The 461,373-nt window shown below is 44.9% G+C and carries 368 protein-coding genes, 3 tRNA genes, 1 pseudogene, 1 CRISPR repeat array and 1 riboswitch (1 of these 374 only partly in view); of the genes and pseudogenes, 159 read left to right on the forward strand and 213 right to left on the reverse strand.

Annotation, left to right across the window (positions count from 1 at the left end; genetic code table 11):
* The first annotated feature begins 311 nt into the window (after positions 1 to 311).
* On the forward strand, positions 312 to 1,439 hold the full coding sequence (locus tag QE390_RS00795; RefSeq protein ID WP_307140694.1) for a phage integrase SAM-like domain-containing protein: 1,128 nt from the start codon (positions 312 to 314) through the stop codon (positions 1,437 to 1,439).
* A gap of 159 nt (positions 1,440 to 1,598) precedes the next feature.
* On the opposite strand, the gene QE390_RS00800 is transcribed toward QE390_RS00795, so the two are convergent.
* From QE390_RS00800 to QE390_RS01020, 45 genes are all read right to left on the reverse strand, one after another.
* Positions 1,599 to 2,615: a putative phage abortive infection protein gene (locus QE390_RS00800; RefSeq protein ID WP_307140695.1), complete on the reverse strand. Its 1,017-nt coding sequence runs from the start codon at positions 2,613 to 2,615 to the stop codon at positions 1,599 to 1,601.
* 59 nt (positions 2,616 to 2,674) lie between these two features.
* A complete protein-coding gene (locus tag QE390_RS00805; RefSeq protein ID WP_307140696.1) occupies positions 2,675 to 3,226 on the reverse strand; it encodes a hypothetical protein in 552 nt (183 codons plus the stop codon).
* The gene (locus tag QE390_RS00810) at positions 3,223 to 4,191 is read right to left on the reverse strand and encodes a restriction endonuclease PLD domain-containing protein (protein ID WP_307140697.1); all 969 of its coding nucleotides are present in this window, start codon (positions 4,189 to 4,191) and stop codon (positions 3,223 to 3,225) included. Before QE390_RS00810 ends, QE390_RS00805 begins: the two co-directional genes overlap by 4 nt.
* Entirely contained in the window at positions 4,188 to 5,297 is a 1,110-nt protein-coding gene (locus QE390_RS00815; RefSeq protein WP_307140698.1) for a DNA cytosine methyltransferase, read from the reverse strand. Before QE390_RS00815 ends, QE390_RS00810 begins: the two co-directional genes overlap by 4 nt.
* Positions 5,298 to 5,798: 501 nt before the next feature.
* On the reverse strand, positions 5,799 to 7,280 hold the full coding sequence (locus QE390_RS00820; protein ID WP_307140699.1) for a terminase large subunit domain-containing protein: 1,482 nt from the start codon (positions 7,278 to 7,280) through the stop codon (positions 5,799 to 5,801).
* 1 nt (position 7,281) lies between these two features.
* Positions 7,282 to 7,854, reverse strand: coding sequence for a hypothetical protein (locus QE390_RS00825; protein ID WP_307140700.1), 573 nt, complete (start codon positions 7,852 to 7,854; stop codon positions 7,282 to 7,284).
* Positions 7,841 to 8,218, reverse strand: a complete 378-nt coding sequence (locus QE390_RS00830; protein WP_307140701.1) for a hypothetical protein — start codon at positions 8,216 to 8,218, stop codon at positions 7,841 to 7,843. Before QE390_RS00830 ends, QE390_RS00825 begins: the two co-directional genes overlap by 14 nt.
* Positions 8,219 to 8,292: 74 nt before the next feature.
* Entirely contained in the window at positions 8,293 to 8,574 is a 282-nt protein-coding gene (locus tag QE390_RS00835; RefSeq protein ID WP_307140702.1) for a hypothetical protein, read from the reverse strand.
* 4 nt (positions 8,575 to 8,578) lie between these two features.
* The gene (locus tag QE390_RS00840) at positions 8,579 to 8,788 is read right to left on the reverse strand and encodes a hypothetical protein (RefSeq protein WP_307140703.1); all 210 of its coding nucleotides are present in this window, start codon (positions 8,786 to 8,788) and stop codon (positions 8,579 to 8,581) included.
* Between the two features lie 56 nt (positions 8,789 to 8,844).
* Complete coding sequence (locus QE390_RS00845; RefSeq protein WP_307140704.1) at positions 8,845 to 9,555, reverse strand: hypothetical protein; 711 nt, start codon at positions 9,553 to 9,555, stop codon at positions 8,845 to 8,847.
* 86 nt (positions 9,556 to 9,641) lie between these two features.
* Positions 9,642 to 10,640 carry a hypothetical protein gene (locus tag QE390_RS00850; RefSeq protein ID WP_307140705.1) on the reverse strand — a complete coding sequence of 333 codons (999 nt, stop codon included), beginning with the start codon at positions 10,638 to 10,640 and terminating at the stop codon, positions 9,642 to 9,644.
* Between the two features lie 98 nt (positions 10,641 to 10,738).
* Positions 10,739 to 11,164, reverse strand: a complete 426-nt coding sequence (locus QE390_RS00855; RefSeq protein WP_307140706.1) for a hypothetical protein — start codon at positions 11,162 to 11,164, stop codon at positions 10,739 to 10,741.
* 23 nt (positions 11,165 to 11,187) lie between these two features.
* Entirely contained in the window at positions 11,188 to 11,874 is a 687-nt protein-coding gene (locus QE390_RS00860) for a S49 family peptidase (protein WP_307140707.1), read from the reverse strand.
* Positions 11,875 to 12,157: 283 nt separating this feature from the next.
* The gene (locus QE390_RS00865) at positions 12,158 to 13,897 is read right to left on the reverse strand and encodes an SGNH/GDSL hydrolase family protein (protein ID WP_307140708.1); all 1,740 of its coding nucleotides are present in this window, start codon (positions 13,895 to 13,897) and stop codon (positions 12,158 to 12,160) included.
* A complete protein-coding gene (locus QE390_RS00870) occupies positions 13,890 to 14,753 on the reverse strand; it encodes a hypothetical protein (protein ID WP_307140709.1) in 864 nt (287 codons plus the stop codon). Before QE390_RS00870 ends, QE390_RS00865 begins: the two co-directional genes overlap by 8 nt.
* A 170-nt stretch (positions 14,754 to 14,923) precedes the next feature.
* On the reverse strand, positions 14,924 to 15,469 hold the full coding sequence (locus QE390_RS00875) for a hypothetical protein (RefSeq protein WP_307140710.1): 546 nt from the start codon (positions 15,467 to 15,469) through the stop codon (positions 14,924 to 14,926).
* Positions 15,470 to 15,608: 139 nt separating this feature from the next.
* Positions 15,609 to 20,060: a hypothetical protein gene (locus QE390_RS00880; protein ID WP_307140711.1), complete on the reverse strand. Its 4,452-nt coding sequence runs from the start codon at positions 20,058 to 20,060 to the stop codon at positions 15,609 to 15,611.
* The gene (locus tag QE390_RS00885; RefSeq protein ID WP_307140712.1) at positions 20,057 to 20,710 is read right to left on the reverse strand and encodes a hypothetical protein; all 654 of its coding nucleotides are present in this window, start codon (positions 20,708 to 20,710) and stop codon (positions 20,057 to 20,059) included. The genes QE390_RS00880 and QE390_RS00885 overlap by 4 nt, the downstream gene beginning before the upstream one ends.
* A 67-nt stretch (positions 20,711 to 20,777) precedes the next feature.
* Positions 20,778 to 22,502 (reverse strand): diadenylate cyclase, encoded by a 1,725-nt coding sequence (locus QE390_RS00890; RefSeq protein ID WP_307140713.1) that lies wholly within the window; start codon positions 22,500 to 22,502, stop codon positions 20,778 to 20,780.
* A 46-nt stretch (positions 22,503 to 22,548) separates the two neighbouring features.
* Positions 22,549 to 23,961 (reverse strand): hypothetical protein, encoded by a 1,413-nt coding sequence (locus tag QE390_RS00895; protein WP_307140714.1) that lies wholly within the window; start codon positions 23,959 to 23,961, stop codon positions 22,549 to 22,551.
* Positions 23,962 to 24,444 carry a hypothetical protein gene (locus QE390_RS00900; protein WP_307140715.1) on the reverse strand — a complete coding sequence of 161 codons (483 nt, stop codon included), beginning with the start codon at positions 24,442 to 24,444 and terminating at the stop codon, positions 23,962 to 23,964.
* Between the two features lie 43 nt (positions 24,445 to 24,487).
* A complete protein-coding gene (locus tag QE390_RS00905) occupies positions 24,488 to 25,969 on the reverse strand; it encodes a hypothetical protein (RefSeq protein WP_307140716.1) in 1,482 nt (493 codons plus the stop codon).
* Between the two features lie 264 nt (positions 25,970 to 26,233).
* Positions 26,234 to 26,698 (reverse strand): hypothetical protein, encoded by a 465-nt coding sequence (locus tag QE390_RS00910; protein WP_307140717.1) that lies wholly within the window; start codon positions 26,696 to 26,698, stop codon positions 26,234 to 26,236.
* Positions 26,699 to 26,944, reverse strand: a complete 246-nt coding sequence (locus QE390_RS00915; protein ID WP_307140718.1) for a hypothetical protein — start codon at positions 26,942 to 26,944, stop codon at positions 26,699 to 26,701. It abuts the gene before it with no gap.
* A complete protein-coding gene (locus tag QE390_RS00920) occupies positions 26,941 to 27,813 on the reverse strand; it encodes a hypothetical protein (protein ID WP_307140719.1) in 873 nt (290 codons plus the stop codon). The genes QE390_RS00915 and QE390_RS00920 overlap by 4 nt, the downstream gene beginning before the upstream one ends.
* 20 nt (positions 27,814 to 27,833) lie before the next feature.
* On the reverse strand, positions 27,834 to 28,226 hold the full coding sequence (locus QE390_RS00925; RefSeq protein ID WP_307140720.1) for a hypothetical protein: 393 nt from the start codon (positions 28,224 to 28,226) through the stop codon (positions 27,834 to 27,836).
* Entirely contained in the window at positions 28,223 to 28,858 is a 636-nt protein-coding gene (locus tag QE390_RS00930; RefSeq protein ID WP_307140721.1) for a hypothetical protein, read from the reverse strand. Before QE390_RS00930 ends, QE390_RS00925 begins: the two co-directional genes overlap by 4 nt.
* Positions 28,777 to 29,481 (reverse strand): hypothetical protein, encoded by a 705-nt coding sequence (locus tag QE390_RS00935; RefSeq protein ID WP_307140722.1) that lies wholly within the window; start codon positions 29,479 to 29,481, stop codon positions 28,777 to 28,779. Before QE390_RS00935 ends, QE390_RS00930 begins: the two co-directional genes overlap by 82 nt.
* Positions 29,482 to 29,486: 5 nt before the next feature.
* Positions 29,487 to 30,455, reverse strand: a complete 969-nt coding sequence (locus tag QE390_RS00940; protein ID WP_307140723.1) for a DUF6712 family protein — start codon at positions 30,453 to 30,455, stop codon at positions 29,487 to 29,489.
* Complete coding sequence (locus QE390_RS00945; protein ID WP_307140724.1) at positions 30,452 to 31,396, reverse strand: hypothetical protein; 945 nt, start codon at positions 31,394 to 31,396, stop codon at positions 30,452 to 30,454. The genes QE390_RS00940 and QE390_RS00945 overlap by 4 nt, the downstream gene beginning before the upstream one ends.
* Positions 31,397 to 31,469: 73 nt before the next feature.
* Positions 31,470 to 31,739: a hypothetical protein gene (locus tag QE390_RS00950; RefSeq protein WP_307140725.1), complete on the reverse strand. Its 270-nt coding sequence runs from the start codon at positions 31,737 to 31,739 to the stop codon at positions 31,470 to 31,472.
* A gap of 2 nt (positions 31,740 to 31,741) precedes the next feature.
* Positions 31,742 to 32,038 (reverse strand): hypothetical protein, encoded by a 297-nt coding sequence (locus QE390_RS00955; RefSeq protein ID WP_307140726.1) that lies wholly within the window; start codon positions 32,036 to 32,038, stop codon positions 31,742 to 31,744.
* Positions 32,039 to 32,087: 49 nt separating this feature from the next.
* Entirely contained in the window at positions 32,088 to 32,300 is a 213-nt protein-coding gene (locus QE390_RS00960) for a hypothetical protein (protein WP_307140727.1), read from the reverse strand.
* Positions 32,301 to 32,358: 58 nt separating this feature from the next.
* Positions 32,359 to 32,805: a hypothetical protein gene (locus QE390_RS00965; RefSeq protein ID WP_307140728.1), complete on the reverse strand. Its 447-nt coding sequence runs from the start codon at positions 32,803 to 32,805 to the stop codon at positions 32,359 to 32,361.
* 261 nt (positions 32,806 to 33,066) lie between these two features.
* Positions 33,067 to 33,276 (reverse strand): hypothetical protein, encoded by a 210-nt coding sequence (locus QE390_RS00970; RefSeq protein ID WP_307140729.1) that lies wholly within the window; start codon positions 33,274 to 33,276, stop codon positions 33,067 to 33,069.
* 508 nt (positions 33,277 to 33,784) lie between these two features.
* Positions 33,785 to 34,189, reverse strand: coding sequence for a hypothetical protein (locus QE390_RS00975; protein WP_307140730.1), 405 nt, complete (start codon positions 34,187 to 34,189; stop codon positions 33,785 to 33,787).
* A complete protein-coding gene (locus tag QE390_RS00980) occupies positions 34,189 to 34,470 on the reverse strand; it encodes a hypothetical protein (RefSeq protein WP_307140731.1) in 282 nt (93 codons plus the stop codon). Before QE390_RS00980 ends, QE390_RS00975 begins: the two co-directional genes overlap by 1 nt.
* Before the next feature lie 341 nt (positions 34,471 to 34,811).
* On the reverse strand, positions 34,812 to 35,030 hold the full coding sequence (locus QE390_RS00985; RefSeq protein ID WP_307140732.1) for a hypothetical protein: 219 nt from the start codon (positions 35,028 to 35,030) through the stop codon (positions 34,812 to 34,814).
* A 45-nt stretch (positions 35,031 to 35,075) separates the two neighbouring features.
* Positions 35,076 to 35,726, reverse strand: coding sequence for a hypothetical protein (locus QE390_RS00990; protein ID WP_307140733.1), 651 nt, complete (start codon positions 35,724 to 35,726; stop codon positions 35,076 to 35,078).
* 24 nt (positions 35,727 to 35,750) lie between these two features.
* Positions 35,751 to 35,978: a hypothetical protein gene (locus QE390_RS00995; RefSeq protein ID WP_307140734.1), complete on the reverse strand. Its 228-nt coding sequence runs from the start codon at positions 35,976 to 35,978 to the stop codon at positions 35,751 to 35,753.
* A gap of 12 nt (positions 35,979 to 35,990) precedes the next feature.
* On the reverse strand, positions 35,991 to 36,248 hold the full coding sequence (locus QE390_RS01000) for a hypothetical protein (protein ID WP_307140735.1): 258 nt from the start codon (positions 36,246 to 36,248) through the stop codon (positions 35,991 to 35,993).
* A 323-nt stretch (positions 36,249 to 36,571) separates the two neighbouring features.
* Complete coding sequence (locus QE390_RS01005; protein ID WP_307140736.1) at positions 36,572 to 39,295, reverse strand: DUF6371 domain-containing protein; 2,724 nt, start codon at positions 39,293 to 39,295, stop codon at positions 36,572 to 36,574.
* 18 nt (positions 39,296 to 39,313) lie between these two features.
* Positions 39,314 to 39,487 carry a hypothetical protein gene (locus tag QE390_RS01010; protein WP_307140737.1) on the reverse strand — a complete coding sequence of 58 codons (174 nt, stop codon included), beginning with the start codon at positions 39,485 to 39,487 and terminating at the stop codon, positions 39,314 to 39,316.
* Between the two features lie 37 nt (positions 39,488 to 39,524).
* Positions 39,525 to 39,833 carry a hypothetical protein gene (locus tag QE390_RS01015; RefSeq protein WP_307140738.1) on the reverse strand — a complete coding sequence of 103 codons (309 nt, stop codon included), beginning with the start codon at positions 39,831 to 39,833 and terminating at the stop codon, positions 39,525 to 39,527.
* A 390-nt stretch (positions 39,834 to 40,223) separates the two neighbouring features.
* Entirely contained in the window at positions 40,224 to 40,496 is a 273-nt protein-coding gene (locus QE390_RS01020) for a hypothetical protein (protein ID WP_307140739.1), read from the reverse strand.
* Between the two features lie 454 nt (positions 40,497 to 40,950).
* On the opposite strand from QE390_RS01020, the gene QE390_RS01025 reads away from it, so the two are divergent.
* The 3 genes from QE390_RS01025 (at position 40,951) to QE390_RS01035 (ending at position 45,839) form a co-directional block, all read left to right on the forward strand.
* Positions 40,951 to 41,409 (forward strand): helix-turn-helix transcriptional regulator, encoded by a 459-nt coding sequence (locus tag QE390_RS01025; protein ID WP_307140740.1) that lies wholly within the window; start codon positions 40,951 to 40,953, stop codon positions 41,407 to 41,409.
* 217 nt (positions 41,410 to 41,626) lie between these two features.
* Complete coding sequence (locus QE390_RS01030) at positions 41,627 to 42,517, forward strand: hypothetical protein (RefSeq protein WP_307140741.1); 891 nt, start codon at positions 41,627 to 41,629, stop codon at positions 42,515 to 42,517.
* A gap of 151 nt (positions 42,518 to 42,668) precedes the next feature.
* On the forward strand, positions 42,669 to 45,839 hold the full coding sequence (locus QE390_RS01035) for an SIR2 family protein (RefSeq protein ID WP_307140742.1): 3,171 nt from the start codon (positions 42,669 to 42,671) through the stop codon (positions 45,837 to 45,839).
* A 74-nt stretch (positions 45,840 to 45,913) separates the two neighbouring features.
* Here QE390_RS01035 and QE390_RS01040 read toward each other — a convergent pair whose 3' ends face one another.
* From QE390_RS01040 to QE390_RS01065, 6 genes are all read right to left on the reverse strand, one after another.
* Complete coding sequence (locus QE390_RS01040; protein ID WP_307140743.1) at positions 45,914 to 47,008, reverse strand: RimK family alpha-L-glutamate ligase; 1,095 nt, start codon at positions 47,006 to 47,008, stop codon at positions 45,914 to 45,916.
* Between the two features lie 320 nt (positions 47,009 to 47,328).
* The gene (locus QE390_RS01045; protein WP_307140744.1) at positions 47,329 to 47,571 is read right to left on the reverse strand and encodes a hypothetical protein; all 243 of its coding nucleotides are present in this window, start codon (positions 47,569 to 47,571) and stop codon (positions 47,329 to 47,331) included.
* A gap of 3 nt (positions 47,572 to 47,574) precedes the next feature.
* Positions 47,575 to 48,444: a toprim domain-containing protein gene (locus QE390_RS01050; protein ID WP_307140745.1), complete on the reverse strand. Its 870-nt coding sequence runs from the start codon at positions 48,442 to 48,444 to the stop codon at positions 47,575 to 47,577.
* A 275-nt stretch (positions 48,445 to 48,719) separates the two neighbouring features.
* Positions 48,720 to 49,895 carry a VapE domain-containing protein gene (locus QE390_RS01055; RefSeq protein ID WP_307140746.1) on the reverse strand — a complete coding sequence of 392 codons (1,176 nt, stop codon included), beginning with the start codon at positions 49,893 to 49,895 and terminating at the stop codon, positions 48,720 to 48,722.
* A gap of 103 nt (positions 49,896 to 49,998) precedes the next feature.
* Positions 49,999 to 50,244 (reverse strand): hypothetical protein, encoded by a 246-nt coding sequence (locus QE390_RS01060; protein ID WP_307140747.1) that lies wholly within the window; start codon positions 50,242 to 50,244, stop codon positions 49,999 to 50,001.
* Positions 50,241 to 51,383, reverse strand: a complete 1,143-nt coding sequence (locus QE390_RS01065) for a site-specific integrase (protein ID WP_307140748.1) — start codon at positions 51,381 to 51,383, stop codon at positions 50,241 to 50,243. The genes QE390_RS01060 and QE390_RS01065 overlap by 4 nt, the downstream gene beginning before the upstream one ends.
* A 577-nt stretch (positions 51,384 to 51,960) precedes the next feature.
* Here QE390_RS01065 and QE390_RS01070 point away from each other — a divergent pair.
* On the forward strand, positions 51,961 to 52,557 hold the full coding sequence (locus QE390_RS01070; RefSeq protein ID WP_307140749.1) for a helix-turn-helix domain-containing protein: 597 nt from the start codon (positions 51,961 to 51,963) through the stop codon (positions 52,555 to 52,557).
* Between the two features lie 303 nt (positions 52,558 to 52,860).
* Here the strand turns inward: QE390_RS01070 and QE390_RS01075 are convergent, their stop codons facing one another.
* The gene (locus QE390_RS01075; protein WP_307140750.1) at positions 52,861 to 53,133 is read right to left on the reverse strand and encodes a DUF3892 domain-containing protein; all 273 of its coding nucleotides are present in this window, start codon (positions 53,131 to 53,133) and stop codon (positions 52,861 to 52,863) included.
* 12 nt (positions 53,134 to 53,145) lie between these two features.
* Positions 53,146 to 53,526: a hypothetical protein gene (locus QE390_RS01080; RefSeq protein ID WP_307140751.1), complete on the reverse strand. Its 381-nt coding sequence runs from the start codon at positions 53,524 to 53,526 to the stop codon at positions 53,146 to 53,148.
* Between the two features lie 142 nt (positions 53,527 to 53,668).
* On the opposite strand from QE390_RS01080, the gene QE390_RS01085 reads away from it, so the two are divergent.
* Positions 53,669 to 53,890: a hypothetical protein gene (locus QE390_RS01085; RefSeq protein WP_307140752.1), complete on the forward strand. Its 222-nt coding sequence runs from the start codon at positions 53,669 to 53,671 to the stop codon at positions 53,888 to 53,890.
* Between the two features lie 290 nt (positions 53,891 to 54,180).
* On the opposite strand, the gene QE390_RS01090 is transcribed toward QE390_RS01085, so the two are convergent.
* Complete coding sequence (locus tag QE390_RS01090; protein WP_307140753.1) at positions 54,181 to 56,466, reverse strand: alpha-L-fucosidase; 2,286 nt, start codon at positions 56,464 to 56,466, stop codon at positions 54,181 to 54,183.
* A gap of 508 nt (positions 56,467 to 56,974) precedes the next feature.
* Between QE390_RS01090 and QE390_RS01095 the strand changes: the two genes are divergently transcribed.
* The 7 genes from QE390_RS01095 (at position 56,975) to QE390_RS01125 (ending at position 64,563) form a co-directional block, all read left to right on the forward strand.
* Entirely contained in the window at positions 56,975 to 57,403 is a 429-nt protein-coding gene (locus QE390_RS01095) for a helix-turn-helix domain-containing protein (protein ID WP_106635717.1), read from the forward strand.
* 79 nt (positions 57,404 to 57,482) lie between these two features.
* On the forward strand, positions 57,483 to 57,683 hold the full coding sequence (locus QE390_RS01100; RefSeq protein ID WP_307140754.1) for a hypothetical protein: 201 nt from the start codon (positions 57,483 to 57,485) through the stop codon (positions 57,681 to 57,683).
* Entirely contained in the window at positions 57,676 to 60,375 is a 2,700-nt protein-coding gene (locus QE390_RS01105; protein ID WP_307140755.1) for a sensor histidine kinase, read from the forward strand. Before QE390_RS01100 ends, QE390_RS01105 begins: the two co-directional genes overlap by 8 nt.
* A 207-nt stretch (positions 60,376 to 60,582) precedes the next feature.
* A complete protein-coding gene (locus QE390_RS01110; protein WP_307140756.1) occupies positions 60,583 to 60,945 on the forward strand; it encodes a response regulator transcription factor in 363 nt (120 codons plus the stop codon).
* A 167-nt stretch (positions 60,946 to 61,112) separates the two neighbouring features.
* Positions 61,113 to 63,017, forward strand: a complete 1,905-nt coding sequence (gene acs / locus QE390_RS01115; protein WP_307140757.1) for an acetate--CoA ligase — start codon at positions 61,113 to 61,115, stop codon at positions 63,015 to 63,017.
* A 60-nt stretch (positions 63,018 to 63,077) separates the two neighbouring features.
* Positions 63,078 to 63,668, forward strand: coding sequence for an O-methyltransferase (locus QE390_RS01120; RefSeq protein WP_307140758.1), 591 nt, complete (start codon positions 63,078 to 63,080; stop codon positions 63,666 to 63,668).
* Between the two features lie 349 nt (positions 63,669 to 64,017).
* Complete coding sequence (locus QE390_RS01125; RefSeq protein WP_307140759.1) at positions 64,018 to 64,563, forward strand: cupin domain-containing protein; 546 nt, start codon at positions 64,018 to 64,020, stop codon at positions 64,561 to 64,563.
* 5 nt (positions 64,564 to 64,568) lie between these two features.
* Here the strand turns inward: QE390_RS01125 and QE390_RS01130 are convergent, their stop codons facing one another.
* Positions 64,569 to 64,724, reverse strand: coding sequence for a hypothetical protein (locus QE390_RS01130; RefSeq protein WP_307140760.1), 156 nt, complete (start codon positions 64,722 to 64,724; stop codon positions 64,569 to 64,571).
* A 142-nt stretch (positions 64,725 to 64,866) separates the two neighbouring features.
* Between QE390_RS01130 and QE390_RS01135 the strand changes: the two genes are divergently transcribed.
* The 8 genes from QE390_RS01135 (at position 64,867) to QE390_RS01170 (ending at position 72,176) form a co-directional block, all read left to right on the forward strand.
* Complete coding sequence (locus QE390_RS01135) at positions 64,867 to 67,023, forward strand: TonB-dependent receptor domain-containing protein (RefSeq protein ID WP_307140761.1); 2,157 nt, start codon at positions 64,867 to 64,869, stop codon at positions 67,021 to 67,023.
* The gene (locus QE390_RS01140) at positions 66,986 to 67,438 is read left to right on the forward strand and encodes an outer membrane beta-barrel protein (protein ID WP_307140762.1); all 453 of its coding nucleotides are present in this window, start codon (positions 66,986 to 66,988) and stop codon (positions 67,436 to 67,438) included. The genes QE390_RS01135 and QE390_RS01140 overlap by 38 nt, the downstream gene beginning before the upstream one ends.
* Positions 67,439 to 67,753: 315 nt before the next feature.
* Complete coding sequence (locus tag QE390_RS01145) at positions 67,754 to 67,948, forward strand: cold-shock protein (RefSeq protein WP_106635940.1); 195 nt, start codon at positions 67,754 to 67,756, stop codon at positions 67,946 to 67,948.
* 111 nt (positions 67,949 to 68,059) lie between these two features.
* Positions 68,060 to 68,647 carry a DUF4136 domain-containing protein gene (locus tag QE390_RS01150; RefSeq protein WP_106635711.1) on the forward strand — a complete coding sequence of 196 codons (588 nt, stop codon included), beginning with the start codon at positions 68,060 to 68,062 and terminating at the stop codon, positions 68,645 to 68,647.
* Between the two features lie 124 nt (positions 68,648 to 68,771).
* Positions 68,772 to 69,503: a hypothetical protein gene (locus QE390_RS01155; RefSeq protein ID WP_307140763.1), complete on the forward strand. Its 732-nt coding sequence runs from the start codon at positions 68,772 to 68,774 to the stop codon at positions 69,501 to 69,503.
* A gap of 54 nt (positions 69,504 to 69,557) precedes the next feature.
* Entirely contained in the window at positions 69,558 to 70,337 is a 780-nt protein-coding gene (truA, locus tag QE390_RS01160) for a tRNA pseudouridine(38-40) synthase TruA (RefSeq protein WP_307140764.1), read from the forward strand.
* Positions 70,338 to 70,340: 3 nt separating this feature from the next.
* Positions 70,341 to 70,943: a nucleotidyltransferase family protein gene (locus QE390_RS01165; RefSeq protein WP_307140765.1), complete on the forward strand. Its 603-nt coding sequence runs from the start codon at positions 70,341 to 70,343 to the stop codon at positions 70,941 to 70,943.
* Between the two features lie 201 nt (positions 70,944 to 71,144).
* On the forward strand, positions 71,145 to 72,176 hold the full coding sequence (locus tag QE390_RS01170; protein ID WP_307140766.1) for an NYN domain-containing protein: 1,032 nt from the start codon (positions 71,145 to 71,147) through the stop codon (positions 72,174 to 72,176).
* Between the two features lie 165 nt (positions 72,177 to 72,341).
* Here QE390_RS01170 and QE390_RS01175 read toward each other — a convergent pair whose 3' ends face one another.
* From QE390_RS01175 to QE390_RS01210, 8 genes are all read right to left on the reverse strand, one after another.
* On the reverse strand, positions 72,342 to 73,304 hold the full coding sequence (locus tag QE390_RS01175; protein ID WP_307140767.1) for a MoxR family ATPase: 963 nt from the start codon (positions 73,302 to 73,304) through the stop codon (positions 72,342 to 72,344).
* Positions 73,305 to 73,465: 161 nt separating this feature from the next.
* The gene (locus tag QE390_RS01180; RefSeq protein WP_307140768.1) at positions 73,466 to 74,818 is read right to left on the reverse strand and encodes a peptidylprolyl isomerase; all 1,353 of its coding nucleotides are present in this window, start codon (positions 74,816 to 74,818) and stop codon (positions 73,466 to 73,468) included.
* A gap of 105 nt (positions 74,819 to 74,923) precedes the next feature.
* A complete protein-coding gene (locus QE390_RS01185) occupies positions 74,924 to 75,949 on the reverse strand; it encodes an OmpA family protein (protein ID WP_307140769.1) in 1,026 nt (341 codons plus the stop codon).
* A gap of 43 nt (positions 75,950 to 75,992) precedes the next feature.
* Positions 75,993 to 77,201 carry a peptidylprolyl isomerase gene (locus tag QE390_RS01190; protein ID WP_307140770.1) on the reverse strand — a complete coding sequence of 403 codons (1,209 nt, stop codon included), beginning with the start codon at positions 77,199 to 77,201 and terminating at the stop codon, positions 75,993 to 75,995.
* A 128-nt stretch (positions 77,202 to 77,329) separates the two neighbouring features.
* Positions 77,330 to 77,989 (reverse strand): hypothetical protein, encoded by a 660-nt coding sequence (locus tag QE390_RS01195; RefSeq protein WP_307140771.1) that lies wholly within the window; start codon positions 77,987 to 77,989, stop codon positions 77,330 to 77,332.
* 84 nt (positions 77,990 to 78,073) lie between these two features.
* Positions 78,074 to 78,412 carry a n-acetylglutamate synthase gene (locus QE390_RS01200; protein WP_307140772.1) on the reverse strand — a complete coding sequence of 113 codons (339 nt, stop codon included), beginning with the start codon at positions 78,410 to 78,412 and terminating at the stop codon, positions 78,074 to 78,076.
* A gap of 320 nt (positions 78,413 to 78,732) precedes the next feature.
* The gene (locus QE390_RS01205; RefSeq protein WP_307140773.1) at positions 78,733 to 79,770 is read right to left on the reverse strand and encodes an agmatine/peptidylarginine deiminase; all 1,038 of its coding nucleotides are present in this window, start codon (positions 79,768 to 79,770) and stop codon (positions 78,733 to 78,735) included.
* Positions 79,771 to 79,775: 5 nt separating this feature from the next.
* Positions 79,776 to 79,946 (reverse strand): hypothetical protein, encoded by a 171-nt coding sequence (locus tag QE390_RS01210; RefSeq protein WP_157830223.1) that lies wholly within the window; start codon positions 79,944 to 79,946, stop codon positions 79,776 to 79,778.
* Here QE390_RS01210 and QE390_RS01215 point away from each other — a divergent pair.
* Both QE390_RS01215 and QE390_RS01220 read left to right on the forward strand, forming a co-directional pair.
* Positions 79,945 to 80,574, forward strand: a complete 630-nt coding sequence (locus QE390_RS01215; protein ID WP_307140774.1) for a DNA polymerase III subunit psi — start codon at positions 79,945 to 79,947, stop codon at positions 80,572 to 80,574. The two genes, QE390_RS01210 and QE390_RS01215, sit on opposite strands and share 2 nt — an antisense overlap.
* A gap of 221 nt (positions 80,575 to 80,795) precedes the next feature.
* Positions 80,796 to 82,109, forward strand: a complete 1,314-nt coding sequence (locus tag QE390_RS01220) for a hypothetical protein (RefSeq protein WP_307140775.1) — start codon at positions 80,796 to 80,798, stop codon at positions 82,107 to 82,109.
* Between the two features lie 75 nt (positions 82,110 to 82,184).
* Here the strand turns inward: QE390_RS01220 and QE390_RS01225 are convergent, their stop codons facing one another.
* Together QE390_RS01225 and QE390_RS01230 are read right to left on the reverse strand one after the other, a co-directional pair.
* Positions 82,185 to 83,192, reverse strand: coding sequence for a UDP-glucuronic acid decarboxylase family protein (locus QE390_RS01225; protein ID WP_307140776.1), 1,008 nt, complete (start codon positions 83,190 to 83,192; stop codon positions 82,185 to 82,187).
* Between the two features lie 64 nt (positions 83,193 to 83,256).
* Positions 83,257 to 84,573, reverse strand: coding sequence for a UDP-glucose/GDP-mannose dehydrogenase family protein (locus tag QE390_RS01230; protein ID WP_307140777.1), 1,317 nt, complete (start codon positions 84,571 to 84,573; stop codon positions 83,257 to 83,259).
* Between the two features lie 431 nt (positions 84,574 to 85,004).
* On the opposite strand from QE390_RS01230, the gene polX reads away from it, so the two are divergent.
* From polX to QE390_RS01320, 18 genes are all read left to right on the forward strand, one after another.
* Positions 85,005 to 86,696, forward strand: coding sequence for a DNA polymerase/3'-5' exonuclease PolX (polX, locus tag QE390_RS01235; RefSeq protein ID WP_307140778.1), 1,692 nt, complete (start codon positions 85,005 to 85,007; stop codon positions 86,694 to 86,696).
* 114 nt (positions 86,697 to 86,810) lie between these two features.
* Positions 86,811 to 87,683, forward strand: a complete 873-nt coding sequence (locus QE390_RS01240) for a carbon-nitrogen hydrolase (protein WP_307140779.1) — start codon at positions 86,811 to 86,813, stop codon at positions 87,681 to 87,683.
* 59 nt (positions 87,684 to 87,742) lie between these two features.
* Positions 87,743 to 88,603 (forward strand): DMT family transporter, encoded by an 861-nt coding sequence (locus QE390_RS01245; protein ID WP_232793588.1) that lies wholly within the window; start codon positions 87,743 to 87,745, stop codon positions 88,601 to 88,603.
* A gap of 636 nt (positions 88,604 to 89,239) precedes the next feature.
* A complete protein-coding gene (locus QE390_RS01250; RefSeq protein ID WP_106635939.1) occupies positions 89,240 to 89,863 on the forward strand; it encodes a hypothetical protein in 624 nt (207 codons plus the stop codon).
* 24 nt (positions 89,864 to 89,887) lie between these two features.
* The gene (locus tag QE390_RS01255; RefSeq protein ID WP_106635691.1) at positions 89,888 to 90,196 is read left to right on the forward strand and encodes a transcriptional regulator; all 309 of its coding nucleotides are present in this window, start codon (positions 89,888 to 89,890) and stop codon (positions 90,194 to 90,196) included.
* Positions 90,197 to 90,239: 43 nt separating this feature from the next.
* Positions 90,240 to 91,652, forward strand: coding sequence for a DUF4173 domain-containing protein (locus QE390_RS01260; protein WP_307140780.1), 1,413 nt, complete (start codon positions 90,240 to 90,242; stop codon positions 91,650 to 91,652).
* Between the two features lie 22 nt (positions 91,653 to 91,674).
* Positions 91,675 to 92,322, forward strand: a complete 648-nt coding sequence (locus tag QE390_RS01265) for a DUF1361 domain-containing protein (RefSeq protein WP_106635689.1) — start codon at positions 91,675 to 91,677, stop codon at positions 92,320 to 92,322.
* 98 nt (positions 92,323 to 92,420) lie between these two features.
* The gene (locus QE390_RS01270) at positions 92,421 to 92,840 is read left to right on the forward strand and encodes a diacylglycerol kinase family protein (protein WP_106635688.1); all 420 of its coding nucleotides are present in this window, start codon (positions 92,421 to 92,423) and stop codon (positions 92,838 to 92,840) included.
* 208 nt (positions 92,841 to 93,048) lie between these two features.
* A complete protein-coding gene (locus QE390_RS01275) occupies positions 93,049 to 94,536 on the forward strand; it encodes a hypothetical protein (protein WP_307140781.1) in 1,488 nt (495 codons plus the stop codon).
* Positions 94,537 to 95,287: 751 nt separating this feature from the next.
* Positions 95,288 to 95,842: an L-threonylcarbamoyladenylate synthase gene (locus QE390_RS01280; protein ID WP_307140782.1), complete on the forward strand. Its 555-nt coding sequence runs from the start codon at positions 95,288 to 95,290 to the stop codon at positions 95,840 to 95,842.
* A gap of 64 nt (positions 95,843 to 95,906) precedes the next feature.
* A complete protein-coding gene (locus tag QE390_RS01285) occupies positions 95,907 to 97,355 on the forward strand; it encodes a CCA tRNA nucleotidyltransferase (RefSeq protein WP_307140783.1) in 1,449 nt (482 codons plus the stop codon).
* A gap of 181 nt (positions 97,356 to 97,536) precedes the next feature.
* Positions 97,537 to 99,657 carry a tetratricopeptide repeat protein gene (locus tag QE390_RS01290; RefSeq protein WP_307140784.1) on the forward strand — a complete coding sequence of 707 codons (2,121 nt, stop codon included), beginning with the start codon at positions 97,537 to 97,539 and terminating at the stop codon, positions 99,655 to 99,657.
* 125 nt (positions 99,658 to 99,782) lie between these two features.
* The gene (locus tag QE390_RS01295) at positions 99,783 to 100,244 is read left to right on the forward strand and encodes an OsmC family protein (RefSeq protein ID WP_106635938.1); all 462 of its coding nucleotides are present in this window, start codon (positions 99,783 to 99,785) and stop codon (positions 100,242 to 100,244) included.
* A 37-nt stretch (positions 100,245 to 100,281) separates the two neighbouring features.
* A complete protein-coding gene (locus QE390_RS01300) occupies positions 100,282 to 101,076 on the forward strand; it encodes a thymidylate synthase (protein WP_307140785.1) in 795 nt (264 codons plus the stop codon).
* Positions 101,077 to 101,145: 69 nt separating this feature from the next.
* Positions 101,146 to 101,901, forward strand: coding sequence for a hypothetical protein (locus QE390_RS01305; RefSeq protein ID WP_307140786.1), 756 nt, complete (start codon positions 101,146 to 101,148; stop codon positions 101,899 to 101,901).
* A 68-nt stretch (positions 101,902 to 101,969) separates the two neighbouring features.
* Entirely contained in the window at positions 101,970 to 102,482 is a 513-nt protein-coding gene (locus QE390_RS01310; RefSeq protein ID WP_307140787.1) for a hypothetical protein, read from the forward strand.
* 790 nt (positions 102,483 to 103,272) lie between these two features.
* Positions 103,273 to 103,581, forward strand: a complete 309-nt coding sequence (locus QE390_RS01315; RefSeq protein ID WP_307140788.1) for a hypothetical protein — start codon at positions 103,273 to 103,275, stop codon at positions 103,579 to 103,581.
* A gap of 107 nt (positions 103,582 to 103,688) precedes the next feature.
* Positions 103,689 to 104,810, forward strand: coding sequence for a Gfo/Idh/MocA family protein (locus QE390_RS01320; RefSeq protein ID WP_307140789.1), 1,122 nt, complete (start codon positions 103,689 to 103,691; stop codon positions 104,808 to 104,810).
* A gap of 191 nt (positions 104,811 to 105,001) precedes the next feature.
* Here QE390_RS01320 and pafA read toward each other — a convergent pair whose 3' ends face one another.
* Both pafA and arfB read right to left on the reverse strand, forming a co-directional pair.
* Entirely contained in the window at positions 105,002 to 106,654 is a 1,653-nt protein-coding gene (gene pafA, locus QE390_RS01325) for an alkaline phosphatase PafA (protein ID WP_307140790.1), read from the reverse strand.
* 36 nt (positions 106,655 to 106,690) lie between these two features.
* Positions 106,691 to 107,092, reverse strand: coding sequence for an alternative ribosome rescue aminoacyl-tRNA hydrolase ArfB (arfB, locus tag QE390_RS01330; protein ID WP_106635677.1), 402 nt, complete (start codon positions 107,090 to 107,092; stop codon positions 106,691 to 106,693).
* Between the two features lie 158 nt (positions 107,093 to 107,250).
* Here arfB and dinB point away from each other — a divergent pair, with 158 nt between their 5' ends.
* The gene (gene dinB / locus QE390_RS01335; RefSeq protein ID WP_307143526.1) at positions 107,251 to 108,327 is read left to right on the forward strand and encodes a DNA polymerase IV; all 1,077 of its coding nucleotides are present in this window, start codon (positions 107,251 to 107,253) and stop codon (positions 108,325 to 108,327) included.
* 618 nt (positions 108,328 to 108,945) lie between these two features.
* Here dinB and QE390_RS01340 read toward each other — a convergent pair.
* The 5 genes from QE390_RS01340 to QE390_RS01360 all read right to left on the reverse strand — a co-directional run bounded on the left by QE390_RS01340 (position 108,946) and on the right by QE390_RS01360 (position 116,268).
* Entirely contained in the window at positions 108,946 to 112,086 is a 3,141-nt protein-coding gene (locus tag QE390_RS01340) for an efflux RND transporter permease subunit (RefSeq protein ID WP_307140791.1), read from the reverse strand.
* 179 nt (positions 112,087 to 112,265) lie between these two features.
* Positions 112,266 to 113,315 (reverse strand): efflux RND transporter periplasmic adaptor subunit, encoded by a 1,050-nt coding sequence (locus tag QE390_RS01345; RefSeq protein WP_307140792.1) that lies wholly within the window; start codon positions 113,313 to 113,315, stop codon positions 112,266 to 112,268.
* 12 nt (positions 113,316 to 113,327) lie between these two features.
* The gene (locus tag QE390_RS01350; protein ID WP_307140793.1) at positions 113,328 to 114,641 is read right to left on the reverse strand and encodes a TolC family protein; all 1,314 of its coding nucleotides are present in this window, start codon (positions 114,639 to 114,641) and stop codon (positions 113,328 to 113,330) included.
* A gap of 103 nt (positions 114,642 to 114,744) precedes the next feature.
* Positions 114,745 to 115,356, reverse strand: coding sequence for a TetR/AcrR family transcriptional regulator (locus QE390_RS01355; protein ID WP_106635674.1), 612 nt, complete (start codon positions 115,354 to 115,356; stop codon positions 114,745 to 114,747).
* A 150-nt stretch (positions 115,357 to 115,506) separates the two neighbouring features.
* Positions 115,507 to 116,268, reverse strand: a complete 762-nt coding sequence (locus QE390_RS01360) for a type III pantothenate kinase (protein WP_106635673.1) — start codon at positions 116,266 to 116,268, stop codon at positions 115,507 to 115,509.
* Positions 116,269 to 116,409: 141 nt separating this feature from the next.
* Here QE390_RS01360 and QE390_RS01365 point away from each other — a divergent pair, with 141 nt between their 5' ends.
* Positions 116,410 to 118,137, forward strand: a complete 1,728-nt coding sequence (locus QE390_RS01365) for a glycoside hydrolase family 9 protein (protein ID WP_307140794.1) — start codon at positions 116,410 to 116,412, stop codon at positions 118,135 to 118,137.
* A 112-nt stretch (positions 118,138 to 118,249) separates the two neighbouring features.
* Here QE390_RS01365 and nadE read toward each other — a convergent pair whose 3' ends face one another.
* The 5 genes from nadE to QE390_RS01390 form a co-directional block, all read right to left on the reverse strand.
* Positions 118,250 to 120,268: an NAD(+) synthase gene (gene nadE, locus QE390_RS01370; protein WP_307140795.1), complete on the reverse strand. Its 2,019-nt coding sequence runs from the start codon at positions 120,266 to 120,268 to the stop codon at positions 118,250 to 118,252.
* A gap of 121 nt (positions 120,269 to 120,389) precedes the next feature.
* Complete coding sequence (locus QE390_RS01375; RefSeq protein WP_307140796.1) at positions 120,390 to 121,145, reverse strand: hypothetical protein; 756 nt, start codon at positions 121,143 to 121,145, stop codon at positions 120,390 to 120,392.
* Positions 121,146 to 121,561: 416 nt separating this feature from the next.
* Positions 121,562 to 123,118: a DUF6794 domain-containing protein gene (locus tag QE390_RS01380; protein ID WP_307140797.1), complete on the reverse strand. Its 1,557-nt coding sequence runs from the start codon at positions 123,116 to 123,118 to the stop codon at positions 121,562 to 121,564.
* A 594-nt stretch (positions 123,119 to 123,712) separates the two neighbouring features.
* The gene (locus QE390_RS01385; protein WP_307140798.1) at positions 123,713 to 124,351 is read right to left on the reverse strand and encodes a cysteine hydrolase; all 639 of its coding nucleotides are present in this window, start codon (positions 124,349 to 124,351) and stop codon (positions 123,713 to 123,715) included.
* 88 nt (positions 124,352 to 124,439) lie between these two features.
* Positions 124,440 to 125,342: an ROK family protein gene (locus QE390_RS01390; protein ID WP_307140799.1), complete on the reverse strand. Its 903-nt coding sequence runs from the start codon at positions 125,340 to 125,342 to the stop codon at positions 124,440 to 124,442.
* A gap of 988 nt (positions 125,343 to 126,330) precedes the next feature.
* Here QE390_RS01390 and htpG point away from each other — a divergent pair.
* Positions 126,331 to 128,145 carry a molecular chaperone HtpG gene (gene htpG / locus QE390_RS01395; RefSeq protein WP_106637595.1) on the forward strand — a complete coding sequence of 605 codons (1,815 nt, stop codon included), beginning with the start codon at positions 126,331 to 126,333 and terminating at the stop codon, positions 128,143 to 128,145.
* Between the two features lie 88 nt (positions 128,146 to 128,233).
* On the opposite strand, the gene QE390_RS01400 is transcribed toward htpG, so the two are convergent.
* The 8 genes from QE390_RS01400 to QE390_RS01435 all read right to left on the reverse strand — a co-directional run bounded on the left by QE390_RS01400 (position 128,234) and on the right by QE390_RS01435 (position 140,134).
* On the reverse strand, positions 128,234 to 129,718 hold the full coding sequence (locus QE390_RS01400; protein WP_307140800.1) for a M56 family metallopeptidase: 1,485 nt from the start codon (positions 129,716 to 129,718) through the stop codon (positions 128,234 to 128,236).
* Between the two features lie 51 nt (positions 129,719 to 129,769).
* Positions 129,770 to 131,119: a M56 family metallopeptidase gene (locus QE390_RS01405; protein WP_307140801.1), complete on the reverse strand. Its 1,350-nt coding sequence runs from the start codon at positions 131,117 to 131,119 to the stop codon at positions 129,770 to 129,772.
* An 11-nt stretch (positions 131,120 to 131,130) separates the two neighbouring features.
* On the reverse strand, positions 131,131 to 131,487 hold the full coding sequence (locus QE390_RS01410; protein ID WP_307140802.1) for a BlaI/MecI/CopY family transcriptional regulator: 357 nt from the start codon (positions 131,485 to 131,487) through the stop codon (positions 131,131 to 131,133).
* 402 nt (positions 131,488 to 131,889) lie between these two features.
* Positions 131,890 to 133,791, reverse strand: a complete 1,902-nt coding sequence (locus QE390_RS01415) for a M1 family metallopeptidase (RefSeq protein WP_307140803.1) — start codon at positions 133,789 to 133,791, stop codon at positions 131,890 to 131,892.
* 231 nt (positions 133,792 to 134,022) lie between these two features.
* Complete coding sequence (locus QE390_RS01420) at positions 134,023 to 136,374, reverse strand: TonB-dependent siderophore receptor (RefSeq protein WP_307140804.1); 2,352 nt, start codon at positions 136,372 to 136,374, stop codon at positions 134,023 to 134,025.
* 94 nt (positions 136,375 to 136,468) lie between these two features.
* Positions 136,469 to 137,974, reverse strand: coding sequence for an oligosaccharide flippase family protein (locus QE390_RS01425; protein WP_307140805.1), 1,506 nt, complete (start codon positions 137,972 to 137,974; stop codon positions 136,469 to 136,471).
* A 278-nt stretch (positions 137,975 to 138,252) separates the two neighbouring features.
* On the reverse strand, positions 138,253 to 139,200 hold the full coding sequence (locus QE390_RS01430; protein WP_307140806.1) for a glycosyltransferase: 948 nt from the start codon (positions 139,198 to 139,200) through the stop codon (positions 138,253 to 138,255).
* Positions 139,193 to 140,134 (reverse strand): glycosyltransferase family 2 protein, encoded by a 942-nt coding sequence (locus QE390_RS01435; RefSeq protein ID WP_307140807.1) that lies wholly within the window; start codon positions 140,132 to 140,134, stop codon positions 139,193 to 139,195. Before QE390_RS01435 ends, QE390_RS01430 begins: the two co-directional genes overlap by 8 nt.
* 358 nt (positions 140,135 to 140,492) lie before the next feature.
* Here QE390_RS01435 and QE390_RS01440 point away from each other — a divergent pair, with 358 nt between their 5' ends.
* The 4 genes from QE390_RS01440 (at position 140,493) to QE390_RS01455 (ending at position 145,534) form a co-directional block, all read left to right on the forward strand.
* Entirely contained in the window at positions 140,493 to 141,278 is a 786-nt protein-coding gene (locus QE390_RS01440) for a TylF/MycF/NovP-related O-methyltransferase (protein WP_307140808.1), read from the forward strand.
* Between the two features lie 88 nt (positions 141,279 to 141,366).
* Positions 141,367 to 142,254 carry a glycosyltransferase gene (locus tag QE390_RS01445; RefSeq protein WP_307140809.1) on the forward strand — a complete coding sequence of 296 codons (888 nt, stop codon included), beginning with the start codon at positions 141,367 to 141,369 and terminating at the stop codon, positions 142,252 to 142,254.
* Positions 142,255 to 142,352: 98 nt separating this feature from the next.
* Entirely contained in the window at positions 142,353 to 143,618 is a 1,266-nt protein-coding gene (locus QE390_RS01450) for a glycosyltransferase family 4 protein (RefSeq protein ID WP_307140810.1), read from the forward strand.
* Between the two features lie 146 nt (positions 143,619 to 143,764).
* Positions 143,765 to 145,534, forward strand: coding sequence for a DNA mismatch repair protein (locus tag QE390_RS01455; protein ID WP_307140812.1), 1,770 nt, complete (start codon positions 143,765 to 143,767; stop codon positions 145,532 to 145,534).
* Between the two features lie 363 nt (positions 145,535 to 145,897).
* Here the strand turns inward: QE390_RS01455 and QE390_RS01460 are convergent, their stop codons facing one another.
* On the reverse strand, positions 145,898 to 146,764 hold the full coding sequence (locus QE390_RS01460) for a serine hydrolase (protein ID WP_307140813.1): 867 nt from the start codon (positions 146,762 to 146,764) through the stop codon (positions 145,898 to 145,900).
* A gap of 63 nt (positions 146,765 to 146,827) precedes the next feature.
* Entirely contained in the window at positions 146,828 to 147,637 is an 810-nt protein-coding gene (locus QE390_RS01465; protein WP_307140814.1) for an enoyl-ACP reductase, read from the reverse strand.
* Positions 147,638 to 147,759: 122 nt separating this feature from the next.
* Here QE390_RS01465 and QE390_RS01470 point away from each other — a divergent pair, with 122 nt between their 5' ends.
* On the forward strand, positions 147,760 to 148,218 hold the full coding sequence (locus tag QE390_RS01470) for a GNAT family N-acetyltransferase (RefSeq protein WP_198555271.1): 459 nt from the start codon (positions 147,760 to 147,762) through the stop codon (positions 148,216 to 148,218).
* A 3-nt stretch (positions 148,219 to 148,221) separates the two neighbouring features.
* Here the strand turns inward: QE390_RS01470 and QE390_RS01475 are convergent, their stop codons facing one another.
* The 4 genes from QE390_RS01475 to QE390_RS01490 form a co-directional block, all read right to left on the reverse strand.
* Positions 148,222 to 149,127, reverse strand: a complete 906-nt coding sequence (locus QE390_RS01475) for a sterol desaturase family protein (protein ID WP_307140815.1) — start codon at positions 149,125 to 149,127, stop codon at positions 148,222 to 148,224.
* 147 nt (positions 149,128 to 149,274) lie between these two features.
* Positions 149,275 to 150,066: a DUF1080 domain-containing protein gene (locus QE390_RS01480; RefSeq protein WP_307140816.1), complete on the reverse strand. Its 792-nt coding sequence runs from the start codon at positions 150,064 to 150,066 to the stop codon at positions 149,275 to 149,277.
* A gap of 48 nt (positions 150,067 to 150,114) precedes the next feature.
* Positions 150,115 to 150,900 carry a bifunctional 2-polyprenyl-6-hydroxyphenol methylase/3-demethylubiquinol 3-O-methyltransferase UbiG gene (locus QE390_RS01485; protein ID WP_106637575.1) on the reverse strand — a complete coding sequence of 262 codons (786 nt, stop codon included), beginning with the start codon at positions 150,898 to 150,900 and terminating at the stop codon, positions 150,115 to 150,117.
* 246 nt (positions 150,901 to 151,146) lie between these two features.
* Positions 151,147 to 152,793 (reverse strand): DUF6345 domain-containing protein, encoded by a 1,647-nt coding sequence (locus tag QE390_RS01490; RefSeq protein ID WP_307140817.1) that lies wholly within the window; start codon positions 152,791 to 152,793, stop codon positions 151,147 to 151,149.
* Between the two features lie 304 nt (positions 152,794 to 153,097).
* Here QE390_RS01490 and QE390_RS01495 point away from each other — a divergent pair, with 304 nt between their 5' ends.
* Complete coding sequence (locus QE390_RS01495; RefSeq protein WP_106637573.1) at positions 153,098 to 153,973, forward strand: aldo/keto reductase family oxidoreductase; 876 nt, start codon at positions 153,098 to 153,100, stop codon at positions 153,971 to 153,973.
* A gap of 134 nt (positions 153,974 to 154,107) precedes the next feature.
* Entirely contained in the window at positions 154,108 to 154,782 is a 675-nt protein-coding gene (locus QE390_RS01500; protein ID WP_106637572.1) for an HAD family hydrolase, read from the forward strand.
* 213 nt (positions 154,783 to 154,995) lie between these two features.
* Positions 154,996 to 156,469: a CRISPR direct-repeat array (repeat unit 30 nt; unit sequence GTTGTAATCGTACCTGACTGGAATTGAAAT).
* Positions 156,470 to 156,656: 187 nt separating this feature from the next.
* Here QE390_RS01500 and QE390_RS01505 read toward each other — a convergent pair.
* From QE390_RS01505 to QE390_RS01520, 4 genes are read right to left on the reverse strand one after another with little or no spacing between them, the layout of a single operon-like run.
* Positions 156,657 to 158,951 carry a hypothetical protein gene (locus tag QE390_RS01505; RefSeq protein ID WP_307140818.1) on the reverse strand — a complete coding sequence of 765 codons (2,295 nt, stop codon included), beginning with the start codon at positions 158,949 to 158,951 and terminating at the stop codon, positions 156,657 to 156,659.
* A 12-nt stretch (positions 158,952 to 158,963) separates the two neighbouring features.
* Positions 158,964 to 160,100, reverse strand: a complete 1,137-nt coding sequence (locus QE390_RS01510; protein ID WP_106637570.1) for a DUF4249 domain-containing protein — start codon at positions 160,098 to 160,100, stop codon at positions 158,964 to 158,966.
* Between the two features lie 50 nt (positions 160,101 to 160,150).
* Positions 160,151 to 162,916 (reverse strand): TonB-dependent receptor, encoded by a 2,766-nt coding sequence (locus tag QE390_RS01515; protein ID WP_106637569.1) that lies wholly within the window; start codon positions 162,914 to 162,916, stop codon positions 160,151 to 160,153.
* The gene (locus tag QE390_RS01520) at positions 162,913 to 163,635 is read right to left on the reverse strand and encodes a hypothetical protein (RefSeq protein WP_307140819.1); all 723 of its coding nucleotides are present in this window, start codon (positions 163,633 to 163,635) and stop codon (positions 162,913 to 162,915) included. Before QE390_RS01520 ends, QE390_RS01515 begins: the two co-directional genes overlap by 4 nt.
* A 345-nt stretch (positions 163,636 to 163,980) precedes the next feature.
* Here QE390_RS01520 and QE390_RS01525 point away from each other — a divergent pair, with 345 nt between their 5' ends.
* Both QE390_RS01525 and QE390_RS01530 read left to right on the forward strand, forming a co-directional pair.
* Positions 163,981 to 167,370 (forward strand): ThuA domain-containing protein, encoded by a 3,390-nt coding sequence (locus QE390_RS01525; protein WP_307140820.1) that lies wholly within the window; start codon positions 163,981 to 163,983, stop codon positions 167,368 to 167,370.
* 296 nt (positions 167,371 to 167,666) lie between these two features.
* The gene (locus QE390_RS01530; RefSeq protein ID WP_307140821.1) at positions 167,667 to 168,362 is read left to right on the forward strand and encodes a porin family protein; all 696 of its coding nucleotides are present in this window, start codon (positions 167,667 to 167,669) and stop codon (positions 168,360 to 168,362) included.
* 390 nt (positions 168,363 to 168,752) lie between these two features.
* On the opposite strand, the gene QE390_RS01535 is transcribed toward QE390_RS01530, so the two are convergent.
* The 6 genes from QE390_RS01535 to QE390_RS01560 form a co-directional block, all read right to left on the reverse strand.
* Positions 168,753 to 168,826 (reverse strand) — tRNA-Asp (locus QE390_RS01535).
* Positions 168,827 to 168,866: 40 nt separating this feature from the next.
* Positions 168,867 to 168,940: transfer RNA gene (locus tag QE390_RS01540), tRNA-Asp, on the reverse strand.
* 159 nt (positions 168,941 to 169,099) lie between these two features.
* Entirely contained in the window at positions 169,100 to 170,077 is a 978-nt protein-coding gene (locus QE390_RS01545; protein WP_106637566.1) for a Gfo/Idh/MocA family protein, read from the reverse strand.
* Positions 170,078 to 170,262: 185 nt separating this feature from the next.
* Complete coding sequence (locus QE390_RS01550; protein ID WP_307140822.1) at positions 170,263 to 171,384, reverse strand: aminotransferase class V-fold PLP-dependent enzyme; 1,122 nt, start codon at positions 171,382 to 171,384, stop codon at positions 170,263 to 170,265.
* A 69-nt stretch (positions 171,385 to 171,453) separates the two neighbouring features.
* On the reverse strand, positions 171,454 to 173,358 hold the full coding sequence (gene serA, locus QE390_RS01555) for a phosphoglycerate dehydrogenase (protein WP_307140823.1): 1,905 nt from the start codon (positions 173,356 to 173,358) through the stop codon (positions 171,454 to 171,456).
* A 93-nt stretch (positions 173,359 to 173,451) separates the two neighbouring features.
* Complete coding sequence (locus QE390_RS01560; RefSeq protein WP_307140824.1) at positions 173,452 to 174,435, reverse strand: YheT family hydrolase; 984 nt, start codon at positions 174,433 to 174,435, stop codon at positions 173,452 to 173,454.
* 125 nt (positions 174,436 to 174,560) lie between these two features.
* Here QE390_RS01560 and QE390_RS01565 point away from each other — a divergent pair, with 125 nt between their 5' ends.
* Complete coding sequence (locus QE390_RS01565) at positions 174,561 to 175,133, forward strand: hypothetical protein (protein WP_307140825.1); 573 nt, start codon at positions 174,561 to 174,563, stop codon at positions 175,131 to 175,133.
* A gap of 34 nt (positions 175,134 to 175,167) precedes the next feature.
* Complete coding sequence (locus QE390_RS01570) at positions 175,168 to 175,776, forward strand: trimeric intracellular cation channel family protein (RefSeq protein WP_307140826.1); 609 nt, start codon at positions 175,168 to 175,170, stop codon at positions 175,774 to 175,776.
* A 414-nt stretch (positions 175,777 to 176,190) separates the two neighbouring features.
* Here the strand turns inward: QE390_RS01570 and QE390_RS01575 are convergent, their stop codons facing one another.
* Genes QE390_RS01575 through QE390_RS01585 form a run of 3 tightly spaced genes read right to left on the reverse strand, consistent with a single transcriptional unit; the run spans position 176,191 to position 179,979 of the window.
* Complete coding sequence (locus tag QE390_RS01575; RefSeq protein ID WP_106637562.1) at positions 176,191 to 177,528, reverse strand: PAS domain-containing sensor histidine kinase; 1,338 nt, start codon at positions 177,526 to 177,528, stop codon at positions 176,191 to 176,193.
* Positions 177,529 to 177,552: 24 nt separating this feature from the next.
* On the reverse strand, positions 177,553 to 178,554 hold the full coding sequence (locus QE390_RS01580; RefSeq protein WP_307140827.1) for a phosphotransferase enzyme family protein: 1,002 nt from the start codon (positions 178,552 to 178,554) through the stop codon (positions 177,553 to 177,555).
* 30 nt (positions 178,555 to 178,584) lie between these two features.
* Positions 178,585 to 179,979: a sigma-54 dependent transcriptional regulator gene (locus QE390_RS01585; protein ID WP_106637560.1), complete on the reverse strand. Its 1,395-nt coding sequence runs from the start codon at positions 179,977 to 179,979 to the stop codon at positions 178,585 to 178,587.
* 295 nt (positions 179,980 to 180,274) lie between these two features.
* Between QE390_RS01585 and QE390_RS01590 the strand changes: the two genes are divergently transcribed.
* The 13 genes from QE390_RS01590 (at position 180,275) to QE390_RS01650 (ending at position 200,307) form a co-directional block, all read left to right on the forward strand.
* A complete protein-coding gene (locus tag QE390_RS01590) occupies positions 180,275 to 180,808 on the forward strand; it encodes an RNA polymerase sigma factor (protein ID WP_106637603.1) in 534 nt (177 codons plus the stop codon).
* Positions 180,809 to 180,908: 100 nt separating this feature from the next.
* Entirely contained in the window at positions 180,909 to 182,174 is a 1,266-nt protein-coding gene (locus QE390_RS01595; protein ID WP_307140828.1) for an efflux RND transporter periplasmic adaptor subunit, read from the forward strand.
* A 256-nt stretch (positions 182,175 to 182,430) separates the two neighbouring features.
* Positions 182,431 to 183,120 carry an ABC transporter ATP-binding protein gene (locus QE390_RS01600; protein ID WP_094813994.1) on the forward strand — a complete coding sequence of 230 codons (690 nt, stop codon included), beginning with the start codon at positions 182,431 to 182,433 and terminating at the stop codon, positions 183,118 to 183,120.
* 136 nt (positions 183,121 to 183,256) lie between these two features.
* The gene (locus tag QE390_RS01605; protein ID WP_307140829.1) at positions 183,257 to 185,629 is read left to right on the forward strand and encodes an ABC transporter permease; all 2,373 of its coding nucleotides are present in this window, start codon (positions 183,257 to 183,259) and stop codon (positions 185,627 to 185,629) included.
* A 137-nt stretch (positions 185,630 to 185,766) separates the two neighbouring features.
* Entirely contained in the window at positions 185,767 to 188,172 is a 2,406-nt protein-coding gene (locus QE390_RS01610) for an ABC transporter permease (protein WP_307140830.1), read from the forward strand.
* A 122-nt stretch (positions 188,173 to 188,294) separates the two neighbouring features.
* Positions 188,295 to 190,712 carry an ABC transporter permease gene (locus QE390_RS01615; protein WP_307140831.1) on the forward strand — a complete coding sequence of 806 codons (2,418 nt, stop codon included), beginning with the start codon at positions 188,295 to 188,297 and terminating at the stop codon, positions 190,710 to 190,712.
* Positions 190,713 to 190,793: 81 nt separating this feature from the next.
* A complete protein-coding gene (locus QE390_RS01620; protein WP_307140832.1) occupies positions 190,794 to 193,190 on the forward strand; it encodes an ABC transporter permease in 2,397 nt (798 codons plus the stop codon).
* A 23-nt stretch (positions 193,191 to 193,213) separates the two neighbouring features.
* Entirely contained in the window at positions 193,214 to 195,652 is a 2,439-nt protein-coding gene (locus QE390_RS01625; protein ID WP_307140833.1) for an ABC transporter permease, read from the forward strand.
* A 330-nt stretch (positions 195,653 to 195,982) separates the two neighbouring features.
* A complete protein-coding gene (locus tag QE390_RS01630; protein ID WP_106637555.1) occupies positions 195,983 to 196,276 on the forward strand; it encodes a hypothetical protein in 294 nt (97 codons plus the stop codon).
* Between the two features lie 13 nt (positions 196,277 to 196,289).
* Positions 196,290 to 197,735 (forward strand): ABC transporter permease, encoded by a 1,446-nt coding sequence (locus QE390_RS01635; RefSeq protein ID WP_307140834.1) that lies wholly within the window; start codon positions 196,290 to 196,292, stop codon positions 197,733 to 197,735.
* Entirely contained in the window at positions 197,641 to 198,681 is a 1,041-nt protein-coding gene (locus QE390_RS01640) for an ABC transporter permease (protein ID WP_307140835.1), read from the forward strand. Before QE390_RS01635 ends, QE390_RS01640 begins: the two co-directional genes overlap by 95 nt.
* Positions 198,682 to 198,778: 97 nt before the next feature.
* Positions 198,779 to 199,690 (forward strand): dienelactone hydrolase family protein, encoded by a 912-nt coding sequence (locus QE390_RS01645; protein ID WP_307140836.1) that lies wholly within the window; start codon positions 198,779 to 198,781, stop codon positions 199,688 to 199,690.
* Positions 199,691 to 199,725: 35 nt separating this feature from the next.
* Positions 199,726 to 200,307, forward strand: coding sequence for a peptidylprolyl isomerase (locus tag QE390_RS01650; protein WP_106637550.1), 582 nt, complete (start codon positions 199,726 to 199,728; stop codon positions 200,305 to 200,307).
* 49 nt (positions 200,308 to 200,356) lie between these two features.
* On the opposite strand, the gene QE390_RS01655 is transcribed toward QE390_RS01650, so the two are convergent.
* Positions 200,357 to 200,953 carry a DUF4240 domain-containing protein gene (locus QE390_RS01655; protein ID WP_307140837.1) on the reverse strand — a complete coding sequence of 199 codons (597 nt, stop codon included), beginning with the start codon at positions 200,951 to 200,953 and terminating at the stop codon, positions 200,357 to 200,359.
* A 574-nt stretch (positions 200,954 to 201,527) separates the two neighbouring features.
* Between QE390_RS01655 and QE390_RS01660 the strand changes: the two are divergent.
* From QE390_RS01660 to QE390_RS01675, 4 genes and pseudogenes are all read left to right on the forward strand, one after another.
* Positions 201,528 to 202,869, forward strand: a pseudogene (locus tag QE390_RS01660) (glutamine synthetase family protein).
* Positions 202,870 to 202,948: 79 nt separating this feature from the next.
* Complete coding sequence (locus QE390_RS01665) at positions 202,949 to 203,992, forward strand: hypothetical protein (protein WP_106637547.1); 1,044 nt, start codon at positions 202,949 to 202,951, stop codon at positions 203,990 to 203,992.
* 3 nt (positions 203,993 to 203,995) lie between these two features.
* On the forward strand, positions 203,996 to 204,928 hold the full coding sequence (locus tag QE390_RS01670; RefSeq protein ID WP_307140838.1) for a hypothetical protein: 933 nt from the start codon (positions 203,996 to 203,998) through the stop codon (positions 204,926 to 204,928).
* Between the two features lie 119 nt (positions 204,929 to 205,047).
* Positions 205,048 to 205,899: an HAD-IIA family hydrolase gene (locus QE390_RS01675; protein ID WP_307140839.1), complete on the forward strand. Its 852-nt coding sequence runs from the start codon at positions 205,048 to 205,050 to the stop codon at positions 205,897 to 205,899.
* Between the two features lie 506 nt (positions 205,900 to 206,405).
* Here the strand turns inward: QE390_RS01675 and QE390_RS01680 are convergent.
* A complete protein-coding gene (locus QE390_RS01680) occupies positions 206,406 to 207,344 on the reverse strand; it encodes a glycosyltransferase family 2 protein (protein WP_307140840.1) in 939 nt (312 codons plus the stop codon).
* Positions 207,345 to 207,704: 360 nt separating this feature from the next.
* On the opposite strand from QE390_RS01680, the gene QE390_RS01685 reads away from it, so the two are divergent.
* The 4 genes from QE390_RS01685 (at position 207,705) to QE390_RS01700 (ending at position 214,384) form a co-directional block, all read left to right on the forward strand.
* On the forward strand, positions 207,705 to 210,098 hold the full coding sequence (locus QE390_RS01685; protein WP_307140841.1) for an ABC transporter permease: 2,394 nt from the start codon (positions 207,705 to 207,707) through the stop codon (positions 210,096 to 210,098).
* Positions 210,099 to 210,116: 18 nt separating this feature from the next.
* Positions 210,117 to 212,513, forward strand: a complete 2,397-nt coding sequence (locus tag QE390_RS01690) for an ABC transporter permease (protein ID WP_307140842.1) — start codon at positions 210,117 to 210,119, stop codon at positions 212,511 to 212,513.
* 29 nt (positions 212,514 to 212,542) lie between these two features.
* Positions 212,543 to 213,052 carry a hypothetical protein gene (locus QE390_RS01695; protein WP_307140843.1) on the forward strand — a complete coding sequence of 170 codons (510 nt, stop codon included), beginning with the start codon at positions 212,543 to 212,545 and terminating at the stop codon, positions 213,050 to 213,052.
* Positions 213,053 to 213,229: 177 nt separating this feature from the next.
* Positions 213,230 to 214,384: a macrolide family glycosyltransferase gene (locus QE390_RS01700; RefSeq protein WP_307140844.1), complete on the forward strand. Its 1,155-nt coding sequence runs from the start codon at positions 213,230 to 213,232 to the stop codon at positions 214,382 to 214,384.
* Between the two features lie 88 nt (positions 214,385 to 214,472).
* Here QE390_RS01700 and QE390_RS01705 read toward each other — a convergent pair whose 3' ends face one another.
* Positions 214,473 to 215,519: an Atu2307/SP_0267 family LLM class monooxygenase gene (locus tag QE390_RS01705; RefSeq protein WP_307140845.1), complete on the reverse strand. Its 1,047-nt coding sequence runs from the start codon at positions 215,517 to 215,519 to the stop codon at positions 214,473 to 214,475.
* Between the two features lie 283 nt (positions 215,520 to 215,802).
* Between QE390_RS01705 and QE390_RS01710 the strand changes: the two genes are divergently transcribed.
* A complete protein-coding gene (locus tag QE390_RS01710) occupies positions 215,803 to 216,234 on the forward strand; it encodes a hypothetical protein (protein WP_307140846.1) in 432 nt (143 codons plus the stop codon).
* A gap of 166 nt (positions 216,235 to 216,400) precedes the next feature.
* Here QE390_RS01710 and QE390_RS01715 read toward each other — a convergent pair whose 3' ends face one another.
* Positions 216,401 to 217,108: a hypothetical protein gene (locus tag QE390_RS01715; RefSeq protein WP_307140847.1), complete on the reverse strand. Its 708-nt coding sequence runs from the start codon at positions 217,106 to 217,108 to the stop codon at positions 216,401 to 216,403.
* Between the two features lie 156 nt (positions 217,109 to 217,264).
* Here QE390_RS01715 and QE390_RS01720 point away from each other — a divergent pair, with 156 nt between their 5' ends.
* From QE390_RS01720 to QE390_RS01765, 10 genes are all read left to right on the forward strand, one after another.
* On the forward strand, positions 217,265 to 217,783 hold the full coding sequence (locus tag QE390_RS01720) for a GNAT family N-acetyltransferase (RefSeq protein ID WP_307140848.1): 519 nt from the start codon (positions 217,265 to 217,267) through the stop codon (positions 217,781 to 217,783).
* Positions 217,784 to 218,163: 380 nt separating this feature from the next.
* Positions 218,164 to 220,575, forward strand: coding sequence for an ABC transporter permease (locus tag QE390_RS01725; protein WP_307140849.1), 2,412 nt, complete (start codon positions 218,164 to 218,166; stop codon positions 220,573 to 220,575).
* An 82-nt stretch (positions 220,576 to 220,657) separates the two neighbouring features.
* A complete protein-coding gene (locus QE390_RS01730) occupies positions 220,658 to 223,048 on the forward strand; it encodes an ABC transporter permease (RefSeq protein ID WP_307140850.1) in 2,391 nt (796 codons plus the stop codon).
* Positions 223,049 to 223,121: 73 nt separating this feature from the next.
* Positions 223,122 to 225,515 (forward strand): ABC transporter permease, encoded by a 2,394-nt coding sequence (locus QE390_RS01735; protein ID WP_307140851.1) that lies wholly within the window; start codon positions 223,122 to 223,124, stop codon positions 225,513 to 225,515.
* Between the two features lie 151 nt (positions 225,516 to 225,666).
* Positions 225,667 to 228,042: an ABC transporter permease gene (locus QE390_RS01740; RefSeq protein WP_307140852.1), complete on the forward strand. Its 2,376-nt coding sequence runs from the start codon at positions 225,667 to 225,669 to the stop codon at positions 228,040 to 228,042.
* 68 nt (positions 228,043 to 228,110) lie between these two features.
* Positions 228,111 to 229,208 (forward strand): acyltransferase, encoded by a 1,098-nt coding sequence (locus QE390_RS01745; RefSeq protein WP_307140853.1) that lies wholly within the window; start codon positions 228,111 to 228,113, stop codon positions 229,206 to 229,208.
* Between the two features lie 1,016 nt (positions 229,209 to 230,224).
* Positions 230,225 to 232,624 (forward strand): ABC transporter permease, encoded by a 2,400-nt coding sequence (locus QE390_RS01750; protein WP_307140854.1) that lies wholly within the window; start codon positions 230,225 to 230,227, stop codon positions 232,622 to 232,624.
* Between the two features lie 42 nt (positions 232,625 to 232,666).
* On the forward strand, positions 232,667 to 235,051 hold the full coding sequence (locus QE390_RS01755; protein WP_307140855.1) for an ABC transporter permease: 2,385 nt from the start codon (positions 232,667 to 232,669) through the stop codon (positions 235,049 to 235,051).
* Positions 235,052 to 235,099: 48 nt separating this feature from the next.
* Positions 235,100 to 237,565 (forward strand): ABC transporter permease, encoded by a 2,466-nt coding sequence (locus QE390_RS01760; protein WP_307140856.1) that lies wholly within the window; start codon positions 235,100 to 235,102, stop codon positions 237,563 to 237,565.
* Between the two features lie 601 nt (positions 237,566 to 238,166).
* Complete coding sequence (locus tag QE390_RS01765) at positions 238,167 to 241,106, forward strand: pitrilysin family protein (protein WP_307140857.1); 2,940 nt, start codon at positions 238,167 to 238,169, stop codon at positions 241,104 to 241,106.
* 260 nt (positions 241,107 to 241,366) lie between these two features.
* On the opposite strand, the gene QE390_RS01770 is transcribed toward QE390_RS01765, so the two are convergent.
* From QE390_RS01770 to QE390_RS01785, 4 genes are all read right to left on the reverse strand, one after another.
* Entirely contained in the window at positions 241,367 to 242,206 is an 840-nt protein-coding gene (locus QE390_RS01770; RefSeq protein WP_307140858.1) for a VOC family protein, read from the reverse strand.
* 6 nt (positions 242,207 to 242,212) lie between these two features.
* Complete coding sequence (locus tag QE390_RS01775) at positions 242,213 to 242,668, reverse strand: SRPBCC domain-containing protein (RefSeq protein ID WP_307140859.1); 456 nt, start codon at positions 242,666 to 242,668, stop codon at positions 242,213 to 242,215.
* Between the two features lie 74 nt (positions 242,669 to 242,742).
* Positions 242,743 to 243,132: a VOC family protein gene (locus QE390_RS01780; protein ID WP_307140860.1), complete on the reverse strand. Its 390-nt coding sequence runs from the start codon at positions 243,130 to 243,132 to the stop codon at positions 242,743 to 242,745.
* Between the two features lie 47 nt (positions 243,133 to 243,179).
* Positions 243,180 to 243,602, reverse strand: coding sequence for a VOC family protein (locus QE390_RS01785; protein ID WP_307140861.1), 423 nt, complete (start codon positions 243,600 to 243,602; stop codon positions 243,180 to 243,182).
* Between the two features lie 191 nt (positions 243,603 to 243,793).
* On the opposite strand from QE390_RS01785, the gene QE390_RS01790 reads away from it, so the two are divergent.
* Positions 243,794 to 244,795 (forward strand): GlxA family transcriptional regulator, encoded by a 1,002-nt coding sequence (locus QE390_RS01790; RefSeq protein ID WP_307140862.1) that lies wholly within the window; start codon positions 243,794 to 243,796, stop codon positions 244,793 to 244,795.
* Positions 244,796 to 245,014: 219 nt separating this feature from the next.
* Here the strand turns inward: QE390_RS01790 and QE390_RS01795 are convergent, their stop codons facing one another.
* The 3 genes from QE390_RS01795 to QE390_RS01805 form a co-directional block, all read right to left on the reverse strand.
* Positions 245,015 to 247,471: an ABC transporter permease gene (locus tag QE390_RS01795; protein WP_307140863.1), complete on the reverse strand. Its 2,457-nt coding sequence runs from the start codon at positions 247,469 to 247,471 to the stop codon at positions 245,015 to 245,017.
* 99 nt (positions 247,472 to 247,570) lie between these two features.
* Positions 247,571 to 249,970, reverse strand: a complete 2,400-nt coding sequence (locus QE390_RS01800; RefSeq protein ID WP_307140864.1) for an ABC transporter permease — start codon at positions 249,968 to 249,970, stop codon at positions 247,571 to 247,573.
* A gap of 109 nt (positions 249,971 to 250,079) precedes the next feature.
* Complete coding sequence (locus QE390_RS01805; RefSeq protein WP_307140865.1) at positions 250,080 to 252,509, reverse strand: ABC transporter permease; 2,430 nt, start codon at positions 252,507 to 252,509, stop codon at positions 250,080 to 250,082.
* A gap of 617 nt (positions 252,510 to 253,126) precedes the next feature.
* Here QE390_RS01805 and QE390_RS01810 point away from each other — a divergent pair.
* From QE390_RS01810 to QE390_RS01820, 3 genes are all read left to right on the forward strand, one after another.
* On the forward strand, positions 253,127 to 254,062 hold the full coding sequence (locus QE390_RS01810; protein ID WP_307140866.1) for a J domain-containing protein: 936 nt from the start codon (positions 253,127 to 253,129) through the stop codon (positions 254,060 to 254,062).
* A gap of 1 nt (position 254,063) precedes the next feature.
* Positions 254,064 to 254,360 (forward strand): chaperone modulator CbpM, encoded by a 297-nt coding sequence (locus QE390_RS01815; RefSeq protein ID WP_307140867.1) that lies wholly within the window; start codon positions 254,064 to 254,066, stop codon positions 254,358 to 254,360.
* A 64-nt stretch (positions 254,361 to 254,424) separates the two neighbouring features.
* Positions 254,425 to 255,177: an SDR family NAD(P)-dependent oxidoreductase gene (locus QE390_RS01820; protein ID WP_307140868.1), complete on the forward strand. Its 753-nt coding sequence runs from the start codon at positions 254,425 to 254,427 to the stop codon at positions 255,175 to 255,177.
* A gap of 455 nt (positions 255,178 to 255,632) precedes the next feature.
* On the opposite strand, the gene QE390_RS01825 is transcribed toward QE390_RS01820, so the two are convergent.
* The 7 genes from QE390_RS01825 to QE390_RS01855 form a co-directional block, all read right to left on the reverse strand.
* Positions 255,633 to 255,929, reverse strand: a complete 297-nt coding sequence (locus QE390_RS01825; protein WP_307140869.1) for a protealysin inhibitor emfourin — start codon at positions 255,927 to 255,929, stop codon at positions 255,633 to 255,635.
* Between the two features lie 4 nt (positions 255,930 to 255,933).
* The gene (locus tag QE390_RS01830) at positions 255,934 to 257,010 is read right to left on the reverse strand and encodes a M4 family metallopeptidase (protein WP_307140870.1); all 1,077 of its coding nucleotides are present in this window, start codon (positions 257,008 to 257,010) and stop codon (positions 255,934 to 255,936) included.
* A gap of 501 nt (positions 257,011 to 257,511) precedes the next feature.
* The gene (locus tag QE390_RS01835) at positions 257,512 to 260,622 is read right to left on the reverse strand and encodes an efflux RND transporter permease subunit (protein WP_307140871.1); all 3,111 of its coding nucleotides are present in this window, start codon (positions 260,620 to 260,622) and stop codon (positions 257,512 to 257,514) included.
* A gap of 13 nt (positions 260,623 to 260,635) precedes the next feature.
* Positions 260,636 to 261,760, reverse strand: a complete 1,125-nt coding sequence (locus QE390_RS01840; RefSeq protein ID WP_307140872.1) for an efflux RND transporter periplasmic adaptor subunit — start codon at positions 261,758 to 261,760, stop codon at positions 260,636 to 260,638.
* Positions 261,757 to 263,052: a TolC family protein gene (locus QE390_RS01845; protein WP_307140873.1), complete on the reverse strand. Its 1,296-nt coding sequence runs from the start codon at positions 263,050 to 263,052 to the stop codon at positions 261,757 to 261,759. The genes QE390_RS01840 and QE390_RS01845 overlap by 4 nt, the downstream gene beginning before the upstream one ends.
* Positions 263,053 to 263,411: 359 nt before the next feature.
* A complete protein-coding gene (locus tag QE390_RS01850; RefSeq protein WP_307140874.1) occupies positions 263,412 to 264,770 on the reverse strand; it encodes a HAMP domain-containing sensor histidine kinase in 1,359 nt (452 codons plus the stop codon).
* Between the two features lie 126 nt (positions 264,771 to 264,896).
* Positions 264,897 to 265,586, reverse strand: coding sequence for a response regulator transcription factor (locus QE390_RS01855; protein WP_307140875.1), 690 nt, complete (start codon positions 265,584 to 265,586; stop codon positions 264,897 to 264,899).
* Positions 265,587 to 265,771: 185 nt separating this feature from the next.
* Between QE390_RS01855 and QE390_RS01860 the strand changes: the two genes are divergently transcribed.
* The 3 genes from QE390_RS01860 to QE390_RS01870 all read left to right on the forward strand — a co-directional run bounded on the left by QE390_RS01860 (position 265,772) and on the right by QE390_RS01870 (position 268,986).
* The gene (locus QE390_RS01860; protein ID WP_307140876.1) at positions 265,772 to 266,797 is read left to right on the forward strand and encodes a DUF4097 family beta strand repeat-containing protein; all 1,026 of its coding nucleotides are present in this window, start codon (positions 265,772 to 265,774) and stop codon (positions 266,795 to 266,797) included.
* Positions 266,798 to 266,947: 150 nt separating this feature from the next.
* Positions 266,948 to 267,634 carry an ABC transporter ATP-binding protein gene (locus QE390_RS01865; RefSeq protein WP_307140877.1) on the forward strand — a complete coding sequence of 229 codons (687 nt, stop codon included), beginning with the start codon at positions 266,948 to 266,950 and terminating at the stop codon, positions 267,632 to 267,634.
* A gap of 41 nt (positions 267,635 to 267,675) precedes the next feature.
* Positions 267,676 to 268,986 carry a TolC family protein gene (locus QE390_RS01870; protein ID WP_307140878.1) on the forward strand — a complete coding sequence of 437 codons (1,311 nt, stop codon included), beginning with the start codon at positions 267,676 to 267,678 and terminating at the stop codon, positions 268,984 to 268,986.
* Positions 268,987 to 268,994: 8 nt separating this feature from the next.
* Here the strand turns inward: QE390_RS01870 and QE390_RS01875 are convergent, their stop codons facing one another.
* Entirely contained in the window at positions 268,995 to 269,216 is a 222-nt protein-coding gene (locus QE390_RS01875; RefSeq protein ID WP_307140879.1) for a PspC domain-containing protein, read from the reverse strand.
* 159 nt (positions 269,217 to 269,375) lie between these two features.
* Between QE390_RS01875 and QE390_RS01880 the strand changes: the two genes are divergently transcribed.
* Both QE390_RS01880 and QE390_RS01885 read left to right on the forward strand, forming a co-directional pair.
* Positions 269,376 to 269,573, forward strand: a complete 198-nt coding sequence (locus QE390_RS01880; RefSeq protein ID WP_307140880.1) for a cold-shock protein — start codon at positions 269,376 to 269,378, stop codon at positions 269,571 to 269,573.
* 190 nt (positions 269,574 to 269,763) lie between these two features.
* On the forward strand, positions 269,764 to 270,222 hold the full coding sequence (locus tag QE390_RS01885) for an RDD family protein (protein ID WP_307140881.1): 459 nt from the start codon (positions 269,764 to 269,766) through the stop codon (positions 270,220 to 270,222).
* A gap of 76 nt (positions 270,223 to 270,298) precedes the next feature.
* Here QE390_RS01885 and lysS read toward each other — a convergent pair whose 3' ends face one another.
* The gene (lysS, locus tag QE390_RS01890) at positions 270,299 to 272,011 is read right to left on the reverse strand and encodes a lysine--tRNA ligase (RefSeq protein WP_307143527.1); all 1,713 of its coding nucleotides are present in this window, start codon (positions 272,009 to 272,011) and stop codon (positions 270,299 to 270,301) included.
* A gap of 218 nt (positions 272,012 to 272,229) precedes the next feature.
* On the opposite strand from lysS, the gene rpoN reads away from it, so the two are divergent.
* Positions 272,230 to 273,672, forward strand: coding sequence for an RNA polymerase factor sigma-54 (rpoN, locus tag QE390_RS01895; protein ID WP_307140882.1), 1,443 nt, complete (start codon positions 272,230 to 272,232; stop codon positions 273,670 to 273,672).
* Between the two features lie 270 nt (positions 273,673 to 273,942).
* On the opposite strand, the gene QE390_RS01900 is transcribed toward rpoN, so the two are convergent.
* From QE390_RS01900 to QE390_RS01915, 4 genes are all read right to left on the reverse strand, one after another.
* Positions 273,943 to 275,739: a hypothetical protein gene (locus tag QE390_RS01900; protein WP_307140883.1), complete on the reverse strand. Its 1,797-nt coding sequence runs from the start codon at positions 275,737 to 275,739 to the stop codon at positions 273,943 to 273,945.
* 323 nt (positions 275,740 to 276,062) lie between these two features.
* Positions 276,063 to 276,812, reverse strand: coding sequence for a succinate dehydrogenase/fumarate reductase iron-sulfur subunit (locus tag QE390_RS01905; RefSeq protein ID WP_307140884.1), 750 nt, complete (start codon positions 276,810 to 276,812; stop codon positions 276,063 to 276,065).
* A 41-nt stretch (positions 276,813 to 276,853) separates the two neighbouring features.
* The gene (locus QE390_RS01910; protein WP_307140885.1) at positions 276,854 to 278,842 is read right to left on the reverse strand and encodes a fumarate reductase/succinate dehydrogenase flavoprotein subunit; all 1,989 of its coding nucleotides are present in this window, start codon (positions 278,840 to 278,842) and stop codon (positions 276,854 to 276,856) included.
* 78 nt (positions 278,843 to 278,920) lie between these two features.
* Positions 278,921 to 279,709, reverse strand: a complete 789-nt coding sequence (locus QE390_RS01915; RefSeq protein WP_106638526.1) for a succinate dehydrogenase cytochrome b subunit — start codon at positions 279,707 to 279,709, stop codon at positions 278,921 to 278,923.
* A gap of 408 nt (positions 279,710 to 280,117) precedes the next feature.
* Here QE390_RS01915 and QE390_RS01920 point away from each other — a divergent pair, with 408 nt between their 5' ends.
* From QE390_RS01920 to QE390_RS01940, 5 genes are all read left to right on the forward strand, one after another.
* Positions 280,118 to 282,958: a gliding motility-associated C-terminal domain-containing protein gene (locus QE390_RS01920; RefSeq protein ID WP_307140886.1), complete on the forward strand. Its 2,841-nt coding sequence runs from the start codon at positions 280,118 to 280,120 to the stop codon at positions 282,956 to 282,958.
* Between the two features lie 108 nt (positions 282,959 to 283,066).
* The gene (locus tag QE390_RS01925) at positions 283,067 to 283,453 is read left to right on the forward strand and encodes a thiol-disulfide oxidoreductase DCC family protein (protein WP_307140887.1); all 387 of its coding nucleotides are present in this window, start codon (positions 283,067 to 283,069) and stop codon (positions 283,451 to 283,453) included.
* 43 nt (positions 283,454 to 283,496) lie between these two features.
* Positions 283,497 to 284,387, forward strand: coding sequence for an ACP S-malonyltransferase (fabD, locus tag QE390_RS01930; protein WP_307140888.1), 891 nt, complete (start codon positions 283,497 to 283,499; stop codon positions 284,385 to 284,387).
* A 133-nt stretch (positions 284,388 to 284,520) separates the two neighbouring features.
* Positions 284,521 to 284,591 (forward strand) — tRNA-Gln (locus tag QE390_RS01935).
* A gap of 170 nt (positions 284,592 to 284,761) precedes the next feature.
* Positions 284,762 to 285,124, forward strand: coding sequence for a type II toxin-antitoxin system HigA family antitoxin (locus tag QE390_RS01940; protein ID WP_307140889.1), 363 nt, complete (start codon positions 284,762 to 284,764; stop codon positions 285,122 to 285,124).
* Between the two features lie 171 nt (positions 285,125 to 285,295).
* On the opposite strand, the gene QE390_RS01945 is transcribed toward QE390_RS01940, so the two are convergent.
* Both QE390_RS01945 and QE390_RS01950 read right to left on the reverse strand, forming a co-directional pair.
* Positions 285,296 to 285,442: a hypothetical protein gene (locus QE390_RS01945; protein WP_157830203.1), complete on the reverse strand. Its 147-nt coding sequence runs from the start codon at positions 285,440 to 285,442 to the stop codon at positions 285,296 to 285,298.
* A gap of 109 nt (positions 285,443 to 285,551) precedes the next feature.
* Positions 285,552 to 285,992 carry an NUDIX domain-containing protein gene (locus QE390_RS01950; RefSeq protein ID WP_106635342.1) on the reverse strand — a complete coding sequence of 147 codons (441 nt, stop codon included), beginning with the start codon at positions 285,990 to 285,992 and terminating at the stop codon, positions 285,552 to 285,554.
* A 286-nt stretch (positions 285,993 to 286,278) separates the two neighbouring features.
* Between QE390_RS01950 and QE390_RS01955 the strand changes: the two genes are divergently transcribed.
* From QE390_RS01955 to QE390_RS01970, 4 genes are all read left to right on the forward strand, one after another.
* Complete coding sequence (locus QE390_RS01955) at positions 286,279 to 287,094, forward strand: PASTA domain-containing protein (protein WP_106635340.1); 816 nt, start codon at positions 286,279 to 286,281, stop codon at positions 287,092 to 287,094.
* A gap of 38 nt (positions 287,095 to 287,132) precedes the next feature.
* Complete coding sequence (locus QE390_RS01960) at positions 287,133 to 288,971, forward strand: T9SS type A sorting domain-containing protein (protein ID WP_157830202.1); 1,839 nt, start codon at positions 287,133 to 287,135, stop codon at positions 288,969 to 288,971.
* A gap of 287 nt (positions 288,972 to 289,258) precedes the next feature.
* Positions 289,259 to 289,561, forward strand: a complete 303-nt coding sequence (locus tag QE390_RS01965; protein WP_106635337.1) for a rhodanese-like domain-containing protein — start codon at positions 289,259 to 289,261, stop codon at positions 289,559 to 289,561.
* A gap of 67 nt (positions 289,562 to 289,628) precedes the next feature.
* Positions 289,629 to 289,928, forward strand: a complete 300-nt coding sequence (locus QE390_RS01970) for a rhodanese-like domain-containing protein (protein WP_106635336.1) — start codon at positions 289,629 to 289,631, stop codon at positions 289,926 to 289,928.
* Between the two features lie 3 nt (positions 289,929 to 289,931).
* Here the strand turns inward: QE390_RS01970 and QE390_RS01975 are convergent, their stop codons facing one another.
* The 10 genes from QE390_RS01975 to QE390_RS02020 all read right to left on the reverse strand — a co-directional run bounded on the left by QE390_RS01975 (position 289,932) and on the right by QE390_RS02020 (position 300,446).
* The gene (locus QE390_RS01975) at positions 289,932 to 291,035 is read right to left on the reverse strand and encodes a glycoside hydrolase family 130 protein (protein ID WP_307140891.1); all 1,104 of its coding nucleotides are present in this window, start codon (positions 291,033 to 291,035) and stop codon (positions 289,932 to 289,934) included.
* Positions 291,036 to 291,101: 66 nt separating this feature from the next.
* Positions 291,102 to 291,620, reverse strand: a complete 519-nt coding sequence (locus tag QE390_RS01980) for a histidine phosphatase family protein (RefSeq protein WP_307140892.1) — start codon at positions 291,618 to 291,620, stop codon at positions 291,102 to 291,104.
* A 32-nt stretch (positions 291,621 to 291,652) separates the two neighbouring features.
* Positions 291,653 to 292,426 carry an adenosylcobinamide-GDP ribazoletransferase gene (locus tag QE390_RS01985; protein WP_106635333.1) on the reverse strand — a complete coding sequence of 258 codons (774 nt, stop codon included), beginning with the start codon at positions 292,424 to 292,426 and terminating at the stop codon, positions 291,653 to 291,655.
* A complete protein-coding gene (cobT, locus tag QE390_RS01990) occupies positions 292,416 to 293,432 on the reverse strand; it encodes a nicotinate-nucleotide--dimethylbenzimidazole phosphoribosyltransferase (protein ID WP_106635332.1) in 1,017 nt (338 codons plus the stop codon). Before cobT ends, QE390_RS01985 begins: the two co-directional genes overlap by 11 nt.
* A 20-nt stretch (positions 293,433 to 293,452) precedes the next feature.
* Positions 293,453 to 295,333 carry a TonB-dependent siderophore receptor gene (locus QE390_RS01995; RefSeq protein ID WP_307140893.1) on the reverse strand — a complete coding sequence of 627 codons (1,881 nt, stop codon included), beginning with the start codon at positions 295,331 to 295,333 and terminating at the stop codon, positions 293,453 to 293,455.
* 113 nt (positions 295,334 to 295,446) lie between these two features.
* Positions 295,447 to 295,731, reverse strand: a riboswitch (cobalamin riboswitch).
* A gap of 200 nt (positions 295,732 to 295,931) precedes the next feature.
* Positions 295,932 to 296,543: a gluconate 2-dehydrogenase subunit 3 family protein gene (locus tag QE390_RS02000; protein ID WP_307140894.1), complete on the reverse strand. Its 612-nt coding sequence runs from the start codon at positions 296,541 to 296,543 to the stop codon at positions 295,932 to 295,934.
* Between the two features lie 62 nt (positions 296,544 to 296,605).
* Complete coding sequence (locus tag QE390_RS02005; protein WP_307140895.1) at positions 296,606 to 297,043, reverse strand: four helix bundle protein; 438 nt, start codon at positions 297,041 to 297,043, stop codon at positions 296,606 to 296,608.
* A 42-nt stretch (positions 297,044 to 297,085) separates the two neighbouring features.
* Entirely contained in the window at positions 297,086 to 298,831 is a 1,746-nt protein-coding gene (locus QE390_RS02010; RefSeq protein WP_106635328.1) for a GMC oxidoreductase, read from the reverse strand.
* Positions 298,832 to 298,993: 162 nt separating this feature from the next.
* Complete coding sequence (locus tag QE390_RS02015) at positions 298,994 to 299,770, reverse strand: DUF3050 domain-containing protein (RefSeq protein WP_307140896.1); 777 nt, start codon at positions 299,768 to 299,770, stop codon at positions 298,994 to 298,996.
* A gap of 112 nt (positions 299,771 to 299,882) precedes the next feature.
* Positions 299,883 to 300,446, reverse strand: coding sequence for a YcxB family protein (locus QE390_RS02020; RefSeq protein ID WP_106635326.1), 564 nt, complete (start codon positions 300,444 to 300,446; stop codon positions 299,883 to 299,885).
* 225 nt (positions 300,447 to 300,671) lie between these two features.
* On the opposite strand from QE390_RS02020, the gene QE390_RS02025 reads away from it, so the two are divergent.
* Both QE390_RS02025 and QE390_RS02030 read left to right on the forward strand, forming a co-directional pair.
* Positions 300,672 to 301,181, forward strand: coding sequence for a phosphoribosyltransferase family protein (locus QE390_RS02025; protein WP_307140897.1), 510 nt, complete (start codon positions 300,672 to 300,674; stop codon positions 301,179 to 301,181).
* Positions 301,182 to 301,218: 37 nt separating this feature from the next.
* Complete coding sequence (locus QE390_RS02030) at positions 301,219 to 301,782, forward strand: phosphoribosylglycinamide formyltransferase (protein ID WP_307140898.1); 564 nt, start codon at positions 301,219 to 301,221, stop codon at positions 301,780 to 301,782.
* Between the two features lie 288 nt (positions 301,783 to 302,070).
* Here the strand turns inward: QE390_RS02030 and QE390_RS02035 are convergent, their stop codons facing one another.
* Positions 302,071 to 302,610, reverse strand: a complete 540-nt coding sequence (locus QE390_RS02035) for a DUF4136 domain-containing protein (RefSeq protein WP_307140899.1) — start codon at positions 302,608 to 302,610, stop codon at positions 302,071 to 302,073.
* A 341-nt stretch (positions 302,611 to 302,951) separates the two neighbouring features.
* Here QE390_RS02035 and QE390_RS02040 point away from each other — a divergent pair, with 341 nt between their 5' ends.
* Positions 302,952 to 303,761, forward strand: coding sequence for a hypothetical protein (locus QE390_RS02040; protein ID WP_307140900.1), 810 nt, complete (start codon positions 302,952 to 302,954; stop codon positions 303,759 to 303,761).
* A gap of 74 nt (positions 303,762 to 303,835) precedes the next feature.
* Here QE390_RS02040 and QE390_RS02045 read toward each other — a convergent pair whose 3' ends face one another.
* Both QE390_RS02045 and QE390_RS02050 read right to left on the reverse strand, forming a co-directional pair.
* A complete protein-coding gene (locus QE390_RS02045; RefSeq protein ID WP_307140901.1) occupies positions 303,836 to 305,314 on the reverse strand; it encodes a RagB/SusD family nutrient uptake outer membrane protein in 1,479 nt (492 codons plus the stop codon).
* A 42-nt stretch (positions 305,315 to 305,356) separates the two neighbouring features.
* Entirely contained in the window at positions 305,357 to 308,437 is a 3,081-nt protein-coding gene (locus tag QE390_RS02050; RefSeq protein WP_307140902.1) for a TonB-dependent receptor, read from the reverse strand.
* A 445-nt stretch (positions 308,438 to 308,882) separates the two neighbouring features.
* Here QE390_RS02050 and QE390_RS02055 point away from each other — a divergent pair, with 445 nt between their 5' ends.
* Together QE390_RS02055 and QE390_RS02060 are read left to right on the forward strand one after the other, a co-directional pair.
* Positions 308,883 to 309,098, forward strand: coding sequence for a (4Fe-4S)-binding protein (locus QE390_RS02055; RefSeq protein WP_307140903.1), 216 nt, complete (start codon positions 308,883 to 308,885; stop codon positions 309,096 to 309,098).
* Positions 309,082 to 310,209 (forward strand): glycosyltransferase, encoded by a 1,128-nt coding sequence (locus QE390_RS02060; RefSeq protein WP_307140904.1) that lies wholly within the window; start codon positions 309,082 to 309,084, stop codon positions 310,207 to 310,209. Before QE390_RS02055 ends, QE390_RS02060 begins: the two co-directional genes overlap by 17 nt.
* Before the next feature lie 152 nt (positions 310,210 to 310,361).
* Here QE390_RS02060 and QE390_RS02065 read toward each other — a convergent pair whose 3' ends face one another.
* The 7 genes from QE390_RS02065 to gltX form a co-directional block, all read right to left on the reverse strand.
* Complete coding sequence (locus QE390_RS02065) at positions 310,362 to 312,326, reverse strand: glycoside hydrolase family 127 protein (protein WP_307140905.1); 1,965 nt, start codon at positions 312,324 to 312,326, stop codon at positions 310,362 to 310,364.
* A 165-nt stretch (positions 312,327 to 312,491) separates the two neighbouring features.
* Positions 312,492 to 313,958 (reverse strand): ATP-binding cassette domain-containing protein, encoded by a 1,467-nt coding sequence (locus QE390_RS02070; RefSeq protein ID WP_307140906.1) that lies wholly within the window; start codon positions 313,956 to 313,958, stop codon positions 312,492 to 312,494.
* 5 nt (positions 313,959 to 313,963) lie between these two features.
* Positions 313,964 to 314,530, reverse strand: coding sequence for a GNAT family N-acetyltransferase (locus QE390_RS02075; protein WP_232793558.1), 567 nt, complete (start codon positions 314,528 to 314,530; stop codon positions 313,964 to 313,966).
* Positions 314,518 to 315,105, reverse strand: coding sequence for a gliding motility lipoprotein GldD (gene gldD / locus QE390_RS02080; protein ID WP_307140907.1), 588 nt, complete (start codon positions 315,103 to 315,105; stop codon positions 314,518 to 314,520). Before gldD ends, QE390_RS02075 begins: the two co-directional genes overlap by 13 nt.
* Positions 315,106 to 315,400: 295 nt before the next feature.
* Complete coding sequence (locus QE390_RS02085; protein WP_106635316.1) at positions 315,401 to 316,183, reverse strand: TIGR00266 family protein; 783 nt, start codon at positions 316,181 to 316,183, stop codon at positions 315,401 to 315,403.
* Positions 316,184 to 316,267: 84 nt separating this feature from the next.
* Positions 316,268 to 316,546 carry a hypothetical protein gene (locus tag QE390_RS02090; protein ID WP_106635315.1) on the reverse strand — a complete coding sequence of 93 codons (279 nt, stop codon included), beginning with the start codon at positions 316,544 to 316,546 and terminating at the stop codon, positions 316,268 to 316,270.
* Positions 316,547 to 316,674: 128 nt separating this feature from the next.
* Positions 316,675 to 318,171, reverse strand: a complete 1,497-nt coding sequence (gene gltX, locus QE390_RS02095; protein ID WP_307140908.1) for a glutamate--tRNA ligase — start codon at positions 318,169 to 318,171, stop codon at positions 316,675 to 316,677.
* 232 nt (positions 318,172 to 318,403) lie between these two features.
* On the opposite strand from gltX, the gene QE390_RS02100 reads away from it, so the two are divergent.
* Both QE390_RS02100 and QE390_RS02105 read left to right on the forward strand, forming a co-directional pair.
* Positions 318,404 to 319,075 carry a TatD family hydrolase gene (locus QE390_RS02100; protein WP_307140909.1) on the forward strand — a complete coding sequence of 224 codons (672 nt, stop codon included), beginning with the start codon at positions 318,404 to 318,406 and terminating at the stop codon, positions 319,073 to 319,075.
* A 21-nt stretch (positions 319,076 to 319,096) separates the two neighbouring features.
* Complete coding sequence (locus QE390_RS02105; RefSeq protein WP_307140910.1) at positions 319,097 to 319,918, forward strand: tRNA threonylcarbamoyladenosine dehydratase; 822 nt, start codon at positions 319,097 to 319,099, stop codon at positions 319,916 to 319,918.
* Between the two features lie 92 nt (positions 319,919 to 320,010).
* On the opposite strand, the gene QE390_RS02110 is transcribed toward QE390_RS02105, so the two are convergent.
* From QE390_RS02110 to rimP, 6 genes are all read right to left on the reverse strand, one after another.
* The gene (locus QE390_RS02110; RefSeq protein ID WP_307140911.1) at positions 320,011 to 321,693 is read right to left on the reverse strand and encodes a RagB/SusD family nutrient uptake outer membrane protein; all 1,683 of its coding nucleotides are present in this window, start codon (positions 321,691 to 321,693) and stop codon (positions 320,011 to 320,013) included.
* Positions 321,694 to 321,736: 43 nt separating this feature from the next.
* On the reverse strand, positions 321,737 to 324,745 hold the full coding sequence (locus QE390_RS02115; RefSeq protein WP_307140912.1) for a TonB-dependent receptor: 3,009 nt from the start codon (positions 324,743 to 324,745) through the stop codon (positions 321,737 to 321,739).
* Positions 324,746 to 325,726: 981 nt separating this feature from the next.
* Complete coding sequence (locus tag QE390_RS02120) at positions 325,727 to 327,778, reverse strand: BatA domain-containing protein (RefSeq protein WP_307140913.1); 2,052 nt, start codon at positions 327,776 to 327,778, stop codon at positions 325,727 to 325,729.
* A 288-nt stretch (positions 327,779 to 328,066) separates the two neighbouring features.
* A complete protein-coding gene (gene infB, locus QE390_RS02125) occupies positions 328,067 to 331,351 on the reverse strand; it encodes a translation initiation factor IF-2 (protein ID WP_307140914.1) in 3,285 nt (1,094 codons plus the stop codon).
* Between the two features lie 154 nt (positions 331,352 to 331,505).
* Positions 331,506 to 332,750, reverse strand: coding sequence for a transcription termination factor NusA (nusA, locus tag QE390_RS02130; RefSeq protein ID WP_106635309.1), 1,245 nt, complete (start codon positions 332,748 to 332,750; stop codon positions 331,506 to 331,508).
* 101 nt (positions 332,751 to 332,851) lie between these two features.
* Entirely contained in the window at positions 332,852 to 333,313 is a 462-nt protein-coding gene (rimP, locus tag QE390_RS02135) for a ribosome maturation factor RimP (RefSeq protein WP_106635308.1), read from the reverse strand.
* Positions 333,314 to 333,550: 237 nt separating this feature from the next.
* Here rimP and QE390_RS02140 point away from each other — a divergent pair, with 237 nt between their 5' ends.
* Positions 333,551 to 334,699 carry an endonuclease/exonuclease/phosphatase family protein gene (locus QE390_RS02140; protein ID WP_307140916.1) on the forward strand — a complete coding sequence of 383 codons (1,149 nt, stop codon included), beginning with the start codon at positions 333,551 to 333,553 and terminating at the stop codon, positions 334,697 to 334,699.
* An 81-nt stretch (positions 334,700 to 334,780) separates the two neighbouring features.
* On the opposite strand, the gene QE390_RS02145 is transcribed toward QE390_RS02140, so the two are convergent.
* The 4 genes from QE390_RS02145 to QE390_RS02160 form a co-directional block, all read right to left on the reverse strand.
* On the reverse strand, positions 334,781 to 336,172 hold the full coding sequence (locus QE390_RS02145) for an HmuY family protein (RefSeq protein ID WP_307140917.1): 1,392 nt from the start codon (positions 336,170 to 336,172) through the stop codon (positions 334,781 to 334,783).
* A gap of 61 nt (positions 336,173 to 336,233) precedes the next feature.
* On the reverse strand, positions 336,234 to 338,492 hold the full coding sequence (locus tag QE390_RS02150; RefSeq protein ID WP_307140918.1) for a TonB-dependent receptor: 2,259 nt from the start codon (positions 338,490 to 338,492) through the stop codon (positions 336,234 to 336,236).
* Positions 338,493 to 338,674: 182 nt separating this feature from the next.
* Positions 338,675 to 339,085, reverse strand: coding sequence for a molybdenum cofactor biosynthesis protein MoaE (locus QE390_RS02155; protein ID WP_307140919.1), 411 nt, complete (start codon positions 339,083 to 339,085; stop codon positions 338,675 to 338,677).
* Positions 339,086 to 339,193: 108 nt separating this feature from the next.
* A complete protein-coding gene (locus QE390_RS02160) occupies positions 339,194 to 339,436 on the reverse strand; it encodes a MoaD/ThiS family protein (RefSeq protein WP_106635305.1) in 243 nt (80 codons plus the stop codon).
* Positions 339,437 to 339,496: 60 nt separating this feature from the next.
* Between QE390_RS02160 and moaA the strand changes: the two genes are divergently transcribed.
* The 6 genes from moaA to QE390_RS02190 all read left to right on the forward strand — a co-directional run bounded on the left by moaA (position 339,497) and on the right by QE390_RS02190 (position 348,163).
* A complete protein-coding gene (gene moaA / locus QE390_RS02165) occupies positions 339,497 to 340,498 on the forward strand; it encodes a GTP 3',8-cyclase MoaA (RefSeq protein WP_307140920.1) in 1,002 nt (333 codons plus the stop codon).
* Positions 340,499 to 340,576: 78 nt separating this feature from the next.
* Positions 340,577 to 340,852 carry a (2Fe-2S) ferredoxin domain-containing protein gene (locus tag QE390_RS02170; protein WP_106635303.1) on the forward strand — a complete coding sequence of 92 codons (276 nt, stop codon included), beginning with the start codon at positions 340,577 to 340,579 and terminating at the stop codon, positions 340,850 to 340,852.
* Positions 340,853 to 341,103: 251 nt separating this feature from the next.
* Positions 341,104 to 343,614 (forward strand): AsmA family protein, encoded by a 2,511-nt coding sequence (locus QE390_RS02175; protein ID WP_307140921.1) that lies wholly within the window; start codon positions 341,104 to 341,106, stop codon positions 343,612 to 343,614.
* Between the two features lie 72 nt (positions 343,615 to 343,686).
* Positions 343,687 to 344,607: a sugar phosphate isomerase/epimerase gene (locus tag QE390_RS02180; protein ID WP_307140922.1), complete on the forward strand. Its 921-nt coding sequence runs from the start codon at positions 343,687 to 343,689 to the stop codon at positions 344,605 to 344,607.
* 622 nt (positions 344,608 to 345,229) lie between these two features.
* Positions 345,230 to 346,660, forward strand: a complete 1,431-nt coding sequence (locus QE390_RS02185) for a DUF1080 domain-containing protein (protein WP_307140923.1) — start codon at positions 345,230 to 345,232, stop codon at positions 346,658 to 346,660.
* 153 nt (positions 346,661 to 346,813) lie between these two features.
* The gene (locus QE390_RS02190; protein ID WP_106635299.1) at positions 346,814 to 348,163 is read left to right on the forward strand and encodes a Gfo/Idh/MocA family protein; all 1,350 of its coding nucleotides are present in this window, start codon (positions 346,814 to 346,816) and stop codon (positions 348,161 to 348,163) included.
* Positions 348,164 to 348,230: 67 nt separating this feature from the next.
* Here the strand turns inward: QE390_RS02190 and QE390_RS02195 are convergent, their stop codons facing one another.
* Entirely contained in the window at positions 348,231 to 348,722 is a 492-nt protein-coding gene (locus tag QE390_RS02195; protein ID WP_307140924.1) for a hypothetical protein, read from the reverse strand.
* Positions 348,723 to 348,734: 12 nt separating this feature from the next.
* On the reverse strand, positions 348,735 to 349,340 hold the full coding sequence (locus QE390_RS02200; RefSeq protein ID WP_106635297.1) for a DUF1684 domain-containing protein: 606 nt from the start codon (positions 349,338 to 349,340) through the stop codon (positions 348,735 to 348,737).
* Between the two features lie 190 nt (positions 349,341 to 349,530).
* On the opposite strand from QE390_RS02200, the gene QE390_RS02205 reads away from it, so the two are divergent.
* The gene (locus QE390_RS02205) at positions 349,531 to 350,118 is read left to right on the forward strand and encodes a riboflavin synthase (protein ID WP_307140925.1); all 588 of its coding nucleotides are present in this window, start codon (positions 349,531 to 349,533) and stop codon (positions 350,116 to 350,118) included.
* 144 nt (positions 350,119 to 350,262) lie between these two features.
* Positions 350,263 to 351,135 carry a sugar phosphate isomerase/epimerase gene (locus QE390_RS02210; RefSeq protein ID WP_106635295.1) on the forward strand — a complete coding sequence of 291 codons (873 nt, stop codon included), beginning with the start codon at positions 350,263 to 350,265 and terminating at the stop codon, positions 351,133 to 351,135.
* 654 nt (positions 351,136 to 351,789) lie between these two features.
* On the opposite strand, the gene QE390_RS02215 is transcribed toward QE390_RS02210, so the two are convergent.
* The 6 genes from QE390_RS02215 to fmt all read right to left on the reverse strand — a co-directional run bounded on the left by QE390_RS02215 (position 351,790) and on the right by fmt (position 356,594).
* Positions 351,790 to 352,206 (reverse strand): hypothetical protein, encoded by a 417-nt coding sequence (locus tag QE390_RS02215; protein WP_106635294.1) that lies wholly within the window; start codon positions 352,204 to 352,206, stop codon positions 351,790 to 351,792.
* Positions 352,207 to 352,310: 104 nt separating this feature from the next.
* A complete protein-coding gene (gene kdsA / locus QE390_RS02220; RefSeq protein WP_106635293.1) occupies positions 352,311 to 353,162 on the reverse strand; it encodes a 3-deoxy-8-phosphooctulonate synthase in 852 nt (283 codons plus the stop codon).
* A 260-nt stretch (positions 353,163 to 353,422) separates the two neighbouring features.
* The gene (locus tag QE390_RS24735; protein ID WP_373424523.1) at positions 353,423 to 353,530 is read right to left on the reverse strand and encodes a DUF433 domain-containing protein; all 108 of its coding nucleotides are present in this window, start codon (positions 353,528 to 353,530) and stop codon (positions 353,423 to 353,425) included.
* A gap of 73 nt (positions 353,531 to 353,603) precedes the next feature.
* Entirely contained in the window at positions 353,604 to 354,098 is a 495-nt protein-coding gene (locus QE390_RS02225) for a dihydrofolate reductase (RefSeq protein ID WP_307140926.1), read from the reverse strand.
* Between the two features lie 85 nt (positions 354,099 to 354,183).
* Complete coding sequence (locus QE390_RS02230) at positions 354,184 to 355,533, reverse strand: L-serine ammonia-lyase (protein ID WP_307140927.1); 1,350 nt, start codon at positions 355,531 to 355,533, stop codon at positions 354,184 to 354,186.
* Between the two features lie 146 nt (positions 355,534 to 355,679).
* A complete protein-coding gene (fmt, locus tag QE390_RS02235) occupies positions 355,680 to 356,594 on the reverse strand; it encodes a methionyl-tRNA formyltransferase (protein WP_307140928.1) in 915 nt (304 codons plus the stop codon).
* Positions 356,595 to 357,046: 452 nt separating this feature from the next.
* Here fmt and greA point away from each other — a divergent pair, with 452 nt between their 5' ends.
* The 5 genes from greA to QE390_RS02260 all read left to right on the forward strand — a co-directional run bounded on the left by greA (position 357,047) and on the right by QE390_RS02260 (position 360,498).
* On the forward strand, positions 357,047 to 357,520 hold the full coding sequence (greA, locus tag QE390_RS02240) for a transcription elongation factor GreA (RefSeq protein WP_106635288.1): 474 nt from the start codon (positions 357,047 to 357,049) through the stop codon (positions 357,518 to 357,520).
* Between the two features lie 134 nt (positions 357,521 to 357,654).
* Positions 357,655 to 358,050, forward strand: a complete 396-nt coding sequence (locus QE390_RS02245; RefSeq protein WP_106635287.1) for an HIT family protein — start codon at positions 357,655 to 357,657, stop codon at positions 358,048 to 358,050.
* 1 nt (position 358,051) lies between these two features.
* Positions 358,052 to 358,339 (forward strand): YciI family protein, encoded by a 288-nt coding sequence (locus QE390_RS02250; RefSeq protein ID WP_106635286.1) that lies wholly within the window; start codon positions 358,052 to 358,054, stop codon positions 358,337 to 358,339.
* Between the two features lie 207 nt (positions 358,340 to 358,546).
* Positions 358,547 to 359,437, forward strand: coding sequence for a hydroxypyruvate isomerase family protein (locus QE390_RS02255; protein ID WP_307140929.1), 891 nt, complete (start codon positions 358,547 to 358,549; stop codon positions 359,435 to 359,437).
* An 851-nt stretch (positions 359,438 to 360,288) separates the two neighbouring features.
* Entirely contained in the window at positions 360,289 to 360,498 is a 210-nt protein-coding gene (locus QE390_RS02260) for a hypothetical protein (RefSeq protein ID WP_307140930.1), read from the forward strand.
* Positions 360,499 to 360,824: 326 nt separating this feature from the next.
* Here the strand turns inward: QE390_RS02260 and QE390_RS02265 are convergent, their stop codons facing one another.
* The 9 genes from QE390_RS02265 to rplM all read right to left on the reverse strand — a co-directional run bounded on the left by QE390_RS02265 (position 360,825) and on the right by rplM (position 368,040).
* Complete coding sequence (locus tag QE390_RS02265; protein WP_307140931.1) at positions 360,825 to 361,484, reverse strand: hypothetical protein; 660 nt, start codon at positions 361,482 to 361,484, stop codon at positions 360,825 to 360,827.
* A gap of 67 nt (positions 361,485 to 361,551) precedes the next feature.
* Positions 361,552 to 362,916 carry a UDP-N-acetylmuramoyl-L-alanine--D-glutamate ligase gene (murD, locus tag QE390_RS02270; protein WP_307140932.1) on the reverse strand — a complete coding sequence of 455 codons (1,365 nt, stop codon included), beginning with the start codon at positions 362,914 to 362,916 and terminating at the stop codon, positions 361,552 to 361,554.
* A gap of 54 nt (positions 362,917 to 362,970) precedes the next feature.
* Entirely contained in the window at positions 362,971 to 363,411 is a 441-nt protein-coding gene (gene mscL / locus QE390_RS02275; RefSeq protein ID WP_307143528.1) for a large conductance mechanosensitive channel protein MscL, read from the reverse strand.
* 116 nt (positions 363,412 to 363,527) lie between these two features.
* Entirely contained in the window at positions 363,528 to 363,869 is a 342-nt protein-coding gene (gene mscL, locus QE390_RS02280; protein WP_106635280.1) for a large conductance mechanosensitive channel protein MscL, read from the reverse strand.
* A gap of 52 nt (positions 363,870 to 363,921) precedes the next feature.
* Complete coding sequence (locus QE390_RS02285) at positions 363,922 to 364,881, reverse strand: DUF3078 domain-containing protein (protein ID WP_307140933.1); 960 nt, start codon at positions 364,879 to 364,881, stop codon at positions 363,922 to 363,924.
* Between the two features lie 192 nt (positions 364,882 to 365,073).
* On the reverse strand, positions 365,074 to 365,910 hold the full coding sequence (tsf, locus tag QE390_RS02290; RefSeq protein WP_106635278.1) for a translation elongation factor Ts: 837 nt from the start codon (positions 365,908 to 365,910) through the stop codon (positions 365,074 to 365,076).
* A gap of 250 nt (positions 365,911 to 366,160) precedes the next feature.
* Entirely contained in the window at positions 366,161 to 366,961 is an 801-nt protein-coding gene (rpsB, locus tag QE390_RS02295; protein ID WP_106635277.1) for a 30S ribosomal protein S2, read from the reverse strand.
* A 149-nt stretch (positions 366,962 to 367,110) separates the two neighbouring features.
* Complete coding sequence (gene rpsI / locus QE390_RS02300; protein WP_106635276.1) at positions 367,111 to 367,500, reverse strand: 30S ribosomal protein S9; 390 nt, start codon at positions 367,498 to 367,500, stop codon at positions 367,111 to 367,113.
* A 96-nt stretch (positions 367,501 to 367,596) separates the two neighbouring features.
* Entirely contained in the window at positions 367,597 to 368,040 is a 444-nt protein-coding gene (rplM, locus tag QE390_RS02305) for a 50S ribosomal protein L13 (protein ID WP_106635275.1), read from the reverse strand.
* A gap of 303 nt (positions 368,041 to 368,343) precedes the next feature.
* Here rplM and QE390_RS02310 point away from each other — a divergent pair, with 303 nt between their 5' ends.
* Positions 368,344 to 369,231: a glycosyltransferase family 2 protein gene (locus tag QE390_RS02310; protein ID WP_106635274.1), complete on the forward strand. Its 888-nt coding sequence runs from the start codon at positions 368,344 to 368,346 to the stop codon at positions 369,229 to 369,231.
* Positions 369,232 to 369,281: 50 nt separating this feature from the next.
* On the opposite strand, the gene uvrA is transcribed toward QE390_RS02310, so the two are convergent.
* The gene (uvrA, locus tag QE390_RS02315; RefSeq protein WP_106635273.1) at positions 369,282 to 372,140 is read right to left on the reverse strand and encodes an excinuclease ABC subunit UvrA; all 2,859 of its coding nucleotides are present in this window, start codon (positions 372,138 to 372,140) and stop codon (positions 369,282 to 369,284) included.
* A 262-nt stretch (positions 372,141 to 372,402) separates the two neighbouring features.
* On the opposite strand from uvrA, the gene QE390_RS02320 reads away from it, so the two are divergent.
* From QE390_RS02320 to QE390_RS02335, 4 genes are all read left to right on the forward strand, one after another.
* Complete coding sequence (locus QE390_RS02320; RefSeq protein WP_307140934.1) at positions 372,403 to 373,077, forward strand: hypothetical protein; 675 nt, start codon at positions 372,403 to 372,405, stop codon at positions 373,075 to 373,077.
* Positions 373,078 to 373,230: 153 nt separating this feature from the next.
* On the forward strand, positions 373,231 to 374,034 hold the full coding sequence (murQ, locus tag QE390_RS02325) for an N-acetylmuramic acid 6-phosphate etherase (RefSeq protein ID WP_106635271.1): 804 nt from the start codon (positions 373,231 to 373,233) through the stop codon (positions 374,032 to 374,034).
* 129 nt (positions 374,035 to 374,163) lie between these two features.
* Positions 374,164 to 374,514, forward strand: a complete 351-nt coding sequence (locus tag QE390_RS02330) for a c-type cytochrome (protein ID WP_106635270.1) — start codon at positions 374,164 to 374,166, stop codon at positions 374,512 to 374,514.
* Between the two features lie 144 nt (positions 374,515 to 374,658).
* A complete protein-coding gene (locus QE390_RS02335) occupies positions 374,659 to 375,576 on the forward strand; it encodes a PfkB family carbohydrate kinase (RefSeq protein WP_307140935.1) in 918 nt (305 codons plus the stop codon).
* 348 nt (positions 375,577 to 375,924) lie between these two features.
* Here QE390_RS02335 and QE390_RS02340 read toward each other — a convergent pair whose 3' ends face one another.
* Positions 375,925 to 377,346 (reverse strand): amidohydrolase family protein, encoded by a 1,422-nt coding sequence (locus QE390_RS02340; protein WP_307140936.1) that lies wholly within the window; start codon positions 377,344 to 377,346, stop codon positions 375,925 to 375,927.
* Positions 377,347 to 377,588: 242 nt separating this feature from the next.
* On the opposite strand from QE390_RS02340, the gene def reads away from it, so the two are divergent.
* Both def and QE390_RS02350 read left to right on the forward strand, forming a co-directional pair.
* A complete protein-coding gene (def, locus tag QE390_RS02345; RefSeq protein WP_106635265.1) occupies positions 377,589 to 378,173 on the forward strand; it encodes a peptide deformylase in 585 nt (194 codons plus the stop codon).
* A 17-nt stretch (positions 378,174 to 378,190) separates the two neighbouring features.
* Positions 378,191 to 379,408, forward strand: a complete 1,218-nt coding sequence (locus QE390_RS02350; RefSeq protein ID WP_307140937.1) for an OmpA family protein — start codon at positions 378,191 to 378,193, stop codon at positions 379,406 to 379,408.
* A gap of 162 nt (positions 379,409 to 379,570) precedes the next feature.
* On the opposite strand, the gene QE390_RS02355 is transcribed toward QE390_RS02350, so the two are convergent.
* The 4 genes from QE390_RS02355 to QE390_RS02370 all read right to left on the reverse strand — a co-directional run bounded on the left by QE390_RS02355 (position 379,571) and on the right by QE390_RS02370 (position 384,604).
* Positions 379,571 to 380,416 (reverse strand): DUF1207 domain-containing protein, encoded by an 846-nt coding sequence (locus tag QE390_RS02355; protein ID WP_307140938.1) that lies wholly within the window; start codon positions 380,414 to 380,416, stop codon positions 379,571 to 379,573.
* A gap of 51 nt (positions 380,417 to 380,467) precedes the next feature.
* Entirely contained in the window at positions 380,468 to 381,829 is a 1,362-nt protein-coding gene (locus tag QE390_RS02360; protein ID WP_106635262.1) for a dipeptidase, read from the reverse strand.
* 110 nt (positions 381,830 to 381,939) lie between these two features.
* Positions 381,940 to 382,512 (reverse strand): glycerol-3-phosphate 1-O-acyltransferase PlsY, encoded by a 573-nt coding sequence (plsY, locus tag QE390_RS02365; protein ID WP_307140939.1) that lies wholly within the window; start codon positions 382,510 to 382,512, stop codon positions 381,940 to 381,942.
* Positions 382,513 to 382,930: 418 nt separating this feature from the next.
* The gene (locus QE390_RS02370; RefSeq protein WP_307140940.1) at positions 382,931 to 384,604 is read right to left on the reverse strand and encodes a hypothetical protein; all 1,674 of its coding nucleotides are present in this window, start codon (positions 384,602 to 384,604) and stop codon (positions 382,931 to 382,933) included.
* 257 nt (positions 384,605 to 384,861) lie between these two features.
* Between QE390_RS02370 and QE390_RS02375 the strand changes: the two genes are divergently transcribed.
* Positions 384,862 to 385,137, forward strand: coding sequence for a hypothetical protein (locus QE390_RS02375; protein ID WP_307140941.1), 276 nt, complete (start codon positions 384,862 to 384,864; stop codon positions 385,135 to 385,137).
* Between the two features lie 242 nt (positions 385,138 to 385,379).
* Here the strand turns inward: QE390_RS02375 and QE390_RS02380 are convergent, their stop codons facing one another.
* The 3 genes from QE390_RS02380 to QE390_RS02390 all read right to left on the reverse strand — a co-directional run bounded on the left by QE390_RS02380 (position 385,380) and on the right by QE390_RS02390 (position 389,143).
* Positions 385,380 to 387,098, reverse strand: a complete 1,719-nt coding sequence (locus QE390_RS02380; protein ID WP_307140942.1) for an IlvD/Edd family dehydratase — start codon at positions 387,096 to 387,098, stop codon at positions 385,380 to 385,382.
* Positions 387,099 to 387,255: 157 nt separating this feature from the next.
* Positions 387,256 to 387,843, reverse strand: a complete 588-nt coding sequence (gene lpcA / locus QE390_RS02385) for a D-sedoheptulose 7-phosphate isomerase (RefSeq protein WP_106635257.1) — start codon at positions 387,841 to 387,843, stop codon at positions 387,256 to 387,258.
* Between the two features lie 61 nt (positions 387,844 to 387,904).
* Entirely contained in the window at positions 387,905 to 389,143 is a 1,239-nt protein-coding gene (locus QE390_RS02390; protein WP_106635256.1) for a pitrilysin family protein, read from the reverse strand.
* A 155-nt stretch (positions 389,144 to 389,298) separates the two neighbouring features.
* On the opposite strand from QE390_RS02390, the gene QE390_RS02395 reads away from it, so the two are divergent.
* From QE390_RS02395 to QE390_RS02410, 4 genes are read left to right on the forward strand one after another with little or no spacing between them, the layout of a single operon-like run.
* Positions 389,299 to 390,426, forward strand: a complete 1,128-nt coding sequence (locus tag QE390_RS02395; RefSeq protein ID WP_307140943.1) for a lipopolysaccharide assembly protein LapB — start codon at positions 389,299 to 389,301, stop codon at positions 390,424 to 390,426.
* A 40-nt stretch (positions 390,427 to 390,466) separates the two neighbouring features.
* On the forward strand, positions 390,467 to 390,649 hold the full coding sequence (locus tag QE390_RS02400; protein ID WP_307140944.1) for a hypothetical protein: 183 nt from the start codon (positions 390,467 to 390,469) through the stop codon (positions 390,647 to 390,649).
* On the forward strand, positions 390,646 to 391,272 hold the full coding sequence (locus tag QE390_RS02405; protein ID WP_307140945.1) for a DUF4190 domain-containing protein: 627 nt from the start codon (positions 390,646 to 390,648) through the stop codon (positions 391,270 to 391,272). The genes QE390_RS02400 and QE390_RS02405 overlap by 4 nt, the downstream gene beginning before the upstream one ends.
* Before the next feature lie 59 nt (positions 391,273 to 391,331).
* Positions 391,332 to 391,943, forward strand: coding sequence for a DUF4190 domain-containing protein (locus QE390_RS02410; RefSeq protein WP_307140946.1), 612 nt, complete (start codon positions 391,332 to 391,334; stop codon positions 391,941 to 391,943).
* Between the two features lie 64 nt (positions 391,944 to 392,007).
* Here QE390_RS02410 and QE390_RS02415 read toward each other — a convergent pair whose 3' ends face one another.
* The 6 genes from QE390_RS02415 to QE390_RS02440 all read right to left on the reverse strand — a co-directional run bounded on the left by QE390_RS02415 (position 392,008) and on the right by QE390_RS02440 (position 401,027).
* Positions 392,008 to 393,198, reverse strand: coding sequence for an efflux RND transporter periplasmic adaptor subunit (locus tag QE390_RS02415; protein WP_307140947.1), 1,191 nt, complete (start codon positions 393,196 to 393,198; stop codon positions 392,008 to 392,010).
* Positions 393,199 to 393,202: 4 nt separating this feature from the next.
* Positions 393,203 to 397,579 carry a CusA/CzcA family heavy metal efflux RND transporter gene (locus QE390_RS02420; protein WP_307140948.1) on the reverse strand — a complete coding sequence of 1,459 codons (4,377 nt, stop codon included), beginning with the start codon at positions 397,577 to 397,579 and terminating at the stop codon, positions 393,203 to 393,205.
* Positions 397,580 to 397,690: 111 nt separating this feature from the next.
* Entirely contained in the window at positions 397,691 to 398,065 is a 375-nt protein-coding gene (locus QE390_RS02425; protein ID WP_307140949.1) for a hypothetical protein, read from the reverse strand.
* Positions 398,066 to 398,313: 248 nt separating this feature from the next.
* On the reverse strand, positions 398,314 to 399,990 hold the full coding sequence (locus QE390_RS02430; protein ID WP_307140950.1) for a bifunctional alpha,alpha-trehalose-phosphate synthase (UDP-forming)/trehalose-phosphatase: 1,677 nt from the start codon (positions 399,988 to 399,990) through the stop codon (positions 398,314 to 398,316).
* Positions 399,908 to 400,576: a trehalose-6-phosphate synthase gene (locus QE390_RS02435; protein ID WP_307140951.1), complete on the reverse strand. Its 669-nt coding sequence runs from the start codon at positions 400,574 to 400,576 to the stop codon at positions 399,908 to 399,910. The genes QE390_RS02430 and QE390_RS02435 overlap by 83 nt, the downstream gene beginning before the upstream one ends.
* A gap of 289 nt (positions 400,577 to 400,865) precedes the next feature.
* Positions 400,866 to 401,027: a hypothetical protein gene (locus QE390_RS02440; protein WP_157830199.1), complete on the reverse strand. Its 162-nt coding sequence runs from the start codon at positions 401,025 to 401,027 to the stop codon at positions 400,866 to 400,868.
* 641 nt (positions 401,028 to 401,668) lie between these two features.
* Between QE390_RS02440 and QE390_RS02445 the strand changes: the two genes are divergently transcribed.
* Positions 401,669 to 401,962, forward strand: coding sequence for a DUF952 domain-containing protein (locus QE390_RS02445; RefSeq protein ID WP_106635247.1), 294 nt, complete (start codon positions 401,669 to 401,671; stop codon positions 401,960 to 401,962).
* A gap of 55 nt (positions 401,963 to 402,017) precedes the next feature.
* Positions 402,018 to 403,136 carry a Gfo/Idh/MocA family protein gene (locus tag QE390_RS02450; protein ID WP_307140952.1) on the forward strand — a complete coding sequence of 373 codons (1,119 nt, stop codon included), beginning with the start codon at positions 402,018 to 402,020 and terminating at the stop codon, positions 403,134 to 403,136.
* A 376-nt stretch (positions 403,137 to 403,512) separates the two neighbouring features.
* Here QE390_RS02450 and QE390_RS02455 read toward each other — a convergent pair whose 3' ends face one another.
* The 3 genes from QE390_RS02455 to QE390_RS02465 form a co-directional block, all read right to left on the reverse strand.
* Positions 403,513 to 405,075 (reverse strand): SusD/RagB family nutrient-binding outer membrane lipoprotein, encoded by a 1,563-nt coding sequence (locus tag QE390_RS02455; RefSeq protein ID WP_307140953.1) that lies wholly within the window; start codon positions 405,073 to 405,075, stop codon positions 403,513 to 403,515.
* A 13-nt stretch (positions 405,076 to 405,088) separates the two neighbouring features.
* Positions 405,089 to 408,334, reverse strand: a complete 3,246-nt coding sequence (locus QE390_RS02460; RefSeq protein WP_307140954.1) for a SusC/RagA family TonB-linked outer membrane protein — start codon at positions 408,332 to 408,334, stop codon at positions 405,089 to 405,091.
* Positions 408,335 to 409,019: 685 nt separating this feature from the next.
* Positions 409,020 to 410,093, reverse strand: coding sequence for an alkene reductase (locus tag QE390_RS02465; protein ID WP_307140955.1), 1,074 nt, complete (start codon positions 410,091 to 410,093; stop codon positions 409,020 to 409,022).
* A gap of 126 nt (positions 410,094 to 410,219) precedes the next feature.
* Here QE390_RS02465 and QE390_RS02470 point away from each other — a divergent pair, with 126 nt between their 5' ends.
* On the forward strand, positions 410,220 to 410,726 hold the full coding sequence (locus QE390_RS02470; protein WP_307140956.1) for a GNAT family N-acetyltransferase: 507 nt from the start codon (positions 410,220 to 410,222) through the stop codon (positions 410,724 to 410,726).
* Positions 410,727 to 410,766: 40 nt separating this feature from the next.
* Here the strand turns inward: QE390_RS02470 and QE390_RS02475 are convergent, their stop codons facing one another.
* The 12 genes from QE390_RS02475 to QE390_RS02530 form a co-directional block, all read right to left on the reverse strand.
* On the reverse strand, positions 410,767 to 411,414 hold the full coding sequence (locus tag QE390_RS02475; RefSeq protein ID WP_232793554.1) for a cytochrome c oxidase subunit 3: 648 nt from the start codon (positions 411,412 to 411,414) through the stop codon (positions 410,767 to 410,769).
* Between the two features lie 64 nt (positions 411,415 to 411,478).
* A complete protein-coding gene (gene ispE, locus QE390_RS02480) occupies positions 411,479 to 412,282 on the reverse strand; it encodes a 4-(cytidine 5'-diphospho)-2-C-methyl-D-erythritol kinase (protein WP_307140957.1) in 804 nt (267 codons plus the stop codon).
* A 162-nt stretch (positions 412,283 to 412,444) separates the two neighbouring features.
* Positions 412,445 to 413,089: a hypothetical protein gene (locus tag QE390_RS02485; RefSeq protein WP_232793553.1), complete on the reverse strand. Its 645-nt coding sequence runs from the start codon at positions 413,087 to 413,089 to the stop codon at positions 412,445 to 412,447.
* 36 nt (positions 413,090 to 413,125) lie between these two features.
* Positions 413,126 to 413,473, reverse strand: a complete 348-nt coding sequence (locus tag QE390_RS02490) for a DUF5615 family PIN-like protein (RefSeq protein ID WP_307140958.1) — start codon at positions 413,471 to 413,473, stop codon at positions 413,126 to 413,128.
* Positions 413,470 to 413,703 carry a DUF433 domain-containing protein gene (locus tag QE390_RS02495; protein ID WP_106635241.1) on the reverse strand — a complete coding sequence of 78 codons (234 nt, stop codon included), beginning with the start codon at positions 413,701 to 413,703 and terminating at the stop codon, positions 413,470 to 413,472. The genes QE390_RS02490 and QE390_RS02495 overlap by 4 nt, the downstream gene beginning before the upstream one ends.
* A 31-nt stretch (positions 413,704 to 413,734) precedes the next feature.
* Positions 413,735 to 415,330: a hypothetical protein gene (locus tag QE390_RS02500; protein ID WP_307140959.1), complete on the reverse strand. Its 1,596-nt coding sequence runs from the start codon at positions 415,328 to 415,330 to the stop codon at positions 413,735 to 413,737.
* 102 nt (positions 415,331 to 415,432) lie between these two features.
* Positions 415,433 to 416,761: a hypothetical protein gene (locus QE390_RS02505; protein ID WP_307140960.1), complete on the reverse strand. Its 1,329-nt coding sequence runs from the start codon at positions 416,759 to 416,761 to the stop codon at positions 415,433 to 415,435.
* A gap of 166 nt (positions 416,762 to 416,927) precedes the next feature.
* Positions 416,928 to 420,482 carry a cell division protein FtsA gene (locus QE390_RS02510; protein WP_307140961.1) on the reverse strand — a complete coding sequence of 1,185 codons (3,555 nt, stop codon included), beginning with the start codon at positions 420,480 to 420,482 and terminating at the stop codon, positions 416,928 to 416,930.
* Between the two features lie 98 nt (positions 420,483 to 420,580).
* Positions 420,581 to 422,119, reverse strand: coding sequence for a hypothetical protein (locus tag QE390_RS02515; protein WP_307140962.1), 1,539 nt, complete (start codon positions 422,117 to 422,119; stop codon positions 420,581 to 420,583).
* Between the two features lie 192 nt (positions 422,120 to 422,311).
* Positions 422,312 to 422,737: a hypothetical protein gene (locus QE390_RS02520; RefSeq protein WP_307140963.1), complete on the reverse strand. Its 426-nt coding sequence runs from the start codon at positions 422,735 to 422,737 to the stop codon at positions 422,312 to 422,314.
* Entirely contained in the window at positions 422,737 to 424,089 is a 1,353-nt protein-coding gene (locus QE390_RS02525; protein WP_307140964.1) for a hypothetical protein, read from the reverse strand. The genes QE390_RS02520 and QE390_RS02525 overlap by 1 nt, the downstream gene beginning before the upstream one ends.
* 237 nt (positions 424,090 to 424,326) lie before the next feature.
* Positions 424,327 to 426,708 carry a TonB-dependent receptor gene (locus tag QE390_RS02530; protein WP_307140965.1) on the reverse strand — a complete coding sequence of 794 codons (2,382 nt, stop codon included), beginning with the start codon at positions 426,706 to 426,708 and terminating at the stop codon, positions 424,327 to 424,329.
* A 308-nt stretch (positions 426,709 to 427,016) separates the two neighbouring features.
* On the opposite strand from QE390_RS02530, the gene QE390_RS02535 reads away from it, so the two are divergent.
* The 3 genes from QE390_RS02535 (at position 427,017) to mraY (ending at position 429,517) form a co-directional block, all read left to right on the forward strand.
* On the forward strand, positions 427,017 to 427,367 hold the full coding sequence (locus QE390_RS02535; RefSeq protein ID WP_307140966.1) for a hypothetical protein: 351 nt from the start codon (positions 427,017 to 427,019) through the stop codon (positions 427,365 to 427,367).
* A gap of 243 nt (positions 427,368 to 427,610) precedes the next feature.
* Positions 427,611 to 428,141: a ferritin gene (locus tag QE390_RS02540; RefSeq protein WP_106635231.1), complete on the forward strand. Its 531-nt coding sequence runs from the start codon at positions 427,611 to 427,613 to the stop codon at positions 428,139 to 428,141.
* Between the two features lie 143 nt (positions 428,142 to 428,284).
* Entirely contained in the window at positions 428,285 to 429,517 is a 1,233-nt protein-coding gene (gene mraY, locus QE390_RS02545; RefSeq protein ID WP_106635230.1) for a phospho-N-acetylmuramoyl-pentapeptide-transferase, read from the forward strand.
* 55 nt (positions 429,518 to 429,572) lie between these two features.
* On the opposite strand, the gene QE390_RS02550 is transcribed toward mraY, so the two are convergent.
* On the reverse strand, positions 429,573 to 432,371 hold the full coding sequence (locus QE390_RS02550) for a two-component regulator propeller domain-containing protein (protein ID WP_307140967.1): 2,799 nt from the start codon (positions 432,369 to 432,371) through the stop codon (positions 429,573 to 429,575).
* Positions 432,372 to 432,580: 209 nt separating this feature from the next.
* Here QE390_RS02550 and QE390_RS02555 point away from each other — a divergent pair, with 209 nt between their 5' ends.
* The 5 genes from QE390_RS02555 to QE390_RS02575 all read left to right on the forward strand — a co-directional run bounded on the left by QE390_RS02555 (position 432,581) and on the right by QE390_RS02575 (position 441,854).
* Positions 432,581 to 435,577 (forward strand): TonB-dependent receptor, encoded by a 2,997-nt coding sequence (locus QE390_RS02555; RefSeq protein WP_307140968.1) that lies wholly within the window; start codon positions 432,581 to 432,583, stop codon positions 435,575 to 435,577.
* A gap of 69 nt (positions 435,578 to 435,646) precedes the next feature.
* On the forward strand, positions 435,647 to 437,110 hold the full coding sequence (locus QE390_RS02560; RefSeq protein WP_307140969.1) for a RagB/SusD family nutrient uptake outer membrane protein: 1,464 nt from the start codon (positions 435,647 to 435,649) through the stop codon (positions 437,108 to 437,110).
* A gap of 88 nt (positions 437,111 to 437,198) precedes the next feature.
* On the forward strand, positions 437,199 to 438,797 hold the full coding sequence (locus tag QE390_RS02565) for a glucoamylase family protein (protein WP_307140970.1): 1,599 nt from the start codon (positions 437,199 to 437,201) through the stop codon (positions 438,795 to 438,797).
* A gap of 59 nt (positions 438,798 to 438,856) precedes the next feature.
* Complete coding sequence (bglX, locus tag QE390_RS02570) at positions 438,857 to 441,130, forward strand: beta-glucosidase BglX (RefSeq protein WP_307140971.1); 2,274 nt, start codon at positions 438,857 to 438,859, stop codon at positions 441,128 to 441,130.
* A gap of 145 nt (positions 441,131 to 441,275) precedes the next feature.
* Entirely contained in the window at positions 441,276 to 441,854 is a 579-nt protein-coding gene (locus QE390_RS02575) for an N-acetyltransferase (RefSeq protein WP_307140972.1), read from the forward strand.
* On the opposite strand, the gene nhaA is transcribed toward QE390_RS02575, so the two are convergent.
* Both nhaA and QE390_RS02585 read right to left on the reverse strand, forming a co-directional pair.
* Entirely contained in the window at positions 441,827 to 442,999 is a 1,173-nt protein-coding gene (gene nhaA / locus QE390_RS02580) for a Na+/H+ antiporter NhaA (protein WP_307140973.1), read from the reverse strand. The genes QE390_RS02575 and nhaA overlap by 28 nt on opposite strands.
* Positions 443,000 to 443,196: 197 nt before the next feature.
* Positions 443,197 to 444,759 (reverse strand): M28 family peptidase, encoded by a 1,563-nt coding sequence (locus tag QE390_RS02585; RefSeq protein WP_106635219.1) that lies wholly within the window; start codon positions 444,757 to 444,759, stop codon positions 443,197 to 443,199.
* Positions 444,760 to 445,042: 283 nt separating this feature from the next.
* Here QE390_RS02585 and QE390_RS02590 point away from each other — a divergent pair, with 283 nt between their 5' ends.
* From QE390_RS02590 to QE390_RS02610, 5 genes are all read left to right on the forward strand, one after another.
* Positions 445,043 to 445,354: a hypothetical protein gene (locus QE390_RS02590; protein WP_307140974.1), complete on the forward strand. Its 312-nt coding sequence runs from the start codon at positions 445,043 to 445,045 to the stop codon at positions 445,352 to 445,354.
* Positions 445,355 to 445,575: 221 nt separating this feature from the next.
* Positions 445,576 to 446,421, forward strand: a complete 846-nt coding sequence (locus QE390_RS02595; RefSeq protein ID WP_307140975.1) for an aldo/keto reductase — start codon at positions 445,576 to 445,578, stop codon at positions 446,419 to 446,421.
* A gap of 323 nt (positions 446,422 to 446,744) precedes the next feature.
* Entirely contained in the window at positions 446,745 to 447,359 is a 615-nt protein-coding gene (locus tag QE390_RS02600; protein ID WP_307140976.1) for a (2Fe-2S)-binding protein, read from the forward strand.
* Complete coding sequence (locus tag QE390_RS02605; protein ID WP_106635215.1) at positions 447,356 to 448,342, forward strand: xanthine dehydrogenase family protein subunit M; 987 nt, start codon at positions 447,356 to 447,358, stop codon at positions 448,340 to 448,342. Before QE390_RS02600 ends, QE390_RS02605 begins: the two co-directional genes overlap by 4 nt.
* 4 nt (positions 448,343 to 448,346) lie before the next feature.
* Complete coding sequence (locus QE390_RS02610) at positions 448,347 to 450,506, forward strand: xanthine dehydrogenase family protein molybdopterin-binding subunit (protein ID WP_307140977.1); 2,160 nt, start codon at positions 448,347 to 448,349, stop codon at positions 450,504 to 450,506.
* 345 nt (positions 450,507 to 450,851) lie between these two features.
* Here QE390_RS02610 and QE390_RS02615 read toward each other — a convergent pair whose 3' ends face one another.
* Positions 450,852 to 452,105 carry a dipeptidase gene (locus tag QE390_RS02615; protein WP_307140978.1) on the reverse strand — a complete coding sequence of 418 codons (1,254 nt, stop codon included), beginning with the start codon at positions 452,103 to 452,105 and terminating at the stop codon, positions 450,852 to 450,854.
* A 645-nt stretch (positions 452,106 to 452,750) separates the two neighbouring features.
* Here QE390_RS02615 and QE390_RS02620 point away from each other — a divergent pair.
* The 4 genes from QE390_RS02620 (at position 452,751) to QE390_RS02635 (ending at position 459,309) form a co-directional block, all read left to right on the forward strand.
* Positions 452,751 to 455,531, forward strand: coding sequence for a 2-oxoglutarate dehydrogenase E1 component (locus tag QE390_RS02620; RefSeq protein ID WP_307140979.1), 2,781 nt, complete (start codon positions 452,751 to 452,753; stop codon positions 455,529 to 455,531).
* Between the two features lie 92 nt (positions 455,532 to 455,623).
* Positions 455,624 to 457,177, forward strand: a complete 1,554-nt coding sequence (gene odhB / locus QE390_RS02625) for a 2-oxoglutarate dehydrogenase complex dihydrolipoyllysine-residue succinyltransferase (RefSeq protein ID WP_307140980.1) — start codon at positions 455,624 to 455,626, stop codon at positions 457,175 to 457,177.
* A gap of 155 nt (positions 457,178 to 457,332) precedes the next feature.
* Positions 457,333 to 458,202 carry a glycerophosphodiester phosphodiesterase family protein gene (locus QE390_RS02630; RefSeq protein ID WP_307140981.1) on the forward strand — a complete coding sequence of 290 codons (870 nt, stop codon included), beginning with the start codon at positions 457,333 to 457,335 and terminating at the stop codon, positions 458,200 to 458,202.
* Between the two features lie 153 nt (positions 458,203 to 458,355).
* Positions 458,356 to 459,309 carry an MBL fold metallo-hydrolase gene (locus tag QE390_RS02635; protein WP_307140982.1) on the forward strand — a complete coding sequence of 318 codons (954 nt, stop codon included), beginning with the start codon at positions 458,356 to 458,358 and terminating at the stop codon, positions 459,307 to 459,309.
* Between the two features lie 78 nt (positions 459,310 to 459,387).
* Here the strand turns inward: QE390_RS02635 and QE390_RS02640 are convergent, their stop codons facing one another.
* Positions 459,388 to 459,975, reverse strand: coding sequence for a transposase (locus QE390_RS02640; RefSeq protein WP_307140983.1), 588 nt, complete (start codon positions 459,973 to 459,975; stop codon positions 459,388 to 459,390).
* A 699-nt stretch (positions 459,976 to 460,674) separates the two neighbouring features.
* Positions 460,675 to 461,373, reverse strand: the end of a protein-coding gene (gene mutS / locus QE390_RS02645) for a DNA mismatch repair protein MutS (protein ID WP_307140984.1). Its footprint extends 1,941 nt past the window's final position; the window shows 699 of its 2,640 coding nt (coding positions 1,942–2,640); its start codon lies beyond the right edge, outside the window; its stop codon occupies positions 460,675 to 460,677.

Below are 461,373 nucleotides of genomic sequence, written 5' to 3' on the forward strand. Positions count from 1 at the left end.
CAACTTCATTGAAATGACCAAACCAGCCCAGAAAAGCTGGTTTTTTTTATGTCCCTACTGGTCTGATATTCAGATTTTAACCTGCTTACCGGACATTCTACTGGCACCCCGAAAGGCTCACTGGCACCCCCTTTGTGGTTTCACTGGCACCTTTTAAGTACTTTCTAATCCTTCTCTCTTATCAAACGTCATTACATTGTGAACGGCCTCGCCGGGCGTTCACAGGTATGAAGTATACACGCATGGAAATTTCCTTTTTCCGCCACACTTCAAAAACTCCCGGTTATTCAACCCTTTATTGCCAAATCTCTATGGATAACCACACCCTCGAAATCGGTACGACGGGCGTTAAAATTTTGTCTGAACATTGGAACGGCCATGCCGTCAGCAAACTAGACCCGCTGAGTCAATTTAAGAACGAAAAGCTACTGCTTCTGAGAACGAAGCTTACCGCCATCTTTAACGATTTATACCGGCAGGACAAGCCCTTTAATGTGCAGCACATTAAACACCTTTTCAAAAACCCTAAGAAGTCTTATACGTTCCTGTCTGCTTTTGACATCTGGCTAAAGGACGAAATGGGCCAAAATCCAAAGATTAAAAAGTCAACCCTTAAAACGTATGATAAGGTACGTAAGAAGCTAGTGGATTTTTTAATCAGTGAAAAGCAGTTACAGCTTCCTCTGGAGCTTTTCGACGTCCCCATGCTAAAGAAGTACCGGAGCTGGATGGAGCGGGTCAGAAAGCATAAGGATAGCTACGTACGAAAGCATTCCCAGGTCATTAAGCAGGTCAGCCGCTGGGCCGTTGGAGCTGGGCTTTCGGACGGTGATTTGCTGGCCGGTTTCCGGGTGAAAAATGAAGAAACAGAAGACCCGCTGCACCTTACGCCCGAACAATTTGAAGCCCTCAAAACCCACACGTTCCAAAATGAAGCACTCCAGCAGGTTGTCGATGTTTTTATAGTGTATTGCCGCACTGGTTTCCATTACCAGGATTTAAAAGATATGGCCCGCCTGGCTGAGTCCAGAGTGCATACGGGTATCGATAAAACGGACTGGATCACGCACCCACGTATTAAAACAGGATATAAGGCTAAACTGCCCGTATTCGAAGAAGTACGCCCGATCCTGGCGAAATATGGCGGCTGGGAGAACCTACCCATCAAATCTAATAAGACGATGAATGACTGGCTGAAAATTATGGCGGCAGAAATGAAGTTTCCAGAGCCGCTGGCCTCAAAAATCTCAGTTAAGATTGGAAGAAAAACGTTCACAGATTGGGCCATGAACGAGTTAGGGATGACTAAAGACGCCATTGCCGTCATGCTGGGCCGAAAAACAACGCGGGGACTGGAGGTATACGGAAAGCCAGACGAACGCCGCGTAGCTTTGGAATTAGGCCGTGTAAAACCTAAAGAATATCAGACTATTAAATAATAACTCACCACTATAAACAAGTCCCGGAAGGCCATTAAAAGGCGACCAAAAAGATTTAAATTTGTTGGTCGCCTTCCGGCTGGAGGTTGATACGTACTCTTATTACATTTTAGTAACTCTGAGAAAGTGCGAAAGGTTGGCAAACGCCAACCTTTCTTTTTATTTATCAGGTACTATATAAAAGTCAGCAAGAGGAACTGGTACATTCTTTAGGATTTTATATTTGTTAAGTAAATTAGTATCATTCAATTTCCACACATCATTAAAGATTGATATTGAGTTATAATATATAATTAAATGTTCATAAGCAGATAATTGAATATTTACAATATCTGCATAATTTTGTTTTTCAGTTATAATTTTTTCGTCTTGTTCATCTATATATTTAAATAAATAAGCAAGTTGTTTAGTATATAGTTCTAGAACTGAACTATATCCTTCAAATGGCAGGGAATCACAATGTAAAGCAATATTTGTATTTTCCTTAATTTTATAAAAAATAATATCTTCGCTAATATAGAAATCTTTTTTAATTGGTTTTTCACCAGCTAAAATAGGATAATATTCTTTTCTATTCCTCCAAGAACTTTTCATTGATTTTAATTCTTTTCTTAATATATCAGTAAAAGCATTTAGGTCTTTGTTTATATTGCTATCAACTAAAGAATCAGAATATATCCCAACTCCGTACATAAAAATACTATACACTACAGAATATAAATCTTCATTTTCAATTTCAATTAATTGGACTTGACGTATTCGATCAGCAATTTTATAAATAAATCTTAATTCTTTAAACATACTAGTAAAGACTTTTTTAGAAGCATTTTCTCTATTAAAACTTATTTCAGAAACATTTTCTCTATGGAATCTAAGTAGATCATAGAATCTATTCTCAAAATGATCTTTTTTAGTTAATACTTCTTGTTCATGTAATCTTTTTTCTTGCTGAACATTAAATGTATATTGTACCCAAAACGCACAAAATGTAAGTAATGCAACTGAGAGACCAATGAAAGGAGCTGTAGTTCCTCCAATTGTATCCCCTATTTGCCCCGTATTTGTAAAATCCATTCCTTTTATTATAGATTCATTTACAAGTACATAAGGCATAAAAAATGCACCTAACAAGAATACAGCCGATAAAATCAGAAATAGTTTAACCCACCAGTTCATATTTAGTTAATTATGCATATAAATTAAAGAGAGGTTAGTTTTAGCTAACCTCTCTTTAACTATTCAGGTAATATATTTTTCAAATCATCAACATTTGCAAAAATTTTCAATTCTTTGAACCCAGTAAAAGCCATCCTTGTACCTTTTACCATTGCTCCTGAATTTAATTCTTTTCGATTATTTTGTAAATTTTCCACAGTAGCTAATCCACAGATAGATACAACCCCAGTTTTCTTGTATATACAGAAAATTTCAGGAAATTCTATATTTTCATTTATTAGAACAGGGTATTCTCCAAAATTTATTGTGTTTATATTTACTAGCGTATTATCTATTTCAATTTTTGGAAGGTAATCTCGAATGGTCGCTTTTTTTTCCCAGTCAATAAACTCGATTTCTAATAACTTTTCTAAAGCAAGCTCGCAACTTAGTTGTTTTGCAAAACGTTCGTAAAAAAGAACACCTTCAAATCTGTCTCTCAACTGATTTAAATCTCTTAAATTCAAAAGCTTCAAAGCTGTTTGCTCTATCTTTTTCTTGTCAGAATATCCAATTTTTATAGTTTTAAATCTATCACTATAAACTTGAATTTCATCTAAAAACTGCTTCATTCTACTGAAAAATTCATGTAATAAGTTTCGTCGTCAATTTTATAGAAATCTACATCAGTACGACCATATCTAAGTAGATCTTGTCTCGTTACTAAAGCTCCATTTGGCAACCCAAGTCTATAACGAAAATACTCACCCATTAACGAATTATTAAGCGTAGTATGTATAGCTTTACCATTGTCTTGAGCCCTTACACATATTAACTCTTTTCCGTCATCTGTTAAGACCATGAACTGCTCAAATCTATCAGGAAAAAAACCTGAGTTTTGAACATCAACAGGAACTCTAATGTATGCCTGGTTTGGCTCTCTACCGTATTCTGGTCTTTGGCCCCAGTTTAAACCTGAACGTGTCGGCAAATTTCCGCTTCGGTCTAAAAAAGACAGAGTAATACTTTCTTTCTTATCTGAACCTGTATTAATCAAACTTCCTGGAGATACAGTACTTTTAATCGTCTGTATCTCATCAAAAATATTAATTACATTAGGGACCTCTCCAGACCTGCAATTAATTGTTTGTCCAATTAAAGAATTATAGTATTCTAAACAAGTACTAGCTCCTTCTTCGGATAATACTTCTCTTTGTGAAGTACTAAACGCATTTTGAGTATAATTGGCAGAGCCAACCCATCCTTGAATAGGAACACCATCTTTCAACCATGCATAAACCTTAGAATGTACGGCTGGACGATTAAAAATATAGTTGCATTCAAAATCATTATTAAATGCACCAGACTCTAATTTTTGAAAACCTAAATGTTGACTTTTTTGAATACCATCTTTAGGGCACATTCCAACAATGAGCTTTATAGCTATATCTTTTCTTAATGACGATCTAGTATACTCTAAATGTCTAGTCACCATTGTTGCCGTAGCGTAGCCACTGACTATATAAAGTTGATTAGCTCCTGCCCTAATGGGATCAATCAAAGCTCTTTCAAATAGGTTTTCAAAAATTAAACTCATACAAATTCTAATTCTTTATTGACAATTGGTGGACTAAATAAGTCTTTTTGGACAAACTGAATATTAGGTTTTACTGAATCATAAGAGATTCCAGCAAAGGTTTTTAATACTGCTTCAAAAATTACCTGCACGCCTTTAGCGGGAACCGCCATACCAATTTGTTTTCTCACGCTTTCTTTTGAACCACAAAAAAAGAAATCGTCTGGAAAAGTTTGTAAACGTGCTCTTTCTCTATTAGTTAAAGCTCTTGGCTCCTCCCAGTGATATATGTGAGTACCACCACCGCCACTACCTGTTACAGTGTACGCAGGTTTATTCGGATCAAGCCTTTTATAGATTTGAGAAATTTGTGCTCCTCGAACATTTAATTTTAGATGTTCAGGCAAATTAGCATTAAAAGCATTCTCACCAGCTTTAATGTGCTTCAATCTTTCTACAACAATACTTGATTGCTTTGTTAGTTCGTGATTATATGCATCAACTGAAATAGGTGGATTTTCAATTGCCTCACGAGATGTAACTATTTGACTGTTTTTTAAGACAGGAACCTTAAAATCAAATGGCAAATCGTTGCGAATTCCTATTATGATAACTCTATGCCGTGCTTGAGGAACACCATATTCCTCAAATTTATATAAATGAGGCGTTACTTTATATCCAACAGCGGTTAACTCTTCCAAAATAGTTTGAAAGGCATTTCCTTCGTTAGCACTCCTAATGCCACCAACGTTTTCAGCCAAAAACCATTTTGGTTTAAATCGTTGTAAGGTTTTCACTCCGTACGAATATAGGGGCCCATAAACTCCATCTATTCCTTTCTGCTCCCCTACTAAGCTAAAATCATTACAAGGAAACCCAAATGCTAATGCGTCAATATCAGACAACTTTGATATATCCAGCTTGCGAACATCTTTACAAATTACAGACTTTGAATCTTCAGGACAAATGTTTTTCGCGTAAGTCTCGCAAGTATCTTTATCATAATCATTTGCCCATGCATGGGAAATGTTAAATAACTCCCCATCAGATTCAATTTTTGCTTTTAAGGCACCTAACGCAATACCCCCTGGGCCACAGAACAATTCGCCGAGTCTAAAATTTGTCATCTGGTTATTTATTAATTTTAGACAAAAGTCGCCTTACAGTCTGTAAAATCCAAATAGTAAGCTATAACTTATTAAATAATAAATATAACTTTTAAACTAAAAGATTACTTTTTTTATTCATATCTGCTTTTAAGCTTTATTGCAGTAAGATTTCGAGTCAAAATATTACCTATTCTTTTACTTTATTAAAAATTTGCATTCATGATAGATAATTTCTTAATAAGATTCTGATTAACAATTAGTTACAAAAGTTGCACTGCTTTTTACTCAAAAAAAATATTATTGTGTTGATTATCAGCACATTAACTTAATAAAAATAAAAAAATAGTGAATTTTTCCCTCTTTTCCGCCCGCCCTATCACATTTTGGAAATTTCCATTTTTCATTTTCTCGAATAGCTGAAAATGGAAATGGCCCGGCGTCCCTCCCCCCTCGGTCGTCGCCGGATCGGGTCAGAGTCGCCGGGCCATCGGGTGGCCGGTCGTCGGTTCAGATTGGAAATTAAAAGAAATCTATTTCAAAGCCTGACTCACTGTAGGTAGCTCCTCCCATGCTGCACCATATCACATAGTAGTCTACCGTATCGCCCAGGTGCGTAGCGTTCTCCTGCTCCACGCTCAGCTTCTTCTCACTGCCTTTGTCCTTCGTGTAGTCGGCCTTGATCGGGGTGTAGGTCATGGAGACCAGGGCAGGCTTGAACTCGGTCGGGTGCATCCTTAGGTAGTACTCGTCTGCATCCTTCTCACTGAGTACCTTGTGCATGAGTAGGAACCGCTCGTAGTGTTCCATATTGTAAAGCAATGGGCAAAGGATAACCTCCCAGCCTTCACTCTCCAAAGCCTGAGCAAAGAGTTCATACATGGTCTTAGTTGCTCCGGGTGATTTGTTATTACCGTTACGGTCGCCGGTTACATAGATTTTCTTATTCCTATGCCCTTTATATACTTCAGCTACCTTATAGGCCAACGTCTCGACCATTGTCAGAGCTTCCCCTGTGTCTGGGTTATTCATAGGTTCCTTTACAAAGAGAGCTTTCTGACCTTTAATTAAACGTCCTTCTCGCTGGTAGATCGTCGATGAAGTAAATAAAACGTTGAAATCTCCGGAGGATTCCAAAGGTTTATCAGGATCGTACCAAAGTCCAGGCAGGCCGTCAATGTCAGAATGTTTGTCCCAGTCAAGAGCCGAATAATAGGATTTTGGAATGCTCGAAAGCCGCTTTCCTTCCACTTCCACCGAATACTCCAGAGCGGTGAGCTTGTCCTTTAAACTGGAAATAAACCCAGGCGGCAAAAACACTTCATTATCTTTCGTAATAACCTGGGTAAAGTGATACCGTTTAGGATCTTTTTTAGCCAGCTCTTCGTACTCATACATCCAGTCGCCCTGGCTACCGTACGGGGGCGAAGAAAAGAAAGCAAATAGCCAATGGAGATTGGATTGAAAGCGTCCCACATTCGCCCGGATACGGCCTAATAAGATTTTTAACCAGTCCTTTTTGAAACGTAGGGCTTCATCCATAACCACAAAATCATCATTGCGGCCCCGGTGGCTATCCGCGTCCATTTTATAGCCGCAAAGCTCGATAACAAAACCGTTCGCAAACGAAATGCAGTTGCTCCAGTCGTCCGGCTCTTCGTAGGGTAAATCAAAATCCTCTGGCGGTTTTTTCCAAAGCACATATTCTCCTTCGCCAGTCGCGGGTTTAAATTCGGTAATGTCCCACCGATCCCTCCAGCCAGCCCGCAGGCCCGGCGTTAAACTCCGCTTTGCCTGTGAAACGACTGGGCAGGCAAACTGCCCCTTTGCCCTGGGCAGCTCTTCTTTCATAGTCGCTAATAAATCGGACATAGCAATGGATTTTCCGGAACCGATCCCTCCCACCATTCCGGCCACTTTTCTGTCGTTTACATCCATTCCATACAAGACGGCCTCCAGAAAGTCGCCCTGTTTATCATTTACGGTTATTTCTAATTCTTCCATTTTACTTTTCCACGGTTACTTTAGCTTCCTGGGTAATTTCATCTTGAATTTGACCATTTACGATTTTGCTTTTTCGCTTAATGGTGACGGTGCTGGATTTCTTTTTCTGGCTTAAATCTTTGGTTTTTTCAACGTACGCCCCGTCGAGTTCGGCAGCTTCAGCCATTAAGGCCCGGTACGTTTTCATCAGCTCGGAGCCGCCCTTTCGGTCTTTTTCATCGAAAGCCGTTTTGGCTTCTTCGTAGGCCAGCCAGGCCGCCTCTCTAAAAATTTCAGCGTAGAGTAACTTGATACCGTCCGGATTGCGGGTTAATCGAATATCCGCGTACAAATCGTAAGCAATGGCTAAAACTTCCCTGGCTCGCCGCTCCTGAAGGCCGGTAGCGGGGTCTTTCCGGAGCAAGTCCAAAACCTGACTATCCGAATAGCCATTTTTGAGCCAACCCCTGGCAACGTTTACTTTGTCAAAGACAAGCTGCTGGGTTGGGGTTAGCTTTTCTTCGTAAAGCAAATGACGGCGGTAAACGTCGGTTTCCTCCGTGACTTTTTCTAAGTATTTATTATTTCCTCGCATATTTCGCGGCCACTATTTTTTCCTGTAATTCTCTTTTCAGAGCTTCCATTTTTTCAAGTTGAACTGTCCATTCCTGGGCCTTTTTGTGATTGGGGGTATCGTCTAGTTTCTTTCGGTATTTTGAAATATTGACGTTCAATTTTGAAAGGGTTACCTGCAACTCAGAAAGGCTTCCATCGGTAGAAACAGAGTCTGAAACGCTCGCCCTGGGAGCTTCTTCAGCGGGCAGCTCGCCGAATTTCTTCAGGTGCAGAATTTTCTTTTGTACTTCTTTCCAGTTATCCCTTTTTTCCAGAATTTTCTCAATAACTGGCTTTACTCCCTCCAGATCATCGGCCCGGAACGTGTGCAGCTCATTAGACAAAAGACCGGCCTCACGGTGCAGGAGTTTAGCCTGTTCCGTGAGCCGGTCTAGTAATTCAGGTTCAGAATTAGGCGTTACTTGGCTTTCTTCTTGCTTTTTTTTTCTTCGGTTTCCACTTCTTGCTCAACTTCAGGAACGGTAGGCTCTACCTGAGGCTTTTCACTATCTGGAGTAGTTTCTTCAGATTGAACAGGCTCCGTTTCTGAATTGTCGGTAGCTTTTACTGAAGTGTCTGCCAGAGCCTTTTCATACGCTTCTTTAGCGTTCTTGAGATTAAGCCCGGTTAACTCGGTACCGTGTGCATTATGGCACATTTCGGCAAATTGGTAATCAGATTTTAATTGCAGTAAATCCATAAAATTACTCAGGTTTGGGAGCTGTCACCTTTGCCGCTTTGGCAGTTACTTTTTCCTCGAAAAACAGGCCATAGCTGTCAGCATATTGTGCCATAATCAGCCGGGCTTCTTCGTCGGTTAACTGGTCAGCGGTCAAAGGTTTAGGTTCGCCTGAAATGAACAGGGTCACTTTTGCAGCCTCCGTTTTATTAATGATTTTGACGTTTTTAAGCATTTTGAAAAGGAAGGAAAACAGCTACGCCGCTTGGCAAAGGGGCGTAGCTGTAAGGGTTAAGCGGCAGGAGCCAGAGCTTCGACTGCAAACGTTGCCAGCGGCCCTAGGGGTACGGCGGGAACGGTAAAGCCTTCGTTTGATGCCTTGAAAGTAACTTTCTTTTGAGCGTTGCCTTTTACGGGGCTGGAGCCGGTCATTTCAAACATCATCGGTACGTACTTCTGACCCAGATACACCAGCGTATCATCATTACCCTGAATAATTACGTTCACCGGCGTTTCATAGAGTAAGGCCATGAGCTTTGCAATGTCCTTATCATAGCCTAATACGTCAAACTCCAGTGATTGCGTAAAACCTGCTCCGGGCTTCATTACGCTATCCCATTTGGTCGAATCGTACCAGGCTTCCAACTCAACGAATTTCTTACCGGCCAGCAAAGGAATAGGTGCGTTCCATTCGCCCGATTCCAGGATGTCAGCGTACTTTAAAAACTCTTTCTCCAGATACTCCGTAAGAACGATGTAGATACGCTTGTTACCTCCTAACTGTGGGTTTTGAGCCTTGCGTTTCAAACCCACAAGCGGCACGGTAAAAGCCATTCCGGAAAAGCCAGCCTCATAAAGAGAAACGCCGGTAATAAGCTGAAGGGCTACCGAACTGGCCGGCATAGCTAACGCACTGGCAAAAACGTTGCCCGTACCCACAAAGACCAGGGCGGCGGTCAAAAATGAGGCGATAACCAGACCTACTTTTTTAAGATTACTCATGTATGAAAAATTGAAAAATGGGGTAAAATCGTTTTAGAAAAGGGAGTGCAGGAAATCCCGCACTCCAGAGAATAAATAAGGGTAGATTAGTCTACGCGGTTATTTGAGAAAACGTACTTGCCGTAGCCGTAGTTAACGTCCGCTGAGAACATGATATTAACCTCGTAGCCCTTGATGCTTTCAATCATTTTCGCGTTAAAGTTCTTATAGTTCTCGTTGAACGTGAAGAACTTATTGCCGTCCAGCGTCAGCCAGATAAAGCGACTTACACCCAGACCAGGCTCAACTTTGATTTTGATATGGGGGTAGTTGTCGAGCGTTTTCGGTTGATCGTCCAGGGCAATCAGCATTTCCGATTTTTTACGACGTGACTCTTTGTAACTGTTGTACGTCGTAAGCGACATTTCGATGGTCATCGGGCGACCTACCAGTTCAGGGTATTGCTCAGTAAGCTTACCAATTTGGTTTACTTCATCATACGCATTTGTATCGAAGTCAGCCGCCGTACGGGTTGAATTAAAGACGTTACCAGTCTTGATGTCGCCGCCTGTAGCTCGGCCCTGGGCCAGCTTATAAACCAGGCCATTCATTACGAATAAAGCACCCTTTTTAGAGTTGTTACGGATAGCTCTATACGCAGAAGTTAACGCCAGGTCGTGACCTGCTTTTTCCAGAATTTTAGACAGGAAGAAAAGCGGCCAGGGGTTGGCTAATACTTCAGCCTGAGTTTTAAGCCCTTCGACGTATTTCAGATACGAACGGAAGAAACCTAAAATGTCCGAACGACGTAAAGACAAATCAATGTCGATGTCGTGGAATTCAGGCAGACGGGCTTTGAATTGAACGGCTCCTTCGGTGGGGTCGAATTCATCCTTTGCAGGCTGGAGAATATCCTGAATTTCCAGAGAAACCAGGGGCGTTTTCTCATCGCACTCGATCACATTAAAGTCCGTCCGGATTTTTTCAAAACCATCTATCAAAATGGTATTGAAAAGCATCGGATTCCGGCTGACCGTTTCTTTCAGTTCGGCAGGTAAGCCACTGAAATCTACCGAATTAATTAAAGGATTTGGAATTGAACTCATAAATTTAAAGTAATTGTATTAGGAAAAATGAGGGGAATTAAGAGCCTTACAGGTTCAGTTGCAGGCTCTTAAATTCATAGATTCTTGTATTAGGAAATTTACTTTTGAAAGCGAGACAAAGCGATGCCCATCGGACTGTCTGAAGCGAAAGCTGGAGCTTCCTGAGCATTACGTACAGAAGCATCTTCGTTAGGCAACGTGACCCCAGCGGCAACTTGGGCTTTGTGTTGACTTTTGAATTTGGTGTTTTCTGTCTTCAAGCTGGCATTCGTGTTCTGCAACTCTGTAACCTGAGCTCTCAGCTTGGTTAATTCGTCGTCTTCAGTAGCGTTTTCCGTATCCGGTTCGGCCAATGCTTCAGGGTTTTCCAGCCCTTGCTCCTTGCCTACGGCAACGGCTGCTTCAGCTTCATTTTCTAACTCAGCAATTTGTGCCTGGTCAATGTTGCTGTCATTCAGTACGCCGAAAAGTTTAGGGAAAAATTGAGCTAAATAGCTGCCTTTTTGTTTGGGTTTTGTACTCATAAATTAGTGCATAGGGGAATTTATTATTTAGCCAGCTCCAGCACTCGCTGGACTGCATTGCCTAGCGTACCCTTAGCATCAGCCAGCCCCAGGTTGATGCCTTCGGTTGCTGAATAAACATTCCCTGTTAAAGCCTCTTTAGAGACAATTTTGCCACCACGCCCCTTGCGAAGACTTGAAACGAACTCTTTTTGACTAGAGTCCAGCCGCTGCTGAATCTGAGCTTTAGTCTCTTCTTTTAAGGGTTCGTAAGGATTTTGAGATAATTTGTCAGGCGATCCTGTCGCCCGGAAGATGGTTACTTCCTCGCCTGTGAGTTCGGCCTTTTTCTGCAAGTTGGTGTGGTAGCACATCGTACCTACGGAACCAATCAACGTTGAAGATTGATCTTCAAGCCAGATTTCATTGCACCCTGATAACGCCCATAAACCTGCTGAAGCCACAAACGCGGAATGTCCAACGATTGGCTTTTTAAAGTTATAAATCGCGTCAAAAAGTGCTTTGGTTGAGTCAACGGTTCCCCCAGGCGTAAACGCATCAATTACGATACCTTTAATACTTGGCTCTCGGTCTGCTCTAGTGATTAGTGAAGTTAGGAAAGCATTACCGTAGGCGTTGTACCAAGATGAATAGCGAGACATCGGCCCTTTTAACGGTAGAATTACCACGCCTTGCTCATCGGGAACCCGGTAAAAATCCAGATAAGCCATTTGTAAGTCATAGGCAGCTTTTTCCTGTGAGAAAGTCGGTACCTCGTACGCTTTCGCCAGAGCTTGCCCTTGATGAAGTTGTGGTAAAAATACGGTGTTAAAATAGCTCTGTTCAATCGCCAGGATTTGCGTCAGGCCCGGAAAAGGTTAATAGGGACATATTTATTCGTGCTAGTCGTGAATTGACGATGACAAACATCGCCCCTTCTTTTCGGGCCTGATAGGACATAAAAAAGCCCCCAAACCTGCCGGAGATTTGGGGGCTTTTCTTCTTTTAATCGTACTAAACCAGAGCTGAAATAACCGCGTTTGCGATCACTCTATGCCCAGCGTCGTTCGGGTGCAAACCGTCCCCGCCGTTAGGATTAACCAGAGCCAGCCCGCCGTTTTGCTGCATGGCCGTATGCACATCCACAAACCGCAAATTATAGTCTGTACACATCTGTTTAATGTAGTTGTTAATGGTCGCCTGGCGAACGGGTAATTGCGGCTGATTCGTCGATGCCCCGGCGTAGTCCACGAGTCCCGTATTCAAAATCACGATTTTACGAGGGGGCCAGCCCAGGGCCAGGAGCTTTTCAATGAATGCCCTATACGTATTGTCAAAATCAGCCAGCGGGTTTTGAGCATTCGTATAGTTTTTGGCGTCATTGATCCCTAAGCCCACGTACATAAAGCGTACGGCGTCATTGTAAGGGATTAAACCGCCGTACTGATACTTATCAGGGTACCAGCGATCCTGGGCGGCGTTGGTGGCTCCGTTGATACTTTGCAGGGTAGCTCCCACACTAACAAAGGCAATATGCTCTAATCCCATTGCCTGGGCTACGAGTACCCGCCAGGGTTTCGTATTAATATCAGAAGCGTTATTTCCGTAGCTAATTGAATCCCCGTAGTTGATACTATCTATTTCCTGACGAATGCCCATTTCTAACGTATAGGTATTCAGGATTTTATAGAGAATTTCGACCTTCTTCGGCGATAAGTTACTCGTTACGCCTGCCAGAGAAATGTCTGTTAAACTCGTACCGGCCAGCGTGCCGTTTTGATTGAGTCCAGCCAGATATAGCGGTTGGGTTGACGTGATAGCCGCCGCCGTAGTGACCGCCTGGGTTTTCTTTGCCCCGCCAACGATATACGTCGCCAGCCCTTTACGGACGTTGGAAACGTAGGTGGCGTCAGTATAGGTAAACGGCGTCGGGTTTTCTGAGAACATACTCAGTGTCTGGGTTCCCATTTTGGCCTGAAAGCTTCGCCCGGTCTTTTGAATGGCAAAGGTTCCTTTCGTATCGCCCGCTCCTAAGATGGTGCCAGTGGCGTTAGCCTCCGTATTTGCCCGATTCTTTACGTAAGCAAATAGACAGTAATTGTTTGCATCTAAAGCATTTAAAGGTAAATGCGTATTGGCGTAGCGGTTCCCGCTGAAGTACATCGCATCATCGACGCCACTATTGCCGACCCCATTCGGAAAAGTCAAACGGTAAGCCGCGTCCGTATCCTGGGGATTTTTTACGTTGAATCGCCGCGTATATCCCGCTCCTACCCACAACGCTTTAAGATCATTCCAAAGGTTATTGATCTTTAGACGCTTAATGAGGTTATCCAGGCTTTCTTTGGTCTTGAGCGTCTGTACACCGTCCGCTTCAAAATATGCCAGGGCTTCAGGCTCGTATACCCGGCCAGGGCTAACCGGCAGCAACACTTCGTTTAGGGTAATGGAAACGGTAATAGAAACCGGCTCAGCGGGCAGAAAGTACAAACTGCCCACCTGGCGGGCCGTCAGTGTTATGGGGCCGTCCTCCAGGGGAATAATCGTGCTGCCTTCAATCCGGGCCATAGTGGTGTCGGAACTCTCATACACGACAGGTAGACCACTGGAGGCACGAGCGGCCAAAGCTCCAGCTCTTCCGACCTCCAAACCCACAACGGAGGGAAACGTAATAACCTGAGCCTGTTTAATAATCTTTTCGGTGAAAACGGTAATGGTTCCCGTATCTTCTTTGGGTATAATGAGTCTAGTCATGGGTAATGTCGGGGGTTACAATGAAAGTGCCTTCCATTCGGGTTTTTACCAGTGTGCCTTTGGTCTGCTCCAGATCAAAGCGGTATTCGCCCAGGGGCAAATCTTTCATTTTTGAGGCGGGGATTTCGATCTGAATCAAATTACCCTCGATGAGTAAATAGTTTTGATGGGTTAGCTCCAGTAATACTTCATCGGTAAAGTATTTTTTGATTTGCATTTTAAAGCTGGAGCCTTCGAGTGATTCATCGGCACCGGCTTTAGAAAAAGCCAAACGCCGGTAAAAGGTATCCCCGCGACGGGTCTCGAATTCCACGTATACAGCCGTATTGCTGCTGGAAAGGTTGGTCATTGAATCGTACGTTGAAAAACTGTGTAGAGCCGTTTCTCCCATCGCATCCACAAAGGGGGCTTGGATCGGGGAAAGTCCGGTAAGTGAAAAAGTAGTGGAATTTACCCCGCCGCCCATCTGAGCCGCCGCCCGCATGAGCAAGGGAAACTCCAGCGATCCGACCAGACGGCAATCGCCCGCGACGGTTTGAAAGATCACGACCCAGCCCTGGCGGATATGACGGGCGATGAATTGCAGGGTCTCGACTCGTACCCGCTTTAAAGAAAAGTTAAAGCCGTAGGAATAGGCCAGCCCGTTAGCGTCCGGCGTGCTGTCCTCTAAAAAGCTGGAGCTGGTGGTGGCAACGTCTACTTCAACGAGTCGCCCGCCTTCTTTTATTTCCATCCAGCCCTTTGCCTGGTCTCGCCAGGTGAGCATCGTTTTAGGCACGAGCTGGAGCCGGGCCAGCTTCAGACCTGCCGGGCCTTTGGAGCGTCCTAACGTGTAGGGTAAATCAAGTTCATTCATAGCTCAAAACTACCCTGGCAAAATCCCCTTAAAAGGACTTGATTTTTAGGGGGTCTCATTTTTGAAATAAATAAAAAACCGCCTTAGGGCAATACTAAGGCGGTTTTTGTAACTGATTGACCCGGACTTTTTGTGCGTAAGCCGGACTTTCTGTGTCAAATCCGGACGAACTATGCGTTTTTCCGGACTTTTTGTGCAGAACTTTTTTCAGAATTTTTTCTAATCATGGGCCGGTCTTCCGGTTTTGTCCGGCGAAGGGAGTTGCTTTTTTCGATTCGCTCCAGGTGGTCGCGGTAAATTTTGCGAAGTACTTCCCAGTCGCAATCGACATCAGGGATAATGTCGTAGAAATCTAAAAACTCCCGAATAAACTCAGCATAGCTGTCTGCTCCGGTTTTCATTTGACAAGCCCCTACGTAGGTGATTAATGAGCGTCTGAAAATCTCTTCAAGCTGACGGGTTAAGTCTGGGATTTTGTCGTAGGGAATTTCGTACGCCTTTTCGCGTAAATTATACGCAAAAGTGATTTTTGACCCCTCAATTACTCTCACCTTTTGAGTTACGGGAATAGTCCGCGATACCAGGTGTAAAAGCTTCCCTAATTCACTCCAGCGGGACACCTGAATGTGTTCTTTGGCATTGGCGGGGCCGTATTCTCCATTTTCATAAAACTTTTTAATGTGTTTGGGGACTTCGAGTGTAAGGGTTTTGAGCATTGGAGGGTTAATTTTCTAAAATGTGCAACAATTTAAGTAAATTATTCTACGATTTTACTCATTTGTGGCAAAATTTTCTCCGACTTGTAAAATCATACCAAACCGGAGAAAATTGCCGTTCGTTGTTACAAATGAAGGGTTAACTGCCCAGGCTAGATAGGGCCGCAATTATCTGGTTTCTGGCATCACCCATTGCCCCCCAAACCGCGTCACGTACCTGGTAGGTAGCTCCCGTATTTCCGTTCACAGCATCCTTAACGCCATTGACCGCTCCTATTAAAGCATCGAGCTTTTCGCCATTGCTGGCGGCAATAGTATTGCCCTTATCCAGAAGCTCCAGTTGGTACTCGCCCTGGGCGGCGGCTTCGGCGTAGGCGGCTTCCGCATCCGCGCCACCTTCTACGCTGCCGTACTGGACATAATCGCCAGCCGTTGCCATTGCCTGGGCTTCAGCATCCGCTGCCGCCTGCATGGCCTTTTCTTCAGCTTCTTTCGCCTGCTTTTCTGCCTTGCGTTTTTTAGAGCCGAATAGGTACATCCCTTTCTCAAAATACGGACTTTCAAAGAGCTGCCCACCGTCTTTAAAGGCCATTGGCCGGTTCGTTGAAACCCGTTTATTTCGGAGTCGTGGGTTGCGGGCGTTGGAAAACATCTGCTGAATTAAATCCTTATTGGCTTCCGTTTGATCGGCTGAAATAATGGCTTCGTCGCCTTCCATTTCGCCTACTTCCCGCCCGCTGGAGCGGTCAATTAAAGCAATCCCACCTTCCCCGTACCGGCTTCCGTGCTTGCCGCCTCTGGCAATAAATCCACCCTTAGCAAATGAGGGCTCAGGTTGATTCTGAATCTTAGCTACCTGTATGGCTGTCATCCCGGCAATGATCCCCGCAAAAACTAAGTTAACGGGAAAAAATCCGGAGGCTAACGCTTTCAGGGCTGCAATAGAGCCTTGAATGATAGCGGTCGCGGTATCCGCTTTTTTCTGCTGTTTCCACTGCTCCTTTTTCAGGTTCCGCTCTTGCACGGCAGCATCGTTTTGAATCTTACCAATGTCGTTGGCCGTTTCCTTCGTTTTCTTGGTAATCTCAGCGTTATACTTGGTATTAATCTCCGTCTTTTTTGTCGCCAGGTCAGCCTCCATTTTCTGGAGCTGGCCGGTGCTTACCTTATTGGCAATTATGGTTTCCTCCGTTTTCTTCAGCTCAGCGGCCAACTCAACCTCCAGACGGGCCAGTTCAGCGGCGTTATCGGCCTTTCGTGCTGCGTCCATCCAAACCTTATACCTGTCATTTACCGCCTGTTTCGCAGCCGTCAAATCGGTTTCCATCGCTTTGAGTTGGTCAGCATTCAAACGGTTTGCGGCCATGCTGGAATCCAGCTTTGAAAGTTCAGCGGCCAGCTCGGCCTCCAGGCGGGCGACTTCTTCCAATTTACCAGCTTCCCTGGCTGCACTAATCCAGGTATTATACTGGTCGTTGGTATTCTTCTTAGAAGTTGCTAAATCCTGCTCGTATGCCTTTAACTGGGCGTTGCCCAACTCATTAGCCAGCAAAGTATCTTCGACTTTCTTCAGCTCTTCCCGCCGCTCGGTATCAAGTCGTTCCAGTTCGGCCCGGTTCCCTGCTGCCCTGGCTGAATCCATCCACTCCTGATAGCGAGAATTAACCTCCTGCTTTGCGTTAGCCAGGTTGGTTTCAATGGCTTCGACGTCCGTAGCTGAGACCTGAGTAGCTAGGTATTCCCGCCGCAATCGGTCGAGTTCCGCCTGCTCTTCAGCCCGGATTGCTTCAATGGCCGCGTCTTTCTGAGCGTTCACAGCTTCTACTTTTGCAGCGGTTTCTTTCTTCAGGTTATCCATTTCAGCTTGCAGGCGTTGCTGGCTGAGCTGGTTTAAGAAATTGACCGCCTGGGTTGCCATTTGTGCAATGGCTTCGTATCCGGCCATGTGGGCTGAAAGCCGTTTCTGCCAGCCCTCCTGTTCGCCTTTAAAAATCTGGTTAGCATGATCGGCAAATGCTACCATATCCCCCTTCAGGAGTGCTTGAATGGCACTGGAGGCATGGCCCCACTGTTTGGCTCTGGAGTCGGCCAGGTCTTGGTCAATCTTCTTTTTCTTGTCGGTAGCTTCAGCTTCAGCCGCAATTTCCGCGTTTCGATAACGGTCGCTGATAATCTTCTGGGCGGTGGTCAAATCTTCGCCGTCTTTGAGCATGAGCGTAGCTTTGTGCATTTCTGCATCGCGTTCCGCCGTAAGCTTTTCCTTCGTCCAGTGCAGCTCTCTATCAACCCGGTCTTTGTGGATTTGGGCCAGTTTTCCCGCCTGGTTTTTCGCCTCAATCTCCTGCACATTAAACAGAGCCATTTCGGCCTGCTGTTGCTGGTTAATAATGTTTTTACGGTATTCAAGCTGTTTTTGAATGCTGGCCGCTTCTTTCTCTAGCTCTTTTTTTCGATGCTCTTCCCGCTTGCGTTCAATCTCAGCCAGGGCTTCGTCTTCGGCAGCTTTCCGGAGTTTATCTTTATGTTCTTCGTCGGCTAGGGTAGCATTAATGTCAGCGATTCGCTTGAGCTTTTTGGCCGTAATCTTAGCTTCCTCTCGCTTTAGTTCGTCAGAAATTCGGTTTATCTGTGCTTCAGCCTCTAATTCAGCAATTTGCTGGAGTGCCTTTTTATTGGCTTCGGCAACTTTCTGGAGGTGCTTATTATTAACTTCTTCTAACTCAGCGGTGTGTTGAATTTCTAGCTCCTTGAGTACCGTCTTTAACTCGCCCTTGTCTTTCTTCTCTCGCTCAGCCTGGCGTTTGAGTAGTTCGTATTTGAGTTCTACTTTTGCCTGTTCCCGCTTTAATTCATCACTAATATTAGCAATGAGGGCTTCCTGCTGCTGGCGGTAACTATCGTCCTGAGCCTTCAGCTCGGCCTTGCGTACCCGGTCGGCTTCTTTTTCCCGTTTCTCCAGCTCTTTTTTCTGGGTATCGGTCATTTCCGTGTGGGCCTTTTTATGGGAATCCACAACGGGCAACATTCCTTTGACGGCTTTTTCTGCCGGGTAATCGACCAGAGCGGATTTGATGCCGTTTTTAATGGAATCAAAGTTTGCAGTCAAGTGGTTTTTAGTGGCTGTAAACTGGCTTTTTACTCCGTCCCACACTTTGCCAATGTTCTTAAAATCACCCGTAAGAGCCAATTCTACGACATTACCAATCGCTTTGGCCGTCTGGCCGAGTAAGAAAAGAGAATCCACCACAAGCTGCACACCGCCCACGGCCAGCTTAAATACAGCAATGACGCCCGCCCATACCTGAGCAAAGCCCTGCATAAGCTTAGATGCGGATAAGGTTTGCGTTTGCAAGCCGGGAAACAGGGAATATACCAGGTCACCCAGTACGCTAAAGAGCTGCTTAACTGATCCCCATAAGTCCTCAAAAACCATAACGAGCGGCTTGCTGCTCTGAACGCATTCCATCAGGAACGTAACTAGGTTGCCAACGACCAGCAAAAAGGCACTAAAGATAGGCCGGAGCCGCTCGCCCAGGGCCGCGTAAACCTGCTCGAAAACGTCCTTAATGGAATCCATCCGGCCCGTTAGGGTACCGCTTTGTTTTTCCATCAAACCTATGGCGTCGGTCGTGCTACCGAACGCCACGGCCATTTCCATAGCCCCCTGCTCAGTGGCGGCAAAATAGCGGGTAGAGCCGCCGATTTGGGTTTTAATCTGGTCGCCTACTTTGTTAACCTTGATACCGATCTCGTTCCATCGCTCTGTATTGGAAACGTCCAGCACGGCCTCCATTAAGACGTCGAAGGGCTTGCCCATTTTGGCGGCAGCGTCACCCATCCGCGTAAGCTGCTCTTCGGTGGGCCTGAGTCCCCTAGCCGTCATTTTTATATAACTGTCGGTGAGCTGGTCAATACTGAAGGGCGTTTTGGCTGCAATATCCTTCAGGGCTTGCATAGCCGCTTTGGCCTTCTCCTGGCCTCCGAGCATGGAGGTAAGGGTGGTTTCGTACTTTTCAAACTTACCCGTCGTCTCAAAAATCGCTTTTCCAATGTCCCAGAAGAACTGGACAATTTGTAAAGCAAAAAAGCCCAGGAAAGCCGCCTTTACGCCGCCTACCCCGCCCGTTATTTTGCTCCATAAACCAGGCTCACCCAATCCCTGCCCCTCTTTCTTAATCTTCTCCATCTGCTCCTTGACATTGCCCAGCTCCTTTTCTGCCTTCCCTAATTCTTTGGTTTTGTCAATCCAGGCTTGCGTACCTGGCACGAGCTGAGACTGCTCTTTGCGTAGAGCATTTACCTGCTTGGTGAGCTGGGTATACGTCATCGCCTGGGTATCGGTAGCCTTGCGGGCGTTCTCAGCCTCGGTTTTGGCTTCCTTTGCCGCCAGCTTTGCCGCCTTCCAGGCTTCCGTTCCTTTCTGGCCGGATTTCTCCAGCTCAATCACGGCTTTGTCGGCGGCTTTCGCCGCTTTCTCGGCTTCTTTCCAGGAGTTATTTACGTCGTCAACGTCCTTTTTAATCCCGTTAATGGTCTTGTTTAATCCCCCAGCCTCGCCAGTAAAGACAACTTTGATAATGTCCTGGATCATTGCCGGAATTTGGGTAAGTTGAATTTGAGCTTGGAGGTATCAATTCGGCCTTCAGCGTAGCTATTGGTAGACGCCATGATTCTACTCCAGTTACGAGTATCTGGAGTAGCCAGGAATAATTCCTTACCGATAATGGCCTTTGCTTGTTGCTGGGAGAATTGGACAGCGGCAGCGTGCATTTCCTCGAAATACGTCGGCAGAATATCGTTTTTCAGCTCGTCGTTATAGATGCCTCGATACTTGCGTTTGACGTTAGGTACGCTCTTGAAATGAAACTGGATAGCTCTGGCTACTCGCAGAACAGAGGCGTGTTCGGTTCGGGGGGTGATGCCTACGCCGTAGCCTGGTACGTAGAAGTTTTTAATGCCGATTTTTTCGACAAAATCAATCATGGCTTTCAGCGGTGGTACGGTCGTGTACCGGAGCTGTTTCATGTCTTTGATCCGGAAAAGCTCGGAAAAGACCACGGAGGCCGAAATGGCTCCTTTGCCGTACTCCACGGCCTGGGAGCGAATGCTGTCGATCATCTCGCCGGTCAGCTCGACCTCTTGAGCTTTGGCGGCAGATTTAAGTTGATTTTCGACATACTTAACAAACCGCTCCAGCAAAAGAGCCAGAGCGGGGTTGTTTTCAAAATCCTGTATTTCCATTGTATCAGATTTGTTACAATGGCGAAGCTCGGAATGAGCTTAACGGTTAGAAAGGACTAATCAACTATTACAGATAATATGAATCATTCATTTCAGGATTAGAATAAAATTTACCAAATTCTATTCTAGTTATTCCATCGTCAGTCGATTCACCATCCAACTGTTCACTTAAACTATTAATTGTATTGCACTCATCTTCAGTTAAATAAAAACTATTTTCAAGAAAATAGTTCATTAACTTGTTGTATTCAAATCTTTTAGAACTGCTTAAAAATCCAATATTACTTAACTTATCGATAGCTTCTACTATATCTTGATGGTTGATTTTCGGACTTAGCCTTGGTATTAAATCTATCATTCCATCTTCTGATATGATTACAATAACAGTTGGAATTTGTACAGCTACGTAGTCATAGTATCTAATTGCTGAATTGTATCTAGCTCCTCTCGATGAATCACCTTTATCATTAGCTATACCATCCAGAATAACACCAATAGCATAACAAATAGAATCCCTATTTAATAACACAGCACCGTCAATAGAAGTAATTTGTTTCATCAATGAGGTTTCAAGCTTACGAGGCCCTATAGTAAAACATTGATTTCTTAACCGCTTTGATTCACTATCTGCTTGATCTGAAATAACCAACATAGTGCCATGCTTTTGCTCAGAAGAAACTAAACATATTTCCCATAATGAATTAATTTGTCCTTCAGAAATATCTTTTAATACTCTAGGTATCAAATTATAAAAATCTTCTCTATCAATTTTCTCTTTCGGAAGAATAGGTATTTGATATTCAACTCTAAGCATTACTTTATTATCATGTAAAACTTCCCACTTATAATGACTTTTAAAGTCTATAACAAATAGAGATTCTTGAGTAGCATTGTAATTACTATTCATTTTCCCTAAACCATATATCATTTGTGAATCAGAAACTATCAAAGTATCGTCATTACATAATTCTAGAAATTTTCTTACTTTCCTAAAGTCATGTATACTTATTGGATCTTTAAGTTCTAGTATTAAACTAATATTCATATGATGTCTTTTAGCTATAACCATTTTACCAATACCATCAGCACCTTCATATTTTAATGATGAAATAGAGTTACATACCTCATAAAGATCTATTATAACGTCATGATTATCAATCGCCATGACTATAGAATACATAAATTCCTTTGCGGCATTTATCATTAATTCTCCCTCTCTTCTATTAATTCCCCTTCCTTTATTATCGTTAAATGCTTGAGTACACTCTATTAGAAAATATTTTATAGTACTCTCAATATATGATCTAGATTTTTTAAACCAATCTAAGTATGTATTTTTCTTTAAAGAATAATATTTCTCAATTATTCCCTTATTTAATTCCAATAAAGTGTATATCAAATATCCACGATTAAACGAAGCTTCAGAAATAAAAAAATCAATTTCATCGTTATCTATTTCTTTTTTAAAAATCATACAAATAGCATCTCCAATAGCCCTAGTCTTAATTGAACTAATATGTGCATTATTGAAATTTTGATTAGAATAACGATAATTACTATCCCTATCAACTTTCTCTAATTCATTTGCTATCTTTCTTACATCCTTAAGCACTTCAACATCCATCCCTTTAAGAGAAGATACTGAAGATATAACAGCACTGTTTTCTAAACTTTCATCCCATGAAATACAAACGATAGAAACTTTAGGAAGAAGTTGAGTATCAAGATTATCAAATAATCTTTTAGCATAAGATTCAAAACTAATTTGATTCACTTTTTCAAATACATGCATAAATTCAATTTTTAGTTATTTAATTTCTTGTGAATATATTTAAAACTTAACAAGATACCAATAAAGCCGAAACTGGAGCTTTTATGGGCAAATTGGTCGAAAGGGATACTAGGTAATAATTCATCCCGTCCAGGTGGATTTTTCGGGAAAAGTCAAGCTGAGCCAGGTCAGTTTCGTTCAGGGCAAAATCTTTCTTCAGGTAAAACCAATTTCGCCGGAGGGCTTCGGTTTTACGCCAGCTCTTTTCCGCCAGCCCGTTCTCGCCCTGCCAGTACAGCGAAACATCGCCGTAGCTAGGCAGAGCCAGTGGGCGAGCATTCACCAGGCCATGCCAGAATAAAAGCCGGGGGCTAGTCTTTTCTGAACCCTGGCCGTACTGGCTCGTATTCCCCTTCTGGCGGGTGGTAGCCAGGCCGGTTTCAGCATCGACCAGGAGCGTAGAAAACTTACAGCTCAGCTTTGCCAGGCCGTTTCTGCCGTCGTCTGGCAAAAGGGGGCTAAAGTAGTCGGCCACGTCGGCGGGTTTATCCTTCTGAAGAGCGTCGTTACTATCCAGCTCAAAGGCTAAATGGAGCCGGGCGTTTCGCTCGGCAGTCTTGCTTTCTGCTTTCACGGCTTTACCACTCCAGTCTTTTTCGACGGGCAATGCCAGTTTTTTCTCCCAGAAATCAATTCTGAGCGACTTTTTAACAGAATTAAACACGTAGGCCAAATTAGGGATTTTTCGCAGCTCCAGAAAGAAACTCTCCACCGTCAGCTCCGGCAGGTGTCCCGAAATCAGAACGCCGGTCGCTTGGTCGGTCGCCCTGGCATTGTACAGCACTAAGCGGCTCCAAATGGGGTGGCTGAAAAATTCCCCCTCCAGGGTTACGCCGGTGAGTTGAGCGATTTTCTCTAGTACGTACGAAACCAGGAACATCGGCACGGCGGGCGACGTGGTGATATAGCCGCCGTTTTTGTACTCGTTCATTCGCCCCTCAAAGCCTGCCGGATTATTCCCGCCGTAGAAATCCGGGTTAATCACGGTCGGCAAAACGTAGGCAAGCTGGCCGTTATCTAAAACGCCGGTCGCCGATAGACTCAGCGGCAGCGTTCCCAGCTCTAGCTCCGAAAGAAGAACCTTTTGAAAGTCCCCGAAAAACTGGCCCAGTAGGTCAGAAAAAACGCCTTTAAAGCCCGTTACGGCGTCGGCTTCAGTTAACAGAAAATAGCCCTCTTTCATTAGCTCCCCGCCGTAGAACTGCTGGCATTCAAATTCTTTGATCCCCGCTCCCGCCTGGGGTTCGTGGAAGTAGTTAAAAATGCGTTTGTTTCGATCCGTAGGGGGAAAAGCGGGCAAACTGTCCTGACTGCCGGGAATGGTATCGTAAAGCCAAAAGGGGCTTTGATAATCTAATTTGACGGTCGCAGCCGGTGGAAGATCCACCGGCTCGCCGTTGATGCGAATTTCGTAATTCATTTAGCTGTCTAAGCGTTCGATATAAACCCGGTCTGTACTTTGGAGAGTGCCGGTAAAAACATACTGGGAATAGCTTTCTGGGTTGGGCGTTTGGGTCGTGGTAGAAACGAGCGTACCGTTCACGTAAATCTTAACCGTTATCGGTAACTCGTGATAAAAACCAAATCGCCAGCTTGTGCCGGTCGGGAAATTCAGATCATTTGACCAGGCCGGATACTTGTAAGGATTATTACCATTCAAAAACCAGGCGTTGCCCTGAACTGGATTAATCCCGTTATCGCAAATCAGTGTGACGCCTGGCCGGTTCGCTCGGTAGTGCCACAAGCCCGCTGGTACGTCGTAGGCATAATTCTGGGGGCTGTTGTCACAAACGCCGTACTGATCGGCGTACGCCTGGGTATTCCTGCTTTCAAAATCAGCTTCGGCCAGAGCATCGCCGTTCCCTTCCGTTTCGCCGCCGTAGGCTCCCGCCTCGATGACCACCAGGGCCGGGCCTCCATAGTAGCCGATTCCGCACGTCCGGTTACTAAACGACGTTTATGCGGCTAATGGCTTTGGAAGGATACGGCGTAAAACCAACCTGCACTTCAGGCGAAAAAATGGGCTTTTGATAGTCCGGATCTCCAGGCGTATTGGGTTTCAACGTCAGCGGCTTTACGTCGGTTGAGTCGTCGGCGTACACTTTCCGTAAACGGGTCGCCAGCATTAGCCCCGTACGTTTACCGAATTTGTCGAGTACGTGGGTGTAATTCTGACCTGCCCAGGCCGTGGCTCGTTTACTGGGAACGTTGGCGGGCAGACTGGAGAAATTGGAAACTTTCGCCTGCTTGGTAAACGTGAAATTCCGGGCCACCAGGTAGACATTATCCTGGTGGCTGGTCAGCTCAGAGGTAACCCGCTGGAGGGGTTCATGGCCCTGATCGCTGACCAGGTAGATTTCTTCCGAAAGCATCAGCTCGTCCAGGTAGGAAAGCCAATACTGAGAATCCCGCTGAAAATAGCCAGTCGAAAAGCTCAGTTCCCGCTCCCCTTCCGTGGAAACCACTAGCTGCTCCGGGCGGTCAATGGATTCAGAAGATTTTTTCGAGCGTTCCGCCGTGACCTGGCTCACCCGGAGCTTTTCGCTGGCTTCGCCGGTGAGCCGCAAAGTGTCCCAGCCGCCCAGGGAATTAGAGTACAAAATGTACCGCTCGTACGGTTGGTAGGCCGTATCCAGGGTATATGTTCTCACTTCAGAAATTCGCTCGTTCGCTTCATCTGAAAGCCAAACCTGGTAGCTGGCCCAATCTGTCGGTAAATCCAGCACGGCTGGCCCTACCGGGCAAATCGCTACGCCGTATTGATTCAGGCCCGAAAGCTCCGAAATGGTGGCTACAGGCAACGTATTCCCGTTGGATAGCACGCATTGGAGTCTGAGCTTCAGCGTAGCCGGTACCGGAAAAACGTTGAGCATAAACGAAAGGTAAATTTCTTCGCTGAGCCCTACAGTTTTAAACGTCGGTTGCCAGGTTAAAAACTGGCGTTTCTGGGTTTGAAAGCGGGAAAAGAATTCATCCTGATAGCCTGGGAAATGCTCCGGGGCCAGGCCGCTTTTAGCAATCCACTGCGTCGGCCCGGTTTTGTCGGTCTCGACGCCTCCAGTCACGATTTCCCGGAGCTTGAAAGGCATCGTTTGCGTCACGGACTGCCGCATGGTACGCTGCCGAAATTCGGGCTTAACCAGGCTTAACTTTCCGTCTAATTTGCCGCCTTTGTCGTTGTAGGAAAAATCGGCTCCCTCGTAGAGCGTCGAGCTGCCGGAAGTACCCACCGGACGCTCGCGGCCCTCGCTTCGGTGCAGGGCTACGAACGCCGGAGAAAGCGGGAACTCAGGCGTCAAAATTTCCAGAAAGTATTTTAAATCGACGCGGCTCGAAAGGCTAGGGTCTGCCGCGTCGATGGTATAAGTTAGCTCATTCCGGCTGAATTTTACCGGCAGAAACACAAGCTGTTCACTAAGTACATCCATATCAATAACTGTTTAGGACAAAAGTGAACCGTTTAGTGACAGCAAGAAAGGACGATAATAAAGCAAAAGCTCCGGCCAGTAGGTCGGAGCTTTTTAGCGTTTATTTAGGAAATACCTTACCGTACACATCCTGAAAAATCATTCGAGTTTTGAGAATACAGGTAGTTTTTTTCCGGAGCCGGTAAATGTCAGAGCCTACATAAAACATAAAGACAAAAGGCAGGTAAAAAAACGCCAGTATCCAGAATACAACTTTCTTTACTTTCATGGGTAGTATAGATCATTAACGGGTAGCCCGAATTTAAATTTAATTTCATACCCCCAGGCGGCATCTGTCGTAAGGTATTCCACCGGCTCAGCCGTATAGCTGTTAAAATCAAAATATACTTTGGACTCCAAAGAATCCTGAAAGATTTTATTTGACATTTTGGTGGCGATGACTTCAGCCTGAGCATAGGCTTCGTCCTGGTCTTCGTAACTGCTCAAACTGGCCTTGACCAGTACATAAGCGGTCGTATGGAATAGGTGCCAAAGGGTTCCCGAATTCTCGTTAATACCGCCGTATTTAGGCCGGATAACGAATACACCGGGGTAAACGTCCTGACTTTGGGAATCAGCCAGCAAACGGTCGATTCTATCGCCGTCGGAAAGCTGCACGTACACGACGTCCTCGATGCTTTTCAGCGTTGGCTCCAGATAGCCCCAAAAACGCTCTGTTGGTGTTTTCATTTAGGCGACCTCCTTTACTCGGTACCGAATCCGGACGTCTCCCGCCTGAAGCTTAATAATTCCGTTTTCGTTTTTCTTCTTAGCCCTCAAAAATGCCTTTACGGAGGCTTTAACGCCTTTTTTCTTGCATTCCTTCACGCAAAATTCAATAATTGCTCGAGTCAATTTCTGGCCGCTAACTTGCTGCATTAGCTGGGCCTGCTGAGCCGTAAATTCTAGGTCGTAACTATAAAGGGGTGCTTTCATCGTTTTGCGTGTTTTTCCGCCTCTAATCGGCATTTCTCTTGAAAATCTTCGTCTTTTTTAGATTCCTCCAGAAATAGCAAGACGTCGTGAGCGTTAGCCTGGCGGGTTTGCTTCATCGTTCCGAAAATTTGCTTTTCAGCCAGCAAATGCTGGTTTTTAATAAAGCCCTGGCCGGGGTACTCTTCTTCGCCCTCCGTTTCTGCTTCGGTGTCGTAAATTTGGTAGGTTTCCATCAGCTCTTTAAGGACTGAAACGAAGTACAGTAAAATGGGGATTTTCTTTTCAAAACTGACCGCTTCCCAGGCTTCGGCCCGTTTCTCAGCTATATGCTCGTTGTAGGGTTCCCGCTCGTCGCCGTTCCAGTCGAAACGCTCCTGGTAGGCGTAGTCTGTGGGTTTGGGCCTGCAAATCGTAGCCAGGAGTAAATTCAGCCGTTTGTCGCCTTTTTCGAGCTGCTTTACGTAGGCGACCATGTGAATGTAAGCGTCGGTTAATTCGCCGTAGGTAAGCGTTTTGAGTAACGGATCTGGCAGTAAATGGATCTCGCCATTAATCCGCACAAAATCAAAGGGTTTTACCTTCATGGGTTCCGACCACATCCAGGCAATCCTGCCCAGTAAAAACTGGAGAATTTCCGCGTTATGCTCGTGGGTTTCTTCGCTTAGCTTGTCCGAAAAATAGACTTTACAAAATCGTCTCCAGCGGCGGGATGAGTAGCCCAAACTGAGCCGGAGCAATTCGTGGTAGGTTTGCTGGGTTTCGGGTTCAACAAACAACTTTTTTAAGTAAACTGGCAGTAGGTGGGGCTTTACCTCCTGCCAGTTTTCCGGTAATTGTTTGGCTTCCCCTTCAAAGGAAAGTTCGATCATGGGAGCAATAAAAAAGGGATTTATTCAATCCAGGTTGCAAGGTAGCTTTTGGAGTAATAGCCGATTATTCGACGTACCGGCACGGGCTTTCCGTCCTGGTAATGGGCGTATAAATTATGCCTTACCTCGATGTCTTTCGGCCCTTCCGGGCAGGCTACCGTTAGTATAAATTTCTCAGAGTAGTGAACCGTATAAAACTCAACATGAGTTGATTTCCCATATTTGACTATCCGCGTTCTGGGTTCCGTTCGGCTCGGTACGTAGTGATGGTCAATGCACCGGCCTGAGAATTCGATGGTTTCCCCTTTCCAATAATCCAGTATTAGAAAGGTAATCAGCCCGGAGATAAGTATGGATACCAGACCAATACCCAGAAATACCAGGGTTTCCTGCCTGAAAAGTGCCTTTATCATTTGCTTTTGGTTTTGTCTGCTTCTTTCTTTTTGACCCAGGGGGTCACATGGTTAGCCACTAGCTTTACATCCCGCCAGCGGCGACGCATGGGATGATAAACCCCCTCTTTTACGTTGCTCCCTCTGGAATTAAAAGCCACGGTATTAATTACGTCGTCGTCCTCGATGTCGCGGGGAATGCTCTGGTCAGCGATGGCCTCGATGTGGCTCTGGTATAACCAAACCACATCCATACGCCGGGGGGTGGCTTGAAACCGCCCTGGCTGGCGATGATCGTAAATAACTTTACTCTTATCGGCAAACCAGGAGCGAACGGCAGCGGGGCTTTTAATCTCGAAGTCAAGCCCCGCCTTTCGGGCAGTAAAGTATAATCCGGAGGCACAATAAGGACTATTCAGGGGTACGTGTGCAAAGCGGTTATACTCGCGGATTCGGGGGTGGTCGTTTCGGTTGGTTTTCTCCTTTACCCAGGTTTCAGCATTTGCGGAATCAAACCAGACCTGACGCCATTTTTCCTCTAAATCTTCGGTTTTGGGCGGCTTGGCTGGCTTTACGCTTTGACTGAGTGCGATAAGCCCACAAGCAAGAATAAGCCCAGTACCAACAATACGCTTACTATAATTCGTTGCCACGGTGTCAGCTCGTTTTTGAATTCAGTTTGAAAATTGATTTTGGAGCCGAACGGTAAGAAGTACCAGAGCAACACTGGAGCAAAAACGCCCAGTAAAATGAAAACAGAAACGGCATCAATACCCAGCGTAAACTTTTCAAAGGTGAGTTTCTGGATAGAATCTAACCCATAGGGGCGTACCTGGCTAAAGGGGTCAACTTTCGTATTATTGAGGTCAATCGCATCTTTGAGGCCAAAGAATTTAACGTACAGATACGTTAACAGAGCCGCGATACTACCCAGCCAGATAAAAGGCTTCGCTTTTTCAGGAATCGAAAAACCGGGCTTTTCTTCCAGCTCGTCGGGCTTCATCAGACCCAGCTCGACAGCCAGCCGGTTAGCTTCAGCCTGAATGTCGGCAGCTTGGGTTAACAGTAGCAATTTTGTCTTTTCATCTGGAGCCTGGGCCGCTTCAGCTCGCAAATTCTGAGCGTCTTGTACCAGGTTGGCATGAACGCCTAATTGCTTGGTACGTTCGGCATCAGCCGCCCGCTGGCGTTCTTCGGCCAGCTCGGCCTTTCGAGCCTGAATTTTCTCCAGGTCTTGCTCCAGTTTCTGCTCTTCAGTTAGAATGTGGTCTTGCATGGGGGTTATAAAATTACGTGTGGACTATCGGTATAATCTTCGGGTTTTTCGGCGGGGGCTGCTTTCAAAAACGCCTCGTAATACCCTGGGAATAATTCGGGGCTGGCTATCTGGTGCAGCTTCTTTTTTAGCTTGGCCGTGTACAGCTCGCCGTCTTTAAAAAATTGACGTTTCAGCGTGTTTACGTCGTCGGGGTCGGGTTCCCGCTCTTCCACGGCTCCGTCTTTGGAGCGGGGGCTGGAAAAGCTTTTATAATCGACCTGGAGGGGTAGATACGGGAAGGCTTCAAAGTAGGCCATTGGGGCGACGACCTGCTGAATCAGCTCCAGAACCTTTTTTTCCTCCTTACTCCAGACGGCAGCGGGGTCTTGCCATTTATCCCGCAACTCTTCAAAATCGGATTCGGTCAGGATCGGCAGCACGTACAGCTCTTCTGCCCTCCGGATGTAGGGAACGAGCTGGTCGAAAAACCGATTATTGCGACCGCCGCCCAGGCTAACGTACTGGGCCATTTCGTCAGTAGATCGGATGAAGTGCCGCTGGCGGCGTTTGTAGGCCGTTGAAGCCGTCCAAACTGCCGGGCGTTGTACTTCCAGCTCCTGAAAGAAATCCTCTAACCAGTCGTTTGCTTCGCGTTCTGCCGCGTCGGTGGTGTCGATGTATTCCCACTTGGTTACGGCCAGGCTATTATTCGGGCTTCCTTTCATCATCCCTAAATCACCAATCCGGATTTTCAGGAACGGTAAAGCCTTGATAAGAGCCGACCAGGCCAAAGCTCCTTCGGCTAGTACCCGGAGCTGGTAAACTTCAGCATTGATGTCGTCTAGGGCTTCCAGGTAACGGAATAACTCTAAACCAATCCGATCCCGAAAACTTCGCTCAGCGGCCAGGCAGAAGGGTTCTACCGTGGCAAAGTCAAGTTTGGTCTGAACGCCACCAATCCGGGCTTTAAAAATGGGTTGCGTTAAGATCATGCTGCACCAGTGTTTAGAGTAGCCTGTTTACCGTTCGGGTTTGCATCCAGTGTAGTAATCTGAACATCCTTAAACATGGGAATGACATCGCGGTAACCCATTGCACGGACAGCGTGCCGGATCGGGGCAATAATCATTTCTCTGGGGACAGACGTACGAAAATGCTGCTGATAGTCGGCCATGACTCGAATCTGGCTACCCGAATCGTTTCCTTTACCTGGCGAAACACCGGCCAGCGTGGGCAGAATGCCCATACTGTTAGCGATGGATAAATTCGACATTTCCCAAACCTTAGAATAAGCGTCGTCGCTCATTTCATTCTTTAGGGGTATGACGTCGATATTATCGGCCATTTTACCGTCCTGGCCCCTGACGTACTTAATGATAAGCGACTTATTGACGTTGTTATGGCCGCTCATCCACTTGGAAAGGTTATCTCCCCACTGCTCCCAGCGTTGGCGTACCTGGCTTGGTTCCAGCGTCCGCTCCCCTTCCTTGTTAAAGTAGTCCTGAGGCATTTTAATGAGGTATTTGATATTATACCCGTTTTTAAGCCCGGACTTATGGAATAAGGGAATCAGGTTAGCCAGCTCAATCCAATCTTCAGTGGCCCACCAGCTAGGGCAGGAATAAAAGGGGTTACCTGGCTTCACGATACGACTGTGCAGCATGGTTACCGTGGGCTGCTCCAGAGCCGGAACCCGGTGGTCAAATGCTTTGAATTTTCGGGTTTCGGTTTTATCGTAAAAGGTACCTTCTCCGAAATAAGGGTTGATATGATACTCGTCGATACCGTTACGGCCAGGTCGAGCGATTCGCGTCGTAAAGCTGTCGGAAACCTTCAGCTCATGCCAATGCTCCAGAGGGTTATAGGCTAGCTGAGTAAAACAGTTTGCATTGTGGACAAACTGGGTAATACTAGCGATAGCAAAAGCGGGCAATTCGGTCGCTTCGGCCCAGTCTTCCAGTTTGGAGTCAAAAAAAGGAACGGTTTTGATTTTGCCATCTTCAACTTCACGTTTGAAAAAAGCGAGACCTGAGCCGTAAAATCATGTCCCGAACGGCTTCTAATTGCCCGCCTACCTGGTTATTTCGCTCAATTAATTTGCTGATCGTGTTCGGCTGATTGTCAGCCGCTCCCCAGCGTACGTGTGGTAAATAGTCGCTTTGTGCCTGAAAAGTCGAAGTAACCCCGTAGGAGGCGTCCCGTCTGCCGGTCATCTCTACGAAAGCCCCGCCCCCTTTGGCTTCGACCATGAACATATTACTGGATAAATGATACATACTTAAATCGTGTGGTCGATAATCATCCCGTTGTATTCTACCAGCAAATCAATGAGGACTTCAAAGGGGCTGTTCGTCTCGTGATCGTGTAACAAAAGGATATGGTTTAAACTTACATTTTGCCGGAATCCGGAGGCTCCAGGCAGTCGCTGAAGGCTTTTAGAAACCTTTGCTTTAAAGCCCAGCTCCCCCGTCTTTTTTTTCCGGTACTGAATTGAAAAGGTGTGGGGCTTGCCGCCTACGGTATCCTGATGAATTTCATTAAATACCGTTCGGCGTTTAATAACTTTTTTCGTCATTTCTTTTTGCCAAAGTTGGCGGGCCTGGCAGGCCATAGAAAGGACGGGTTTAATGCCTGGTTAGGGAATAGATCAGGCCCGCTGATAAAGCCCGCCAGAACCAATTTTCCCAGGCTTTCGCTCGCTTCTTTTTGATCTCTTCAATAAGCTGGGTTTCGGCTTTGGTCAAAGCTTTACTGAGCTGCTGATTCTGCCGTTCCAGCTCTTCAATGCGAACCAGCAATGTGAGCTGGGCCTGCTGGGCCTGGGCGTACTGATTCAAAAGGTTACTATACCGGGCTTTGGTAAACTCGTAACGGTTCAGGGAGTCCAGAATGGCGTTAGCGTTTCGGACGTATTCCCGTATTTCCTGACTGCTGTCCGGTGATGTAACGATTGATTGCCCGGACAGCCTCCAGCTCAGTAAGGTGCTGAATACTATCAGAAGCATTCTGCTGTTTCTGAAGTAGGTATTTTTCATTGGCTTCAGTGATTTTCGTTTGTAGCCCGGCAATAATTCCCGCGTATTTGACGGCCTCCTGAGCGGCTATTTTATCAGCGTTCTGCCGGAGTAGTTCCGTTCGTTCATCCTGGCAGGCTTGCAGGGTTGCCTGGTTGGTAAGTTGGTTGATCCCGTAGCCGACGCCGTAGGAAATAACAGCAACTACGACTTCAGCCACGAACCGCCATTTGTTCAAGTTGATGAACTGCCAGGCTATTTTTAAGAATTTTAACAAGGTGTGAGTGATGACGGCCATTACTAGCCAGTTGAGTAAAGTCGCAAACATTATCAGGGAATTAGCCCCTCCCCTATCGGGTGTTAAGGTGAGAAAACGCCCAGCTCCAGGGCCGGGCGTTGCCGGATTAGTTCATTCCTTCGATTAGCTCCAGCATCTTTCTGTTCGCGGCCTTATGTACTTCGTGAGTCGATACAGGGTGAGTATTGACAACCTTCTGGAGAACAGAAATCTTTTCAATAGTTTGCCGGTGGTGACGGTCGGAGACTGGATACCAGCCGAATGTGGAAAAAACCTTTTCTAAGAATTTTCTCATTTCTGACCGCTGTGTTTAATGAATTGATAAATAACAAAGAGGATGAAGCCAGCGGCTACCAGAGCGATTGGCCCCCAAAGTGGGGCTGTAATCCACCACCAGCTCCAGGTGATAACGCTGGTTAATTTCAGAACTAAAAAGACAATGAATACCAGTCCTAACAGGCCAATGCCTTCAGATTTTGAATTGCTTTCGTTTTGTGCCATTTGAAAAATTTGTGTTTTGATTTCGTTGCAAAACTCACCCCTTAAAAGGCTCCCCGATAGGACGCAAAAACGCCCAGCTTTGCGGGCTGGGCGTTAAACTTTCAATTTCGGGCCATGTGTCGTAATGCTCGGAAAATTATATATAATCCCCCTCCTATTATTACCAAATTGGTAAGCCCGGTAAATATGGAATCTATTTGTTCTACGGTCATTAGTGAGGGGTGTTTATAAAGTCGGTGTACATCCAGCTTTCTACACTGGCCGTTATGATTGATCCGTTTTGCGAGTGCCAAAATCCACCTCGATACTCGGCGACTTCAAAGCCGCTTTCCGTATAGCCTGGGACAAAGACGATACACCAAAGTTCCTCTTGAGGGGGTCGGCGGTCGGTGCTAATCATTTTCATTTTTGCCCTCCTTTCTGGCTAAAAATTTCCGAAAAGTCAACGAAATAGCTAGTTACCCAGAGTACGGTAACTACAGCTCCTGCTATAATAAGGATCATTTGATTAGTTAAAAATTGAAAGAGTGGATTCGTTTTTCCCGTATTCCTTTAGCCAGTTGTTATATGCCCGGTCGTAGTTTAAATGGCAGCACTGGCAAAGGCATTTGAAGTTAGTAAAGCGGTTGTTTTCGCGGTTTCTGTCCAGGTGAGCCACACTAAGGCTAATTCTGGTCAAACCCAGTTCTTTGAGGCTATCCCAGTACTTTTTGCCCTCCAGTCGCAAATTGTGATAGTTGATAATTTCGCAGCCAGTAGCATAGCGGAAAGTTCCTTTTTCTTTACCCTTCCCGCGTTCTACCAGCGTATCGTTTTTGACCCCGCAACCCTCGCAACTATTGCCTGCCCTAGCTCGGATCAACCGCGTAATTAATGACCATTTAGGATGGTACTGTTTCCGGTCGATTGGCATTATACGTTACGTTTCAGCGTCTCATCGTCCTGGACAACTAACACTTCTCCAACCAGGAGACTTTCGCAGTAGGAAACCGCCTGCTCCAGTGTGGCTACGTCCTTGCACCGAATCAACTTTAATACCAGTTTCTCCAGAATAGTACTGGTCAACTCAATCGGTCTTAATTCCTCTTTAGGCAACCCTTCCAGGGCTTTCTTTCTGGCTTTCTCTACCTCCAGCCCTAATGGGCCTCTCAGGTGAGATTTGACCAGAAGGCCATGAGCGATTTGCATATTCATCCACCGGACTAAAGCTTTTTCTTTGGAGTTCGGCGGGTGCTATTAATTCGTTCATTTTTAAGGCTTTTTTTGTTTCTCTCAAGGGTATGGTGAGCATGAGAAAATACGGTTCTTACAAGGTACCAGATTCCGCCGCCCTGGGCAACGGTTACCAGAGTTAAAACGGCTGCTTTCATTTATGGCTTGGTTCTGGGTTTATTGGCTCCGGGTGTACTTCAAAACCTACATCCGTTTCTCGAAATGGCCCGGCTTGCATAAACGGGAGCCAGTAATTACCCCAGTCGTCCCTGAAGCCAATTTTCCAAGTACCATACACTTTGATCCGGTACCAGCCTTCCACTTTATTTATTATCATATTCAAGTGCTTTATAATCTCCCTGAGCAAAGCCTGCACGGGTATGTGCCAGGTTCCATTGTTCCTCATGCCAATGCTCCGGGCTTCGGGTAATTTTTACGTTCAGAATATTTTGATCCTCTTGAATTTCCAGAACTTCAACTTCCAGACATTTAAACCATTTGGATAAGAATTTGAAACCTACGGATAAGCCAGGATTGTTCATTTTAGGGAGGGATTTAGCCCCACCGACTGGCGGGGCTAAGGTTGATTAAAAACTGGAAAGGTCTACGAACTTTTCTGACTCTTCATCCCAACGAATCCAATCCTCTGAAGGTGAAAATTCATCATGTACTTCCTGAAGGGAACACAAGCCAAAATAACCTTCAGGCGTCCCCATATACCGGCCTTTGTCGTAAGCGTCGTAGGCTTCAAAATCAGAAATCAGTGCAGAAAGTATTTCTCTGGATTCTGGGCAGTCCTTAACGTCCATAGAAAGGAACTCGCCACTGCCGTACATATCAAAGCTACCCTTGTCATAGTTCTCGGTTTCAATAAGGGTATTGAGAACCTTGATAGTTAAGTACGGATGACTGTAAAACATATCGGTAAAAAAGGCAGGCTTTACGTACTCGCCTATCTCATGGACTTCAGCAAATACGGTTTCTTTATCCCCTTCCTTGTATGAGAGTTCAGGAATAATACTTTGACAACCTTTTTTTAAACCGAAAGAGATACTGCCTTTTTGGGGATTAATCTTACTAAGAGCGAAAGCTATCGCGTACTCATCGTAAAACTTTTGAGGCGATCTAATTTCTAATATCCTAATAACATGAAGAGCCAAATTATAGGCAAGTTCACATTGATTATTAGGGAATTTTAACTGCGTTGTAATTACAGATAACTTACTGATTCTTTCCATTTTGATTTGAATTTAAAGGGTGAATTAATTAATTGTTTTATAGACTTGCTGGAGACGGCCTGCCACGATCAAACCCGCAACGTACTCGTATTGCCAGCAATGAATGGTTTCGCTTTCAATCCAGAGCATTTCTATTTTTTCGTGTAGCCCTTCTGGGTTTTGCCGCCAGGGAGAAATGACCAGCCAGTTTTGCCCGTTTTTCTCAATCCAGTGAGAATGTACAGGTATCTCTAATTCAAGTTTTTGAACCATTTAAACAAGCTTTTAAAATTTAGACGGCTGGTGACTCATCGGAGAAAAGCGGGTTAATTTTCCGTTTGCTACGTAATGAACAAAGCGGTCATACGGCATCGCATTCTCCATCTTTCGATTAGTGACATTATAGAGCGTGATCGTTGCCCAGCCTTTGGACTCCTTTCGCTGCTCATCGTATTCGGTGGTCTGCCCAATCACCAGGAAAACCCGACCTGTCTTGTCTTTGTACCTGGTGTATTTTCCTACTTCAAAGCCAGTATTTGTCATTTGTACTTTTCCGTTTCGCAAAAAAAAATCCAGTTGTAGAAAAAAAATTTCCTGAGTTTTTGCTCCCTGTAGTATTACTACACTACTACACTTTTGTAACTAATTGATTTCAAGACACTTACTCTAAATTTAGTGTAGTAAAAGTGTAGTAAGCTCTACTACAAAAACTACACTACTACACTTTTACTACACTTTTACTACACTTATAAGAGACTTAAATAATTAATAATCAGATAGTTATAGTAAAGTGTAGTGATGTAGTGAGTTTTTCAGAGGGGTTTCGATTTTTTTAACTCGTTTTTTTTACAACTCAATTCTTTTTTTTAGCTCTGTCTGCTTTCAAAATCTAAGCCGTATTTTACCTGTAAATCCTTGTAGCTCACCGCACAACAGTCTCTTCTGGGAGTAGTCTTTGAAATAGCATTACCTTCCCCATCATTACGGAATCGGATACTTTTACAGATGTCGGCCCACTCGTTCTTGCCTACTGCGGTTGCCAGTTCGGTTTGCAGGGTGTCCTTGTCTGCTGGTGCCTTCATATAGATTTGTCGATACCTCGGAGCATACAAATTGTACAATTGCGGGAACCATAGGGAAAGCTCACCCTGGTTGATCTTGAAATGAATCTCTTCCTGAATGGCTCCAGCGTCGTAGAGCGTCTGAATGATTTCCAGGAAAGCAGATAGCTCGGATTTTTCGGAACTAATCCGGTGCTGGCGTCGAATGCTGGCCGCTCCGATCTCCACGAATGCCTCCAGTACTTCGTTAACATTTCTCGTTTCTACTTCCAGAATTTGAATCAATCCGTGCGTTTGAAAGATTAACGGAGCCGCCATAATTTGGGCCATATTGGCGTACAAACGTTCCGGTAAATTCTCACCTTTAAAATGATTTTTAAACGAAGAATATAGTTCATTGTAAGCCGTCGCGTAATTATCATTTTCAACCAGGAATTTACGATAATTTAAAAGCTCAACGGACATACAAGCTAGCCCCTTCTCCTGCCATTCTTCGAGCTGATAGAATGCTTTACGCTGATCTTCGGTTTTCTCTTGTGAAGTAATCGGTTGAAAAATACAGCGGCTAAAAAAGATTGGATTATCCGGGCTGTAGTTAGAAGTTAATGCCAGGGCTGAATGGATTTCTACGGCGTTGGTTTCGTTGCTCGTATTATCGCTGGAGCGGTGATAACCGTCGTTATCGTATGCCGCCTGCAAAAGCCCTTCTATGCCGCCTAATTCATTATGAAACTCATCGAACCAGATCATCATATTAGACGTCTGAGACATCAATTTAATCAGGGCTACCTCAGTACTTTTACTCTTCAGGTTGACCCCTTCCTGTTTGCGGCCAAAGGCGGCAGTTAATACCCGAACCATTGACGACTTACCCGTTCCAGCACCGCCTTTCAAAAACAGGATCGGGCTAAAGTTCTTATTCTTTAAAGCCAAGTCACGAAACAGACTGAAGATATAGAAGCATATAGGTACGAAAGCGTTCTCAAAGCGGTGAGCTTCAGCGTATTTGACAAAGAACTGGTTAAAAGGTATAGTTAGCTTGGTCATCTCGTAGCGTTGTTGTTTGGCCTTTTGGCTTTGTGGAATAGATAGATACTCGTTGCCCGCTGGGACAATCCCGAATTCGTCCGGTTGTACGGGCTGGCCGCCTACGATAGCCACGTTTGAAAAGAAGTAGACGCCGCTCGGCACATGGTAGCCATACCGCAGCACTTTGGAGGCAGTCGAGAACTCCGTTTTGCGGAATAGATAGCTTCGCAGTTCGTCCAGGTGCGTATCCGTTATTTTCAAGCTCAGCCGCTTCGTGGCAACCAGGTTTTTGAGCCTCCGGGCTGAGCAAAAATCTTCGTGAACGACTTCAACGAAAATGCTTTCTTTGGCCGTCTTCAGCTCCAGAATCCACGTAATTTGCTCGTATTCGTCTTCCGTTTTGTACTTGATGTACAGCAGGAAATCTTCGGCCACTCGGTCAAAAGCTTTGCCTGCTCTTACCTCTATTTCGTAGCTGTGCGGGTGATAGATCACCGTAGCCCTCATTTCCTCCTGAAGAGCTTTAAAAGCATCTTCTTTCTCTTTGGTAATCCGGGCCTGCTCCTCTGGATCAAGAACAATTTCAGGCTTTGGCTCCGGTTTCTTCAGACTCACCCACTGGGCATCATCGCAGGCCAGCTTTAGCTCCGGGCGAATTCCAGCCACAATAGCGTCGGCAATGTCCCAGCCGTCGTTGCGGTCGGGAAAAAGATCTACCAGCTTGTGCTTGATCTGGTGTTTATACAGGTTTTTAAGGCTGCTATTGGTTTCCCGCCCCGCCTTGTCAGCATCGGCCAGCCAGTAGACCCGGCGACCCTCTAAAACCTTAATTTTTGCCTCGGTCAGACCATTACAGGAACCGCAGCCGATCCAGGTAAAGGCAGGGTAAAAGAATGAAGCGATAACCGCCGTTTTTTCACTTTCTACGACGATCACGGGAATACTTTTATCCTCCGGCAGTAAATGCTCACCATAGAGGCACTGAGCGTATTTAAAGCCAGAATCTACGGGTAATTGCTTCAGACTATACTCGTCGTTTTCATCGTGGCCGCGTTTGCCGTTTGGGTTATAGCGAATCCATTTGACGTTCATAATGTTGCCCTGGGCGTTCTTCATTATGAAACCCGTCATTCCCTTCTTATTGGTGCCTACCAGCCATTTTTGCAGGTGTTCGTCGGTAATGTGCAGCGTCTTTCTAGCGAACTCGTGAAAGTTAGATTTTAAATCTACTAAGCTTTTAGTTATAACTTCCAGCGTAGTGCCTTCTGGAAAGACCACAACCGGCTCCGGTGGTGGAATGTAGTTCGGGTCAGCTTCAAATACTACCCCGCTGGGAGTCGCCTGGTAACCGCACTTGCCTTCCCGGTCACATCTGCCCCAATCCTCATTTAATCGGTTGCCTTGTAAATCTTCATAATACCGAAATACGCCAGGTTTCCCGCAGGCGGGGCAGGTTCCCTTCTTCTTGTTCTTTTCGTAACGAAACTTATACTTACTCATAAATACGGATCGGTGCCACTATTGCAGAAAAGGTTTACGGCTGTCGAGTTCTTGCTGAACTGCACTGAGAACTCGTAGGAGAAAATCAAGCTCATTCGCTTGAAAATCCATTAAAGGCTTATTTCTGGTTTGCAGGAAAGTGACTTTGGTATTAATCATTTCTTTGCCTTCCATAAGCTTCGGAGTAGTCATAAGTGAAACGCCTCCGATTTGGACGAAGCTTGTTAATTCAGATAGTTGCATGGAGAAGTCGATGAAATTTTTGTAGTCCAATAATCATTTGAAGTTTACGGTCTGAAAGAATCAGCTCCATGACGGAGTATTTGACGTATAAAGCAGAGCCTCTTTCATGTTTAGTCTTTTCGAGCTGAACCTGCTTGATTCCGGTTACTACCTGGCGGTAAGTCAGTGAAGCCGATCCTCTGGCATCCAGGACTTTTTCGAGTTCTTCCAGGCTCAAAGGGGCTAAATTGATTTGGTGAACCATGCCCTTCATATCGGCGTAATGCACTGGTTTTCTTTTACGTGAGGCTTTCATAGTTGGGCTGAATTTGGTTTTCTGAAACTTCGATTTCATACCCGGAGACATTCACGATATAGCAGGTTTTGGCTCCGGTTCCGGTGATGTCAGTGGCTGATGCGTTTTTGACGTGGCCGGTATAATTCTGTTTTTCTAGGCAAATAGTTACCTGTTAGCCTGGTAGGGCGACAAAGAGGGGGAAAAGCATTTTTCTGATGGAATGGGGTTAAAACTTAATTCTTTCGGTACGTATCTGAATGTTTAGGCCGAAATACGTAGGGCAGGACAACCAGGATAAAAATAAAGCTGGTCAGGTAGAAGGCCGGACTCATTTAAGCGGGGCTTTTGAATCTCCTTTCAACGATATAAACCACATGGCGAGAAATACCAGAGTAATGTATTTTTCCATTAGTCATTTAGCAGGGTTTCAAGTACAGACGGCTCATTTTCAAGGGCTTTATTCTCCTTTATGACCGTCGAAAGTTCTTTTTCAAGAAATATTAATTCCTTGACGTCTACGGCAGTAGGGCTTCGTTTACCGTTGCCGTTTACAGTGTTATTTGCAGTGTGTCTGCTAATACCAAATTTGGCCCGGTATTTCTTCAGAATAGCGATTTTCTGCTTTTCTGAAATCCGGTTTCCTTTCCAGGCTTCAGCAATGGTGTTTAAACGTTGAATCATTTTTTCCATAATTTAAAGAATATAGTTCTTAACGGCTATAACTATACGTAACCGTTTTCAATGGGATATTTAAGGTTGGATGAAATTCTACTCAGTATAAACTCAAGGCAAACTTCATCTTTAATAAGAAACCTGCATAGGACGGCTTTAAAGGCATTTTTCTTGTCAGCTTCAGCGACCGGGCAAACGCAAATTTCGCCACTCACTTACTCTAAACTTGAATTTTCTACCTTCATTATGCTATATTTAAGCTATAAATCGGCTGTATTTCTGCTTGATTTCTACACGAAGGTAATTCTATAATTTCCTTTATAGCAAGTTTTAAGTATGATATTTTTTAAATTATGGCTATTTATTTTATAATATGCTGAATTTCAGTGATTTTAATTTAAAAAATTTCTACTTCATTTAGGCTACATTTTAAACAAAATACACTCATTTAAAAAAGTGAACTATGACAACAGTTAACCAAAGAATGCAGGAGCTTATCAAAACCTTAAAAATGAACCCTAGTTCATTTGCAAAAAGTATAGGCAAGCCGCATTCTACCATTGCAAATGTTACTGACGGAAGAAGTAAGCCAGGTTTTGACATTTTAGAATTAATTCTTGAAAAATACCCTGAAATAAACCCCCTTTGGTTTATCCGTGGTATAGGAGAAATGTTTCAACCAATGACAAATGTTTCTGCCGATGGCGGTGCCGACGTAGAGAATGAGCTTCGGGATAAAATCAAAATGCAAAATGACACAATCAATGATTTGCGGTACACCGTAGAACTGCAAAAGAGGCTCCTCAATGGGGGCGATCTGGGAAAGTTTGAGGGTGACCTGTTCGACCGCTTACCAGTAGGTTTTCCAAATTTTTTTGGCCTCTCTACTGGCATAGTTACAGGCACCCCCGTTAGGTATTAAACCTAACTTGGTCGTTTCCAATAAGTTACATATTACCCTCAGGGCTCCTCACCCTCTGCAAATTGAGCCTAATTATCTGAATATCAGATAATTAGGCTCAATTGCTTTTTACCCCGTGCCACTAATTTTTTCTATTTAGATTATAGGCATACTTTAATTAAAATATATATATAGATTTGGATAATTTACAGATTCATTCATCTTAATTTTCATTCCTATGACCCACTCTGCTATAGTAGATGAGATATTAAAAGAGCTTATAGATAATGGAATAACTAGTAGACAGGTATTAAGTGCACATTTAAGAGCAAAGTCAATAGTTCTGCCAAAAGAAGAAATTATTAATCTAATAGATGAAATAGAAGAAAGTGAATTATTTGAAATAAAATTAATTAATACAAAGGATGGTCAAGATTTAATTTTTTCAGTAAATAAATATGGAAGAAACATTTACAAAACTTATGGTTCATACTCAAAGTACAAATATTCTGAGAAGTTAAGCGATGAAGATATAGTAGATTTAATATTTGAAGAATTAAAAGTATCTAACTATGGTTTAGTATTAGACGAATTCTTAAGAAAAAACAACATTTTGCATTCTGATAAAGATCTTTTTAGAATTTATAGAACTATAAAAGCAACGGACTTTATTAAAGATAAAACTGTACTTACTCAAGGAGGTTCAGTTTACTTTTTCGAAATAAATGATTCAGGATTTAAAGCTTTATCTAAAATAAAGTACTCGGAATTTTATAATAAAACAAATAGCAACTCACAATCTCCCATAAATTACACTATAAATACTTTACAAAATAATATAAACCATGGAAATAATAATACGTTTAATAATTCAATAAATATAAAAGACACTAAATATTTAAGAAATGAATTAAGTAAGTTAGATATTTCAGATGGAGATATTAATGAATTAGTAGATATAATAGATGAAGATAATGATTCTAATACAACCCTACTCGGTCATAAAACCAACAAGTGGGTTCATAAGATGCTAGGAAAATCATTAGATGGTTCTTGGGATATAGCTATAAATGTTGCTGGGGGGTTATTAACTGAAATAATTAAGTCTTATCTAGGATACTCAAGTTGAATTTCAATTATTTTTTACGCATTTCTTATTATTGAGAATGTCAATAGCATTCTTAGTAATTACAATATTATTTCATATTAAATTAAATCATATCTGATACTTTCCTAAAATTTTATCAAAACATTATCTAATCTCTCTAAATTTTAAACCTATGCCTACCTCAATTCACCTTTTAGACCCGTTAAATAAAGATAGAGATAAACTTAATGATTTATTTGAAAAGTTATATAGTGGAAATACTATATTGTTCTTAGGGGCAGGGGCATCCATAACTGATAAAAAATATTTAAGCAAAGAGATAATAGAATATTATAAAAATATTTTAGGCATAGATAGTGACATCAACGATATAGTAAAATTTGTAGACACGCTTTCATCTAATCCAAATTTTGAAAGGCGTGACTTTGATCTGTTTGTTAAAGGGATTTTAGAAAAATTGCATTATAATGATATACATAAAACTATTCTATCAATTAACTGGAGATTAATTATTACTACAAATTATGATCTACTACTTGAAAAAGCTTATGACGATATAAAAAACACATCTGAGAAAGCTTTTGAGTTATTACCTGTTAGAAATTCCAGAGAATATGAAGGGCATGCGAACAGAAATGTAGTTAAATATGCAAAGCTCAATGGCTGTATGTCTGATATGGGAAAATACAAATTTGTATTTTCAAGCGATGATTTTAGAAAAGCAAATGGATTTTATAAAAAGGTTTTAAATGAGCTGAAAAGTTTATCGCCACAAATCAACTTTTTATCAGTAGGATATTCTTATAGTGATCCTTTAGCTGAAATTTTATTAGGTAAATTTGATAGCTATAACTATAGAAATAGAAAAATAATGTATAACATAGATCCTTCTATTCAAGAGGATGACTATCGACTTGGCTTTCTAGAAGAAAATAAAATATGCACTATTAAACTGACTGCTTTAGATTTTTTCAATTCATACAAAGAATGGGAATTAGAAAAATATGCAAGCAAACCTGCTAGTAGAAATTTAAAAATAAGTAATAAAAAAAATGAACCAATAAAACTAAATCCCAAACTAAGCAGCAACTTAAAGGGTATAATAACGCAGATTGGAAATGCTTATGAAGGAGAAAATATTGAAGAGAAAGAATTTTATTTAGGTGAAGAACCTAATTTCAATAACATCAGGAAAGGTCATGATATATTAAGGAAAGCTAAAGTAGAAGAAACTATTAATGAGATTTGGAAGAGTATTAATAATATAAATGTAATGATACCCTTTATATATCTGACTGGTAGTTTCGGCACCGGAAAGACTACTTTTATTTATAGAGTTATTAATGATCTAATCAATAACTCTGATAAGGATGTCATCGCTTTTGAAATTTCAGATATAGAAAACTTCAGAAAGGAGCTTGCTATAGATCTTATTAAGTCTTTACCAACTAAACATATTATATTCTATTGTTCTGATTTAGAAGTTGATTCTTACTACAAGAGTATACTAAATTTGAGGAATGAAATATCTTTCGAACAAATTCCAGATAAAAATATTTGCTTTTTATCATCAATTAGAGAAAATATTTTAAAAAAGCACAGATCAAGTATTAATGGAACTAACACCCCTGAAATCAATATTGATTCTCCGCTTGAAGAGAACGAAGTAAACCAGCTTTTAGAAAGATTAAAAGAAAATGAACTAATTTCATATAGAGACTTTAATGAAAAAGAATTACTAAAGGTTAAGGTTTTAAATGAATTTGATGGAGATACTTTTATTTCCTTATTAGATCTTATAACAAATGGGAAGCATAGTCAAGATTTAAGAAGTGCGTATAGTCAACTATCGCACAAAGGTAAAGAGGCCTTTATTTATACAGCATTACTTCATCGTTTTGGCTTATCTATGCCTTCAGGATTATTAAAAAACATTATTGCTGATGATTGGAGTGAGTTCACTGAAAAAGTACTTAAAGTAGAAGGTAAAGGTATTTTAATACATGAGAACGTTGATTCTATAGGAACTGAGCCAGACATATATTTTAGAACAAAACACAAAATCATTGCTGAGCAATTAACAAATTTAATCATTAAAGACAATTCTAAGCTCTTTAACTATTACTTGACAATTACAAGAAAATTAAATACAGGCTATAAGTCATGTAGATTGACGATAGATTTGATGAAATCATTAAGAGATAGCGGTGATTTTGATGATTTTCAAATAAATAAATTATATGATAGTGCTTATACGGTCTTACAAGATGACGCATTTTTTTTATTAAATTATTCAAATAATTTGCAACATAGAGATAATGTAAGAGACTTGGAACGTGGCATAGAACTTTTACAATATGCAGAAACAAAATTACCTATAAGAAAATCTAGAGACAGTAGGTTTATACATAAAAGAGGAGTTTTGAATTTTTATTTATCAAAAAATTATTATAAATCAGAAAAAGAATTAGACAGGACGTTAACATACCTAGATGAAGCTGAAGATCTTTTTTTGCTTAAATTACAATTAGATCCAAGTTCATCTTACAGCTATACGGATTACATCACACTGTTACTATGGAAATTGAAACATATTAATCTTAGCGATGTAGAAGAAATTAGAACTAAAGTTAAAATTGAAGAATTACTTAATACAGGTCTAACAACAGTTTCTGAAAATAGAGGAAGGATTGTTGACCTACAACTTTCTTACTCAAACGATCAACAAGGAAATGGTGATTCATTAACATATTTAAAAGATTTAGAAGAATTATATTATAATAAAACTAATCTAAGACCATATGTATGTGTATTATTATACAATTTTTATATGCAGAATGAAAATTTTACTAAGGCTGAAGCATATTTTAATGAGATAGAAAATTACAAAGATGAAGATGATATTGCTTCGTTTTTATTTAAAATATATGGCAAAAATTTACATAATGCCAATATTAGAACTAAATTTTATCAATTATCTAAAAGGTTTTTAAATTCTAATAAAATAAATAAACTTCGGTATAACTATTTAAATTACGTAGCAAATTATTACGATGGATATTTTTCAGAGGGAAACAAATATTTACAAGTTATTAGAAGTGATTTTCATTATCAAAACCCTGAGTTTAAACAAGTTTGGTTTGATTCTGACGGACAGGCAAAAATATATACAGGCTATATTATAAAAAACAAAAATTATTTCAACTTTAAAATCAGAGGCCAATCTGGCTCTTATAGAATAACTAAAACTTCATATAAAGACAGTTTTATTGAAGGAGAAGAATTTCTAGCGGAATTACATTTTTATTTATCCGGTGTTTTTGCACATGTATATAAGGAATAGGGATCTTTAATTCTCTCACTAGTAATATAAACATTGAGGATTAGTGTATAGCCTAATCCTCAATGTTTAACTATTTAAAATCTAAACTTTTTCTTAAGTATAGTCCATGTTGCAAATTCTTGCGGAGTTATACCTTTTCTAGTGCCTTCTAAGCTTGCAATTTTAGCTTCTAACATTGCTAATTGAGTTCTTTCATCTACTACATCTACAGCTTTTGATTCTGTAATGTTATTTTCCTGTTTTATACTGTTATGTTTATTTTTTGCTCTGATTTCTGTATATGCAATTAAGTCTTTAAAGTAATTGTGCTTGGTAATATTTATAATCCCTGTGCCTGGATTACCGTTTACTTCAGTCACATAGCTTTCTTTCTGCTTTGGATTTGAACGCATAATATCTACGCCAGCAAAATCTAGCATAAGAGCTTTGGAGGCAGCGATTGCCATTTCTATCTCATAATCGTATAATTTAACTCCTATACCTGATCCACCTCTAGAAAGATTAGCTCTAAAATCTCCTTGTGGAGCTGTTCTACGCATGGCTGATACCACTTTACCTCCTACTACAATGGCCCTGAAGTCTTCTATTTGTTGTCCTTGCGACTTAATGAATCGTTGAAGCTTGACGGGAACGCCTGCCCGGTGCAAGCTCTCTAAAGTGGTATTAGTACTAAGTGGAGTCTCTAGGATTGATACGCCTGTACCCTGTGAGCCCGTAAGTTGCTTAACAACGATGGGCAATCCCCCTAGCTTATCAACAAAGAAACTAACGTGATTCGGTCGGCAAGAAAAAACGGTCATAGGAGTCTTAACCCCTTCGTAGCTCAGCATTTGAGACGTAAATAGCTTGTCATGAGCAATTTGAATACCTAGTGAGGATTGTGGGCAATAGATGCCTAAGTTCATGGTTAGATGCCGTAAGATACTTACTGCTAAAGGCAGGTCTTTGCCGATCCGGGAAATGATAGCATCATAGTGCTTACCCATGATTCGCTTCGGCTCGTCCAGGCTCGGGTCACCGATGTACACCCGATCATAGCCCCGGTCAATCTCAGAGATGTATAGGTACATGTCGCGGGGGTCGTATGCATCGAAGGTATGACCAGCGGAAGTGATCGCGTCAGTTAAGAATTTAGAAACGGGGCCAGTACTTAAAATGAGAAATTTCATGTTTGAAAAAATGGTAAAATGGAATGTTTGAAAAAATTTGAGACAAATGAGACCCCGCCACCTCTTAGCAAATTGTTGAGCAAAAAGGCTAACAATAAAAGGCGATTCATATATTCGGCCAGCACGTTTTTGGAAATTTCCAATTCGTGATAGGGCGGGGTTCGAAGAGAGATTTTTACACTTTTTTTATATTTTCAAAAATGTAAAACATTGATTATTAGATACTTAAACAGTTTTCGTGCTGAAAAAGAGTGCAACTTTTATAACTAACTGATAGTCAGTAAATTACGCTTATTTTTCGTATTTAGTCAGTAAACTTTTTACCAGTAGCCTGCTTTTTTGAGCAATTCGAGCGAAGCGGCAATTTTTGGAAATTTCCATTTTAGCTCGTCTCGCTCCACATACTGATTTAGCTCTTTGGCGTACATCGAAGGCACTAACGCTCCTATGAATACGCTACCTGTGGCTACCTGGTAGGCTAATGTTTCTAAGACTCGCTTGGGCACTAATTCGCCCTCTAAAAGTTCGTCTTCAATGCGTTGAATGAGGTCGGGTTCTTTCATTGTTCATTGGGGATTTAAAGTGAGAAATTCATTGAAATCATTGTAGCCGTCATAAAGGCTAGATTGGTCTTGTACTGTCAACCCCTTCTCTTCAAGCTGGGTGACTGCTTTTCTTCCAGCGGCATCCCGATCTAAAAAGCAGTGAACCGAGCGGTAGGCTTTTAGGGCCGGAATAGCTTTCGAGAGTTGAGCCGTTGAATTCAAGATGATACAAGTAAAGCGGGGTGTTTTTTTTTGGTAATAGACTAGAGCTGATAGAAAGTCAAAGAAGCCCTCAAACAGACACACCGAGCTAGGATCTTGTCCCAGAATGGTAGAGATACCTGCGGGCATGGTTTGGCCTTTAAATCCGGCTCCATTGCGAAGAGCATAACCACCTGCATCGTTAGCAAACCCTAAAGCGAAATAGCTCTTACCGGATCGCTCGTAGTGAACCTGCTTTAGATACGTTTGGGCAACACTTAAAGGGATACCCCGGCTTTGCGTGTAGGCTAGTAGGGCTGCATGTGTTAAGGGTTTGATCGCTGTCAGATGCATCGAGCTTTGCTTTTCCTCTTTAACTAAAGAGCCGCTAAAAGAAAAGCAAGGGGCCTGATAGCTACCCGATAAAAGCCGGGTCACCGCATCCGCAAATGAGCAACCTTCGAGGAGCTGACAAAGCTTGATAACATCCCCCTTATGATTGTCTGAACCAAAGTCTTTAAATACGTTTCTGGTCAGGTGTACGTAAAACGAAGGGGTATTTTCTACGCGTAAGGGGCTTTTGTAGAGCAGCTCCGGGCCAACCTGTCTTTCTGGTAGATAGCCTTGCTCTTCGAGGTAGCTAGCAATAGGAACCGCTTTAGCCTGGCTGAGTTGTGGGTTTGAAATCATCTTTTTCTTTTTGCGGCATTAAGTCATTGATTAATAAACCATTAAGGCCAATTCAACGTGTTTGAAACTTTTTTACTTGATTTTCGCCTACCTAGCTTACCCTGGCTTTTAAATTGCTTAGCTTGAATGCTTTACCAGGTAAGTACCTACTTACCTTTTACTTACCCAGCTACTGTTTTGAAGGTAAGTTTGGGTAACTTCGGGTAACCACCTACTTACCCTATAATCTTCTTATTATCAATACTTTATAAGCTTAGGTAAGTTAGGTAAGTGTTTTAGAGGGTTGCTAGCCGCTTTAACCAGTAACCGTACACGCCAAAATCCTTAGATCGAGGGTAATGAAGAGCGGTCAACGCTCTACCTATCATTTCCGCTCGTAGGTTAAGTGTGGTCAGGCTATTGAGTTCGTTCATCAGTTTAGTGGTCTGCCAGAAAACGGCATTAGCTTCCCCTTTGACGGCGGGGACAAAGTGCGTTCGCACTAGTTCCATTTCGTGCGATACGCGTAAGAAATTAGCATTGCGACGTTCTAGCGTTTTTAGCTCGTCGGGGTCTAGCTGATCGGCAAAGCGATCTTTCCAAAGGGCGTAAGCTTGTGACCATACCAGGTCAATATCAACTAAGTACGAGTAACCGCGTTTGCCGCCCTGGTCGTGCCGGATGTTTTTGACTTGAAAGACCAGCCAGCGAACGTTCCCCGTTTCATCGGTTAAGAACTCGGTTTGGTTAGTAGAAGCAACGAACGAAGCCCGGCGAGTGTGAGGCCGTTCGTTCTTGTCGTATAAGGCCCGAAATTTGACCGCACTTTCTGAAAGCACCGTCTTAAACTCATTGTTCAGCTCTTTCTTGTCAAAAGAAGCCAATTCATCTAGGTTTATGAGAAAGTTTTGCACCAATGAAATAAGCCCGTCTTTCTTACCAAAATCAAGCCCTTTGCGTTTGTAGTTGAAAAGTGATGGCGGTACTAAAAAGTCAAAGAATGACGTTTTACCGTCATTTTGCCGCCCCACAAAGGTTAGGCAATGTTTGTTAAAGAATGAGCTTTCTTGAGCCAGTCCCTGGCGTACCATTCGAACCAGATGCTTCTTGAACATAGCTTGAAAGAAAGCGTTATCGTCCGTCTCTACGAAGCTGGATAAATAGTTGATGTGGTCGGTGAAGCCGTCCCAGGCGGGCAAATGCTCAAAGTAATGTTTGATCGGATCAAACTTGGGAACCTTCACGGCCATGATAGTATCCAGCTCAGAGCTAAATTTGGAAAATCCCGCTTCAAACAAGAGGTAGTTTAGCTCATTTTTGTCAATCATTTCAAAGCTGCCTTGACTGCCTTTGGGACGGCTCAAGAGTTCGTTAGCAATCACGTTATAGCGAAGGTCAAAACGATTGAAAATAAAGTGTTGAATGCGAGTTATTTTGGGGGCATTTTCAGAGGTAGAACGCTCTTTTGCCATATATTTGTCACGGTTTTAAAAGTCTTCAGGTAGGCTTTTGAATGAATGAATTATACACAAGCAGCACCATACAAAGCTCTTTCACTTGGAAAGAGCTTTTGTGTTAATTAGGTAGTAACAAAAGTTGCTTTAGGCGTTTGATCACACTCAAGTACTTGCCGATTAGGTTTTGCTGCGTTTCTACCTGTTGCCAAAGCCATTTATTCTCCTGAATTAGAGCTTGGCCCGCTTGAAGAGATTTAAGGTACTCTCCTGTCATTTCTGAGAGTTCTTCTTCTTGCTCTTGATGCTTCTTGGCGTATAGATTCACCTGCTCTTTGAGGCTTTCTAGTTCTTCGAATAGATTCATAACGCCTGAGAGGTAAGAGGTTTCTCATCATTGCGGTGAACCGTGAACTTACCTTGAAAAGCTTTATGCACATCGCTTAAAATCACGTCTTTACGTACACTTAAGTAATGCTTCTCCATCATTTGAAGCGAGAAACCCATTACTTGACAAGTAGTAGCCTGGGGGACACCATTGACAATAAATAGCGTGGTACAGGTCTTACGAGCTAAGTGCGTGTGAATCTTCTCTTTAATACCTAATAAGTCCTGAATGTCTTTCAGATACTGATTAAGCTTTTGATTGGAAGGAACGGGGAAAAGTAAGCCACGTTTACGACAGGGGTCATTTTGATACTTAGCAAGCATGGCTAAAGCGGGTTCCAGCAATGGAATGCATTGAACTACACTTGTCTTTTTGCGGGGCTTTTCAATGTAAAGTTGGCCGTCTGCGGTCGTAATCAAATTACCTATACTCAGCTCTCGTAAATCAGCGTAAGCAAGGCCCGTAAAGCACTGAAAAACAAACAGATCACGTGCTTTCTCTAAAGCTGTTGAAGCAAAATCAGCGTCGATGATCCGCTGAACCTGTGCTTCCGTTAAAGCAGAGATTTCTCTAAACTCTTTGCGTAACCGAGTAGCAGATAAGGGGTTACGGTCTGCCCATTCGTAGGCAATAGCATAGTTGATTGCTGAGCGAAGAAACTGTACGATCTTGATAGCATAATTATGACTGTACTGACGCTTCTTCTTTAAGTATAGAATCAGTTCTGCGGCCATTGCTGGCTTCACATCGTCAAAAGTCAAGCGGCTCCCATAACCCTGATACGCTAAAAATTCTTTAATGCGGTCAGCATACTGCACATAGGTTTGAAGCGTAGAAGAAGTAACGTCTATGTGTAAACGTTCCCGGTATTGATTAACCCATTTGTCTACACCTTCTAATACAGTAGGCACATTTTCATCATGCGTTCTTAATCCTGCTGCTACCTGAAGAATGATAAAAGGATCTAAGCTGCGATCTGTTACAAAGCGTTCCACATACACCGCTTCAATTTCTGTCTTCAGATGTCTAAGAAGTAGCGTTTTAGATTCATTTCCAGCGATACAAACTGTAGCACTATCCCAGTGTTTACGGTTCTCAACAAAGATACCAGTACTCATTTGGGCATCTTTGCCATTTATACCAACTTTCACATATACGGTGCCACAATAACCGCCTCTTTTAGAGGCATGGAAATAAAAGGAAACTCTGCACTTTGGCATTGAGGCCTGATTGGCCTGGCGAATAAATCGCTCTGAACGAGCTAAATTTCTTTTATTAATCATAATCTTTGCCTTCTCTTCCGAGATTATTTCGCCCCGGTTACTATTGCGAGTAGTGCCGGGGCTTTTTGTTAAATAAGTTCTTGTTCACTGATTTTGAGGAATTTTGCTAAACTTCTAACCTCACTAGTAACTGGTTCTTTCTCTCCTTTGACCAGTTTCCAAAATCTAATCCGATTAATTCCAATACTATCATAGAATGAAGGTTTGGGCTTAAATGCCAAATGACTTTCGCACTCATACCTTGCTATGATTCGAGCAAGAGGAGATACTGCTTGTATAGAGTCCATTTCTTGTTGTTATTAATTTGTGGATGCAATTATAATATCATAGAACACAATGTTCCAAATTATGATAACTATTTTTTCTAAATATTTACACTGTTTTGTAAAAGTGTTATCACTATTTGTAACAAATGGAGCTATCAGAACAGATAAGAAAGGCTAGAGAAGACAAAGGAATCAAGCAATCCGAAATGGCTAAAATGCTTGATATTGAGAGATCTAACTATCATAGATTCGAAAACAGAGGCACTAAGCTTACACTGGAACAATTAGAAAAAATTGCTTATGTCCTTGGAATGACCATCATAGAACTACTTCAGTATGGTAAAGAGGAAATAAAAAAAACCTCCAATGAGGATATAACTCTAAGTAACAAAAACTTAGAAAATGAGGTGAAAGAACTGGAAACCCTTCTTGACCTTTATAAAAGACAGAATAAGATATATTTTGAGAATCTTCAAGATACAGTCCAAGCTATTGATAAGGCATGTACTACTATAGCAGTGGAATTATGGGGAGATGATCTAAAGTATCACGTACCAGAATCAGAAAAAGATTACCACGAGTTAGAAGATTATTTACGTAATAGATATAAGCCTCTTTTTCTAATGATTTGTTATTTAAAGCAACTCAAAGCTATAGAGGTTGAAGATTTTCCATTCCTTAAAATAGTATCACTATTAAAAGGAGAAGATTTCGAGGATATTGTAACATTTCATAATATATAGTGAATGCATTTCTTGTTGGCAATAAGAAATACAATTACATCCTTAACATACTAATTATCAATCATTTAAAAATATTACTTTAAATAGTGACTGTACTTTAACTAAGTAATATGTAATCATATTCTAAAAAACACATGATAATATATTGATTATCAGTATATTATCAAATTATTTTTCCAGATCCTCACCCTCTGCTAAAAGCCTGATTATCAATTAGATAATCAGGCTTTTTTCATTTCTGGTCACGCTTTAGTCACTCTACTTTAATGATACATCGCGATTAATATAGCTCCTTACAACTATTTAAAATTGCGGAAGACTTAGCAAATTGTCTCTGCGAGTAGAGTCAGGTTTTGTCTTTATATATTCATTTCCATATGCACTTTTTTGATAAGTGACAATAGCTTTTTCACTTCCGGCTTGTACATAAAATTCGTAGCCTTGCTTTATGTAGTAGATAACTGTAGATACAGGATATTCAAAAACACCATTTGAATTAGTCCCTTTTACATGAGTTATGTGTTCTACGCTACTGTCTACGTTTGGCTTTCTGATATGAGTGATACGATTTGACATATGATGTTATAATTAGTTTACATTGATTAATTGCCTTTTCTTCAGAAGGTTATCAACTAAAATCAGTTTTTTTTGTACTCTTCCCATATAGATTTCCCGGTCGCGTAACCGAATCGTATCCTGCAATTCTTTTACTTTAAAAGTCACGTCCAAAGGTTTGGCATTTAGTACTGGATTTTGGCCAACGACGACCGTTCCATTCGCATTTCGGCAAACTCGTACAATCGGGTGACGATTCTGTTTAGCCGTTAGTGCATCATTATTCACCCACGTTTTCCCACCTTCCAGAGAGATTTCAGGTGTTAGAGATTCAGGTTTACCCGTCCGCACGTCGTTTGCTAAAGAAGCCCTGTAAAATCCACTCATTAACGCTTCATCTGGTGCTAGATTCAAACCATGCGTTGCCCCTTTCCAGTTAATTAGCTCCTTACCGCCCCTGAAAAGCAGAAAGATAGTCACCTCTACAGAAGCAAAACCACAGGAAGCTCCGCCAGTAACTTACTTCAGCGATAACGCACCCAAAGACAAAAACGCTTTGTATAATTCAGGCACTCAGGACGCTTATCAGTATTACAAAGGATACAAAGGAGCAGGAACTGGCACGTACCTGACCACGTTTCTACTATCTCCAGTGGGAGGTTTGATTACAGCCATTGCTACTTTATCCACTCCTCCTAAAAAACAAAATCTAATGTACTCCGATCATGAACTTTGGCAAACCGGAAGTTACCAGAGTGGGTACAAGTTAGCTAGCTAAGTTGGGTTCATTATGAAAACATCAATTTTGGTAAACCGTTAAACTACTAGCATAAGAATTACTTGGCTTTGCAAGCTGCTGATAAATTTATCAGGGTTTTATTATTAGTAATTTTTTTTGAAAACCTCCCTACTTTTTAAATATTTATATTGAATCAAAAATACTAATGGTCATTCGTTTAATCTTTTAATGTCTAACCAATTGCCTTTCATGTTTAACAGTACGTATAAAATCCGAGTAACTGATATTGATACACTTATCTTGATTATAACAATTTTACCTAATTATATCTACTTAAACACCTGCAATTCCTGAATACCCATTTGCGTACCTAGTTGTTTTTCGGCATTAGGTTTTAGTGCTTTAATGTAAATATACCGAGCATTGGTTTTCCCTAAATTAAAGGTAAATTTCTTGATATTTTCTTTACTATACACCTGCTTTTTTCTTACCATATCTATTCCATTAGATGATATATATATTTCAAATTCTGTTGCATAATAGTCTGGATGAAAATCTACTTTTAGCTGACTGATAGTTTGCTTTTTTTGCAAATCAAGTCGCAATGTGTAACTGTACTCACCACCAGCAATGGCCGCAGTAGCCCAATTACCATCTACTGCATTTTCAGCGTACCACCAACCAGTCGCTGGCCCTAATTCCCCAGATTTATTCGATAGAAAAGTTACTGGTTTCCCTAAAGCTAGATTGTTACTGGTTTCTGTAGTTAATAGTTTATATTTCAAATTAAGTAAGGCTCCATAATTATCAGTCATTATAGGCCCTCGATCTCCATTTTCATTCAAGATGTAGCGTTCTTGAATTCGTAAATCAGGGTTTACAGGCACTTTTTCAAATGTATTAGCCATGTATTTCCCAGTCTCCTTCATTGCAATAATATACGAATGACCAGCTTCAAGACGAGTTTCGGGAATCAAAACATACCTGGTTACTGAATCTTTTATCATTTGCTTCCCTTCATAAGACAGTACGGGAAAATCCGTTGCATATTCTTTAATCAGTATTTCTGATTTCGCAGATAAAGACGCCTGAGCAATGGCACCTAAAAGTATTGGCGTGTTGCCTACCGTAATACGCATCCCACGGTAATTCCCCTGAAAATCTGTCTGAATGGTATCTCCAATAGTATTTTTAAATAGTGTTTTATAAGCATTAAACCTATTTTTATCTATCGTATGTTGAGCTAATAATTTTGTATCAATTAATACATTGCGATTAGCAGTAATTCTGGCTGATCTGGCTCTTTTTTTATGGCCTTTAATAAAGGTTCCTATTTCCTCTAGAGTACTTTCATATTCAGGAGCAATAAATTTTCCGTCCGTTCTTACTGGCCAATTTAACATATAAGTAACTCCATTGTCCCAGTTTTTTTTTATATTTTCAATAATGACAGAGGCCGGCTTCGCTGTCTTGGGAACACCCTTAGATGGTTCCCAGGACCAAGCAACATCCAATAAGTTATCTACTTCAACTGCCATTTTTTTTTTCACGATAGGCGGATTAGCTATTTCTAATTCTAGTCGGGAGGTCCCCGCACCTCCTTCGTTGACTATAACATCCATATTGGGGTATTTTAAAATAGTACCTTTTCTACGTATACCTGGATTATTAGCAATGGTAACATAAGGATTTTGAGTCCTTATGATTGATATAATTTTATCCCAGTTAAACCATTTAGGATTTACCCCTACTTCCTTATAAAGTTCGGGAGTTCCTCCTACGTCTACCCAAATGCCATCAATTCCCATTGCCAGCAATTCACGAACGAGTCCGATATTCAACGTTCCCCACTCATTCCAGTCAGGATTATTAGGTTCTAGTACTGCATAATCTGTGTTTCCTGGATTCCAAAACATGTCAGGGGCGAAGTAAGCTACAAATTTTATATCTCTAGCATGACAGGCTTTAATTAACTCTCCAACAAAATTTCGACTGGTTTTCATGTTTGCCTGGCTAGGAGTAGTGGAGGGCCATAAACGAATAGCATCCCCTCCTTTTACAGTCATATTCATCACTTTTCCACCCATTTCTATCGTTTTCTCCGCCCATTCCTCGGCATTAAAAGCCTTCGCTCTGGCTTCGAAGTTAGGAATATGATGAGCATTTACTACCCGAGGCTCAGCAAAGGCTCCCCATTGTGGCATTACCCCAAATTTAGCCTCAGTCATCCAATAAGCTCGGTAAGGCTCTGCTACCAATGTTAAAGATTTTATCGCTGAAGATTTACCGGACGTTACTTGTACAGTAAATGTGTATTTACCTTCTTTCTCAGGAGTACCTATAATTTTTCCATCCTCCTTTAAGCTCAATCCAAGGGGAAGATTTCCCTTGATTAGTTTCCAATTATAAGACTGCCCCCCTTTAGCCTGAAGCTGGAAATAGCTTTTACTGCCGTTTTCCGTCCAACTCTGGTAAGGCAAATTATCTACAAAAGCTGGGTAAATGGAATTTTCACGATCATGCCTATACGCAGTACTCGAAGTAGTGGTAATAGTTAACTGTGCCCACAGTGCAAAGGGCATTAAAGAAATCAGTAAACTCAGCAAAGCCTTCATACGTATCGTCAATAATGGTTAATGATGAAATTAGCCAGAGACTTGGTAGTAAGCATAGATGATGAATATCGTCAGCTTAAAAGCACGTGATTCTCCTAATGAAATCAATAAATCGAAAATGGTATATTTTCTTAAATTCTTTCTCGTATCGCCAACGAATTTAATAATCATGTATCTATAAAATAAGTACATATACTCTAAATACAATTATTCATCGTGTTACTCCTATATCCTATCTGCCTGAAAGTCTGCGAGTTGACCAACCCAGCACCTACGTAAGAGTCCTCAGTTGCTAAGAGCTATTTCTTTGAAGTGAATCTCACAGAGATGCCTAGTATAAGTCTTATGGTACTGCCCGGTATTGTATCCAGTCATTCTTACCTAAGATTTAATAGAGCATTTTCATACGTAGTTTTAATTCCATGATTTATTCCTTTCTTGAAAAAATGTCATTTTATTCTCCATTCTCTGCTAATTAGCTATATGTTTGCTACTCAATTGTAAGCGAATGGATTCAACGCAACATCCAGATTGCCCCCGCTGCGATTCTTCGGACGTTACCAAATCGGGGGTTATTAAAGATCGGCAACGTTTTTTTTGTAAAGCTTGTCAGTATCACTTCACCGTAGACAAGTTAGGAAAAGGGATTAGTACGTATTACGTCATTAAGGCCTTGCAACTTTATATTGAAGGAGTTAGCTACCGAGAAATCGAGCGGCTACTCGGTGTCAGTCACGTTTCAGTGATGAACTGGGTAAAGAAGTACCAGATCAAAATCCCCAAGAATTCTGAGTATAAACCCACTTACAAAATCCTCAACCATAAGGAGCTGGCTGATTACTTTGCCAACCGCGAAAACCTGCGAAGCTCTGGCGTACTGGTTACCGAACTGGGCGATAAATTCATGCTCATTCGCTGGGAACGGTTCAAGGATTAACTTTATCAATCTTTCCCTTACCCTTCGTCGGCAATCTCTTACTGATCCTGGCGTACCTTTGCGGTTTAAATCGCAGCTCATGAACGAAAGATTGCGGGGTCAGTACCTGATTATCGTTAGTTTACTTTTTGCCCTCATTCTCAATTTCCCTTTATTATCGCTTTTTAACCGACCCATCCTCTGGCTCGGCATTCCCCTGCTCTACTGGTATCTGTTTATCGTATGGCTGGGGCTGGTGATTTTAATGTATTGGTACTGGACTCGCAGAAATCATGAATAGTGGCTGGGTAGTTATTGTCTCGGTCATGTATCTGGGACTTCTTTTCGGCATTGCTTACTGGGCTGAACGTTCTCAACCCGCCCGTCGCTGGGTTTCCAATCCCTGGATTTACTCGCTGTCGCTGAGCGTTTACTGTTCCGCCTGGGCCTATTATGGCTCCGTAGGACGAGTGATCACCAACGGCGTAGAATTCCTCTCCACTTATTTAGGACCTACTTTGACGGCTCCCCTGTGGTGGATTATTTTACGCAAAATCATCCGCATTTGTAAGGTACAACGCATCGCCACGCTGGCCGATTTTGTGGCTTCCAGGTATGGGAAATCCGCCAATTTGGGGGCTCTGGTCGCACTTTGTTGTCTGGTAGGGATCGTCCCTTACATTTCACTTCAGCTTAAAGCCATTTCTACGAGCTTTGCTGTACTAGCACAACTCCCTCAAAAAGAAGAACTTACCAGTAATTTAACCTTATATCTGGCCGTTGGATTAGGCTTGTTCGTGATCCTTTTCGGTACGCGAAAAATCGAAGCTACCGAACAACACGAAGGCATGGTAACGGCCATTGCTGCCGAGTCGCTGGTAAAGATGCTGGCCTTTTTACTCGTAGGCAGTTATGTTACCTTCGGCGTTTTTAATGGTTTTGGCGACATTTTCACGCAGGCTTCTCACAAACCCGAACTTCAAAAGCTCTTTACCATCGATCCCGAGGGCGGCTATGGTTCCTGGTTTTGGCATTTGTTGCTTTCTACCCTCAGCATTCTGTTGTTACCCCGCCAATTTCAGGTAGCCGTGGTTGAAAATACGGACGAGCGTCACCTCAACCGGGCGATCTGGTCGTTTCCGCTTTACATGCTGATTATTAACCTTTTCGTATTACCCATCGCTTTTGGCGGAGCGATCCTGTTTCAGAATCAGGCCGTCAATGCAGATAATTATGTCTTAGCTATTCCACTGTATTTTGATAAAGAATGGCTGGCTCTGATTACTTATCTGGGTGGTTTTTCGGCGGCTACGGGGATGGTCATTGTAGAAACCATTGCCTTAAGTACGATGCTCAGTAACAGCGTGTTGATGCCTTATGTCTTGACGCAACCTACCCTCCGCCGACGCATTGGGCCCAATCTGGGAAGCTTCCTGACCCGCTCCCGCCGGATTAGTATTCTGTTTTTGCTCGTCGCCGCTTATCTCTATTACTCCAAACTCGCCGGACGCTACCCCTTGGTGTCCATTGGCCAGGTGTCCTTTACCGCAGTAGCTCAGTTGGCTCCGGCTGTATTAGGTGGTATTTTCTGGAAACAGGGGAACCGATACGGAGCCACCGTTGGACTGATTCTGGGCTTTACCCTTTGGTTTTATACCCTCGTGATTCCCATGCTGGCGGAAGCGGGTTTCTTCCCTATTTCGTTGAACACGCACGGCCCCTGGGGTTTGGAATTGCTGAAGCCTTCAGCTCTGTTTGGGCTGGAGGGTTTCGACCGAATATCTCACGCCATTTTCTGGAGTTTACTGGTTAATGTGCTGGCATATGTATTGCTTTCGATTCGCTTTCCACAAACCTCTATGGAGCACAATCAGGCGATTTTATTCGTGGACATTTTTAAATATTCCGAAGTAATCGAAAGCTCTACCATCTGGCGAGGAACGGCTTATATTCCTGATTTACAAAGCTTGTTGAGTCAATTTTTTGGTAAAGAACGAACGGCTCAGTTACTCGAACGCTTTGCCAGTGAAAACGAAATTGACCTCAACTGGCAACGGGCTTCGCCCCAATTGGTGAACTACGCTGAAAACCTGCTGGCCGGAGTGGTGGGTTCGGCTTCGGCTCGGTTAATGGTTGCCTCGGTAACGCTGGAAGAGAAAATTTCGGTGGATGAGGTCGTAGAAATTCTGAAGGAGTCGCAGGAGTTAATCCTCACCAACCGCCAGCTTCGCCAGCATCAAACCGAGCTGGAACGAGCCACGACGCAACTTCGTGAAGCTAACGAACAGATGGTACGGACGGATCGTTTGAAAGATGATTTTCTCACCACCGTTACCCACGAATTACGGACACCTATTACGTCAATCAAGGCTCTAAGTGAAATTTTACAGGATAATCCTGAACTCGAAACCGACCAGCGGGATCATTTCCTGAACACCATTATTCGGGAGTCGGATCGATTAACCCGTCTCATTAGTCAGGTGCTGGATCTGGAAAAATACGAATCCGGAAAACAATCCCTTCGCACGGAAAGCGTTCAGATGCGAGAAGTGATTCGGGAAGCCATTGAGACGGTTGAACAACTGGCTCTGGATAAGTCGGTCAAACTGGAGGTGACGCTGGATGAAAACTTGCCCACTACGCAGGCAGATCGGGATAAAATCATGCAGGTACTCATTAACCTGCTTTCCAACGCTATCAAATATACGGAAGCCCACCGGGGAGTAATCCAACTCAGGGCCTACACTACTGATAAGAAGATTACTATTGAGGTACAGGATAACGGGCCCGGCATTGCTCTGGATTATCAGAAACTTATATTCGACAAGTTTTATCAGGCTGAAAATCAAACCATCCGCAAACCCAAAGGCAGCGGTTTGGGCTTAGCCATTACCAAAAAAATCATAGAATTGCATAGCGGAACGATTGCAGTACACAGCGAATCTGGTCACGGAGCCTTATTTATTGTGCAGTTACCCGTTCGCTTGGAGTGATCATTCTGAGTACTTACGCAAGGTTGCATTCAGGGATAAACGAATGAACCTTGTTGGGCTTTTCCTGTTTTCCCAACGTACACATGCGTGGTGAAGCCCCTCGTTAGTGAACAAACTTGCGTATATTTGAATTCAATCCGTAACTCCTTGACTCTATAAAACGAACCGAATCTCAACCCAACCATTGAGATTTTGTTGATGTGTGTTATGAAAATTCTGATTGTTGACGATGAACCGGGCATAGTCATGTCGCTGGAATTCCTGATGAAAAAGGAAGGTTACCAAGTGTACATTGCCCGTGACGGAGCCGAGGCTCTGGACATCATTCGCCAGGAAACGCCACACCTGGTTCTGCTGGACATCATGATGCCCAGCGTAGATGGCTATGAAGTATGCCGCCAGGTAAAAGAATCCCAATCCTTACAGGAAACCAAAATCATTTTTCTGAGTGCCAAGAGTAAAGAAAGCGACATTGAAAAGGGCCTATCCTTCGGAGCTGATCTTTACCTGACCAAACCCTTCTCTACTCGTAACTTAATGGCCAAAGTTCAGGAACTTACGGCCTGTTAATGGTATTTCTTCCCTTCGTTCCAGTCAAAAAAGCAATGGAATAGTACTCTTTTATCTATATTAAATTAGCTAGAAAAATCGCGTTTTTTTGATCACCTCCGCGATTGCTTGTACTTTAGCCGGACTAAGTACGTATTTTTCAAGTCCTCTAAAACGAGCTGTTAGCTATGAGTCACATCCCATTTCAACTGAAAAGCTTTGAAGACTATCAACGAACGTATAAGCAATCAGTTGAGGACCCTGAAGGTTTCTGGGCTGAAATTGCTTCCCATTTTTACTGGCGGAAACCCTGGGTTAAAACGCTTCAATGGAATTTTTCCGACCCGGATATTAAGTGGTTTACGGGTGGTAAATTAAATATTACTGAGAATGCTCTGGATCGTCACTTAATAGAACGCGGCGATCAGACGGCCATACTTTGGGAACCCAACGATCCTCAGGAAGAATCGGTTAAAATATCCTATAAACAATTGCATCAGCGGGTTTGCCGTTTTGCGAACGTCCTGAAAAAGCAGGGCGTGCAAAAAGGTGACCGCGTTTGTATTTACTTACCCATGGTGCCTGAGCTGGCCGTAGCCGTTCTGGCCTGTGCCCGTATCGGAGCCATCCATTCGGTCGTTTTTGGTGGTTTCTCGGCCCAATCCATTGCTGACCGTATTAATGATGCTCAGTGTAAGGTGGTCGTTACTTCGGATGGAGCCTACCGGGGTTCGAAGGAAATTGCCATGAAAGCTACCGTGGATGACGCTTTGGTAACCTGTCCTTCGGTAGAAACCGTATTGGTCATGACCCGTACCCGCACGCCAGTATTCATGCTGAAAGGCCGGGATCGCTGGTGGGAACAGGAAGAAAAATACGTTACCAACGAATGCCCCGCCGAAGAAATGAACGCTGAAGACACCCTGTTCATCCTTTACACTTCGGGGTCTACGGGTAAGCCCAAGGGCGTGGTGCATACCTGCGGTGGGTATATGGTGTACGCTTCGTACACTTTTGCCAACGTTTTCCAGTACCAACCCGGCGACATTCATTTCTGTACGGCAGACATCGGCTGGATTACCGGACATAGTTACATCGTTTACGGTCCGCTTTGCTGCGGGGCTACGAGCTTAATGTTCGAAGGGGTACCGACCTATCCCGATGCCGGACGTTTCTGGGATATCGTTGATAAGCATAAGGTTAACATTCTCTACACGGCTCCAACAGCCATTCGTTCGCTGATGGGCTTTGGCTTACAATACGTCGAAGACAAAGACCTTTCGAGCCTGACGAAGTTAGGTTCCGTGGGTGAGCCGATTAATGAAGAAGCCTGGCGTTGGTTCCACGATCATATTGGTAAGGGAAAAACGCCCATTGCCGATACCTGGTGGCAAACCGAAACGGGCGGAATCATGATTTCGCCACTGGCGGGTATTACCCCCGAAAAGCCAACTTATGCGACTTTGCCCTTACCTGGTGTGCAACCGATTCTGGTGGACGAAAACGGGAAGGAAATTGAAGGGAACGGCGTTTCGGGTAACCTTTGCATTAAATTCCCCTGGCCCGGTATTCTCCGAACCACTTACGGCGACCACGAACGTTGCAAGCAAACGTATTTCAGCACGTATCCCAATTTATACTTTACGGGCGACGGCTGTCTCCGCGATGAAGACGGTTATTACCGCATTACGGGTCGGGTTGATGACGTACTGAATGTATCGGGTCACCGAATTGGAACGGCTGAGGTAGAAAATGCCATTAACATGCACCTTGGCGTGGTGGAAAGTGCCGTGGTGGGTTATCCGCACGACATCAAAGGCCAGGGTATCTACGCTTATATCATTACGGAAGAACCGCTGGATAACGCCGACCTGACCCGTCGGGACATTCTGGCTACGGTTTCCCGCGTGATTGGGCCGATTGCGAAACCGGATAAAATTCAGTTCGTAACGGGCTTACCTAAAACTCGCTCGGGTAAAATTATGCGTCGAATTCTGCGGAAGATTGCCGAAGGAGATACCTCTAATTTAGGTGATACCTCTACGCTGCTCGATCCCGCAGTAGTCGATGAGATTAAAAACGGAGCTTTATAATACATGACAACTTCCCGAAAGTGTAAGAACTTTCGGGAAGTTCTTTTTTAAAGGCATACTATGTTTCGAAAGCTAAGTTCACAGGCCCTGGAGCGAATGGCCTATCTGGAGAAACTTGACCAGCAGGATCGTACGGATGGCACGCCCCGTTCTAAACGCCTGCGGCAGATTAATCGGGCAACGGGCGAGTTTTTATCCATTCTGGCGGTAAACGCTCCGGCAGGAGAACTCATTGAAATAGGCACCAGTGCGGGCTATTCTACGCTTTGGCTGGCCTTGGCTGCCCGCGAACGCCAACAGAAAGTAAAAACCTTCGAGATTGATCCCGAAAAGATAGCTCTGGCTCAGGAAACCTTCCACCTCGCGGGACTAGAAGAATATATTGAGATTATTCCCGGCGACTTTCTCCAAAGTGGGTTAGAGGTATCCTCGGTCTCGTTCTGTTTTTTAGATGCCGAAAAGGAGTTATACAAACCCTGTTTCCAGCTCATCACTCCCAAATTAGTCACCAACGGCTTACTGGTAGCCGACAACGCCATTGATCAATACGACGGCATTAAACCCATGATTGACGCGGCTTTGGCCGATGAACGTTTCGATTGCATAACCGTTCCGATTGGTAATGGCGAATTTATTTGCCGCAGAACCTAACTTTCACTCACCTCATTTCTTTGCCTGGCTTAACGTCCATTCTTCGCTCCGTCTCTACCTTACCCAAAGAAAGTTTAGCGTTAATCAAGCATTTGGTCACTCAGCACCTGTATTGGCCCGTACGCATTTAAAATCAGGTTTTTTTTCTGGGAAAAGGGGTGGTTCGGGCCAATCAGGGCAAAAACCAGTTAACCTTCTGTTTTTGCATGGAAGGAGAAATCATTCTTCCCTTTAACCGTTACACTTGTCGCAAACTGACTTAGTACACAAGATTATTACCATCCCATGTACCTCAAAAAAGTCAGATACTAGTAGCTTTGCTACTCATCCTCACCTTTTTACGCTATACATGAAAAAAACCATCTACAATCCGGCTTTAAAAGAGACAATCGTTTTCAATAAAACATCGATTGAAACCGACGGTGCGTACTCTGAGTTGGAAATCTCACTGGAACCTGGTGGGGGTAATCCTATGCACTATCATAAAGCTTATAGTGAATTATTTACGGCAGTGGACGGTGAACTGGGCCTGGAACTTAAGGGTGGTAAGAAAGTAATGCTAAAGCCCGGCGAATCTTATTTAGTTAAAATGGGCGAAAACCATCGCTTTTTTAATCAGAATGACCAGCGAATTACCTTTACCAATAAGGTCGTCCCAGGTTCTACAGGTTTGGAGAATACGTTAAGGATTCTGTGTGGCCTAGCTGAAGACGGATTATACACCAAAGCCAATATTCCCAGTAATATTTACCATATGGGAATATGTGCCGTGATGAGTGACATGCGACTAACTGGTATAGCCGGTATAGTAACCACACCACTAGTTAAAATACTGGCAAGACTCGGACGAAAAAAGGGATTAGAAGCTGATTTAGTTAGAAAATACTGTATCTAACCGACTCACTTCTGGCGACTGTTTTTCATTGCCACGCTGGTAAATGTCGATTGTGGGGCTGAAACCCGTTTCTCATGAATACTCGATGCTCTGGTCTGATAAGCCAGAGCATTTTTATTATTCGTTCGTTTCCGCTCATCACGGCTAAAATTGCCACACATCTATTCCTGTTACCTCTGTTCCGATTTTCGAAGTTAGCACCTTCAATAGCCCCTTAATTTTGAGGCATCAGTAAGGCACACCTGCCGGCTGTCTCCAACCCACGTACACTTAATCAACACGAGCTACTGAACACCCTTCTTTATGAAAAAATTACTACTCCTTTTTAGTTGTTGTCTGCTTATACAAACGGCTCAGGCTCAGTTTCCTATGGGCGGAGCTACTCCTCAGCGGAAAGCCCTTCCCGGAACAGCCGACGATAATACACCCAAAGGCAATTCGAAAATCACTGGTTTTGTGGTGGATTCTTCGGTCACGAAAGCCGTAGAGTTTGCGAACATTGCCTTGTATAACAAAGCTACCAACAAGCCCGTTGATGGTACCGTTGCAGATGATAAAGGCAAATTTACCCTTAGTCGCGTGGCCGTGGGCGAATATAAAATCCTGGTCACTTTCATTGGGTATGAAAACAAAACCATTGATAACATTAAAGTCGAAAAAGGTCAGGACATTGATCTGGGCGTAATTAAGGTTAATTCAAAAACCAAAACGCTGGACGAAGTAACCGTAACCGGACAGAAGGATTTAATCGAAGAGAAGGTGGATCGTCTGGTTTACAATGCTGAAAAAGACATCATGGCTAAAGGAGGCGATGCTTCTGACGTGCTGCGTAAAGTTCCGATGCTATCCGTCGATTTGCAGGGGAACCTTTCCTTACGTGGGAATCAGAATGTGCGGGTTTTAATTAATAATAAACCCAGTACAATCGTAGCCAGCAGCGTTGCGGATGCTTTGAAACAAATTCCAGCCGATATGATTAAAACGGTTGAAGTGATTACCTCTCCCTCCGCCAAATACGATGCCGAAGGTTCCGGCGGGATTATCAACATCATCACCAAGAAGAACAGCCTTCAGGGCTTAAACCTGACAATAGATTCAGGCGTAGGAAACCGGGGTTCGAACTTGTCACTGAACGGAAATTATCGCAAAGGTAAAATGGGTATTACCCTCGGCGGTTTCGGTCGGGCCAACTACAATGTAAAGCTAAAAGGCTTCACCGATCAGACTAATTTTGAATCAAACGGCTCAACTACTCGTACCTATCAGGATTTTTCAGGTGTAAACTCGGGCCTTTTCGGGAATTATAACCTGGGTTTTGATTATGATCTTGCTCAGAATCAGTCGATCACTGCCGGGGTTCGGTACGGTGCCCGGAACATGCTCAATGCTCTGGATTACAAAACGGATTCGTATATCAATAATCTTATTAATTCAACGGTTTATCGGGATGTTGATACTAAAAACCTTTCTGGAACGGTTGACGTAAACGTAGATTACCTTCATACGTACAAAAAACCACAGCAGGAATGGAGCGTTTCCACACAATACAGCCGGAATGATTTAACCAACGATTTCATCTCTAATGATCGTACTGGCACAAATGAGCTCTTGTTTCGGCAGAAAAATATTAACCACAACCTGAATCAGGAATTTACCATTCAGACGGATTACCAGACACCAATCAAGAAAAATCAGATGATTGAATTTGGTGGCAAAGGCATCATGCGGACGGTAAACAGTGATTATCAATATTTATTTGGTAATGGGAATAATCCCCTTACTCAGAGCCCTAAGCAACCTTCTGGAGCCCTGGATTACAACCAGAACGTAGTCGGAGCCTATACCTCTTACACACTTACCACCAAAAACAAGTACACCATCAAAGCCGGTACTCGTTACGAATACACCACTATTGAAGCCAGCACGCGTGAAGGAGGTAACATTGAGATTCCTAATTACGGAAACCTGGTTCCCAGTGTAAACATCTCGAAAAACATCAAGGGAGCTACCTGGAAAGTGGGATATAACCGTCGTCTGCAACGTCCCGGAATTCAGCAATTAAACCCCAACATTAACGCGGCTAACCCCCAGAACATCATGATCGGGGATCCTTCGCTTCGTCCTGAACTGACGGATAACGCAGAGTTAGGTTATAGCAAGAACTTCAAGAAGTTTTATCTGAATGCAGCCTTCTTTGGACGGATTACCAATGGAACCATCACTCAGGTAGTCCAAGCGAATGATACGCTGGCCGGTGGCGTGCTGACCACCTACCAGAACATTGGTAGCGAGCGGGCCGTGGGTACGAACCTCTTCGGTAATCTTGCCATTACCTCTAAATGGAACATTGGTATTTTCTCAAATATCATTTACAATAACCTGCGTGGGATGGCTCCTATTAGCGGCGGTAAATCTGAATTCGTTGAGAATTCCGGTCTTAAACATTGGGGGTGGATTTAATTCCCAGATTCAGTTTAAAAACGGCTGGGGAGCTCAGGGTTTTGCCTTCATTCAGGGTTCTCAGGTACAGTTACAAGGTCGCCGGGGCGGATTTGCCTTCTACTCGGCGGGTGTGAAGAAAGACTTTAAAAATAAGAAAGGGAGCATTGGTCTGGCTGGAGAAAACTTCCTTACCAAAAGCTTTAACATTCATACCAACCTTTCCAATTCCCAGTTTACCCAGGTGTCTGACATCCACCTCTTTATGCGGGGTGTTCGCCTAACGTTCTCCTATAAAATTGGCAAAATGACGGCTCAGGCTCCGCGTAAGAAAGGTAAATCGGTTAACAACGATGACGTGAAGAGCGGTGGTGACGGCATGCAGGGCGGTGCTCCAGCAGGAGGTAGCACAGCCCCCGGCGGGCGACCCCGGTAGGAATTGAATCTCCAGTGAAGCGGGACTGTTTACGTAGATAAACAGTCCCGCTTGGGTTATTATCTAATGGATCTGGTTCGAAGTACTGCATTAAAAAGCATTTAAAAAGCACTTGCAATTATTAAAAACTGTTTAATAATCTTAAATCAGTGAAAATATTACCTGAAAAACTACTAATTTTTTGCCGCAGGCTATATTTTACACATTTTTTTTTCGATATACGTACTTTGTATTGAAAAACTCTAAAGAATCCGATTACCTTTGTTGACTCCTGACGTACAGGAGATTTTTGTTTTATTTATTTTTTTGTTCACAATGCAAACAGGCACTGTAAAATTTTTCAACGAAACGAAAGGTTTTGGCTTTATTCTTGATGACGCTTCCGGGCAAGATATTTTCGTGCACGCGACGGGTCTGAGTTCAGCTACCATTCGTCAGGATGACCGTGTGTCTTTCGATACAATCGAAGGCAAACGTGGCTTGAACGCCGTTAACGTTAAGAAAATCTAATTTTTCTGAGCGTGCTCAGGAAAAGCCCTGCTTCCGTACGGAAGCAGGGCTTTTCTTTTGTCGCATATGGCACCGTTTTTTAAAGATTATAGCTACACTATGCTATAAACCATGAAAACTCCATTAATAAATCTCTTCGCACTAGTCAGCCTGATCTGGATTGGATCAGCCTGTTCTTCGGTCAACGTTGATAAAAGTAGAAAAGCGGACTTTAGTCGTTACAGAACCTTTGCCTGGATGGACTCTGACGTACAGGCAGGAAAAAACCCCGCTTATTACAATGAAATTGCCACTCAGAATCTGGAAGCCGCAGTCGTTAATACGCTTAATGAAAAAGGGTATAAAGAAAATACCAGTAACCCGGATATGCTGATTGGCTATCACTTTTTCGTTGAACAGCGGGAACGCACCGTCTCAGATCCCAGTCCGATGTACGGCCCTTACATGGGTTGGGGACGTTGGGGCTGGCAAGGTTGGGGCCCTGCCTGGTATGGCTGGGGCGGCGGTCCCCGCTACCGTCAGGAAAAATACGACGCAGGAACGGTAGTGGTGGATATTGTAGATGCCAAAACTCAAAAATTAGTCTGGCGGGGTTCCGTTGAAAAAGCTGTTGATAACCCTACTCAAATCTCCCGGCAGTTGGAGCGGGAAGTGAGCAGAATTATTGATAAGGTGCCTGAAGAAAAATCAGGAGAATAGAATGCAATAATGAATCAGGTGGCGGATTATAAACCGCCACCTGATTTGTTAATATACCTTAAGTCATTAATTGCTGTACAATTTTCTCGGAAAACCTTAGTTTTACGAAAGAATTGTTTTTCCAATGATCTATAAACTCACTGCATTTATACTGATTTTTTTCGGGCTTAGTCCAAATTTTAAAGGTTTAGCCCAGGATCGCTACATTACGGGTATTGCCCTAAGCGATTCGACCAATAAGCCTATCAACCTGGCTTCGGTACGGAACATGCGGACGCAGGATGTAACCCGCACGAATAAATCAGGTACGTTCCTGGTTATGGCCCGGCCCGGTGATAACCTTCGCATTACCTGTAATGGCTGTGACGATGCTACGATTACCGTTGATTCTACGCACGATGATTTTACGGTTCGGGTAAAGCAATATGTCTTTCAGGGTGATGGTACTACGCTGAATGAAGTGCGGGTAACGGCTAAGTCGGAGGCTGAAATTAAATACGAGATCGAAAAAGCTCTGAAAGAACCCCTTGCCAAAAAGAACATGAGTACGGATCAGATGTTGGGTATGGCCACCTCCCCCATTTCTCTGCTCTATGAATTATTCAGCAAAGAAGCCAAAACTAAACGCAAACTAGCCGTTTACCAGCAACAGGACCGTAAACACAAACTGGCTGAATTCAAATATAACGAACAGGTAGTAAATCAGATTACTAAACTGGAAGGCGAAGATCTGAAGGAATTCATGCGTTTATTTCCCATTGACGACGACTTTGTATTGCAGTCTTCTGAATACGACATTATTCAGGTAATCAAGGCCAATTTTTCCAAGTACAAAGCCCGCCTGGGGCAAAAGTAGCCATTCCCACCTTCTCTCATTTCGATTCAGGCATTCTGCGTGTACCTTTGCAAGATGAGGTACATGATTTCGTTTGCGTATAATGGGTCTACGTTCAATGGCTGGCAAAAACAGCCTAATGCTGTTTCTGTACAGGAAGCCCTTGAAAAATCGCTCTCCATTTTACTAAAAAGTCCGGTAAATCTAATCGGTTCTGGCCGCACGGATACGGGAGTTCACGCCGAACAACAATACGCTCATTTTGACTGGCCAGAACCCATTACGGAAGATCTGGAATTCATTGCCTTTAAGTCTAACCGCATGACACCCGCCGGCATTGTCATCTACCGCATCTTCCCGATTCGGCAGGATGTTCATGCCCGGTTTACTGCAACTTCCCGCAAATACGAGTATCGAATTTCGAGAGTAAAAAACCCCTTCCGCCCTTTTATGGTTTATCCCTTTAGCTTTCCGTTAGATGTGGAAGCCATGAATCAGGCCGCTCAGTTTTTATTGAATCACAGCGATTTTCAGAGTTTTAGTTTGGTTAATACCCAGGTAAAAACCTTTCGCTGCGACATTACTGAAGCCCGCTGGGAAGAACGTGGTCACGAGTTAATCTTTCACGTGCGAGCAGATCGTTTTCTTCGGGGCATGGTAAGAGCTCTGGTGGGAACGCTCATGGATGTAGGCCGAGGACGGATTTCCGTTGAAGATGTAAATGAAATTATACTAGCCAAAGATCGTAAACGAGCCGGGCGGGCCGTTCCGCCGGATGGATTATTTCTGGTTGAAGTCACCTACCCTATTAATGCCTTCGATCCACCCACAGAAACCGTAGCCATTGAGCTATAAACGATGAAAATCCAGGTAGCTATTCTTGCAGCAGGAAATTCAAGCCGGCTTGGACGACCCAAACAATTGGTACAATGGCAGGGAAAACCTCTGATCCGGTACGTCGCGGAAGAAGCCTTAGCCATTTCTGATCCGAACGTTACCCTTGAGCATTGCGTTGTCGTTGGAGCGTATGCTGAAGCAGTTGCTGAAGTCCTCCATTCCCTCCCTTTGCAGATCCTGATTAATCCTGACTGGTCGGAAGGAATGGCTTCTTCCGTATGTGTAGCCACCCAATATGCCATTCAACACCAGGCCGATGCTATTCTTTTTGCCTTAACGGATCAGCCTTTTGTGAATACCTCGTTACTAGAGCAATTTATTCTAACTTACTTAGAAGTAAATGATTCCGGCTGCGTAGTAGTTTCTGACTATGGTTCCGACTGGGGCGTTCCGTTACTCATTGGTGCTGCTTACTTTGAGTCATTACTACAGTTAAAAGGTGATTCGGGAGTTAAACGATATGTAAAACAAAGGCAGTTGGCAGTAAAAAAAGTAACTTTTTTAAGAGGACTTATTGATATTGATACCGAACATGACCTGATGCATTTGCAAGAAAGGCAATGAGTTTGTAAATTTGTGAATTCACTGGAAATGAGCTCTATTTATTAGATTAGTTATTGGGAGTTAACACTCCGTTTAAAATTGAGTACTTATACCTGCACATCTAGATTTATTAAGATATCCTACCCCAAGTATAACTTGCCTTTTTAAAGGAATTATTTCTATTGAATAAACTATAAGTAACTATAAAACATAATTTATCAAATGGCCAACGATCCATTAGCTCTTACAAGAATTGGAGTTTTTTATGACGGAAACTACTTTTTACACGTCAGCAATTATTACAACTATTTTCATACCCGTAAAAGTCGCATAAGCGTTTCAGGCTTACATAATTTTATAAGAAATCAGGTTGCGGACGAATTAAGCTCTGATATACGTTTTTGTCAGATTGTTGACTCTCATTATTTCCGGGGCCGTTTGAATGCACAGGAAGCCAGTCAGCGGGGAAATATGCTTTTCTACGACCGGGTTTTTGACGATTTACTAATGGCTGAAGGCGTTACGACGCATTACCTTCCCATCCGTAGCTCCTTTGGCAATCGTTACGAAAAAGGAATTGACGTCTGGTTGGCTCTGGAAGCTTACGAGAAAGCCTTATCCAAACGATTCGATGTTATTGTCCTGATTGCTTCAGATGGCGATTACGTGCCTCTGGTTCGCAAATTAAACTCGCTGGCAACCAAAGTAATGGTTTTAAGCTGGGACTTCGAATACACTACGGAAGATGGCCAGAAAATGGTAACGCGTACGTCTCAGGACTTACTGGACGAGGTTACTTTCCACGCCGATATGGAGAAAATCATTGAAGATCGCGTTCGTCGCAATGATCCATTGATTAACAATATGTTCGTAGTGCCTCCAACGCCTCCCCAGAACAACTCTTCACGTCCAGAACGTACCAATACGGAAGCGGAAGGTGCTGAAGATAGTCTGGCTGAGCATACGGGCGAGTTAATGACCAGCACGATCTACTCGCTTAAAAATGGATACGGCTTTATTAAATATCCACCCAATAACCTGTTCTTCCATTACACCAGCCTGGTGGATACTGATTTCAATGAGCTTCAGGAAGGAGATGAGGTAGAATTCGTTCTGTCCTTAAATGACCGTGGCGATTATATTGCCAAGAACGTTCGTTTGTTATGGGATGAAGAGAGTGCTTCCACTGAAGTGGTTGCAACTCCTGAAACGGTAACCGAAGGCGAAGAAGATTCCCTGAAACTGGAATTTTAATAGCTTGTAACATACGTATAAAGAAGCCCGGTTCATCAGTGATGAACCGGGCTTTTCTTTATACGTATGTATTGGATCGTTTTTAGCGGCTGCAGTTGTCAGTTGATAGAGTACTAGTCAACGTTTTACAACCGTAAAAATATACTATCAAATAACTATGAGGGTTTAAACAATTCGTTTGACAATATCTTCAACCGAAATGCCTTCAGCTTCAGCCTTGAAATTTCGGACGATCCGGTGGCGTAATACGGCCAGGGCAACGGCTCTTACGTCTTCAATATCCGGTGAAAACTTTCCGCTGAATAAGGCATTACACTTGGCCGCCAAGATCAGGTTCTGCGAGGCTCTGGGCCCTGCTCCCCATTCCAGAAACTCATTGGCTTCTTTGGAGGCCAGCTCCGTGCGGGGACGCGTTTTGTGAACCAGACGAACGGCGTAATCTACCACATTGTCCGCGATGGGTACGCGACGAACCAATTGCTGGAAGTACAGAATTTCTTCCCCCGTTACCTGATGCTTCACTTCGTAACGTATATCTGAGGTCGTCGCTTTTACAATCGCTAGTTCAGCTTCAAATTTGGGATAATCCAACTGAATCATAAACATGAAACGATCAAGCTGGGCTTCGGGTAAGGGATAGGTCCCTTCCTGTTCAATTGGGTTTTGGGTAGCCAGTACAAAGAAAGGCTTGCTTAGGCCATACTTCTGCCCTGCAATGGTAACCGCATACTCCTGCATGGATTCCAGCAGAGCCGACTGCGTTTTAGGAGGCGTCCGGTTGATCTCATCCGCCAGAATAATGTTTGAGAAAATGGGACCTTTGATGAATCGGAAGTTGCGGTCATTATCCAACGTTTCTGATCCCGTAATATCCGAAGGCATTAAGTCCGGCGTAAACTGAATCCGGTTAAAATCCAGATCCAGAGCGTTCGCCATGGTTTGAATCAGTAAGGTTTTAGCCAGTCCGGGAACGCCCACTAATAAGCAATGTCCCTGACAGAAAATTGCCGTTAGTAACAACTTTACTACATCGTCCTGCCCTATGACTACTTTGGTAATTTCAGCATGTAATCTCTGGTAAGCTTCATTCAGGGCTTTTACACCCTCTACATCGGAAGAATACGCCATAAATAAAATAGGGTTAGGGACCAGTTATTTGATTTTAATAAACGAAAAAGGGTTTGAATCTATTTGAAAAGATAAGTAATGCAAGATTTTCATCATTACAAACTTTTACCTCTTCAAATGCATTCAAACCCTTTCCTCCGGCTTATTCCGAACAGATGCTGTTATTGTTGCCCGTAGGCCGCCACGACATCGCTACATTCGGTTTTCAGCTCTTCATCACGTACCTGGATGAACACTTCAGCTTTTGTCTTTTTAAACCACTTTTCAACGGCATTGTTTCGTTTCCGGCTCAAGGCAATTTTTTGCAGCTTCTGGTAGTCTTCCTCCAGGTTCGCGTAATGGGGCGGATATTTTGCTTTGTAATAAATAATCCGAACGCCTACTTTACCATCACCGGAACGGTAAGGCAAAATTGTTGAATACGTACCTACCTGCATTGAATCCAGCGTAAAGTAAAGGCTGTGGTCCATCGTTTCATCCAAAGCCAAACGCGTACTCCGCGTTTCCGGATCCTGAATCCAGCCTCCTACATCGGCAGTAGCTTTATCTTCGGAAAACTCTTTAGCAGCTTTCTCAAACGTAATTTTATTATCTACTAAAAGCGTACGAACCGAATCCAAGTATTTCGTTGCTTTCGTTACATCCAGACGGTTATAATCAGGACGCAGCAGAATGTGACGAGCCGTATAGACTTCGCCTTTCATGTCTTCCAGTTTGATTAAGTGAACCCCGTATTCCGTTTCAACGGGATCAGAATATTCTCCGGGTTTGAGGCGATAAACGGCTCCTTCAAATTCTGATACCATGGTACCACGTTTTACGTTCAAATACAATCCGCCGTTCTGAGCACTACCTAAATCCTCAGAATACGTTGTAGCTAACTGAGCAAAATCCTCGCCTGCTAAAGCCCGCTTTTTATAGTCCAGCAAGCGTTGCTTCAGAGCATCGGTTTCTTGCTTGGTTACTTCCGCCAAACGAATAATGTGACCTACCTGCACTTCCGAAGGAAAATAAGGAAGACTGTCTTTGGGAATGGAATTAAAGAACTTCCGTACTTCATTAGGCGTAATCTTTACGTCACTCGTGATTTTCCGCTGCATTTCCTGCACCAGCAGATTATTTCTCACGTCCGAGCGAAGTTCCGCTTTCAGTTGCTCTATGCTTTTGCCAAATTGTTCGACAATGTTTTTCTGCGAACCGTACATCTGAATCATCTGATCCATCCGGCCTTCGAGTTCGCCGTCCACCTGACGATCCTCTACCGTTACGGAGTCAATCTCTGCTTTTGCTAACATTACCTTATTGATAATCAAGCTATTCAGACATTGACACTTCGAAGGAGGATTTTTCTGATTTTCGTTCTGGTACTGGTAATACATCTGATCTAAATCAGAGCGGAGAATATAGTGGTTATCCACTTTGCTGATCACACCGTCAATGACCTTACCCTTCGTGGCCTGAGCAAAGCCCAGCACTGGCAAGAACAGGAGTAACAGCCCGAATAATTTCTTCATTTTTAATTAAGTAGGTAATATAGTTAGAAAACGGGTGTCTATTGGATTGATGCTAAATACTAACGTTACGTTGCATGCTTTCCTAACGTTGCAGTTTCTTTTTAATTACTTAAGCTTTTTCAGCTCGTTTTCATTCACCTGAACCGGAAATTGTTTTCTCAGAGACTCTACCCAGTTTTTTTCCAGGTATTGCTGGTAATCATTAATTACCTGCCCACGGGCTTCTCCCAGAGTTTTGGTTCGGGCCATGTCCACGTTCGTTACATCAATGACTACAAAACGTCCGCTTTTTTCAAGGGTTTGCTTACCCGTTTTCCAGGTAATCCCATCAATGAATTTATTATCTCCTTTCTGGAAATACCCTTCTTCCAGCGTTAAAGTATTGGCTTTCACTACGTTGAACTGACGAACCACATCCTGTTTCGAAGTAGTCGTTAAACTAAAGCTTACCCGACGATTTTTGTCGCGATTGGTGGTTGAAACAGGCTTAAATTTACTTTCATCAACTTCAACAATGCGGGTAGCTGAAATATTGCCGCGTTTGGTCAACTCGTTCACCACGCTTCGTAAACGACCGGCTGAGCAGGAATCAGCCTCCCCAGCATCCGCATGTCCACTAATGGCAATTTGATACGCTGGGTTTTTACTTAAAATCACGATCAGGTCGAAAAGCTTCTCCCGCTGGGCCTCCGTTAATTTGGTCTGTCCTTTAGGAAACGTCAGGTCTTCAATTTTCCGGTTAATGACATAAGGACTTTTAGCCAGAGCCTTTAACGCCTGATCCAGCACCGGACGTGTGGAAGCACTTAATACCGAAGCCCGGACGCGAGGACTTAACTGATATTTATTCCGATTTTGTTCAAAAAACTGACGCTGTCCGGTTGTATCCGTCAGGGATTTCCCCTGCACGTTTTCTTCCAGCATCTGAAACAACAACATGCCGTCGTGGTATTCCTGAACCAGATCTTTAAAATCTTGATTTTTAGCTTCCAGATGATCTTCTTCGTAGGTCAGATTTTTCTCTTCTACGTAAGCATTATAAAGCGTTTTCAGCAGGGCCTGAGGGTTCGCTCCGGGTTGAGGTTTCTGATTTCGCTGAGCATAATCAAAGAAATCACTTACCCGATACATGTCAGATCCAATGCGGAAAAGTAACTGCCCGTTGAGATTCTGATCATTCGTGGGCCTGCCATTTTCCGTCTGCCAGCAAAGGCGTAGCTTTTTCCAGAGCGGCAGCTAATGCCGTTTTATTCTCCTCAAATTTATTCTCCTGCTTAATTCGGCGAATTACTGCTGACTTGCTCACATTCGAACGCTCGTCTGACTGCACTTTCGTCCGTAAGTACCCTACCATTTCTTCGTAATCAAGTAGCGGAATCCGCTTTACCAGCTTTAATATATGCCAGCCATAAGGCGTCTGAAATGGGGCCGAATACGCTCCTTCTTTCTTTAAAGCAAACGCGGCTTCTTCAAATGGAGGTAACATTTTACCCGTTCCAAAGGGCTGCATTACTCCTCCAGCATTTTTCGTGCTGGCATCTTCCGAAAACTGTTTCACTACGGCATCAAACGGAACGCCGCGTTGCAGTTCGCCGTAAGCTTCCTCAATTTTTGTCTTGGCCGTCATTTTATCCGCATCCGTAGCATGCCCCGGTACGCGAACAAACAGATGAGCTACCTGAATATTTCCCTGACTACTCCGACGGTCATTCACCCGAATCAGATGGTAACCGAACTTGGTGCGGACGGGCATCGAGATTTCACCTTTCTTGGTAGTATAAGCAGCCGTTTCAAAGGGATAAACCATTTGTAAACCCGTAAACCAGCCTAAGGTTCCACCATTTTTAGCGGCGTAAGGATCTTTGGAAAACTGTTTGGCTAATTCTTCGAAAGGTTCTCCCTTGTTGATCCGATCACGGATAGAAAGAGCCTGGTTGTAAATGCGTAAGGTGTCTTCGGGTGAAGCATTAGGGGCTACTTCCAGCAGGATATGCGACGCATTGACTTCTTCTTTCAGCCTTTCGTACGCTTCTCTTACCAACGCCTCCGTTACTTTTTTATCCGTAATAAAGGACTGAGCCGACACTTTGCGATAGCCAGCTAATTCTTCTTTAAAGTCAGCGGTGGTATCAATTCCCCGACTTTCGCCCGCCAGTACTTTGAGTTTATAATTAATAAAAAGGGGAAGATATTCTCGAATTCCGGCGGATTCGGTTAGGCTGTCAGCTCCGACCGGGTTTTTCTTGTAATGATACATGAATTCACTCACCGTAACCTTTTTAGGGCCGATGGTAATCAAAACTGGATCATTGGATTGTTGAGCGAAAGCAGTAAAATCCTGAAAGCAAAAAACCAAAGCGATCCACCGAAGTGATTTATACATACCTGAGCAATTGGGGTTCATCCGAGCATAACCGAAATTCGGGCCAAATTATTGCTCAAAGATAGCGAAACTCCGCGTAGTGACCTATTTTTCTAAGTTAGGGAGGGGCCAGCCCCATCGGTAAAACTCTAGCGTGATTGCCGGGAAATCTGAAAATTCAACTGATATTCATAGCTGTCAAAGCGAGTATCAGCACTGAATTTCAGCGGAATAGTTTGCGTAACTGTCATTTTCGCTACCTCTTCGTAGGTATACGTTCGGCTGAAAGACCCTAACAAATCGTCGGGATCAATTCGGTTGGAATTATTTAATACCAATCCCGCCGCCTGAAGCGATAACAGAAAATAACCCACCGGATTGGTCAGTTCGGTTACCTGTAATAAACTCGCTGCCGCTCCGGCGTAACCCGTATATTTTCGAATATCGGTAACCAGTTTCTGAGCTTTGCTGTAATCGTCAATTTCCATTAATACGACAGTGGCTACTACCCGACTCTTCGGCGGCACTTCAATGCTTAAACCCGGAAAAGCCGTAAACTGATCGCCTTTTTTAGTTCGCTGTACACCCCAGGCACCATTTTGGGTATTGATGAGATGGTTATTTTCATCGAGTACGCTCAGGGTATACGCCAACATGAGTTCATCCTGACGGGTAATTTTCTCCTGAATGGTGACTGCTTTCAAGGAAGTCGGCTGAAACTTCACCGCAACTGATGAGCGTCGGCTCTGGTTTTTGCAGGCCGTCAGGCTTATCAGGAAAAACAGGAAATAAATAGGTCGGGACAACACAGGGTAAGTAGCTATTAGTTTTTAGAATGATAGTTAACGTTTTAAAAACTAACTATGTATGCTTAAATACTGATAAGAACTTTATTAAATCTCTTCAATGATAGACTGACCCGAGGAAGCATCGCCGGAAGTCCACTGCCAGGTTTCGTGCAAACGGATTTTTCCATTGTTCATAACTTCAGGCACGGAGTGACACTTTCCGGCTCGCAATTCACCCGTTTCGCTCAGATGATGATACACCATGTCAATGGCTCCTTCTTCAGTTACCTTCCCAATAATCGAACCACGAATGACGGAACCACCCGCATAATCGGCCCATACCTCTCCATTTTGCTGGTAATAGTTAAAAATGGTTTCATTATTTACTTCCCCATTTTCAGTATTAACGGCTGTTCGGAAACGCCGCCCGTTGTAGTTAATCATAGGTTTTTAAAGTTTTGGTAATAAGTTAGGCTGGCATTTTTTCCTTATAACAAGGCTTTCCATGACAGAAACGAGAGATGCAAGGCTTTTCGCTGGACTGGCATTTTTTCAGTATCCTCTACTCATAAGGCAATGCTTTCCATGGCAGAGGCAAGAGATGCCAGCGAAAAAGCTGGCATCGGCATAGTAGCTTTTTCGCTGACATTCACTCAATATCGTCTAAACCCAGAGTAAGGCTTTCAATAATACAGGACAGAGTGCCAGCGGAAAAAGCTAGCATCGGTGTACTAGCTTTTTCGCTGGCGTTTATTCGGTATCGTCTAAACCAAAGGTTCCTGCTGGCTTAGACAGTGGAAGCTTCCCTGCCCCCAAATGATTTCATTAGCCAACAAAGGAATCACTTTCTGCGTCGGAAATGCCTTTTCCAGAATATCAATCGCCATTTGATCATTAGGGTTATCAAACACCGGAACGATCACCCCTGCATTACAAATCAGGAAGTTGGCGTAACTGCCGGGCGTACGAAAATCATTGATATAAACGGGCTTGGGCATCGGTAACTCAATGATATTTAATTGTTTACCATTCAACAGACGCATTTCTTTAAGCATTTGAAGGTTCGTATTTAACACTTCAAAGTTCTCATCATTCCGATCTGTTTCCACGCAAGCCACAACGGTATCTTCATTTACGAAACGAGTAGTATCATCAATGTGTCCGTCCGTATCATCACCGACGATGCCATCTTCTACCCATAATACCTGCTCCATGCCATAATAATCGCACAGGTATTGCTCGATCTGGCCCTGAGTTAAATGGGGATTACGGTTAGGATTGAGTAAACAGGATTTGGAAGTTAATACCGTTCCCGCTCCGTTGAATTCAACCGATCCCCCCTCCATAATCACTCCTGGTGATACGTAAGGCAAATCCAGATAGGCCGCAATTTTAACAGGCAGAGCATCATCATCCGAATACGGTGGATACTTACCACCCCAGGCGTTATAGCCCCAGTTTACAATCTGGCGTTGTTTAGTTTCGGAGTTAATCAGAAAAGCTGGACCGTGGTCGCGGCACCAGGCATCGTTGGTAGGGTTAATCAAAAATTCAATCTGATTAAGATCAACGCCTGCCTCGGTTAACCAGCCGATAATTTGCGTTTTAAGGGCTTCGCTATTGGCATTAATGCAAACTTTTTCGCCCTGAGAAATAGCTTTAATAAATTGAATATACTGCGGACGCATACCGGCAAGTTTGTCTCCCTGCCAGGAGTGGTCGTTATGCGGGAAAGTCAGCCAGGTAGCCCGGTGTGGGTGCCACTCAGCAGGAAAGAAAAAACCTTGTTCTTTGGGTGTCATCAGTGTTACGATTGCTGTGGGAAGTTTGGTTGCAGCCCGGTATCAGAATCAGGCGGCAAAGATACGGGAGTTTTCGGTTTAGCGTTTTGAGTTAACCTCACTCCAAATTCAATTTTCAGGCTTAAACCTGGTTTCAATGAAAGCTTCTTGCCAATCTCTCCGTATTTTTGCGGCATGATGAACGGTTCGGGTGATACGGCTTTTTTACAGCAACTCTTTTCGCAGGAGCAGCTTTTTCTGATTTCTTCAGATATTTCAGTTCAGGAAACTACGCAGGAAGAAGTTAGTTCGGTAGAAGAGGTGACACCTACGGTACCTTTTGTTGAGGAAATCATTGAAAAACCGGTAGAAGCCGAAACTCCGGCAGCGGCAGTAGTAACGCCCCCTGTGGTTACGCCACCTGAACCAGTTACCCCACCTGTCAAACCTGCTGAACCTAAGCCGATTCAACTTAGCCATCAGGTTTTACTATTGACAGAGAACCCTTCCTTGCAGGATTTAGACTTGCTCCAGAATATCCTTAAATCGGTCAATCTTTCACTGGATACCATTGACTTACTGGATCTTGCTCAGGTTTCCGTTTCAGAACATCAGAATCTTTTAAGTGGGAAAATGGTGCACCATGTATTAACCTTTGGCGTTCCCCTGAAGAAGATTGGTTTGCAGATTTTCCTGATGCCCTATCAGGTTCGAAATGTACAGGATATCAATTTCGTGATGGTCGATCACCTGAAAGACTTCCATGAAGATAAAGCCAAGAAAAAGGCTTTGTGGATGGTTCTGAAACAGTTATTTGGCGTTTAAGTCTGCCTTCTGCTCTTTTGCATTTCTAAGTTTTTTCGAACCTTACTCAACGGGAAAGGCGTTTTTTTCGTTTATATATCTAGTGTCACCGCTGTTCCATTAATCCTGCTTCATTTTCTACGAAACAATTCTACATTCTTCTGTGCTAATCATTGCCTTTTCCCTACCCCGTAACCGGATTGGATGGAAGAATCGATTGACCCATTTAAAACGTAGAAATCATGACACAACCACCCCTGAACAACCCCGATGATTCGCAAAATCAGGATTTTCATCGTGGCTATAGCAGTGGCTTAGAGCAAGTAAACCCGGATGCTTATGCAGATTTTGTAACCAATACCGTGAATGCGGATCGGTTACAAAACCAGATTGTTTCTTACCAACAGGAACTACGCGAAGTTGACAGCGAAATCCGGCAAACGCGTCAGGATCAACAGCAAGCTTTTGCTTCCCTCCAGCAGCATCTGGTAAAAATTGACGGAATTAACAAAGAAGTTGAAAGGCAAAGTAAACGTATTGCGGAAACCGAGCAGGACATTACTTCACTGGAAGAACGCTATCAGAAAGCCGCTCCCAAGTATTCGCTATTTGCGGGGATTCTGTATTTTGTCGCTGGTGTTTCATTCGTGGCGGGGGATTTAATTATCTCGCACGAAATTGTTGCCTACGCCCTCAACATTCGTAACCAGACCGAAGCCTGGTTTTTTGCCGTTGGTCTGGCGATGGTCTCGGTCTTATTAAAGCCCGTTTACGACCGTCTGATTGAGGGGCCTTATTTACAGAATCAGGAGAAAAGTCAGAAGTTGTACGCAGCTTTCAAAATTACATTGGCTGTCTTTTCTGTGCTTACCTTATTCATTCTGGGTTGGTTCCGTTACGAAGCGTACCGAACCGACAAAATGAAACAAGCTATTACTCAGAACATCAAGAACCTTCAGATTCAGCAGGCCGACCCTAACTCTGCTTCTGCCATTTTACAGGTAGAAAAACAGATGCAGCAGGTCGATGTACTGAATCAGGGCTTAGTCACGAGTCCGTTTGCATTGGCATCGTTCGTACTTTCGGGGGTGCTATTTGCGGTGGCAGGGGCCGTTTGCCTCGGGGTTTCTTTTCCCATCCTTCAAGGATTCTGGTTCCGATGGTTACAGGCCGGACCGCGACTGAAGCGGTTACGCAAACTTCGTCTCCAAAAATTAGGGGAATTAGCCACTATTGAAAACGGTCTTGCGGAGCATTTAATTCAGAAAGGAACCCTGGAAAACAAACTCCATTACCTCACTCCCATTACTGAACTAAACGACCGCCGCCAGGAATTGCGAGATCACATTCGTAGGTTGGAAGAAGATCAGAAAAATGCGGAAATCGGTCGCCGGGTGGCTTCGTTTAAAGATGGACTGGCGAAAGGCACTTCTAGTCGGGAGCATACGGAACCTGAAAAAGTTGAGCCTAAATTTATAGAACAGGGGCACGTATTACCCTCTTCCATTGACCGCCAAACCAGTGTAAATGGCGGTGGAATGAACGGTCATCATTAACTTGATTACTCATTCGTTCAATACAGGAAAAGGCCAGCGATTGCTGGCCTTTTCCTGTATCAATACTAGGTACTGTTATTTGCTAATCGTGTGGCTGCCTTGTTCGTAAGGGGTACCGAAACGATAGTTTGCTGCCTTGTACAATTCCTCTTCGGGCAGGGTCTTGAAGTATTCGTAGGTGCGTTTCAGCCCTTCTTCGCGACTGATCTGAGGCTCCCAACCCAAAATCTGCTGAGCACGGGTAATGTCCGGACGACGCTGCTTGGGATCATCCTGCGGCAGAGGCTTGAGAATCAACTGTTGTTTCGTTCCGGTTAGTTTGATGATTTCTTCACCGAATTGCTTGATCGTGATTTCGCCGGGGTTACCAATGTTCACGGGTTCAGCATAATCGCTCATGAGCAATCGGTAAATGCCTTCGATGAGGTCATCTACGTAACAGAAAGAACGCGTTTGCGAACCATCACCGAATACCGTTAAATCTTCGCCACGTAGAGCCTGACCAATGAAAGCGGGTAATACGCGACCGTCGTTTAGACGCATCCGGGGACCGTAGGTATTAAAGATGCGAACAATGCGAGTCTCTATGCCGTGGTAACGGTGGTAGGCCATCGTGATCGCTTCCTGAAAACGTTTTGCTTCATCATACACCCCACGAGGACCAATCGGGTTTACGTGACCCCAGTAATCTTCCGTTTGCGGGTGTACCAGCGGATCGCCGTACACTTCCGAAGTGGATGCCACCAGAATCCGGGCTCCTTTGGCTTTAGCCAAACCCAGACAGTTGTGCGTGCCGAGTGATCCTACTTTCAAGGTCTGGATCGGAATCTTGAGGTAGTCAATTGGACTAGCTGGACTGGCAAAGTGCAGGATGTAATCCAGTTCACCCGAAACATCAATGTGGTTGGATACATCGTGGTGAATAAATTCGAATTGGGGCAACGAACGGAGGTGTTCAATATTTTTGAGATCACCCGTGACCAGATTGTCCATCCCGATAACGTAGTACCCTTCTTTAATGAAGCGATCACTTAAGTGAGAGCCCAAAAAACCGGCGGCTCCGGTGATTAACACACGTTTCATAAGTTTCTAAAAGAAAAGAATTGAAGCGGAAAGATACTGGGTTCTTTCCGCTTCTAGGTAGGTATTAATTAATTTTCTGACGACCAATGGAGAAGTAAGTATAGCCTCTCTCTTTCATGTCTTCGAGTTCATAGACGTTACGGCCATCGAAGATCACCTTGTTTTTCAACCGGGCTTCGAGCTTCTCAAAATCCGGCGTTCTAAACTGAGGCCACTCCGTCATAATCATCAACGCATCGGCATCCACTAACGCCGAATAGGCATCTTTGGTGAAGGTCACCTTCGAGCCCAGATCCGCTAGATTCGCTACGTTCTCCATCGCCTCGGGATCATACGCCTTCACGTGAGCCCCCGCCGCCAGCAGTTCTCGCATGTTATACAAGGCCGGAGCTTCCCGGATGTCGTCGGTGTAGGGTTTGAAGGCCAAGCCCCATACGGCAATCGTCTTGCCCTTGACGTCTCCGCCAAAGTACTCCAGTACCGAGGGCAACAACCGCGTCTTCTGCTCTTCGTTGACTTTCATCACCGAATCCAGAATCTGGAAATCGTAGTCGTGCTCGCTACTCGTCTTGGAAAGAGCCTGCACGTCTTTGGGGAAGCACGAGCCTCCGTAACCAATCCCGGCAAACAAAAAGCGTTTGCCAATCCGGCTGTCGGTACCAATGCCCCGGCGAATGTCATCGACATTGGCTCCCACTTTCTCGCAGAGGTTGGCAATCTCGTTCATAAAGGTAATCTTGACCGCTAAAAAGGCATTGGCGGCGTACTTGGTCATCTCGGCTGAACGCTCGTCCATGAAGATGATGGGGTTGCCCTGACGCACCAGCGGGGCATACAGCCGGTTCATAGACGCTTTAGCTTTCTCCGAAGTCGTTCCAATCACCACGCGGTCGGGCTTCATGAAGTCTTCCACGGCTACGCCTTCGCGAAGGAATTCAGGGTTAGAGATCACATCGAACTCCACGCTAGCGTTTGCAGCAATGGCGGCTCTTACTTTCTCCGCCGTTCCCACGGGAACGGTCGATTTGTCGATGATGACGGTATATTGTTTGAGCAAAGGGCCCAGGTCTTTGGCTACACCCAGGATGTACTTAAGATCGGCCGAGCCGTCTTCGCCGGGAGGCGTGGGTAGAGCCAGAAAGATCACTTCGGCTCCTTCAATGCCTTCGGCTAACGAAGTCGTGAAGGAGAGGCGGCCTTCAGCGGTGTTACGTAAGAATAACTCTTCCAGACCGGGCTCGTAGATGGGGATGATCCCACTTTTCATCTTCTCGACTTTGCGGGCATCGATGTCCACGCAAACCACCTGGTTTCCTGTTTCGGCAAAGCACGTGCCCGTGACTAATCCCACGTATCCGGTCCCTACTACGGCTAATTTCATACTATTGACAGTGTGTTGAAATAGTTATAATGATATTGACTTGGCGGAATAATATCTATAAAAAATAAGACTCACAAAAATATATTTTTTCAGATAAAGCCTAAGATTACACTGGAAAATTGACTATATGGTTGCTAGAATATTTATTTTTTTATATTCATTATGCAAATTATTAAAAATCAATCTTACATCTATTTGCTCATGTATACGTCATTTTCACTAAACTGACATAAATCAAGAATTGTTTAGGGGTTTATCCCTGTGAATTACTGATTTTCAGTAACGTCATTTCTGTTGTCTGCATGTTTTATTTTCTGTTCCTGCAACCTAAACTTAACTAGCTCATTTCTAGTTATTAACCCGTAAAATCATTCCACAAAACAGGAAAAACAGCTTTAGGGTTTTATCTTGCTCAAAAAATTGCCTGTCTCGTGACGAACGAAGAAATAGTTGAAATTTTCGAACTGACTACCAAGCTGCTGGAGCTTCATGGTGAAAACGAGTTTAAAATTCGTAACTACCAGAATGCCGCTTTTAATCTCGATAAAACTAACGTTGACCTGCTTACTGCCCCCATCGAAGAGCTTTCGATGATTCCCGGGGTAGTGAAAAGTATGGCTGCGAAAATCGATGAAATCCGTACGACGGGTTCTTTAAAAGATCTCAATGATTTATTAGCTAACACGCCCGAAGGTATTCTGGACATGTTCAGAATCAAGGGAATTGGACCGAAGAAAATTCGTACCATCTGGAAAGAGCTGGGCATTACTGATACGCAGCAGCTATTATTGGCTTGTGAGAACGGAGATATTGCCAAACTGAAGGGTTTCGGCGAAAAGACGCAGGAAACGATTCATACGAATCTGCTTTTCCTGCAATCCAATTCCTCTAAACTTCGCATGGACGCGGCTCTGGTTTTAGCTGAAGTATTGTTTGATGCTTTAGAGAAAAAGTATAAAGTTGAAATTACCGGAGAGGTCCGCCGCAAGCTGGAAATTGTTGAGCTGATTCAACTGGTGGTTTCCGCAGAAAAACCAGCAGAAGTGCAGTCGTTTCTGAATACGCTGGAGTTTCTTACGCCCGATGAAAAGGCCTCTACCCCGTTCATCTGGCGAGGCCGTTTTCTGGACCGGACGATTCCGGTAGAAGTGCGAATCGTTAAACCGCAGCAATTTGTTAATCAGGTTTTTGTGCATTCCTCGGATGAAAAACATTTGATTCAACCCGTTGGCACGACTACACTTCTAAAAACGGCCTTACTGGAACCTCACGATTCCGAAGAAGCGATTTATACGAAACTGGGCATGCCCTATCTATCGCCGGAGTTACGCAATGGCGAGCTGGAATTTGACCCTGCTTTTCAAAGCAAAAACCTCATCACCTGGGATGCCCTGAAAGGTACCGTTCACAACCACTCAACCTGGTCGGATGGAAAACATACCTTAGAGCAAATGGCTCGGGCGGCGGCGAAGTTAGGCTTGCAGTACTTAGGCATTGCCGATCACTCCAAGTCGGCAACGTATGCCAATGGGTTGAACGAGGAGCGGGTTTATCAGCAACATCAGCAGGTAGATGATCTGAACGCCCAGTTCCAGAAAGAGGGACTGAATTTCATCATTTTTAAAGGCATTGAATCCGATATTCTGGGAGATGGTTCGCTGGATTACTCGTCGGAAGTGCTCAAGACCTTTGATTTTGTGGTGGCATCGGTTCACTCCAATCTGAAAATGACGGAAGAACGGGCCATGCAGCGGCTCATTACCGCCATCGAAAATCCGTACACTACTATTATTGGACACCCGACGGGTCGGTTGTTACTTTCTCGCCCCGGGTACCCCGTTGATCACAAAAAGTTAATAGACGCATGTGCGGCGAATGGTGTTATTTTGGAACTTAATGCGAGTCCTTACCGACTGGACGTGGATTGGCGATGGATTCCTTATGCTCTTGAAAAAGGCGTGTTAGTATCCATTAACCCTGATGCTCACCACATTGACGGCTATATGGACATGCATTATGGCGTGGCCGTAGCCCGTAAAGGTGGACTAACGCAGGAAATGACATTTAATGCTTTAGGAAGAGAAGAGGTGCAGACGTATTTCACGAAACGCAAAATCGGATAAATCCGCACGGAAAACCGGAACCAAAATCAGTACTATACGTTATTTCTGAAGCGGTCGTACAGGGCAAACCAGATCGTCCAACCCAGCTATAACGATTGAATCTGTTCAAGAAAAATGAATAAAAAAGTAAATGTAGGCCTGGTGCAGATGACTAACTCTGCCGATGTGGAGGCCAATATTCAGAAGGCCGAAGCTGGCATTCGCGAAGCTGCTTCCAAAGGTGCTCAGATCGTATGTTTGCAGGAGCTTTTTACTTCGCTGTATTTTTGTGACGTTGAAGATCACCACAATTTCTCGCTGGCAGAAGCCATTCCCGGTCCAACCACTGACCGTATGAGCAAGCTGGCGGCTGAATTGGGCGTAGTTATTGTCGCTTCTCTGTTTGAAAAACGGGCCGCTGGTTTATACCATAACACAACCGCTGTTTTAGATGCGGATGGTACCTATCTGGGCAAATACCGTAAAATGCATATTCCCGATGATCCGGGTTATTACGAGAAGTTTTACTTCACCCCCGGCGATTTAGGTTATAAAGTTTTTGATACCAAATTTGCTAAAATCGGCGTGCTCATCTGCTGGGATCAGTGGTATCCTGAAGCATCCCGCATTACGGCTCTGATGGGTGCAGATATCCTGTTTTACCCCACCGCTATTGGCTGGGATATAAACGAAACCGACCCTCAGGTTAATAAAGAGCAATACGAAGCCTGGCAAACCATTCAGCGGAGTCACGCGGTGGCGAACGGTGTTTACGTAGTCGCAGTGAACCGCGTAGGTCGCGAAGCGGATCAGGAATTCTGGGGCGGTAGCTTTGTTGCCAAACCCCACGGAGGTTTATTATACCTCGCTCCACACGATCAGGAAACCGTTCACGTACAGGAACTTGACCTGGAAGTGGCTGATCGGATTCGAACGACGTGGCCCTATTTCCGCGACCGGCGAATTGATTCGTATCAGCCCATTACCAAACGATTCATCGACGAATAACTTGTTAGAGGCGGAATGATGGATTCCGCCTCTTTTTTTATACTTTCTTTCCTCCTATCGTGAAAAATTCATTTGTCGCCACAGGCTTATTGTTTGCAGCTTTGTGGTCATCGGCCTCCGTAGCGGCCAAGTTTGGGCTGCAATCGGCAGAACCCATGGTTCTGTTTGATATCCGTTATTTCGGGGCTGGATTTTTCTTGTTGATTTACGCATTAGCCTTTGAAAAACAGCGAATGCCTCAGGGTAAGGAATGGCTACAGTTGCTCCTATTTGCCGTTCTTAATACCGTTATTTATCTGGGTTTATTCGTATTTGCCATGAAACAGGTGGCCGCTGGCATTGGCAGCTTGGCTATTGCCATTAACCCTTTGCTAATCAGTATTATATCTGCATTTTATACGGGTAAAAGCGTTCGCTCAAAAGCATGGATTGCTATTGTTTTGGGCATGGCTGGCGTTGCAATAGCGACGTATCCTTTACTTCAAAATAGCTTTGCTACACCACAAGGGTTATTACTGCTTTTTCTGAGTATGCTCTCCTATTCAGTAGCTACGATTTACTTTTCTGAAATCGACTGGAAGTTATCCCGAAGTAGCATCAACGGCTGGCAGGCCCTAATTTCAGGGGTGATTTGTCTTCCTTTGATTTATTTTTTTCACGAAAAGGAAAGCCATTACGATAACCGCTTTTGGGCTACCGAAGTGTGGTTAATTATTTTCGTTTCCGTTGCGGCGGTTCAGCTTTGGCTGAAGTTGCTGAAAGATGATGCCGTTCGGGCTTCCCTATTTCTTTTCCTCTGTCCCGTTTTTGGTTTTGCTTACGCCACGTTTTTACTCGGCGAACCTTTTACCCTGTATACTGCCGCCGGAACGGTTCTGGTTTTGATTGGTCTCTGGATTGGGCAACGATCGGGTAAGTAATCTTTTGCTTAGGGTTGAATATAGGTTAGTCGTAGGCTAACCCTATATGAAATGCGGGTAATACCAGGCTAGGGCCTTCCTTTCGAATTTTTCCCGGATTATGATCCGGGTCCATCCAGACCGAAGCTATTCATATTTAACCCCTCCGGGGTTTTGTCGGTCAATTTTCTTACTTCTTCTTTATCCTCACTCTCTTGGATTTTTAGTCTAAAATAAAATTTTGAGATAAGATGAAGTAGAACTCACGTTGGTCTTTCCTTGGATTCAAGCAGGCTATTGACGCATTTATGCTGATACCTAAATCTGCCATCCAGAGCAAAGCGAAGGAACTTACGAAGGCTACGAACTTGACTAGGCTTGTCAATCGCCCTAACGCCAGGAAAGGTCTCTCTCTTCGTTCGAGATGACAGTCTTTACGGATAATGGGGAGGCAAGTAATCTTTTCTTCATAACCCCGCTGAGGTTTTATTTTGTTGATTTCGTTAACTCTTTGCTTTTTCGGATTTGCCAGCCGAAAGGAATCTGTCAAAGGATTTATCATCGACCCTAACTCATCCACCAAAAATAAATTTTCCCTTTTCTATTGACTTATTGAATCAGGTTTTATTTACTTTGCAATACAAAGTACTTCGATTTATGACCCAAGAAGAAGGACCCTTACGCGACTTGTCTGAAATCCGTCAAATGATGGAGCGTTCCTCCCGGTTTTTATCCCTAAGCGGATTATCTGGAGTTTTTGCTGGAACTGTAGCTCTACTAGGAGCCGCCGCCGCCTGGAAATTCCTGGAAGGTACCGATTCTATCGTTGGTCAGGCTTTTGTATCCAAGCCTTATGGATTTTATCAGTTCTTCGTGGTCAACTTTGGTGGGGTCATGTTACTTTCCATTGTCGGCGGACTTTACTTTACCAACCGTCGGGCCCGCCAGCGGGGTTGGAAACTCTGGGATGCCACTTCCAAACGATTACTGATTAATATGGCCATTCCTCTGGGTACAGGTGCCTTTTTCTGCTATTTTTTACTGTTCCGTGCACCGGAATTAATAGCCGCTTGTACACTTATTTTTTATGGAATGGCACTCATTAATGCCAGCAAATACACCCATAGCGACGTAAGAAATTTAGGATTATGTGAATTAATCCTGGGAATTTGCTGCGGTTGGTTTGCCTCGACGGGCACTAGCCTGTTATTTTGGGCCCTGGGTTTTGGCGTCCTCCACATCCTGTACGGTATTATCATGTATCGTAAATACGGGGCATAAGCAGACTTTTGGGGTCTGATTTCTATGAAAAGTTTTATTGATCAGTTAAATAAAGCATTTGAGAATCGGGTACGGCTGGGCATTATGTCCGTGCTGATGGTGAACGATTGGGTAGAATTTAATACGCTGAAAGAAACACTTCAGCAAACCGATGGTAACCTCGCCAGCCACCTGATGGCTCTGGAAAAAGTACAATACGTTGCTATTCGAAAAGGATTTATCGGTCGTAAACCCAATACATCCTATCAGGCTACCGAAACGGGCCGCCAGGCCTTTCAGGAACACCTCAACGCCCTGGAATCACTTTTAAAATCAGTGCCGACCAAGTCTTAATTTTTTTTAGCCTTTAACTTTGTAATTCAAAGTACTTTTTAATATGAAATACGGATTCTTTCTTTTGATCGCCGCTATTATTTTACAGAACTATCTGTTCTACAACCAGAATTTTGGAATTAATTTTCTGGCACTTAACGTCCTGGTGTTGACCCTTTTACTCGTTCGGAACCGTGATTATTTAAAGCAAAGAAATACCCAGTTAGCCAGTCTGGGATCTGTTCTTTGTGGAATGACTATAGCTTTCTACGGCGGCGATACTTCCATTTTTCTCTATATTTTTTCAATTCTGTTATTGATTGGCTACAATTCTATTGCTCAGTTATCCCCTTACGTTTCTGCGTTCAATGGTTTCGTTAGCTTCATTGGGATAGCCTCGTTTAATGCCGGGGCAAACTGGTTAACCAAGGCCGATACGCCAACGAATCAACGACGCTTTTCCAAACAAATTCAACTATTACTTCCTCCACTCGCCATTACCCTGTGTTTTTATGGACTCTATTATTGGGCTAATCCTAATTTTTCTTTTCTCTCAACCACTTACACCCTGGACGCAGGTTACCTCTTTTTATTTCTCGTAGGATTAACCTGGATACCAGCCTTAATCTTCCCTTACTCTCCTAACGCTTTTACTGAAAGTGATTTAAGTAGACCTAATACATTAAAACGAATTCGTACCCGATTCAAAGGCCATTTATTGCAATTAAAATGGGAGTATCGTCAGGGAGTTATTATGCTGGTTATGTTGAATAGTTTGCTGGCTATCTTTTTAGTGGTCGAACTTCAATCTCTTTATTCAGGCTCCAAAGCTCAATCGGCATACGAGTTGTCCCAATCCGTTCATGACGGGATCAATGTCCTAATTATCAGTATCTTATTAGCTATTACTCTGATTTTGTTCTATTTCCGTAAAAACCTGAATTTCTTTCCCAATAATCAAACCTTAGTAAAACAGGCTTATACGTGGATTGGACTAAACATTTTATTACTTGCAGTTACTACCCATACCAATTCGTTATATGTTCAAAATTATGGGCTAACCTATAAGCGAATAGGCGTTTACATCTGGCTGCTTTTAACAGGATTGGGATTATTCACTACGCTTTTAAAAATTCACCAAAAGAAGACCAATGCCTATCTATTTCGTGTGAATAGCTGGATTACTTACTTTGTTTTTATTCTCATGGTAGCGATGCCCTGGGCTAAGATTATTACTCACTATAATTTAAACTACTCCCGTAGTCTTGACCTAAGCTACTTATTCAGTCTTCACCCCTCTAATCTTCCTCAATTACAGGCCTACAGCGAAACGCATCCAGGTCTTGAGGATAAATTAAGTTTCGCTGTTGAATCTTTTCAAAAGCGGTATGAACGATACCCAGATGCCTGGCAATCTTGGAATTATAGTGACTGGAAACTCTATCAACACCTCACCTCCCACCCTTTAAAAAAATAATTCAACCTTCAACCTTTCGCTTATGCAACTCATTCACACCCGCACTTTACAGATTGGCAGCCTCTCGGCTTTATCTGTTCTTTCGGCTACGTTTCTAGCCATTCGGTTTGGCATTACCCACGGCGGCTGGTATGTCATGATTAACTGGAATCTGTTCCTGGCCTGGATGCCACTTTTTCTTTCGCTCTGGTTTGAACGCATTACCCTGAACGAACCCGGCTCAAAACTTAAACTGGCCTCTGTAGGCATACTTTGGCTGCTATTTTTTCCGAATGCTCCTTACGTTATTACGGATTTTATTCACATTCAGCATTCCAGCGGCATTCCAGCCTGGCACGATGCCTTGATGATTTTTAGTTACGCTATGACTAGCCTGATCTGCGGATTATTATCCTTCCACTGGATGCGGCAAAATCTGATGCGAATTATCCCGAAATGGTCTGAATACGTGATGCTTGCCGTATTGCCTTTAAGTGGCTTCGGCATTTACCTTGGTCGGGTCAAACGGCTCAATAGCTGGCACCCGTTTACGAAACCGGGCTTACTCATCCAACAGATTCTGGAGAGTCTGGTCAACAAACAGGCGATCCTGATGACGCTTGAATTTTCGGTAATGATTGGCATTTCTTACCTCGTCCTCCTAAGTTTGATGCAAAAAGAAAGCGTTTGATTGCGTTTAAGGTTGTTTGAGAGTATGCATAATAAAACCTTTTCTGACTTCATCAAACCGCGTCAAGCTATTTTTAAACCATTTGCAAACCCAGCGTCATGCCCATTGACATTCCCAAGTTTTTTCGAAGTGTTCGCTATGCCCTCAAGGGTTTGAAAGTCATGGTTTATTCGGAAAACAACGCCCGGATTCACCTGCTGGCTACACTGGTTGTGGTGTGTATGGGTTTTTATCTGAACATTACCAAAAAAGACTGGGTAAACCTGCTGATCTGCATTGTACTGGTTTGGGTAACAGAGGCGATCAATACGGCTTTTGAAAAAACCGTGGATATGGTTTCGCCTGAATACCGAAAGATTGCCGGCGAAATCAAGGATCTGGCTGCAGGAGCGGTACTAATTACGGCCATTTTCTCCGTCATTGTAGGGATTATGATTTTTAAGGAATACGTTCCCTGGGAGGACTGGGCCTATCAGTTAGGCATTCCCCTGCCCCAGGACGACGAACCTGCCTATTAACTAACAGATCATTACATTCCACCTACCTAACTATCCCTTATTTCACTCTTAAGTACTGATTTTCAGAATCCCCTTCCCCCATTATTTCATGCAAAGGAATGAGCATAACCCTTGTTCACTCCGTTCCTTTCCAGTAAATTCGCTCATACCTCGGTCTGCCCTACGACCGGGGTATGAATGCTTTGTAATGACCCTAATTTTCGCCGCTATGAAACGTCTTTTATTGGTTATTTTTTGCCTGTACGCCAGTTCGGTCTGGGCTCAGATGCTTCCTTCTAAACGGCTGGAAATTCTGAGGGATGATAAACTTACGGACGATTTTGAAGTGCTGCCCCTGGGAAGTCAGGGCGTTTTGGTTACTAAAATTCTTGATAACCCCTCTCGGGGCATCAACCATACCTATCAGTTTAGTCGCTACGATTCGACACTGGCTTTACGCTGGGAAAGCGAGTTTAAACTGAAGCCACCGTACAAAGCCTTACTTTCTTACCACACACCCGAACATTTATTCTGGCTCTGTGGCGACCCGGATTCTGATAAAATCCAAATCTGGAAAACCAGCCTTGACACGGGCGAAATGGAAGTAATTGAAGGGGAAGTACCGGCCATTGACATTGTTTCGAAATTTAAAATTCTGGGTAATAAAGCCTTTTTGGGAGGTACTTATAATGACCGTCCGGTAGTAGTTTCTTTCAGTTTTTTTGATAAAACCTCACAGGCTCTCCCCGAATTATTTGACTTTCATTTAACCATCAATGACCTGGACGTGGATGAAAAAGGAAATAAAATTCACGTTTTCAGTAAGTACAATCGTCGCGGAAAATGCCTGCTTCAGATGTACACGTATGCTTATGACGGGCATTTGTTGAGCAAAACTACCCTTAATGACGAGTCCGACCGAAGTCTGATTACGGCTAAAATTGTTCATCTGGAAAATGGGGAGTCCTTGCTGGTAGGCAACTATTCACTCAACTGCTCGGATTATTCGCAGGGCTTATACCTCACCAAAGTAACCGATCAGCCACAGAACAAGATTCAGTACGTTCCCTTTTCGGATTTACAGAATTTCTTCAATTACCTGAAACCCAGTCGACAGGAACGGATGCGAAATAAAATTGCAGCCCAAAAGAAACTGGGCAAGGACCTGAAATTTCATTACCTGCTTCATATTCAGGATCTGATTCCCACGGAGGAGGGTTATCTGATGGTGGCGGAAGCCTACTTTCCCCAAACCAAAACCAGCAGTTCTTTTACCCCAACGGCTGTTACCAATCGCCGCCTTCAAAATAGTTATGAATCCTTCCGTTATACCCACGCTTTGGTTTGCGGCCTGAATCGTTCGGGCGAACTCGTATGGGATAACTCGATGGAATTAAAGGATTTGACCTCCGATTTGTTGAGTCCACAAGTGCAACTTAGTACGCTCAGTTCCAACACACTTTGCTTGAGTTATACGTATGAATCCAAAGTCAGGGCTCTTCAGATTCAGAAAGATAAAACGCTAGGCAAGATTGAAGAATACGAGTTATTACCCGCTGAACTTAACAAATCAATCGATCGTGACCCGTACCCTTCCCTGATTTCCTGGTATGGTCCATATTACCTGAGTTGGGGTTTTCGGAAGTACCCTCCCGCCGCTAATCAATCTTCGAAAGAAGCCTTTTTTCTCTATAAACTGGAGCATCCGGTTCATTAGTACCGTTTTCCATTAGCTGTTTTTCGTTTTCAAGCAAGACCGCTACATTTAACCCCTCCGGGGTTATTGTTTTCTTTTCAAACTACGCTCTTTCGGATTTGTAATCCGAAAGCCGTCTGTAAGGGATTTATAATCCCTAAAGCAACGCTAACCGTCTCTTACCCAGATGCGACCATAGAATGATCGCGTGTTGTTGGGGATTGTAAACTCCAAAACTCCGTCATGGTTGGTGTCTTCACCAACTACCAGGCTTTTAGTAATGGCTGGTGAGGACACCAGCCAAGGCGGAAGACTAGCGTATGGGCCCGTCCAACGTTTACCCCGGGTTTTACCCGGGGCTACCCATATTGAACCCCTACGGGGTTAAGGTCTTCATTTCCAACTCTCTTCCCATCCACCATGGTTGGTGTCCTCACCAACCACTAGCCTTCCTATTAATGGCTGGTGAAGACACCAGTCAAGGCGGGAGATTGGCGTATGGGTCCCTCCAACGTTTATCCCGGGTCCATCCATTAAGTAATCTCATAAGAAACCCGGATTGTCATCCGGGGCTATCAATATTGAACCCCTACGGGGTTAGGGTCTCGATATCCAAACGTCTTGCTTACCTTTACGAGTTTTCTCTTCCCAAACTCCAAACTCCAAACTCCAAACTCCAAACTCCAAACTCCAAACTCCAAACTCCAAACTCCAAACTCAAAACCGTAGCGACGGCCGCTCAAAACTCAAAAAGAGAGGTTACTTTTGTACTATGAATATCAAAATGCCCTTGCAGGCTTTGCGAAACGGAAGCTTGGTGCTTCATCCTACCGATACCGTATGGGGACTGAGCGGAGATGCCACTCGACCGGAAACGGTGGAGTTACTTCGCAAAACCTGTCAAATTCCCCCTCAGCAGGGACTGATCATCTTGCTGTGGGATACCTCCATGCTGGATCGTTACGTCGCGAAAGTGCCCGATCTGGCTTTTGACCTGATCGAATACGCCGAAGATCCGTTAACTGTAGTCTTTCCTCAGGGAAAAAATGTGGCCGAAAATCTGCTGGCTCCCGACAGAAGCATTGCCATTCGCGTTGTGAAATCAGGCCCTTGCCTTGATCTGGTAAAAAGTTTCGGCAAACCTCTCGTTTCTACAATTGCCGCAATTTCAGGTCAGCCCATTCCTAAGAAAAGTGAAGATATTACTCCTGACATCCGCCAGGCGGCTCAGGAAATAATTCCAGCTCCGGCAGGCTGGACTTCCGGCAAACCTTCCCGCATCGTTCGACTGGGCGTGGGTGGTGAATTTGAATTTATCCGTAAATAATACAGTATCAGGTTCTCGCATAGATCTTTTGCGAGCCCAATGATCACCGATCCGGCTTTTCGCCATGAATGAATTAATTAAAAATCATCCTGTATTTCAGATCATTGCCCGCTCTGCGGAGCAACTGAACCTGCCAACCTATGTCATTGGCGGCTACGTACGGGATTTGTTACTGAATCGACCTTCCAAGGATATTGATATTGTTTGCGTAGGAAGTGGCATCGCTCTAGCTGAGCAAGTGGCCAGAAACTCGGGCGATAAACAGGCTTCTCTGGCCGTTTTCAAAAATTTCGGCACGGCCCAGGTAAAGTTTGATGGCTGGGAAGTAGAATTTGTCGGAGCTCGTAAAGAATCCTATCGCTCCGACTCCCGCAAACCCATTGTAGAAGACGGATCGCTGGAAGATGACCAGAATCGTCGTGATTTCACCATCAATGCATTAGCCATTTCTCTGAATAAAGCAGACTTTGGCACCCTGATTGATCCTTTTGACGGCCAGGCCGATTTACGCCGGAAAGTCATTCGGACACCACTTAATCCAGATATTACTTTTTCCGATGACCCCCTTCGCATGCTGCGGGCCATTCGGTTTGCTACCCAGCTCGGTTTTGATATTGACCCGGATTCGTTTGATGGATTAATTCGGACGAAAGACCGTATTGAAATCATTTCTCAGGAACGCATTACGGACGAACTCAACAAGATTATCCGAACACAAACGCCTTCGTATGGATTTAAGTTACTGGAAATCTCGGGTTTACTCGAAATCATTTTCCCTGATTTTGTGGCCCTGAAAGGTGCTGAACAAATTGATGGTAAAGGACATAAAGACAATTTTTACCACACACTTCAGGTATTAGATAACGTCTGCCGAATGAGTGACGACCTGTGGTTACGCTGGGCGGCCATCCTGCACGACATTGCCAAACCCGCAACCAAGCGTTTTCATCCCAAAATTGGCTGGACTTTCCACGGTCACGAAGAGATGGGTGCCCGCATGGTTCCTACCATTTTCCGTAAGTTCCGGTTGCCCTTGGGTGAAGAAATGAGGAAAGTGAAAAAACTGGTTCGCCTGCACTTACGCCCCATTGCTCTGGCCAAAGATGATATCACAGATTCGGCATTGAGGAGAGTTATGGTGGAAGCTGGCGAGGATTTGGACGATCTGATGAAGCTTTGCCGGGCTGATATTACTTCTAAAGACGGAAACCGGGTGAAACGTTATCTCGCCAATTTTGATAAGGTGGAAGCCCTGATGAAAGAAGTTGAAGAACGCGATCAGCTCCGTAATTTTCAGCCCATCGTTACCGGAGAAATGATTATGGAAGTCTTCGGGCTGCAACCTTCCAGAGAAGTAGGTACGCTGAAAACCATCATTCGTGAAGCCATTCTGGAGGGAACTCTACCGAACAAATGGGAATACGCCTATCCGTTTTTACTGAAAGCCGGAGCTGACATGGGATTATCCCCGGTTAAAGAATTAACCCCTCCCCTCCAAGACCAAGTACCTTGATTATGCGTTAGTTTTATAAATGAGTTTAGAGTTTGGGGTTATTACGTTTAGAGTTTAACGTGAAAATCAATAGCGTTTCCTCTTCGTTACTAATACTTAGTAAATGTTGAAAGCCTTGCGAAAGGTAGAGGCTTTCAACCCAAAACTCTAAACACAAAACTCAAAACTTTCTTCCTTTAGAATGCTGCGTTGGCTGGTGATTTTTTTCTTCTGTGCATCCACTCTGGTTACGGCTCAAACCCGGACGGATTCGTTGCGTAAGATGAATAATCTGGCTGCTGAGCTTGCCAAACGTGGTCGTTATGACCGGGCCTGGCCTTTGCTCAATGGGGCACTGAAGGTAGAAAACCGCGATACGCTTCGCTATAATCTGGCTCTGGTGGAATTAGCTCAGGGACATTCCGCCCAGGCACTTCAGTTACTTAATCAACCGTTGCCTTTTCCCAATGCGGGTTTACAGAAGGGTCTGGCAGCCAGTCAGATGGGTAAATACTCGGAGGCTTTGAATTATTTTCGAACGACTCCTTCCACTCCTGAAAATTCAGACGTTCTCTTTTACAACCAGGCGATTGCTCTCTGGAAATCCGCTCCTACGAATACCAATACGTATCCGCACATTGAGCGTTACCTGGAACAATCGGTTAATACCAATCCGCAATCCCGAATTGCGATGGGGCAGCTCATGGCGGCTCAAAATCGCTGGGACGAAGCCGTGCGGAATTTTCAGCAAGCTCGTCAGGAAGGAGCTGATTTACAGGTATTATTACGTTTGGGGCACGCTCATCTGGCCCTGAAACAATCCGACGAAGCCATTAAAGCTTTTCAGGAATACCTCGATGCCGGTGGCCGCGAAGGGTATCTGGCTCACCTTGGCATGGCTTACACTCATTACCGAATGGGCGATTATACGCTGGCCGGAGAAGCCTTTCATCGAGTCTTACGCATTCGTCCCACCTCCCCAGAAGCTGCCACCGGAATTGGGAATATTCTCATCGGCCAGCATCAGGATAAGCAGGCCCTGGCTCAATACCAGCGAGCCGTTTCACTGGATTCTACGTACATGCCCGCTCGCCTAGGTCGAGCTATGGCCTATTATCGGTTAGGTCGATACACTGAAGCCTGGAAAGATTTCACGGCCAGCGTTCATATCATTAATCCCGACAATCCTGATTACGCTGATTTTTATATATGTCGCGGATTTACGCTAGTTCGGTTAAAACGCTATAGACAGGCCATTCCCGAATTTGAAAATGCCTTAAAAAACAAGCCTAATGCCACCGCCGTGTATGCGGGTTTAAGCGAAGCCTACCGAGGCGTGGGTGACTTTCAGTTGGCTCATCGCAACGTAAACGAAGCCCTGAAACGCGAGCCTAATCACGCAGGGTTATTAACCAATCGGGGAAATTTTCAGATGAACATCGAACAGTTTGACGATGCTTCAAAAGATTACCAGCAAGCCATCAAACTTGAACCCAATAACCTTAATGCCCATAACGGCGTGGCTATTACGGATTTGCAAAGCGACCGAATTCCTGAAGCTTTGGTACGTTACGATAGTTTAGTACTGAAGCATTCCCGCGAACCGATGTTATTAAACAACCGCGGTATTACCCTGTCGTATCGGGGTTTGCAACTGGAACAGGAAAAGAAAGATAATGAGGCCAAAGGCTCCTATAAAAAATCACTGGCTGATTTTCAACGGGCCATGTCAATTGATACGGCGGGCGGTTACTACCGAAACAACGCCGGGAATGTGTATAAAATCCTGAACGAAAAGGAAAAGGCCATTGAGAATTATAACGGGTATCTGAGTAAAACCGCGATTAATAACCTCGGTGTTTTATACGCCGGAACCAAACAGAAAAAGTATTCGCATTATTACATCACGACGGCGTTACAACTGGATTCCACTAACTTTTCATTTCTCTATAATCGGGCTAAATTATACCGTTCCGAGTTCCCGGACTCGTTGCGGACGCGTGGAAAATATTTACGGGCTGAATCCTTTATTTCTCCCAATGCCATCGCCCGAAAATATAGCAAAGACGGTTACATTACGGTTTATCTCTTTGACTATCAATACGAAACATACGAGTACAAAGGACAACCGACCTTTCCTATTAAAGCCGATGCCGGAAAACCCACAGAATTTCAGAGTTACTTCGATTTTCAGTCCATCCCAGAACCACCCAAACCCGAGCCCGTTCCCCGACAGCCACGTGTGTACAACTATCCCAAAGGCAAGTCTTTAAAATCACCCAAAAGGGCAAAAAATCGGGGGAGTACAGAATGTCCGGTTTAGCAACGTTTATCCTTTCTACAGAACATAGCCGCTCAGACAAACGTTGTTATCTTAAGTTCAATAGCTAAAGTATTCGGGAACGAATTCGGGGCTGGAAGGCTTACACAAAAAACCACATCCTAGTTATGCAAGTTGAATTAGTTCGCGTTGATGACGCTTTTCATTTTCAGGCTTCTGGTTCATCCGAGGCCAAAGTTTCTATTGATGCAGCCGAGGCCATTGGTGGCAAGAATGCGGGCGTTCGCCCCATGGAGCTTTTGCTAATGGGATTGGGTGGCTGCTCGGCCATTGACGTGATCCTGATTCTGAAAAAACAGCGGCTGCAAATCGAAGATGTCAAAGTGAGTGTATCAGGTGAACGGGTGAAGATTGAAGGCACTGAAATGAGTCCGTTTCGCAAAATCAATGTGCATTTTGACATCAAGGGTAATGTGAGTGAAGAAAAAGCAGAGCGAGCCATCAAACTTTCGATGGAAAAATACTGTTCGGCAACGGCCCAGTTTGCTCAGTCAGCGGAGATTACCCATTCAGTGAGCATCGAAGGACTAAGCCCCCAGGAAATTCAGGCCGATAGTCTCGCCGAATAGCCTTACCTTTGTCCCCGCTCTCAGCTTTTAAGTATCGATGAAACAATACCAGGATCTCCTCCAGCATATTCTTGACCACGGCACCCGAAAAACCGATCGTACCGGTACGGGTACTATTTCAGTTTTCGGTTACCAGATGCGTTTTAATCTAGCCGAAGGTTTCCCTTTAGTGACTACCAAAAAGGTACACACGAAATCCATTATTCACGAGTTACTCTGGTTTCTTCAGGGCGATACCAATATTAAATACCTGAAAGACAACGGTGTTAGTATTTGGGATGAATGGGCGGATGCGGAAGGCAACCTTGGTCCCGTATACGGTAAACAGTGGAGAAGTTGGGAAGCCCCCGACGGACGGGTAATCGATCAGATTACACAGGCCGTTAACCTTCTGAAAAAATCGCCGGACTCCCGTCGAATCATTGTATCCGCCTGGAATCCAGCCGATCTGGATGGTATGGCTCTGCAACCCTGCCATGCGTTGTTTCAGTTTTACGTAGCCGACAACAAGCTTTCCTGCCAGTTATACCAACGCAGTGCGGACGTATTCCTGGGCGTACCCTTTAACATTGCCAGCTATGCGTTACTGACGATGATGATTGCTCAGGTAACGAATCTGGAACTCGGTGATTTTATCTGGACGGGTGGCGATACGCACCTGTACCTGAACCATTTAGAACAGGTAGAGTTACAGTTAAGTCGCGAACCGCGAGCCTTACCCACGCTGCGAATCAATCCCGAAGTTCAAGATTTATTTGCCTTTACTTACGAAGATTTTAAACTCGAAAATTATGACCCCTGGCCTGCGATTAAAGCTCCGGTTGCGGTCTAATTTTTCCGACTATTGATACCAACTCAAGCCACGAAGGAATCCCTTGCCTTCGTGGCTTTCTCATTACGGATGAACACACTTGTACTCAAGTTAATTTTAATGCCCTCATTGATTGCCGGTGTTACGCTGGCGGCCCGACGGTGGGGTAATGTTATTGGCGGATGGCTTGGTGGGTTTCCCTGGGTGGCAGGGCCTATTTCTATTTTTCTGGCCCTTGAGCAGAGTAAGGATTTCGCGGCAAAATCGGCTATGGGCTCGCTGGTAGGTTGTTTCTCTACCTATGCCTTCGCCTGGTTATATGCGAAACTGGCTCCCCGCTTGCACTGGTTTCCCTTACTGATGCTCTGCTACGCCATGATTTTTGGAAGTTTATACATCGGACAATTTTATTCGGGAAGTATTCATCTCCTTTTCATAACCTTGTTACTGTTCATTTTACTGGTTTACAAGCTATTTCCCCGACCCGAAGTTCCGGCTCACATTGCAGCCCCACCCCGCTTTGACCTCCCTTTACGGATGATCGTGGCAACAACTTTTGTAGCAGTCATTACGCAAGTGGCTTCCTGGACGGGACCGGTTTGGAGTGGTTTATTAACACCCTTCCCCATTATGACTACCTGCCTCGCTGTCTTTACGCACATTCAGCAGGGGCCCGCCCAGTGTGCCCGGATTTTGCGAGGGATGGTGAACTCTGGCATGGGCTATGCTACTTTCCTGTATATCGTGGGATTATTATTACCTCATACGTCAATGCTGGTAGCTTATGGTGCGGCGATGGCTTGCTCTTCAATAGCTAATATTTTGACGTTAAAATACCTCAAGTAAGTTTTCTAAGATTCAGTACATCAGCAATAATCCTTTTGCCAAAATATAGTTAATAGTATAGTAATCAGATGGTAATAAAAGAGATAACCTACGGCGGCTTATCCAGGGAACATCTGTTTGATCGCCTCAAGGGTTACCCTATTTTCCTCAATGAATTTGCGGAGATGCTTTTGTTTAGCCCACATTTTTGCCCCTCTCCCCAACAGCAGTCTCTATCGGTCGCAGAAATTACTGTTGGAGAGTTGGGCCTTCAACAGGGTGGAACATTAGAGGAAATCCGAAATCAGGCCCGTCTATTAGGTTTGGTAGCATGCCCTCTGGAAGCCGCATTTTACAGTAGATTTTATTTTACCGATCAGGAAGAAGTAAGCAAAGAGGTAGTAAATCAAAACCCACCCGGAGCCCTCGTCATTTATTCCAAACCGCTTTCAGCGGATCGTAGCTTTCCGAGAGGTCTTTACTTGAGGAAAATAAAGGGAGATTTATGGTTAAGAGGGTACCGTTGTTCCGACGACTATGTCTGGTCACCTCTGGATACTTTTCTTTTTCAAGTCAACGCCAGTTCCCGTACTCTGGAATAAGGCCTTATTCTTTATTTTACAACTATACTCCTACGCTCTTTCGGATTTGCAATCCGAAAGCCCATCTGTTAGGGATTTACAATCCCTAAAGTAGCACTAGCCGCCTTTTACCCTCCGCCGTGGTTGGTGTCCTCACCAACCATTATGCTTTTAGTAAGGGCTGGTGAGGACACCAGCCACGGCGGGAGATTAGCGTATGGGCCCTCCAACGTTTATCCCGGGCATAGGGAACCCCGGATTGTCATCCGGGTCCATCCAGACCGGGACTATTCATGTTAAACCCCTCCGGAGTTATGATTCCCTTTTCCAAACCTCTTCCCATCCGCCATGGTTGGTGTCCTCACCAACCACTAGGCTTCCTACTTAATGGCTGGTGAGGATACACAGCCAAGGCGGGAGATTGGCGTATGGGCCCCTCCAACGTTTATCCCGGGCATAGGGAACCCCGGATTGTCATCCGGGTCCATCCAGACCGGGACTATTCATGTTAAACCCCTCCGGAGTTATGATTCCCTTTTCCAAACCTCTTCCCATCCGCCATGGTTGGTGTCCTCACCAACCACTAGGCTTCCTACTTAATGGCTGGTGAGGATACACAGCCAAGGCGGGAGATTGGCGTATGGGCCCCTCCAACGTTTATCCCGGACATAGGGAACCCCGGATTGTCATCCGGGTCCATCCAGACCGGGACTATTCATGTTAAACCCCTCCGGAGTTATGATTCCCTTTTCCAAACCTCTTCCCATCCGCCATGGTTGGTGTCCTCACCAACCACTAGGCTTCCTACTTAATGGCTGGTGAGGATACACAGCCAAGGCGGGAGATTGGCGTATGGGCCCCTCCAACGTTTATCCCGGACATAGGGAACCCCGGATTGTCATCCGGGGCTATTGATATTGAACCCCTCCGGGGTTATGATTCCTTTTCCAAACCTTTCCCCTACCTTTACCGGTTTTTCCTTCCCAAACCCCAAACCCCAAACCCCAAACCCCAAACCCCAAACCCCAAACCCCAAACCCCAAACCCCAAACCCCAAACCCCAAACCCCAAACCCCAAACCCCAAACCCCAAACCCCAAACCGTAGCCAAGCTGGAATAGGATTTTCGACGAATGCGTAGAAGTATATCAGGGAGAAATGATCATTTTTGAATCAGGGCAATGGTCCTGGTCATTTGCTAGTTCTACCTCAAACCCAATTCTATAATATGCAATCACGTCGCGACTTTCTACAGAAACTGACGGCCTCCGCCGCTGCCTTGTCCTTTACATCTTACGCCGCTGCCGCCGCTCCCTCTGTTTTGCGTGAATCACAACCCTATGATGGACCTGTGTTACGGGTTGCCATTATGGGTCTGGGTGGTTATGGCAGCCGTGTAGCCGAAGCCATGCAATCAAGTAAAATGGCGAAGCTGGTGGGAGTCATCAGCGGTACTCCTTCGAAGATCAAAGACTGGCAGGCTAAGTACAATATTCCCGAAAAGAACTGCTATAACTACGACAATTTCGATCAGATCAAGAATAATGCTGACATCGACGCGGTGTATGTAATTACCCCAAACGCCCTGCACCGGGACCAGGTTATTCGGGTAGCGAAAGCGGGGAAACATGCAATTACTGAAAAACCCATGGGCCTCAACGCTAAGGAATGTCAGGATATGATCGATGCCTGTAAAAAGGCGAACGTGAAGTTACTAGTAGGCTATCGCCTGCATTTTGAACCCTTTACCCTAGAAGTCGTTCGTATGCGAAAAGACGGAGAACTGGGTAAGGTTAATTTCTTTCAGGGCTTATCGGGTTTCAAAATCGGCGATCCGAGCCAATGGCGTTTGAATAAGCAACTCGCGGGGGGCGGTTCGATGATGGACATTGGTATTTATGCCATCAATGGTTCACGATACATGCTGGGCGAAGATCCCATTTGGGTAACGGCTCAGGAAACGAAGACGGATCCGCAGAAATTTAAAGAAGGGGTTGACGAGACCATTACTTTCCAGTTAGGTTTTCCCAGCGGAGCCGTTGCTTCCTGTCTTTCCAGTTATAATATTAATTTTCTCGATCGTTTCTTTTTATCGGGGGATAAAGGCTTCGCTGAATTAAGTCCTGCCACGGGTTATGGTCCCCTGAAAGGGCGAACCAATAAAGGCGAGATCAATCAGCCCGTCGTAACCCATCAAACGGTACAGATGGATGAAATGGCAGCGATTATCCTTCAGAATAAAAAACCAGTGATTCCGGTAGACGGCGAAGAAGGGATGAAAGATTTAAAAATCATTGATGCGATTTATGAATCGATAAAAACCGGGAAACAGATCGCCCTGAAATTGTAATTCGTTCCTTTATCAAATAAAAAACGTAGAGACGCGACTTTATCGCGTCTGGCTGGGAAATGGAAATAATTTCGGCATAACAAAACTGCCTCTTACCCAGACGCGATAAAGTCGCGTCTCTACATTATGCTACGAAAAATGCCCGGTTTGTGCCGGGCATTTTTCGTAAACTGAAAACGGTCAACCGAAAACTACTTGATTTGTCCAACCATATCCAGTATGGGCTTGCCCACACAACCGCTTGGTTCCAAAATATCAAGTAAATACGAAACTGTTGCCGCAATATCAGCTACGTAGGTAGAAGCCCCCGTGCGTCCGTGAGGGATTTTCCAACCGTAAAACAGACAAGGCACGTGTGAATCGTAGTTATAAAGCGTTCCGTGACCCGTTCCGGCCTTGGTGTAGCCATCCTGCCAGCCGGGTTCTGAGACTAACATAAAGTCCCCACCGCGACGGGGATGGTAGCCATTTTTAACGAAATAGGCCTGATTATCATTCATGGAAACAGCCTCTAGTGAATGAAGATTCACAAAGTTGGCTACTCCTTTCATCTGTACAATGGAATCGCGTAACACTGGGTACACGTCTGAGTACGTCAGTTTTTTAGCCTTCATTACTTCAGGATTCAGGTATAACTGATAGTTACCGTAATACTGAATCCAGTCTGCCTCACCATATGCCTGGTTCAGCACGTTTCTGGCTTTCAACGTTACTTTATCCAATGAACCTGCTGCAATGTGGTGTTCGTTCGAGAAGCCCCAAACGTCTGCAACACCGTGGTCAGCGGAAAGGAAAACGAGTACGTTTTCTTTCCCTACCCAGCTATCGAGGAAGGTTAAAAGTTCTTCAATGTCTTTATCCAGACGCAAGTAAGTGTCTTCCGTTTCGATGGAGTTAGGGCCGAAACTGTGACCGACGTAATCCGTTGAAGAGAAACTAACCGCCAGGAAATCCGTTACATTGCCTTTGCCTAATTTCTCGTTTTTCAGAGCTTCCAGAGCAAAATCTTTCGTAATGCTGTTACCGAAGGGCGTTTTACGGAAGTTCTCATAGAATCCCTGGAAGGTTCCGCCTACTTCGTGGGGAAACACGGGTTTCTTTTCGCCGGGAATAGGCTGCTCGTAAGGCATATCATCGGCAGTACTTTCCGTGTATTGCTCAATGGGTAATAAGGTTGTCCAGGGCTTTTCCAGGTACTTGTTCGCCAGTTTTTTAGCGTTGAAGTCCTTCACCCATTTCGGTACATCTTTCATGTAAAAGGTACTGGTAATGAAGCTTCCATCGCGGGAATCGAACCAATACGCTCCATCTGCCGTGTGACCCGCCGGAATGATTGCCCCCCGGTCTTTCTGAGAAACACCGATGACTTTGGATTTAAAATTCGTCGCGATCTTCAACTGATCGGTAATGGTGCTGGCTAATACATTCCGGGGAGACATCCGCCCCGCAGGCGATGGGTTATTACCCGCTGTTACTACCGTCGTATCTTCCGTACAATAAATATCGCGGCCCAGGCTCCGGTCAAACCATTCATTGCCCACAATCCCGTGAATGGCCGGAACCGAACCCGTATAAATGGAGGTGTGACCGGGGGCCGTGATCGTCGGCATGTAGTTGTAATGCGTATAGGCACAGTTGAAACCTTCGCCTAATAATCGCTTGAAACCGCCTTTTCCGTATTTTTCTGAATAGCGAAACAGGAAATCATAACGCATCTGATCGACTACGATCCCTACCACCAGCTTGGGGCGGTCGGGCATGGTTCGCTGGACGCTCTTCTTGGTTTGTGCCACTAACAAGAGGGGACTTAGCAGCAACAGAAAACTAAGTTTGAAAGAATGCATGTGGAAATCGTTTGGGACAAAAATAAAAGGTAACGTTTAGTCTTCCCAGTTTTTGCGACTACGGGATGCTTTTCGCTCGGAAGCTACTCGCTTGGTTTGTAATCTTTCCAGGGTTGAAGCCTTGGTAGGTTTGGTTGCTTTCCGAACGCGGGGTTCTTCAAAAGCCTTGGTTAATACTGCATATAACTTCTTCACTGCCAATTCTTTATTCTTCATCTGGCTCCTCGACTCTTGTGAAGTAACTACCAGATCACCTTCGGTGGTTAGCTGACTTTTCAGGCGTTGCTGAATCTTCTGCTTCTGCTCTTCGTTAAGAATTTGTGAAGCTGGAATATTGAGACGAACTTCCACTTTACTTTCAACCTTATTGACATTCTGACCACCCGGCCCCGAGGATCGGCTCGTCTGGAATTGTAGCTCAGAGGATAAATCAAACATATAGTGTTGTGAGTTTGGGGTTCAGAGTTTAGGGTTAAAGTTCAATTGAATAAGCTTTACTCTCATCACCTGTTATAATAAATAGGTAATGTCTCGCATTTTTAACTCAAAACACAAAACTCTAAACCCAAAACTCCAACTCCAAAGTTACACACTGAATTTTGGCAACATTTAGGAAAATCATACATATTGATATGGACGCCTTCTATGCCAGCGTCGAACAGCGGGATAATCCAGACCTTCAGGGGAAACCGCTAGCCGTAGGTGGGAGTCGCGAACGGGGCGTGGTGGCAGCCGCCAGCTACGAAGCCCGGAAATTCGGGGTTCGTTCGGCGATGGCTTCGGTAACGGCCATTCGGAAATGTCCGCAGCTCATTTTCGTCCGTCCCCGGTTTGAGGTCTATAAAGCCGTTTCCCGGGAAATTCGGGATATTTTCGCCCAATATACTCCCTTAATTGAGCCGCTTTCCCTGGACGAAGCGTATCTGGATGTCACTGAAAATCTGAAAGGTATTGAAACCGCTACGCAGGTTGCGGAAGAAATCAAGGCTCAGATCAAGGCAGAAACCGGACTGACAGCCTCGGCGGGCGTTTCTTTCAATAAGTTTCTGGCCAAAATTGCCTCGGATTACCGCAAACCTGACGGGCTCTTCATTATTAAACCCAGTCAGGCTGAAAAGTTTGTGGAAACGCTGGAGGTAAAGGACTTCCACGGCATTGGTAAAGTAACTGCCGAGAAGATGCACAAAATGGGCATTTTTACCGGAGGTGATTTAAAACTTCAGTCGCAGGAATTTCTGGTGAAACATTTCGGGAAAGCGGGACGCTGGTATTACCAGATTGCCCGTGGACAGGATGATCGCCCGGTAAATCCGGATCGCATTCGTAAATCCATTGGAGCCGAAGAAACCTTTTCGAGCGATCTGGAAGATCTGGAATTATTACTGAACGAACTCTGGCCGATTACGGAGGAAGTCTGGCGACGGGCCGAACGGGCTCATGCGTACGGAAAGACGGTCACATTGAAAGTGAAATTCGGCGATTTTGAGCAGATTACCCGCAGCCGAACGAGCCTCCAGCCCATTACTGAGCAATCGTTTTACGAACGAATTGTCAAGGATTTATTCGACAGCATTTTTCCTTTACGCATGGGGATTCGCCTCATGGGGGTTACACTTTCTAATCTGGAAGGGGCTGACGAATGGGAAGGACGGCAGTTGACGTTCAATTTCTAGAATGGCTGAATTACTACGTAGAGACGTCCATTTATGGCGTCTGGGTAGAGGCAGTTAGGGTTACTTTAGGGATTATAAATCCCTAACAGAGGGCTTTCGGATTACAAATCCGAAAGAGCGTAGGAACTTGGGGTAAATGTTGGGTTACACCAATCTCCTGCCCTGGCTGGTGTCTCCACCAGCCCTTACTAAAAGCCTAGTGGTTGGTGAGGGCACCAACCAGGGCGGAATCTGGAAGGGGCTGACGAATGGGAAGGACGACAGTTGACGTTCAATTTCTAGAATGGCTGAATTACTGCGTAGAGACGTCCATTTATGGCGTCTGGGTAGAGGCAGTTTTCGGTTCCCTTTTGTATAATTTTCGTTCCCCGGCAGAGACGGTTTCGGGTTACCTTTCACATGATTTTCATTCTCCGGCTGAGACGCGATAAATCGACGTCTCTACGTTTGAAAGAAAAATCACTGTAGAAACTTCGATTCATAACATCTAGGTAAAGGCGATTTTGGGTTACCATCCCTGTGATTTTCATTCCCCGGCTGAGACGCGATCAATCGACGTCTCTACGATAAAAATAAAAGGGTGCCTTTCTTACGAAAGACACCCTTCGTTTTCAGGGCTTATACGGGAACGGACTCTACTTCTATTACTGCTTTCTTCTTCTTCTTACTTCCCCACTTTTCCTGCACCCGATCTACCAGATAATAAATCATGGGAACCAGGAAAACGGTAAGGATCATGGAACTGGTTAATCCACCAATTAATACCCAGGCCAGGGAGTTTTTCCATTCTGAACCGGCACCGGCAGCCAGAGCGATGGGTAACATCCCAATGACCATGGCGATGGTGGTCATTAAAATGGGTCGCAGCCGTTCCTCTCCTGCGTGAATAATGGCCTCTTTATAAGACATCCCCTGAGCTTTAAGCTGGTTGGCGAAATCGACAATCAAAATGGCATTTTTCATGACCAGACCCATCAGCATTAACATCCCTAACATAGCGAAGATACTCATGTTGGAAGAGGACAAAGCCAGAGCGATTAAGGCTCCGATAATGGCCACGGGAATGGAGAATAATACAACCAGCGGGTAAATGAAACTGTCGTACAGTAATACCATGATGAAGTACACCAGAATCAACGCGGCACCCATCGCCAGACCCAGCGAACCGAACCCTTCGCTCTGGTTTTTGGCGTCGCCGCCCCAGGTTAAGGTTACGTTGGCAGGTAATGGATTTTTCGCCAGATCTTCATTAATGGTGTTAATCAGCGTTCCAGAACCGACGCCCAGGGTATTACCCGTTACCGTTACCGACGTCCGACGGTTTTTACGTTCGAGCAACGAAGGGCCATTTCCCAAACGAACATCCGCAAACTCAGCCAGCCGCACCGGACGATTCGCGATAGGGCTAAAGAACGTAATGTTTTTCACGGCTTCGGGATTCTTCCGATCAAAGGCATCGAGCATAATCCGAATGTCATAATCTTCGGAACCGTCCCGGTATTTGGAATCATCATTACCCGCAAAGGCATTTTGCAACAGTCCGCCTACGGTTTGAATATTCAGCCCCAGCTTCGCCATTTTCTCACGATCAATCTGCACCTGAACTTCGGGGTTACCCGCCTCTACCGACACTTTTACGTCGTTCGATCCAGGAATTTTCTTCAGACGATCCGCCAAACCCTGAGCCGTTTTCATCAGCTCATCCAGATTATCCCCACTCAGAATCATCATAATGGGCGATTCGCCCGTAGCTACCATTCCGATGACCGATGAGGTAAACTCCAACCCGGGGAATTTTTTCATTAACTCTTTTCGAACCGCAATCATGTAATTTTCGGTCGATAAATGATCGGGACGATCCTCTACGGGTCCCAGTTCAATCGTCAACTCCGTCCGGTTACTTTCGCCTTGCCCGGTACTGGCCATGCCCGTACTCGCACCCGCTACGTTCGCGAAAATCGTCTCTACTTCGGGCTTCTTCCGCAGGTAATCTTCAATGCTGCGAGCCGTCAGGTTATTCTGCTCCAGCGAAGCACTTTTATCGAGCTTCATGGTTAACAAAAATTTACCCTGATCGCCCTGAGCCACAAATTCCTGACCTATGATACCCAGTCCCATTACCCAGCCCGTAGCCACGAAAAGGGCAATCAGAATTCCGGTAAAAGCAATTTTATGTCCAATCACCCAAACCAGAGCATTATGGTACCAGTTGGACAGACCCGTTAGTCCCCGTTCAAACCATAACAGAAAGGCGTGAAAAGGATTTTTCGGATTCAGATGTTCCAGTTTTGATATCCGTGAAGTCAGGTAAGGCGTCAGGGTAAAACTCACCAGCAAACTGATCAGCGTAGAGAAGGCTACCGTTAAGGAGAATTGGCGTAGTAAGTCGGCAATGACGGAGTTAACCATCGTAATCGGTACGAATACCACCACAATTACCAGTGTCAAAGCCACAGCGGCGAAGCCAATTTCTTTTACCCCGTCGAGGGTAGCCTGCCAGCGGTTTTTACCCATTTCCAAATGTCGCTGAATGTTTTCCAGCACAACAATCGAGTCATCGACGAGGATACCGATTACCAGCGAAAGAGCCAGCAGCGTCATCAGGTTCAGGGAATAACCCATTACACCCATGAACAGGAAGGCAGACACCAGCGAAGCCGGAACCGATACCATCACGATAATGGCATTTCGGAAACTATGCAGGAACAATAGCATTACCGCCGCCACCAGCACAACGGCCAGAATCAAGTCGTGCGTTACGGCTTCAACCGATTCGAGTGTGAAAATGCTGCTGTCATAGGCAATCGTAAAATGGACTTTATCTTTCTCATTTTCTTTTTCAATGGTCGCTAAACGTTCCTGGATCAGTTGGCTGATTTCTACGGCATTCGCATCCGATTGTTTTTTAATGAACAAGCCAATTCCGTTCTGACCGTTAAAGCGGCTGATGCTTTCGGTATCGGCTAATCCATCTTCTACCGTCGCCACGTCACGCACCCGGATGGGGCTACCCGTTTGTGAAGTCGAAATCACCAGATCACGGATGTCGTCAAGTGAGGAGAATTTACCGGCCAGTTTCAGCGTAATCTGCTCCGAAGAGCTTTTTACCTTACCCGTCGGAAATTCCATGTTCGCCTGATTAATGGCCTGTGTTACCTGCAAGAGCGACAATCCGTAATAATTCAGTTTGTCGTCATTCACGTTTACCCGTACTTCCCGTTTGTCACCCCCAACCATGGTAATTTCAGCCACGCCGGGCACCTGTTGCATAATGGGCAAATACCGATCTTCAACCTGCTGATAAAACACTTCGTTGGGCAGATTCGAGGTTGCCAGTAACTGCATAATGGGCTGATCGCTCGGGGAAATTTTGGATAAGGAAGGCGTTTCCACGTCGTCGGGAAGGTCGCTCACCATGTTATTAATCTTCCGCTGCGTTTCGTCAAGGGCATTGTCAATGTCCGTTCCGGCTTTAAATTCCACGATAACCAGCGAGGCATTTTCAAGTGACTTCGTGGTAATGTTATCGATGTTGTCCAGTCCGGATACGGCATCTTCAATCTTCTTACTTACCTCCGACTCCACCTCCGAAGGAGCCGCACCGGGGTAAATCGTCGTGATGGTTACGACCGGCACCGAAAACTCGGGCATCAGCTCGTAACTCAGCAGCCGATAAGAGGCGATCCCTCCCAGCGTGAGTATCGCAAAAAGTACGATAATCATCGAGGGCCGCTTAATGATGGTCTCTATGAAATTCATTGCTATGCTGTTTATTAGGAAGTTACTCTGGTCGTTTGAGACATTAGATTCCGTTTGATCAGGTTTGAGTCACAGGAGAGGCCCTTAAAAACAGATCGGTTGAAGGGAACGGACGATCTCACCAAACTAACGCTGAAAACTGTCTAGATATTAATGCTCAAACCAAAGCTTCTTCTGCTTTATTGGGCCACCACGGGGGTTCCATTCTGAAGGTTGATTTGTCCACTCACCACGACTTGTTCACCCGCCTGGATGCCGCTGGTAATCTCGTAGTAATCGTTTGTGGTCGCTCCGATTTTCACGTCGCGTAACACAGCTTTACCATCCTCTACCACGTAAACCTGAGCCTGTTTCGTCGAACCGACAATGGCCTGACGAGGCACGGACAGAGTCTGTCCTTTTAATTCACTCGTATTGGCAATGCTGCCGTACATGCCCGCCCGTAACTGGTGAGCAGCCGTGTTTAATACGGTAATTTCGACAGGGTAGTTATGAGCGGCATCGCCCTGGGCACCGATTAACGATACCCGCCCCTTGAAATCAATGTCGGGATAAACCTCGGTTTTTACCGAAATCATTTGGCCCATTTTGAACTGATTCACAGCTTTTTCAGGCACCTGAACGACCAGTTTCAGCGAAGAAATGTCGGTTACTTTGGCCAGCGGCGTTCCGGGAGAAACCACCGAACCCTTTTCTACCATTTTAGTAGTAACGATTCCTGAGAAAGGAGCCGTAATGGTGGTTTGGGAAAGCTGTTTCTGTAATTGCTTGATCTGAGCCTGCGTCGAACGAATGTTGAGCTGCGTTTTCTCGATATTCACAGCGGGCGTGGCATCTCCTTTAACCAGAGCTTCGTACCGTTTCAGGTCATTCTGGTAACCCTCGATGCTGATCTGCAAGGCTTCAATCTGGAAACGTAACTGATCGTCGTCGATCTTGGCTACCAGTTTTCCAGCTCCTACCATCTGCCCTTCAACGATGGGTAACTGAACGATTTCACCCCCCGCCTGCGGACGAATTTCGATTTCGCGATTGGCCGCAAACGAACCTAAAAACTGAGATTCCTGCGAAAGATCACGAACTTCAGCCTTAGCCGTCCGAACGCCTACTTTCAGGTTTACTTCGGGTTTATATACTTTAGCGGCAACTTTTTCCTTGTTGTCGAGCAACTTATAGCCCGTCAGACCAATAGTGGCTGCCAGACCGATAGCTACGAAAATGCGTTTCATATAAAAGTGGATCTATTGGGTGATGAGATTACCAGTGGCTTTTTTCCAGTCGAGTTCAGCCGTCCGGAGTTTTACTAATGAGGTAAGGAAATTATTCTGAGCTTCGCGGAGGGCATTTTCCGTTTGAATGAGGTTACTGATGTCAATCGTTCCTTCCTTGAACTGAAGCTGCGTTTGTTCGTATACTTTCTGAGCCAGTTTGACCTGTTCTTCGGACGTTTTCAGGTTCTGGTTCTGCACCGACATTTGGGTTCGGGCATTGGTAATATCCATCGAAATGGATTCTTTCGTTTTTTGAAGGTTGAGCGACAATTGTTGTCCTTCGAGCTGCTTCTGGGAAAGCTTGTGACGACGAGTATACCCATCGAAAATATTCCAGTTGATTTGCAGACCCAGCCAGTACGCCGGAATGCCCTTCAGATACGACTGGTCACCGCCAATGGCAAAAACGCTGTGATTGGCTACCCCATAGGCCGAAACCGTAGGTAAGAATCCGGCTTTAATGTTCTTCTGTTCCAGCGTATTCGCAAATTGCTGGCGATCCAGCAGTAATAATTCCGTCCGGTTCAGGCCACTTTCCTGCGAGGTAGGCACTACCACGGTTGATTCCTGAATGGTATTATTAATGGTCAGTTCGTCCTGTTGAGGAATACCCGCCAGAAACTTCAGCAGGCTTACCAATTTTATGTAATCAGCCTTTAAAGACTCGATTTGCGTTTGCATGGACACTTTATTTAACCGCAGACGATCTACGTCAATGCCCTTTCCTAACTGATTCTGAAACTGTAAGTCGGTAATGCGAATGGAGCGATCGAGGGCTTCGATGTTCCCTTCTAGAAACTTCACCTGCTGGGCCAGCGTCTGGGCATTGTAATAGGAAACAGCCACGTTATAGGCAATGTCTTCCTTGGTGCGACGAATCTGCAACTCGGATACTTCGCGACCCACTTTCGCCGCTTTCAGTCCAATCATAATTCCGGGATTATAAATCACCTGATTGGCCTGAACGGTGCTCCCGAGGTTCCAGGGTAAGCCAAAAGCTGCCGCCGAATAAGCACCTTCCGGGCCACCAAAGGCGGATAAGGGGATGACCTGAGCGGGAATCTTGATATAGTATTTATAGTCTCCGGCAAAGTTCACCTGCGGCAAAGCCGATGATTTCACTTCTTTGATTCGGGACTCCGTGATCTGTTGTTCAAGCTGACTTGAGCGAACATCCAGATTATGCGTAAGTGCTTTTTCGGTAAGTTCTTCCAGCGATAATTGCTGGGCAAAAACCCCGCTTGTCAGCAAACTCAGGCAAAGCAACAGGGGAAGGCGTAACATTGGATTATTTGATTAAAATAGATAATTTAAACGTTTGTTTAAATCAAGAGTAAAAGAAAAGCCCATTGTTTCCAAAGGGCTCATTCGGTTGAATAAGAGGCCTTTATTCGATGAATAAATACTTTAACAACATTTCTTTAATAATTTTCTTTTGCTCCAGTGCGTGCTTGTTAAATTCTGCTTCATTCATCTGGAATAAATGCATGGTAAGCTCACGCCCGGCGAAAATCTGTTGAATTAGTCCAAAAATCAGAGGGAATATCGTATCGGGAGAAATGTCGATGATTAATCCTTTCTTTACTTCCTCTTCAAATTGCAGGATAAACCCCTGCTCCATAGCTCCACAGTTAATACCAATTTTATCAGCAAATCCCTGCGGATTCCGTCGGCATTCGTTCATGAGGAAGATGGCCTGATTTGGATTTTGGCCGTGTACTTCAAACATGTGGTCAAGCAATTCTACCAGTTTTTCCTTTACACCAATAGGCTTGTCCAGAATAGCCTGCACGCTTTTGAGGGCTTCCTTGAGCAACGACTCATAGACCAGCCAGAATAACTTTTCCTTACTTCTGAAGTAATAGTTTGTTAAAGCCGTATTGATCTGAGCAGCTTCGGCTATATCTCGAATCGTCGTACCGTCAAACCCCTTTTCAAGAAAGATTCGCTGAGCAGCTTCCTTGATCTTCTCTTCCGTATCAACTGGGTGGCTTGTCATATGCTGATGCAAATAAATAATACTTGTGTAGAATTAACAAAGAATTTTAAACACATGTTTAAAATACATATTTAAATAAAACTTTATGCTTGAATACTGCAATTCACGAGGTATAAATTCAAGCCATAACCCATTATCTGTAATCGAATTTCATCGCTGAATTAAATCACCCACGATCCGCAGGCCGTTGAGGGTGAGATTAATATCTACTTCTTCAAAAAGTTCGTGCAAGGGTTTTAATACAGAAGAGAGCCCTCCTGTAGCTAATACTTTACAAGGCCCTACTTCTTTCTGAATTTGCAATAACTGCTCTTTCACCAAACCCACATACCCCCAGAGAATCCCGGCCTGAATGGCGTGAACGGTATTTTTACCAATCGCTGACGCTGGCATTTCCAGCGGCACTTCGGGTAACTGAGCCGTATTTGAAAATAACGAACGAAGAGCCGTTTTAATACCGGGCACAATGTTAACGCCCACAATTCGGGCATTGGAAACCACGGTAAACGTGAGAGCGGTTCCAAAATCAACCACAATGCAATTCTGCTGATACGTATACCAGGCATACACGGCATTGGCCACCAGATCCGTCCCAATTTCACGGGGGCTGGCCAGTTCTATTCCCAAATGAGGGTAAATTTCAGGCCCCAGTACGTAAGGCTCTAAGACAAAAAGTTCTTTTACCAGCGAACGAATCAAAGCCGTTTCTCCCGGAACAACACTGCTAATACCGACTCGATTTATATCACTGATTTTCAGATCATTCTCCAGAAAAAGCATCCGTAATCGGGCTTCATAATCTGCGGGCCGCGTACTGTAATGAGTCGGAATCCGGAACTGATGAAGCCAGTTCTGGTTTGTATAAATTCCAAAAACGATGTCAGTATTACCGACGTCAATGGCAAGAAACATGAGAAGTAAATAAGTGGAAACTAGCAAAAAAAGAATTGCTGTTCATTTTCGTCAATCAAAGCTACTACCCTTTCCCGAAAATACCGCTTTATCCCACTCCCAACCCGTAACTTGCCATCAGAACCGTCCTTTAAATCTATTATGAAGCGTCTATTTTTTCTTTTCGTATTCTTCTGTAGTTACTCAGGTTTTGCCCAGTCTGCCTCAGAATCCATCCAACTGAATCAGGTCGGATTTTATCCTAATGCCCTAAAGAGAGCCGTCATCATGAAAGGTTCTTCTTTTGTCATTGTGTCAGGAAAGGATACGGTGTTTCGGGGAAAAACGGAAGCTGCCCGCATTAATCCTTACTCTAAAAAAGAAAGTCATCTTGCGGACTTCTCGGCTTTCAAAAAACCGGGTACTTATCAGCTCGTTGTACCCGAAATTGGAGCTTCCTATCCTTTCAAAATTCAGCCGAATGTTCATCTCCCCATCGCTAAGGCTGGTATAAAAATGTTCTATTACAACCGAGTATCAACGGCATTAAGTAAGCCTTTTGCGGGAAAATGGGCTCGCCCAGCGGGACATTCGGATGCAAAAGTGATCGTTCATCCATCAGCAGCTTCGAAAGAACGCCCGGCAGGAACGGTCATTTCCTCCCCCGGCGGCTGGTATGATGCCGGAGATTATAACAAGTATATCGTTAACTCCGGTATTACCGTCGGAACGCTGCTTTCACTCTACGAAGATTACCCCGCTTACGTAAGAAAGTTAGTGATTGATATTCCCGAAAAAACGAATGCTATTCCTGATTTGCTGGATGAAGTTTTAGTTAACCTTCGCTGGATGTTAACCATGCAGGATCCTCACGACGGTGGCGTGTATCATAAACTAACCAATGCCAAATTCGACGGCATGATCATGCCGCACGAAGCCAAAACCGTTCGTTATGTTGTGCAGAAAAGTACGGCAGCTACATTGGACTTTGCAGCAGTTATGGCTCAGGCCGCCCGGGTTTTCAAGCCTTTTTCAAGGGAGTTACCGGGCCTTACAGATTCGTGTCGGGTCAGGGCTGTGCAGGCCTGGATTTGGGCGAAGGAACATCCGAAAGTGTTATACGAGCAGGAAGAGATTAATAGGAATTTTGACCCGGATGTTAGTACGGGTACCTATGGCGACCGTCAGGTTAGCGATGAATGGATCTGGGCTTCCGCAGAATTATACGCCCTAACGAAAGACAAACAATATCGCCTGGCCTGGATTCCAGAGCCAAACGCTCCCCTGCCTTCCTGGAATCAGGTTCGAACATTAGGGTATTATACGTTAACCCGCCTGCAAACTCAGTTACCCGAAGCTGCTCAAACTGAAGTTAACGGGATTCGAAACTTATTACTCAAAGCCGCTGACGATCTGATTGCAAACTATTCATCGGGGGATTACGCAACGGTGATGGGACAAACGGCGAAGGATTTTAGCTGGGGAAGTAGTTCAGTGGCCGCTAACCAGGGCATTGCCTTACTACACGCCTACCGCCTGCGTCCGAAAAAAGAATACCTGGAAGGGGCTTTATCGAATCTGGATTATCTACTAGGCCGAAACGCGACGGGTTATTGCTTCCTGACCGGAGCTGGGTCCAAATCCCCCCTCCATCCCCACCATCGGCTTTCTGAAGCGGATGGCGTACCGGAACCCGTTCCGGGAATGCTCTCGGGTGGGCCTAATCCGGGGCAGCAGGATAAGTGCCCCACCTATCCCAACCAACTTCCGAATGAGTCTTTTACCGATGAGGTCTGCTCTTATGCTTCCAATGAAATTGCCATTAACTGGAACGCTCCATTTGTGTATCTCGCCGTAGCAATGGAGGCATTGCAGGGGAAATCCCACTAATTTTCGACCCTAGCGGGGTTTTATATTTGAAATAAACATCTTTAAAGACAACGAGCCCCGGTTTAAACCGGGGCTCGTTGTCTTTAAAGATGTTGAATAATCAGGGAAACGATTAGTTACCAAATCCAATCCTTCGGCGACCCGCAGGAGCATTGGCTTCTTCTCGCAATTCAGCCAGTTCTTTTTCAAACCCGCCCGATAAGATCGGAAAGCGTAACCAGGTTCTGGGGTCCAGATTTCGGTCATCAATGTGGAAACTCGGAGCATACCGTTCGCGTTTCCATTGATTTCGGCTCCATAACCGGAAAAAGCGTTCGGTCCAGCCTGCTAGCTCTTCACGGGTATAAACGCCTTCAAAATCCAGCTCCAGTTTTTTCAATACTTCTTTGGGTGCCTGTTTGTCGCGGAAGCCGTAGGTTTCAATCGCATTCAATACTTCATAGGGCATCAAATCGGCTTCATCGGTTTGCTTGCGATCAGCGGGGCGGAGTTCAGCCGTAGGTTGAAGGTTATTCATAGCATTCAACCCTAGTACTCTCAGCGTTCCGCCCAAGCCCACCTTTTCAAGCCATAGTAACCATTTCCGCAAATAGGTTTTATCGATTCCGGCCAGTGGAGAGATACTACCTGCCGTGTCTCCATCCATCGTAGCATAGCCTACCGAAGCTTCCGAACGATTGGACGTGGAAAGTAACAGACAGTTATAAACGTTGGTTAACAACCAGGCACTTGGAGCCCTCACCCGAGCCTGAATGTTTTGCAGAGCGATGTCGTCCGTGTCCCAGCTTAACTTCCGTTCAAGTCCTTCTTCGATCAGACCTTTGTAGGTTTCCACCAGCCCGTTAATATTTACATCGAAAAACCGGGCATTGATATCTTCGGCCAGTGAGGTCGCGGAATGTTTCGTTTCCTTCGACGAGTTTTCCGTTCCCTGCCAGATGCAGTATAATAATTCGTGAACGATCTCTTTGGTCGTGGTTGCGTCCTGAATTTTAGTGATGTATCCCAGCCGCTCTTTGAATTTATCCAGCCCAATGCTTTCAATCCCCAGCTCCACCATCAGATAGACCAGAGCGGCACAGGCCGAAGAATCGGCTCCCCCCGACAGCGAAACGACGAAGCCCTGCGAGCGGCTCTTCCGCAGGTAATCAAACAAAGCCAGTGAAACAGCCCGGGCAAATTCTTCTTCTTTCTGATAGCCCTTGGCCTCCCAGTCCTCCAGCAAATACTGGTTACGAGCCGGACGAATATCAGGCCACTGGAAAGGAACGGAAACGGTTAAAGCATCGCCCGCTTTACTGAAAATCGCCCGATTCTGCGTTTGTTCCAGCCGACCTTTCTCCAGATCAACCGTGGCCGTTACCATGTAATGATCCGTATAGCTAAAGCGGGTTCCCGAAGCCAGCATTTCGCCCGACTGGGCAATCATCGCATCGCCGTCGTAAATGGCCCGGCCCGCTTCGTTACCTAACAGGTTCGTATACACATACACGCACCCAAAAGAACGACTGCCATCCTGCACGAAGCGTTCCCGCGTTTGGCTTTTGAAGAAGCTGAAATGACTAGCCGAAGGATTCAGAATGATATCCACGCCGCGAGCGTACAATTCCCGACCGGGACGATTGGCGATCCAGGCATCTTCACAGATTTCAAAACCAATTTTAACACCCGCCACTTCGAAAAGTAAATCACCAACGGGATAATCGATTCCATTGATTTTTACGTTCGTTCGTTCGCCCGAAGCCCAGGCATGAAACCACCGGGTTTCGTAATGAATGCCATTATTAGCCAGATTTTTCTTCAGAGCAAAACCCCGAATCTGCCGATTCACAATGAAACAGGAAGCGTTATAAACTTTATTGTTCAGCATGAGCGGCATACCTACGGAAACGGCCAGATCCGATGTATAAGGCACAATTTCATCGAGCATGCTAAGGGCTGTTTCCGCAACGTAGGGAGCGTAAAACATATCCTCACAGCCGTAGCCACTCAGACACAATTCAGGTAAGCAAAGAAGAGTAACATCCTGATTCCTAGCCTCGTCGATGCAAGTCAGAATGTTGGCAAGATTTCCTTTCCAATCGAGAGGAGTGGTATTAACAACGCCAGCGGCCAGTTTTATTAGCTTCATACCCAATGTTTTAAGAAAATGGCATCCCCTCGAAAGGGATGCCACTTATGTCACCATATTCGAGTTCCTAAAAAGTTAAACCAGGAAAGCGAATATACGGGTGTCTGCTAAAAAACGGTGGTTAATTCAAAATCTCCGCCAATTTGTCCAGATCATCCGAACCGATGTAGTCCAGACCGAGGCGTTGGAGCGTCTGATAGGCCAGAACCGTATTGGGTGTTCCCCAAATCCGGGTTTTCTGATTGTTCTGGTGAGCTTGCGTGACGAAGGTTTTGATTTTATTTTCCACTTCCGTGGATAAGGGCGTAGTACCGTCCCAACCGGATGAGCTAAATTCCTTGAAATCAGCACTAATTAATGGAACGCGAGCTCGGTTTTCAGCCGAATAGGTAATATTCCGACGACCATCGAAACACAGGATTTTATCGTATGTATTAAAATCCTCGGGCTTAGGCATATTTCCACTCAGCACGAAGTCCACTTTCTGCAACTCCATTTTGTGGTCCTTGAGCATTTTCTGCAACAAATCAATGGCCTCCGCATCTTTCAGATCAATCAGTACCTGAACTTTATGATGACCAGGATACGGATACCCTTCATGCTGACGCAGATTAACCAGCAAAGGCAGCAGATACATTTTCCGGAATGTCCGTTCAGGCTTGATGTCTTCCCGGTTATGAGCCACCATTAACTCGCCATTCTGTACGTAAACATCGGCTTCGATGGAGCCAAAGCCCAGCGAATAAGCTTTTTCAAAGGGTTTTTGCTGTTCGTAGTCGTTGTGCGAATGGGCTGCGGGACGGAATTTGAAATTGGTTTGAGCAAAAACCAGGTTGCTTCCCAGAGCAAAAAGAAAAGTAATCCAGTGGCGTTTCATAATTGGGCAATAGTTGACGGATTACAAAGGAAAGGGTTTCTGCGTATTCCTTATCTTTTATCTATTATCATATTATAAAATCTTGAGAAAAAGGGTCGGTATACCGTTTGACGTTCAAGAAGAGTGAGGATATCTAAAGCGTTCGTCCGTGACGCCTAACGTTGGAAATGCGAACGAACGGGGCTAATGGGATCTAATGACAGGTAGGAACCGGTCCTTTTGAAGAAATGGAATCTCGCACCAGCGTTATTAAGGGCTTACCCTGTTCTTGTTTGATCTCCCCTGATTAATGATGCCAGCGGAAAAGCTGGCATCGGAAACAGGAATGACTCGTTTGTTCTTTCGTTTTACTCGCTTATTGCTACCCTTACTCCGCATAGATGATATCCGCTTTCTCGCGGGCAGCAGAGTTTTTTCTATTTAGCTTCAAATTCCTTCCATTTATCATTTTGCCCGTTAAGCCAGTCATAATAATATTCAAGTATTATTGACGACATTGAATCGGGATGATCAATTCCTTTCTTTATTAGATATTGTTGAAGTCTAGAACCTCCCCAAAGTCCCCAATTATTCCTTAGCCAAGTCCCAAACCCATGATGGTATAAAATCGTCTCACTTCGGTCTTTTAGATTTTTAATTGCTTCTATATCTTTTGGTTTTAAAATTTTATTAAGCTCTAAAAAGCATTCTTCAATATTTTTAGGAATATAACGTCCATTAATAGAATCAGTAATAATTCGTTTTTTGTATACTTCCTTCTCTTTGACAATTTCTTGTCTCTTTTCTTTTTTTGCTTCTTTTTTATTTTTATTCATTAAAGCAATCCAGCCCTCAAATCTCCATTTTCCAACCTCTTGAGGTATTGAATTTATTGCAAATTTTTGGGATTCAATGAATGTTTTGATTTTGTCTTCGGGAAGTGCGTTATAGTTTTCAATTTTATCGAGAGCAGCATTACCATACTTATCAACAATAATTTGAACTTTAATAGAATATTTTTTCAATTCATATGAATCTTTTTTTTCTTCGGGAAAGACTACCATTCCCAGATTTCTAGCTAGACCCTTCTCGAATGTCAAGCCGCTTGAAAGATCTGGCAGACCATACAATGAAGATGTTTTAAACTTCTTTATATGCGATTGAGTAGGCCTTATTTCCTTAAACTTTTCTGGATCAATTTTTGTAAGTAACATTGAACTTAAATTTATTGTATTCAAGTCAATAGCAATTAGCTTAGATGTTTTGGTAAAAATATATAGCGTGTCATTATTTAAATATGTTGCCTTTTCAGTTAATTTCTTTTCGAAGTCAGATACATCTTCTTTAAATGTTATTTTTCTTTTGCCATTCTCCCAAAAAACTGTATCAATCGATTCTTTGTAAAACAAATAACAATCTTCGTTTTCAGAATTACAATCAATTAGGTCAGTCAACTGGAATTGTTTTACAGAGTGGCCATTTTTGTATATCTCAATACTTTTATTTTGGAATCCATCCCATTTAAATTCTCTATCTATTACGTAAGCAATGGTTTTCCCATTATTACTCAAGAATATTTCTCTTCTATTGTCTGATAGCTCAAAATGTCTATCAACTTCGTAAATTTTGGTTGAATCATAACTAAAAACAGATGTTATTCCTGTTGATGTTTGCTCAATATTATCAAAAGGAATAGTTTCTAAAAAGAATTTATTATTCTGTGATTTTATAGTGTGAATGTAACATATGGAATAAGTTGTCTGGGCAGTAACTTGTTTAAAAGTTATAAGCCACAAAAAAAGTGTTAATATTTTGTAAGGTGTTACCATTCTTAATACGGATGCTAACAAACAGGGATTAGTGAAGGCGGGACTTTGAAAACCGTCAGATAAAGTTAAGCCCAATTGTTGATAGAAGTATAAAGCTCCAAGTTTACACGTCACCCTACCTGGCGTAAAACCTGTGTTATAGGCATATTTTATTTCTTGCTTCATTCGTCCGTCCCCATAGCTTTTACATATTATATTCAACTCGTTAATTATCATTTTTTTTATTTTGGTCGAACACTTTTATTATCTTATTGTCAATTTTCCACTAAAATAATCAAATTTTGTATCGTGTTGATTGTAAGCAATTATCACTTTTCCTTCTTCGATATCAGCCGAGAGTATTTCAAGTCCCGCTTTAATAAATGTCGGCTAGTTCTGTAAATGTCTGTGCAGGTAAATCAAATAAACTTGGCCATGTCGATAAAAACAATTCGTCAATTTGAGTAAATTCAACAAAAAACTTATCGAAAGACTTGTTAATTTGTTCGGCTAAATACTTACAGTAAATAATCAAAGTCAGCAATTCCTTATCACAAGTCAATCCTGAAATTATCCCATCATGTGTAATTTAAAAAATATATCTTATGTCTTCGGTTTTTCTTCACAAATAGATTTTTTAGTTTAAAAATTTAGATTCCCGTGATTTGAAAGACTTAAATTTTTACAGCACTACCTAAATTATGTTACTTAGCTAAACTCAATACCTTTGAAGATCGTATCTAAACAAAAAACGACTCAGTTTCCTGAGTCGTTTTTTATTTATTCGTAAGCCTTACCTGCTAGTTCTATTTCGGTTCCGACCGAGGACAGAAACGCCTGATGCGTCATGGGTTGACTGAACATCGGGAAGTCTTTCGCCAGGGCATTATCGTACTCTTCCTGACTTAGCGTCGCACAACAATCGGTTAGCGTAATGACATTGTATCCTTTTTCATAAGCCGTCCGCATGGATGATTCTACGCAGCAGTTTGTCAAAAATCCGGCGAGTGCAATATTCTGAAAACCCCGGCTCCGCAGAATAAAATCAAGATTCGTGCTGGCAAAACCGCATAATCCCCGTTTGCCTTCAATCACGATATCTTCGGGATGTGGATGCAAATCTGAAACGATCTCCGCTCCCCAAGTACCTTTCTTGAATGCTCCGGCGTCTTTCACTCCCTTCAGAATTCCGTACGGATTCGGCGTTAATTCGTGGTAATCATCCGTAAAAGCAATGGGTACGTGTACGATCTGAATACCTGCTTCGCGAGCCTGCTTCACCAATTCAATCGTATTGGGTAACATCTGCGTTGAGTCCATTACGGCCTTTACGCCTCCGTGAAATACGCCACCTTCGGTTGTAAAATCGTTCTGAAATTCAATGAGGACGAGTGCCGTCCGTTCTGCTGAAAGTTGCATGGCTGTATTGGTTTAAAGATTCTATTGCTAGTTTCGTACGTAACCTTACCCTGTTAAAACTTTCCGATCCGGCGAATGGTTTCTGAAATTATAACAACGCAGCTCCAAACACACCCGCACTGTCTCCTAGCTCATTTTTCACGATTAGTAAGTCAGGTTTAGGCGTAAACACGTGCTTTCTGGCCCGCTCGACACCTTCGGTGTAAAGTAGATCAATGTTAGAAACCCCGCCACCAATCACAATGACATCAGGATCGAGCAGATTGGTAATGATTGAAATTGCTTTGCCAAACATGTTCAGCATTCGTTCTACCGTTGCCGTCGCTATAGGGTCCGAACCATCCTGGTAACGAGCCAGAATGTCGGGCATACTTAGAGACGAACCACTTTCTTCTTTATAAAAACGTTGCAGTGAAGGACCGGACAATACGGTTTCTACGCAACCATGATTACCACAGTAACAGGGACCACCGGAGTTATCCAGAAAGATATGCCCCCATTCGCCACCAATGCCCTGACGACCACCCCATACTTTGCCATTGATAACCACGCCTCCGCCGACGCCAGTACCTATGATAATTCCAAAAACCACCTGTGGATTCTCATGCACTTTCGGAGCAGCTCCTAAAACGGCTTCTGCCAGAGCAAAACAGTTCGCATCGTTGGCAATCATGCAGGGAATACCCAGAAGAGCTTCCAGGTCTTTTTGCATGGGCTGGTCATTCATTACCACGGTATTACACCCACGCATGGTTTGTGTAACCGGATCAAGCGTTCCGGGGGTAGCGAAACCAATCTTTTGCGGACCTTCACCCAGCTCTTCCGTAACCATTTTCACCAGTTTTTCAATCTGGCTGAGAATATGTTTATAGCCTTTATCTGCTTCGGTAGGAACGCGGCGGCGAACCCGCACATTAGTAATATTGTTGGCGTCTAATACAGCACACTCAATTTTCGTCCCGCCTAAGTCAATGCCCCAAAGATTATTCACTTGTAATGTAAAGTTTAGTTATGCTGCCACGAATAAAATGGCTTTTCGCTGGGCTAGCAAGTTTAAAAGAGTAAAGTAGTCATTACCCCTAAAAATAAATCGGCAGAGCCTGCCTGAAGCAGGTTCTGCCGATGCATACTATTTCTAAATAGGAAATTTTCTAAAGAAATGCCGAACGAGTATCAGTGAATCTGGCTAAAAGAGAACACCGTGAATAACAAGCCAATAATCAAAATAACAGCGATCAAATAATCCGTTGGGGCTAATGATTTAGACTGTACTGGAGTTTTCATAATCTTGGGTTATGTTTTTTGTGAAGGCTGAAATACTAACGTTTCATTTGGGCTGTATGATATTGCAAAAGTACAATTTTACTACCACCTTGTCAATTCCGGTTAATAAGTTACTGATCGCTTGTATAAACGAATTTTAGGTAGTTAGGGTTTTGTAAAAATTGATTTTTATTTCATCATACATCAATAATACAGTCAAATATTGATAAAAAATACCATATATCAATATGTATAATGAAATTATACCTACTTATTCTTTAGATATTTATATTATTTTTTCTAGGGAGTCATAGAGATAATTCGATGATCTACTTTAAAATAGCGGCTGAGTTTTAAGAGGGAAAGTGAATAAAATGCTAAAACCAGAACGAATTAATAACAAAAAATAACGGCACCGAAGTGCCGTGTATTCAAATAGGTTATGATTCTTCTTTTGTGAGGCAAGTAGGACAAGTAATAATTATGCAATTTTACCTTCTTTTTATACCAAAATGTAATTATTTTTTACCTCAACTTCCTGCAATATTAACTATAAGTTGATAAAAACCTCCACTCTACCGAAACTAAGCCTTTTCTGTGTCATTTATGCTTGTCGGCTACTCAAACTGTCATTATGACACCTTTATACTTTTGGAACAGCCTTTGCCTTTCTTCGGGCATCTATTCATATATTATTTAATCTTATTTACAACTCAATGGAAACGACAACTTTTCACGAAAAGGGAAACATTTCGATTCATACCGAGAATATCTTTCCAATTATTAAGAAATTTCTGTATTCCGACCACGAGATTTTTCTTCGCGAATTGGTTTCTAATGCCGTTGATGCTACTCAGAAAATCAAACGCCTGGCTTCGATGGGCGAATACGGTGGAGAGTTAGGTGATCTAACGATCAAAGTTTCCATCGACCCAGAGGCAAAAACATTGACCATCAGCGACAAAGGTTTAGGGATGACGGCTGATGAAATCAAGAAATACATCAATCAGATTGCCTTTTCAGGGGCTCTTGAATTCGTAGAGAAGTATAAAGATCAGGGGGTTGAGCGTGGAGCTATCATCGGACAGTTTGGTCTGGGCTTCTACTCGGCATTCATGGTAGCTTCTCAGGTGGAGATTATTACCAAGTCTTATCAGGATGCTCCCGCCGCTCGCTGGATCTGTGATGGTTCAACGGAATTTGAGATTACCGCTGCCGATAAAGCTGACCGTGGAACGGACATTATTCTTCATATTACCGAGGATTCTCAGGAGTTTTTAGAGCCTGCCCGCATCCGTACGATTTTAGAGAAATACGGTAAATTCCTGCCCATTCCTGTTTCTTTTGAGGATAAAGTAATCAACGAAACCGAACCCATCTGGACGAAAAATCCGAATGAGCTGGTGGATGAAGATTACCTGAAATTCTACGAAACGCTGTATCCTTTCTCAGAAAAACCCCTCTTCTGGATTCACCTGAATGTAGATTATCCCTTCAATCTGACGGGTATTCTCTACTTCCCCAAAATCAAGAATGAGCTGCAACTGAGTCGGGAAAAAATTCAGCTTTACAGCCGTCAGGTGTTTATTACGGATGAAGTAAAAGACGTAGTGCCCGATTTCCTGATGTTACTGCACGGCGTGATTGACTCTCCCGATATTCCGCTGAACGTAAGCCGTAGCTTCCTTCAGGCCGATTCGAACGTGAAGAAAATCAACGGCTATATTACTCGTAAGGTAGCCGACAAATTGTCCGAGCTATTCAACAATGACCGCCACGGGTACGAAGAGAAATTCGGCGACATTGGTGTGTTCGTGAAGTACGGGATGATCTCGGAAGATAAATTCTACGATAAAGCGAAAGATTTCGTTCTGCTGGAAAGCACTGGAGATACGTTCTACACGCTCGAAGAATACAAAGAGAAAACGGAAGAAACCCAGAAAGATAAAGACGACAATCTGGTTTGGTTATACACCACCGATACTGGCAAACAGGATTCTTACATCCAGACAGCAATGGCTCGTGGGTACAATGTCCTGAAGCTGGATGGTGTAATTGATCCGCACTTCATTGGTAAACTGGAGCAGAAGCTGGAAAAAACTACCTTCAAGCGAGTGGATGCCGATAGTCTTGACAAGTTGATTGACAAGGGTGTAACCATTGAAAGCATTCTGACAGAAGAAGAGAAAGAGACTTTAAAGGCCACCTTTGAGGGAGTAGCCGGTGCCGGTTACAGCGTAGAGATTCAGCCTCTAAGCACCGATGAGTTACCCGTGGTAATTACACAAAATGAGTTCATGCGTCGCATGAACGACATGTCGAAAGCGGGAGGCCAACCCTCCTTCTTTGGGTCAATGCCGGTGACTTATAACCTACTAATTAATGCGAATCACCCCGCGATTTCCCGCGTGAAAGATTCAAACGATCAGGCTTTGGCGAAACAATTGGTTGATTTAGCTCTGTTATCTCAAGGTCTGTTAAGCGGCCCTGCTTTAACGGAATTTATCAAACGGACGGTGAATGGCTTGTAAATATTAGCGGTTTGGTTCAATTAAAAAACCTCGCTAAAGACTCAGCGAGGTTTTTTAATTGACTCATATACCACTTATTAAGCTAACTTCATTCACTATCATTTTGATATTCCTTCAGTGGGCTGGTGAATACTTTAATTGTAGCCACTCCATTACTACAGCCGATTTGTTGCATTTTGAAAATTCTCTGTCGTCCAATGGCATTCATTTCCTGTTCTGTATGTTTGACACCATCCAGGTAAAACTCCACTTTTTCACCCGGATTCAATGATACAAATGCCGTTGAACCAATCTTTGACATATAGTAAACATCTTCATACGCATTTCCTGCGTAGGTTGTTTGCGGAACATGTACAACTGCTTTCGAAGCAGGTAAGGTTGTTAACGCTTTATAGGTTATTTGTGCATTCCTAATAGCAATCGTACGTTTCCGGTTGTCGGTAAATCTAAAATTGCCTTTCGCTTGCATTACTATTTTTCCATCATTTTTGGTTCCTTCACGAATAAATAGAGTCATGTTGATTTTTAGAGGATCTATTTGTTCCAGAATTGAGGGATTATAGCGTATCCCATTGATTATTACCACCGGATTTTTTCCTAGGAGATAAGCACGATCTAGCGTCCTGACAGAATTTTTTTCGTTGGGCTTATAGCGTGTACCCTCCAATATCACCATTGACGCTCTTCCTGGCATATAGAGATCTGGTTTTTCGTTTGACGTTACTTTGTGTTGAGCAAACAAAACCAGGCTGAGTGCAATCAACGGCAATAGCAGTAAAAACAGGGCCTTTTTCATGGTGCTCGAGGATTTTGTGAAAAGCATTTCGATACGATTTTTGATCGGATGACGAGCGAAGGAATGTGTGAGCATCCCTTGTTGGGATACGGCAAACGTAAGCAACACCTGAGCATACGGCTTGGCTCCGTACTGTTGAGCCAACGACGTGTCTACTTCGTATTCATGAATTTGTACCAATGATTTTTTAAGCCAATACGCAACCGGATGAAACCAAAAGAAGCACTGAAAGAGTTCGACCATTAGAATATCCAGTGAATGTAGACGACGATAGTGTCCGTATTCATGCATAAGTACCATTTCTCTTTCCGAGGGCGTTATATGAGATTCGTTCAGAAATACCCATTTGAGAAAAGAAGCCGTAGGTTTTTTAGTTGTTATAACCCGTAAGCGATTCCAGGACGTATGAGGCTGTCGCCTAATCTGATACATAATCGTTAGCAGCTTCGTTAGGAGCCATAAAACTAGTCCGGCAACTACGCTTCCATATAACCAAAATCCAACCTGTAGCCAATCTATATGGGATGGCTCCATTTGCGGTAACATTCGTATTGGCAATTTCTGTAAATCAGGTTGGTACGCTACGTTTTCCGAAACGGGTGTTTCCGATACGGTTTGGGTTGACCATACGGGCAACACAGGTATGAGTAGACTGCAACTTATTGTTAGCAATAAGTAAAATCGGTTCAGTGTGTGGAATGTCAGATTACGGAATAAAGCCCAGTAACCGGCATAAAAAATGGTCAGGATAAGGGAGGCAGCCAGCAGATAGTTCATTTTCTCATGGGTTAACGAGTTTATACGAAGGCGTTATTAATTAAGGAAATCTTACCCGAAAAATACACACCAGAAACCTTTCGTCTGTTTCACAATAGGATTCGAGAATAGTTGAAGCCACTCCTTCTCCGTTGGTAATCGAAACGTTGTCTTGGTTTGCTCCGATTTCCACTCGCAAAAACGTTCGGCCTGCAACCAGCTTACACCCGTTATTCCTGCAATTTGGGAGCTTCTGTATGTCTTCAGATTAGTATAAAAATTGTCCGGAATCATGTCCTTTTTTTCCGTAGAAGATTTCTCCGAGCGGGTCCGTGTGGCTTTTAGAAAAGATTCAAACTCCGCATAAGTCACCTCATGAATCGACAGTTTTTTATTCGGATTTACCCCGTGACTTTCACTACCTGATTTACTTGAAATTTTCTTCCAACTTTTCTTTCGTGGCGGAGGAGGAGGTGGTAGTGGTGCAACTACTGCCGATTTTGGTGGCGGCGGTGGCGGTGGTGCAACTACTGCCGATTTTGGTGGCGGCGGTGGTGGTGGTGCAACTACTGCCGATTTTGGTGGCGACGGCTTCGGAACCTCTTGAGCAAATAAAGCCATACTAATGGCCGTAAGCGGCAATGTGAGCAGAAACAGCGTTTTTTTCATAGATGTACTTGGAGTTTGGAAAAGCGTTTCGATACGATTTTTAATGGGATGGCGGGCGAAAGAATGCGTGAGCGTTCCTTGTTGTGATACGGCGAGGGTGAGCAAAACCTGAGCATACGGTTTGGCTCCGTATTGATGAGCCAGCGACGCGTCTACTTCGTATTCATGAATCTGGATCAACGAACGACGTAACCAGTATACGACCGGGTGAAACCACAAGAAGCAGCGAACGATTTCCACCAACAGCAAATCCAGCGAATGCTGGCGACGGAAATGTTCGTATTCATGCGTAAGTACGATTTCCTTTTCTTTAGGTGATACGATAGAGTCATCCACAAACACCCAATGAAAGAAAGAAGCCGTCGTATACCCGGTCGGCAATACGTGTAGTTGCTTCCATCGGATGGCCGTTGCGTTGCGTATTCGCAGGGATACGCGGATGATTCCCCCCAGCAACTGCAACAGAAACAACCCCACTCCTATTCCGTATGCATAACCCACCGTTTTGAGCCAGTTGGTTGTAGTGAATCCCAGAAAGGTTTCAGGTTCAACTTGTTCTATTGGCAAAAGGAACGAATCGTTGATTACGCTGGCAACCGGAATTCCGGGCATAACCGGAATCACGATACTGGCGATCAGGGCAAATAGCAGATAAAATCGATTGTACGTATGAAACGTGAGTGTTCGCAAACAGAACCAGTACACGGCATAAAAACTAATCAGCATGACGGAGGAATACAGCAAATGAGTCATGGCCTGAGTGATTAGTTTTCGTCAATTAGTTTCCGTAATTGCTCGATTTGTTCGGGCGTAATCTGCTCCTCTTTCGCCATAAATGACAATAATCCCATAGCCGAGCCATCGAAATAGTCGCTCAGCAATTTCTGAAATCCGCTTTTTCGATAGTCAGCTTTCGCGATTTTCGGGAAATATTCATACGTCCGTCCGTATGCCTTGTATCCCAGAAATCCTTTCGATTCCAGAATACGCACCACTGACGCAATGGTATTATACGGCGGTTTTTCGGGCATCCGCTCCACCAGATCTTTCACAAAAAAAGGCTCCTTCAACTCCCAAATCGCCTTCATCACACGTTCTTCCGTTCGGGTTAATTCTTCCATCGGTTTCGTATTAATATTTTCATTTCCCTGACTTCCCAACAAAGATTAAACGTATTTTTCAATTATACAACTGATAAATACGTTTTATAACTAATTTTTTAATTTTAAATAATAAGGGTCAAGTAATAGGAAACAAGAATTCCGTTGTTAGTTGAAAGAAAAATGCTCGTCTGCGACGCAGACGAGCACTTTTCTTTCTTTATCGTTCCTAAACGAAAAGAGGAATTTCCTTTCGGTTGGAGCGGAGTCTGCATTTGCAGGCGAGATTCCTCTCTGCGTTAGGAATGGACATAGGAAGTGGGTGTGTTACTCCCCTATGAACCAGTAACTAAAAACTGCCAACCAAAAGAAATCCCCGACTGGAAAATTCCAGTCGGGGATTTCTCATAATAAGCAATAGTATTACTTTCCAGCTTCCCAAACGTTATCCTTGCGGTTTACGTCAGGAATCATCAAGCCGCTCAGGGTAATTTTCTGAATGGGCTTGCTGAATTTCTTTTCTACCTCAAAAGTCTTCGCTCCGTTCTTCCAGTAACGTGCCGTTTCGTTGATTTCCTCCGTAGAGTTATCCGTAAACAGTACAATCAGGCGAATCGGAATGGGTAATGAGCCCTTTTGCGTAACTACGATTTTGGCCTTGCCTTTTTTGTCAATCGCTACTTCTGAAAGAGCCAGATCAGGATACCCCTTTTCGAAGAACCAGGGCTTCCAATACCAGGACAAATCTTCTTTCAACGCATCATTGAAAGAAAAGAAGAAATCATAAGGCATGGGGTGTTTGCCATTCCAGCGAGCCATATACTCCTGTAACGTTGCTTTGAACTTCTCCTGCCCTAGCATATCCCGCAAAAAGGTATACGCCTGCGAAGGACGCATGTAGGTGGCAAACGTGTAAGCCGTTCCCGTTAACAGGTTTGTGGGAACCATCATGGGTTGCTCCTGCTCTTTTCCGGCAAACTGATCAAAATACGCGGCATTGGTTTGCTGAGGCATAAACTTCTTCGGCATCCCGTCAATCTGAAATTCCATCCAGTTTGGTAAGGTCTGAGCCCAGCCTTCATCCATCCAGGCGTATTTACGCTCATTGATTCCCATGTAAAACGGGAAATACGTGTGAGCAATCTCATGAGCCGTTACTTCAGCCGCAAAGGCTGGAGGATACGAGCCATCATTCACGAACATTGGGAACTCCATTCCACCCGATCCATTAAATACGGTTTCGTTGGGGTAAGGAAAAGGCACACCGGGCAGGTACGTAGAGAAGTATTCAACGCACTGTTTGGCATAACGGCATACGTCGTAAAAATCTTTGCTGCTCGGGTGATACACCGCAGCTACTGCCGTGCGACGGCCCGTTTTACTGTCAGCAACCGCACTGGAACCATCCCAGAGATAGGTATCCGAAGAAGCAAACACGAAATCAGGCACGTGTTCGGCTTTGAAGTGATAGGTATGTTTACCCGATTTTGCAACAGTAATTCCACCCTTTTCGCGGTCCTCAGCGGTGACAATTCTCACCACCTGATCAGAAGTACGAGAGCCCTTGTAACGATCCAGAATTTCAGGAGAAAGAATTTTCTCAGGGTTCTGCCATTCGCCCGTAGCCCACACCAGATGACTGGCCGGAACGGTAATGTCCACGTCGTAATTATTGAAATCGTTATAAAACTCTTTCTGTCCGGTATAATCCTGTCTATCCCAGCCGTCGATATCATCATACACGGCAATTTGGGGATACCAGTACGCCACCATGTAAGAAGACTTAAAGTATAAGCCTTCCCGGATGTGCGTTTTGGCTGGAATCAGGTAACTCCATTTCACGTCCAGCGTTAACTTCTGCCCCGTTTCCAAACCACTTTTCAACGTTACGAACATATTCGTTCCGTTGCGTTGGGTCTTTACTTCATTTCCATTAACGGTTACGCTTTCAATCGTTACACCTTCATCGTTCAGATCGGAAGGATCAATTTCCCGCTCATCCCGGTTAGCATCTTTCTTGAAAATGTCAGGATATAACCGGATTACCAGACTTGACAAACGGTTGGGGCTGTTGTTGGTGTAAACGACCTGTTCCGTGCCGCTCAACTGACGCGTGGCCGGGTTGAGTTCGACCTGAATTTTATAATCGGAATGGTTCTGCCAGTATTTCGCACCGGGTTTGCCATTGGTCGCCCGGGTTTCATTGGAATACGCTTTCTGAATTTCCAGAGGTACGGGTAAGTTTTGGATATTCTGACTCATTCCCGCAAAAGAAGCCAGCAATGCCGCCGTCAGTAAGCCGGATTTTTTACTCAATAAACGCATGATGAAGGATTTAATGTGAAAATCTGATCCTAATGTACACAAGTAAGTTAATAGTTTACAAGTTTTCAGTTTTCCGTTTTTCGTTTTCAATTGTTGTTACAAAAGCTCTCGGTTTTAGCTGATCTTTTGTTCTTTCTTTTGCACAAAGACTCTATGCTACCAAGGCTCACAACGGAAAAAGAAAAGGCTCCTGGTTTCCCAAGAGCCTTTCTAATACCTAACAACCAGTAACTAGAACTTATACGTTACACCGATCCGCGAATTGCGGCCAGGCTCTGCCTGCCAGTAATAATAAGTTCCATAAGCCGCACCCGTATACAAGTACGTATTCAGAACGTTGAAGACGTTAGCGGTTACGTTAAAGCGATCATTTTCCCAATAGATACCACCGTCAAGCTTGAAATAATTAGGTAATTCTCCATAACTCGTAGCTGACCAGTTCCAGGTAGTACGATCTCCCTGATAATTGAAGCCCGCGGAGAAACCCGTGCCCTTCAGTACACCTTTCTGAATTTTGTAGGTTACCCACGCATTGGCGTTGTGTTTGGCATACCCTGGAATCTTATCACCCACTTTCGCGTCCGACGTTTCTTTCGTCACTTTTGAATCCGTTAAAGCATAGTTGGCAATCAGGCTTAAACCGGGAGCAATCTCACCACGTAAGTCAAACTCAATGCCTTGAGTCTGTGTTTGTCCTAACTGTAACACAAAACTTTCATTGGCCTTATTACTAGGATCGGGCGAAAGCTGGTTGTTTTTCAGGATGCGATAAATCGCCAGCGTTGTATTCCACTTACCACCAAACCAGTCACGTTTAAAACCTACTTCAAGGTTATTACCTGAAATGGGTTTGATGCGGCCTCCACTACGGAGAATACCCGTTTGAGGAAGGAATGTCTGATCATACAATGCGTAAACGCTTGTATTCTTATCAATAGATCCACTCAGACCAAACCGGGGTGTTACTTTCTTATCAGACGTGATGGTATTGTACTGGTTGTCTTTCGCATAAGTAAAGCGACCCGCAATGGTCAGGCGTAAACGATTTTCGAAGAATCCTAACTCGTCCTGTAAGTACACACCTGTATAGGTCTGAGCAAGTGTTCCGTAAATTCCCGCCCGTTCAGCCAGAGGTTTTGAACGATCAAAATTTGGATAGCCATTCGCAGGCGAACCGTAAGTAGGATGATAGATATTGAAAGATTTCGATGTATCGAGATTATGAGACTGATTCCAGTCGGCCAGGTATTTTTTGTTACCCAAGTCCAAACCAGCCAGAATGCGGTGGTGAACTTTTCCGGTTTGTTCTTCACCGTTCAGAAATAACTGACCGAATTTGGAAACGTTAGAAGCATCCCAAAGACTAACGCTACGGATAATATTACCAGCGGCATCAGGTGCAGCAGCAGGCCACATTGAGCTACCTCTCTGCATGTAATTAAAGTAGGCCGCCTGAGCAGTTAATTTCCACCGCTTATTTAATTGATGCTGAAAATTTAAAGTCAGGTTATGATCGTCAATGTTGGTAGGTTCCAACCCAGGATCAGATAGTGTAAAGTTGCGGGGTAATACCGCATAGCCGTCTTTCGCAAATACATAATAACTACCTACGTTTGACATTTTGGCGTGCTGATACACGTACTCTGTAGTCAAAGTAGTTTTATCATCAAGTTTATACGTGATAACGGGGGCAATGCTGAAACGGTTGTTATACTCGTAAGGACGGAAGGAGTTTTTAGTCTGACCCATGACGTTAAAACGGTACAGCACTTTATCCGAGAATTTTCCATCCAGATCCAGCGAGGTCCGGTAAAAATCATAACTGCCCAAGAGCAGGCTCGCTTCGCCTTTAGTTACCCCGGTGGGACGTTTGGTTACCACGTTGTACATACCGGCAGGCTCGCCGTTTGACATCATAAATCCCGCAGGACCTTTCACAAATTCAATGTGATCCACGAAGCTCATGTCTTCGGTTAAGGGTCCCCAGGTAGACGTAATGTTCATGCCATTCCGAAATGCCGAAGCCCGTGAGCCACGCATGTTTACCCGAGCGTAGGTATCTCCCCAGTGTTCCAGACGAGTGGCCCCGCTGACGTTACGGATCAAACCGTCACTTAGGCTCGTAATTTGCTGAATACCTAATACTTTACCCGTAATCACCTGAATGTTCTGAGGAGCTTCCAGAATAGGTTCACTGATGCGTAAGGTCGAAGAAACCTGATTGCTATGGTAAGGATTCTGAGCCGAACGGACCACTACTTCCTGAAGTTCATTAGATGATTCATGAAGCATGAAAGAAACAGTAGTCGTTTCATTTTCAAACACTTCAATAGCCTGTTCCTGGGATTTCAACCCAACGAAACTAGCCACAAGCGTATACTTCCCAGCCCGTACTTTGGGAATAGTGAAATTACCCTGCTCATCCGTCATGGCACCAATGGCCCGACCTTTCAGGCTTACGGTAACACTAAAAGCGGGTTTGTTATCGGAGGTAAGTACCTGTCCGGTAATTTTGCCATTCTGAGCGAAGGCACAGATGCTCAATAGAAGAAGAAAGCTAGTGTGTAGAAACCTCACGGCCATATTTTTAAATATTGGGAAACAAACATAGAATGGCCGCAAATCTAAGTCTATTTAGATTAATTAAAAATAAATTATTTCTTTTTTTAATCTCATCTTAAGGATTGGTTCTCCTGACCTTCTTGACCACATTATCCACGATTCCATTAATCTCTGGAGAAATACGTAAGCCCACTACTAGAGAAGCAAAAACGACGGTGGTCACCGTTCCGCGAAGAGCGATGTTAATTACCTGGGTAAGAAAAGATTCACCAAAATCAGGAATGGCCCAGGTAATGAGATAGGTTACCAAACCAATGCCAAACGCTCCCAATGTTTGCTGCGTGAAGGGTAATATTTTAAATTTCCAATAAACAAAAGCTGCCCGCATGGTACTGTAAATCAAAATAGTAATGGTAGTAGCCATCGCAGAGCCGTTGATACCGAAGCGAGGGATTAGCAGATGGTTCGTCCAGATGGTTAAGCCCCCTAAAATCAGCACGAAAACCGTTGAAACGCGGTAATACTGGGAATAACCCATAATCTCGCTACTCATCCCTCCCGCCATGTCCAGCAGGCGAGTAATCAGGAATAGAAAAACGACCGTTGTCCCCGAAGCAAATTCGGCTCCTTTGGGTAAAATCTTGAAGAGATCATCAATGTTTGACCAGATACCAATGAATAGAAAAAGTCCCGCAAGTAACTGGTGCAGAGCCACTTTCTGGTGCATTTGCTGAACGGTTTCATACTTCTTCTCCCGCAGCGACTGAGCTACTAATGGAATCGCAATCTGCGTTAATGATTTTTTGGGAATCTCAATGAGCGAGGCAATGAGGGTGGCCGTAGCAAAAATTCCGGCCCAACTCTGGCCTTTATAGGAACCAATTAATAGAATATCCAGGTAGGTACAAAGGGTCGTTCCGATGGCTCCTATTGAGGCAACAAAGCCGAATCTCATCATCTCACCGATCACCGGGTTTACCAGTTTCCAGGAAATGGGGGCGAGATAGAGCTTGCCCATGTATCGCAGGTAAATCAGCAAACCAATGCCTACAAAAGCATTGGAAAATACAAACAACTGCACGAACTGATTGAGCGTCACAAGCTTGAATCCATACAGCAGAATCACCGCCATATTGGCCAGTTTCAGTCCTACTTCGCGTAAAAAAGCAGGGATGGCAATGCGTTGCAAATTGCGACAGTACGCCTCCAGAATGCCCTGTAACAGGTTAAAGCCCGTCAGCCAAATCAACAGGTAATAGTACCTCACTAACTCCGGCGATTGGTCTTCGTAGAAATCAGTAAACCAGGGCTTGGCAGCCAGGAATACCGCGATAAAGACCACGAAATAAAAGGCGGCATACCCCAGCAGAAAAGTTAGGAAACCGTTATGCTTTAATTCTTCATTGCGGAAATGACTGAAGAATCGATCGGCGATGGCTGGGCCGCCGAAGGTGAAAATGCCGTAAAGTAATAAACTGAAACTCAATAATGAACGAGTCAATCCGATTTCCTGGGTTTCCAGAAAATACAGGGCAACGACCATCTGATTGAGCGTGCCGATCACAACGCCCAGATAGGTTACCCCCGTGGCTTTCAAACTCTGCCGAATAACTATTCCCAAGGTATAATGCTGTTTATTTTTTTATTTGATTATAGGGTGTTTGAGTTTTGTCTGATGTATGAGAGTTTGAATGTTTGATTAGCCATCTGCGGGGAATGTATAAAATTTCGGATTTGTAATCCGAAAGCCATCTGTAAGGGATTTATAATTCCCAATCCACCCTTTCCCCCGGATTTCATCCGGGGCTATCCAGCCCGGGGGTATTCATATTCAACCCCTCCGGGGTTGATTTCTTCCTCAAACTTTTCAAATCCTAATCAAACATTCAAACTCTCCATCTACTTCAAACCATCTTTCCCATGCTGAATGCTTTCATCCGAAAAGCCTTTCAGGTACGCCAGCGTTTGTCGGTATTTAATCCATTCCGTTTTTCTGGGGTTTTTACTGGAAATCAAGGCCTGCATGAAGCGAAACGTTGATTTCACTCCGAAAGCCATCACCCGCCAATATCCCACAGAAAAAGGTTTTACTCCCATCATCCAGGCCCTGGCAGCTCCGCTGGCGTGACTGCGTTGCATTCGGTACGGCACCTGCCAGTTTCGGGCGGGTGTCCAGTGTTGAATGCGGGCCGCTGGTTCAAACCAGAAAATTCGGTCGGCCTCGGCCTGATGATCTTTATAAATTCGGAAAAACAAATCGGTTTCTTCTCCCATACGGGGCATGTGATCGCCCCCACCCCCTAGTTCTTCCTGAAAACCTCTGTATTTTTCAAGTAAGCTTCTGGCAATTCCCATGTTACCCCCGGCAAAACCAAACGGAGCTCGATGAGCCGGAATGTAACCCGCTTTTTCTCCCCAACTCCGTAACTCAAATTCGGGAATGAACCATTTGGGAGGCGTTTCGGCGTACCAGGGTTCTACTAGTCCCCCCACGGCCAGGGGCTGTGGCTGTTGTCGCAAAGCTCCTAACATGGCCATTGCCCATTGGGGATCTACCCGAATATCATCATCCAGATAAGCCACAAAGGTGCCTTTGGCTTCCCGCCAACCCCGGTTTCGGGCAATGCTACGACCGGGTTTACCTTCAAAAAAATAATGAATATGCGGATACTTTTCCGTAAAGATTCGAACGACTTCGGAGGTATTATCTTTTGAGTTATTATCAATGACTATAATCTCAAACTGACTGGTTTCCAGGGTCTGTTTTGTTAAATCTTCCAAAGCCAGGCCAATCAGGTCGGCCCGGTTATAGGTACAGATGACGACCGAAAGGGGTAACTCATTCATGTAAATCCTTTCGTTTGAGTTTCAGGATACGATACTTCACGAACATGACCAGTTTGATATAGCGATGACGCATGCCGTACTTCCAGGAACTTCGGATAACCGCTTCGGTGCCCTTCGGTAATGGACCCGCATAACCCGCTTTTCTAATTTCATCCACTGATTTGACCTTCAGTCGCCAGCACCAGTAACCGTACGCTCCGGCATAGGGTTCTCGACGGAGGTCAATACCAAATTTTTCGGCTACCGTAAAGTATTCAAACAGTAATAAGTTCTTGTTTTTGGTAACCGAAGCGGTGACCTGCTTTTCATGAATGGCGACTCCCACTAACGCTTCAGGGATGTAAGCCGCCACCGGACGGTATCGCAGACAACGCACGTAAAAGTCTACATCAACGAGCCATTTCAGTTGAGAATCAAAGAAAATCCCCGTTGATTTTCGGAACATAACGGTACTGGGCACCCCAACAAAATCTGCCGTAATTAATACTTCCGGCTCGGTTTTAAGTTGCTCTAACTGCTTTTCTGAAGGTCGATTGAGGCGAATGCGTTCATCGGTTTCCAACCGGCGAATATCCGTATTAGCGAAAGCAAAAACGGCTTCCGGCTGATCGTCGAGGGCTTTTACGAATAAAGCCAGACTATCGGGACGTAGTAACCAGTCGTCGTGATGATGAACGAGGACATACTCACCCTGAGCTAGCCGCAGCCCCGCATTCCAGTTTTCGGGCGTTCCCAGCGAAGGTCGGTGCGACTGGTAGGTAATGGGTAATCGATCCTGCCAGCGTTCCGCCAGTTTCCGAACGGAATCATCGGGGGTATCGTCCGTCAGGATTAGTTCAAAATCGCGAAACGTTTGTGTTTCCAGTGCCCGCAGTGCTTTTTCCAGCAAGTCAGGTTCTTTATACGCAGGAATACAAACCGAAAGTTTCGGCATAAATCAGGGACTTTTTTGACCACGAAGGTAAGGCCACTTCGGTAGTTTTCTGTTTCCGGTTTTCAGTTTTCAATGGAGCGATTGTGGTTTAGAGGGTTACGTTTTGAGTTTTGAGTTTCGGGTTTTGAGTTTTTGACCTATTTCGTCTTGCTGTTATTTACTAGTAATCAGTCAGTTATCCACTTCATTTACCCTTCTTTTTTCGTTGAGTATTCATTAACCCTCCATCATTTTCAAGAACGAAATCGAAAGTAATCCTGATGAAGTGGTTATTTTACATGAATTTTGCAGTCAAAAGTCAGTTTGGATTTTCGGTAATAAACTGAAAACTACCCACTGTCAACAGTCAACTCAAAAAATGGCATTAACCTTTCTATCAAAAGTTGTCCCCGAATCCTGGATTCCTTACCTGAAGTTTGTTCGGGCTCCGTGGAATTTTCACCTGCTCCAGAAAGACAAGTTTCATTACGCCACGGACAAGCTTTATACCGAAGTCAATACAGAATTTAAGCAAGACCCTCGTTTCTCCAGAGCTTACCAGTGGGTTACCAAACTCGGCGGTTCGCTGGTGCCTAAAAACGGCATGGAGTGGCGAATTTATATGCTTTGCTGGGCGGCAGATCAGGTTAAAAACCTCCCCGGCGACTTTGTGGCCTGTGGCGTATTCAGCGGTTTCTGCGACCGGGCCATTATGGAATACATCGACTTCCAGAAAACAGATAAGCGGTATTACCTGATGGATACCTTTCAGGGCCTAGACCCACGGTATAGTTCTGATTACGAAATCAAGCGAAACCATACGATGGGTTACGAGAAAAGTCAGAATTTATACGAGCAGGTCAAGCAGACTTTTCAGGGTTTCAACGTTCGTATTATCAAAGGAGCTATTCCAGATACCTTACCCCAGGCCGACACCGAGCAGATCTGCTTTCTATCCATTGATATGAATGCTGTCGTTCCCGAAGTCGCGGCACTGGAATATTTCTGGCCCAAACTGGTCAAAGGAGCCGTGGTTATTTTCGACGATTACGGATTCCCCACCTGCGAAGCCCAGAAACACGGCCACGACGCTTTCGCCCAAAAGGTAGGTCACACCATTTTCACCTCCCCCACGGGACAGGGTATTTTGATTAAACAATTTTAGAAGAGTTTGGAGTTCTGTGTTTTGAGTTTAGGGTTTGTAATCTGCTTCAATAACTCAAAACCTGAAACCCAAAACTCAAAATGCTGCCATGTTTGCACCGATTGCTTTGTTTTGTTACAATCGTCCGGAACACCTCCGACAAACGGTTCGAAGTTTGCTTCGCTGTCCTGAATCGGAGTTTAGTCCTCTGTATATTTTTTCGGACGGCCCTCGAACGGCGGAAGATGAGGAAAAGGTAAAGGCCGTTCGGGAATTTGCCCAAAGCATTCGAGGGTTTGGAAGTATTGAACTGGATTTCAGTGAAAATAATCGAGGGCTGGCCGCTTCGATCATTCGGGGCGTTACGCAGGTCTTGACCATGCATGATAAAATCATCGTGATGGAAGACGATCTGCTCTGCACCCGGGACTACCTACGATTCATGAATGAATCGCTGCAATATTACCGGAATGACGTAAGAGTCTTTTCTGTTTCGGGTTACCTCTATCCCATTACCATTCCCGACGAATATCCGCACGAGGTGTTATTACTCGCACGGGGCTGTTCATACGGCTGGGGGACCTGGCCCGATCGCTGGCAAAAGGTAGACTGGGAGGTAAAGGACTTCCCGGAATTCATGAAGAACAAACCCGCTCAACGGGAATTCATGCGGGGCGGCGAAGATTTGTTACCTATGCTAAAGAAGCAGCAAGTGGGCGATCTGAATTCCTGGGCCATCCGCTGGACCTACGCTCATTACAAACATCAGGCGTATAACCTGCACCCGCGATTTTCAAAACTGGAGAGTACAGGTATGGACGGCTCAGGCACCAATTTTGGGAAAGGAACGCACCGCTGGGATGTGCAACGCGTAGAACGATTAACCCGCCTGACCAAGGCCGTTTCTCCCGACGAAGCCATTCATAAAAACCTTCGCCGGCACTTCCGCCTCAGCCTGATTCGAAAGCTTATTAATCGATTTAAATACGGAATTTGATTAGTTTTCAGTTTCCTGTTTACCGTTTTCAGTTACTCTTTCATTAGATATGAGCGTTTGTCCAATTTGAAAACTACCCACTGAAAACTACGAGAGTTATGCCTACATCCGTTACGCTTTTTAGTACTTCTGATAACATGGGCGGAGCTTCTATGGGAGCTCTCCGTCTGCAGCAGGCCTTGAGTCGGTATACTCCTTTATTTTCCCAGATTCTAGTCCAGCAAAAACAGACTTCCAGCGAAGCAGTAGTAGCGTATGATGACTCCTGGTGGGGAAAGAAAAAGGCCCTGACCCGCTTTGCGGGCGAGCGATTATATCTGAAAGCATACGAAAAATCTAAAGAGCAGCACTGGGCTTTCGACCCGGCCTTATTCGGAGAAGATGTAACCGATCATCCATTTGTGCAAAAAGCTCATATTCTGCATTTACACTGGATTAATCACGGTTTTCTTTCTACCAAATCATTTCAGAAACTAGCTGATTTAAAGAAACCTATCGTCTGGACGATGCATGACATGTGGCCCTTCACGGGCGGTTGTCATCACAGCGGCGACTGTGATCATTACCAGGTAGCGTGTGGCAATTGTAAATTTTTACGGTATCCTTCCGAAATCGACTTATCCCATGAAATTTGGGAACGTAAGAAGAAAGTGATGGACCCGGCTGCGTTAACGATGGTAGCCTGTAGCGACTGGCTCGCTAATCGGGCTCGTCAAAGCAGTTTACTGAAAGACCATACCGTAGTCAGCATTCCGAACCCCATTGATACGGACGTTTTCAAACCGATTGACAAAAAAGAAGCTCGCTGGAAATTGAACGTCCCGCAACATAAACATTTGATTCTCTTCGCAGCCATGCGGGTGGATGCTCCGATGAAGGGCTTTTCTTACTTTAAGGAAGCTCTGGAAAAAATGGCGGCACTGTACCCGGAAACGAAAGACCAGGTTGAGTTATTAATCTTTGGACAAACGCAGGGATTACCTGCTCTGCCCTATCGGTCGCATCATCTCGGTCGCCTGTCCGATCCTGAACGTATTGCCCGGGCCTATTCGGCAGCTTCCGTTTTCGTGATTCCTTCGCTGGAAGAAAACCTGCCTTATACCATCATGGAGGCCATGTCTTGCGGCACCCCTTCGGTAGGTTTTCGCATTGGTGGCATTCCAGAGTTAATTGATGATGGCATTAACGGAGCTCTGGCTGACTATCGTTCTTCCGATGATCTCATGCGGGCGATGCATCAGACCCTTTACGCCCCCAACGCGAAACAACTTCAGCAAAACGCCCGAACCAAGGTACTGGGAAATTACGCGGAACCTGTCATTGCCCGGCGTTATGAAGACTTATATAAACATCTAAAAATGTAGAGACGCGACTTCATCGCGTCTGGCTGGGGAATGGAGATCATTGGAATGGGGACCCAAACAGTCTCTACCCAGACGCGATTAATCGCGTCTCTACTTTATTTCGTCCAGCCGTTGATTACTGAGATAACGGCCAACTGAAAATTACCATGTCCTTTTATAATCAACGTTTAGTTCATTTTCAGGAAGAATTAACGAATCTGAATCGTCGTTATAACCTCGTTGGAACCTTTCGATTTTTAACAGTTCTATTAGCAGGATTCATCATTTACCTGACGCAAACATCCACCGAAGGCTGGATCTGGTTTTTACTCATTATTCCCCTAGGGCTGTTTCGTTACTTGATGAGTCTGCATGAAAAACTGTCCAGTCAAATGGCCATTACCCAAAGACTCATCCAGATTAATCAAAATGAAATTGATTATTTAACTGGAGGGAAACTTCCCTTCGCAAACGGCATTCAACACCAGCAAGTCTCCCATCCCTACGCTTTTGACCTGGATTTATTCGGAGAAAAATCGCTCTATCAACACCTGAACCGAACCGCCACTTCCATTGGACAGGAAGCTTTAGCTCAACAATTATTAAACCGACTACCAGACCATAAAATTAACGCCCGGCAAAGGGCTATTCAGGAGTTGGCAGGCTGTGGGGAGTGGCGACAGGAGTTTTACGCTCTGGCTCAAATTGGTCAGGATACTTCGGAAGAATACCGGGCTATTCTGGACTGGGCTGAGCGGAAAAGTCCGCCCGTCAAACCCATTTTTAGAGTTTTGGCTTTTGCGGTTCCTGCCTTATTAGTCATTTGCCTGCTCTTTTTCGTATTAACCTGGGACACTGATTTATTAACCCTCGCCGGAATTGTAGGAGTTATTAACCTATTCCTGGTTTCCAGAAACTTAAAACAGATTCAATCGGAAACCGTTGATTCGGAACGCATTGGCATTATTATAAAAAAATACAGTACGCTCATTCAATCCATTGAAAAACAGTATTTTAAAAGCGAAGAATTACAAGCCTTAAAACAGATTTACCAGTTCCAAAATCAGGCGGCCAGTTTCAGCGTTCGACAACTTTCTTCGTTATTAGCGGCCATGAATGGGATTAATCATGCCTTAGCTGCAATTATTACTAATGGTTTCTACCAATCGCACGTTCATACCCTGCATCAGTTATTAAACTGGAAAGCCAAACACGCCGCTTCGATTAAAGACTGGCTAGCTACTTTAGGTACTTTCGAAACCCTGAACAGCTTTGCCAATTTCGCCTATAATAATCCCGATTTTGCCTACCCGACCCTAAGCCAATCCGGCGAAGTTTCATTCAAAAGCCTGGCTCACCCTTTGTTACGTCGGGAGAAACGGGTGGCTAATGACGTAACTTTTCATCCGCAATTCATTATCCTTACGGGTTCGAATATGTCAGGGAAAAGTACGTTTTTACGGACGCTCGGAATCAATCTTTTGTTAACCAATGTAGGCTCCTGCGTATGTGCAACGGCAGCTACCGTTCAGCCCATGGATATTCTGGTTTCCATGCGATTAAGTGATTCGCTGGCGGATAGTGAATCTTATTTTTTCGCCGAAGTAAAGCGTTTGAAAGAGATCATCACTACTCTGAATGAAAAGGTATGTTTTGTCTTACTGGACGAAATTTTCCGGGGAACGAATTCCGACGACAAACGCAGCGGAACGATTGAAGTAATTAAAAAACTGATCGAAAAACGAGCGATTGGCGTCATTGCTACGCACGATCTGGAAGTCTGTGATATTACTGCCGATTATCCCGAAATGCTGAGTAACAAGTGCTTCGAAGCCGAGATTATTAACGATGAACTTTTCTTCAGTTATCAATTACTAGAAGGCATCTGCCAAAACCGAAGTGCGACGTTCCTGATGCGAAAGATGGGCGTTATTTAGTGCCGTTTGTAAACGTTTGATTTCTTGTTTGAGTAGGTTTTCTACTATCTGTTATACGGTAGAGACGCGACTTCATCGCGTCTGGGTAGAGGCTGCTTTCCCTACCATGGCTGGTGTCTCACCAGCCATTTGTACGCAAACAGTGGTTGGTGAGACACCAACCACGGCATAAGAGGCTGCTTTGGTTACGATTCAAATGACCTTCATTCCCCTGCCAGACGCGATAAAGTCGCGTTTCTACAGTTGGGGGCAGTCGCCAAACCCTGGTTGGTGAGACATCAACCACGGCGTAAGAACCGCTCTTTCGGATTTGCAATCCGAAAGCCCCCTGTCAGGGATTTGTAATCCCAATCAGCAACGATTCTACCTTTTCAAACCCTGATAAACTATTTCAGAAATCGTTGCCATCGTTTGAATGGCATTTTCGCGGGTATCCCAATCCCGGGAGAGTAAGACAATTACATACGAACGACCGTCGGGGAGATAGACAATGCCCGAGTCGTGGTAAATGTTGGTGATAGAGCCGGTTTTGTGAGCAACCTTCGTTCCAGCAGGGAGTTTAGCAGGAATAATATCGTTGAATTTCTGATCCAGTAGAATCTGAATCATGGCTTTTGAAGACTTTTTATTAACTGCTTTTCCTTTGGCTATCTTCTCGAATAACTCCGCTAAATCATAAGCCGTTACTTCATTATTCAGTCCTTTCTGATACGCCTTCTGATCTTCCACTCCACGTCTGATCTGACTATTCTTTGCTCCTAATTGATGAAAGGTTTTGGTAACCTTTTCCGCTCCAACCAGATCAATAATAATATTCGTAGCCAGGTTACTACTTATGATAATCATCTGATACATCAGATCATAAATCGACTTTTTCTGACCCACTTCGGTATATAACTTCTGTTCGCTATCCGTTTCGGGAGTTAAGCGGTACGTACTTCCATCTACGATACTCTTAAATTCATTCTTTACCAGAATGGAATCCCTCACAGCAAACTTCCCGGCTGCTGCCTGTTTGTACACTTCCACCATCACTGGCGTTTTCATGGTACTGGCCGCGTGGAACAACTCGTGTTCATTGATATACACGGTCTGCTTCGATTGCAGATTTTTAAAAGCAACCGCATAAGTTCCTTTTTTATCAGCGAGGTACTGCGTAATCTGATCTTTTAAGGTCATTTGCTGGGCGGAACTGATCAGCGGAAAAAGAAGGCAAAAGAACCATTTCATAGCGTTTGGGAAAGAAGCATGTTTTTGCCAAGTTACGCTTGGATACGTTAGGAATCAATAGCGTTACTTGATTCGGTCCATTAGTTCAGGCGTAATTCCAACAGCGGAAAAACCACCGTCGTGGTACAGATTCTGCATGGTAACTGAACGCGTCAAATCCGAGAAAAGCGTAACGATATAATCGGCACAGGCTTCTGCGGAAGCGTTACCTAACGGTGACAGGTGTTCAGCGTATGCAAAGAACGCATCGAAGTCTCCTACACCCGTTCCCGCAGTAGTTTTGGTCGGCGATTGCGAAACCGTATTCACCCGAACTTTTCTAAGTTTCCCGTATCGGTAGCCATAACTTCGGGCGATGCTTTCGAGCATGGCCTTGGCCTGCGACATGTCCGTGTATTCAGGAAAAGATCGCTGGGCAGCGATGTAACTCAGGGCTACAACCGAGCCGTATTCGGCAATAGCATTCTGTTTTTCAGCCGTTTGAAGGAGTTTATGAAAAGATAATGCCGAAATATCCAGCGTCTTCAGAAACCAGTCGTAATTCAAATCTCCGTAAGGACGGCCTTTGCGAATATTGGGACTCATCCCGATGGAATGAAGCACAAAATCGACCTTCCCTCCCAACACCCTTTGCGATTCGCTCCAGAGGTTTTCCAGATCGTTTACGTTGGTAGCATCTGCAGCGATAATCGGAGCCTGGCAAGCCTCCGATAACCTTGGCATGTCGCCTACTCGCAGAGCAAAGGGAGCATTAGTCAACACCAATGTGGCCCCTTCTTCGTAACATTTCAACGCTACTTTCCAGGCGATAGAATATTCATCTAAGGCTCCAGAAATAATTCCTCGTTTTCCTTTTAATAAACCGTAAGCCATTCGTTTTTTGTGACGGAGTGAAGGGCCAAAGTAACTGAAAGATTAGCGGTCTTTGCTAAGTGATGGCTGCTTTTCCCATTCGTTCCAGTAAATACTCATTCATTTACCAGAATCTAATCCTCATGAAACGTATGCACACCTTATTACCCGAGATCAGACCAGCCGTATCGAATGACCTTTTTTCGATTTTATTACTGTATAAAGATGCCTTGCAGGACGATAAAATCTTGTCGGAAGCAGAGGCTATGCACATTTTCAAAACCATGCAGAGCTACCCTTCTTATACTATATACGTGGCCTTGGTACAGGGGAGAATCATCGGCACGTTTGCCTTACTCATCATGGACAATCTGGGTCATAACGGAGCCAAATCAGCCGTTATAGAAGATGTGGCCGTAGGTTCAGAATTTCAGGGACAGGGCATTGGCAAACGCATGATGCAGTTTGCCATGGAGAAATGTCGGGAAGAAAAGTGCTATAAAGTGAGTCTTTCCAGCAACCTTATTCGCGAAAAAACCCATGCTTTTTACGAATCGCTGGGATTTCGAAAGCATGGATTTAGTTTCTGGGTTGACCTCTAATGATCAGTGAAATACCTCTTTTCCCATCGGTGATTTTTCACCGATTTGCCGAAGCTGATTTGAGGTTAACGTACTGCCATCATGCGACCAGCCGGGTGGAGCAAAGATGTAGTTGAATTTATCCTTCCAGTCCAATCCGGGTTTGCTCAGGTCTTCGGCGAGGTGTCGCCATTCATCAAAAGCAACGTCCGTAAATTTCTGGCTGGGCAGGGGTTTGGTTAATCCAAAATACGTTGGATCGTTAGGATCTTCTTCGGCATACGTTCCGAAGATTTTATCCCAGATAATGAGCACCTGACCCATGTTTTTGTCGAGGTAATTCACATTGGAGGCGTGATGTACGCGGTGATGCGATGGGGTTACCATGAATTTTTCCAGGAAGCCAAGCCTCCCTACCGTTTCGGTATGCAGAAAAAACTGATAGGTCTGATTTACTGCATAGATGAACATGATATGCAGGGCATCAAAACCCAGCAAAGCCGCCGGAACATAAAACAAGTACCGATAAAGGGGTTGAAACATTGACGAACGCAGGGCTACCGTCAGGTTATACCGTTCGGCGGAATGGTGCGTAGAATGCACCGCCCACAAGACGCGGCAGTAATGTTCGGCCCGGTGTAACCAGTAAAAGCAAAAGTCCTGAGCAAAGAAAACGCCTGCCCAGGCCGCCAGGGGATGTTGCTGCCAGAAATCCCAAAGTGGAGAAAACCGGGCCAGCCCATCAAGCACAAAAAAGGTAAGCCCTTTCATGAGCACGTCCATGAGCAAACCGCCCAGGCCCAGCAGCAGACTATTACGGGTTTCCTTGAAATTATACAATCCAAGGCGTTCGCGATGCGAGATGTAAAGCTCCAGTACAATAAAAATAATGTACACTGGAGTAGTGATGAAGGTAAATATACGTTCCATGGCAATCAAGGTGTTACTCTAAGCACCTTGCAAAAATGCAACAAATCGTTTTTATTTTTCCTTCAAAATATTAAAACGGAATTAGAATTAAGAACGACGCCCGCTTTCTATTTCCGTTTTAATGCAACTTGGCTATATCCTGAATCCTTACTTGCGTTTAGCTTTCGCAGGAGTTAAATCCATGATTTCTACCTTCCTGAAGTCAATGGGCTGCCCTTCGCTTTGAAGAGCGATAAAACCCGAACTCAAGATTTTACCATCTATTTTCTGCTTGGGATCATATCGATTAGCTACGTCGCCGCCAATCTGGGGCTTGGAATACTCCAAAACGACTTTCCCATTGATGATGTGCTGAATCAGCGAGTCTCCAAGTACAATCAACTCCGCCCGAACCCACTCATCTTTACCATAGGTCTTAGAGTCAGAATCGATGCAGTGGCGGGTATCCAGCTTGCCTTTGTAGACAATGTTAGTTCCGGGCGAACACATATTACCCGTAGGACGGGCTTTGCCGTCACCTAAGCCTGCAAGAAATTGCATTTCAATGGAAATGGGCCAGTCCTGCTCTTTGGGCATGGTTCGGGGGTCTTGCGAATGGAACATCACTCCACTGTTTAATTCCGTATACGAGGGAGCATCCTTCCGCCAGGGATCAACAAAACGGTACTCAACCACCAGATGGTAATGCGAGAATGGCGTCTTGTAATACAGGTGACCATACTGTTCGTTGAATTTGTCGTACTGATCGTAACGAACTTTGATCACCCCATCTTCCACCCGAAAGGTATTCCCGTAATTCACCCCCACATCGTGATGGTGAATCTTTACGATCCAGTCCTTAATGTCTTTGCCATTGAACAGAGGAACCCATTTTTTCTGCTGAGCCTGCGTGGGCTGTAGGGCAAGCAGAAGGAATAAACCAACTAGAAAACGCTTCATTTACTGGGGATTAAGAGGTAAAAAGGAGTATTTAAAACAGAAAAGTCGTTAGATTTTAATCGCTTTCAGAGCATAGACCAGCGGAATTTTTCCTTCATAAGGCTGAATCTGAAACTTTCCGGGTTCTACTTCAACGGTTTCAGAGAAGCAGTTATAAGGGGAATAATCAAACTCTTCAAAAGACTGAATTTGCAGCCCATGCTTCAGCAGGTTTCCCATCACTTCCGATAAGGAATGATTCCAGCCCACAGTTTCGGTGGTAATGGGAGCTTCGGGATCGGCATAAGTGCCGGAAATGACTTCCTCGATAGCTTCTTTATTGAAGTAAGAATATTGCAGGTAACGAAAGTTCTCATTGAACATCCAGACAACGGGATGAAATTCAACAAAAACGAGCTTGCCGCCGGGTTTTAAATGTCGGGCAATGACCTCGGCCCAACGATCCATATCGGGTAACCAGCCAATGACACCATAACTGGTAAAAACTACATCAAATTGCTGATTAAGCCGCAAATCGTACACATCAGAACAGATGAATTCGGCATTGAGCAGGTTCATTTGAACAGCCAGCGACTGAGCCGAATATATGGCTATATCTGATAAATCTACGCCCGTAACCCAGGCTCCCATGCGGGCTAAGGAGAGCGAATCCTGTCCGAAATGGCACTGTAGATGCAAAATACTCTGGTCCTGAACGTCGCCTAAAAGATCAAGTTCAATGGATTTTAGCGAGGAGGCTCCCTTCAAAAAACCTTCTAAATCGTAAAAATCAGACTTCAGATGATACAGGGTTCGCTGGTTCCAGCTATTTCGGTTTTTCTCCAGATAATCCATTGGAATCGGTCATTTGAAAAATCAAGTTAGGAAAAAACTGGATAAAGCAGTTCTTCAGATGTATTAAGTAGTTAATAGTTTAGGGTGGTCCATTGATCGACTGATGTTCAGTATTTTTCAACTGAACCATCTATTATTAACTAATGACAAGTACTTACCCCTTTTTTTTAGCGGTCCGTGTACTCATAAAAAATTCCCGAAAGCCTTGAGCCTTCGGGAACTAAAGCGTAAGTATTATTCTGATAATCAAGCAAAAAGAGGCACCCGAACTTTATACCTTTTAGCGGTTAACGTACCGCTGGCTCTTTCATAATCCCGTTGTACAACGATTCCGGCGGATTGAGCACCCGAGAAATCGTATCCCGTTTTAGACTCCAGTAAGGTCGCATCCAGCGTCTTGCTGGTTTCACGCAGCACTCCTTCCGAAGTTAGTTTTTGCTGGAACTGTTGGTTCAGTAAGGCTTCGTCAGACCATAAGGCAGAAGCAGCGTTTTTAGGAATCCCGGGCATCAAACACGGCACGGAAGACGTTCCTTCCACCACTCGGGTGGAGTTATGCAGGTGCGTCACCGTTCCGTCATTATCAACGGTCACCATCACAAGTCCATGATTCGCATTTACGCTATCCAGACCATTGGCTGTCTGACGAAAAACCACCGTTGTATCCGAGACAAAGGGCTCTTCCAGCCGACCACTTCCTTCCCGCGTACCGGCCTGCATCATCGTAGGTCGAAGACTGTCAAATTTCAGCGTAATCCCCTCCCGCTCAAAGTTTAAGTCCTTGATCCATTTTTGGGCAATCGTTATGGCCCTGTCTTTTGCTATGGCTCTGGTATTTCCCAGATTTGCGGTGGCTAGGGTCGCCTGAAAACGGCCATCCTCGTCCACCAGCAATCGGCCTTTCCCATTCAGAACGGCTAAACTACCATCCTTGAGAAAACCCATATTTTCTACTTCTTTTCGGGAAAAGCCTAGTTCCGAAGCCAGTGCTGCGACTCTTTTTTCATCAAACTGACGGGCTCCCAACAGTAATACCTCCAGTTGCGTGGGCTTCTGTAACTCAGCCATCATCGGAAAGGGCTGGGTAAAGCCTCCGGTCCAACTCCAGGCCCACCAGTTTCGGGCCACAGCCGACCATTGAAACAAACGTTCCGTGTTCAGACGCTGGAGGGCTTCCTGCTGATTACTGCCCGAAGTGGCAACCGTTGCAATCTGGTTATGAGCGATGGCCCAGGAAGCATTAATCCAGGCATTTCGGAAGGTTTGTCCTGCATTGTAATTTTTACCAAAGTTTTTCCCGTAATCTGCGTGATCGTAACTGTTGGTATGAAACCCAAAAATCATCCGCAACCCCTGATTGGTGGGACTATCCCAGGTACTCCAGGGAGCCAGGTGATTCGGATTGTCGGGAACTACATCGGGCACCTTCAGGGACTGGCAGGTAGACCAGAATAAATATTTAGCCGTTTCATTCCCCACCCGCATCCGGGTAGAGGCCGCCTCATTCCGATTGTCCCACGTGCCACCCATCGGCACAAAGTAGTTACCATTGCTGAAATCCATCCCGCCATGTCCCGAATGATAGAAGATCAATACCGCATCCTGACCATACGTATCCTGCCAGTTATCAAAGGTTTCCTCGTAGGCCCAAACGTTGACACCCCCATCTTGATACCAGAAATTTCCCCGATTCCAGGTGCCTAACCAGTCCAGAAAACCTCTGGCGTCGGCGTGGGTGTGAGTAAGATTGGCATTTTGAACGCCGCTGGCATCCACATATTGCGGAAAAATCTGGATGCTGTTCGCTCCATATACATCATCAGAACCGCCCAGGTTGAGGCTCTGGAAATGCTCGGCCAAGGGGGTCGGTAATTGCATTCTAACTAATTTCATTGAAGTCGGTCTTAAAGGTTGAATCTTTGATTAAACCCCATGCTTTTGTTTCTGCATCAAGGGTCAGTCAAAGTTCGCTGCCCTCCTCCGACTGATCAATCCCTTATTTAGGTGATCACCGAGCCGTGGTCTAGTCTTTTTCGGGCCTTCATACGTTCACTTCGTTACCGCTCCGGCAAAAGCCCGAAGGTTTGCCGGAGTAATATGCTTTCTACATTGTTCTCTTTTGAGAAAATACTACTTTTGACATTATGACCTGGCGTATACCCCACGGCAGGCCCATCCAATCAATTTCGACCACAGTATGCAAAGAGTTTATTTAAGTGATTCTGGCCCGAAGGTTTCCGAAGCGATTTACGGATTCTGGCGTTGGGAAGACCAGGGAAATGAAACCCTCAAAACGATGGAGCAGGTCGTAAACCTGTGTCTGGAGTTAGGTATCAATACATTCGATCACGCGGACCGCTACGGTAACTATACCAGCGAGGAATACTTCGGTAAGATTATTCAGCAAAAATCGGTTAAACGCGAAGACCTCGTTTTGTTTAGTAAATGTGGCATTCGCCGTTCCAATCGTGGTTTTTCATATTTCGATAACTCTCGGGATTACATCATAGAAAGCGTAGAGAATTCGCTTCGCCGCCTGAAAACAGATTACCTCGATATTTTCCTGCTGGATCAGTTGGATCGCTTAGGCCATCCTGAAGAAACCGCCCGTTTATTAATGGAACTGGCGAAATCTGGCAAAATCAAGCATATTGGGGTGAGTAACTTCACGGTTTTTCAGCATCAGTTACTGGAATCAAACCTGAAACGTCCCATTGTGACGAATCACATTGAACTCAGTCTCTCGAACACTTCGGCCATCGAAGACGGACGGCTGGATTTCATTAAACAGCGTTTCAGTAAACCACTGGTTTGGGCTCCGCTGGCGGGTGGGGAAATCCTGAACGGAACGGATCATAAATCGGCAGTATTACGGGCGAAACTGGAAGAAATTGGTCGGAAATACGACGCCAACATCGAGCAAATAGCCGTAGCCTGGTTGTATCAACTGGGAACGCTGCCCATTATTGGCTCACTATCCGAAGCCCGGATTCGTAATGCCGTAAGTGCCTCGGCTATCAAGCTTTCGCACGAAGACTGGTATGAGCTTTACAACACTACGCTGTTGAAATAACTATTCCGGTGGCTCAGGGTAACCTGGCCACCTTTTTTGTGCCCATTGCTTTTAAAAATCATTTATACCACCGACATTTTAATCTCTAGATTCTATGGTTTCTATCCCTAAACCTTTCTTCTCTTTCCCTTACTATGAAACCCTATTCCCTCATTTTATTTGATTATGACGGTACCCTTTGCGACTCACGTGAGGCTATTTTAGCGACGTTTGAGCGTACATTCCAATACTACCAGGAGCCTACTCCCCCGCTGGAAAAATTACATCAGGTCGTAAGTCATGGACTCATTATGCCCGAAGCTTTTAAAGTTTTAAAGCCAGAATTAACCCCTGAGGGCATTACGGAGTGGGTCAAATCTTACCGGGATCTTTACGATCAGAATGCGTATCATTTAGTGAAGCCTTTTCCGGGAGCCAAAGCGTTATTAATGAACTTAAAAGCACGCGGAAAAACTTTATTGGTGATGAGTAATAAGGGCATTCGTTCCATCGAAATGTCGCTGGATTATCTGGGCTTTACGCCATACATTACCCTTTCGCTGGGAGATGGTAGTCCTTTGTTGGCCGGACTGGATAAAAAGCCTAATCCCATTAGTTATACGAAGGTCATTCAGCCTGCTTTTGCCCATACTACCTCCGCTCAGACGTTGATGGTGGGCGATACGACGATGGACATTCAATACGCTCATAACTGCGAAATTGATTCCTGCTGGGCTGCTTACGGATTTGGTTCTGCCGAGGCCATTCGCCCGCTAAAACCCACGTACGAAGTAAATGCATTGAGTGAACTGGAGAAGATTATTGAGTAATTCAAAAGCGTCGATCGGTTCATTACCTGCGTCATGTAATGACTAAAACAGTCCAAATGGTCTTCTAAACGCTGATTTCCAGCCTTAAAGACAGTCGTCGATCGCCTAGCAAAATCTTATCATTACAGATCGACGATTTTTAAAGCTTATTTCTGAGAGAACAACCTCTTTGATTTAGCTGGGAAGGCTGTTTTTTGAGTAGCTTACGGATGGGTTGTAATCGTACCTGACTGGAATTGAAATATACCACATCACCTAAGATTCCGGCTTTTTTCAGCCGTTGTAATCGTACCTGACTGGAATTGAAATAGAGCTGAATTTTGTATTTGAACTAAATCGGTTTGGTTGTAATCGTACCTGACTGGAATTGAAATGGGGCAAAGCATCTTTCGTGTTCGTCCAGAGCTTTGGTTGTAATCGTACCTGACTGGAATTGAAATGACGAAGCTGATAAACGAAGGCTTTATAATGCGTTGTTGTAATCGTACCTGACTGGAATTGAAATCGTTCTCATAACAAACATTAGAATCATACCCGTACCGTTGTAATCGTACCTGACTGGAATTGAAATGAGGCGGCTAAGGTAATTATTCCTACCCAAACGGGAGTTGTAATCGTACCTGACTGGAATTGAAATTCAGCTCTACTCAGATTTACGCCAAAATCGTCGATGGTTGTAATCGTACCTGACTGGAATTGAAATATCCTAATCTTGGCGTCAGCGTGAAAGCGGCCTATCGTTGTAATCGTACCTGACTGGAATTGAAATATAGACACGTAAGAGTAAAAGCCAAGAGGCTGAAATGTTGTAATCGTACCTGACTGGAATTGAAATAAATATGACCCCGGCTAACTTGGATAGCCTGAGAACGTTGTAATCGTACCTGACTGGAATTGAAATGTACTTGCTTAAATTGCTCCTCGAACTACTCTGCAGTTGTAATCGTACCTGACTGGAATTGAAATCCTACTGGAGAAGGCTCATCAGAAATGACAGGATCGTTGTAATCGTACCTGACTGGAATTGAAATTTTGCAATGTCCGCGTATGTGATACCGGCCCCTGCCAGTTGTAATCGTACCTGACTGGAATTGAAATTTAAGCATTAATTGAAAAGCATCCTTCAGTCGTTCTGTTGTAATCGTACCTGACTGGAATTGAAATGATGTAGCCATATACCATTGCCTACCTCCGTCCCATGTTGTAATCGTACCTGACTGGAATTGAAATTTCTCTACTACGGTAAAATCTAGGATCAATTTAGGTTGTAATCGTACCTGACTGGAATTGAAATAAATATTCATCCGGTTACATTTTTCATTTGTAGGAGTTGTAATCGTACCTAGTTGGAATTGAAATTACAAGATCGCTCCCGCAGTTCCAGCTACTATTTTGTTGTAATCGTACCTAGTTGGAATTGAAATTTTGAGACAATAGCGGAAAAGAAAACTTAGCCGATGTTGTAATCGTACCTAGTTGGAATTGAAATTGAATAAGCAAACCCGTAAACGCATTGGAGAATTAATTTATAATCGCACCTAGTTGGAATTGAAATGAGGCGGTTGAATTTCGTATTGAAGGCTTTCTGAAAGTTATAATCGCACCTAGTTGGAATTGAAATCGGACGAGCTGAAGGTAATCTATAATGCCCAGGGCGGTCTTAATCGTACCTAGTTGGAATTGAAATTTGCGGCTCTCTTGAAAGGCAAAGCACAGGCTCGGGACGCTTATCGGTTATTAGAGGAGTTATAAGATTAAAAGCTACGATATGAGCGGAAGCGGATTTATAATAGCACCGGGCAGGGAATTAAAATAATAACCAAGTCAAAGCCCCTAGTTTTCACTACACCCCATCTCTATTCACCCCTACCTCTCTAATTAACCTCATTTTTCTTCACCTCAAACGTATACGTCTGACTACCGCTTAGGCCAGACTGGCTGATGCCCTGTACGACCACGCGGTAATGCCCCGACAGATCGGAAGTAAAGAACTGTAACTTTTGCTGACCGTGGGCCTGCGGTTCCCAGAAGAGTAAGGAACGAAAATCGGCGATGCGGCTCTCTCGTTGGGCGGGTGTGTCGTAACGGGGTGAGTAAAAATCTCTTCCGGCCTGAACCCCTTCGTAAGAAGTGACCAGTCCTTCGGGCTGATAGCCAGCAATGTCGCCTTTGTAGCTCATGAAACTAACGATTCCACTAAACACCGCAGAACCTAATACATACCGCTTGTTGACAATGTCCAGCCGCTTGATTTTCAGTGGGTCGATAGCCAATAACTTGTTCAGCTCGAACATGGGTACGCCGTCGAGCAGTACCATCGGCGGCGTGGTAAAGTTATATTCCGTACGTCCCACCATCAGGAAACGGAAACGTCCCTGCGAGCGTCGCACGTCCACTTCGGGTACGTATTCCCGCATGACTTCTTCCAGCACCGGAAACCGCGTGTAGGCATCGAGGTAATAGGTACGATCCGCTTTGCCATAAAAATAAGCGGTATCGGAAGCAACGGCATTGGTATAAAGCGGCATATAGGCATTGCGAACCTGCATGTCGATACTACGATTCAGTAAGGATTCCTGCTCTTTAGGGTTGAAGGCAAAGCCGGGTAAGCTCCGGGAAGAATACTGATCCGAAAACGAACTTTCCAGTTCCACCTGATGCAGACTATCCGCTGGTTGAACAACGACTTCGTTCAGGCCCGAAAAATGACGCATTTCAAAAAATACCCGCCCTGCGGAGTCACTAATGGCGGGATAAAGCCACAAATCCCGACCCGGAGCATTCATAAACACCGCCGCTCCCTTCACGGGGTTTCGGTTCATATCCGTTACTTTTCCAAAAACAATATGTTCCTCATGCTCAGGAACGTACTTCATCTGCGGCCCCTGAACAATAGTTTCCCAGCGGAATCGGCTCCAGCCATGCGTCAACATCACCAGATCAGTCTCGGCGGCGGGATTATTTACGTAATAGGCCGGAGATTCAACCGTTCCTTTCAAATCCGAACTGAGCCAGAGGTAACTATACACGTCTTCGGATTCGCCCTGATCCAATGAATCCAGTCGATATACTGATACCGATAAATCACTGGAATCAGCGGCTTGCAAAGCCAATGAAACTGCCTGACGAGTGGCATACACGGGCTTATCCGTCTGCACCTGAATGGCTAGTTTCTGCTTCGGACGTTTGAAGTAAAGTCGCTCGCAAACGGGCTGCTGCTGGGCGTTAAATAGGGTAATGTGCGAAATGCCTTCGTCTAACTGAGCCAGCGGCACCTGAAAACGAGCTTTCCCATTTTGTAACCGCTGACGTTCGCTGAATTTCACGGATTGCCGCGTATGAACCAATGCATACACGGACTCTTCCATTCCTGAAGACTCCACCTCAAGGGTTAAGTCCTGATTTTGAGAATGCTGAACGTGGAGAACGTATCCTTTTTCCTGAACCGCAGGGAGGGAAACGGACTGCTCATTTTTTCCGGCATACGTCAACACGGCGTGGTAACTCTCTCCCGCTTTCGGGGTAAACTCAAACGTTCCCATTCCCATTTGTCGCGGCTGAAAGCGAACAATCGTGTCATTACGCTCATTCACAAGGGCTCCCGAAAAATGCACGCCCTTCCCCGACTCATTAATCCCCCGAAAGGCAACGGTACTTTTCAGATTCTGAACCAGATGCCCGCCTTCTGGAAAAAACTGAAGATCCAGCTCGGACGTACCCGCTTCAGCAGGAATTTTAGTGAAGGTATTAACAATACTAATCGTCTTCTCGAAGTAAAGTTCCGGGCTGAAATTCTTCATCCAGTGGGTATAAGCCCGCAGGGTATAATGCCCCGACTGAATGGTGGCTGGTAATACCAGCATGCCATTACCCGATCCTTTTTTCAGCGAAACTTTGCTTTGCAGAACAACGCCGTGACTTAAATCCAGCAGCTCCACGTAGGCCACTTTACTTAAATCCATTGACTGATGCGTTTGCCCATTCAGGGCGTACACTTTAAACCATACACTTTCGCCCACGACGTAATATGAACGGTCGGTATGAACGTATAATTTTTCCTGAACGGCCTGACGGTTGTACGCATCGAAAGCCTGACGTACAGATTCCTGAGCCAGAAGCTGTGGAGCCCAAAGCCCCATACCAAGCAAAATAAATAATCGTAGCTTCATCGAATAAGGATATTAAAACCAGACAGGCTTTTTCAGTCCGCCACCCAGAAACCGACAATCCGCACAGGTAGCAGGAGCCATAATATAGGATAAAGGCGTACCGGGTTCGTCAATGATTTGAATCAGTTTCTGGCTTAAATCAGAAGTCATCATGACCTCCGTGGCATCCAGCGTATCGAAAGGAGCACTACAGCTAGGGTACGTTCCGGGATACCAGCCACCCAACTGATAAGGAGTAACCGTGAGCCGTTTTTGCTGCTCGGTACCGGCACTAAAGAAACCGAACACCAACTCGCTGGCATCGTTAGTGCAATGAATATTGCCCGTTAACACCGAAGGTTGCGGGTCGAAGAGGCCCCCTGTCGTCTCGGTTGTTCGGGCCAGCATATCCCAATATTCATAAGCCTCCTGCGATAAGGCATATTGTTTCACCAACAAACTATACTTGATTAACAACTTGTCACTAGCGTTATCAACCAAAACCAAATTCTGATTCATGATCCGATCCTGAGCCAGCTTCGCCGAGGTTCCAATGAAAATCTTCGACGAAAGATCCGTTCGCCAGCAACGGTAAGGGATCAGTACCCGGGGATTGATTTTCTTTAATCCCCCCGCAACTGAATCCTTACTGTACAAAGCACTCGTGTACTCCCAGGTTTCCTCCGTCTTCCAGCGGTAGAACCAGGTATTGTTATTCGGGTCATGCGTATTCACTCGAAAACGCATGATTCTATTGGCCCGATCGGCCTGAAAGGTAATACTGTCAATGGCCGGAGCCTGCTTCACCTGTACCAAATCCGAGGCGTATTCCTTCCCATCGCGGGTATTAATCTGAAGACTAAATTTCTCGGAAGTAAGGTAATTCCGTGGGGCCAGGGTATAACGTCCCGGCTTAACTTCATTCAATTGTAGCGTTGTTCCCTTGTCACCCACGATGCGAACCCTTGCTCCCGTTTCGTTCGTAGAAGATTCCAAACTATTCAGCGACTGGGTGCGTGACAACAGAATCGTAGTCGTGTCGCTACCCACATTGAGGAAGCCGCTAACGACCAGATAACGGCCATCGGCGAAATCCTGAGATGGCTTGAACGGATCAATACACCCGGCCACTAGCAATCCCAGAAAAAAGAGTAAAAGCCCGTATTTCATTTGAATATCGTCAAGATTTACAACCTGCTAACCAGCGTAAAATCTGTGTTTTAGAATTTAAAATTGTAAGTAATGCTCGGAATCGGCTGGCCAAAAATGGAAAGCTTATAGCCTTTTATCTGCCTGCCTTCGGTTAAGAAAAACACCGAATACGGATTCTTGCGACCCAGCAGGTTATACACCGAGAACGTCCAGGAACTGTGAGCCAGCTTTCTGACCTTATGATTGCCTTCAATGTTAATACCTACGTCCGCCCGAATGTAATCTGGAATGCGAGCCTGATTTCGTTCGGCGTAGTAAATCCGTAGCACGCCATCCATGTAATACTGCCCGCGAGGCGGCGTGTAGGGTCGGCCCGTGCTATAGGTGAAGTTCATGGAAAAGCTCAGCCGACGATTGACCCGGTAGTTACTGATCAAGGAAAAATCGTGCGGTTTATCGTAGTTGGCAGGATAATAATTACCATGGTTCGGAGCATCCGCAAGCGTCGGATCGCTGGCTTTCAGTAAGGTTCGGGAATAGGTATAACTGGCCCAGCCATTGAGTTTCCCGGTTAACTTTTTCAGTAATACTTCCACGCCGTAAGCCTTACCAATGGCAGAAATAACAGCCGTTTCAATCTGCTTATTCAGGATTAATGAATCTCCACTTTTATAATCCAGCACGTTACGTAAGTGCTTGTAATAACCTTCCACCGAAAGTTCAATTGAACCCGAACGCAGGTTTTTATACAAGCCTAAAGAAAACTGCTGTCCTACTTGCGGTTTCAGGTAAGGATCACTCAATTTCCAAACGTCCGTGGGCGAAATAGCCGCGGTATTGGAAAGCATCTGAATGTATTGGCGAGTGGTATTAAATCCAGCCTTGACCGATAACGTAGACGAAGCCATATACCGGAGCGATAAACGATATTCCGGTCCCATGTAATTCTGAATAACATTACCCGAACCATAGGAGCGGAAACCAGTCGTATATAACTTATCAATAGGTAATCCTTCGGCGTATTGAGCTACATTTCTAGGACCTAAATATTGAAACATGGAAAGGCGAATACCACCGGTAATAGCGAGGGCTCGATTGACATCATACCGCTCCGAAAAGTACACCGCACTTTCTACGCCTTGCTCCGGTTCCATCAATTCTGGTTTTACAAGAGATCCCTCGCCTCGGGGGTAAAAAGAACCCGGCTGAACCTTGTAGTGAATCGAACTAATCCCAAAATCCATGGTATGTTTTGTATTCGGGATGTAACTAAAATCAGCCTTTATATTTGCCTGATTAATACCAAACTTCAGGTTATACGCATTAATCGGGAATTGCTCTCCCTGAATGTCATACCGATAACGGGTATAAGCTCCGGTAAAGGTTCCGAATAATTTAGGATTAAAGATTCGCTTCCATTTAATCGAGGCTAACTGGCTTTCGTACCGGTAGGTAGTATCTGAATTAAACTTGAAGTGATCATTACTGATATATCCCATAATCATCAGACTACTTTTCTGATTGATTTCGTGATTCACCTGAACATTCACGTCATAAAAAGAGGCCCGGCTTTTGTTATAGCGTTCGTCGGTTACTTGCTTTAAAATCCAGTTGGAGTAAGACGAGCGGCCACTCACCATAATCGACGTCCGGTCTTTGATAATCGGTCCTTCAAGCGTTAATCGCCCGGTTAATAATCCGATGCCACCCGACCCCGAAAATTTCTTTTTATTCCCTTCCCGAGTTGTTATATCCAGCACCGACGATAAGCGACCGCCCAGTCGAGCCGGAATATCGCTTTTGTATAATTCAATTTCCTTTAGAATATCAGGATTAAAAGCTGAGAAAAAGCCGAATAAGTGCGAAGGATTATAGACGGTCGCATCGTTAAATAAAATCAGGTTCTGATCGGTAGAGCCACCCCGTACGTTCAGCCCCGTGCTGCTCTCCCCTACTGATTTCACGCCGGGCAGAGTTAATACTACCCGCAAGGCATCCGTTTCGCCAAAGGCCGTCGGTACCTGCTTCATCGTCTTAATGGTCAGTTTTGACACGCCCATCTGGTTACTCGAAACGCTGGCATCCAAGTCTGATTTGACCAGAATTTCCTTCAAAGCGGTAATACTTTCAACCATTTCGATATTTAGCGTACCGTTAGAATACAACACAATCTGCCGTTGCGATTCCCGCATTCCAATGCTTCGCACCCTGAGCGTATGACGACCTCGCGGCAGGGTTAGACTGTAATTGCCAAAGGCATCCGTAGAGGTTCCGGCTGTAGATTTTTCTACCGTAATGTAAGCCCCAATCACGGGTTCACCCGTAACAATATTTCGGACAGAACCGCTAACGGTCGCGTTGCCGGGTTTGATTCGGTACGTTTTTATGCCAATATCATACACCTTGCTTTCAGCCGTTGAAAGCAGTCGGGCGGTTAATTCTTTATCGTGAAAATCGTAGGAAATGGTAGTATCTAATTCTCGATTGGCATCAAAAACGCCCTTGGGTAAGGTCGTGATAATGGGTCGATCTTTGGTAATAAAAATATGATGCTGAGCATCAATCGCATATTTCAAATCGGTATCCTGAAAAACCTGATTCAAAAAAGCGGGTAAAGACTTTTGGGTGACGGATGCGGTCACAAATACACTATCCGTATCGGTCTGATTATAATAGAAGTAGTAGTCAGAGTTACTTTCAATCACTTTTACGAAGTTCCGAAAGCTTAATCCGGTTACGCTTCCGCTCACGGTTTTTCCATCAAAAGAAAGTTGAGCCGAAACCTGAAAACTAAATAAACCTGACAAAAAGAAAAGAAGGAGAAGTTTTTTCATCTGATTTGATCGTAGTATGCCGCCATTTCACCGATAGACTTTTCCCGGTTTTCTTTGTATAATTTGCCTCGCATAAATCGCCTGACTTCCCGTTTTTTATCACCCAATAGTTGAAGTACCGATTTTTTACTTTTGACCTGATGGTATTTCTGATCTTTAAGAATGTAATACCGATCATCAATATTGTAGATAATCTGAACGGTCCTGTCCGAAAGGTCTTCCGTACGGGTTTTGAATCGCTTGCAGTATACTTTCGTTTTTCCGTCGTAAATAACTTCGTAATAACCCGGATTGATTCCTTTGCTAAGTCTGGTAAAACGATGCCCATGAATGGTGAAACCCGATAAGTCTTCTGGACTTAACATGATTCGATTTAGCCCGTCATGATTCTGAATGACATAAATATCCCGATGAATATCATAGACTGCATGTACGCCATCGTAAGAATATCCATTGTAAACAATAGAGGTAGTATCCCAGTCTAATGATTCAAAAAACTGGTGGCCTATAGGACGGAATTCCTGAATCGTATATTCTCTACCGTTAAAGTAACGGGCGTTCAGGAACGTAGCTTTGTGGTATTGTTGAATGGCAGATTCTTGAGCTGTTAATACGGCTAGCGAATCCGTCTTTTGTGCAAATGCTAAAGTAATGCCCCCGAACAAATAAATGAAGTACAGAAACCTGAATAGGCTTTTTCGGAGGGGTACGAGCGACATAATTTTCAGATAGGCTTTAAATAGATGGAAGTATATTCAGAATTCGAAGGTATAAAAATAAAAGTCAATTCAATGGGTTTACTACTTCTTTGAGATATAGATTTCTTTTTTAGCGACCAGCTTCAACGTTAAGCCTACTGATTTTTGAGAGACATACCCTTTTTTCTAAATCAAGTCCATGCTTGGCAGGGGTTCGTGGTTTTCCTGCGGCTAAAACAAATCTGCCTTCCTGATGGTCTATTCGAAATATTCGGTTCATTTTTATAGTCCAGAACCAGCTTAAATTGTCAACTATACACTTAAAACTCCTTATCTTTGAGTACGATCTCTAAACTATTAATTCTTATGCGTCTCTCCGCGTGGCAACGAGCCCTCTGGCTTTGCCTCTTGCTATTGCCAGCTCTGGTTAAAGCTCAGGTTACCGAAAATCCCCTAAAGGGTAAAAAGGTATTAGTCTTTTCAAAAACGGTTAAGTTCCGACACAGCTCCATTCCGCAGGGTATTCGCTGCATTGAAGCCTTAGGTCGCAAGCACGATTTTACGGTAGATGCCACCGAAAATTCCGCAGCCTTTACCGAGGACAACCTCAAAAAATACAAGGCAGTCATTTTCCTCAGCACGACGGGAGATGTTCTGAACGACAGCCAGCAGGCAGCCTTCGAACGTTACATTCAGGCTGGTGGGGGCTATGTAGGCATCCACGCCGCCGCCGATACCGAATACGACTGGCCCTGGTACGGGAAGCTGGTGGGTGGCTGGTTTCTCTCCCACCCCGGTAATCCCAACGTTCGGACGGGAGACATGACTGTTCGCGACAAGAACCATCCCGCAACGGCAGAATTACCCACGACTTTCAAGCGTACCGACGAATTCTACGACTATAAGAATGTAAATCCTGACATTAAGGTGCTCATTACCGTCGATGAAAAGTCATACGGCGATTCAAAAATGAACGCTGGCGAAAACCACCCGATGGTCTGGTATCATGAATTTGATGGCGGTCGGATGTTCTACACGGCTTATGGTCACACCGATGAGACGTTCATGGAACCGCTTTTCCTGCAACACCTTTGGGGAGGTTTACGCTGGGCCTCAGCCGGAGCATCGCTCGACTACAAAAAAGCTAAAACGCAACGGGCACCCGAAGAGAACCGTTTTTCTCGTCAAACCATCGACGAAAAATTATACGAACCTACGGAGTTAGCCGTTCGGGACGGAAAGGTTTTTTATACCCAGCGTCGCGGTGAAATTCGGTATTACGATCCAAAGAAAAGCTCGAAAGTAAAGTCGCTGGATACGGTTAAGGTTTACAAGGAATTTGAATATGGTTTGATGGGCATTAACCTGGATCCGAAATTTGAAGATAACCACTGGATGTATTTGTATTATTCTCCTTCCGCGGCGAAATACGGAGCAGACACGGCCAACCGACTGGTGCGGGTGAAGTTTGATCCAGCGAACGAAAAGATTAACTGGAACACCGAACAGGTTTTACTCCGTGTACCTGTCAAACGCGACGGCTGCTGCCATACCGGCGGTTCGATTGAGTTCGACAAAGTGGGTAACTTATACCTTTCTACGGGTGACGACACCAATCCTTTCGACTCGGAAGGCTTCTCGCCAAGCGATGGCCGGGAAGGCCGCCGGGGGTATGATGCCCGGGCTACTTCCTCAAACACCAATGATTATCGGGGTAAAATTTTAAGAATTAAACCTAACGACGACGGAACGGCGGGTTACAGCATTCCCGAGGGGAACCTCTTCAAAAAAGGAACGGCTAAGGCCTTGCCCGAAATTTACGTGATGGGTAACCGCAACCCTTACCGCATTTCGGTCGATCAGCACAACGGTTACCTGTACTGGGGCGAAGTAGGCCCGGATGCCGGTAATGACATTGAAGGTCGCGGGCCACGCGGACACGATGAGGTAAACCAGGCCCGGCAGGCGGGTTACTTTGGCTGGCCCTTGTTTGTAGCGGATAACCGGGCGTATAACAGATACGATTTCGAAAAGAAGAAATCAGGTGAAAAATACGATCCGTCGAAGCCCATTAACGACTCGCCCCATAACACGGGTTTGAAGGAGTTACCCCCGGCTCAGAAACCAATGATTTATTACCCCTACGCCGATTCGCCAGAGTTTGGGGAAATCGTGGGTAAAGGTGGACGTAATGCCATGGCAGGGCCCGTTTATTACTGGGAAGATTATGACGCCGATTCGAAGGTGAAATTTCCGGAATTCTATCAGGGTAAATTTTTCAGTTACGACTGGATTCGGGATTACATCAATATCGTAACGATGAAGCCTAACGGCGATTTACAGAGTATTGAACGCTTCCTGCCCGATTGGAAATTCTCGCACCCCATTGATATGCAATTTGATCGGGATGGGTCGCTGTACATGCTTGAATACGGACCGAACTGGTTCGCTCAAAACGACGAGGCCCGCCTGACTCGCATTACGTATAATGCCGGAAATCGTCCGCCGGTAGCGGTAGCCCAGGCAAACAAAGAAGCCGGAGCGGTTCCTCTACAGGTAACGTTTTCTTCCAAAGGTTCGATGGATTATGAAGGTGATGCCTTGAGTTATGAATGGACCATTGCGGGTAAAAAATTCAAAACGCCAACGGCAACTTATACCTTCACCAAGCCCGGTACCTATAAGGCGACCCTGAAAGTTACGGACGCGGCAGGCCATACTAGCCAGCAAGCCTTGGAAGTAACGGCAGGCAATGAGTTACCCAAAGTGGAACTGGCCGTTAAAGGCAATCAGACTTTCTACTTTAATAACCAGCCCGTTACTTACGAAGTGAAGGTTTCGGATAAAGAAGACGGTTCGCTGGCTACGAAGAAAATCCCCGAAGAAGATGTAATGGTAAATATCAACTTCCTGGAAGGTTTCGATAAAACCATTATCGCTCAGGGGCACCAGATGAATACGAGCTTCTCGACGGGCAAACGCCTCATGGAACTTTCGGATTGTAAAGCCTGCCACTCCATCGATAAGAAATCCATTGGGCCTTCTTACCGCGACGTCGCGAAAAAGTACAAAGGCCAGGATGTACAGAACCGGCTGATTACAAAGGTCATCAACGGCGGAGCGGGCGTTTGGGGTGAACAGCCCATGAGTGCTCACCCCCAACTCAGCAGAGCTGACGTCGGCGAAATGGTGAAGTACATTCTAAGCCTGAGCGACCAGAAGAAAATGAGCCAGCCCGTGAAAGGTAATTACGTTCCGCAGGATAATGGCAAGAATGGAACGTACATTTTTGCGGCCAGCTATACCGACCGGGGAAAAGGTGCCATTGCTCCTCAAACGGTTCAGAAGACGGCTACGTTGCGTAGCTCTAAGGTTCCGGCGTTGAGTAACGATGTGTCGAAATACATTCAGACGATGAACTCCCGGGAACTGAAGAAAAACCTGGCAGTAGCTACTACTACTGGCAGTTACATCGGCTTTAAAGCAATTGACCTGACCAATATTGGGGCATTAGTTTTCAACGCCGTAACGGTTCCTGGCAAAGCCGCAGGGGGCACAGTGGAAGTTCGTTTGGGCTCTCCGACCGGAAAAGTCATTGGTCAGGCGACCATTCGTGAAACGGGTGAAACAAAGGCTACCCTTGCTAGTATACCAGTCACTCGTTCCAGCGATCTTTATCTGGTATTCATCAATCCAGAGGTTAAGGATAATCAGGATTTATTTGCACTGGATACCATCGAATTCCAGAAAAAATAAATTCAAATCTGTATTTCATTACTCAAAAATCCGGGCCTTTACAGACCCGGATTTTTATTTGGGTTACGGGTCTGATTTTTCCTAATCAGGCTTGCTCTTTTTAAACGCGAACGCATTTCCAGGCCATACGCGATGAATCGCATCTCCACATGGAAAATTTGAAAGTCTATTTAACCCTGGTATGACCGTTATTCTTCCGTCGAAATAATCATAAGTACTTACCATCACAAAATACTTATTTATCAAACCTTTTGGCATTATTTTTTAAGTACAATGAGTTTTAAAACAACTCACGTATGAAACGCTTATCCATTGTACTTGCCCTTTTACTGGGAATTGTCGCTACAAGTCAGGCTCAGTATCGTTACTATCGCTATCCTAGCTCGTCCAAAAAATCTACTCATCGATATAATCATCGCGATGAGTTCAAACGTCAAAGCTATTTGGGTTTTAAAGTTGGCGGCACGCACACGGCATTAATTAACAACAACCGTCCGATTGAACTGGGACTCGCTCCCGACTTTCAGGGAGGTTTGGCCGCTAAACTAGCCTTAGGTGGTTTTTTAGCCTTACAACCTGAGATTCTTTATACCCAAAGTACAACCAAGTATTTCGGGCAAAATCAGAATTCCAGAATAACCCGTTCCAGTGTAGATGTACCGATTCTTTTTCGTTTTTCATTCGGTAACACGACGCAGTTTTTTATCAATGCCGGTGCCCAGGCGAGTTATGCCCTAGATACCAAAACCAAATATCCTGGACAGCCCGAAGAAACGCTGGAATATGAAAAAGACGACTTCAACCATCGTACGGGTTATGGAGCTGCGGGAGGCATGGGCGTGGCCATTAACAGTCATTATGGTCAATTCTTGATTGAAGCCCGGGGATATTACCCCATGGGTGACTTCGCCAACGGCTGGTTAAATCAACCTGAAAATCGAATGCTAAATGTAGGTTTATCGATTGGGTACTTGGGAAGATTGGGACGGTAACTCACTTACCTGTTAAAAAAGCTTCTGGGTAGTCCAGAAGCTTTTTTATTGACCTATCATTCCGCGGCATGGTAAAGGAAAGTACTCCTAAGCCTAGGCAAGGTCCTTCGCTTCGCTCTGGATGACAGAAGAGGAGAACAAAAGCCTATTCTAGAAGTAAAAAAAGACCTCGCCTCTGTCATTTCGAACGCAGTGAGAAACCTTACTAGGTAATGCGTACTAGTTTGAAGTAAGCAGTTATTTTTTGATTGAGAAAGTTTTCTTGAAGTCAAGCAAGTTTCTTCGCTCTCGATAGAATAAGGAAAAGAACTAAATTAATAATGATCCTAGAAAGAATGCTGCTAAAGCCCTAATGCAAAAAGCCTGATAACTTGCGTTACCAGGCTTTTGCGGTCCGGACGGGGCTCGAACCCGCGACCCCCTGCGTGACAGGCAGGTATTCTAACCAACTGAACTACCGGACCTTTGAGGCACTGTACTGTAATCTTTTTGTCACTAAACTTGCGGTCCGGACGGGGCTCGAACCCGCGACCCCCTGCGTGACAGGCAGGTATTCTAACCAACTGAACTACCGGACCATTCTCTTTGTTCTGACGACTTATCCGTCGAACTGGGTTGCAAATATAGGGGTTTAAAAACGCCTTTGGCAAGTCCCAGAGCAAAGAAAATTCATTTTTTACGATATTTTTTTTCACCAGGATTGATTACCAATCACTTACCAGCGAAAAATTTTTTAACTATTTTTCGTCACCAGGATACACAACTCCAATTTGTCTCCGAATGTCAACCAGACTCTCCATTAATTCAATACTAAACGAATGCGGTAATAAGGGACTTTCGGTTAATCCTTCGCTGATGCAATTTTGCACGTGCTCGGCTTCATACGCATAACCCCAGCCTATACGTTCCGTTGAGATACTTTGTGGCATGGCATCTTCAGGGTATAACGTCAGCCCGGTCGTTTCGTGAAAACGGCTTTGAATGAATAACTGACCTTTAGTCCCGTAGATCGTACAGGTCGTGTCCGTCTTTGCGGCAAACGTAGAGAACAGGCTGGCGGTAGCTCCTGAGTCGTAACGCAGGGCCATCGAGCAGTTCATATCTACCCCTGTTTCGGTGATTGTGCCTAAGGCTTTGATCTCGGCGGGAACGCCCAGTAATAACTTGCTAATGAAAAGTGGATACAAACCGATGTCATACAACGAACCACCCGCCAGGTCGCGGTTAAATAAGCGTTTGGTAACGTCATATTCCGCTTTAAAGCCAAAATCTGCCTGCACGTGGACAATCTCTCCTATTTGTCCCGACTGAACGATTTCCAGCGTTTGCAGAATGGCTGGGTGAAACCGGGACCAGATCGCCTCCATCAGAAAAAGCTCCTTCTCTTTGGCCAGTGCCGTCATTTCCCGCACCTGCTCGGTGTTCAAAGCAAAGGCTTTCTCACAAAGCACGTGTTTTCCAGCATTCAGACACAACAGCGTATGCTCATAGTGTTCAGAGTGTGGCGAGGCCACATACACCACCTGCACATCGGGGTCATTGACCAGTTCCTGATACGAACCATAGGCTTTGGCTACGCCGAATTCTTCAGCAAAGCCAATGGCCCGATCCAGGCTACGCGAGCCTACGGCAACCATTTTTGATCCAGCAACGTACTGTAAGTCCTCGGCAAATTTGCGGGCGATGTGTCCGGGTGCAAGAATTCCCCAATTCATGGATTAAATAGATTTAGGATATACGTTGATAAGTGTAAAACTTCAGGCATGAAGAAGGCTGGTGCAAAGCCAGCCTTCTTCATCATCTTTCAAAACTACAAGTTAAATTATTATAGTTATTTAGCCATACAGGGTTCGGTTGTCAAACGTTGACTATCAACTAACAACCCAAAACGATCAACTACTTATACGGGCTTCATCGCCTGTAAAAGTCGTTCTACCTGTTCCATCGAAACAGCCGGAAAATTAGCAATTCGAATTTGGCTATCTTTCGCTTTTCCGTATCCACTTCCCACAACCATTCCTTCTTTCTTGATACGTTCAATCAGTTCTTTCGAAGATTCGATGGTGTTCGCTACGGCCACAGTTGGGCTGCGATGATCCGGGTTTTTAACGTAGGGCTCATACCCTTCCGTTTTTTCCAGAAAATCATAAATCTTCTTGGCTTTCGCATCCGTTTCTCTTCGAATGGTTTCGATACCGACGCGATTCATGTCTTCGGCCACTTTTCCTAACAGGTAAATATTCCAGACGTTAGGTGTTTCCGGCGTTTCAAAGTTTTTGTAATTTTTCCAGAGACTGGGTAAGCTGTGATACGAGCCAATTACGTTGTCCTTGGCTTTGAGCGATTCTGCCTTCGCCAGGCATTTTTCGTTCACAATCCATACCCCTAAACCGGCGGGTAACCCAAATGACTTTTGCACGGAGAAAAAGGCAGAGTCAACCTCCTCAAAATCAAGCGAGTGATAGGGAGCTGACGACACCATATCAACACAGAATAGTTTAGAACGGTAACTCCGCTTTAACTTGTTGATATCTACGCCACGCATCTGAACGCCCGTTGAGGTTTCATTGGCAGTTAAACCAACCAGTTCGACGTAATCAGGAATTTTCACTTTTCCGCTAGTATCCTCCGTCGTGCCGTCAGTTACTTTCACGAAATCATCATAATCAAAACCCTGTCCCAGTGGCTTTTCAAACAAATGGGTGAACTTCTTCAGATCATTGGCTGTATCATAGAATTTTTGCGAGAAAGACCCATTGACACAGTGAAAACTTTCAAATTCTACGCAGTTCTGAATGACTCGTTCCCAGATTTCCGTTGCCGAGCCAGTAAATAAAATCGCGTGCGAAGAAGGGATATTCAGTAATGCCCGCAATTGTTCATCCGTATGCTGATAAATTTTGCGAAAAGCAGCCGAACGGTGCGAAATTGAACCCACCTGTTCAGCAAGAGCCGTTTGAATATGTTGAGCAACCGTAGGATATAATTCCGCCGGACCAGGGGTAAAGTACAATTGAGACATGGCTATAAACAGCAAGATAAGAAAGCCAGTAAGCTCTGGTACAACCTAAAGCTTACTGGCTTTCATTCATTAATATAACATCCGGAATTTGATGGTTTCTTCAATTTCCTTCAATTCCTGCACAATTTCCTTGGAGTAATTTTTAGCCACGTCGGTAATTACGTAACCAATTTTTTCGGACGTTTTCAGATACTGCCCTACAATGTTAACCCCGTATTTCGCGAAAATTCCATTCACTTTGGACATCACACCGGGTACGTTCTGGTGAATGTGCAACAACCGATGGGCATCGTGTAAAGGCGGCAGGGTTACTTCGGGGAAGTTTACCACGCCATACGTACTACCCGTATTTACATACCCCAGCAATTTATTGGGCACGAATTCGCCGATACTGGCCTGAGCTTCCTCGGTACTTCCTCCGATGTGTGGAGTCAGAATTACGTTGGGTAATCCTCTCAGTTCGCTTTCGAAAATTTCGTCGTTGGTTTTGGGTTCCTGAGGGAATACATCTACTCCGGCTCCACGAATTTTACCCGATTTGACGGCATTTGCCATGGCCTTTACATCGACCACGTGCCCACGCGACAGGTTCAGGAAAACCACGCCATCTTTCATTTGGTTGAACTCCTTCTCTCCAATGAGCATCGAGTTGGTTTTACGGCCATCCACGTGCAACGTTACCACGTCTGACTGGTTGAGTAATTCCTCCAGCGTGTGGCACTGACGAGCGTTCGAAAGCGGTAATTTTTCAACCAGATCGAAGAATAATACTTCCATCCCCAGAGCTTCAGCCACCACGGAAAGCTGGATACCGATGTTACCGTAGCCAATCATCCCAATTTTCTTCCCGCGTACTTCGTTCGAGTTTTTCGCTGACTTGTCCCAAATGCCTTCGTGCATTTTCACGGACTTGTCATAAATACCCCGCATGAGCAGAATCATCTCGCCCACGGCCATTTCTACGACAGAACGGGTGTTCGAGTAAGGAGCATTAAAGACAGCCACACCCCGCTCTTCAGCGGTAGTGAGGTCAATCTGGTTCGTACCGATGCAGAACGCACCGATTACCATCAGACGGGGAGCATTTTCGAGCACTCGTTTGGTAACCATTGTTTTCGAACGGATTCCAAGAATGCTGATATCTTTAATTTTTTCGATCAGTTCGTCTTCGTCCAGAGCTCCTTTCAATAACTCTACCTGAAACCCTTCACGGCTGAACATTTCCACGGCACGGGCGTGCACGTTTTCCAGCAATAATACTTTCAGTTTACTTTTAGGATACGACTGACTCCGGCTTAACTGATTGATATATAAGAATTCGTCGAGCGAGTTTACAATATGGTCGGCTTTCTCGACTACTTTCTGACGTTCAATATTTTCGGTAAAGGCAAAGAATTTATTGGCTAAACCAGATTCGCGAAGTTCATAATCGGTATATCCATCGCCAATCACGTAGACATCGCCGGGTAGACTTAATTGTCTGAGCAGACTTACCTTACCCCCATTTTTTGATAACACGTTTGTGCCGTCATACCCTACAATCGTTCCGGCTTCGTCGAAGCGGAAGGTATTGGCAAACACGTGATCTTCGCGAACGCCCATTTCCGTTACGATGGGTTCGATAAACTCCCGAAAACCGCTGGAGACAATGTAAATCTGATCGCGATATTCGCTGATAAATTCCTTGTTACGGAGGAACGAATCGGATACTTTACCGCGTAGAAATTCTACCAGCAGTTCCACGTGTTCGCGACTGGCACTCAGCAATTCAATTCGCTGCTGCAAGGCTTGCTCGAACGACAATTCGCCAGCCATTCCACGATCCGTTAACTCCTTAATTTTACCCACGACTTCATCGCGGTTTTTCTGGCTGGCCAGGCTAATGGCTGCCAATTCATCGAGTCCTTCAACCTTCGTAAACGTCGAATCGAAATCGATCACGAAGTAGGTTTGTTCCAGGGTTTTTGTCAACATATTCAGATTGACCGCTACTTATTACGGATTATTAACAATGGTCGCACTTACTTCATTGGAAGCAAATTACGAGTAGGTTTCGTTCAAATACGTTTATGATGGTTCGAGGAGGTACCTTAACGCCAATTCCTCCGACCACAACACCCCCTTGTATCCGGCCTGATAAAAACCACAATGCCCGCCTTGCGGTGGCGTTTGTAACCAGACGTATTTCAGTGGTTTGCAGCGGTCGTACGGGTAACAGTCGCTGGACAGGAACGGATCGTTCTGTGCATTGACAATTCTGGTAGGAAGGCGGATTTTATCGATGAAGTACAACGAAGAATTTGCTTCGTAGTACGTTTCCGCATCCGGATACCCGTGTAGTTGTGAAGTGTAGTAATTATCAAAATCCCGGATGGTACGCACCTGATCAATGTGGCTGGCATCAATTAAATCGGGTAATAGGGCCGCTTTCTGCCGAATTTTATTCTTCAGCGAACGATTAAAACGATCCGAATACACCCAGGCCTGCCAGCGTTCGAGGTGCGTGCTTCCGCTTGATAGATGCAAAGGTACGGAGAAGACTAACGCTTTTCGGAGTTCGGGGTAAGCATTTTCAGCCAATTCTCCTAAATATTTGAGCGTCAGGTTACCGCCGAGGCTAAAACCCATCAAATATACCTCTTTATAACCCTTCGTCAGGGCGTGTTTTACCACAAAATCCAGATCGTCGGTTGCTCCACTGTGATAAAAACGCGGCAGGCGGTTCATTTCTCCCGAGCAACTTCTGAAATTCCAGGCCAGGGTATCGTAGCCATGAGCATTAAGGTGTTTCACCATTCCCAATATATACTGACTCGAAGAATTCCCTTCCAGGCCATGACTCAGAATAACCAAAGGACGCAAACCGCTCTTGCTCAGATCGGTATTCATTCGCCAGTCTAAATCCAGGAAATCGTCATCGGGGGTAGAAATGCGTTCGCGTTCGTACACAACACCCGTCACTTTTCGGAACAAAGCGGGGAAGATACTTTGGGCATGCCCGTCAGGCAGCCAAAACGGGGGACGGTAATCGGATTGCTCAAGTAATGGCATGGGAAACGCCGACCAAATCATTCAATATTCTACAAAGGTAGTAGCTTATTCCAAATCAACCCTACTGAACTTACCTGGCATGCCCTTTTCTGACTTATCTACCTTACAACCAATTTGTTACTATCTTGAAAAAATTACTGTCACTTCTGGTTCTGTGCCTCGGCACTCCTCGTCAGGGCTTAGCTCAAACCTCCAACGAGTTCGATCAAAACCGTATCGCCCTCACTAGAAAGGGTTTGTACGTCTTAGGTGGCTGGGCCGTGGGTAATCTGGCCTACAGTGGGTCGAAACTAGCCCAAAGCTCTGGCGAGGCGAAAGCTTTCCACCAAATGAATATGGGCTGGGGAGCCGTCAATCTTTTACTAGCGGGTATTGGTACCTTAACCAGCTCACCTCGACCTCGCACGCCTTACGAAGTCTTGCAGCAACAGGAAAAATTCGAAAAAATATTTCTGGTCAATACCGCTCTCGATGTAGCTTACGTAGCGGGGGGAGCCTACCTCAATGAAAAAGGAAAGAACCAGGAAAATGCTAGAAATCAGGGTTTTGGCAAATCCGTTATGCTACAGGGGGCTTTTTTATTTGCTTTTGATGGCCTAATGTATCTCGTTCATCGACAACATTTTCGAAAGCATGAACACCTCTGGAAAACGTTGAGACCGGCTGATGAAGGAGTTGGAGTGAACATGAGCTTCTGAAATCCCTACTTTTGCCCCAATCTATTGAATATGTATGCTGGAATATAGCTGGCTTTTGGATTGGGGCGGAACCATTTCCTTCGCCGTTTCCGGGGCCTTTGCGGCCATGCAACGCCGTTTGGATCCTTTTGGAGTGTTAATCATTGCCTTCGTCACTGCCGTAGGCGGCGGAACCGTTCGGGATGTGTTATTAGGGAATACGCCCGTGTCCTGGATGCGAACGACTACCACTCCCCTCTTAATTCTCGGTGCCGCTGTGGTATCCATGTTTCTTCGTCGCGGAACGGAACGTTTACAGAAACCTCTTTTGCTTTTTGACTCCCTGGGTTTGGGCTTCTTTACCATTGTAGGTATTGAACAAGCAAGCCGTTATGGATTACCTCCAGGCATCTGTATTGCTTTGGGCGTGATTACGGGCTGTTTTGGTGGTGTCATTCGGGATATTCTTTTGAATGATATTCCCATCGTTTTCCACAAGGAAATCTACGCGACGGCCAGTATCATCGGTGGCGGATTGTATTACCTGATGCTGGAACTTCCCGTGGCAGCTCCCTGGGCGAAAGCAGTAGCCATTGGATTCATTTTTGTTTTTCGGTTACTCGTAGTAAGATACCAATGGGCCTTGCCCCGGTTTTATGAGTAATCTTTAATTTCCTAGAAACTTTTCCCATAACTTCTTGAAAATTCTGGGATGTATTAAAAGCTGTCTAAAATTTATAATCGAAGACTTTAATACCATCAGGGCTTTTGCAATCTTCTGCGATTGTGAATCGGAATGCGTTTCTTCGCTTTACTTTGGAGGAAAGAGTCTGAAGATAAAGTAATGATGCATGCTTTAGGCATGAAATAAATTATCATTACCAACCTTATCTCCCCGGATTTCATCCGAGGCTACTCATATTGAACCCCTCCGGGGTTATTTTTCGTAAACCTATTTAACAATTTTAACAACAACCCCAGCGGGGTTAAACACGAATAGCCCCACCCCAGATGTAATCAGAGGACGCAACGTTCACGCCAGTTACATTCCCCAGGCCAAGTAAAATTCTGATATGTATTAAAACCGTAACGTAAACACCGTCTTTACCCCCGGTTCAGATTCTACTCTTAGGATGCCCCGATGCTGAAGCATAATCTGTCGGGAAAGGCTTAGGCCAATACCTGAACCACCCTGCTTTGTTGAGAAAAACGGAACGAAAATCTTATCCATGGCTTCGGGAATAATACCTTTTCCATTATCAACCACATGAATGGAAACCCGCTGACTTTTGTCCAGTTCTCCAATTAACTCCAGACGGGCATCGGGCACACCTTCCATTGCCTGAATGGCATTTTTGACGAGATTGATCAATACAAATTCAATTAACTGAGGATCAGCGGTTACTTCGAGCGTTTCTGGTTCCACCCTGACGCTTAGCTCAATTCCTTTTTCGGCTACTTCACCCCGATATAAGCTGACGAGATTCTGGAGAACCGTACTGATGGAGACCATCTTAAAGTCAGGTTTCGGTAGTCTTGAAAAGCGTCGATACGCGTCGATTAACTGCATTAAGCTCTGGCTTCGTCGCTCCATAACGGCTAGCGAATCCATCAAATCGCCGTACGTTTCTTCAGTTAATCGCTGGTCATTTTCCCACTCCGCTTCGAGCAATCCCTTCAATGAACCAGAGAGCGAATGAATCGGCGTGATGGAATTCACAATTTCATGCGTCAATACCCGCGTCAGGTTTCGCCAGGAATCAAATTCCTGATTTTGTAACTCCGACTGTATGTCTTTCAGCGAAACCAGTTTCAGCTTCTGGTCTTTACGGATGAACTCCGTTACCGCATAGGCCACGGTGCGTTCCTCGCCGGTTAAGTCAATTCTTAACAAACCCGTATCGCCGGAAGAAGCCGTTTCCAAGGCTTCTACCAACGCCGGAATGTCTGCTTTCAAATCCTGAATGTTTCGAATAACCACCTGGTTTACTAACCGTTTGGTCGCGGTATTCACCGTCTCAACGTGCCCGTCTTTTCCAAAAACAATCAGTCCGACACTCAGGTGCTGCACGATGGTTTCGAGGTAACGAACGAGTTCTTCTTTTTCCGTCCGGTTTTTCCGGTAGGAATCGATCACCTCCTTCACCAGAAAATCATACTCCGGCGAGCCGCCCAGGTAACGGGTAGTATAGGAACGGGTAAAGTCAGCATAACGAATGGCTTCGAATAAATCCATAACCCGGCGATTGGCCTTTTTTACGTAGGAAACCAGATCAAAGCTCAGATAGCACAGGACAAGGATTAAAACGCCTTTGGTAACAATCAGGCGGGAGTTAAACCAGAGGTAGGCCAGTAATAAACTGACCAGCACTAAAATGAGAATACGTATGTAAATCTGAGCCGAAAAATTCCTCATGCCATTTGCTAAAGCGTCGCTTATTTAAAGGGGACAATACCGACCCATGTATTTTTTAATGATAGAAACTCGATCCTGTAAATACCTGGAACTAAAGAAAGTATTCGACCAGTCGTCAAAATTTTCGCACTGAAAACCTAGGTAAAATAACCAGAATCCAAAGCCTAAATACGGCATTAACTCCAACTCCTGATCTGAGATAGCTTTTACTTTTCGATAGGATTCAATAAAAAGAGTAAAGTGCCGATCTCCTTCTTCATAACTAATGCGATTGAGCGTAGTATGAAAGAAATAATGCATCATAAAAGTCATGATGTCATTCATCAAAAGCCCTTTTCCCGCGAAATCGTAATCAAAAACGGTGATTGTATTATGCTCGTCGAAATGAAAATTTTTAGGTAAATAGTCGTAGTGACAATAGCCATAACTAAACGACTGAAGATCATAACTATTGATCTTTTGTTTTACCCGTTTCGCCGTCTCTTCCAGATATTGATACTCTTCCTGAAAATCCAGTAAAAAGGGTCTAATTACTTCTAGAGGCTTGTCAATCGTGGTTTCAATAGTATATTCCTGACGAGGGTAATGCAATTGAGTCTGGCTGGTAATCTTATGATTAAAAGCCATTTCGCGGCCGAGCACCTCCAGTTGTTCATCTGTGAAGTCATAGACGTTCTTTCCCAAGGCATACCTGAATACGATGCCATTACGGATTCCTTCCGCTGCCTGAAAGGATTGAACGGTATTACCTTCCAAGTCGATCAGGGCTTCCGCCACTTTTCCACCTCCTGATTTTAAAATAGCTAATAATTCTACCTCTCCTTTTATTTCATCTAGGCTTCGATGGGCCTCCCGGTAGATTTTTAAAATTGCGTTTCCTTCCGCATGTTCAATAACGTACGTATCGCTCACACCCCGTAGCAAAAAGCGGCATGAGACCTTCAAAAACCCGTATTTTTCTCCGATATACGTTCCTAGATGTTTAGAAGATAAGGTAGAGTACTGGGTTGGAAAAAGAGTTAACATAAGTAAAGGGTAAGAAGGAAATTAACAGTTTTACAGCCCGTATTTTTCAAGTCTTCGGTATAAAGAAGCACGGGTTAATCCTAACTCCGTCGCGGCCTTAGAAATATTACCACTATGCTTGTTCAATACTTTTCGAATGATGGCTTTTTCCAGTTCATCCAGATTAAACTGATCGAGCGATAAGGTTTCTGCCGAAGCTTGCTTTTCGGGCGTTTTCTGAGCCGTTGAGATGAATAAATCTTCGGGTTGCAGCATATCTTTTTCGCACATAATCACGGCCCGTTCGATGGCGTGCTGTAACTCCCGCACATTTCCCGGCCAACCGTATTTTGTCATCCGTTGAATAGCCGGTGGACTTACGTCCCGAATGCGTTTGCGGTACTTCTGCGTGTAGACCCGCAGGTAATGATGAGCCAGTAACTCAATGTCTTCGGGCCGCTCCCGCAGAGCCGGAATCCGTATTTCAATGGTGTTAATGCGGTATAATAAATCCTGCCGAAACTCACCTTTGGTGATCATTTCGGCCAAAGGCATATTGGTCGCACAAATCAATCGAATATCAATGGATTTGGGCCGATTGGACCCTACCCGTGTGACCTGACGGCTTTGCAGAACGGTCAGTAACTTGGCCTGCATTGGCAGAGAAAGATTCCCGATTTCATCCAGAAAAATGGTTCCTCCATCGGCGGCTTCAAAGCGTCCGGCCCGGTCTTCGCGGGCGTCGGTAAAGGCTCCTTTGACGTGACCAAATAACTCACTTTCAAAAAGATTCTCGCTAATTGCTCCTAAATCAACGCTAATAAATGCCTGACGAGCTCGGTTCGAATTCTGATGCAATGATCTGGCAATCAATTCTTTACCCGTTCCATTTTCACCCAAAATCAAGACATTGGCATCAGTAGCGGCTACTTTCTGAATGGTGCCGAAAACCTCGTGCATGGCCGGACTGACGCCCACCATTTCGCCGAAACGAGCGTGCTGGTCTCTTGAAATAATGGCATTTTGAGACTTGAGCTTTTCAATTTCCAGTTTGGATTTCCGAAGAGACAGGGCCGAGAACAGCGTTGCCAGTAATTTCTCATTACTCCAGGGCTTCAGGATAAAATCAGTCGCCCCGGATTTCACGGCCCGTACGGCCATTTCCACGTCGCCGTAAGCGGTAATTAGTAAGACAATGGCTGCCGGGTCGATTTTCAGAATTTTATCCAGCCAGAAAAATCCTTCCGTCCCCGAAGTCACGTCCTGGGTGAAATTCATGTCCAGCATAATCACGTCATATCCTTCCTGACGTAATAAAGTCGGTAGATTTTCGGGATTTTTCTCAGTATCAACGCGGGTAAAATGTTGCTTTAACAACAACCGAGCCGCTTTTAGCAGGTCTTCGTTATCATCAACGACCAGAATACGGGCAGAGGTTAATGGCATTGGGTTGTATTTTCTAAAATTTCAGGTTCTGAAAAATGATTTCAGAGTTACCTGGTACTGATCAAAACTGTACCATTCACAGATAACACCAGAAAGCTACTAAAAAGTGTTCGATTCCGTACAGTAGCTGTACGCCAGCGAACACTATTTTATTAAAAAATGCCCTTTTTGAGCTCCTGAGGGCCTTTTTCAAACTTTGGCACAGCTTTGGAAAGTTAAGGCATCAGGGTTTAGTTTCGATTACCGTCGGACGGCCTCATTAACGCCGTTCGACGGCCTTTTAACAACTGAGATTATGGAAACGCTTTGTAAAACTGATCGTACTGCTCTGGTAGAAGCTTGTCGCCGCGGTGACCGCTCTGCCCAGTACGAACTGTATCGGCTGTATTCCAAATCAATGTATAACGTTTGTTACCGAATCCTGAATCACACCGCCGAAGCCGAAGATGTGTTACAGGACGCTTTCGTCAAGTTCTTTCAGCGAATTAATGATTTTCGTCAGGAAAGTACCGTCGGAGCGTATCTAAAACAAATCGTTGTGAACGAAGCTCTCAATCGGCTTCGCCAGCGGCGGGTACAGTTGGTAGAGGTGGAAGAAGGCATAGAAGCAGCCTTTGTACAGGCCACAGAACCCGACGATTGGGAAGTTTCGGAAGTTAGAACGGCCCTGATGAAGTTACCCGATGGCTTCCGTACCGTATTAACCCTGCATTTGCTGGAGGATTACAGCCATGAAGAAATTGCCGAATTATTAAATATCTCTCCCTCTACTTCCCGCTCCCAGTTCATGCGGGCGAAGTTGAAGCTGAAGGAATTACTCATGAATTAGTTGATGGTTGTTCGTCACTAGCGGCTAGTTTAAGTCTACCACGAACTACCTTCCATCAACCGACAACCATTAACTAACAACTTAAAACCATATTTTCCCCGTGGATAAGAAAATTGAAAAAAAATTCTGGAACTCGAAGCGTGTGTTTTTCATCATTGGTGGCTTGCTCCTGGTCTCACTCACACTATGGGCGGTGGTCTTTCGGGACAAACGCAGTCAGCTTCGGGTAGAGTCCGAAAAACAGACCATTTCAACGGTTTCGCAGGGGGCTTTTAACGAGTTCATCCCCGTAAACGGAACGGTTATTCCGATTCAAAGTGTACAGTTAGATGCGGTAGAGGGAGGGTCCATTGAGAAGATTTTCAAGCAGTCGGGTGATATGGTAAAAGCGGGTGACGTCATTCTTCAACTTTCCAATACGGAATTAAAACTGAATGTATTAACGCGTGAAACGGCTCTGTACGATCAGTTAAATAACGCCCGGACTTCGCGTCTGCAACTGCAACAAAACACCTTAGCCTTACAAAATACGCTGGCTGAAATTGATTATCAGGTAAAAATTAAGGAGCAGCAATTGAATCGTAACGATCGGGCATCCAAGTATTTGTCTGAAAAAGAACAACAGGATGTACGGGAAGAAGTATCCTATCAGAAACGCCGCCGGAACGTTACCCAGCGTTCGTACATGCAGGATTCGCTTATTCGTATTCAACAAAATGCTCAGCTAACGCAATCTGAAAAACGGATTTGGGAAAGCATTCAGAATGTCGGTCAAATGCTGGATAACCTGTTGGTACGTGCTCCCATTTCAGGACAACTCTCAACCGCTACTGACTTACAGATTGGTCAGTTAATCAGTAAAGGAACCAAGATTGGACAGGTCGATATTCTGGATAAATTTAAGGTTCGCGTACCCATTGACGAATTATACCTGCCTCGCATTGTGAAAGGGCTGGAAGGTTACGCAGATCTAGACGGTAAAGAGTATAAACTGATCGTCGATAAGGTTTTCCCGACAGTAACCAACGGTCGTTTTGAAGTGGATATGTTGTTTGCTCAAACGGCTCCAACGGATATTCGTCGCGGTCAGACCCTCCGCATTCGTCTGGAACTGGGTAAACCTGAGCAGGCAGTTCTGCTGCCTACGGGTGGTTTCTATCAGCAAACGGGCGGTAACTGGGTATTCGTAGTTGAAGCCAATGGCGAACGGGCGGTGAAACGTCAGATTCAGTTAGGCCGTAAAAACCCAACGTATTACGAAGTATTGGATGGCCTGAAACCCGGTGAAAAAGTAATTACATCCAGTTATGAAACCTTCGGTGATAACGAAGTGCTCAACCTGAAGGAAAATAAGCAACCCCAGTAAATATTAACCACAGAGTTACGCTGAGTTTTGCACAGAGTAACCCATGAGTAAAGGACTGCGAACACCAAATCTTTTGCCACAAAGGCTCAAAGGCACTAGGTTTCACCACGCTTTAATCCTTTTTAACCCTCGTGCGTTTGTGGACAGAAAATCAAGTACTCGTATTTAAAAGCTTAATCTGATAAAAAGTACCCTGAGAACTCTGTGCCGAAACCCTGAGTAACTCTGTGGTTAAAACAACCTGAAGCTCCAAACCATGATTCAAATCAAAAACCTCCGCAAAGTTTACCGTACTGAAGAAATTGAAACAACGGCTCTGGATCACGTCAATGTAGAAATTGCTGACGGCGAATTTGTTGCCATCATGGGACCTTCGGGTTGCGGCAAATCAACTTTACTGAACGTATTAGGAATGCTCGATAACCCTTCCACGGGCGAGTATAACTTCTGGGGTGAAGAAATCTCGAAATATTCGGAACGTCAGCGGGCTAAACTTCGCAAGGGAAACATCGGATTCGTATTCCAGAGCTTTAACCTGATTGACGAACTGACGGTGTATGAGAACGTAGAGTTACCCCTGCTTTACCTCGGCAAGTCAGCTTCCGAACGCAAGGAACTCGTGGAAACGGTATTAACCCGCATGAACATCATGCACCGGAAAGACCACTTCCCGCAACAACTTTCGGGTGGTCAGCAGCAACGGGTAGCCATTGCCCGGGCGGTTGTTGCCAAGCCGAAGCTAATCCTCGCCGATGAGCCGACGGGTAACCTTGATTCGACTAACGGGGAAGAGGTCATGAAACTTTTACAGCAGCTCAACGAAGAAGGGACGACGATCATCATGGTAACCCACTCCCCTTACGACGCCAACTACAGCCACCGGATCATTAACCTCTTCGATGGCCACGTCGTTACGGAAAACGTAAATACGAAATTTCACATCTAAAGTTTAGTGTTTGGGGTTGAGCGTTTGGAGTTGATTGGTTCAGAGGTATAGTCTTCGGGATGAGCCGAAGCGGCATCCATCCCTAGCCTCCAAACTTTTAAACCCAAAACTCTCAACTCAAAACTCAAGACTACCCATGTTCACCAACTATCTTAAAATTGCTTTTCGTAATTTGATACGGAATGGTGTGTTTTCGCTCATTAATATTGTTGGGCTAGCCTTGGGCGTCTCCTGTAGTTTGCTGATTGGGCTCTGGGTGCAGGATGAGCTGGCAATGGATAGTTTCCACGAAAAAAGCCCGGTGTTGTATCGGGTCATGCAGCGACAGACTTTTAACGGAGAAACCAATGCCGGATCTCATACACCCGGGATGCTCAGTTATGAGTTGAAAAAGAAATTTCCAGAGATTGTACACGCTTCTGGTTTTACCTGGGAAGATCAGTTGAATTTTACCGTTGGTGAGAAATTCAATAAACAGAAGGTTCGCTGGGCGGGTGAAGACTGGTTTAAAATGCTTTCCATACCGTTACTGGCAGGCACCAAAGCTACCGCACTAAAAACACCAGAAAGCGTAGCTATTTCCCGAAAACTGGCGGATAATTACTTTGGCAGCCCCGAAAAAGCCCTCGGAAAAACGGTGGAGGTAGCTGGTAGTACCACTCCGTATAAAGTTACCGCCGTATTCGAAAATCTTCCTCCCCAGGCTTCTGAGAAATATGATTTCCTGTTAACATGGGAGGACTTCCGTAAACGGAATTCATGGATTGAAAACTGGGGCAACAACGGCCCACGGCTCATTTTTGAAGTTCGCCCGGATGCGAATCTGGCTAACGTGGAAAAACGCCTTAAAAAATTTCTGAATAGTTACCGGAAAGAAGAATACCCCAACGATCTTTTCATGCAGAAACTAAGCGAGTCATATCTGTATAATGACTGGCGGGGTGGATTTCAGAATGGCGGTCGTATCGAATACGTCCGGCTGTTTAGTATTGTTGCCATTTTTATATTACTGATTGCCTGTATCAACTTCATGAATTTAAGTACGGCCCGTTCGGAGCGTCGGAGTCGCGAAGTGGGCGTTCGGAAAGTGATGGGAGCCGTTCGTGAATCACTCATTGGGCAGTTTCTTTCAGAATCCTTATTGATTTCTTTTCTAGCCGTATTACTGGCCATTGGGGTGATTGAACTGGTGTTACCCAGTTTCAACGAACTTACCGAAAAACAACTGGATTTACAGTATACCCGTGCGTCTACGTATGTGCTTCTGCTCGGCGTTACGCTACTAACTGGTGTCATTGCAGGAAGTTACCCGGCGTTTTATCTGTCTGGATTTAATCCTGCCCGCGTATTGAAAGGCCGACTGAAATTTTCCAGAGGCAGCAAACTGTTCCGTCAGGGATTGGTCGTCTTTCAGTTTACCCTTTCCATTTTATTGATCATCGGAACGATTATTATTTATCGGCAGGTGCATTTCATCCAGAACAAAAACCTGGGATACAATCGCGAAAACCTGATTTACGTCCCCCTGGAAGGCGAGTTATCAACCAAATTTCCCGTGGCTCAGCAGCAGTTGTTACGCAAGCCGGGCATCCTGGCCGTGAGTTCCATTAATCAGGCACTAGGCGAATTTGGGAGCAATACCACGGGCGTATCCTGGCCCGGTAAAGACCCTGAAAGTCGTCCACTTTTTGAGGCATCGGCTATTGGATACGACGGACTGAAAACACTGGGCATTAAACTACTAGCCGGACGGGAATTTTCTCCCAAATACGCCACCGATTCGGGGGCCGTATTAGTAAATCGGGCCGCTGCCCAACTGATGGGATACAAAGATCCGGTGGGTAAACCCATCACTTTTTGGGATCGTCCCGGCACCATTGTTGGACTGGTCGATGATTTCCATTTTCATTCCCTTCATGAACAAATCAGACCGCTAATTCTGCGATTGAACGTCGGTTGGTCTCCCACCTACTACGGCCAGATGATGGTGCGTACGCAGCCGGGCCAGACCCAACAGGCCCTTGCCAGTTTGGAATCCGTATGCAAAGAGGTAAATCCCCGATTCCCTTTCACGTACAATTTCGCCGATGTGGAATACGGAAAACTCTACCGTACGGAACAAGTCGCAGGTGCACTAGCCCGCATCTTCGCCGGGCTGGGCATTTTCATTTCCTGTTTAGGACTCTTAGGGCTGGCGGCCTTTACAGCTGAACAACGTACGAAAGAAATAGGCATACGAAAAGTACTGGGAGCCAGTATAATCAGCGTCATTACGCTTTTATCTAAAGATTTTGTGAAGCTAGTCGGTATTGCCTTTGTACTAGCCTCACCAATTGCGTGGTGGGCCTTGAATGGTTATCTCGAAAAATTCTACTACCACGTTTCGCTCAGTTGGTGGGTGTTTGTTGGAGCGGGCTTGCTGGCTCTTATCGTTGCTGTATTTACGGTGAGTTCACAGGCATTCCGGGCAGCAACCGCCAATCCTGTGAAAAGTCTGAAAAGTGAGTAACGGGTAGTTGATGGTTGGTCCTTGTTTTGAAGGGTATTTTCAGAAAATACTTCAAAATCGACGCTGATTAAACGTATTCTCCTCAACAACCGTCAACGAACAACTAATAACCATCAAAGCCTAAGACCCTAGCAGTCATGTTACAGAACTATCTGAAAATTGCCTGGCGAAGTCTGTGGAAGAACAGACTGTTTTCCACAGTGAATCTAACCGGTCTGGCATTGGGGTTAACGGCCTCCCTTCTCATTCTGGAGTACGTTAGTTTTGAGCGGAGTTTTAATACCTTCCACCCTAAGCTGGCTCGTCTGTACCGGGTCCTAATGCAACCGCAGTCGGGCTCAACGCAGTCTTCTTCAGCTCCCGGGGTAATACTCCGGGCTAATTTCCCGGAACTAGAATCCTACTGCCGGATTGCCGAAGGCCTGGGAAATGGCATGGTCAGGGTTGCGGAAAAAACCATTCGGGAAGATAAGACCATTTATGCCGACGCTTCACTGTTTCATCTCTTTCAGTTTCCGGTTCAATCGGGGTCTGTTTCTGAGCTGAACAAGCCCAGAACCGTCGGCCTTTCCCTACGCGAAGCCGAAAAATTATTTGGTAATGCAGCGGCGGTAGGTCAACCGATTACGGTTGATAATCAGTTTGGAAAAACGGAATACACCGTAGCTTTGGTTTATGAGAATATGCCGGAAAATTCTGATATCCAGGCAGATATTATCTTTTCAATGGCTACGCTGGCGAATCCTTCGGTCATTAAAGACAATAGCTGGGTAGACCCCGCTGGCGTTGGAGCTCAGTTTGTAACCACCTATGTGTTACTCACCCCTCAGGCCGAAGCATTAAGGGCAGAACAGAAATTCAATCAGTTACTCAAGACGTTGCCTACCGGAAGCACGGATCAAATCCGGTTACAAGCCGTTCAATTTCAACACCTGGGAGCTTCGCTAACCGATTCGTTCACCACCTTCGGAAATTTGGGCTTTGTGTACCTGATGAGCGGCATTGCCTCGCTCATCTTACTCATTGCCTGGTTCAATTACGTCAACCTAAGTACGGCTCTGGTTTCCAAAAGATCCAAAGAAGTGGGGGTAAGAAAAGTAATCGGAGCCCATCGCTTTCAAATCATTGGTCAATTTCTGGGCGAATCTATCATACTGAATATCATCGCTTTACTAATCGCTTTTGTAGTAGTCGATGTACTTCAGTCTCCTTTCAACGCACTGATCCAGAAGAACCTTTCCCTGTCCGTTTTATTCGACTCTCATTACTGGCTCTACGCTTTCATTTTCTTTCTGGCCGGCATCGGTGTCTCTGGTTTTTATACGGCTTTTGCCCTGAGTGGTATTAACCCCCTGCTTAGCTTAAAAGGCGGCTGGCTCAAGTCCGGCAAAAGCTGGTTACGCCAGTCACTGGTTCTTTTTCAGTTTAGTATCTCCATCACCCTGATTGCGGCGACTTTTATTGTCTACCAGCAATTGCATTACATGCAACGGAAGAATCTGGGAGTTACCCTGCAGCAACGGCTGGTCATGCAGGGACCAGAAGTGGGTCGCGACAGCACGTTCCTGACCCGTACGGCTGGCTTCAGAAATGCCCTGAGTCAGCTTCCCTTTGTAACGGCCTTTAGTTCCTCTGGCAATGTACCGGGAAGTGGTTTTAATTTTTCCACGGAAAACGTCCTGCGAACGGATCAGTCTTCACCCGACCAGAAAACGAGCTTTGCCGTCTTAATCTGTGATGATCAGTTCTTCAAGACTTACGGAATCTCTCTGGCCAGTGGCCGTAGTTTCACAAAAAGCGAAACCGAAAAATCCTGGGGCGACGTTCATGCCTTTATGGTCAACGAAGCAACGGCGGATAAGTTAGGCTATTCTCCCTCAGCCATTCTCGGCAAAACGGTTTTATTCAACGGACAGGCTGTTGAAGTGGTTGGCGTTGTAAAAAACTATCACCACCTGGGTCTGAAAGAGGCTATTCAGCCCATTGTTTACTGGCCCCAACAGAACACCACGTATCTGACCGCCGAAATTTCAACGGATCACGTTCATGAACATATTCAGCAGTTAAAAGCTGCTTACGAACGTTACTTTCCGGGCAACCTCTTTAGTTTTTACTTCGCCGACGAGCATTACAACCGACAGTACCAGACCGAGCAGCAATACAGTTCACTCTTTACGCTGGCTTCGGGCTTGTCCATTTTCATTGCCTGCCTGGGTCTGCTGGGGCTGGCCGCCTTCAGTGCCGAACAGCGAACCAAGGAAATCGGTATTCGTAAAGTATTGGGAGCCAGTGTCCTTCAAATTTCAACGCTCCTCACCAGAGACTATATCAAACTGGTGGCGATAGCTCTGCTTATCTCGATTCCACTGGTCTGGGTAACGATGGATCGCTGGCTGGAGCAATTTGCCTATCACGTTTCCGTACAATGGTGGGTATTTGCGGAAGCGGGGTTGTTAACCTTGCTGATTGCTCTGGGGACGGTAAGTTACCAGTCCATTCGGGCCGCTTTGACTAATCCGGTCAGGAGTTTAAAGAGTGAGTAAAGGGTGAGTGTTAGTTCTTAGTTGATGATTGTCTGTAAAGGGCGGTTGCTTGTAAAATGGCCATCAGCCTCTTCGGAAAGTCTCGTTTCCTAACAACCAAAAACGATCAATCAGCAATCGATATGCTATCTAATTATTTCAAAATCGCCCTCCGTAACCTCTGGCGAAACAAGACCTATTCGGCCATTAACCTTTTCGGTCTGGCCTTTGGTATTGCGACCTGTCTGCTCATCAGCTTCTACATTCTGGATGAGTTGAGTTATGATCGTTTCCTGAATCATGCCGACCGGGTTTATCGCATTAACTCAGACATTCGATTTGGGGGCTCAGATACGCATACGTCCAATAGTTCGGCACCGATGGCTGCGGCTTTGGTTCAGAATTACCCTGAAATCGAAGCGGCTGCCCGCATTCTCAATCAGGCTCCCGGCATGATCTGGAAAGGCACAGAAAAGATTCAGGAAAAAGAAGTTTATGCCGATTCAGGAATTTTCGAAGTACTGGGTATCCCGATGCTTTCCGGTAATCCGAAGACGGCTCTCAATCAGCCGCACACGGTGGTTATTACCCGTAAAATGGCTCTAAAATATTTTGATACCGTTGAAGCACTGGGAAAGACCTTACGCGTCAATGGTTCCGACGATTATAAAGTGACCGGAGTTATCGAAGACCTTCCCACTACTTCTCACCTAAAGACTGATTTGTTTTTTACAATGCTGGATAACGCCAGAAGCAAGGAAGACTACTGGTTGAGTCATAATATGTGTACCTACCTGTTGCTCAAACCCGGCGTTTCCCCGAAAAAAGTAGAACGACAGATGCAGGAACTTTTCACGCGTCGGGCGGGGCCGTTTATTCAACAAACGCTGGGTAAAAGCATGGCTGAGCTGGAAGCTGCCGGCAGTTACATTCGTTACTCACTTATACCCGTTACTGCTATTCATCTGTATTCGGATCGGGTAGATGAGATGAACCCGCAGAGCAACATTCAGTACGTGTATATTTTTTCAGCCATTGCTATTTTCATTCTCCTGATCGCCTGTATCAATTTCATGAATCTGGCTACGGCCCGTTCGGCTCACCGGGCGAAGGAAGTTGGCGTTCGGAAAGTACTGGGTTCGGGTAATGGAAATCTGATTGGTCAATTTCTTACCGAATCAGTTTTGCTAAGCCTGATGGCCTTTGCCATTGCTCTGGTTATGGCCGAGTTAGCGTTGCCCGCTTTCAATACCCTTGCGGATAAACAGTTATCACTCAGCTTTTTCAAAGACTGGTATCTCCTTCCCGTATTACTGCTTTTTGCCTTACTAGTGGGCATATTGGCGGGCAGCTATCCGGCTTTTTACTTATCTGCCTTTGAGCCTGCCAAAGTGCTGAAAGGAACGTTAACAACGGGTATGCGGAGCGGCTGGTTGCGAAGTTCGCTGGTCGTTTTCCAGTTTTTTTCTTCGGTATTTCTCATCATCTGCACCCTGGCCATTTATTACCAGCTAACATTCATTCAGAAGGAAAAAGTAGGCTTCAACCGGGATCAGGTTTTGATGCTGAATGGCGTGTATGGTCCTCAGGTACAAACCCTGAAAAACGAAATCCTGCGAATTCCCGGCGTTCAGAATGGTACCGTAACGGGGTATTTACCCATTCCATCCTGGCGGGGCGATAACTCGTTTTTTCCAGAAGGAGAAGTAGTGCAGGAACGGGCCGTCCAAATGCAGGAGTGGTACGTTGACCCAGATTATACGAAAACACTGGGATTGAAAATTATTGCCGGGCGTAACTTTTCGCCTCACATGGCTACCGATTCTTCCGGCATTATTCTCAACGAAACAGCCGTCAAACTTTTCGGATATAAAGATCCAATTGGTAAAAAGATTTCGGTCCTTGAAGATATGCGAACGGGCCAAACCCGAGAATTAACGGTCATTGGCGTCGTTAAAAACTTTAATTACGAATCCTTGCGGGAAAACGTTGGGGCCTTATCCCTGCAACTGAGTTCAAAACCAGCAGGATGGGCCAATTTCAGACTCAAGACGCAAAACCTATCCGAAACCGTCGGTCAGATTGAACAGGTTTGGAATAAAGTGATGCCGGGTCAGCCGTTTCAGTCTCAGTTTATGGATGAAGCCTTCGACAGTATTTATCGAAGTGAACAACGCATCGGGAAAGTGTTCATGGCCTTCGCCATTACGGCCATCGTAATTGCCTGTCTGGGTTTATTTGGTCTGGCGGCTTACTCAGCCGAACGCCGCACCAAAGAAATTGGCGTTCGAAAAGTGCTGGGAGCATCAGAAATTCAATTGATTACGCTATTATCCAGCGATTTTATCCGTTTGATTGGCATTGCCTTTCTCATTGCCTCTCCCCTGGCCTGGTACGTAATGAATCGGTGGCTGGAAGGCTTTGCCTACCGCATTACGTTGAATGTCTGGTTATTTCTGCTGGCGGGCGGATTAGCCTTGCTGGTCGCTCTGCTAACCGTGAGTAGCCAGGCCATCCGGGCTTCGCTCACCAATCCGGTCAAAAGTCTGAAAACGGAATAATTTCCTAACCCTACGGCAGAGGCTCTGCCGTAGGGTTTCCTTCGTCTTTGACTTGTTGTTAACTCCTTTGCATCCGCACTTATGTTTCAGAACTATTTCAAAATTGCCCTCCGCAACCTCTGGAAGAGTCGCTTATTTACCGGCCTGAATATGCTGGGCCTTTCTCTGGGCCTTACGATTTCGTTACTCCTGTTTTTATACATCAAGGATGAGTTGGTCTTCGATCAGTATCATAAGCAGGCAGAACAGATTTACCGGGTGAATCTAGCGGTCTCTTTTGACGGAAAGCAGGAGAAATGGGCAACGGCTCCGAACATCATCGGTCCCACCATGCTGGAGAAAATTCCCGGGGTGAAGCAGCAGGTTCGGTTTCTGAAACACAACTTCGGCGAATCAGCTTTTATTACAACGGGCGAAAAAAAATTCGTGGAAAAAAACCTGTACTGGGCCGATTCCACACTTTTTCGGGTATTCGATATTCCGCTTATTCAGGGTAATCCCCAAACGGCATTGGACAAACCAAATCAGGTGCTGATCAGTCAGGGTACGGCTGAACGCTATTTCGGAGACGAAAATCCGGTTGGGAAAGTCCTAAAAGTCGATAACCGGACCACCCTTGAGGTTACGGGGGTTTACGCCGATTTTCCGGATCATTCCTCCTTCGATGCCAACCTGATTGGTTCTTTCGCCACGGAAACCTGGGCGTATAAAAACCTTTCCTGGAGCAATGCCAGTTTTGAAACGTACGTAGTGTTGAATCCTCAAACCCAACCCGCTTCGGTAGAACGGCAGCTGGATAAGCTGATTAAACAAAATGTTTCCGCCGAGAACCGTTATTATACCGCTTACCTGCAACCGTTAACGGACATTCATCTGCACTCCGAAGACGTCGCCCATGTCTACACTAGCAAAATCGGCGATCCGCAGCAGGTACGCATTCTGGTTATCCTTGCATTGGTGGTACTGGTGATTGCCTGTATCAATTACATGAATCTGAGTACGGCCCGCTCCCAGCAACGTTTTCGGGAGGTAGGTATCAATAAAGCATTGGGAGCCTCCCGAAATCTGATGGCCCGTCGATTTTATATAGAAACGGCGATTCTGGTCTTGCTGTCCATTCTTCTTAGTGTGGCTCTGCTGGAAGCCTTTTTACCGATATTCAATCGCCTTGCCTCTCGGCACCTGACGGCCTATGCCCTGCTGTCGCCGGAGGTTCTGGCCGGATTACTGCTGACGGGAACCCTCGTTACCCTGATTGCTGGTTCGTACCCCGCTTTGTACCTGTCATCGTACTCCCCTAAAAACCTGCTGCAAACCAATTTCCGGTCCAGCACGGGAGCCGGCCTGTTTCGTCGCATTCTGGTTGTCATTCAGTTTACGGCTTCCATTGTGCTCATCATCAGCAGCATCATTTTTTACCAGCAGCTCCGGTTTGTGCAGCATCAGAAACTGGGCTATCAGCCCGAACAGGTGGTAGCGATTACGACGGTGGCGGCGGAGTCCAAACCGCAGATTGACGGACTGATGAACCGCGTCCGTTCTCTGCCCGACGTGGTGGAGGTATGCCGGAGCCAGACGTTTCCGGCCAACGGTGGCAGTGGGCGTTCCCTACGAAAGAATCTACAGTCTTCGGAAGAATTCAAAATGACGACCAATCATGCCACGCCGGATTTTGTACAGGTGCTAGGACTGAAACTGATCGCTGGGAAAACCCTTCCCTCCGTGGCCAAAGACGCCAAAGACACGACGGTTCAGGTAGTGTTGAACCGCAATGCCGTAACTTTTCTTGGCTATACTCCCGAAAATGCCATTGGCCGGAAAGCTTACGGGCTTTTTGGTGATAATAACTCGGAAATCGTTGGCGTAGTGGAAGACTTTCATTTTGAAAATTTCCATCAACCCATCGGCGGTTATGCTTTTCATAACGCCAATACCGAATCGTATCGCTACCTGCTGGTGAAACTTCGGACCCAGCGACTGACGCAGACCATGTCACAACTCGAAAACGTTTTTTCGGAAAGCCTGCCGCAGTCGGCTTTTGAATACACTTTTCTGGACCAGCACCTGAACAACCTTTACCAGACTGAACAGCGGACGGCCCAGGTTGTACTGGTTTTCTCCATCCTGACCATCCTCGTTGCCTGCCTCGGTTTGTTCGGACTAGCTGCGTATGCGGCAGAGCAACGGACGAAAGAAATCGGCGTACGTAAAGTACTGGGAGCCAATGAATTTCAATTAATCACCTTGTTATCTCGCGATTTCCTCAAACTCGTGGGACTGGCCTTCCTGATGGCCTCGCCGCTGGCGTGGTGGATGATGAACGAGTGGCTAAACAGCTTTGCGTATCGCATCCAGATTAGCGGGTGGATATTCTTGGCTGCCGGGCTGCTGGCCCTGCTGATTGCTCTGCTGACGGTGAGCAGTCAGGCACTGCGGGCGGCCTTAATGAATCCCGTTCGAAGCCTGAAAAGTGAATAACTATACCCGCAAACGCTGAAGCCATGCTCCGCAATTATATTCAAATCGCCCTGCGAACCCTTTGGAAAAACAAGGTTTTTTCCCTCATTAACATCATTGGCCTAGCCGTAGGAATGGCCTGCTGTTTACTCATTCTGCTTTACGTTCAGCATGAATTAAGTTACGATACACACAATGATCGTTCGAAAGACCTCTACCGTTTGGTTACCGAATTCGTTACGGAGGCTAAAACTGAAAAAGCTCCTACCTGTGCAGCACCGGTGGCAGCGGCCGTGAAGAATGAATTTCCAGAGGTAGAAGAAGTGACCCGAGTATTTATTCCTTTCTCGGAAGATAAAGCCATTTTCAAACGCATGGCTCATGGAAAAGCCCTGCAAAGCTTTTATGAATCCAAAGGTGTCTTTGCCGATCCCACTTTTTTTGATCTGTTCGCATACGAATTTCTCGAAGGTTCTCCCAAACATGCACTGGATCTACCGAATTCCGTGGTGATTTCCGAAGAGATTGCCCAAAAGCTGTATGGCACCAACTCCGCTCTCAATCAGGTTATTCGCATTAGCAGTTCCAATGGCGATCTGGATTTTAAAATCACGGGTGTGTTTCGATCTGTTGGTCCTTCCCATATCGACAGTCACTACTTTATGTCGTTAAGCAGTGGAGATATTGGCGACTTTGTTCGCAATACGCAGGATTTTGCCAGTAACAACATGTTCTTTACTTACCTCAAACTCCGTCCCGGATCAGAGGCCAAAAGTCTGGAAGCCAAGTTTCCGGCTTTCATCGAAAAGTACATGGGTAAAGATTTGAAACGGGTGGCATTCAAGAAAAACCAATATCTGGAGTCTGTTCCCAGCATCCATTTATACACCGATGCCGAAACGATTTTTAATAAAAAAGGAAACATTCAGTTTGTCTATATCCTGATTACCGTTGCCTTGTTCACCCTGGTTATTGCCTGCATTAACTTCATGAATCTTAGTACGGCCCGTTCCGGTAAACGGGCGGCTGAAGTGGGGATTCGTAAAGTCATGGGAGCCGAAAAAGAAACCCTGATCGGTCAGTTTCTCGGCGAATCCATGATCATCAGTTTGCTGGCTCTGGTCATCGCTATTTTTCTGGTTGAAGTAAGTTTACCGCTTTTCAACGGCATTGCCGGAACTGATTTAAGTATCTCATTTACCAAAGATTATACCAAACTTTTCCTCTTTTTAGGGCTGGCTTTAATTACGGGAATACTGGCGGGTAGTTACCCAGCCTTTTACCTTTCTTCCTTTAATCCGGCTCAGGTTCTGAAAAACAAAGCTAGCAATAGTCTGGCAGCTATTAATCTTCGTAAAGCTCTGGTGGTGTTTCAGTTTGCCTTGTCCATTATACTAATTCTGGGCTCACTTGTAATCTGGCGTCAAATGGATTTTCTGCAACACCAGGACTTAGGTTTTGTGAAAGACCAGCAATTGGTTATTCCCCTTCGCACCAATCTCGCCAAAGATCATTATGAGACCTTTAAACAGGCCATTGAGAAGAATTCGGAGGTAGTTTCGGCCGCCGCCGCCACGAGTTATCCCGGCATTTTCGTAGCGGGCGATCAGACCTTTTACCGGGAAGGAAAAACGGTAGAAAACGGGGTTACCCTCCGCATGAATCACGTTAATTATGACTTCATGGAAACCATGGGGTTTCATAAAATCAGTGGTCGTTTCTTTTCGCCTCAATTTCCAGCCGACACGGCCCAGCGAATCATCATTAACGAACACGCCGTAGCAAAACTGGGCTATACGCCCCAAAGTATCCTTGGCAAGACGCTGCACTGGAATGGTTCGGAAGGACGGCTTGATTATCAGGTAGTGGGTGTGGTGAAAGATTTTAATTTTGCCGGGTTACAGCAACCCATTGACAATTTTGGCTTCATTCTGGCTCCCTGGGGCTTGAACTACATGATCGTTCGAACGAATACCACCAAGGTAAGCCGCTTACTGACTTCCCTGGAAAATACCTGGAAAACATTCAACCCAGAGGAGCCTTTCGAGTATAGTTTTCTGGATCAGGATTTCCAGCGAAATTACGAAACGGAGCAGAAAATGGGTACCCTGATCAGTTACTTTACCACCATTGCCATTCTTATTGCGTGCCTGGGGTTATATGGTTTGGCGGCTTTCACTGCTGAACAGAAAATCAAAGAAATCGGGGTGCGTAAAGTTCTCGGAGCCAGCATCACCAGCATCGTGGGCTTACTTTCGCGTGATTTTATAAAACTCGTCATGATTGCCTATTTCATTGCCGTGCCTACAAGCTGGTTTCTGATGAATAAATGGCTCGAAGAATTTGCCTATCGTACCGAGTTAAGCTGGTGGCTTTTTGCGGGAGCCGGATTAATCGCCTTTCTGATTGCCCTGGTTACCGTGAGTAGCCAAACTATTCGGGCGGCGATGGTAAATCCTGTCAAGAGCCTAAAAAGCGAATAACTGGTAAAGGCTATTCCCAACCGCAGAGACGCCGATGGATGGCGTCTCTGCTTCCCCCACCAACCATTTCATTACAGGCAAAAAGCATTAACACCCAACCGTATTATAATGAATTCCCTGCTGACAAACGATTCGGTATGAGAAACAGAGACGCCATAAATGGACGTCTCTACAGTATGTCCGAAACTGTACATGAACCGTTCAGTTTCGGACATTTATTTTTTCATACCATACTGCCAATCAGACAACTATCAACCTACTAATAAGGCTGGCATACTTTTAAAATGTAGAGCTTACCCTGATACAGTTACTTCATAACCAGCCAGAACTATGTCATACATTGCAATACCTCTGCCTTCGTTACCGGGAAAACATGAAATTGAAATTTCGGTGGTTATTAATGGTCAAAAACAGGATTTGCATTACCGGGTCGAGCTGTTTCGCTGGGACGACTGCTCTACGCCCTCTTTCAATCGGGTGGAATGCCTGCGGGAAATGCTGACGACTTACGATCAGGAATGGTCGCTGTATTACATCGGTGCCCCCACGGACGATTTTGTTCCGATTACTTTCGTTAAAAAAGAAGATTTAAGCCAAATGCGGGCCGTTACCCAACTCGCCTAATGCTCTCCATCGTATGCTAAAAAATTATTTCAAGATAGCCCTTCGTAGCCTGCTGAAACATCGGCTCTTCACTATCATTAACCTCGCCGGATTATCCGTTGGGTTAGTGGCATGTCTGCTTATTAGCCTCTACGTTCGACATGAATTGAGTTACGATACTTTTCATGAAAAAGGCAATCAGATTTACCGACTGGTCACTGACATCAAAACGCCCACCGAAACCATCCGTTCCAATGTTACTTCTGCTCCAATGGCCCCGCAATTGGGCGAACGACTACCAGAAATAGAGGCGTATACACGTCTTTGGAAGCGAAATGCGGTTGTTGCGTATAAGGATCAGAAATTTCAGGAGAATGATCTTTACCTGGCCGATTCCACCGTTTTTAATGTCTTCACATTTCCGCTTCTGAAGGGCGATGCCCGCACTGCGTTGAAAGCTCCTTTTAGCGTAGTATTAACTCAGAAAACGGCAAAAAAATACTTCGGCGAACAGGACCCGATGGGCCAGACACTACGGATGGAAGGGCAATTTCCAGTAAAAGTAACGGGTGTATTGAAAGACATTCCTGAAGCTAGCCATATTCCTTTTGACCTGCTCCTATCCATGTCCACGCTGACTAAACATATGCAGCCGGGTCTGGACGAACAATGGGGTAATTTTGGGTTTTATTCTTATTTTTTACTCAAAGAAAATACTAATCCTCAGGCCCTGGAAACCAAAATCCGAGGCGAAATAGATCGCTTGATTGGCAAGGCCATGTCGAAAGATCAGATGTGGTATATCTTGCACCTGGAACCTTTGCAGGACCTTTACCTGAAATCGGATCGCGGGGCACCCCAACAGGGAAGTTTGAAAAACGTCTATATTTTTTCGGTAATCGCCGGGTTTATCCTGATTCTGGCCTGCATCAATTTCATTAACCTGACCATCGCCCGAGCCAGCGAGCGGGCCAAAGAAGTCGGCGTAAGAAAAGTGGTAGGAGCCGGTCGGCAACAGCTTACCTTCCAGTTTCTGAGTGAATACGTATTACTAAGTACGTTCGCGTTCGGGCTTGCTGTATTACTCTGCGAGTTACTTCTTCCTTCCTTCAATGCGTTTTCCGGAAAAACGGTCCTTGACAGCACATTTAGTAACCCAACCTTCTGGCTGATCCTGCTCGGTCTGGCCTTGCTGGTGGGAGTTATGGCAGGTCTATACCCTGCCCTGGTTTTATCGGGAATGAAGAGCGATAACCGTTTTAAAAGGACGTTTTGCGACCAGCCGACAGGGCCTGATTCTCCGAAAATCGCTGGTGGTTTTTCAGTTTGTTATTTCGGTAAGTCTGATGGTCTGCACCTTTGTAGTGTATCATCAGCTGACCTATATGCGTCAGCAGTCCCTGGGCTTTTCGAAAGATCAGATGCTCATTTTAAACCTGAACGATCCGCAATACATGGCTCGGCACGGAGCTACGCTTAAAGCTCAGTTTTCTAAAATTCCGGGCGTGGAATCCGTAACTGAATCTTCTACCGTTCCCGGTAGCGGATCCATGGGAGCTTATACTCATTTGGAAAACCAGAAGGGTGAGTTACAGGCCTCCAACATTAGTCTCTACTCGATTGATTATAACTTCTTCGATCAGTATCAGATTCCGATCATCGCTGGAAGAAGCTTTTCTACAAAATTTTCCACCGATTCTACGCAGGCTTTATTGGTTAATGAAGCCGCAGTTCGTAGTTTGGGTTATACTTCGCCCGAACAAATTATTGGTAAAAAGTTTGATCAGTGGGACCGTAAAGGGATGATTATTGGCGTAGTGAAAAACTTCCATGATGCCTCCCTTCGGGATGAAATCAGCCCGGCTACCTTCCGAATCAATCCGAAAGAATTCCAACAGATTTCGATAAAAATTAAAGCTCAGCACATTCCCGAAACGCTGGCGGCGGTTGAGCAGCTCTGGAAGCAGGCCGTTCCCGAACGACCTTTCGACTACTTTTTCATCGACCAGTCTTTCAATGATAAATACAAAGGCGAAGAGCAATTTGGAAAGCTGTTCATTTACTTCGCCAGCATCGCCATTTTCATTGCCTGTCTGGGGCTGATCGGCTTAACGTCTTATGCTACCTTTCAGCGAACCAAAGAAATTGGCGTTCGCAAAGTACTGGGAGCGAGTGCCTGGCAGGTTACTACCTTACTTTCCAAAGATTTCCTGAAACTGGTTTTCATTGCTGTTTTAATTGCCAGTCCCATTGCCTGGTACGCCATGACACGTTGGCTCGAAGACTTTCATTACCGAGCGGCCATGCCCATCTGGGTATTCCCGCTGGCGGGTTTGCTTGCCCTAGGAATAGCCTTAGTAACGGTGAGTTCCCTCACGATCAAAGCCGCCACGGCGAATCCCGTCAAGAGTTTAAAAACAGAGTAATCTTAAAACGCTGACCATTCATTCTGGTCAGCGTTTTTGTTATAGTTCTCAAAGGGTTAGGAAAAGATACCGTTGCATTTCCGTCTTCGCTTAAAAATTGGCATCTTTCGAACGCACTCGTAACGCTCGCTTCACCGAGCCTTTAAGCCCAATGGATCAGCGAATTATTAACCTCTTTGACGAATACACCCACAAGCCTCTTACCCGTCAAGATTTTCTGGGAAAACTGGCTAAACTAACGGGCAGTATGACGGCAGCCATGGCGGTATTACCCCTGCTGGAAGTGAATTACGCTCATGCTACCACCATCGCCGAAGATGATCCAGATTTACTGCTTGAAGACGTAACCTACCCCGGCGACGGACTGGACATGAAGGCTTATCTCGCTCAACCCCAAGCGACAGGCAAGCGAGGGGTCGTGCTCATTATACACGAAAACCGGGGACTGAATCCACACATTCGTGACGTAGCCCGCCGGGTAGCGAAGGCAGGTTATATTGCCCTTGCTCCCGATGCTTTATCACCTTTCGGCGGGACTCCAGCCAACGAAGACGAAGCCCGTGGGCTTTTCGCTAAACTGGATAAACAGCAGAATCTCCATAACTTCCTGAAAGGCTTTGTTTATGGGAAAACCCTGAAGAACAGTAATGGCAAAACGGGTTGTGTAGGTTTTTGCTGGGGCGGTGCTCTGGCGAATCAGTTGGCAATACATGATCCTGACCTGAAAGCAGCCGTGGCTTTTTATGGTCGCCAGCCCGAAACTGCTGAAGTTCCCCAAATTAAAGCGGCTGTTCAGCTGCATTACGGCGGTCTGGACGAGGGGGTGAATAAGGGCATTCCCGCTTACGAAGAAGCTCTGAAAACCCATAAGATCAAGTATGAACTGTACGTGTATGAAGGTGCTCAGCACGCTTTTAATAACGACACGGCTCCTACGCGTTACAACGAAGCGGCAGCAAAACTAGCCTGGGAACGCACGCTGGCATTTTTTAAAGAGAATTTATCCTGATCTTTAACTTCCCCAAAATTTATTACATCCTAACTATGAAACAAGGGTTACTATTTCTTCCGCTACTGGCCTTTTTGTTAACGGCCTCTAAACCCGAAAAAACGTATCCGATTGGGCAGATCAAGACGGATAAAGGCGAAATTCTTTTCTGGTTGTACGATGAAACGCCTAATCACAAAGCCAGCTTTCTGAAACTGGCCAAACAAGGCTATTGGGATTCGTATACTTTCAATCGGGTGATCCCCAATTTCGTGGCTCAGGGCGGTTGCCCCGATACTCCCGAAGGTTTTTCGGATTCCCCTTACCTACTCAAACCGGAATTTGTGAAAAGTATTCGCCACGTGTACGGAGCCGTGGGAGCCGGACGGGACGATAACCCTGAAATGCTCTCAGCAGGTTGCCAGCTTTACATCGTTCAAAACAAAAATGGTCTTGCTCGTTTAGACGATAAATACACCATTTACGGTCAGGTCTTTAAAGGCATGGATGTGGTAGACGCCATCGTAAACGTCAAAAGAGACAGCACCGACACGCCCTTAACGCCCATTAAAATCGACGTCAACGTGATTAACCTGAGTGCTTCGGAGTTGAAGAAGCTGGGGTATGAGGTGAAGTAATAATAGTAGGGAGTTCTGAACTTTAACAGCATCAGAACTCCCTACTACTTTAGTTACCTTTTCTCGCTATAGCTTTAGCAATTAATTCTGGATATTTTTCTTCGAGTTCCTCCCCATAAGCAGGTTCGTCTTCCATTTCATTATCCATAGAATCAAAGTGTATTACGTCGGGATAAAGTTCTTCTACAGCATCCTGAATTACATTCAGATCCTCATTATCATGATGAAGTGCATAAGCTTTATCACTAATGTATAATAAACCTTCGGCCCAAATTTCTTCAATGGGAAATGGGTATCGCTCACTTATGGCCAGATTTATATCTTTTGTTATTTCTTCGAAGAAATCTTTCCCTTTTAATAGTAGCCAACACCGAAAGTAAATAAAACCATCTTCGGAAAGGTATCCGTCAAAATTTATTGTATTTCTGATTCCATCTAGAATAAAATACAACTCGGCAATTTCTTTGGTATAGAGAACATTTAACTTCTCCTGTAAGGTTTTCTCAAATTGAATTAGTAATTCTTTATCACTCGTAGACAATACATTCGTTAAACTTTTGATATGCTCATCAGGGTCATATTCTTTCCAATTTTCGCCCGTCCATTGATTTGATTTTTCAATGCTTTCCCAGAAAAAATTTTCCATTGTTTTAATGTTAGGTAGATTTAGGCCAAAGATGTAAACTTTATTCGATTTAGCTGTAAAATCAACCCACACAACATTTAAATAGCTGGGTAGAAAATGAACTCTACCCAGTTATTCAAATAATTGCTGTATGCGTAAAAGCGTTGTTTTTCTCTAATATCAGCGACAATCTCATCTACAGTTGGTTGCACTTCGGGAGTTATGCATAGCATAAAAGCTTATATTTCTCTCGTAACAATTGCCCTTCGCTTGCAGATAGTATTCTTAAGCCACCTATGTCTTCGATAATTTGGGGACGAGGATAGTAATTGTCGCCAGTAGCCGTATTGCCTATGATGATCTTCAGATTTTGCCGAGCTGTATTCTTTTTAACAATATTTTTATTGCCATGCTATTTTGACAACAAAATAGTTGTCAAATATGTAGAGATAATGGATTCTACAAGCCATAATCAAGAATAACCCCTCCTTCGTCCCGCTGAGATTCATAAATCTTTCTCTTACCTTACACATCAGTTCCCATAAAAGCCGCTTACTTTTGCATCCCTTCTTGTAAAAGTCTTATTTATAGATCTATGAATCCAATTCTTGATCCACATACTCAGAAAATAAAATTTGCTTTCGCCGATATCGATGGTATCATGCGGGGAAAAATCATTAGTCGCGAAAAATTTGAAAAGGGCTGGGAAGAAGGATACGGTTTCTGTAACGTCGTTTTTGGCTGGGATAGCAACGATACGGCTTACGATAATGCAACTTTAACTGGCTGGCATTCAGGTTATCCTGACACGCCCGTTCGCATTGATACAGACACGCTTCGTACCATTCCCTGGGAGGACAATATGCCTTTTTTTCTGGCAGATTTTAGTAACCCCAACGGCGAAGACTTGCCCGCTTGTCCGCGAAGTTTGTTGCGACGCATTAAACGCCAATGCGAGGCAATGGGCTTTCACGCGGAATTTGCTCAGGAGTTCGAATGGTTCAATTTTCGGGAAACGCCCCAAAGTCTGCAACAGAAGGGGTTCCGCAATCTGGAACCGCTTACGCCCCGGCATGTTTGGGTATTCCATCCTGCGGCCTTCGCTTGAAAGCTCGTTTAATAATGATCTCTTCGATTTGCTGACGGCCTTTGATATTCCGCTGGAGGGTCTGCACACTGAAACCGGACCGGGCGTTTATGAAGCAGCCATCAAGCACGACGAAGTACTACGGGCCGCCGACAAAGCCGCTTTGTTTAAAACAGCCGTTAAGGAAATTGGGTACCGTCACGGCATTATCGCGACGTTCATGGCGAAATGGAATGCTGAGTTACCCGGCTGTAGTGGACATATTCACCAGAGTTTGTGGAATCCTGAACAGACGAAAAATCTGTTTTATGACGAGTCGTCGGCAGATCGCATGAGTCCGCTCATGAAGCACTACCTGGCCGGGCAACTGCACTGCCTGCCGCACGTGTTACCCATGTACGCCCCGACGATCAACAGCTATAAACGACTCGTGGAAGGAGCCTGGGCCCCCACTACCCTCACCTGGGCCATTGATAACCGAACCACGGCCCTTCGGGTACTTAACAACGGAGAAGCCTACACACGCTTGGAAAACCGGGTTCCGGGTTCGGACTCTAATCCCTACCTGGCCATTGCCGCTTCGCTGGCTTCGGGTTTGTACGGCATTAAACATCAGCTTTCGCTCGACGTTCCGCCTACGGTTGGCAACGGTTATACCAATCAAACAAACGGCATTATACCCGCCAATTTGCGTCAGGCTACTGAGGTTATGAAACATTCTTCGCTTGCAAAAGAATTATTTGGGGAAGGCTTCGTTGAGCATTTCACTCAAACGCGTGACTGGGAATGGCGGCAATATGCCCGGCAGGTCAGCGAATGGGAATTAAAACGTTACTTCGAAATCATTTAATTTTAGTTGTTGGTTGATAGTTATTGGTTGCTAGTAAAACAATAACTATCAACCAACAACCATCAACTAAAAGGTTACCATGAAAATAGTAGATTATCCAGCTATTATTAAACAGGCTCTGGCTGGATTTGATGATTCAAAAATCATTGCCAAAGTTGAGGACATCAGTGCCCGGGTATCGACTAATCACGTCTTTCGGGTTACTTTCGACGATGATGATATCATCATCGCCAAGTTATCTTACTTTGGTTCGTACGAACAGTTTAAAGAAGACCATAAAATCATTCATACGCTTTCGAATAATTTACTTTATCCTTTTGAAAACGTGCTGGCTCGTTCCTTAGTTAAAGACAACGAAGTCTACACGTATCGCTACAGTGACGGTTTTATTGATGCCTGGGTCGTTCTTTATAATCCCATTCGGGCGATGCATAAAATGCCACGTCGGCTGGATGAGGAACACATTCGCAAGTTAGGTCGGGAAATTGCCCGTTTTCATAAAGCCTGTGCGAAGGTTAGTCCGGTATTACCTAAATCTTCCAAAACGCTACGTTCGGATGTCAATGATTTACTACGAATTCTGGAAACAGAAACGGGTAAATTTGAACATCGTATGCACATTAATGACCTGCGAAAACAATGTGAGATTTTCCTGGAAAATCGGCAGCAACTAGTGGAGCAATCCGTAGAAACCATGCCCGTTTTCGTAGACTGGAATATTGGTAATTTCTCAGTCAATGACCATCTCGAATTATTCTCCCGCTGGGATTACGACTGGTTCCGAGTCAGTTATCGGGTTATGGATTTTTACTTCTTCAGTCGCGTCGTTTCTGACATTGGTGATCGCACCGTGTTCAGTTACGTCATTGGACCGTTAATGGAAGACCGCTTTATTTTATTTCTTCAGGAATATCATAAAGTATATCCCTTAACTGAGCCTGAAGTTCGGTTCATGAAAGAAGCGTATCGTTTCTTTATTCTGACGTATGTAATTAAATATGGTCGGTATTTCTTCCACCGTACCTATGCTACAAAATTGCAGAAAGAGGCTTACGAAACGTATTTCCCATCGATTGACAAGCAATTTGATGCGGATAAAATTCTTCGGGCTTTGAATTTATAACGCATGCTGAGACGGAAGAATGACATTCTGCTGAAAAGTGCCTTCGAAGAAGCCTTTCCTGATTTATTACGTTTCTTTTTCAAAGATGCCGATCAGCTTTTTGACATGCAACGCGGTTTTGAGTTCATGGACAAAGAGTTAATGGAGCTTTTCCCGGAACTTGAAAAGAAAGGCGGTAATCGATTGGTCGATATGCTGGTGAAAGTCTATTCCAGCGAAGGTCAGGAAGAATGGTTACTGATTCATCTGGAGATTCAGGCTCAGCACGACCGCCAGTTTTCCCGACGAATGTTTCAGTATTTCTACCGAATTTATGATCGATATGATGTACCGATTACGGCTATTGCTGTTTTCACGGGTCATCAGAAACCAGTGAAGAGTGATGGCTTCCACTATCACTTTTTAGGTACCGAAATTCAGTATACATACAACGCTTATCACATTCTGGAGCATACGGAAGAACAGTTACTGAGCATGAATAACCCCTTTGCACTGATCGTTCTGGCAGCTCAAAAGGCTTTACTCATGAATAGAATTCCTGAACACGAGCTAGCCAAACACCGCTTAACCATTGCTCGGGCTCTGATTGCTAGTAAACGATATGATAATGAACGAATTAAACGATTTTTGTATTTCTTAAAGACGTTTATTTACATTGGTAATTCTGAAATAAACGATACCTTTGATTACGAAATCGATTTATTAACAGGTAACACTTCTGCCATGGGAATCATCGAAACTATCCAAATGCTGACTCAAGAAGAGTGGCGAGAAAAAGGCCTTGAAGAAGGTATAGAAAAAGGTCTTGAAAAAGCAAAGAGCACCGTTGTAAAAAACCTTTTGCAAAACACCGACTTTACTTTTTCTAAAATTGCTGCTCTTGCGGATGTGCCTCTTTCATTTGTAGAAAAAATCCAGCAAGAAATCAATCGTTAATTCATACGTGACTCCGGTCATTTTTTCCTGCTCATGGGTTCGGTTCGCTAATCGGCACATGAGCAGGACTTTTATAAGCCCATGTATCGCCTGATTTTTCAGGAAATCTTTAATCTCCCATGAACCTCGACGAATTTCGCACTATCATTTCTACGTATAAAGTCATTTTTTTTGATGCTTATGGTGTACTTAAAAACCATAAAGGCCTGATTCCTGGCATTGAGAATACATTTCAATACCTGAAAGAACAGCATATTGATTACTATATTTTAACCAACGACGCCTCCAGAAGCCCGTTTCAGCTTGCCGAATCTTACCACCGACTTGGGGTCTCGGAGATCAAAGCTGAACATATCATTTCTTCCGGTTTGCTGGCTCAGGAGTTTCTAACCCAGAAAGTTCGTCGTGGTACCGTTGCCTATCTGGGCACACCCGATTCGGCTTCTTACATTGATACAGGAACCTTAACCCCCCTCCCCATCAGCGAACTTGATATTGACGACTGCGACCATGTGGAGGCTCTTGTTTTCCTGGACGACGAAGGTTTTGACTGGAAAACGGACTTGAATAAAACCATTAATTTACTTCGCAAACGCAATATCCCAGTAATCGTTTCTAATACCGACGCCACCTATCCGGTTTCTAAAAATCAGGTGGCCATGGCGATTGGAGGCATTGCCAAGATGATTGAAAATTCGGTTGGCAAGCAATTCATTCGTTTCGGAAAACCTGAAACGCAGCTTTTTATTTATGCCTACGATTACATCCGAAGTATTCAACCCGTTATGAAACATGAAATTCTTATGGTGGGCGATACCCTTCATACGGATATTCTGGGTGGTAATAAATTCGGACTGGACACGGCTCTTGTGCTTACGGGTAATACCCAGGCTGAAGATGCCGCTGCCCGCATTTCTTCTTCGGGGATTATTCCAACGTATATCTGCGAATCTGCAGTTGTAACTTATTAATTTCATGAGGTTATGACAGCAAATTTACTGTCATAACCTCAATTTTAATTCCTGAATTGTGTTCTAGTTCTTTATTGAATAAGTAACAATTATCAACTATATATTATCTAGACAATGCTATTCATATACCCGTTGTGCGTATAACCATTCCCTAGCGGTGAAGGCACGAAAAAGACAAAATTCCAACATGTCCCCTCGCAAAACTTTCGAATAGGTTCATCATTTTGATCTAAAATACAGCCATTAGCGGTTCAAACTCCCGCCACTCATCTCCCATTTGTTTATACGCACAACGGGTTATAAGAACGTTTCATTAAGTAACCGACCCGACTTCATTACGTTTGGCTTTCCCTGCCATGGCTGGTGTCTCACCAGCCATTTGTACGCAAACTGTGGTTGGTGAGACACCAACCACAGTTTGCGTAGCAATTCATTAATTATCATAACAAAAAATCACTAAATCTTTTGGAACATACTCTAGCTTTTTAATACGTCAACGGGTTTATTTAATAAATTTGATAGAAAGATTTCAAACAAAACAAAAACCTTCTAATCTCATTTTTTTTCTTATAAGCCGTAATATCCTCCCAGTGTTTTAGAAATACAGATATTCTCTTACAATTATTAACAAAAGAAAAACTCATATAACTTTCATGTAATTTATTAAAAGATCGCTTTGTATCTTTTAATTTTTCTGGGCATTTACTAGCCAATAATTGCATTTTTTTAAGTTTTAATTCATTTTTATCTGATTTAGAAAGTATATTTCTTTTTGCCTTTACCTTACCTGCATTAACTCCTACTGTATTATTAGCATGCTGCCTGTATTTTACTAATGCGTGAGCATAAAATTTTAATGAGCCTGAAAATGTAGCTACAAAACCAAGCCAATAATCATGTGGGATAGATTCAGGAAAGGGAAAGCAGTCTACAACGGTTTCTCGTCGAATCAACATAGCATGGCCCGCAACAGAACCTCCTATTGCATAATTCAATGGGCTATCTAAATCTTTAAGCCTTTTAATATCAGACAATTTTAGATTCATGCTCATTCCATCGGAATGAATAAGTTCAGAGTCACAGTAAATAAGTGGATGATTACCAATATTTTTTAGCAGTTCTTCAATCTTATTTGGCAACCATATATCATCTTGGTCGCATGGAGCTATAAAGTCACCCTTGCACAATTCGAATCCACGTTCAAACGTTTTTACATGACCTTTATTAGTTTTTGATAAATCGAGATGAATATTAGTATATCTTAAAGCATATTCTTCTAGAACAATACGCGTATGATCTGTAGAATAATCGTCTACAACAATAATTTCTATATTTTGATAGGTTTGATTTATAATACTATCAATTTGCTCTTTTAAATACAATTCACCATTATAAGTAGCCATTACTACAGATACTAATGGTTTTAAATGAGTTACTGAATCCATCGTATGTAAAGTCACACTAACTAAAAGAGTAATTTATTTCAAAAATAATTAAATCTTATTTCCTAAAAAGAATTAATCAAAAATAGGTTATTCGGTAACTTATTCAAGCATACAAAAATGTTTTTTAATATCATTCAAGAAGTTCTTTGGAATAAAGGCTAAAATCTGAGAAGTGGTGTTTTACGCTTACTGATAGCTTTTTCCTTGTAAATTAATCCTAATGTCCGTAATTGAACAGAATCTGTCCGATTACGGACATTTACATTTATACAAAACGCTAACAATCAATAACTTACCTAATAACCTTCCGTTTGGCATAACTTTCTAAAGCTCAGCAACGGCCACTTTCCCTGTTTTATCATGCTTCAGAATTACCTAAAAATCGCCTTGCGGAATTTGATTAAAAATCCGGTGTACAGCTTCATTAATATCATGGGTTTGGCCGTAGGCATGGCCGCCAGTATCATGATTATGCTGTGGGTACTGGATGAATTCAGTTATGATACCTTCCACGAAAAGAAAGACCAGGTATACCGGGTGATGCGGAATTTCAAAGAATCCGAAACCAAAATCTGGACTTCTTCTTCGCAGGGCGGTTTATTGGGTGATTATCTCCGAAAAAATATTCCCGAAATCAAACGCGTCACCCTGACCGATTGGGAGAACCCTATTGCTCTGGCTTATCAGGATAAAGCTCTGAAAAAGACGGTGATGGGTGTAGAACCCGATTTTCTGGATATTTTTTCTTTCGAAGCAGTGAAAGGTTCCTTTAAAACGGCTTTTAAAGATCCTAAATCTATCATTCTTACTGAGTCAACAGCCAAAGCTTTATTCGGAGATGAAGAGCCCATTAATAAAATCGTTCGGTATTACGGCAAGTACGATTTAAAGGTATCGGCGGTTCTAAAAGATTACCCTAAACACTCCCGTTTTGCATTTGAAGCTCTGGTTCCGATGAAATTTCTCGACAGCATCGGCTGGACTTTTTATGGCTGGAGTTCGAACAATTATCAGATTTACGTAGAACTAGACCCCAAAGCCAATTTAGCGGCAGTCAATGCCAAGATCAAGAACATTTACACCGCTCAGGAAAAGAAAGATAGTAATGGAGATATTTTCCTGTACCCTCTCACCAAATCACGTCTGTATGGTCGCTTTGAAAATGGCGTTCCCGTGGGTGGTCGTATCGAAAATGTCCAGTTATTCAGCATCATTGCCAGTTTTGTACTACTGATTGCCTGTATCAACTTCATGAATTTAAGTACGGCTCGCAGTGAAAAACGAGCCCGCGAAGTGGGCATTCGTAAGACTTCAGGAGCCATGCGAAGCGGCCTGATTAGCCAATTTCTCGGCGAATCTTTAATACTCGCTTTCTTAGGCCTTTTGGTAGCCATTGGTCTGGTGGAGTTAAGCTTACCCTGGTTTAATAATCTGGTAGAAAAGCAGTTGGACCTCGAACTAGCCCAACCCATTTACTGGGCCGCGGCCCTAGGTATCGTGATCATTACGGGTGTGTTAGCAGGAAGTTACCCTGCCTTTTACCTTTCCGCTTTCAATCCAGTAACCGTATTAAAAGGCACCATGCGGGTGGGACGCTCGGCTTCTATTCCCCGGAAAGTGCTGGTAATTCTTCAGTTTTCATTCTCCATTGCTCTGATTATTTCTACCCTACTGGTCTATCAGCAGGTTCAGTTTGCGAAAAACCAGCCGCTGGGTTATAACCAGGAAAACCTGATGTATTTCTCAATGGAGGGCGATGCTGCTAATCACTGGCAGACGCTTCGGAATGAAATCATGGCCACCGGAGTCGCTGAAAATGTCTATTGTACCAGCTCCGTTCCCGGTTCTTCGGGCGGTAGCAATGGTTGGGGTTTTAACTGGCGGGGTCGCCGCCCGGAACAAGCCAATCAGGTCTTTGAATTCATGCGGGTGAGTTACGACTTTTTAAAAACAACGGGCGTACAACTGGTGGCCGGTCGGGATTTCTCCCCGGCCTTTCCCGGAGATACTTCGCGAGCAGTCATCATCAACGAATCTGCCGTTAAAACGCTGGGATTCAAAAATCCAATTGGAGAAACCATTACTCGTGGTGATGCCGATAATCCTTACTATGAACGCTATACCGTCGTGGGAGTTGTGAAAAACTTCTCTTACGGTTCACCTTACGAGGTGACCGATCCGATGTTTATTAACCTGACCGTTCAGGGTGGCAATATGTCTACGATGGTGGTTCGCCTCAAAGGCAATCAGGCGGCCTCAGCGAGTCTTGAAAAAATCCAGCATATCTACCAGAAATATGGTCGTGATGTACCCTTTGATCATCATTTCATGGATACGGATTTTGAGCGACGTTTTCAGGCCGAACAACAGTTAGGGGCCCTTGCCTTTACCTTCGGCGGACTGGCCATTTTTATTTCCTGTCTGGGTCTTTTTGGACTGGCCTCTTTTATGGCCGAACAGCGTCGCAAAGAAATTGGCGTTCGTAAAGTACTGGGAGCCACCGTTACTAATCTCTGGGGCTTACTATCGAAAGACTTTGTTGTGCTGGTTGTCATTTCTTTTCTGATTGCCTCACCGCTGGCTTATTACTACATGAATCAGTGGCTTCAGAAATACACCATTCGCATCGAAATTGGATGGGTTGTTTTTGCTGCCGCTGGCACCATTGCCCTGGGGGTAACCCTTATTACGGTAAGTTATCAGGCCATTCGTGCGGCACAGGCCGATCCGGTGCGGAGTCTCAAAAGCGAGTAGAACGTAACTATCTATAACATGCTCTTTAATTACCTCAAAATCGCCCTGCGAAATCTCCTTCGGAGTAAGGTATTTTCGATTATTAATATCGCTGGTCTGAGCATTGGTTTAGCTTGTTGCATGCTCATTATCCTTTACACGAAAGATGAGGTATCTTTCGATGCCTTTCAGGCAAAAAAAGACCAGCTTTATCGCGTTACCTGCACCATTCAGCAAACGGATGGAACGCGTAATAAACTCGGTATTGCGGCTATGGTGCAAGGGCCAGTCTTTAAGGCTAACATTCCTGAAGTTCAGGATTTTTCAAGAGTTCAGGAGCGTAACTTTATTGTACGATCAGGCAGTGAAACTTTTCATGAAAAAGCTTCCTGGGCAGATAAAAACTTCTTTACGCTCTTTTCTTTTCCCTTACTGCAAGGTAATCCCAAAACTGTTCTTTCTGATCTGCATTCGCTGGTATTAACTGAAGAGATGGCCGAGAAATACTTCGGTACGACGCAGGCTTTAGGAAAGAAACTGGAGTTCGAAATCAACCATACATTTGAAACTTTTGTGGTTACGGGCGTCGCTAAAAATGCCCCACAAAACTCGACGATTCAGTTCAAAATGCTACTGCCTTTTCTCTATCAGGAAGTTCACGAGAAAGACGCGAGCTGGCTCTGGTTGTCGTATCCTACGTATATTTTATTGCATCCCTCGGCTAACCTTCAGGCGGTAGAAAAAAAGCTGAATCAGGCCTATCTGCGTTTTTCGCAAAAAGAACGCAACGAAGCCCGCAAACACGGTTTCAAAGATCACTTTCACTGGGGTTTGCAGCCGTTTATGGCCATGCATCTGGATACCGGAACGGAATATACGCCTCGGGCGGGTAACCCCATGTATTCCTACATTTTGCTGGGGATTGCAGCTTTCGTTCTCATCATTGCCTGTATTAATTTCGTGAATTTGACGGTAGCACAATCGCTGCGTCGTCGTAAGGAGATTGGCATCCGAAAAGTAGTGGGTGGCCAACGTTCTCAACTCATGCGGCAATTTCTAGGGGAATCATTTCTGCTGTGTTTTGTTGCCTTTGTTTTAGCCATTATTTTGGCCAAAGCCAGTCTGCCTTTCTTCAACGAATTAGCCAATAAACAGCTAAGCCTGAGTTACCTCTTTGACTATAAGCTAGTTCTCGGAATTATCGCTTTGTTTCTTATCACTGGTTTTGCCGCGGGCTTTTATCCAGCCCTGGTTTTATCCGGCTTCGATCCGCTCAAAACGCTGAATAATCGCTTTCGGTTTTCGGGTAAAAACTCCATGGCGAAGGGGTTGGTGGTGTTACAGTTTTCACTGGCTACTTTCCTTATCATCACTACCTTATTCATTTACTCCCAATTCGATTACCTAACGCACAAAGACCTCGGGTACAATGATAAAAACCTGTTGTCGCTTACCGTCGGCTGGAGTTCCCAAGAAGACAGCCCTACGTCCCTGCGGCAACAAACGTTCACGAATGAATTTCGTCACGCTCCCGGAGTCACGCACGTCGCCCCGATTATGGACGGCGATTGGTTAACGATTTCGAAAGCCAACGGGGTTGATCTGGATGTGGCTTATAAGCACATTGACGAGCATTTTTTGTCGACCATGCAAATTCCTTTGGTGGAAGGAAGAAACTTTTCACCCGCCTACCCTGCCGATTCTACACAGTCGGTCATCGTGAACGAAGCTTTTGTAAAGAAAGTGGGCTGGAAAGGATCAGCCATTGGTCGAACCATAGATTTTCTGAATGGAAATGATACCAAACTTGCCATCGTTGGAGTGGTGAAAGATTACCATTATGGTTCGCTGAAAGAAAAAATTGGCCCCGTGTTATTCAGCCCCAATCCTAGTTTACCCTTTGGTAGATTTCTCATCCGCATTCAGCCGGACCAACTGCCCCAGGCATTGGCTTCTATTGAAAGGACCTATCGGAAACTAAATCCGTATCGACCGTTCCAATACGATTTCATGGAACAGCTGAATTACAAAAATTACAAAGAAGAGGCTCAATGGAAGCAGATTATTACCCTCGGAGCGGTGCTAACCATTTTTATTTCCTGCATCGGTCTGTTTGGTCTGGCCAGTCTTTCCATGCAGCAACGAACCAAGGAAATTGGTATTCGGAAAGTGATGGGAGCTTCCGTTCTCCAGCTTTCTCAGTTACTGAGTCAAAACTTCCTGACGCTCGTGCTAATTGCCTTTATCATTGCCATTCCGGCGGCCTGGTATGCTACCCATCGCTGGCTCGAAAACTTTGCATATCGAATCGAAATCAGTTGGCAGATCTTTGCAGTAGCGGCATTATTAACCACCCTCATTGCTTTAGTAACAATCAGTTTCAACACCATCCGAACGGCACTAGCTAACCCCGTTAACTCGCTCCGTTCTGAATAGGTACTTCAAACCCAATGCTTTGTTACTCCATGAAAAAAATTATTCTATTGGCAAGTTTACTGAGCTTTCCCGCTCTGGCTCAGCAACGTATTCATTCGTCCATTCACGATGACGGGAAGAAACTGAGTATTGATATTCAGGGAAAAGTAGACGGCAAAGCGGTTGAATTTCAGCACACGTATGAAGTCTCCAACCTCAGTAAAGCGGAGCGTGATCGGTTAGTGGCTGATGCTTACCGTTCTATTGGTCTGGACGCTCCTGAAGCTCCAGTACCTCCTACCCCTCCCTCCCCTCCGTCGTCACCCTCAGCTCCCCCGCCGACGCCACCATCACCGCCGAACAGTCCGAATTATAAGATTCCTACGAATGCCTCCCTCACCGTTGATGAAGATGACAAGCATATGACGGTTAAGGTAGAACGCATGGAAAATGGGAAACGAAAAACCGTTCAGAAATCCATGAACACGGAAGGCAAGAGCGAATCTGAAAAGCGTAAAATGGTGAATCAGGTTATTAAGGAGTTTGAACAATCTCACTAGTATATTACCTCTTTTTGACTTCCCGAAAGCTCTAAGTTTTCGGGATTTTTTTATACCGTTAAAGTAAAAACGAACGTAGCCCGTCTTCCAGATCAGAAACGCGAAGCCCAGGATCGACTTCGTTTATTGATCATTAGTAACGCCATTGAAGACGATGTCAAACGTACTTTTTTAGGAATGCCTTCTCATGGGCATATCAACCCTACGCTGGGTTTGGTACATGAGCTAATCAAACACGGGGAGGAGGTGACTTACTTCGCCTCGGAAGAGTTCCGGGAGAAAATCGAAGCGACCGGAGCAACCTTCAAAAGCTACGCCGCCGATTTAAATATTTTTAAAGCCCAACCTTCTTCGGACGAGTCTCCCTTCTTGAGCATTTTCCGTTCTGCTGAAACGGTCATCGACCCTATTTTATCTGAAAACCAGCGTATCCCCTTTGATTATATGATTCACTCCGCCGCCTTCCCCTTTACCCGCATTATCTCTCAGATTCTCCGAATTCCTGCTATTTCTTCGCTTGCCGTTTTTGCGGGATTGAATAAATTTTTCAAAAAGAAACAACAGGTTCTGCAAAGCAAACAGGAAGCATACGCAGAGGTAATGAAATCTATTCAGAAAAAATACGGCGTATCTTTACCCGACCAGCCACTTCAGTTATTGCTGAATAAAAGTGACCTTAACCTGATTTATACCTCTCGATATTTCATTGCACCGGAAGATTTAGCTCAGTATGACGAGACCTACCGTTTCGTGGGACCGCCCGTGTATGATCGTAAAGAAGACTTGAACTTTCCCTTTGAACGCCTGCGTAACAAACTGGTGATCTACATCTCTCTGGGAACCGTCTTTGGCAGTTTCAACACAGATCTATACCCCATTTTCTTCCAGGCTTTTGCCCATACGGATGCCGTAGTAGTAATGGCTGCTCATCAGGTAGATCTCTCGGGATTCACGATTCCTGAAAATTTCATTATCCGGGATTACGTGCCACAGAATGCCCTTTTGAATTATACCGATGTGGCGATTACCCATGCCGGAATGAACAGCATTAGCGATTTGGTTTCGCACATGGTCCCTTTCGTGGCTATTCCGCTTGGGGCTGACCAGCCTTTATTAGCTCAGCGGGCCGCAGCATTAGGGGCGACCATCTCGCTAGAGGCTCAAACCTTAACTGCGGAGAGCTTACGGGCAGCAGTTAATCGGGTAAAAGACGATCCATCTTACCTGGAAAATATGCAGAAAATCAATCAGTCGTTTAAAGAAGCAGGGGGTTACCCTAAAGCCGTTGAAGCAATTTTTGAACTGAAAGCAATGAAAAGTATTTCGGGTTAGCTTTCATGGAACAGATGCTTTGATTAGTAGGTTGGAACTACCCGAAAATTCTAAACTTTCGGGTAGTTCATCACCGTCGCAACGAAACTTAAACGGCCTGTTTCTTAGCAATTTCCTTCCGCACGACCGGAGCCACTTCCGTACCGAATAACTCAATGGCCCGCAGTACTTTGGTGTGGGGAATCATGTGTCCACCGACGAGTTGAGCCAGGTAACGCGTTTGCTGGAATAACTCGTAGAAGTACATGATCTTATCAATAATCTGCTGAGGGCTTCCTACCATCAGCGGACCGCTTTTCTGCATGAACTCCACGTAGTCCCGGCCAATGGGCGACCAGCCCCGTTCTTTCCCTACCCGATTCATGGTTAATTCATAAGGCGGGAAAAATTCGTCCATTGCCTTTTCGTAGGTGTCGGACGTATAGAAGTGAGAGTTAATCGCCAAGGGTAACTTCGATACGTCATGCCCGGCTTTCTCGGCTGACTGACGAAAAAGTTGGATAAAGGGAACAAACCGCTCGGGCGTTCCGCCAATGATTGCAACCGTCATCGGGATATTTAACGCTCCGGCCCGAGCCGCTGAAGCAGGCGTACCGCCCACAGCCAACCAGATGGGTAGTTTCTCCTGCAAGGGTCGTGGATAAACGCCACGATTATCAATCGAAGGTCGGAAATGGCCCTGCCAGTTTATCTTCTCGCTCTCATTTAGTTTCAAAAGCAGCTCCAGTTTTTCTGAAAACAGAGCGTCATAATCGTTAAGGTCATAACCAAAAAGCGGGAATGATTCGATGAACGAACCACGTCCAGCCATGATTTCCGCCCGACCGTTCGAGACCAAATCCAGCGAAGAAAAATTTTGAAACACCCGCACCGGATCAGCCGAACTGAGTACAGTAACTGCACTCGAAAGTTTAATATTTTTGGTAGTTGCCGCCGCTGCCGACAGAATGATCTCAGGAGCCGAAACCACATAATCCGGGCGGTGATGCTCGCCCAAAGCGAAGACATCCAGTCCAACTTCATCAGCCAGTTTTATCTCTTCCAGAAGTTGTTGCACCCGCAGGTGAGCATTCTTCGCACCCCCAGATACATGATCCGGGTTTACTTCGCCAAAACTGGAAATTCCAAGTTCCATAGGTCTATGCATTTAGTAATATATGTCGATACATATAATTTTAATAGAGAATGAAAATCGGATAGAAATAATTCATTCTGGGTCAATAATTTAGCAGGTATGAGCATTTTATCTGAATAAACCGCTTCTGCTTCGCCTTTTGATTGTGCCCATTTCAAGGCTAATTTTAAAGGCATTACTAACTACACCTATCCTCCATGCATTCTACTACGAGTACCTCTTTCACTAATCCTTCTCCTGTAGAAGATCAATACACGATTAGCGTAGGAAAGTTTGTCTTCTTATGCTTTATCACTGCCGGCCTTTATCAGCTTTGGTGGTCCTACAAGGCCTGGCGTTTCTTCAAACAAAAACAGGATCTAGCTATTACACCCGCTTTAAGAGCTCTTTTTGGTCTGTTTTTCTTTGGCCTTTATTCAGTAGAATTAAAGATTTTTCAAAAAAAGAAGGGTATCATCCCAGATTCAATCCTTTTCTATTATTTATTGGATCATTGTTTTTTGAACTATTTTCTGCTTTACCTGAGCCTTATTTTATTCTATCATTCCTGAGTATTTTTTTCTTTATTCCCCCTTTTGAAGCTTTGAATTACGCCAAAATTCAGTGCAATGAATTTGTAACTATTGAACAGGAATCTTTCAATACCCGACAAATTGTTCTCATCGTTATAGGCTCTATTTTATGGCTTTTGGTAATCCTGGAGATGTTTATGTAATCACTACTAACCTATAACCATTTGAGTCCATTTCTTCAGGTAATGGACTTCTTTTTACCCAGACCTAATTTTATTATTTCTTACTTGTAGCAACTTACCTATTTAAGTAAATAACCATTCAATAACTAAATTTAATTTACAATTAATTGAATAGTCTAACTAATATTTAAAACCACGAAACTGGTACATAAGCAATATTGAAGTTAGACGTAGTTGTTCTTTCTGTCAATGAGTAGCTGATATATCTTTTTTTATCAAGTAAGAAGAATCCTATTGTATCAGAATTAATCCATTTTGTGTTTTTAGCCAAAACATAAATAGAATCACAACAGCCTCCATTTAGTTTGCTAACTATCTTATCTATCACTGTTCCATTGGCTGTTTGAACTTCTAATTTCAATACAGACTCAGTGATATTTTTCTCTACCACAACAGTCAAATTTACCTTTCTGTCTCTGGATTTTTTAGGCGGGTATCGAATAATAAAATTATAGTTATCATTCAAGATTGATTGATAAGCATTCTGAAATGGCCTCTTATCCCAGCCAAACTGATCAGACAAGAGTAGACAAGACCTATGAACAGTATCAAGTACCATATCTAATTGCTCCTGCGTATTTCTATTAAAAAAATCTTGTCCATTTATTCTAATGCTCATCGAATGAATACTTCCAAAAGAGAATCCAACATCCGGTAAATCTTCTTCTACTGTAAGGCATATCCGACTCGTTTTAGGGGGTTTATACCCGTTCAATCTATAGTGATAAAGATCACATACAAAAACACTTATTTCCCTAAATCGGTCACGTAATGCTTCTTTTTCACGTTTTATTAATCCTTCGTAAATAGTTATATCTGTTAAAGGTGCTCCCATTAGCTGTATGTTACCTTTTGGTTTTGTTATAAATTATTTTGTTAGTAAAGGTAATAGCACCGATATATTCCTACTATTAAAATACAAGAAAAGTCTGCGGCTGTTCTCTATATTTGTCTGAACTCTGATGAGCCCAGACAATTGATAACCCTTACCATGACAGCTATTGTAATAACTCCCGTAACACTTGACGATCTAAGTAAACTTCAACAAATTGAAAAAGAAACGTTTTACGAAACGTTCGCAGAGACGAATACAGCAGAAGACATGCAGGATTACCTGGCTAAAAGTTTCAGTGATGAAAAAGTAACCAGTGAGTTAACCAATCCCGAATCTGCATTTTATTTTGCTCTTGAGGAAAATCGAGTAATTGGGTATTTAAAAATTAATTCTGGTCAGGCTCAGACAGAAATCAAAGATTTAAACTCGCTCGAAATTGAACGGATTTACGTCTTACAGGAATTTCAGGGCAGGAAAGTAGGTCAGCTTTTATACAACAAAGCTCTTTCTGTTGCTCGCGAACGTAACTTCGAATACCTCTGGCTGGGGGTTTGGGAGAAGAATGAAAAGGCCATTCACTTTTATAAGAAAAATGGCTTCGAAACCTTTGATCAACACGTCTTCGTTCTTGGAACCGACGAGCAGGTTGATCTGATGATGCGATTGAAGCTTTGATCTTTCTGTTTGGGAGCATTTCTACGTACTCCATAACACTTTAACTGCTCGGCCCTTAATTAATCACCGCTTCAGATAGGAACGCGATGAATCGCGGCTGGGTAAGAGGCGATTTTTACCTTTACGCCGTGGTTGGAGTCTCACCAATCACCGTTTGCATAAAATGGCTGGTGAGACACCAGCCATGGCAGGGATAATAAAATCGCCTCTACCAGACGCGATCAATCGCGTCTCTACGGACTCTGTCCGAAAGCGAACGAAACACTGTTCGTTTTCGGACAATTTATTTTATTACATTAACTGATAATCAATAACTTACCCATTACCCCTTTACAACGGCATAACTTTGGAATTGGCTTTTGTAACAGATCGCTTCACTTATGCTACGTAACTACTTCCTCGTTGCTTACCGCACCTTATTGCGTTATAAAGGTTATACCCTGCTCAATGTCATTGGTCTTACGTTGGGACTTACCTGCGGTATTCTGATCTTTCAGACCCTTAAATTCCAGACCAGTTTTGATGCATATCACGCCCAGAAAGACCGCATTTACCGAGTAATGACTGAATTTCACGGCGATCAAGTCTTTCATACACCCGGCGTGCCCATGCCTATGAGCAAAGCCCTGCGGTCTGATTTTTCTTTTCTTGAAAAGGCAGCCCTAATTCACGACCAAAACAGCCAGCTCGTGACCATCCCCCAGTCGAAAGGGCTTCCGCAGAAAAAGTTCAGTGAAGAAAGCACCGTTGCTTACGTTGAACCCGACCTTTTTGACATTCTTGATTATCAGTGGGTAACGGGCAATCCGAAACTATCGCTTACCCAACCCAATAATGTGGTATTGACCCGCAAAATGGCGGAGAAATTCTTTGGTTCTGAAGATCCTATCGGCAAACGACTCCGCATTAATAATGAGCTGGATGTAAAAGTCACAGGAATACTGGCCGACTTACCCGAAAACACGAGGGTTCGGCAGGAAATCCTTATTTCATGGTCTACGCTTAAAAATTACCAAAACGGTCCGGGGAAAAACCTTGAGGATTGGGGCAGCATCAATTCCAGCACCCATTGTTTCATTCTGCTGAGAGAAGGAACGAAGCAATCAACTGTTGAGCAGGCCCTGAAGGGATTTCTGAAGAAATATAAGCCTGATGATTATAAAGAGATGGCTCACCCTATTCTTTCTCTGCGTGAGGTTAGCTTTAATACCGATTATGATGCTGAAATTGGTTATTCCCAACTCTATGCTCTGGGAGTGATTGGCTTATTCCTCGTGGTCACAGCCTGTATTAATTTCATCAACCTGGCCACGGCACAGGCCCTGAAACGTTCCAAAGAAGTAGGCGTAAGAAAGGTCATTGGTGGAACGAAACCACAGCTTTTCTGGCAGTTTATCTCTGAAACAGGCCTGATTACGCTCATTTCCATTCTCCTGGCCGTCCTGCTGGTCGAGCTGATTATGCCCACAGTCAACCACTGGGTTCATGAGTCAACGGGACTCAACCTGTTTGGTAGTCTGAGTCTCTTTACTGATGCCCCCATGCTGCTGTTTCTGGCTTTTCTTCTGGTAACGGTTACTCTGTTGTCGGGCTCTTATCCGGGAATCGTGCTGGCTGGTTTTCAGCCCGTAGCAGCCCTGAAAGGGAAAATAAACACCCAACAAGTGGGTGGATTATCCGTTCGGCGTAGTCTGGTTATTGTACAGTTCGTACTCACGCAGCTACTCATCATTGGAGCTATCGTGGTTACCCAGCAAATGGATTTTTTCCGGGGAAAAGACATTGGTTATAACCCCTCAGCTATCGTTCTGATTGATATTCCTTTACCAGAAAAAGCAACCGAAGCATTTCGGACCCAATTACAGCGGGTTCCCGGAGTCAGCCAGGTTACCTTTCAGTCGCATGCCCCCAGTAGTCAGTCGAACAATGAAACCAGCCACCGTTTCGATACCCGTCAGGAAAATGAAAAATGGTCCGTTAATACCAAGCTCGCCGATACCCATTACCTTGAAACGTACGGCCTGAAGCTGGTAGCCGGTAAAAATCTGCCCGAAACCGACAGTACTCGCGGTTACCTGGTCAATGAAACCTATGTCAAACGATTGGGGAAAAACATCAAGCCTGCCGATGTTATTGGCAGAAACTTAAAGCTCTGGAATATCAGTGCTCCCATTTATGGCGTGATTAAAGACTGGAATAATCTTTCTTTACACAGTCAGATTCAGCCCATAGCTATTTTCTCTGATCAAAAACGCTATTACAGTGCTGGCTTGAAAGTTAACACGGCCCATTTGCCTCAAACCCTGGCTGGCATTGAGCAGGTCTGGAACGAAACCTTCCCGGATTTCCTCTATTCTCAATACTTTCTGGACGAACGAATCGCTAAGTTTTATCAAACGGAAAATCTTATTCTGCAATTCGTTCGTGTCTTTTCTTGCATTGCCATCATTATTGGTTGCCTGGGCCTGTACGGACTCGTCAGCTTCATGGCTGCCCAGAAAACCAAAGAAATTGGGGTTCGAAAAGTACTTGGAGCCAGCGTGAGTCAGATTCTGGGTCTTTTCGGGATGGAATTTGGCAAGCTGGTCTTAATTGCCTTCGTCGTAGCCGCTCCGTTAAGCTGGTGGGTCATGACCAAATGGCTGGAAGATTACAGTTACCGCATCAGCATCGGCTGGACGGTCTTTGTACTTGCTATCGTTATTACAGCCTTCATCGCCATTCTTACGGTTGGTTACCAATCTTTCCGGGCCGCTACGGCTAACCCAGCCAAGAGTCTGAAAAGTGAGTAGTTTTTAGTTGCTGATTGTTAGAATCTTCTAACAATCAGCAATCCATTAACCGCAGTAGTAGTCACTAAGCACCCCAAACGCTATGCTTAAAAGTTATTTCACCATTGCTTTTCGAAATCTCTGGAAAAACCGTACCTCCTCTTTCATCAACATCTTCGGACTGATGATTGGTTTAAGCGGCTGTCTTCTGATTGGTCTTTACATTCAGAACGAAGTGAGCTTTGACCGTTTTCAGCCCAAGGGCGATCAGATTGCACGGGTTATTATGGAGTATAGCTTTGGCAGCAACGACAAGGCTCAGAAGGGTAATTTTACCAGTACAAAAGTCGCTCCTGTTTTTCAGCGAACCTTTCCAGAAGTAGAGTCTGCGGTTCGGCTCTCGGGTTCTACGGCCACTCTCAGGTTAAACAATACCTTGGTTTCAGAACAGAAATTTGTCTACGCCGACTCCAGCTTTTTCAAAGTGTTTCAGGCGGACTTTATTCACGGAAGTTCAGCCCATGCCCTGGATGGCCCCTTCAAGGTGGTACTTACGGAATCTTCGGCCAAAAAATACTTTGGCTCGGCCAATCCGGTTGGGAAATTGCTGTTAACCGCCGCTGATACCATATCCTATCAGGTAACCGGGGTTATTAAAGATTACCCTGCCAACTCCCAGTTGAAGTTCGATTTTCTGGCCTCATTCTCTTCATTAGGAGCCAATCAGGAAACTTCGTATTTCAACGCTAACTACACCACCTACCTATTACTGAGAAAACCAGAAGACCTGGCTTCCCTTCAGGCCAAGATTTCGCCTTTCATGAAAAAAGAAATGGCAGGCTCTGGAGCGACCATTGATTATTACCTGGAACGGTTTTCAGAGATCCATTTGCATTCTCCCTATGGTGGCCTGGTGGCGAATACCCCAGTAACCTATCTGTATATTCTGGCTGCTATCGCAGGATTGATTCTGATGATTGTTTGCTTTACGTATATTAATCTAAGTACCGCACGCTCCGTCGAAAGGGCTAAAGAAGTAGGCATTCGAAAAGTAATTGGAGCGGATAATTCACAACTCTTCTGGCAGTTTATCGGGGAATCTTTTATTGTTTGCGTGGTTGCTGTATTACTTAGCCTTGACGTAGTGGTGCTTTTGCTTCCCTATTTCAATGAAGTAGCGGCCACTTCCCTGCACTACAGTGCCCTTTTCACCGCTCCCTTTATAGCCTTTACGTTAGGCATTACCATTGCCATTAGTTTGTTGGCAGGAACTTATCCAGCCCTGATTATTTCCGGTTTTCAGCCCATTAAAGTACTCAAAGGAGCATTCAAACATACCAGTTCCGGGAAGCGGGTACAGCAGTCACTCATCGTTTTCCAGTTTACCATTTCTATTTTTCTGATTGCGGCAACGTTAATTATTCAAAATCAGCTTCATTACATTCAGAATAAGAATCTGGGCTTTGATCGTCACCAGTTGGTGCAACTCTTTCTTAATAGAGAAGCTCAGCATAAGATCCTTACGATCAAGGATGAATTAAAAAAGAATCCTGATATTTTATATGCGTCCCGCAGTGCAAACAACCCGGCTAATATTGTCAGTGGGTATAGTATGCGGTCGGCAGATATGCCTGAATCCAATCAGATTTCAGTCAATGCCAACCCTATTGATGAAGATTATTTAAAAACCATTGGCGTTCAGTTGATTGCGGGTCAGGATTTAACTCAACAGGATATTACGAATACCGACCTTCCCGATGCCAATCAGTCTGTTTATCAGTTTATTCTGAATGAAAGTGCCGCCCGCCAGCTCGGATGGACACCTAAGGAAGCGATTGGCAAACGCATGTTTCTGGACGCTTCCCGTCCAGGTTATGTCAAAGCCGTCATCAAAGACTTTCACTTTGCCAGTTTACACGAAAAGATTAAACCCCTGGTTCTTTTCCCGGAAAAACAGGGGCATCGTTTGTTCATTAAACTTAGTGGTCACAACGTGCCTCAAACGCTGGCTTTTCTGGAAGCTACCTGGAAAAAACTGGTTCCTTCTCAGCCCTTTGAATATACGTTTCTGGATGATACCTACAAGCTCCTCTACGACTCTGAAATTCGGCTGGGTAGACTCATGAATATTTTCACTACACTATCCATCATTCTGGCCTGTCTGGGTTTATTCGGACTGACTTCCTACGTTGTACAACAGCGAATTAAAGAAATTGGTATTCGAAAAGTGCTGGGGGCTTCCGTTGGTAACATTTTTCTTTTGCTCTCCAAAGGGTTCGTTCAACTGGTGCTGGTTGCGGCCCTGATTGCCTTCCCACTGGCCTGGTTCGCCATGAGTAAGTGGCTGGAAGAATACGCTTACCGCGTTTCATTGTCCTGGTGGGTTTTTGCTCTGGCAGGTCTGTCTACGTTAGTGGTAACGTTGCTGACGGTTAGTTATCAGGCCGTAAAAGCGGCCTTAATGAATCCGATCAGAAGTTTGAAATCAGAGTAGGAAGATGAGTTGTTAGTTGAAGTCGTTACAAAAACTAACAACCCGTAACTAACAACCAGCAACCTAAAAAGCTATGCTGAAAAATCATTTGAAAGTTGCTTTACGTAATCTCCTGAAAAACCGGATGTTTTCAGTGATTAATCTGCTCGGCCTGGCGGTAGGTTTGGCAGCGTTCTGGATGATTGGACTATTTATTCTTGATGAACTCACCTACGACCGCTTCCACGAAAAATCGGATCGCATTTATCGGGTCGTACATTCGGCTAATTGGGATAATGGGCATTTTGATCTGGCCATCACTTCCGCACCTTTTGCTCCCACCTTAAAAAAAGATTACCCCGAAATTCAGGAAACCGTTCGGTTTTCTCCGGAAGGCGGCGGCCCAATTCGGGTCGGTGACAAGCAGTATACAGAAAAAGCAATCTGTTTTACCGATGCTAACGTTTTTGAGGTTTTCGATTTCCCTTTCTTGTACGGCAATCCTAAAACTGCCCTATCCAAACCCAAGTCCATCGTACTGACCGAAGGTATGGCTAAGAAGCTCTTTGGCGATGCGAAACGTGCTCTGAATCAAACGGTTTATCTGGAAAATAATTATGAGAATCTGGTTACCGGAGTTATCAAAGACGCTCCTACCCACTCTCACCTTCACTTTAAAGCTCTGCGTTCGTTACCAGCAGATTATACGGACGGTTGGCAGAATTTCTCGATTTACACCTATCTATTACTCAAGCCTCATACGCATGTAGCTTCGCTGGAAAAGAAGTTAACCCGCTTTTTCCCCGATCATTTACAGAAGGAAATGGGTAATGTCGATTACAAACTTCATCTTCAGCCACTCACAGACATTCACCTTTACTCCCATCTGGATTATGAGATTAGTGCGAATGGCGATGTGAAATACATCATAGTCTTCAGCATTATAGCGGTATTGATTCTACTCATTGCGGCGATCAACTACATGAATCTTTCCACGGCCCATTCCGCTTTACGAGTGCGGGAAGTGGGCGTCCGAAAAGCCATTGGATCAGACCGCAATCAATTGGTCAGCCTGTTTCTGGCCGAATCAATCATTTTAACCCTGGCCGCTTCTCTGTTAGGCATTTTAATAGTTGAACTGAGTCTTCCTTTCTTTAATGATTTTTCAGGAAAAGAGCTATCACTCTGGCAGCTAGGCGTTCTTCCCACGCTGGCTTTATTACTCGTTTTCTGTCTGATTATGGGGGGGTTAAGTGGCAGTTATCCCGCCTTTTTTCTCTCCGGTTTCCGTACTATTCCGGCTTTAAAAGGACAATTAGGTAATACCGCTACCAACAAACGTTTTCGTCAATCGCTGGTGGTTTTCCAGTTTATGGTTACCATCAGTATGCTTATTGGCTCGGCGGTTATTTACCAGCAAATGCATTATACCTCCTCAAAAGACCTGGGTTTCAACCGCAATCAGGTATTAACTTTTCATGTCCATAAAACGGAGGTTCGCAAACAGATTCCACAGCTTAAAGATGAGTTACTAAAAAATCCATTGATCGAAGGGGTTTCGGCGGCGGGTAACCCGATTGGAAATAACGACCTGGGGGGTAAAGGTTTCTACTTCGAGAATAATGGAGAAATTTCCGAATCCAGCGTGATTACCAAGCGAATTGATGTGGATGAAGATTTTCTCAACACACTGGAAATGAAACTCGTAGCCGGACGGAATTTTGACAAAAGTCGCAAAACAGACCTTTACGAATCTGTTCTGGTGAATGAAACACTGGTAAAAAAACTTGGCTGGAAAAACCCCATCGGAAAACGGGTAGAATTCAACGCGGGGCAGAATAATGAAATTCGTGGTCATTCGCAGGTCGTTGGTGTGGTGAAAGATTTCCATGTCTATTCACTCCAGCATACAATTGAACCGCTGGTCATGCAAATGCCGCTCGATTTTCAACAGGATAATCTTTACGTACGAATTCGACCCGAAAACACCCAGGCGACGCTGGCGTATATTGAAAAGGTTTATCAAAAATTCGACCCCGACCATGCGTTTGAATACAGCTTTTTGGATCAGAATTTCGCTCATCAGTACGAAGCAGAAATCAAACAGGGCCGTTTGCTGGTAACGTTTACCCTCCTGACGATCTTCATTGCCTGCCTCGGTCTGTTTGGACTGGTAACTTTCACAGCCGAACAACGCACCAAAGAAATTGGCATCCGCAAAGTATTGGGAGCCAGCGTTACCAGTATCGTCGGAATGATCTCAAAGGATTTCATGATCCTGATCGGCATTGCCTCACTGATTGCCTTTCCCATGGCCTGGTACACCATGCATCGCTGGCTCGAAGACTTTGCCTATCGCATTGAGTTGCAGGGATGGGTATTCCTGGCGGCGGCTGGCGTGGCCTTACTGATTGCTTTGATTACCATCAGTACCCAGGCCATCCGGGCAGCTCTGGCCAACCCGGTGAAGAGTTTGAAGTCGGAGTAAATGATATCACTAATGCGATACTTCTCTTAGCTGACTTCCAGAAAGTTTAGAACTTTCTGGAAGTTTAGTTTTGACAAACATTTTCAAAAACGATGCAACGAAAATTTCGGCTTTTTCATCTTTGAATTATACGCTATTAAACCTTTACCTCATGATACGTAATTACTTCAAAGTAGCCATTCGGGCCTTACTTAAAAACAAGGTTTATTCCCTCATTAATATCGTTGGGCTGGCTTTAGGGATGGCTGTAACCATGCTGATTGGTCTCTGGATTTGGGATGAGTTGACCTACGACCGCTATCATCAAAACCATGATCGCATTGCTCAGGTCATGATGCACCAAAGCTGGGACGGTCGTAAAGGCACGCAGACCGCAGTGCCGGTTCCGTTACATCATGAGTTAAAAGAAAAATATTCAGATTTTAAATACGTCGTTCCCAGCTCCTGGACGTTCGGGCATATTCTGGCTTACAAAGGCACGAAGCTTAATAAAACCGGCAACTACATGGGTGCAGACGGCCCCCATATGCTCTCGCTTGAAATGCTGAAAGGCACCAGAATGGGCCTGAAAGATCCGCATTCCATAATTATTGATGAGTCACTAGCCAAGGCTCTTTTTCGGGATGAAGACCCCATCAATAAGATCGTTAAGATCGATAACAAATCGGAAGTAAAAGTAACAGGCGTTTATAAAGACCTCCCCAACAACACTGAACTCAATGAAGTGCATTACCTCTTACCCTGGGAGTTATATCTGATTGCAGAAACCTGGGTGAAGGAAAGCCGCGAGAGTTGGGGAAATAACTCCTTTCAGACTTACGTTCAGCTCCAGCCAACCGCCGACTTTGAAAAGGTTTCCGCCAAAATCAAGAATACCATTCTTAATCATAACCCCAAGGATGCAGCCAAACCAGAGGTCTTCCTGCATCCCATGTCGAAGTGGCATTTGTATTCTGAGTTTAAAAACGGAGTCATTGCCGGCGGACGGATTGAATTTGTCTGGTTATTTGGCTGCATTGGAGCTTTTGTATTGCTACTGGCCTGTATTAACTTCATGAATCTCAGCACGGCCCGCAGCGAAAAACGAGCCAAAGAAGTAGGCATTCGAAAAGCCATTGGCTCCGTTCGGACCCAGTTGGTCGGTCAATTTTTGAGTGAATCGTTACTGGTTTCGTTTCTGGCTCTGGCCCTGAGTATTTTATTGGTTGAAGCGTCTTTACCCTTCTTCAACGATCTCTCCAGCAAGCATTTAGCCTTACCCTGGCAAAGTCCGGTTTTCTGGTTAATGGCCGTTGGCTTTACCCTGTTTACGGGTTTGATTTCAGGCAGTTACCCCGCTTTTTACCTCTCTTCTTTTCAACCCGTGAAGGTATTAAAAGGCACCTTCCGCGTGGGGCGTTACGCTTCCTTACCCCGAAAGGTGCTGGTTGTTCTGCAATTTACCGTTTCCGTAACGCTGATTATCGGCACTATTGCGGTATTCCGTCAGGTACAGTTTGCCAAAGATCGGCCCGTAGGTTTTAACCGCGAAGGACTTATCTACCTGAATATGAACACGGAGGAAAGTTACAAAAACTACCAGGCCTTCCGAACGGAGTTACTTTCCAGCGGTGTGGTAGCGAATGTCACTAAATCTTCAAGCCCGATTACCCAGCTCTATTCCAATCAGGTTGGTTTCGACTGGAAGGGCAAAGATCCCAATAAACAAGCCCTGTTTGGTACGGTTGCCGTGAGTGAAGATTTCGGAAAAACGGTAGGATTACAATTCGTCAGTGGACGTGACTTTTCAACCAAATTTGCTACCGATTCCAGTGCATTGATTCTGAATGAATCGGCGGCCAAGTACACCGGCATGAAGAATGTGGTTGGGGAAACGATCAAATGGAACGATAAGGCTTATACGGTCATTGGTGTGGTGAAAGATGTCATTATGGATTCTCCCTATCGACCCGCCATGTCCACTATTTTCACCTATAATCCCGGCTGGTCAGGCATCATTACCATCAAAATTGCTCCGCAAACGGGCGTGAGCCGGGCGTTAAGTCGCATTGAAGAAATTTACCGGAAGCACGACCCTGGTGCCCCATTCGACTATAAATTCTCCAGCGAAGAATACGCTCGGAAGTTTGCTTCGGAGGTTCGTGTGGGTAAACTCGCTACGTTCTTTGCCTGTCTCGCCATCTTTATTTCCTGTCTGGGCCTGTTTGGCTTGGCTTCCTTCGTGGCCGAGCAACGCATCAAGGAGATTGGTGTTCGGAAAGTGCTGGGAGCCTCGGTTTTCAACCTTTGGGGCCTTCTCTCCAAGGATTTTGTCGGGCTGGTGATTATCTCATTCTGCATTTCCGTTCCCATTGCCTATTATTTAATGAATAACTGGCTCTCTCGTTATGAATACCATTCAGACCTTAGCTGGTGGATTTTCGCCAGTGCGGGTATCGGAGCCCTGATTGTTACCCTGGCCACAGTAAGTTACCAGGCCATTTCGGCAGCATTAATGAACCCGGTGAAGAGTTTAAAAACCGAGTAATGTGCTATTTGCTATGAACCCGCTTCCGGGCGGGTTCATAGCAAATCACCGATGCTTAACCGAAAACCATGCTTACCCAAGAAACAAACCCTACCCTGTTACAAACCAGGCAACACTTTGAAGTGCTGGATGGCCTGCGTGGAGTGGCTGCCGTTGCGGTAGTCATTTTTCATTTTATGGAACTCATCAAGCCCGATTACCATGACAATTTCATTGCTCACGCCTACTTTGCCGTTGACTTTTTCTTCTGTTTATCGGGTTTTGTGATTGCCTATGCCTATGATCAGCGAGTCCAGCAAATGGGTATTAGTACCTTTTTGAAACTACGACTCATTCGTTTACATCCGCTCGTCGTCATCGGTTCGGTCATTGGATTACTCGCTTTCGTTTTTGATCCTTTTAGTACTCTTTACCAGAAGTACGCCGACCGAATCATTCCCATGTTTATTACCTCCTGCCTGATGATTCCGTACCCACTGGTCAAAGAGCGTTACTTTAATCTTTTTCATTTAAATCCACCCACCTGGTCTTTATTCTGGGAATATATAGCCAACCTTATTTACGTTTTATTTCTGGTTAAAATCAATCATAAAATTCTCTGGTTATTAACCATTGCTGCCGCTGTTGCCCTGGCTTTTGAAGCCCATCGTTCGAACTTTTTAGGCGTAGGTTTTGGGGGAGATAACGTGATGGGTGGTGGGTATCGAATGTTATATTCCTTCCTGGCCGGAATCCTTGTGTACCGTTCCCAGTGGATCATTCCATCGAAACTCGGATTAGTTTCATTGAGTATCCTGTTATTACTCAGCTTTCTGATCCCTTTCTCGAAGCACACCAGTGGGCTGGTAGATCCTCTGGTGCTTATCTTTTACCTGCCTTTTCTGGTAGCTCTTGGGGCTGGGGCTACGCATCATTTAGTGTATCAGAAAATCTGTAAGTTCCTGGGCGATATTTCTTACCCTTTATACATGACGCACTACCCTTTCATCTGGCTGGTGTTGAGTTATATGGAAGTGAAAAAACCGTCCGTTCAAGAGATGGTTGTCGTCATGATTGCTGGCGTTATTTTGTTAATCCTCTTTGCCTACGCAGTCATGGTTCTACTGGATATTCCGTTAAGAAAATACTTTACCCATCGCCTCAAAAGAGGTTGGACAAAGTCGTAAGCAAAAAATTGACAGCCATAAGCTCATTCTTTAAAGAAGGGCTAAAAATAAGATTTTAGTAAGTCCCGGGATTTCATCTGGAAACACGGTTGGTATTTAGGGCTATTTCATACCTGAAGGAGACATCATTACTTGATCATCAGCGTCTGTCATTCAGAGCAAAGCGAAGAAGCGTATGACTTTTTTCAAGCTTATTGGGCCAGGCAGTAACTTAATGAAACCAGCCCCGCCCCATTCCTGAGAAGGTCTCTCGCTACGTTCTAGAGGACAGGCAGGAAAAATTGGCTCCCCCCGTCGCTCGGCTCTGGCCTAGTGACGGTGGCATCAACAATTGGATGTTAGCCGAATGATGCCAGCTTTTTCGCTGGCATCATTCGGCCTGAAGTCTATGGATTTGTCCCTTTCATTTTCTCGCAGTTACGCCGTGGTTTGTGTCCAACCAACCACTGTTTGCGTACAGATGACTGATGAGACACCAGCCATCACGGGAAAGGCAAATGCGATGAAGTCGCGTCTATACCCTTTCATAACCAAAATTTTGAGTTAAACTACGAACGTGTGATGCAGGCCGCTTTACTCAAAGATTTTGGTTTAACTAACTAAAACCCACTGCTGCGAGATTCCCTCTCGCTCCTACAAAGAGGCAGGTTCTACCTGCCGTTATCCCAAACCTATTAGCCCTAACAAAACAAAGGATCGCATTCTGATTTGCATGAAGGGCTTCGATTATAACTTTCAGACAGCTTTTAATAGACGGGCTAACATTTATAATTTCCAGTGCGAATCATGGCTTCTGATTGAGAATCGAAAAGCAAGTTTCGCTGCGGATAACCAGCTTCGGGTTGATTAGGGAGAGTTGATTTAAATAGGTACTTATGTCCATTTACGTACAGTGAACTGTACGTAAATGGACATAAGCTTTTATTCAATTCCCTATAAATCAGATACTTTTTATTTTTCAAGCGATAGGGCACGACTTTCTAAGCACCGCCTCAACATCCTGGATCCCTGAACGTATGCTGAAGAACTACCTGCAAATAGCCTTGCGTAACCTCCGACGGAATCCCCTGTACAGCCTGCTCAACATTGGCGGGTTAGCCGCTGGATTGGCCGTCAGTATTCTGATTTTGCTGTACGTTGTCCACGAATACAGTTACGATACGTTTCATCAGAAAGGCAGTCGGATTTTTCAAACGATGGACCGGATGCCTTACGGCGACACGCACATCCAGACGCAGTCCATGTCGCCACAACTGGGACCGCGTACACAAGACGCCCGCCCGGATCTGGTGGAAGCGACGGTTCGTACGCGACCTTCCGTGCGAACGGTGTTGAAAACGGTCACTAACTTCCACTCCTTTGAGGATGAGCTTCTCTTTGCCGACCCTTCCTTTTTGAGCGTCTTTACGTATCCCCTTCAGAAGGGAAACGCAGCTACTGCCTTAACCCGTCCCAATACGATTGTACTTTCCCCAGAATTAGCCCAGAAATATTTCGGAGCGGCCAATCCGCTGGGGAAAACCCTGGTCTACGACAATAAAGTACCGCTGGAAGTAACCGGCGTGCTGGAAAGCCTGCCTTCCCACAGTACGATTTCCTTCTCCGCACTTATTTCCTTTGCTACGCAGAAAAATCTGGCTCCCTACGACGATGGCTTACGACAGCAATTGGAATACAGCCACGTTGGCGGCGGGGGTTTTTATACGTATTTTCTGCTGACAAAAGCCGAACACCGACCCAAGGTGGAACGGTTAATCAGTCAACTGCACCTGAAGGATCAACCCGTCAAAAAAGGTGAGAAACCCGAGGAGTTCATTTTAGAGCCCTTCACTGATCTTCACCTGCACGGCATCCTGGTGGATCATTCCCAGCAATACCATGGCTTGTTCACGGGTATTGCCTTGGGTATTTTGCTGCTAGCCCTGATCAACTACATGAACCTGACCACGGCCCGGGCTACGCAACGGGCCAAAGAGGTAGGCGTGCGGAAAGTACTCGGTGGCTTACGCAGTAACCTAGCCGCTCAGTTTTACACCGAATCCGTACTGATTACCCTGATTTCCTTTGGGCTAAGTCTACTGCTGGTTGAAGCTTTACGGCCCTTTTTCTTTCAGTGGCTGGATCTTCACATTAGCGATACCTTCCTGAGTACACCACTCTTCATCGGGTTACTGGCTGGTCTGCTTCTGATTTGTACACTGTTGGCGGGCAGTTATCCGGCCCTGCTCCTCTCCCAATTTGCTCCGGCCGAAGTTCTGAAAGGACGGTTTTCCAAGGCAAACGGTATTAACATTCGCCGTATCCTGACCATTTTTCAATTTTCCGTTTCCATTGGTTTGATTGTGTGCAGTCTGATTGTCAAAAATCAGCTTGACTTTCTCCGTCAGCAGAATATCGGACTGGATCGTGAAGGCATTGTTGTAATTACCGTTCCACAAACGATGGTTGCTCACTACGCCGCATTCAAGCAGGAACTCCGGCAACAGGCTGGTATTCAAAACGTAGCGGCGGCGAGCTGGCCACTGTTCAAGGGTGGTGTGAGTATGTTCTTTACGCAGTCGCCGGTTACTAAAAAGGATATTTCTCTTCAGATTACGGCTGTAGACAATTCCTTTTTCCAGACTATGAATGTACCCTGGAAAATCAAGCCTACCCGACCCTACTCTTCCAATCCACCGTCATTGATTCTGAATGAATCGGCTTTAAAAGATTTTGGATTTACGGAAAGACCGATTGGCGAAAAAATTCAGTTGGGCAACCAGGCTTCTGAAGTGGTGGGAGTCGTGAAAAATTTCAACCTCTTTTCCAGCAAGCACCCACAAGGCGGACTGGGTATCTCTGTAGTAGCCGATACGACGCGGGAACTGATGACTTACGGAGGCTGTCTGTACCTGAAGCTGGCCGCTGGTGGTAACGTGACTTCCCGACTGGCAACGATAGAATCGGTATTCAAAAAATACGAGACGGAGTATCCTTTCGAGTATTACTTCCTCGACGAAGCCTACGATGCTCTGTACAAAGCCGAAAGTAAACTGGGCACCATGCTGGCAGCCTTTACCGGTCTGGCTATTCTGATTGCCTGCCTTGGACTGTTCGGACTGGCTACGTTTGCCGTTGAAACCCGTCGTAAAGAAATTGGCATACGTAAAGTACTGGGGGCCAGCTTATCCAGCATTACGCTACTTTTATCCAAAGAATTTTTAAAACTGGTACTGATTGCTAACGCCATCGCGTTTCCGCTGGCCTGGTATTTCATGCAAGACTGGCTACAAGCCTACACCACCCGTATTCAGATGGGCTGGGTAGCCTTCGCCCTATCGGGTTTCATCGCTCTGTTGATTGCGTTTATCACGGTAAGTAGTCAGGCCATTCGGGCAGCCAATGCCGATCCGGTGAAGAGTTTGAAAAGTGAGTAAAGATTACCTATTCCCACCTGGTTTTCCTAATACCTTACCCCTATGCTGAAAAACCACATCAAAATTACCTTCCGCAATTTATGGCGAAACAAAATGTATTCGGGACTCAATATCGGGGGCCTGGCCCTTGGTATGACGGCCTCGATTCTGCTTTTGTTATGGGTGCAGAATGAACTGCGTTTCGATGCCTATCACCAACGGGCAGATCGGATTTATCGGGTGACCAATACGCTCCAAATCAGTCCGCAGGATTCGTGGGTATGGTCTAATTCGCCACTCGTCCTGGGAGATTTTGCCCAAAAGCAAATTCCAGAAGTTGAAAAAGTAGCTCGTTTTCAGAAGCCCTGGAGTCCACTCGTTGTTCGGATAAACCATGAGCTTTTCAAGGAACCAAACGCTGCGTATGTCGACTCCACCTGGTTTGAATTCTTTGATTACCAGTTTGTCATGGGCAGTCCCAAAGTCGTTTTCAAGGACTACAATAGCATCGTTTTAACCCAGTCAAAAGCAAAAACGTTTTTCGGCGATGCCGCTTCGGCTATCGGTCAGACCATTCGACTCGATTCCACAGACTACGTCGTCAAAGGCATCGTCAGGGATAATCCGGCCCAGTCCAGCTTTCAGTTCGATCTGATGTTGCCCATTGCGGCCCTGTTGAAAAATCCGGGAAACGCCGCCAACGATCGCCAGTGGGGAAACTTTAATTATCAACTGTTCCTACAACTGGTGCCTGGCTCCAGTACCAAGGCCGTCGGAGCTAAATTGACGAAGCTCTTTCGTACCTACAAAAAAGACACGCATACCATTGCCAGCCTGCTCCCCCTTACTGACATCCACTTTGCCAAAGGATTTCAGCGGGATGAGTTAGCCAGCGGAAATGAACGTACTACGCAGATTTTGGGTATCGTCGGCTTACTGATTCTCATCATTGCCTGCATCAACTACGTAAACCTGTCCACTGCCCGAGCAAGTACGCGGTCCAAGGAGGTAGGTGTTAAAAAGTTGATCGGGGCCGAACGGGGCCGATTATTTGGGCAGTTTCTGACGGAATCACTGGTCTTTACGTTACTAGCTCTTGGCCTGACGCTCGCGTTAGTAGAGCTGCTGTTACCCTTTTTTAATGACTTCACGAAAAAACACTTTGTGTTCACCCTCAGCGACCCCGGCGTAGCCGGCATACTGCTGGGAACAATGCTGGTGACCATTTTCCTGTCGGGTATTTATCCGGCCCTGCTGCTTTCTTCCTTTCAGCCCATTCAGGTTCTGAAAGGCAATCAGCTGCTAGGAACGAAAACAACGCACTTCCGAAAAGCACTGGTGGTTCTTCAGTTTACCATTTCCATTACCCTAATCATTGGCACGCTGGGGATTTTCAAACAACTTCATTTCATTCAGACACACGATCCGGGGTATTCCCGGGAAGGTGTTTTCAGCCTGGAACTTCCTTCCGACGAGTTCAGAAACCGCAAGGATCGGGAAGCGTTCAAAACTCAGCTTCGTACTCTGACTTCTATTGATGGCGTAACTGCCACCAGTCTTCCGCTCGAAAATAACCCCAACAGTATGTCGGGTAGTCTGCAATGGAAAGGCAAGGCAGAAGACTTCAATCCTACTGTTTCGGCGTTGTCAGTTGAACCTGAGTTCCAGCCTATATTCAACCTTAAACTACTGGAAGGCCGTTGGTTCAGTCATGCCGTACGAATGGATACGGCTAACGTGATTCTTAACGAAAAAGCCGTAAAAACCCTGGGATTGAAACCGCCCTATGTCGGACAATCCATCACGTTTAACGGTAGAGACGGACAAATCATTGGGATTGTCAAAGATTTTCATTTCCGCAATTTTCACGAAGCCATTGCTCCGGCCGTTTTATTCTATGATCTTTCCTGGCAGCGTACGTTTTACGTAAAAGCCTCGCTGACCAATACCTCGCGGGCTCTGGCAGAAACGGAGAAAATCTGGAAACGCTTGTATCCAGACCAGCCCTTTGGGTATCATTTTATGGAAGAAAGCTTTCAGCGGCTACACGAGCAAGAACAACAGACCGGAATACTTTTCAACCTGTTCGCTACGATCGCTATTCTTATTTCCTGTTTAGGTCTTTTTGGATTGGCTACGTATACCGTAGAAGTTCGAACCAAAGAAATCGGTATTCGAAAGGTATTAGGAGCCAGTGTTTTTCATATTTCAAGCCTCATTTCCAAAGACTTCGTTGTCTTGGTACTCATCGCTTTTGCCATGGCCTCGCCCCTGGCCTGGTATGCCCTTGATCGCTGGCTGGAGGGCTTTGCCTACAGGGCCAGCCTGGGCGGGCTTACGTTTGGCATAGGTGGATTGATTGCTCTGGTGATTGCCCTTGTGACCGTTTCTACGCAGGCCATTCGGGCAGCCAATGCCGATCCGGTGAAGAGTCTCAAAAGTGAGTAACGAGTTTACATCTTTTCATCAGAAAGCCCCCTTCCCAACCTTACTATCATGTTCAAGAATTATCTTAAAATCGCTCTTCGCACGCTTTGGCGAAATCGCCTGACGACTAGCATTAATGTCCTGGGTTTGGCGGTAGGGCTTTCGGCCTGTATCGTTATTTTTTTACTGGTTAATTATGAATTTAGCTTTGACCGACATCCACCCGACGCCGATCGGATTTATCGGCTCGTGACGGAGTTCAAATTTGGCGACGATCCGGGACACAACGCCGGCGTTTCTGCTCCCATTCCCGAAAGTATTCGGCGGGAAGTAACGGGTTTGGAGACCGTCGCTGCTTTTCACCAGGAAAGTTTTGAGCAAATTGAAGTGCCTCGCTTGGGGCAAGCACCCATCCTTTTTCCGGCAGCGAAGGAATCCTCTTCTCACATGATCTTTACGGATGCTCAATTCTTTAAGATCTTGCCAGCGGAGTGGATCGCAGGCTCGCCTCAGACGTCGCTCGCCAAACCCAATCAGATCGTCCTGACGCAACGTCTGGCTGAACGTTATTTTGGCGAAGCCTCGTCCAAGGTACTGGGTCGAACGTTACGGGCCGTTTCCTACCAGGATACCCTGGAATTAACGGTATCGGGCCTTGTAAAAAATGCCGTTGAGCGAAGTGACTTTTCGTATCCGGCCTACCTATCCTTGGCTACCCTGACAAGCAGTAAAAAACGTCGCGAAAACTACGGTTTTGACGCCTGGACGAACACCAATGGAGCGTCCCAATGCCTGATAAAAATCGAGCCCGGTGCCAATCCTGATCAACTGGCCCAGAAGGTTACAAAACTGATTGATAGTCATTCCGGGGATTCTTCCATCGAGTGGAAACGCTGGTTTAGTTTTCAGCCTTTATCTGACGTTCATTTCAATCAAACCTACGCCAATGGCTTGCGAATAGCCCACAAGCCTACCCTGTATGGGCTGGCCGCAGTGGGTGTATTTTTACTGCTGCTGGCCTCCATCAATTTTGTGAATCTGTCTACGGCTCACGCCAGTCAGCGAGGCAAGGAAATCGGTATTCGTAAAACCCTAGGCAGTCGCCGCAGTCACCTCATCTCGCAGTTGCTCGGCGAAACGCTGCTGGTAACCGTCGTAGCCGTTTTGTTCTCCATTGCTCTGGCCGAACTGGGTCTGATCTACCTGAGTGAACTGATACCGTCGGGCGTGGAACTGGACTTAAGCCAGCCTACCTTCTGGCTATTCCTGCTGGCCATGGCACTGCTTACGGCTTTGCTAGCCGGTATCTACCCCGGTTTACTGATCTCGCGTTTTATGCCCATTCTTACCCTTCGTGGTACCAACCTTTTTGTTCAGCCGGGAAAAATCGGTCTTCGTCGGGTACTCATCATTTCGCAGTTTGTGATTGCCCAAATGTTCATTATTGGAGCCTTATTCGTTAGTCGGCAATTGCAGTACATGATTCAGAAAGACCTGGGTTTTAACCGGGAAGCTATCGTTACTTTTCGCGTACCGACTAAATACTTCTGGATCAGTGATCAGAACCAACGCATTACGCTGGCCGACCGTATCCGAAAACTTTCGGGCGTCAAACAGGTGAGTTTGGCGAATCAGTCGCCTATTTCTTCGGGCTACAGTTCATCCATGATGAATGCCGTTCGCAACAAACAGAAAGTAGCGATCAATGTGTACCGCAAAGATGGCGATACGCAGTACTTAAGTCTCTTCGGGTTTCATCTGCTGGCGGGGAGAAATTTCGCCGAAAGCGATACCACGAGCGAACTGGTTATCAACGAAACCCTGGCCCGACAGATGGGTTTCCGCCAACCCACGGAGGCCATTGGTCAATTCCTGCAATACGGGAATGGGGCCCAGATTCCGGTGGTGGGGGTTGTACAAGATTTTCATGGTCGTTCATTGCACGAATCCATCCAGCCTACGGCCTTGATGAACAATAGCCCTAGTAGTCTATCCCAATTTAACGTGCGGTTACAAACGGGCAGTGCTCAGGCGTTCGATGCTACACTGGCTCAGATCAAACAACTCTGGAATGAAACGTACCACGGGGAGGATTTTTCGTACACCTTCTTCGACGATGAAATTGCCAAGCTCTACAATAAAGAACGAAATCTGGTAAAGCTCACCAACCTAGCCACGGGAATCGCCATTTTTATCAGTTGTCTGGGCTTATTTGGATTGGTAACTTTTACCGCTGAACGGCGTACCAAAGAAATTGGTATCCGGAAAGTGCTGGGAGCATCAGTTACTCAGCTGGTGGCTTTACTCTCCAAAGAATTTCTGATTCTGGTCGGACTAGCCTTCCTGCTGGCAGCCCCGGCGGCCTGGTATTTACTCCGGGAATGGCTCAATGGTTTTGCCTACCGCACGGAGCTAAGCTGGTGGCTGTTTGCGGCGGCGGGTACGTTAGCGTTGCTGGTTGCCCTGCTGACGGTGAGTACCCAAGCAATCCGGGCGGCGAATGCAAATCCGGTAAAATCATTAAAGGTGGAATAGTATTTCCATTAGCAAGACTCAAAAACTCACAATTGCTTGTGAGTTTTTTTGTATATACGTAACTACAATTAGTACACAAGTCTCTGATCGATCAAACGTCTAATTTTCCAGGCAGACAGTTAATTATTTATCTTAGTATTCTCTTGTCTCGTGAATTCACTTATTCAGCTATTGAAAAAGCAACGTTCACAATTTCCCACGTACCATTCATTTTCACTAACGTCCAATATTCTTTTTCCCAATTAGTAATTTTACCGTTATTCCAATATTAATAGTCGAAGGTAACGCTACCGATAACGTCATCATTAGTGATTATAATATTTTCGCAATCACTCGGTTAGAGCCGAGCAACTTGTTGCGGGAACGGGATAGTTCTGAATGGCAAATCGCGGTGTAGACTTTTTCTGCTATTACTTCTCGAACGCAGGGAAAGGTCTATTTACTTTGTATTTAAATCTCAGTTTTAAACAGCCGCTTAGCTTATCCCGAAAAAATCGATTTTTCGGGATATTTTGTTTGTATTCCTGAGCCGTATACTAAGCATCATAATGCTGATTTAGCTACATTAGTGACATCCATATCAAACCATTGATTTTACTACATGAAACGACTCCTTTGGGGGGCATTCCTATTGTTTGCCCTCGTGCCTTCCACCTCTCAAGCTCAGAAAAAACACGCCTGGGAAACAGCCTCCAGCGGAGGTTATACCTACCGTTACGTCGCGAATGACCCCATGAAAACCCGTTTTTATACTCTCAAAAACGGACTGACGGTTATTTTGACGGTTAATAAAAAAGAACCCCGCATTTTCTCTTTCATGCCCACACGGGCAGGTTCCAACACCGATCCCCGCACCAATACGGGTTTGGCTCACTACCTGGAACACATGCTTTTTAAAGGCACTGATCAATATGGAACGCTAAACTGGGCCAAGGAAAAACCGTTGCTGGATGAGATTAATGCTCTTTACGAAAAGTATCACAGCACCACTGATACGGCTCAACGGAAGGCCATTTACCGCCAGATTGACCAGAAATCGGGCGAAGCGGCCAAGTTTGCCATTGCAAACGAATACGATAAAATGATTGCCAGCATGGGCGGTCAGAATTCCAACGCATTTACGAGTTATGAGGTAACGGCCTACATGGAAGACATTCCTTCCAATGCTCTGGATCGGTATTTGAGCTTGCAGGCCGAGCGTTTCCGCAAACCCGTTTTCCGCATTTTCCACACGGAGTTAGAGGCCGTTTACGAAGAAAAAAACCGTAGCCTGGATAACGACCCCTGGAAGGTGGAAGAGGTAATGATGGCCGCTTTGTTTCCTATACACAACTATGGACAGCAGACCACCATTGGAACCGTTGAGCACCTGAAAAATCCTTCACTGATTGAAATTCGGAAGTATTTCGATAAGTATTATGTGCCGAATAACATGGCTGTCATCATGGCCGGAGATTTCAACCCGGATGAACTGGTTAAGATGATTGATCAGAAATTCAGCTTCTGGAAACCGAAACCCGTTAGCCTGTATAACCCGCCCAAAGAGGCTCCGCTAACGAGTATCCAAACCAAAGAAGTGTATGGCCCCACGCCCGAATCGGTGAGAATTGGATTTCGGTTACCCGGCGTTCTCGATGCCAAAGCATCCATTCTGGAAACGCTGATGGATGAGGTTATGTCCAACTCAGCGGCTGGTCTGATTGACTTGAATCTGAACAAAGGCCAGAAAATTCTGGGTGGCGGCTCGACTATTGAAAAACTGAAAGATTACTCGGTTTGGTCCATGTCGGGTCGTCCGAAAAAAGGACAATCGCTGGAAGAAGTGAAAGATTTATTGATGGGTCAGGTAGCGAAATTGAAGAAAGGTGAGTTTGACGAAAAAATCCTGCGTTCCATCGTCAATAATTATAAACTCAACGCCATTCGCGAACTAGAAAACAACTACAGCCGCGTGTATCCTTTGCTGGAATCATTCACGAATGACAAAGGCGAAAGCTGGCTGGCCTATACCGATCGGCTGGACGCAATGTCGAAGGTTACAAAAGCGGAAGTAGTAGCTTTTGCGAATGAATGGCTGAAGGATAACTATGTGATTGTCTACAAACGCAAGGGCGAAGACAAGAGCATTCAGAAAGTAGATAAGCCCACGATCACGCCCGTGGCTACCAATACCGACAAAGAATCACCCTTCCTGAAAAAGATTGATAACATGCCCATGACGGCGATCAAACCCGTTTGGCTGGATTATCAAAAAGACGTAAAACAGGGTAAAGCGGGAATCGCCGAGGTACTGTACGCCGCAAATACCGAAAACGAAATTTTCCGTCTGGGCTACCGCCTGAAACTCGGTACCTACCACAGCAAATTATTAGGACTGGCCACGCAGTATATCGGTTTGTTAAGCACCGACCAAATGACCGCCGACCAGATCAGCACGGAGTTTTATAATCTGGCCTGTAGTTACACGATTCAGCCGGGGAATGAGTACACTACCATCCGTCTGACGGGCTTGCAGGGGAACTTCACCCCTGCCACCAAACTGCTTGAACAATTGCTCCGCACCTGTAAACCCGATGAGAAAGCTCTGGAAGAACTGAAAGGTCGCCTGCTGAAACAACGGGCAGATAATAAACTCAACAAGGGTAGTATCATGCAGGGTTTGATGCAGTACGCCGAATACGGTGCTAAAAATCCGTTTAATAATCAGTTGAGTAATGAAGAACTGGAAAAGGTAACTGCTACTGAACTCGTGAATTTCATTCATTCATTGGTAACGATGCCTCATCAAATCATCTATTACGGTCCGCTGACGTTACCTCAGTTTGAACAACAAATCGTAGCTCTGCACGCATTACCAGCCTCATTTGCGGCGGTTCCGGCCAAGCAGGAATTCAAACAATTGAAACAGTCAGCAAACGAGGTATTATTCGCCGATTATGACATGGTTCAGTCGGAAATTTCCTGGATTCGGAACACGGAGACGTATAATCCCGCCGAGACGCCAACGATTGAGTTTTTCAATAACTATTTTGGTGGAGGAATGGCTTCGGTGGTGTTCCAGACACTTCGGGAATCGAAGGCTCTGGCCTACTCTACGTATGCGTATTACAATACGCCAGCCAAGAAAAATGATGACTATACACTCATTGCCTACATCGGTTGTCAGGCTGATAAATTACCCGAAGCCGTTGCGGGCATGAATGAATTACTGAATAAACTTCCTGAATCTCCCGTAGCCCTGGAATCGGCGAAAAAAGGGATGAAGAAGTCACTGGAAACGGAACGCGTTCTTCAGGACGGAGTGATTTACAATTACCTGGCCGCTCAGGAAAAAGGGCTGAATTACGACGAACGGGAAAAGATATACGCTGCTTTGGATCAACTCACTTTTGCCGATCTGAAGAAGTTTAGCGAGAAAGAATTAGCGAACAAACCCTACACCTACTGTATTGTAGCCTCGGAAAATAAAGTACCGCTGGCTTCTCTAAATAAATACGGAACGGTGAAGAAGGTAACTCTGGAAGAGATTTTCGGGTATTAATGAAAAGCAGGCCGGATGTAAAACCCGGCCTGCTTTTTCAATTCTAAAAGATTTCCTTCTCCGTAGAGACGCAATAAAATCGCGTCTGGGTAGGAGGCTGTTTCTGTCTTCGCTATGCCCAATGGTCCCAGCCAAATTCTCCATAAAGCTGCTGTTTCAGATTGGTATTCTGTAAGGGATTTACAATCCCAATGATGGATCACAGATCCTCCACAGACAGATTTTGGATTACAAACCCGAAACAGCTTATGGTATTGTCCTTACGCATTTACCAACGTTTCAATCTCCATTTTCTTCATTTTCATAAAGGCGGCTCCAACCCTGGGAGCCTTTTCCGGATTGGACATCAGTTGCCCTAGCATGGATGGAATCACCTGCCACGAGACACCAAACGGATCCTTACACCAGCCGCATATGCCTTCCTGACCTTTCTCGGTGAAATGATTCCAGTAATGATCAATTTCTTCCTGCGTGTCACAACTAATGACCATCGAAATACCTTCATTGAAAGTAAACGGCTGCGGAACCGCACTATCCATGGCCATAAATAACTGATCGTTCAGTTTAAAACGGGCGTGAACTACGCTAGCATACAGCTTTACCTGACCGGGTTCATAACGAGCAATGAATACTTCTTCAGTACCGTTAAAGACATCCCTATAAAACGAGATAGCCTCTTCGGCTTTGCCCTGCTGATCGCCGCAAAACATGAATAAAGGCACGATACTTTGTCCCACTTCTGCTACTTTACCCAGTGATAATTGCCAGGTAACTCCGTACCGATCCTGCACCCAGCCGTATACTTCACTCCAGTCGTAACTCCCCAGAGGAATAAACGCTTCGCCTTCCACCATCAATTCATTCCAGATGTTTTCAAGCTCCTCGGGATCTTCGAGCGTTACGTAAAACGAAATTGAGGCATTGGGCTGGTATTCAGGCCCTCCATTCAAAGCCATGAAAGGATTCCCGTCCAGCTCAAAATAACTAACCATAGGGTTACTACTTTTTATGGAAGAATTCCTGAACAGAGACACATATAACTTGGCGGCTTCCTGGGCCTTTCCATCAAACCAAAGACAGGGATACAGGGCTGGTTTCATACGTTTCTAGCTAGAGGCTTCGCAAATGTCCTTTAATTTTTTCAGAGCTCGCGGCCAGGTTTCATTGAAGTAATCGATGTGTTTTTCGGTTGTATCCACATCGACGGTAAGGGTAGTTACTCCATCTTTTTCGTCAAAGGTATAATTCTCCAGCGATCCAGCCCATTCTTCTACCGCTGGGCCTTCGGTGACTTCCTCTCCTTCTGAAAGAACCCCATAATGCTCAATGGAAACAAAGGTAGCAGGAATGTTTTCCCGGATTTTAGCGACCATTCCTTGTTTTTTTCCATCTTCACCTATGGCCGTAAAAATGATCTTTGCTCCTTTCGCCCAACTACCATCAAAGTCTGAGGTAGGGCCAAATTCCGCCGTCCAGAGTTTATAGGATTCCTGATTGAGCATCAAATCATAAACCCGACTGTCACTGGCGTTAATATCTATTTTATACTGCTGAGTTTTCATAGCCATGACTGTTTGAGATTAAGAAAAGCGTTTCGTAGCTTATTCCATACACATTACGAAACCTCAAAGTAGATTTACTGCATCGAAAAAAAGCCAAACGGATTTCCTTCTGTATCGGTACAGATGGAGCAAAAGCCAAATTCTCCAATCGAAAACTTTGATCGAATGACCTGACCACCCGCTTGTTCCACCCGGCTTTCTTCTTCCGTACAATTCTGCGTTGGGAAGTATACCATCGTATTCACGCAATGGCCATCGCCTTCCTTGGTTCCCGGCATTTCGATCAGGGCACCGCTGACCCCCTGATTTTCCATGGGCGAAAAGAAAGCCATTTTCATTTCTCCTGCGTCGCCCGGAGCCGGAGCATCCGTAAATTTTGTACCTATTACTTCACTGTAAAATTTCTTGGCCCGCTCGATGTCTGTTGTGTAGATTTCAAACCAGCAGATGATGTTTTCGTTCATAGGAATTGAGGTAGTTAGGCTGTAGCCTGCTTCGTTTGGTGTATTTTTCAGAATTTCAATGCATAATTAATCATCCAGCATACCCCGTATTGGTCTTTGAAGCTGCCAAAATAATCACCCCAAAACATATCAGCCAGAGGCATTTCTACCTCTCCACCCTCAGAAAGAGCAGCAAACAGACGATCGGCTTCTGCTCTACTCTCGGCGTGCAGTGAAATGTAATGGTTTGTTCCCTGCGTGAATGAATGCCCGTAGGATTTGATAATATCTGACCCCATCAAAACTTGACCGTTACTTAAAAGAATACTGGCATGCATGATCAGGTTTTTCTCTTCTTCCGTAAAATTTTCTACCCCCGGAGCCTCACGCATTTTTTGAATAACTAATTCACCGCCAAACACAGATTGATAAAACTGGAACGCTTTTTCCGTCTGGCCATCGAAGTTGAGATAAGGATTCAGTTGTAACATGGTTGATTCATTTAGGATTGATTTGCCGGACTGCCTGTTGCGTAGGAAGCAGATTTTCTGCGTGTTAAAGAGCCTTGGCCTTTGTTATTAGCCCTGGCAAACTTACTTTGGTGGAAGAAAAGAGAAGGGGGTACAAAGTGCCAATTAGCAGGGGTATTTGTGACATTTATCCGTTCAACCCAAAGGTTTTCATGCAATTATCCATTCTACTTACCCAGAACCACCGCCTGCTCAGTGTAGCAGCCATCATTGATGTATTCGAAACGACCAATCGTTTTCTGGAAGAAGAAAAGCTGGATCGTCAGTTTGACATTCAGTTCATTGGACTTAATCCTGAATTGCCTTCTAGTTTCAGCCAATACCCCTATCGTGTCCTTTCGGAAGTCAGTGAAAAGAGCGATCTGATCTTTATTCCAGCTTTCAGATCGGATGATATGGCCCAAACCATTCAGGAAAACGCTGAATTTATTGGCTTTCTGCATCGCCAGTTTCAGATGGGAGCCAACCTCATCAGTCTTTGCACGGGCTCCTTTCTCTTGGCCGCGGGAGGCTTACTCAACGGTCGTCAGGCCACGACGCACCTTGAAGCCGTTGATGCCTTTGCTCAGTTATTTCCGTCGGTACAGCTTCAACCGCACGCGATCATTACTCAAAGCGAGAATATTTATACCAGTGGCGGAGCAACGAGCAGTTTTCACATGAAGCTGTTACTCATTCAGCAACATTGCGGACGGGAAATGGCGGTACGAATTGCCAAGACATTCGCCATTGATATGGATCGAAACAACCAGTTATATTTTGAGCATTTCAAACCCTCGATTACCAATGATGATGCTCTTGTTCGAACGGTTCAACTGACCATTAATAAACGTTTCGGTGAAATCAAAAATGTAGAAGAAGCCCTGGACGAAGTACCTTCGAGTCGTCGAAATATCATCCGCCGATTCAAGCAGGCCACGGGCATGACGCCCATTCGTTATTTGCAAAAAACAAAAATTGAAGCGGCGAAAGGTATGCTCGAAACAACCCATAAAGATATGGTTGAAGTAATGGTCGCGTCGGGTTATAACGATATGAAGAATTTTCGATTACTGTTTAAAAACCTGACCGGGTTAACCCCGAAGGAATACCGCGATAAATTTGGTATCGGCTCCATGATGACCGCCCGACCCGCGTCAGTAGCTCATGAGTAACCTTGTAGAGACGCGACTTCATCGCGTCTGGCAGGGAAATGAGTGCAATACAGAGGTTAATAAAACTACCTCTTCCCCAATACAAATAAGGTTCACGTAACGAATAATCGCGTCTGGCAGGAAAATGAAAGCCATACAGAGGTTAATAAAACCACCTCTTCCCCAATGCAAATAAGGTTCACGTAATAAAATCGCGTCTCTACGTTAAAAATCGGGTTATTACTCTGATTTCAGACTCTTCACCGGATCGGCATTGGCTGCCCGGATGGCCTGACTGCTCACGGTTAATAAAGCTATGCACACAGCCATTACGCCTGCTCCAGCGAATATCCACCAGCTTAGTTCCGTTCGGTAAGCGAAGCTCGTTAACCATTCGTGCAGAAAATACCAGGCAGCCGGAACAGACAGAACAAAGGCCAGCCCTAACAAGAGCAGAAACTCTTTAGATAATAAAGTAACAATTTGAAGAACCGAGGCTCCCAACACTTTTCGAATCCCTATTTCTTTGGTCCGACGCTCGGCTGAAAAAGTAATCAACCCGAACAATCCCAGACAACTGATCAGAATAGCAATTCCGGTGAAGAGATTGACTAACTTACTAAGGTTCTGTTCTTTCTCGTAAAGCTTCGCGATAGATTCATCAAAAAACTTATAATCAAAACTATAAGCTGGGTACGTTTCCAACCACAATTGTTTGATCTGAGCGAGGGTTGCTGCTGCGGTTTGCAGGTTGCTTAGCTTGATATGAAAATCTCTTTGAGCACTTTTATCATTCATTAACGCTACAGATCCTATTTCTTTGTGTAAGGTCTCAAAGTGAAAATCCTGAATGACTCCCACAATGGGAATAGGCTTATTATCAAGTGTCACAAATTTCCCAATCGCCTCCTGCGGGTGCTTGAAGCCCAGGTTTCTGGACATGGTTTTGTTAATTACAAACTCATTGATAGTATCACTTTTCACAAAATTACGCCCTGCCAAAAACTTAAAACCGTAAACAGAGATGTAATGAATATCCCCTGGCTTCAACCCAACAGTGAGTGACTTTTTCTCTTTTCCAGTTACAAAATCCAGGAACATAAACGACTTGCCATCTTGCAGAGGTGACTCGTTTGACAGGCTAACGCCTTCAACTCCGGCAAGCTTTCGAATACGGTCCGCTAAAGTATATCGCTGCCCTTTTTCCTGCTTATACCTGAAGGCTTCATCCGGTAAGTTTACCCGAATGATTGCATCCTTACTAAATCCGAGATCCGAATAAATCATAAAATGCAATTGCCTTCCCATGAATAAAGCGGCAATGATGAATGCCTGAGCTATTGTAAATTGTCCGACAATGAGTCCCCGCCGAAGGCCCATTCTCTGCGACGAAGCCAAGGCCCATTGATTTTTTAAAGCTATTACTGGAGAAAAACCGGAAATAACCAAACCGGGATAAAAACCCGCTAAAAGTGAGGTAAGAAGAGTAATACCTATCAGGAACAGCCAGAATTTCAGTTCACCTAAGGGTAATTGTAACCCTTCGGGTAACAGATCGCTCAGATAAATCAAACCCACTTCGGCCCCAAAGACCGATAACCCTACTCCTATGAGCGTCACTAGCAGCGTCTCGCCTAAGGATTGGAAAATCAGATTCCTTCGACGACTTCCCAGCGTTTTACGAATGCCTATTTCTTTGGCACGCTGGCTAGCGTGAGCAGTATTGAGATTGACAAAATTGATACAGGCTAAAAGTAATAAAGCTACACCAACCATACTCAACCCCACGAGTGTAGGCCGGTGAGCAATCCGGTGTCCAGAGGGATAATTCTGATTAAAATGGACATCGCTTAGTGATTGAAGCCGATAGAAAATATCAAAACTAACAGCATTTTTTGGGGTGTGAGCGGCCACAAAAGTGTTCATGTTTTTAGTTATCCGATCCAGGTTGGCCTCAGGTTGAACTTTAACCAGACACTGAGAAGAAGAATTTACCCCACTCCAGAGTGTTAATCCTAAAACGTCCCGCGAAGGAGCCACATTCCTGTAGGTAGCTAAAGAGATATAGGAAGGAAATTGGAAATCGCTATGTACTACCGGATCCTTGATCAGGCCTGAAACCTGAAGTTGAAGCGTATCAGAATAGATTACCATCTGTAATTCCTGACCAATAACCCATGGTGAAGCCAATCCATACAAACGTTTGGCTTCACTTTCGGTCAACACAATCTGATTCGGTTTCGTCAAAGCAGTCTCGGGTGATCCAATAAGCCACTGAGCAGGCATTATTTTGAAAAAATTTTCATCTACAACTACAGAAAATTCTCCAGAATCAAAGGGATTTTTAAAGTTGATAGTAGCCTGTTTTCCGTGCTTGACAGTAGTCATGGCAGGAATTACCTTATGAAAAGCAGAAACCACTTCAATACCCGGAATTGCTTTTTTAATAATCTCAGGAACGGGTGCTGGTAAGCCACTACTGTGTCCTTCCTCACCACCAAATTTCAAATCGGTTACCAATCGATACATACGTTCATGATCGAGATGGTGGCGATCATAGCTGAATTCTAAATCAACCAATAGAAAAATAACGATACAAGCCGATATGCCAATGGATAATCCCAAGACATTAATGCTACTCGTCAATCGATTTCGCCAGAAGTTTCGAAAGGCAATTTTGATATAGTTCCTGATCATATGGTTAAGGGGAATTAACAAATTAAACGGGACAAAAAGTCACGGAGTAACCCAGCGGAACTCTGTCCAACGCTGGGTTACTCCGTGACTTTATAAGCTTTACTCTGACTTCAGACTTTTCACCGGATTCATCAGAGCGGCAGTAATGGCCTGGTAACTCACTGTGATTAGGGTAATAATCAAGGCTCCCATACCTGCGACGATAAAAACCCACCAGTGAATGGTCGTACGATACTCATATTTTTCGAGCCAGTCGGCCATGAAGTAATAGGCCATCGGAATGGCAATTCCGCAGGAAAGTAACACCAGCACTATAAAATCTTTTGACAATAGTTGCCACAGACTCAGCACCGAAGCTCCCAATACTTTCCGAACGCCGATTTCTTTGGTTCGCTGTTCGGCAACGAAGGATGCTAACCCGAACAAACCTAAACAGGAAATCAGAATCGCCAAGATGGCAAACAAACCCGCCAGTGTTCCGACTTGCTCCTCGGCAGCAAATTTTTGACCATAACTCGCATCCGCAAATTGATAATCAAAGGGAGCCGCTGGAATGATTCGTTTGAAAACGGCTTCCAGCTTCGCAAGGGATTCATGGGTACTTTTTTTCGAATTAAGTCTGAAAATCATCCAGTTGAAATTATCGATGTGTGGGAAATAGATGGCTGGCTTCACAGGAGCATAGGGTGAGCTAACTACCATATCTTTCACGACACCAATAATCGTATAGTCCTTCGCCTCTCCTTTACTACCCCAGGTTATTACTTTACCGAGCGGATCTTTGATTTGGGTAAATTGGGCAGCGGATTCATTAAGGATAATGGCAGAAGAATCCGTAGCGTGAGCGGTAGACAAGTCCCGACCTTCAAGAAACTGCCAGCCTACTGTTTTTCCATAGTCATGGGTGATGAAAATTGTGGCGAATTCTACATCCCTATTGGGATCTTTTCCCTGCCAGGAGAAGGCTGAACTGTTCGACCAAACATCGGTTAAAGGGCTGGAAGATTCCGTCATTTCCTCAATCGCTCCTATCCTTTTGAGCTCGTTTCGCAGCACATCATATTTACCGAAAAAGTCAGGCGATTTCATCTGAATCATCACTAACCCTTCCCGCTTAAAGCCCGCCGGACGGCTCTTGGAATACTGAACTTGCTGATAAACAATGACGGTTCCGATCATTAGTGTAATGGAAACCGTAAACTGCAATACCACCAGCACCTTACGCGGTAAAGCAGCCATCTGCCCCACCCGAAAGGTACCCTTTAATACTTTCACGGGCTGGAAGGAGGATAGATATAAGGCCGGGTAACTCCCCGCGAGTAAGCTGGTGAGGAGCATAAATCCAATACTAAAGAGCCAGAAATAGGGATTTTTCCAAAGAAAGGTAATTTCCTTATTAGCGACCTGATTGAACCAGGGCAGCGAAATTTCCACTATCAAAATGGCTAAGGCAAAAGCCAACAGAACCACCAGCAGGGATTCCGTGAAAAACTGAGTAATTAGCTGCTGACGAATCGATCCAATGGCTTTGCGAATGCCTACTTCTTTGGCTCGTTTTTCGCTCCGGGCCGTGCTCAGGTTCATAAAATTAATGCAAGCCAGTAGTAATACGAAAACACCAATGATGGCAAATAACCAGACGTATTCGATAGCTCCGCCCGTTTGGTATCCTTTCTTATCCCAATTCGAGTACAAGTGCCATTGGGTCATAGGATGCACAAAAATGGCGGCTTTGTACCTTTGATCCTCCTTACTTACTTTATTGAATTTAACATTGACAATAGCCCGGCTCACGGTTTCAAAATCGGCATGATCAGCGATTTGGACGAAGAGTTGAAAGGAATTATTACCCCATTGCGTTTTTGCCCGTTCCAGCCAGTGTTCGCTTGTTACATACAAATCCCAGGGAGCTATGAAGTTTACTTCCCGAAACCGGGAATGGTTAGGTACGTTTTCGTAAACGCCCGTTACTTTAACTTCCAACTTATTATCGATTCTTAAAACCTTATTTATAGGATCCATATTCCCAAATAAGGATTGAGCCGTTGATTCTGAGAGGAGAATGGAATGCGGGTCTTTTAATCCCTCCAGCGTACCACGCTTCATTCGTAGCGACAAGATCTTGGGAGCATCAATCCCCATGTACAAGCCCGAAGGCGACAGTTTTTTATCGCCATACGTCAGAATATGACTGCCTTCCCAGGAAGCTGAAGCGAGATACTTGAAATACCCCCCGTAAGTATCCCGTAGTTCTTTCTCTAAAGGAAAAGGAATAGCCATTTGCGTACCTACTTCACCGTTAAGCGTTTGCTGCTGCATGACTTGCCCTACCCGATCATAATTCTGTTGATGGGTATCATACGAAAGCTCATCGTGAATCCACAAGCCGATCAGCAAAGCAACGGACATTCCCACGGCTAATCCACCGACGTTAATAAAGGAATATACCTTATTTTTTAACAGGTTACGAATGGCGATGAGGAAGTAGTTACGTAGCATAGTATTGATTTTTAACCCCAGCGTTACCAGGAGTGGTTAGACTGTTTCAATCAGGTATCTATCGACGATTACTTGCAGCGAATCTGAGTAACGCTACGTTTACTTACGTTTATTCCGATTTCAGACTTTTCACCGGATTAACCAAAGCCGCCTTGACGCTCTGAAAACTTACTGTAATGAGAGCAATGGCAATGGCCAGCAAACCTGCCACCGCAAACACCCACCATTCCAGCGAAATGCGGTAGGCAAAATCCTGAAGCCATTCGTTCATGGCGTACCAGGCCAGCGGAATAGCCATCAGAAAGGCAATACCTACCAGTTTAAGAAAATCGCGGGAGAGCAGGGCCAGAATACTCCCCGTTGAAGCCCCTAATACTTTACGAACGCCAATCTCTTTCGTCCGTTGCTGGGCGGTGAACGTGGCTAAGCCAAAGAGTCCCAGGCAAGCTACGAAGATGGTTAAACCCGCAAAAATGCTCAGGATCGTTCCCGTTTTCTGTTCCTCCTGATACGTATTCGAAAAACGATCATTCAGGAAAGAATAACTGAAGGGAACCTCCGAGGGGTAACGGTTCCATTCCCGTTGCATGGTTTGCAGTAAGCCCGCCAGATCTCTGGTTTTCGTTTTGATAATCAGGTTCCCGGCCTGGCTATTCTGAATCATAACCAGCGGAGTAATAAGCTCGTGTAAGGACCGAAAATGAAAGTCTTTCACCACACCAATAACCCGATAGGTGGTAGCTATTCCATTATTTTCCCGGCTCGTTACCGTACGACCAAGCACATTACCTTTCCAGCCCAGCGAGCGAACGGCCGCTTCGTTAAGAATAATACCCGATGAATCGGTAGCGAACTTTTCGGAAAAATTCCGCCCTTCTACGACCTGAATACCCAACGTTGGAATGTACTGTGGATCAACATCGTACCGCAGGGTTTTAACGAGCAAGTCGGGGTTACGATCGGGAGCTACAAAGAAGTTATTATTACTGCTGGGTCCTGCCGGAATAAATTCGGAAGAGCTAATGGACTGTATGCGTGAATCGCCTGATAATCGCTGACGAAACGCCGCCTGGTTCTGATGTAAAGCCCAGGTTTCGGGCAGAATAATTACCTCTTCTTTCTGATAGCCCAGTTCCTTATGTTCAATAAACGAGAGCTGACGATAGACCACCGTTGTGCAAATCATCAGGGCAATGGATATGAAGAACTGAAACACGACAAGTCCATTTCTAAAACTCAGACTTCCCTGCCCCATTTTAATCGTATTCCCTCCACCTTTCAAAACGGATAAAGGTTTAAAGGAAGAAAGGAAAAACGCGGGGTAACTGCCCGCCAGTAAGCCCACAACTACTACCAGCAAGACCAAGCCCAGTAACACAAGTGGGTTAATTAGAAGTGGGATTCCTAAATGCTTCCCTGACAGTTGGTTAAAGGCGGGTAGAGCCAAATCGACCATCCATAACGCCAGAAATAAGGCAATACCCGTCAGTAAAATGGATTCAAACAAAAACTGACGCATTAACTCCGACTGAGCCGAGCCTAATACCTTGCGAATGCCTACTTCGCGAGCTCGTTTGGAGGCCCCTGCCGAAGACAAATTCATAAAGTTGATGCAGGCAACGAGTAACATCAACAGAGCGATGGCCCCGGCGATGTACACCGTCTGGGCATTTCCGGGAGCAGAAAGATCGTAGGGAAAATCAGAATGCAGGTGAATGTCGGTGATGGGTTGCAGAAACAGCCCCACTGAGTTACCCTTTTTCCAGAAATCTGCATAGCTCATGCCAAAGGCTTTTTCCAGTTGCGGCCCGAGTTTTGAAGCGACGACCTTGGGTAATTTGGCTTCCAGCTTTTTGTAATCCGATCCTTCCCGGAGGACGAGATAGGTAAAAAACTCGGAGGTCATCCAGGAGTTAGACTGAGCTTCGGCCAAACCTGCCATTGAAGCTAGCATATCGAAATGAACGTGTGAATTTTCGGGAATGTCCTGCATGACACCCGTCACCTGAAAAGAGCTTTTCCAGTCTTTTATTTCCAGCACTTTTCCAACGGGGTCGGCCTCACCGAAATATTTTCGAGCCACCGTTTCCGAGATTACTATCGACGAAGGTTTAATCAGAGCCGTCTTCGGATTACCTTTTAAAAGAGGCAAAGTAAAGACCTGAAAAATGTTTGAATCGGCATAAACCAGTACACTTTCCCGCAGACTCTTGTTCCCATAACTTACGAAAGGCTTTCCGGCCATGCGGAAGCGGGTGGCCTGTTCCACCTCAGGAAAGGTACTTCTCAGCGTACGAGCCGTTGGAGGCATGACGTGAGCGTCTTTGATGGCTCCGCCCTGGGTATTTCCCCTAAATACCACCCGAACGATGCGATCTGCTTTTTCGTGAAAGCGATCATAACTTAGCTCATCCGTTACGAAAAGCATAATCAACAGACAGGTGGCCAGCCCTAAAGCCAACCCCGTAATATTAATCAGCGTGAAGGCCCGATTCCGAACCAAATTCCGCCAGGCAACGATGAAGTAGTTTCTAAGCATAACTCGCGATTCTTTTGCCAGGGGTGTTCAATTTTTATGCCGCAATCCCATATTTATATACAATGATTTGATTATCAGTAATTTAATATTTAAAAAAGGATTTTGTTGTTCGATAATGAACAGTCAGTAGTTCGATACCGGACAGCACATTACTTCTACCCAGATGCGACTGCATCGTCCGCAGTCGCTCGGCTCTGCCGAGTGACAACCTGGCTGTAGACCTCTGGCCGTCTGATGCTAAGAAATCACTAGTGTAGCTGAACGTTTGTTGGGGGGATAAACCATTTCATTACCTATTTCTCGCCATGGCTGGTGTCTCCACCAGACATTCATAAAAGCATAATGGTTGCGTGGGGATACCAACTTGGGCAGTAGAAATCTGACGGATAACAAAAACCGCCTCTACCCAGACGCGATTAATCGCGTCTCTACTACTTGGCTCGTTGAAGTGAGAGACTATTTTATGACCTATTTATTTGATTCCATTTCTCACCAATAATCACCCCCTACTCATACCAATTGGCATATATTTTTCGCTAATTTTATAAATACTACACCTGTCTATTTGACACTTTGTCATTACAGCAGTCGTGTATTCAACCGAAAGAAAAAAGTATATGGCCTTCATTGATTATTATCAGATTTTGGGTCTGGATAAATCTGCTTCCGACGACGCCATTAAGAAAGCGTATCGGAAACTGGCCCGAAAATACCATCCTGACGTTAACCCTAACGACGCCGAAGCTACGCTTAAATTTCAGCAGGTAAATGAAGCGAATGAGGTTTTGAGCGATCCTGAGAAAAGAAAAAAATACGACAAGTACGGGGAGAACTGGCAGCAAGCCGAGCAATACGAAGCCTACGAACAGGCCCGACGAGCTCAGGGAGCCAACGCCGGAGCTAGTGGTGGTTCTGGAGGGGGCGGCGGTAGTTGGTTTGGCGGTGACGCTGGTGACTATTCCGAATTTACGGGAGATAATTTCTCTGACTTCTTCCAGTCGATGTTTGGTAATCAGGGTGGAAGTAGCCGCCGGACGCAGTCGCGTTTCCGTGGACAGGATTATAACGCCGAACTCCAGTTAAATCTCCGGGACGTTTATGAAACGCACAAGCAAACCCTTACCGTCAATGGCAAGAACATTCGCATTACCATTCCGGCGGGCGTTGCTCATGAACAGGTCATTAAGCTTAAGGGGTACGGTGCTCCAGGACAAAATGGCGGGCCGGACGGCGATCTGTACATTACTTTTAAAATTGCCGAAGACCCCGTTTTCAAACGTCAGGGTAATGACTTACAAGCCACTTTTGACCTGGACTTATACACGGCTATTCTGGGCGGTGATGTAACGATTGAGACGCTCAATGGCAAGGTTAAAATTCCCATCAAGCCAGAAACGCAGAACGGAACGAAAGTCCGGTTGCGGGGCAAGGGCTTTCCCGTGTACAAAAAAGAAGGTGAGTTTGGTGATTTGATTATTACCTGGAATATCAAAATACCTACGAACCTGACGGACCGACAAAAGGAATTGTTTAAGGAAATAGCTCAATTGTAAGATGGCAACAACAGAATGGATTACCCTCCGCGACTGCTGCTCGCATTACGATATCGAAATCACTTTTGTGGAATCGTTACAGGATTACGGCTTACTAGAATTAACGAATATTCAGGAAGTTACTTACATCCATGAAGATACTATTCCCCGGCTGGAGAAGTTCATCCGGCTGCACTACGACCTGAACATTAACCTCGAAGGGCTGGACGTCATCGCCAATCTGATTGAGAAGGTGGAATCGCTTCAGCGGGAAATTTCTTTGTTAAGGAATAACATTTACGGCACTACTCGGGTTTAATTACTGTTCAGTATATAAGTACACTTATTAAGTGTTCGTTTATTTACCTTAAGTACTTGATACCATGAAAACATTAGAAAATAAAGTTCCTTTAGTAACGGGTGCTGGTTCGGGCATTGGTCGTGCCATTGCTCTTTCCTATGCTAAAGAAGGAGCCAAAGTAGTCGTTTCAGATATTAATGAAAACGGCGGGAATGAAACCGTTTCACTCATCCAGCAGGCGGGCGGCGATGCTTTTTTCGTGAAAGCCGATACGTCCAAGCCCGAAGAGAACGAAGCCCTGGTCAAACAAACGCTGGATACATACGGTGCCTTACACATCAGTTGTAATAACGCCGGAGTAGGCGGACCTTCGGCTCCCGTGGGCGAATATGATATTGCAGCCTGGGATAAGGTCATCAGCATTAACCTTTCGGGTGTTTTTTATGGCATGCGTTACCAGATTCCGGCCATTCTGCAATCAGGTGGTGGTTCGGTTGTAAACATTGCCTCGATTTTAGGACAGGTGGGTTTTGCAAATTCTTCCGCCTATGTAGCGGCCAAACACGGCGTGGTAGGTCTGACCAAAAATGCGGGTCTGGAGTACGGTACGAAAGGGGTTCGGGTGAATGCCGTAGGTCCTGCCTTTATTAATACTCCGCTGATTTCCCAGAATATGAATCAGGAAGCCATTGATGCTTTATCGGCCAAACACGCCATGAATCGCTTGGGTACGCCCGAAGAAGTAGCAGAAATTGTCCTCTGGTTAAGTTCAGATAAAGCATCATTTGTAACAGGTGCTTATTATCCAGTAGACGGTGGTTATCTGGCTCAGTAAGGTTTGAATAACCCAAAATAAGTTTCAGAGAAGTTTAAGAAGCGGTTAGTAAGCAAATCAAGCTTACTAACCGCTTTCTGATTTTTATACGGCTACCTCCACCGCTGCCATCGTAGCCCAGCCAGCCTTTCTGCTGGCAGTAACCACCTGGGGCCCTACTAGTTCTATAATCCCTAGCTCCCGCTGCCAGCTTTTCTGCTGGCAGCAACCACTTATGGCTCTGTTAATTCCATAATCCCTAATTTCTGCTGCCAGCAGAAAAGCTGGCAGCGGCCACGATGAATGTAACTTGAATAGAGAGATTTCTGTTTTAAAAGCTAACCTTGTCGCTGCCAGCCTTTTCGCTGGCAGCAACCACCTGGGGCCTTACTAGTTCTATAATCCCTAACTCCCGCTACCAGCGAAAAGGCTGGCCGGGCCATGATGGCGATGACTGAACTAGAATCATTTTTGTCTTAAAACCGACCTGCCTTTAGATACCTTTTCAAAATCCCAATCAGTGGTTTTAGCGATTCGGGTAAAGTTTGATCGGTGTATTCAGCGGTATACGTTTGCTGCTGGTCTTCCACTAGCAAATAATAATGATAGCCGTCCCGATGCTTTCCAGAATCCTGATCCGCCTGATTCCAGTCCGTTCTTTGGACAGAATCCCGAATGGTATCCGCCTCTTCGGGTTCGAGTGCGTGCGTGTCCAGCGTGCATTCTTTCAATGCCCCCATAAAGCCGCCAGACTGTTTGAGCTGAACTTTCATGCTTCTATACCGTCAATCCTACCGTTTTCCAGGCATTCTGAACTACTTTTTGCTCAGCTTCGCCAAAAAGACTCCCTGCATTCTGAATCGTTAGTCGGGCACAGTCTTTAAACTGACTGGAGCTGGTTAATTGCAGCAGGGTATCATACCAGATGCGGCCCGCTACTTCCCAGGCGTTACCTCCCAACTCAGTAGCTACCAACGCAAAAACCCGGTTTGGAATACCCGAGTTGATATGAACGCCATTGTTATCGTAAGGTCCAGTATATAAGTTATTCATGTGCCCAGGCTGTGGATCGGTGCCTAAATCGGGGTCATCTACGTAAGCTTTGCCCGGATTTAGCATATCACGGATGCCGCGACGTGTTTCTGCTGGAACTAATACTTCTGAGCCAATCGTCCAGTTGGCAGTCGCGGCACTTTCCTGCTTTTTCCATTGACGAATCAGAATACCAAAAACGTCCGAGAAGTGCTCGTTCAAGGCTCCCGGCTGACCGTAATAATTCAGGTTGCTGGTAAACGACTGAACGCCATGCGTTAACTCATGCCCTACCACGTCCAGGGATTGCGTAAATCGGTTAAAGATAATTCCATCTCCATCACCGTAGGCCATCAACTCCCCGTTCCAGAAAGCATTACTCATGGATACGTAACCGCCTCGATAGTCCGATTCAGCGACGTGAACGGTAGAAATCAGCGTCATACCTTTGTCATCGAGTGAATTGCGTTGAAACAGCTTTTCAAAGAAGTCATACGTGTCCCCCGAGTAATCGTAAGCCTCATTTACCGCCACATCTTCTCCAGCGGGCTCGCCTTCTTTTCGCACAATGGTATTCATCAGATTATCCGTCTGACGGGCATCATAAATCAAACGATTTTTGCCCTGCTCGGCGGATAAGGCATAAACCATTAAACTAGGAAAAGACTGAGCAAATTTACGCTCCGCCCGAAAAGCCGCCGAAATTTTGAGCGTAGCCAGAGCCCGGTCCCGTATTTCAGGATTTGATGACCGAACCAGTTGATCCGTCATGTAAGGCGGCACAATACAATGAATGGAGTGACGATGAGGTTGGTTACACATACAAGCCAGGTTCAAAGATTGGTAAAATTTTAGGTAGACATTAGCTTCCCTCAATTTATGAAAAAAACCGGCCCAAGATAAATTTTAACACGGCTGCCCCAACTCAGCAGCGGTCATCGTGGCCCGGCCAGCTTTTTCCGCTGACAGCAACCACCTAACCATACTAACTCTATAATCCCTAACTCCTGCTGCCAGCAGAAAAGCTGGCAGCGGCTACGATGACAGTGACTTGAGTAGAGAGATTTCTATTTTAAAAAGTGAACTTAACCACTGCCAGTCTTTTCGCTGGCAGCAACCACTTGGGGCTCTGCTAACTCTATAATCCCTAGCTCTTGCTGCCAGCAAAAAGCTAGCCGGGCCACGATGGCAGCGGTCAGGTAAGTCACCCATTACCTAAAAAGTAGACATTCACTCCTATTGCTCTATCCAGTTTTAGACATAAAAAATCTGGGTGTTAGACTAGTCCATCCACCCAGATTTAAAAGGCACTCTTATTGGTTTTTACTCATCAGCGATCCCGCGTTTTCGCAGTCCGGGTCGGTAGGCTAAATAGAATACCTGCGGCAATACAATCAGCGAAAGAATCATACAGATGATCAATCCCCCTACGATCATAATGGCCAGCGGTTTCTGAATTTCGGAGCCCATACCGGTGGACATGGCTGCTGGTAATAGCCCCGCCGAACCCATTACGGCAATCATAAATACTGGACGAATCCGCGAAAAAACGCCTTCTTTAATGGCTTTTTTCAGTGTATATCCCCTTCGTAATAGGTCTTTCATGACCCCGATGAGAATAATTCCGTCGATGGTTCCTACCCCAAAAAGAATGATGAAACCGATTCCTGCCGAAATTCCAAAAATGGTGTTTGTCAAATAAAGCGAAAGGAATCCGCCGACAAAGGCAAACGGAATGGTTACCAGCGAAATCATTGTGTCTTTGAGATTTCCGAAGTTGATGTACAACAGAAAGAAAATCATTAACAACGAAATGGGAACGATGACTGCTAAACGACCCGTGGCCCGCTGCTGACTTTCAAATTCCCCCGCCCAACTCATCTGATACGAATCGGGTAAGGTTACCTTTTCGTTTACCTTCTGCTGAGCCTCTTGGATGGTGCTTCCCAAATCGCGGCCCCGAACGGAGAAACCAATGGCGATGTATCGACTACTGCCTTCTCGGTAAATAAAGGCGGGTCCCGTATGGAAAGAAATATCCGCAATTTCGTACAGCGGCACCTTCGACGTTCCATTCGCTGGCACCAGAATGTTAGCAATCTCTTTTTCCGACTGCCGGAACGATTCTGCATAGCGAATCCGAATGTCGAACAGGCGTTCATTTTCGTAAAAATGGGAGGCCCCTTTTCCGCCAATGGCCATTTCGATCACAGACTGGGCATCGGCCATGCTTACCCCGTAACGGCCCATGCGTTTTTCATCGAACTTGACGCGTAATTCGGGCGATCCAATGTTTCGAAATACGTTCAAGTCCTGCACGCCGGGCACATCTTTAATCGCTGCCGCAATCTGGTCAGCCGTTTTTTCGAGCTGGAATAAATCGTCTCCAAACACTTTCACCACCAGTGAACTTTTCACACCTGCCACGTATTCCTCGACGTTATCCATAATCGGCTGACTAAAACTGAAAATGGTTCCGGGATAGATACTGAGTGATTTTTCCATTTCTTCTAATAACTCTTCCTTGGAAATTTTCCGTTTCCAGTGATCCTTCGGGTGCAACTGCACGTGAAATTCTACGTTGAAAAATCCGGTTGGATCAGTTCCGTCATTGGGGCGGCCCGTCTGCGTTAATACGAAGCGAACCTCTTCAAACGAGCGAAATTTCGCCTTCATTTCTTTGGTTAGCTTTACTGATTCCTGAAGGCTGACGCTATTGGGTAAAGTGGCTCGAATGTACAAAGCTCCTTCATTGAGCTTGGGAATGAATTCAGAGCCCAACCGACCAAAGCTTAATACACAGATGGCAAATGCTCCAATAAAAATGGCGATGGTTGTTTTAGGCATTTTGAATGCCCCCGCAAAGAGTTTATAAATGCCATTGCGGAAGAAATCGGTAATCGGGTTTTCGGGGTCTTTGATGTTTTTCGTTAACAATACCTTACACATGGCAGGCACGTAAGTCAAACTCAACAGGGCCGAACCAATCAGGGCATAACCCAGCGTGAAAGCCAGTGGTGTAAACATCTTGCCTTCTACTTTCTGAAACGTGAAAATGGGTAACAGGGCCACAATCAGGATAATCTGAGCGAAGAAGATGGACTTGGCTACCGTACGGGCACTTTGCTTGATAATTCCTAGTTTGGAGATTTTATTAAATCGTTCCATGCCCAATTCGTGAGCCCGCCTGTCCAGCCCCACAAAGACTGTTTCCACGATCACCATCGTCCCTTCCAACAGCAAGCCAAAATCGACGGCCCCAATGGAAATCAGGTTGGCTGGAATGCCCTGGATTCGTAACATAATGATGGCGAAGAGGAAAGCCAGCGGAATGACCGAAGCGACGATTACTGTGGTTCGCCAGTTGACCAGAAAGATGAAAACGAACACCGAAACCAGCACGATTCCTTCAACGAGGTTATGCGTCACGGTATCCACCGTTGTACTTACCAATTCAGAACGATCGTGGAAAGGCTCAATTTTTACGCCTTTGGGTAAAATCCGATGGTTGAGATCTTCAATTTTCAACTTCAGATTTTCAATCACCTTGCTTGGATTTTCGCCGCGTAACATAATCACTACGCCCTCCACCAAATCATCTTCATCCTGTAAACCCACCTGCCCCAAACGCGGCTTGGCCGTAATGGATACTTTCGCCACATTACCAACGGTTACGGGGGTGCCGTTTACGTTTTCGATAAGGATGTTCTCAATATCCGCCGTACTTTCCAGCAAACCTACGCCCCGAACGGCATAAGCCTGATTGCCTTTGGTGATGACATCGCCCCCAACGTTGATATTACTCTTGGAGACGGCTTCGAAAACATCTAGCGAAGTCAGGTTATAGTTGGCTAATTCGACGGGATCTACCTGAATTTCATAGATCTTTTCTTCACCGCCAAAACTCACAACCTGAGCCACACCGGGCACGCCTACTAATTCGCGTTCAACGACCCATTCCTGCAAAGCAGACAGCTCCCGAATGGGTAAATCACCTTTCAGCACGTAACGAAAAATCTCACCCGTAGCTCCGGCGGGAGGTTCAATTCCGGCATCGGCTCCTTCAGGTAAATTGACGTTATTAATCCGGTTGGAAGCATATTGCTGAGCGTAAAAATCATCGACGCGTTCATCAAACAGTACCGTTACTACTGATAACCCGAATAGTGAAACGGAACGTACTTCAGTCTTTTTCGGAATCGTATTCATTTCCCGGGTAATGGGCAATGTTACGAATTTTTCTACCTCCTCCGCACTGCGTCCGGGCCACTGAGTAATGATCCGTACCCGTGTATTGGTTACGTCGGGGAAGGCTTCAATGGGAGTATTTATGTAGCTAATGACCCCTGCTCCTACCAGCAAAAAGGTCATAAAAAAGACCAGAATGTGGTTTTTGAGGGAAAAGGCTACAATCTTTTCGACAAATTTGGACATAACGCTACGAGCCTCAATTTGCGGCTTTAATTTGCTTCAGTTGGTTATACACCAGCAGTTGATTCTTCACTAGGATTTTTTCTCCAACCTGAATACCACCGTGGAAATAGGTAGAATCAGCGTTTTGAAAAAGTGGCGTCAGATGGACAAGTTTGAGGTGGCATTCATCCTCATACTGAACCACGAAGTAGCGATCGTCATCAAATACTACGGCTTTGGTCGGCACTGCCAGGGTCGTTTCTTTGCCCGTTTTCTGAACCCGAATAATCACAAACATTTCAGGTTTGAGTAATAGGCCGGGATTATCCAGAAAAATCTGGGCTTTCAGCACGCGTTCATTCGGATCGAAGACATTCGCAAAACGACTGATTTTTCCGTGAAAAACGGTGTTCGGATACGCCGTCGTCGTAATTTCTACGGGCATTCCTTCTTTTACCTGATCCAGTTGCCCGGCGTATATATTGGCCGTCACCCATACCTGTTTCAGGTCAGAAATGGTGAATAAGGCTTCCGTTCCGGCTTCTACCTGTTGCCCGACCACGATGTTTTTTTCAACGATATATCCATTGCTGGCGGCCCGAACTACTAATACGCCCTTTTCCAGACTTCCACCGTAAAGATTCAGGGTTTCCTGGGCTTTAATGATGCTTTGCTTGGCTACGTCTACTTCACTTTCCGCCTGCACGAGTTCTTTCTCAGTGGCCAGTTTGTCCTCATACATATCCTTCACGGAGGATAGATTTCGCTCTGCCGTTCGCAGCGTAGCCTGAGCCGTTTTTAACTCCGAACTCAGATTCGTTAATTCCGAACTCCGCAGTTCCAGTAATACCTGGCCTTGTTTCACATAGTCGCCCAGAGCAAAGTTTACCTTACTGGCTACGCCATCCAGCAAAGGCACGAACTTCACCACTCTGTCGGGGTTATAGTTGACTTTACCCGTCAGTGAGATTTTCTGAATTGGCGTCGAAGCATGAACTTCCGTAGTTTGTGCCGTTACTTCTTTGGCGAAACAATTCGTAGAGTCTGCCTTTGGAGCAGCCGTTTGGGTCTGTGGTTCTGGTTTTTGGTTGCAACTCAGAACCAGCCCGCCTAACAGAGCTACTATCAGGCCATTGAGTGTAGAATACATTAGCTTCATGGTAGGTCTGTTCCAGCTAAATAATTAAGTTCTTCCAATGAGTTTCGTAGATTTTTATTGGCCTTCAGCAGCGTTTCGCGGTTGGCCCGGAAGGCTTCGAAGTAGTTGAGGAACTCCAGCAGACTAATGTTTTTCTTCTGAAAATTCCGACTGACGGATTCGCTCAAATCGTTGAGTTCGGTAGCGTAACGGGCATCCAGCCGTTCGTAGAAATCACTCGATGCTACGAAATTGGCGTAGGCTTTAAAGAGTTGATTTTGCCACTCATTCCGAGCCTCCTGTAACTGGTGACTGGTCTTTTCGATTTCAATTTTGCTGGAAAGAATATTGCCTTTGTTCCGGTCAAAAACGGGTATATCTGCTGAAACGCCAAAGCCGAGAAAATCCAGCATGGTATTGCCGTTGCGGTCATACCCTGCCTTTAGCATTAAGTCTGGTGTCTTCCTGGCTTGTTCGTAGTAATGTTGAGCTTTCGCGTAGTCCACCTCGCTTTGAGCCGCCCGCAAGCGTGGGGGATCTTCACTTACCCGCTGTTTGAAAAACTGAAAACCGCCCTGCTTCAATACGGCATAGGCCGGTAGAGCAGACCCATCATTAATAATCAGATACGTTTCTGCGGGCAAGGCCATTAGCGTTTTGAGCTGCTGCTGGGATTGCTGTATTTCGTTTTCCCGCTCCCGCACATCATCCATTAGCTCCAGCTCCAGAGACTTAATTCTGAAGTATTCAGCCTTGGACAAGTTACCGTTCTGGTATTGCCGTTCCTGAGCCCGAAGCACCTCGGAAAGAATCGTTAACTGGTTGTTCAATAACTGTTTTTCCTGCTGATCGTAGGTTAATTCGGTCAGCAGATTACGGAATTCTGCTTTGAGCGAAACCAGTAAATCAAGGAAATACTGCTCCGAACGATCGCGGTTCACTTTTTCAATGGCTACCATCTTGCGACGTTTGCCCGCCGTCAGGATGAGTTGCTCCAGATCAAAAGCGAACTGCTGATTCCGACCAAAGTTTTTCCCTAGGGGCGGCACGACTTCTTCGCCCCGCGTTTGTCGCTGAGTAGCCCAAAGATTGACCTGATCAATAGAAAAGTTAGGATTGGGCCAGGCTTTCGCCTGTAGTATCTGAGCTTCCGCCTGTGAAATCGTTAGCTTTTCGGCGATGAGACGCAGGTTTTTAGTCAGAAAAAGCTGTTCAGCCTGGCTCCGGGACACACGCATGGTATCTACTGGAACCGTCTGAGCCCAACTGTTGCCTATCGTGAGTAGAAAAAAGAAAAAAAAGAGGAAACGCATGGTGTACCGATTACAATATCAGTACAAAACAGCATCGGCAACATTAAGGCGAAATTAACGGGAGTATTAGAAGTGGATTGGAAGTAGATTAGAGTTCTTTAATCTAGCCTGGTCTGTAGCGTTTGAGAGTATTTAATACGTACCCTATTACGCCCCGTCTGTCAACCCTAATGCTTGGTTATGGTTACTCTTTGCAAAGAAACGTTTCCCATTCTTGCAGGGGGTCCTTCGCTTCACTCTGGATGCCAGGTTTATATTATGAAAGTGGCCATTAACGGTAGCTCCAGAAAATTTAAAACTTCTGAGAAGTTATTTCATTAGAAATTCTTTGTACTCAAAACGTTAGTTCACTAAATAAACTAGCTAAAATCAATTACAAAAGTAGACCCCTGATTTATTACGGATTGATAGCTTAAATGAAAACCGTGTAAATCCAGAATTCGTTTGGTTAAATGAAGACCCATGCCATGACCCGTCACTGCATTCACATTAGTACCCCGGTAAAATAAATCAAAAATCCGATCCTTATCCTCGTGGATAATTCCTATTCCCTGATCTTTAATGCTAATCTGTAGATGACGCGTGTAATTTAAGGCAATAACGATCGGTTCATTTTTAGAAAATTTAATCGCATTTTCAATGAGGTTGGTTAATACCATCGAAAGTAAAACTTCATTTCCTTCGACGATTAACCAATTCGTATCTTCCTGTTCGGCTATTACTTCAACGGTAATAATAGAATGAGGATGCGTGATTTTTATTTTACCTAACACATCCCACAATACATCATCCATCTGAATTTTATGGATAGGGAATGTACGATTTGATTCCAGTCCAGATAAGGTTAATAACCCTTCCATAATGGCTTTCAAGTGCTGGGCATCGTCCAGCAGGTTAACCAGCAGATGTTGGTATTCCTCTTCTGTTCTTTTTTCCTGAAGGTTCACTTGCAACTCTCCAATCAGGGCTGCCAAGGGAGTTTTTAATTCGTGAGAAGCGTGTTTCAAAAAATGTTTCTGACTCTTTACACTCACTTCCAATCGCTCCAGAAAGTAATTAAAAGTCGCGATTACCTTTTGTAACTCATCCTCCTTCGATCCGTTTTGCTGGGGTAATCTCAAGTGCAGGTTTTCCGCCGTAATACTATTAACCTGATCGATGACTTCCGTGAAAGGCCGAAACGTTCGCTTGGATAGCCAGGCATTTAAAAGAAAATTAATAGCGATTCCTCCAAAGAAAAAGCAGATCATGGTAATACCCAGATTCCGCAGCCGTTCCTGCCCGGTGACGTTTATACCAGAACTGATGATAACGAAATCCCCCTGATTATCCTGATAATAAATCCCGGCACACTGTCGGCCATCCTGATAAAAATCAACCTCTTTTTTATGAAATATTTCATTCACTCGCTGTTCACTAACAGCTAAGGCCGGACCATGATCGACGAAGATTAATTTCCCTGTGGTATCATACACCTGTACAATTTCATCCACTAAAGGAACCCGGTAAATAGACTCCTGTTTGCTATAATTCAACTTGGTTGCTTCGTCTTTTTCAAAGTAAACAAATCCCGCAATTAAAGCCCGATCTGTAAGTTTATTAAAGAAGATATGAGTCGTATGTTGTTTAAAAATGACATATGTCCCCACAAAGACAATCGCCAGGGTTAAAGCGAATATTAAGGTAGATTGTAAAGTAAGTTTAAATCGAAGTCTCATTTTCTGATTACAATACTATAACAACAAATATTATACTTCTTTTAGGGTTCTATTACAATTAACTTTCTTAGCATGTGGCAGAAAAAAATTAGCAATTAAAAAGTCATAACAACTTCAAACTCACAACTAACTTTCCTCATATTTCTCAAACAAATAGCCTCTCCCTTTAATCGTTTGAATAAACTTGGCATCGTATCCTTTATCGAGTTTATTTCTCAAATAATTAATATATACATCGACAACGTTAGTATTGGTATCAAAGTTTAAGTCCCAGGCTGCTTCGGCAATTTCTGCCCGCGTCACCACGCGTTCTTTATTTTGCATAAAGAACAAAAGTAACTTAAACTCACGGGGCGATAAGGTAATTTCCGTATCACCTCGTTTTACGATATGCCGATCCAGATTAATCGTTAAATCATGATATACGTACTGATCGAAATTTCCCTTTTCGAATGATTTTCGACGCAACTGAGCATTAATCCGGGCGATTAACTCCAGAAAATTGAAGGGCTTACCCAGGTAATCATCCGCTCCGGCTTCCAGCCCCTGAATTTTTTCTTCGGGTGTATTCAGAGCACTCAGCATAATGACGGGCACATTGATTTCCCGGCGGCGAATGGTCCGACACACATCAAACCCGTCCAGATCAGGCAGCATAATATCCAGAATGATTGCATCATATTCCTGATGCAGGCATTCTTCAACGGCCTCATAACCTTTCTCCACGTGCTTCACCTGAAATAACTTTTCCCGAAGGCCTTTTTCCACAAAAGAAGCCACCCGACTATCATCCTCTACCAACAATATTTTAGGCATATGCATTAACTAGTTTCGTCCAACGACCACTGCTGAAAAGACAAATGTAGGTTTCTATTGTTCAAGTAAGCTTGTAAAACTTTCCTAGTGCACTCAAGGCCACTTTCTCTTTGCAGGCAAATCCTCATCAATGCAACGTTTGAGGCTCTGTTTACGTCTTTACCCCAAACGTAAAAAACTTTACTATGAAACGTCATTTACTTTTTTCTGTACTTCTGCTGGCTACTGGCTCGCTGGCAGCTCAGTCTAATCAGGACGAACCTTATCAAACCAAAACTTTCACGGGTAACCTTTCCGAGGTTCGGGTGGATATCTCCGGCGGAAGTATTCAAGTGCATGGCGGTACGGATAAGGACGTAAAAGTGGAAATGTATGTAACGCTTAATAACTGGCCTGCCAATAAACTGGATAAAGCAGAAATAGAAAAACGCCTGTCTGACTATGATTTGGTGATGAAAACGGAAGGCTCTTCTGTCGTTCTTTCTTCCCGTCGCAAATCAGACGTAGAATGGGATTCAAAGCGTTCGATTAGTATTTCCTTCAAAGTCTTCACGCCACAAAATTTCACTACCGATCTGAGAACCAGTGGAGGAAGTATTCGACTATCGCACCTGAAAGGTTCCCAGCAATTTCAAACTAGCGGCGGGAGTCTGCACATGACAGACGTTGCCGGCAAAATCCACGGACGTACCAGCGGCGGAAGCATTCACTTGGAAAAATGCAGCGACGAAATGGATCTGCAAACCTCAGGCGGAAGCATTCATGCCGAAGACCTGACCGGAAAAATCAATCTCAGAACATCCGGCGGCAGTCTCCGTATGAATCACCTCGATGGCATGATTGACGCTATCACTAGCGGGGGAAGCATTAACGGTGAAGCCATTGCGGGCGAGTTGCATACCCGAACTTCAGGAGGCAGCATTCGTCTATCCGAAATGACAGCCGCTCTCGACGCGGAAAGCAGTGCCGGAAGCGTAGACGTAGACGTAAAACAGCTTAACAAGTATCTGAGACTGCGGTCATCCGCAGGTAGTGTGAGGGTTCGCCTGCCCGAAAACCCTAGCGTAGATTTGACCATTCGGGGTAACCGCGTGAAATTTCCCTTGGCTGGTTTTCGGGGTGAAGCCGATGAATATCACGTGAATGGCAAACTGAACGGTGGCGGAATTCCGGTCACTATTAGTGCTACTAACCACGTTTCGATTCAGTAAGAAATCTGCTTAATTTGATGTCCGAAAGCGTACACCCGGTTGTTCGTTTTCGGACATATTTATTTTATAACTATCTGATTATTAAGCAATTTTTCAATATTTTAAAGTTTGGCACACCTTTAGAAATTAAAGATACCAAACAGTTTTACCATGATTGTACTGAACGACATTGAACGATATTTCCAGAACGGTTTCACCAAAACCTATATTCTTCGCCACGTTTCTACTGAAATCAAAGAAGGCGAATTTGTAAGCATCATGGGGCCTTCGGGAGCCGGGAAATCGACCTTACTGAATATCATTGGCTTGCTGGACCAGCCTACTTCCGGCGAGTATTTATTTCTGGATCAACCCGTCCAGAAACTGAGCGAAAAGAAACGTTCGGAGTTATACAAAACTTACATTGGTTTCGTATTTCAGGCCTATCATTTAATTGATGAATTAACCGTTTACGAAAACCTGGAAACGCCACTTTTATACAAGAACGTGCCCAGCTCCGAACGCAAAAGTCGTATCGCTGATATTCTGGATCGGTTTAATATGGTCGCCAAAAAAGACCTTTTCCCAAATCAGCTTTCCGGCGGACAGCAGCAACTGGTAGGCATTGCCCGGGCACTGATTGGTCAGCCCAAAATCATTCTTGCCGATGAACCGACGGGTAATCTTCAATCGGCTCAGGCGGAAGAAATCATGCAGATTTTCAAGCAATTGAATCAGGAAGGTATCACGATCATTCAGGTAACTCACTCTGAAAAGAATGCTTCATACGGCAATCGAATTCTTCACCTGAACGATGGTAAAATCGTTGAAGACATTCGGGTCGAATCTATGATCTAACCTAACCTTCCCCCATTCTTCAAAGAAAGCCAGTCAAGCGTATGAAAAAACTTATTCTCGGAGGTTTCCTGCTCCTTAGCGGTATGCTACAGGCTCAGACACCTATGACCCTCAAAGAGGCCGTTAGCATTGCCATTCGCAATAACCTCAACGTACGGCAAAACGAACTAACCGTAGAAACAAGTCGTAACAACCTGCTACAGTCGAAGTTAGCGTTGTTACCTTCGGCTCAGGCCAATGCTTCGCAATCACTCAACTACGGTCGCAGCATTGACCCTTATACAAACGGATATGTCAATCAGCAACTTAATGCTTCTAACTTCAGTCTGTCGGCAAGCCTGATTTTATACAACGGTCTGTATTATCGAAACATGATTCGTCAGAATGATTTATTGGTAAAAGCAACCGAACAGGACGTACAACAGGCTAAAGACGTCATTACCATCAATACCATTCTGGCTTATTTACAGGTATTAAGCAGTGAAGATCAGGTAAATCTGGCTACGCAACAACTGGAAGCTTCTAAAATGCAGCTTGAACGTACCGCAGAGTTAGTAAAAGCTGGAAATTTAGCCCCATCCGATGAGTATACGCTGGGATCTCAGGTTGCTAACGATCAGTTAAGTCTGGTTAACGCACAGGGTCAGTTAAAATTGAATCGATTAACTTTCTGGCAAACGCTAAACAGCCCCCAAACACCACTGGATTTTACGCTGGAACGTCTGGCTCCCGAAGGAGAGATGGGTTACGAAACATCCGCTACCAAGATTTACGAATCGGCTGATCAGAATCTGGCGGTTATTAAAGCGGCCAAGTATCGGGTTTTAAGCATGGAGCAACTGGTTCGAGCCCAAAAAGGACTGCTTACGCCGCAGCTTTCTCTGAATTCATTCATCAGTACCCGGTATTCTTCTACCGCCAGTATCAATTACGCCGACCAGCTTGGTAATAACTTCAACCGGAATTTCTCGCTGGATTTGTCTATTCCTATTTTCAGAAGCTGGCTTTACAAAAACCGGATTCAGAATGCCATTGTGGATAAGAAAAAAGCGGAAGTACAGGTTTATAATGCCCAAGTGCAGGTGAAACAGGGTATTGAACAGGCCTATGCAAATCTGGAAGTTGCTAAAATGCGTTACGAAGCCCTGGAAAATCAGGTAGTGAGTTTCACAGAAACACTGAATGCAGCCGAGAGCCGTTTTCAGGCCGGAACGCTAAATGTGGTGGAATATAACATTGCCAAAACGAACCTGGATCGGGCTAAACTCAATCAGGTACAGGCTCGGTACGATTACTTATTTCGCGTGAAAATTCTGGATTATTATCAGGGTAAAAACCTGTTCGTTGACTAATCTCTGACCTATAATTCCCAAACGGTTGGGTTCTGGTGGCGACGAAGGTGTTTACTGAAATTCATCCAAAAGGCCATAATCAGGTAAAGGACCAGCGGCGAGCCCATGGTAAGACAGGAAGTATAGATAAAATAAATTCGAATGCTGCTCGCGGATATGCCCAAACGCTCTCCGATCACTGAACAAACACCAAATGCTTGATTTTCAATAATATATCGAAAGCGGTTCATGGTTGGACGGTTGTTTTATGTTCGAAATTAGCAATCTAAAATGATAGTGAAAAATTCATTCCAGCTTTTAACAAAAAATTTTTTTTAGCTAAACTGTATTATCCTATAAAAATTATCTTTTATTTCGGGTAAATCTTCCGTTTCAATATTTAATTTGTTATGAACACAGGTACAGTTAAGTTTTACAACGAAAGCAAAGGCTTCGGTTTTATTGTTGACGACGCCACGGGACAGGACATCTTCGTTCACGTCACTGGATTAAATGGTCTGCAAATCAGTCAGGATGATCGCGTTTCTTACGAAACGATCAGCGGTAAAAAAGGCGTGAACGCAGTGAACGTTCAGAAGTTAGCTTAATTCATAAGTAATTTCTCAACTCCGGTCCCGGACTCTTCTGAGTTCGGGATTTCCTTTTTATAATTACCTAATCTCCTAACGAGGTTAGAGAAAGCAAAGATTATCATTTAAAAAATTCAGCCCTCACCTTTTCTATTAAGTAATTGTGAAGGCTAATGCTCCACCTAATAACTTTTATGTTCTGCTCTCTATGACACAACTCTTTTACTCACCTTTTGAAACGGTTGAACAATCGCTTGCCTCTAAATGGGCCCGCTTCTGGAACTTCATCATTGACAGCCTTTTTTTCCTAATTTTCTACTTTGTAATAGTCGTTATCTTCTCTATTGTATTAAGTTTCACGGATGAACAAACCGCTGACACCTTTGCGAACTCCTTCGAAGGCAAATATGAGTTTTTGCACAGATTAATAGCAACGCTGGTGTATGCCTTATTCATGACTTTTCAGGAAACACTTACGAAAGGCCGTTCACTGGGCAAATGGATTACCAAAACGAAAGTGCTCACGGAAGACGGTGAAACGCCATCTACCCTTAGTTTTTTGAAACGAAACTTCAGCCGTTGCGTTCCCTTTGAACTATTCTCCGCTGTGTTTGATCTTATTCCCTGGCATGACCAATGGACCAATACCAGAGTAATTAAGTTATAAAAGAAACGGAGACCTGAAATCAGGTCTCCGTTTCTTTTAGTAAGGTTGCACTGAAAACGGTGAACAACCCATTTATCTAAACCCAGGTTTTTACTTCATCCAGGCTTGGCATTTTCGCTTCGATTTTCAATTTTTTACGTAATCCACCTAAATCGTTGAATACTTTATTAGCATTAGCTCCTTTCAAAGCCTCAACGGTAACAAAGCCCATTTTCTGGATGGCGGGTACCCACTCTGCGGGAATACCAGCCGCTACGTAATCAGCTTCGGTAGATACTTCCACTTTTTTCTCAGGACGCATTTGGGGGAAGAATAATACTTCCTGAATGCTGGCATTATTGGTCATCATCATGGTCAGACGATCAATACCAAAGCCAATACCGGCGGTTGGTGGCATTCCGTATTCCAGCGAGCGAATGAAATCCTCATCCAGAGCCATCGCCTCTTCGTCCCCACGTTCCGCCAGACGCAACTGATCTTCAAAACGCTCCCGCTGATCAATCGGATCGTTTAGCTCCGAATAAGCGTTAGCAATTTCTTTTCCATTTACGTAGATTTCAAAACGTTCCACCAACCCGGATTTCGAACGGTGTTTCTTGGTTAAGGGAGACATTTCCAGCGGGTAATCCGTAATGAACGTCGGCTGAATGAGGTTACTTTCCACGGTTTCACCGAAGATTTCATCAATCAGTTTACCCTTACCCATCGTAGCATCTACTTCGATACCCAGCTTCTTTGCTTCTTCCAGCAGTTCTGTTTCGCTCAAGGTATCTACGTTAATACCTGTTTGCTTCAGAATCGCTTCCGAAATCGTCATGCGAGTATAAGGGCCCTGGAAATCAACAAGATTATCACCAATCTGAACTTTCGTTTGACCATTCGTGGCAACCGCTACTTTCTCCAGAATTTCCTCAGTAATATCCATCATCCAGTTGTAGTCTTTATAAGCTACATAGAATTCCAGAGAAGTAAATTCCGGGTTATGCGTGCGGTCCATCCCTTCATTACGGAACATTTTGCCGAACTCGTATACGCCTTCAAAACCACCCACAATGAGGCGTTTCAGGTATAATTCATTCGCAATCCGCAGATACAAAGGCATATCCAGCGTATTATGGTGTGTCTTGAATGGGCGAGCGGCAGCACCACCGTGAATGGGTTGCAACACAGGTGTTTCCACTTCCAGCCAGCCACGATCATCAAAAATCCGACGCATGGTCGAAATGATTTTTGCCCGCTTTACGAAAATGTCTTTTACTTCCGGGTTAACGATCAAATCTACGTACCGCTGACGGTAACGTAATTCAGGATCGGTAAAACCATCGTACGTATTTCCTTCGTCATCCCGTTTAACAATGGGCAATGGACGCAGTGATTTAGTAAGAATCTTAAACTCCTGAACATGAATCGAGATTTCACCCGTCTGAGTCGTAAAGACATATCCCTTCACACCGATGATATCACCAATATCCAGTAACTTCTTGAATACCGTATTATAAAGGGTCTTATCTTCGTCTGGGCATAAATCATCCCGACGGAAGTATAACTGAATGCGTCCCGTAGAATCCTGAAGTTCCGCAAAACTGGCCGAACCCATGATACGGAAGCTCATCAGACGTCCCGCAATTGATATAGTTTTGTAATCGGTTTTATTCCGTTCGTAATTCTGATGGATATCGGCTGCCGTTGCATTAACCTCAAAACTCTCAGCTGGATAAGGGTCAATACCTAATCGGTATAATTCTTCCCGTTTCTGCCGACGGAGTAATTCTTGTTCAGAAAGTTGCATGTTCTCTAATTGGCCCCCCAATGGAGCCGTTAACAATGAGCTCATCTCTTGGATGAAATGCAAAAATAACACTTGACTGCTAGTCTGTCGACATAACCTTTAGGCCAATTTTAAGGTTTTATTGTTTCTATTACTTTTAACTAGCATTAGATTTGTAAAAAGCACTACTTAAGCCGTCATTTTGACGTAACTGGTATTCTTTTATATTAGGAAGAGATATGCAGCGACTGACCCAAACGCAACGCCAGACTCTGAAGTTTTCTCCTTTGCAAATTCAGATGCTGAATTTACTGGGACTAAATACACTGGAACTGGAACAACGAATCAAAGATGAACTGGAAGAAAATCCGGTTCTCGAAGAAGGTGTGGAAACTCCAGAGAATACCGAGGACGGGGTTGATAACTCAGATGAATTTCAAACAGATTCGAGCGACTTGCCCACCGACGATTTTCGAGACTGGGATGAGTTTGCCGATGATGATATTCCAGAATATAAAACTCGTTCAGATAATTTTGCCGCAGACGAAGATTTTTATACCTCTCCCATGGTTCAGCAAAACACCTGGCGAGATGAGTTAAAAGAACAAGTCAGTACCATTGATCTGAACGAACGCCAAAGGCTGATTGCTGAATTCATTATTGATTCGCTCGATGACGACGGTTTTCTCAAGTACGACGCTTACAATCTGGCCGATGATATCAGTTTTACCAATAATATATGGGTAGAAGAGTCAGAAATTGAGGAAATTATTCCCCTGATCAGGGCTTTGGAGCCAGCGGGTATCGCTGCCCGTGACTTACAGGACTGCCTGTTATTACAACTGGAACGCAAGCCTCATACGCCCGAAAATCAACTGAGCCTTGATGTAGTGAGGAAACACATGCATGAACTGGCGGGGCGTAATTATGAGAAGATCATGCGGGTGATGGATCTCGATAATGAACAGCTCAAGGAAGTGCTGTCCATTATTGCTCATCTCAATCCGAAACCCATCGTTGGCGGGCAGAATAGCTCTCTACAGGTGAATGAAAACATTCTCCCGGAATATTTTGTAACGAATGATGGCGGTCATTTTGAAGTCAATCTGAACGGTAGGGATTTACCCAGTATCCGTCTAAGTAAATCGGTGATTGAAATGGCTGAGTCCCGGAATAAAAACGACCGGGCTACTTCGCAGTTTGTAAAAAGTAAATTAGCCTCCGCCCGCTGGTTCATTGATGCGTTAAAACAACGCGAACAGACCATGCTTAATACCATGCGGGCCATCATCGAATTTCAAAAAGATTATTTCCTTACCGGGGACGTTCGTCAGCTTAAACCCATGATTCTCAAAGACATTGCGGATCGAATCGGAATGGACATTTCCACTATTTCCCGGGTTACCTCAGGAAAATATGCTCAAACGCCTTTCGGGATTATCCACCTGAAGGACTTATTTACCGAAGGTGTCAAAAACGACGAAGGGGAAGAAGTCTCTAACCGGGAAATTCAACAGGCCATCGTTGAAATCATTGAAAAGGAAGATAAACAATCCCCCTATACCGATCAGCAAATTCAGGAGGTGTTGGCTGAAAAAGGTTATCCCGTTGCCAGACGTACAGTTGCCAAGTACCGGGAACAAATGAATATTCCTATTGCTAAAATTCGAAGAGAGCTGTAGGGAATTTTGAATGAGTGAAGGATAGAATGAGTGAATCGAGCTAAGAATTAGGTCTCTGATTACCTAAGCTATTTCAAGGATGACGTAATTTCTGTTATAGTGTGGTAATTTCTTTTCAGCGATTGTAATCTATTATAAAAAAGCGAGGAATTGATTACAAATCAATTCCTCGCTTTTTTATTCACTCATTCTATCCTTCACTCATTCAAAACTAAAAAAGGCTCTGCTATTGCTAGCAGAGCCTTTTTACTTATCAAATAAGACTAGTTACTATCTTCTTCTAGGCTTACCTTTTTTCGCTTTACGGCCTTCTTGTTCGATGATACGTTGTTTCTCTTCTTCAGTAATCTGACGAATGCTGGTTTTAGAGATGATGTATTTGCCTTTCGAACGGGTGATGTTTACTTGGTAATCACCTAAGTGACGAACCACTTCACCTTTAGAGTTAACCTCATCGATTTCGTAGATAGCTTTGAAGTATTTAGGACGCTTCATTTCGGCTACCAGAGCATCGAATTGAGATGGCACTGCGATTTCGATATCGTCTTTCAGTTCTTCGAAAGCGTTCAGTTTCGCTTGCTCAAGCTCAGCAGTGTAAGTTCCGTAGAGCGTACGTTTGCGGTACGTTCCGCTTGGCTGACGAGTTCCGTCGCAGTAGCAATAGCACTGAACTGAATCACGACCTACCACTGTCGAGTAATAAGCAGAAACTTCAACTAAACGGTGACGGAAACGAGTTTTCTCAGCAACTTCAACAACGGCTGGTTTCTCGAAACCGAAGCTAGCAGTAGCTACTTCTGAGATACAACGTCCGCATTTGTTATCACGCTCTGAGTGAACTGTTACGTAATACAGCGTAGTTTCAGATAAGCTGTCACCAGGCCATTTCAATTCTTCAGGCCATTCGAAGCTTCTTTCTGACGTGTTTTTCAGTGAGTAAACAATCTCGTCAGAAACGGCTGACTTCTTGTGAACATTTACCGTGTAAGTTTCGCCAGGCTGTGAGCTTCCGCTTTCCCAAGAAATTTTAGGATAAACGCCAGCTGTTCTGTTAGAATCTACGATGGTCAAACCGTTGATTTTCTGATCGCCTAACATTACGCTAGGAGTCGTTGGAGCAACGCAGGTAGGACATTCCGCAGGAGCCACTTTAACCAGTTCGGTACGGTTGAAAGATTTCTTCAGCGATAATTGAAGAGCCCAGCCACCATGCTTACGCTGGAATTCATAAATACGAGCTACGTTTCCGCTGTAGTCACCACGAGTGAAGTAGTCTACCTTCGTATAGAAACCGCTGATTTGACCACCGCCATACCAGTTGTTACCTAAGGGGAAGTACGCACCTATGTGACCTCTGATACCAGGGTGAACCAGGTTATCAGTTGGATGGAACATCGTTAAAAGAGTGTTAGATCTTGTATCGATTGCACCAATAACCGCAGACTCTGTACGGAACACACCTACACGAGCAGCAGCCTCGATGAAGCTACTTTGTGGCTTTTTAGTCAGATCGTAAGAAATAACAGGCCCTACTACTAAGAAATAATCTTCTGAACGACGTTTTCTCAAATCCATCGATTCACGGGGAACCGTTGGGTGAGCGTTGTAAAGAAAATCTTTGTAAGAACCACGAACGAAGAAGGTTTGCCATCCTAGTTCAGCTCCTAAACCGAATTTGAAACGGTTTTCGGGTTTGAAGAAGTAATCTGCTCCAACGGCTACGTTTAAACCAAATCCATTAAAAAGTGATTTGTCACGGGGATCAACAAACGTTCCGTCCCAAGTTCCGCAATAGGCAATACCAGGTCCGAACGGAAGCGATATACGCCAAGGAGATTTACTTAATACAGGAAAGTAAGTAACGGTATCGCAAGCACTTAACGTGTCTGCATTTACCATCGTGATAGATGATTGATTTTTTAAAGCCTGTTTTCTCCACTCACGTAAGCTGATACGATCATTTTTAGGAGTAGGATTGGTCTGAGCTGTGGCTTTGAATTGGGTTGAACAAAATAAGATTGCTAAAATCCCCCACCCCATGCACAACGAGCGGTAGATACTTCTCATAGTTTGTGTGTTTTTGTTTGATAAGTCGCTAAACAACAGCAATGAAGTACTTTCTCAAATATACGGAGAAATTTCACATTCAGTTCTCACTGTAAACTACAGTAAAGCTTCACAAAGTAAACTAAGGAAAAGGTACAATGTTCAACCGAACGCAATATTTCTTCAAGAAAAATCTTCAGGCTATTTTCTATAATAAGCGTGCCAGTATTATAAGTTATTCAGGATGAGCTACTTTTCTATATAGAACTTCTTATAAATATATTGAATTAAAAACCAGTACCTAAGCAGGTTAATGCTCAAGTACTGGTTTATTATTTTTTAAATTATTCTTTTGTACCCATCTCAGCTACAAAATATTCCCGGTTCATACGGGCAATATTTTCCATACTGATTCCTTTAGGACACTCAGCGGCACAGGCTCCTGTGTTGGTACAGGCTCCAAAACCTTCTTCATCCATCTGGGCAATCATTTTCTTGGCACGGGTAGCACTTTCCGCTTCTCCCTGTGGTAATAAAGCCAACTGAGAAATTTTAGCCGAAGTGAACAACATAGCCGAAGCATTCTTACAAGCCGCTACGCAGGCCCCACAACCGATACAGGCCGCTGCCATGAAGGAAGCATCTGCATTCTCTTTTGGAATGGGGATGGAGTTAGCATCCTGAGCATTACCAGTATTCACCGAAATGAACCCACCCGCAGAAATAATGCGATCAAAAGAACTACGGTCGGTTACTAAGTCCTTGATAACAGGGAAAGCCTGTGCACGCCAGGGTTCCACTACGATGGTATCGCCATCCTTGAAGCTACGCATGTGTAGCTGACAAGTGGTTACTCCCTGTAATGGTCCGTGAGGGCGACCGTTAATGTACATAGAACAAGCTCCGCAAATACCTTCGCGGCAATCGTGATCAAAAGCTACAGGCTCTTTTCCTTCTACGATCAGTTGTTCATTCAATACGTCGAACATTTCCAGGAACGACATATCTTCGGAAATGCCAGAAAGCTTGTATGATTCCATACGGCCTTCTGTTCTGCTATTTTTTTGACGCCACACCTGGAGCGTCAGATTCATGTTACCTTCCATTGTTTCGTTAACTTTTTCTGTTAACCAGATTATTTGTAGGAACGCTGAGCAATCTTAATGTTCTCGTAGTTGAGTTCTTCTTTGTGAAGTTCCCAAGCCGAATCTCCCTGGTATTCCCAGGCTGATACGTACATGTATCCTTCGTCATCACGTCTGGCTTCGCCTTCTTCCGTCTGGTATTCTTCGCGGAAGTGACCTCCACAAGATTCATTACGGTTCAGAGCATCCAGACACATCAGCTCTCCTAACTCAATAAAATCAGCAACGCGGTTTGCTTTGTCCAGTTCAGGATTGAACTCATCCGCGTCACCCATTACTTTTACATTCGACCAGAATTCTTTTTTCAGAGCTCTGATTTCCTGAATAGCTTCCTTCAGTCCTTGCTCGTTACGAGCCATACCACACTTATCCCACATGATCTTACCTAACTCTTTGTGGTAAGCTTCTGGAGACTTGGTTCCTTTGATAGCCAGCAGTTTCGTGATACGATCTTTAACCTCTTTCTCAGCTTCTACGAAAGCTGGGTGATCTACTGAGATCGCCTTTGTACGGATTTCGTTAGCCAAGTAAGCACCAATGGTGTAAGGAATAACGAAGTATCCATCAGCCAGACCCTGCATCAAAGCAGAGGCTCCCAGACGGTTGGCACCGTGATCCGAGAAGTTGGCTTCACCTAAGGCGTAAAGACCAGGAACGGTAGTCATGAGGTTATAATCAACCCATAAACCACCCATGGTATAGTGAACGGCAGGATAGATACGCATAGGCACCACGTAGGGATCTTCACCCGTGATCTGCTTATACATATCAAAAAGGTTACCGTATTTTTCTTTGACAACGGCTTTACCCAATTCCAGAATCTGGTCATGGGAAGCATTGTGAATACCTCTTTTATTAACCTCTCCTTTACCATAACGCTCGTAAGCAGCATAGTAATCCAGGTAAACGGCCATTTTAGAAGTACCTACGCCATAACCCGCATCGCAACGCTCTTTGGCAGCCCGGCTCGCAATGTCACGAGGCACGAGGTTACCAAACGCTGGGTAACGACGCTCTAGGTAATAATCACGCTCGTCTTCAGGAATCTGATCGGCGGGGCGATTATCATTCTGTTTTTTAGGAACCCAGATCCGACCATCGTTACGCAACGACTCTGACATCAGCGTCAGTTTCGACTGGTGGTCTCCTGAAACGGGAATACAGGTAGGGTGAATTTGGGTAAAGCAAGGGTTACCGAAGAATGCACCTTTACGGTGAGCTTTCCAGGCAGCCGTTACGTTAGAGCCCATGGCATTCGTTGACAGATAGAATACGTTACCGTATCCACCTGTACAAAGTAATACCGCGTGACCGAAGTGACGCTCTAATTCACCTGTTACCAGGTTACGGGCAATGATACCACGACATTTACCATCGATCATGACGATGTCCAGCATCTCATGACGGGTATACATTTCAACCGTACCCGCTCCTACCTGACGTTGTAAGCCAGAGTAAGCACCAAGTAACAACTGCTGACCTGTCTGACCTGCTGCGTAGAACGTCCGCTGTACCTGGGTACCCCCGAACGAACGGTTGGATAACAACCCGCCGTATTCACGAGCAAAAGGCACACCAGCCGCTACACATTGGTCAATGATGTTACCGGAAACTTCAGCTAAACGGTATACGTTTGCTTCACGAGCCCGATAATCACCACCTTTAATGGTATCGTAGAATAAACGGTAAACAGAGTCACCGTCATTTTGATAGTTTTTTGCCGCATTGATACCACCCTGAGCCGCAATAGAGTGAGCCCGGCGAGCAGAATCCTGGAAGCAAAAAGCTTTTACTTTGTAACCTAATTCGGCTAGTGTTGAAGCAGCCGAAGCACCAGCTAAACCCGTACCAATGATGATTACTTCAATGCTACGTTTGTTAGCGGGGTTAACGAGCGGTACAGTCGAGCGGTATTTCGTCCACTTCGATTCCAACGGCCCGTCGGGTATTTTGGCATCCAATTTAGGTGATGTTGCCATGGAATTAGTTCAGTTTATATACTCCGGAAAAACGCTCCGGTCTGAGTTCTAAAGGAATCGGAGTTCAGAAGCGAGAACTTATGCTCCCAAACTTTTAATGTAGAAATAAACAGGCATTGCGGCAAACGCCAGGGGAATACCAATACCAAATACCCACACCCCCACGAAACGGATCAGGGGATTGTATTTGGGGTGATTCCAGCCTAAGGTTTGGAAGGCACTCTGGAAACCGTGTACCAAGTGATACGCCAATGCCCACATTCCTAACAGGTAAAAGGCTACCAGCAAAGGATTGGCGAAAGCAGCTTTGGTTTCTGCGTACAGGTCTTTAACAATCGTTACCCGTGTTTGCGTATCCTCGCGTACGAATTCTTCCATTTTACCCTTGATGGCGGGGCCATTGTAGGCAGATGACGTTACTTCACCCGTAGTCATACTTTGCTCGTACTGACGGTAAGGCACCTCGCCAAACTTGTACTGCCACCAGAAATCGTGCATGTGAACCACAATGTAAAGCAGCAGGATCGTTCCGAGGATAGCCATGTTACGGCTAGCCCAGGAGCTCTGGTTGTGTACCACCACGTAACGCTGAGGTCCACGGGCTTTGCGGTTTTTAGCCGCCAGCATCAGACCATCAATGGCGTGGAGAAGAATGAACGCGTACAAGCCGTAGGATACTACTTTAATCGGAGGAAATGTCGTCATGAAAACGGCATACTTGTTAAAGCCTAATCCTTCATCGCTATGGAACAATTGAAAGTTACCGCTCACGTGTACAATGAGGAAGACGCTTAAGAAAAGCCCCGTCAAAGACATGATAAGCTTGCGGCCCAGCGTACTAGAAAAAGTTTGTGTGACCCAGGACATCGTTTTTTGACTCGAAGAACAGTTAAAAATAGAGGGAACTATCCCTAATTAGCCCTCAAAACTACGGCACAAACGGTAGGCCGCCAAAGTGGATTCTTGATTTTTTGCTAATTAAAAATACCTTTTGCTCGTGAAAAGCGTTCAGATGTTGAAATTGGCATCGTATCCAACTCGAGGCGGGCTCCGTTTAGAGGACTGATATCGGGAACTATTTGCTCTTAAGTTAAACCTATACGGTGTTGAAAAAGTTGTTAGGACGAGGAGTATTTTGCAAAATATCTACTCCTTAAAATAGACCTTTACAACCTCGTTGGAAGCTTTACCTTTGTTCACTTGTTGTGTTGTATTCTATTGTTTGTACCCCTTTATCCTAAGTATCCGTATCGATCTTGATTATACCTGCGTAGCATGAGAACCCTTTACCGTTATTTTGTATTACTGGCCATTACTATCTGTGGACTAGCTCACTCAGCCTGGGCTACTCACGTTCGGGCCGGTGAGATTACCTCCCGCCGTATTTCATCTACAGCCCTTACCTATGAACTTACCCTAACGATTTATTGCGACTGGGCTAACGGAGCAGATGCCACGCGAAATACTGCCGGTTCGGGTGTTAATTTCTGTTTTGGTGATGGTACTCCGGTGCAGAATACGCCTTTGTTTACTCAGGGCTTACCCAATGGTGGTATCGTAGATGTAGGGAATGACACCCGACGACTGATTTTCAAGGTCATTCATACGTTCAATGCTCCCAATACCTATACTATATCTGTTGGTATTGATAACCGAAATAGGGGCACCATCAATATTACGAATGGAAACTCTGAGCAGTACCCTTTCTACGTTGAATCTACTCTGGCTATTAACTCATTTCTGGGCTTAAACAGCACGCCTGTCATGTTAAACCCACCCGTAGATTTCAATGCCTGCGTGGGTCAGCGTTACATTCACAACCCCAATGCAGTAGATGCGGACGGAGATAGTTTAGCGTACAGAATTACTCAGAATAAAACTACTAACGTAGGTGAATCCTGTCGCGGTTTCCTGGTTCCCAGTATTGTTTATCCTAATCAGGTGCCTGGTTGTAATGCCCAAAACGAAGCTGGAACCGGAGCCGCTACTTATAGCATCAATCCTGTGACGGGTGATCTGGTTTGGGATGCCCCCCGCTGCGTCGGTCAGTATAACCTGGCTTTTGTCATTGAAGAGTGGCGAAACGGTATTAAAATCGGTGAAATAACCCGTGACATGCAGATTACCGTGCGAGATTGTCAGAACAAACGTCCTACCATTGAAGTACCCGGAGACATCTGTATTGAAGCAGGAAAAGTGGTAAACTTTACCGTTCGCGGAACCGATCCTGACAATAACCGCGTCATCATTTCCTCTACCGGAGCCGTTTATCAACAAAATCCAGCTCTCATTACAGCTCCTTTTGCTACGTTTACCGTTCCTTCTACCATTCAGAGTTCACCCGGAACGGGATCATTCAGTTGGCAAACCAGTTGCGATCACATCCGGGCCTTGCCGTATGAAGTCTTGTTTAAAGTAGCCGATCAGCCCGGTTCGGTGCAACCCTATCTGGTAGATAGCAAAACGGTTAACATTCGCGTAGTAGCCCCCGCTCCAACAAACTTACAGGCAGTAGCCAACGGAACAGCGTATAACTTAACCTGGGCAGCCTATCCCTGTCAGGTAGCTGGTGCAGAAATTGTTATTTATCGAAAAGTGGGATGTACTGCCCTTACGCCCAACCTCTGTAGCCCTGGACCACCTCCGGGTTATACCGAAGTAGCTCGCGTACCTGCTACACAGACCTCGTATACGGATAACTCAACCAGTTTACGTCCTAATACAGTCTATAGTTATCGGATCGCTGTTTCATTCCCTGGCCCCAACAACCTAACCCGTTTCAGTAGTACTTACTCGAATGAGTCTTGTCAGGCTTTACCTAAACAGGCAATTTACATCACGAACGTTACCGTTGATGAAACCAGTACTACTGCCGGACAGATCACAGTAAAATGGACTCGCCCAGAAGTGACAGGTACGCGTGAGTATCGTATTTTCCGGGCTACGGGTTTAAATGGTACGGGTTATACCAGAGTAGGCACGATTACGACTAATTTATCAGCTCCTAAAACAGCAGACACCGTTTTCGTAGATCAGGGTTTGAATACGGAAGCGAATGCCTACCGGTATCGGGTGGATTTATATACAACAGCAGGGGTACGTTCAGATTCTTCGCAGGCGGCCAGTAGCGTTCGTTTGAGTGGAACGCCTCAATCGCGGTCCGTTCAATTGAGCTGGCAGGCTAATGTTCCCTGGAGTAACGACAACCAGACGCACCGTGTCTACCGTCAGGTAAGACCCGGCGTGTTTAACCTGATTCAGCAGGTAGCAGTCACCGGCTCTGGTTCTTATACCTATACTGATAATGGCCGCGACAATGTTACTTCTGATGGCGACATCAGTACTACGCTTTCACCGGATTCGACGTATTGTTACCGCGTTGAAACGGTAGGCTCTTACAACGATAATAGCATTCATCCAGGCTTGTTGTATAACTTCTCACAACGTCTGTGTCTGACACCAACGGATACTACTCGTCCTTGCCCGCCGGTGCTTTCGCTGAATCTGCTCGATTGTGCCAGCTATGTTCAGGGCACTTGTGAGGAAGCTCCTTTCCGCAATACGCTAAATTGGACTGATGCCACAACAGGGCCCAACGGAGCAGCTTGTGATCCCAACATCGTACATTACAACGTTTATTACAAACGCTACGAAGACACGGGTGATTTTGCTAAAATTGGAGAAGTGCCTTTCCCAAGCCGCATCTATCTGCACGAAAACCTGAGCAGCTACGCGGGTTGCTATTACGTGACAACCGTGAACCGGTTTGGCGTGGAATCATTACCCAGTAACACGGTTTGTAAAGACAACTGTCCTGACTTTACCTTACCGAATGTAATCACGCCTAATAATGACGGCAAAAACGATACCTTTGCACCCATCCGTTGTCCTCGCTTCGTGAAAGAAGTTCGCTTCCGGGTGTTTAATCGCTGGGGTGTGAAAGTCTATGAAAGCAACGATAATCCTCTGATCCAGTGGGATGGCCGTACGGATAGCGGTAAAGAACTAGCCGCTGGAACGTATTACTTCGAGGCTCAGGTTCGGTACGAACGCCTGAATAAAGCCGAAGAAGATCGCCCCGTAACGTTGAAGAGCTGGGTGCAAATCATTCGCTAATCTGATTCATAATTTAGTAACGAAAAAAGGAACTGCTGGGCGGTTCCTTTTTTCGTTAGCGAACGATTCTTTTGCCGAAATTGTCCCTGAAGAAATGATGCATTCCTTATGGCGGTAATTCTTTTTGATGGCGTTTGTAACTTTTGTAATTCCACCATTAATTACATCATTGACCACGATGAGGGTCGGCATCGGTTTGCTTCCTTACAGTCGGAATTTGGGCAGGAGTTACTGAAAAAGAACAAGCGTTCCATCATCAATTTTGACAGTGTTATTCTTTGGGAAGACGGCTGTTTATACGAAAAATCAGAAGCGGCCTTACGCATTGCTAAACATGTAAAAGGCTGGAAATGGCTCTGGGCATTCCGGTTTTTACCCCTTTTTCTCCGGGATAGGGTTTATAATTTAATAGCCCGAAATCGTTACACCTGGTTCGGAAAACGCGAAGCCTGCCGACTTCCCAGTCTCGAAGAACGGGCCCGTTTTGTTGGATAAGCCCAGTTCATCCTATTTTTGCGGTCAGAACAAACTTATCAGCATGAAAGCTTATGTTTTCCCGGGTCAGGGATCGCAATTTTCGGGAATGGGGAAAGACCTCTATGAATCTTCAGAAGAAGCCCGTATTCTTTTCGAAAAAGCCAACGATATTTTAGGTTTCCGCATTACAGATATCATGTTCAATGGTACCGATGAGGAACTGAAGCAAACGAAAGTAACACAACCGGCTATTTTCCTTCATTCCGTTATTCTGGCAGCCATCACGCCCGACCTGAAGCCTGATATGGTGGCAGGTCACTCTCTGGGTGAGTTCTCTGCTCTGGTAACGGCGGGTGTTTTATCATTTGAAGACGGCGTATCACTGGTTTCGAAACGGGCTTTAGCCATGCAGAGAGCCTGTGAAATCACGGCATCTTCAACGATGGCAGCCGTATTAAGTTCGCTTCCTGATGAACAGATAGCGAGTATTTGTGAGCAGGTGATGCAGGAAACGGGTGAAGTAGTGGTTGCCGCTAACTATAACTGTCCCGGCCAGTTGGTTATTTCCGGCTCGCAGGAAGGCGTTCGTATCGCCGGTGAAAAACTGAAGGAAGCCGGAGCTAAACGCGTGTTGCCCCTGCCCGTTGGCGGAGCCTTCCACTCACCCATCATGGAACCCGCCCGTGAGGAACTAGCAGCCGCCATTGAAGTGACGCCTTTCCACACCGCAAAATTCCCCATTTACCAGAACGTAAATGCCCTGCCTGCAACTCAAATCGACGCTATTAAAGCCAACCTCATTGCCCAATTAACGGCCCCCGTACGCTGGACCCAGTCCATTCAGGCCATGCGTGCCGACGGAGCAACGCTGTTCGTAGAATGCGGCCCAGGCAAAGTATTGCAGGGTTTAGTCAAAAAAATTGACGCTTCTGCGGAAACGGCTGGCGTGTAAAAAAAATTCAGACTAAAAAACATTCGTATTCAGTGAGTTAACCAAAAATGATCATTTGAATGTGAAATTATTTTTAGTGAGGACTTGACAAGGGTGAAAAAATGCCCTTATCTTTGCACCACCAAAACGGAAATGACCGATGGTGTAATGGTAACACAGGAGATTTTGGTTCTCTTATTCAGGGTTCGAATCCTTGTCGGTCAACAAGTCCAATGGACAACCCAGCTACGAAACTAGCTGGGTTTTTTCTTGCCTATACTTCAATAGTCTCCGCGTTTTGTCCCCCTTTTCATTCTTCGTATTTTATTTCTTTTGGCACCTCAGAGGCACGCTCTTTCCTCTCTAGTCATACCCTTTTTCGCCTTGATTAAGCTTTGGATATTTCTAGTCAGGCTCAATTAGAAGCAGCCTTAGCCACGGTGGATGAATTAATGCGGAAAGGAGAAAAGAATGTCACTTCTGAAGAAGCTTCAACTATCCGAGAGCTAGGTCAGGCCATTCAGTCTTACGAACGTCAGATTTACACAATACCTGCTCCAACTACGCTTTTGGGAATGATAGAATACAAAATGTATGAAATGAAACTCAAACAAAAAGATCTGGCTCAAACCTTAGGCATGAGTCAGGCTAAACTCTCTTTGATTATCAACGGACGACAAAAGCCTGATGTAGAATTTTTAAAAGCTTTACATGAGAAACTAGCTATTTCAGGGGACTTTCTCTTAGAACATGCTTAATAGAATATAGCCCTATTAAAGTCTAATCCCTTGAATGAGCTTCTTTCTAAATTAAACACCCTTGATTGGAGTGTATAATCTCTTGTCGGTCAACAATAGAAAAACCCCTCAGAACTTAATCTGAGGGGTTTTTCTATTGTTTAAAATTCTCAGGCATTCACCTGAGTTTTCCTATGGTCTTTCGGTACTTAATGCCGTTTCTCTTGATATGGGTTGCAGACGTTGGCTGGGACGCTGTCTCAGGTACTTGTTCCAGGTGTAAATCAGGGCTCCGGAAAGGGCTACTACAACCCCTGCGGTTACGGGTAAGATTTTCATAAAAATCGTTTTAAAGGGTGACACAATAGTTAGAAGGCATTGCCTAACACAGGGCTTTCTCAAAATTAACGTGCCAAAAGCCCTTTAAAACGATTCTTTTTGCTCAAACCTACCCAAACCATTGCTGATTGATTTTGCCCAGATAAGGCGAGGTTCTAAGGCCACTGACCAGTTCCAGCAGTTCGGTTCCTACGTTGGGATATAGATTTAACGCGGCGATTTCCCTCAAAGGCTTCCAGACCACTTCCTGAGCTGTGGTTTCAGCAGGATTAATGATTGGGATTCCACCTACGAGTGTTCCGGCGAAAACGCAATGCAGAACGCCCTGTTTCAACTGGGGTACTAATACTTCACCCATCACTAATAGCCCCTGCACTTCAATCTCAATGCCTAATTCCTCGCTCAGTTCCCGAATGAGCGTTTCAGGCATCGTCTCGCCGGGATCTGGATTTCCGCCGGGCAACTGAAATACATCTTCCGCTCCGTAACGATAGCGGGTTAATAACACGTGTTCATTTTCTACAATAACAATCGCAGGACGTACTTTCATTTTACCATTCTAAAGTTTGATCGTTTCAGGTTTGATGGCTTGAAAAGTAATAGATATTCCCTCAAACCTTACCCAAATTTCAGACCTGAAATTAATTTTATCCCCCTAAACTACCTAAACCTTTTGGGTTAAAATCTGATTTTCATAACAGGAAGTCCGACGGTAAATGAGATTAATCAAAAAATCCTGCGATTTTCCGTAAACTTGTATCCCAATAGAAGCTCCTTTTTTCGTTACTAGTCCGTTCGGCTGTCCGAGTGATGCTTCAACACGCTTTATATTTTCTATGGCCATTTACATTAATACCCGATCCCGAAAAGACCTGATTATACACATCTTACTGGTGATTGGTATTGTCCTGACTTTATTTCTTGGATTCTTTTTTCTGTATCTGCCTTGGTCCACCAATCACGGCCAGAGTATTACCGTACCCGATTTGCGGAAGTCGAATCTGGAAGATGTAAAAAACACGCTCAGCGAGCGGAAGCTGGAGTATATCGTCTCCGATTGCACTTTCGTTCCCGGAGTTCCACCTTTTACGGTTCTCTCGCAGTATCCTTTTCCTAACTCACTGGTTAAAGAAGGCCGTAACATTTACCTCACGGTGACGATGGCCACGGCTCCCATGATTCGAATGCCGGATCTGGTTTCAACCAACACGAGTCTGCGAAGTGCCTTGTCTCTTCTGAGAAGTGAAGGTTTACAGGAAGGTAATATTCGTTACATCCCTGATATTGCCGAAAACGCCGTACTGGAACAGCGATATAATGGGCAGAAAATTGAACCCGGCACCCTTATTCCTAAAGGCTCTAAAATTGAACTTGTAGTGGGTAATGGCATTGGCAATACCGAACTTGACGTACCTAACCTCATCGGTGTTTCCCTCGATGAAGCGGAGTTAATCATTAAAGGCTCTGATTTACGGGTGGGAACTGTCCTGTATAAAGACGTTCCCGGAGCCGTTCGCGGAACCGTAGTTGAGCAACGCCCCGCCCCTGGTATTGGTGGCAAAATTCACGTGGGCGAAATCATTGACCTCTGGATTGCGGGCAAACCTGACATGGACACTGGTGAAGGAGCAACCACCCCTGAAAATCCTTAAGTTATCTTTTGCCCTCAACCCGGCAGTACGTTTCAGCTATGAATTTATTTTTAAAAATAGGCCGTGTCCTGCTGCTTATCATACCTCTTTTATCCGGGATCAGGAGCCTTGCCCAGGCTCCTTTTCAGGTTTTCCCCCTCACGCAGGCTCAGGAAAATGGCAGCCTACGGGGAGCTCGCACACAGGCCGTAAGCTTACCTTTTTTTGATGATTTTTCGATTACTCGAACGGGCATTCCAGACCCGGCTTTATGGGCATCGGGTGGTGGTACGGTGGTGAATAATACCATGGCCACAACCCATCCTTCTTTAAACATGGTGACCTTCGACGGCCTGAGACGCGACGGTACTCCTTACGATTTTAGTAACCAGTACGCTCAAGGATTGAGTGATTCACTTACCTCCCTGCCCATCGACCTTTCCTCGTACTCCATCAGAGACTCGCTTTACCTGAGTTTTCATTGGTTGAGTAAAGGGCTGGGCGATCAGCCAGACTCGGATGATTCCCTGCGGGTGCAATTCCTAACCAACGGTAACTTATGGCAAACGGTCTGGGTTACGAAGGGCGGACAGGTCATGAACGAGTTTGCCATAGCCATGATTCCGGTGAAAGCCGCTCTTTATCTGCACGCTGGATTTCAGTTCAGAATCGAAGCCTTTGGTCGGAAATCCGGGCCATTCGATGCCTGGCACGTAGATTACGTTTATCTGAATCGGGGTAGAAATAGTAATGACCGTTACATTAAAGACGTCTCCATTCGCCGCTCCATTAGCTCGTATCTGAAACATTACCGGACGATGCCGCTGGCTCATTACCTGATCAATCCGGCAGCTGAAACGGCAGACACCATTTCAACAGACATCACGAATCTTTTTAATAACAATAACTTTACGACCTTACGTTTTCGGGCTCAGGAAATGACCACAAATCAGCAGATTCAGAATTTCACGCAGACCATTTCCGAAAATATTCCCCAATTACGTTCGCAGGAAAAATTCGTTCGTCCCACCCCCTTACCTGCTTTTGGCGGAACCCGGGCCGTTATTCGTACTACGTTTGACATTCTTACCACTGACGACCAGAATCCCAGCATTCCCGGAGTCGATTTACGGAGAAACGATACGTTATCTTCCACCACCGAACTTTCCAATTACTTTGCCTACGACGACGGCACTGCTGAATATGCCGCTGGTATTAATCAGAAATACGGTTACGTGGCGGTGCGGTTTATTCTTCGCAAAGAAGACGTAGTTTCGGGCATTCGCTTTCAGCCCATTCGCTACAAAACCGATATTACCAATCAGTCGATAGCCGTTTATGTCCTTCAAAATCAAGGCAATAAACCCGGACAAACGATGACTCGACAGTCTTTTGCTATTCGGTATCCATCTGATCCACGAGGGTTTGTGGAAATGAAATTTCAATACCCTCCTGCCGTAAAGGACACGTTCTGGCTGGCTTATCAACAGCTATCGGATGATGTAGTAGCCATTGGACTGGACAAAAATACCCCTCAGTTTGCCAATCAGATTTATTACAACCTGGGCAATGAATGGGTCGGTAATACCACGCTGGCAGGAACCCTACTGCTTCGACCGGTAATGGGAGGGCAATCCAGTGAACTGATAACGGGGGTGGAAGACATTTCGGAAGACCAGCTCATGATTCATCCCAATCCTTCGGCTGGACCCATTCGCTGGAATTTAAGTGCATTTCGGTCCATCGAAGTTTTTGACGTTTCTGGACGTCGATTGTACGCCAACTCTAACGCTACGGATTCCACGGCGGATCTTTCCGGTTTACGAAGAGGACTCTACCTGATTCGTTTATCCAATGGTCGGCAATCATTTGTGAAGAAACTCGTGATAGAGAATTAATCGTCTTTCATCCAAAGCCGTTTTTTCGCTGGCAGTCCATCCTAAGGGTAATCGCTTTAGAGAACGAAAACCGGAGCGTTCATTACCTTTACTTGTCCCAAAGCATTACCCAACTTACTTTCATTCATCGCTCTCACATAAGCCAAAATAAGTTCTAAACCTTTCCTTATCTTATTTCTGGTTTTTGAAACATTTTGCTTGCTTTGCACTTTATACCTCTCACAGCTGTTTTGAATCTGAACAGGCTTAAAACCCCTTTTCTCATTCAACAATTAACTGACGAACACATGGATATTTCAGTGCAGGAGCTCAAGGAGCGTCTCGACAAAGGAGAAAAAATCAACCTGATCGACGTTCGTAATCCCGATGAATACGAAGAGCAAAACTTAGGCGGCAGACTAATTACTTTAGGCGATCTACCCGATCATCTGGACGAGCTAGAGCCTTTAAAAAACGAAGAAATCATTATTCATTGTCGTTCAGGGGCACGTTCAGGACGGGCTCAGCAGTTTCTCGAAAGCCAGGGTTTCACGAATGTTCGTAACGTTCTAGGTGGAATCTTAGCTTATAATGAGCTGGAATCTAAATAATTATGATTAATAATTTGATACCTCTTTAGACGACTCTAGAGAGGTATTTTTCTTTACGCACATAAGGATGGAACCTATCAATGCCTCTACCTTGAAAAGCCGGCTTCAGGCAGGCGATCCCCTTCAGATTCTGGACATTCGCACGCCTTACGAACGGGAGAATTTTTCCATCGGCGGTCTACACATTCCGCTGGATGAGTTACTCTTACGCGTGCATGATATTCCCGATTCCTGGAAGAATGAAGAAATCGTAGTGGTTTGCGGAACGGGGCTACAAAGTGCCATCGCCGCTCGGGTATTAGCCAAACAGGGTTTTACGAATATCCATAACCTGGAAGGGGGCTTACAGGCGTATGCCGTTGTGTAAGGGTTAATGAACGGCTACCGCAATTTTCGAGTCAGCCGTCCCATAATATAGAAACCACTTCTTTTTGAAGTACACCAATCCTTCCAGAAACACGACGTTATTTACCTGCCCAGTTAACTCGTAAGGTTTATCAGGAACGAAAAAGGGTTCGTCCATTCGGGCCAGAATCTGCGTCGGATCCTGTCCGTTCATTAAGATCTGACCTGCCTTATATACCAATGCATTTTTCTTTTCAGGCATGGGTCGGGCGGCGTTGTAGATCAGTAGAATGCCCTTGTCAGTTATTAACCCATAAGGACCGGGTTCTACTAACTGACCATCAAACTTATCAGGACGGGGCCGTACAATGGGCTTCAACGTTCCATCCGCTTCGGTTAGAGGTTCCCAGTGAATCAGATCATCGGATTGAGCCAGAAACAGGTTGGTGTCGCCAAAGTACATCCAGAACTTTCCATTTATTTTTTCAGCAATCACCTGATCTCCTTTTTGCCGGGCGACAATGGCTCCCGATTTTGACCATGTGTTCAGATGCTTTCCTTCGCCCAGAACCGGGCCGTGTTTAGTCCAGTTTCGCAAATCTTTGGACGTAGCCAGCATCATCCGGGCTGTTTTACCATCGTAAGCCGTGTAGGTCATTATATAACCACCCTGCGGGCTTTCAACAATGCGGGGGTCTTCCGTACCGCCTTCCCATTCGTATTTTTTCTGAGCGTCATTGCTGGGATAAAAAATGGGGTGTTTTTCTTTTTTAAAGTGTAGCCCATCTTCACTAATGGCTAATCCCAGTCGTGAAACCCCGGCATATTTCCCCAGTTTATCCTCAGCCCGATAGATCAAATGCACTTTTCCCTCCCGCACGACTGCCGCCGGATTAAACACGTCTTTTTCTTCCCACTTCACTTCTTTCTTCCAGATGGGATCAAAGAACGTTTCATTGGGCGTTGGAACCAGCACCGGATTGAGACTATCTACTTTTTCGAAGGGCAGTAAGGCCCAGTCCGAAACGGTTAATGAATCGGTAGCAGTTGATTCTGTTTTTTGAGTAGCATTTCGGCAGGCTCCCAGTGAAATCCCAACCAATAAAATAATATACAGACGTTTATTCATAGTTGTAGTAGGTAATAATTATGTCTGCAATAACACTAATAAACACAATTATCTACTACATAAATACTATAAAATTCGTCCTACCCATTGGTCAAGAGCAGGATTCGGGTGTAGGATAAACTGGTCAACCTGACCGTAATCAACCTTAATTTTAAAAATATTAGGGAGTGGAACGCCAATCAGATTGGCCCAGATGCAGCGTAATACCCCCGCATGCGTAACGATTGCTACGCGTTCGTAAGATTGTTGGCGTAATTCTTCCAGAAAGGCCTGAACCCGGTTACAGACCATTTCCAGGCTTTCTCCTCCGGGCGGTTGAACCCGAACAAAATCATTCATCCAGTCGGTTACTTCCTTTCCCTGCAAATCATTCCATAACTGCCCTTCCCAATCGCCGAAATTGATTTCCATTAATCGCTTCTCTTCAAGTAATAAAGAACCGGGAATCTGCTCAGCGAGCGTTACACAACGCTTTAACGGACTAGTATAAACGACATCAAATGGCTTTGTGAACTGCCTGGTAATCTGCTGAATTTCCTGATAATAATTTTCCGATAAATCCACCTCCCGTTGACCGTAACACATTCCTTTGGTATTATGCACGGAAGTGTGCCGTATTACAAACAAATCCATATGGCGTAGATACCCAGATAAAAAACTACTTCGCTAACCTGCTGAATCGCCCCGAGGCAATCGCCCGTGTAACCGCCAATCCATTTCTTAAAAAACCAGCTCAGCATTACTTTCGAGCCATAAGCCCCTAAAACAGCCAGAGCAAGCCAATAACTAGGCAGTAAAAAGAAGGTCAGGCCCGTAAATAAAACGCCTGGGAACAAGCCCTTCCAGCCTATACGACTCGATGTTGCGGCCCCTGATTTACTACTGGCTTCATCACGAACGTATTCGTGCGTTTCAGCGGCTATAGAGGCTATTAATCGGCTACTAATTTGCCCACAAAAGATGGTACTCCAGATGAGAGGCTCGGAAAGGGTAGCAATTTCTACCAGGATCAGGTATTTGAGACTCAATAACAGCCCAATACCCACGACACCGAATGTCCCCACCCGGCTGTCTTTCATGATTTGAAGAATCTGCTCTTTACTCCAGCCGCCGCCAAAGCCATCGCACACGTCAGCAAAGCCATCTTCATGGAAAGCTCCGGTCGTTAGTACACCCGCACCCATGCTTAAGAGAAGGCTGATGTTTTTGGGAAAGATAAGCGTACTACTGAAGTAAACGGCCAGCATAATGGCTCCAACGATTCCCCCAATCATTGGAAAATATTTACGAGACTGCCGCATTTGTTCGGGTCCATGCCCCACCCAGGCGGGGCATGGAATCCGGGTATAAAAAAGTACCGCCGTTAATAGGATTCGTAACTCATGTATCATTCTTGTGCGAAGAAATGCCTGCTTCGTTAAAGGTGGACATCTGATTCAGGAAAGCTACTGCACTTTTCAATAAAGGATATGCCAACGCACAGCCCGTGCCTTCTCCCAACCGTAAGTTCATACGAAGAAGCGGCTCCGCTCGCAAAAAATCAAGCAGAAGGCGATGTCCCTGTTCAGCCGACTGATGACAATAAATCGCATTTTCCAGTACATCAGGCTGCATTTGGCTGGCAATCAGCAGAGCAACGGTAGAAATAAATCCGTCGACTAAGATTATCATTTTTCTCGAACGGGCCGCCCGAATGGCTCCCACCATTTGAGCAATTTCAAACCCACCATACGTTTGAAGCATTTGGTAAGGGTCACTGCAACTCCCATTTACCCGGATGGCTTCCTTCAGAACCGTTACTTTTCGTTGTAATTGTTCTGGATTAACGCCAGTCCCTTTCCCTACGCAACTTTCAATGGGAAGGCCAGTAGCCATGCTCATCAATACACTCGATGAAGACGTATTACCGATTCCCATTTCCCCAAAACCAATCACATTGGAACCTTTATCGTGCAGTTCATTCACAATCATGGCTCCTTTCTCCAGACAAAACCGAAGCTGTTCTGAACTCATCGCTGGCCCTTTCAGGTAACTATTTGTACCGTAACCAGCTTTGGCGTGAATCAATTGCGTTTCTTCTGAGAATTCGGCATTCACACCCGCATCAACCACGTATAACTCCAGCTCATTCTGGCGGCAGAATACGTTAATAGCCGCTCCTCCTGCCAGAAAATTGAGCACCATCTGATAAGTTACTTCTGCGGGATACGCACTTACCCCTTCCTGAGCAATGCCATGATCTGCCGCGAAGACTACCAGAGCGGCTTTTCGTAACTCTGGCGTTTCGGTTTGCTGTATACAGGCCATGCGGAACGCCAGAGTTTCCAGCTGGCCTAAAGCTCCTAAAGGCTTGGTCTTATGGTCAATTTTATATTGTACTCTTTCTTCGAAGGACATAGGATCGATTATCTAATCTGCTAAAAATCAAACTTTAAGCCTATGTTGAAATTACGCCGACGGGTGTTATACCCGTAAACCTCAAAATACTGCTTATCCGTAAGGTTACGAACGTCACCGTATAGTTTGACGAAAGCATTGAACTGATATTCGGCATATACATCCAGTGTGGTGTAAGCGGCTAAGTCTACTATTCCAAGTCCGTAAACCTGCTCCTGACGTTTGCCCACACTTCGCACTGCTAAGGAACTGAAGAAGTGTTTTGTGAACTGATAGCCAACGGTTGCATTGCCCATCACCTTCGGAATTCGGAAAAGATTAAATGAGCTGGAGTCTCGACCATTAACCGTTTGAGTCACCCGACCCGTTACATACGTTAAATTACCCGAAACCACTAAATTTTTAAAGCGACTCGATACTTCAAATTCCAGCCCATGATCATTCTGGCGACTATAATTCACGTACTTACCGTAGGGTTCAACGCTTAATGACTGAAAAGCAATCACGTCTTTAATAGCCCGGTCGAAATAAAGAGCTCGTATAAATGATCGTTTATCCGTAGCAAATAACTGAACACCAGCCTCCAGCGAACGACTCATTTCGGGCTTCAAATCTTTGTTACCATACGGCGAATACAACTGATACAAGCTTGGGGCCCGGAATCCACTGGAAAGGTTAGCAAAGAATTTTACCTGATTGCTTAAAAGATAAGAAGGATTGATGGAATAAGTTGCGTTACTACCGTATAAGGAATGATGGTTATAGCGTCCGCCCAGTTCCAGAGCAAAGCTGGAATCGGTTCGAATCAAAGCCGTGGCATACGCACTGAATAAAGTTGTTTTCGCTAGATTTTTCTCTAAAGATGGAGCATAAGGATTGGTTTGAGCTGTATTCTGAGTCCGCAGATCAACCCCGGTAACGAGAGTTAACCAGCTAGTAGTCCGCCAACTGTTATAGATTTCTGCAAAATGACTATTTCCCTCAAACGTGGACTTGTCCTGAACAGAATTACGTTGGAAAGCCGAGAACGCATAATTTGCCGTCAGTTTTCCAGAAGCATAACTATAATCTATCCCTGTTCCGGCCAGTTTAAAGGTGTTACGGTAATTATAGCTGGGATCATCGGTTAGGGCTCCGGCGTCAATTTCATTTTTATACCCCGAATACAGGCCCCGTACCTTCCAGATTAGATTGGGAGAAAGATTAATACCGCCGTTTAAGAGAACGTTATCCTGCCAGAAACCATCGTTATCAAAGTTCTGATTTCCTTTCGCATCATATGCCGCCGAAAATCCATCGGAACGCAATCGGGTATATTGAGCATTGAAGTAACCTACTTTTGAAGCTCCATTCACACCGACGGTTCCCCGGAAAATACCATAACTTCCGGCCTGAACGGTGGCATGGCCTCCGATGGGTCGATACCCTTCTTTTTTAGTAAAAATGTTAATTACCCCAGCTACCGCATCCGAACCGTACAGGGTAGACTGAGCTCCCCGAATGATCTCAATTCGTTCGCATTCCCCAACCGAAAGCAGATTGAGATCAAACGTGTTATTAATCTGAGAGGGATCATAGATGGGTAAGCCATCGAGTAAAATCAGGGTGTTCCCTCCACCGGCTCCGCGTAATGAGACGGTCTGATTGGTTCCCAGCGGCCCCTGAGCCCCAACGATCATAACCCCGGCCTGACGGGTTAATAACTCCCCAAGCGATTGAGTAGCGTATTTTTGTAAAGTTGAATCGGTAAGAACGGTAACTACTTTACCCGTTTGGGATAATTTTTGTCCGGTACGATTGGCGGTGATGGTTACTTCTTCCAGTTGGGTATCCGGTTTTTGAGCCCAGACCTGCAAAGTTGTAATCAGGAGAAGAAAGGTAATTCTGGTAAATGTGTTCATGACTCCACTAATGATTAAGTAAGGAGTCTTTCGTAGAAAAGTGAATAGAAATCCGGCTGGGTGTTACCATCCAGTGCGTTGAAATTCATTCACGGCTTTTCACCCGAAAGCTCGAAAAGTATACCATTTCAGGCAGGTCTTCTGGCTCGTTTCATCTCAACCCCCACCTTCCCATACGTATGTACAGTGGCTTTTGGAAGTTGTGTTTGAGTTTGGAGTTTGGAGTTTAGTGTTTTGAGTTATGAAGGCTGTCAACTTTACAATCTTAACCCTAAACTCAAAACTTACCACTCTAAACTCATTAAAACTTACAGCTACGGGGATAGCCCCGGATTTACACCGGTGTTCCCTTTTCATTCAACAGAGTTTCTGCTGAAACCTAAAACGTGGGCAAAAGTATAAAAAATACTTAATGCTGACCCGGTCTTTTACCGAATCAGCATTAAGTATACCTTTCGTTCTACTACGTTTGAGAGATTTAATTTAGTTAGAAGAGGTTAGAGTTAGGTGTGAGGAGTTTGATGAAAACCTCTCATTTATCTTACTTTTTCAAACTAAATCAAACTTCTCAAACTACTGCTAACCTTCTCAAACCCCATTACTCATAACTCAGTCCGTATTGCTTCAGTACCTCTTCGGGCACTCCTTCCCAGTTGTTGGGAGTATTTCCTACGTAACCCAAATCGTTGAAGCCTATGCGGGTAGTATAAAAACCGGTTAAGGTCATGTCCCGCATTTTGTTAAAGAACGCAACGCCTTGAGAGAACTGAGGTTTCGCTTGTTCAGGATAGGCAATGTCATCCACGATTTCTATCTGCTGAGCTTTTGTAAGCTCCACAAATTTCTTGCTGAAGCGTTTTCGGCTTTCATTATCTAACCAGGCCAGCCCTCCACGAAGAGGAATTTGGTGTACGGGTTGATCTTTCACCATAAATTCAATGAAAGCCGGTACACCCGCTTGCGAGGCACTGCCCGACTTCTCGTCCGCCGGAAGAATAATGTCGCACAAAACGGTGAGGGTTTTCATTTCCTGAGGTGTAAAGAACTTATCAGCCATGAGTTTGGCATCCCGGATGGCTTCCGATTTCTGCCGTCCGCCGGGCACCACCAACGGTTTTTCGGGCGGAGCCGCTACCAGATCCGTAGAAGGAACCGTAGCCATGCCCAACGACCCCAAGGCAATCGACTTAAGTGTATCGCGACGTTTCATTTTGTTAACGTTTGGGGTTTTGTGTTTAGGGTTTTGAGTTAATATTCGCCTACTTCTACTAGTTACTCATAGTTAACCAAATCTTCTTCTAAAGTCGGTGGATGACTAGGTGACTGGTATCGACTTCCTTTTATCTTAGACTGATTCAGATACTGCATAAGCTTTCTAATCATCCCTCCAATTTCTTCGGCCCTTTGGTATTGCTCATCGAATAATTCCTGCTCAACATAGTCACGATCCAAGGCCCGATAGAGTTGTGATTTGGACTCCTCCAGAGACCCTTTCGCTATAGCTAAGAAATGGACAAACTCATTTCGATTTCCCCTCCCAAACCCTTCGGCAATATTGTCCATAATCGAGTCTGCTGACCTTCGTAACTGACGTCTGTGATCGAAATCATTCGCAAATGGCCCCTCTTTAGTCAATTCAAAAATCTGCCGAGAAAAGAGACGGGCTTTTTTCCATACCTGTAAATCTTCAAACCGCTGAATGGTCGCCATTAATTAAACCTATTAACTCAAAACACTAAACCCAAAACTCTTTTACAGATTCTTCTTCTTCACTTCATCAATGATGTAATCACTGGTTCGCATGGACATGGCTAGGATGGTCCAGGTTACGTTTTTGTCGCCTTGCGTTACGAAAGGAGCGGCGTCTACTACGAACAGGTTTTTGACATCGTGGCCCTGCATGAAAGAATTCAGAGCTGATTTTTTGGGATCGCTGCCCATGCGTACCGTTCCGATTTCGTGAATGATCTTTCCGGGAGCCTCTAATCCGTAGTTTTGCTCTTTACCCGGTTTGGAGCCCAGAGCAATACCGCCCATTTCGTGGATTATTTCTTCGAAGGTATCCTGCATGTGTTTCGCCTGCTTAACCTCGTTTTCAGACCATTTGTAGTGAAAACGAAGCGTCGGAATACCGTATTTATCGACATTATTAGGGTCGATTTCGCAATAGTTACTTTCCAAAGGTATAGGTTCTCCACGACCCGCCATGCCCACGTAAGCTCCGTAGAAGCGACGTACATCTTCTTTCAGACGTGATCCATATCCACCTGCGGGTTGTGTTTTTCCATCGCCATAGGCATACTTACCGTTCATGCCCTGAATGCCCATGCCAAACCCGTAGCTGGGCATGCCCATGCCCCCGCCGTATTCAATGTGATACCCCCGAGGGAAGTCCAGTTTTTTGTTATCCAGCCACCAGGGCGTGTATACGTGCATTCCACCTACCCCGTCTTCGTTGTAACGTTTCCGGTTCATCAAAGCCGGAACGAAGGCCGAGCGGCTGGCTCCGGTGGAGTCGTTCAGGTATTTACCAATCACTCCACTGGAGTTAGCCAGCCCATTTGGGAACCGGGCCGACTTGGAGTTCAGTAACAGACGGGCCGATTCACAGGCACTAGCCGCCACCACCACAATTTTAGCCCGAACCGTTTTTTCCTGTAAAGTTGCGGTATCGACGTACGAAACGCCCGTGCAAAGTCCGGTTTTCTGGTCGGTTAATACTTCGCGAACCATCGCTCCGTTGATCAGCCTTGTGTTACCCGTTTTAACGGCGGGTTTACAAAGACAGGAAGACGAAGAAAAATCCGCGTAAACCTGACAGGCCCGACCGCACTGCGAGCAGTAAAAACACTGCCCACGTTCGTTATTAATCGCTTTTGTCAGAATCGCCAGACGGGAAGGAATAACCGGAATACCCAGATTCTTACCCGCTTTTTTTAGCATTAACTCGTGCAAACGGGGTTTTGGTGGGGGTAAGAAATGGCCGTCGGGTTCGTTGCGAAGCCCTTCTTTTGAGCCAAAAATTCCCAGGAGTTTATCTACCTTATCGTAATAGGGCGATACGTCGTCGTAAGTAATTGGCCAGTCATCCCCGATACCCGTCATGCTGCCGCGACGGAAATCGTCGGGACCAAAACGAAGGGAAATACGGCCCCAGTGGTTGGTACGCCCACCCAGCATCCGGCTTCTGAACCAGTGAAATTCTGTTCCGGGAGCAGCAGAGTAAGGCTCACCTTCGAGCTGCCAGCCTCCCCAGGCGGCGTCAAAATCACCGAAAGGACGCGTAGTGCTGGCCCCACGACGAGGAGACTCCCAGGGATTCTTTAGTTGAGTGATATACTTGGGATCAGCCGGGTCATAGTAACCTCCAGCTTCCAGTAAGCAAACTTTGGCACCCGCTTTGGATAGCTGATAAGCCGCCATACCGCCGCCTGCTCCAGACCCAACGATAACCACGTCAAAGACTTCAGGGGTCTCCTGGATTTGATAACTGTTCATACTTTAGGAAAATAGGTAAAGACTCGTTGTTATGTTTATGGTCACTCCAATCGTTAATACAAATGAATAATTTTCATTAATTATATAACTTTTTAATTAAAAACTTACGCTTTTTTAGTAACTGCTATGAATATAGATCAACGCTTTAATTAATTAAAAATTTTACGAATTAACTAAAGCTCCTCCGTTTAAGCAACTGGTAATCGAATTCCAGAGGTAAATTCTTTGGCGGATCGACTCCTCTGCCGTAGAAATGGTCTCTTCCCATTTTTGAGCGTCATTGCCACACAATTCACGAACCATTTCTTCCGCCAAATGGCCATGATGCCCACCGTCTACTTCGATGTGACGCTCCAGGTAATAGTGAAATGTATCGAGTTGATTAGGGAATCGAGCGTTCAGGTTACGAACCAGTTCAATGAATAACTCGGGAATCAAGTCTTCGCGACCATAGGTAAAGGCCGCCGCAATTTCATGCGGACGATTTCGCTCAATCACTGAAAACGTATAACTTACAAAAGCCTTCGCTCCGGCGGGAATATCAGCATTTTCCAAAGCTTCCCTCACCGATTGGCCCGCTCGCAGGTCTGCAACAAATTGCTCAATGACCGACGTATCCGCCCGTAGCTCTTTCATCGCCCGGAGGTATAACTCGTAATGGCTCATCCGAACGCCATGCTGATCTACATCGCTTTCTTCACCAGTAACGATTTCATTAATTAGATACGCCGTCGACCCGGATGCAGCGGGTAACCAGGGCACTTGTACGCAGGTAAGCTGCCGTTGCAGAGCCTTTAGCAGAGACATGAAGTCCCAGACAGCAAAAACGTGGCTTTGGGTAAAAAGCTGTAAAGCCTCCAGCGAGTTGATGTGATTGTAAACGGAATGGTCGATTAATTCCTGACGCAGCGGGTTCAGACGAGCTTCGAGTACTTCCAAAGGATTATTAGTCACTGTTGATCAAGTTATTGAGGTACTTATTAGTAAAAACGCAAAAAGGTCGGTAGCAACCCACCGACCTCAAATTAAATTTTTGTACTAACCCTATTACTCACTTCAGCAATTCTTTGCGAGTGAGGATAGTCTCGAACATTTTAATGTCATGTTCTGAATTAAAAATGTCGAATGGCAGATAGAGATACTGATACTTGCCCAGATTGAACAAATACGCGTCTTTCTCTTTCTGAACCGACTGAATCATATTCCAGGGTAACTGGCCGCCTTCTTTTTTCTCGCGATTTTTCCAGACAAAAATCTGACGGTTATCAAATTCATACACGAATTTTTCGAACATCTGCTTATTCTGTTCTACCTGCGTCGTAGCCGTAAACTGCATACCGCGGAAAAGAGCGAAACCTACCCCACCGAGTACGGCTACGAGGTAAATCCACCAGTTTGGATAGACTTTCGTTACGTTCAGAACGACGTTCAGAACGATCACCCCTACGGGAATCAAAAACCAGAACCATTCCTGTTTGATCCAGTCCCGTAAGGCCAGGTTAATGTACTTTTTGGGGTCCAGGCCGTATTTTTTCGTGCGAACGCCCTGGGGCATTCCCGCCTGACCACTGTTAATGTAGGGCTGCTGGTAGCGATTTACCGGAACTTTTGCCATTTTATGTTAATAGAGTGACTTCTGAGCGAAAAACAACGCGTGTTTTTCTAGATGGAGTACAAAAATACGAAAACGACGTAGTACTGTAAAATCCCGCTCCGATATTCTCGCATTGCTCTGATTATTTATTAATTAAATCTCGTTTTCCTCGGTCGATTCGGGCACTTTTCGGAATTTTACGATTCAGAATCATTTTCAAAAGCTATTGTCGCTGTACATTCGTCCATGATTTCAACTGAAAAAACGCTGCTTCTGAACCCCGAACAGCTCAAACAAAAGATTCGCCGGATTGCCTTTGAGGTTTACGAAACCAATTTCGAAGAAAAAGAAATTGTACTGGCGGGAATCGTTGGTCAGGGAGTGATTATGGCTTCGTTGCTGAAAGAGCAACTGGAAGCCATCTCTCCGCTGAAAGTACAACAGATTGACATTCAAATTCAGAAAACCGATCCATCGCCCAGTTCAATCAAATTGAATACTGATTCCGAGATGTTAATGGGCAAATGTGTCATCGTTTGTGATGATGTGTTATACACGGGCCGGACACTGGCGTATAGTCTTCTTCCTTTTTTTCAGACAAAAGTCAAACGCCTTCAGGTATCGGTTCTGGTAGATCGTAATTACCGTCGTTACCCCGTCTCAGCCGACTTTGTAGGGTATGCCCTGATGACTACGCTCAATGATCACATTGATGTGATTCTGGAAGGGCCAGAAATGGGTGTTTATCTGCAATAATACTCTCGATTTACTATTGATTTAATTCAGCATTCTTTTGAAACGTATTGCTCTTTTTGCCTCGGGCTCGGGTACGAACGTCGAGAATATCGCCAAGTATTTTAAAAATCACGAAACGATTTCCGTGGAAATGGTTCTTTGCAATAACCCTGCTGCGGGTGTTATTGAACGAGCCCATCGCCTCGGTATTCCTTTGAAACTGTTTAATCGCGAACAATTTCGTTCGGGCGAAGTATTAAGCTGGCTTCAGGAAGCTCAGATCGACTGGGTAATATTGGCGGGTTTTCTCTGGCTCATTCCTAAAAATCTGGTGGCAGCCTATCCTAACCGGATTTTGAACATTCACCCTGCTTTATTACCCAAATACGGCGGCAAAGGAATGTACGGCAGTTTTGTACACGAAGCCGTGGTAGACGCTAAAGAGACCGAGTCGGGTATTACCATTCATTACGTGGACGAGCATTACGACGAAGGAAACATTCTTTTCCAGAAGTCTTTCGTTGTAGAGCCTACGGATACGCCAGAAGACGTTGCTAAAAAATGTCATGCTCTCGAATATGAATATTTTCCCGTGGTGATTGAGCGGGCTATTAATAGTTGATGGTTGTTGGTTATTAGTAGAGACGCGATTTCATCGCGTCTTTTTATATTTCAAGTCGGATTATCTTGCTCTACCCAGACGCGATTAATCCCGTCTCTACCTAGCAGAAATGGGCTGGTTAATAACCAACTCATTCGCAAGAACTGAAAACTGTAAACAGACAACTGTCAACTAATAGGTTTCTTGCTCTACCCAGAAGCAATCAATCGCGTCTTTACCTAAAAGAAACGGGCTGGTTAATAACCAGCCCGTTCACTTCACTGAAAACTGTAAACAGACAACTGCCAACTAATAAGAAGAAGATCGGTTTTGGGCCTGATACGTCAGGGAGAAGGTATGGTAACCCAGAAGCACATTTCGGGCAGCCGTTCGAACCGCTTTCTTATCAAAAAATCCTTCTGGCGAAACCCGGGCCGCATACCCCTGCCAGACGGTTTTGTTCATGAATGTGTCCTGAAATTGAATCAGCAAAGTGCCCTTCCGCAAAAACGTTTTATCCACCACATAATCCACTTCAGGAGAACGATAACTTTTTACGTAAGTATTCAATTTAATTTTATCAGGGTGCAGGGAATAAAAAACCAATACATCAGGATTTTGAGTAGTATACTGAAAACCTCTTAATTGCATCTGGCGATTAATTTCAGCAGTAATCACATCGTGTTGAAGCGTGGTATCTTCTGCAGTAATGGGATCAAAGGCAATGCAATACGTATTATACAAGTGCGTATAATTCGGAGCATACCCGGAATGAATAACGAGATTTTTAGGGTTACAGGCCGAGCATAGCACGACCATAACAGCAAAAACGAGTAAAGACTGTTTCATAAACGTGAAAGGCCGCTAAGCCAAATTAAAATGAAATAAATGGTATTGTAAGACTTGTAAGAATGGCACCCTCTAGGGCTAAAAAATAATGCCAGATTATAACACTTTGGAGGCTTTTACCTGTTTCAGTGTTAAGAGGTTACGAATTATCTAGCTCTAGTTCAACTAAACTATAAAATTAATATAATTACGAATAATTCAAAATTAGACAAAGGTTTCCTTGCAATTATCTTCATGAGGTGAGACTACAGGAAATTTTTGCCCAAATGGCTACTCTTAAGAAGTTTTAACACTGTTTTTTAGAGCATTTTATATAGGTTGCTATTAAAATCAACCGATATATGAAAATTGTATCCATTTTTATCCTCGCCTTTTTATTGTATGCCTGCTCGCCCAAAGTCCAGGTGGTGACTTTGCAAAGCGATAACGTAACCCTGCAAGATAATAAGTTCGTTTACGATACGGACACCCTACGGATCACGTATAACTTTCAGGGAGAAAACGGAGTTATCCGAATGAATATTTATAACAAACTGGGAGTACCGCTTTATGTGGACTGGAAACGGTCGGCTTTTATAAAAGGAACCGAAAAGTTTGATTATTGGGTAGATGAGGCCTATTTTCAGGGACGATACAATGGTACAACAGGCACGGACCTTAGGCCTTCCCTTAACCGTTACAATCAATTTCTTTACGGCTATACTTGGGGTTCTTTTCAGGGAATCATTCGAAAAGAAGAGCAGGTGTCATTTATTCCACCTAAAACAGAGATTAACCAGTCCCGCTTCATGGTAGCCCCAGGCAAAGGCTGGCAATTACCCACATTTGAAAGTACCATTGAGGAAGTGGAACTACCCTCTTCGGAATCCAACCATAAAAAGAAGACAGCACTGGTTCGTTATGAGTTCTCGAACAAGAATACCCCTCTGAGTTTCCGTAATTACCTAACGCTTTCCACTGACGCTCAATTTCGGACGGAATTCCATATTGATACGCCTTTTTACGCTTCTCAGGTTGAAAATATGGATGGCCGTTACCTCTTTGGGCCTATGTATAGTGAAACTGACCTGAATACCCCCAGCAGTATACATCACATTCGGGAAGGGTATCGTTCAGAAAATAGATTTTTGCTGAAACTGCCTACTCAGTAAAAAACGCTGACTTAACAGAAAAGCCCTCGCGTCTTCATTGAGATGCGAGGGCTTTCCTAATCTATCTATGCTGATTAATAACCAGGGTTTTGTTTCAGATTTTTATTCAGTTGTAACTGGTCATTTGGAATTGGGAACAGCGTTCTGAATGACTGAGAAGCGGCTTTAAAACGCCAGGCTTTCGTAAACTGTCCAAAGCGAATCAGATCCTGACGACGGTGGTATTCCCAGGCCATCTCGCGACCGCGTTCAGCTAATAGCTCATCCATTGTCAACTGAGCCGCCGTATACGCAGGAACACCTGCCCGAGTCCGGATTACGTTAACGTCTTTCAGAGCCTCTGCCGTTTTACCTAAACGCAGATAGGCTTCGCCCCGCATCAGGTACACATCACCCAAACGATAAATCACGAAATCATTATCCTGGCGATCAAAGGGGTTATTCCGCTGGATTTCATACTTCTGACTTCTAGCTCCTACAACCCGTCCGGCTGCTCCCGCAGGCATTTCAAAGGCCGGAATAACCGGATCCAGAATCAAAGGAATATTATCATCCATCAGAGGGGCACCTTTTGTATCATAACGCTGACCCACCATCCACATCTTTTTACGAATATCCTGATCAGTAAATGAGTTGTAGAACTCCGTCACCGCACAGGGGCCGTTCCAGGGCTGAGGACCAATATTGAATTCCAACTGCTGTTTGTAGTGCAGCGTACGCATCTGAATATTGAAACCCGTACGTTTCGACTTATCAAATGCCGTTGCCAGAATGATCTCAGGAGAGGACTCATTTTTAACACTGAAGTTACTGAAGAAGTCAGACACCAGCGTAAACTTACCCGAGTTAATGATATTATCGCAACGGGTAATCGCATCCTGCCAGCGAGGCGTTCCGGTGTAGACCTGAGCATTCAGATACATTTTCGCCAGAATCATATCTACTACAGGCTTATTGAAGCGAGTGTAATACGCTCCCCCTACTTCAGTACTCAACTTTGGATATACTTCGAGTAATTCTTTTTCTACCCACGTGAATACTTCGGCCCGAGTACTTTGCTTGGGAATTTCGGAAGTTACTCCATTGGCAATAATCACGTTGCCAAACAAATCCATCGCCTGATAGTGGAAGAAAGCCCGCAGGGCTCTCAGTTCTGCAATATCTGTTTCACTAGTCAGGGTGGTTAATTGCTGGTTAATGGACGTAATAGCTCCATAACACCAGTTCCAGGGACCATTAAAACGACCATTATCTATAATTGGATCCCAAGTGTGCATATACATCCGACGCCATTGGTCCCCATCTTTCCAGTCACCACCACGAGTAGGAATGATTTGTTCATCCGTCGAGGTGTTTAACCAGGAAAGGTTTTCGAAGTAATCACCAAGCGAGTTATAAAGCGGGCCTTTCAGAGCGGCCAACTGCTCAGGTGTATTGCCAAATTGTGAGGTAGGAATAACGTCGTACGTTTTTTCCGTTAAATCCGTACATGACTGGCTGGCTAATAAAAGCAGACCGAAGGCAAATACAGTTTTTCTATTTAAAGTATTCATTGTCAATGTCTTTTAAAGTAATTCTCAGAAACTCTGGCTTAATTAGAAAGTCAGGTTAACCCCTAACTGGAACGTGCGGGTTTTAGGATAAATGTTGCTATTATCCAGACCCACTGAATTAGGAGCTTGAGGGTTATCTGTCTGTAAATCGCCTTTGGTCTGTAACTCAGGGTCAATGCCTTTGTATTTAGTCAACACAAAGAGGTTATTACCTCCCAGGTAAATCCGAGCATTGCTAAGTACTTTACTAGTTACGGGGATGTTGTAACCAATTTGCCAGTTATCAAAACGAACAAATGTGCCGCTTTCAATCCAGTAGCTAGTCAATACGTTTGTGCCGTAATTGGTAGGTAAGGTATTCACATCACGTAACATATTCGTTTCCAGAATCGAACCAGGTAACATCAGGTTATTACGAACGTTGTTCAGAATTTTGTTACCAAAGGTGCCCCGTAACTGGAAATTAAGATCGAAATTTTTGTAACGGAACGTATTCGAGAAAGCACCCGTCAGGAAGGGCTGTGGATTCCCCTGATTCAGAGGCTGACCATCCGCAACGGCCTTAGCAGCGTCAGATTTTGAAACTTCTGTTACAGGTTCGTTCCCATCGCCAGGTTTCATTAATACGTTACCGTTGGCATCAAAACCTACGAATGTAGGCACGTTATTAAACTCGCCCAAAGGACGGCCAGGTGTTAAATAAGAAGCGTATACGTCTGAAAGACCACGACCACCAAAAGCATTAAAACGAACCTGACCCGTGCTGAATTGATCATTAGAAAGAGATACGATTTTGTTCTTGTTATAAGAAACCACCAGGTTTGAATTCCAGGAGAAATCGCTCTTGTCGACAATAGCACCGCCGAAGCTGAATTCCAGACCGGAGTTACGCATACTTCCTACGTTAGCCAAAATGATGGGAACGAAGTAACGAACACCATCCGCTGGAACATTATAAGAGTACAACATGTCTTTAGTCAGCTTATTGTAATACTCAATCGTACCCGAGAAACGCCCTTTCAGTAACTGGAAATCTAAACCAACGTTAGTGGTTTGCAGGACTTCCCAACGTAAATCAGGGTTAGCGTTTTGCGTAATACCGTAACCGGGCAGGAAGTCTCCCTGTGTTCCATCGTAATATGTTCCTTTTTGACCATATAGCTGAATTGAGTTGTAGGGGTTGATACCTTCAGAGTTACCCGTTTGTCCCCAACCTGCCCGTAATTTCAGGTAATTCAGGGTGGTATTACCCGCCAGGAAAGACTCTTCCGAGATCGTCCAGCCTGCACCTAAGGATGGGAAAACACCCCATTTGTGGTTAGCCCCAAATTTCGAACTACCATCCTGACGAACCGTTGCCGTTAAGTTATACCGGTCACTCAGGTTAACCATTGCCCGACCAAAGAACGAAATCAACTTGGTCTGGTTACGGTAGGAAGTCGTGTTGGTATTCGTAGGGTTTAAGAGGTTACCTGCACCTAAACCTAAGTTATCAATGGTTACATAACTAGTCACAAACTGACTGTTCGCTGCCTGAAAACCGTCTTTGTTCGTTTCCTGATAAGAATAACCACCTAAAACCGAGAAGTTATTTTTTTCGCCGAAATTACGGGTATAATTAAGCGTAGTTTCGAACAGTTTGCTGTTTACGTTATCCAGTAAACGATTGGCACGACCATTGTTACTAGCGTAAGCTTTCACGGTAGGGTTCGTGTAGAATTCTTTTACCTCCGCACTCCGCTGTAACTGACCATTTACTGAAACGGTAAATCCGTCGAATAACTCGTAACGCAGGTTCATACCGCCTTGTAAATAGCGAAGGTTACCCTTATTAGTCGTATTTTCAAGCATGGCAACGGGGTTATTCAACCCGAAACTTCCGCCAACCTCATAATAGGTACCGTCTGCATTCCGAATGGGCAGTGTAGGTAAAAAAGTTAAAGCGTTGGCGACAATGTTACCATCTACATATTTGGAGTTCGTTTCTGTATAAGCCAGGTTATACTGAATATTCAGGCGATTATTGAGAGCCTTCTGATCCAGATTAAAACGACCCGTCAGACGATCCAGCCCCGAAGTTTTCACGATACCCTGCTGATTGATGTAGTTAAGTGACCCCCGGTAACTCAACTCCGGTGTACCTCCAGCAATGGCAATATCATGGTTGTTCACGAAGGCTGAACGCGTAATCTCTTTCGTCCAGTCGGTACTGTACCCTTTACCACTGGCGTCGGTTGGAAAACGCTGACTGTCATTTAAAGACGAAGCTCCCTTGATAGTAGAAACTGCATCCCGATACCCTTGACTATCCAGCATATCCATCCTTCTGGATATTGTGGCAACGCCAACGTAGTTATTAAAAGAAACGGTGGTTTTGCCCGCTTTTCCGCGTTTGGTCGTAATCAAAATAACCCCATTAGCAGCCCGTGAACCATAAATAGCCGCTGCTGAAGCGTCTTTTAATACGTCCATTGATTCAATATCCTGAGGAGATACCGTGTTAATAGGCACACCAATCATTCCATCAACCACGTAAAGCGGATCACTGCCACCTGCCAATGAGGTGTATCCCCGTAGACGTACGGTTGGTGTTTGGGTAGGGTCACCGGAAGGCTGTGAAATTACCAAACCAGCCACTTTCCCCTGAATTGATTGTAGAGGGTTAGGGTTAACACCAGCGTTAAAATCCTTAGAGGTTACCTGCACTACCGAACCTGTCAGATCTTTACGTTTAGCAGTTCCATAACCAACGACTACTACTTCTGATAAAGCCTGTGAGTTGGGTTGTAGAACCACGTTCAGTGTGGTTTGGCTACCTACTTCAAGCTCCTGAGTTACCATTCCGACGGAAGTAAATCGCAATTTTGATCCTGTTGGAACCGAAATGGTATAGTTACCCTCCGTATTCGTTTGAGTACCGCGAGTGGTTCCCACTACTTGTACGTTTACGCCAGGAACGGCCTGGCCATCTTCGGCTGAAGTAACTTTTCCGGTAACGGAAACATCTTGTGCCCAACCACTTAAGGAAGCAAAAATCATTAACAGGCACATATACCACTTCAGTAGAATCGTGGGTCTACTTAAATGACCTGACGAGCTACTCTGCACGTAAGTCTGTTTCATCTTTAGTAAGGGTTATTGATTGAATTAGTAAATAAGTATTGAACTAATTAATCAGAACTTGACTAGACTTCAGAAGCATCCAATTCCCCTTAGATACATCTATAATAATCTTAGATAAGTGCATTAAATCGCTCAATCGTGCCGCAAACTACAATTATTTATTTATATAATTCAATATACTTCGGCAAGAATAACATTTTTTTATTGTAGGGATATTTACTCTAATCAAGAATAAGTTATAAAAAACCAGTTTAATAATCATTAATACTTATAAATAATTATTATTTAAGTAAAAAATACTCATTTTTATTAAAAAATGCATTTGTTTAAACGTTTTTACGTTTTCAACGCATAAGTTTTAGTTATGAAGAAGAGAGGTTTACCGCAGCCTCAATTTTTGTATTTACAGAGAATACGATAATTTTAAATTTAAACGAGCAAGGCTATGAGCATCATCAAACACTATACAAAAGACAACCTAACCGTACAGTGGGAACCTGAAAAATGTACGCACTCGACGAATTGCTGGAAGCAGTTAATCACGGTATTTAATCCCCGCAATCATCCCTGGGTGAATATGGAAGGAGCCAGCAACGAACGTATCAAGACACAGATTGATCGCTGCCCATCTAGGGCTCTGAGTTATGCAGAAGAGAAGTAAACCCACGGTTTTGCACCTAAGTACCCTCCACCGGGGCGATGATTCCCGAATGATTCTAAAAATGGCTTTTACTACCGCTCTTCGGTATCGAACGCTGGCTTTGGTTACCCAGCAGTGCTTGCCAAACGCGGACCTTGAGTATCATTTCTTACCTTATCATTCTTCGCTGATTAAACGTTTAGGGCTGGTTCATCCGCTGGCTTTATGGAAGAGTCTTCGTTTAAGACCGGACATCGTTCATGTGCACGCTCCAGAGGCTCTGCCCATTGCTTTAGTGCATCACTGGCTGGGAGCTACCGTCATTTTTGACGTGTATGAGAATATGGGGAAGCAATTGAAAGGTAAGCAAGTAAACAATAATCTACTGTTTCGGAGTTTTTTCAAGCTTTTCGACCACATCGCTCGTAAGAAATTCCACTTTATTTTTGCCGAAGATTCGTATCGGGAATCGTATTCAGATTTGGCAAAATCAAGCATTGTTATTCATAATTTCCCTGACTTAACCTCAATTCCCGTAAGACAGGCTCATCCTGAAGAACCTGCTTTTTTTTACCTGGGGCAATTGAGTAAAGCCCGTTGCCTGGATGTGATGATTGAAGCGGCAGGTTTGCTTCGTAAAGATTATCCTACTTTTCGCTGGCATATTTTCGGGAAAGTCGATTTTGACTTAAGCTCGATGGAAGAGATAGAACAGATGCCGGGTTATGCTGAGGTGAAAGAGAATCTGATTTTTTATGGGTATACACCCGCCAGGGAAGCGTATCAGAAAGGAGCGGAATGCCTGGCTGGAATTGCTTTACTCAAACCCATCGGTGACTTTGAGGGTTCCTACCCGACTAAAATTTTTGAATATATGGCGTTAGGCTTACCCGTGATAACGTCAAATTTCCCTTTGTATCAGTCTGTCGTAGAGCACCATAGCTGTGGGCATTGCGTGAATCCAACGGATGCCGGGGCTCTGTACGAAAGCCTGAAGTTTTTCATTGAAAACCCGAACGAAAGAACACAGATGGGTGAAAGGGGTAAAACAGCCGTGCAAAAGCATTACAACTGGGCCGGGGAACAACAAAAGCTCTTAGCTTTTTACGAAAAAGTAATCAAAGAAGGGTAAGGTTCTGAACAGAGCTTTACCACCAGTCAAAACCTTACCCTCCTCTAACAATTCAAACGCTCAAACATAAGTTCTTATCATTATTTAATAGTCTACTTTGACGACTAGTAAGCATTAGACTATCAATTAAAAACTTTCAATCCTTATTTTAACTACTTTTTGGGTACCCAAACGGCCATTTTACCCACACCGCGATGACTCCACAAGTGGTAAGGAATGGCTGTAAACTTCTTGCCATCTGCGTTTTCGCCTTTAATTAATACACTCGTGGTGATAAAATCCGGGTCATTCACAAACTTCAGTTTGGTCTGATCACTGACTGAAATCTCATTTACATCTCCGCCGTTATCCACGCCTTCAACGCAATACACCAGCGGACCGCGTTCCAAAGCTACTTTCCCCCGATCGGCCTCCACTTGTTCATTCGCCAGCACTTTTCGAATGGGCATTGGTAACTCCATTTCTACGACATCCCCTTTTTTCCAGTTTCGAGTCAGCGTTGCAAATCCTTTAGTGACTTCATACTTAATCTTTTTCCCATTTACTTTAATTACCACAGGTTGAACCTCCGCATTTTGATACCGATATAAATCTCCCGGCACAGGTTTTCCCTGCGACCAGCCCGGCAGGCGAAGCTGCAAAGCAAAGTCCATTGATCTTTCGGGATTTACGGTCAGTTTCATGAAGCCATTCCAGGGATAATTCGTCTCCTGAATTAACTCTACGGGTGTATTTTTGACGGATACTTTAGCCGTTCCACCCATTAATAAATTCAGATACAGATTGTTATCTTTTGTAGCATACACGTAACCCGGCAACGAAGGCATGACCCGGGTAACATTAGTAGGGCAGCAGGAGGTGGCGAACCATTCGACCCGCGTGGCTTCCCCGTTAAATTTGGTAACGCCGTCCGCTTCCAGCGGATTTGGGTAAAAGAAATGGGTCCCGTCCAGCGAAACGCCGGAGAGAAAACCATTATACATGATTCGCTCAAATATATCCAGATAAGCCCCTTCGCCAGACTCCAGGAACATTCGGTAATTCCACAACATCTGAGCCACCGAAGCACAGGTTTCAGCGTAAGCTTCTTTATTAGGTAAGTGATAATTTTCGCCAAACCCTTCATTCGAGCGGTCCGAACCTACCCCGCCCGTCAGGTACATCCGCTGGTCAGCGGCATTATGCCATAGTTTCTGTAAGGCTTTGCTGTAGGTTTTAGAACCCATCATGGCATCTACATCCGTCATTCCGGCATAGAGATAACCCGCCCGAACGGAATGGCCTACGACTTCCGTCTGTTGAGTAACGGGTAGATGATCCTGAAAATACATGCTATCGGCGTGCGTGGCACTGCCGTCTGGTTTTTGAACGATCAGAATGCGACGCAGGTCTTTCCGACCCCGCATGTCGATGAAAAACTTCGCTAAATCAAGGTATTCTTTCTTCTTTGTAGCCCGATATAACTTCACCAGACCTATTTCGATTTCTTCATGGCCGGGAACTTCGAGCAGTTTATCTGGCCCAAAAACAGTCAGTAAGTAGTCGGCATTTTTGGTAGCTACATTCAGCAAATTCTTTTTACCAGTTGCCTGGTAGTGAGCTACTGCGGCTTCGTACATATGGCCTACGTTGTACAACTCATGCGAGCCATTTATGAAATTGAAACGGGTATAACCTGCCCGCCAGTCTTTCTCCATAATCCGATCACCGAGAATGGTACGGATGGTATAGAGGTAACCATCCGGTTCCTGGGCGGCGGCAATTTTGGTAATAACCGTATCCAGGTAAGCTTCCAACTTCGGGTCAGGATGGCTAGCCAGGGAATAAGAAGCTCCTTCTATTACCTTAAAGACATCAGAGTCATCAAACCGCTGCCCTCTGAATTCGCCTTTTTTGAGTTTTCCGGCAATGGCAAAATTATCGATCCGACCCGTTTCTTCGCATTTTTCAAAGGCGAAAGGAATCGTACGGGTACGGTTGGTTTCGATGCGAGGCTGCCAGAAGGCCGAGGAGATTTTTACATCAGTAAAAGGAACAGGCTGAATGGGGTAATCTTGGGCCTGAGAAACGCCCGTTACCGCCATTCCCAGAAAAGTCAGGAAGGTACTTTTTTTCATAAAATCGAATGTTGGGAATCTCAACGTCGGATTTACTAAAAAAATAATACCCTGATGATGTTGAAACTCGAAAACTGGTAAGTCATTTTTAGCTTTCTGAAAGCAGCGAGGCCCGGTTTTAAACCGAGCCTCGCTGCTTTCAGAAAGTTATGGCTAGCTATAGTTTTATACCATCTCCACCACTTTTCCCTGATTCAGTCGAATGGTATGGGTTACGCAGGTAGGAATTTCTTCCGTATAATGCGATACATATACTAAAGTTCGTTCTGAAGTTTCGGAAAGGGCGTCTACGGTATCCCGGAAACGAGTCATTTGGTCTGTATCCAGTCCCTGACAGGGCTCGTCGAGAATCAGTAAGGGTGGATTTTTGACTAAAGCTCTCGCCAGTAATACCAGTCGCTGTTGCCCCGTTGAAAGCTGCGACAGCTTCTTTTCTTTCAAATCCTGCAATTCAAAGGCTGCGATGTACGCTTCCAGGTATTCAACAAGGTCGGGTTTCAGTACTTTAAATAAACCCATCGTGTCAAATAGCCCCGAAGCAATCACTTTCCAGACGTTCTGGTCTCTTGGGAAATACAGATGGAGCTCCGGTGAAACAAAACCAATTTTCTTCTTAATGTCCCAGATACTTTCACCCGTGCCGCGTTTGCGGTCAAACAGGTCAAAGTCGTTTGCGTATGCCTGGGGGTTATCGCCTGTAATCAAGCTTAATAAAGTTGATTTTCCAGAACCGTTGGGTCCTAGTAAGGCCCACTTCTCTCCTCTTTTCACCGCCCAGTTCACATGATCAAGTACTTGTGTTTCTCCGTAACGAATCGAAATATTACGCATGTGAATGGCGTAGGAGAAATCCACATGCTCGGTCAATGGTTTGGGTAACTCGATGACCTTACGTTCCGTCAAGTCTTGAGTCGGAACGTAATTTGCACGCGTTACCGAAGTACCCTGTGGTAAGACTAACACATTCGTGATCGCCGACGGAATATCCGCAGGCGGAGCCACCATAAGAAGTGTCGTTCCTGATCCAGCGATATGATTCAGAATTTCATGCAAAGAAGCCCGGCTGGTTACATCCAGTCCAACAAAAGGATTATCCAGAATCAGAACTTTGGGCTTTTTGAGGAAACTCCGGGTTAATAAAGTCCGACGGGTTTCGCCATTGGAAAGTGAGGTAACGTGTCGTTCCAGCAAATGGCTTACCCGTAATTGCGTAGCCACCTGTTGCAGGTAATCTTCGTCATAAGCCAGCGGTGGTAATTCAACCGAATGAGCGTCTACGGTTCCGGCGGGTTTTACCTGTTCCTGCAAAACCTCCCAAACCGTCGGGCTTTCTTCGGAAGCATAACTATTGAAGCGTTGCTGATAAAAGGTAGCGGTTGCGGCAATATTTCGATTAAAGCTGAAATCGCTGGCTACGAGTTCAATGTCTTTTTTAGCGGGAATAGCCTGAAATGTTCCATTCAGGATGCTTCGTTTTTCGGCTAATACTGACAATAATAAAGATTTCCCCGAACCCGTTGGTCCCACCAGAGCCCAGTGTTCGCCCGCTTGAATAGTGAGGTTTAACCCCCGGATAATGGTTTCCCGTTCCCAGCCAATGCTGGCATTTTCCAGTTTAAATAATGTTGACATAAGCACTAGCAAGTCCAGTCCCACAGCACAACAACCCAGGTATCGTGCGTGGCGGTAGAGTCTGTAAAAGTATGAATGGGCTGGAATCCCACGCGACGGTGAGCCGCCTGCGAACGGGTATTCCGCACGGAAATATCAGTAATAAGGTAATCAAAGTCAGCACTATAGGTTTTACGGTGCTGCTGGTACATTCCATCAAAAATTCCCCTGCCCCGGTAACCTTCCGCCACACAAACCTGACCCATGAGGTAATAAGAAGATTCAGAAAGCGGCTTATTCTTATACGTTAACGTAGATAAGGTTTCCAGCAAGGGATCGAAAAAAGGATGCTTTACCCTCGGACTTGCCGTTAAGGCATAACCCACTACCTGATCTCCATCCTTTGCAATGATATGCGGAGCCTGCGTATTCATGTCCCGCAATAAATCCAGTTCGTAAGGAATGGTAACAAAGCCCTGATCCTGAGCAACGGCTGCGGTTATATTCGCAAGCAAATTCGCCTGCATTAAGGTATAAAGCTGTTGCAGTTCCGCTTCGGTTTGAACGGTGGTAAACTCAATTATTTCTTCCATTTCATTGTATTCACCAAATGCATCACGTCTTTTTTGAGGTATTCTACAATGGGCGTGAGCGAATCGTTCTCAGTAGCCGTTTGCAGATACATCGCTCCCCGAAGGAAATTTTTCGTGGAATCGGTGGTATAAAACTGCATATGACTGGGCACATCTCCGGCAATTTCCAGAATGACAAATTTCTGTCCCGTTTTCCCCAGGGCCATGGCATCTTTTACGGCATATGCCTTTTCCTGGTGCTTGGAAGCGAGTTTATAGGCATCGGCAATGAATCCCCGAAGCCGGTCTTTACTACCCAGGATGGGTTTATAGGTCAGCTGAATATTTGCTTTTAGGGCCGGATAATGAATGAAAATCCAGTGGGGTTCGGCATTCAGAAAGGTATCGGGTTTGATAACCGCGGCTTTGGAATATTCAAAAGTATAGGGATGATCTTCCGTAAGCTGCTGGTAACTATGCGGTGGCAGATCAATGCGTTGAAAACCTTTGGGTTTAGGAGTATAATCTTCATTGCAAGCCAGCAAAAAGCTAGTCATCAGAAGCGTAATCAAGCTATAATAAATCGTTCGAAGCATCTTTTTTAGTGGTCTGTTATTCGTTTTCAGTTTACCATTGTCTGTTTTCGGTTTTAATTATGCTACAGTTCTTAGTAGATTCCAAACTGAAAAGGGCAAGCTGACAACTGAATAAACGAAAACGGGAACCCCTTGTGATGGGATTCCCGCGAATTTATGATTATTTTCTAAGTACGAAGATTCTTTCGTGAATCTGTGTTTTTCGTAGTTAGCTTTTATTGAACAACGCTACCGACCTGCTGGACCTGCCAGCGAAAAAGCTGCCAGCAGAAAAACTACCAGCGGCATCTATTCATTACTCAAACAAGTTACCCAAGCCACCTAATACCGAACCGCTTTCCCGACCGCTACCAGTAACGCTGGTCATTGAACTGAGCGTATTTGCCAATTTCACAATCGGCATGGACTGAATCCAGACGCGACCCGTTCCTGACAAGGTAGCCAGGAAGATGCCTTCCCCACCAAAAACCATCGATTTCAGACCCCCTGAACGCTGGATAGAATAATTAATCTGTTGCTCAAAAGCAACGATACAACCCGTATCAATGCGGAGGCTTTCGTTATTCAGATAGCGTTCAATCACTACGCCACCGGCATGTACGAAAGCTAGTCCATCGCCCTGTAGTCGTTGGAGAATGAAACCTTCACCCCCAAATAATCCTGACCCGATTTTCTGATTGAATGTAACGGCAATTTTTGTACCCAAGGCAGCACAGAGAAAGCTGTCTTTCTGAGCAATCAGTGTCTGTCCAGGTAAAGAAGCCAGATTAATGGGAATAACCGTACCGGGATAAGGAGCGGCAAAAGCTACCTTACTTTTTCGGTAACCCCGGTTTGTGAAGTGCGTAATGAAGAGTGATTCACCCATCAGAACCCGACTACCCGCCTGCATGAGCTTACCAAACAGGCCACGATCCGGCTCCGAGCCATCTCCCATTTTCGTTTCAAACTGAATACCATCTTCCATGAAAAGCATGGAACCGGCTTCGGCAACTACGGTTTCGTTAGGATCCAGTTCAATTTCTACGATCTGAATATCTTCACCGATGATTTTGTAATCAATTTCGTGGCTACGCATAGCTTGGGAGGTTTGTAAGGGTTTGTTTCGCTTGATAAGGTAACATTTCAATATCGACTCATAAACGGCTCAAACCCTTCTAAACTACTCGCCCAGTTCGCGTTTGAGATCATCCGGTAAATCGAAATCGTCTTCCTCTTCTTCTGAATCTTCTTTTTTCCGACCGGGTAAAGCTTCGAGATCATCGCGGTGACGTAGTTTTTTATCGTCCACCGTACGGTTCAAAAACTCGTTGATTTTATCGATCGGCAAAGACATATTCAGTTCCCCAAAATTATTAATCGTAATATCGAGTCCGTCTAAGTCTTTATGAACTCGCGGCTTTTCGGGTTGAGCGGGCTTTTTCGCTGATTTCTTTGCCATGGCTTTTATGTTTTGAGTTTTGAGTTTAAGGTTTTGAGTTTCTGCGAATCAAAAATTTTATCATTCCGTCAGTCTGGCTTAATGATTCTTTTCATAACTCTAAACTCAAAACCCCAAACCCAAAACGCTTATAATACTTTCTTCAACCGATCTACTACCTCTGCTTTGCCCATGATTTCCATGGATAACATCAGGTCGGGGCCGGCGGGGGCTCCGGTTAGTACGACGCGGAGCGGCTGCATTACTTTTCCTAATTTAATCCCTTTTTCGTCGGTAACTTTATGTAATGCTTCCTTGGCCGTCTCAGCCGTGAAAGGCTCTACTTCGGGTAATACCTTTGCGTACTGTTCGACTACAGCTGCTACGTCGGCATTCCATTTCGTCGTCATTACCTGCTCGTCGTACTGCGTAGGTGCTTCAAAAAGGAATTTTGACTGCTCGACGATTTCCTGCGGGAAGGTCACCCGGTCTTTCAGCAAGTGAACAATCTTTTCAATTTTTTCAGGACTACTTTCTGCAAATGACTCCTTTAATGACTCGGCTACTGAAGCATCCGAGTGCTGTTTGAGATACTGCTGATTGAACCATTTCGCTTTGGCTATGTCAAAACGGGCTCCTCCTTTATGAATTTTATCCAGACTGAACGCAGCAATTAACTCATCCATCGTGAACATTTCCTGTTCCGTTCCGGGATTCCAGCCCAGAAAGGCCAGGAAATTGATTACCGCTTCGGGCAGATACCCATCTTCCCGAAATCCGCGTGCCACGACTCCACTGGTGGGGTCTTTCCATTCCAGTGGGAATACGGGAAAACCACCCAAATCGGCATCACGTTTGGATAATTTACCGTTTCCTTCGGGCTTTAATAACAAAGGAAGGTGAGCAAATTCGGGACGTTCCCAGCCAAAAGCCTGATACAATAACACGTGTAACGGGGCAGACGGCAACCATTCTTCCCCCCGAATCACATGCGTAATTTCCATTAAATGATCATCCACTACGTTAGCCAGGTGATACGTAGGCATTCCGTCGGCTTTCAATAATACCTTATCGTCAATCTGTGAGGAGTGAACGTTTACCCAATCCCGAATCAAATCCCGGAAACGAATTTCTTCTTTCGCGGGTACTTTCAGACGGATCACGTGAGGTTCACCCGCCGCGATACGAGCCTGCACCTCTTCGGCTGGCAAGGTCAGCGAATTTTTCAGTCGCGTACGGGTAATGCTGTTATATTGAAAGGTAGAACCCTGTTTTTCAAAGGTCTGACGCATTTCGTCCAGTTCTTCGGTAGTATCAAACGCGTAATACGCTTTATCTGCTGCAATCAGTGTTTCAGCGAAATCACGGTACATGTGCATCCGCTCTGACTGACGATACGGAGCGTGCGGGCCACCGACGCCTACTCCTTCGTCGATGGTAATACCTACCCATTGAAGGGCTTCAAGAATGTAATCTTCTGCTCCGGGAACAAAACGATTCTGATCCGTATCTTCAATACGAAGCAACATTTTTCCGCCCATCTGACGAGCAAAGAGGTAATTATAAAGTGCGGTGCGAACTCCGCCGATGTGTAAGGCTCCCGTCGGACTAGGAGCAAAACGTACGCGAACTTGAGTTGATGACATAAGATTAATTTTGGAGTTGAGCCTGTGATTACGCTGGTTTACACCCGCAACCCTGTTGCCCGGATATTCTCTGCTCCATTGGATGCCGCAAAGTTACTCCTTTTACTTCGTTTAGGGTTTTGAGTTGGGAGTTTTCCGTTGGCTGTTTTGCGTTTTCAATGGATGGCTGAAGTTTTTTGATGGCTCATTGCGGGTAATAAATTGATATTTTTAGCGACAAGATTTTTGTAGCATGAGGGAAGACGTTTCGTTTCTGGATTTTCATACGCATCAACTGAATTCTGGCGAAAATTCAGAAAGCATTTATAATGCCCGTTTTTCGGAGTTCGATACTTTGCCCGAAACACAGCGAATCAGCTTGGGTATTCACCCCTGGTACATTGAGGAAAACGAGTTAGAGGAACAATTACAAGGCATTGAAAGAGCCATTCAAACCAGACGAATTACAACTTTGGGGGAATGTGGACTGGATCGGTTGACTAAGGCCCCTCTTTCCCTTCAGGAGTCCATTTTTGAACGTCAGTTAATGCTGGCCCAGCAGCATCAAATTCCGGTAACGATTCATTGCGTCCGGGCTTTTCCTGAGTTGATTCAGCTAGTTAAACGACTGAAAATCACTACACCTTTAATCGTTCATGGTTTTAATAATAAACCGGAAATTGTTCAGCAGCTCCAGAAGTATGATTTCTATTTCTCTTTGGGTAAAGCCTTATTGCAAGACGACTCCAACGCCGTAAAACGCCTGAAAATGATCTCTTTAGATCGGCTATTTCTCGAAACGGATGATCAGGAGATTTCGATAAGTAGTATCTTTGCAGCCGCATCGAAGCACTTGAATATTCCTGTTTCTACATTAAAAGATCAGATTTGGCGGAATTTTCACCGAATGGCCCCCATCCCCTGACAAGCAGTATCCATATTGATTATGAGTTGGTTATCCAGAACAGAATTACTCATCGGGCCAGAAGGGCTCGATCTATTAAACCAGGCACACGTATTAGTCATTGGTTTGGGCGGCGTGGGCTCCTTTGCCGCCGAATTTATTGCTCGTTCGGGCGTGGGTGAAATGACGATCGTAGACGGCGACGTGGTGGATCCATCCAACCGAAACCGACAGTTACCCGCCCTTGCCACCACGCACGGGTTATCCAAAGCTGATTTGATGGCTGAACGTTTGCTCAGTATTAATCCTGACTTAAAGTTACACGTTCGTAAAGACTTCCTGTCACCCGAAGCCTGCCGTGAAATCCTTACGCAACCCTTTGCTTACGTGATGGATTGTATTGACTCCATTACCCCCAAACTAACCTTATTAGCCACGGCTCACGAAAAGGGTTACCGCATTATCAGCTCTATGGGGGCAGGTGGCAAACTTGATCCTACGCAGGTACAGGTAGCCGATTTATTTGACACAAAATCCTGTACACTAGCTCATTACGTGCGTAAACGTCTTCGCCGGTACGGAATTCAATCGGGAATAAAAGCCGTTTATTCTACGGAACTGGTACGCACCGATTCGCTGATGCATACGGACGGCTCCAATTTCAAACGTTCTGCGTACGGAACGATTTCTTACTTACCCGCCACCTTCGGAGCCGTGTGTGCTTCGGTTGTTATCCGGGACTTACTCCATGAGCCTATTGAAGATTACGAAGCTTCTCAATTAGAAACCCGGAAGCGTCAACGTCTCGAACGTGAAGCTTACTTCCGCAAACAGGCGAAAATTGCGGCCAGGAAAAAAGATTAAGTTAGTGGGTGGTGGTTTGTTAGTTGTGGTTCGTACAAAAAGGGCTTTCTTCTTGCGAAGAAAGCCTTTTTCTGGTTTTGTTGCTCAATGAATTAATAGCCAGGATTTTGGGGGAATGCAGAAGCACCGCCCGTAGTCCGGTCAATTTGAGTTTGAGGAATCGGACGTAGGTTATGGAAAGCCTGAATTCCAGCGGCAGCGTCGGTATTGTATTTTTTCACCCGATCTACCAATATACCCCACCGTTTCAAATCGTACCAGCGGAACATTTCTCCGAGCAGCTCTCTTTCGCGTTCCTCCATAATAAATTCCATGGTTAGGCTGGAAGCACTGACTTTCATGGCCTCCTGCTGACCCGGCCAGGCTGCCCGCACTCGCACCATGTTAATAGCATCAGCGGCTTCCTGCATTTTACCAAGCTTCAGATTGGCCTCTGCCAGAATCAGGTACGTTTCTGCTAAACGCATTACAAACCAGTCACGATTTCCCCATTCTGCGGTAACATCCTGACGAAGTGGATCCAGAAACTTGTTAAGTACAGGAAATAAATTAGGCTTATAAAGACTTGGCACCAATACCTGATAAGGTTTGGCGGCTCGTTGAGCCGTTGTCCACTCCACTCCAGGAATATAAATCGCCGTATCGCCCTGAGCCAAGGTTACCTTTGATTTCGAGTTGTCAAAAACGTTTGTGAATGTTCCGGGATTGTTAGTATACCAGGTATCCTTGAACGTCTTTTTGTACCGGGAATCTTTTGTCCGATCCGCTGGATTAAAAACAACGTTTAACAAATAAGACGTTGGCATATAACGCTTCCAGGGACGACCGTTGGCCAGATCACGTTTCATTCCGGCCTGAACGTCATATTCATTTCCGAAAAATAAGTGGGTCTGATTCCCGTTTACAGTGGCTCCTGTACCACTGGGGCCAATATCCGTCAAAGCATCATTCGTATACTGAACCGCAAAAATCACCTCACTATTAATCTGATTGGCCTGATTATATACGTTCGCGAAATCCGATAATAAGGCATACCCATAATTTTTAGTAACGTTCTGAGCATACGTAGCCGCCTTGGCATAGTCGTCAGATGCAGCCGCTTCTGAGGTCGCCTTTGTCAAGTAAACCCTAGCCAGCAAATGTTCACAAGCTCCCTTGGTAGCCCGACCGTAATCCGTCGTTGTATTAGGTAACACAGCCAGAGATGCTTCCAGGTCAGCGGTAATCGCTGCATAGACTTCCTTAACCGATGCTCGGGTAAAATCCTTTTTGGGTTCCAGGTTACCCGTTAACGTTAAGGCTACGGGTCCCCAGTTTTGAACCAGAATGAAGTAATGGTGGGCACGCAAAAATCGTAGCTCAGCAATCCTCATGTTTTTGTTAGCATCCGTTAAACCCGTCACCGTACCTGCATTGGCTTTGTCGATGAGCACGTTCATCGTATTAATTGCCACGTAGAAGTTATTCCATAAATCCCGAAGGATGTCTACGTTGGAGCCAAATTGCGTGGTATACTGATTCATGTATTTGTAACTGCCATCAGCACCCATGGTGTAAGTGTCCGTTCCAAAAACGGTCAGATTCGTTCCAATTTCACGACCGTAATAATCCCGTAGCGAGGAATAAGCCGCTTTCACCCCCGCTTCGAAACCAGCCTGAGAATTGAAATACTCCGCCCCAACTGAAGAAATAGGCGTCTCCTCCAGAAGATTTTTACACGACTGATTCGTCAGCATCAGACTGGCGATCAATAAGGTATACACTATTTTTTTCATGAATGTCTAAGTCTTTATCCTGAAATGGTTTTCCAAATACTTGCTAGAATTTCGCGTTAATACCGAAGATAATCTGGCGTGTAGAAGGCGTCTGGCTTTCAGAAATGCTGTCTACTGTTTCGTTGTCAATACCTTTGTATTTCGAACGATATTCAGAGAAAATAAAAGGCTGCTGAGCTGCCAGATAGACCCGCAGACTGGTCATGCCCACTCGTTTTGCTACATTTTCTGGTACGTTGTACCCCAGATTGATGTTCCGTACTTTCAGGAAAGTACCGCTGAAGTAACGCAGCGTGCTGGAATAGATCGGCGTTTCCTGATTCTGGTTTGGACGCGGAAAATCGTTCGTTGGGTTATTGGGAGTCCAGTAATTGATGTTCAGGTTATTATAACGTCCCGCCAGCGTATTGAAAGTCTGGTGGAACCCGCTGGTAATGGTACTTCCAACGCGAGCATACAGGAAAAAGGATAAGTCCAGTCCTTTGAAGCTAAAACGGTTGGTCATCCCGGCAGTGAATTTAGGAATTTGCGAACCAATAATCATCCGGTCATGGTCGGCATCAATTTTACCATCGCCATTGATATCCAGCAGTTTTACCTCTCCTACATTCTGTCCATATCGCTTGGCTTCGTCACTTTCGCTAGTTTGCCAGATTCCTATCTTTTTGTAATCATAAATGGCAGTAATCGGCTGACCAATGAAACGAGCGTTGCCGATGTCGTCTACTTTTCCGTTGAAGAGTTCACGAATCTGCTCTTTGTTTTTCGTAAACTGAAGATCCGTACTCCAGCGGAAACCATTAGATGCATCTATGTTAATGGTAGAAAGGGTAATTTCCAGCCCCTGATTGCGGGTTTTACCAACGTTACGTAGTACGCTTCCGTACCCACTCGTATAAGGCAATTGGTCATTGAGCAACAAATCACGGGTATCCGCCTGATAGACTTCCAGCGAACCCGCCAGTCTGCCCCGGAAGAAGCTATAATCCAACCCGATATTAGCGGTTGAAGTCGTTTCCCAGCGTAAGTTAGGATTCCCAATCGAGTTAGGACGGTAGCCATAGGCCGCCGTTGTATTCCAGGCATAAACGGTACGTGAAAGTAGCGTCTGTGTCTGATAGGGGTCAATAGCAGTATTACCAATCGAACCCCAACTAGCCCGCAATTTCAGTTGATCCAGCCAGCTTACCCCTTTCAGGAAGTCTTCATTACTGATGTTCCAACCCGCTGCTACTGAAGGAAAGAAACCATATTTATTATTGCGACCAAAACGCGAAGAACCATCGTAACGGCCCGTTAAAGTCAGTAGATATTTCTCATTATAGTCGTAATTAAAGCGAGCCATGAAGGATTGTAAAGTCCACTGAGTCAATCCCGTAGCAACGCTATTGATGGTTTGAGCCTGGCCTAAGCTGTAGAACTCCTGAGTTGCCGCAGGAATACCATTCACACTGATTCGAGCCGTCTCATAATTGTCCCGCTGAATCGAGTGCAGGGCCGTAATATTCAGGTTATGAATTTCACGAAATTTCTTGGTATACGTCAGGATATTCTCAATGGTATAGTTGAAGCCCTGCGAGTAATCCGTCATACCACGGGGATCACCACCGCGGCGGTCGTTCGTGAAGGTTCCCCAAAATCGTCCAAAACGGCGATTCGTAAAATCGGGTCCGAAGTTCAAGCGATACTTCAAACCGTCTGTGATATTCCATTCGCCATACAAGCTATTAAAAACCCGGATGGTTTTGGTTTCGGCAATATTCGCACCTGGGACCACTTCAGCCGCAGGATTGGATTGAAGTCCATCCGAGGTAGGCAGGAAAATCAGATTACCGTTATCATCATAAGGCTTACCCAGCGGATTTTCACGCAGCGTTAACCCTAAGGGGTTAAAACCATTCCCACCGCCTGGATAGAAAGTATCTCCGCCATTATTAACACTATAAACAGCGAAGGTTGACGTACCTACTTTTACACGTTTACCAATTTGGTGATCCAAGTTAACCCGAAAGCTATAACGAGTAAAGTCCTGAGTCTTAATGATTCCCTTATCCTGAAAGAAGTTACCCGAAATAGAAAACTGAGTTTTCTCACTACCCCCCTGAACCCCTATCTGATGGCTTTGAATATGTCCTGTACGATAGATGTATGACTGGTAATCCGTTGAACGACCAGTAGCGATGCCATCCAACTCAACGGCTTCGAAGATCTTACTATCCGCATTAGGATCGGCATCATCATAACGACCCACCGCTCGGCGTGATTCCCGCTTGTATTCCGCAAATTGAGCCCCGTTCATGACTTCAATACGGCCGAGAGCTTTTGAAACGCCATAATATCCGTCATAGCTTACAATCGTTTTACCCGTAGTTCCACGACGAGTCGTGACAATAACTACCCCATTGGCTCCTCTTGAACCATAGATGGCCGTGGCCGAAGCATCTTTTAAAACCTCCATGGACTGAATGTCATTGGGGTTAATATCATCAATTCCTCCTGCTAATGGAATTCCATCTACTACATACAGGGGATCATTAGAAGCATTGATAGAGCGACGTCCGCGAATCCTGACGGTAACACCAGAACCTGGCTTACTCCCAGCCTGAACTACATCCACCCCGGCAGCTCGGCCCTGCAAGGCCTGACGGGCGTTGGTAATTGGTAACTCCGCAATTTCTTTGGAACTTACGGATGAAATGGCCCCTGTTAACTGACTCTTCTTCTGGGTGCCATAACCTACGACGACGACTTCCGTTAAGGCAGACGTACTGGAAGGGATCACTAATTCTAGATAATTCTGATTTCCTACGGGGAATTCAAGGGTCTGATACCCAACTGACGACACTACCAGAACGGTATTTTCAGGAACGCTTAATGAGAACTTCCCCTCAGCATTGGTAACCGCCCCGCGTGTCGTTCCTTTTACTGCTACACTGGCTCCAGGAATGGGCTGCTGATCGTCTCCAGTGACTCGTCCGTTAATGAGACGATCCTGAGCGAAAGCACTCCAACCAAGCCCCAAAAAGAAAAGACTTAGTAATAAGTTTCTCATAGACGTAATGGTTTTGTTCAAGTTTTTCGTAGAATAAGTCAGTATCAAATACAGGACCTGAACTAAACCCCATTACCCCTATTAATTTTGAATAATTTCAAGAAATAATTTTAGTCAATTGAATGTATTATAAATTATTTATCTGAATAATTAAATAAATAGAATTTAACGGTCAGAGTCTTCCTTTTGACAGGAACGAGCATCCGTGCGTTTATCTATTACTTTGTTCGAGATAACCGTTGGAAGAATGAGTTTATACCGAGCTCTGCCATTCAGAGCGAAGGACCTTATTTGTGATTGGAGAATAGTTAGAGCAAAAGGAATTTACGTCCATTACCGAACGCGTTTCTATTCCAAATAAGGCCTTTATGTAGTTAGGATAGTAAGCGAGGTGATAGTCAAGGGCTGCCAGCGAAAAAGCTGGCAGCAATAACGCCCTTCCCTCCTGTCATCCAGAGCGAAGGACCTTACTTAGGATTGAATAACACTTTCTAGCTAGCAGTTCATCACCCGCAGTCGCTCAGCTCTAGCCGAGCGACTGCGGGTGGAGGTATGAAGCGTTAGACGAATGATGCCAGCGAAAAAGCTGGCATCGGTTGAGCTGAAGTATTTGGGGGTTGGGTTGCCTCTCCTCCTGTCATCCAGAGCGAAGCGAAGGACCTTACTATTAGGATTGAATAACACTTTCTAGCTAGCAGTTCATCAAATCAGCTCCCTCCGCAGTTGCTCGGCTCTAACCGAGTAACTACCTAGCTATAGGCCTCTAGTCGGTAGGATGCGAACCCATCTCTGGTAACGGAAACACTGGTAAGGCTGCCAGCGGGGCCCGACCAACGTGGCAGTAATGTAGCAGACTTCCTTTTTCTCTATTATCCAGAGCGAAGGAACTTGTGTATCTCTCGAGGTTCTGTAAGCTTGATTAGAGAACGCAATCCCAAGCACCAGAAAGTATGGGCTTTTTGTATTTGTTGTCTCTGTGTATTACGCTTTCATTAATCGGACGATGGCAATTTCACATAATAGGAAAACCAAAGCCGTTATGATAAAATACTTCCAAAGGTCTTTTCCTACGTGCTGCTCTTTGTAGGCTGTGGCTACATCCGCCCGATTCACATTATCAAAAACCTGAACATTGCGGTTACCTTTAAACAAATCCCGAAGCTTCTGTGGGGAGTACACCTGCATGTTTGATTCTTTATCATCATGGTTGAATGCCAATAACTGGGTTACTTTTCCATCCAGTATTAGTTCATAGTACCCTGATTCAAGGGGCTGACCATTGGTAAGCTGTTCTGATTTAGGTAACTCGAAAGTTAATTGATTACCATTCATCCGCTGAATAGGGATCAGCTCCAACTTATCCTTTCGGAGTTTAAATACGGCATTTTTCGGCGAGCCTGGGGCATCAATCTGAATGTCAGGGCTTTCAAAGGAATACGCAATAGGCTCCTGACGCACACTCAGCGAAGCTATTTTGTAAAGAATAGGCAGGAATAAAGCATGCTGGGCAAAATCACCTAAGCTTGGATCAAGCGATGAAGCCATGAGGTAAACTCTCCCCTGCCCAGCTTTAGAAGAAGTAAGGAAGGGTTCGCCAGATTTAAAATTCAGAAGCTTCTCCCCAACCATTCGCCAACTCCAGACGGACGAAGCCGCTGGCATGATTAACTGTTCCTTCTGCGTGGTTTCGTCAAAAATATCACTGAAAAATGGATTTTGTCTCGAAGGTTCAGCCAGAATGGTGGGTGTCGAGGGTTCGCCCTGCACACTACTGATATTCTGAATCCCCAAAGCAGTTAACCAGGAGGCATCGCTAACCCGTGCCGGAGGAATGACTAACAGGCTTCCTCCTTTATCAACAAACCGTTGTAATTCCGCCCTTAAACTTCCCTCCACTCGCTCTACTCCTTCGAGTACAATCAGGTTAGCCGACTGGAAAGTGCCAATGTCAACATTGTTCACGGAGAAGCTTTGTTCACGGAACAAGCTGTCATTGGAGAAGACGTTCTGCACGTAGTCTTTTGTTTTCTGGCCATAAACGTGCAGAACGTCGATACGCGGAGCTGCGTTGAGAACGAAGTAATAATCGTTGTCAAAAGTGACTGGAGAATCTTCGAAAGTTATCCGCCCTTTCTTGAATCCTTTCCCGCGAACGGTAAAGTTAAACGCTGTCTGCACGTAATTCTCCGCTGGAATCGATACGATCTGTGAGGCCACCTGTTTATCGTCCAGTAATAACTTCACACTCAGATTTTCCACTGGATTTGTCCCTGAATTTCGTAACCGAACGGTTACTACATTCGACTGCATTTCACGGATAAAAGGCGTATTCAGCCAAAGCGTATCGACAAAAACGTTTTGCGTTGTTGTTCCCTGAACGGGCACTAGAAAGAGCTGCGTGCTGGAATCTGGTTTAATTTTCTGTAAATCGCCAACGGTAGATTTCTGAAAATCGGATAACCAGAATAGTTGATTTTTGCCAGCACTATGAGCTGAAGCTAACTGCTGTTGTCGACGGTAAATGCTTTCCAACGAACGGGCGGACGGCGAAAAATCGACAGTAGCCAGCCGATCCCGAATTTTCTGACTTCCCTGTAAAGCGTGCTCCTGGGCTCCAAAATCATTAGTAACCAGTTGCAGCATTGGGGCATTAGGAAAGGAATTCAATAATTCTTCGATTTTGCTAACGCCCACATCCAGCAAACGGCGGTTGTCCACCAGATTTTGCATGGATAAGGAATTATCCAGATAAATACTGGTAATACCATCGCGACTAACACCTGTGCTTTTGCTGGCCGGAATAAAGGGCTGGGCAAAGGCCAGAGCCAGGCACACCAGAGCCCCTATACGAGCCGCCATAATCAGCCAGTGTTTCAACCGACGGAAGCTACTGGTAGTCGTATTAACCTGTTTGAGAAAGCTAACATTGGTAAAATAAACCCGTTTGATTCGCCGGAAATTAAACAAGTGAATCAAAACCGGAATGGCAGCGGCCAGAAGCCCCCATAGAAAGGCAGGATAGAGGAACTGCATGAATTTCTTACAGGCGAATGATGAAACGTGGATGAGCTAGGTGCCGCAAACTCGCTATAATTCCTAAATAAACGAAAATCTACCTTATAAACGAAAAAAGAGCCTTTTAGTTGATCGGTTGTGGGTTAATAGTTGCTTGTTACTGATTATCATTCTCCAGTGAGCACATAAGCCGTTATTAATTCTGGTCTATAACAAAGAAGCCTTCATCCAAAACTGAATGAAGGCTTCTTTCTATGGATATTCGCTACTACTTATCAACTTATAACCAGCAACGATTAACTCAACTTATAACTTACGTTTTACTTCCTGTAACTCGAAGCATTCGATAGTGTCGCCTACTTCCAGATCGTTGAAGTTCTTGATGCTCAGACCGCATTCGTAACCGAATTTCACTTCGGCAACGTCGTCTTTGAAACGCTTCAGGGCCTGAATCTCTCCTTCGTGGATCACGATAAAGTCGCGGATCACGCGGATTTTGTTGTTCCGTTTCACCGTACCTTCAGTTACATAGCAACCCGCAACGGTACCCACTTTGGAAATCCGGAACACTTCGCGGATGTCGATGTTGGCCGTAACCACTTCCTGGAATTCGGGTTCCAGCAGACCTTCCATGGCTTTCTTGATGTCCTCGATTGCCTGGTAGATGATGGAGTAATTCCGAATCTCGATTTGCTCCTGTTCGGCCAGACGGCGAGCGTTGAGCGAAGGACGAACCTGGAAGGCTACTACCACGGCATCCCCGGCAGATGCTAGCATTACGTCGGATTCAGTTACCTGACCTACGCCCTTATGGATAATGTTAACATTAACCTCAGCCGTCGAGAGTTTAAGCAGCGAATCGGAAAGTGCTTCCACAGAACCATCCACGTCCCCTTTAACGATGACGTTAAGCTCTTTAAAGTTTCCAATGGCTTTCCGGCGGCCAATTTCTTCGAGTGTAATGTGCTTACGGGTACGGAGTGACTGTTCACGCAGTAATTGCTCACGTTTGTTAGCAATTTCACGGGCGTCACGCTCCGTTTCCATCATATTCACTTTATCCCCAGCCGTAGGAGCACCACTCAGACCTAATACCTGTACGGGCGTTGAGGGTCCAACTGATTTTACGCGTTGACCTTTGTCGTCAAACATGGCTTTCACCTTACCAAAGAAAGGTCCAGCCAGCATTACGTCACCCACACTCATCGTACCATTTTGCACCAGAATGTTTGCTACATAACCGCGACCTTTATCCAGCGAAGCTTCTACGACAGTACCCACTCCACGTTTGTTGGGGTTTGCTTTCAGATCAAGTAACTCGGCTTCGAGCAATACTTTTTCCAGCAATTCGTCGATACCTAAACCGCTTTTCGAAGAGATCTCCTGCGTTTGGTAGCGTCCACCCCATTCTTCTACCAGGATATTCATTTGAGAAAGTCCTTCGCGGATTTTCTCTGTATTAGCACCGGGCTTATCTACTTTCGAGAACGCAAATACCATCGGTACACCCGCATTCTGGGCGTGGTTAATAGCCTCGCGAGTTTGAGGCATCACGCTGTCGTCCGCTGCAATAACGATAATGGCTACGTCCGTTAACTTGGCTCCCCGAGCACGCATAGCGGTAAAGGCTTCGTGACCAGGTGTATCAAGGAAAGCGATTTCGCGACCGTCGTTCGTTTTTACTTTATAAGAACCAATGTGCTGCGTGATACCACCGGCCTCACCCGAAGCAACTTTCGTTTTACGGATGTAATCCAGCAAGGAGGTTTTACCGTGGTCAACGTGACCCATGATTGTAACAACCGGAGCACGGGGCACTAAGCTTTCTGGAGCATCCTCTTCTTCGATCAGAGCAGATTCCACTTCTTCTTCAGCAGAGATGAATTGAACATCAAATCCAAATTCATCCGCGATGATCGCGATTGCCTCTGCATCCAGACGCTGGTTGATCGATACGAACATACCCATGTTCATACAGGTCTGGATAATGTCGTTGATGGAAACATCCATTAACGAAGCAAGATCGCTGGCCGATACGAACTCGGTTACCTTGAGGATTTTTTCTTGTTCCAGTTCGTGCTGTTCGGCTTCCTCCCGGCGACGGGCCCGATCCTGGCGACGCTCCCGACGACGGTCTGCACCAAAGTTTTGCTTCTTGGCACCACCACCGCCCATCTGGGCCATCGTATTTTTTACATTGTCACGTACTTCCGTTTTCGAAGGCTCATCGCGACGGTTACCACCTCGGTTGTTATTATTCCGATTGTTATTGTTGCGATTGTTGTTGTTATTACCTCCGCCCTGGTTGTTATTCTGAGACTGGTTGTTGTTCGCATTCGTGTTGTTATGATTGCGATCTTGTCCCTGATTTCTTTCCTGGTTATTGGAATTCTGATTCCCCTGATTTCCGCCCTGACGATTTTGGTTATTATTCTGACGGTTATTAGGTTCGTTATTGTTCGCGTTGTTAGCATTACCATTAGAACGGGCCTGATTACGGTCCTGCTCTACGGGCTTAATACGCTTGCGTTTCTTTTTCTCATTGTTTGAGTTACCACCCCGATTATCACGGTTATTATTGCCGCGGTTATCATTCTTCGAGGGTAATTCAATTTTGCCCAGTACGGTCAACCCTTTCAATCGATCGGCTTTCGCTTCGATCAGTTCAGGGGGCGTAGCTGAAGGTGTTTCTGTCTTCACTTCCGGTTTTGGCTCTGGCTTTGGTTCTTGTTTCTGTTCATGCCTTGGCTTCTGGAAGTTCTTCTGCTGGTCAGCGGGACGGTTGGCCTGCTGTGGTTGCTTCGAAGGTTCTTCTTTCGGCTGAGGCGTTTGAGCTTTTATTTCAGGCTCCTGCTTCGGAGCGGCCGCAACGGGTGCGGGCTCTACCACAGTAGCCACCGGGGGAGTCGCTACGACAGTAGGTTCTGGTTTAGGTTCGGCAACAGGCTCTGCCTTCACTTCGGGCTTCGCGGGTTGAGCCGGTACTTCTACTTTGGGTTCCACTTTCGCTTCTACCACTGGAGGAGTCACTACGGGCTGAGGAGCTACGGGCTTTTCAGCTACCGGCTCGGCCTTCGGTGCTTCCACCACAGGGGCTGCTGCTTTCACAGGTTCAGCGACGGGTGGCTCTACTTTGGGAGTCTCCACTTTGGGTGCTTCTGCAACGGGAGCTTTAGGAGCTTCCTGAACGGGCACGATGGGCTTACCAGTAGTTAGGTCGATTTTTCCAAGTACTTTTAATCCCTGCAAGCGACTCTCGTCTTTCGCAGGTTCAGTCTTTTCTTCTACTGCTTTTACTTCAGCAGGAGCTGCTGCCTCTTCTGATTTCTGACGGAAATACAGAGGCAGGTCGTCGTCACCTTTCGGACGGGCCGTCGCGGCGGGTTCGGAAGGTTTAGGCCCTTCTTTCACAAGATCAGGGGCACTGAATTCTTTCGCTAATACCTGCAACTGTTCGCCAGTTAGCTTGGTATTCGGGTTACTGTCAATTTTAAATCCTTTGGCCGAAAGTCGATCCACAATGGTTCCCATGCCCACGTTGATCTTTCGTGCCGCCACATTTAAACGCATTGTTTGGATCTCTTCTGCCATGTTGGATGCTTTACTGTCTGAATTCGTCAAAACGAGTGGTTTATAATGTACGAGTTTAGGGTGTTTGTAGAATTAGATATGATGCATAACGGTCTTTGTTCTTGGGTTACGCACCATATCCCCTGGTTCGTAACCTAATAAACCTGCGTTTGCATTAATCGAATTCCTGACTCAAGATCTCCAGTACGTCATCTACGGTTTCTTCCTCCAATTCAGTCCGGCGAACCAGATCTTCCTTGCCCATAGCAAGAACACTCTTGGCTGTATCCAGACCGACGCGGTGTAGTTCGTCGAGTACCCACTGTTCGATTTCGTCGGAGAACTCATTGAGTTCAACGTCATCGTCATCTACCGGCCCTTCGGTTTCCCGGAAGACGTCGATTTCCATTCCGACTAATTTACCTGCTAATTTAATGTTCTGACCGCCTTTTCCGATGGCCAGTGAAATCTGATCGGGCTTCAACCAGGCTGATACCCGCTTGTCGTCCTTGTTAATACTCATGCGGCTGATTTTCGCAGGACTCAGGGCACGGGCAATCAATAACTCAATATTATCTGTGAAGTTAATCACGTCAATATTTTCGTTGTTCATTTCCCGGACAATCGTGTGAATCCGGCTACCTTTCATACCTACGCAGGCACCTACGGGATCAATCCGATCATCGTACGATTCTACGGCTACTTTGGCACGTTCACCGGGCTCGCGTACTACTTTGCGAACCATGATCAGGCCATCCGTAACTTCAGGAATCTCCTGCTCAAACAAACGTTCCAGAAAAACGGGTGAAGTCCGTGAAAGCGAAATTTTAGGTGTACCATTGTTCATTTCCACCTTGTGAATAACGGCTTTCGTTGAATCACCTTTCTTGAAGCGGTCACGGGGAATCTGCTGATCGCGGGGTAAGCTTAATTCATTGCCCTGCGAGTCCAGACAAATAATCTCACGACCCAGCACCTGGTATACCTCAACCGTTAACAGTTCACCTACCTGATCTTTATAACGATAATAGAGCAATTCCTTCTCCATATCCTTTACTTTCTGAATCAGCGTCTGACGAGCCGTCTGCACGATCCGGCGACCGAAGTCTTCCAGCTTCACTTCTTCCACTACCTCTTCGCCAACCTCGAAATCCTTCTCGATTTTCTTGGCGTCCGCCAGTGGAATTTTATCGTAATCCCAAATATCTTCAGAATCATCATCCACGATTTCCCGCGTCCGGAACATTTCCAAATCGCCGTTGTCAGGGTTAATGATTACGTCAAAGTTCTCATCAGTACCGAATTTCTTACGAATCATCGTCCGGAAGACATCTTCCAGAATTTTGATCATCGTCGGACGGTCAATGTTCTTCTCTCTCGCAAAATCGGCGAAGGAAGAGATCAGTTCTGCACTGTTCATCGGTTCGTCATAGTTTTTGTTGGTTTCCAGTCACGAAGCCTTGGTTCATTCCTACCTAACTTCATTAGACTTGCCCGGCTGGCGAAATGCCCACTTAAGGATTATTTAAATGATACCAGCACTTGAGCTTTCTTTATCTCGACATACGGAATAACGAGCGTTACGGCTGGTTCTTTCTTGGTCCCATCCGTGGTAATCGAAATGTCGGAATCACTTACAGTATTCAACAAGCCGATTTTCTCACTTCCGTCTTTGAACTGAACACGAAGTTTCCGGCCGATATTCCGTTGGTATTGGCGAGTTTGGGTCAGTGGAAAATCAACACCAGGAGAGGATACTTCCAATGTATAAGCATTTTCAATTAAATTCAGTTCCTCAATCTGATGCCCTAATTCACGACTCAAAGCGGCACATTCATCAATGCTGATGCCTGCGTCGCTATCTACCAAAATGGTTATTTTTGACTTGATACGAGACTCACTCACCTGCACATCTACCAGATAATAACTTTCGTCTGGTAATAAGGCCGCAGCCAGCTCTGTAATTTTTTCTTTCAGATTCATACCACATCAGCAGTAGGCGGCTTTCAGGATACGTTTACCCTTCGGCTAAACCTGTTATTTTCAACGAAAAACTCGTATAAACAAAGAAGAGGAGTGATAGGCCCCTCTTCTTTCCGTTGAAATCTAATGCAAATTAACACTTTTTTCTTATCATAAGCAATATTATATTCGTTTTCTATCGAGAGTTTTAAGTTTATCGCCCATTTTTACACGCACTCCAAACAACCTTCATTGTATTTGAAAAAGAGTTCCATGACTTCCCGAAATCATACCGGTGGATTTTTCACCTCTCTTTTTTCTTTGATTACCTATGCTCTCTGTCTTTACCTGATCATTGGGTACACCTTGGGTTATACGCTCTGGTGGACGCACTGGATCACTGGCTTTCTATTATTATTTCTGCCTTGGGTAATGATGTTACTGGCTTTACTGACAGTCTTCTGGTTTTTCAGAAATGTTCGAAAGGCCTGGATTCCCCTGATTTTCCTTCTGGCAGGCTGGCCGTTCTGGCTTCGTACCATTGGTTTTCACGCCAGTCATCAGCCCGGGGATCTTTCTCATTCCCTACGAGTTTCTACGTTTAATACCACAGCCTTTGGAGTCAGTGAATACATGGAGAATAAGGATATTCGCCCTTTACACTCCATGCTAAACTGGCTTAAATCTTCAAATGCAGATATCTTATGCTTGCAGGAATACTATAGCTGGGATTATTCGTATTTACCTGACGAATTTAAATTGAATGACCAGCTTCGGACAAGGGGTTATCGGTATAAAGTGATCTTTAAAGAATTGAATTGGTATAGCGGCGATCTTCGGAAAAGCGACCAGGGGTTTTTAGGGCCCGTTTTGTTTTCAAAATATCCCATTGTTAATCAGAGTTACCACGTTTTTGAGAATGCTGGCGGGCATAATGGATTCGTTATGGCGGACATTAAAAAAGATTCGGATACCATTCGGGTTATTAGTATTCATCTCTACTCGATGGGCGTTCGGGTAGGAAATGTAGCTCGGGCCAAAAATTCCAAGGTTGCCAAAGCAGAAACCAGGTCCATTCTACATAAGCTTAAAGAGGGATTCATTGCTCATAATTCTGAGATTGAAGAAGTCCTTAAAATAGTTAAAAACAGTCCTTATCCCGTTATTCTTTGTGGAGATTACAACGAAGTACCTACGGGAATTGCCTACGGAAAAACCCGTCGTTACCTGAAAAACAGTTTTGAAGAGGCTGGCCGCGGGTTTGGCTTTACCCTTAATCGTAGCCCCTGGTTTATTCGAATCGATAATCAGTTTCATAGCAATCACTTTAAAGTCTTGAGCCACAAGGTTCGCCGAGATATTAAAGGCTCCGATCACTTTCCGGTTGAGGTAGAATATGCCTATTGATAGTAGATTTCATAAAACAAAAGTCCACTGCACCTTCCTATGCAGCGGACTTTTGTTTTATCAATCATACTGAAAAGACACTTAGCTTCCCTTCTTTACCAATTTATATTCGATGTTTGGGTAACCGCGTTCGCCGCCGTCTGTTGAAGTATAATTCACGAATTTCAGCTTGTAAACGTTACCCGAAGCGTCTTTCACTACGTAGAAACGATCCGTTTTTACGCCCGCTGCCGCTCCTCCAGGCCCTGCTGACGTACGCCAGTTGCTACCAATGACGTTACGTTCTTTCTTGAAAGAAGAGCTGGCAATATTAGCTTCTGCATAGGCATCGTAGCTAACTGTACTGGTCAGCACTTCGGCTGCCTCTACGCCCGCCAGGTAGTTAATCTGAACGAAATCTGAGTAGGTATAAGGAATCGTCTCGGTAGCCTTATACGTCGTTAAGCCCCAAACCAGATCCCAGTTTGCTTTCGTGGGTTCTACAGAAACCGCTTTGGCCTGTGCGAAAGACATGTAGCTAAAATTCAGGTTTGAATCTTTGGTAATATCCAGCGTTTTGAACGTCGTTTCTGTGATACGAGCATATTGCACGGTATAACCTGTTCCTTTGCGAAGCACTCGAATTTTATACCAGGGTTTCTGCGTCGTTCCAGCGTTACCAGGGTTCACGATATATACCGGATTTTCAGCATCCGTAGCAGACACGGCTTTGATGACCGTTTTACTAAGATCACCGTCGATGTTATCTACCAAATCAAACGTGCCCTGCCCCGTTCCTAAAATTAATACGCTGGCTAGAGCAGTAGTATCGGCGGCGGTTACCTGCGTTAAATCGGTTTTGGTTAGTGCTTTCGCGGTAGCTCCAGTCGTGGCATTCAGAATTACGCGGAAGTCCGTTCCGTTGTAAAACCCTAAATCCCAACTATTGCGAGCTACAGCCGTTTGGCTATTCGAGCTAAAATCAACGAATACCGAGTTAACCGCACCGGCTCCCCCTGCTCCACCGTTCAGTTTCAGAGCTGAACCGCTGGAAATGATGGAAGAGAACTTCAGTTTTTGCGTAGCGGTAGCACCATTTACGACCGAGTTATTCGCCGATTTAATGGTGAAATCAATCGTTTCTGAACCCGTCAGGAAAATGTTCGCCACTTTCGTAACCTTGATCGAAGCTGTTTTACTGTTCGCTGGAACCGTTACGGTAATCGAGTTATTGGTTGCTGCCGGGGCCGTCGTGAAATGCGTGCCGTAGGTAACTCCCGTTGGGGTTAAGTCCACCACGATATTGGTAGCCGCCGTTACGGCACGATCCAGATTTAAATGAACCGTAACGGAAGAAGAATCTGAAGAAAAACCTTTTTCAGCCGATTCAAACTGAACGGTGTTATCGGGCAGCGGAGGTTCGTCGGTTTTACAGGCCGGAATCAATGCTGCCATGCTTACTACGAATAATAGAGATAAAAACTGCTTCTTCATGAGCTTCATTGGGTTTTAAATAGGAGGAATTTTGATGTGGTCACTAGCTTTTGATGAGGCGTTAGTTACTCCAGTTAAAGGTCAAGCCTAAGAAGTACGAACGTCCATAACTCTGAGGAATCGGACCGCTACTGCTGTGAGCACTACCAGAATCAGTAGCGGTATTATTGAGTCGGGTTACATCGAGGATATTTTTCACCCCGGCATTAAGAGTCAATACGCGGAACAAAGGCTTACTGATGGAGAAATCCATCCAGTGAAAAGCAGCCGTTTCGGCCAGTTGCACACTGAGATCGGCGGCCGTCTGGTAACTGGTACGTTTTCCGGTGTATTTATAGAAGAGATTAAGTTTGGTATGAATGCTTTTGACCGTGTAAATCAGGTTTGCATTAATTTCAGAAGCCCAGTTGAATTCGGGAATGCGGGCATCTGTCGAAAGCTGATTGAAACGACCGATGTAAGAGTAACCCACAGAGCCTTGCAGATCTTTCCATTGCAATACCGTATTCAGGGTTCCTCCAGCAGTTTTGAAACGGTCGATATTAACCGTACGCATGATGCGAGGATCAACCGGATCATTACCGTAGGAAATCAGATTATGGAAATCGTTATAGAAAAATCCCGGAACCAGATTTAGATAACCCGCTTTGCTACGCAGCATTTCCCAGGAAAATGATCCATTAAAGCTGTTCGAGTATTCTGCTTTCAGATTGGGATTACCCTGAATGGAATGGCTGGCGTCAAAAAAATTGAAGTACAATTCCCGCAAAGCTGGCGACCGAAAGCCACGTGCGTACGAAGCCCGAAAGTCCAATTTTTTCGTGAGGGCAAACTTGGTATTAATGGAAGGAATGACGGGCGGAGCCTGATACACGGAGTTATGAATGAAGCGTAACCCGGGTCGAATGACTATTGCTTCCACGGGTTTCCATTCCGAAGAAACGTAAAAAGCCAGATCGGATATTCCATCATTCGCTGAAATTCGGGCTCCGGCGGACTGATCACGATTCAACTCTACGCCCGGCTGAAACGACCACTGATTATTCAGCCGATATTGAGCCGTAGCCCGGAACATGAAGTTATCGAAACTGGCTACGTCCTGTTCCCCTTCCCCAAGCGAAAGCGTCCGGCGACCTGTGTTTAAATCAATTTGAGTCGTTTGGGTACGGCGGCTGTAATCCGTATAGGCGGCTATGGCATTCAAACTCAAACGGTCGTTAGCCTTCCATTCGGCTTGCCCCTGATGCATGAGGCGTTTGGTAATGAAGTTCTGATCACGAGCGACATTTGTGTTAGCATTCGCGGCTCCCAAAGCCTTGATGGTTTCCTGTAACCCATCCAGCCGATAGCGAATGCTAAAGTTATCGTTCCGGTAGCCGAGGGTTCCATTCCCTAACCACTGATTTTTAGCCTGCCAATCGGGCGTGCGGGTTTGAGAATATCCCTGCCAGCCACCAAAATCATTGCGGCTTCCGCCTACGGACGCAAACCAGCCTTTTCGTTGCCACGTTACCCCAAAACTATTTAAATGCGAACCTTGGCCCCGGCCTAACTCGTATTCTTTCCCCACACTTTCTTCCTGCACCCGAGCCATCACGGATAATTTCTCAGCTCCCGGTTTTTTGGTAATAATATTAATAACTCCCGCCAGTGCATCTGAACCATACGATACCGACATGGGCCCTTCTACGATTTCGATGCGAGCGATGGTATTAATATCAATCTGATTGAGGCTTTCGCGGGTGTCACCCCGGTCAAGCATGGGTACGCCGTCCAATAGAATTTTGACGTTACGACCCGTCATCCCCATCAACTGAATGTCGGACGTGCCCAGAGCCATGTCATTGGAGAAACGAATACCGAGCTCGGTATTCAAAACCCCCACGAGCGAAGTAGCCGCCCGGGCCTGAATGCGTTCCAGATCGATGGTTCGTACCTGAAAAACGGATTGCTTGAGTGACTGAGGCTCAAATTGGCCCGTTACAACCACTTCCTGAAAATTTGTATACTCGGATTTGAGTTGAATATCCAGCGTTTGGGTTTGCCCTCCTTCAACTTTCACGGGCAATTCAAGACTACTCATTCCCACCCGACTCACCCGGATTTTGTAAGCCCCGGGTTTTAAGTCTTTGAAAAGATAACGCCCCTGCTCATCAGAAATGACGCCGTATGTAGTGCCTTTCACAACGAGGGAAGCCGCCTCAACCGCCTCCCCTTTTTCGTCGGTTACTTTACCTACCACACGGCCCGTTTGAGCCCAGACGTGACCCATCGTCAGGCTAAAGAAGAATACACATCGAATGATTGAATGGACAGCCACGGAGGTACGAATTGAGCAATTTATATTTATTTAGATTTAATCTAATTTCATACAAAGGTAAAAATGATTTGGAATCGACAAGAGTTTCCTAAAAAATTTAAGATCACTGGTAACAAAAAAAGACCGCTCGCTGAGCGGTCTCCGATGGTCCTAAAGCCAATATCTATTGACCAACAACTAAACTATGGGTGGGCCTCCAGCCATTCTTCTCCATTTTCATAAATCTCTTTTTTCCAGATCGGTACTATTTCTTTCAAAGTATCAATCACCCAACGGCAGGCATCGAAAGCATCTTTACGGTGTGGGGTGGCTACGGCAATTACCACCGCAATGGCTCCGATTTCCAAAACGCCTTTGCGGTGAACAATAGCAATTTTTTCTACTGGCCAGCGGCGGGACGCCTCATCTGCCAGTTCCTTCATTTTCTTCACCGCCATCGTATCGAAAGCCTCAAACTCCAGTCGAACGACTTCTTTGTTTTTATTATGATTCCGAACGGTGCCAATGAAAACATCAACGGCCCCGGCCCGCTCGGATTGAACCGCGTCAATACAGCTCTGAACCTCAATAGGCTGATCGGTTATTTCTATCATTTTATTGCTATTAATCGTTGTTGGTTGCTAGCGATCAGTGTCGAAATTAGAGGTAAGCCCAAAGGATGATCCGTCTAACACTGATCTCAAAACTTTAAACTCCAAAGGCTATCCTCCACTCACGGGGGGAATCAGAGCAATTTCATCGCGTTCGGTCAGTACTACATCCGTTTCAGCATAATCTTCGTTTACCGCTACTAGCAATGATTTCAGTTCAGCCAGTGAGGGATAGTCCCGGCGAATCAATTCTAATAAATCCTGCACGCGGGCACCTTCGGGAAGCTGGACGCTTTTTTTTGAGCTTCCCATAATATCACGGGTAATGCCGTATAAATGTATTGTCAATTCCATATTTCAAAGTTGATAAAGCTTCGGGAACAAGCGAGGCTTTTTTTCGTTTATTTGTATAAGATGTCAACAACTCACCCTCTCATTTATGATAACCACGGGCGGCCCATCCAGTATTTACGACTGGCGGTTACCGATCGTTGCAATCTTCGCTGCTTCTACTGCATGCCCGAAGAGGGTATCCCCTATCTGCCCAAGAAACAACTGCTGAGTTACGAAGAAATGTTACGCATTTCAACCGTGCTGGCAGGCTTGGGCGTTCGGAAAGTTCGTATTACGGGTGGTGAACCTTTCGTTCGGCACGATCTAACGAAGTTTCTCTATCAGTTATCCGACATCGAAGGTATTGAGGAAATCGCCATTACTACCAATGGTGTTCTCACTCAAAAATACATTCCAGACTTAAAAAAAATAGGCGTTAAAACGATTAACCTCAGCCTGGATTCGCTGGATCGGCAGCGATTTTATGACATTACTCGTCGGGATGAATTTACCAAAGTAGAAGCCTGCCTATACGAGTTACTGGAAGCGGGCTTTGAAGTAAAAGTCAACGCCGTGGTCATGGAAGGCCGTAACATTGAAGACCTGATTCCACTAGCCCGGCTTACCGAGAAATATCCCGTTTCGGTTCGATTTATTGAAGAAATGCCTTTTAATGGCGAAGGTTCCCATTATCCTATTCTTCATTGGACTTATCGTCGAATTCTGGATCATTTGAAAACTGAATTTCCTGATATTCAGAAACAAATCGATCCGCTCAATTCTACGGCTTATCATTACCAGATTCCGGGTTTTGAAGGAAACATTGGCATCATCGCCGCTTTTTCCCGGACTTTCTGCGGCACCTGCAACCGCATTCGAATGACGGCACAGGGAACGCTGAAAACCTGCCTTTACGACGACGGGGTAATGGACGTTCGGGATTTGTTACGGAAAGGTATTTCGGACGAAGAACTTACACTTAAGTTTATTCAGGCCTTCCGAAATCGGCCCAAAGATGGATACGAAGCAGAACAGTTGCGAAGCACTTCCGTCCATGAATCCATGACCACCATCGGTGGGTAATTTGTTCCTGCACTTCCAACATTTCACTACACAATCACAAAAGATCATTTATAGCTTTGGTTATTATCCGTAACAGCCATGAGAGAATTACATGATACCTGTCCCTGGGTCATTATGATTTGCGAGGGAAGTAAATGCAGCCGACTCCAGAAAGATCTGCGACGCACCTTTAAAAGTGAACTGAAAGAGCGGGGTCTGAAGCGGGAAGTTGAACTAGTGGAGATGGAATGCACCAGTCGATGCAAACAGGGTCCCGTAATCGCCATTCAGCCCGCTAACCTCTGGCTTGGTGAAGTCCGGGAAACCAACGTACCTCAGATTATTGATGAAATGTTTCGGGAAGAACCCGCCTGATGATTTCTTTTTTGAAAACCAGACTTAATGAAAGTCTGGTTTTTTCGCTTTCTCAGTTTCCCTTCACTTTCAAGCTGGCAAGATCTTTTTCACTACCTTTCAGGTCGTTACGCCCAGTCACCTTGCCCTAATACCAGATAAAATCCTTCGCATTAAATTCGTTTAATCCCGCGGCTGATTTTTAAAAATCTGAGTACATTGGTGCCCGTACCCCAAACCATTTATTTACCGCCTTATTGCCCTAAAACTCTATGAATTTCAAACGCCTTAAACGTATTTTTTTACGAGTATTCGCCCTTTTCTTCGTTCTAGGGCTTATACTAATGGCGGCTATTTATAGTTACAGGGATCGGATTTTTGACCGTATCAAGCACGAAGTCAGTCATCAGATCAAGGGTAACTTTTATGCGGATAACTTCAACATCGTTTTCTGGGAAGGCGGCGTTCCGGGCTTAACCATAACGCTGGAAAATGTCAGGCTGGAAGATTTAAAACACGATCTGCATCATGTTGATTTTCTGACCGTCCGGCAGGTACGCGTTCGACTTGACCTAATTGATCTTTTCCGGCGGCAGGTTCAGATTCGCCACATTCGTTTGGTAGATGGAACGGTTAATGCTCTTAAACTCAAGGATGGTTACGCCAACTGGAGCATATTTGAGCCGAAAGATCCCGCTAAAAAAACGGCTCAGGCCCGAAAAAAAGGTTTTCTGGTAGATATTAAGCAGGTTCGCCTCGAAAATATTCAGGTGCACTTCGCTGATTCGCTTCATCATAAATGGTACGGTGGTTTATTCAAAGACATCGTCTGCCAGATTTCCCATAAAAAAAATCAGTTCAAAATCGGCGTTCGGGGACCTATGCATCTGGATGGGCTGGCCTTTAATCCCAATAAGGGTAGCTTTGGTACCAATCAGGAAACGGAACTCAAGCTGAACCTTCGCATTGATACGGCTACTCGAGTCTTAACCCTTGAGCCTTCCCGCCTGGTTTTCGAGAAAAAAGATACCCTGCGGGCTCATGGCCGTTTTCAGTTTTTTGTGAAACGTCCGCCGAATATGAATATCTATCTTCACCTGAATCGGCTTCCACTTACCAAAGCTCTCGACTTAATGCCCCGTCAGTTGGCAGCGTCCATCGGGAAATTTGAATATTACCCGGAAATTGAAAGTGCCATTGTTCGAGTGAACGGCTCCACCGGAGCAGGCATCGAACCCCAAATTGACGTTCGCTTTGCCACAGGACCGGGCCGTTTTGAATCCAAGCTGGGTTTATTAACGAATCTGCGGGTAAAGGGGCATTTTACCAATCATGCCAGCGGTTCACTCCCCACGGGTAATGAAAATTCCCGAGTATTTTTTGATGAATACACCGCCAACTGGGACGATGGTCTGCCCGTCAGTGGCAAGATGATTATTCATAATTTCATTAAATCCAGAGCCTACATCACCGCCCATATTGATACCGATTTTTCAAGATTAAACGATAATATCAACGCAAGTAACTTTGTACTTGAAAACGGTAAAATTTACCTCGATGCTCAGTATAGAGGGGGTGTTGTAAACGTTATTGACCCTAAAACGGGTGATCTATCAGGCTTATTAACTGGTTTTGTAAAAGTTGAAAACGGCAGTTTTCGTTACCTGAATCGTCAGTTGATTTTCGATCAGTTAAACATGAAAGCCAGCTTCAATGAAAAAGATTTATTGATTCATCACATCAACACGCGTCTCAACAAAAGTCCGTTAACGGTGAAGGGGCAAATTAAAAGGTTAATCCCTTTTCTTACTTCCTCCAATGTTCGGTTGTACGCTAACGCTTCTATTTATTCGCCTAATTTGAACTTCAATGCGATTAAAATTATGCCTTTGAAGCCCAAAGGCTCTGCTCTGGCCCGGAAACAAGCCCGCAAGCAGTTAATCGCTAAAGTAGATCGGATCATTGACCAGTTAGAAACCGATATTGATGTACGATTTGACCAATTCCAGTATCGCCATTTCAAAGCCAGTCAGGTCAGTGGAAAGCTTAACCTGACGAATAAAAAAATGCAAATCAAGTCATTGGCGATGAATGCCTTTAGAGGAAACTTCAATTTCAATGGTCAAATTGATTATGTGCAGAGCAACCCTGCTCGACTGAGTGTGGCCTGTGCTCTGCGAAATACCAATATTCAGGAGCTATTCTGGGCTTTTGACGACTTTCAGCAACAAACCATTACGCATCGAAACATTCGAGGCTTATGGAATTCGGAAGGGAAAATTGAAATGAAATTACGCCGGGATTATACCCCAATTCCGGGTACGTTTTCAGGTTACCTTAATTTCAACCTTCGGAATGGGGAATTAATTGGTTTCAAACCTATTAAAGGCATTCAGAAATTCATCTTTAAAAATCGGGATTTTGACCATATCAAATTTGCTCCATTAACGAGTCAGTTCCGTTTTAAAGGACGTGAAATTGAAATGGATAAAATGGCCATTGAGTCAACGGCCCTGACCTTATTTGTTGGAGGAACTTACAGCTTTGGGAATCAGACGGATTTATTCGTTCAGATTCCTCTGCGTAACCTTCGCAAACGGGATAAAGATTATGAATTGGTGCGTTACGATGAAGAACATACGCCCGGCTGGACGCTCAACTTAAGGGCTAAAGACGAAGGTTCAGAAACAAAAATCAGGCTGGATATTGGTCAGCGGGTTCGTCATCGCAAAGCTAAACGTCAACTTCAGGAGCTTTCCGAAAAATCGAGTCAAATCCCTTAGTTTTAAAGTAAATCTTCAGAAAGTCAGGGGTTTCAGACTAAATTTCCGTCTTGAGAAAAACCTCTGACATCTATGAAATCTTCGCTTTCCCGCCGGTCGTTCCTACAACAGGCCGGGTTATTTACGTCGGCCACTGTTTTAGGCTCCTCTCTTGACCTTTTTGCTTTCAAAAAATCAGGATTACAGATTGGTTATTCGGCCATTACCTGGGGAGGTAAGGATACCGATGCTATCAAGGATATCTCCTCCCTCGGTTTTCAGGGCATTCAGCTTCGAGCCAATGCCTTTGGCCCCTATCGCAACAAACCCAGTGAACTTAAAGCTGAGCTCGACGCTCATCAGCTGAAACTGGTCATGTTTTCCAGCGGCAACGTAGAAATTGACCCGGATAAAGAAGAAAGCACCATCAACATGCATACGGCTCACGCCAGCTTTGTAAAGGCATTGGGTGGAAGCAGCATCCAGTTAACCAATAATGCTCGACCGAAAGACCGGAAACCAACGACAGAAGAATTGAAGCGACTGGCACAGGTTATGAACGAAATTGGTAAACAAACGGCTGCCATGGGCATTCAGGCCACGTATCATAACCACATGCACCAGTTGGGCGAAACACCGGAGGAAGTGGATATCATCGTTCAGGAGATGAATCCGAAGTATGTAAAATTATTACTTGATGTAGCCCATTATCACCAGGGCGGTGGCGATCCGGCCAAAGCGATTCATCAATACAAAGACCGGATTCATGCTCTGCATTTGAAGGACGTTCGCTGTCCTTTACCCGGTAATTCCGATTCGAAAGCCTATAAATTCGTTGAACTGGGTCAGGGAAACGTTAACCTTCCAGCGGTTTTCAAAGCCTTGAACGAGATTCATTTCAAAGGCTGGGGAATCATCGAACTGGACGGCGTTCCCGACCAGGGGAAAACCGCTCTTTCCTGTGCCGAAACCAGCAAAAAATTTTTGCAGGAGCAAAAGATTGCCATCAGCTAAGCTAGTTTTCCGTTGTTGGTTCTCAGTTACACTACTTAACGCCTTTACTATCTACCGACGTACTAGCTTATAGACCGCTGCCAGCCTTTTCACTGGCAGCATGAGTTACTAGTAAAATAAGTAAACTGTTCTGGATTGCGACCCATTGAAGACAAAGGTCAATAGGGATCGTATACCTACCGACATGCTGGCTTATAGGCCGCTGCCAGCTTTTTCGCTGGCAGCATGAGTCACTAGTAAACCTAATAACCCGTTCTAACCTACTAAATTCATTAAAGAACAAAAGACCCATCGCGTCTGGCGGGGAGATGAGAAAAACTAACTAGTCATAAAAACCGCCTCTTACCCAGACGCGGTAAAATCGCGTCTCTAACTAATCGACCGTTCTTAACTATTCTGAATTTGCAATCCAAAAGAGCGGAGCATGACTACTCCAGCTAACCCCAGAGGAGTTCAATAGGGATAATCCCGGCCTACTTTCTTCGAAACGGTGAGCTTTCTCTATAAATGAACTCTATTTTTCAGGGTAAATCCAAAAAACGGGGTCATTTAAATGAAGTGTGCCTGAATGATTCTGAGCGGTTGGATCACCTTCCCCGTGTGGACCATTAAACCATTAAACATGAAAAGATTATCAGTACTTTTAGTAACGCTGGCACTTTCCAGTCATACCCTAACGTATGCCACCAATCCTCCCAAGGGCACCTGGAAAAATTTATTTGATGGTAAAACCCTGAAAGGCTGGAAGATAGCTGACGGATCGGCTTCGGGTAAGGCTAACTATGAAATTAAAAACGGAGAAATCATCGGTATTTCTCAGATGAATACGCCCAATACCTTTCTTCTTACCGAACAGCAGTATGGCGATTTCATTTTTGAATGTGACGTAAAAATTGATAACGATCTCAATTCCGGTATTCAGTTCCGCAGTCTGCAACGCGAAGGCGATGGCCGCGTCAATGGCTATCAGATGGAAATTGACCCCGCCGAACGTAGCTGGAGCGGCGGCATTTATGACGAAGCTCGTCGAGGCTGGCTGTGTAATCCTAATAATAATCCGGCTGGTAAAGCGGCTTTTAAAAGAGGCGAATGGAATAAATACCGCATTGAAGCCATAGGTAACTCCATCCGCACCTTCGTCAATGGCGTTCCCGTTTCAAATCTGGTGGATGATGTAACTCCTAAAGGATACATTGCTTTACAGGTGCATAGCATTGGTAAAGATGCTTCGCATGAAGGAAAGACCATTCGCTGGAAAAACATTCGTATCCAGACGGATCATCTACAGCCCTCTCCTGTTGACAACACCCCTGTTATTAACCTGATTCCCAACACCATTTCTGAACAGGAAAAAGCGTTAGGTTTCAAACTTTTGTGGGATGGGAAAACATCCAATGGCTGGCGTGGGGCAGGTAAACCTAATTTTCCTACCAAAGGATGGATTATGAAGGATGGGGAGTTAACGCTGGATGTAGCTTCCGGCGGTGGTGGAGACATCCTGACTACTGAAAAATTCGGAGCGTTTGAGCTGACCTTCCAGTTCAAGTTAACGGAAGCAGCCAATGCCGGAGTCAAATACTTTGTGAATGAATGGGTAACTGATACCTACGAATACCAGCCTAATCAATCGCCGACTACCATCCCTGCGGATGCCCTAAAAAGTGTAGCAACGGTTGGGCCGGAATTTCAGGTATTAGATGACGAAAAACACCCTGATGCTAAACTCGGAGCGGGTGGTAACCGCAAGATTGGTTCGTTATATGACCTTATTCCAGCGGATAAGACAGGCCCTAACAAAGCCGCCGTCAAGAAAATTGGGGAATGGAATGAAGGCCGGGTGATTGTATATCCCAACAATCACGTGGAGCATTGGCTAAATGGGTTTAAAGTGCTGGAATACGAGCGAAACTCCCCACTTTTTAAAGCTCTGATCGAACGTTCGAAATACGCTCCATTCAAAGGTTTTGGAGCAGCAGAAAAAGGCCCCATCCTCCTTCAGGATCACCACGACATCGTCAATTTCAGAAGTATCAAGATTCGGGAATTAAAATAAGTTTGGGGTTGGGCGTTTAGGGTTTTGAGTTAAAGGTTGACGTAACGTATTCGCTTACAACAGCAATCACTCTAAACCCCAAACGCTAAACTCCAAACTCACAAACTCAATTAATAACCTAATAAAAAAGCCGATTAACCTTCGGTTTAGACTATGGAAAATCGTCGAGAGTTTCTTAAGAAAGTATCATTGGCTGCTGCGGGCACGGCTTTGAGCGTGAATGCGATGTCTGCAGCCAGTTATCGTAAAATCCTCGGAGCTAACGACCGCGTTCGTGTGGGTTGTGTAGGATTCTCCGATCGTTTCCGGGCTTCACACGTCCCTCCGTTTAAAGCTTTGGCGAAGGAAATGAACTTCGAGATGGTGGGGGTTTCCGACATCTGGAAGCGTCGCCGGGAAGAAGGTAAAGCTTTCCTGGAAAAACAATTAGGCGGAACCATTAAAGATTATCGCAATAACGACGAACTCTACGATGCCAAAGCGGTTGATGCCGTGTTTATCAGCACAGCCGATTTCCAGCACGCCATCCACACGATTGATGCGGTAAAAGCGGGCTGCGATACCTATACCGAAAAACCACTGGCCGAAACCATGGAAGATGCCCGTGCGGTATTGAAAGCCGTAAAAGCCTCGGGTAAAATCGTTCAGATTGGTTCGCAACGTCGCAGTGGTGCGAATTATCACGCGGCGGAAGAATTCATCAAATCCGGTAAATTCGGTCCTATTACCATGGTTGAATTAATGTGGAACGTAAACCAGCCCGGTCGCTGGCGTCGCCCTGAGCTGGTAGCTCAGTGTAAGCAGGAAGATCTGGATTGGAACCGTTACTTACTCAACCGTCCAAAAGAAGCTTTTGATCCTCGTAAATACCTGGAGTACCGTCTATTCTGGCCTTATTCTTCGGGAATTCCCGGTCAGTGGATGAGTCACCAGATTGACACGGTGCACTGGTTTACCGGCCTGCCTCACCCCCGTTCAGCCGTAGCGAATGGAGGCATTTACCAGTGGAAAGACGGTCGTAAAAACGCTGATACCCTGACGGTAGTATTCGATTACGGCCCGCTAAACGACCCTACGACAGGTTTCCAGGTATCGTTTGCCAGCCGTTTCAGTAACTCGGCAGGAGGCACAAAAGAGATTTATTACTCCAACGGTGGAGAGCTGAACCTCGACACCAACATGATTTCACCTACGGGTGGGTTAACGGCTCGGGATGCAGCAGACATGAAAATGCAAGCCAATCTGCTGGCTTCTGCCAAACTGGAAGGACCTAAAGTAGAAACGGGGGCGAACACCGGCGGCGACGTACTGACGTTCAACCACATTAAAAACTGGATGGAATGCGTACGGAGTCGTAAAACGCCAAACGCTCCGATTGAAGCGGGTTACCAGCACTCCATTGCCACGATCATGTCCAACGCAGCGTACCGCACGGGCCTTCGGGTTACGTTCGACGAAAAAACGCAGGAAGTTATGGCGGGTAACAAAGTCTTTAAATATTAAAAGATTGGTTAATAATAGAAAAAGGCTCTGCAACGATGGTTGCAGAGCTTTTTTATGGTCCCCTTCTCTAAACGGCAGCGGCTGTAGTCATGGTCATGTACAGGTTAATGGCAAACTGACAGGAAATCAGTAACTCCAAAGGCGATTCCTGATTGGGCTCTACCTCCACCTGATATTCATACCTGAATGAGGTCCAGCTGAACCTGGGCATGAAAGCCAGCGTAACGATTCCCATTTCATTTTCAAGAATAAAATGATGGTTCATCAAACCCCGCCCTTTTAGCAGGAATATCTTTTCTTTTCCATCATAATCAATTCTAATAATAATCTGTCCTTTCCAGTTAAAGACGATATCTCCCTTATCAATCTCATTTATAAAAATATCAAACTTCGAAGCCCAGATATTTTTAGGTTTCAGAAACAGTTGTTTATCCGGCAATTCGGCTTTCCCATTACTCGAAAACCAGCCATCGTAACGAAACGTCGTTAGTAACTTTTCGTGTTCATTATAAATTTCAAATCCAGCGTTACTTGATTTAATCTGATAGGTTGTTTTCATAGCAGGTTACGTTTATTCATGGAAATTCTGCTCCCCTGCCCGAATGGCAATGGGCAGGTTGTTTTCCTTTGGAGGCACCGGACACGTGTATTCCGGCGAATACGCACAGAAAGGATTATAGGCTTTGTTAAAATCAATCGTAACCCGATTTCCGGTAATATCTCCCTCAGGGATATCCAGATAACGGCCACCGCCGTAGGTTTCTTTTCCCGCCGTTACATCTTTGAAGGGAATGAACAGCGTTCGGGCTTCGTTGCTTTCAAAGACCAGCAACGTGCAGGTTTTACCCTGTAACTCAAAGGTTGCCTTACCAAAAAGCGTATAGTTTTCGGTCTGGCCGCCCGTCATTTGTACGGCAAAGGTCTTCGTTTCATCCAGCTCTTCAATTTTTGCGAATACTTCATAACTCGAATCCGCCGGGAAGTAATTCAGGCCTTTGAAGTTGGCTTTGTCCTTAATCGGAGATTCGGCTGAAGTACGGTAATTCTCATCTTTTTCTGCCCGCTCCGCCCGCAGATCATCAGCATAGGAAGTCGTTTTACCCGTACTTAGGGAATACACTACAATACCGACAATCAGTACAGCAATGGCTACTAAAAGTAATTTTCGACTATTCATTATTGGTTTTGAGTTTGGGGTTTAGGATTTTGAGTTACTGCTCGAATTCTGATCATGACTCGTTAATTATCAGACAACAAACAACTAAAACCAAAAAACTATCGACAATTAACTATTTCCGGGTGCAAATTGCGATGCAATGGTGTTATCCTGCAAAAATCTACAACTTAACGGCAAAAGCCAATAAAATATGTTTACCGGAATTATCGAAGCCACGGGAGTGATTACAGAATTACACACGGAAGGTACTAATGTCACCTTCAGTATCGAGTCTCCGATTTCCCATGAGTTAAAAATTGACCAGAGCGTTTCGCACAATGGCGTTTGTCTAACCGTAATAGCCTTGGGTGATGGCGTGCATCAGGTAACGGCCATTGATGAGACCTTGAAGAAAAGTAACCTGGGGCATTTGCAAGTCGGGTCACTGGTTAATCTTGAACGTTGCATGCAGGCAAATGGTCGTTTTGATGGGCATATCGTGCAGGGCCATGTTGATCAAACCGCCATTTGTACGCAAATTCAGGACGAGAATGGAAGCTGGTTATTTGATTTTGAGTACGATGCCTCGGTTGGAAACATTACCGTAGAAAAGGGTTCGATCTGTATTAACGGCGTTAGTCTGACGGTTTTTAATTCGGAAGCCTCTTCTTTCCGGGTTGCCATTATCCCTTATACCTATACGCATACTACCTTTTCCCAATTAAAAGTGGGCGACTCGGTTAACCTTGAATTTGATATTGTTGGGAAATACGTAAAACGCCTGCTGGGGCAAGCCTGATTGAGCATCAGAGTGTTGCATTAATAATTAAATTTATTATTGTCATATTTCCATTTTTAAACCTGCGATTCATACATTAGCCCGTTCGTTGACATCAGAGGATTGATACGAAAGTCCATTTTAGACTTAATACGCTAGCTTTTTATGAATCGCAGAAATTTTCTCCATACCTCACTGGGACTTGGAGCTCTTTCACTGGCTGGTCTTGATGCTTTAGCCGCCACGCAAGCCAAATCAGTTGGCTTACAACTATATACTGTACGTGACGATATTCAGAAACAGGGTATCGAAAAAGTGTTGGAACAAGTCGCCAAACTGGGTTACAAGAAGGTTGAAAATTTCGGCTATAATCAGGGTAAATTCTTCGGCAAAACGCCCGCTGAGTATACTAAAATCCTGAAAGATAATGGCCTGACGGCTTTCAGTGGTCACTACATGACGGCACGTTCCCAAAAGTTTGGAGCGGGCGATGGTCTGACTAAAAACTGGGATAAGGCAGTAGACGATGCCGCTGCGATTGGTCAGAAATACGTGGTTTTAGCTTACTTGGTAGACGATGAACGTTCGGCAGAAGATTATAAAAACCTCTTTGGTATTCTCAATAAAAGCACCGAGACGGCCAAGAAAGCAGGCCTGATTATGGGTTACCATAACCATGATTTTGAGTTTACGCAAAAAATAGATGGTGAAAAACCCTACGATTTACTGCTGAAAAACACGCCTGTACAAATGGAAATGGATTTATATTGGGTAGCGAAGGCCGGAGAAAAACCATCCGAATACTTCGCCAAATATCCTGGTCGTTTCCCTTTATGGCACGTGAAAGACATGGCAAAAACGCCTCAGCAGGAATTCGCAGAAGTGGGTACGGGAAGCATTGACTTCGGTGCAATCTTCAAGGATGCCAAGAAAGCGGGTCTGAAACAGTACTTTGTAGAGCAGGACGTTTGCAAACGTCCACCGCTGGAATGTATCAAAACCAGTATCGATAATATTCAGAAGGCTAAATGGGGGTGATCCTAAGAAGCTTTTATTACTAAAAAACAGTCGGGTGTCACAAAGCATCCGACTGTTTTTTTTTACAGACTTATCGATCGTCTAAAATTTACAATCGCAAGGCAAGTAAGTTCCTTGGCTCCATTCAAATTTAACCCCGCTGTGGTTTGATAAGAAAGATTACCTATAGGCCAGTTTTTAATAGCTCTGGATGATAATCCGGGGAAAGCTGATGTAAACCTTAATAACCAATCGTTTGCTCAACTGTCATCTCGAACGTAGGGAGAGACCCTCTGTGGAATGGGCGGGTCTTGGGTTATTAATAATGCCTCATGACCCAATACGTTAGAAAAAGGTCATAAAAAAGTGTCCCCGGATTTCATCCGGGAACGCAACATGCAAGCCAATTACAAACCTTCCCGAGGCTAAGTAAGGTCCTTCGCTTCGCTCTGGATGACAGGTCAGGGTATAAGTAAGTAAACGCAATATCGTTTGTCCGCGACCATGTTGCGGATGCCTGAGAAAAGCTTTTGCGACGCTTGGCGTTATCAAACGCTTTTTTCGAGAATCTGCGTTTGTAACGCGGACTAACCCTGCAATTAACTCCTAAACTGTCTCAAACGCCGCGAGAGTCCTATTTCACGATCTTCCTACTTTTAAGATAGACTCTCAAGATCACTCCTCCTCTGTTTTATCTTTTTTCTCCCACATGGCCCGGAAAGTGGGGGCCATGTATAGCATTTCATCGACTTTGCTACGGGCGGCGTGAAAAAGATGATAGTTGTAACCGTGATCCATGATTTGATCGAGAACGTATTCCAATTGAATCATTTCCCGAATGTTCACCGAAAAATCACGGATGATGTACATACTGAAACCCCGATCTACTTCGTCGGCGAAATAAAAAGCCAGACAAAAGTCCTGATCAGCCAGAAAAGAAGTAACCTGACTTACAGAGAAATCCTGCATCATCTTTCCATTATCGACTAAGGCATCAATAATTTCTTCATCATCATTCGTGATATAAAAATTCGGCGTAAGGTTCCGGGAAATTTTCTCCAGAACGGGCCGTATGCTGGATGGATGTGCCATAGACGTACCGTTTTTCTTAAGAATGGGCTCCGCACAAAAAAACCTCGGAGATCGCTCCGAGGTTTAAATGACTGACTCGGGGAGTCAGAAAACGTTCAAAATTGTTATGCCAGTTCGGGTAAGGAATGGCGATATTTCACTTCAACGGCGTGCAGCTCGATCAATGGCTTCAGGAATTCTTCGAGCAGCGTGATGTCCAGTTGGCTAGCTGCGTCGCAAAGAGCCTCGCTGGGACAGGTATGAGCCTCTACGAATAAACCATCCACACCCGCAGCGACACCAGCCCGGGCTAATACGGGTAGATATTCCCGTGCACCCCCTTTAGAATCTTTAGAAGGGATACCATATTTACGAATGGCGTGCGTTACGTCGAACACTACGGGATAACCCGTACGGGCCATGTGATAGAAGCTACGAGGATCGACGATGAGGTCATTGTAACCAAATGAATAGCCGCGTTCCGTCAGAATGATCTGATCATTACCCGCATCTTCAATTTTCTTCACCGGGTGCTTCATGTTTTCAGGTGCCAGGAACTGACCGTGTTTTACGTTCACTACCCGACCTGTCTGAGCCGCTGCAACCGTTAGCGTGGTCTGCATACACAGATACGCTGGAATCTGGAGTACGTCTACCACGTCAGCCACGGGAGCCGCCTGATCGGGGTAATGAATATCCGTCAAGAGTGGGAAGCCGAACTGCTCCTTCACTTTCGCCAGAATTTTGATACCTGCGTCCAGACCGGGACCCGAGTAATAATCCAGGCTGGAACGGTTATCCTTCTGGAAAGACGATTTATAAATGATTTTGATGTTCAGGCGTTCCGAGATCTCTTTGAGTTTCTCGGCGACGGTCATCATGATTTTTTCGTCTTCAATAACGCAGGGACCCGAGATCAGAAACAACTCGTCTGATCCACATTCAATATCCCCGACGCGAACAATTTTTTGTGACATGATTTTCTTGCTAAAACGGAATCTTCATTAATGAAATCCAAAAGAAAATGGTTGATACTAAGCATCAGTTTTTTCTTTTGAACGGATATGAATAACGCGAGCCACTTTTCGGTTAAAACCATAAAATGCTTTTGCGTTATGGGTTATTCGAAAGTCTTTAGAAAGCTTCCGACTTAAAAACGAAATCAGTAGATTTTATAGCATTTTTGCAAACTCAAATGTCTTCCTTAGTAACGTAGGGATACTCTTATTTTATTTCTTCAAATATCTGACCCACCAGCTAACAAACCCACTACCAACTGCACAGAAAGACGAGTTCCTTTAATTAATAGCTTTCCTGCTAATACTTCTGCATTGATTCTTCGCAAAGTTAAGGAAAAGCCTTCAGGATTAAACTTTGTTCTGCAATCTCCACTACATAATCAACTTAAGGACGAACCATTACGCCTGTATTTTTTCTACTTCGCTCCTTCTCAATTCTACAAAATCGAAGGGATAAGCATGTTTTTCATCGGCTGAGTGACTTTCCCGGCTTACCTCTACCCACTCGCCAGCGTCTAATTTCGGAAAAAAGGCATCGCCATCTACAGCAATATGCACTTCCGTCAAGTGAATAACGTCAGTAGCAGGTAAGGCCTGAGCGTAGATTTCAGCCCCGCCAATTACATAGATATCAGTATCCTTTTCCATCGCTTCCTGCAAAGAAGTAACGACCAGACAGCCTTCCGCCTGATAGGCTGGATTTCGGGTAATGATTACATTGGTGCGATTCGGTAATGGTTTTCCAATGGACTCATAGGTTTTCCGTCCCATCACAATGGTATGACCCGAGGTAATTTTTTTAAACTGCTTCAGATCATCCGGCAGATGCCAAATCAACTGATTATCCTTACCAATAGCCCCATTTTCCGCTACAGCCACTACTAGATGTACCATATGTTGTTTTGAGTTTTGAGTTTTGAGTTTGGGGTTAACTAAGCTTTGCAACTCTAAACGTATGAACCCTAAACTCAAAACTCCATTAACATTCCGTCATGCTCAGAGCTAGTCCGGCTTCGGAGGTTTCTTTGTATTTCTGAGACATGTCCCGGCCCGTGGCCCGCATTACTTTCAGGACGCTGTCTAAGGATATTTTTTGATACGAAGCGTCGCTGGACAAGGCCAGTAAGTAAGCATTATAGGCCTTTACTGCTCCCATCGCATTTCGCTCAATACAGGGAATTTGCACGTAACCCCCAATGGGATCGCAGGTCATGCCCAAGTGATGTTCAATACCAATTTCAGCGGCAGCTTCCACCTGATTAATGCTTCCGCCAGCAGCGTATACCAGCATAGCCGCACCCATCGCCGAAGCCGAACCGATTTCACCCATACAGCCCATTTCAGCTCCTGAAATACTGGCATTATGTTTCACAAGAAAACCAACCGCCGCCGCCGCCAGCATCCCTTCCCGCATTTTCTGAGGAGAGTAATGAAAGTGATGTTTCATTAGATAGGTAAGTCCCGGAAAAACGCCCGAAGCTCCCGAGGTAGGAGCCGTCACGACGATACTACCGGCTGCATTTTCTTCTGAAGCCGCCAGACAATAAGCATTCAGAAACATCAGAAAACTGTCGGACGTTAAGGAGTGTTTTTTGGCTTGCTCGTAGACCGCTGGTGCTTTTCTTTTCAACTGAATTTTGCCGGGTAGGTTTCCCTTCGCCCGCAGGCCGCGTTTCACGGCCTTTTCCATCGCTTCCAGAATAAAGTCAAGCTTGCGGTTAATCTCCTTTTCACTCAAACCCGTTAAAGACTTTTCATTCTGAATCATCAGAGCTGCCAGCGTAAGTCCCGAGGTTTTTAACTGACTCTTCAGCTCGTCCATGTGTTCGTACGGAAAACGAGGCTGCGTACTGCGGGTACCTTCCATTGGCTGGCCTTTTCGCTGAATAAAGCCTCCACCTACCGAGTAGTATTCGTGTTCCAGCAAGACGTTATGTTCGCCATCCGTCAGCTTGAGAATCATGGTATTGGGATGCGGGAAATCGGTTTTACCCCGATGGTAGATAAAATCCTTTTCTCCCGTCCATATGCCTCCTACGGGTAACTCATAGGTTTGCTCGGGCAATTTCATTAGATCCAGCAAAGCCTTCGGATCAACCGTGTCGGGTAACCATCCCAGTAGGCCGCCTAAAATGGCCTTATCCGTTCCGTGCCCCTTACCCGTGGCCGATAGTGAGCCATACAAGTGAATCTCGACGTGCTGGCCCGGCTGCGGGTGATTTTTGATCTCCTGCAAAAAATCATAAGCGGCCTTCATGGGCCCGATGGTGTGAGAACTGGAGGGACCCGGTCCTACTTTAAATAGGTCAAAAACAGAGGTGGTGATCATGGCTGTTCGCCGCTCATTTATAGATGCTGATGAAGAAAATTACTAACTCTCAATTAAATAGTTACCTGTTTCTAAAAACAAATAAAATTAACCTGCTTTTTTCAGAAAAGGGTGCTATCCTACCTCGTTAACACTCAGACCAGCCTCTAAAGTTTCCCCTGCATACCTCGCAGGAACTCTTCGATACCCATTCGTTTTTTGCCTTCCAGTTGTAACTCATCAATGGCTAACCAACCCTCCTTCGTTTTAAACTGCACATAGGTTTTGTGATCGGTACGGTACGTTCCCGGTTCGGCAATTTCGTTTACTTCCGCAACCGAAGCCCGGTAAATTTTGCAGGTTTTTCCGAGTAAAGTCGTCCAGGCGGCGGGGTAAGGCGATAATCCCCGAATGTGGTTACGTACTTGTTCAGATGGCTTGTTCCATTGAATTTCACAGGTTTCCCGGAAAATCTTGGGAGCCATTTTGATTTCTTCTGTCTCCGACTGCGGAATTTGAGGATACTCGCCTGATTCAATAGCCCGCACGGTCTTTAACACCAGCGTTCCGCCCAAATTCATTAAACGTTCATACACTTCACCGACGGTATCATTGTACGAAATCGGCTCTTTTTCCTGAAAAATCAGTGGACCGGTATCAATCTCGTGTTGCAGAAAAAACGTGGTTACTCCTGTTTCCGTTTCACCATTCATAATGGCCCAGTTAATTGGAGCAGCTCCCCGGTACTGTGGTAATAAAGAAGCGTGTAAATTGAACGTTCCCAGCCGTGGCATATTCCAGACCACTTCCGGCAACATCCGAAAAGCAACAATTACCTGTAAGTCAGCCTGGTAACTTTTCAGTTCTTCCAGAAATTCAGGATTTTTCAGTTTTTCAGGCTGCAATACTGGGATTCCAGCAGAAACCGCATATTGCTTTACGGGCGACTGCTGAAGCTGTTGTCCGCGTCCAGCGGGTTTGTCGGGAGCCGTTACTACGGCTACGACATTGCACTGATTTTCGACTAAAACCCGTAGGCTTTCTACCGCAAATTCAGGCGTTCCTAAAAATATAATTCGCATAAGTTTCTTTACTTGTTCTAAAGATAAGTCAACGAAAGGCATGCTACCCTGTTGTTACCATGCACAAATGCAAACTTAAATACTTTCTGACGTTAAGACTCATCGAGTTACCCTTTCTGCCGGGAAAAGACTTTCATTTTTGCTTGCTTTTGCTGTAGAATGTGCTAACTTTGTTCAACCAATCTCTACGGAATCTGTAGGGAAGGAACTTTTCGGCGAGAAGATTGATTCTGCACTCATAAAATTGTTTTGAGTAACCAGAGCGGTCTTGTCACCGTTCTTTTTTTTTGTCATTACGTTAGAAGTACCGAAGCACAGGAACACTGAAAAACAGGCTGTTACCATCACAGCTACCTGTTTTTTTTCCTGTGCTTCCGCTTTCTAATTTCATCTGTGGCTGAGGATGATAAGGCCATTACTAAAGTCAAACCTATAAATTTAGATTACTGGATATGGGAAATATAGCCTATTATACCGAGGAAGGGCTGAATAAGCTAAAAGCAGAATTACACGAACTGAAAACAAAAGGTCGGTCACATATTGCCCACCAAATTGCCGAAGCTCGCGATAAAGGAGATTTATCAGAGAATGCTGAATACGATGCAGCCAAAGAAGCTCAAGGTCTGCACGAATTGAAAATTTCTAAACTGGAACAATTACTGGCTAACGCCCGAATTCTGGACGAGTCCATTATTGATAGCTCTAAAGTGGCCATCATGTCAACCGTGAAGATTAAAAACAAGCGGAACAATATGGTTGCTACCTACACATTAGTTGCCGAAACGGAAGCTGACGTAAAAACGGGTAAAATCTCCGTTCAGTCACCCATTGGTAAAGGTTTGTTAGGAAAACAGGTAGGCGAATTCGCTGAGATTCTTTTACCTAATGGTAAAGCTGAATTTGAAGTATTAGAAATCACTCGTTAATCCTAACGATTTGAAATACGCACGAGGCCCGACATTACGTTGGGCCTCGTTTTTTGTGTCCCTACTATTTTTCTGAACTTCTTCTCCTTACTTTTGAGATCATGTGATGCTCTGTCACGTAAAACATTTTAGCTATGGCTTCTATCTTCACCCGTATTATTCAGGGAGAAATCCCCGCTCATAAAGTCTACGAAGACGATCAATTTATAGCTTTTCTGGACGTTTTTCCTCTGGTTCCGGGCCATACACTGGTCGTTCCGAAAAAAGAAGTTGATTATATTTTTGACCTTGACGACGACACGCTGGCGGGCTTGATGCTGGTAGCCAAGAAAATTGCTCCGGCCATCAAAAAGGCTTGCCCCTGTTTGCGTTTGGGCGTCACCGTGATCGGACTGGAAGTTCCGCATACGCACGTCCACCTCGTGCCTATGCAGTCCATGCGGGATATGAATTTTGCTAACCCTAAACTTCAGCTTCCTGCGGAGGAAATGGCAGCCATTGCAGAGCGGATCAAGGCTAATCTGGAATAATATGCAGTATCATATTCAAGCCTATGACTTTACCGACGAGCAGGCTCCCGAACGACGTTTACAGGCCCGTCCCGCTCATTTAGACCGGATGCGGGAGTTAAAAGCGAGCGGAAATTTTCTATTCGGAGGAGCTTTATTATCGGAAGCGGGTCAAATGATCGGTTCCGTTGTTATCATGAATTTCCCCGAAGAATTTCAACTCATGAAATGGCTCGAAACTGAACCTTATTTAACACAAAACGTATGGGATCGCGTTGAAATCAAACCCTTTAGGGAAGCCATTCTATAATTGTTTTTTACTTGGATATGCGATTTATTACTTATAAAACGTTACTCATTCTGAGTAGGCATTAAACCCATTAAATCGGCTCTTAACCAAGCAGATGCTTAAAATTGCTGATTAACCTCTACGCATGAAGGGTATAAATGACCTTTATTACTCTATGCTATATATAGCGAACTTAAGTCCATTGTTTTTACTTTTTATAACCTATTTATGAACAGACGCTCCATGCTGAAGAAAACGGCTTCAGCAGCTACCGTGGCAACACTTCCCACGATCGGATCGGCGTTGGATGCTTCGGCTTCCGCTCCTCTTAAGTTAAAAGGTAATATCAAGCATTCAGTTTCCCGCTGGTGTTTCGGCTCCATTCCTCTGGATGAGTTTGCTCAGGCCTGCAAAAACATTGGCATCGAATCTATTGAATTGACCGGCCCCAGCGAGTGGCCTACGTTAGCTAAATATGGCTTAACTTCTGCTCTGGGTCAGGCTGATAGATGGCCTGACGGTACAGGTTTGACCAGTTTCTTTAATAATCCCAGAAATCACGATAAACTCGTTGCTTTATACGAAGAGCTTATCCCTCAGGCAAAAGCGGCGGGCGTTACCAACCTGATCTGTTTTTCAGGAAACCGTAACGGACTTGATGATTATCAGGGCATTCTGAATTGCCAGAAAGTATTAAAGCGTATCATGCCCACAGCCGAGAAAAACGGGGTGACGCTTACCATGGAGTTATTAAGTTCCCGCCATTCGCACCCCGATTATCAGTGCGATACGGTACAATGGGGAGCCGCACTTTGCGAAGCCGTTGGTTCAGAACGATTTAAGCTTCTTTATGACATTTTCCATATGCAGTCTATGCATGGAGATCATATTCGTAATGCTCAACGTTATGGCCAGTACATCAGTCATTACCACACGGGTGGAATGCCTAACCGGACAGAGATTGATGATCGTCAGGAAATCTATTATCCTGCCATTGTCAAGGCAATTGTAGCAACGGGGTATAAGGGTTACATCGGTCAGGAATTTGTGCCTACGCCGAAGGATAAAGAAGGAATGCTAGCATCCTTAAAGCAGGGGGTTTTAATCTGCGACGTCTAATAAATAGTTTGCTTATTACTACCTACAAAAGAGGAGCGGTAAGGCTCCTCTTTTTTGTTGGAAGGCGAAGTTGCTAGCCTTAACTAACAGCCTATTTCATTCGTGGTGGGAGACTCCATCTCGTTCTATCTAACCCACTTCCGATCTGTCATCCAGAGCGAAGCGAAGGATCTTATTGGCTTTACCAGATTACTTGGCTTCTGGGAAACTTTACTAACCTTACCCCTTTCCCTTCTACAGAAGTTCTCTCACTTCGTTCGAGATGACAGTTGGCAGAATGAGTCTGCCATTCAGAGCGAAACTCCCGCAGTCGCTCGGCTCTAGCCGAGTGACCACCTAGCTCTAGGCCTCTGGCCGGTAGACTGCGAACCAGTAGCGGGTTAGAGAACAACCTTCCCCAATGAAACCATACTTGCAACCATCGGCCAGAGGCCTATCAGACTACAGCGTCACTCGGCTAGAGCCGAGCGACTGCATGAGAGCCTAGCCTAGCGAAGCCGTCATGGCTGAAATTTCTTCCGCCCTTTTCGCCTTATCACTCCTCGTTTTCTTTAAACGCTTACTCAGGTAGGTTCCATTTATTTTTCGGGTACCTACCTGAATTATCTGATTGTTTTTACCGGGAAAGCGTCATTTTGTACAGTTTAGTCAGCTTCTGAATAATCTTTGGTTTTCATTTAACCTCTTACCTAAACCAATTACCTGGGTTTTTATACACTTGATCGAATTTAAATCAATGGCTATGCAGTACCCCCCATCTTTGAGGGGTCGAAAGGCAAAAAATGCCAGAGCATTCTTTTCATGTGCCAATGCTGACTTTGCTCTAAATAATCCTATTGCTCCACATCAATATGAAACTATTTCCCTCTGATTTCCGCCTGGTGACTACTGCCTTTCTGAGCAGACTCAACTCAATCAGCCTTTGGGTTTCTACTATTCCTCAGCGTTTGATTACAAGCCAGAGCGATTATTATTTCAATGAATTTTCCGGGCAGTCCATCGTTAGCCTAGCTCCTATCAGCTACCGAAACGAAGCTATTGCCCATCCTTACTATAAGTAACGCCAATAGTAAAAAATTGCCTTCGGGTCCCCCTTTATCCCAACCTTTAGAAGTTGGTTTTTTAGTTCCCTTTTTCAAAAATCACTGGCTCATTTAAACCATACGTTGGTCTATTCATCTCCCACATACTCATACATTTAGTAAAAGCAGTTTCATAATAATAGAGCAGATTACTTAAAAAGGAGAGGACTTTCCTCTTCTTTTTTTTGCTTTCAGTCCAAGCTGACTTTGATCTCCTGCCATTTTTTAGAAGCAACTATCTCTACAAAGCCATAAAGCTCCACGACGGTGGAGCTTTATGGCTTTACTAACATAAAAACATCTTCTTATAACTCAGCTAGTACCTGTTGAATATCTTCCCAGCTTTTCATTTTCGATTTACGCTCTTTCGCAATTTCTTCAATTCGCTCGGCCTGCTCAGGTAACGCTTCCAAAATTGACTTTTTATCCTTCTTAATCCGAACAATACTCTGATCGGGTTTTACGAGGTAATACATGGTGTTGAAATCAAATTTTTTCTGCCTGGTGGCTGAGTTAAAACTGGTTACGTCCAATAAACTAGCTTTCGTATACTTTAAAAGTTTTACCTGACGATCTACCAGAACTTCATAAAAACTTTTCGGCGATTGCTGATCGATGGCCGCGAAACCTTTCCGATACTTGGCTCCTGTGATGGTATCTCCTAATACAAAAGCCTTTACCTCAAACCTAGGTTGAAAGGTTTTCTCCTGCTCCTGGTATTCCGGTCGGTCGTTATAGGCATTGTAATTCAGTTTTTGCACCATATAGCGTTTTCCATCGGCAGCTAATAGGATTCCTTTGCTCCAATCCGAAGAAACATAGGGTTGGTTTTCATATTCCGTGTAAGTGCCTACCGCAATCTGATTGCTGCCTTCAATCTGGTTTGTCCCAAACTGATTCGTATTTACCTGGGCCGAGAGCGTCCCAGTGATCAGACAGGAAAAGATTAGAGCGTATTTTTTCATGATGCTTTGTATCTAGGGCTAAAATCAGCCGTGTGTTTCCAAAACTTTCCTAATGACCACCATGTAACTAGATTTCTTTCGGCTGCTCCCGCAAGATTAGTTCCTGCACCTGCGTTCGGAATTGATTGCCTCGGTCTTCGTAGTTTTTGAACAGATCGAAACTTGCACAGGCTGGAGAAAGTAATACTATATTCCCGCTTATTCCGTATTCAAAACCCCATTGAACAGCCTGAGCAACGTCTTGGGTTTCCAGAATGAGCGGAACTTTACCTGCAAAAAAACTTTTGAGCTTCTCATTATCCGTACCCAAGCAAATCATAACTCTGACTTTTTCTTCCACCAGTTTCTCAATCTGGGTGTAATCATTGCCCTTATCTACGCCGCCAATGATTAGAATCAGTGGATCCGTATAACTGCCCAGAGCAAAGAAAACAGAATCAACATTCGTGGCTTTCGAATCGTTTACAAAACGGATGCCATTAATTTCTCCCACGGGTTCCAGTCGATGCGGGGCATTTTTGAAGGACAATAACCCTTCTTTCAATTTTTCGGGGGAAACGCCTACGGACAATGCTGCGAGAATCGCACTGGTTGCATTCAGAGCATTGTGGGTTCCGGCGATGGGTAACTCATCCAGCGAAATTTCGAAAGAACCGTTTGGTGTTTGAGCCTGAATTTTCTGATTACGAATAGAGCCCCCTTTCTCCAACACAACCTCCGTAGAAATGGGTAAGGTTTGGGGAACGATGGTTCGTTTGCTTAACTCCTGGTGAATGGCTTCACTTTCCTGCCAGTAAATGAAGGTTCCGGTAGCATCCATATTCTGAAGAATACGGAATTTGGAATCAATGTAATTCTGGAAATTGTAGCCGTAACGATCGAGGTGGTCAGGTGTAATGTTAGTTAATAAGGCAATGTCTGCTTTAAAATCAAACATGGAATCCAGCATAAAGCTACTGATTTCCAGAACGTAATAGTCGTATGCATCTGCAATAACCTGTTTCGCAAAGCTATCCCCAATATTACCGGCCAAACCTACATTCAGGCCTGCCGTTTTCAGTAAATGGTAGGTGAGTAAGGTGGTCGTCGTTTTTCCATTCGAACCCGTAATGGCAATTAATTTAGCTTTGGTATAGCGAGCGGCAAATTCGATTTCCCCAATCACCGGAATTCCTTTTTCCCGAAGAGCTTTAATCAAAGGCACCTGATCGGGAATACCCGGACTTTTAATGACTTCATCCGCCTCAAAAATCCGGGATTCCGTATGCTGTTTTTCTTCAAACTCGATCTTGTTATCCACCAACTGTTGACGGTATTTTTCACCAAGTTCGCTTTTATCCGAAAGGAATACTTCAAATCCTTTAGCCTGAGCCAGCAAGGCCGCTCCTACGCCGCTTTCGCCCCCACCCAACACCACTATCTTTTGTGCCATGTCTAGAGTTACATCTGTTTGGGGCGAATTTAAGGGCTATACCCCTTATTTCAGCTATTTCAATCGCTGATTCTGTTCGCGTAAGGCATCCCGAATTTCAGTCAGCAGGATTTCTTCTTTGCTGGGCGTGGGTGGCTCTGCTTTGGCTTCGGCCTCCTGTTTCTTCACCAGCTTCTGCACAAGCGAACTCAACACAAAAACGATGAACGCCAGAATAAAGAAGTTAATGACCACGGTTACGAAGTTACCCCAGGCAAAAACAGGGCCAATGTTGCGGGCGTCGGCTAAGGCTAGTCCTTTCGGAACTTTACTTGAAAGGGGTACATACAGATTGCTGAAATCCACGTCGCCTGGAATGCTAACCAGGGGCATGATCAGGTCTTTCACCACTGAATCTACGATTTTACCAAAGGCAGCACCAATAATGACCCCAACTGCCAAATCAATGACATTTCCACGTTTGATGAACGAGAAAAAGCTCTTAATCATACGAATTCAAATCATTTAGAATATAAAAACCGCGAAACAACAAAAAACAATTGGGCCAGCCTAAATGAAAACAAAAAAGGGTTTGACTTTTCAGCCAAACCCTTCAAAACTCTTATAAACTATTATGCTTTTTCGTCGGCTCTTTTAGCTGTTAATCCAGAATGATTGGCTGCTTTTACGACCAGAAATAATACCCATGCAATAATTAAAAACTCTATAACTACCTGAAAGAATGCTCCATAAGTAATGGCAACTTCGGGTTGTTTAGTGGCTTCGTCGGCAGCCTTTAGTACCCATTTTGCATCCTTAAAGTCCACACCAGCCAGTAATAAGCCAATGGGAGGCATGATAATATTGTTGACCAAAGCCGTTGTAATTTTTCCAAAAGCGGCACCAATTACAACACCAATTGCCAAGTCAAGGACATTACCCTGAGCGATAAACTGTCTGAATTCTTTTAGCATGTCAAAAGGGTTTTGGATATGAAACAAAATAATATACTTAATAAATGGTAAGTTATTTGAATGTATACAAAAATCCTAAACCCATCGACTGAGCATATTGAATTTTCATCACCTGATCCTGATCGTAAAGAGCAATAAGGTCGAAATTAAAATTCAGATAACGGTTAATTTTTGCCGTTAATTTGGCATCAATACGGTTATCAATAGCCGCTAAGTCTCTGAAACTGGCAAACGCCTGGTAACGAAATTTCAGGTTAACGTTTTTGGCAATATCGCGATCAAAGTTGGCTACTAACTGCATAATCGCTACTTCCGTTAACGCTCTTTTACCTTTAGCAATCCCATAATTCAGAAATTCGTAAGGTTTGTTTCCCGCTTCTAATTCGGAAGCATTCCGGGCATCAATAGCCTTATATAAATTCTTATTACCCAGAATAGTGTGACGAACTGCACCTGGATAGAAACTCATAGTAAAGAACGTTTCTGGACGCCATTCAAAACCAATCCCTTCTGTGATGTATATCGGAGTGAATAATCCAGAAATCAAAGGAGACGTTTGATTGCTGTATCGATAATTATAATCAAAACCATTGGCAAACTGCGTCAGAACGTTAAGGCTACCAATAAAAGACCATTGCGTATCAGCTTTAGCTCCTAATTTTCTGCCGTATTTCGAATCAAAAAATAAACGGTCAATACTTTTACGAAATTCCTGTCCTTTAATTTTCTGAAAACCAAACTGACTTTGAAAGTCATTAACCCAACTGTCGCGGTCCTTACGGTATTCGCCTTTGGCATTAAAGAAAGATCCTAAACCCAGGTTATTAACACCCCCGCCCTGCCAGTTATCACTGAATGAGCCCTGATTAAAATTCAGACCAAACTCTTTTTTGGTCTTCCAATAAGTGGTGTCTTTAATGGCAGGCGTTGCTGAAGGTGTGGTTTGAGCGAATGAAACAACAGAGAAAAATAAAAAGGGTAAAAAGGAAAGAAGTAGTCTTTTAGATACCATATAAGTCGTCGGATAGAATGATAGGCAAAATTACTTATAATACTATGAAAGCACAATCCATAGGTTAATAAATTACCCTTAGGCCTAAAATAAGCGAAGTTGAGTACAGCTTTGACGATGCATGCCAATAAAAAATGGAAGTAACGTACAGGTATCGTACATTACTTCCATTTATATCAAAACGATAAAAGACTAAGCTAAAGCAACACGCTTGAATTCTTTTACAGTTAATCCTTTCTGCGTTTTCTCTAATAACTGAGCGATTGTGATCGAGTTATCTTTCACGAACTCCTGAGAAAGCAGGGTGTTTTCTTTGTAGAATTTCTCCAGACGACCTTGAGCGATACGATCCAGGATAGCCTCAGGCTTACCTTCCGCACGAGCTTGCTCACGACCGATTTCGAGTTCTTTCTCTGCTAAAGCAGGATCTACTTCGTCTTTGCTTACAGCTACGGGTTTCATAGCCGCAATTTGCATAGCGATGTCTTTACCTACTTCCTGAACGTCAGCACCTTGTACGTTGTTGAACGCTAACAATACACCTAACTTACCGTTAGAGTGGATGTAGCTAACTACTTGCTCAGCGTTAATGTTTTCGTAAGTAGCGATGATGATTTTCTCACCAATTTTACCAACCAGTTCAGTGATGGTTTCCTGAATGGTACGGCCATCCGCTAAAGGTAAAGCTGATAATTCTTCGATTGAAGCAGGGTTTTTCTCAACTGCCGTGTCGATGATCGCGTTCGCCAGGTTACGGAAGTCTTCAACTTTAGAAACGGGCTCCGTTTCGCAAGCTAAAGCAATCAGTTTACCATTAGAACCGTCTTCGCTTAATTTAACCAGGATCAGACCTTCTGAAGTAGCGTTGTCGGCACGTTTAGCAGCCACTTTCTGGCCTGCTTTGCGTAACACTTCGATTGCTTTTTCGAAATCGCCATCAGCTTCAGACAAAGCCTTTTTACAATCCATCATACCCGCACCAGTCATTTGGCGGAGTTTATTCACGTCAGCAGCGGTAATTGCAGCCATTGTAGTGAGTTTGTTTATTTATCGTGAAGTTGGGGGTAATCCCCCAAATAAGAAAATTAAGCTTTTGTTAAGAAGTCTTTGAGCGTTTGAGGTTTGAAGCTTAGAAGTTTGGAAATGTATTTTATTACCATTCAAACGTTAGCGAATCGACTCGAACTATTTCATCAAACCTGCTCAAATTTTTCTAAACGGAATAGCCCAAAGCAAAGCTCCGGGCTATTCACAATAGGATCAAAGATCTAATAAAAGATTAGGCTTCATCCTCTGTAGTTGCCGCAGGAGCTTCAGCTACTTCAGCTCCAGAGTCAACTGCCCGTTTAGCTTCTTCTTCTTCCTGAACGCGAGCATCGTCTTTATCTTGCTTACGCTCCATCAGACCTTCTTCGATAGCCTTACCAATAGCCAGAGTGATCAGGCTGATTGATTTGTAGGCATCGTCGTTAGCAGGAATAGGGAAGTCAACTAACTCGGGGTTAGAGTTAGTATCGCACATAGCGAATACCGGAATACCTAAACGTTGAGCTTCAGCAACGGCAATATGCTCACGCTTTACGTCGATTACGAACAGAGCCGCAGGCAGACGAGTCAGATCAGCAATACCACCTAATACACGCTCCAATTTATCTTTTTCGCGAGTAAGGACCAGTTTTTCTTTTTTGTTCAGGTTCGCAGACGTAGTCTCATCCTTAAGCATTTTCTCAAGTTGAGTCATTTTCTTCAGCGACTTGCGAATCGTCGCGAAGTTAGTCAGCATACCACCTAACCAACGATCGGTTACGTAAGGCATTTTCAGGCGACGTGCTTCTTCTGAAACGATCTCCTGAGCCTGCTTTTTCGTAGCTACGAACATGATTTTGCGGCCTGAACGAACGATTGATTTGATGGCGGTAGACGCTTCATCAAGAAGGGTTACCGTTTTGTTCAAATCGATAATATGGATGCCGTTTTTCTCCATGAAGATGTAAGGAGCCATCTTCGGATCCCACTTACGAGTCAAGTGACCAAAGTGTACGCCGGCATCGAGGAGTTCTTTATATGATACTTGTGCCATTTTGTTGTTAAGTCAAAAAGGATGATGAAAAGTGCTTGATTCTGCGTCGGACACTACAAGCATGAATCAGAGGCGAGTAATTATTGTTAGTTTTTAGTTGATGGTTGTTCGTTCGAAAAACTAAGAACCAACAACTAAGAACCACATTATTAACGCTTGCTGAATTGGAAACGACGACGTGCCTTGCGACGACCTGGTTTCTTACGTTCAACCATACGGTCATCACGAGTAAGGAAGCCAACTTTCTTCAGCGGCGTGTGGTGCTCAGGGTTCAGTTTGTCTAACGCACGGGAAATACCCATACGCAGAGCTTCTGCCTGACCAGCGATTCCACCACCATCAAGGTTTGCTTTGATATCGTAAGCACCTACCGTGTTAGTAGTAGTGAAAGGCTGATTTACAATGATTTGAAGAACTTCAGAAGGGAAGTACTCCTTGAAATCGCGGCCATTAACCGTGATCGCTCCGTTGCCTGGCGTTAAATAAACGCGAGCTACGGCAGTTTTCCGGCGACCGAGAGTATTAATTACTTCTGCCATTTTTGGTATTCGTTAACCGTTAATCGTAACCTAGTTTCTGGAAGTGTTAGTAGATCTTCACTAAAACCCCACGAACCATTCACGAACAACGAATGATTACAATTCGATTTTCTTCGGTTGTTGTGATTCGTGTGGATGGTTAGGTCCAGCGTACACGTGCAGGTTCGTAAAAAGACGACGACCCAGACGAGTTTTAGGTAACATACCTTTTACGGCATATTCGATTACCCGAGCAGGGATCTTTTCCAGAACTTCACGAGGCGTCGCAAAACGTTGTCCACCAGGGTGACCGGTGTGACGAACGTACTGCTTGTCGGTCAGTTTGTTACCCGTTAAACGGATTTTGTCTGCGTTGATTACGATAACATTGTCACCACAATCGACGTGAGGAGTGTAGTTCGTTTTGTGCTTACCCCGCAGGATAGCGGCGATCTGGCTGGTCAGACGACCTAAGATCGCGTTTTCAGCGTCAACAACGACCCACTCCTTAGTTACGGTCGCTGCGTTTGCCGAGATAGTTTTGTAGCTTAACTGATCCACGATTAATTGTCTTTGATTGTTTCCTCTTGATTTTCAGATACTTTTGGGCATCATAGCTGAAAAAGGGAGTGCAAATATAGCTGGTTTATTCCTGTATATCAAAGGTTTATTTGAAAAAACAGAAAAAATCCATTCATAATTTCGCTCTGAAAAAATCAACCTATCCAAGTTTTTCTCTTCCTCGCCTCATTTCCTGTCTTTTACCTCTCTTTCTCTCCTTCTTAGGATCATCCCATCTGGTTGTATGGGCTTTCCTAAATATCTTTGTCCAACCCAATTTTCCTGACAAGTACTTCTTGATACATGATTGAAGAACCCATTTCTATTGTCAAAGCAACTAAAAACGACCAAGCCCTCTTTTCCATCCTGATTCCTTCCTGGAATAATCTGCCTTACCTCCGCTTATGCGTAGAAAGTATTCGTAAGAACTCTCACTTTCCGCACCAGATTATTGTTCACGTTAACGAAGGAACCGATGGAACGCTGGACTGGATTCGCCAACAAACGGATATTGATTACTCGGTTAGCTCTGAGAACATTGGCGTTTGTTATGCCCTGAATATCTCGGCTTCCCTGGCAACGACGAATTACATCCTCTTCATTAATGATGATATGTACGTTTGCCCCGACTGGGATAAGGCCTTATACGATACCATTCAGGAAATCGGCCACAATCGCTTCTTTATTTCAGCTACCACCATTGAGGCCACTGCCGAAACCACCTGTTCTATTCTTCAGGACTTTGGCAAGGATATTCATACCTTCAACGAAGAAAAATTACTCAAGGAGTTTGCCACATTACCCATTGGCGACTGGCAGGGTTCAACCTGGCCACCCAATATTGTACACAAAGAAATCTGGGATTTAGTGGGTGGGTATAGCGTAGAGTTTTCGCCCGGCATGTATTCAGATCCCGATTTTTCGATGAAACTCTGGCAGGTCGGTATCCGGTTATTTAAAGGCGTTTCAGCCAGTCGGGTTTATCATTTCGGCTCCATCTCAGTAAACCGGATCAAGAAAAACGATGGTTATTATGTCTTCGTTAATAAATGGAAAATAACATCAGGGACCATGTCGAAGTATTACCTCCGCCGGGGGCAACCTTTCGACGGACCGCTACGAGAGCCGGAGTTACCCTTAGCCGCTAAAGCGAAAACGCTCTACCGACGCTTCTTGAGCGTTTTTCATTGATTAATTAAATGGAAGAAGCCCGGAATAATTCCGGGCTTCTTCGTGCTTTATTACTCCTGCATTTTCTCTTTCAGGAATCGGGCGGTATGGTTCTCGTCACCGATTTCAATCATTTCTTCCGGCGTTCCCGTAAACGTGATTAAGCCCCCGGCTTCTCCCCCATCCGGGCCAATATCAATGATGTAATCAGCACATTTGATTACTTCGGTATTATGTTCAATGATAATCACTGAATCGCCCTGATTTACCAAAGCGTTGATGGATTTCAATAACTTCCGAATATCGTGGAAGTGTAAGCCCGTGGTAGGTTCATCAAAAATGAATAAGGTCTTCCCTACGTTTGGATTTCCTTTTCCGAGGAAACTGGCCAGCTTCACCCGTTGGGCCTCCCCTCCTGAAAGCGAACTGGAAGACTGGCCGAGGGTTACATATCCCAGCCCTACTTCCTGCAAAGGCACCAGTTTTTCGTAAATTTTCGGATTGCCCTGGAAGAAAACGACCGCTTCGTCTACCGTCATGTCCAGAATTTCCGAAACATCTTTATCCTGATACTTTACTTCCAGAATTTCGTGTTTGAAACGCTTGCCGTGGCAGGATTCACAGGTCAGGTAAATATCCGCCATGAACTGCATTTCTATCTTTACCTGCCCTTCCCCCTGACAGGTTTCGCAACGACCGCCGTCAACGTTGAAAGAAAAATGACTAGGTTTATACGTCCGGGCTTTGGCTAAAGGCTGATCACTCATGAGCTGACGGATGTGATCATACGCTTTCACATAAGTAACTGGATTCGAACGGCTTGATTTACCAATTGGATTTTGGTCGACCATTTCTACCGCCGCCAGTCCTTTCAAATCTCCTACCAGTTCGGAGTACTTGCCCGATTCATCTGAATACGTCCCCAGCATTTTACCCAAAGCCGGATACAGAATTTTTCGAATTAATGTTGATTTACCCGAACCACTCACACCCGTGACAACCGTCAGATTACCCAAAGGGAAACGGGCATTAATCTCCCGTAAGTTATTCTCACGAGCCCCTTTCAGTTCGATCCAACCCGTGGGGCGACGACGAAATTTGGGAATGGGAATCTGGTCCTGTCCCGTCAGGAAAGCCAGCGTATGGGAATGCAGCTCACCTTCAACAGAGGCTTCCCCGCGTAAATCTTCAATGGTATTCCAGTCGCCGTGGAAGACTACTTGGCCTCCACCCGTTCCGGCATCCGGGCCAATGTCAATGATTTCATCGGCGGCCTTCATTACCTCCTCTTCGTGCTCTACAACGATTACGGTATTCCCTAAATCACGCAGGGATTTAAGCACCGAAATGAGTCGCTGGGTATCGCGGGGGTGAAGCCCAATACTGGGTTCATCCAGAATATACATCGAACCAACCAGGGCACTTCCCAGGGAAGTCGCCAATTTAATTCGCTGAAACTCACCACCTGACAGAGAGTTAGTTAATCGGTTCAGTGTTAAATACCCTAAACCAACCCGCTCCATGTAATCCAGGCGGTTCTGAATTTCGGTCAGAATCCGGCGGGCTACTTTTTCCTGATAATCAGGTAACTCTAAGTTTCGAAAAAACTCAGCAATTTCTGAAATCGGACGTAATACCAGATCTACAATCGATTTATCCGCAATTTTCACAAAACTGGCATCCTTCCGTAAACGAGAACCGCGACACTCTGGACAAGCCGTACGACCTCGGTAGCGGCTCAACAATACCCGATACTGAATCTTATAGGATTCTCCTTCGAGCATTTTAAAGAAGTCATCCAGACCACCGAAGAATTTATTACCCTTCCAGAGCAAGTCTTTTTCTTCGGGACTTAGTTCTTTATAGGCCCGGTGAATAGGGAAGTCAAAACGAATGCCGTTGCGTAACAAAGGCGTTAACCACTCGCCCATTTTCTCCGTCCGCCAGGGAGCAATGGCTCCTTCAAAAACGGAAAGATTCCGATCCGGGAAAACCAAATCCGGGTCAATCCCCAGGATCGTTCCGAAACCTTCGCAACGCTTGCAGGCTCCGTAGGGGTTATTGAAGCTAAACAGGTTAACGCTGGGTTCTTCAAAGACAATGCCGTCCAGCTCAAACCGATCCGAAAACTCGCGGCGTTCGCCTCCCAGAATCTGGACGAAACAAACCCCTTCGCCTTCAAAAAAAGCCGTTTGCACCGAATCTCCCAAGCGGAACTGCGTTTCTTCATCCTCTTTCTTCACCGCCAGACGGTCAATCAGAATATGAAGCGGCTGCTGATCTATCCGACTCGCTAGTTCGGTATCCGTTAAAACGTCTTCGATCTGAATCGTTTCGTCATTTGCTACAATCCGGGTGAAGCCTTTCTGAAGTAATACGTTCAGCTCTTCCACCAGACTTCGGCCCCCTTTACGTAAAAAAGGTGTGGTAATCAAAACCCGGGTCGATTCTTCCTGCGAAAGAATGAAATCAACAACATCGGTAACGGTATCTTTCCGCACTTCCTGACCGGAAATGGGCGAATACGTCTTCCCGATGCGGGCAAATAATAACTTGAGGTAATCGTAAATTTCAGTAGTAGTACCGACCGTCGAACGTGGGTTTTTGGTGCTTACCTTTTGCTCGATGGCAATGGCGGGCGAAACGCCTTTAATCCAGTCTACTTCCGGCTTTTCCATCCGGCCCAGAAACTGACGGGCGTAACTACTTAAACTTTCCACGTACATCCGCTGTCCTTCAGCAAACAGGGTATCAAAAGCCAGCGAAGATTTGCCACTGCCTGATAAACCCGTGATAACCACCAGCTTATTACGGGGAATCGAAACGTCTATATTTTTAAGGTTATTAACACGAGCTCCTTTAATAAGAATATACTGCTTAGGGTCTAAAGATTCGACCGATGGGCGTCCTAGCGTTTCGATTGGATTCATTCTACAAAGATAATTCTCTCCGGGCTGGGAAGAAAAGATGGTTTTAATGTTTTCTAATCCGAGGTATTAAACCGTTAACGTCGATAAAAAAGACCCGTTCCATCGCGGGAATAAGGTCGATATACAAGAATTTGTGGCAAAGACCGTTACTTTTGAAAACGTAAGAAGGGAATTCGGTTGGTGCTAGAGTAATAACCACTATTTTCGCCATCGAGTTCTTTACTATACAACTTCTTTTAAGTTGTCCATGAACACTACATCCATGATTCGATCCGTACTGGCTGCTTTATTATTTGTGGTTGCCGCTACCCCCTTTGCTTCCGCTCAATACGATACCATTCCACGTCCCACCGACCGTCCGGTTATTATCCAGCAACAACCGCTCGATGAGAGTTATCAACGTCAGCAGGAGCTTCCCTGGAATGCTCGTCCATTTAAGGATAAACTTCGCTATGGTTTAAATATTACTACCCCTTCCCTGAGCTTTTTCGGAGGTAATAGCTATTTCAGTTTTGATATTTCTCCAATGGCTGGCATTCGGGTAACGCCCAGTACTACCGCTGGTATAGGTGCTACTTACAGTTATTTTAGTCAGCCCGTTTTTACTAATCAGGGAAGTGTTCGTTTGAAAGCCAGTTTGTTAGGGGGTCGATTATTTGTTCAGCAACACCTCAATTTCTTACAAAACACAATTCCGGGTCTGTTTTTATGGGGCGAAGCTGAACAATTTCAGATCCTCTCTTATAAGCTAGCCGGAGTTAAACAGGGCCGAGGGCAGTATAATACCGGTTTCTTAGTCGGGGGTGGTTACGGAGTTCCTGCTGGTGAGCCCGGTTTCCAGATCACTCTGCTTTATCAAGTCAATTACGATGATATTAATGTATATTCTTCCAGCGGAAGCCCGCTGGTCATTCGTTTTGGATACTGGTTTAAATAAATTTTGCTGTAATTGTTCAGTAGTGAAGAGACTTCCGGCGGCCAGCGGGAAGTCTCTTTTCTGTAGATAGACCCCTAAACACTGAGATGAGTCCAGGAATATCCGCTAACTTTAGCGTTTAATATTTAATGATTTTCGCCTTCGTACTGTCATATGCTTACGACTGAATCCTCATCACACTACGACCATCTGGAACAAATGACGGTCCGCCAGTTACTGGAGGGAATTAACAATGAAGATAAAACGGTTCCGCTCGCCGTTGAAAAAGCTTTACCTCAAATTGAAGCCCTGGTTACTGAAATTGTGGCCCGTATGAAACAAGGCGGTCGCCTGTTTTACATCGGTGCCGGCACGAGCGGTCGCCTCGGCATTCTGGATGCTTCGGAGTGCCCTCCTACCTACGGCGTTCCTTTCGGATTAGTAGTAGGCCTCATTGCCGGAGGTGACACGGCCATCCGCAAAGCCGTTGAAAACGCCGAAGACGACGCCGAACAGGCCTGGAAGGATTTACTGGAATATGATATTAACGAGCTGGATTCCCTCGTCGGTATCGCGGCTTCGGGCACCACGCCTTACGTAATTGGTGGGGTGAAAACGGCCCGCGAAAAAGGCATCCTAACGGGTTGCATCGTGTGTAACGCGGGAAGCCCCGTAGCGGCTGCCGTTGAATATCCGGTGGAATTGATAGTAGGGCCCGAGTTCGTTACGGGCAGTACTCGCATGAAATCCGGTACGGCTCAGAAACTGGCTCTGAATATGATTTCAACCAGCACCATGATTCAACTGGGCCGCGTGAAGGGTAACCGAATGGTGGATATGCAGCTATCCAACTATAAACTGGTGAACCGGGCCATTCAGATGGTAATAGATGAACTGCATACAACCCGGGAAATAGCGGAAGATTTACTGGCCCGTCACGGCAGCGTTAGAAAAGCAGTAGAAGCCGGACAACAATAAGTAAGCATTTCGGGTTATTTCAGTCGATTCTTTTGCATTTATTAACAGAACGTCGGTATAATTTTATTTACTTTTGCGTTCTAACGATTAAATACAACGAGCAAATTTTTTAATTTTTATACGCTTACTATGAAAAAAACGCTTTTTCCCATGGTAGGTCTGCTTGCCGCCCTATTCATTGGCACGGAGGCTTCCGCACAAAGTAAAAACGATCCGCCCGCTGAGATTCAGGCTTTATTGCAAAAAAACATTTGCCTTACCTGCCACAAAGTTAACGAACGTTTAGTAGGTCCTGCCTATACGGACGTGGCCAAGAAGAAATACAAACCCGAGCAAATTGTAGCTCTGATTTATAAGCCTGAGCCTTCGCATTGGCCCGGTTACCCTCCAATGGCACCGATGACCCAGGTTCCTAAAGATGAGGCTATGAAAATCGCGAAGTGGATTGTTTCTTTAAATGGTACTGCCAAGAAGAAATAAGTAACCGATTACTCATTCCAGAAGCCCCGATCCTGATTAAGGTCGGGGCTTTTTCGTGGATATGCTCATCATTGCGTATTTTTGCCTGATTTTCAGTAAAATGATGATCCCATAACAAACTGAATAAACTGTAAACTTCAATAAATGAGTCTCTTAGCAATCGGTACGGTGGCCTTTGATGCCCTGGAATCTCCCTTCGGAAAAACGGATAAAATTATCGGTGGTGCCTGTACTTATATTTCATTATCCGCTTCTTACTTCACCAAACCTATCAATGTGGTGGCGGTAGTGGGTGATGACTTTCCTCAGGAATACATCGAGTTACTCCAGAATCAGGGCGTTGATACCGAAGGCTTACAGATCAAAGCCGGTGAAAAATCGTTCTTCTGGTCGGGTAAGTACCATAACGACATGAACACCCGTGATACGCTGGTCACTGAACTGAACGTACTGGCTGATTTTGATCCGATTATCCCCGAATCGTACCAGAATTGCGAATACCTGATGTTGGGTAACCTGACGCCTCAGGTGCAGATGACGGTACTGGACCGTCTGAAAAATCGTCCGAAACTGGTGGTGATGGACACCATGAATTTCTGGATGGAAATTGCGATGGACGATCTCAAAGAAGTAATGAAAAAAGTGGATGTCCTAAGCATCAACGACGAAGAAGCCCGGTTGCTTTCGGGGGAATATAGCTTACGTAAAGCCGCTCGCAAGATTATGGAGATGGGTCCTAAAACCCTGATTATCAAAAAAGGCGAACACGGTGCTTTATTATTCCAGGGAGAAGAGGTATTCTTCGCTCCTGCCCTGCCGCTGGAAGAAGTATTCGATCCTACCGGAGCGGGTGATACCTTCGCAGGTGGCTTCATCGGTTACCTGGCGGCAACGGATGATATTAGTTTCGAGAATATGAAACGTGCCATTATTTACGGTTCGGCCATGGCTTCGTTCTGCGTAGAAAAATTTGGTACCGAACGTTTATTAGGTCTTTCCAAAGAAGAAGTAGACGCTCGCATTCAACAATTCGTTAAGCTCTCTGGCTTCACGGTAGCTTAGTTAGTTTTGAGTGAGAGAATGATACTCAATATTGAATGAGCGAATGATAGAATGAGTGAATAGGTGTGCTAACCTGTTCACTCATTTTTTTATGGATAGTCTATAATCCCTTATGGTGCGTATGGCCCGCTGCCAGCTTTTTCGCTGGCAGCAGTTGTTTAAACTTACTATGTGCTACCAGCGAAAAAGCTGGCAGCCGCCTGGTAAATCACTACTAGTGCGAAAAGCTTATTAGTAGTCATAAACTGCGTTGTTTAGTAAAGAATTGGCAGGAAATCAATCCATAAAAAATGAGTGAATAGTAAGTCTTACACCTATTCACTCATTCTATCATTCGCTCATTCAAAATTAAACAGCCGTGTTTCGAATGGGCAATCCGTTTTCGGCTAGAATTTGACCTTGTAGGTAAGCTACTTTTCCGTTCAGGATAACAGCTTCAATTCCTGCTGAATCTCGATTAGGATATTCTACGGTAGCCCGGCCCTGAATGGTCTTAGGGTCGAAAATGGTGACATCGGCCATAGCTCCTTCCTTGATTTCTCCCCGATTTCGAACCGCCGGATGAATCAGATCGGCAGGCATTTGTGTGATCTTGGGTAGTATTTTTTCCAAAGGTAAACCAATTGACTGGGCGTGCTGAATAGCCGTAGCAAAGCACCCCGCTCCCCGAGGATGTGAGTTGGCCGCTTCCATCGAGGCCATGCCTCCGTCTGAGCCAATCATACAGAAATCCGTTTGTAGAGCCAGATCAATGGTACTTTCGAAAGGCATCGCTCCTTCGGGAACCGCCACCAGATACCCCGGATGTTTGCGGTAATACTGAAAGGATTCTGGAGTAATGCGTTGGTTCGTCCCTACTAACTGTAAGTCATTATAATCCAGGCCATACCGCTGCTGCCAGCCCTCATCAAATCGCTTAGAATGCAGATAGGTTGCCCAGTAGGTATAAGGATAGACGCAAGTCGTGATGGCAAGACCTGACTGCCGGGCTTTGTCGATCAGATCCAGAGCTTCGGGCATGTGGAACGTTCCGCCGGTGGAATGAAGATGGTCAATGTGCAGGTGAACACCCGTCTCCTGAGCCAGCCGAATGGCTTCTTTCACCCCCACTAACTCATTTTCCTTATTAGAGTAACGTAAGTGCAGAAACATGGGCCGCTCGTACCGCTTAGCCAGCTTAGCGTATGCTTTCACTTCCCAATAAGGCGTGGGCTGATATTCCAGGCTGTGTGATACACTCAAGGCTCCCTCCGCCAGCATTTTCTCTATGTGTTTCAGGCGGTGGGGCAGATCTTCGGCCAATCGAATACCCATGACGTAAATACCAACGCCATAATTCGTGTAATGCGGCTTCGGATCAAAGAAGCGATGGTACTCCCCGGGATTTTCCCGACCACCGTGCAATTGCAGAGTCGTCGTAACGCCGTCGGTTAGTTTAAATCGCTCGAAAACGTGGTAATCGTTAGTCAAATTTTTCGGGCCATCGGCTAGTATATCGATAAATCCCGGACTAACAATTTTACCTTCCGCATTAATAACCTGAGTTCCCGATAATTCCAGCGGACTCAGATGAAGCGTTCCCTTTTCGGTCACGCCTACATTGAGTTTCTGCAAGCTCCCCTCCGTAAAGACCGAGCCTTTTTGAATAACAATTGGAAACGTTTGATTCTGACTCGGCGAGTGTATAACGCGGGTTCGGTTAAAAGCCCAGCCTGTGCACATAGCGACCGAAGCCAACGAAAGTTGGCTAATAGCTTTACGGCGATTCATAGATAGATTCAACAATGGAGAAATTCAATAACAAAAGTAAAAACAAGATGCTATTTCAGTGCACCATTGCCTCATTATCAGTCACAAAATTCCAGCGAAGGTGCCTTTCCTTTTCTTCAAAAATTTACAATCCCAAAATCAGGTTCGGAAAAGCCGTCTCCTTTCACGAATTTTGTACTTTCTATTCTCAACAAACCGTTTATCAGTCCGTTTAGTACTGAAACGGAAATTTATAATCGATTATGATTCTGCCGATCGTCGCTTACGGTGACCCCGTTTTACGGAAAGAAGCCGCCGACATTCCTAAAGATACCGATCTCGACCTCAAGCAATTGGTCGATAACATGTTTGAAACCATGTACAAAGCCTCCGGCGTTGGACTGGCCGCCCCCCAGGTGGGTCTGAGTCTGCGTTTGTTTGTCGTGGATGGTACCCCTATTATTGACGGTGAAGAGGAAGACAGCGAGGATTTTGACCCTAGTCTGGTTGGTTTCAAGAAGGCGTTTATTAACCCCGAAATCCTGGAAGAAGACGGCGAAGAATGGGCTTACGAGGAAGGTTGCCTTTCCATTCCCGGCATTCGTTCGGAGGTGAATCGTCCCGAACGCGTAAAAATTCAGTATTACGATCTGGACTGGAATCAGCACGTGGAAGAATATGACGGTATTGCGGCTCGCATTATTCAGCACGAATATGATCACATCGAAGGGATTCTTTTCACGGATTACATGCCTCCGCTGAAACGTACTTTATTGAAAAAGAAGCTTTCCAACATTACTAAAGGTGATGTGCGGGTAGATTATAAAATGAAATTCCCTAAGCTATAATGGGTTTCAGCAAAACAATGGGCAGTAGAATCATTCGGTATTTAATGGTGATTTTACTGCCTGTTTCTTTTGTTACTCAGGCTCAGCTTCCCAATTCCTCCGCTGATGAATTAGCTCCGGTTTTTTCTCCCAGTGGAGATACCTTATACTTCGTTCGGGATTACCACGATCAGCGAAAACAGGATAGCTGGTTTAGTATTCGCTCACCGCAGGGTTACTGGCAAGATCCGCAGGTTTTTCCCCTGAATACGAACGCCGATGACGTTATCGTCGCTCAAAGGGGCTCACAACTTTATTTGGCCAATCAATACTTCCGAAAGAAAGTCCGACCGGGTTTATCAGTTACTACGCGTCAGGGAAATACCTGGGCATCTCCAGAATCCGTAACCATTCCGGCTTTAAATAGCTCTTCCGGGCATATTGGCTTTCACCTGGTTCATGATTCGCTATTACTCCTGGCCATGCCCGATTCCCGGCGGCTGGATGATGATTTATTCTTTACCCGAAAAAATACGTTTGGTGAATGGAGGGAGCCCACCGCTTTAGGCAAAAAAATCAATTCATCGAGCCACGATTTCGCTCCATTCTGGCTGGATCCTTACTTATATTTTTCGAGTGACCGTTCTGGTAATGCAGACGTATATCGAAGCAAACGTTTGGATAATTCCTGGGAAAACTGGTCAGAACCCGAACCATTGACGAGTATTAATACGGCGGGCTTTGAAGCCTATTTCTCCGTTCACCCTAAAGATTCAACGGTTTACTACGTGCAGGCTTCCGTCGATTCCGTGCACAGTGACTTGATGGTTACTTCTCTTGGTAAGCTTTTCAGAAAAACGAACTCCATTGATTCCATCACTTCCACGGCCCCACTTACCACCACTAATCAACCCGTTATTTTAAGAAGAAGTACCCTTTTTTTTGATTACCGCTCCTTTGACTTATCGACAGAATCGCAGGAAGTGTTGCAACGTTTACTTCAGCACATGAGTCAGGAAAAACCTTCGCGAATTCGTATAATAGGTTATGCTGATGCGGTGGGAGAATCCGAGCCGAACTTATTACTCTCTCAAAAGAGAGCGGCCAGGGTCAAGTTATTTTTAATGCAGGAAGGGAAAGTTAATGTCCCGATTGAGCTGGAATCGTTAGGCAGCTCACAAGCTCAGGTTAACCCCAATCGTCCCGAAGCAGATCGGCAGAAAGATCGACGAGTGGAAATCTTGTTGATTGAATAATGCGGTAAACTTGCGGATAGGTATATAGGAAAGCAGCTTAATTGTTGCCAATAAAAAAGCTGGCCGAGCCACGTTGGCAAAGGCAGGGCTTCAAATTGATTTTACCTATAAAGTTGACTTACCTTATCCAACCAACTTTATAGGTAACAAGCCCAAACCCGTTTAAAAAGGATTGAGATAAAAGCCAAGACCAACCCAGTTATTAATACGTTGTTCGTAAGCACTGAAAGGTAATGGACCGTGAAAGGCCTGTATAGCAATGCTCAAGGGGCCCCGTTCGGCTTCTCCCAGCTCAATACCAAATGCAGCCGTTATCCCCGGATGAAAATTCGTTTGTTCAATCATGCGGGCATCCAATCCCGCCCACCAGCGAGATTTTTGACGGTTGGGCTGTTTCCAGACCAAACCCAATTGCGTATACAACCGCTTCCGCTCCGAGGAGGGACGTAAGCTCATTCCTGCACCCCCGTAAAGTCGAACGGATTGAATATTTCTGGAATACAAAGCATCTATTTGCTCATAGTTCACCGCATTTGGTGTAAAGTAAATCAACTGATTTCGAATCAGGTAATCATCGCCAAGGTGCGAAGACAGGTGAAAAATCCGAAAACGCCAGCTGGATTGGTCTCGTCTGAGGTTATACATCAATCCAACGCGGTAATCGACGTTATACATGTAGCGACGAAAACGATCTTCCTTACTGTCGTGAAACATCTCGAACTGCGTGTTTGCTACCACATCCAAAGCCAGCTCGGAAGCGTGCCCTTCGTCTTTACTCCAGCGGAAAAAACTTTTCTGAATTCCAATGGAAAAGGGAGCAAAAAGTCCTTTTTTGCTAACGCCATCTTCCGTCCGTCGGATGAGAAACGCACTGGTTTTAGCCTCCAATGGGTCCAGCAAGATCGGATCAAACAAACGACCTTTAGGAAGAAATTCAGTTTTGGTTTGAGCAAACGCTCCAGTGATCAACAGGAAGAAAGCCCCAGTCAGGGTAAAGATCGAACGCATAGAGAAAGTTAAAAAACCGGAGCTTAGTTACCTAAACTCCGGCTAAAACCATTACTTAGATAACTCAGCGAAATGTTTGAAGAACAAAGGAATCGTCTCAATACCTTTGTAGAAATTAAACAGTCCGTAATGTTCGTTGGGCGAGTGAATCGAGTCAGAATCCAGACCGAAGCCCATTAATACGGTTTTTAATCCCAACTCTTTTTCGAATAAAGCCACGATGGGGATACTTCCACCACCCCGCGTCGGAACGGGCTTCTTACCAAAGCTTTCCGCCAAAGCCGCTTCAGCAGCCTTATAAGCGGCAGATTCCAGCGGAGTCAGGTAAGGCTGGCCGCCGTGGTGAGGCGTTACTTTTACCTTTACCGATTTAGGAGCAATGCTCAGAAAATGCTTGCTGAACAGTTCCGTAATTTTGTTCCAGTCCTGATTAGGCACCAGACGCATGGAGATTTTAGCGTAAGCTTTCGAGGGTAATACCGTTTTGGCTCCTTCGCCAATGTAACCACCCCAGATACCGTTACAGTCCAGCGTAGGACGGATACTGGCCCGCTCGCGGGTGGTATAACCTGCTTCGCCCTGTACGTCTTCAATCGCTAAATCTGATTTGTATTCTTCCAGTTCGAAGGGAGCTGCTTCCAGCATCGCCCGCTCTTCCGCCGAAAGTTCAATGACGTCATCGTAAAAATTCGGAATTGTGATGTGTCCGTTTTCATCGTGCAAACTAGCAATCATTTTTGCCAAAGCATTGATGGGGTTCGCTACCGCACCACCGTAAACCCCCGAGTGAAGATCACGATTGGGGCCAGTTACCTCTACTTCTACATAACTCAGGCCGCGTAAACCCGTATCAATGGAGGGTACATCATTGGCAATCATCGCCGTATCTGAAATCAGAATGACATCCGCTTTCAGCTTTTCGCGATTCTCGGCTACAAATGTCCCGAGGTTGTCAGAACCTACTTCTTCTTCCCCTTCAATCATGAACTTTACGTTGCAGGGCAGCGAATCGGTAGCCATCATGGCTTCAAACGCCTTCACGTGCATGAAGAACTGGCCTTTATCATCGGCTGAACCACGAGCGTAGATTTTTTCGTCCTTAATCACAGGTTCAAACGGAGGCGAAGTCCAGAGTTCGTAAGGATCCGCAGGCTGAACATCATAGTGACCATAAACCAATACCGTTGGCTTGCTGGCATCCACTATCTTTTCGCCATATACAATCGGATGGCCTTTGGTTTCGTGAATTTCAGCTACATCCGCACCAGCTTTTTCCAGACTTTCACGGACAAATTCTGCGGCTTTCCGCACATCGCCTTTAAATTTCGAATCAGCACTTACCGAAGGAATACGTAATAAATCAAGGAGTTCGTCGAGGAAGCGGCCTTTATTAGCCTCTAAATAATCTTGCATAGAAATATCATTATCAGGATTTCTCGTACAAAAGTAAAGGAAAGCACGGATGCAAAAGAAAAAACCCGAACGGAAGTCCGGGTTTTCTTTAGTTATGAATCAAAAACGTATTATCTGCTGCGACGACGACCAATGGGAACTCGGGATTCTTCGCCGCGAAGTAAACGTCCAATATTTTTCTGGTGTGTATAGACAATCAATCCAAAAAGAATAAATCCGAAGATTGTCAGTAAGTTACTTTCTGGGCCGAAAAGCTTGAAAACCATAATCAGCGGAAAAGCCAGCGAGGCAACAATTGAACTCAGCGAAATGTAACGCGACGAAAGCATCACTAATAAGAAAACAGCGATACAAACGCCCGCCGCTTCCGGGTGAATACTTAAGACCATCCCCAGTAAGGTTGCTACGCCTTTTCCACCTTTAAAATTGGCAAAAACCGGAAACAGGTGCCCAATAACTGCGATAATTCCAAACGCCAGCTTCATGCCTACACGTTCGTCCAGCGTAATCTCATTCAGGTAAAAAAGAATCAGAGCCAAGTTGGCTGCTAACCAGCCTTTCAACACATCAATCAACAGAACAATGGTTCCGGCCTTTTTTCCTAATGTACGAAACGTATTAGTTGCACCGGCGTTACCACTTCCGTGTTGTCGAACATCGATACCAAAAAATTGCCTGTCCATACCAAACGGACGTGGGAACAGAACCTAACAGGTAGGCCAAAAGACCTGCTAATAATACGCTTAATGTCATTTCAGATGATTAATAACCCAAATTGAATGGAAAAATTGTAAGACAATTTTCTACTGGCGTGAAAAACAAAGATACTGGCTATTGCCTCTCTAGATACTTCTCTTCTTGTAATAATTAAAAAATTAAGAAGTTTTTAAGAGTTCACCCAGAGGCTCATGATAGAAGGTAAAGTAAACAATGGGGTTAATTGTTTAAAAGCGGGGCTATTCATTACTTATTATATATACACATACGATATTTTGATACCCCTGGTTTTCAGGGGTATCAAAATATTTTTATACTGATTTTTAAATTGACTTTTTTTAGAACTAGTAAATATTTATTTACCAAGCATAAACCTGAATAGATCTAGGTTTTCAAAACAGAATCGGAAAGACAGGAGCGAATACTTCGCCAGAGAATGCCAAAAAAACTTTCTCCCGGAACCCGTTTATATTCTATTTTCCCAGTCCGCACTTCTTTTTTCGGCATGGGGTTACTATCGTAAGTAAGAATTTTGTTAGCTGCAAAGGTGAACAGATCACGAATACGGAACCGTTTCTTTTCCTCGTCCTTTTTTAGAATGTTGATTTTCAGATCCTGATAAAGTATGACGCCACTACCCCAGCTCTGCACATTATTACCAGAGAATTTGAAATTCAAATTGTTAACCCGTCCCGATTCGATTTCCATTAAGGCCAGTGGCTTAAACGTAGCATTCAGGGTTACTAAATTCGTTGGCCCTAACTCGGCCTGGCAGGTATATTCACCATTATTGGCCGCCATGTTAAACGTAAAATGCGTGTTTAGAGCATTGGCTCCCATGAACATCGTTTGAAAATGAGCTTTTGCCGTGGGCGATTTCAGTAATGTCAGTGAGTCATTGGTTAGGTTGGTGATTACACCCTGAATGTTACGGAAATTAATTCCTCCAATTTGCTCGGTTTTAGGGTTTAACTCATCGTAGTAAAGATCAATTTTCCGGGTTATGACCGAATCAATGGTTAATTCAAACGGAATTTTCTGAAATTGTTCGTGGGGAAAAGGTTTCCGGGGTCCTGACATTTTGCTATTCCGATTTCGCACTTCAAACGCATCCACTCTTCCTCCTTCGAGTTCCACTTTCTTAATGCGGACCTTCTGTTTTTGTTCCAGTTGCGAGAGGTCCATCCCCGTCACGTGCAAATGCGATAAAACTGCTTTGGTATAACTACCACCGCCCGAGCGTTTAACGTATTCCTGACGTGGGTAAGCTGGAATTGTCCCGAGGTTCTCTATACTTAAGGTTCGCGTCTGGGTTGATACGTTGAGTTTGCCAACCTGAAGATTCGATAACTGGTCCTTGCTAGGCATAGTCAAAGAATCGAGCTGTACTTCTATATTTTTCGCATAAAAAACCCGGCTTGAGTCCCGGTAACTCTCCGGGTTTACCAGCATCTGCTGAACTTCAATGGAAAGCTGCTGGATTGAATTCGTGATTGGTTTTTCACTGGCCTGATTATCGTGCGTAATCTTCGCTTCTATTAGTCTGATCTTACCAATCTCTACCTCCTTAAACTGCTTTTGCAGCAGTTCATGTAAGGTCTTTTTCTCTTCACTTTTCTTCGGTCCCGAAGAGGGGTACTGCCGGATAGTCAGACGAGGCTGATTAATGGCTATTTCGTAAATAAAGAGCTTTTTATGCAGAAGGTACGTAAATAACTCCGCTCCCTGCAGACTAACCTCAGGGATGGTGGCATTCAGCGTTAGATCCGTTATGTCTTTGGAAGCAATCAGTTGCCTCCGCCGAGCCGAATCGGCCTGAATGCTTAACCCCCGAATACTTCCCCGTCCCGAAAAAGGATTATAGGTTATATCTTCAAACGTAAGCTGATACAATTGATCGGAATTCTCATATACGCTCTTGCTTAGTTTGTCGCCTACCATAGGCTTAAGAAAATAAACACCTACGACCCAAAGCGATATGACTACCAGTAAACAAAAGAATAAAACTCCGAAAATTACTTTAGCAATCAGAGGGAAGCGTGAGGCAGGTGTGTTCATAAGGCGTGTGAGGACTATAGTTACAATAAATGGTCAACCCATTTCAAGGATCGAATAACCCTTCTGGATTTTCTAGTGAAAAGCTCATTCCACTCACGGCTCTTTTAGGTAGGCAACTAGCTTTTTCTAATCATTTTCTAATCACAATCAGGGGTATAACGTCCGCAAATAGGGTCGGCAAACCCCACGATTATGAATGATACTCAAGGGGATAATTCTTTTGATTACTTCAGTATGTGTTCAAACATGAAACAGCTATGGATTCTACTAACAATAAGGAAAGCAATTGGTCAAAAATGAAGCAATGGTGGAGGATTGGCTCCCTGTTTAGATGGGCAATTATACTATTAGTCGTACTAATGACCGTTGCCATTGGTGGCAGTCTGATTTTTATAAAAGACAAGAAAAGCACGATGTATCCCGGTACCGTCGCTTCTGATACGATTACTGGAGATACCCTCTTCGAACCCATAAAAACGATTCACTTACCAGCCCGACCGGAAGATCGTCCCGAATCGTCGCAAAGTCAATAAATTATAAATCCCGGCCTTCGCAGGTCGGGATTTGTAATTTATTGCTACTCTACCCCATGTAACCGCTGCTAGCGAAAATGCTGGCAGCACTTGGTTAACTACTAAGTAAACTTATTATCAACAGCGTAGCTATTGCTGCCAGCGAAAAAGCTGGCAACGGTGGTAGAGGAGGTTTCTGACTTGTGGCAGTATTCTTAAACTACTAACCATCAACTAATAACTAAACTAACAACTAAAGAAAATCAATGCGATTCCCGGAGTTTCCAGGTACCGGACTTACCCACCAGAAAATCCATATCAGCTCCCTGATGAGATTGCTGAACGTGGTTCAGATATAAATTGGTATAGCCCCGATCATAACCTAACTCCAGCGGTTTCCAGTTGGCTTTACGAGCGGCTAACTCTTCGTCTGATACATGCAGGTGAAGACTGCGGTTTGGAACGTCCAGGGTAATTAAATCGCCATTTTCTACCAGAGCCAGGGTACCCCCAATGGCGGCCTCGGGTGAAACGTGTAAGACCACCGTTCCAAAGCCCGTTCCACTCATCCGACCATCCGAAATACGAACCATGTCATGCACGCCTTTCTCCAGAATCTTCTTGGGTAATACCATGTTTCCTACTTCAGGCATGCCGGGGTAACCTTTGGGTCCTACGTATTTCAAGACCATCACGCAGGTTTCATCAATATCCAGATCAGGATCATCGACGCGGGCTTTGTAGTCGTCAATATCTTCAAAAACCACCGCCCGCCCAGTGTGCGTCATCAAATGCGGACTGGCTGCAGAGGGTTTCAACACCGCTCCATTTACTGCCAGATTCCCCTTCAATACTGCCAAACCGGTGCTGGGTTTGAAAGGCTCGTCCACCGAAGCAATAATCTCCCGGTCATGGGCATTGGAAAGGACAATATTTTCACCCAGGACTTGCCCCGTTGCGGTTAATGCATCCAGGTTGAGGAAGTTGGATAACTCTTTCATCACCGCTGGAAGTCCGCCCGCGTAATATAAATCCTCGAAGAAGTGTTCTCCTGAAGGCTGAATATTAGCAATGAACGGGATGTTTTCTGACAGGCGATCAAAATCTTCCAGGTCCAGCTCCACTCCCATTCGGCCCGCAATGGCCATGAGGTGAATTACAAAATTGGTTGAACCCCCAATGGCAGCATTTACCATAATCGCGTTTTCGAAGGCTTTGTGAGTCAGGATTTTGGACATGGTCAAATCTTCCCGAACCATCTCCACAATGCGGCGACCCGTCATGTGAGCCATCGTTTTCCGACGTGAATCGGCTGCCGGAATCGAAGCATTGTCGGGTAAGGTTAAGCCCAAAGATTCTACCATTGAAGCCATTGTTGACGCCGTACCCATGACGGCACAGTGCCCCGCACTTCGAGCCATGCATCCTTCAGCTACAATGAATTCTTCCTGCGACAGCTCACCCATTTTATAGGCCTCGGCAAAACGCCATACGTCGGAAGTACCAATCTTCCGGCCTTTGAAGTGCCCTGCCAACATCGGTCCACCGGAGATCACAATACTGGGTAAGTCTACACTGGCGGCTCCCATTACTAACGAAGGCGTTGTTTTATCACAACCGCACATCAGCACAACGCCGTCAATGGGATTACCCCGAATGGATTCCTCCACATCCATACTCGCCAGATTGCGATACAACATGGCGGTAGGCTTCATTAGTGTTTCGCCCAGCGACATAACCGGAAATTCTACCGGAAACCCACCCGCTTCCCAAACGCCGCGTTTCACACATTCGGCCAATTCCCGAAAGTGAGCGTTACAAGGCGTTAACTCAGACCAGGTATTACAAATGCCAATGACTGGTTTGCCCGTGAATTCATGGTGTGGGAACCCCTGGTTTTTCATCCAGGCCCGGTAAATGAATCCATCTTTTCCGGTCTTGCCAAACCAGTCCTGCGAGCGATATCTTCTTTTCTCCTCCATCAGAGTTTTTATGTTTCTCGTTTAGTGTTTAGAGTAGTAATACTATAATTTTTGCAAGAAAGCGTATTCAAACGAAAACACAGAGCCTACACCGGGATTTTAGTGTGACTCTGTGCTTATTATTAACTCAAAACCCAAAACAATCTAACTCAAAACCCTAGTAATTCACATTCACCACCAGTTTTTCGATTAATAAAATCAGGATGTGAATGACTTTGATGTGAATTTCCTGGATGCGGTCGGCGTAACCAAAATGAGGAACGCAGATTTCTACATCGGCTTGGCCCGCTAGTTTACCTCCATCCTTTCCAGTCAGGATAACTACTTTCATTCCTTTGGCACGGGCTGCCTCTACGGCCTTAATCACATTACCAGAATTACCTGACGTACTGATTCCCAGTAATACATCGCCTTCAAAGCCCATGCCTTCCACAAAACGACTGAACACGTATTCGTATCCATAATCATTAGAGACACAGGATAAATGGCTCACGTCCGAAATGGCAATGGCGGGTAGAGAACGGCGTTCGTTACGGTAACGGCCCGTTAATTCCTCGGCAAAGTGCATCGCGTCACAGTGGGACCCCCCGTTTCCACAGGAGATAATCTTCTTATTATTCTGAATGGCTTCGGACATTAATTGTGCCGCCGCTTCAATAGCTTTTACGTGTTTTTCGTCTGATAAAAAGCGGTCCAATACCTGCTGGGCTTCCGTTAATTCCTGACGAATAATAGATTCTAACATTTTCGGTTTTCAGTTTGCAGTCTTCAGTGGGCAGTTTTGCGAACCTTGCGGCTCAACCACCTTAAGCTGAAGCCCGGTAATATAAGGTTGAACAGTTTTCGGGACGAAGTATATTGCGGGCAGCGGCCTGGATCAACTCAGACGTTACCGACTGAATACGTTCGGCTTCCAGATTAGCCCATTCGGCATTACCCGCGTTAGCGGCAAAGGCCAGGTTCATGGCTCGGTTCAGTAGCTCCACTTCCGAAAAAGCGAGCGTGGCTTCGGCCTGATTTTTCACTTTCAGCACTTCCGACTCCAGCGGACCTTTTCCCAGTAATTCATCAATAATTTCCTGCACGGCGGCCTCGCCTTCTTCAATGCTTACTCCTTTGTTCAGATTACCCTGAACAATAAATAAACCTGGTTCGAGGTTTCCAGTTGGATAAGCGTTAATGGAGTTAAACAGAGCTTTTTCTTTGACCAGTTTCCGGTATAGTCGGGAAGATTTACCACGACCCAGAATATCCGCCATTAAATCGGCTGGATAATAACCTGCTTCGTAACGTCCGGGCATGTGATAGGCTTTATACAAAGCATCCAGCGGAACTTTGGCCGATACTTCCAGAAAACGGGCTTCGGTTTGCAAAGGCTCTTGCGGCAGGTTCCGTTGGTAAGGCTCACCCGCCGGAATGGGTTCAAACCACTTTTTGCTCAGTTCCTTAATCTGCTCCACTGTTACGTTTCCCGCTACCACCAGCAAGGCATTATTGGGCACGTAATACCGGAAAAAGAAATCCCGAACATCTTCCAGCGTTGCCTCTTCGATGTGTTTGATTTCCTTCCCTATCGTAGCCCAGCTATACGCATGGGTGTGATACGCCAGCGGTCGTAATTTTAGCCATACGTCGCCGTAGGGCTGGTTCAGGTACCTTTGCTTGAACTCTTCGATCACTACATTTCGCTGTACTTCCAGCACTTGCGGATCAAAGGAAAGCGACAGCATTCGGTCTGATTCCAGCCAGAAAGCCGTTTCCAGATTTGAAGACGGAAGGGTGATGTAATAATTCGTAATATCTGCCGAAGTGAAGGCGTTGTTTTCTCCGCCTACGCGTTGCAGTGGGGTGTCGTAATCGGGAATATGTTGAGACCCGCCAAACATCAAATGTTCAAACAAGTGAGCAAAGCCAGTTTTCTCAGGGTTTTCGTCTCGGGATCCTACGTTATATAAGATGTTAACGGCTGCCATGGGAGTCGTGGCATCTTCATGCACGTATACCCGAAGGCCGTTATCCAATGTAAAGGTTTGATAGTGAATCATAGTCAGGATACGGATCTACTTTTTCAGAGCCAACGGCCAAATCATCCGTTTCATTCCGGCAAATCTACGGCACTGCTTGAAAAGCTTCCTATCTTTAAGGCTTCAATATTCGTTAATTTTACAACGATCCATTCGAATCGTCGCATACACCAGCCATGAAAACTCGTTTCTATTCAACCTTCCTGATTTCAATTCTGTTTTGTTTTATCCTTCCGTTTAGCTTAAAAGCTCAGATTTTAAATGACGCCGAAACGAAAGAACAGGTTATTCATGCGTTAAAGCACATTTATAATTTTGAGTTTAAGGAAGCCGAACCTTACCAGCAACGCATCAAGACCCGTTACCCGGCTCACCCGGTTAACCCGCTGCTTGAAGCCATCCAAACGTTCTGGCAATACATGCCCGTGGTTGAAAATGGCTCTGCTGCCAGTCGGTACCAGTCTTACCTAAATCAGTCATTAGACTTAGCTGAAAAAATGAAGGCGGCTAACAAGCACGACACTGAGGCTACGTTTTTTTTATTGGCGACGCATAGTTACCTCGCCATGCTGGAGTCTGATCGGGGTGAGTTCATGAAAGCCGGGGCCGAAGCCAAACGTACCTACGGTTACATGCGTAAAGGTTTTAAGTTAATGGAGCAAAACCCAGAATTCTACTTTTCAACCGGACTTTACAACTATTACCGGGAGCAGTATCCGCAGGATCATCCCGTGGTGAAACCTATCATGTTCTTTTTTCAGGATGGCAATAAAAACCTGGGTTTAAAGCAGATGGAAACGGGTTATCAAAAGGGAATTTTTACCAAAACCGAAGCAGCCTATTATTTGACTTATGTGTTAATTAAGCACGAGAATAATCCGTTAAAAGCACTAAGTTATTCTACGCCTTTATACAAAGAATATTCAAATAACCCGGTTTATATGACCCGCCATGCCGAAGCCCTAACGCTGGCTGGGCGTTACAACGAAGCGGAACCTCTAGCTCAACAGCTAGCTCAGAAAAAACATTACGTATTTAAAACCGCTGGAGAAGTATTCATTGGATTAATTCTTGAAAAAGCGAAGAAAAATGACGCCGCTGCCCATACCTATTACCAGAAGGCAGTGCTCAATAAAATGAGTGAACAATACACGCAGGATTATCACGCAATGGCCTACTGCGGGCTCGCTCGAATTGCAGAGCGAAATGGCCAAAATAAACAGGCGAAAGATTATTACCAGAAAGCCCAGAAACTGGCAGAGTATAGCAGCACAATTCAGGAAATAAAACGGGCTTTAAAGTAAATTACTTCCCATTGAGACGCGACTTTATCGCGTCTTTTTTTTGATTAATTATTTATTGTTAATTGACAAACTTACTTTATTAGGCAAGCCCAACATTCGTATTTTTAGTCTGGAAGCGATGAAGTCGCGTCGTTACATGGGTTTTAGTGCCGCTGTATTAGGAAAACATCAGGCTGATTTACATCTTCGCATTTCTGTACTCCACCATTGTCCATTTTCATGAAAAAATTATTTACATTGGCCCTATTGGGTCTGTTAGGGCTTTCTGCCTGTCAGAAATCTTCTTATCCCTATTTTGCGAAATCCACTGTTCCTTCTTTTGAACGCAAAAAAGTAAACCTCGCTTCGCCAGGCCAAAATTCAGTTAGTATCGCGGATACAAACCTTCATTCTTCCGCATTAACGGCATCCTTAGCGGAAGGACCTGCCTTACCAGACCATACATTTGAAGAAAAAGTAGTAACTACTCCTTCTTATTTCCAGAAAAAACATCAGCAAAATTTCAAACATAAGTTTGTTACAAAACTGGTCGCAAAAAAGGTTGCGAAAATGCAGGCAAAAGCTCAGCGTACCGCTGAGCGAAAGACGGACCCCATTGCTACCATTGCCACTATTGCGGGGTTAATAGCCCTCTTTGACCTAATTGCCTTTCATACGGGTATTCTGTTTCTTGTAGGTATGCTTCTAGCCATTATTGGGGGATTTGTCGCTCTGAGTAAAATCAACCGGCGTCCGAGAGAATTCGAAGGTCGCGGACTAGCCATTGCCGGGTTGGTACTGGGTTTTCTGGAGTTACTTGTTTTTATTATTATCTTAATAAATGTTGCTGCTAATTCATCATATTAGGTAATACTATCCTTTCATACCTTCTATATTTCTATCCATGAACTTAAACGACCTGACTTATGAAGTTTGTTCTCTATCTATTCTTAGGAGCTTTACTTTTCACTTCATGTCGTAAAGTCACCTACACTCCTTTTTTAAAGTCCAATGCATCATTAACTTCTGCAAACGATCCTCAAAAGTACCTCAGTGTCTACTCAGACTCATCCGCTTTACAAACATCTCTGGTATCAGACCCTAGTATTCCAGGTTACATTGATAAACCGCCTTTACTTAGTCCTAAGGAATTGAATTTTCCTTCAACTCCTCATGAAAGGAATACCTTAGTAACCCCCAAAGTCACCAAAAAAATTAAAAAGCTTCAAGGAAGGGAAGATGACTGGGAAAATTCTCCTAAAATAGAACCTTTGGCTCTATTAAGTTTTTGGTCGTTGATAGTAAGTTCTCTGTTAACCTTACTCACTAAAAATTTGTCTTTTTCGCTTGTGGGCTTTCCGTTATCCATAGTTTTAGGGATTATTTCTTTGATCAGAATCAAAAAGAATCCACGTCGGTATAAAGGAAAAGTGTTCGCCCTTTTAGGAATCATTTATCCGTTTTTTATGGTAGCTCTTAGTTTCGTTCTATACTTTGCTATAGTAAAAATGTTACAAGTGTTATTTTCTTTTAGTTGATTTTAACAATAAAAGCTCGTCCAAATGGACGAGCTTTTATCTAGCAATAAATCATCAACAAATTCTACTCGTTTTTCTTCCGTTCGGCTTCCAGAGCCAGGATGTTTTTATTGGCTACTTTCATTCCTGCAGGCAATTTTTCCAGAATTTTTACCTGAACGTAGTCTTCTCCTTCCCGCTCGATTTCCACTTTTGTTTTGCGTAAAGGAATTTTGGGAGCATTCGGCTGGCTAGTTGCAAAGATGTATAGGCCTTCGCCATCATCCAGAATAGCCGTGCGGGGCAACGTATTGGAACTTTTCTTTTCCGTCGAACCGACTACGCGAGCCCGTACGTTCATATCCGAGAAAATGGTTTCTTTCGTCTGGGGTCTTTTGAAGTTCACGTAGAGGGTAATGGCTCCGTTTTCCGTATCCAGGGCCCGAGCTACGCTCGCTACTTTCCCCTGAACCGCCGGAATGGCCTGACTGGGAAAGGTTAACTCCACGGGCTGTCCTTCCTGAATCATATCGACATCTTTTTCATAGACATATACCTGGGCCTGAAGCTGTTCGGTACTAATAATGTCCACCAGAGGATCCGCTGGATTAGCCAGTTTTCCCAGATTTTGATACACTTTAAAAACAGAACCACTGATGGGAGCCCGAATGATCACCACGGGTGAAATCTCTGCCTTGCGGATATTACTCAAATGATCGGTATTGAAACTCAGTAAACCCAGCTTTGCTTTCAGTGCTTTTTCTTTACCAATAGCAGCATTCAGTTTAGACTCGGTTGCCTGAAAATCCGCCAGCACACCGACGTTACTTTTTTTCAGTTCGGTCTGTCGTTTGAACTCAATTTCCAGGAAGTCGGCTTCGCTTTTAGCAGCGATGTACTGGTTTTGTAGTTCCAGAAATTCCATACTTGTCAGCTTCAGTAAAGGCTGACCTTTTTTGACGAACTGACCTTCCCGAACATAAATCGCATCTACGTGACCTTCTACTTCGCTATGAACTTCTGATTTACTGTCAGGTAATATTTTAATCTTTCCATTCGCGTTAATAACCGGACGAAGCTGGCGGTCTTCAAAACTTACCAACTCTACGTTTACCGATTGCAATTGTTGAAGGGACAGATTCAGCGAATCTGCACTCTTGGCGACTTCCCGTTTACCTTCCCCTTTTTCTTTCGATTCCGCTTCGCTTTCGGAACAACTGGATAAGGATACACTTAATATAGCAAGTGCCAGCAGGGGCAAAAATGTCTTTTTCATTGATTTATTCTCCTTTGAGATATTGAATCGTAATGATCGAATTATTCACGTTATGGATCGCTTCCAGGTGCTCGGCCCGAATGCGGAAGGCTTCCTGTAGGTTTAACAGGAAGTTGTAGTAACCAATGCTTCCGAGACGGTAACTATCCTGAGCGGCCTTGATGATCTCGTTGGCCTGGTTTAGCCCAAATGATTCGTAATAATCCAGAGCTTCGCTGTAAGCCCGGTAGTCGGAAGCAGCTTTGTCGTAAGATCCCCGCAGTTCGTAGCTGTTGAGCGAAATCTGCTGCTGAGCAATTTCAATATCCTTTCTCGCTCCGGCCTGACGTGATTTATACTGCCATTGCCAGAGTGGCACCGTTAAGCCAAACTCCCAGCGATAACGCACATTCGTTTCGCGGTCCCCCTGGTTCATGTACCCAAAAGAAATGCCGGGCAAGGCACGACTCCTTTCAACCTTCAGCATGCTTTCATTGAGCTTTCGATTTTGTTCATAAAAAGCCAGTCGCGGATTTGACGAGAAGGAAGTATCCGCAGCCGAAATGGCCGATCCATAGGTTAGTCGTTTGAAATCCCCTAAAATCACTCGGCTACTATCGGGGGCTAAACCCGTCAGAATCCATAACTGTATCCGGGCTCCCCGCAAGCGGGCTTTCGACTGCTTCAGGTAGATGGCATTCTCCCGGTATTGAGCCTCGGCATTGAGTCGCTCGATTCTGGAAATCTGTCCTACATTCAGCCGAACATCCGTTACTCTCACGAAATTAGCCAGTAAGCTATCCTGCTGCTGGTAATTGGTGATCATCCGATTGTAATACAAAATGTCATTATAAATCGAACGCACCTGATAAGACAAGTCGTTGAAGACTACCCCCTTCTCCGCTTCATTGAGTTTAATCTGTTGACGCTGGGCTTTCCGTTGGTTGGTATAAACTGTAGGAAATTGTAAGTTCTGGAAAAAACCGAGGCGGTAATCCGTACCACTGGGAGCCTGGGTATAAATACGCGGAGCATCCAGATTGAACGTAGCGGGAAGTAACACTCTTTCCTTCTCAATCCGTAAATCCGCCAGACGCGTCTGCGGATTCCCTCGTTTCGTTAATTCTAACGCTTTTTCCAGCGTTAACTCCCGGACATCCTCCACTTCGGGAACTTCCGGTTTCGTCTGAGCGGAGGCGTTAGTAGTCAGGAAAGATGCTCCGATGAGCAGGGCAACTACGGCGGTAGCAGGAATTGCATTATTCTTTACAGACCCGCCTTTTTTTGATTTACCCGCGAAAATGGCGTAAAGAATGGGTAATACGAGTAAGGTCAGAATAGTAGCCGTTAACAATCCACCGATTACCACCGTTGCCAGGGGTTTCTGTACCTCCGAACCTACGCTGGTGGATAAGGCCATGGGCATAAAGCCCAAAGCAGCCACAAACGAAGTCATCAGAATCGGGCGGAAACGTTCCTCAATTCCTTTCATGACCCGCTCGTTCGGATCGTCCATGCCTTCGTCACCCAGGGTATTAAAGTGACTGATCAATAAAATTCCGTTCAATACGGCTACCCCGAACAGAGCAATGAAACCGACCCCCGCCGAGATACTGAAGTTCATGTCGCGTAAAAGCAGCGAGAACACCCCTCCTACGGCTGACAGAGGAACAACGGCATAAATGAGGAAACTATCGCGGAAATTGCGGAAGGTTAAAAAGAGTAATCCGAAGATGACCAGGAGGGCAATTGGAACAACAATGGATAAACGAGCCTTCGCCCGACCAAAGTTTTCAAAGTCCCCTCCGTAGTTAATCTCATACCCTTTGGGCAATTTCACTTTCGCATCCACCTGTTTAATTACATCGTCCACCACCGACTGTAAATCACGACCGCGAACATTGAAGCCGAGGTTAACCACCCGTTTCATGTTCTCGTGAACGATTTCAGAAGGACCAACGCTTTCCGTAATTTTCGCTATTTCACGCAATGGAATCGGGTTATTATTCTGATCGTTAATTAACAGGTTTTCAATATTTTCAGGACGCGTACGGTCTTCTCCCGTCAAGCGAAGCGTTACATCAAAACGGCGGTCGCCTTCATAAACCACCCCTGCGGTTGCTCCGCCAAAAGCCATTTGAATGGCCCGGTTCACCTGCTCAACTTTAATTCCGTGCACAGCCATTCGCTGGCGGTCGTAGTTAATGTTCAGTTGCGGTAAGCCAAACACTTTGCTTCCTTTTACATCAACGGCTCCGTCTACATTCCGAACAATTTGAATGATCTGCTTGGTTTTTGCTACCAGCGTATCTAGGTCCGTTCCGTATAATTGCACCACCACCTGCGTCCGGGCCCCGGAAATCATGTCATTCACCCGGCTTTCAATGGGTTGGGAAATGGCATATAAAGGACCCGGGAACTGAGCCATGTATTCATTAACCTTGATGGCTAACTCCTGCTGATCGTGGGCTTTCGTCCAGTATTTTTTATCTTTTAATTCAACGTACACTTCCTGAGACTCCAGTGGTAATGGATCGACCTTTACCTCAGACGTACCGATTTTAGAAACAATTCCTTCTACTTCATCCGGGAATTCCTTCATGATTCCCTCCTGGAAGATCTGGCTTTGCCGAATGGATTCTGACAACGTTGTTCCCACGGGTAAATCCATATCGACTACCATATCGCCTTCCTGAATCTGAGGCATAAATTCACCACCAATTCTTCCAAAGCCAATGATTCCAGCGGCTAATACCACCAGTGCAAACGCAATAACTACGATCTTATATCGCAGGCCTAAACGGATCACGGGACGTAAACCCTTGAGGAAGAACTGAACAATCTTTTCAGAGAATCCATCGTGATGCACCGACTTGGGTGGACGCAGTAATACCGCACACATCATGGGGACATACGTAACGGCCAGAATCAAGGCTCCGATGATGGCAAAAGCTACCGTTTTAGCCATTGGCGAGAACATTTTCCCTTCAATTCCCTGAAGCGTCAGAATGGGAACGTATACGATCAGAATGATTAATCCCCCGAAAATCACGGATTTTTTTACTTCTGCTGCCGCCGAAATGACCACTTCCTGACGATCCTTATAGGTCATTTTCTTACCCGCAAATTTGCTGAGCGAAAGGGCCAAGAAAAGCACGGCGGACTCGACGACGATAATGGCCGGATCAACTAACAGCCCGAAGTCAATGGCTCCAAGACTCATGACGTTACCCACTACGTCAAATTGTTTCATCCAGATGAAAGCGAAAAGCATCGCTAACGGAATAACCGAAGCCGCTAGTAAACTGGCCCGCCAGTTACCCAGAAACACCAGAATGACAATCATAACGATAACGGCCCCTTCGATCAGGTTTTTAGCTACTGTTGAAATAGCGGCGTTTACCAGTTTCGAGCGATCCAGGAATGGTTCGATGGTTAACCCTGGAGGTAACTCTTTCTGAATTTCAGCGAATCTTTCTTTCAATCGGGTAATTACTTCGTTACCATTCGCCCCTTTCATCATCAGGATTGAGCCACCCACCACTTCGCCTTCGCCATTATTTGACAAGGCACCAAAACGCAGGGCATGACCAAACTCCACATCGGCCACGTCTCTTATTAAAATGGGTACACTCCCATTTTTCTTGATTACGGCATTTTCAATATCCTCCAGCGATTGAGCCAAACCAATGCCTCGGATGGTAAAGGCTTTATTATCTTTTTCGATGTAAGCACCGCCGGTATTGCTGTTGCCTTTGTTCAGAGCTTCGTATAATTCATCTACGCTAACGCCCAGAGCTTTCATGCGATCGGTCTTGATCTGAGCCTGGTATTCTTTGGCGTATCCACCATACCCACTCACGTCAGCTACGCCCGGTAAGCCTAATAACTTGCGACGAACGACCCAATCCTGAATCGTGCGGATTTCGGTAAGTGTGTAAGGACTATTGTTTAAGTCTTTGGGACGAATCACATACTGATAAATCTCACCTAAACCCGTTGAAACCGGTCCCAGGATGGGGGTACCCGCTCCCTCTGGAATCTCGGCCTGCACCTGAGTGAGGCGTTCAAACACCTGCTGACGAGCCCAGTAGATGTCGGTGTCGTCCGTGAAAATGAGTTTGACCACGGAAGAGCCAAATTTGGAATACGAACGAGCTTCCACCAGACCCGGAATATTAGCCATAGCCATTTCCAGCGGGGTCGTAATGTAACGTTCAATTTCAAGCGACGATAAATTAGGGGAGTTCGTAATGACGTCTACCTGTTGGTTGGTAACGTCAGGTACAGCATCAATGGGAAGTGTTTTCAGTGAGTAACCTCCCCAAATCGCCATTACCAGCACGAGAAGACCGATGGTAAACGGACTTCGGACGCTAAATGCAATTAGCTTATCAATCATAGCAGTTTTGGGTCAAACAGCAGCAACAAACCACTGTTTACCGACAGTTTATAGTAGGTAAATAGAGCAATCTTTCAGAGTAAGGATCTGAAATTCAGGAAAGAAATGGTACTACAACTGAGGAGGTGGCGTGTTTAGAATGGCCTCAATAGACTGATAGAAATTGCGGGGAGGGAAATGAAAAGGCTTTAGTAAATACCAGATCCAGAAATTCCGATCGGTATGAGCAGGTAAGGTTGCATCCAGATGTTGTGGATACCATTCGTGATGCGTGTGATGGTCATCCTGAGGGTCCGCCTCGAAGTAGAATTCATCGTCGGAGTCATCACTTTGTAAAGACTTAATTTTGAGGCTACCGGAAGTTTCGTCTGCTTTAATAATCGAAATATTTCTATCTAAAGTACAATTATTTTCTACCCAAATCGGAATCGAAAATGCTGTCTGTACGCATAGAATAAATAAGGTTAAACAAAGCAGTAGTCTCATTATTGTTCTGTCGGCTTAGCCTTCTTTAATGAAATTTCAGTAACAAAACAGTTCAAAGGAATTAAATTTTCATTAGAATTTCAAGAAATGGACCCTAATAAATCCAACTTCCGCCGGAAAAAGCGACGAAGGGTATTATTTTTGATAGAAGTATTACCGCCTGCTTAACGCTGAAACTGTGATTAACAAGGGTATCAAAAAAGGGGAAAGTATGACTTTTCCCCTTCTCAAAAATGTACTAGTTTAGGCTAGGCAGAAGTTAATTCAGTATTGGGTGTGAGATCAATATTCTCGCCGTTGTTTTCCATTCCTGTAAAACGTTGCAGGAATGACAACACCGCTCCGGTATCGGGCAGGCTGTAGCGGGCCAGCGTCTTTTGCTGCCCTACTTTTATGGTCAAAGCCCGATCCGATAAGGCCCGGAACATATCTTCATCGGTACGATCATCGCCAATGGCCATGATGAAATCATAATTACTTTCGGATGCAATGCGGCTGGCTACACTACCTTTATCCACCCCTGCTACCCGTACTTCTACCACTTTATTTCCGTCGATTACCTGTAACTGGTGCCCCGTTAATCCATGAAGCGTGTCAATCAAATCACGAGAACGAGCAAAGCCTAAATCATCGGCCGTATTGCGATAATGCCAGGCCAGCGAATGCGTTTTTTCTTCAACAAAAGTACCTGGACACCGCTGTACCGCCAGATTCATAGCCTGCTGGATATTAGCTCGCCACTCGGGGTGAAAAGCGTCAGGATTCTCCTGCCAGATTCCGTCCGGTTGACGAACGGCTGCTCCGTGTTCGGCCACGAGTTGAATCGCCAATGATCCAAACCAGTTTTCCAGTGTTTTTTTATCCCGGCCACTAATGATCACCACCTGATTTTGGGGCACGGCTGCCAGTTCATTCAGCAACTCCACTACCCGCTCGCTTGGACGGGCCAGTTCCGGGAATTTAGCAAATGGAACGAGCGTTCCGTCGTAATCAAGGAGTAAAAGTCGCTTCTGAGCGTTTTGGTACTTTTCCATAATTTGTTTTCGCAGGGCAACATTTAATATTCTAACCTCCCATTGATGTTGCTGCGATTTCGCGTTGAATAGTTGAGTTAAAAAGTCATCTGCCCATTGGACCACGTCATATTCCCGAATTCGGTTCTGCATCAGACGCATACGTTCGCTCTGGTTTTGCGGGGCCATAGATAAAGCCCGTTCAATGGCCTGAGCCATGCCTTCCCGATCCGTTGGATTGATAAGTAAGGCTTCTCCCAGCTCTGCCGCCGCTCCGGCTACTTCACTGAGAATCAATACACCCTGCTCGTCCTGACGGGTGGCTACAAACTCTTTTGCAACCAGATTCATACCATCCCGAATGGGGGTAATTAAAGCCACATCGCAAGCGGTATAGTAGGCACATAATTGCTCAAAGGAAAGACTACGATACTGATAAACAACGGGTTGCCAGCTCATCGTGGCAAAACGTCCGTTGATACGGCCCGTGTTTTCCTCGATCATCTGTTTCCGTTCTCCGTACGAAGAAATTTCACTCCGTGAAGGAACGACCACCATGACAAAAGAGATGCGTCCGTGCCATTCAGGGTGTCTCTCCAGGAATTTTTCGTACCCTTGTAATCGGTTCAGCACACCTTTGGTGTAATCCAGACGATCTACGGAAAAGAGGAGCTTATTGTCCTGCAATTGCTCTCGAATCTTGTTACGTTCTTCTACTACCTCAGGGAGCGTATAAGCCGAGTTAAATCGTTCGTAGTCAATACTAATGGGAAAGAGATCAACCTTTACCGGACGGTTTCCTACCTGAATGGAACGCAGCTTACTTTCGCTACCAATGAGCCGGTGTACTGATTTTTCGAAATGCTGTACGTAATCGTTCGTGTGAAAACCGATTAAATCCGAGCCGAGCATCCCATTCAGTAACTCCTTCCCGCCAGGGGCCGGGTAACATCCGATAAATTTCGAAGGACGGAAAAGGGATATGCAGAAAAAATCCTATGGTTGCTTCGGGACGACGGCTCCGAACTAATTTAGGTAATAACATCAAGTGGTAGTCGTGAATCCATAGAACGTCACCAGGTTGATAGAGTTCAGCTAAACGATCGGCGAAAACTTCATTGGCTTGTTGGTAAGCCTGCCAATCAGAATCTTTATAGGTCGCAAAGGTTGGGAAGTAATGAAATAAAGGCCAGATCGTTGAATTGGACAGACCATTATAGAAGCCATCGTTTACTTCATTATCCAGCCAGAGAGGAGCAATTTTAAATGTACCTGTCGACTGCTTCGTCTCGTTGAATTCTTCCCATAACTCTGGAGAAAAATCGGCGTTTCCTACCCATATTACTTCTTCAGGATTGAAGGAAGACCGATCCTGAGCTTGTAAATAACTTTTCAGGGCGGTGGCGAGTCCTCCTGCACTTTCCAGTAACTGCACACCGGATTCCTGACGCAAGAGTTGAATAGGTAGCCTATTCGATACAATGATAAGTCGTTTCATATTTTCAAATGCGGATTGAGTTCCAAGGCTACACGACCATTTAATGCCCACTCCGCAGGCATATTGGGAAAAAATGAGGAATACTTTCCTAATTTTTAAAGGTATGGTTGTATCCTTTTAAAGAGTTAGTTACATGAGATAACCTGTCTAATCGAGTCATTCCATACATCCTTCAAGAATGTCGTTCCACCCGGTTGACAAGGTTATTTATTAAATGCTCTGGCATGCATCTTAGCCAGGCTAATTCATTCAGATCAGGCATTTCTAATCTGGAGCGAAGAAGAAACTATCAAGCTATTCCTTCCATAATCAGCAGATACAGGATACCTGCTACTAAGGTAATAACGCCTAATAAGGGCGAGCTTTCAGATGTGGGAAGCAGACGTAAATGGCGTATTTTACGACGGCGAAGCCTAGACCAGGCTAATACATGAATCGGTTCAACTATCATGGTGTACTGGTTTGGTGCTATTAACAAATTTACGTCCCAAGCCTTAGCCTCACCTTAATGAATCCTTAAAAAGTACTTAACTGTGGAGTTTTGGAGGTTTTTAAGCGTTGAGTTACTATCTAAGTTCTTGGTATATGACATAAAACCCCGGGTTGTATCTTCCATTTCAAAACATCCGACGCTCTTTCGGATTTGTAATCCGAAAGCCCTCTGTAAGGGATTTATAATCCCTACCGCCTTTTACCCAGATGCAACTTCATCGCGTCTCTACGTGAATGATCGCCTGTTATTGGGAATTGTAAACTCAAAAACTCCGCACCTGGTTGGTGTCCCCACCAACCTCTATACTTTTAGTAATGGCTGGTGAAGACACCAGCCAGGGCGGGAGAGTTATTATCCAAGTTCTTAGTTATATAGCATAAAACCCCACGATGGACCGGGTCCACCCATTAAGTAATCCCATAAGTAACCCCGGGTTTTTACCCGGGGCTATCCATATTCAACCCCTCCGGGGTTATTGTTCCCTTTTCAAACTTCTCCCCTACCTTTTATAGGTTTTCTCTTTTCAACCCAAAACCCAAAACCCAAAACCCAAAACCCAAAACCCAAAACCGCAACGGCGGCCGCTCAAAACTCCCACCATGCTCTATCACATTGTTAAGCCAGATTACTGGCAATCGCACGAAATTCAGGAAGCTTATACCCCCGAGACTTTCTCTGAAGAAGGATTTATTCATTTGAGTACTCAGTCGCAAGTCGCTGGTGTACTGGAACGCTACTACCCAAACGTACGTCCCTTACTGCTGCTGCACCTGGACGAAACCCGCTTTAAAGCTCTGTTAAAATTTGAGCCCTCTACTGGCGGCGAGCTTTTCCCGCACCTCTATGGCCCGCTCAATCGGGATGCCATTGTATCCATCGAAGAATTGGTGTAAAGGTTGATGGGTACGGCTTTTTTCGAAGTTTACCCATCAACAATCTTGACAATACATGCTTTCCCTTCCCTATGAGACCCTCCGGCTCGGCGTTATCGGCATGGGCGGTTTCGGCCTCTTCGCTACTCAACATTTTTTACAGGTTCCAGATACTCAGCTTATTGCTATTGCCGGAACCTTTCGTGAACAGTCCCAGCAGGCCGCTCGCCGATTCAAAGCAGATATCCTCGAAACGCCGGAAGAGCTTGCTAGCCGGGATGACATCGATGTCGTATATTTGGCTACGCCACCTTCCCTGCATTACCAGCAGGCTTTATTATGCCTGAATCATGGCAAACACGTGATTTGTGAAAAGCCACTGGCATTAACGCCCGACCAGGGAAGAGAAATGTTGGCCCTTGCCCAAGAAAAGGGCCTGTTGGTAATTACTAATCTTATGCAACGGTATAATCCCATGATTGGCCGGGTGCAGCAAATCATTAAGCGAAATCTTTTGGGTAAACCCCTTCACGGTTACTTTGAAAACTACGCCAGCGATGAAGGATTAAGCCCTTCGCACTGGTTCTGGAATCGGGAAATCAGCGGAGGTATTTTTATTGAACACGGGGTTCACTTTTTCGATTTATTCGAATACTGGCTAGGTTCGGGCCATGTAGTGGGAGCTCAACGGGTGTTACGTCCGGGCAGTGGACTGGAAGAACAGGTACAGGCGACTGTTCGTTATGAAAATGACGTACTCGTTAACTTTTACCACGGCTTCACGCAACCCGGTCGATTGGATCGACAGGAGTTACGGATTGTCTTTGAGCATGGTGACATTACCCTGGAGGAATGGGTGCCAACCCGATTGAAGCTTCGGGGTATTGTGAATGAAGAACAGATGCAACAACTGCTGGACATTTTTCCGGGAGCAGGGTTTGACATTTCAGCGGTATATGGTGGGCCAGACCGCAAGCAACGCGGACGGCATCAGGACTTTGAAGCCTTTCAGAAGATTGAATTACACTTCGGTCACGAAACCGATAAGCAGCATTTATACGGTGAGTTATTACGTAACTTTTTCACGGAACAATCTGATTACCTCCGGGGCCGCATAGACAAACGCAGAAGTACCGAAGAAAACGGCTTACGTTCGCTGGAAATGGCTCATCAGGCTAGCTTAATGGCCCAGTAATCGTTATTGTTTGGTGTTTCGAGTGCTGGGTTATTACAGCAATTATACCGAATCTTTGAAAGATAAAACCGAGAGCAATTCAGATTTAGGTAGGCAACACGAGGACTTTCTGGTGTTGCTTACCTTTTTTAATAGCATTCGCGTTCTTACTCCTGGCATACAAGAGCTTGATTAACGCCCATTTACATGTCCCTTAAGGGCCTTTTGTTTTACTTTCGACCTAGTTAAGAAGTGTTCCAATCCAGATGCCAGAATATTCATTGGTGGGGTATAAAAGTGCTTCAAGCAAATTATTTGCTCAATAGCTTTCACGTATATGTCTTCAAAAGAAAAGAGCCTGCCCCAATCAGGACAGGCTCTGGTTTCTTGCTAGAGGTTACTTCAGCATCCAAAGTTCATCTTCTACTTGATCTCGAGTGGCAGAACCAAACTGACGATTCAAGGCTTCTTTGTAATTAGTTTCGTTATACAGACGATCCGATACTGGATATTGCCAGCGACGGGGAATGGAACGCGAACCGATACCAGCTCCCGAAGTAGCAAAGGTATCGGGGTAGCCCGTCCGTCGCCAATTAAAGAAAGGCTCCATACCTGAAGTCATGAACATCGCCAGGTATTTCTGACTAAGGATTTGCTTACGTCCGTCGGCATTATTTCCGGCGTATTTAACCAACGATTGGTTCATATACGTAGTTGGATCGAACATGATTGTGAAGGATTGCGACGTAGGAATTCCATTGTTCTTGATTTCGAACACTACTGTGTTGGTACCGGATTTAATACCAAAGAAATCCATGTTAGCCATAATTCCTTTTTTGTAATAATCGTCGGCATTGCCTGCTACCCAGCCTAAATTAATGGCCTCGGCAATCGTAAAGGATTGCTCAGAATAACCTAAAATGACCGTAGGTTCAGCCGTGTAGCTTTTGTAATACCGATTTCGATTCAAAAATGAATATTCTCCATTGTTGGCTCCCGTTGACATCAAATCCAGACTTAACCCCGGACTTGGGGCTACGTAAGCATTGAAATCTGTCGCTGCTATCCCTTTTTTCAGTTGGGCCTCAGCAGGTTCGGCGGTTACGAATAAGCGAGGATCCTGGAAACGTTTCAGCAAATCCACGTGTGTCGCCGACATTTCCTGACGGGTTGCGTCATTACCGAAATTATCTGGATTAGTGGGGTATTTATTATAAACCGCATTGTAAATGAATTGTAGATTGTCGGCATTGCTGCTAAACAACGGAAACTTGGTTGGATTATTGATGACTTCCGCAAAACGGCTTACCACTTTTAAATCGGCATCGTCGGTACGTTTACTCAGGTTAATCAACACCCGAAGTTTAAACGAATTAACCGTCTTCTGCCAGGCATTCAAACTATTATTCAGATAAATGTCCCCTTTGAGCGGTAACGTCATTTGCCCCGCCGCCTGCAAGCTTGCCAGATCAGCATTGGCTTCATCCAGCCAGGTCAAAACTTGCAACAGAACCTCTTTCTGAGTATCGTAGCGGGGTGTAATGTTAGCCTCGCCTTTCAGAGCGTCTTTTAAAGGTACATCTCCTACGCGTTCGGTCATCCAGAACCAGAAGTAGGCCCGGAAAAACTTACCCAACGCTGCATATGCATTCATGTCGGTGTTCAGATTTTTCTTAGCTTCTTCTTCCATTTTCACTACGTTCTTCAACGTTGTGTAACGAAGCGAAGCCGTAGTCCAATCGTATTCGTTATTGCCGTAGTAGTTGTAATTGACCGTGTAATACTGGTTGTAGCGGGAATCCTTATTCCAGGTCCCTTCATACATGTCCATCAATACATTTTTCAGTACCAGATCGGCGGGTACCTGCACGGGCAGGTTGGGGTTTTTCTCGAGTTCTTCGAATTTCTGGCAGCTTCCCAAGCTGATCAGCAGTGCCAGACTATAAAGTATCTTTTTCATTGGTAGCTAATGATTAAAAAATCAGATTGATGTTTACCCCGTACCGACGTGTCGTAGGCGTTTGCAGGCTTGACCCCCGGTCACTGTAGCTTACAAATTGCTCTACATCCAAGTCTTTCTTCTCGGCCCAGTACAACAGATTCCGTCCGACGAAGGAAATACTGGCAGACTTCACAAAGCCCATACGTCCCTGCAACAGACGCTCTGGCACCTGATAACCAAAAGTCACTTCACGTAACTTGACAAAGCTTCGGCTAATCATGTTGGCTTCGTTGGAGTTATAATATCTACTAATCCAATCCTGAAGGTAAGTTTTGTTAGCGTCTGACATAGGGCTGAATGACAAAGCATCGTAATTAGTGATATTGCCATCCACGTCATATTGAATCGAGCCTTTAGTCAGTACTACACCGGGACCCACCCAGGAGGCTACGCCTTTGTAATCCTGATAGCGGGCTTCGCCCATTTTACCTTCTACCGTAGCAATGTGCCGACCTCCGCGAAACGTTTGTTTCTGGATATAATCTTCGATAACACCTCCTACGCGGCCATCAACCTGAACATTCAGGAAGAAATTGCGGTAGTTAAACTTATTGATGAAACCAAAAGCGAAGTTTGCATTCGTGTATCCAAGAAACTGACTTACAGGGTTATAGATCGGCCGACCACTGGCATCATTAATAATTTGTCCATCACGAGTACGGGCAAACGCTCTGCCGTAATAAGCATCCAGACGATCACCTACTTTGTAGAACTGGCTTAGTCGGGTTTGTGAACCATAAATCTCCCGCAGATACTCCTGGAACGTGCTCCAGTTCAGCGTAACATCCCAGTTCAAACCACGAGCACTTTTTAAAGCCGTACCCGTCAGGGCTATCTCCAGACCGCGTTTTTGTGACTTAATACCATTGGTTGTCAGCGAATTATAACCCGTAGCTTCCGGTAAAGTCAGGCCAAAAATTCGGGGACCATCCAGGTAGCTGAAGTAAGCAACGTCCAAACCAATCCGGTTTTTGAGGAAACGAATATCCAGCCCTGTTTCAAAGCTTGTCCGCGAGGAAGGCTTCAAATTGGGATCCACCAGAGCGTCGGAGTAATCAGCCGCAGCTTCATTGTTATACGGACGACTAATAGCATAGGCTACTGTGGTTCCGTAGGAAGGACCGTCGTAAGGAGAGGCAAATGTCTGACCGTATCCCATGGGGTTGCTTCCGCCCAGCGGAGCATACGCCGTGTATACATTTTGTTGAGTAAAGGCTTCTTTCACGTTAGCATACGAAGCACGTAGCTTCACAAATGAAACCGCAGTAGGCATCCGCACAAAGTCAGATACTACTGAACTCACCCCAGCAGATGGATAAAAATAAACGTTTCGGTCCGCAGGTAAGGTAGAGTTTTTATCCCAGCGACCCGTCGTCGAAAGCGTAGCATAGCGGCTCAAGCTTACATCCAAGCTATATAAACCACTTAATACCTGCATACTGGAATTGAAGCTATAGGCCCGAGTGGGGTTAAGCGAGTTGTCGAAGCTATACACCCCAGGAACACTTAGATAATCCGTTGAGGCATAGTTTCCGTTGTACTTGAAAAACCGACCTGAAAAACCACCCACAGCCCGAACGCTGATGTCGTGAGCAAATGTCTTGTTATAATTTAACAGGACATCGGTATTATTCTCCAAAAGTGAACGACGGTCTTCGCGGTAGTCACCTTTCGCCTGTTCGCGACCATAGGTAGTGGCCGAATAAGGCATTTTCTCATTTCGGAACAGTTCGTAACCCGTTACCTGTGTACGAGCTTGGAGTTCCAGATTTTTGAGAATATCGAATTTCATCAAAGCGTAGCCATTGTACGTATTGTTGTAATGACCCCGCAACCATTCTTTAGATACAAACCAGGGGTTGTTATAGCGTTGGTATTCGGCGTAAATCTGCTGAATACCTTCTTTGCCCGGTTGCCAGATTTGCTTCATGTCGTCCACGCTCCAATCAGCTCCGGCCCAAATAACCGTATTATAAATCAGAGAGTTAGGCCCATAGTTTACGTCAGGATAGTTGGCAGAAGCCTGACGGCTGAAATTGAAATTCGATTCAAAACGTACACGATCTGAAATCTGCTGCCCCAGCGTAGCACTGAAGGTAGTACTGTTCAATTCAGTGTTAGGTACCATTCCCTGCTGATACTGATTGGTAATTCCAAAACGCAGGTTACTTTTTCCGGAAGTAGCAGAAACCGCAACGCTATTAGTAGATAATATTCCGGGACGTAAGAAACGCTTCAGATTATCTTTACCGCGAGCAATCCAGGGAGTAGGAATCCGCTGACCCGTCTTAGGATCGATAGGGCTGTCGTATTGAGCAATCAGTTGACCTTCAAACTTCGGTCCCCATACATCGTAGTCACCGTCGTTGATTCCACCACCACGTCCGTCCACGAACGAGTACGTACCTTTGTTACCGGGGCCGTATTCATCCTGTACTTTGGGAATGGCCAGAAAGCCATTTTCCACCATAGTACTGGAATTGACTTCTACAGAAAAACCACGTTTATCTTTCGAACCTTTTTTCGTCGTAATAATAATCACCCCATTGGTAGCCCGAGAACCATACAGAGCCGAGCCTGAGGGCCCTTTGATGACATCGTACGTTTCAATGTCGTCAGGATTGATGTTGTAAGTATCTGATATAATGGGTACTCCATCTACGACAAACAAAGGGCGACCTCCACGAAGCAATACCTGTGGTGCACGCAGTAGTTCAGCACTGGCCCCGATGTTCAGACCTGCTATTTTTCCAACTAAAGCATTGACCGGGTTGGGTTCACGAGCTTTTACCAGATCCTGTGCTTTGATGGATTGAGTCGCGTAAGCAATATCCCGCTTGGCTTTAGTAATCCCTAAGGAAGTTACGACTACTTCTTCTAGCAATCGTTCGTCATTGGCCAGCGTAACATCAATCTGCGTACGATTACCAATGGTTTCTTCCTGCGTAGTGTAGCCTACGAAGGTGAAGATAAGGGTTTTACTTTCGGCAGGAACGGACAGTCGGTAGGTACCATCCGAATTGGTAGTGGTTCCTTTATTGTAATTTTTAACCCGTACAGCTACGCCAACCAGAGGTTTCTGATCGTCTTTACTGATTACGGTTCCGGTGATGGTTAGATCCTGAGCCTGCGTAGGCAACGAAAGACCAAACCACAAAGCAATCAGAAGGGATAAAAAACCCAATGATCGCTGGGGCTTAAATAAAAGATGTTGCATGAGGGAAGTTGTTTGGAGCTATAATTTGCCCCACAAAGTTCTGCATCAACTTTTAGCTGAAATTGAAGAAAGTATGAACGATCTATTACGATAAGTAGTCAATCATTAAGAATATGTAATCAAAACAATAAATCGTTAGCGTAGGATTGACAACCGTAGAAAAAGCCTATTTATACGCAAACCGTGGTTGGTGTCCCACCAACCACGGTTTGCGTATAAATGACTGATGGGATACCAGCCATGGCGGGGAGAGGCAGACGCGATAAAGTCGCACCTCTACCCTTTCAAAACCAAAATTTAGGGTTAAACGGCGTTTACTACATCTATAGATTCCCTCGCCGTCGCTTGGCTAGAGTTGAGTAAAGAGGTGGTCTGGTAGGCCTGTTTGGTTGGGAAAAGTTGTTCTCTGGCCTTCTACTATTTCGAACTCTACCGGCCAGAGGCCTAGAGCCAGGTAGTCACTCGGCCAGAGCCGAGCGACTGCGGGAAACCAAGCGTCATTTTGAATTTCAGGAAGGCTTATCAAACGAGAATACCTCCTGAACTTAGTAGTTAAGATACTCCCTAAGTTTGGAGGTATTCTCTGGCTGAAAAGACTAAAATGAACTAAAAATAGGGATAGCGGTCTAAGCAGACTTAAGCAAAAATCGGCATGATTCCTATTGTCAATTCATTTGATCGATTATTACTCCTCGTCCATCTTGGGGTAATCGGTATAGCCTTTTTCACCGGGGGTGTAAAAAGTAGTCGGATCAGCCTCGGCTAGCGGAGCATTTTGCAGGAAACGTTCCGGTAAATCAGGATTGGCGATGAATAACTGCCCAAAGGAAATCAGGTCGGTGTTGTTTTTCGCTATATCCTCTTCCGCCTTTTCTTTGGTATACCCTCCGTTAAGAATCAGGGTTCCGTTGAAGTGCTGACGAAAATAGCTTTCTAAGGCCTGTGTTTCTTCTCCTTTACTAATGAGATGAACGTACGTAACGTGTTCCGTTAACTGGTCAGCCAGGTATTTATAGATCTCGTCATAAGACTGGTCGTAAGGCATGTCATTGCCTTCCCCATAAGGCGATAACTTTACCCCTAACCGATCTTTGCCAATAACCTCCGCTATTTCTTTCGCTACTTCCAGTAAAAAACGAGCGTAATTTTCCGTACTTCCCCCGTACGCATCTGTTCGTTTATTACTGCTGGGACGGATGAATTCCTCAATCAGATACCCGTTGGCTCCGTGCAATTCGACACCGTCAAAACCAGCGGTAATGGCATTAGTGGCCGCCTGTACAAATTCTTTAATGGCATCCTGAATTTCCCCTTCCGTCATTTCGTTGGGGACCGCAAATGCCTGTAATCCTTCCTGGTCGGTTTGAATACTCCCCTTTGCCTGAATCGCCGAAGGGGCTACAATCAATCCACCTTCCGGCATGTTCAGGGCGTGCGAAGCCCGACCCGTGTGCATGAGCTGAAGGAAGATCTTACCACCCCGGTCGTGTACTGCTTCCGTAACCGTTCGCCAAGCCAGAATTTGCTCTTCATTCCAAATCCCCGGAATTCTGGCATAACCGGTTCCGTTGATTGAAGGACCCGTTCCTTCCGTAATGATTAATCCTGCCGAAGCCCGCTGAGCATAATAGACGGCCATCGCTTCCGTCGGGACATGGTCAACCGTTGCCCGACTACGCGTCATAGGTGACATCACGATTCGGTTGGAAAGTTCAATTGCTCCTAACTGAGCTGTAGAAAAGAGTTGCGATTCGGGCATATGGATGAGTTCTAGATTACTTTTCTCAAAAAAAAGTTAAGCCAGCTACTCGGGAAATGCCTGATCTTTTCTAAATCGCATGAGTTACTATCCACTATATAAGCTCTACTTTTTGAATCTAAGTTTATGGATGTTTGTATCCGATCTTTTCTTGCTGAAGATGAAGTACAATTGGCTAAACTGGCGGATAATCCCCGTATTTTTAAAAATGTTCGGGATATCTTTCCTTCTCCCTATACCCTCGACGACGCCCGTGCCTGGATTGAATTTGCTACCAGTAAGAAAAAGCCTCACACCAATCAGGCCATCGTTGTCAATGGAAAACTGGCGAGTTGTATCGGAGCGGCGGTGGGTAATGACATTCACCGCATTAGCGTAGAGGTGGGGTACTGGCTCGGCGAGCCTTTCTGGGGAAAAGGAATCATGACCCAGGCGTTACAACAATGGATCGAACAGGTATGGATTATTGCTCCCAACGCTCGTCGGTTATGGGCTGGCGTGCTGGCTTATAACGAACCTTCCATGCGAGTGCTGGAAAAAGCAGGCTTTCAGAAAGAAGCCATTTTAAAGCAAGCAGTTATCAAAAATAAAAAGGTGTGTGATGAACATATCTATGCCCTTTTAAGACCCTGATTTATGAAAAAGGTCCGCTTTGGGAAGCGGACCTTTTCTATTATCGTCGGTGATTGTAAACCATAAAAGCAAACAGCAATATCCAGAGGACATCGACAAAATGCCAGTAGTAAGTCATCAGCCGGATTTTTAACTGATTGGGAGGATTAACGCTATACACGTAAGAATCCAGATACTTGTGGTTACGAATGGCCTGTATGAAATTACGAAGCATAAAAAACAATCCACCCAGAATGTGTAATACGTGTAACCCAGAGATAATATAAATAAATCCCTCTGCTACATTATCCTGAATCGACGTATTCCGAACGAACATTTGTCGCCAGCCAATGATCTGAAAAACGACAAATGCGATTCCCAAAGCCAGCGTCAGCCCGAGCATAATTCGGTAATTGAGAAAATGTTCTTTCTGGAAAGCTTTCACCGCCGAATGTAAAGTCAGGCTACTGGTTAATATAACGGTGGTTGAAAACCAGAAAATACGAGGCAAGGTTACCTCGCTCCACTGTTCGTCGCCATGACGGCGAAGCATATAGGCAATAATAATAAAGAGAAAGAATAGTACGCTCCCCATCATTGACAGACGGAGCATAAATCCCATGGGTTCTCTTCGTTTGGTAAGCCAATTCATCGAATCATTTGAACGTTTACCGTCTTTGGCTTTTAGTTGTTTTTTCTCGTCTTTCATGGGCAGCTGGCGGTTTTATGCAAATTCCCTCTTGAAAAATAAAGAATCATTCAGTGGTAATGTCTTACAACTTTCCTTTCCAGCAGGTATAACCCATTCCCAGACCGTCTGGAATATCATTGTCAAAAATACCGAATACCGTTGAACCTGATCCAGACATACTTGCATAGCTAGCCCCCGCTTCGTAAAGCTGTTGCTTAAGTTGTTCCAGGGTTGGATATAGAGGAAATAAGGACGTTTCAAAATCATTATGAATCACGTCTTTCCAGGTATCAACGGATTGTTGCAAAATTGCTTGCCAGTCGGTTGGAGCTGCCTTTGGGGTAACGCCGGCATAGGCTTCCGCCGTTGAACTATGAATATTCGGATAAATCAGAATAATTGACTTTTCAGCTAAATTAAGCATGATTTCCGAGAATTTGTCTCCTTTACCAGAGCAGAATTTTGCTTCATTTCGAATAAAAAAGGCACAATCGCTCCCTAAAGGGCGAGCATAAGCCTCTAGCTGATCATTTGTAAGCTTTAAGTCAAAAAGCTCATTCAACATTTTAAGCGTAAAGGCAGCATCCGAGGAACCTCCTCCCAGACCCGCTCCGATGGGTACTACTTTATGGAGATGAATCCATACGGGCAGTAACGAAAAGTCTTTTTTCAGGCTTTCGTAGGCCTTCAGACACAGATTAGTAGAAGCATCACCGGGAATGGGAATGCCCGAACTACGAAAACTGGTTTCTTCTGCGGGAAGGATTTCCAATACATCTGTCCAGCCCACGGGCACGAATACAGATTCCAGATTATGAAACCGATCAGGCCGTTTTTCGGTGATGTATAAGCCTAAATTAATTTTTGCGTTTGGGAATGAAATCATGGTAAAGACGATTAGCGGCGTTAGCCCCCGAGCCCTCCAATGAGGTTCTGGAGCATTAATTCCGCTGGGTCGAATCGGGCCGATGACGGTGGTTACCCGTTTTTGAACAGCCCGCACAACTGGTTAATCCTGCGAGTAACAGCAGCGAAAGGTAATAGATTTTCATAGGGACTTACCGACTTTGGAGGTGATTTGTATGGTAAACCGACGGTTCGCATTTTCGTTCCGTGGATCACGTGATTTTCCAAAGTGGCCACTGCCTACAATTAATACTTCACAATTTTTAAACTGGTCGAAATTAATTCCGTTCCGTTTCCAGAAATCCACCAGAGCCAGAGCTCTTCGGTAACTCAACTCGTAGCCATTTTGTCGGCCAAAAGCACTTTGCCAGTTATCGTTGGCTCGCTGGGCATTCCCCTCTACTACCACCATGTAACTAACATCAGGGTTTTCCCTCGCGACCTTTTTAATTTTACCGAATAATACCCTTCCGGCTTCCAGTAACTCCCGACGAGTACGGGAATCCAGTTCCTCCATATCGGCTTTATTAGGGCGGAAATTGACGTCTACTCCCAGGCGAAAGCGTTTGTTATTCTCGTCGTACTTGAAATACGTACCGTTTAGCTCCTGCAAGGCCCGCTCAATGGTTTGAATTCGCTGGTATTTCAGAGCGTCGCTCAAATAACCCCGTTCTTTGGATTTCAGGATCGCCACCGTCAGCACATACAGCACCAGCATGACGAAAAAGAGACTCGTCATTAAGTCCGTATAACTAGGCCAGAAGAAGTCGGGATGTTTGGTTTTCACGAAAAATAAACTATTACTTACTACGAGTGATTGTACTTATAAAGGGCGAATTCTGATTTTATGAGCAGTTATGGTAGTGAATTTTCCAAACAGTTCGTTCGCTCTATCACTTAAAATCTGAATGATAATTTTTTTAATAGCTTCTGTTTCCCTTAACTCATAGCGTAGTAATACAACGGAAATATCTTTTACCTGATGAGCAAATACCCATTCTCCAAAATCTTTATCTTCAGTTAGTATAATACGAGACGGATTTCTAGATATTTCAATAATTGAATAATCTGAAATGCCTCTAAACTCTTCATATATGGACATTACTTCAATGCCCACTGATCGAAGAGCTTCTATCAGGTTATGATCAATATTTTCATCTGCTAGTATCATGCAGCAGATGTTAATAATTCTTCATTAGCTAAAAGCTCGGCAGCATATAGCAATACTGCCTGAATTCTCTCTTCAGATAATCCAGGATACATCTTTAGCAAATCAGCAGTACTCGCTCCCTGAGCTAGTTTACGTAGAATGAGCTCAACTGTTAAACGTGTTCCTTTTATTATGGGTTTTCCTAACATTATCTGATGATCAGATACGATATAATCTCTATAATTTACCATGTGTATTAAAGTTTTAGCTTTACAACCTTACTTAACTTTTAGCCGAAAACATTCGTCCCCACGTTCCTTTTTCCAGACGTTTAGCCATCCGCTCCAGCAGTTGTAACGTCTGAGCCTGCTGGCGACCCAGGGATTCCAGTTGCTGTTGGATCTGCTCCTGACGAATGGAATCTTTGCGTTGATAATCGGTAGCATTTCGTTCCAGTAACTCCAGATAATCCAGCTTGCTAAGTTTATCGCGGTTTTGACTGAAGTATTCATCCGTCGCATTAATCTCCCGGATTTTAATATCCTCAATGCTTTTCAACTGGCTGTGAATGGTGCGATCCAGCGATTTCAAACTCTGATCAATCAAATCATCGTATTGCCCTACTTTGTTGTTGAAGGCCTGGCCGTGCTGATCGAGGTGTTTAAAATGGCTCGTCAGATACAGATATAAATCCTGAGATTGTTGTAATGATTTGGAAATCTGAACGGATATGTCTTCTACATTCTGCGTCCGCTCCACAATTTTTTGCGTATTATCCACCAGTCCGTTCAACTGATTGAGGTAATACCCAAATTTTTCAAGGGCACTCAAACTTTGATCCAGTTGACTCAATACTTGCACATTAAAGCTCGCTACCCGATTCAGGTCTACCTGTTGTAACATATCCAGAGCTTTTTGCTGAGCCATGAGCGATGCATGGTTTTTGTCGACCATGCCACTTAGTTCTTGTACATTGTCCCGGAAGGACGTACTGAACTCCTGGATACTTCGGTTCAGCGTCGTGAAAATACCGGTATTAACGCCTTCCGATAAAATAGGTAATAATTCCGTTTGCAGAAAAGAGAAAAACGTCTGTTTCTGAGCTTCCAGTGTAGATTTCGCATCCCGGAAAGACCAGTTATTCAATACCGTTAACAACAAACCTACCAAGCTCGCCAGCATTGCAATTTTCACACCGCCAATCAGGTTATTCAGTCCATCGCCATCCAGAAAACTCGCGGAACCTACGTTGGGCATGGCAAACAAACCAATGACAATCCCGGCCATTGTTCCCATCAGACCCAGGTAAAGCGGAATGGGCATGGTCAGGCTGATTCCCTCCTCTTCAGCATCCAGGTTTCGATCTGTGATGTCACGCAAAAGGTTAAAATCTGCCAGTGAAGTTCGGTTTCGAATGAGGTAGGTATTCATGCTCTCCAAAATCTTGCTGATGCCTGCTGACTTATCCTTGGAAAGAATCAAAGGCACTTCAATGGTTTCACGGCTCGGATGCATGGTCTTAAAATTCCAGATGTCTTCCCGAATTTGCCGTAGCTCCTCTTCCGCCTCCTGACGCATCACGTCATGTAGCTCTTTCGATAATAAAACCACTAACTGATCTTCCCGACGGGTCAATTCTTCGAGTTGCAGACTGGTTACCTGCGTCCGTTGGGAAAGGCTATCAATTTGCGTCAGTACTTCACGCGTAGAAAGTTGTTCTAAATCCTGACGTAAAACCCGAAACCGTCGTAACGTAAAAGCGGAGCCTTCGGGTATTAACTCACGAAATCGTTTAATCTTCCCCCGTGTATTCTGCCAGACCCAGCCCTGAGCCGCCAGAATTCCCAGAATAATAACGATTTCAATAATTTGAACCATGATGAGTTTTGAGTTTAGCGTTGAGGGTTTTGAGTTTTTGTTCGAGGAGTGAATCTTATAGATCATCAAACCTAAACACCCAACTCAAAACCCTAAACGCCTCTAATTTTCAAAGCGAATGATTGCTTTATGTTGTAGTTCCCAGCGATCGGAATCGAAGTCGGTTTTGACTAATTTCCCTTTCTGGATTGTAGTAATATTACGGGCTCCGAATTCAATGCCTCCGCCGTACTCACAAACCGGGTCCAGAAACGTTTCGGGATACCGTAGAGCTTCACTGACCAAGGCAGGATCGTTCACAAATTCAAACTCTGCGTTATAAGGACTTGTGATGCGAACGTGATACAAAGATTGAGAAGGGTCAAACTGAACGCTTCTGACATCCCGGAACGAACCATCTTTATTCGGAGTAGAAAGATAAAAGGCTTCCGGCTCTTTACGCACATCTTCTGCCCATGTTTCTTCCAGCGTTGGATCTTCGTCAGGCAAAGGCTCCTGTTGAGGCTCTATCACTGGCGGTATTTCTTCGGATTGTTTTTCCACAACCGGAGGCACGGGTGAAACCGGCGGCACCGATGTAAAGGCAGGCGGTGTGGGTGTAGGATGAATCGGCGGCGGTGTCATAGCGGCCTGAAGATTCTGTACTTCCTGCAACCAGCGTTTCCGTTCGTTTTCGCCTCTTTCCTGACTTTCTTTCAAAGCCCGGTCGTATTCGGCCAGGGCCTTTTCATATTCTTTGATCTTGGAAATTAACTGTGGAACCTGTTTTTCCAGTTGCTGCATTTTTACGAAGCTCTGGCTGGCCTGACTGGAAGTATTCAGCATTTGCCGCTCCAGATGGTCACGTTTTTTCTTCTCATCCCAATAGAGATAGCCCAATCCAATAGCGGCCAGAATGCTCACGCCTGAAACAATCCACCAAACCCAGGGCGAGTCCTGGGATTTACTTACAATGAAAGGAACTCCATCGAGGGCCGCATGGGCCGCCGTATCAGGCATTACTTCCGTTCCGTCGGATAAAGTAGTATCACTGTCCATCATGGCATCCTGCCCATCCAGATTGTTCCGCAGGTTTTCGACAAAACTGCCCAGAGCCACCCGCGTTTGTAAAATAGACACCTTCTGGCCCTTGGCATCTTTTTCCGTCAGGTTTTCCAGATCGTTCAGAATTTTCTCCACTTTAAGTTTATCCTGATCATCCAGAGGCTTTTGCAGGTAGGGTTTCAGTTGATCAAGCAGGCCAGAGACATTGGGTAATGCTTTACTTCCATTAAAGAAAGTACTCAACTTTTTGTGAAATTCACCGTACGTGGCCGTTGTATTTTTACCTCCTGCTTCCTTAAATATATCTTTCTGAGTAGCCAGAGGGGTTTGGGCAAAGGCTAAGGTCGTGTAGCACAAAGCCAAGGTTAATAACAATAATCGACGCATATTTTCTAAGAATTGAGGTTGTTCGTTTAGTTTTCTATTATGATTTGTGTAAAGGAATATATTAACCACAGAGTTTCACAAAGTATTCCTCAGAGTTACTCCGTGTAAAACTCCGTGAAACTCTGTGGTTAACTTCCAAACGGTAAACAGAAAACGGCAAACTACATTAATTGGCAGCTTCCCAGGCGAGCTGGTTCAGGGCCCCAACCAGCGGATAGAAGAAGAGCGTTTCTTCAATCGGAGTGTTAGGGTTTTCCAGTCCTTCGCGTCGCATCTCCCAGCCACTGTGTACATTTTGCAGAAGATTTCTTAACAACGTGCTCTTGTATTGTTCAAGTCGGCCCTCATTTACCCCAAATTTTCCACTGAAGGAGAATTCAAGGCCAAAGAGCATTTCAACGAATTCCCGAACCTCATCGGCTACGCCTTGCAATACCTCATTATCAATCTTCTGATACGTATCTCCTCTCACAATCAAGCGATCTTCTTTAGTACCGAGCAATACCGTTTTAATCTTATCCATATCCGCTTCCAATCGTCCGTCATCTTCGCGGATAAAGCTTAAGCCCGGCATTTTGAGACCTCCTTTACAGGTCGATTCTTTGGGAGAATTACGCTCCCGAACAATGTCCAGCCCATCGGCGTGGTACGGCTGTCCGTACACTTTCTCGAAGATTAACATGGCCAGATCAGACAGTGCTACATTTCGAGGCGTCAGAATATCCAGGATCTTGGAACCCGTTCCGCTGAAAGCAATGTACCGGGGCATGTCTTTGCCTTTAGCTTTCATTAATCGGGCCAGGTGATAAATCTGAGCCGTGTAAAACACCAGCGGCACAATCTTCAGATCAGAGTCGTTCGCCAGACGGTCGTTGAAATCATAAGCCGCTCTTTCGCTTAAATCACGATTGTTTTTCAACGAGAAATAAAACGCTACAATATCTTCCGAACGGTTATTATCCTTGATTGCCTTATATGCCGCCCCCAGGTTGCTAAAGTTAGCGGACAGATGGGCGGTTACTTCAGGATCATACTTTTTGACATATCCATTTCGGGCCGCTGCTCCGTCCCGGGCAAAACCGTCGCCGAACACCGCATTACCCGCAAAACGTACCGACGTCAGCACATTAGGCTGATTTTTCTCAAAAACTACCACGTCTGCCGTACCCCCTCCGATGTCAATCAGGGCCGTGGGGTAAATGTTAGAATCAATGGATTGGCTACTTCCGCCGCCCCGACTGTACCAGTAAAAAGGAGCAATACTTTCAGGCACTTTTCGTGGCATTCGCTCCTGCGTAATGGTTTCGGCATAGAGCTTGTTCCAAAGACCTTCGAAGTAATTACGCTGATTTTCAAGCATACTCAACGGATAAAACCAGAGTAATTCCGTATGAGCCAGGTTACCACCGTTAATCAGAACCTTATTACGGATGAGTAATAACAGTGATTGCAGGAAGCCTTCAATCCGCTTCTGAGCCTTGATGTTTTTGCTAAAATCCGACCATTTCAGGTTCGTTGAAACCGTGTAATCGTCCTTCGGAATATTCCGTTTTTCGTACAGGAATCCAATATTAAAGTCCCCAAAGCCATACAGATTTTCACCTGAGAAATTAGGTCGGTTTTCAATCAGAGCCGTGCGTTGCGGGAATTTACATAAATACGCATCGCCCAAATGCTCGGGTATCAGCTCCTGCGGAACCAGCTCCGTAATGTCGTTGGCCCTTAGGCTATTCAGAGCCTCCGTACTGCCGGGATCAATGAGGGTAGCGATTTGAACGTCATCGTCGATAGTAAAGGGCCGGGGCTGAAAATCTTCCGAAGTGGTGAACTCTACGTGTGTGTTGGTAGTCCCAAAGTCAACGGCAAAGCGGAAGAAGGTATCCTTCATTTCCCGCACTTCAAACTTCGGTAATATAACGCCCCGATGTCCGGCTACTTCCACGGTTATCCGCTCAAAATCAGATTCAATCACCTGAATTTCTGACTTTGCCCCCTTATTCAAATCCTTCTGACTACGCGGACGAATCCGATTTTGAGGAACCGGAATCAGCTTATTTTTTTCGTCGTAAAAACTTAGTTTATACTCGTTTTTGAAGCTTTGAGCCGATACATCGCGATCCACCAGATGTACCCGGTACATCGGTTTGAAGTTCGGCATGGTTACCCGCTTCATTTTCACAAAAGGGAATACCGTTAATCCAAACTGATGTTCCGCAATAACCCCTTCGTTTTTCTCTTCACTCGGCGTTTTGGTCGGATCATCGTAATACATCCGCGAAAGCTTCAGGAAACGACCCGTAGAAATTACTTTCTGCTGAGAGGCATCCCATTTACCTAACGGAATCTGAAGCGTAACCCGCACCGAACCTCCGGCCCGCTCTTCCATCTGAATGCTTACTTCCCCACCCCGCATTAAATCCTGAGCCGAGAAAAACTCGAAGAAATCGGGTTTCAGAGGTAATAAATAACTTTTCTGAACGTGTCGTAAACCGCCGTCGAAAAAGCGTTGCGAGTTAATAGGATACACCAGACGAATCAAATGGGGCTCCAGGAAATCGCTGGTAGTCAGGTACGGATAAAAATCTGCCTGTCCGGGTAACTGCCGTTGATTGGTTCGCCAGTCTTCCGGTACATAATGTTTCACCTCAATCGAATCCCGCCACGGGATTCGGGTATAAGGAATAGGTTCGAAAAAGTCTTTCGATAACACCATCGGAGCAGGCCGATCGGTATACCGCTGTTTACGAACCCCGTATTCGTCGAGTTCCTCGGTCGGGCTGATCAGGAAATGGCTTAAGCCTTGAATAACTTCTGGTCCCGACGCGGCTTTCCGCATTTTGAACGCTGGCCCTGAAGACAACGAAGCAAATTCAACAATGGAATTAGTATCGAATTCCAGTTCAGGAAAATCGGCGTTCCAGGCCTCTTCCCGTAGGTTCTGACCATTGGCTCCAATGCGTTGCCAGGTTTCGTAATCGCGGGCGTGCAGTAATTCCAGACTACGGCTCAGGTATTCTGAAACTTCTGGATACATTTCCCGGAAACCCGGCATAAAGCGTTTCAATCCATGCCAAAACACCTGATATTCAACGTCCCGATCATGCAGAGGAACGGGATTATTGCGATCAAACACCCGGTGATTACCGAAATGAATGTTCACAAATTCCAGGTGATTAGGAGCGTTGAAAAAGAGTGTAGCTGGAGAAGTTCCTCCGATTACCCCCGTTCCTTCGCGGCTTTGGTATTGCAGAATAAAGAGCTTGCGTAAACCCGTGAAGTTATAACTGGCGGCATCTTCCCGCAGGTATAAATCCAGAGCCGCACCTAACCGCTGATGGTTACGTGAACCATTTTGTAAGGTTCGAAGAGCCTGCTCCCGATCCCAGGTAATGATGCGAAGCGGGCCTTTGGGCGACTTGAATTTATCGAAATTGAAGAAAATTTCTCCCACGTCAAAACAAGCCGAAACCAGACGTTCGTCATTCAGTGAACCCTTGAGATCGCTGTATAAAATCAAATTACGAAAGGCCGATTTTACCAGATCGAAACGAGCGAATGGACTGGGAATCGACGTCGGATCTTTCTCGGTATCGCCCTTGGCTTTGTCTTCAATGGCTTCGATTAAATCCGTAGTATAAGGTTGCGACACAAACCAGTGACCATCGACCGAAGCCGAACGATCATGCAGGTTAAGTTCGCGTTTAAGTGACTGATCAGCCATAGCTTCTTTCAAATTGAAGTCTCAATCTATTTTCGTGCAACAACTAGCGGGGTTTTCCTGAATCAAAACCCTGGGCTACCCGCGAAAAAGCGGCTCTGTTAATTAGCGGCTAGTTGTGGGTATTCTTTTTGCACGAACTGCTCCGTGCAGGTATTCATCAGACTCAGGAATTTATCTTCTGCCGTAACAAAGGTTTTTCCTTTCGATTCGGCATTGAGATACTCATCAAAATCACCCTTGTTCATTTCAATCTGAACATCAACGGTCTTACCAATAAAGTTTTTCTTCGTTCGCTCAAAGCCTGGTATAAATTTACCCAGATCTTCCGTCGCCAGATTAAAAGGTCTGAAGGTTCGCTTATTGAAGATATTCCGATCCTGATCATTCATTTCCGATAACCACGCCCGGAAGTTTTCATTGAAATCGTGCAGATTCCGGTAGAACTTCGTTTGCTTAAAATCAGAACCAATTTTCGGAGCTTCCTTACTCGTCCAAGGAGCACTGTTACTACCCAGAATGCTATCCCGTTCGACGCGGGTTTTCAGGTATTGACTTAAAATGGCCAGCTTGGTTAAAGGCTGGGCAAAAACCTGCCGGGACCGATCCACGAAATCCGTGAAGTTGAGTCGGGAGTTGCTGGTGTTGAGTCCAAATTCGGCGTAGCGAGGGTTCCGGGCAATGATCTGTCCGTCCCGAACGGTACACTCCATCTCACTGGTATGTTCGCAAAAATCGACAATCGATAAAGCCGAGATCATTTCCACATAATGAGCATCGTTTTGCTGCCCACCCGCTCCGGGATCATACTCATTAGGACTGCGGTAACTTTCAGCGATGTAATACAGGGCGTTCAGTTTCGGGTATTCCTTGTTGGAAAGACTATTCTGGTAATACCCCAGAGCCGCTTTGGTTTTTGAAATAAACGTAGCATTATCAATCGCTTTATCCTGAGCACCCGCCGAATACACGTCAAAATAAGGCTGTACCGACACGGCTCCAATCCGGGCTTCGCGAACGTCTTTAGCATCCGACCCGCCATATCCCCGAATGTTTTTCAGGATCAGGGGAAACCCTGAAGCTCCCGTTCCGCCGAAAATAGAACTGACGATAAAGACTTTATCCTCTTTCTTGTACGAACTTACAAAAGCTTTGAACTCTTCAGATTCCCGAAACTGATTCAATACTACCGACCCGATGTTAGGATTACCGACAAAGCCAATATCCATTTTGGTATCGAGTTGCTCTCTGGAGAAAAGCAATCCGGCCAAGGCTTCGTTCGCTTCATCGAGCGAGTCGTAACCGATGTAGTTGCCGTATTTTTCATCGCTTACGCCCTTCAGTTCATACTGAAACGAATCGGAAATGGCCGCACTGGGTAACTGACGTTTCAGGGTTTGTATATCCGTGCCGAACAATCCCGCAGCCGGAGGATTCTGGAGCGAGGAACGAACATTCTGGTAATAATTCAGAATTTCTTTCGTTCGTTTCAGGTCTTTATTTTCAGCGTGTGGGTCCATCAAAATGGGAACCACCTGCGTGGTATTGCGGAGTTTTACCCCTGAAGCCAGCAGGTAAGTCAACGACTTGACCACCCGAGCTCCAGTACCGCCAATCGCAAATAAAAAAAGTCGAGACATAGGAGTTCTTTTGTCGTTTTGAGTTTGGGGTTTTGAGTTAATATACCTCGTAACACTTCGAACCAAACTCTTTACTCGTTCCTGTTGTAGTGATTTTGTGTTAAGCTATCCTATGATAGTGGTTCTGGATTTGTAATTTAACTTATTTAGCAAAACCCTAAACTCAAAACCCCAAACGCAAAACATTAAACTCTAAAATGGAATTTTTCGGTTGTTGGTGCTTAGGTTTTTTACGGCTAGTGATAGTACGAAAAAGAGTACGACGGCCAGTAAAAACATTTCAAACCCAAAGCCAAAAAAGACACTTCCGCCCTGGTCAAAGTAGCGTCCCAGTTCGGGATGGCCTTTGCGGCGGGGAATTTCCTGATCTGCTTTCTGGGAGCAGGTAACAATCGCTACAATCATGGTTAATACCGCACTGCTACCCAAAACGAGTAACCAGGTCGATGCTTTGGCATAACGAACTTTGTTCATGCCAAAGTAATAAGCTCCAATCCCAATCAGCACAAACACCACCAGGGTGGTAGTCAGGGAGGTTAACAAATGCTCGTCATACAAATCATCTAGAAGCGAGCGTTCGGTAAAGAGAGCGTAAAAGTCGTAAAGCAGATTTTCCATTAGTGTAGATTGAGCGTAATCGTAAAGTAGGTATTGGCTTGCTGAGGGTTATAGGCTTTCTCGATGCCCCGGGTAAAGTTCAGGATTCCAAAAGTCTTTTCCGAGAAATCATCCGACTTAGGGTTACTATCATCCTGCGTAGTGGTTTGGGTAATCCAGCTGGGTGGAAACTTGCGTTTCAGTCGGAGCGTAATTTCCCGTTTTCCCCCACCCTGTGGTTCTGCGGTAGTTAGTAAAAACTTGTGCGTGTACCCTTCCGGGCCCTTTTCGGCTACGATTCTCTGAATTTTAAACCCTTCATCTGATTCTATTTCGTACGACTTAGGGTCTGTTTTATAGGAATCAGGTAGATAAAAACCGCCCAGATCAACGCCAACGGCCAGGGTTAAGCCGCGAGTTTTGCGGTCGGCCTCAATATTTTCAATCGTGTGAATAGCCTCTTTGCTTTCTTTTCGTTCCTGACGACTTTGCTCAAACTGTCCGGCCTGTTCGGCATCTTTCAACAGAATGGTATAGAAAGGAACATTATCGCTTGCACTGGTGAAGTAATGAAACGAATCAAAGCCGGGAAGGTCTTTGAAACGGGCTAAAGACTCAAACTTTTCATCCGACAGTAAGGCTTTCATCGTAGCATTATTCGCCATCAAAGCGATGTAATACGGACGAGAACCATTGTAAGACTTGCCACCCCCGTTGTGCGGGTAATAAGTTCCTTTGAAGGCTCCGCTTAACTTCAGGATCAATAACGATTTATCTTTCGTTTTTCCGGCAAAAGTCGTTTGCATTAAGGTCTCGACATCCGCCAGAATTTTAGCGGAAGACTGAGCCGCCGTTGATTCCGTCGAATAAATCAGATCCGAGAATAATACGCCTACTTCTCCTTCTTTCAAATCCGAAAGAATGGTCTTGAAAATCAGACTAAAGTCGGTGTGGCGAGAATCGCCTTTGTCTTTTGCCAGCGTAAAAACATTCGGCTGTTCTACTAACTGCTGGAAGTTAACGCCCATGGGGTACACGTTATCATTTACCACGAACAATTCCGTCGAGCCGGGTTTCTGGGCTTCGAAAGGCGTTAATAAATCCTGTAAAGCTTCGTCAAATTCACCCGTACTACCCGCCGCATCGTAAGGAAACATGCTGCCACTGGCTTCGAGGTATAACTTGGCTTTTAAGTTTTTAGGGGCGGGTTTATCAGCCGGAGCTTCCGTCACTGACGCTGTTTCGGTAACAGGGTCAGATTCGACCCCTTGATTCCCCCTTTTACGACCACCGTCGTTATTGCACTGGGTTAATAAAAGTACCGAAGCTGATAATGCTGAAAAATAGAAGGTTCGTAACCAGAGAATACGCATAGATTTCAAAATGCTTGTGGAGGGTTTCTAAACTCCCGAACTAGAGAACGACGCGAACTTGTTCGGAATTTTATGAAAGTACAACTGAATTGATGCCTAACTCGCATAAAAGCCATTTGAGCGAACAAAAACCCGTATGGATGGCTAATATAAAGTAAAACCCCGCCTAGTCGGGCAGGGTTTTTAAGATAGGTATTATATTTATTCAGGAAGTTTTTTCTGTCCGAAAAAAGTAGCCTAGTATTTAAAAGCAATGCTAGCCGAAACGCTGGCAGGTTTCTGTACTTCAACCGTCGTCCAGCCTCTCCAATATTGCTGGTTTGTAAAGTTATCAGCCTTCAATGCAAAACGGAACGCAGGCGTATTGTAGAACAGAGAAGCATTCAGAACCGTATACGCAGGGATTGTGAAAACACCCGTTGCCGCAGAATTGGTTATTCTATTTTTTCCGGCGTAGTTACCGCCTACCCCAATCCCAAAACCTTTCAAAGCTCCTTTTGTGGGGCTGTAACTAATCCAAGCATTTACCAGATCGGCGGGGCCTGCTCCTACAGGTCTTCGCCCCACACTTCCAGCATCAGTTTTCTCGTTTTTGCTATCATTGTGACTATAACCCGTAATAAGATTCAGTCCGGGCAATAGGTTTGCCGTAATATCTACCTCAACCCCTTTGCTAGAAACGTTACCGTCCTGAATCGTATAGCTTACACGATCAGGATCCGGGCGAGTTACGTTAGTTACGTAGATGTCATAGTAGCTCACATTACCTGATAGTTTGCCTTTCAAAATCTCCATTTTCAAACCACCTTCCCACTGATTCGCCTGCTGAGGTTTGAATACACTCACTGTTCCGTCGGGCTGAGTGGTATTGCCCACATTACGAAAGCCATTCATGTAGTTACCAAAAACGGAGAGGCGATCTTTCAGAATTTGATAAATCACCCCTAGTTTAGGGGAAATGGCGTTTTGGGTATAGGCTCCTGAGGTAACTCCGGTGCTTACATTATAGCTTCCTTTATTATCAAAGTGATCAAAACGCAGACTCGCCATGACCAGTAACTGATCCGTAATGTTTAATACGTCGGAGGCATATACGCTGTAGGTAGAGGCATCCGTAGTACTTCTGGAAGGAGTTCCGGTAGCCAGTTTTGCATCGACAGCCGAGCGGGTCAGACGCCCGTAACGAGGATCATTCACCCGAACGCTATTCACGTTGTCAAATAAAACATAAGATGAATAATTATTTGACTTCACGTTCAGGTAATCCAAACCAGCGACCAGACGATTTCTCAGGCTTCCAATCTTGAAATCACCAATGAAGTTTTGCTGAATATCCGTGGTTGTGCTCGTAGAATTCTGATCACCCACGTAACGACTCAACAGCGTATCCGTTGGAACTCTCGTTGCATCCAGGAACATTACGTAAGAATACACACCAACCGAACGGCGAACACTCCTGGAAACATTCGTTTGGGAAGTCCACTGATCCGACAATTTATAGTTCATCTGACCATAGACGTTAAGCGTCGGCGTCTTAACGGTAATATCGTTAGCAGTGAATGAGCGATTCCAGTCAATATTTAATTCCTGAGGAGTTCTGGCAATTAGTTGACGTGAACGATTTAGAAATACCATCAGAGGATTGGTAGCTTCCGATGTATATAATTCAGTATTCAGGTGGAAAGTCAGGCGATCAGAAGCTTTATAAATAATTGAGGGAGCAACAAAACCCGTACGTTTAAAACCAGCATCCTGGAAGCTTCCTTCATAGTGATAGGCTCCGTTGAAACGGAATAATACCTTATCTGTGAGAGGAGTGTTAATATCAGCCGTGAGACGGTTCAAACCAAAACTCCCGCCGGTATACGTAATTTCACCGCCTTTCGTTTCGTAAGGTTTTTTGGTAACCATATTGATTAATCCGCCAAAATTAACCAGGCTTCCGCCGAAAAGCGTACTCGAAGGACCTTTGATGAGTTCAATCCGTTCGATATTGGCAGGGTCCAGCCCACCGTTCGACAAACCCGCAATTCCGTTAATCATGCTAGCCTGAAGGGTAAAGCCACGCATGGTAAAATACGCCGCACCATCTCCCCCACGTCCGGTTGAAGTCCAGAGCTTGTCAATACCGGGAGCATTTTTCAAAGCGTCATCAAAGTTGGTAATGACCTGCTCCTTTAGTAACTCTTTCGAAATCGTGGAATAGACCTGCGGGTTTTCCAGGTTTTTGATGGGAAGACGAGCCACAAATTCACTCTCCTTTTTACCGTATTTGTTAGCAGCCGTGACGATTACCTCCTGCAATTGCTCCGACGTTTCTTGCAGGGTAAAGTCGGCCTGCGTGGTTTCGTTTTCACGAACTTCCACCTGACGTTCCTGCGTCTTTAAGCCGATAAAACTAACCCTGAGCGTATACGTACCTACTTTTATTTTTTCGAAGGCATAACGCCCTGACTCGTCCGTAGTAACTCCGTTGGAACGACCTTTAATGGTGACCGTTACCTGCTCTGAAGGTTTTCCATCCGAACTGGTAATTACACCCTGAATGCGGCCAGATTGTGCCCAAAGTCCCGTACTGCATAGCAACAGCATTAAAGACAAAAGGTAGTTGTTGTTCATGGGATCTATAAAATCGCTAGATGATTAAGAAAGAAAGAGGGCAACCAAGGGGCCTTCATAAAAAAAGCCCTCGCAGAGCGAAGGCTTTTTCCTAATAACAACGAGCAAAAAAACGATGGAGTGCTTAAGATGTAAAAGCTGTCCCCTAACCATTAGTCCATCTTAGACACCACAAAGGAAGTACATTATTTAGATTCAATCCAAATAATTTTGAAATAATTTTTATTCAATCTAAATAATTTGTTCTGATCAGGATTTGTGACCTATCTTTGTAGAAGATTTTCACGCACGATTAAATCAGTACTTCCTTGAAAGATTCTTTTACCCTTCATGAACTGTACCGTACGGCTAAAGGCTTTACGCAACAATGTGATTTGACCAATCGGATTATTTTAACTTTTGGAAAACAGGTTATCGCTTTTCGTTACCTTGATTTTATCTCGTTCCGTCGTAAAGTAGACCGCGTGAATCTGCACGACATGATTTTCAATCTGGATGATGCCTATGATTTCGAAGTAATCGAAGCTCCCAAATCCAATCAGCAATTAGTGTTGACGCTCTGTGATCTGGTTCAGTTACGTGACTTACTTTCAGGCACTCAGTTTGCTTTAGATTTAAACTCTATGCTTCACGAAGCTTTGTATACCTACGCTTCCTAAAGCCCGAAAGACATACCTGCTTTTAAGATAAGGCCCGATTGGATTCATTCAATCGGGCCTTATTTAGTTTTATAATGAGATTCTTTCTAAATTACTCTTTTTCAACTAGTTAGTATTGCTTTCTGTCCTTGCACCCCTACTTTTGTGGTGTAGAAAGTCTTGCACACTTCTTAAAAAAGCACAAGACCATAGCAACGAGCATACTTTTTTGAACTATCTCATTAGAAACATAATAAAGTACCCATGAAAGATTTGCAACGCCTCCGTACCTCATTAAAAGAGGAAGTTGAATTAGCATTAAATGCACAAGTAAAAATGGAAGCTGAGGCTTCTTCAAAATATTTGGCCATGGCTTCATGGTGTGAAGTAAATGGTTACCTGTACTCTGCGAAATACTTCTACAAACAAGCTGAAGAAGAGCGTGAGCACATGTTAAAGATTTTCCACTATCTGGCAGACCAAGGCGTAATGGCTTATTCACCAGAAGTAGGACCCGTTCCTCACGATTACCCTTCGTTCCGTAGCATTTTCGAAGCGGCTCTGCAAAGCGAAATCAACGTTACGCATTCCATCAACCGTCTGGTTACCCTTTGCCGCCGGGTTGAAGATTACGCAACAGAGAACTTCTTACAGTGGTTTGTGAAAGAACAAGTAGAAGAAGAAATCAACGCTCGTCGTGCCCTGGAACTCTTCGACGTTATTGGCGAAGAAGGCACGGGTCGCTTCCAAATCGACCGTTACGTGTACAAAATCACTCATCTTGACGTAGAATAGTCCTTTTTATCTCCTGGAAAAGCCCGCAAGTGCGGGCTTTTTTTGTATAAATCTGGCAAAATTCGGGTATTTTAAAAGTTGAGTAAGGCGATTTGCCGCGTTTTACAGAACTTAGTACCCACATTATCATTTTGTAGCCTAGTATGCTTTACTATCTTTTCGACTATCTCGATAAAACCTTCAATTTTCCGGGAGCGGGGGTTTTTCAATTTTTAACTTTCCGGACGGCAGCGGCTACAGTTACGTCATTAATTATTGGAATTGTTTTTGGAAAACGAATCATCTGGTATTTGCAACGCCTGCAAATCGGTGAATCCATTCGTGATTTGGGCCTCGAAGGACAAATGCAGAAAAAAGGAACCCCTACGATGGGTGGTTTCATTATCCTGCTGGCCATTGTCGTTCCGGTGCTGTTGTTTTCCAAGCTTGATAACATATACGTCATCCTCTTGCTTATCTCTGCCGTCTGGACTTGTCTGATTGGCTTCGTGGATGATTACATTAAGGTTTTCAGAAAAAATAAAGAAGGCTTACCGGGCCGCTTCAAAATTGTGGGTCAGGTTGGAATCGGGCTTCTCATTGGGTTGACCATGCATTATTCCCCGGATATTAAAATTCGGGTCTATGAAGAAGCACGGATTAACACCCCGACGGGCTTTGCCGAACTTCGGAAATTTACGGATACCAAGGAATTCCTGACGAACGTTCCTTTTTTTAAAAACAACGAAATTGATTATTCAAAAATCCTGCCCGACTCGATTCTTCCCGACGAATACACCTGGATTTTATACACCCTCATCGTCATCGTCATTGTAACGGCGGTTTCCAATGGAGCAAACATTACGGACGGAATTGATGGTCTGGCGGCGGGTAACTCCATCATTATCGGCCTGACCCTGGGGATTCTGGCATATTTATCAGGGAACAAGATTTTCTCTCAATACCTGAACATATATTACATTCCGCTTTCGGGCGAACTCGTCGTCTTCTGCGGAGCCTTTGTGGGAGCCTGCGTCGGCTTCCTTTGGTACAATACCTATCCGGCCCAGGTTTTCATGGGAGATACCGGCAGTTTGATGCTGGGTAGTGTGATTGCTACGCTGGCCATTGTTTTACGGAAAGAGCTATTGATTCCGATTTTATGCGGTGTTTTCCTGATTGAATCGCTGTCGGTTATTTTACAGGTGAGTTACTTTAAGTACCAAAAGCGGCGTCATGGGCTGGAATATGCCAAGTTGCACCGGCTTTTTAAGATGTCGCCTTTACACCACCACTATCAGAAATCGAACATTCCAGAACCTAAAATTGTCATGCGTTTTCTGATCATCAGCATTATTCTGGCCGTCTTTACGCTGGTTACGCTGAAACTTCGGTAATCACGTTTCAAGTACAAAAAAGCCTGATGAAATGATTTCATCAGGCTTTTTTGATTTAGATCTTAATCAGGAATTCATTCAGATTTTGTTCAGTTGGTAAATCCAGTTTGCCTCGCAATCGATACCGCTTCAGTTCTACACTTCTTACGGTAATATTCAATAAGCGAGCAATTTCTTTACTGGATAGATTCATGCGGAGATAAGCCGCCAGCTTTAAATCACCAGAGGTCAGATTGGGATACGAGGCAAGCAATTTCTTGAAGAAGTAGTCGTGCACATCATTGAAATTCGACTCGAAGATGTCCCAGCTATGCTCGTCAGCCAGGTTTCGGTCAATGAGCTGCACTAAAGATCGATACTGCTTCGTACCCAAATCAGGACCCATTTCTTTCCGTAGCTTATCCAGTTCCTCTTTGATGGTTTCGAGTAACTCGTTTTTATGTAACAAGTTCATGGCTGAATTCGCCAGCTCTTCTGATTTCCGATCTACATCTTTTTTTAACTGTTCATTTCGAATTTCGGTTAGCGTCTGCTCATTACGCCGTTGTTCGTCTTCCAGTTGCTTCTGCATTTTAGACTGAATTCGCTGCTGATGCGTTTGAATTCGCTTCAGATAAATCTGATAAGTTACCCAAACGCCAATGGTAATGATCAGTAAGTAAACCAGCTGACTCCAGATATTCCAGTACCAGGGCGGGCGAATTTCGAAGGGTAAGGCTGTCTCTTCCCCCGAAACCGACGAACGCACCTTTAACACGTAAGAGCCCGGTTCCAAAGGGCCGGTATTCAGCTCATTACTTTTCGTCAAAGCCGACCAGTTCTGCATTTTTCCTTCGATCAGATACTGATAGGAAATATCGGCTTCAAATTGAGTGGAAGCATAGGTAACTGAGAGGTTGTTCTGCCAATACTTGAGTGTAAGCTCATTCGCAGGCTGATTGGGATAAAAACGGCTGAGAAATTTCTCCGTTGCTACTTTCCGAATGTTAGGCCGGGCATACGGCAACTTATTGCCATGATTGATGTAGGAAACGGGCACAATGGAAAAGCCATCATCCCCACAAATCAACAGGGTTTTCGGGTCCAGGCTTACCACATTTTCGTAGCCTTCCACCCACTGCACGTGCTTTAAGTATAACTCAGAGATTCGCTGTCCGGGTACCCAATAAGCCAACGACCCGTTCGACCGCAACACCATGTACGATTTATAATCAATGGGAAAAATGTTTTTAATCCCCTGATTACCGAGAATAGGAATCGTACTCAGACTGAATTTCTGTAGGTAATACGCCCGCCGTTGCGTGCTTACCACTGGCTCTCCTTCTACTTCAGATAAAACGGCATCCTGAAAACCTTTGATGGAAATATTACTGATTACTTTCCTGAAATCAGCAGACAACTTGATGGCCCGAATGCCCCGGTATTTCTGCTTTAGCCAAAGTGTACCATCTTTCAATTCCAGGATGTTATCAGTTAAAGCAAAATCACCCGATAGCGTATGACTGAATTTCCACTGTCCGTTTTCCTTGCGGTAAATCACTAAATCGGTGTACGTTCCCTGAATTAATACGTCTGGATGTTGAGCAAAGGCGTGAAGCACCAGTCCACCCGTCAGATGGGACAACTGACGAAAAGCGTTGCCTTCCAGCACGAACGTCCCTTCATTATGACCACAGAATAACTTCCCATCAATTACTTCCAGATCCCAAACCTGTCCCTGGCTCCCGGAAACCATTTGTATATCAGGCCCATTTGAGCCATTCTTTACCTTAAATACCCCGTGATTAGTCCCTACGTATACTTCATTTTCGTAAAGGGCCGCATCATAGACCGTTCCCAGCAAACCATACTGATCCTGATAATGACGAACCGGCGAACTAAACAGAATGGCATCAATTCCATTATCGGTTCCCGTCCAGACATTCCCGTCAGCATCCAGATGTAAGGCTAGAATGGTATTATTCTGAAGTCCTGATTTTTGATTCAGATATGAGCGGATCTGACCGTTTTCATCGGTAATAATGGCCCCATTCAGCACCGAACCGTAGAGATACGTATGTTCATCAATTCGAATGGCTTTATTCAATTGATTTACTGCCAGAAACTGACTCGCTGGCGTATGCTGGCGAACGAATTGCCCCTGCTCATAGCTATACATGGCTCGATCCGTACCAATTTGTAGCGTATTGCCCCCAGCTTTGAGTATACTTCTCACCCATTCTTTTCCCAGAAACTCGCTGCCTTTTACAAATACAAATTGTTCGTCTATCCATTCATAGAGGCCTTTCTCAAAAATCTGAACGAACAGACGATTGTCAATCTGAAAGGCATAAAACACATTTCCGGGTGTTCGCAGGGTAGTTATCTGGTTGTTCTGATAACGATACAAAAAAGCAAAAGAATGAAAATAGACGGCATCCTGCATCGGTAGGATATTCCAGATTTCTTCCTGCCGGGAACGCTTGTCTTTCTGCAAATGGGTTAACGAATGATACTTTAAACTTCCTAACGAGTCTGCCAGCCAATACCCAAACTCACCCAAAGCTCCGGTATAAATCCGATTATCGGCCACCGCAACAGAGCGAATGATCTGACGCTGAGGAAGTACATAGTTTTTCCAGGTATGACCATCGTATTCCAGCAAGCCTTTGGAATTACCCACATACATGAATCGAGTGGCCGGATTTTGGGCAATACTCCAGTTTTGACGCTGGGCCTGATAATCATTAGCCGAAAAATGGAGCACTGCTGGAAGGCATAGCTTTTGTAACTGATCGATATATCCCTGTCCGTAGCCACTTATACTCCAACACCATAGAATGATGAACCACCGCACGGCCTGATTCGCTCTCATTCTTTCTCTAATCCATTCTTTCACTATCTGAATGCTATTTATAGCCAATTCTGAAAACAATTTTCTCATCAATAAGTACAAATATGAAAGAATGATGTGGTCTATACAAGTCCCGAAATCAAAATGATGTGGTAATGATGTGGTGCTTTATTTGGGGTCATCTACTTGGATATTTTAATTTTGCTCATCAAATAATACAATTCCTTAACATGAAGAAAGCTTATTACTTGTTGCTTTGTATGCTATTCCTAATCCTGACTCAAGGTCATGCTCAGGAGGCACGTCGCATCACTGGCCGAGTAACCAGTGCCGACGACAATCAGGCTTTGCCCGGTGCTACTATCGCTATAAAGGGTACAACCCGTGGTACCAACTCAGATGCTGAAGGACGTTTCTCCATTAATGCCAATGCAGGAGATGTTCTAACGGTAAGTTTCGTAGGAATGAAACCAAAAGAAGTTACCGTAACTAATGCAACGACTGACGTAACGATCACGCTGGAATCGGACGCTTCTACTTTAAACGAAGTAGTAGCCATCGGTTACGGTACGGCTCGTAAAAAAGATTTAACCGGAGCAGTAGCTTCCCTAAAAACGGCCGATCTGGTCAATCAACCCGTAGCTTCGGCAACACAAGCCATGCAGGGTAAATTGGCGGGGGTTCAGGTTACTTCTTCCGGGGAACCCGGTAGCGTACCTACCCTTCGTATCCGCGGAACGGGTACGTTGCTCGCTGGTGCAGATCCTTTATACGTAGTGGATGGAGTAATTACGGATGATATTCGGAACATCAACCCTCAGGATATCACTTCAATGGACGTACTAAAGGATGCTTCGGCAACGGCCATTTACGGGATGCGTGCAGCAAATGGGGTGGTTTTAGTAACCACCAAACGCGGTCAGTCGGGTGCTATTCGTGTGACGTACGATGGTTACGTTGGGGTTCGTCAGGCTTCGCGTAAAGTGCCTATGGCGGGTTCTCAGCAATACATTGATTTCTCAAACGAGGCATTAATTCGGGCTGGTCAGCAACCTTCTTTCACCAGTGCTGATATTAAGGCGAATACCAACTGGTTTGATGCCATTACCCGCACGGCTTTGGTTCATAACCACAACATCTCTTTAGCGGGTGGTTCTGAAAAAAGTACGTATTTTCTGAGTGGGGGTTACCTCTACGATGATGGGATTCTGAAAGGAAACGGTTACCGCCGTTTAAGCCTCCGTGCCAGCAACGATTATCAGATCAGCAAGTCCTTCAAAATTGGAGCTTCGCTTAACCTGGCTCAGGAGAATAACGAAAACAAGCCTTACTCCGCTTTTACCAGTGCTTACAAGCAAGCTCCTATTGTTCCGGTTTATAATGAAGATGGCAGCTATGGTTATACCCTTCGGAACAACGTAGCCAACCCCGTAGCTCAGTTGAATTACACGAACGATCATACCACTAGCTTACGTTTACAGGGGGTTTTATTCGCCGAATGGAACCTTACCGATGATCTGAAATTCCGCTCTAACTTCGCCGTTGAAAACCGTTCTTTCAATAACCGCAAATACAATCCGGTTTATGTAGTATCGGGTAATCAGCAGAACAATACCAGCCAACTGACGCTTCGCGATGATAACGCCAACCGCTGGGTTTGGGATAACACGTTAACATATACCAAAACGTTCGGCGAGAAGCATAACTTCAATGCTCTGGTGGGTTTCACGGGCGAACGTTACAAAACCAGTTTCTTTGGTGGTTCTCGTCTGAATGTTCCGAATGATCCGAACTATTGGGTGCTGAATTTGGGTACACAGGCTACGGCTACGAATGAAAACGGCATGGGGCTGGAAAGACGTTTGTCCTACTACGGTCGCTTAAACTATAACTACGATGATCGTTACCTGTTAACCGCTACGATTCGTCAGGATGGTTCGAGCAAGTTTCCTTCCAATAACCGCTCCAGCATTTTCCCATCCGTTGGTGCGGCGTGGCAAATTGGTAACGAGGAGTTCATGAAAGGTCAGAACCTATTCTCTACGCTGAAACTGCGGGCTAGCTGGGGTCAGGTAGGTAATGACAAAATCGTTCCGAACGCCTTCTTATATACGCTGACTTCTAACCTGGATTACCAAATTGATGGTCAGTTAGCTTCTGGTTATACGATTCAGGATATCAAGGATTTGAACCTGCGTTGGGAAGTAACAACGGAGAAAGATTTAGGACTGGAATTTGGTTTGCTGAATAACCGTCTGACGGGAGAAGTAAACTACTACGATAAGCTTACCCGTGACGCTTTGATTTACAAGCCTATTGACGCCATTTTCGGTGATAATGATTCACAATACTTAACCAACGCGGCTGACATCCGTAACCGTGGTATTGAGTTTGGCTTGAACTGGAATGAAAAGAAAGGCGATTTCCGTTACAACGTTGGTGTTAACTTAACGATTAACAATAACAAAATTGAACGTGTGAACGGCGGTCTTCCCATCCAGGCGGGTAGCTTAGGTAACGGTCAGATCACAACTCAAACCGCGGAAGGACAGCCCATCGGTAGCTTCTATGTATATCAGACCAATGGTATCTTCCAGTCACAGGCTGAGCTGAATGACTATCCCCACATTTCATCAGCGAAAGTAGGTGATCTTCGTTACGTAGATACCAACGGTGACGGCATCATCAACGGTAATGACCGGGTGTACAAAGGTTCGTATCAACCTAAATATTACTTCGGTTTGACGGGTGGTTTAAGTTACAAAAACTTCGATTTGAGCATAACGGCTGCGGGTAACCTGGGTAACCAGATTTACAACGGTAAGAAAGCCCAGCGTTTTGGTAATGAAAACATCGAAGCTTCGGTAACGAACTGGTGGTCGCCATCCAATACCTCCAGCACGAACCCTCGTCCTTCAAACGACGTAGCTCTGGCTTCTGATTATTACATCGAATCAGGTTCCTACCTGCGACTGAATAACATTTCGTTAGGGTATACTTTACCTAAAACGTTAACAGATAGCTGGAAAATGCAGGGTATTCGCGTGTACGCTACGGCTCAAAACCTGGTAACCTTCCAGAAATTCTCAGGCTTTACTCCTGAACTTCCCGGAAGAACACTGGCGAATAGCACTGATCAGACCGCAGGTACATTATCCTCAGGTATTGAACTGGATGCGTATCCAACGCCACGTACATTCCTGTTAGGCTTAACTGTTAATTTCTAAGGTACGACCTCGAAGGGCTAGGCTTCATTCATCCCGGTCTAGTCCTGAAGACACAAAAGATACGATACAATGAAAATCAATAAATATATTTTAAGAGCTGGACTTTTCGCGGGACTTACCCTGAGCGGAACGGCTTGTAAGGATTTCCTGGAAGTAAAGCCTCAGGGCGAACTTACTCCCGATTACCTTTCTATTGACCCAGAGGCTTCAGAAGGGATTGTAACGGCGATTTATAACAAAATGCTGGACTGGAATATCCACTCTTTCTCGTGGATTGGGATCACCAGCATTGCTTCGGATGATGCCGATAAAGGCAGCGATCCCGGAGATACGGGTTCCGATAAGAACGAACTGGATGGTTTCACCTTCTCGGCAACGAGTGGTTCGTTCAATGACATCTGGCAGGGAAACTATCAGGGTATTGCCCGGGCTAATCAGGCCCTTACCTACCTGCCTAACCTGACCATTGAAGAGGCTACGAAAAACCGTCTGATTGGTGAATCGAGCTTTTTACGGGCGTATTTTTACTTCAATCTGGTTCGTACGTTTGGTGGCGTTCCTTTGATTACCAAAGTTCCCGATCCTACCAATGAGGATGATCTGAAAGCAGGCCGTACCCGGGTAGCGGCAACGCAAATTTATGCGTTGATTGAAGCCGATTTGACTACGGCTATCAATAGCCTTCCTGAAAAAGGAAACACGCCTGTAGGTCGTGTCACGAAAGGTGCTGCTCAGGCTCTTCTGGCTAAAGTTTCCATGTATCAGAAGAAATGGGACAAAGTACTGGAGCTGACGAATACGATCATAACGGCTGGTAAATACTCATTGGTAGAAGATTATTCAACGATCTGGCGTGAAGCTGGTGAAAACAATGCTGAATCCATCTTTGAAGTTCAGGCTCAGGGAACTACGCCTAATAAAGGCATTAATAACTACTCGACTACCCAGGGCGTTCGTGGCCAATGGGGCTGGGGTTTCAACACGCCCTCTGCGGACTTAGAGAAAGCCTATGAAGCGGGTGATAAACGCAAAGATGCTACGTTTATGTATCCCGGTGAAGTATTATGGGATGGACAACGCGTGTCTCCGACCGCTCCTAACCGGGCTTACAACCAGAAAGCTTACGTAAGCCGTGTGGCAGAAACGTATAACGGTAATGATTCAGAAACAAATAAAAACATGCGTATCCTGCGTTTTGCAGAAGTGTTATTAATGAATGCCGAAGCGGCTAATGAGCTGGGTCAGCCAGCTAATGCTTTGATTTCATTGAACAAAGTACGCGTTCGGGCAGGTCTGGCGGCTTTAACGACGACCACTCAAACCGACTTACGCATGAAAATCTGGAACGAGCGTCGTGTAGAATTAGCTTTTGAACATGACCGTATGTTTGATTTACGCCGTCAGGGTCGTGCAGGTACGGTTCTCCGGGCTTTGGGCCTTCCTTACGTAGATGGCAAACACGATTTGTTTCCCATTCCTCAAACGCAAATCGATTTGAGTGGTAAGGCTTTAACTCAAAATCCTGGCTATTAATCGCTATTGGACTGGACCGTAATTCAGTAATCCATTTACTGGATTACGGTCTTTATTCTTCTCATCTCCGCCCAATCATTCCTGCTTTATGACGCTACTGAAAACTCTTTCCTGGGGAGTTCTGGCATTGGCTTTGTGTACCGTTTCCTGTACGAAGTCGATTCCTGCCACTTCAAACACTTCATCAACAACTCCTCCCACTGAAAAAAATGAATACATGAATGTAGTTCAGAAAGCTACATTTAAGTATTTCTGGGATTTCGCTCATCCGATTTCCGGCATGGCTCCCGAACGTACTGCAACGCCTAACATTGTTACTACTGGCGGGACTGGCTTTGGAATTATGGGCATCGTCGTAGCCGCCGAACGCCAGTGGATTACTCGCGAACAGGCGGTAGCCCGGGTTCAGAAAATCGCTGACTTTCTGGAAAAATCCGACCGTTTTCACGGAGCCTGGTCCCACTGGCTGGACGGCAATACGGGCAAGGTAGTGCCCTTCGGACAAAAAGATAACGGCGGTGATCTCGTTGAAACGGCTTTTCTTACGAACGGTTTGTTAGTAGCTCGCGAGTACTTCAATGGTACGAATGCAGCCGAGAAAAAACTTCGCAATCAGATTACCCAATTATACGAAGGCGTAGAATGGGACTGGTACGTGCATGAGGGCAAACTACGCTGGCACTGGTCCAAGCAATACGGATGGGAAATGAATATGCCCATCGAAGGTTATAATGAGTGTCTAGTTACCTACGTGCTGGCCCTGGGTTCACCTACGCACCCTATTAAGCCAGAAGTCTACGAAAACACTTGGAAGCAGTCCAACCATTTTACCAATGGTAATGAGTACATGGGCTACAACTTGAAGATTGGTTTTCCCTACGGCGGGCCTTTGTTCTTTACCCACTACTCGTACTTAAGTATGGACCCTCGCCAAATAGAGGACAAGCATACCAATTACTGGCAAATGAATCAGGCTCATACCCTGATGAACTGGGCGTACTGTGCAGAGAAAGCTCCAAAAGCTTACGGTTATTCCGAAGAAAACTGGGGACTGACTGCGAGTGACGATTATAACTTCTACGACGCTCACTCACCCACGAACGATAACGGTACCATTACGCCGACCGCCGCTCTTTCCGCTTTCCCCTACTCGCCTTATGAGTCCTGGCAGGCTCTGCGGTATTTCTATTTGAAACAGGGGAATCGTCTCTTCGGGGAATATGGGTTTTATGATGCATTTAATGCTTCTAAGAACTGGTTTTCTAACCAATACCTTGCCATTGATCAGGGACCGATTGTGGTCATGATGGAAAACTACCGAACAGGACTGATCTGGAAAGTAGGCGAACGTATTCAGGAGATCAAACAGGGCTTGCAGAAAATGGGTATTGAAAAGCCCTCCTACCCTACTGGATTTTACGCCTATCAGCCCCATCCTAAAACGGGCGAATGGAGCTTATTAAAGCACACCGATTCAGGATTATTTCCTCTGGATTTTGCCGTTCAGGGGGCCGAACCAGTAAGCTTAGAATTAAAGAATGCTTCGGGAACCGTTATTAAATTACTGGATAATAAGGTTTTAACCCCCGGTACGCATACGCATTCATTTGATGCTCCCTTTGGCAAATACACCGCCACACTTACGCAGGGTTCCGTAAAGAAAACGCTTACGCTGCTTCTGCGATAAGTATGACAAGGACCGGGTAACTGGTTAATATCAGTTACCCGGTTTTAAAAATAATACCTATGAAAAAAACTTCCCTTTTGATACTGGCAGGACTGTTCAGTCTGCAAGTGCAGGCTCAGGATGCCAAAATGGACGCTTTCATTAACAAACTCATGGGCCAGATGACGATCGACGAAAAAATCGGTCAGTTGAATCTGGTTACGCCCGGAGGTTTCACCGCGACGGGAGCTACGGTTTCTCAAAACGTGGAAGAAAATATTAAATCTGGCAAAGTAGGTGGCCTGTTTGGGATTTATGATCCGGCTCTGGTTCGTAAGCCGCAGGAACTCGCTGTTAAGAACTCCCGCCTGCATATCCCACTGCTTTTTGGCCTGGATGTTATTCATGGACATAAAACCAGCTTCCCCATTCCCCTGGCTATTTCAACGAGCTGGGATTTGGAACGCATTGAAAAAAGTGCCCGAATTGCCGCTACCGAAGCTACGGCTGACGGTCTGAACTGGGTCTTTTCACCAATGGTTGACATCGCCCGCGATCCCCGCTGGGGCCGTATTTCAGAAAGCTCCGGGGAAGATCACTACCTCGGTTCACTGATTGCCAAAGCAATGGTGCGGGGGTATCAGGGTAAAGACTGGAAAAGTACCAACACGGTATTAGCCTGCGTCAAACACTTTGCTCTGTACGGAGCTGTCGAAGCCGGACGTGATTATAACACCACCGACATGAGCCGGATCAAGATGTTTGAGTATTACCTGCCGCCTTACAAAGCCGCTGTTGATGCGGGCGTGGCGAGTGTAATGACTTCATTTAACGAAATTGATGCCATTCCTGCTACGGCTAACAAATGGCTAATGACGGATTTACTTCGCAAGCAGTGGGGCTTCAAAGGGCTGGTGGTAACCGATTACACGGCTATTAATGAAATGACGGCTCACGGTTTGGGTGATTTGCAACAGGTATCTGCGAAAGCTCTGAATGCCGGAACGGATATGGACATGGTGGGTGAAGGGTATTTAACCACGCTGAAAAAATCCCTGAAAGAAGGGAAGGTTACTCAGAAGGAAATTGACCTCGCCTGCCGCCGGATTCTGGAAGCCAAGTACAAGTTGGGTTTGTTTGATGATCCCTATCGTTACCTCGACGAAAAACGTCCGGCCAAAGATATTTTCACGGCTGAAAACCGGGCCTTTGCCCGCGAACTGGCCGTTCGGAGTCAGGTATTATTGAAAAACGCCCATCAGACCTTACCGCTGAAAAAGTCGGGCTCCATTGCTCTGGTTGGACCTTTAGCGAATGATCGTAAGAATATGCTCGGTACCTGGAACATCGCGGGCGACTGGAAAAAAGCCGTTACCGTAGCCGAAGGTATTACGAATGTAGCTGGGGAAAAGGTAAAGATTAACTACGCCAAGGGAGCCAATTTCACGACGGATACGCTATTGATTCAGCGGTTGAACGCTCAGAATGGTTTGGTAGACGTAGATCCCCGTTCCCCTGAAGCCATGATTGAAGAAGCGGTTCAGGCGGCTCAGAAGTCGGATATTATTGTAGCGGTTGTTGGGGAAGCCCAGGAAATGTCAGGCGAGGCCTCCAGCCGTTCGGACATCGGTATTCCCGATAATCAGAAAGACTTACTGAAAGCTTTGAAAAAGACGGGTAAGCCTCTGGTGGTGGTGTTAATGAGTGGTCGTCCCTTGACCTTAACCTGGGAAAACGAAAACGCGGATGCCATGCTGGAAGCCTGGTTTGGTGGAACGGAATCGGGTAATGCCGTGGCGGACGTGCTGTTTGGCAACTATAACCCTTCGGGAAAACTAACGGCCACTTTCCCCCGCAACGTCGGTCAGATTCCGATTTATTACAACCATAAAAACACGGGTCGTCCCTACGAAGGCGTGTTACTGGACAAGTTCAAGTCGCGTTACCTGGACGTTTCCAATGATCCACTCTTTCCTTTCGGTTACGGTTTGAGTTATACAACTTTCAGTTACAGCGATGTCAAGCTGAGTAAATCAACCTTGAAAGGAAACGAAACGCTGAAGGCTACCGTAACCGTCGCTAATACAGGGAAATATGCCGGAGAAGAAGTCGTTCAGCTTTACCTCAGCGATCCCGTTGCGAGTGTGACCCGGGCGGTTAAGGATTTGAAAGGTTTCCAGAAAATCAGTTTAAAACCCGGCGAAAGCAAAGACGTAACATTTGACATTACTCCCGAACAGCTCAAATTTTATAACAGCGATTTGAAGTACGATTGGGAAGCCGGTGAATTTCACCTTCACATTGGAACGAACTCCAGCGAAGTGAAAACGGCGAAAATCACCTGGAATAAATAGTGTGTATATAGTTCATCATAGATGTGCCTGATTGCCTAGATGCCAGCTAGCTTAGCTGGCATCTTTTGTTAAGCATTGTTTTTCAGTATTTTAAGTCAAATTAGGTAGGAATACTTTTATTTTTGGACTTACAACTGGAAACCTCATGTTACTGGCTACCCCCCAAAACCGAAGAGAAATCCTTGAAACCTTAAATCAGGCTTTCTATACCAATAATCATTTAAACTGGCTGGCAACCGGAAAAACGGAGGCGTCCGAACGGATTCAGCCGCTCGTTGCTTACACTTTTGATTATGGCATTCGGCACGGAAAAGTCTTTTCTACACCCCAGCAGGAAGGCGTAGCCATCTGGAAACGATACCCAGCGAAAGGGGATTTTTTGCGGGATTCGCTTTTGAGTCTTCAATTAGTGAGTCAGCTAGGGCTAGCACCCATTCCCCGCATTTTGAAAACGGAAGCTTACGTCGAGAAGCAACGCTCCCAATACCCTTACCTCTACCTGTGGATGCTGGGCGTTCATCCTCAATTTCAGGGAAAAGGCTTTGCTAGTTCATTACTTGACCCCCTACTACTGGAAGCCCAGAAGGAAGAAATTCCGGTTTTGCTGGAAACCAGTACCCTTCAAAACGTAAGCCTTTATCAACATAAAGGCTTCGAAGTCTACCATGAATATCAGCCCAGTCGGGAGTTAACCATTTACTTTTTGCGGAAAGACCCCTCATAAGGCATTGGTTTCGTTGCCCATCTCAGGAGTATAAACCCAAGTAGTCCTGCTGTAAATGAGGTCAGAATGATGGATAATTTGGCTCCGTTTAAAAATTCAGGATTGCTGAAGGAAAGGTTAGTCAAAAAGATGGACATCGTAAACCCAATACCCGCTACTACTCCCGCTCCTGTCATTTGTTTCCAGTTGGTATGCAAGGGCAAAGCAGCCGCTTTCGACTGAATTAATAGAAAAGATGCCAGACTGATACCCAGCGGCTTTCCTAGTAATAAACCCAGAAAAATGCCTAATTCCATCGGTTCCAGCAAGGATTGAAAAGCTTCGGCTGATAAATGGATCGTGGTATTAGCCAGAGCAAAAAGGGGCAGTAATAAGTAGTTAACGGGTTTGTTCAAACGATGTTCCAGCCCCGAAATAGCCTCCAGCGGAATGGTAAAAGCCAGAATAACACCTGCCAGAGTAGCGTGGATTCCTGATTGAAGAATGCAGTACCATAGTATAATTCCCAAAAACCAGTGAGCATATAAGGTTCTGATTTTCAGTCGACTTAATACAATCAAAACCGTAGTAATAGCCGCAGCAAGGGCTAGATAGACCCATTGCAATTGTTCAGTGTAGAAAAAAGCAATAATCAGAATGGCTCCGAGGTCGTCAATAATAGCCAGAGCCGTTAGAAAGACCTTCAACCCTAGCGGCACCCGATTTCCTACTAACGAGAGCACGGCCAGTGAAAAAGCAATGTCCGTAGAGGTGGGAATAGCCCAGCCGCTGGCTGCTGCCGTTCCATGATTGAACGCCAGAAAAATCAGAGCAGGCGTGATTAATCCTCCAAGGGCCGCTACGATGGGTAATAGAGCTTGCTTCATACTGGAAAGCTCCCCTACCTGCAATTCCCGCTTGATTTCTATTCCCACAAGAAAGAAAAAAACGACCATTAAGGCATCATTTACCCACGCTTCAACCGACAAAGCTAAAGACCCCGTTCCTATCGTTGTTTCCCAAAAGTGCAGATAAGATTCTCCCTGACTGGAATTAGTGATTACTAACGAAACCGTCGTCGCCAACAGCAGTAAAATACCTCCTAATTGTCCGTTTTCAGAAAAGGATTTAATGAATTGAGAAGTTTTGAATAGTTGTTTATTCATACGAATGGCTTACGCTTGTTTGGTATCTTTTTGCTTGGTTAATATCATTTTTTAATTTCAACTCAGCCTTTTTGAAGCTTTTGTTTTTACGGCATGCTCCGTCAAAAATCATTACCAGTCCAACCTACAAGTGTTTACAAAAAATCCAGCCGCTTTGTTAGACAAACGGCTGGATTCATTTTTCAGGTACTATTGAATTAAGGCTTATTAGAGTCTACCACAATGCGTTTATCACGGTTGACTAAATCCCAGGCGGTATAGAATACCAATCGAGCCGTTTTTTCAGCCTTATCGAATTCGATTTTTTCTACGTCATCCGTTGGCCGGTGGTAATCATCGTGAACCCCATTGAAGTAGAAAATGATGGGGATTTTCTTCGCCGCAAAGTTGTAGTGATCGGAACGGTAATAGAACCGATTTACATCGTTAGGATCGTTGAAGGTATAATCCAGATCCATTTTAATGTACTTTTTGTTAGCCTCTTCGTTAATGGCGTGCAATTCCGAAGAAAGCTTATCCGAGCCAATCACGTAAATGTAATCAGGCTTGCCTTCATGAGCTTTGTCAACCCGGCCCACCATGTCAATGTTTAAATCGGCAATGGTATTTTCGAGCGGAATCAGCGGATGATTTACGTAATATTCTGAACCTAGCAGGCCTTTTTCTTCACCCGTTACGGTCATGAACAGAATGCTCCGACGCGGACGGGCTCCTGATTTTGCTGCTTTTGAAAATGCTTCAGCCAGTTCCATAACGCTTACCGTACCCGAACCGTCGTCATTCGCTCCATTATTGATTTTGCCATCTTCCGAAATACCGATGTGATCGTAGTGAGCCGTTACTACCAGTACTTCATTTTTCTTGTCCGTTCCTTCCAGAAAACCAACCACGTTAGAAGTCTCAATCGGCGTCTGTTTTTCAACTGCTTTCAGGGTAATGGTATGGTTGAGATCCCTTGCTTGCGTCTTACCCGCCATTAAATCAGCCAGTTGCTGATCATCCAGACCTAAAATTTCTTTGGCTAAGCCCTGTTTTAACTGAACGGTTAATAAAGTTGAAGCCGGACGCTCTTCATCCTTGAATGTCAGACGGTTCATTCGGGGCGAGTAGGCCCGCATCCGAGCGTATAATTTATCCGTTTGTTCATCCGAACCGGGAGCGATGGTGACCACGCAACGAGCTCCTTTTTCCTGAAGCAAAGCCATTTTCTTGCGGGAAGCTTCGGGATTTTTTGACCAGGAAGAAGCTTGAGACGTGCCCGAAATCAGGTAAGTCCCATCTTCTTTTTTGGGCTCGCCGGGTAGCATTAATACGGCTTTACCCTTTAAATCCAGACCTTTAAGATCAGAGTATTTCTCGTCGTCAATGCCGTATCCAACAAAAACGATGTCGAGTGTTTCTTCCTTCGAGAAGTTACTTGATCCCGTCACGTAGAAATCCTTGAGGAGTTCTTTTGTTCCGCTGGTCGTCTTCACGTATACGTCTCCCCAGCCTAATTCAACTAATTCCACGGGCTGGAGGTAACTACCGTTAGGGCCAATACCTTTGAGTCCTAAGCTCTTAAAATGATTGGCAATGTATTCAGCAGCTTTGTGCTGACCACGCGTTCCGGTTCCGCGACCTTCCAGCTCATCCGATGCCAGATAACTCAGGTGTTTTTTGAGGTCTGCTGCCGTAATAGATGCGGCAAATTTCGTTGGATTCTGAGCCTGAGCAAACGCCAGCGGACTCATTGCCAACAGGGTAAGGAGTTTTTTCATGAAGTGAATCTATGGAAATCAAATCTCTAAAATTAAACGCTTTCGGGCACTTCTGCTATACAAATGAGATGAAAGGTTTCTGCATTGCGTTTTTAGATGCCCTTCAGGCTGTGTATGAATGACCTTAATTACCAACCTTGCTTCCCCGGATTTCATCCGGGTCTATCCAGCCTGGGTCTATCCAGACCGGGGCTACCTACATTAGGGAGATTATCAAGCAGGGAGACGTAAACCTGCTGGCTTATTCCATAACCAACCGGGACGTAAGGGGCAATCGCCAGCCATGGCTCACGGCATTTTCTCTATTCTTTATAACCGACTGGGAGAAACGGATAAAGCCTACGAGTTATACATGGATAGTTACAAACCCAATGAGGTTCCTCCGTTTGGTGTATTAGCCGAAACGGCGGGTGGCACCAATCCATATTTCGCAACGGGTGCAGGTGGCTATCTTCAGACGCTGTTAGCGGGCTTTGGAGGCTTGGATATTACCGACAAGGGTATTATTCAATTGAAAACGCGACTTCCCAAACATTGGAAATCACTTACGTTGAAAGGAATAGGCGTTGATAAAAAAACGTATGTAGTGAAGTAATTCATGAGAAATTGTCCTGAAAAGCCGATGAGCGTTCCTGCTTATCGGCTTTTTTAGTTTCACGGCTCTTCTTTTACCCCATCATGAAATCTAGGGCGGCATATTCTTTTAGTATCTACCCGTATGAAGTGTTGAGTTCAACTCGTTCGGGGAAACGCTTCCTGAGTTATTCAACTTAGGTTAATCAGTAATCAAATCTACTATTCATCGTTTTTGAGATCATGGCTTCCAATACCACAAAACATACCTTCAAAATCGGAGGTGAATTTGAAGTGAATCGCCTGGGCTACGGCGGAATGCAATTAACAGGCAGCGGCGTCTGGGGCGATGCTCCTGACCGTGAAAAAGCTAAAAAAGTATTACAAACTGCGGTTGAATCCGGTCTTAACTTTATTGATACGGCTGATTCATACGGGCCGCACACCAACGAAGTGCTTATTGCGGAGGCTCTGTATCCGTACAAAGAAGGCTTAGTAATCGCCACTAAAGGCGGACTGGAACGAACCGGTCCTAACCAATGGCCCGTCAATGGCCACCCGGATCATATTCGGGAAGCAATTGAGGGCAGTTTGCAACGCCTGAAACTGGACGTGATTGACCTCTGGCAATTGCACCGTTTTGACCCCAAAGTTCCCGTAGAAGAAACGCTCGGGCCAGTTGTAGACGCGGTGAAGGCGGGAAAAATCAAGCACGTCGGTTTATCCGAAGTAGGCATTGATCAGATCAAGCAGGCAGAGAAGGTGGTTCCTATTGTTTCTGTTCAAAACTTGTATAACCTCGGTGACCGCCATTGGGAGGATGTACTGGACTATACCACTGAACGCAACATGGCTTTTATCCCCTGGTTTCCATTAGCTTCGGGACCGGATAAAATGAAAGAGAAAATTCAGGAAATCGCTCAGAAACACGAAGCAACTACCGCCCAAATCGCTTTGGCCTGGTTACTGAAACGAGCCCCGAATATTCTATTAATTCCCGGAACGAGTTCAGTTGAACACTTACTGGAAAACCTGAAGGCTTCAGAAATTGAGTTAACCGACGACGAATTTCAAACGCTTTCCGCGTAACATCATAACCACCGAAAGAGGCAGACTTTCTGCCTCTTTCGGTGGTTAATAAGAATTGTCGATTTACCGCGTTTTCCAAATTAGCATGGTTATACGTTAACGAGTAACCAGTTTGTCAATAGAGACTAGACATGATCAATCGGCGTCTAGTCTCTATTGATGTTCAGCGAAGCTTCACCTGCAACTTTAAAGGCCAAATTTTGAATAAACATTACCTACGCTAATCCGTTGAATTTATTAAGTAATAACCCATTTCAAGTCCTCTTTGTGCTTGAAATGAATCTCTTCCCGCACTGAAGAATTGTCTTACATAATCCTTTTTTATGAAAACGAGCAAAAAAAAGGTTGAAAACGAAGCCCGGCGTGATTTCCTCAAGCAATCGTCCGTGCTGTCTGCATTAGTTCTTTCTCCGGGCAAAGCCGTACAAGATCCCGAATGGGATGAAAAAGTGGCCGCCCCTTTCGAAAAAGTCGCGTTAAAACTGGAAGTGAATGGTGTAAAACACAACCTTAGCGTTGAGCCTCGCACCACTCTGCTGGATTTGTTACGCGAGCAGTTACACCTGACGGGCACCAAAAAAGGCTGCGATTTTGGTCAATGCGGAGCCTGTACAGTTCATTCAGATGGTCAGCGAGTTAATTCCTGCCTGACATTAGCCGTTACTGAAGACGGAAAGAAGATCACTACCATTGAAGGCATTTCGAAAGGGGATGACTTACACCCCATGCAGGAAGCCTTCATCAAACACGATGGTTTTCAGTGTGGGTATTGCACCCCGGGTCAGATCATGTCCGGCATTGCCTGCATTCGCGAAGGGCATGCTGATACCGAAGATGAAATTCGGGAATACATGAGCGGAAATATTTGCCGCTGTGGAGCTTATCCCAATATCGTCGATGCGATTATGGAAGTGAAGAAAGGAGGACAAACGGTATGAAAGCCTTTCAATACGTCCGAAGCACCACGGCCAAATCGGCCATCGAGGCCTTAGCCAAAGACCCCTCAGCCATGTTTCTCGCCGGAGGAACCAATCTGGTCGATTTAATGAAACGCGGGGTTACCGAGCCAGATAAACTGATTGACATCAGTCGCTTACCCTATACTAAAATTGAAAAAGAAAGTTCGGGCGTTCGCATCGGAGCGATGGCATTGAATAGTCAGGTTGCCGATGATAAGCTGATTCAGGAAAAATGGCCTTTACTTTCGCTGGCTCTGAACGCCGGAGCGTCGGCTCAGTTACGCAATAAGGCGACGGTAGGTGGAAATATGCTACAGCGAACCCGCTGCGGCTATTTTTATGATACTGAAATGGATTGCAACAAACGTCAGCCCGGCTCAGGCTGCGGAGCCAAAGAAGGCTATAACCGAATGCACGCCATTTTTGGTACCAGCGAACATTGCATTGCCGTACATCCCAGCGACATGTGCATTGCCCTGGCCGCTCTGGATGCCACCGTTATTGTACAGGGGCCTAAAGGCGAACGTAAAATTCCATTTGCCGACTTTCACCGCCTTCCCGGCGATCATCCTGAAAAAGATAATACGCTGGAAAAGGGAGAGTTAATAACTGCTGTCACCCTCCCCGACTCGCCCTATGCCAAGAACGTTCATTACCTCAAAGTCCGCGACCGTACGTCTTACGCCTTTGCTTTAGTATCGGTTGCGGCGGCTCTGGAGCTGGATGGGAAGACGATTAAGTCGGCCCGGCTGGCCATGGGCGGCGTCGCTCATAAACCCTGGCGATTGCTGGAAGCAGAAAAGGCTTTGGTAGGTCAAACCGTATCGGAAGCCACGTTCCAGAAAGCGGCTGAAGTCGCCATGACTGGAGCTAAAGGCTACGAGTACAACTCATTTAAACTGAAACTAGCCCCCAATTCCATAGTCGAAGCACTCAAAATCGCCGCTGGCTTAACCGCATGATCGTATGAAAAATAAAGACGAAAAGATCGGCGGACGTATGAGTCGCGTCGATGCTGTGTTGAAAGTAACTGGAGGAGCTACTTATTTCGCTGAATACGAAGTCCCGAATCTGACTTATGGCGTGCTGGTACCCAGCACCATAACCCGAGGTCGGATTAAAAATATTGATACAAAAAAAGCCGAAAGTGCTCCGGGTGTTCTAGCCGTACTTACGCATGTAAACGCACCCAAAGTTCCAGCCTATGAAGCGAAAGAGCCCAGCAAGACCAGCTCGGGTCGTGGGCCGGGCATGATGGCTTTTCACAATGATGAAATCCATTTCAACGGTCAGCCTATTGCAATGGTTGTTGCCGATACATTTGAACGGGCAACTTACGCGGCATCCTTAGTGAAGGCTGAGTACCAGGAGCAAAAACACCAGACCGACTTAAAAGCGAACCTCGCCAAAGGTAATGTACCCAAGACCAACAAGTCTTTGCAGGATTACCAGCGGGGCGAGAAAGATGCGTACAAAACTGCTCCGGTAAATCTGGAAGAAGAATATGTCCTACCTAGCGAGGTTCATAACCCCATGGAGTTACACGGGATTCTGGCTCAGTGGGATGGGCCGGACAAACTTACCGTTTACGCCAAAACGCAAGGCGTAAAGATGACACAGCAGGTCATTGCAGAAACCTTTAAGCTACCGAAAGAAAACGTGCAGGTGCATTCGCAATTTGTAGGCGGAGCCTTTGGGATGTCTCTTCGGGTATGGCCCCACGAAATCGCTACGATTCTGGCCGCGAAAAAGGTGAACCGTCCGGTAAAGCTGGTTATAACTCGCAATGAAATGTTCACCATTGCCGGTTATCGTCCCCATACGCATCAGAAGATTGGTATTGGAGCGACGAAAGAAGGAAAAATAGTAGGCATTTCGCATTGGGCGAATGTGCAGAATAGTAATTACGAGGAGTTTACGGAAGCGACGGTAGCCATGACCAAGTTCATGTACCAGATCCCGAACGTAAATACGACTTATCGCGTAGTGCCACTGGATATTTGCTCGCCCATTCCCATGCGTGGTCCCGGCGAAGCAACGGGGGCATTTGCCCTGGAATCGGCCATTGATGAGTTATCCTACGCTCTGGATGTCGATCCCATTGAATTACGTATCATGAATTATCCGGAAAAAGATCCGGAACGGGACTTACCCTGGTCAAGTAACTACGTTCGAGAAGCGTATAAAATGGGGGCGGATAAAATTGGCTGGTCAAATCGAAGTAATCAACCAAAAGCCAAAATGGAAGATGGCATGTGGGTGGGTTATGGCATGGCCACGGGCACCTTTGGAGCCCATCGTCGGCCCGCCACGGCCCGAGCCTGCCTAAATGCCAACGGAACGTTACTAGTGCAGAGTGCCGCCAGTGATATTGGTCCCGGTACTGGAACGGCTATGGTTCAGATTGCGGCAGATGTGATGGGCATTCCAGCTAATCGAATCAAATTCGAACTGGGTGAATCCAATTTACCCGATGCCCCGATTCAGGGTGGTTCGGCAACAGTGGCTTCCGTAGGTTCAGCCGTACACGAAGCCTGTATAGAGTTACGGCAAAAGCTGGTGGAACTTTCAGGGAATGCCTTGAAAAATGCGAAAGTCGATACGTTGGTCTACGAGGATGGAAAAATCAGTTCACCCAAAGACCGCTCGGCCAGCATTACGTATGCTGAAGTATTGAAGCGAAATAACTTACCGAAACTGGAAGTAACCAAAGAGTCCAAACTGAGCGAAGACCAGCAGAAGAAATTTGCGATGTATTCCTTTTCAGTCCATTTCGTGAAAGTACATGTGCATCCCACCACGGGCATTGTAAAAGTAAAACACGCCGTAGCTCTGGCCGATGCGGGAACCATCGTAAACCATAAAACAGCCAGCAGCCAGATGATGGGCGGAGCCGTCGGCGGCATTGGCATGGCGTTAACCGAAGAGGCCGTGATTGACCACCGTTTTGGACGTTACGTCAATAATAACTTCGCCGATTACCACGTCCCCGTCAATGCTGACGTTCCTGAGGTAGATGTATTATTCGTGGATAAAAAAGATCCGTATACCACACCTATGGGTTCGAAAGGTCTGGGCGAAATCGCCATTATTGGCATGGCTCCGGCTATCGCCAATGCCGTTTAATAACGCCACCGGGAAACGGATTAGAGAGTTACCTATTACGCCTGATAAGTTGATTTAGTTGTTAGTTGTTAGTTGTTAGTTGTTAGTTGTTAGTTAAAAAAATAAAAAGGTACAGCATTACTAGTGCTGTACCTTTTTTATGTTTTATGGTAGAGACGTCGATTTATCGCGTCTCCTACTCGGATTATGATAATTTTCAGGATTAGCTAATTACTTGCTAACAACATAGCCATCTAAATTAGAACCTGGTAGAAGCTATTAATGGACCTCTCTACATATTAAGCGGCCATTAGAAGAGGCCGTCATGCACAAGGGATGTCTCTTCCAAAACCCATCTCCTAACAACTATTTCATAGCCATATCACCCGCACGAATTTTCGCTCCTACTTTCTGTACATCCTTCATTACCCGGAAGAAGTTTTCGCCCCAGATTTTCTTCAAATCTTTCTCCGTATAACCCCGACGAACCATTTCGATAGTCAGGTTTGGGTATTCGGCAATATCAAAGCAATCAGCCAGATAACCACCCCCATCATAATCACCACCGATACCTACGTGGTCAACACCCATGATTTTCACGAAATGATCCAAATGGTCAATCGCGTCTTTCACTGTCGCAAGCGGTACTGGAAACTTCTTGTTCAATTCCCGCATTTCAGTACGCATGGCCTTCATCTGTTCGTCTGACATGGCTCCGCCCGAAGTATACTTCTTCCGAATATCCGCTACTGCTGCTTCGCGTTCGGGATTTTTAGGACTTGCTTTAATGTAACTGCTTAATAAATTCAGTTGCACCACGCCCCCCTTTTTAGCAATAGCCCGGAGTAAATCGTCATTCAAATTCCGGGGATGATCCAGCACGGCGTAAGCATCCGAGTGCGTTGCTACAATGGGAGCTTTAGATAACTTAATCAAATCCCAGACGGTGCTGTCGGACAAGTGAGAAATGTCGATCATCATGCCCAGACGATTCATTTCAGCAACCACCTTTTCTCCGAAAGGACTCAAGCCGTTAAACTCCGGTCCTTTGGGGTCCGTTGATGAATCGCAAATGTCATTATTGGAAGAGTGGCAGAGCGTCATGTACCGAGCTCCGCGATCGTAGAATTTCTGAATATAAGATAGATCGTTACCAATCTGATACCCGTTTTCAACGCCGATAAAAATCGAGCTTTTTCCCGCTTTTTCCAGAGCCAAGGCCTCTTCCTGCGTCGTTATAATCTTACCCATTTCCGGGTGACGGTTGATCTGGGCGTACATGGAATCCAGAATGGTCATCGCCATCTTCTGAACTTTCGCGTTTGCCTCCGGCGTGCGTGGTCCCTGTCCCTGATATACCGCAAAGAAGATACCATCTACACTACCCTTTTTCATGCGGGGAAAGTCGATTTTAGAATCGGGCAATTTCCCATCTTTGCTATTATCCTTCGAAATATCAAAATCTTTCCCCACCATCCGCATGGGCGTATCGGCGTGTGTGTCGAGTGTGAAAACCTTAGCGTGAATCTTCTTGGCTTTTTCGATGAGCTTGGCATCATCTTGAGCCCATAAGGTCTGACCAAGGCACACCAGCGGCAACGCAAGGAAAATCTTCTTCATATTCGTTGGGAAAAAAGTGTATAACTATATCGCAAATTTCATCAGCAATGTAATAATATTCTGCGAGGTATGAACTTAGCCACATGAGCATATCGATCATTCCCGAAAGTATGAAGATAAGTTCCTGAAGTGAAGCGATTCAATTTTTGGGTAGGGATGTCCTGAATAAGATCGTCTATTCCGTAAGGCTTTTTCATTTTTTTGAGCGATTCTTTTACCAGCCTCTTCATTTGATACGTTGAACTAGTAATTCAATGAACCATGAAGTATACCTGCGTTACCAGTAAAAGAAAATGAACTGTCCTACTGCTTCGCTGGGGTTTCGACAAGGGCTGTTTCAGGAATCCAACAAATAATGAACAAAAGTCTAGCCATAACGTTAGAACATGAAAAGATTCATTACGCTGAAAATGACCCGATAAATCTATCTAAACCTGTTCTTTATTCATCCAATCACTCATTCGTTATGCATTACCCTTAGCCCGTTGAGCAAGCTCTTTTCAGGCCGTTTTTCTTACAATTGGAAATCGCGTTTTCTATAGCTATACTTTTTTGGCGGAAATTTTCAGGAAAATTCAGAAAATTTTCCGTCTCAGTCTTTTGCAACCCCTAACTTTGCCCAATTATTCGAGCAGTTTTTCTGATATGGACCAATATTCTTATATCGCCAATGCGGACGTGGATTACATTTCCGACTTGTACGATAAATACCAACAAGACCCAACCAGTGTAGACACCAGTTGGCAAAACTTCTTCAAAGGCTACGATTTCTCTGTTCTTTACGGTGAAAAAGGTGATTCTGCCGCCGTAGCTCCTTCTTCAAACGGCAACGGACAAGCCAAACCCGCCGACGCAGGTATTATTGCAAAGGAAGGCTCCGTTTTAAGCCTGATCAAAGCCTATCGCTCTCGCGGTCACTTATTGGCTAAAACTAACCCTCTGGGTTACGAGCGTGACCTGGAAGCCCGCTTAACTTTAGAAGACTATAAACTTTCTGAAAAAGACCTCGATACCGTTTTTGAAGCAGGTCATTTTCTTTTAGGCCGTTCGGCGACGCTTCGCGAGATCATGGCTGCCCTCGAAAAAATTTACGCGGGTAACATCGGTTTCGAGTACATGTACGTTCGGAACATGGTTGAAAAAGAGTGGCTGCGTAATAAAATTGAAAAAGCAGCTCTGGTTTTCGATCCTACGAAAGAAGAAAAAGAACGTATTCTAAAGAAACTAAACGAAGCAGTAACCTTCGAGCAGTTTCTTCATACCAAGTTTTTAGGCCAGAAACGTTTCTCACTGGAAGGTGGAGAGGCAACGATTCCTTCGCTCGATACGATCATTAATACTTCCGCCGATCTGGGTGTAGAAGAAGTAATGATCGGGATGGCCCACCGGGGCCGTCTGAACGTCCTGGTGAACATCATGCACAAGTCGTACGACGAGATCATCAGTGGTTTCGTAGGACAAGTGCCGGAGCTGGAAGATACCCTGCCTAACGATATTAACTTCGGCGGTGACGTGAAGTATCACCTGGGTTATTCCAGCACGCACAGAACGCCATCGGGTAAAGATGTAAGCTTAAAGCTGGCTCCTAACCCTTCTCACTTAGAGACGGTTAACCCTGTAGTAGAAGGTTTCGTACGTAGCCGTGCGGATGGAATTTTCGCAGGTGATTACGATAAAGTAATGCCGATCCTGATTCACGGAGACGCCGCCGTTGCGGGTCAGGGCATTGTTTACGAAGTAACCCAAATGGCGAAACTTCCCGCTTACAAAACGGGTGGTACCATTCACTTCGTGATTAATAACCAGATTGGTTTCACCACGGACTCGGTAGAAGGCCGTTCGGCTATTTACTGTACGGACATCGCGAAAATCATCGATGCTCCCGTATTCCACGTGAATGGTGACGATCCAGAAGCCGTTATGTTCGTTTCGAAAATGGCCGTTGAATACCGTCAGGAATTCAACCAGGATGTTTTCATTAATATGATTTGCTACCGTCGCTGGGGTCATAATGAGTCGGACGAGCCTTCGTTCACGCAGCCCACGATGTATTCTCAGATCAAACTGCACAAGAACGTTCTGGAGTTATACAACGAACAACTCGTGAGCCGTGGCAAAGTAGACGCGAAGCTAGCGAAGAGCATGGAAGCGGAATTCAAGCAATTCCTCCAGGATCGTCTGGATGGGGTGAAACAGGCTGAAGCTCCCGTTTTCCATCCGTTGAAATTAGACGAAGAGTGGAAGAAACTTCGCTATGGTTCGGCGGAAGATTTCGAGCAATCGCCCGTAACGGCTATTTCCCGCGAAACAGTCGATAAAATTTTCACGGCCTTGACCACGCTTCCCGAAGGTTTTAAGCCCCTGAAACAGATTGATAAACTCATTACCGACCGTAAAAAACTGTTACAGGATAACGGTCAGGTTAACTGGGCTACGGCTGAATTAATGGCCTACGGCTCCTTATTACTGGAAGGTAAAAACGTTCGGATGACGGGTCAGGATGTGCAACGCGGTACGTTTAGTCACCGTCATGCCGTTCTTCACGATGCCGAAACGAACAAGACTTATACGCAGATTAATAACATTCAGGAAGGTCAGGAGCAGATGGAAATCTTCAACTCCCTGCTTTCTGAGTACGGTGTTTTAGGTTTTGAGTTTGGTTATTCCATGGCCAACGCTCACGCTCTGGTCATCTGGGAAGCTCAGTTTGGTGATTTTGCTAACGGTGCTCAGATTATTATTGACCAATTTGTAAGTTCCTGCGAATCCAAGTGGGGTCTGCAAAATGGTCTGGTGATGTTATTACCTCACGGGTACGAAGGTCAGGGTCCTGAGCACTCAAATGCCCGCCCCGAACGCTTCCTGCAGTTGTGCGGCGATTACAACATGGTAGTCGCAAACGTAACGACGCCAGCGAACATCTTCCACCTGATGCGGAGACAATTAACCTGGGACTTCCGTAAGCCGCTGGTTATCATGTCACCCAAGTCGATGTTACGTCACCCGCTGAACGTTTCTCCGATTGAAGATCTGACTACAGGTGGTTTCAAAGAAGTAATCGGCGATACCTTTGTTGATCCGAAGAAAGTGAAAAAGGTATTACTCTGTACGGGTAAAATCTATTACGATCTGCTGGACAAACAACAGAAAGATGGTCGCAACGATGTAGCCATCATTCGGGTTGAACAACTGCACCCGCTACCGTTGAAACAAATTCAGCAGGAGTTGGCGAAGTTCTCGAAAGCCAAAATTTACTGGGTTCAGGAAGAGCCTAAAAATATGGGTTACTGGACTTATATTTTACGTGAATTTGGTTGTGGCCAGTTAGACGTAATTTCGCGTAAAACTTCGGCTTCACCCGCTACAGGTTTCTTAAAGACCCACAGCGAAGAACAGGCCGCCTTAATTCAGGAAGCTTTTGCTTAATAACTAACGAGCCGGATTCAGGGAAACTTCTGAATCCGGCCATTTTGATTATATAATAAGAACGAATCCTCCCTTCGGGGAAGTACCTAATCATGGCAATCATCGAAATGAAAGTCCCCGTTGTAGGGGAATCCGTCACTGAGGTTACCATCGCCACCTGGAACAAAAAAGACGGCGATACGGTAGCAATGGATGAGGTATTATGTGAATTAGAGTCTGACAAGGCTACATTTGAACTTCCGGCTGAAGCCGCAGGTATTCTGCGTATTCTGGCTAAAGAAGGCGATACGCTGGCGATCGGAGCTCCTATCTGTTCTATCTCTACGGATGGTGATGCAGGTTCTGCCCCTGCCGCAGAAGCTCCTAAAGCGGAAGCCGCTCCTGCTGTTGAAGCTGCCCCTCAGGCTGCTCCTGCCGCGGAAGCCAAATCGGAAGAGACCAAAACCATTGAAGTTAAAATTCCGGTAATGGGAGAGTCGGTAACCGAAGCTACCATTGCGAACTGGAATAAAAAAGAAGGTGACGTCGTGAAAATGGACGAGATCCTTTGCGAACTGGAATCTGACAAAGCTACGTTTGAGTTACCCGCTGAGGCTGCCGGAACGTTACATATCATTGCGGAACCTGGTTCTACGCTGGAAATTGGTGCCGTCATTGCTACCATTACAGTAGGTGCGGGTGCTTCTGCTCCTACCTCTAGCCCAGCTCCCGCAGCAGCACCAGCGGCTACTGCATCGGCCCCTGTGGCTGATAAAGCCAGTGGCGTTACTCCCGTAGCTGCTGCGATTTTAGCGGATAAAGGTATTAATCCTAAAGATATTCAGGGTTCAGGTGAAGGTGGCAAAATCATGAAAGCTGACGCCCTGAAAGCATCTACGGCTCCTGCTCCTGCCAAGGCTGAAGCTCCTAAAGCCGCTCCTGCTGCTAAACCAGCATCTACCGAAGAGCGTGGCGTACGTCGTCAACGCATGACTTCGCTTCGTAAAACGATTGCCCGTCGTCTGGTAGCGGTGAAAAATGAAACGGCCATGCTGACTACTTTCAACGAAGTAGACATGCAGCCGATCATGGATCTGCGTTCGAAATACAAAGATCGCTTCAAGGAGAAACACGGCGTAGGCTTAGGCTTCATGTCCTTCTTTGCGAAAGCCGTTACCGTGGCCCTGAAAGAATTCGAAGCGGTGAACGCTTCCATTGACGGTGATGAAATTGTTTACCACGATTACGTAGATATCTCCGTAGCCGTTTCTACGCCTCGCGGTTTAGTGGTTCCTGTGTTACGTAACGTAGGTGACTTAACTTTCGCGGGTATCGAGAAAGGCATTGTTGATCTGGCCGTAAAAGCTCGTGACAACAAGCTGACCATCGAAGACATGAACGGAGGAACGTTTACCATCACCAATGGTGGCGTATTCGGTTCGATGATGTCTACGCCTATCATTAACGCTCCTCAGGTAGCTATTTTGGGTATGCACAACATCATTGAGCGTCCCGTAGTAGTGAATAAGGAAATCGTGATTCGCCCCATGATGTACATCGCGTTAAGCTATGACCACCGCATCATTGACGGTAAAGAATCCGTAAGCTTCCTGGTTCGCGTGAAGCAGTTATTAGAAGAGCCTACTCGTTTATTATTAGACGTGTAGTCTCAAACCATACTCAAGAACAAATCCCCGACTCTGGTAACGCTAGAGCGGGGATTTGTTCTTTGTTTTGAGTTTAGAGTTTGTAGTTGTGGGTTAATAATTTCTACACAAAACTTCAAACCCTAAACCCCAAACTCTGAACATTCAAACACCTTATGCTTAAACGTCTCGGCTTGTTAAGCCTTTGTCTGGCCTTTGTATTAGGCTGTAGTAGTTCTAAAACATACCTCCGCGTTCCGAAGAACGGGTTGACTGAGTTTCTGAAACCGCAAGTGGGTAAACCTACTTTGATCAGTGCTCACCGGGGCGGTGGCGATTATCCGGGTTATCCTGAAAATTGTATCGAATCTTTCGCGTATCTGGCCAATAAAGCAGCCATGATTATTGAGTGTGACATTGGACTGACGAAAGACAGCGTATTGGTTATGTTACACGATGATGTGCTGGACCGCACAACGACTGGAAAAGGCAAACTGAATGCGATTACTTATGATTATACCCAAAGTCTCTTCCTGAAGGATAATGCCGGAACGGTGACTAAATTCCGCATGCCTACCCTGGAAAAAGTTCTTCGCTGGGGTAAGGACAAGGTAGTGTATACGCTGGATGTAAAACGCAGCGTTCCCTTCGAGAAAGTGGTTGATATGGTTCATCAAACGCACACTGAAGACGTTAGCGTCATCATTACCTATAATGCCCAGGATGCGGCAAAAGTGTATAAGCTGGACCCAAACCTGATGATTTCGGTAACCATTCGGAATGAAGCCGAGTACCAGCGTCATCATGAATTAGGCATTCCTGATAACCGGATGGTAGCGTTCGTAGGAACCAGAGAACCCTCGACTGAGCATTACCAATTTTTACACCAGAAAGGTATTCCCTGCATTCTGGGCACGCTGGGTAACCTGGATAAAATGGCTCAGGCTAAAGGAGATCAGGTATACGTTAATTTCGCCCAAAACGGTGCCGACATCATGTCCACCGATCGGCCCCTGGAAATGGCCGAAGCTTTGAAAAAGAAGTAATACTCTGATTTTTAATTAATAAGGAATAAAAGTCGGCGGTTTGTAGTGGTTCATCCCCATATCAGACCACCGACTTTCCTATTCCTGTAATCGACTGATTCAAAGGTTGGAATGGAACAGCTTTTTCAGGGATGCTTCCCAAATATCCAACCTATGGAACAAGAACTGATTGAAAAACAAAGTCTTACGATGTCGTCGGAGTACGATGTTGCAGAAGATGTGGCCGGGTTGAAGTTTACCTTCGTCAACATTTACATGATTGGCAAGCAGGAAGAAGGCAGCCCCTGGGTATTAGTGGATGCGGCTATTCCCAACTCAGCAGACCGAATTATTAAAGAGGCTGAGGCACGGTTTGGTAAAGACAATCCGCCACAAGCCATTGTCTTGACGCATGGCCACTTTGACCACCGGGGTTCTTTGGAAGACTTGTTGAAAGTGTGGAACGTTCCGGTATACGCTCACCCCCTGGAAATGCCCTTCCTAACGGGTAAGTCGCACTACCCACCACCAGATCCAACAGCGGGTAACGGAGCAATGTCGGCATTTTCGTTTCTTTTCCCTACGAGTCCCCTCAACCTGAAGGATAAGGTTAAACCGATTCCTCACAATGGCTTTATTGATGAATTGCCCGATTGGCGGTTTATTCACACCCCAGGTCATTCACCCGGACACGTATCATTATTCCGGGATAAAGATAAAGTCCTCATTGCAGGTGATGCATTTGTCACCACCGATCAAAGTTCGGCCATTAGTGTCATGACGCAGAAGCTTACGCTGCACGGACCTCCAACATACTTTACCTGTGACTGGCGGGCGGCTAAAAAATCCGTTCGGAAACTGGCAGAACTTAAGCCCAGTGCCGTTGGAACAGGGCACGGAAAAGCCCTGCACGGAAAAGAATGGCGGGCCAAAATTCAGGAGTTATCCGATGAATTTGACACCCGTGCCTTACCCTGGAGAAGTCGTTATATCAATAACCCGGCTCATACCGATGAAAATGGCATTGTTTCCATGCCCAAGCCCGTTTCCTATTGGGTTGCCAAAGGTTTGCTCTATGGAGCAGCAGCAGGATTAGCTTTCTTCGCCTGGAATAAGGCTCGGAAGTAACCTATGCTTCTAGTATAAGTTATGTATTGCTGCCAGCAGAAAAGCTGGCAGCTTTTTTAGTAGATTACGACCCATTTATTAATCAAGTATCCAATTAGGCCAACCTTGGGTGGGCTCATACTGATGATGGCATTTTAAATATTCCTGCCTTCCTCCAAACCACTTCAGCACATAATCTTTTTGCAGGGAGGTTTTAGTTTGTTCGAGGATTTTAAGGTAAGAACTATACCTGTAGGTTTTAAAATCGGAGCAAAATCCATGCTTTTGAGGATTAGCGTGGATGTAATAGACTAATTCTGTCAAGTACCGATCCGTTACTACAATTTTTCTTCTAAAGTTTTTCTGAAACAGGCTTCCCTGTCTGCCTTCCTGTTTATTAATCTTCTCGGCATAGTTCGCGAAAAGACTTCTAAACTTCCCTGATAAACTAGCAGGCGAATAGTCTTTAAAGTCTTTGACCTGTATCAAGAAATGAAAGTGATTCGGTAATAGGCAATACGCGTAAATATCAATGTAATCAGTTAGATACTGCTGCCACTTCTCCAGAAAATAACGATAGTTCTCGTGGGAATAAAATAGATTTTCATGATTATTCCCTCGGTTGTAGATATGATAGAATTGCCCCGCAAGCATGGGAGGGTAATACTCTATTTTAGGTATGATCATCTTTTTTAGATAAAAATACTCATTATCCCAGGTTAAGATTATACCGCTTGCTAAATTTTGAGCGTTATTTATTTAATAGTTTCTCGCACCGTTGCCAGCTTTTTGCTGGCAGCAATACTTCTTTCCAACCAAATAGTTACCCTACAAACACAAGCTGCCAGCGAAAAGCTGGCAGTGGCATACAAGATAATTCTTAGCTTATTCAGCTTCGGCAAAACTCAACTAGCTACCCAATAAGTTACTCCCACCGCTGCCAGCTTTTCGCTGGCAGCAATACTTCTTTCCAACCAAATAGTTACCCTACAAACACAAGCTGGCAGCAGCATGCAAGATAATTTCCTAGCTCATTAAGCTTATTCTACTTTTACAAAACTTCAACTAGCTGCCTAATAAGTTACTCCCGCCGCTGCCAGCTTTTCGCTGGCAGCAATGCTCCTTTCTACCGTATAGCTACCCTATAAACACAAGCTGCCAGCGGAAAAGCTGGCAGCGGCATGCAAGATAATTTCTTACACTTATTTGGCTTCTATAAAACACTTCAATCAGCTACTCACAAGTTACTCCCGCCGCTGCCAGCTTTTCGCTGGCAGCAATACTCCTTTCTAACCAAATAGTTACCCTACAAACACAAGCTGCCAGCGGCATGCAAGATAATTTCTTAGCTTATTCAGCTTTTATAAAAAACAGCGACACCTAATATTACTCCATTATCCTCTTAATCTCATTCAGCTTCAGCAAGGCCTCTATCGGCGTCAGTGCGTTGATATCTACCCGAGACAATAACTCTTCGATCTTCTCAAAACGCGGATCTTTCTCTGCTCCAAACAGACTCATCTGATAAGCCGGAATGGCCTTAGGCATGTCCCGAATCAATTCTTTGTTCTTTTCCTTGATATGATCCTGCTCTAAGTGAGCCAGAATTTCATTGGCCCGATTTACTACCGCTCCCGGCATACCCGCCATTTGAGCTACGTGAATGCCAAAGCTATGTTCGGAACCACCCGGTTTTAGTTTTCGGAGGAAGATTACCTTCGTTCCTGACTCCTTCACCGAAACATTGAAATTTTTGATTCTTGGAAAATCTTCCGCCAGTTGATTCAGCTCGTGGTAATGCGTAGCAAACAGCGTTTTCGGACGGGCATTGGGTAAATTATGCAGATACTCCGTAATTCCCCAGGCAATACTTACGCCGTCATAGGTACTCGTTCCCCGACCAATCTCATCCATTAATATCAGGCTTTTATCGCTCAGGTTATTAAGAATGCTCGCGGTCTCCGTCATTTCGACCATGAAAGTACTTTCGCCCCGACTCAGGTTATCCGACGCTCCTACCCGTGTAAATACCTTATCCACCAAACCGATTTCGGCAGCTGTTGCCGGAACGTAACTTCCCATTTG

The organism is Siphonobacter sp. SORGH_AS_1065, assembly GCF_030818595.1.
In the GTDB taxonomy this organism is placed as follows: domain Bacteria; phylum Bacteroidota; class Bacteroidia; order Cytophagales; family Spirosomataceae; genus Siphonobacter.

Coding starts and splice junctions, on each gene's coding strand:
- QE390_RS00795 (WP_307140694.1), top strand. CDS start 312: ATGGATAACCACACCCTCGAAATCGGTACGACGGGCGTTAAAATTTTG.
- QE390_RS00800 (WP_307140695.1), bottom strand. CDS start 2,615: ATGAACTGGTGGGTTAAACTATTTCTGATTTTATCGGCTGTATTCTTG.
- QE390_RS00805 (WP_307140696.1), bottom strand. CDS start 3,226: ATGAAGCAGTTTTTAGATGAAATTCAAGTTTATAGTGATAGATTTAAA.
- QE390_RS00810 (WP_307140697.1), bottom strand. CDS start 4,191: ATGAGTTTAATTTTTGAAAACCTATTTGAAAGAGCTTTGATTGATCCC.
- QE390_RS00815 (WP_307140698.1), bottom strand. CDS start 5,297: ATGACAAATTTTAGACTCGGCGAATTGTTCTGTGGCCCAGGGGGTATT.
- QE390_RS00820 (WP_307140699.1), bottom strand. CDS start 7,280: ATGGAAGAATTAGAAATAACCGTAAATGATAAACAGGGCGACTTTCTG.
- QE390_RS00825 (WP_307140700.1), bottom strand. CDS start 7,854: ATGCGAGGAAATAATAAATACTTAGAAAAAGTCACGGAGGAAACCGAC.
- QE390_RS00835 (WP_307140702.1), bottom strand. CDS start 8,574: ATGGATTTACTGCAATTAAAATCTGATTACCAATTTGCCGAAATGTGC.
- QE390_RS00840 (WP_307140703.1), bottom strand. CDS start 8,788: ATGCTTAAAAACGTCAAAATCATTAATAAAACGGAGGCTGCAAAAGTG.
- QE390_RS00845 (WP_307140704.1), bottom strand. CDS start 9,555: ATGAGTAATCTTAAAAAAGTAGGTCTGGTTATCGCCTCATTTTTGACC.
- QE390_RS00850 (WP_307140705.1), bottom strand. CDS start 10,640: ATGAGTTCAATTCCAAATCCTTTAATTAATTCGGTAGATTTCAGTGGC.
- QE390_RS00855 (WP_307140706.1), bottom strand. CDS start 11,164: ATGAGTACAAAACCCAAACAAAAAGGCAGCTATTTAGCTCAATTTTTC.
- QE390_RS00860 (WP_307140707.1), bottom strand. CDS start 11,874: ATGGCTTATCTGGATTTTTACCGGGTTCCCGATGAGCAAGGCGTGGTA.
- QE390_RS00865 (WP_307140708.1), bottom strand. CDS start 13,897: ATGACTAGACTCATTATACCCAAAGAAGATACGGGAACCATTACCGTT.
- QE390_RS00870 (WP_307140709.1), bottom strand. CDS start 14,753: ATGAATGAACTTGATTTACCCTACACGTTAGGACGCTCCAAAGGCCCG.
- QE390_RS00875 (WP_307140710.1), bottom strand. CDS start 15,469: ATGCTCAAAACCCTTACACTCGAAGTCCCCAAACACATTAAAAAGTTT.
- QE390_RS00880 (WP_307140711.1), bottom strand. CDS start 20,060: ATGATCCAGGACATTATCAAAGTTGTCTTTACTGGCGAGGCTGGGGGA.
- QE390_RS00885 (WP_307140712.1), bottom strand. CDS start 20,710: ATGGAAATACAGGATTTTGAAAACAACCCCGCTCTGGCTCTTTTGCTG.
- QE390_RS00890 (WP_307140713.1), bottom strand. CDS start 22,502: ATGCATGTATTTGAAAAAGTGAATCAAATTAGTTTTGAATCTTATGCT.
- QE390_RS00895 (WP_307140714.1), bottom strand. CDS start 23,961: ATGAATTACGAAATTCGCATCAACGGCGAGCCGGTGGATCTTCCACCG.
- QE390_RS00905 (WP_307140716.1), bottom strand. CDS start 25,969: ATGGATGTACTTAGTGAACAGCTTGTGTTTCTGCCGGTAAAATTCAGC.
- QE390_RS00910 (WP_307140717.1), bottom strand. CDS start 26,698: ATGAAAACACCAACAGAGCGTTTTTGGGGCTATCTGGAGCCAACGCTG.
- QE390_RS00915 (WP_307140718.1), bottom strand. CDS start 26,944: ATGAAAGCACCCCTTTATAGTTACGACCTAGAATTTACGGCTCAGCAG.
- QE390_RS00920 (WP_307140719.1), bottom strand. CDS start 27,813: ATGATCGAACTTTCCTTTGAAGGGGAAGCCAAACAATTACCGGAAAAC.
- QE390_RS00925 (WP_307140720.1), bottom strand. CDS start 28,226: ATGATAAAGGCACTTTTCAGGCAGGAAACCCTGGTATTTCTGGGTATT.
- QE390_RS00935 (WP_307140722.1), bottom strand. CDS start 29,481: ATGCAAGACCACATTCTAACTGAAGAGCAGAAACTGGAGCAAGACCTG.
- QE390_RS00940 (WP_307140723.1), bottom strand. CDS start 30,455: ATGATCTTAACGCAACCCATTTTTAAAGCCCGGATTGGTGGCGTTCAG.
- QE390_RS00950 (WP_307140725.1), bottom strand. CDS start 31,739: ATGTATCATTTATCCAGTAATATGTTCATGGTCGAAGCCAAAGGGGGC.
- QE390_RS00955 (WP_307140726.1), bottom strand. CDS start 32,038: ATGACGAAAAAAGTTATTAAACGCCGAACGGTATTTAATGAAATTCAT.
- QE390_RS00965 (WP_307140728.1), bottom strand. CDS start 32,805: ATGTTTGCGACTTTACTCAACTGGCTAGTAATGGCCGTCATCACTCAC.
- QE390_RS00970 (WP_307140729.1), bottom strand. CDS start 33,276: ATGGCACAAAACGAAAGCAATTCAAAATCTGAAGGCATTGGCCTGTTA.
- QE390_RS00975 (WP_307140730.1), bottom strand. CDS start 34,189: ATGCCAATCGACCGGAAACAGTACCATCCTAAATGGTCATTAATTACG.
- QE390_RS00980 (WP_307140731.1), bottom strand. CDS start 34,470: ATGAATATGCAAATCGCTCATGGCCTTCTGGTCAAATCTCACCTGAGA.
- QE390_RS00985 (WP_307140732.1), bottom strand. CDS start 35,030: ATGAACAATCCTGGCTTATCCGTAGGTTTCAAATTCTTATCCAAATGG.
- QE390_RS00990 (WP_307140733.1), bottom strand. CDS start 35,726: ATGGAAAGAATCAGTAAGTTATCTGTAATTACAACGCAGTTAAAATTC.
- QE390_RS00995 (WP_307140734.1), bottom strand. CDS start 35,978: ATGGTTCAAAAACTTGAATTAGAGATACCTGTACATTCTCACTGGATT.
- QE390_RS01000 (WP_307140735.1), bottom strand. CDS start 36,248: ATGACAAATACTGGCTTTGAAGTAGGAAAATACACCAGGTACAAAGAC.
- QE390_RS01005 (WP_307140736.1), bottom strand. CDS start 39,295: ATGAGTAAGTATAAGTTTCGTTACGAAAAGAACAAGAAGAAGGGAACC.
- QE390_RS01010 (WP_307140737.1), bottom strand. CDS start 39,487: ATGACTACTCCGAAGCTTATGGAAGGCAAAGAAATGATTAATACCAAA.
- QE390_RS01015 (WP_307140738.1), bottom strand. CDS start 39,833: ATGAAAGCCTCACGTAAAAGAAAACCAGTGCATTACGCCGATATGAAG.
- QE390_RS01020 (WP_307140739.1), bottom strand. CDS start 40,496: ATGATTCAACGTTTAAACACCATTGCTGAAGCCTGGAAAGGAAACCGG.
- QE390_RS01025 (WP_307140740.1), top strand. CDS start 40,951: ATGACAACAGTTAACCAAAGAATGCAGGAGCTTATCAAAACCTTAAAA.
- QE390_RS01030 (WP_307140741.1), top strand. CDS start 41,627: ATGACCCACTCTGCTATAGTAGATGAGATATTAAAAGAGCTTATAGAT.
- QE390_RS01035 (WP_307140742.1), top strand. CDS start 42,669: ATGCCTACCTCAATTCACCTTTTAGACCCGTTAAATAAAGATAGAGAT.
- QE390_RS01040 (WP_307140743.1), bottom strand. CDS start 47,008: ATGAAATTTCTCATTTTAAGTACTGGCCCCGTTTCTAAATTCTTAACT.
- QE390_RS01045 (WP_307140744.1), bottom strand. CDS start 47,571: ATGAAAGAACCCGACCTCATTCAACGCATTGAAGACGAACTTTTAGAG.
- QE390_RS01050 (WP_307140745.1), bottom strand. CDS start 48,444: ATGATTTCAAACCCACAACTCAGCCAGGCTAAAGCGGTTCCTATTGCT.
- QE390_RS01055 (WP_307140746.1), bottom strand. CDS start 49,895: ATGGCAAAAGAGCGTTCTACCTCTGAAAATGCCCCCAAAATAACTCGC.
- QE390_RS01060 (WP_307140747.1), bottom strand. CDS start 50,244: ATGAATCTATTCGAAGAACTAGAAAGCCTCAAAGAGCAGGTGAATCTA.
- QE390_RS01065 (WP_307140748.1), bottom strand. CDS start 51,383: ATGAGTACTGGTATCTTTGTTGAGAACCGTAAACACTGGGATAGTGCT.
- QE390_RS01070 (WP_307140749.1), top strand. CDS start 51,961: ATGGAGCTATCAGAACAGATAAGAAAGGCTAGAGAAGACAAAGGAATC.
- QE390_RS01075 (WP_307140750.1), bottom strand. CDS start 53,133: ATGTCAAATCGTATCACTCATATCAGAAAGCCAAACGTAGACAGTAGC.
- QE390_RS01090 (WP_307140753.1), bottom strand. CDS start 56,466: ATGAAGGCTTTGCTGAGTTTACTGATTTCTTTAATGCCCTTTGCACTG.
- QE390_RS01095 (WP_106635717.1), top strand. CDS start 56,975: ATGGATTCAACGCAACATCCAGATTGCCCCCGCTGCGATTCTTCGGAC.
- QE390_RS01100 (WP_307140754.1), top strand. CDS start 57,483: ATGAACGAAAGATTGCGGGGTCAGTACCTGATTATCGTTAGTTTACTT.
- QE390_RS01105 (WP_307140755.1), top strand. CDS start 57,676: ATGAATAGTGGCTGGGTAGTTATTGTCTCGGTCATGTATCTGGGACTT.
- QE390_RS01110 (WP_307140756.1), top strand. CDS start 60,583: ATGAAAATTCTGATTGTTGACGATGAACCGGGCATAGTCATGTCGCTG.
- acs (WP_307140757.1), top strand. CDS start 61,113: ATGAGTCACATCCCATTTCAACTGAAAAGCTTTGAAGACTATCAACGA.
- QE390_RS01120 (WP_307140758.1), top strand. CDS start 63,078: ATGTTTCGAAAGCTAAGTTCACAGGCCCTGGAGCGAATGGCCTATCTG.
- QE390_RS01125 (WP_307140759.1), top strand. CDS start 64,018: ATGAAAAAAACCATCTACAATCCGGCTTTAAAAGAGACAATCGTTTTC.
- QE390_RS01130 (WP_307140760.1), bottom strand. CDS start 64,724: ATGTGTGGCAATTTTAGCCGTGATGAGCGGAAACGAACGAATAATAAA.
- QE390_RS01135 (WP_307140761.1), top strand. CDS start 64,867: ATGAAAAAATTACTACTCCTTTTTAGTTGTTGTCTGCTTATACAAACG.
- QE390_RS01145 (WP_106635940.1), top strand. CDS start 67,754: ATGCAAACAGGCACTGTAAAATTTTTCAACGAAACGAAAGGTTTTGGC.
- QE390_RS01150 (WP_106635711.1), top strand. CDS start 68,060: ATGAAAACTCCATTAATAAATCTCTTCGCACTAGTCAGCCTGATCTGG.
- QE390_RS01155 (WP_307140763.1), top strand. CDS start 68,772: ATGATCTATAAACTCACTGCATTTATACTGATTTTTTTCGGGCTTAGT.
- truA (WP_307140764.1), top strand. CDS start 69,558: ATGAGGTACATGATTTCGTTTGCGTATAATGGGTCTACGTTCAATGGC.
- QE390_RS01165 (WP_307140765.1), top strand. CDS start 70,341: ATGAAAATCCAGGTAGCTATTCTTGCAGCAGGAAATTCAAGCCGGCTT.
- QE390_RS01170 (WP_307140766.1), top strand. CDS start 71,145: ATGGCCAACGATCCATTAGCTCTTACAAGAATTGGAGTTTTTTATGAC.
- QE390_RS01175 (WP_307140767.1), bottom strand. CDS start 73,304: ATGGCGTATTCTTCCGATGTAGAGGGTGTAAAAGCCCTGAATGAAGCT.
- QE390_RS01180 (WP_307140768.1), bottom strand. CDS start 74,818: ATGAAGAAATTATTCGGGCTGTTACTCCTGTTCTTGCCAGTGCTGGGC.
- QE390_RS01185 (WP_307140769.1), bottom strand. CDS start 75,949: ATGTATCGGGTAAGTGATTTCTTTGATTATGCTCAGCGAAATCAGAAA.
- QE390_RS01190 (WP_307140770.1), bottom strand. CDS start 77,201: ATGTATAAATCACTTCGGTGGATCGCTTTGGTTTTTTGCTTTCAGGAT.
- QE390_RS01200 (WP_307140772.1), bottom strand. CDS start 78,412: ATGATTAACTACAACGGGCGGCGTTTCCGAACAGCCGTTAATACTGAA.
- QE390_RS01205 (WP_307140773.1), bottom strand. CDS start 79,770: ATGACACCCAAAGAACAAGGTTTTTTCTTTCCTGCTGAGTGGCACCCA.
- QE390_RS01215 (WP_307140774.1), top strand. CDS start 79,945: ATGATGAACGGTTCGGGTGATACGGCTTTTTTACAGCAACTCTTTTCG.
- QE390_RS01210 (WP_157830223.1), bottom strand. CDS start 79,946: ATGCCGCAAAAATACGGAGAGATTGGCAAGAAGCTTTCATTGAAACCA.
- QE390_RS01220 (WP_307140775.1), top strand. CDS start 80,796: ATGACACAACCACCCCTGAACAACCCCGATGATTCGCAAAATCAGGAT.
- QE390_RS01225 (WP_307140776.1), bottom strand. CDS start 83,192: ATGAAACGTGTGTTAATCACCGGAGCCGCCGGTTTTTTGGGCTCTCAC.
- QE390_RS01230 (WP_307140777.1), bottom strand. CDS start 84,573: ATGAAATTAGCCGTAGTAGGGACCGGATACGTGGGATTAGTCACGGGC.
- QE390_RS01240 (WP_307140779.1), top strand. CDS start 86,811: ATGAATAAAAAAGTAAATGTAGGCCTGGTGCAGATGACTAACTCTGCC.
- QE390_RS01250 (WP_106635939.1), top strand. CDS start 89,240: ATGACCCAAGAAGAAGGACCCTTACGCGACTTGTCTGAAATCCGTCAA.
- QE390_RS01255 (WP_106635691.1), top strand. CDS start 89,888: ATGAAAAGTTTTATTGATCAGTTAAATAAAGCATTTGAGAATCGGGTA.
- QE390_RS01260 (WP_307140780.1), top strand. CDS start 90,240: ATGAAATACGGATTCTTTCTTTTGATCGCCGCTATTATTTTACAGAAC.
- QE390_RS01265 (WP_106635689.1), top strand. CDS start 91,675: ATGCAACTCATTCACACCCGCACTTTACAGATTGGCAGCCTCTCGGCT.
- QE390_RS01270 (WP_106635688.1), top strand. CDS start 92,421: ATGCCCATTGACATTCCCAAGTTTTTTCGAAGTGTTCGCTATGCCCTC.
- QE390_RS01275 (WP_307140781.1), top strand. CDS start 93,049: ATGAAACGTCTTTTATTGGTTATTTTTTGCCTGTACGCCAGTTCGGTC.
- QE390_RS01280 (WP_307140782.1), top strand. CDS start 95,288: ATGAATATCAAAATGCCCTTGCAGGCTTTGCGAAACGGAAGCTTGGTG.
- QE390_RS01285 (WP_307140783.1), top strand. CDS start 95,907: ATGAATGAATTAATTAAAAATCATCCTGTATTTCAGATCATTGCCCGC.
- QE390_RS01290 (WP_307140784.1), top strand. CDS start 97,537: ATGCTGCGTTGGCTGGTGATTTTTTTCTTCTGTGCATCCACTCTGGTT.
- QE390_RS01295 (WP_106635938.1), top strand. CDS start 99,783: ATGCAAGTTGAATTAGTTCGCGTTGATGACGCTTTTCATTTTCAGGCT.
- QE390_RS01300 (WP_307140785.1), top strand. CDS start 100,282: ATGAAACAATACCAGGATCTCCTCCAGCATATTCTTGACCACGGCACC.
- QE390_RS01305 (WP_307140786.1), top strand. CDS start 101,146: ATGAACACACTTGTACTCAAGTTAATTTTAATGCCCTCATTGATTGCC.
- QE390_RS01310 (WP_307140787.1), top strand. CDS start 101,970: ATGGTAATAAAAGAGATAACCTACGGCGGCTTATCCAGGGAACATCTG.
- QE390_RS01315 (WP_307140788.1), top strand. CDS start 103,273: ATGGCTGGTGAGGATACACAGCCAAGGCGGGAGATTGGCGTATGGGCC.
- QE390_RS01320 (WP_307140789.1), top strand. CDS start 103,689: ATGCAATCACGTCGCGACTTTCTACAGAAACTGACGGCCTCCGCCGCT.
- pafA (WP_307140790.1), bottom strand. CDS start 106,654: ATGCATTCTTTCAAACTTAGTTTTCTGTTGCTGCTAAGTCCCCTCTTG.
- arfB (WP_106635677.1), bottom strand. CDS start 107,092: ATGTTTGATTTATCCTCTGAGCTACAATTCCAGACGAGCCGATCCTCG.
- QE390_RS01340 (WP_307140791.1), bottom strand. CDS start 112,086: ATGAATTTCATAGAGACCATCATTAAGCGGCCCTCGATGATTATCGTA.
- QE390_RS01345 (WP_307140792.1), bottom strand. CDS start 113,315: ATGAAACGCATTTTCGTAGCTATCGGTCTGGCAGCCACTATTGGTCTG.
- QE390_RS01350 (WP_307140793.1), bottom strand. CDS start 114,641: ATGTTACGCCTTCCCCTGTTGCTTTGCCTGAGTTTGCTGACAAGCGGG.
- QE390_RS01355 (WP_106635674.1), bottom strand. CDS start 115,356: ATGACAAGCCACCCAGTTGATACGGAAGAGAAGATCAAGGAAGCTGCT.
- QE390_RS01360 (WP_106635673.1), bottom strand. CDS start 116,268: ATGTTTCTTGCCATTGACGTCGGTAATACTGACATCGTTTTTGGAATT.
- QE390_RS01365 (WP_307140794.1), top strand. CDS start 116,410: ATGAAGCGTCTATTTTTTCTTTTCGTATTCTTCTGTAGTTACTCAGGT.
- nadE (WP_307140795.1), bottom strand. CDS start 120,268: ATGAAGCTAATAAAACTGGCCGCTGGCGTTGTTAATACCACTCCTCTC.
- QE390_RS01375 (WP_307140796.1), bottom strand. CDS start 121,145: ATGAAACGCCACTGGATTACTTTTCTTTTTGCTCTGGGAAGCAACCTG.
- QE390_RS01380 (WP_307140797.1), bottom strand. CDS start 123,118: ATGAAGCAAGAAATAAAATATGCCTATAACACAGGTTTTACGCCAGGT.
- QE390_RS01385 (WP_307140798.1), bottom strand. CDS start 124,351: ATGCAACTTTCAGCAGAACGGACGGCACTCGTCCTCATTGAATTTCAG.
- htpG (WP_106637595.1), top strand. CDS start 126,331: ATGGAAACGACAACTTTTCACGAAAAGGGAAACATTTCGATTCATACC.
- QE390_RS01400 (WP_307140800.1), bottom strand. CDS start 129,718: ATGAACTATCTGCTGGCTGCCTCCCTTATCCTGACCATTTTTTATGCC.
- QE390_RS01405 (WP_307140801.1), bottom strand. CDS start 131,119: ATGACTCATTTGCTGTATTCCTCCGTCATGCTGATTAGTTTTTATGCC.
- QE390_RS01410 (WP_307140802.1), bottom strand. CDS start 131,487: ATGGAAGAATTAACCCGAACGGAAGAACGTGTGATGAAGGCGATTTGG.
- QE390_RS01415 (WP_307140803.1), bottom strand. CDS start 133,791: ATGCGTTTATTGAGTAAAAAATCCGGCTTACTGACGGCGGCATTGCTG.
- QE390_RS01420 (WP_307140804.1), bottom strand. CDS start 136,374: ATGGCCGTGAGGTTTCTACACACTAGCTTTCTTCTTCTATTGAGCATC.
- QE390_RS01430 (WP_307140806.1), bottom strand. CDS start 139,200: ATGAATGAGTTACCCCTTTCGGTCGTCATCTGTACCTATAACCGGGCC.
- QE390_RS01435 (WP_307140807.1), bottom strand. CDS start 140,134: ATGCCGAAACTTTCGGTTTGTATTCCTGCGTATAAAGAACCTGACTTG.
- QE390_RS01440 (WP_307140808.1), top strand. CDS start 140,493: ATGGCATTAACCTTTCTATCAAAAGTTGTCCCCGAATCCTGGATTCCT.
- QE390_RS01445 (WP_307140809.1), top strand. CDS start 141,367: ATGTTTGCACCGATTGCTTTGTTTTGTTACAATCGTCCGGAACACCTC.
- QE390_RS01450 (WP_307140810.1), top strand. CDS start 142,353: ATGCCTACATCCGTTACGCTTTTTAGTACTTCTGATAACATGGGCGGA.
- QE390_RS01455 (WP_307140812.1), top strand. CDS start 143,765: ATGTCCTTTTATAATCAACGTTTAGTTCATTTTCAGGAAGAATTAACG.
- QE390_RS01460 (WP_307140813.1), bottom strand. CDS start 146,764: ATGAAATGGTTCTTTTGCCTTCTTTTTCCGCTGATCAGTTCCGCCCAG.
- QE390_RS01465 (WP_307140814.1), bottom strand. CDS start 147,637: ATGGCTTACGGTTTATTAAAAGGAAAACGAGGAATTATTTCTGGAGCC.
- QE390_RS01470 (WP_198555271.1), top strand. CDS start 147,760: ATGAAACGTATGCACACCTTATTACCCGAGATCAGACCAGCCGTATCG.
- QE390_RS01475 (WP_307140815.1), bottom strand. CDS start 149,127: ATGGAACGTATATTTACCTTCATCACTACTCCAGTGTACATTATTTTT.
- QE390_RS01480 (WP_307140816.1), bottom strand. CDS start 150,066: ATGAAGCGTTTTCTAGTTGGTTTATTCCTTCTGCTTGCCCTACAGCCC.
- QE390_RS01485 (WP_106637575.1), bottom strand. CDS start 150,900: ATGGATTATCTGGAGAAAAACCGAAATAGCTGGAACCAGCGAACCCTG.
- QE390_RS01490 (WP_307140817.1), bottom strand. CDS start 152,793: ATGAAATTAGTTAGAATGCAATTACCGACCCCCTTGGCCGAGCATTTC.
- QE390_RS01495 (WP_106637573.1), top strand. CDS start 153,098: ATGCAAAGAGTTTATTTAAGTGATTCTGGCCCGAAGGTTTCCGAAGCG.
- QE390_RS01500 (WP_106637572.1), top strand. CDS start 154,108: ATGAAACCCTATTCCCTCATTTTATTTGATTATGACGGTACCCTTTGC.
- QE390_RS01505 (WP_307140818.1), bottom strand. CDS start 158,951: ATGAAGCTACGATTATTTATTTTGCTTGGTATGGGGCTTTGGGCTCCA.
- QE390_RS01510 (WP_106637570.1), bottom strand. CDS start 160,100: ATGAAATACGGGCTTTTACTCTTTTTTCTGGGATTGCTAGTGGCCGGG.
- QE390_RS01515 (WP_106637569.1), bottom strand. CDS start 162,916: ATGAAAAAACTTCTCCTTCTTTTCTTTTTGTCAGGTTTATTTAGTTTT.
- QE390_RS01520 (WP_307140819.1), bottom strand. CDS start 163,635: ATGTCGCTCGTACCCCTCCGAAAAAGCCTATTCAGGTTTCTGTACTTC.
- QE390_RS01525 (WP_307140820.1), top strand. CDS start 163,981: ATGCGTCTCTCCGCGTGGCAACGAGCCCTCTGGCTTTGCCTCTTGCTA.
- QE390_RS01530 (WP_307140821.1), top strand. CDS start 167,667: ATGAAACGCTTATCCATTGTACTTGCCCTTTTACTGGGAATTGTCGCT.
- QE390_RS01545 (WP_106637566.1), bottom strand. CDS start 170,077: ATGAATTGGGGAATTCTTGCACCCGGACACATCGCCCGCAAATTTGCC.
- QE390_RS01550 (WP_307140822.1), bottom strand. CDS start 171,384: ATGTCTCAATTGTACTTTACCCCTGGTCCGGCGGAATTATATCCTACG.
- serA (WP_307140823.1), bottom strand. CDS start 173,358: ATGTTGACAAAAACCCTGGAACAAACCTACTTCGTGATCGATTTCGAT.
- QE390_RS01560 (WP_307140824.1), bottom strand. CDS start 174,435: ATGCCATTACTTGAGCAATCCGATTACCGTCCCCCGTTTTGGCTGCCT.
- QE390_RS01570 (WP_307140826.1), top strand. CDS start 175,168: ATGCTGGAATATAGCTGGCTTTTGGATTGGGGCGGAACCATTTCCTTC.
- QE390_RS01575 (WP_106637562.1), bottom strand. CDS start 177,528: ATGAGGAATTTTTCGGCTCAGATTTACATACGTATTCTCATTTTAGTG.
- QE390_RS01580 (WP_307140827.1), bottom strand. CDS start 178,554: ATGTTAACTCTTTTTCCAACCCAGTACTCTACCTTATCTTCTAAACAT.
- QE390_RS01585 (WP_106637560.1), bottom strand. CDS start 179,979: ATGCCATTAACCTCTGCCCGTATTCTGGTCGTTGATGATAACGAAGAC.
- QE390_RS01590 (WP_106637603.1), top strand. CDS start 180,275: ATGGAAACGCTTTGTAAAACTGATCGTACTGCTCTGGTAGAAGCTTGT.
- QE390_RS01600 (WP_094813994.1), top strand. CDS start 182,431: ATGATTCAAATCAAAAACCTCCGCAAAGTTTACCGTACTGAAGAAATT.
- QE390_RS01605 (WP_307140829.1), top strand. CDS start 183,257: ATGTTCACCAACTATCTTAAAATTGCTTTTCGTAATTTGATACGGAAT.
- QE390_RS01610 (WP_307140830.1), top strand. CDS start 185,767: ATGTTACAGAACTATCTGAAAATTGCCTGGCGAAGTCTGTGGAAGAAC.
- QE390_RS01615 (WP_307140831.1), top strand. CDS start 188,295: ATGCTATCTAATTATTTCAAAATCGCCCTCCGTAACCTCTGGCGAAAC.
- QE390_RS01620 (WP_307140832.1), top strand. CDS start 190,794: ATGTTTCAGAACTATTTCAAAATTGCCCTCCGCAACCTCTGGAAGAGT.
- QE390_RS01625 (WP_307140833.1), top strand. CDS start 193,214: ATGCTCCGCAATTATATTCAAATCGCCCTGCGAACCCTTTGGAAAAAC.
- QE390_RS01630 (WP_106637555.1), top strand. CDS start 195,983: ATGTCATACATTGCAATACCTCTGCCTTCGTTACCGGGAAAACATGAA.
- QE390_RS01635 (WP_307140834.1), top strand. CDS start 196,290: ATGCTAAAAAATTATTTCAAGATAGCCCTTCGTAGCCTGCTGAAACAT.
- QE390_RS01640 (WP_307140835.1), top strand. CDS start 197,641: ATGCGTCAGCAGTCCCTGGGCTTTTCGAAAGATCAGATGCTCATTTTA.
- QE390_RS01650 (WP_106637550.1), top strand. CDS start 199,726: ATGAAACAAGGGTTACTATTTCTTCCGCTACTGGCCTTTTTGTTAACG.
- QE390_RS01655 (WP_307140837.1), bottom strand. CDS start 200,953: ATGGAAAATTTTTTCTGGGAAAGCATTGAAAAATCAAATCAATGGACG.
- QE390_RS01665 (WP_106637547.1), top strand. CDS start 202,949: ATGAAAATAGTAGATTATCCAGCTATTATTAAACAGGCTCTGGCTGGA.
- QE390_RS01670 (WP_307140838.1), top strand. CDS start 203,996: ATGCTGAGACGGAAGAATGACATTCTGCTGAAAAGTGCCTTCGAAGAA.
- QE390_RS01675 (WP_307140839.1), top strand. CDS start 205,048: ATGAACCTCGACGAATTTCGCACTATCATTTCTACGTATAAAGTCATT.
- QE390_RS01680 (WP_307140840.1), bottom strand. CDS start 207,344: ATGGATTCAGTAACTCATTTAAAACCATTAGTATCTGTAGTAATGGCT.
- QE390_RS01685 (WP_307140841.1), top strand. CDS start 207,705: ATGCTTCAGAATTACCTAAAAATCGCCTTGCGGAATTTGATTAAAAAT.
- QE390_RS01690 (WP_307140842.1), top strand. CDS start 210,117: ATGCTCTTTAATTACCTCAAAATCGCCCTGCGAAATCTCCTTCGGAGT.
- QE390_RS01695 (WP_307140843.1), top strand. CDS start 212,543: ATGAAAAAAATTATTCTATTGGCAAGTTTACTGAGCTTTCCCGCTCTG.
- QE390_RS01700 (WP_307140844.1), top strand. CDS start 213,230: ATGCCTTCTCATGGGCATATCAACCCTACGCTGGGTTTGGTACATGAG.
- QE390_RS01705 (WP_307140845.1), bottom strand. CDS start 215,519: ATGGAACTTGGAATTTCCAGTTTTGGCGAAGTAAACCCGGATCATGTA.
- QE390_RS01710 (WP_307140846.1), top strand. CDS start 215,803: ATGCTTTATCACTGCCGGCCTTTATCAGCTTTGGTGGTCCTACAAGGC.
- QE390_RS01715 (WP_307140847.1), bottom strand. CDS start 217,108: ATGGGAGCACCTTTAACAGATATAACTATTTACGAAGGATTAATAAAA.
- QE390_RS01720 (WP_307140848.1), top strand. CDS start 217,265: ATGACAGCTATTGTAATAACTCCCGTAACACTTGACGATCTAAGTAAA.
- QE390_RS01725 (WP_307140849.1), top strand. CDS start 218,164: ATGCTACGTAACTACTTCCTCGTTGCTTACCGCACCTTATTGCGTTAT.
- QE390_RS01730 (WP_307140850.1), top strand. CDS start 220,658: ATGCTTAAAAGTTATTTCACCATTGCTTTTCGAAATCTCTGGAAAAAC.
- QE390_RS01735 (WP_307140851.1), top strand. CDS start 223,122: ATGCTGAAAAATCATTTGAAAGTTGCTTTACGTAATCTCCTGAAAAAC.
- QE390_RS01740 (WP_307140852.1), top strand. CDS start 225,667: ATGATACGTAATTACTTCAAAGTAGCCATTCGGGCCTTACTTAAAAAC.
- QE390_RS01745 (WP_307140853.1), top strand. CDS start 228,111: ATGCTTACCCAAGAAACAAACCCTACCCTGTTACAAACCAGGCAACAC.
- QE390_RS01750 (WP_307140854.1), top strand. CDS start 230,225: ATGCTGAAGAACTACCTGCAAATAGCCTTGCGTAACCTCCGACGGAAT.
- QE390_RS01755 (WP_307140855.1), top strand. CDS start 232,667: ATGCTGAAAAACCACATCAAAATTACCTTCCGCAATTTATGGCGAAAC.
- QE390_RS01760 (WP_307140856.1), top strand. CDS start 235,100: ATGTTCAAGAATTATCTTAAAATCGCTCTTCGCACGCTTTGGCGAAAT.
- QE390_RS01765 (WP_307140857.1), top strand. CDS start 238,167: ATGAAACGACTCCTTTGGGGGGCATTCCTATTGTTTGCCCTCGTGCCT.
- QE390_RS01770 (WP_307140858.1), bottom strand. CDS start 242,206: ATGAAACCAGCCCTGTATCCCTGTCTTTGGTTTGATGGAAAGGCCCAG.
- QE390_RS01775 (WP_307140859.1), bottom strand. CDS start 242,668: ATGAAAACTCAGCAGTATAAAATAGATATTAACGCCAGTGACAGTCGG.
- QE390_RS01780 (WP_307140860.1), bottom strand. CDS start 243,132: ATGAACGAAAACATCATCTGCTGGTTTGAAATCTACACAACAGACATC.
- QE390_RS01785 (WP_307140861.1), bottom strand. CDS start 243,602: ATGTTACAACTGAATCCTTATCTCAACTTCGATGGCCAGACGGAAAAA.
- QE390_RS01790 (WP_307140862.1), top strand. CDS start 243,794: ATGCAATTATCCATTCTACTTACCCAGAACCACCGCCTGCTCAGTGTA.
- QE390_RS01795 (WP_307140863.1), bottom strand. CDS start 247,471: ATGATCAGGAACTATATCAAAATTGCCTTTCGAAACTTCTGGCGAAAT.
- QE390_RS01800 (WP_307140864.1), bottom strand. CDS start 249,970: ATGCTACGTAACTACTTCCTCATCGCCATTCGTAACCTGTTAAAAAAT.
- QE390_RS01805 (WP_307140865.1), bottom strand. CDS start 252,509: ATGCTTAGAAACTACTTCATCGTTGCCTGGCGGAATTTGGTTCGGAAT.
- QE390_RS01810 (WP_307140866.1), top strand. CDS start 253,127: ATGGCCTTCATTGATTATTATCAGATTTTGGGTCTGGATAAATCTGCT.
- QE390_RS01815 (WP_307140867.1), top strand. CDS start 254,064: ATGGCAACAACAGAATGGATTACCCTCCGCGACTGCTGCTCGCATTAC.
- QE390_RS01820 (WP_307140868.1), top strand. CDS start 254,425: ATGAAAACATTAGAAAATAAAGTTCCTTTAGTAACGGGTGCTGGTTCG.
- QE390_RS01825 (WP_307140869.1), bottom strand. CDS start 255,929: ATGAAAGTTCAGCTCAAACAGTCTGGCGGCTTTATGGGGGCATTGAAA.
- QE390_RS01830 (WP_307140870.1), bottom strand. CDS start 257,010: ATGTGTAACCAACCTCATCGTCACTCCATTCATTGTATTGTGCCGCCT.
- QE390_RS01835 (WP_307140871.1), bottom strand. CDS start 260,622: ATGTCCAAATTTGTCGAAAAGATTGTAGCCTTTTCCCTCAAAAACCAC.
- QE390_RS01840 (WP_307140872.1), bottom strand. CDS start 261,760: ATGAAGCTAATGTATTCTACACTCAATGGCCTGATAGTAGCTCTGTTA.
- QE390_RS01845 (WP_307140873.1), bottom strand. CDS start 263,052: ATGCGTTTCCTCTTTTTTTTCTTTTTTCTACTCACGATAGGCAACAGT.
- QE390_RS01850 (WP_307140874.1), bottom strand. CDS start 264,770: ATGAGACTTCGATTTAAACTTACTTTACAATCTACCTTAATATTCGCT.
- QE390_RS01855 (WP_307140875.1), bottom strand. CDS start 265,586: ATGCCTAAAATATTGTTGGTAGAGGATGATAGTCGGGTGGCTTCTTTT.
- QE390_RS01860 (WP_307140876.1), top strand. CDS start 265,772: ATGAAACGTCATTTACTTTTTTCTGTACTTCTGCTGGCTACTGGCTCG.
- QE390_RS01865 (WP_307140877.1), top strand. CDS start 266,948: ATGATTGTACTGAACGACATTGAACGATATTTCCAGAACGGTTTCACC.
- QE390_RS01870 (WP_307140878.1), top strand. CDS start 267,676: ATGAAAAAACTTATTCTCGGAGGTTTCCTGCTCCTTAGCGGTATGCTA.
- QE390_RS01875 (WP_307140879.1), bottom strand. CDS start 269,216: ATGAACCGCTTTCGATATATTATTGAAAATCAAGCATTTGGTGTTTGT.
- QE390_RS01880 (WP_307140880.1), top strand. CDS start 269,376: ATGAACACAGGTACAGTTAAGTTTTACAACGAAAGCAAAGGCTTCGGT.
- QE390_RS01885 (WP_307140881.1), top strand. CDS start 269,764: ATGACACAACTCTTTTACTCACCTTTTGAAACGGTTGAACAATCGCTT.
- lysS (WP_307143527.1), bottom strand. CDS start 272,011: ATGCAACTTTCTGAACAAGAATTACTCCGTCGGCAGAAACGGGAAGAA.
- rpoN (WP_307140882.1), top strand. CDS start 272,230: ATGCAGCGACTGACCCAAACGCAACGCCAGACTCTGAAGTTTTCTCCT.
- QE390_RS01900 (WP_307140883.1), bottom strand. CDS start 275,739: ATGAGAAGTATCTACCGCTCGTTGTGCATGGGGTGGGGGATTTTAGCA.
- QE390_RS01905 (WP_307140884.1), bottom strand. CDS start 276,812: ATGAATCTGACGCTCCAGGTGTGGCGTCAAAAAAATAGCAGAACAGAA.
- QE390_RS01910 (WP_307140885.1), bottom strand. CDS start 278,842: ATGGCAACATCACCTAAATTGGATGCCAAAATACCCGACGGGCCGTTG.
- QE390_RS01915 (WP_106638526.1), bottom strand. CDS start 279,709: ATGTCCTGGGTCACACAAACTTTTTCTAGTACGCTGGGCCGCAAGCTT.
- QE390_RS01920 (WP_307140886.1), top strand. CDS start 280,118: ATGAGAACCCTTTACCGTTATTTTGTATTACTGGCCATTACTATCTGT.
- QE390_RS01925 (WP_307140887.1), top strand. CDS start 283,067: ATGGCGGTAATTCTTTTTGATGGCGTTTGTAACTTTTGTAATTCCACC.
- fabD (WP_307140888.1), top strand. CDS start 283,497: ATGAAAGCTTATGTTTTCCCGGGTCAGGGATCGCAATTTTCGGGAATG.
- QE390_RS01945 (WP_157830203.1), bottom strand. CDS start 285,442: ATGAAAATCTTACCCGTAACCGCAGGGGTTGTAGTAGCCCTTTCCGGA.
- QE390_RS01950 (WP_106635342.1), bottom strand. CDS start 285,992: ATGAAAGTACGTCCTGCGATTGTTATTGTAGAAAATGAACACGTGTTA.
- QE390_RS01955 (WP_106635340.1), top strand. CDS start 286,279: ATGGCCATTTACATTAATACCCGATCCCGAAAAGACCTGATTATACAC.
- QE390_RS01960 (WP_157830202.1), top strand. CDS start 287,133: ATGAATTTATTTTTAAAAATAGGCCGTGTCCTGCTGCTTATCATACCT.
- QE390_RS01965 (WP_106635337.1), top strand. CDS start 289,259: ATGGATATTTCAGTGCAGGAGCTCAAGGAGCGTCTCGACAAAGGAGAA.
- QE390_RS01970 (WP_106635336.1), top strand. CDS start 289,629: ATGGAACCTATCAATGCCTCTACCTTGAAAAGCCGGCTTCAGGCAGGC.
- QE390_RS01975 (WP_307140891.1), bottom strand. CDS start 291,035: ATGAATAAACGTCTGTATATTATTTTATTGGTTGGGATTTCACTGGGA.
- QE390_RS01980 (WP_307140892.1), bottom strand. CDS start 291,620: ATGTGTTACGGTCAACGGGAGGTGGATTTATCGGAAAATTATTATCAG.
- QE390_RS01985 (WP_106635333.1), bottom strand. CDS start 292,426: ATGATACATGAGTTACGAATCCTATTAACGGCGGTACTTTTTTATACC.
- cobT (WP_106635332.1), bottom strand. CDS start 293,432: ATGTCCTTCGAAGAAAGAGTACAATATAAAATTGACCATAAGACCAAG.
- QE390_RS01995 (WP_307140893.1), bottom strand. CDS start 295,333: ATGAACACATTTACCAGAATTACCTTTCTTCTCCTGATTACAACTTTG.
- QE390_RS02000 (WP_307140894.1), bottom strand. CDS start 296,543: ATGAAACGTCGCGATACACTTAAGTCGATTGCCTTGGGGTCGTTGGGC.
- QE390_RS02005 (WP_307140895.1), bottom strand. CDS start 297,043: ATGGCGACCATTCAGCGGTTTGAAGATTTACAGGTATGGAAAAAAGCC.
- QE390_RS02010 (WP_106635328.1), bottom strand. CDS start 298,831: ATGAACAGTTATCAAATCCAGGAGACCCCTGAAGTCTTTGACGTGGTT.
- QE390_RS02020 (WP_106635326.1), bottom strand. CDS start 300,446: ATGGCAAAAGTTCCGGTAAATCGCTACCAGCAGCCCTACATTAACAGT.
- QE390_RS02025 (WP_307140897.1), top strand. CDS start 300,672: ATGATTTCAACTGAAAAAACGCTGCTTCTGAACCCCGAACAGCTCAAA.
- QE390_RS02035 (WP_307140899.1), bottom strand. CDS start 302,610: ATGAAACAGTCTTTACTCGTTTTTGCTGTTATGGTCGTGCTATGCTCG.
- QE390_RS02040 (WP_307140900.1), top strand. CDS start 302,952: ATGAAAATTGTATCCATTTTTATCCTCGCCTTTTTATTGTATGCCTGC.
- QE390_RS02045 (WP_307140901.1), bottom strand. CDS start 305,314: ATGAATACTTTAAATAGAAAAACTGTATTTGCCTTCGGTCTGCTTTTA.
- QE390_RS02050 (WP_307140902.1), bottom strand. CDS start 308,437: ATGAAACAGACTTACGTGCAGAGTAGCTCGTCAGGTCATTTAAGTAGA.
- QE390_RS02055 (WP_307140903.1), top strand. CDS start 308,883: ATGAGCATCATCAAACACTATACAAAAGACAACCTAACCGTACAGTGG.
- QE390_RS02060 (WP_307140904.1), top strand. CDS start 309,082: ATGCAGAAGAGAAGTAAACCCACGGTTTTGCACCTAAGTACCCTCCAC.
- QE390_RS02065 (WP_307140905.1), bottom strand. CDS start 312,326: ATGAAAAAAAGTACCTTCCTGACTTTTCTGGGAATGGCGGTAACGGGC.
- QE390_RS02070 (WP_307140906.1), bottom strand. CDS start 313,958: ATGTCAACATTATTTAAACTGGAAAATGCCAGCATTGGCTGGGAACGG.
- QE390_RS02075 (WP_232793558.1), bottom strand. CDS start 314,530: ATGGAAGAAATAATTGAGTTTACCACCGTTCAAACCGAAGCGGAACTG.
- gldD (WP_307140907.1), bottom strand. CDS start 315,105: ATGCTTCGAACGATTTATTATAGCTTGATTACGCTTCTGATGACTAGC.
- QE390_RS02085 (WP_106635316.1), bottom strand. CDS start 316,183: ATGCGTAGCCACGAAATTGATTACAAAATCATCGGTGAAGATATTCAG.
- QE390_RS02090 (WP_106635315.1), bottom strand. CDS start 316,546: ATGGCAAAGAAATCAGCGAAAAAGCCCGCTCAACCCGAAAAGCCGCGA.
- gltX (WP_307140908.1), bottom strand. CDS start 318,171: ATGTCATCAACTCAAGTTCGCGTACGTTTTGCTCCTAGTCCGACGGGA.
- QE390_RS02100 (WP_307140909.1), top strand. CDS start 318,404: ATGAGGGAAGACGTTTCGTTTCTGGATTTTCATACGCATCAACTGAAT.
- QE390_RS02105 (WP_307140910.1), top strand. CDS start 319,097: ATGAGTTGGTTATCCAGAACAGAATTACTCATCGGGCCAGAAGGGCTC.
- QE390_RS02110 (WP_307140911.1), bottom strand. CDS start 321,693: ATGAAAAAAATAGTGTATACCTTATTGATCGCCAGTCTGATGCTGACG.
- QE390_RS02115 (WP_307140912.1), bottom strand. CDS start 324,745: ATGAGAAACTTATTACTAAGTCTTTTCTTTTTGGGGCTTGGTTGGAGT.
- QE390_RS02120 (WP_307140913.1), bottom strand. CDS start 327,778: ATGCAGTTCCTCTATCCTGCCTTTCTATGGGGGCTTCTGGCCGCTGCC.
- infB (WP_307140914.1), bottom strand. CDS start 331,351: ATGGCAGAAGAGATCCAAACAATGCGTTTAAATGTGGCGGCACGAAAG.
- nusA (WP_106635309.1), bottom strand. CDS start 332,750: ATGAACAGTGCAGAACTGATCTCTTCCTTCGCCGATTTTGCGAGAGAG.
- rimP (WP_106635308.1), bottom strand. CDS start 333,313: ATGAATCTGAAAGAAAAAATTACAGAGCTGGCTGCGGCCTTATTACCA.
- QE390_RS02145 (WP_307140917.1), bottom strand. CDS start 336,172: ATGAAGAAGCAGTTTTTATCTCTATTATTCGTAGTAAGCATGGCAGCA.
- QE390_RS02155 (WP_307140919.1), bottom strand. CDS start 339,085: ATGATAGAAATAACCGATCAGCCTATTGAGGTTCAGAGCTGTATTGAC.
- QE390_RS02160 (WP_106635305.1), bottom strand. CDS start 339,436: ATGGAATTGACAATACATTTATACGGCATTACCCGTGATATTATGGGA.
- moaA (WP_307140920.1), top strand. CDS start 339,497: ATGTCAACAACTCACCCTCTCATTTATGATAACCACGGGCGGCCCATC.
- QE390_RS02170 (WP_106635303.1), top strand. CDS start 340,577: ATGAGAGAATTACATGATACCTGTCCCTGGGTCATTATGATTTGCGAG.
- QE390_RS02175 (WP_307140921.1), top strand. CDS start 341,104: ATGAATTTCAAACGCCTTAAACGTATTTTTTTACGAGTATTCGCCCTT.
- QE390_RS02180 (WP_307140922.1), top strand. CDS start 343,687: ATGAAATCTTCGCTTTCCCGCCGGTCGTTCCTACAACAGGCCGGGTTA.
- QE390_RS02185 (WP_307140923.1), top strand. CDS start 345,230: ATGAAAAGATTATCAGTACTTTTAGTAACGCTGGCACTTTCCAGTCAT.
- QE390_RS02190 (WP_106635299.1), top strand. CDS start 346,814: ATGGAAAATCGTCGAGAGTTTCTTAAGAAAGTATCATTGGCTGCTGCG.
- QE390_RS02195 (WP_307140924.1), bottom strand. CDS start 348,722: ATGAAAACAACCTATCAGATTAAATCAAGTAACGCTGGATTTGAAATT.
- QE390_RS02200 (WP_106635297.1), bottom strand. CDS start 349,340: ATGAATAGTCGAAAATTACTTTTAGTAGCCATTGCTGTACTGATTGTC.
- QE390_RS02205 (WP_307140925.1), top strand. CDS start 349,531: ATGTTTACCGGAATTATCGAAGCCACGGGAGTGATTACAGAATTACAC.
- QE390_RS02210 (WP_106635295.1), top strand. CDS start 350,263: ATGAATCGCAGAAATTTTCTCCATACCTCACTGGGACTTGGAGCTCTT.
- QE390_RS02215 (WP_106635294.1), bottom strand. CDS start 352,206: ATGGCACATCCATCCAGCATACGGCCCGTTCTGGAGAAAATTTCCCGG.
- kdsA (WP_106635293.1), bottom strand. CDS start 353,162: ATGTCACAAAAAATTGTTCGCGTCGGGGATATTGAATGTGGATCAGAC.
- QE390_RS02225 (WP_307140926.1), bottom strand. CDS start 354,098: ATGGTACATCTAGTAGTGGCTGTAGCGGAAAATGGGGCTATTGGTAAG.
- QE390_RS02230 (WP_307140927.1), bottom strand. CDS start 355,533: ATGATCACCACCTCTGTTTTTGACCTATTTAAAGTAGGACCGGGTCCC.
- fmt (WP_307140928.1), bottom strand. CDS start 356,594: ATGCGAATTATATTTTTAGGAACGCCTGAATTTGCGGTAGAAAGCCTA.
- greA (WP_106635288.1), top strand. CDS start 357,047: ATGGGAAATATAGCCTATTATACCGAGGAAGGGCTGAATAAGCTAAAA.
- QE390_RS02245 (WP_106635287.1), top strand. CDS start 357,655: ATGGCTTCTATCTTCACCCGTATTATTCAGGGAGAAATCCCCGCTCAT.
- QE390_RS02250 (WP_106635286.1), top strand. CDS start 358,052: ATGCAGTATCATATTCAAGCCTATGACTTTACCGACGAGCAGGCTCCC.
- QE390_RS02255 (WP_307140929.1), top strand. CDS start 358,547: ATGAACAGACGCTCCATGCTGAAGAAAACGGCTTCAGCAGCTACCGTG.
- QE390_RS02260 (WP_307140930.1), top strand. CDS start 360,289: ATGAAACTATTTCCCTCTGATTTCCGCCTGGTGACTACTGCCTTTCTG.
- QE390_RS02265 (WP_307140931.1), bottom strand. CDS start 361,484: ATGAAAAAATACGCTCTAATCTTTTCCTGTCTGATCACTGGGACGCTC.
- murD (WP_307140932.1), bottom strand. CDS start 362,916: ATGGCACAAAAGATAGTGGTGTTGGGTGGGGGCGAAAGCGGCGTAGGA.
- mscL (WP_106635280.1), bottom strand. CDS start 363,869: ATGCTAAAAGAATTCAGACAGTTTATCGCTCAGGGTAATGTCCTTGAC.
- QE390_RS02285 (WP_307140933.1), bottom strand. CDS start 364,881: ATGGTATCTAAAAGACTACTTCTTTCCTTTTTACCCTTTTTATTTTTC.
- tsf (WP_106635278.1), bottom strand. CDS start 365,910: ATGGCTGCAATTACCGCTGCTGACGTGAATAAACTCCGCCAAATGACT.
- rpsB (WP_106635277.1), bottom strand. CDS start 366,961: ATGGCACAAGTATCATATAAAGAACTCCTCGATGCCGGCGTACACTTT.
- rpsI (WP_106635276.1), bottom strand. CDS start 367,500: ATGGCAGAAGTAATTAATACTCTCGGTCGCCGGAAAACTGCCGTAGCT.
- QE390_RS02310 (WP_106635274.1), top strand. CDS start 368,344: ATGATTGAAGAACCCATTTCTATTGTCAAAGCAACTAAAAACGACCAA.
- uvrA (WP_106635273.1), bottom strand. CDS start 372,140: ATGAATCCAATCGAAACGCTAGGACGCCCATCGGTCGAATCTTTAGAC.
- QE390_RS02320 (WP_307140934.1), top strand. CDS start 372,403: ATGATTCGATCCGTACTGGCTGCTTTATTATTTGTGGTTGCCGCTACC.
- murQ (WP_106635271.1), top strand. CDS start 373,231: ATGCTTACGACTGAATCCTCATCACACTACGACCATCTGGAACAAATG.
- QE390_RS02330 (WP_106635270.1), top strand. CDS start 374,164: ATGAAAAAAACGCTTTTTCCCATGGTAGGTCTGCTTGCCGCCCTATTC.
- QE390_RS02335 (WP_307140935.1), top strand. CDS start 374,659: ATGAGTCTCTTAGCAATCGGTACGGTGGCCTTTGATGCCCTGGAATCT.
- QE390_RS02340 (WP_307140936.1), bottom strand. CDS start 377,346: ATGAATCGCCGTAAAGCTATTAGCCAACTTTCGTTGGCTTCGGTCGCT.
- def (WP_106635265.1), top strand. CDS start 377,589: ATGATTCTGCCGATCGTCGCTTACGGTGACCCCGTTTTACGGAAAGAA.
- QE390_RS02350 (WP_307140937.1), top strand. CDS start 378,191: ATGGGCAGTAGAATCATTCGGTATTTAATGGTGATTTTACTGCCTGTT.
- QE390_RS02355 (WP_307140938.1), bottom strand. CDS start 380,416: ATGCGTTCGATCTTTACCCTGACTGGGGCTTTCTTCCTGTTGATCACT.
- QE390_RS02360 (WP_106635262.1), bottom strand. CDS start 381,829: ATGCAAGATTATTTAGAGGCTAATAAAGGCCGCTTCCTCGACGAACTC.
- plsY (WP_307140939.1), bottom strand. CDS start 382,512: ATGGACAGGCAATTTTTTGGTATCGATGTTCGACAACACGGAAGTGGT.
- QE390_RS02370 (WP_307140940.1), bottom strand. CDS start 384,604: ATGAACACACCTGCCTCACGCTTCCCTCTGATTGCTAAAGTAATTTTC.
- QE390_RS02375 (WP_307140941.1), top strand. CDS start 384,862: ATGGATTCTACTAACAATAAGGAAAGCAATTGGTCAAAAATGAAGCAA.
- QE390_RS02380 (WP_307140942.1), bottom strand. CDS start 387,098: ATGGAGGAGAAAAGAAGATATCGCTCGCAGGACTGGTTTGGCAAGACC.
- lpcA (WP_106635257.1), bottom strand. CDS start 387,843: ATGTTAGAATCTATTATTCGTCAGGAATTAACGGAAGCCCAGCAGGTA.
- QE390_RS02390 (WP_106635256.1), bottom strand. CDS start 389,143: ATGATTCACTATCAAACCTTTACATTGGATAACGGCCTTCGGGTATAC.
- QE390_RS02395 (WP_307140943.1), top strand. CDS start 389,299: ATGAAAACTCGTTTCTATTCAACCTTCCTGATTTCAATTCTGTTTTGT.
- QE390_RS02405 (WP_307140945.1), top strand. CDS start 390,646: ATGAAAAAATTATTTACATTGGCCCTATTGGGTCTGTTAGGGCTTTCT.
- QE390_RS02410 (WP_307140946.1), top strand. CDS start 391,332: ATGAAGTTTGTTCTCTATCTATTCTTAGGAGCTTTACTTTTCACTTCA.
- QE390_RS02415 (WP_307140947.1), bottom strand. CDS start 393,198: ATGAAAAAGACATTTTTGCCCCTGCTGGCACTTGCTATATTAAGTGTA.
- QE390_RS02420 (WP_307140948.1), bottom strand. CDS start 397,579: ATGATTGATAAGCTAATTGCATTTAGCGTCCGAAGTCCGTTTACCATC.
- QE390_RS02425 (WP_307140949.1), bottom strand. CDS start 398,065: ATGAGACTACTGCTTTGTTTAACCTTATTTATTCTATGCGTACAGACA.
- QE390_RS02430 (WP_307140950.1), bottom strand. CDS start 399,990: ATGCTCGGCTCGGATTTAATCGGTTTTCACACGAACGATTACGTACAG.
- QE390_RS02435 (WP_307140951.1), bottom strand. CDS start 400,576: ATGAAACGACTTATCATTGTATCGAATAGGCTACCTATTCAACTCTTG.
- QE390_RS02440 (WP_157830199.1), bottom strand. CDS start 401,027: ATGATAGTTGAACCGATTCATGTATTAGCCTGGTCTAGGCTTCGCCGT.
- QE390_RS02445 (WP_106635247.1), top strand. CDS start 401,669: ATGCTCTATCACATTGTTAAGCCAGATTACTGGCAATCGCACGAAATT.
- QE390_RS02450 (WP_307140952.1), top strand. CDS start 402,018: ATGCTTTCCCTTCCCTATGAGACCCTCCGGCTCGGCGTTATCGGCATG.
- QE390_RS02455 (WP_307140953.1), bottom strand. CDS start 405,075: ATGAAAAAGATACTTTATAGTCTGGCACTGCTGATCAGCTTGGGAAGC.
- QE390_RS02460 (WP_307140954.1), bottom strand. CDS start 408,334: ATGCAACATCTTTTATTTAAGCCCCAGCGATCATTGGGTTTTTTATCC.
- QE390_RS02465 (WP_307140955.1), bottom strand. CDS start 410,093: ATGCCCGAATCGCAACTCTTTTCTACAGCTCAGTTAGGAGCAATTGAA.
- QE390_RS02470 (WP_307140956.1), top strand. CDS start 410,220: ATGGATGTTTGTATCCGATCTTTTCTTGCTGAAGATGAAGTACAATTG.
- QE390_RS02475 (WP_232793554.1), bottom strand. CDS start 411,414: ATGAAAGACGAGAAAAAACAACTAAAAGCCAAAGACGGTAAACGTTCA.
- ispE (WP_307140957.1), bottom strand. CDS start 412,282: ATGATTTCATTCCCAAACGCAAAAATTAATTTAGGCTTATACATCACC.
- QE390_RS02490 (WP_307140958.1), bottom strand. CDS start 413,473: ATGATACTAGCAGATGAAAATATTGATCATAACCTGATAGAAGCTCTT.
- QE390_RS02495 (WP_106635241.1), bottom strand. CDS start 413,703: ATGGTAAATTATAGAGATTATATCGTATCTGATCATCAGATAATGTTA.
- QE390_RS02500 (WP_307140959.1), bottom strand. CDS start 415,330: ATGGTTCAAATTATTGAAATCGTTATTATTCTGGGAATTCTGGCGGCT.
- QE390_RS02505 (WP_307140960.1), bottom strand. CDS start 416,761: ATGCGTCGATTATTGTTATTAACCTTGGCTTTGTGCTACACGACCTTA.
- QE390_RS02510 (WP_307140961.1), bottom strand. CDS start 420,482: ATGGCTGATCAGTCACTTAAACGCGAACTTAACCTGCATGATCGTTCG.
- QE390_RS02515 (WP_307140962.1), bottom strand. CDS start 422,119: ATGTCTCGACTTTTTTTATTTGCGATTGGCGGTACTGGAGCTCGGGTG.
- QE390_RS02520 (WP_307140963.1), bottom strand. CDS start 422,737: ATGGAAAATCTGCTTTACGACTTTTACGCTCTCTTTACCGAACGCTCG.
- QE390_RS02525 (WP_307140964.1), bottom strand. CDS start 424,089: ATGCGTATTCTCTGGTTACGAACCTTCTATTTTTCAGCATTATCAGCT.
- QE390_RS02530 (WP_307140965.1), bottom strand. CDS start 426,708: ATGAACAACAACTACCTTTTGTCTTTAATGCTGTTGCTATGCAGTACG.
- QE390_RS02540 (WP_106635231.1), top strand. CDS start 427,611: ATGAAAGATTTGCAACGCCTCCGTACCTCATTAAAAGAGGAAGTTGAA.
- mraY (WP_106635230.1), top strand. CDS start 428,285: ATGCTTTACTATCTTTTCGACTATCTCGATAAAACCTTCAATTTTCCG.
- QE390_RS02550 (WP_307140967.1), bottom strand. CDS start 432,371: ATGAGAGCGAATCAGGCCGTGCGGTGGTTCATCATTCTATGGTGTTGG.
- QE390_RS02555 (WP_307140968.1), top strand. CDS start 432,581: ATGAAGAAAGCTTATTACTTGTTGCTTTGTATGCTATTCCTAATCCTG.
- QE390_RS02560 (WP_307140969.1), top strand. CDS start 435,647: ATGAAAATCAATAAATATATTTTAAGAGCTGGACTTTTCGCGGGACTT.
- QE390_RS02565 (WP_307140970.1), top strand. CDS start 437,199: ATGACGCTACTGAAAACTCTTTCCTGGGGAGTTCTGGCATTGGCTTTG.
- bglX (WP_307140971.1), top strand. CDS start 438,857: ATGAAAAAAACTTCCCTTTTGATACTGGCAGGACTGTTCAGTCTGCAA.
- QE390_RS02575 (WP_307140972.1), top strand. CDS start 441,276: ATGTTACTGGCTACCCCCCAAAACCGAAGAGAAATCCTTGAAACCTTA.
- nhaA (WP_307140973.1), bottom strand. CDS start 442,999: ATGAATAAACAACTATTCAAAACTTCTCAATTCATTAAATCCTTTTCT.
- QE390_RS02585 (WP_106635219.1), bottom strand. CDS start 444,759: ATGAAAAAACTCCTTACCCTGTTGGCAATGAGTCCGCTGGCGTTTGCT.
- QE390_RS02590 (WP_307140974.1), top strand. CDS start 445,043: ATGGCTCACGGCATTTTCTCTATTCTTTATAACCGACTGGGAGAAACG.
- QE390_RS02595 (WP_307140975.1), top strand. CDS start 445,576: ATGGCTTCCAATACCACAAAACATACCTTCAAAATCGGAGGTGAATTT.
- QE390_RS02600 (WP_307140976.1), top strand. CDS start 446,745: ATGAAAACGAGCAAAAAAAAGGTTGAAAACGAAGCCCGGCGTGATTTC.
- QE390_RS02605 (WP_106635215.1), top strand. CDS start 447,356: ATGAAAGCCTTTCAATACGTCCGAAGCACCACGGCCAAATCGGCCATC.
- QE390_RS02610 (WP_307140977.1), top strand. CDS start 448,347: ATGAAAAATAAAGACGAAAAGATCGGCGGACGTATGAGTCGCGTCGAT.
- QE390_RS02615 (WP_307140978.1), bottom strand. CDS start 452,105: ATGAAGAAGATTTTCCTTGCGTTGCCGCTGGTGTGCCTTGGTCAGACC.
- QE390_RS02620 (WP_307140979.1), top strand. CDS start 452,751: ATGGACCAATATTCTTATATCGCCAATGCGGACGTGGATTACATTTCC.
- odhB (WP_307140980.1), top strand. CDS start 455,624: ATGGCAATCATCGAAATGAAAGTCCCCGTTGTAGGGGAATCCGTCACT.
- QE390_RS02630 (WP_307140981.1), top strand. CDS start 457,333: ATGCTTAAACGTCTCGGCTTGTTAAGCCTTTGTCTGGCCTTTGTATTA.
- QE390_RS02635 (WP_307140982.1), top strand. CDS start 458,356: ATGGAACAAGAACTGATTGAAAAACAAAGTCTTACGATGTCGTCGGAG.
- QE390_RS02640 (WP_307140983.1), bottom strand. CDS start 459,975: ATGATCATACCTAAAATAGAGTATTACCCTCCCATGCTTGCGGGGCAA.